This is a genomic window from Nocardia terrae (assembly GCF_009760405.1).
GTDB classification, from domain to species: Bacteria; Actinomycetota; Actinomycetes; order Mycobacteriales; family Mycobacteriaceae; genus Nocardia; species Nocardia terrae.
Window position 1 is genome coordinate 401,826 of the sequence record NZ_WRPP01000001.1, and the last position, 452,274, is coordinate 854,099.

General features: G+C 68.0%; 426 protein-coding genes, 4 tRNA genes, 2 pseudogenes and 1 riboswitch (2 of these 433 running past the window's edge). Of the genes and pseudogenes, 245 read left to right on the plus strand and 187 right to left on the minus strand.

Features of this window, described 5'->3' with window-relative positions; genetic code table 11:
• On the plus strand, window positions 1-229 hold the 3' portion of the coding sequence (locus GPX89_RS01695) for a helix-turn-helix domain-containing protein (protein ID WP_328601414.1). It extends 209 nt beyond the left edge of the window; 229 of the gene's 438 nt are visible here — the last part of the coding sequence; the start codon falls outside the window, past its left edge; the stop codon is at window positions 227-229.
• A gap of 11 nt (window positions 230-240) precedes the next feature.
• On the opposite strand, the gene GPX89_RS01700 is transcribed toward GPX89_RS01695, so the two are convergent.
• Entirely contained in the window at window positions 241-732 is a 492-nt protein-coding gene (locus GPX89_RS01700) for a MarR family winged helix-turn-helix transcriptional regulator (protein WP_157354722.1), read from the minus strand.
• Window positions 733-837: 105 nt separating this feature from the next.
• Between GPX89_RS01700 and GPX89_RS01705 the strand changes: the two genes are divergently transcribed.
• The 4 genes from GPX89_RS01705 to GPX89_RS01720 all read left to right on the plus strand — a co-directional run bounded on the left by GPX89_RS01705 (window position 838) and on the right by GPX89_RS01720 (window position 4,124).
• Window positions 838-1,458 carry a DUF4386 domain-containing protein gene (locus GPX89_RS01705; RefSeq protein WP_157354723.1) on the plus strand — a complete coding sequence of 207 codons (621 nt, stop codon included), beginning with the start codon at window positions 838-840 and terminating at the stop codon, window positions 1,456-1,458.
• A gap of 42 nt (window positions 1,459-1,500) precedes the next feature.
• On the plus strand, window positions 1,501-2,265 hold the full coding sequence (locus GPX89_RS01710; protein ID WP_157354724.1) for an SDR family NAD(P)-dependent oxidoreductase: 765 nt from the start codon (window positions 1,501-1,503) through the stop codon (window positions 2,263-2,265).
• A 95-nt stretch (window positions 2,266-2,360) separates the two neighbouring features.
• A complete protein-coding gene (gene sigI, locus GPX89_RS01715) occupies window positions 2,361-3,224 on the plus strand; it encodes an RNA polymerase sigma factor SigI (RefSeq protein ID WP_157354725.1) in 864 nt (287 codons plus the stop codon).
• Between the two features lie 30 nt (window positions 3,225-3,254).
• Entirely contained in the window at window positions 3,255-4,124 is an 870-nt protein-coding gene (locus tag GPX89_RS01720) for a hypothetical protein (RefSeq protein WP_157354726.1), read from the plus strand.
• 9 nt (window positions 4,125-4,133) lie between these two features.
• On the opposite strand, the gene GPX89_RS01725 is transcribed toward GPX89_RS01720, so the two are convergent.
• The 4 genes from GPX89_RS01725 to GPX89_RS01740 form a co-directional block, all read right to left on the minus strand.
• Window positions 4,134-5,756 (minus strand): thiamine pyrophosphate-binding protein, encoded by a 1,623-nt coding sequence (locus tag GPX89_RS01725; protein ID WP_407939304.1) that lies wholly within the window; start codon window positions 5,754-5,756, stop codon window positions 4,134-4,136.
• Window positions 5,757-5,770: 14 nt separating this feature from the next.
• Window positions 5,771-6,541: a cyclase family protein gene (locus GPX89_RS01730; protein ID WP_157354727.1), complete on the minus strand. Its 771-nt coding sequence runs from the start codon at window positions 6,539-6,541 to the stop codon at window positions 5,771-5,773.
• 39 nt (window positions 6,542-6,580) lie between these two features.
• Window positions 6,581-7,495 (minus strand): class A beta-lactamase, encoded by a 915-nt coding sequence (gene bla, locus GPX89_RS01735; RefSeq protein WP_157354728.1) that lies wholly within the window; start codon window positions 7,493-7,495, stop codon window positions 6,581-6,583.
• Window positions 7,496-7,567: 72 nt separating this feature from the next.
• Window positions 7,568-9,346 carry a penicillin-binding transpeptidase domain-containing protein gene (locus tag GPX89_RS01740; RefSeq protein WP_157354729.1) on the minus strand — a complete coding sequence of 593 codons (1,779 nt, stop codon included), beginning with the start codon at window positions 9,344-9,346 and terminating at the stop codon, window positions 7,568-7,570.
• Window positions 9,347-9,478: 132 nt separating this feature from the next.
• On the opposite strand from GPX89_RS01740, the gene GPX89_RS01745 reads away from it, so the two are divergent.
• Window positions 9,479-10,384: a serine hydrolase gene (locus GPX89_RS01745; protein WP_328601416.1), complete on the plus strand. Its 906-nt coding sequence runs from the start codon at window positions 9,479-9,481 to the stop codon at window positions 10,382-10,384.
• On the opposite strand, the gene GPX89_RS01750 is transcribed toward GPX89_RS01745, so the two are convergent.
• The 3 genes from GPX89_RS01750 to GPX89_RS01760 all read right to left on the minus strand — a co-directional run bounded on the left by GPX89_RS01750 (window position 10,333) and on the right by GPX89_RS01760 (window position 12,738).
• Complete coding sequence (locus tag GPX89_RS01750) at window positions 10,333-11,286, minus strand: LysR substrate-binding domain-containing protein (RefSeq protein ID WP_157354730.1); 954 nt, start codon at window positions 11,284-11,286, stop codon at window positions 10,333-10,335. The genes GPX89_RS01745 and GPX89_RS01750 overlap by 52 nt on opposite strands.
• 22 nt (window positions 11,287-11,308) lie before the next feature.
• On the minus strand, window positions 11,309-12,163 hold the full coding sequence (locus tag GPX89_RS01755) for a thioesterase family protein (RefSeq protein ID WP_157354731.1): 855 nt from the start codon (window positions 12,161-12,163) through the stop codon (window positions 11,309-11,311).
• 74 nt (window positions 12,164-12,237) lie between these two features.
• Window positions 12,238-12,738 (minus strand): P-loop NTPase family protein, encoded by a 501-nt coding sequence (locus GPX89_RS01760; protein WP_157354732.1) that lies wholly within the window; start codon window positions 12,736-12,738, stop codon window positions 12,238-12,240.
• Window positions 12,739-12,816: 78 nt separating this feature from the next.
• Here GPX89_RS01760 and GPX89_RS01765 point away from each other — a divergent pair, with 78 nt between their 5' ends.
• Complete coding sequence (locus tag GPX89_RS01765) at window positions 12,817-14,085, plus strand: serine hydrolase (protein WP_157354733.1); 1,269 nt, start codon at window positions 12,817-12,819, stop codon at window positions 14,083-14,085.
• Here the strand turns inward: GPX89_RS01765 and GPX89_RS01770 are convergent.
• On the minus strand, window positions 14,065-14,634 hold the full coding sequence (locus tag GPX89_RS01770; protein ID WP_157354734.1) for an NUDIX domain-containing protein: 570 nt from the start codon (window positions 14,632-14,634) through the stop codon (window positions 14,065-14,067). The genes GPX89_RS01765 and GPX89_RS01770 overlap by 21 nt on opposite strands.
• Window positions 14,635-14,715: 81 nt before the next feature.
• On the opposite strand from GPX89_RS01770, the gene GPX89_RS01775 reads away from it, so the two are divergent.
• Window positions 14,716-15,642, plus strand: coding sequence for a LysR family transcriptional regulator (locus tag GPX89_RS01775; protein WP_328601641.1), 927 nt, complete (start codon window positions 14,716-14,718; stop codon window positions 15,640-15,642).
• Here GPX89_RS01775 and GPX89_RS01780 read toward each other — a convergent pair.
• Both GPX89_RS01780 and GPX89_RS01785 read right to left on the minus strand, forming a co-directional pair.
• The gene (locus GPX89_RS01780) at window positions 15,564-16,421 is read right to left on the minus strand and encodes a formate/nitrite transporter family protein (protein ID WP_157354735.1); all 858 of its coding nucleotides are present in this window, start codon (window positions 16,419-16,421) and stop codon (window positions 15,564-15,566) included. The two genes, GPX89_RS01775 and GPX89_RS01780, sit on opposite strands and share 79 nt — an antisense overlap.
• A 55-nt stretch (window positions 16,422-16,476) precedes the next feature.
• Window positions 16,477-16,959 carry an adenosine-specific kinase gene (locus GPX89_RS01785; protein ID WP_157354736.1) on the minus strand — a complete coding sequence of 161 codons (483 nt, stop codon included), beginning with the start codon at window positions 16,957-16,959 and terminating at the stop codon, window positions 16,477-16,479.
• A gap of 89 nt (window positions 16,960-17,048) precedes the next feature.
• On the opposite strand from GPX89_RS01785, the gene GPX89_RS01790 reads away from it, so the two are divergent.
• Window positions 17,049-18,725 carry an L-lactate permease gene (locus GPX89_RS01790; RefSeq protein WP_157354737.1) on the plus strand — a complete coding sequence of 559 codons (1,677 nt, stop codon included), beginning with the start codon at window positions 17,049-17,051 and terminating at the stop codon, window positions 18,723-18,725.
• 6 nt (window positions 18,726-18,731) lie between these two features.
• Here GPX89_RS01790 and GPX89_RS01795 read toward each other — a convergent pair whose 3' ends face one another.
• The 5 genes from GPX89_RS01795 to GPX89_RS01815 form a co-directional block, all read right to left on the minus strand.
• Complete coding sequence (locus tag GPX89_RS01795; protein WP_157354738.1) at window positions 18,732-19,880, minus strand: alkaline phosphatase family protein; 1,149 nt, start codon at window positions 19,878-19,880, stop codon at window positions 18,732-18,734.
• 115 nt (window positions 19,881-19,995) lie between these two features.
• Window positions 19,996-21,498 carry an amino acid permease gene (locus tag GPX89_RS01800; RefSeq protein ID WP_157386914.1) on the minus strand — a complete coding sequence of 501 codons (1,503 nt, stop codon included), beginning with the start codon at window positions 21,496-21,498 and terminating at the stop codon, window positions 19,996-19,998.
• A 50-nt stretch (window positions 21,499-21,548) separates the two neighbouring features.
• Window positions 21,549-22,619 carry a Glu/Leu/Phe/Val family dehydrogenase gene (locus GPX89_RS01805; protein WP_157386915.1) on the minus strand — a complete coding sequence of 357 codons (1,071 nt, stop codon included), beginning with the start codon at window positions 22,617-22,619 and terminating at the stop codon, window positions 21,549-21,551.
• A gap of 384 nt (window positions 22,620-23,003) precedes the next feature.
• On the minus strand, window positions 23,004-26,480 hold the full coding sequence (locus GPX89_RS01810) for an indolepyruvate ferredoxin oxidoreductase family protein (RefSeq protein WP_157354739.1): 3,477 nt from the start codon (window positions 26,478-26,480) through the stop codon (window positions 23,004-23,006).
• 191 nt (window positions 26,481-26,671) lie between these two features.
• A complete protein-coding gene (locus tag GPX89_RS01815) occupies window positions 26,672-27,157 on the minus strand; it encodes an Lrp/AsnC family transcriptional regulator (protein WP_157354740.1) in 486 nt (161 codons plus the stop codon).
• Between the two features lie 129 nt (window positions 27,158-27,286).
• Here GPX89_RS01815 and GPX89_RS01820 point away from each other — a divergent pair, with 129 nt between their 5' ends.
• From GPX89_RS01820 to GPX89_RS01830, 3 genes are read left to right on the plus strand one after another with little or no spacing between them, the layout of a single operon-like run.
• Window positions 27,287-27,829 (plus strand): LppP/LprE family lipoprotein, encoded by a 543-nt coding sequence (locus tag GPX89_RS01820; RefSeq protein WP_157354741.1) that lies wholly within the window; start codon window positions 27,287-27,289, stop codon window positions 27,827-27,829.
• A gap of 45 nt (window positions 27,830-27,874) precedes the next feature.
• The gene (locus GPX89_RS01825; protein ID WP_157354742.1) at window positions 27,875-28,801 is read left to right on the plus strand and encodes a hypothetical protein; all 927 of its coding nucleotides are present in this window, start codon (window positions 27,875-27,877) and stop codon (window positions 28,799-28,801) included.
• Window positions 28,798-29,277, plus strand: coding sequence for an ABA4-like family protein (locus GPX89_RS01830; RefSeq protein ID WP_157354743.1), 480 nt, complete (start codon window positions 28,798-28,800; stop codon window positions 29,275-29,277). Before GPX89_RS01825 ends, GPX89_RS01830 begins: the two co-directional genes overlap by 4 nt.
• Here GPX89_RS01830 and GPX89_RS46165 read toward each other — a convergent pair.
• Together GPX89_RS46165 and GPX89_RS01840 are read right to left on the minus strand one after the other, a co-directional pair.
• A complete protein-coding gene (locus GPX89_RS46165) occupies window positions 29,233-29,445 on the minus strand; it encodes a DoxX family protein (RefSeq protein WP_157386916.1) in 213 nt (70 codons plus the stop codon). The two genes, GPX89_RS01830 and GPX89_RS46165, sit on opposite strands and share 45 nt — an antisense overlap.
• Window positions 29,446-29,496: 51 nt before the next feature.
• Window positions 29,497-32,517 carry an AfsR/SARP family transcriptional regulator gene (locus tag GPX89_RS01840; protein ID WP_235946631.1) on the minus strand — a complete coding sequence of 1,007 codons (3,021 nt, stop codon included), beginning with the start codon at window positions 32,515-32,517 and terminating at the stop codon, window positions 29,497-29,499.
• Window positions 32,518-32,620: 103 nt separating this feature from the next.
• Between GPX89_RS01840 and GPX89_RS01845 the strand changes: the two genes are divergently transcribed.
• Window positions 32,621-33,565 (plus strand): pyridoxal-phosphate dependent enzyme, encoded by a 945-nt coding sequence (locus GPX89_RS01845; RefSeq protein ID WP_328601417.1) that lies wholly within the window; start codon window positions 32,621-32,623, stop codon window positions 33,563-33,565.
• On the opposite strand, the gene GPX89_RS01850 is transcribed toward GPX89_RS01845, so the two are convergent.
• From GPX89_RS01850 to GPX89_RS01860, 3 genes are read right to left on the minus strand one after another with little or no spacing between them, the layout of a single operon-like run.
• The gene (locus GPX89_RS01850) at window positions 33,555-34,538 is read right to left on the minus strand and encodes an SGNH/GDSL hydrolase family protein (RefSeq protein WP_157354746.1); all 984 of its coding nucleotides are present in this window, start codon (window positions 34,536-34,538) and stop codon (window positions 33,555-33,557) included. The genes GPX89_RS01845 and GPX89_RS01850 overlap by 11 nt on opposite strands.
• A gap of 33 nt (window positions 34,539-34,571) precedes the next feature.
• Window positions 34,572-36,125 carry an ArnT family glycosyltransferase gene (locus GPX89_RS01855; RefSeq protein ID WP_157354747.1) on the minus strand — a complete coding sequence of 518 codons (1,554 nt, stop codon included), beginning with the start codon at window positions 36,123-36,125 and terminating at the stop codon, window positions 34,572-34,574.
• 15 nt (window positions 36,126-36,140) lie between these two features.
• On the minus strand, window positions 36,141-37,136 hold the full coding sequence (locus GPX89_RS01860) for an SGNH/GDSL hydrolase family protein (protein WP_157354748.1): 996 nt from the start codon (window positions 37,134-37,136) through the stop codon (window positions 36,141-36,143).
• Window positions 37,137-37,469: 333 nt separating this feature from the next.
• Here GPX89_RS01860 and GPX89_RS01865 point away from each other — a divergent pair, with 333 nt between their 5' ends.
• Both GPX89_RS01865 and GPX89_RS01870 read left to right on the plus strand, forming a co-directional pair.
• Entirely contained in the window at window positions 37,470-43,565 is a 6,096-nt protein-coding gene (locus GPX89_RS01865) for a non-ribosomal peptide synthetase (RefSeq protein WP_198347222.1), read from the plus strand.
• Window positions 43,566-43,750: 185 nt separating this feature from the next.
• On the plus strand, window positions 43,751-43,972 hold the full coding sequence (locus GPX89_RS01870; RefSeq protein ID WP_157354750.1) for a DUF397 domain-containing protein: 222 nt from the start codon (window positions 43,751-43,753) through the stop codon (window positions 43,970-43,972).
• 83 nt (window positions 43,973-44,055) lie between these two features.
• Here GPX89_RS01870 and GPX89_RS01875 read toward each other — a convergent pair whose 3' ends face one another.
• The 5 genes from GPX89_RS01875 to GPX89_RS01895 form a co-directional block, all read right to left on the minus strand.
• On the minus strand, window positions 44,056-44,967 hold the full coding sequence (locus tag GPX89_RS01875; protein WP_198347223.1) for a helix-turn-helix domain-containing protein: 912 nt from the start codon (window positions 44,965-44,967) through the stop codon (window positions 44,056-44,058).
• An 84-nt stretch (window positions 44,968-45,051) separates the two neighbouring features.
• A complete protein-coding gene (locus tag GPX89_RS01880; RefSeq protein WP_157354752.1) occupies window positions 45,052-45,915 on the minus strand; it encodes an alpha/beta fold hydrolase in 864 nt (287 codons plus the stop codon).
• 105 nt (window positions 45,916-46,020) lie between these two features.
• The gene (locus tag GPX89_RS01885) at window positions 46,021-46,305 is read right to left on the minus strand and encodes a hypothetical protein (RefSeq protein ID WP_157354753.1); all 285 of its coding nucleotides are present in this window, start codon (window positions 46,303-46,305) and stop codon (window positions 46,021-46,023) included.
• 172 nt (window positions 46,306-46,477) lie between these two features.
• Entirely contained in the window at window positions 46,478-47,638 is a 1,161-nt protein-coding gene (locus tag GPX89_RS01890; protein ID WP_198347224.1) for an AI-2E family transporter, read from the minus strand.
• 181 nt (window positions 47,639-47,819) lie between these two features.
• The gene (locus GPX89_RS01895; RefSeq protein WP_157354755.1) at window positions 47,820-48,191 is read right to left on the minus strand and encodes a MerR family transcriptional regulator; all 372 of its coding nucleotides are present in this window, start codon (window positions 48,189-48,191) and stop codon (window positions 47,820-47,822) included.
• Between the two features lie 159 nt (window positions 48,192-48,350).
• On the opposite strand from GPX89_RS01895, the gene GPX89_RS01900 reads away from it, so the two are divergent.
• Window positions 48,351-48,773 carry an Hsp20/alpha crystallin family protein gene (locus GPX89_RS01900; protein ID WP_157354756.1) on the plus strand — a complete coding sequence of 141 codons (423 nt, stop codon included), beginning with the start codon at window positions 48,351-48,353 and terminating at the stop codon, window positions 48,771-48,773.
• Window positions 48,774-49,004: 231 nt separating this feature from the next.
• Here the strand turns inward: GPX89_RS01900 and GPX89_RS01905 are convergent, their stop codons facing one another.
• Window positions 49,005-49,199 (minus strand): hypothetical protein, encoded by a 195-nt coding sequence (locus GPX89_RS01905; RefSeq protein WP_157354757.1) that lies wholly within the window; start codon window positions 49,197-49,199, stop codon window positions 49,005-49,007.
• 554 nt (window positions 49,200-49,753) lie between these two features.
• On the opposite strand from GPX89_RS01905, the gene GPX89_RS01910 reads away from it, so the two are divergent.
• The 4 genes from GPX89_RS01910 (at window position 49,754) to GPX89_RS01925 (ending at window position 51,635) form a co-directional block, all read left to right on the plus strand.
• Window positions 49,754-49,972 carry a hypothetical protein gene (locus GPX89_RS01910; protein WP_157354758.1) on the plus strand — a complete coding sequence of 73 codons (219 nt, stop codon included), beginning with the start codon at window positions 49,754-49,756 and terminating at the stop codon, window positions 49,970-49,972.
• Window positions 49,973-50,299: 327 nt separating this feature from the next.
• The gene (locus tag GPX89_RS01915) at window positions 50,300-50,713 is read left to right on the plus strand and encodes a hypothetical protein (protein WP_157354759.1); all 414 of its coding nucleotides are present in this window, start codon (window positions 50,300-50,302) and stop codon (window positions 50,711-50,713) included.
• A gap of 68 nt (window positions 50,714-50,781) precedes the next feature.
• Complete coding sequence (locus GPX89_RS01920) at window positions 50,782-51,192, plus strand: helix-turn-helix domain-containing protein (protein WP_157354760.1); 411 nt, start codon at window positions 50,782-50,784, stop codon at window positions 51,190-51,192.
• On the plus strand, window positions 51,192-51,635 hold the full coding sequence (locus tag GPX89_RS01925) for a hypothetical protein (RefSeq protein ID WP_157354761.1): 444 nt from the start codon (window positions 51,192-51,194) through the stop codon (window positions 51,633-51,635). The genes GPX89_RS01920 and GPX89_RS01925 overlap by 1 nt, the downstream gene beginning before the upstream one ends.
• 902 nt (window positions 51,636-52,537) lie before the next feature.
• On the opposite strand, the gene GPX89_RS01930 is transcribed toward GPX89_RS01925, so the two are convergent.
• The 3 genes from GPX89_RS01930 to GPX89_RS01940 all read right to left on the minus strand — a co-directional run bounded on the left by GPX89_RS01930 (window position 52,538) and on the right by GPX89_RS01940 (window position 57,168).
• Window positions 52,538-52,906 (minus strand): hypothetical protein, encoded by a 369-nt coding sequence (locus tag GPX89_RS01930; protein WP_157354762.1) that lies wholly within the window; start codon window positions 52,904-52,906, stop codon window positions 52,538-52,540.
• A gap of 433 nt (window positions 52,907-53,339) precedes the next feature.
• Window positions 53,340-55,112: a zinc-ribbon domain-containing protein gene (locus GPX89_RS46170; RefSeq protein ID WP_157354763.1), complete on the minus strand. Its 1,773-nt coding sequence runs from the start codon at window positions 55,110-55,112 to the stop codon at window positions 53,340-53,342.
• Window positions 55,113-55,308: 196 nt separating this feature from the next.
• Entirely contained in the window at window positions 55,309-57,168 is a 1,860-nt protein-coding gene (locus GPX89_RS01940; RefSeq protein ID WP_157354764.1) for a UvrD-helicase domain-containing protein, read from the minus strand.
• Window positions 57,169-57,595: 427 nt separating this feature from the next.
• On the opposite strand from GPX89_RS01940, the gene GPX89_RS01945 reads away from it, so the two are divergent.
• The 6 genes from GPX89_RS01945 to GPX89_RS43665 all read left to right on the plus strand — a co-directional run bounded on the left by GPX89_RS01945 (window position 57,596) and on the right by GPX89_RS43665 (window position 64,307).
• Window positions 57,596-58,339 carry a hypothetical protein gene (locus GPX89_RS01945; protein WP_157354765.1) on the plus strand — a complete coding sequence of 248 codons (744 nt, stop codon included), beginning with the start codon at window positions 57,596-57,598 and terminating at the stop codon, window positions 58,337-58,339.
• A 24-nt stretch (window positions 58,340-58,363) separates the two neighbouring features.
• The gene (locus GPX89_RS01950; protein WP_157354766.1) at window positions 58,364-59,206 is read left to right on the plus strand and encodes a DNA-processing protein DprA; all 843 of its coding nucleotides are present in this window, start codon (window positions 58,364-58,366) and stop codon (window positions 59,204-59,206) included.
• 173 nt (window positions 59,207-59,379) lie between these two features.
• On the plus strand, window positions 59,380-60,372 hold the full coding sequence (locus GPX89_RS01955; RefSeq protein ID WP_157354767.1) for a hypothetical protein: 993 nt from the start codon (window positions 59,380-59,382) through the stop codon (window positions 60,370-60,372).
• Window positions 60,365-61,822: a hypothetical protein gene (locus tag GPX89_RS01960; RefSeq protein ID WP_328601418.1), complete on the plus strand. Its 1,458-nt coding sequence runs from the start codon at window positions 60,365-60,367 to the stop codon at window positions 61,820-61,822. The genes GPX89_RS01955 and GPX89_RS01960 overlap by 8 nt, the downstream gene beginning before the upstream one ends.
• 188 nt (window positions 61,823-62,010) lie before the next feature.
• Window positions 62,011-63,114, plus strand: a complete 1,104-nt coding sequence (locus tag GPX89_RS01965; RefSeq protein ID WP_157354768.1) for a hypothetical protein — start codon at window positions 62,011-62,013, stop codon at window positions 63,112-63,114.
• A gap of 200 nt (window positions 63,115-63,314) precedes the next feature.
• Window positions 63,315-64,307, plus strand: coding sequence for an endonuclease domain-containing protein (locus GPX89_RS43665; protein WP_198347227.1), 993 nt, complete (start codon window positions 63,315-63,317; stop codon window positions 64,305-64,307).
• A gap of 75 nt (window positions 64,308-64,382) precedes the next feature.
• Here GPX89_RS43665 and GPX89_RS01975 read toward each other — a convergent pair whose 3' ends face one another.
• The gene (locus tag GPX89_RS01975; protein WP_157354769.1) at window positions 64,383-64,655 is read right to left on the minus strand and encodes a hypothetical protein; all 273 of its coding nucleotides are present in this window, start codon (window positions 64,653-64,655) and stop codon (window positions 64,383-64,385) included.
• Between the two features lie 203 nt (window positions 64,656-64,858).
• On the opposite strand from GPX89_RS01975, the gene GPX89_RS01980 reads away from it, so the two are divergent.
• On the plus strand, window positions 64,859-65,062 hold the full coding sequence (locus GPX89_RS01980; protein WP_157354770.1) for a hypothetical protein: 204 nt from the start codon (window positions 64,859-64,861) through the stop codon (window positions 65,060-65,062).
• Here GPX89_RS01980 and GPX89_RS01985 read toward each other — a convergent pair.
• Both GPX89_RS01985 and mobF read right to left on the minus strand, forming a co-directional pair.
• Window positions 65,044-65,829 carry a hypothetical protein gene (locus tag GPX89_RS01985; protein WP_157354771.1) on the minus strand — a complete coding sequence of 262 codons (786 nt, stop codon included), beginning with the start codon at window positions 65,827-65,829 and terminating at the stop codon, window positions 65,044-65,046. The genes GPX89_RS01980 and GPX89_RS01985 overlap by 19 nt on opposite strands.
• Before the next feature lie 412 nt (window positions 65,830-66,241).
• Window positions 66,242-71,152, minus strand: a complete 4,911-nt coding sequence (mobF, locus tag GPX89_RS01990; protein WP_157354772.1) for a MobF family relaxase — start codon at window positions 71,150-71,152, stop codon at window positions 66,242-66,244.
• Between the two features lie 346 nt (window positions 71,153-71,498).
• On the opposite strand from mobF, the gene GPX89_RS01995 reads away from it, so the two are divergent.
• On the plus strand, window positions 71,499-72,146 hold the full coding sequence (locus GPX89_RS01995; RefSeq protein WP_157354773.1) for an HAD family hydrolase: 648 nt from the start codon (window positions 71,499-71,501) through the stop codon (window positions 72,144-72,146).
• 10 nt (window positions 72,147-72,156) lie between these two features.
• On the opposite strand, the gene GPX89_RS02000 is transcribed toward GPX89_RS01995, so the two are convergent.
• Together GPX89_RS02000 and GPX89_RS43670 are read right to left on the minus strand one after the other, a co-directional pair.
• Complete coding sequence (locus GPX89_RS02000; protein ID WP_157354774.1) at window positions 72,157-72,639, minus strand: hypothetical protein; 483 nt, start codon at window positions 72,637-72,639, stop codon at window positions 72,157-72,159.
• A gap of 7 nt (window positions 72,640-72,646) precedes the next feature.
• The gene (locus GPX89_RS43670; RefSeq protein ID WP_207710588.1) at window positions 72,647-74,053 is read right to left on the minus strand and encodes a helix-turn-helix domain-containing protein; all 1,407 of its coding nucleotides are present in this window, start codon (window positions 74,051-74,053) and stop codon (window positions 72,647-72,649) included.
• A 177-nt stretch (window positions 74,054-74,230) separates the two neighbouring features.
• Between GPX89_RS43670 and GPX89_RS02010 the strand changes: the two genes are divergently transcribed.
• From GPX89_RS02010 to GPX89_RS02030, 6 genes are all read left to right on the plus strand, one after another.
• Window positions 74,231-74,407, plus strand: coding sequence for a hypothetical protein (locus tag GPX89_RS02010; RefSeq protein WP_157354775.1), 177 nt, complete (start codon window positions 74,231-74,233; stop codon window positions 74,405-74,407).
• A gap of 2 nt (window positions 74,408-74,409) precedes the next feature.
• Window positions 74,410-74,730: a hypothetical protein gene (locus GPX89_RS02015; protein WP_157354776.1), complete on the plus strand. Its 321-nt coding sequence runs from the start codon at window positions 74,410-74,412 to the stop codon at window positions 74,728-74,730.
• 27 nt (window positions 74,731-74,757) lie between these two features.
• Window positions 74,758-75,027, plus strand: a complete 270-nt coding sequence (locus tag GPX89_RS02020; protein WP_157354777.1) for a hypothetical protein — start codon at window positions 74,758-74,760, stop codon at window positions 75,025-75,027.
• A gap of 350 nt (window positions 75,028-75,377) precedes the next feature.
• Window positions 75,378-75,563 (plus strand): helix-turn-helix transcriptional regulator, encoded by a 186-nt coding sequence (locus GPX89_RS46175; RefSeq protein WP_407939305.1) that lies wholly within the window; start codon window positions 75,378-75,380, stop codon window positions 75,561-75,563.
• A gap of 64 nt (window positions 75,564-75,627) precedes the next feature.
• Entirely contained in the window at window positions 75,628-75,816 is a 189-nt protein-coding gene (locus GPX89_RS02025; protein WP_157354778.1) for a MerR family transcriptional regulator, read from the plus strand.
• A gap of 13 nt (window positions 75,817-75,829) precedes the next feature.
• Window positions 75,830-77,128, plus strand: coding sequence for a site-specific integrase (locus GPX89_RS02030; RefSeq protein ID WP_157354779.1), 1,299 nt, complete (start codon window positions 75,830-75,832; stop codon window positions 77,126-77,128).
• A gap of 102 nt (window positions 77,129-77,230) precedes the next feature.
• Here GPX89_RS02030 and GPX89_RS02035 read toward each other — a convergent pair.
• Both GPX89_RS02035 and orn read right to left on the minus strand, forming a co-directional pair.
• Window positions 77,231-77,303 (minus strand) — tRNA-His (locus tag GPX89_RS02035).
• A gap of 77 nt (window positions 77,304-77,380) precedes the next feature.
• Window positions 77,381-77,998, minus strand: coding sequence for an oligoribonuclease (gene orn, locus GPX89_RS02040; RefSeq protein ID WP_328601419.1), 618 nt, complete (start codon window positions 77,996-77,998; stop codon window positions 77,381-77,383).
• 195 nt (window positions 77,999-78,193) lie between these two features.
• Between orn and GPX89_RS02045 the strand changes: the two genes are divergently transcribed.
• Entirely contained in the window at window positions 78,194-79,939 is a 1,746-nt protein-coding gene (locus GPX89_RS02045) for a helicase HerA-like domain-containing protein (RefSeq protein WP_157354780.1), read from the plus strand.
• 42 nt (window positions 79,940-79,981) lie between these two features.
• On the opposite strand, the gene lysA is transcribed toward GPX89_RS02045, so the two are convergent.
• The 7 genes from lysA to GPX89_RS02080 all read right to left on the minus strand — a co-directional run bounded on the left by lysA (window position 79,982) and on the right by GPX89_RS02080 (window position 86,829).
• Window positions 79,982-81,328 carry a diaminopimelate decarboxylase gene (gene lysA, locus GPX89_RS02050; protein ID WP_157354781.1) on the minus strand — a complete coding sequence of 449 codons (1,347 nt, stop codon included), beginning with the start codon at window positions 81,326-81,328 and terminating at the stop codon, window positions 79,982-79,984.
• Window positions 81,329-81,471: 143 nt separating this feature from the next.
• Window positions 81,472-82,266 carry a mycolate reductase gene (cmrA, locus tag GPX89_RS02055; protein WP_328601420.1) on the minus strand — a complete coding sequence of 265 codons (795 nt, stop codon included), beginning with the start codon at window positions 82,264-82,266 and terminating at the stop codon, window positions 81,472-81,474.
• Between the two features lie 91 nt (window positions 82,267-82,357).
• A complete protein-coding gene (locus GPX89_RS02060; protein ID WP_157354782.1) occupies window positions 82,358-82,783 on the minus strand; it encodes a DUF4189 domain-containing protein in 426 nt (141 codons plus the stop codon).
• A gap of 180 nt (window positions 82,784-82,963) precedes the next feature.
• Window positions 82,964-83,416, minus strand: coding sequence for a hypothetical protein (locus GPX89_RS02065; protein ID WP_157354783.1), 453 nt, complete (start codon window positions 83,414-83,416; stop codon window positions 82,964-82,966).
• Window positions 83,417-83,609: 193 nt separating this feature from the next.
• The gene (locus GPX89_RS02070) at window positions 83,610-84,227 is read right to left on the minus strand and encodes a VOC family protein (protein ID WP_157354784.1); all 618 of its coding nucleotides are present in this window, start codon (window positions 84,225-84,227) and stop codon (window positions 83,610-83,612) included.
• Window positions 84,227-86,254: an NADPH-dependent 2,4-dienoyl-CoA reductase gene (locus GPX89_RS02075; RefSeq protein ID WP_157354785.1), complete on the minus strand. Its 2,028-nt coding sequence runs from the start codon at window positions 86,252-86,254 to the stop codon at window positions 84,227-84,229. The genes GPX89_RS02070 and GPX89_RS02075 overlap by 1 nt, the downstream gene beginning before the upstream one ends.
• Window positions 86,251-86,829, minus strand: coding sequence for a PadR family transcriptional regulator (locus GPX89_RS02080; RefSeq protein WP_157354786.1), 579 nt, complete (start codon window positions 86,827-86,829; stop codon window positions 86,251-86,253). The genes GPX89_RS02075 and GPX89_RS02080 overlap by 4 nt, the downstream gene beginning before the upstream one ends.
• Before the next feature lie 178 nt (window positions 86,830-87,007).
• Here GPX89_RS02080 and GPX89_RS02085 point away from each other — a divergent pair, with 178 nt between their 5' ends.
• On the plus strand, window positions 87,008-87,961 hold the full coding sequence (locus tag GPX89_RS02085) for a hypothetical protein (protein ID WP_157354787.1): 954 nt from the start codon (window positions 87,008-87,010) through the stop codon (window positions 87,959-87,961).
• Between the two features lie 23 nt (window positions 87,962-87,984).
• On the opposite strand, the gene GPX89_RS02090 is transcribed toward GPX89_RS02085, so the two are convergent.
• Window positions 87,985-88,443, minus strand: coding sequence for a flavodoxin family protein (locus tag GPX89_RS02090; protein ID WP_157354788.1), 459 nt, complete (start codon window positions 88,441-88,443; stop codon window positions 87,985-87,987).
• A 126-nt stretch (window positions 88,444-88,569) separates the two neighbouring features.
• Here GPX89_RS02090 and GPX89_RS02095 point away from each other — a divergent pair, with 126 nt between their 5' ends.
• Together GPX89_RS02095 and GPX89_RS02100 are read left to right on the plus strand one after the other, a co-directional pair.
• Window positions 88,570-88,962, plus strand: a complete 393-nt coding sequence (locus GPX89_RS02095) for a VOC family protein (RefSeq protein WP_157354789.1) — start codon at window positions 88,570-88,572, stop codon at window positions 88,960-88,962.
• Window positions 88,963-89,203: 241 nt separating this feature from the next.
• On the plus strand, window positions 89,204-90,121 hold the full coding sequence (locus GPX89_RS02100; protein WP_157354790.1) for a D-alanyl-D-alanine carboxypeptidase family protein: 918 nt from the start codon (window positions 89,204-89,206) through the stop codon (window positions 90,119-90,121).
• A 90-nt stretch (window positions 90,122-90,211) separates the two neighbouring features.
• Here the strand turns inward: GPX89_RS02100 and GPX89_RS02105 are convergent, their stop codons facing one another.
• A complete protein-coding gene (locus GPX89_RS02105; RefSeq protein ID WP_157354791.1) occupies window positions 90,212-91,636 on the minus strand; it encodes an MFS transporter in 1,425 nt (474 codons plus the stop codon).
• 104 nt (window positions 91,637-91,740) lie between these two features.
• Between GPX89_RS02105 and GPX89_RS02110 the strand changes: the two genes are divergently transcribed.
• Window positions 91,741-92,769 (plus strand): helix-turn-helix transcriptional regulator, encoded by a 1,029-nt coding sequence (locus GPX89_RS02110; RefSeq protein WP_328601421.1) that lies wholly within the window; start codon window positions 91,741-91,743, stop codon window positions 92,767-92,769.
• Between the two features lie 299 nt (window positions 92,770-93,068).
• A complete protein-coding gene (locus GPX89_RS02115) occupies window positions 93,069-94,418 on the plus strand; it encodes an MFS transporter (protein ID WP_157354793.1) in 1,350 nt (449 codons plus the stop codon).
• Between the two features lie 2 nt (window positions 94,419-94,420).
• Here GPX89_RS02115 and GPX89_RS02120 read toward each other — a convergent pair whose 3' ends face one another.
• On the minus strand, window positions 94,421-95,029 hold the full coding sequence (locus tag GPX89_RS02120) for a TetR family transcriptional regulator (protein WP_157354794.1): 609 nt from the start codon (window positions 95,027-95,029) through the stop codon (window positions 94,421-94,423).
• A 141-nt stretch (window positions 95,030-95,170) separates the two neighbouring features.
• Here GPX89_RS02120 and GPX89_RS02125 point away from each other — a divergent pair, with 141 nt between their 5' ends.
• From GPX89_RS02125 to GPX89_RS02135, 3 genes and pseudogenes are all read left to right on the plus strand, one after another.
• A complete protein-coding gene (locus GPX89_RS02125) occupies window positions 95,171-96,235 on the plus strand; it encodes a ferredoxin reductase (protein ID WP_157354795.1) in 1,065 nt (354 codons plus the stop codon).
• Between the two features lie 9 nt (window positions 96,236-96,244).
• On the plus strand, window positions 96,245-97,426 hold the full coding sequence (locus GPX89_RS02130; RefSeq protein WP_157354796.1) for a fatty acid desaturase family protein: 1,182 nt from the start codon (window positions 96,245-96,247) through the stop codon (window positions 97,424-97,426).
• Window positions 97,427-97,687 (plus strand): annotated as a pseudogene (locus GPX89_RS02135) (hypothetical protein); the annotation flags it as partial.
• Between the two features lie 161 nt (window positions 97,688-97,848).
• Here GPX89_RS02135 and GPX89_RS02140 read toward each other — a convergent pair.
• Entirely contained in the window at window positions 97,849-98,466 is a 618-nt protein-coding gene (locus GPX89_RS02140) for a DUF4254 domain-containing protein (RefSeq protein WP_157354798.1), read from the minus strand.
• Between the two features lie 479 nt (window positions 98,467-98,945).
• Between GPX89_RS02140 and GPX89_RS02145 the strand changes: the two genes are divergently transcribed.
• Window positions 98,946-99,266: a hypothetical protein gene (locus GPX89_RS02145; protein ID WP_328601422.1), complete on the plus strand. Its 321-nt coding sequence runs from the start codon at window positions 98,946-98,948 to the stop codon at window positions 99,264-99,266.
• A 404-nt stretch (window positions 99,267-99,670) separates the two neighbouring features.
• Here GPX89_RS02145 and GPX89_RS02150 read toward each other — a convergent pair whose 3' ends face one another.
• The 4 genes from GPX89_RS02150 to GPX89_RS02165 are packed head-to-tail and all read right to left on the minus strand — an operon-like array spanning window position 99,671 to window position 103,755.
• Window positions 99,671-100,237: a GTP-binding protein gene (locus GPX89_RS02150; RefSeq protein ID WP_157386923.1), complete on the minus strand. Its 567-nt coding sequence runs from the start codon at window positions 100,235-100,237 to the stop codon at window positions 99,671-99,673.
• Window positions 100,238-100,253: 16 nt separating this feature from the next.
• The gene (locus GPX89_RS02155) at window positions 100,254-100,688 is read right to left on the minus strand and encodes a DUF742 domain-containing protein (RefSeq protein ID WP_157354799.1); all 435 of its coding nucleotides are present in this window, start codon (window positions 100,686-100,688) and stop codon (window positions 100,254-100,256) included.
• Window positions 100,685-101,113, minus strand: coding sequence for a roadblock/LC7 domain-containing protein (locus GPX89_RS02160; protein ID WP_328601423.1), 429 nt, complete (start codon window positions 101,111-101,113; stop codon window positions 100,685-100,687). Before GPX89_RS02160 ends, GPX89_RS02155 begins: the two co-directional genes overlap by 4 nt.
• Before the next feature lie 23 nt (window positions 101,114-101,136).
• Window positions 101,137-103,755, minus strand: coding sequence for a sensor histidine kinase (locus tag GPX89_RS02165; RefSeq protein WP_235946633.1), 2,619 nt, complete (start codon window positions 103,753-103,755; stop codon window positions 101,137-101,139).
• Window positions 103,756-104,064: 309 nt separating this feature from the next.
• On the opposite strand from GPX89_RS02165, the gene GPX89_RS02170 reads away from it, so the two are divergent.
• The gene (locus GPX89_RS02170) at window positions 104,065-104,706 is read left to right on the plus strand and encodes a DUF4389 domain-containing protein (protein ID WP_157354800.1); all 642 of its coding nucleotides are present in this window, start codon (window positions 104,065-104,067) and stop codon (window positions 104,704-104,706) included.
• On the opposite strand, the gene GPX89_RS02175 is transcribed toward GPX89_RS02170, so the two are convergent.
• The 3 genes from GPX89_RS02175 to GPX89_RS02185 all read right to left on the minus strand — a co-directional run bounded on the left by GPX89_RS02175 (window position 104,670) and on the right by GPX89_RS02185 (window position 107,267).
• Entirely contained in the window at window positions 104,670-105,551 is an 882-nt protein-coding gene (locus tag GPX89_RS02175) for an ABC transporter ATP-binding protein (protein WP_235946784.1), read from the minus strand. The genes GPX89_RS02170 and GPX89_RS02175 overlap by 37 nt on opposite strands.
• A 104-nt stretch (window positions 105,552-105,655) precedes the next feature.
• Window positions 105,656-106,471 carry an ABC transporter permease gene (locus GPX89_RS02180; protein WP_328601425.1) on the minus strand — a complete coding sequence of 272 codons (816 nt, stop codon included), beginning with the start codon at window positions 106,469-106,471 and terminating at the stop codon, window positions 105,656-105,658.
• Window positions 106,464-107,267 carry an ABC transporter permease gene (locus GPX89_RS02185; protein WP_328601426.1) on the minus strand — a complete coding sequence of 268 codons (804 nt, stop codon included), beginning with the start codon at window positions 107,265-107,267 and terminating at the stop codon, window positions 106,464-106,466. Before GPX89_RS02185 ends, GPX89_RS02180 begins: the two co-directional genes overlap by 8 nt.
• Before the next feature lie 154 nt (window positions 107,268-107,421).
• Here GPX89_RS02185 and ectB point away from each other — a divergent pair, with 154 nt between their 5' ends.
• Window positions 107,422-108,684 carry a diaminobutyrate--2-oxoglutarate transaminase gene (ectB, locus tag GPX89_RS02190; protein WP_157354801.1) on the plus strand — a complete coding sequence of 421 codons (1,263 nt, stop codon included), beginning with the start codon at window positions 107,422-107,424 and terminating at the stop codon, window positions 108,682-108,684.
• An 83-nt stretch (window positions 108,685-108,767) separates the two neighbouring features.
• On the opposite strand, the gene GPX89_RS02195 is transcribed toward ectB, so the two are convergent.
• Entirely contained in the window at window positions 108,768-110,843 is a 2,076-nt protein-coding gene (locus tag GPX89_RS02195) for a serine/threonine-protein kinase (protein WP_157354802.1), read from the minus strand.
• A 200-nt stretch (window positions 110,844-111,043) separates the two neighbouring features.
• Here GPX89_RS02195 and GPX89_RS02200 point away from each other — a divergent pair, with 200 nt between their 5' ends.
• The 4 genes from GPX89_RS02200 to GPX89_RS02215 are packed head-to-tail and all read left to right on the plus strand — an operon-like array spanning window position 111,044 to window position 114,804.
• Window positions 111,044-111,856: an ABC transporter permease gene (locus tag GPX89_RS02200; protein WP_328601427.1), complete on the plus strand. Its 813-nt coding sequence runs from the start codon at window positions 111,044-111,046 to the stop codon at window positions 111,854-111,856.
• Window positions 111,829-112,656, plus strand: coding sequence for an ABC transporter ATP-binding protein (locus GPX89_RS02205; protein WP_157354803.1), 828 nt, complete (start codon window positions 111,829-111,831; stop codon window positions 112,654-112,656). Before GPX89_RS02200 ends, GPX89_RS02205 begins: the two co-directional genes overlap by 28 nt.
• Window positions 112,653-113,648, plus strand: a complete 996-nt coding sequence (locus tag GPX89_RS02210) for an ABC transporter substrate-binding protein (RefSeq protein WP_157354804.1) — start codon at window positions 112,653-112,655, stop codon at window positions 113,646-113,648. The genes GPX89_RS02205 and GPX89_RS02210 overlap by 4 nt, the downstream gene beginning before the upstream one ends.
• A 10-nt stretch (window positions 113,649-113,658) precedes the next feature.
• Window positions 113,659-114,804 carry an LLM class flavin-dependent oxidoreductase gene (locus GPX89_RS02215; protein ID WP_157354805.1) on the plus strand — a complete coding sequence of 382 codons (1,146 nt, stop codon included), beginning with the start codon at window positions 113,659-113,661 and terminating at the stop codon, window positions 114,802-114,804.
• 804 nt (window positions 114,805-115,608) lie between these two features.
• Here GPX89_RS02215 and GPX89_RS02220 read toward each other — a convergent pair.
• Window positions 115,609-116,070, minus strand: coding sequence for a VOC family protein (locus GPX89_RS02220; RefSeq protein WP_198347229.1), 462 nt, complete (start codon window positions 116,068-116,070; stop codon window positions 115,609-115,611).
• A gap of 228 nt (window positions 116,071-116,298) precedes the next feature.
• Here GPX89_RS02220 and GPX89_RS02225 point away from each other — a divergent pair, with 228 nt between their 5' ends.
• Together GPX89_RS02225 and GPX89_RS02230 are read left to right on the plus strand one after the other, a co-directional pair.
• Window positions 116,299-116,910: a dihydrofolate reductase gene (locus GPX89_RS02225; RefSeq protein ID WP_157354807.1), complete on the plus strand. Its 612-nt coding sequence runs from the start codon at window positions 116,299-116,301 to the stop codon at window positions 116,908-116,910.
• Between the two features lie 163 nt (window positions 116,911-117,073).
• Entirely contained in the window at window positions 117,074-117,616 is a 543-nt protein-coding gene (locus tag GPX89_RS02230) for a GNAT family N-acetyltransferase (protein ID WP_157354810.1), read from the plus strand.
• A 203-nt stretch (window positions 117,617-117,819) separates the two neighbouring features.
• On the opposite strand, the gene GPX89_RS02235 is transcribed toward GPX89_RS02230, so the two are convergent.
• On the minus strand, window positions 117,820-118,377 hold the full coding sequence (locus GPX89_RS02235) for a DUF4442 domain-containing protein (RefSeq protein ID WP_157354812.1): 558 nt from the start codon (window positions 118,375-118,377) through the stop codon (window positions 117,820-117,822).
• Window positions 118,378-118,664: 287 nt separating this feature from the next.
• On the opposite strand from GPX89_RS02235, the gene GPX89_RS02240 reads away from it, so the two are divergent.
• Window positions 118,665-119,153: a DUF6299 family protein gene (locus GPX89_RS02240; protein WP_157354814.1), complete on the plus strand. Its 489-nt coding sequence runs from the start codon at window positions 118,665-118,667 to the stop codon at window positions 119,151-119,153.
• A gap of 971 nt (window positions 119,154-120,124) precedes the next feature.
• Here GPX89_RS02240 and GPX89_RS02245 read toward each other — a convergent pair.
• From GPX89_RS02245 to GPX89_RS02265, 5 genes are read right to left on the minus strand one after another with little or no spacing between them, the layout of a single operon-like run.
• Complete coding sequence (locus GPX89_RS02245; RefSeq protein WP_157354816.1) at window positions 120,125-120,421, minus strand: YbaB/EbfC family nucleoid-associated protein; 297 nt, start codon at window positions 120,419-120,421, stop codon at window positions 120,125-120,127.
• Window positions 120,418-120,756 carry a hypothetical protein gene (locus tag GPX89_RS02250; protein ID WP_157354818.1) on the minus strand — a complete coding sequence of 113 codons (339 nt, stop codon included), beginning with the start codon at window positions 120,754-120,756 and terminating at the stop codon, window positions 120,418-120,420. Before GPX89_RS02250 ends, GPX89_RS02245 begins: the two co-directional genes overlap by 4 nt.
• Entirely contained in the window at window positions 120,753-121,127 is a 375-nt protein-coding gene (locus GPX89_RS02255) for a hypothetical protein (RefSeq protein WP_157354820.1), read from the minus strand. The genes GPX89_RS02250 and GPX89_RS02255 overlap by 4 nt, the downstream gene beginning before the upstream one ends.
• Before the next feature lie 4 nt (window positions 121,128-121,131).
• Complete coding sequence (locus GPX89_RS02260; RefSeq protein ID WP_157354822.1) at window positions 121,132-121,698, minus strand: hypothetical protein; 567 nt, start codon at window positions 121,696-121,698, stop codon at window positions 121,132-121,134.
• Window positions 121,699-121,722: 24 nt separating this feature from the next.
• Window positions 121,723-122,064 carry a hypothetical protein gene (locus tag GPX89_RS02265; RefSeq protein WP_157354823.1) on the minus strand — a complete coding sequence of 114 codons (342 nt, stop codon included), beginning with the start codon at window positions 122,062-122,064 and terminating at the stop codon, window positions 121,723-121,725.
• A gap of 134 nt (window positions 122,065-122,198) precedes the next feature.
• On the opposite strand from GPX89_RS02265, the gene GPX89_RS02270 reads away from it, so the two are divergent.
• The gene (locus GPX89_RS02270; protein ID WP_157354825.1) at window positions 122,199-123,254 is read left to right on the plus strand and encodes an FAD-dependent oxidoreductase; all 1,056 of its coding nucleotides are present in this window, start codon (window positions 122,199-122,201) and stop codon (window positions 123,252-123,254) included.
• Window positions 123,255-123,342: 88 nt separating this feature from the next.
• Here GPX89_RS02270 and GPX89_RS02275 read toward each other — a convergent pair whose 3' ends face one another.
• Complete coding sequence (locus GPX89_RS02275; RefSeq protein ID WP_157354827.1) at window positions 123,343-124,548, minus strand: MFS transporter; 1,206 nt, start codon at window positions 124,546-124,548, stop codon at window positions 123,343-123,345.
• Window positions 124,549-124,767: 219 nt separating this feature from the next.
• Between GPX89_RS02275 and GPX89_RS02280 the strand changes: the two genes are divergently transcribed.
• On the plus strand, window positions 124,768-126,450 hold the full coding sequence (locus GPX89_RS02280) for a bifunctional metallophosphatase/5'-nucleotidase (protein ID WP_157354829.1): 1,683 nt from the start codon (window positions 124,768-124,770) through the stop codon (window positions 126,448-126,450).
• A 3-nt stretch (window positions 126,451-126,453) separates the two neighbouring features.
• On the opposite strand, the gene GPX89_RS02285 is transcribed toward GPX89_RS02280, so the two are convergent.
• A complete protein-coding gene (locus GPX89_RS02285; RefSeq protein WP_157354832.1) occupies window positions 126,454-127,731 on the minus strand; it encodes an oxygenase MpaB family protein in 1,278 nt (425 codons plus the stop codon).
• Window positions 127,732-127,925: 194 nt separating this feature from the next.
• On the opposite strand from GPX89_RS02285, the gene GPX89_RS02290 reads away from it, so the two are divergent.
• The 4 genes from GPX89_RS02290 to GPX89_RS02305 all read left to right on the plus strand — a co-directional run bounded on the left by GPX89_RS02290 (window position 127,926) and on the right by GPX89_RS02305 (window position 132,085).
• Window positions 127,926-128,486, plus strand: a complete 561-nt coding sequence (locus tag GPX89_RS02290; protein ID WP_328601428.1) for an HD domain-containing protein — start codon at window positions 127,926-127,928, stop codon at window positions 128,484-128,486.
• Between the two features lie 426 nt (window positions 128,487-128,912).
• A complete protein-coding gene (locus GPX89_RS02295; RefSeq protein WP_157354833.1) occupies window positions 128,913-129,821 on the plus strand; it encodes a LysR family transcriptional regulator in 909 nt (302 codons plus the stop codon).
• Between the two features lie 205 nt (window positions 129,822-130,026).
• Window positions 130,027-130,302, plus strand: a complete 276-nt coding sequence (locus GPX89_RS02300; RefSeq protein ID WP_157354834.1) for a hypothetical protein — start codon at window positions 130,027-130,029, stop codon at window positions 130,300-130,302.
• Window positions 130,303-130,441: 139 nt separating this feature from the next.
• Window positions 130,442-132,085 carry a right-handed parallel beta-helix repeat-containing protein gene (locus GPX89_RS02305; protein WP_157354835.1) on the plus strand — a complete coding sequence of 548 codons (1,644 nt, stop codon included), beginning with the start codon at window positions 130,442-130,444 and terminating at the stop codon, window positions 132,083-132,085.
• Between the two features lie 2 nt (window positions 132,086-132,087).
• On the opposite strand, the gene GPX89_RS02310 is transcribed toward GPX89_RS02305, so the two are convergent.
• The gene (locus GPX89_RS02310) at window positions 132,088-133,854 is read right to left on the minus strand and encodes an NRAMP family divalent metal transporter (protein WP_198347230.1); all 1,767 of its coding nucleotides are present in this window, start codon (window positions 133,852-133,854) and stop codon (window positions 132,088-132,090) included.
• A 339-nt stretch (window positions 133,855-134,193) separates the two neighbouring features.
• Window positions 134,194-134,372: riboswitch (M-box (ykoK) riboswitch) on the minus strand.
• Between the two features lie 457 nt (window positions 134,373-134,829).
• Between GPX89_RS02310 and GPX89_RS02315 the strand changes: the two genes are divergently transcribed.
• Both GPX89_RS02315 and GPX89_RS02320 read left to right on the plus strand, forming a co-directional pair.
• The gene (locus tag GPX89_RS02315; RefSeq protein ID WP_328601429.1) at window positions 134,830-135,384 is read left to right on the plus strand and encodes a hypothetical protein; all 555 of its coding nucleotides are present in this window, start codon (window positions 134,830-134,832) and stop codon (window positions 135,382-135,384) included.
• Window positions 135,385-135,454: 70 nt separating this feature from the next.
• A complete protein-coding gene (locus GPX89_RS02320; RefSeq protein WP_157354836.1) occupies window positions 135,455-135,703 on the plus strand; it encodes a hypothetical protein in 249 nt (82 codons plus the stop codon).
• A 45-nt stretch (window positions 135,704-135,748) separates the two neighbouring features.
• Here GPX89_RS02320 and GPX89_RS02325 read toward each other — a convergent pair whose 3' ends face one another.
• Window positions 135,749-136,108 (minus strand): hypothetical protein, encoded by a 360-nt coding sequence (locus GPX89_RS02325; protein WP_157354837.1) that lies wholly within the window; start codon window positions 136,106-136,108, stop codon window positions 135,749-135,751.
• 235 nt (window positions 136,109-136,343) lie between these two features.
• Here GPX89_RS02325 and GPX89_RS02330 point away from each other — a divergent pair, with 235 nt between their 5' ends.
• On the plus strand, window positions 136,344-137,441 hold the full coding sequence (locus tag GPX89_RS02330; RefSeq protein ID WP_157354838.1) for a glycoside hydrolase family 43 protein: 1,098 nt from the start codon (window positions 136,344-136,346) through the stop codon (window positions 137,439-137,441).
• A 101-nt stretch (window positions 137,442-137,542) separates the two neighbouring features.
• Window positions 137,543-139,141 (plus strand): GMC family oxidoreductase, encoded by a 1,599-nt coding sequence (locus tag GPX89_RS02335; protein ID WP_157354839.1) that lies wholly within the window; start codon window positions 137,543-137,545, stop codon window positions 139,139-139,141.
• Here GPX89_RS02335 and GPX89_RS02340 read toward each other — a convergent pair.
• Window positions 139,134-139,952 carry an MBL fold metallo-hydrolase gene (locus tag GPX89_RS02340; protein ID WP_157354840.1) on the minus strand — a complete coding sequence of 273 codons (819 nt, stop codon included), beginning with the start codon at window positions 139,950-139,952 and terminating at the stop codon, window positions 139,134-139,136. The two genes, GPX89_RS02335 and GPX89_RS02340, sit on opposite strands and share 8 nt — an antisense overlap.
• 111 nt (window positions 139,953-140,063) lie before the next feature.
• Between GPX89_RS02340 and GPX89_RS02345 the strand changes: the two genes are divergently transcribed.
• The 6 genes from GPX89_RS02345 to GPX89_RS02370 all read left to right on the plus strand — a co-directional run bounded on the left by GPX89_RS02345 (window position 140,064) and on the right by GPX89_RS02370 (window position 142,749).
• Complete coding sequence (locus tag GPX89_RS02345) at window positions 140,064-140,672, plus strand: helix-turn-helix domain-containing protein (RefSeq protein WP_198347231.1); 609 nt, start codon at window positions 140,064-140,066, stop codon at window positions 140,670-140,672.
• A 207-nt stretch (window positions 140,673-140,879) separates the two neighbouring features.
• Entirely contained in the window at window positions 140,880-141,053 is a 174-nt protein-coding gene (locus tag GPX89_RS02350; RefSeq protein ID WP_157354842.1) for a hypothetical protein, read from the plus strand.
• Between the two features lie 320 nt (window positions 141,054-141,373).
• On the plus strand, window positions 141,374-141,574 hold the full coding sequence (locus GPX89_RS02355) for a hypothetical protein (RefSeq protein ID WP_157354843.1): 201 nt from the start codon (window positions 141,374-141,376) through the stop codon (window positions 141,572-141,574).
• A 303-nt stretch (window positions 141,575-141,877) separates the two neighbouring features.
• Window positions 141,878-142,048, plus strand: coding sequence for a hydrophobic protein (locus GPX89_RS02360; protein ID WP_157354844.1), 171 nt, complete (start codon window positions 141,878-141,880; stop codon window positions 142,046-142,048).
• 42 nt (window positions 142,049-142,090) lie between these two features.
• Window positions 142,091-142,294: a hypothetical protein gene (locus tag GPX89_RS02365; protein WP_157354845.1), complete on the plus strand. Its 204-nt coding sequence runs from the start codon at window positions 142,091-142,093 to the stop codon at window positions 142,292-142,294.
• Between the two features lie 83 nt (window positions 142,295-142,377).
• Window positions 142,378-142,749 (plus strand): helix-turn-helix transcriptional regulator, encoded by a 372-nt coding sequence (locus tag GPX89_RS02370; RefSeq protein WP_157354846.1) that lies wholly within the window; start codon window positions 142,378-142,380, stop codon window positions 142,747-142,749.
• 25 nt (window positions 142,750-142,774) lie between these two features.
• Here GPX89_RS02370 and GPX89_RS02375 read toward each other — a convergent pair whose 3' ends face one another.
• A complete protein-coding gene (locus GPX89_RS02375) occupies window positions 142,775-143,179 on the minus strand; it encodes a hypothetical protein (RefSeq protein WP_157354847.1) in 405 nt (134 codons plus the stop codon).
• 44 nt (window positions 143,180-143,223) lie between these two features.
• Complete coding sequence (locus GPX89_RS02380) at window positions 143,224-144,021, minus strand: alpha/beta fold hydrolase (RefSeq protein WP_157354848.1); 798 nt, start codon at window positions 144,019-144,021, stop codon at window positions 143,224-143,226.
• Window positions 144,022-144,746: 725 nt separating this feature from the next.
• Here GPX89_RS02380 and GPX89_RS02385 point away from each other — a divergent pair.
• Window positions 144,747-146,303 (plus strand): hypothetical protein, encoded by a 1,557-nt coding sequence (locus GPX89_RS02385; RefSeq protein WP_328601430.1) that lies wholly within the window; start codon window positions 144,747-144,749, stop codon window positions 146,301-146,303.
• A gap of 522 nt (window positions 146,304-146,825) precedes the next feature.
• Here GPX89_RS02385 and GPX89_RS02390 read toward each other — a convergent pair.
• Genes GPX89_RS02390 through GPX89_RS02400 form a run of 3 tightly spaced genes read right to left on the minus strand, consistent with a single transcriptional unit; the run spans window position 146,826 to window position 150,095 of the window.
• Window positions 146,826-147,425, minus strand: a complete 600-nt coding sequence (locus GPX89_RS02390) for a hypothetical protein (RefSeq protein ID WP_157354849.1) — start codon at window positions 147,423-147,425, stop codon at window positions 146,826-146,828.
• Window positions 147,394-149,769, minus strand: a complete 2,376-nt coding sequence (locus GPX89_RS02395; protein WP_157354850.1) for a TPR repeat region-containing protein — start codon at window positions 149,767-149,769, stop codon at window positions 147,394-147,396. Before GPX89_RS02395 ends, GPX89_RS02390 begins: the two co-directional genes overlap by 32 nt.
• A complete protein-coding gene (locus GPX89_RS02400; protein ID WP_157354851.1) occupies window positions 149,766-150,095 on the minus strand; it encodes a hypothetical protein in 330 nt (109 codons plus the stop codon). The genes GPX89_RS02395 and GPX89_RS02400 overlap by 4 nt, the downstream gene beginning before the upstream one ends.
• 146 nt (window positions 150,096-150,241) lie before the next feature.
• Here GPX89_RS02400 and GPX89_RS02405 point away from each other — a divergent pair, with 146 nt between their 5' ends.
• Window positions 150,242-150,673, plus strand: coding sequence for a hypothetical protein (locus GPX89_RS02405; RefSeq protein ID WP_157354852.1), 432 nt, complete (start codon window positions 150,242-150,244; stop codon window positions 150,671-150,673).
• A gap of 33 nt (window positions 150,674-150,706) precedes the next feature.
• Here the strand turns inward: GPX89_RS02405 and GPX89_RS44220 are convergent, their stop codons facing one another.
• Both GPX89_RS44220 and GPX89_RS02415 read right to left on the minus strand, forming a co-directional pair.
• Window positions 150,707-151,645 (minus strand): tyrosine-type recombinase/integrase, encoded by a 939-nt coding sequence (locus tag GPX89_RS44220; protein ID WP_157354853.1) that lies wholly within the window; start codon window positions 151,643-151,645, stop codon window positions 150,707-150,709.
• A 98-nt stretch (window positions 151,646-151,743) separates the two neighbouring features.
• Window positions 151,744-151,817: transfer RNA gene (locus GPX89_RS02415), tRNA-Arg, on the minus strand.
• 203 nt (window positions 151,818-152,020) lie between these two features.
• Here GPX89_RS02415 and GPX89_RS02420 point away from each other — a divergent pair.
• The 8 genes from GPX89_RS02420 to GPX89_RS02455 all read left to right on the plus strand — a co-directional run bounded on the left by GPX89_RS02420 (window position 152,021) and on the right by GPX89_RS02455 (window position 165,212).
• Window positions 152,021-154,060 (plus strand): cytochrome c oxidase assembly protein, encoded by a 2,040-nt coding sequence (locus tag GPX89_RS02420; protein ID WP_157354854.1) that lies wholly within the window; start codon window positions 152,021-152,023, stop codon window positions 154,058-154,060.
• Between the two features lie 11 nt (window positions 154,061-154,071).
• Window positions 154,072-155,016 carry a threonine/serine dehydratase gene (locus tag GPX89_RS02425; RefSeq protein WP_157386935.1) on the plus strand — a complete coding sequence of 315 codons (945 nt, stop codon included), beginning with the start codon at window positions 154,072-154,074 and terminating at the stop codon, window positions 155,014-155,016.
• A gap of 118 nt (window positions 155,017-155,134) precedes the next feature.
• Window positions 155,135-155,584 (plus strand): single-stranded DNA-binding protein, encoded by a 450-nt coding sequence (locus GPX89_RS02430; RefSeq protein WP_157354855.1) that lies wholly within the window; start codon window positions 155,135-155,137, stop codon window positions 155,582-155,584.
• Window positions 155,585-155,594: 10 nt separating this feature from the next.
• The gene (ettA, locus tag GPX89_RS02435) at window positions 155,595-157,271 is read left to right on the plus strand and encodes an energy-dependent translational throttle protein EttA (protein ID WP_157354856.1); all 1,677 of its coding nucleotides are present in this window, start codon (window positions 155,595-155,597) and stop codon (window positions 157,269-157,271) included.
• Window positions 157,272-158,168: 897 nt separating this feature from the next.
• Window positions 158,169-163,070 (plus strand): NAD-glutamate dehydrogenase, encoded by a 4,902-nt coding sequence (locus GPX89_RS02440; protein WP_157354857.1) that lies wholly within the window; start codon window positions 158,169-158,171, stop codon window positions 163,068-163,070.
• Window positions 163,071-163,108: 38 nt separating this feature from the next.
• Window positions 163,109-163,558, plus strand: a complete 450-nt coding sequence (locus tag GPX89_RS02445) for an acyl-CoA thioesterase (RefSeq protein WP_328601642.1) — start codon at window positions 163,109-163,111, stop codon at window positions 163,556-163,558.
• Window positions 163,559-163,571: 13 nt separating this feature from the next.
• Window positions 163,572-164,246: a hypothetical protein gene (locus tag GPX89_RS02450; RefSeq protein ID WP_157354858.1), complete on the plus strand. Its 675-nt coding sequence runs from the start codon at window positions 163,572-163,574 to the stop codon at window positions 164,244-164,246.
• Window positions 164,247-164,483: 237 nt separating this feature from the next.
• A complete protein-coding gene (locus tag GPX89_RS02455; protein ID WP_157354859.1) occupies window positions 164,484-165,212 on the plus strand; it encodes a dienelactone hydrolase family protein in 729 nt (242 codons plus the stop codon).
• 36 nt (window positions 165,213-165,248) lie between these two features.
• On the opposite strand, the gene GPX89_RS02460 is transcribed toward GPX89_RS02455, so the two are convergent.
• The gene (locus GPX89_RS02460) at window positions 165,249-165,566 is read right to left on the minus strand and encodes an AzlD domain-containing protein (protein ID WP_157354860.1); all 318 of its coding nucleotides are present in this window, start codon (window positions 165,564-165,566) and stop codon (window positions 165,249-165,251) included.
• Window positions 165,567-165,609: 43 nt separating this feature from the next.
• Window positions 165,610-166,461, minus strand: a complete 852-nt coding sequence (locus GPX89_RS02465) for an AzlC family ABC transporter permease (protein ID WP_328601431.1) — start codon at window positions 166,459-166,461, stop codon at window positions 165,610-165,612.
• A gap of 107 nt (window positions 166,462-166,568) precedes the next feature.
• On the opposite strand from GPX89_RS02465, the gene GPX89_RS02470 reads away from it, so the two are divergent.
• Window positions 166,569-167,189, plus strand: coding sequence for a helix-turn-helix domain-containing protein (locus GPX89_RS02470; RefSeq protein WP_157354862.1), 621 nt, complete (start codon window positions 166,569-166,571; stop codon window positions 167,187-167,189).
• Window positions 167,190-167,229: 40 nt separating this feature from the next.
• On the opposite strand, the gene GPX89_RS02475 is transcribed toward GPX89_RS02470, so the two are convergent.
• The gene (locus GPX89_RS02475; protein ID WP_157354863.1) at window positions 167,230-167,592 is read right to left on the minus strand and encodes a hypothetical protein; all 363 of its coding nucleotides are present in this window, start codon (window positions 167,590-167,592) and stop codon (window positions 167,230-167,232) included.
• Window positions 167,593-167,652: 60 nt separating this feature from the next.
• Here GPX89_RS02475 and GPX89_RS02480 point away from each other — a divergent pair, with 60 nt between their 5' ends.
• Window positions 167,653-168,108, plus strand: a complete 456-nt coding sequence (locus GPX89_RS02480) for a MarR family winged helix-turn-helix transcriptional regulator (protein ID WP_198347232.1) — start codon at window positions 167,653-167,655, stop codon at window positions 168,106-168,108.
• Between the two features lie 15 nt (window positions 168,109-168,123).
• On the opposite strand, the gene GPX89_RS02485 is transcribed toward GPX89_RS02480, so the two are convergent.
• Window positions 168,124-168,852, minus strand: a complete 729-nt coding sequence (locus GPX89_RS02485) for an HNH endonuclease (protein ID WP_198347233.1) — start codon at window positions 168,850-168,852, stop codon at window positions 168,124-168,126.
• Between the two features lie 267 nt (window positions 168,853-169,119).
• Between GPX89_RS02485 and GPX89_RS02490 the strand changes: the two genes are divergently transcribed.
• The 5 genes from GPX89_RS02490 to GPX89_RS02510 all read left to right on the plus strand — a co-directional run bounded on the left by GPX89_RS02490 (window position 169,120) and on the right by GPX89_RS02510 (window position 172,749).
• Window positions 169,120-169,524: a globin gene (locus GPX89_RS02490; RefSeq protein WP_328601432.1), complete on the plus strand. Its 405-nt coding sequence runs from the start codon at window positions 169,120-169,122 to the stop codon at window positions 169,522-169,524.
• Window positions 169,525-169,658: 134 nt separating this feature from the next.
• On the plus strand, window positions 169,659-171,254 hold the full coding sequence (locus GPX89_RS02495) for a glycoside hydrolase family 13 protein (protein ID WP_328601433.1): 1,596 nt from the start codon (window positions 169,659-169,661) through the stop codon (window positions 171,252-171,254).
• A gap of 78 nt (window positions 171,255-171,332) precedes the next feature.
• Window positions 171,333-171,611, plus strand: a complete 279-nt coding sequence (gene ctaJ, locus GPX89_RS02500; RefSeq protein WP_328601434.1) for an aa3-type cytochrome oxidase subunit CtaJ — start codon at window positions 171,333-171,335, stop codon at window positions 171,609-171,611.
• On the plus strand, window positions 171,598-172,065 hold the full coding sequence (locus GPX89_RS02505) for a DUF5130 domain-containing protein (RefSeq protein ID WP_328601435.1): 468 nt from the start codon (window positions 171,598-171,600) through the stop codon (window positions 172,063-172,065). The genes ctaJ and GPX89_RS02505 overlap by 14 nt, the downstream gene beginning before the upstream one ends.
• Window positions 172,066-172,311: 246 nt before the next feature.
• Window positions 172,312-172,749, plus strand: a complete 438-nt coding sequence (locus GPX89_RS02510; protein ID WP_157354864.1) for a helix-turn-helix domain-containing protein — start codon at window positions 172,312-172,314, stop codon at window positions 172,747-172,749.
• An 83-nt stretch (window positions 172,750-172,832) separates the two neighbouring features.
• On the opposite strand, the gene GPX89_RS02515 is transcribed toward GPX89_RS02510, so the two are convergent.
• Window positions 172,833-173,420, minus strand: coding sequence for a ClpP family protease (locus GPX89_RS02515; RefSeq protein ID WP_157354865.1), 588 nt, complete (start codon window positions 173,418-173,420; stop codon window positions 172,833-172,835).
• Window positions 173,421-173,456: 36 nt separating this feature from the next.
• A complete protein-coding gene (locus GPX89_RS02520; protein WP_157354866.1) occupies window positions 173,457-174,059 on the minus strand; it encodes a ClpP family protease in 603 nt (200 codons plus the stop codon).
• Window positions 174,060-174,240: 181 nt separating this feature from the next.
• Between GPX89_RS02520 and GPX89_RS45280 the strand changes: the two genes are divergently transcribed.
• A complete protein-coding gene (locus GPX89_RS45280; protein WP_268893242.1) occupies window positions 174,241-174,372 on the plus strand; it encodes a hypothetical protein in 132 nt (43 codons plus the stop codon).
• Window positions 174,373-174,446: 74 nt separating this feature from the next.
• On the opposite strand, the gene pepN is transcribed toward GPX89_RS45280, so the two are convergent.
• Window positions 174,447-177,038: an aminopeptidase N gene (gene pepN, locus GPX89_RS02525; protein WP_157354867.1), complete on the minus strand. Its 2,592-nt coding sequence runs from the start codon at window positions 177,036-177,038 to the stop codon at window positions 174,447-174,449.
• A 269-nt stretch (window positions 177,039-177,307) separates the two neighbouring features.
• Between pepN and GPX89_RS02530 the strand changes: the two genes are divergently transcribed.
• On the plus strand, window positions 177,308-178,144 hold the full coding sequence (locus GPX89_RS02530) for a phosphoribosylaminoimidazolesuccinocarboxamide synthase (RefSeq protein WP_157354868.1): 837 nt from the start codon (window positions 177,308-177,310) through the stop codon (window positions 178,142-178,144).
• Here GPX89_RS02530 and GPX89_RS02535 read toward each other — a convergent pair.
• Window positions 178,141-178,827 carry an NAD(P)H oxidoreductase gene (locus tag GPX89_RS02535; RefSeq protein WP_235946635.1) on the minus strand — a complete coding sequence of 229 codons (687 nt, stop codon included), beginning with the start codon at window positions 178,825-178,827 and terminating at the stop codon, window positions 178,141-178,143. The genes GPX89_RS02530 and GPX89_RS02535 overlap by 4 nt on opposite strands.
• A 120-nt stretch (window positions 178,828-178,947) precedes the next feature.
• On the opposite strand from GPX89_RS02535, the gene GPX89_RS02540 reads away from it, so the two are divergent.
• Entirely contained in the window at window positions 178,948-179,892 is a 945-nt protein-coding gene (locus GPX89_RS02540) for an AraC family transcriptional regulator (protein WP_328601436.1), read from the plus strand.
• Window positions 179,893-180,177: 285 nt separating this feature from the next.
• Here GPX89_RS02540 and GPX89_RS02545 read toward each other — a convergent pair whose 3' ends face one another.
• The 3 genes from GPX89_RS02545 to GPX89_RS02560 form a co-directional block, all read right to left on the minus strand.
• On the minus strand, window positions 180,178-181,617 hold the full coding sequence (locus tag GPX89_RS02545) for an RNA polymerase sigma factor (RefSeq protein WP_328601437.1): 1,440 nt from the start codon (window positions 181,615-181,617) through the stop codon (window positions 180,178-180,180).
• Window positions 181,614-182,015, minus strand: coding sequence for a YciI family protein (locus GPX89_RS02555; RefSeq protein ID WP_328601438.1), 402 nt, complete (start codon window positions 182,013-182,015; stop codon window positions 181,614-181,616). Before GPX89_RS02555 ends, GPX89_RS02545 begins: the two co-directional genes overlap by 4 nt.
• Before the next feature lie 106 nt (window positions 182,016-182,121).
• Window positions 182,122-183,318: an NAD(P)/FAD-dependent oxidoreductase gene (locus GPX89_RS02560; protein ID WP_157354870.1), complete on the minus strand. Its 1,197-nt coding sequence runs from the start codon at window positions 183,316-183,318 to the stop codon at window positions 182,122-182,124.
• Between the two features lie 189 nt (window positions 183,319-183,507).
• On the opposite strand from GPX89_RS02560, the gene GPX89_RS02565 reads away from it, so the two are divergent.
• On the plus strand, window positions 183,508-184,155 hold the full coding sequence (locus tag GPX89_RS02565) for a mycothiol-dependent nitroreductase Rv2466c family protein (protein WP_328601439.1): 648 nt from the start codon (window positions 183,508-183,510) through the stop codon (window positions 184,153-184,155).
• A 70-nt stretch (window positions 184,156-184,225) separates the two neighbouring features.
• On the opposite strand, the gene GPX89_RS02570 is transcribed toward GPX89_RS02565, so the two are convergent.
• Entirely contained in the window at window positions 184,226-185,143 is a 918-nt protein-coding gene (locus GPX89_RS02570) for a M48 family metallopeptidase (protein ID WP_407939352.1), read from the minus strand.
• A gap of 279 nt (window positions 185,144-185,422) precedes the next feature.
• On the opposite strand from GPX89_RS02570, the gene GPX89_RS02575 reads away from it, so the two are divergent.
• Together GPX89_RS02575 and GPX89_RS02580 are read left to right on the plus strand one after the other, a co-directional pair.
• A complete protein-coding gene (locus GPX89_RS02575) occupies window positions 185,423-185,893 on the plus strand; it encodes a ribose-5-phosphate isomerase (protein ID WP_157354871.1) in 471 nt (156 codons plus the stop codon).
• 3 nt (window positions 185,894-185,896) lie between these two features.
• The gene (locus tag GPX89_RS02580; protein ID WP_328601440.1) at window positions 185,897-186,709 is read left to right on the plus strand and encodes an Fpg/Nei family DNA glycosylase; all 813 of its coding nucleotides are present in this window, start codon (window positions 185,897-185,899) and stop codon (window positions 186,707-186,709) included.
• 22 nt (window positions 186,710-186,731) lie between these two features.
• Here the strand turns inward: GPX89_RS02580 and GPX89_RS02585 are convergent, their stop codons facing one another.
• From GPX89_RS02585 to GPX89_RS46180, 4 genes and pseudogenes are all read right to left on the minus strand, one after another.
• Window positions 186,732-187,220, minus strand: coding sequence for a DUF4383 domain-containing protein (locus GPX89_RS02585; protein WP_157354872.1), 489 nt, complete (start codon window positions 187,218-187,220; stop codon window positions 186,732-186,734).
• Between the two features lie 520 nt (window positions 187,221-187,740).
• On the minus strand, window positions 187,741-189,009 hold the full coding sequence (locus tag GPX89_RS02590) for a glycosyltransferase 87 family protein (RefSeq protein ID WP_235946636.1): 1,269 nt from the start codon (window positions 189,007-189,009) through the stop codon (window positions 187,741-187,743).
• 61 nt (window positions 189,010-189,070) lie between these two features.
• Window positions 189,071-190,372 carry a phosphatase PAP2 family protein gene (locus GPX89_RS02595; protein WP_157386946.1) on the minus strand — a complete coding sequence of 434 codons (1,302 nt, stop codon included), beginning with the start codon at window positions 190,370-190,372 and terminating at the stop codon, window positions 189,071-189,073.
• Window positions 190,373-190,530: 158 nt separating this feature from the next.
• Window positions 190,531-191,224 (minus strand): annotated as a pseudogene (locus GPX89_RS46180) (SDR family oxidoreductase).
• 237 nt (window positions 191,225-191,461) lie between these two features.
• On the opposite strand from GPX89_RS46180, the gene GPX89_RS02615 reads away from it, so the two are divergent.
• Window positions 191,462-193,261: a ribonucleoside triphosphate reductase gene (locus tag GPX89_RS02615; protein WP_157354875.1), complete on the plus strand. Its 1,800-nt coding sequence runs from the start codon at window positions 191,462-191,464 to the stop codon at window positions 193,259-193,261.
• Complete coding sequence (locus GPX89_RS02620) at window positions 193,258-193,863, plus strand: anaerobic ribonucleoside-triphosphate reductase activating protein (protein ID WP_198347234.1); 606 nt, start codon at window positions 193,258-193,260, stop codon at window positions 193,861-193,863. Before GPX89_RS02615 ends, GPX89_RS02620 begins: the two co-directional genes overlap by 4 nt.
• Before the next feature lie 157 nt (window positions 193,864-194,020).
• Here GPX89_RS02620 and GPX89_RS02625 read toward each other — a convergent pair.
• Window positions 194,021-194,097 (minus strand) — tRNA-Pro (locus GPX89_RS02625).
• Between the two features lie 21 nt (window positions 194,098-194,118).
• Window positions 194,119-194,189: transfer RNA gene (locus tag GPX89_RS02630), tRNA-Gly, on the minus strand.
• A 392-nt stretch (window positions 194,190-194,581) separates the two neighbouring features.
• On the opposite strand from GPX89_RS02630, the gene GPX89_RS02635 reads away from it, so the two are divergent.
• Together GPX89_RS02635 and GPX89_RS02640 are read left to right on the plus strand one after the other, a co-directional pair.
• Window positions 194,582-195,595, plus strand: coding sequence for a GGDEF domain-containing protein (locus tag GPX89_RS02635; RefSeq protein WP_157354876.1), 1,014 nt, complete (start codon window positions 194,582-194,584; stop codon window positions 195,593-195,595).
• A gap of 81 nt (window positions 195,596-195,676) precedes the next feature.
• A complete protein-coding gene (locus tag GPX89_RS02640; RefSeq protein ID WP_157354877.1) occupies window positions 195,677-196,534 on the plus strand; it encodes a coiled-coil domain-containing protein in 858 nt (285 codons plus the stop codon).
• Here GPX89_RS02640 and GPX89_RS02645 read toward each other — a convergent pair.
• On the minus strand, window positions 196,489-197,391 hold the full coding sequence (locus GPX89_RS02645) for an alpha/beta fold hydrolase (RefSeq protein ID WP_157354878.1): 903 nt from the start codon (window positions 197,389-197,391) through the stop codon (window positions 196,489-196,491). The two genes, GPX89_RS02640 and GPX89_RS02645, sit on opposite strands and share 46 nt — an antisense overlap.
• Window positions 197,391-198,293, minus strand: a complete 903-nt coding sequence (locus tag GPX89_RS02650) for an alpha/beta fold hydrolase (RefSeq protein ID WP_157354879.1) — start codon at window positions 198,291-198,293, stop codon at window positions 197,391-197,393. Before GPX89_RS02650 ends, GPX89_RS02645 begins: the two co-directional genes overlap by 1 nt.
• A gap of 117 nt (window positions 198,294-198,410) precedes the next feature.
• Here GPX89_RS02650 and GPX89_RS02655 point away from each other — a divergent pair, with 117 nt between their 5' ends.
• The 4 genes from GPX89_RS02655 to GPX89_RS02675 all read left to right on the plus strand — a co-directional run bounded on the left by GPX89_RS02655 (window position 198,411) and on the right by GPX89_RS02675 (window position 200,830).
• Window positions 198,411-199,004, plus strand: coding sequence for a TetR/AcrR family transcriptional regulator (locus GPX89_RS02655; RefSeq protein WP_157354880.1), 594 nt, complete (start codon window positions 198,411-198,413; stop codon window positions 199,002-199,004).
• A 59-nt stretch (window positions 199,005-199,063) separates the two neighbouring features.
• A complete protein-coding gene (locus GPX89_RS02660) occupies window positions 199,064-199,894 on the plus strand; it encodes a hypothetical protein (protein ID WP_198347235.1) in 831 nt (276 codons plus the stop codon).
• A 143-nt stretch (window positions 199,895-200,037) separates the two neighbouring features.
• Window positions 200,038-200,289 (plus strand): hypothetical protein, encoded by a 252-nt coding sequence (locus tag GPX89_RS02670; protein WP_235946637.1) that lies wholly within the window; start codon window positions 200,038-200,040, stop codon window positions 200,287-200,289.
• A gap of 22 nt (window positions 200,290-200,311) precedes the next feature.
• Entirely contained in the window at window positions 200,312-200,830 is a 519-nt protein-coding gene (locus tag GPX89_RS02675) for a GNAT family N-acetyltransferase (protein WP_157354881.1), read from the plus strand.
• Here GPX89_RS02675 and GPX89_RS02680 read toward each other — a convergent pair.
• The 3 genes from GPX89_RS02680 to pflB all read right to left on the minus strand — a co-directional run bounded on the left by GPX89_RS02680 (window position 200,827) and on the right by pflB (window position 204,688).
• Window positions 200,827-201,510 (minus strand): response regulator, encoded by a 684-nt coding sequence (locus tag GPX89_RS02680; protein WP_157354882.1) that lies wholly within the window; start codon window positions 201,508-201,510, stop codon window positions 200,827-200,829. The two genes, GPX89_RS02675 and GPX89_RS02680, sit on opposite strands and share 4 nt — an antisense overlap.
• Before the next feature lie 113 nt (window positions 201,511-201,623).
• A complete protein-coding gene (pflA, locus tag GPX89_RS02685) occupies window positions 201,624-202,397 on the minus strand; it encodes a pyruvate formate-lyase-activating protein (RefSeq protein WP_157354883.1) in 774 nt (257 codons plus the stop codon).
• Window positions 202,398-202,435: 38 nt separating this feature from the next.
• Window positions 202,436-204,688 carry a formate C-acetyltransferase gene (gene pflB / locus GPX89_RS02690; protein WP_157354884.1) on the minus strand — a complete coding sequence of 751 codons (2,253 nt, stop codon included), beginning with the start codon at window positions 204,686-204,688 and terminating at the stop codon, window positions 202,436-202,438.
• A gap of 107 nt (window positions 204,689-204,795) precedes the next feature.
• Between pflB and GPX89_RS02695 the strand changes: the two genes are divergently transcribed.
• Window positions 204,796-206,010, plus strand: coding sequence for a GAF domain-containing sensor histidine kinase (locus GPX89_RS02695; RefSeq protein ID WP_198347236.1), 1,215 nt, complete (start codon window positions 204,796-204,798; stop codon window positions 206,008-206,010).
• Between the two features lie 36 nt (window positions 206,011-206,046).
• Here the strand turns inward: GPX89_RS02695 and GPX89_RS02700 are convergent, their stop codons facing one another.
• A complete protein-coding gene (locus tag GPX89_RS02700; RefSeq protein WP_235946638.1) occupies window positions 206,047-206,763 on the minus strand; it encodes a hypothetical protein in 717 nt (238 codons plus the stop codon).
• Window positions 206,764-206,979: 216 nt separating this feature from the next.
• Here GPX89_RS02700 and GPX89_RS02705 point away from each other — a divergent pair, with 216 nt between their 5' ends.
• The 6 genes from GPX89_RS02705 to GPX89_RS02730 all read left to right on the plus strand — a co-directional run bounded on the left by GPX89_RS02705 (window position 206,980) and on the right by GPX89_RS02730 (window position 212,001).
• A complete protein-coding gene (locus GPX89_RS02705) occupies window positions 206,980-207,456 on the plus strand; it encodes an NUDIX domain-containing protein (RefSeq protein ID WP_157354886.1) in 477 nt (158 codons plus the stop codon).
• An 82-nt stretch (window positions 207,457-207,538) separates the two neighbouring features.
• On the plus strand, window positions 207,539-208,732 hold the full coding sequence (locus GPX89_RS02710) for a cytochrome P450 (RefSeq protein ID WP_157354887.1): 1,194 nt from the start codon (window positions 207,539-207,541) through the stop codon (window positions 208,730-208,732).
• Between the two features lie 15 nt (window positions 208,733-208,747).
• The gene (locus GPX89_RS02715) at window positions 208,748-208,942 is read left to right on the plus strand and encodes a ferredoxin (RefSeq protein WP_157354888.1); all 195 of its coding nucleotides are present in this window, start codon (window positions 208,748-208,750) and stop codon (window positions 208,940-208,942) included.
• Between the two features lie 23 nt (window positions 208,943-208,965).
• Complete coding sequence (locus GPX89_RS02720; RefSeq protein WP_328601441.1) at window positions 208,966-210,138, plus strand: NAD(P)/FAD-dependent oxidoreductase; 1,173 nt, start codon at window positions 208,966-208,968, stop codon at window positions 210,136-210,138.
• 19 nt (window positions 210,139-210,157) lie between these two features.
• Complete coding sequence (locus GPX89_RS02725; RefSeq protein ID WP_157386950.1) at window positions 210,158-211,330, plus strand: sensor histidine kinase; 1,173 nt, start codon at window positions 210,158-210,160, stop codon at window positions 211,328-211,330.
• The gene (locus GPX89_RS02730; protein WP_157354889.1) at window positions 211,327-212,001 is read left to right on the plus strand and encodes a response regulator; all 675 of its coding nucleotides are present in this window, start codon (window positions 211,327-211,329) and stop codon (window positions 211,999-212,001) included. Before GPX89_RS02725 ends, GPX89_RS02730 begins: the two co-directional genes overlap by 4 nt.
• Window positions 212,002-212,275: 274 nt before the next feature.
• Here the strand turns inward: GPX89_RS02730 and GPX89_RS02735 are convergent, their stop codons facing one another.
• Together GPX89_RS02735 and GPX89_RS02740 are read right to left on the minus strand one after the other, a co-directional pair.
• Window positions 212,276-214,855 (minus strand): polynucleotide kinase-phosphatase, encoded by a 2,580-nt coding sequence (locus tag GPX89_RS02735; RefSeq protein WP_157354890.1) that lies wholly within the window; start codon window positions 214,853-214,855, stop codon window positions 212,276-212,278.
• Window positions 214,855-216,453, minus strand: a complete 1,599-nt coding sequence (locus tag GPX89_RS02740; protein WP_157354891.1) for a 3' terminal RNA ribose 2'-O-methyltransferase Hen1 — start codon at window positions 216,451-216,453, stop codon at window positions 214,855-214,857. The genes GPX89_RS02735 and GPX89_RS02740 overlap by 1 nt, the downstream gene beginning before the upstream one ends.
• A gap of 201 nt (window positions 216,454-216,654) precedes the next feature.
• Between GPX89_RS02740 and GPX89_RS02745 the strand changes: the two genes are divergently transcribed.
• The 6 genes from GPX89_RS02745 (at window position 216,655) to clpX (ending at window position 223,533) form a co-directional block, all read left to right on the plus strand.
• Complete coding sequence (locus GPX89_RS02745) at window positions 216,655-217,881, plus strand: DUF7373 family lipoprotein (RefSeq protein ID WP_157354892.1); 1,227 nt, start codon at window positions 216,655-216,657, stop codon at window positions 217,879-217,881.
• Window positions 217,882-217,977: 96 nt separating this feature from the next.
• Window positions 217,978-218,547, plus strand: a complete 570-nt coding sequence (locus GPX89_RS02750) for an FKBP-type peptidyl-prolyl cis-trans isomerase (RefSeq protein WP_157354893.1) — start codon at window positions 217,978-217,980, stop codon at window positions 218,545-218,547.
• Window positions 218,548-218,791: 244 nt separating this feature from the next.
• Window positions 218,792-220,195: a trigger factor gene (tig, locus tag GPX89_RS02755; protein ID WP_328601442.1), complete on the plus strand. Its 1,404-nt coding sequence runs from the start codon at window positions 218,792-218,794 to the stop codon at window positions 220,193-220,195.
• Window positions 220,196-220,572: 377 nt separating this feature from the next.
• Window positions 220,573-221,154 (plus strand): ATP-dependent Clp protease proteolytic subunit, encoded by a 582-nt coding sequence (locus GPX89_RS02760; protein WP_157354895.1) that lies wholly within the window; start codon window positions 220,573-220,575, stop codon window positions 221,152-221,154.
• A gap of 101 nt (window positions 221,155-221,255) precedes the next feature.
• Entirely contained in the window at window positions 221,256-221,879 is a 624-nt protein-coding gene (locus tag GPX89_RS02765) for an ATP-dependent Clp protease proteolytic subunit (protein WP_033086575.1), read from the plus strand.
• 373 nt (window positions 221,880-222,252) lie between these two features.
• A complete protein-coding gene (gene clpX / locus GPX89_RS02770) occupies window positions 222,253-223,533 on the plus strand; it encodes an ATP-dependent Clp protease ATP-binding subunit ClpX (protein ID WP_157354896.1) in 1,281 nt (426 codons plus the stop codon).
• Between the two features lie 107 nt (window positions 223,534-223,640).
• On the opposite strand, the gene GPX89_RS02775 is transcribed toward clpX, so the two are convergent.
• The 6 genes from GPX89_RS02775 to GPX89_RS02800 form a co-directional block, all read right to left on the minus strand.
• Window positions 223,641-224,258, minus strand: a complete 618-nt coding sequence (locus GPX89_RS02775) for a dihydrofolate reductase family protein (RefSeq protein WP_157354897.1) — start codon at window positions 224,256-224,258, stop codon at window positions 223,641-223,643.
• Window positions 224,259-224,456: 198 nt separating this feature from the next.
• Window positions 224,457-224,996, minus strand: a complete 540-nt coding sequence (locus GPX89_RS02780; RefSeq protein WP_328601443.1) for a hypothetical protein — start codon at window positions 224,994-224,996, stop codon at window positions 224,457-224,459.
• Window positions 224,997-225,069: 73 nt separating this feature from the next.
• A complete protein-coding gene (locus tag GPX89_RS02785; RefSeq protein WP_157354898.1) occupies window positions 225,070-225,441 on the minus strand; it encodes a nuclear transport factor 2 family protein in 372 nt (123 codons plus the stop codon).
• Window positions 225,442-225,542: 101 nt separating this feature from the next.
• Window positions 225,543-226,355: a formate dehydrogenase accessory sulfurtransferase FdhD gene (gene fdhD / locus GPX89_RS02790; RefSeq protein WP_157354899.1), complete on the minus strand. Its 813-nt coding sequence runs from the start codon at window positions 226,353-226,355 to the stop codon at window positions 225,543-225,545.
• The gene (locus GPX89_RS02795) at window positions 226,352-228,652 is read right to left on the minus strand and encodes an FdhF/YdeP family oxidoreductase (protein ID WP_157354900.1); all 2,301 of its coding nucleotides are present in this window, start codon (window positions 228,650-228,652) and stop codon (window positions 226,352-226,354) included. The genes fdhD and GPX89_RS02795 overlap by 4 nt, the downstream gene beginning before the upstream one ends.
• Before the next feature lie 490 nt (window positions 228,653-229,142).
• The gene (locus GPX89_RS02800) at window positions 229,143-229,604 is read right to left on the minus strand and encodes a hypothetical protein (protein ID WP_157354901.1); all 462 of its coding nucleotides are present in this window, start codon (window positions 229,602-229,604) and stop codon (window positions 229,143-229,145) included.
• Window positions 229,605-229,689: 85 nt separating this feature from the next.
• Here GPX89_RS02800 and GPX89_RS02805 point away from each other — a divergent pair, with 85 nt between their 5' ends.
• From GPX89_RS02805 to GPX89_RS02820, 4 genes are all read left to right on the plus strand, one after another.
• On the plus strand, window positions 229,690-230,157 hold the full coding sequence (locus GPX89_RS02805) for a hypothetical protein (protein WP_157354902.1): 468 nt from the start codon (window positions 229,690-229,692) through the stop codon (window positions 230,155-230,157).
• Window positions 230,154-231,458, plus strand: coding sequence for a hypothetical protein (locus GPX89_RS02810; protein WP_157354903.1), 1,305 nt, complete (start codon window positions 230,154-230,156; stop codon window positions 231,456-231,458). The genes GPX89_RS02805 and GPX89_RS02810 overlap by 4 nt, the downstream gene beginning before the upstream one ends.
• Window positions 231,455-233,977: a serine/threonine-protein kinase gene (locus GPX89_RS45285; RefSeq protein WP_157354904.1), complete on the plus strand. Its 2,523-nt coding sequence runs from the start codon at window positions 231,455-231,457 to the stop codon at window positions 233,975-233,977. The genes GPX89_RS02810 and GPX89_RS45285 overlap by 4 nt, the downstream gene beginning before the upstream one ends.
• 100 nt (window positions 233,978-234,077) lie before the next feature.
• A complete protein-coding gene (locus GPX89_RS02820) occupies window positions 234,078-237,137 on the plus strand; it encodes an FAD-dependent oxidoreductase (RefSeq protein ID WP_157354905.1) in 3,060 nt (1,019 codons plus the stop codon).
• A gap of 19 nt (window positions 237,138-237,156) precedes the next feature.
• On the opposite strand, the gene GPX89_RS02825 is transcribed toward GPX89_RS02820, so the two are convergent.
• On the minus strand, window positions 237,157-238,404 hold the full coding sequence (locus GPX89_RS02825) for an FHA domain-containing protein (protein ID WP_157354906.1): 1,248 nt from the start codon (window positions 238,402-238,404) through the stop codon (window positions 237,157-237,159).
• A 194-nt stretch (window positions 238,405-238,598) separates the two neighbouring features.
• On the opposite strand from GPX89_RS02825, the gene GPX89_RS02830 reads away from it, so the two are divergent.
• Window positions 238,599-239,009, plus strand: coding sequence for a hypothetical protein (locus tag GPX89_RS02830; RefSeq protein ID WP_157354907.1), 411 nt, complete (start codon window positions 238,599-238,601; stop codon window positions 239,007-239,009).
• 274 nt (window positions 239,010-239,283) lie between these two features.
• Here GPX89_RS02830 and GPX89_RS02835 read toward each other — a convergent pair whose 3' ends face one another.
• Both GPX89_RS02835 and GPX89_RS02840 read right to left on the minus strand, forming a co-directional pair.
• Entirely contained in the window at window positions 239,284-240,813 is a 1,530-nt protein-coding gene (locus GPX89_RS02835; protein WP_157354908.1) for a glycerol-3-phosphate dehydrogenase/oxidase, read from the minus strand.
• 95 nt (window positions 240,814-240,908) lie between these two features.
• Window positions 240,909-241,496, minus strand: a complete 588-nt coding sequence (locus tag GPX89_RS02840; protein WP_235946639.1) for a TetR/AcrR family transcriptional regulator — start codon at window positions 241,494-241,496, stop codon at window positions 240,909-240,911.
• A 128-nt stretch (window positions 241,497-241,624) separates the two neighbouring features.
• Between GPX89_RS02840 and GPX89_RS44230 the strand changes: the two genes are divergently transcribed.
• Both GPX89_RS44230 and GPX89_RS44235 read left to right on the plus strand, forming a co-directional pair.
• The gene (locus GPX89_RS44230; RefSeq protein ID WP_235946796.1) at window positions 241,625-243,202 is read left to right on the plus strand and encodes an FAD-binding oxidoreductase; all 1,578 of its coding nucleotides are present in this window, start codon (window positions 241,625-241,627) and stop codon (window positions 243,200-243,202) included.
• A complete protein-coding gene (locus GPX89_RS44235) occupies window positions 243,199-244,125 on the plus strand; it encodes a diacylglycerol/lipid kinase family protein (protein ID WP_328601444.1) in 927 nt (308 codons plus the stop codon). The genes GPX89_RS44230 and GPX89_RS44235 overlap by 4 nt, the downstream gene beginning before the upstream one ends.
• Before the next feature lie 57 nt (window positions 244,126-244,182).
• On the opposite strand, the gene GPX89_RS02855 is transcribed toward GPX89_RS44235, so the two are convergent.
• Window positions 244,183-244,551 carry a hypothetical protein gene (locus tag GPX89_RS02855; protein WP_157354912.1) on the minus strand — a complete coding sequence of 123 codons (369 nt, stop codon included), beginning with the start codon at window positions 244,549-244,551 and terminating at the stop codon, window positions 244,183-244,185.
• 200 nt (window positions 244,552-244,751) lie between these two features.
• Complete coding sequence (locus GPX89_RS02860) at window positions 244,752-245,390, minus strand: class I SAM-dependent methyltransferase (RefSeq protein ID WP_157354913.1); 639 nt, start codon at window positions 245,388-245,390, stop codon at window positions 244,752-244,754.
• A gap of 338 nt (window positions 245,391-245,728) precedes the next feature.
• Here GPX89_RS02860 and GPX89_RS02865 point away from each other — a divergent pair, with 338 nt between their 5' ends.
• From GPX89_RS02865 to GPX89_RS02885, 5 genes are all read left to right on the plus strand, one after another.
• A complete protein-coding gene (locus tag GPX89_RS02865; protein WP_328601445.1) occupies window positions 245,729-248,428 on the plus strand; it encodes a valine--tRNA ligase in 2,700 nt (899 codons plus the stop codon).
• Complete coding sequence (gene folC, locus GPX89_RS02870; RefSeq protein ID WP_407939309.1) at window positions 248,425-249,873, plus strand: bifunctional tetrahydrofolate synthase/dihydrofolate synthase; 1,449 nt, start codon at window positions 248,425-248,427, stop codon at window positions 249,871-249,873. Before GPX89_RS02865 ends, folC begins: the two co-directional genes overlap by 4 nt.
• Window positions 249,870-250,307: a DUF4233 domain-containing protein gene (locus GPX89_RS02875; RefSeq protein WP_157354914.1), complete on the plus strand. Its 438-nt coding sequence runs from the start codon at window positions 249,870-249,872 to the stop codon at window positions 250,305-250,307. The genes folC and GPX89_RS02875 overlap by 4 nt, the downstream gene beginning before the upstream one ends.
• 84 nt (window positions 250,308-250,391) lie before the next feature.
• Complete coding sequence (gene ndk, locus GPX89_RS02880; protein WP_328601446.1) at window positions 250,392-250,808, plus strand: nucleoside-diphosphate kinase; 417 nt, start codon at window positions 250,392-250,394, stop codon at window positions 250,806-250,808.
• Between the two features lie 482 nt (window positions 250,809-251,290).
• Window positions 251,291-254,521, plus strand: a complete 3,231-nt coding sequence (locus GPX89_RS02885) for a translation initiation factor IF-2 N-terminal domain-containing protein (RefSeq protein ID WP_407939310.1) — start codon at window positions 251,291-251,293, stop codon at window positions 254,519-254,521.
• Between the two features lie 265 nt (window positions 254,522-254,786).
• Here GPX89_RS02885 and GPX89_RS02890 read toward each other — a convergent pair whose 3' ends face one another.
• The gene (locus tag GPX89_RS02890) at window positions 254,787-255,194 is read right to left on the minus strand and encodes a DUF3224 domain-containing protein (RefSeq protein WP_157354915.1); all 408 of its coding nucleotides are present in this window, start codon (window positions 255,192-255,194) and stop codon (window positions 254,787-254,789) included.
• 317 nt (window positions 255,195-255,511) lie between these two features.
• On the opposite strand from GPX89_RS02890, the gene rplU reads away from it, so the two are divergent.
• The 5 genes from rplU (at window position 255,512) to GPX89_RS02915 (ending at window position 259,860) form a co-directional block, all read left to right on the plus strand.
• Window positions 255,512-255,823: a 50S ribosomal protein L21 gene (gene rplU / locus GPX89_RS02895; RefSeq protein WP_157354916.1), complete on the plus strand. Its 312-nt coding sequence runs from the start codon at window positions 255,512-255,514 to the stop codon at window positions 255,821-255,823.
• Window positions 255,824-255,939: 116 nt separating this feature from the next.
• Window positions 255,940-256,206, plus strand: a complete 267-nt coding sequence (gene rpmA / locus GPX89_RS02900; protein WP_040806195.1) for a 50S ribosomal protein L27 — start codon at window positions 255,940-255,942, stop codon at window positions 256,204-256,206.
• A 212-nt stretch (window positions 256,207-256,418) separates the two neighbouring features.
• Window positions 256,419-257,873: a GTPase ObgE gene (obgE, locus tag GPX89_RS02905; protein WP_157354917.1), complete on the plus strand. Its 1,455-nt coding sequence runs from the start codon at window positions 256,419-256,421 to the stop codon at window positions 257,871-257,873.
• Window positions 257,874-257,961: 88 nt separating this feature from the next.
• Window positions 257,962-259,062: a glutamate 5-kinase gene (gene proB / locus GPX89_RS02910; protein ID WP_157386956.1), complete on the plus strand. Its 1,101-nt coding sequence runs from the start codon at window positions 257,962-257,964 to the stop codon at window positions 259,060-259,062.
• A gap of 291 nt (window positions 259,063-259,353) precedes the next feature.
• Window positions 259,354-259,860, plus strand: a complete 507-nt coding sequence (locus GPX89_RS02915) for a DUF4254 domain-containing protein (protein WP_235946640.1) — start codon at window positions 259,354-259,356, stop codon at window positions 259,858-259,860.
• A 187-nt stretch (window positions 259,861-260,047) separates the two neighbouring features.
• Here GPX89_RS02915 and GPX89_RS02920 read toward each other — a convergent pair whose 3' ends face one another.
• Entirely contained in the window at window positions 260,048-261,148 is a 1,101-nt protein-coding gene (locus tag GPX89_RS02920; RefSeq protein WP_157354918.1) for a methyltransferase, read from the minus strand.
• Between the two features lie 113 nt (window positions 261,149-261,261).
• Window positions 261,262-262,101: an NAD(P)H-binding protein gene (locus GPX89_RS02925; RefSeq protein ID WP_157354919.1), complete on the minus strand. Its 840-nt coding sequence runs from the start codon at window positions 262,099-262,101 to the stop codon at window positions 261,262-261,264.
• Window positions 262,102-262,212: 111 nt separating this feature from the next.
• On the opposite strand from GPX89_RS02925, the gene GPX89_RS02930 reads away from it, so the two are divergent.
• Window positions 262,213-262,707, plus strand: a complete 495-nt coding sequence (locus GPX89_RS02930; protein WP_157354920.1) for a MarR family winged helix-turn-helix transcriptional regulator — start codon at window positions 262,213-262,215, stop codon at window positions 262,705-262,707.
• Window positions 262,708-262,719: 12 nt separating this feature from the next.
• Here the strand turns inward: GPX89_RS02930 and GPX89_RS02935 are convergent, their stop codons facing one another.
• The 3 genes from GPX89_RS02935 to GPX89_RS02945 all read right to left on the minus strand — a co-directional run bounded on the left by GPX89_RS02935 (window position 262,720) and on the right by GPX89_RS02945 (window position 266,106).
• Window positions 262,720-262,884 carry a hypothetical protein gene (locus GPX89_RS02935; protein ID WP_157354921.1) on the minus strand — a complete coding sequence of 55 codons (165 nt, stop codon included), beginning with the start codon at window positions 262,882-262,884 and terminating at the stop codon, window positions 262,720-262,722.
• A gap of 152 nt (window positions 262,885-263,036) precedes the next feature.
• The gene (locus tag GPX89_RS02940) at window positions 263,037-265,172 is read right to left on the minus strand and encodes a RecQ family ATP-dependent DNA helicase (protein ID WP_157354922.1); all 2,136 of its coding nucleotides are present in this window, start codon (window positions 265,170-265,172) and stop codon (window positions 263,037-263,039) included.
• Between the two features lie 331 nt (window positions 265,173-265,503).
• Window positions 265,504-266,106: a TetR/AcrR family transcriptional regulator gene (locus tag GPX89_RS02945; protein WP_157354923.1), complete on the minus strand. Its 603-nt coding sequence runs from the start codon at window positions 266,104-266,106 to the stop codon at window positions 265,504-265,506.
• 74 nt (window positions 266,107-266,180) lie between these two features.
• Between GPX89_RS02945 and GPX89_RS02950 the strand changes: the two genes are divergently transcribed.
• On the plus strand, window positions 266,181-266,927 hold the full coding sequence (locus GPX89_RS02950; RefSeq protein WP_157354924.1) for an MBL fold metallo-hydrolase: 747 nt from the start codon (window positions 266,181-266,183) through the stop codon (window positions 266,925-266,927).
• Window positions 266,928-267,045: 118 nt separating this feature from the next.
• Window positions 267,046-267,525, plus strand: coding sequence for a hypothetical protein (locus GPX89_RS02955; protein WP_157354925.1), 480 nt, complete (start codon window positions 267,046-267,048; stop codon window positions 267,523-267,525).
• 6 nt (window positions 267,526-267,531) lie between these two features.
• Here GPX89_RS02955 and GPX89_RS02960 read toward each other — a convergent pair whose 3' ends face one another.
• The 3 genes from GPX89_RS02960 to GPX89_RS02970 form a co-directional block, all read right to left on the minus strand.
• On the minus strand, window positions 267,532-268,755 hold the full coding sequence (locus GPX89_RS02960; RefSeq protein ID WP_157354926.1) for an RtcB family protein: 1,224 nt from the start codon (window positions 268,753-268,755) through the stop codon (window positions 267,532-267,534).
• Between the two features lie 94 nt (window positions 268,756-268,849).
• Complete coding sequence (locus GPX89_RS02965) at window positions 268,850-270,073, minus strand: glutamate ABC transporter substrate-binding protein (RefSeq protein ID WP_157354927.1); 1,224 nt, start codon at window positions 270,071-270,073, stop codon at window positions 268,850-268,852.
• 208 nt (window positions 270,074-270,281) lie between these two features.
• The gene (locus GPX89_RS02970; protein ID WP_328601447.1) at window positions 270,282-270,836 is read right to left on the minus strand and encodes a TetR/AcrR family transcriptional regulator; all 555 of its coding nucleotides are present in this window, start codon (window positions 270,834-270,836) and stop codon (window positions 270,282-270,284) included.
• Between the two features lie 84 nt (window positions 270,837-270,920).
• Between GPX89_RS02970 and GPX89_RS02975 the strand changes: the two genes are divergently transcribed.
• From GPX89_RS02975 to GPX89_RS02985, 3 genes are all read left to right on the plus strand, one after another.
• Window positions 270,921-271,355, plus strand: a complete 435-nt coding sequence (locus GPX89_RS02975; RefSeq protein WP_157354929.1) for a nuclear transport factor 2 family protein — start codon at window positions 270,921-270,923, stop codon at window positions 271,353-271,355.
• A gap of 81 nt (window positions 271,356-271,436) precedes the next feature.
• A complete protein-coding gene (locus tag GPX89_RS02980; RefSeq protein WP_328601448.1) occupies window positions 271,437-271,937 on the plus strand; it encodes a MarR family winged helix-turn-helix transcriptional regulator in 501 nt (166 codons plus the stop codon).
• Window positions 271,934-272,302, plus strand: a complete 369-nt coding sequence (locus tag GPX89_RS02985) for a DUF5313 family protein (protein WP_157354930.1) — start codon at window positions 271,934-271,936, stop codon at window positions 272,300-272,302. The genes GPX89_RS02980 and GPX89_RS02985 overlap by 4 nt, the downstream gene beginning before the upstream one ends.
• A gap of 16 nt (window positions 272,303-272,318) precedes the next feature.
• On the opposite strand, the gene GPX89_RS02990 is transcribed toward GPX89_RS02985, so the two are convergent.
• From GPX89_RS02990 to GPX89_RS03005, 4 genes are all read right to left on the minus strand, one after another.
• A complete protein-coding gene (locus GPX89_RS02990) occupies window positions 272,319-272,741 on the minus strand; it encodes a DUF4189 domain-containing protein (RefSeq protein WP_235946641.1) in 423 nt (140 codons plus the stop codon).
• A 73-nt stretch (window positions 272,742-272,814) separates the two neighbouring features.
• On the minus strand, window positions 272,815-273,768 hold the full coding sequence (locus GPX89_RS02995) for an alpha/beta hydrolase (protein WP_157354931.1): 954 nt from the start codon (window positions 273,766-273,768) through the stop codon (window positions 272,815-272,817).
• Window positions 273,769-273,797: 29 nt separating this feature from the next.
• On the minus strand, window positions 273,798-274,550 hold the full coding sequence (locus GPX89_RS03000; protein ID WP_157354932.1) for a glucose 1-dehydrogenase: 753 nt from the start codon (window positions 274,548-274,550) through the stop codon (window positions 273,798-273,800).
• A 35-nt stretch (window positions 274,551-274,585) separates the two neighbouring features.
• Window positions 274,586-275,713: an LLM class flavin-dependent oxidoreductase gene (locus GPX89_RS03005; protein WP_157354933.1), complete on the minus strand. Its 1,128-nt coding sequence runs from the start codon at window positions 275,711-275,713 to the stop codon at window positions 274,586-274,588.
• Window positions 275,714-275,968: 255 nt separating this feature from the next.
• Between GPX89_RS03005 and GPX89_RS03010 the strand changes: the two genes are divergently transcribed.
• The 7 genes from GPX89_RS03010 (at window position 275,969) to GPX89_RS03040 (ending at window position 282,137) form a co-directional block, all read left to right on the plus strand.
• On the plus strand, window positions 275,969-276,724 hold the full coding sequence (locus GPX89_RS03010) for a glucose 1-dehydrogenase (protein ID WP_328601449.1): 756 nt from the start codon (window positions 275,969-275,971) through the stop codon (window positions 276,722-276,724).
• A gap of 11 nt (window positions 276,725-276,735) precedes the next feature.
• Complete coding sequence (kstD, locus tag GPX89_RS03015; protein WP_157354934.1) at window positions 276,736-278,415, plus strand: 3-oxosteroid 1-dehydrogenase; 1,680 nt, start codon at window positions 276,736-276,738, stop codon at window positions 278,413-278,415.
• A 1-nt stretch (window position 278,416) separates the two neighbouring features.
• Window positions 278,417-279,148, plus strand: a complete 732-nt coding sequence (locus GPX89_RS03020; RefSeq protein ID WP_157354935.1) for a glucose 1-dehydrogenase — start codon at window positions 278,417-278,419, stop codon at window positions 279,146-279,148.
• 90 nt (window positions 279,149-279,238) lie between these two features.
• On the plus strand, window positions 279,239-280,054 hold the full coding sequence (locus GPX89_RS03025) for an SDR family NAD(P)-dependent oxidoreductase (protein WP_157354936.1): 816 nt from the start codon (window positions 279,239-279,241) through the stop codon (window positions 280,052-280,054).
• Window positions 280,055-280,312: 258 nt separating this feature from the next.
• A complete protein-coding gene (locus GPX89_RS03030; protein ID WP_157354937.1) occupies window positions 280,313-281,215 on the plus strand; it encodes an LLM class F420-dependent oxidoreductase in 903 nt (300 codons plus the stop codon).
• The gene (locus GPX89_RS03035; RefSeq protein WP_157354938.1) at window positions 281,212-281,538 is read left to right on the plus strand and encodes a hypothetical protein; all 327 of its coding nucleotides are present in this window, start codon (window positions 281,212-281,214) and stop codon (window positions 281,536-281,538) included. The genes GPX89_RS03030 and GPX89_RS03035 overlap by 4 nt, the downstream gene beginning before the upstream one ends.
• Window positions 281,535-282,137: a Dabb family protein gene (locus tag GPX89_RS03040; protein WP_198347238.1), complete on the plus strand. Its 603-nt coding sequence runs from the start codon at window positions 281,535-281,537 to the stop codon at window positions 282,135-282,137. Before GPX89_RS03035 ends, GPX89_RS03040 begins: the two co-directional genes overlap by 4 nt.
• On the opposite strand, the gene GPX89_RS03045 is transcribed toward GPX89_RS03040, so the two are convergent.
• Complete coding sequence (locus GPX89_RS03045) at window positions 282,134-283,699, minus strand: FadD3 family acyl-CoA ligase (protein ID WP_157386962.1); 1,566 nt, start codon at window positions 283,697-283,699, stop codon at window positions 282,134-282,136. The genes GPX89_RS03040 and GPX89_RS03045 overlap by 4 nt on opposite strands.
• 307 nt (window positions 283,700-284,006) lie before the next feature.
• On the opposite strand from GPX89_RS03045, the gene GPX89_RS44240 reads away from it, so the two are divergent.
• Both GPX89_RS44240 and GPX89_RS03055 read left to right on the plus strand, forming a co-directional pair.
• Window positions 284,007-286,157, plus strand: coding sequence for a pyruvate, phosphate dikinase (locus GPX89_RS44240; protein WP_157354939.1), 2,151 nt, complete (start codon window positions 284,007-284,009; stop codon window positions 286,155-286,157).
• A 4-nt stretch (window positions 286,158-286,161) separates the two neighbouring features.
• A complete protein-coding gene (locus tag GPX89_RS03055; RefSeq protein ID WP_157354940.1) occupies window positions 286,162-286,908 on the plus strand; it encodes a tyrosine-protein phosphatase in 747 nt (248 codons plus the stop codon).
• A 23-nt stretch (window positions 286,909-286,931) separates the two neighbouring features.
• Here GPX89_RS03055 and GPX89_RS03060 read toward each other — a convergent pair whose 3' ends face one another.
• Complete coding sequence (locus tag GPX89_RS03060) at window positions 286,932-287,924, minus strand: LysR family transcriptional regulator (protein WP_328601450.1); 993 nt, start codon at window positions 287,922-287,924, stop codon at window positions 286,932-286,934.
• Window positions 287,925-288,134: 210 nt separating this feature from the next.
• On the opposite strand from GPX89_RS03060, the gene GPX89_RS03065 reads away from it, so the two are divergent.
• From GPX89_RS03065 to GPX89_RS03075, 3 genes are read left to right on the plus strand one after another with little or no spacing between them, the layout of a single operon-like run.
• On the plus strand, window positions 288,135-288,824 hold the full coding sequence (locus tag GPX89_RS03065; RefSeq protein WP_157354941.1) for a succinate dehydrogenase cytochrome b subunit: 690 nt from the start codon (window positions 288,135-288,137) through the stop codon (window positions 288,822-288,824).
• A 2-nt stretch (window positions 288,825-288,826) separates the two neighbouring features.
• On the plus strand, window positions 288,827-290,761 hold the full coding sequence (locus GPX89_RS03070) for a fumarate reductase/succinate dehydrogenase flavoprotein subunit (RefSeq protein ID WP_157354942.1): 1,935 nt from the start codon (window positions 288,827-288,829) through the stop codon (window positions 290,759-290,761).
• Window positions 290,762-290,775: 14 nt separating this feature from the next.
• The gene (locus GPX89_RS03075; protein ID WP_157354943.1) at window positions 290,776-291,519 is read left to right on the plus strand and encodes a succinate dehydrogenase/fumarate reductase iron-sulfur subunit; all 744 of its coding nucleotides are present in this window, start codon (window positions 290,776-290,778) and stop codon (window positions 291,517-291,519) included.
• 11 nt (window positions 291,520-291,530) lie between these two features.
• Here GPX89_RS03075 and GPX89_RS03080 read toward each other — a convergent pair whose 3' ends face one another.
• A complete protein-coding gene (locus GPX89_RS03080; protein ID WP_157354944.1) occupies window positions 291,531-292,376 on the minus strand; it encodes a hypothetical protein in 846 nt (281 codons plus the stop codon).
• 118 nt (window positions 292,377-292,494) lie between these two features.
• Complete coding sequence (locus GPX89_RS03085; protein WP_157354945.1) at window positions 292,495-293,586, minus strand: winged helix DNA-binding domain-containing protein; 1,092 nt, start codon at window positions 293,584-293,586, stop codon at window positions 292,495-292,497.
• Between the two features lie 56 nt (window positions 293,587-293,642).
• Between GPX89_RS03085 and GPX89_RS03090 the strand changes: the two genes are divergently transcribed.
• The 4 genes from GPX89_RS03090 to GPX89_RS46185 all read left to right on the plus strand — a co-directional run bounded on the left by GPX89_RS03090 (window position 293,643) and on the right by GPX89_RS46185 (window position 297,700).
• On the plus strand, window positions 293,643-294,482 hold the full coding sequence (locus GPX89_RS03090; RefSeq protein WP_235946643.1) for a glycoside hydrolase family protein: 840 nt from the start codon (window positions 293,643-293,645) through the stop codon (window positions 294,480-294,482).
• A gap of 89 nt (window positions 294,483-294,571) precedes the next feature.
• Complete coding sequence (locus GPX89_RS03095) at window positions 294,572-295,990, plus strand: L-fucose/L-arabinose isomerase family protein (RefSeq protein WP_157354947.1); 1,419 nt, start codon at window positions 294,572-294,574, stop codon at window positions 295,988-295,990.
• A gap of 1 nt (window position 295,991) precedes the next feature.
• Window positions 295,992-297,470, plus strand: a complete 1,479-nt coding sequence (locus GPX89_RS03100) for an FGGY-family carbohydrate kinase (RefSeq protein ID WP_157354948.1) — start codon at window positions 295,992-295,994, stop codon at window positions 297,468-297,470.
• 59 nt (window positions 297,471-297,529) lie between these two features.
• Complete coding sequence (locus GPX89_RS46185; RefSeq protein ID WP_407939353.1) at window positions 297,530-297,700, plus strand: ribbon-helix-helix protein, CopG family; 171 nt, start codon at window positions 297,530-297,532, stop codon at window positions 297,698-297,700.
• Here GPX89_RS46185 and xylB read toward each other — a convergent pair.
• The 6 genes from xylB to GPX89_RS45725 form a co-directional block, all read right to left on the minus strand.
• Window positions 297,691-299,079: a xylulokinase gene (gene xylB, locus GPX89_RS03110; RefSeq protein ID WP_157354950.1), complete on the minus strand. Its 1,389-nt coding sequence runs from the start codon at window positions 299,077-299,079 to the stop codon at window positions 297,691-297,693. The genes GPX89_RS46185 and xylB overlap by 10 nt on opposite strands.
• 15 nt (window positions 299,080-299,094) lie before the next feature.
• Window positions 299,095-300,105 (minus strand): zinc-dependent alcohol dehydrogenase family protein, encoded by a 1,011-nt coding sequence (locus GPX89_RS03115; protein ID WP_157354951.1) that lies wholly within the window; start codon window positions 300,103-300,105, stop codon window positions 299,095-299,097.
• Window positions 300,106-300,228: 123 nt separating this feature from the next.
• Window positions 300,229-301,233: a glycoside hydrolase family 172 protein gene (locus GPX89_RS03120; protein WP_328601451.1), complete on the minus strand. Its 1,005-nt coding sequence runs from the start codon at window positions 301,231-301,233 to the stop codon at window positions 300,229-300,231.
• A gap of 105 nt (window positions 301,234-301,338) precedes the next feature.
• Complete coding sequence (locus GPX89_RS03125) at window positions 301,339-302,277, minus strand: tyrosine-protein phosphatase (protein ID WP_157354953.1); 939 nt, start codon at window positions 302,275-302,277, stop codon at window positions 301,339-301,341.
• Between the two features lie 101 nt (window positions 302,278-302,378).
• Window positions 302,379-303,296 carry a tyrosine-protein phosphatase gene (locus GPX89_RS03130; RefSeq protein ID WP_328601452.1) on the minus strand — a complete coding sequence of 306 codons (918 nt, stop codon included), beginning with the start codon at window positions 303,294-303,296 and terminating at the stop codon, window positions 302,379-302,381.
• A gap of 115 nt (window positions 303,297-303,411) precedes the next feature.
• Window positions 303,412-305,799: a PEP-utilizing enzyme gene (locus tag GPX89_RS45725; RefSeq protein WP_157354954.1), complete on the minus strand. Its 2,388-nt coding sequence runs from the start codon at window positions 305,797-305,799 to the stop codon at window positions 303,412-303,414.
• 166 nt (window positions 305,800-305,965) lie between these two features.
• Here GPX89_RS45725 and GPX89_RS03140 point away from each other — a divergent pair, with 166 nt between their 5' ends.
• From GPX89_RS03140 to GPX89_RS03165, 6 genes are all read left to right on the plus strand, one after another.
• A complete protein-coding gene (locus GPX89_RS03140; RefSeq protein ID WP_157354955.1) occupies window positions 305,966-307,474 on the plus strand; it encodes an FAD-dependent oxidoreductase in 1,509 nt (502 codons plus the stop codon).
• Window positions 307,475-307,765: 291 nt separating this feature from the next.
• Window positions 307,766-309,640 carry an alpha/beta hydrolase gene (locus tag GPX89_RS03145; protein ID WP_198347240.1) on the plus strand — a complete coding sequence of 625 codons (1,875 nt, stop codon included), beginning with the start codon at window positions 307,766-307,768 and terminating at the stop codon, window positions 309,638-309,640.
• A gap of 107 nt (window positions 309,641-309,747) precedes the next feature.
• Window positions 309,748-310,908, plus strand: a complete 1,161-nt coding sequence (hsaA, locus tag GPX89_RS03150; protein WP_157354956.1) for a 3-hydroxy-9,10-secoandrosta-1,3,5(10)-triene-9,17-dione monooxygenase oxygenase subunit — start codon at window positions 309,748-309,750, stop codon at window positions 310,906-310,908.
• The gene (locus tag GPX89_RS03155) at window positions 310,908-311,762 is read left to right on the plus strand and encodes an alpha/beta fold hydrolase (protein WP_157354957.1); all 855 of its coding nucleotides are present in this window, start codon (window positions 310,908-310,910) and stop codon (window positions 311,760-311,762) included. Before hsaA ends, GPX89_RS03155 begins: the two co-directional genes overlap by 1 nt.
• Before the next feature lie 31 nt (window positions 311,763-311,793).
• Entirely contained in the window at window positions 311,794-312,318 is a 525-nt protein-coding gene (locus GPX89_RS03160) for a DinB family protein (protein ID WP_157354958.1), read from the plus strand.
• 58 nt (window positions 312,319-312,376) lie between these two features.
• A complete protein-coding gene (locus GPX89_RS03165) occupies window positions 312,377-312,937 on the plus strand; it encodes an EF-hand domain-containing protein (RefSeq protein ID WP_157354959.1) in 561 nt (186 codons plus the stop codon).
• 99 nt (window positions 312,938-313,036) lie between these two features.
• Here the strand turns inward: GPX89_RS03165 and GPX89_RS03170 are convergent, their stop codons facing one another.
• On the minus strand, window positions 313,037-313,675 hold the full coding sequence (locus tag GPX89_RS03170) for a hypothetical protein (RefSeq protein ID WP_157354960.1): 639 nt from the start codon (window positions 313,673-313,675) through the stop codon (window positions 313,037-313,039).
• A 212-nt stretch (window positions 313,676-313,887) separates the two neighbouring features.
• Between GPX89_RS03170 and GPX89_RS03175 the strand changes: the two genes are divergently transcribed.
• Window positions 313,888-314,541 carry an RNA polymerase sigma factor gene (locus GPX89_RS03175; protein ID WP_328601453.1) on the plus strand — a complete coding sequence of 218 codons (654 nt, stop codon included), beginning with the start codon at window positions 313,888-313,890 and terminating at the stop codon, window positions 314,539-314,541.
• The gene (locus GPX89_RS03180) at window positions 314,538-314,765 is read left to right on the plus strand and encodes an anti-sigma factor family protein (RefSeq protein WP_328601454.1); all 228 of its coding nucleotides are present in this window, start codon (window positions 314,538-314,540) and stop codon (window positions 314,763-314,765) included. The genes GPX89_RS03175 and GPX89_RS03180 overlap by 4 nt, the downstream gene beginning before the upstream one ends.
• A gap of 6 nt (window positions 314,766-314,771) precedes the next feature.
• Here the strand turns inward: GPX89_RS03180 and GPX89_RS03185 are convergent, their stop codons facing one another.
• On the minus strand, window positions 314,772-317,075 hold the full coding sequence (locus tag GPX89_RS03185; RefSeq protein WP_157354962.1) for a LuxR C-terminal-related transcriptional regulator: 2,304 nt from the start codon (window positions 317,073-317,075) through the stop codon (window positions 314,772-314,774).
• A gap of 156 nt (window positions 317,076-317,231) precedes the next feature.
• Here GPX89_RS03185 and GPX89_RS03190 point away from each other — a divergent pair, with 156 nt between their 5' ends.
• On the plus strand, window positions 317,232-317,612 hold the full coding sequence (locus tag GPX89_RS03190; RefSeq protein WP_235946811.1) for an MmcQ/YjbR family DNA-binding protein: 381 nt from the start codon (window positions 317,232-317,234) through the stop codon (window positions 317,610-317,612).
• On the opposite strand, the gene GPX89_RS03195 is transcribed toward GPX89_RS03190, so the two are convergent.
• Together GPX89_RS03195 and GPX89_RS03200 are read right to left on the minus strand one after the other, a co-directional pair.
• Window positions 317,613-318,533, minus strand: a complete 921-nt coding sequence (locus GPX89_RS03195) for an alpha/beta hydrolase fold domain-containing protein (RefSeq protein ID WP_157354963.1) — start codon at window positions 318,531-318,533, stop codon at window positions 317,613-317,615.
• Between the two features lie 60 nt (window positions 318,534-318,593).
• Window positions 318,594-319,442 (minus strand): alpha/beta fold hydrolase, encoded by an 849-nt coding sequence (locus GPX89_RS03200; RefSeq protein ID WP_157354964.1) that lies wholly within the window; start codon window positions 319,440-319,442, stop codon window positions 318,594-318,596.
• Window positions 319,443-319,497: 55 nt separating this feature from the next.
• Here GPX89_RS03200 and GPX89_RS03205 point away from each other — a divergent pair, with 55 nt between their 5' ends.
• Window positions 319,498-320,091, plus strand: coding sequence for a TetR/AcrR family transcriptional regulator (locus GPX89_RS03205; RefSeq protein WP_328601455.1), 594 nt, complete (start codon window positions 319,498-319,500; stop codon window positions 320,089-320,091).
• A gap of 89 nt (window positions 320,092-320,180) precedes the next feature.
• The gene (locus GPX89_RS03210) at window positions 320,181-321,269 is read left to right on the plus strand and encodes an erythromycin esterase family protein (RefSeq protein WP_157354965.1); all 1,089 of its coding nucleotides are present in this window, start codon (window positions 320,181-320,183) and stop codon (window positions 321,267-321,269) included.
• A gap of 8 nt (window positions 321,270-321,277) precedes the next feature.
• Here the strand turns inward: GPX89_RS03210 and GPX89_RS03215 are convergent, their stop codons facing one another.
• From GPX89_RS03215 to GPX89_RS03235, 5 genes are all read right to left on the minus strand, one after another.
• The gene (locus GPX89_RS03215; RefSeq protein ID WP_157354966.1) at window positions 321,278-321,994 is read right to left on the minus strand and encodes a carbon-nitrogen hydrolase family protein; all 717 of its coding nucleotides are present in this window, start codon (window positions 321,992-321,994) and stop codon (window positions 321,278-321,280) included.
• A 13-nt stretch (window positions 321,995-322,007) separates the two neighbouring features.
• A complete protein-coding gene (locus GPX89_RS03220; RefSeq protein WP_157354967.1) occupies window positions 322,008-323,234 on the minus strand; it encodes a bifunctional 3,4-dihydroxy-2-butanone-4-phosphate synthase/GTP cyclohydrolase II in 1,227 nt (408 codons plus the stop codon).
• A gap of 169 nt (window positions 323,235-323,403) precedes the next feature.
• A complete protein-coding gene (locus tag GPX89_RS44255) occupies window positions 323,404-325,209 on the minus strand; it encodes an MFS transporter (RefSeq protein ID WP_157354968.1) in 1,806 nt (601 codons plus the stop codon).
• Window positions 325,210-325,290: 81 nt separating this feature from the next.
• Window positions 325,291-325,929, minus strand: a complete 639-nt coding sequence (locus tag GPX89_RS03230) for a PadR family transcriptional regulator (protein WP_198347242.1) — start codon at window positions 325,927-325,929, stop codon at window positions 325,291-325,293.
• Window positions 325,930-325,966: 37 nt separating this feature from the next.
• The gene (locus GPX89_RS03235; RefSeq protein ID WP_328601456.1) at window positions 325,967-326,800 is read right to left on the minus strand and encodes an IclR family transcriptional regulator; all 834 of its coding nucleotides are present in this window, start codon (window positions 326,798-326,800) and stop codon (window positions 325,967-325,969) included.
• Between the two features lie 233 nt (window positions 326,801-327,033).
• On the opposite strand from GPX89_RS03235, the gene GPX89_RS03240 reads away from it, so the two are divergent.
• The 8 genes from GPX89_RS03240 (at window position 327,034) to GPX89_RS03275 (ending at window position 333,190) form a co-directional block, all read left to right on the plus strand.
• On the plus strand, window positions 327,034-327,537 hold the full coding sequence (locus GPX89_RS03240) for a flavin reductase family protein (RefSeq protein ID WP_198347243.1): 504 nt from the start codon (window positions 327,034-327,036) through the stop codon (window positions 327,535-327,537).
• A gap of 84 nt (window positions 327,538-327,621) precedes the next feature.
• Entirely contained in the window at window positions 327,622-328,788 is a 1,167-nt protein-coding gene (locus tag GPX89_RS03245; RefSeq protein WP_157354970.1) for a Rieske 2Fe-2S domain-containing protein, read from the plus strand.
• 11 nt (window positions 328,789-328,799) lie between these two features.
• Entirely contained in the window at window positions 328,800-329,045 is a 246-nt protein-coding gene (locus tag GPX89_RS03250) for a hypothetical protein (protein ID WP_157354971.1), read from the plus strand.
• 318 nt (window positions 329,046-329,363) lie between these two features.
• Window positions 329,364-330,362: a ferredoxin--NADP reductase gene (locus GPX89_RS03255; RefSeq protein WP_235946814.1), complete on the plus strand. Its 999-nt coding sequence runs from the start codon at window positions 329,364-329,366 to the stop codon at window positions 330,360-330,362.
• 27 nt (window positions 330,363-330,389) lie between these two features.
• A complete protein-coding gene (locus GPX89_RS03260; RefSeq protein ID WP_198347244.1) occupies window positions 330,390-331,268 on the plus strand; it encodes a VOC family protein in 879 nt (292 codons plus the stop codon).
• 84 nt (window positions 331,269-331,352) lie between these two features.
• Window positions 331,353-332,384: a zinc-binding dehydrogenase gene (locus GPX89_RS03265; protein WP_157354974.1), complete on the plus strand. Its 1,032-nt coding sequence runs from the start codon at window positions 331,353-331,355 to the stop codon at window positions 332,382-332,384.
• A 120-nt stretch (window positions 332,385-332,504) separates the two neighbouring features.
• A complete protein-coding gene (locus tag GPX89_RS03270) occupies window positions 332,505-332,780 on the plus strand; it encodes a type II toxin-antitoxin system VapB family antitoxin (RefSeq protein ID WP_407939312.1) in 276 nt (91 codons plus the stop codon).
• Complete coding sequence (locus GPX89_RS03275; RefSeq protein WP_328601457.1) at window positions 332,777-333,190, plus strand: PIN domain nuclease; 414 nt, start codon at window positions 332,777-332,779, stop codon at window positions 333,188-333,190. Before GPX89_RS03270 ends, GPX89_RS03275 begins: the two co-directional genes overlap by 4 nt.
• A 33-nt stretch (window positions 333,191-333,223) precedes the next feature.
• Here the strand turns inward: GPX89_RS03275 and GPX89_RS03280 are convergent, their stop codons facing one another.
• On the minus strand, window positions 333,224-334,924 hold the full coding sequence (locus GPX89_RS03280; RefSeq protein WP_157354975.1) for a nitroreductase family deazaflavin-dependent oxidoreductase: 1,701 nt from the start codon (window positions 334,922-334,924) through the stop codon (window positions 333,224-333,226).
• Window positions 334,925-335,053: 129 nt separating this feature from the next.
• On the opposite strand from GPX89_RS03280, the gene GPX89_RS03285 reads away from it, so the two are divergent.
• Window positions 335,054-335,632, plus strand: coding sequence for a TetR/AcrR family transcriptional regulator (locus GPX89_RS03285; RefSeq protein ID WP_157354976.1), 579 nt, complete (start codon window positions 335,054-335,056; stop codon window positions 335,630-335,632).
• A 4-nt stretch (window positions 335,633-335,636) separates the two neighbouring features.
• Here the strand turns inward: GPX89_RS03285 and GPX89_RS03290 are convergent, their stop codons facing one another.
• The 4 genes from GPX89_RS03290 to GPX89_RS03305 form a co-directional block, all read right to left on the minus strand.
• Complete coding sequence (locus tag GPX89_RS03290) at window positions 335,637-336,383, minus strand: SDR family oxidoreductase (RefSeq protein WP_157354977.1); 747 nt, start codon at window positions 336,381-336,383, stop codon at window positions 335,637-335,639.
• A 75-nt stretch (window positions 336,384-336,458) separates the two neighbouring features.
• Complete coding sequence (locus GPX89_RS43700) at window positions 336,459-336,698, minus strand: hypothetical protein (protein WP_198347245.1); 240 nt, start codon at window positions 336,696-336,698, stop codon at window positions 336,459-336,461.
• A gap of 43 nt (window positions 336,699-336,741) precedes the next feature.
• A complete protein-coding gene (locus GPX89_RS03300) occupies window positions 336,742-337,611 on the minus strand; it encodes a ribokinase (RefSeq protein WP_157354978.1) in 870 nt (289 codons plus the stop codon).
• Window positions 337,612-337,660: 49 nt separating this feature from the next.
• On the minus strand, window positions 337,661-339,169 hold the full coding sequence (locus tag GPX89_RS03305; protein ID WP_157354979.1) for an MFS transporter: 1,509 nt from the start codon (window positions 339,167-339,169) through the stop codon (window positions 337,661-337,663).
• A gap of 156 nt (window positions 339,170-339,325) precedes the next feature.
• Here GPX89_RS03305 and GPX89_RS03310 point away from each other — a divergent pair, with 156 nt between their 5' ends.
• From GPX89_RS03310 to GPX89_RS03330, 5 genes are all read left to right on the plus strand, one after another.
• Window positions 339,326-339,610, plus strand: a complete 285-nt coding sequence (locus GPX89_RS03310) for a hypothetical protein (protein ID WP_157354980.1) — start codon at window positions 339,326-339,328, stop codon at window positions 339,608-339,610.
• A gap of 16 nt (window positions 339,611-339,626) precedes the next feature.
• Window positions 339,627-340,895 (plus strand): glutamate-5-semialdehyde dehydrogenase, encoded by a 1,269-nt coding sequence (locus GPX89_RS03315; RefSeq protein ID WP_157354981.1) that lies wholly within the window; start codon window positions 339,627-339,629, stop codon window positions 340,893-340,895.
• A 76-nt stretch (window positions 340,896-340,971) separates the two neighbouring features.
• Window positions 340,972-341,853 (plus strand): AAA family ATPase, encoded by an 882-nt coding sequence (locus GPX89_RS03320; protein WP_328601458.1) that lies wholly within the window; start codon window positions 340,972-340,974, stop codon window positions 341,851-341,853.
• Window positions 341,854-341,893: 40 nt separating this feature from the next.
• Window positions 341,894-343,357, plus strand: a complete 1,464-nt coding sequence (locus tag GPX89_RS03325; protein WP_157386973.1) for a vWA domain-containing protein — start codon at window positions 341,894-341,896, stop codon at window positions 343,355-343,357.
• Window positions 343,358-343,406: 49 nt separating this feature from the next.
• Entirely contained in the window at window positions 343,407-344,297 is an 891-nt protein-coding gene (locus GPX89_RS03330) for a hypothetical protein (protein ID WP_157354982.1), read from the plus strand.
• A gap of 1 nt (window position 344,298) precedes the next feature.
• Here the strand turns inward: GPX89_RS03330 and GPX89_RS03335 are convergent, their stop codons facing one another.
• Window positions 344,299-344,712 carry a secondary thiamine-phosphate synthase enzyme YjbQ gene (locus GPX89_RS03335; protein WP_157354983.1) on the minus strand — a complete coding sequence of 138 codons (414 nt, stop codon included), beginning with the start codon at window positions 344,710-344,712 and terminating at the stop codon, window positions 344,299-344,301.
• Between the two features lie 139 nt (window positions 344,713-344,851).
• Between GPX89_RS03335 and GPX89_RS03340 the strand changes: the two genes are divergently transcribed.
• The 9 genes from GPX89_RS03340 (at window position 344,852) to GPX89_RS03380 (ending at window position 352,017) form a co-directional block, all read left to right on the plus strand.
• Window positions 344,852-345,406 carry an SbtR family transcriptional regulator gene (locus tag GPX89_RS03340; protein ID WP_157354984.1) on the plus strand — a complete coding sequence of 185 codons (555 nt, stop codon included), beginning with the start codon at window positions 344,852-344,854 and terminating at the stop codon, window positions 345,404-345,406.
• Between the two features lie 27 nt (window positions 345,407-345,433).
• The gene (gene nadD / locus GPX89_RS03345; protein WP_157386974.1) at window positions 345,434-346,060 is read left to right on the plus strand and encodes a nicotinate-nucleotide adenylyltransferase; all 627 of its coding nucleotides are present in this window, start codon (window positions 345,434-345,436) and stop codon (window positions 346,058-346,060) included.
• Window positions 346,061-346,086: 26 nt separating this feature from the next.
• Window positions 346,087-346,500: a ribosome silencing factor gene (gene rsfS, locus GPX89_RS03350; RefSeq protein ID WP_328601459.1), complete on the plus strand. Its 414-nt coding sequence runs from the start codon at window positions 346,087-346,089 to the stop codon at window positions 346,498-346,500.
• Between the two features lie 8 nt (window positions 346,501-346,508).
• Window positions 346,509-347,159, plus strand: coding sequence for a histidine phosphatase family protein (locus tag GPX89_RS03355; protein WP_157386976.1), 651 nt, complete (start codon window positions 346,509-346,511; stop codon window positions 347,157-347,159).
• Window positions 347,149-347,943 (plus strand): diglucosylglycerate octanoyltransferase, encoded by a 795-nt coding sequence (gene octT, locus GPX89_RS03360; protein ID WP_235946644.1) that lies wholly within the window; start codon window positions 347,149-347,151, stop codon window positions 347,941-347,943. Before GPX89_RS03355 ends, octT begins: the two co-directional genes overlap by 11 nt.
• Window positions 347,940-348,782 carry a DegV family protein gene (locus GPX89_RS03365; protein ID WP_157354985.1) on the plus strand — a complete coding sequence of 281 codons (843 nt, stop codon included), beginning with the start codon at window positions 347,940-347,942 and terminating at the stop codon, window positions 348,780-348,782. Before octT ends, GPX89_RS03365 begins: the two co-directional genes overlap by 4 nt.
• A 131-nt stretch (window positions 348,783-348,913) precedes the next feature.
• Window positions 348,914-349,897, plus strand: coding sequence for a ComEA family DNA-binding protein (locus tag GPX89_RS03370; RefSeq protein WP_157354986.1), 984 nt, complete (start codon window positions 348,914-348,916; stop codon window positions 349,895-349,897).
• Between the two features lie 370 nt (window positions 349,898-350,267).
• On the plus strand, window positions 350,268-351,653 hold the full coding sequence (locus tag GPX89_RS03375) for a ComEC/Rec2 family competence protein (protein ID WP_407939354.1): 1,386 nt from the start codon (window positions 350,268-350,270) through the stop codon (window positions 351,651-351,653).
• A gap of 64 nt (window positions 351,654-351,717) precedes the next feature.
• The gene (locus tag GPX89_RS03380) at window positions 351,718-352,017 is read left to right on the plus strand and encodes an antibiotic biosynthesis monooxygenase family protein (RefSeq protein ID WP_198347246.1); all 300 of its coding nucleotides are present in this window, start codon (window positions 351,718-351,720) and stop codon (window positions 352,015-352,017) included.
• Window positions 352,018-352,020: 3 nt separating this feature from the next.
• Here GPX89_RS03380 and GPX89_RS03385 read toward each other — a convergent pair whose 3' ends face one another.
• Window positions 352,021-352,800 carry an alpha/beta fold hydrolase gene (locus GPX89_RS03385; protein ID WP_157354988.1) on the minus strand — a complete coding sequence of 260 codons (780 nt, stop codon included), beginning with the start codon at window positions 352,798-352,800 and terminating at the stop codon, window positions 352,021-352,023.
• A 150-nt stretch (window positions 352,801-352,950) separates the two neighbouring features.
• Between GPX89_RS03385 and holA the strand changes: the two genes are divergently transcribed.
• Window positions 352,951-353,925 carry a DNA polymerase III subunit delta gene (gene holA / locus GPX89_RS03390; RefSeq protein WP_328601460.1) on the plus strand — a complete coding sequence of 325 codons (975 nt, stop codon included), beginning with the start codon at window positions 352,951-352,953 and terminating at the stop codon, window positions 353,923-353,925.
• Window positions 353,926-353,931: 6 nt separating this feature from the next.
• Here the strand turns inward: holA and GPX89_RS03395 are convergent, their stop codons facing one another.
• Complete coding sequence (locus tag GPX89_RS03395; RefSeq protein ID WP_235946645.1) at window positions 353,932-354,687, minus strand: LGFP repeat-containing protein; 756 nt, start codon at window positions 354,685-354,687, stop codon at window positions 353,932-353,934.
• A 173-nt stretch (window positions 354,688-354,860) separates the two neighbouring features.
• Window positions 354,861-355,124, minus strand: a complete 264-nt coding sequence (rpsT, locus tag GPX89_RS03400; protein ID WP_328601461.1) for a 30S ribosomal protein S20 — start codon at window positions 355,122-355,124, stop codon at window positions 354,861-354,863.
• Window positions 355,125-355,335: 211 nt separating this feature from the next.
• On the opposite strand from rpsT, the gene GPX89_RS03405 reads away from it, so the two are divergent.
• The 4 genes from GPX89_RS03405 (at window position 355,336) to GPX89_RS03420 (ending at window position 359,756) form a co-directional block, all read left to right on the plus strand.
• A complete protein-coding gene (locus GPX89_RS03405; RefSeq protein WP_157354990.1) occupies window positions 355,336-357,000 on the plus strand; it encodes a circularly permuted type 2 ATP-grasp protein in 1,665 nt (554 codons plus the stop codon).
• 60 nt (window positions 357,001-357,060) lie between these two features.
• Entirely contained in the window at window positions 357,061-358,032 is a 972-nt protein-coding gene (locus tag GPX89_RS03410) for an alpha-E domain-containing protein (protein WP_157354991.1), read from the plus strand.
• Between the two features lie 70 nt (window positions 358,033-358,102).
• A complete protein-coding gene (locus tag GPX89_RS03415) occupies window positions 358,103-358,945 on the plus strand; it encodes a transglutaminase family protein (protein WP_157354992.1) in 843 nt (280 codons plus the stop codon).
• A 31-nt stretch (window positions 358,946-358,976) separates the two neighbouring features.
• Window positions 358,977-359,756, plus strand: coding sequence for an aquaporin (locus GPX89_RS03420; RefSeq protein WP_157354993.1), 780 nt, complete (start codon window positions 358,977-358,979; stop codon window positions 359,754-359,756).
• A gap of 27 nt (window positions 359,757-359,783) precedes the next feature.
• Here the strand turns inward: GPX89_RS03420 and GPX89_RS03425 are convergent, their stop codons facing one another.
• The gene (locus GPX89_RS03425; RefSeq protein WP_157354994.1) at window positions 359,784-360,365 is read right to left on the minus strand and encodes a type II toxin-antitoxin system PemK/MazF family toxin; all 582 of its coding nucleotides are present in this window, start codon (window positions 360,363-360,365) and stop codon (window positions 359,784-359,786) included.
• Between the two features lie 156 nt (window positions 360,366-360,521).
• Here GPX89_RS03425 and lepA point away from each other — a divergent pair, with 156 nt between their 5' ends.
• From lepA to GPX89_RS03440, 3 genes are all read left to right on the plus strand, one after another.
• Window positions 360,522-362,372, plus strand: coding sequence for a translation elongation factor 4 (gene lepA / locus GPX89_RS03430; protein ID WP_328601462.1), 1,851 nt, complete (start codon window positions 360,522-360,524; stop codon window positions 362,370-362,372).
• A gap of 595 nt (window positions 362,373-362,967) precedes the next feature.
• Window positions 362,968-365,196 (plus strand): hypothetical protein, encoded by a 2,229-nt coding sequence (locus tag GPX89_RS44260; protein ID WP_235946646.1) that lies wholly within the window; start codon window positions 362,968-362,970, stop codon window positions 365,194-365,196.
• On the plus strand, window positions 365,193-367,007 hold the full coding sequence (locus tag GPX89_RS03440) for a P-loop NTPase family protein (protein WP_328601463.1): 1,815 nt from the start codon (window positions 365,193-365,195) through the stop codon (window positions 367,005-367,007). Before GPX89_RS44260 ends, GPX89_RS03440 begins: the two co-directional genes overlap by 4 nt.
• A gap of 48 nt (window positions 367,008-367,055) precedes the next feature.
• Here the strand turns inward: GPX89_RS03440 and GPX89_RS03445 are convergent, their stop codons facing one another.
• Window positions 367,056-368,954, minus strand: a complete 1,899-nt coding sequence (locus tag GPX89_RS03445; RefSeq protein WP_235946820.1) for a glycoside hydrolase family 15 protein — start codon at window positions 368,952-368,954, stop codon at window positions 367,056-367,058.
• 237 nt (window positions 368,955-369,191) lie between these two features.
• Between GPX89_RS03445 and GPX89_RS03450 the strand changes: the two genes are divergently transcribed.
• The gene (locus GPX89_RS03450; RefSeq protein WP_328601464.1) at window positions 369,192-369,428 is read left to right on the plus strand and encodes a hypothetical protein; all 237 of its coding nucleotides are present in this window, start codon (window positions 369,192-369,194) and stop codon (window positions 369,426-369,428) included.
• Window positions 369,429-369,556: 128 nt separating this feature from the next.
• On the plus strand, window positions 369,557-369,814 hold the full coding sequence (locus GPX89_RS03455; RefSeq protein ID WP_157354996.1) for a hypothetical protein: 258 nt from the start codon (window positions 369,557-369,559) through the stop codon (window positions 369,812-369,814).
• Between the two features lie 49 nt (window positions 369,815-369,863).
• Here GPX89_RS03455 and GPX89_RS03460 read toward each other — a convergent pair whose 3' ends face one another.
• Window positions 369,864-370,904: a M48 family metallopeptidase gene (locus GPX89_RS03460; protein ID WP_157354997.1), complete on the minus strand. Its 1,041-nt coding sequence runs from the start codon at window positions 370,902-370,904 to the stop codon at window positions 369,864-369,866.
• 144 nt (window positions 370,905-371,048) lie between these two features.
• Between GPX89_RS03460 and GPX89_RS45730 the strand changes: the two genes are divergently transcribed.
• From GPX89_RS45730 to GPX89_RS45735, 6 genes are all read left to right on the plus strand, one after another.
• Entirely contained in the window at window positions 371,049-371,138 is a 90-nt protein-coding gene (locus tag GPX89_RS45730; RefSeq protein ID WP_328601465.1) for an Ms4533A family Cys-rich leader peptide, read from the plus strand.
• 184 nt (window positions 371,139-371,322) lie between these two features.
• A complete protein-coding gene (locus GPX89_RS03465) occupies window positions 371,323-372,363 on the plus strand; it encodes a sulfate ABC transporter substrate-binding protein (RefSeq protein ID WP_157354998.1) in 1,041 nt (346 codons plus the stop codon).
• A gap of 114 nt (window positions 372,364-372,477) precedes the next feature.
• Window positions 372,478-373,305 carry a sulfate ABC transporter permease subunit CysT gene (gene cysT / locus GPX89_RS03470; protein WP_328601644.1) on the plus strand — a complete coding sequence of 276 codons (828 nt, stop codon included), beginning with the start codon at window positions 372,478-372,480 and terminating at the stop codon, window positions 373,303-373,305.
• The gene (cysW, locus tag GPX89_RS03475) at window positions 373,302-374,108 is read left to right on the plus strand and encodes a sulfate ABC transporter permease subunit CysW (RefSeq protein ID WP_328601466.1); all 807 of its coding nucleotides are present in this window, start codon (window positions 373,302-373,304) and stop codon (window positions 374,106-374,108) included. The genes cysT and cysW overlap by 4 nt, the downstream gene beginning before the upstream one ends.
• Window positions 374,105-375,100, plus strand: a complete 996-nt coding sequence (locus tag GPX89_RS03480; protein ID WP_157354999.1) for a sulfate/molybdate ABC transporter ATP-binding protein — start codon at window positions 374,105-374,107, stop codon at window positions 375,098-375,100. Before cysW ends, GPX89_RS03480 begins: the two co-directional genes overlap by 4 nt.
• A 149-nt stretch (window positions 375,101-375,249) precedes the next feature.
• A complete protein-coding gene (locus GPX89_RS45735; protein ID WP_157355000.1) occupies window positions 375,250-376,812 on the plus strand; it encodes a flavin-containing monooxygenase in 1,563 nt (520 codons plus the stop codon).
• 81 nt (window positions 376,813-376,893) lie between these two features.
• Here the strand turns inward: GPX89_RS45735 and GPX89_RS03490 are convergent, their stop codons facing one another.
• Complete coding sequence (locus GPX89_RS03490) at window positions 376,894-380,073, minus strand: acetyl-CoA carboxylase family protein (protein ID WP_328601467.1); 3,180 nt, start codon at window positions 380,071-380,073, stop codon at window positions 376,894-376,896.
• A gap of 758 nt (window positions 380,074-380,831) precedes the next feature.
• A complete protein-coding gene (locus tag GPX89_RS03495; RefSeq protein ID WP_328601468.1) occupies window positions 380,832-381,929 on the minus strand; it encodes a CobW family GTP-binding protein in 1,098 nt (365 codons plus the stop codon).
• Window positions 381,930-382,042: 113 nt separating this feature from the next.
• Here GPX89_RS03495 and GPX89_RS45740 point away from each other — a divergent pair, with 113 nt between their 5' ends.
• Window positions 382,043-383,878 (plus strand): helix-turn-helix domain-containing protein, encoded by a 1,836-nt coding sequence (locus tag GPX89_RS45740; protein ID WP_157355001.1) that lies wholly within the window; start codon window positions 382,043-382,045, stop codon window positions 383,876-383,878.
• Here the strand turns inward: GPX89_RS45740 and pucL are convergent.
• Window positions 383,860-384,780 (minus strand): factor-independent urate hydroxylase, encoded by a 921-nt coding sequence (gene pucL / locus GPX89_RS03505; protein WP_157355002.1) that lies wholly within the window; start codon window positions 384,778-384,780, stop codon window positions 383,860-383,862. The two genes, GPX89_RS45740 and pucL, sit on opposite strands and share 19 nt — an antisense overlap.
• Before the next feature lie 130 nt (window positions 384,781-384,910).
• On the opposite strand from pucL, the gene GPX89_RS03510 reads away from it, so the two are divergent.
• Entirely contained in the window at window positions 384,911-386,284 is a 1,374-nt protein-coding gene (locus GPX89_RS03510) for a uracil-xanthine permease family protein (RefSeq protein WP_157355003.1), read from the plus strand.
• Between the two features lie 72 nt (window positions 386,285-386,356).
• On the opposite strand, the gene GPX89_RS03515 is transcribed toward GPX89_RS03510, so the two are convergent.
• From GPX89_RS03515 to GPX89_RS03525, 3 genes are read right to left on the minus strand one after another with little or no spacing between them, the layout of a single operon-like run.
• On the minus strand, window positions 386,357-386,776 hold the full coding sequence (locus tag GPX89_RS03515; protein WP_157355005.1) for a molybdenum cofactor biosynthesis protein MoaE: 420 nt from the start codon (window positions 386,774-386,776) through the stop codon (window positions 386,357-386,359).
• Window positions 386,769-387,797 carry a bifunctional molybdenum cofactor biosynthesis protein MoaC/MoaB gene (moaCB, locus tag GPX89_RS03520; protein WP_157355008.1) on the minus strand — a complete coding sequence of 343 codons (1,029 nt, stop codon included), beginning with the start codon at window positions 387,795-387,797 and terminating at the stop codon, window positions 386,769-386,771. Before moaCB ends, GPX89_RS03515 begins: the two co-directional genes overlap by 8 nt.
• A 45-nt stretch (window positions 387,798-387,842) precedes the next feature.
• Window positions 387,843-389,048: a molybdopterin molybdotransferase MoeA gene (locus tag GPX89_RS03525; RefSeq protein ID WP_157355012.1), complete on the minus strand. Its 1,206-nt coding sequence runs from the start codon at window positions 389,046-389,048 to the stop codon at window positions 387,843-387,845.
• Between the two features lie 107 nt (window positions 389,049-389,155).
• On the opposite strand from GPX89_RS03525, the gene moaA reads away from it, so the two are divergent.
• Genes moaA through GPX89_RS03540 form a run of 3 tightly spaced genes read left to right on the plus strand, consistent with a single transcriptional unit; the run spans window position 389,156 to window position 390,889 of the window.
• Entirely contained in the window at window positions 389,156-390,214 is a 1,059-nt protein-coding gene (moaA, locus tag GPX89_RS03530) for a GTP 3',8-cyclase MoaA (protein ID WP_157355015.1), read from the plus strand.
• Window positions 390,207-390,449 carry a MoaD/ThiS family protein gene (locus GPX89_RS03535; protein WP_328601469.1) on the plus strand — a complete coding sequence of 81 codons (243 nt, stop codon included), beginning with the start codon at window positions 390,207-390,209 and terminating at the stop codon, window positions 390,447-390,449. The genes moaA and GPX89_RS03535 overlap by 8 nt, the downstream gene beginning before the upstream one ends.
• A 35-nt stretch (window positions 390,450-390,484) precedes the next feature.
• Entirely contained in the window at window positions 390,485-390,889 is a 405-nt protein-coding gene (locus GPX89_RS03540) for a DUF1003 domain-containing protein (RefSeq protein WP_328601470.1), read from the plus strand.
• 16 nt (window positions 390,890-390,905) lie between these two features.
• Here the strand turns inward: GPX89_RS03540 and GPX89_RS03545 are convergent, their stop codons facing one another.
• The 3 genes from GPX89_RS03545 to GPX89_RS03555 form a co-directional block, all read right to left on the minus strand.
• Window positions 390,906-391,763 carry a phosphotransferase gene (locus tag GPX89_RS03545; protein WP_328601471.1) on the minus strand — a complete coding sequence of 286 codons (858 nt, stop codon included), beginning with the start codon at window positions 391,761-391,763 and terminating at the stop codon, window positions 390,906-390,908.
• A gap of 417 nt (window positions 391,764-392,180) precedes the next feature.
• Complete coding sequence (gene nadE / locus GPX89_RS03550; protein WP_157355018.1) at window positions 392,181-393,017, minus strand: ammonia-dependent NAD(+) synthetase; 837 nt, start codon at window positions 393,015-393,017, stop codon at window positions 392,181-392,183.
• A 30-nt stretch (window positions 393,018-393,047) separates the two neighbouring features.
• On the minus strand, window positions 393,048-393,626 hold the full coding sequence (locus tag GPX89_RS03555; RefSeq protein ID WP_157386989.1) for a TetR/AcrR family transcriptional regulator: 579 nt from the start codon (window positions 393,624-393,626) through the stop codon (window positions 393,048-393,050).
• Window positions 393,627-393,833: 207 nt separating this feature from the next.
• Here GPX89_RS03555 and GPX89_RS03560 point away from each other — a divergent pair, with 207 nt between their 5' ends.
• The 7 genes from GPX89_RS03560 (at window position 393,834) to GPX89_RS03590 (ending at window position 400,938) form a co-directional block, all read left to right on the plus strand.
• Window positions 393,834-394,400 (plus strand): NAD(P)H-dependent oxidoreductase, encoded by a 567-nt coding sequence (locus GPX89_RS03560; RefSeq protein ID WP_157355021.1) that lies wholly within the window; start codon window positions 393,834-393,836, stop codon window positions 394,398-394,400.
• A 96-nt stretch (window positions 394,401-394,496) separates the two neighbouring features.
• Window positions 394,497-395,396, plus strand: coding sequence for a G1 family glutamic endopeptidase (locus GPX89_RS03565; RefSeq protein WP_157355024.1), 900 nt, complete (start codon window positions 394,497-394,499; stop codon window positions 395,394-395,396).
• A gap of 450 nt (window positions 395,397-395,846) precedes the next feature.
• Entirely contained in the window at window positions 395,847-396,086 is a 240-nt protein-coding gene (locus GPX89_RS03570; protein ID WP_157355027.1) for a redoxin NrdH, read from the plus strand.
• A 67-nt stretch (window positions 396,087-396,153) separates the two neighbouring features.
• Window positions 396,154-396,624 (plus strand): class Ib ribonucleoside-diphosphate reductase assembly flavoprotein NrdI, encoded by a 471-nt coding sequence (nrdI, locus tag GPX89_RS03575; protein WP_157355030.1) that lies wholly within the window; start codon window positions 396,154-396,156, stop codon window positions 396,622-396,624.
• Window positions 396,625-396,659: 35 nt separating this feature from the next.
• The gene (gene nrdE, locus GPX89_RS03580) at window positions 396,660-398,765 is read left to right on the plus strand and encodes a class 1b ribonucleoside-diphosphate reductase subunit alpha (RefSeq protein WP_157386990.1); all 2,106 of its coding nucleotides are present in this window, start codon (window positions 396,660-396,662) and stop codon (window positions 398,763-398,765) included.
• A gap of 74 nt (window positions 398,766-398,839) precedes the next feature.
• The gene (locus tag GPX89_RS03585; RefSeq protein WP_157355033.1) at window positions 398,840-399,922 is read left to right on the plus strand and encodes a serine hydrolase domain-containing protein; all 1,083 of its coding nucleotides are present in this window, start codon (window positions 398,840-398,842) and stop codon (window positions 399,920-399,922) included.
• A gap of 17 nt (window positions 399,923-399,939) precedes the next feature.
• Entirely contained in the window at window positions 399,940-400,938 is a 999-nt protein-coding gene (locus GPX89_RS03590; RefSeq protein ID WP_157355035.1) for a DUF2332 domain-containing protein, read from the plus strand.
• 394 nt (window positions 400,939-401,332) lie between these two features.
• On the opposite strand, the gene GPX89_RS03595 is transcribed toward GPX89_RS03590, so the two are convergent.
• Window positions 401,333-402,796, minus strand: a complete 1,464-nt coding sequence (locus GPX89_RS03595) for an HNH endonuclease signature motif containing protein (RefSeq protein ID WP_157355038.1) — start codon at window positions 402,794-402,796, stop codon at window positions 401,333-401,335.
• Window positions 402,797-403,409: 613 nt separating this feature from the next.
• Here GPX89_RS03595 and GPX89_RS03600 point away from each other — a divergent pair.
• Complete coding sequence (locus GPX89_RS03600; protein ID WP_235946648.1) at window positions 403,410-404,405, plus strand: alpha/beta hydrolase; 996 nt, start codon at window positions 403,410-403,412, stop codon at window positions 404,403-404,405.
• A 35-nt stretch (window positions 404,406-404,440) separates the two neighbouring features.
• Here GPX89_RS03600 and GPX89_RS03605 read toward each other — a convergent pair whose 3' ends face one another.
• Complete coding sequence (locus GPX89_RS03605) at window positions 404,441-404,683, minus strand: hypothetical protein (protein WP_157355040.1); 243 nt, start codon at window positions 404,681-404,683, stop codon at window positions 404,441-404,443.
• Between the two features lie 318 nt (window positions 404,684-405,001).
• On the opposite strand from GPX89_RS03605, the gene GPX89_RS03610 reads away from it, so the two are divergent.
• Complete coding sequence (locus GPX89_RS03610) at window positions 405,002-406,198, plus strand: lipase family protein (protein ID WP_157355044.1); 1,197 nt, start codon at window positions 405,002-405,004, stop codon at window positions 406,196-406,198.
• 145 nt (window positions 406,199-406,343) lie between these two features.
• On the opposite strand, the gene GPX89_RS03615 is transcribed toward GPX89_RS03610, so the two are convergent.
• A complete protein-coding gene (locus GPX89_RS03615) occupies window positions 406,344-407,618 on the minus strand; it encodes a PucR family transcriptional regulator (protein WP_157355047.1) in 1,275 nt (424 codons plus the stop codon).
• Between the two features lie 195 nt (window positions 407,619-407,813).
• Between GPX89_RS03615 and GPX89_RS03620 the strand changes: the two genes are divergently transcribed.
• On the plus strand, window positions 407,814-408,476 hold the full coding sequence (locus tag GPX89_RS03620) for a DJ-1/PfpI family protein (protein ID WP_157355050.1): 663 nt from the start codon (window positions 407,814-407,816) through the stop codon (window positions 408,474-408,476).
• Here GPX89_RS03620 and GPX89_RS03625 read toward each other — a convergent pair.
• Window positions 408,473-409,129: a histidine phosphatase family protein gene (locus GPX89_RS03625; protein WP_157355053.1), complete on the minus strand. Its 657-nt coding sequence runs from the start codon at window positions 409,127-409,129 to the stop codon at window positions 408,473-408,475. The two genes, GPX89_RS03620 and GPX89_RS03625, sit on opposite strands and share 4 nt — an antisense overlap.
• A gap of 58 nt (window positions 409,130-409,187) precedes the next feature.
• Here GPX89_RS03625 and GPX89_RS03630 point away from each other — a divergent pair, with 58 nt between their 5' ends.
• Window positions 409,188-410,450 carry an MFS transporter gene (locus tag GPX89_RS03630; RefSeq protein WP_157355056.1) on the plus strand — a complete coding sequence of 421 codons (1,263 nt, stop codon included), beginning with the start codon at window positions 409,188-409,190 and terminating at the stop codon, window positions 410,448-410,450.
• Here the strand turns inward: GPX89_RS03630 and GPX89_RS45745 are convergent.
• Both GPX89_RS45745 and GPX89_RS03640 read right to left on the minus strand, forming a co-directional pair.
• On the minus strand, window positions 410,422-411,720 hold the full coding sequence (locus tag GPX89_RS45745; RefSeq protein WP_157355059.1) for a sensor histidine kinase: 1,299 nt from the start codon (window positions 411,718-411,720) through the stop codon (window positions 410,422-410,424). The two genes, GPX89_RS03630 and GPX89_RS45745, sit on opposite strands and share 29 nt — an antisense overlap.
• A complete protein-coding gene (locus tag GPX89_RS03640) occupies window positions 411,717-412,385 on the minus strand; it encodes a response regulator transcription factor (RefSeq protein ID WP_328601472.1) in 669 nt (222 codons plus the stop codon). Before GPX89_RS03640 ends, GPX89_RS45745 begins: the two co-directional genes overlap by 4 nt.
• 430 nt (window positions 412,386-412,815) lie before the next feature.
• Between GPX89_RS03640 and mgtE the strand changes: the two genes are divergently transcribed.
• From mgtE to GPX89_RS03655, 3 genes are all read left to right on the plus strand, one after another.
• Window positions 412,816-414,213 carry a magnesium transporter gene (gene mgtE, locus GPX89_RS03645; protein ID WP_157355061.1) on the plus strand — a complete coding sequence of 466 codons (1,398 nt, stop codon included), beginning with the start codon at window positions 412,816-412,818 and terminating at the stop codon, window positions 414,211-414,213.
• Between the two features lie 244 nt (window positions 414,214-414,457).
• Entirely contained in the window at window positions 414,458-415,420 is a 963-nt protein-coding gene (nrdF, locus tag GPX89_RS03650) for a class 1b ribonucleoside-diphosphate reductase subunit beta (protein ID WP_328601473.1), read from the plus strand.
• A 234-nt stretch (window positions 415,421-415,654) separates the two neighbouring features.
• On the plus strand, window positions 415,655-416,482 hold the full coding sequence (locus tag GPX89_RS03655; protein WP_157355064.1) for a DUF6585 family protein: 828 nt from the start codon (window positions 415,655-415,657) through the stop codon (window positions 416,480-416,482).
• A gap of 6 nt (window positions 416,483-416,488) precedes the next feature.
• Here the strand turns inward: GPX89_RS03655 and GPX89_RS03660 are convergent, their stop codons facing one another.
• Window positions 416,489-417,589 carry an ABC transporter substrate-binding protein gene (locus tag GPX89_RS03660; RefSeq protein ID WP_157355067.1) on the minus strand — a complete coding sequence of 367 codons (1,101 nt, stop codon included), beginning with the start codon at window positions 417,587-417,589 and terminating at the stop codon, window positions 416,489-416,491.
• Window positions 417,590-417,790: 201 nt separating this feature from the next.
• On the opposite strand from GPX89_RS03660, the gene ctaD reads away from it, so the two are divergent.
• The 10 genes from ctaD to GPX89_RS03710 all read left to right on the plus strand — a co-directional run bounded on the left by ctaD (window position 417,791) and on the right by GPX89_RS03710 (window position 428,031).
• A complete protein-coding gene (gene ctaD / locus GPX89_RS03665; RefSeq protein ID WP_328601474.1) occupies window positions 417,791-419,527 on the plus strand; it encodes an aa3-type cytochrome oxidase subunit I in 1,737 nt (578 codons plus the stop codon).
• A gap of 135 nt (window positions 419,528-419,662) precedes the next feature.
• Window positions 419,663-421,516: a chloride channel protein gene (locus tag GPX89_RS03670; protein ID WP_198347248.1), complete on the plus strand. Its 1,854-nt coding sequence runs from the start codon at window positions 419,663-419,665 to the stop codon at window positions 421,514-421,516.
• Between the two features lie 36 nt (window positions 421,517-421,552).
• Window positions 421,553-422,494, plus strand: coding sequence for an NAD(P)H-dependent flavin oxidoreductase (locus GPX89_RS03675; RefSeq protein ID WP_235946649.1), 942 nt, complete (start codon window positions 421,553-421,555; stop codon window positions 422,492-422,494).
• 203 nt (window positions 422,495-422,697) lie between these two features.
• On the plus strand, window positions 422,698-423,921 hold the full coding sequence (gene serB / locus GPX89_RS03680) for a phosphoserine phosphatase SerB (RefSeq protein ID WP_157355070.1): 1,224 nt from the start codon (window positions 422,698-422,700) through the stop codon (window positions 423,919-423,921).
• 73 nt (window positions 423,922-423,994) lie between these two features.
• On the plus strand, window positions 423,995-424,468 hold the full coding sequence (locus GPX89_RS03685; RefSeq protein WP_157355073.1) for a protease inhibitor I42 family protein: 474 nt from the start codon (window positions 423,995-423,997) through the stop codon (window positions 424,466-424,468).
• Window positions 424,469-424,487: 19 nt separating this feature from the next.
• Entirely contained in the window at window positions 424,488-425,231 is a 744-nt protein-coding gene (locus tag GPX89_RS03690; protein WP_235946651.1) for a peptidyl-tRNA hydrolase, read from the plus strand.
• A 159-nt stretch (window positions 425,232-425,390) separates the two neighbouring features.
• Window positions 425,391-425,612: a hypothetical protein gene (locus GPX89_RS03695; protein WP_157355076.1), complete on the plus strand. Its 222-nt coding sequence runs from the start codon at window positions 425,391-425,393 to the stop codon at window positions 425,610-425,612.
• 25 nt (window positions 425,613-425,637) lie between these two features.
• Window positions 425,638-426,489 carry an ABC transporter ATP-binding protein gene (locus tag GPX89_RS03700; RefSeq protein WP_157355079.1) on the plus strand — a complete coding sequence of 284 codons (852 nt, stop codon included), beginning with the start codon at window positions 425,638-425,640 and terminating at the stop codon, window positions 426,487-426,489.
• Between the two features lie 194 nt (window positions 426,490-426,683).
• Complete coding sequence (locus GPX89_RS45310) at window positions 426,684-427,130, plus strand: MoaF-related domain-containing protein (RefSeq protein WP_157355082.1); 447 nt, start codon at window positions 426,684-426,686, stop codon at window positions 427,128-427,130.
• A gap of 127 nt (window positions 427,131-427,257) precedes the next feature.
• Window positions 427,258-428,031, plus strand: a complete 774-nt coding sequence (locus GPX89_RS03710) for an NUDIX hydrolase (RefSeq protein WP_235946833.1) — start codon at window positions 427,258-427,260, stop codon at window positions 428,029-428,031.
• 4 nt (window positions 428,032-428,035) lie between these two features.
• Here the strand turns inward: GPX89_RS03710 and GPX89_RS03715 are convergent, their stop codons facing one another.
• On the minus strand, window positions 428,036-428,188 hold the full coding sequence (locus GPX89_RS03715) for a hypothetical protein (protein ID WP_157355088.1): 153 nt from the start codon (window positions 428,186-428,188) through the stop codon (window positions 428,036-428,038).
• 76 nt (window positions 428,189-428,264) lie between these two features.
• Here GPX89_RS03715 and GPX89_RS03720 point away from each other — a divergent pair, with 76 nt between their 5' ends.
• From GPX89_RS03720 to GPX89_RS03740, 4 genes are all read left to right on the plus strand, one after another.
• The gene (locus tag GPX89_RS03720; protein ID WP_328601475.1) at window positions 428,265-429,032 is read left to right on the plus strand and encodes an enoyl-CoA hydratase-related protein; all 768 of its coding nucleotides are present in this window, start codon (window positions 428,265-428,267) and stop codon (window positions 429,030-429,032) included.
• Window positions 429,033-429,079: 47 nt separating this feature from the next.
• Complete coding sequence (locus GPX89_RS03725; protein ID WP_157355091.1) at window positions 429,080-430,057, plus strand: class I SAM-dependent methyltransferase; 978 nt, start codon at window positions 429,080-429,082, stop codon at window positions 430,055-430,057.
• 18 nt (window positions 430,058-430,075) lie between these two features.
• Complete coding sequence (locus GPX89_RS44280) at window positions 430,076-431,377, plus strand: class I SAM-dependent methyltransferase (protein WP_328601476.1); 1,302 nt, start codon at window positions 430,076-430,078, stop codon at window positions 431,375-431,377.
• A 123-nt stretch (window positions 431,378-431,500) separates the two neighbouring features.
• Window positions 431,501-431,779, plus strand: coding sequence for a hypothetical protein (locus tag GPX89_RS03740; RefSeq protein WP_157355094.1), 279 nt, complete (start codon window positions 431,501-431,503; stop codon window positions 431,777-431,779).
• 10 nt (window positions 431,780-431,789) lie between these two features.
• Here GPX89_RS03740 and GPX89_RS03745 read toward each other — a convergent pair whose 3' ends face one another.
• Window positions 431,790-432,188, minus strand: a complete 399-nt coding sequence (locus GPX89_RS03745) for a PPOX class F420-dependent oxidoreductase (RefSeq protein WP_157355099.1) — start codon at window positions 432,186-432,188, stop codon at window positions 431,790-431,792.
• A gap of 11 nt (window positions 432,189-432,199) precedes the next feature.
• Window positions 432,200-433,204, minus strand: a complete 1,005-nt coding sequence (locus GPX89_RS03750; protein ID WP_157355102.1) for an SMP-30/gluconolactonase/LRE family protein — start codon at window positions 433,202-433,204, stop codon at window positions 432,200-432,202.
• Between the two features lie 123 nt (window positions 433,205-433,327).
• Here GPX89_RS03750 and GPX89_RS03755 point away from each other — a divergent pair, with 123 nt between their 5' ends.
• Complete coding sequence (locus tag GPX89_RS03755) at window positions 433,328-433,762, plus strand: MarR family winged helix-turn-helix transcriptional regulator (protein ID WP_157386999.1); 435 nt, start codon at window positions 433,328-433,330, stop codon at window positions 433,760-433,762.
• Window positions 433,763-433,786: 24 nt separating this feature from the next.
• Here GPX89_RS03755 and GPX89_RS03760 read toward each other — a convergent pair whose 3' ends face one another.
• Window positions 433,787-434,260, minus strand: coding sequence for a MarR family winged helix-turn-helix transcriptional regulator (locus tag GPX89_RS03760; RefSeq protein ID WP_328601477.1), 474 nt, complete (start codon window positions 434,258-434,260; stop codon window positions 433,787-433,789).
• A 68-nt stretch (window positions 434,261-434,328) separates the two neighbouring features.
• Between GPX89_RS03760 and GPX89_RS03765 the strand changes: the two genes are divergently transcribed.
• On the plus strand, window positions 434,329-434,760 hold the full coding sequence (locus GPX89_RS03765; protein ID WP_157355106.1) for a MarR family winged helix-turn-helix transcriptional regulator: 432 nt from the start codon (window positions 434,329-434,331) through the stop codon (window positions 434,758-434,760).
• A 1-nt stretch (window position 434,761) separates the two neighbouring features.
• Here the strand turns inward: GPX89_RS03765 and GPX89_RS03770 are convergent, their stop codons facing one another.
• Window positions 434,762-436,042 carry an outer membrane protein assembly factor BamB family protein gene (locus GPX89_RS03770; RefSeq protein WP_157355109.1) on the minus strand — a complete coding sequence of 427 codons (1,281 nt, stop codon included), beginning with the start codon at window positions 436,040-436,042 and terminating at the stop codon, window positions 434,762-434,764.
• 197 nt (window positions 436,043-436,239) lie between these two features.
• On the opposite strand from GPX89_RS03770, the gene GPX89_RS03775 reads away from it, so the two are divergent.
• Window positions 436,240-436,986 carry an acyltransferase gene (locus GPX89_RS03775; RefSeq protein WP_328601478.1) on the plus strand — a complete coding sequence of 249 codons (747 nt, stop codon included), beginning with the start codon at window positions 436,240-436,242 and terminating at the stop codon, window positions 436,984-436,986.
• 32 nt (window positions 436,987-437,018) lie between these two features.
• Window positions 437,019-437,561, plus strand: coding sequence for a DUF1697 domain-containing protein (locus GPX89_RS03780; protein WP_157355112.1), 543 nt, complete (start codon window positions 437,019-437,021; stop codon window positions 437,559-437,561).
• Window position 437,562: 1 nt separating this feature from the next.
• On the opposite strand, the gene GPX89_RS03785 is transcribed toward GPX89_RS03780, so the two are convergent.
• The 4 genes from GPX89_RS03785 to GPX89_RS03800 are packed head-to-tail and all read right to left on the minus strand — an operon-like array spanning window position 437,563 to window position 440,108.
• A complete protein-coding gene (locus GPX89_RS03785; RefSeq protein WP_157355115.1) occupies window positions 437,563-438,165 on the minus strand; it encodes a hypothetical protein in 603 nt (200 codons plus the stop codon).
• A gap of 44 nt (window positions 438,166-438,209) precedes the next feature.
• A complete protein-coding gene (locus GPX89_RS03790) occupies window positions 438,210-439,649 on the minus strand; it encodes a TPR repeat region-containing protein (protein ID WP_456237919.1) in 1,440 nt (479 codons plus the stop codon).
• Window positions 439,616-439,789 (minus strand): hypothetical protein, encoded by a 174-nt coding sequence (locus GPX89_RS03795; protein ID WP_157355121.1) that lies wholly within the window; start codon window positions 439,787-439,789, stop codon window positions 439,616-439,618. Before GPX89_RS03795 ends, GPX89_RS03790 begins: the two co-directional genes overlap by 34 nt.
• 1 nt (window position 439,790) lies before the next feature.
• Window positions 439,791-440,108 (minus strand): type VII secretion target, encoded by a 318-nt coding sequence (locus GPX89_RS03800; protein ID WP_157355124.1) that lies wholly within the window; start codon window positions 440,106-440,108, stop codon window positions 439,791-439,793.
• Window positions 440,109-440,203: 95 nt separating this feature from the next.
• On the opposite strand from GPX89_RS03800, the gene GPX89_RS03805 reads away from it, so the two are divergent.
• Window positions 440,204-440,638, plus strand: coding sequence for a cupin domain-containing protein (locus GPX89_RS03805; RefSeq protein ID WP_328601479.1), 435 nt, complete (start codon window positions 440,204-440,206; stop codon window positions 440,636-440,638).
• Between the two features lie 23 nt (window positions 440,639-440,661).
• Here the strand turns inward: GPX89_RS03805 and GPX89_RS03810 are convergent, their stop codons facing one another.
• From GPX89_RS03810 to GPX89_RS03830, 5 genes are all read right to left on the minus strand, one after another.
• The gene (locus tag GPX89_RS03810; RefSeq protein WP_157355127.1) at window positions 440,662-441,582 is read right to left on the minus strand and encodes an RpnC/YadD family protein; all 921 of its coding nucleotides are present in this window, start codon (window positions 441,580-441,582) and stop codon (window positions 440,662-440,664) included.
• A gap of 150 nt (window positions 441,583-441,732) precedes the next feature.
• On the minus strand, window positions 441,733-442,887 hold the full coding sequence (locus GPX89_RS03815) for a serine hydrolase domain-containing protein (protein ID WP_157355130.1): 1,155 nt from the start codon (window positions 442,885-442,887) through the stop codon (window positions 441,733-441,735).
• A 77-nt stretch (window positions 442,888-442,964) separates the two neighbouring features.
• On the minus strand, window positions 442,965-444,227 hold the full coding sequence (locus GPX89_RS03820) for a glycosyltransferase family 4 protein (RefSeq protein ID WP_157355132.1): 1,263 nt from the start codon (window positions 444,225-444,227) through the stop codon (window positions 442,965-442,967).
• Entirely contained in the window at window positions 444,224-445,756 is a 1,533-nt protein-coding gene (locus GPX89_RS03825) for a 1,4-alpha-glucan branching protein domain-containing protein (protein WP_157355135.1), read from the minus strand. The genes GPX89_RS03820 and GPX89_RS03825 overlap by 4 nt, the downstream gene beginning before the upstream one ends.
• Window positions 445,753-446,565 carry a class I SAM-dependent methyltransferase gene (locus tag GPX89_RS03830; protein ID WP_407939315.1) on the minus strand — a complete coding sequence of 271 codons (813 nt, stop codon included), beginning with the start codon at window positions 446,563-446,565 and terminating at the stop codon, window positions 445,753-445,755. The genes GPX89_RS03825 and GPX89_RS03830 overlap by 4 nt, the downstream gene beginning before the upstream one ends.
• A 160-nt stretch (window positions 446,566-446,725) precedes the next feature.
• Here GPX89_RS03830 and GPX89_RS03835 point away from each other — a divergent pair, with 160 nt between their 5' ends.
• The 3 genes from GPX89_RS03835 to GPX89_RS03845 all read left to right on the plus strand — a co-directional run bounded on the left by GPX89_RS03835 (window position 446,726) and on the right by GPX89_RS03845 (window position 448,889).
• On the plus strand, window positions 446,726-447,511 hold the full coding sequence (locus tag GPX89_RS03835) for an electron transfer flavoprotein subunit beta/FixA family protein (RefSeq protein ID WP_157355138.1): 786 nt from the start codon (window positions 446,726-446,728) through the stop codon (window positions 447,509-447,511).
• 37 nt (window positions 447,512-447,548) lie between these two features.
• Window positions 447,549-448,508 (plus strand): electron transfer flavoprotein subunit alpha/FixB family protein, encoded by a 960-nt coding sequence (locus GPX89_RS03840; RefSeq protein ID WP_157355140.1) that lies wholly within the window; start codon window positions 447,549-447,551, stop codon window positions 448,506-448,508.
• Window positions 448,509-448,667: 159 nt separating this feature from the next.
• Complete coding sequence (locus tag GPX89_RS03845; RefSeq protein WP_157355142.1) at window positions 448,668-448,889, plus strand: hypothetical protein; 222 nt, start codon at window positions 448,668-448,670, stop codon at window positions 448,887-448,889.
• Between the two features lie 514 nt (window positions 448,890-449,403).
• On the opposite strand, the gene GPX89_RS03850 is transcribed toward GPX89_RS03845, so the two are convergent.
• Window positions 449,404-450,732, minus strand: a complete 1,329-nt coding sequence (locus GPX89_RS03850) for an FAD-dependent monooxygenase (RefSeq protein WP_198347249.1) — start codon at window positions 450,730-450,732, stop codon at window positions 449,404-449,406.
• Window positions 450,733-450,779: 47 nt separating this feature from the next.
• Here GPX89_RS03850 and GPX89_RS45750 point away from each other — a divergent pair, with 47 nt between their 5' ends.
• Window positions 450,780-451,295, plus strand: coding sequence for a CGNR zinc finger domain-containing protein (locus GPX89_RS45750; RefSeq protein WP_157355146.1), 516 nt, complete (start codon window positions 450,780-450,782; stop codon window positions 451,293-451,295).
• 60 nt (window positions 451,296-451,355) lie between these two features.
• Window positions 451,356-452,274, plus strand: the 5' portion of a protein-coding gene (locus GPX89_RS03860) for an aminoglycoside phosphotransferase family protein (protein ID WP_157355148.1). 23 nt of this gene lie beyond the right edge of the window; 919 of the gene's 942 nt are visible here — the first part of the coding sequence; the start codon lies at window positions 451,356-451,358; its stop codon lies off the right edge, out of view.

Consider the following 452,274-nt stretch of genomic DNA (forward strand, 5'->3'; position numbering starts at 1 on the left):
TCCCCAGGGCGAGCTGAAAGTGGACCGCGCCCTGCTGCTCGGCAAGGCCGACGAATTGGACCGCACCATCGCGCAATTGACCGCCGTGCGGGACGGTCTGCGGCATGCCGCCGCGTGCCCGGCCCCGAGCCACGCGGAGTGCCCGAGCTTCCGGCACCTGCTGCGCGAGGTGATCGAAGGCCGCCTGCACGGCGGCGAGGCCCTCACCGGCGAGGTGACGATGCCGTGAATCATCCGGTCTTATAGCGACTCGTTCCATTTGTAGCCCGGGTGGACGCCCGGGGTCAGCCCCGCGTCGGCGGCGATGCGGACCAGCATCTCGGAGAGCTGAGCGTGCTCTTCCGGCGTCAGCGACCGGCACAGATGCTGCTCGGATTCCCGTGCGACCGCGGCCAATTCACCGAGTTTGGCCCGTCCCCGCGCGGTCAGGTAGAGCGCGTGCTGTCGCCGGTCGTCGGGATTGCGTTTGCGCTCGATGAGCTCGCGTTCCTCGAGCTTGTCGGCGAACTGCACGAACCGGCTGGGCGGCATGCCCAGTTCGTCGGCGAGCTCACGCTGGCTGCGACCGGGCTGAGCGATGAGCAGGCGGAGCAGTCCGGCCTGGGCGGGCGTCAGGTCGATAGCGGCCGTGCGCTCCGCGAATCGGTTGGCGGCATAGGCCCCGACCTGGGCCAACAGGAATCCGACGGCGGTCAGGGCGCGCTGCGGCGCGAAGTCTTCTTTCGCATCCATGCGGCAATAGTAGCAGCGGGAAAATAATAGACGCTTGACAATCGTTACAGATTGTAATCATTATTCAGTAAGCACGGTTCAACCCCGAGATTGAGGATCACCGCGATGAGCACCACCACTGCTCGCACCAGCCCCGCCGTTCTCGCCCCCGTCATCGCCTTCGCGGCGCTGACCATCGCCTACGTCGCTACCAGTGCGCGCACTCCGCACCCAGATGCCAGCGGCGCGGAGGTGCTCGCCTACACCACTTCCCACGTCGGTCTCATCGATGCCGGGGCGCTGCTGATGCTGCTGGCGGCCGCGCCACTTGCCATTGCGGGCGGTCTGATTCAGCGGATCATGCGCGGGCCGACCATCGTCACCATCGGCGCGGCGCTCGCCGCGGGCGGGCTCACCCTCAGCGCCCTGTTCGACTGGACCGGCGCACGGCTCACCGATTCCGCCGGCCCGGCCTTGGCGCGGACGGTCGCCGATCTCGGCTACATGTCCGGCGGCCCCGCCTTCGCAGCGGGCTTCGGCCTGCTGGCCCTCGGCATCGCGCTTCCGGCTCTGCTGGAACGGAATCTGCCGACCTGGCTGATCTGGAGCGGTCTCGCGATCGCCGCCGTGGCCGCGCTGTCCACGCTGGCACTGGTGATCTCCGGATTCGGATTCCTGCTCCCGGTGGTTCGTTTCGGCGGGCTGCTGTGGCTGGTCGCCGTGGCCGTCGTCCTGAACCGTCGCTGACTTGTCGTCGAAAACCCAATACTGATCGAAAGGTTCACTCCCATGCTCAGCAACTACTCCGACCTCGCCGGGAAGACCGCCGTCCTCACCGGGGGCTCGCGCGGCATCGGCGCGGAGACCGCCCGCCTGCTCGCCGCCCAGCAGACCAAGGTCTGCGTGGTCGGGCGCGACCAGCAGGCGCTGGACCGGGTCGTCGGGGAGATCACCGCCGCCGGTGGCAGCGCCCTCGCCGCGGTCGCCGACGTCACCTCCGCCGCCGCGCTCGCCGAGGTGCGCCAACAGGTCGAGTGGGAACTCGGCCGGGTCGACATCCTCTGTGCCTTCGCGGGCGGAATGGGTTATCCGACACCGAGTCCGGAGCTGTCCGAGGAGATGTGGCGGCGGGTGCTGGACTCCGATCTGACCTCGGCGTTCCTGACCGTGCAGACCTTCCTGCCCATGATGCTGGCGCAGGGCGCGGGCAGCATCATCACCATGGCGTCCTCGGCGGGCCGCCAGCCCAGCCTGGCCAATCTCGCCTACGGGGTGGCCAATGCCGGGATCGTCATGATGACCCGCCACCTGGCGACCGAGCTCGGCCCGCAGGGTGTCCGCGTGAATGCCCTTGCGCCGTCGTCGATCCGGACCGAGAAGGTGGCCGCGAACATGCCCGAGGCGGTGCAGCAGCAGGTGGCGGCCTCGCATCCGCTGCGGCGGCTGGGGCTGCCCGCCGACGTCGCGGAGGCCGCGCTGTTCCTCGCCTCGGACGCGTCGTCGTACCTGACCGGCATCACCATCGACGTCGCGGGCGGGCGGATCACCAACTGAGCGGCGGCCTTCGGAGTGGCGGTGACCTACGGGTCACCGCCACAGGCGTTTCCGGGGCCGGTAACTTTCCGCGCGCCCGTCCCGTCATATCTGTCATGAGCACCGAAGATCGCCCGGACCCCGTCGCCGGAGCCTGGCGGCGGCATCGCGCCTACGTGGTGGATCTGGCCTTCCGGCTGCTGGGCGATATCGGGGAGGCCGAGGACGCCGCGCAGGAGACCTTCACGCGGCTGGCCCGGATGCGGCCCGGCGAGGTGAACGACGAACGGGCCTGGCTGACCGTGGTGACCAGCCGCCTGTGCCTGGACGAATTGCGCAGTGCGCGAGCGCGTCGCGAGCAAGCCGGTGATCCGGGACAGCTGGAGGGCGCGGTGCCGGTCGCGCAGGCCGTACCCGTCGACCCGGTGGACCGGATCACCCTCGACGAAGAGGTGCAGCTGGCGCTCTATCGGATGCTGCAGCGGCTCGGACCCGCCGAACGGGTGGTGCTGATCCTGCACGACGTGTTCGGGCTGCCGTTCGATGCGGTGGCCGAAACCGTGGGGCGGCCCGTGGGCACGTGTCGGCAGCTGGCGCGGCGGGCGCGTCTCAAGGTGGCCGAGGCGCGGCGGCCCGGCGGTCCGGTGGCGGCGGCCGAACATCGGGCCGTGACCGAGCGGTTCATCGCCGCCTGCGGCGGTGCGGATCTGGGCGAGCTGCTGGCGGTGCTGGACCCGCAGGTGTGGGGCATCGCGCACTTCCGGCCCGGCTCGCCCATCGTCGCGCCGACCAGCCGGGGGCCGGAGACGGTGGCGGCCAATATGATCGCGTTCTTCGGGCCCGGGGTCACCCTGGTCACGCATTCGGCGTTCGGGCGGCCCGCCATCCTCGCGTATCGGGCGCGGGAGCTGTTCGGGGTGCTGGTGCTGACGGTGGTCGAGGATCGGATTCTCAGTATCGAGGCGACCGTGGACGCGTAACTTTCCGGAGCGGCGTCTCGTCTTGAATGCATGACTCACAACAGAATTCGCGGACACAGTGGACGAATCGCCGCCGTCGCGTTGTTCGGGCTGGTGCTGGCCTGGGGTGCTCCGGTGAGCTCGGCGGATCCGGGCGACGGCGCGAATCCGTATCTGGGCGTGTGGAATTACGATCAACCCGACCGCGCCGACGGGACCGATATCGCCGCCATCGGGCAGTTCGGGATCAATCCGTTGACGTTCCCGCAGGTCGGGACGGTGGAGTTCGCCAGGGGAGCGGACGGGGAGATCACCGGGCACACCGATCAGGGCTGCACCTGGCATTTCCGGGTGAACGGTGACGCGCTGGACCTGACCAGCACCGACCAGTACTGCTTCAACAATGTCATCGCGTCCGGCTACAACATCACCTACTGGCATGTGACCCTGCACGACGGACACGAGCAAGAAGTGATCCGAGCCAACAGCTATCTGCCGTACGGCACTTTCGATTTCGAGCTCGCCAATGGCAAGCGCACGCGCGCGGATGCCGCAGATCCGGGCGAGGCGGTGCGCTCACTGACCGGGACGTGGGCCTACGATCCGACCGATCTCGCCTATCTGAACAACCTCACCTCACCCGGATACCAGGCGAAAACCGGTGTGGTGCGCATCGATTCCACCGGCGGCGGTCTCGTCGCCCGCACCGATGACGGCTGCGCGTGGACGCTGGACGCGCACGGCAATACCGCCGAGCTCGCTCCGGCCGGCCAGACCTGCCAGGGGCCGGACGGCACCGTCACCATGTCGTTCTGGGCGATGGCGGGCGACGGCACGCACGTGATCACCGTCCTGAACACCACCGACGCGCAGGGCAATACGTACTTCCTCGGCAGCGGCAGCCTCACCAGGCGGTCGTGACCCGGCCGATCAATGCCGGGCGAAGGCCTCCTGCAGCCACCAGGAACCGCCGTCGCTGGTGATCTTCGCGTCCAGCAGCAGCGGTGTGTTCCGGTGGCCCGCCAGCCATTTCGGGACGATATCGAGATCCGCGATCGTGCGGACGACGGCGGCCTCGCAACCCGCGCCCCGGGCGAGAGCGGCGATGTCGGTGTCGGGGAAGGTCACCGCGCCCGGGTCGGCCTCGCGGAAGTGGTGTACTTCCGCGCCGTAGGCATGGTCGTCGTAGATCACGATGAGCATCGGAAGGCCCAGGCGCACCACGGTTTCCAGCTCGGCGATACCCATGAGCGCGCCGCCGTCGCCCAGCGCCGCGACCGGGAGCCGGTCGGGGCGCGCCAGCGCGGACCCGATGGCGGTGGCCAGGCCCAGGCCGATGGATTGGAACGCCTGGGTGAAGCAGAAGCCGTACTGGTCGGGCACCTCCAGGTAGGCGCTGGGGTAGCCCATGAAGTTGCCGGAGTCGACGGCGAGGATGCGTTCGGGCGGCAGCAGCTCGTCGAGGGCGCGGGACAGGGCGCGCGGGTCGATGCGCTCGGCGGTGGAGCGATCCTCGAACGGGACATCGCGCCACCTGCCCGTCTCGGCCAGGCGGCGCGCCACGCGGGGCGTGCGATAGCCGGGGCGAGGCGTGAACGTGCGGAACAGTTCCCGGGCGGTCTCGCCGACATCGCCGTGCACACCGAGATCGACCGCGCGGTGCGCGCCGAGAGCGGCGAGATCCGAATCGACCTGCGCCACAGTGGTCGTCGGGCCGATCAGGTTGCCGTGCCGCATGGTCCACATATTCAGGGCGCACCCCCAGCCGACGATCAGATCGGCCCCGGTGATCAACTCGGCCGCGGTGGGTGAGGCGAACCCGCCCGAGATCCCCAGTGACCACGGATCGCCGTGGAACAGGCCGTGCGCCACCGCCGAGGTGGCCAGCAGCGCACCCGCGCACTCGGCCAGCACGCGCAGGTCCGCGCCGTAGAGTCGCGCACCGCGACCCGCGATGAACACGGGCTTGTGCGAATTGAGCAGCAGCGTGGCCAGTTTCGACACCGCCGCGGCATGGGGACGCACCGGTTCCGGCGGTGGCGGTGGTGTCTCGGCCGCGCCCGGCATGGTGATCTCGGCGGCCTGGATGTCCAGCGGCAGGTTGAGTACGACGCATCGGCGCTGATCGCGGGCGATGCGGAAGGCGCGCACGGTGTCGGCGATCGCACTGCGTGGGCTGTGGATCCGCTCCGGTGTCGCGCCGACGGCGGTGGCCAGCGCGTCCTGGTCCACCCGGAAGTTCGACAGCACCGCTTCCCCGGCGGTGTCGGCGGCCAGGATGAGCAGGGGTGTGCGGCTTTTCGCGGCCTCGGCGATGCCGGTCAGCGCATTGGTCAATCCGCAGCCCTGGTGCAGGGTGACCGCGGCGACGGTATCGGTCATCCGGGCGTAGGCGTCGGCCATGGTCGTCGCGCCGCATTCGTGGCGGGCGGCGACATAGCCGATGCCGTTGGCGCGCAATGCGTTCGTCAGGTCGAAGTTGCCGCTGCCCACCACGCCGAACGCCCGGGAGACACCCAGTTCGGCGAGGACCCGGCCGACGACCTCGCTCACCGTCGGCACGGCGGCTACCGGTCGACCAGTGCGAAAACCCGTGCGGGACTGCCGGTTCCGCCCTGGATGGGCAGCGGGCTCACGATCAGCCCGGCCCCGGTCACCGGCAGGCGGGACAGATTGCGCAGCTGGGTCAGCCCGCATTTGCCCGCGCCGAGCAGGAAGTGGTGACACGGGAACGCGGGCTCGAACCCGTGCGCCGCGCCCGCGTCGGTGCCGACGGTCTCCACGCCCAGGCCGAATATCGGCTGCTCCGACAGCCATTCGGCACAGTCCGCCGACAAGCCGGGGGAGTGCGGTCCGGTCTCGTCGGCATTGAGGAAGCGGGCCGCGTCGTCGGCGTAGGCGTCCCATCCGGTGCGCAGCAGCACCCAGCCGCCGTCGGGCAGCGGGCCGTGCTGTTTCTGCCAATCCAGCACGTCGTCGACCTCGAGCAGGAAATCCGGATGGCCCGCCACCCGCGCCGACACGTCGATGACGACGGCCGGCGCGATCAGGCCGCGCAACGGGGTGCCCCGCACATCGAATCCGTCCTGCCCGGTGATCCAGTGGATCGGCACATCCAGGTGGGTGCCGGTGTGCTCGCCGGTGTGGATGTTGTTCCAGCGCCAGGCCGGACCCCGCTCGTCATAGTGGCTGATCTGCTCCAGCCCGAACGGAATGGTGTTCGAGAACGGCGGCGGCAGTTGCAGAATCGGGGTCCCCGAGTGCAACGGCGCGGTGAGATCGATGACTTCGGTGGATCCGTCGGCGAGCGCGGCCAACAGTGCGGTGACAGCCGTCATGGGCCTTACCTCTTCCCATTCGAGGCTGTCAGCATAGCGCTAGCGGACCTTGCCGACGGCCTCCTTGGCGACGGCGGCCACCAGCGGATTGTCGCCCGCCGCAGCCTGATCCGGCTTGGTGGTCAGCACCACGATCACCAGGGGCGCGCCGCCCCCGGCGGGCCAGGTGACCGCGACGTCGTTGGCGGTGCCGTAATCGCCGGCGCCGGTCTTGTCGCCGGTCTTCCAGTCCGCGGGCAGACCGGCCCGGATGCGGGCGTCGCCGGTGGTGTTGGCGAGCAGCCAGGCGGTGAGCTGGGTGCGCTCGGGCTCGCCGAGGGTGTCGCCGACCACCAGTTTCCGGTAGTCGTCGGCGAGGGCGGCCGGGGTGGTGGTGTCCCGGTCGTCGCCGGGGATATTGGTGTTGAGGTCCGGTTCCCACCGATCCATCCGGGTGACCTGGTCGCCGATGGAACGCAGGAAGGTGGTGACGGCGCCCGGTCCGCCGAGCAGCTTCAGCACCTGATTGCCCGCGGTGTTGTCGCTGCGGGTGATGGCCGCCTCGCACAGTTCGGTCACCGTCATGCCGGTGTCGACCTTGGTGCTGGTGACCGGCGAATAGGTCACCAGGTCCGCGGCGGTGAAATGCACGACCTGGCCGAAGAATCCGGTGGCCAGCGGGTGGGCGTGCAGGAGCGCGCCGCAGGCGAGGCCCTTGAAGGTGGAGTCGAAGGCGAAGCGCTCGTCCTGGCGGTAGCCGAGGGTCTTGCCGGTGCCGGTGTCGATGGTGAACAGGCCCACCCGCGCGCCGTGCTCCTGTTCGAGGCCGCGGAAAGCGGCGTCATCGGTGAGCGACGTCGTGGTTGTCGTGGAAGCGGACTGTGCCGCATCGCTTTTCGCGCCGCTGTCACACCCCGCGACCAGCGGTGCGAGCAGGAGCAGGGATGCGAGTGCGCCGTATTTCAGGGTCGACAAAACAAGCCTCTCTCTGGAGTGCGTCGGTTGTATTCGGCTTGCGCCGTGTGGAATTGGCGAGGTGGGAGCTGCTCAGTGCGGAGCGCGCAGCATGCGGCCCGCGGCCTGCACGGCCGGTTCGGAACTGCCCGCGTCGCTGATGAACACGGCGAAGGCCAGATCGCCGTCGATGCCGACGAACCAGCCGTGGGCGTGCTTGTCGTCGATGTATTCGGCCGTGCCGGTCTTGCCGAGCAGGCCGGGGATGTCGCGCAGCGCGGTGGCGGTGCCGCCGGTGATCGTCTCGCGCATCATGGATTTCACCTGATCGGCGATGCCGGCCGGGAGCGCGGGCGGCTGCTTGTCGGGCTTGCCGGGCTGTCCCTGGACCAGGGTCGGCGGCTGCACCGAACCCTGTGCGAGCGCGGCGGCCACCAGGGCCATGCCGAACGGGGACGCGGTCACCTTGCCCTGTCCGATGCCCTCCTCCACACGCAGCGCCGGGGTGTCGGCGGTCGGGACCTTCCCGGTGACCGTGGTCAATCCCGGTGTCACATAGTCGATTCCGAGCCCGAGCTGCGCGGCCGCGTTGGTGAGCCCGTCCGGTGCCAGCTGTACGGCCAGGCGGCCCATGGTGGTGTTGCAGGATTTGGCGAAGGCGGTGTGCAGCGGCACCTGACCCAGGTCGAAGTTGTTGTCGTTGGGGATCTCCCGGCCCTCGATGTTCTCCTTGCCGGGGCAGGCCACCATCGAATCGGGGGTGACCTCGCCCTCCTGCATCGCGGCGGAGACGGTGACCGTCTTGAACGTCGATCCGGGCGGGTACAGGCCGGTGAGGCCGATCGGACCCTGCGCGTCACCGGCGGCGTTCTGGGCCATGGCCAGCACGTTCCCGGTCGAGGGCTGCAACGCGACAATGGCCGCCGGCGTGGTGATCGGGGTCAGCGCGGCCTCGGCGGCGCGCTGCAATCCGATATCGAGGGTGGTGTGAATGTCGGTGACCGGCTTGGGATCCGGGCCGCCGACACGCTGGGTGCCGTCACCGCCCTGGGCGCGGACCGCCCAGCCGGCGCCGGCATCGGCCTGCTGCTGCCACAGGTCCGATAGGCCCGAGAAGGTCGGTGAGGACAGAGATTTGTCCACGGTCAGCAGGCGGGTCTGCTGGCTCAGGGTGACATTCGCCAGATTGGTGAGCGCGGATTGCACCGTGGCGTAATCGGAGTCGCGCAGGGTGACCGCGGTGATCGGTTTGCCCTGGGCCGCGGCCAGATCCGATTGCAGGCTCTCGGCGGTGACATCCGGCGCGACGGGCCGCAGGGCCGCGGCGACGGCCGCGAGATCGGCCCCGGGCGCGACGTTCACCAGCGTCACCACCTGCTGGGTGAGCAGGTCACCGCCCGCGCTGTCGAGGATCTTGGCGGGTTGGGGGTAGGCGACGCCGTAGGACAGCGGGCCGATGTTCAGGCCGGGCGCGATCGTGGTGGGATCCCACTGGATCTTCCAGTCACCGCCGGATCGGCTGGCGCGGCCGGTGGTGGCGTAGGTCCACTCGTCCTTACCGTCCTTGCCCAGCTTCCAGGTGGCGTTCAGGGTGAAAGTGCCGCCGCTGTCGTTCTTCTCGACCTTGCTCGCGGTGAAGCGCACCTGCTTGCCGAGGTTGTCGTACAGCGTGCCCAGCGTGGTGGAGGCGGTGGCCGGGTCGCTGGTCGCGTTCGCGGCCGCGGGCACGTCGTCGCGGGTGAGCGCGTCGGCGAAGGAATCGACCGTCTTGGACAGGCCGGATGTGGAATCCGACCCCGAGCACGCGGTCGCTGTCACCAGCATGGCCGCGGCGCAGACACCGGTGAACGCCCTCCTGCTGAACTCTGCCATGCCTGCCACCCCAACACGGATGCCCCGGGGCTGTCCAAGACCAACACGGACGAGAACCGATAAGAGAATCGATATCGTCGCAGTATGGGGGGTCCGCAACGGGCGATGTCGGGTACCGGGAATGCTGGGGGAGTGGACGAGATCTTCCGGACGGCCGGTGTCGAGGGCCGGGTGCACGCCCGCTGTTTCGACTGCGACGGCGAATTCGGCTGGGGCGCGGACGAACCGGTGGTGCTGTCCTCGGTGATGAAGGTGCCGCTGGTGCTGGAGTTCGCGCGGCAGGTGGCGGCGGGGCAGCTCGACGCCACCGATCGGGTGCGGGCGACGGCGGCGGACCGGCTCGGCGGGGTGGGGACCGCAGGCTGCCTCGACGATGTCGAGTACAGCCTGCGCGACGCGGCCTACTTCGCGATCACCGTCAGCGACAATACGGCCGCGGATCTGCTCTTCGACCGGGTCGGGGTCGAGAACGTGCGGTCGCTGGTGCGCGAGCTCGGGCTGGTGAACACCCGGATCGTCGGGTCGCTGCGGGACATCCTCTACAGCATGGCCGAGGATATCGGGGCGCGTGACCTGCACGAATTCGCGCGGCGCTACCCGGAATCGAGTGCGGCGGAGGTGTTCGGCTCGCGTGCGGTGGATCCGCTGCGGACCACCGCCAGCACGCCGCGGGAGATGACGCGGCTGCTCCAGCTGATCGGTGAGGACCGGGCCGGGCTGCCGGAGGCGTGCGAGTGGGTGCGGGATCTGATGCGGCGCCAGGTCTTCGGACATCGGCTGCCGTCGGGGTTCCCGCCGGGCACCGACATCTGGTCCAAGACCGGGACGCTGCCGGGGATCCGCAATGAGATCGGCGTCGTGGGGTATCCGGACGGAAGTCGTTACGCCGTCGCGGTTTTCACCGTCTCACAGAGCTTGGCGGGGCGGCAGCCCGCGGTGGACCGGGCGATCGGCGAGGCGGCGCGGCAGGCCGTCGAGCGCATTGTTCACGCTCTGCCCGAGACCACGTCCCACGGTCGGCGCTGCGGCCGGTCCTGAGCCGGGGCCGGGCGGGACGCCCCGTCGCCCTGCACCACGCGCACGACAAGCTCGGCCAGCTCCCGCACCAGCGGATGCGGCGCGGCGGCGGGCCAGGTCAGCGCGAGCCGCCAGCTCAGCGTGCCCTCCGGCAGCGGCCGCCACACCACGCGCGGCTCCTTCTGCGCGACCAGGCCCTGATCGAAGGCGACGCCGCGGCCGGAAAGCACCATGCCGAGCACGAATTCGGGACTGCGGGCGTGCTGCACCGAGGTGGGGCGGAAGCCGTGCTCCCAGCAGGTGCGCAGGGTGGCGTCGTAGAGGCCGGGGGCGGCGGCGCGCGGGAAGATGACCAGGCCGTGCCCGGCCAGATCGGCCAGGGTGAGGGTGGCGCGCGCGGCCAGCGGCGAATCGCGGGGGAGCACCACCCCGAGCGGGGTCTCCACCGCCGGGCCCGATTCCAGCCCGACCACATCGACCGGATACTGCAGCAGGCCCGCGTCCAGTTGCCGGTCCGCGAGCAGCCGAAGCTGTTCCGCCGTGGTCAGTTCCTGCAGGTCGACCCGGACCTCGCGGCTCTCGAACGCGGTGAGCAGGGCCGCGAGCACCCGGCCCGCCAGCTCGGGCGGCACGCCCACCCGCAGCGCGTCGATCTCACCGCGATGGGCCTTGCCCACCAGCGATATCGCCCGCTCCCAGCGCGCGATCAGATCCCGCGCCTCCACCAGCAGGATCTGGCCCGCCTCGGTCAGCTCCACCCGCCGGCTGTCGCGTTCGAGCAGCCGCGCCCCGATATCGATCTCCAGCTTCTTGATCCGCTGGCTGAGCGCGGGCTGCGCGATCCGCAAGCGCTCCGCCGCCCGGCCGAAGTGCAGTTCCTCGGCCACGGCGATGAAGTAGCGCAACTGACGCAGCGGATCCATCCGTCCGACGATATCGCTTTGCTTATGGGCGCGCCCGCACCTCGAGGATCTGCAGGCACCGGCCGATCGGCCCGCGCTCGTCGTGCAGCACTGTCGAGCACATTCCGACACCGTCCGGCCCGATCGAGGTCTGCACCGCCAGCCCGATCCACTCACTCTCCGGGAGCCGGAACAGGTCGATGGTCAGGTCCGTGTTCATGAACGTCCACTCGACCGGATCCAGCCGTGCCCCAACGCCATTGGCGACGTCCGCGACCGAGAACACCCGAACCAGCGGTGAGATGTCCTCGCCCTCGACCACCTCGACGCGCGGTTTCACCCATACACGCCGGGTCATGTCGTCGCCGTCCACGGCCCGCATGTCCACCGACTTCACGTAGCCGAAATCCCACCCGTCGGGCAGGTTCCAGCCCGGCGCGGTCGGCTCCGGCACCGGCGGCAGCGGTGCGTCGGCGGCGTGCACCACCGAGGAAGTGTCCGAGGTGGCGATCCGCCAGGCCGACGCCTTCGCCACGGTCCGCACCGATCCATCCGCCTGCCGCGCGGCCAGTTCCGCGCCGATCAACTCGATCCGCTTCCCGGGCCGCTCGACCCACGCCCGAACCTCGATCTCGCCGACCGGCACCGGCCCCAGGATCTCCATCGTCAACCGCGTCACCCGCGCCCCCTCACGCGGCGCGCACCTCTCCACGGCCCGGGCCAGCAATGCCGAAGGCGGCGCACCGTGCTGCATCGTCGCCGCCCACACACTCATCGTCGACCCGGTAGCCCGATACCGCTCGTACCCGTCCGCCCCGTCCCCCAGCCCCACGAAGTACGCCCGCACCCCGGCCTCCTCGGCCAAGGTCTCCGCTTCCACCGCTGTCACGTCATGCATCCGGGTCACCTGGCCAACGTATCAGCCCACGTCCCGCCCACTAGACGCTGTACGACAAAACGCGCCGCGGCGGCTCAGCGACCACCCAGGATGTCGTCCCAGATCCGCTCGACCACGGCCTCGTGACTCCAACTCGAATCGAACCGCGTCTCCTCCGCGAACCCCAGCGGCTGCCACCCGTAATACCACTCGGCCATCTGCTCCGCCGTGAACTCGGCGGCCCGTGGACCGCTCGAATGCCGGGCCACCGTCTCCTCCAAGCTGAGGTCGAAGAAGTAGTGCAGCGACCGATCCGCCACCGCCCCGAGTCGCGCGAGCATCGGCCCGTACCGCCCGGCATCCAGAATCCCCTCCACGATCACCACGAGGCCGCGCGCCAGCCCGAAGCCCGCAATCTGTTCCAGTAGTTCGATATTCGCGGCACCCGCCACATCGAGTTTCCGGAGCATCTGCCGCCGCACCACATCCTGTGCCGCCACCAGGCACTCGCCCCGCCGGAACCGTTGTTGCACCGCCGACGCGGTGGTCGATTTCCCGGACGAGGAGTTTCCGCGAATGACGATCAGCAGGCTCATGCCGGTGCAGATTACGCCCGTGTGGCGCAGGCATATTGGTATCAATGGTGAGGGCGCGGAACCGAACGGAGGGCGGACATGTCCGAGGAAACGGTATCGGAATCGGTCGAGGTGACGGCTGCGGCGGCGTTGGAGTGGGTGGTGGGCGCGGCTGCGCGGGCGCCGTTGCCGGAGGATGAGATCGGTGGGCACGTGGCGCCGATGCTGATCGAAGTGGTCGGTGGTACCGAGGGATTCAATGCGGTGCTGGCGCAGCTCGGACGGCCGGAGGTGACCGAGATCCGCAGGGAGCGGCCGGACGCGATCTGGGCCATGATCAGCGGGCGTGCCGAGGGGTTGTTGATGGTGCACGTGAACGAGGCGGGGCTCATCGACACCGCGCGGCTGGTTCCGGCGGCGGCCGACATCCCGGTGCCGACGTCCTGGGGCGAAATCGATTCGCGCCTGGAGGAATTGGGCTGCCGGGTCGCGTTCGCCGCGATGCGGATCGAGGACGACGGGCAGCCGCGGCTGGTGCACGGGGTGGATGCCGACACGGCGCGGCCGACCGGGTCGGGGTTCAAGCTGTACGTGCTGGCCGCGCTCGCCCGGGCGGTCGCGGCGGGCCGGGCCGACTGGCAGGAGCTGCTGCCCATTCGGGAGGAGTGGAAGAGCTTCCCCTCCGGGACGCTCCAGAACCGTCCCGCCGGTGAAAAGCTCAGTCTGGCAACCTATGCCGAATACATGATGGCGATCAGCGACAACACCGCCACCGACCACCTGATCCACCACCTGGGCCGCCCCGAGGTGTTCAGCGAGCTGACCGAGCTCGGCCACCCCGATCCGGACCTGAACCTCCCGTTCCTCACGACCAGGGCGTTCTTCCAGTGCAAGGTCCCCGACGACGGTGCCCACGCGCAGCGCTTCCTCGAAGCCACCCGAGGCGAACGCATCGCACTGGTCGAAGAACTGGAACGCCTGGACCTGCCCGACCCCGCCTCGTCATGGGTGAAGGAGTCGAAACCTCGCCACATCGACGAAATCGAATGGTTCGCAACCCCTTCCGACCTCTGCCGCGCCTACGCCGGCCTACTCCGCTTCGCCCAACCCGAGATCGACCACATCCTCACCCGCGACGACCACGGCCTGGGCCTCGACAGCACCCGCTTCCCCACCGTCTGGTCCAAACCCGGCAGCGAAGTCGGCGTCATAACCCTGAACTACCTGGCCCGCACCGCCGACCACCGAACATTCGCAGCAAGCCTGATGCTGTCCGACCCCACCGCAGGATTCGACGAGATGCTCATCGTCCCCCGGGCGTCCCGAATCCTCCAGGGCGCCTTCGACCTACTGGCCGCCACGGGTTAGGGCGGCCGCGAGCTTGCGGGTGAAGCGGGGCAGATGGGGATCCGAAGGCGGGAAGTCGTCGGAGTCGAGGTCCCACCACTCGCCGCCTTCGAACTCGCCGGGATCCAGCGGATAGGACCGGGTGCGGGATCCGCGGATCACATGCCACAGCGAGACATCCACGTGGCGAGCGGGTTTGGTGACGGTGGTGACGGTGAGGAAGAACGGGTTGTCGCCGACGACGTCGAAGGCCGGGGTGATGCCGATTTCCTCGCGGGCCTCGCGGCGGGCGGCGGCCGCGGGGTGTTCGCCCGGGTCGACGTGACCGCCCATGGGTAGGTGCAGGCCGGATTTGCGGTGCAGGCCGAGGTAGATGGCGGGGGCGTCGGGGTCGGTGAGCACGGTGTAGGCGACCAGGTGCCGGGACGGGGTCGCGGGGGCGATGCGGCGGAAGATGTCGTCGGTGGTGGAGAGCCAGGCCAGGGTTCTGGTGCGGTGAAGGTGTTCGAGATCGTCCCAGGGTTCGACGGCCGCGACGAGGTCGGCGATGACAGCGGTGGCGGGCTGCATGGCGGGGGAGCTTACGCGCGGGGTGCGACAGGTCCGGCGCGATCGGCGGGTCAGTAGGGTTCGGGGGTGGATTTCAACGGGGTGCGGACCTTTGTTGCGGTTGTGGATGCGGGGCAGTTTCAGGATGCCGCGGTGGGGTTGGGGATTACGCAGCAAGGGGTTTCGAAACGTGTTGCGGGGTTGGAGAAGTATTTGGGGGTGCGGTTGTTCGCGCGGACGGCGCGCGGGGCCGAGTTGACGGTTGAGGGGCGGGCGTTTCTGCCGCATGCGCGGGAGCTGGTGCGGGTGGCCGAGCGGGCGGAGGCGTCGGTGCGGAGCGGGGGGAGGGCACTTCGGGTGGATGTGGTCGCGCGGCGAATCGTGATGTCGGGGTTGTTGCAGGAGTTCCATCGGCGGCATCCCGAGGTCGAGTTGGAGGTGCTGACCCTGGATGCCGATGTCGAGGAGGCGATCGCGGCGGTGGAGAACGGGACCGTCGACGTCACGTTCCACGCGGTGCCGCTGGGGCTGCGGGTGCCCGGGGCGATCAGCACGCGGCGGGTGATCGACGAGGCACACCAGCTGCTCGTGGGGCCTCGCCATCCGTTCGCCGACGCGCGGTTCATCACGCCCGCGCAGCTGGCGGGGCATCGAATCTGGATGCCGGGCCTGCCGACTCGGGGTGAGGTGGCCGATTACTTCGACGAACTCTCGACCACCTTCGGAGTCACGATCGATACGAGGGCATCGATGTTCGCGAAAGAGGCTGTGCTGGAGGACATCGCCAATTCGGCGGAGTTGACGATGTTGATCGGTGAGGGCACGCGCTATCTGTGGCCCGACAGCTACGACCTGCGACGCGTGCCGGTGCGGAATCCGTCGCTGGTCTACCCGATGTCGATGATCTGGCGCACCGACAACCGGCATCCCGCGCTCGAGGAACTCCGCGCCTACCTCGACACGAGGCGGGCGGCGGCCACCGGCGCCGAGGTCTGGACGCCGAGGTGGGCACGCGACCGCTCGGACTGATCGGCGGTGCGGGTGCGGCGGGCACCGGAGGTATACCAGTAGACGGCCCCGACCAGCAGGCCGCCGCCCACGATATTGCCCGGAACCGTGTAGAGCAGATTGCGGCCCAGCTCGGCGAATGTGGCCTGGCCTTCGAAGATTCCGATGGTGTAGAGCGACATGTTGGCCACGCAGTGCTCGAAGCCGACGGCCACGAAGACCAGCACCGGCATCCACAGCAGCGCGATCTTCGCGCCGGAGCCGCGGACCCGGGAGAACATCCAGACCGCCAGGCAAACCAGCATGTTGCACAGGACCGCGCGCCAGAAGAGCTGACCGCCGCCGAGGGCGTCCTTGCCCGAGAGGAGTTCGGTGAGCATCGTTCGAGCCGAAGCCGAGGACATGATGCCGGAGCCGTGGACCATGGCCGCGAAGGCCAGGGTGCCGAGGAAATTGCCGACCAGGGTGGCGACCCAGGCCACCAGCATGTCCTTGACGCCAGTGCGCCCGGACAGCGTGCCGATCAGCATGATCATCACCGTCGAGGTGAACAGTTGCGCGCCCGCGAACATGACCAGCGTCAGCGCGATGGGGAACACCGCGCCCTCGAGCAGCTTCGCGGCGGGCGAGTGCGAGGCCACGAACGGCGAGATCGCCCCCAGCAGCAGCACCTCGCCCACGGCGATGTACGCGCCCGCCAGCATGGCCGAGACCAGGAACCGTCCGCGACCGCGCAGCTCCTCGGCCTTGTGCTCGGCCTGATCGACGGTGCTGGCGACATTCTCGGCGACGGTATTCACCCTCAGGACGTTAGAAGGCGCGACCCCGGGGCGACACTGACCAATGTCCCGAGAATCAGAGCTTGTAGCCGATGGCGCGCAGGAGTCCGTGGCGGTCGGCACGATCGGCCTCGGTCTCGATGCCCAGCGGCGGGCCGCCGTCGACCACGCCGACAATGCCGCGGCCCAGCGCGGTCTCGGCGATGAGCACCTCGACCGGGTTGGCGGTGGCGCAGAAGATGCCGCAGACCTCGGGAACATTGCGGATCGCGTTGAGGACGTTGACCGGGTAGCCCTCGCGCAGGAAGACGATGAACGAATGGCCCGCGCCCACGGCGGTCGCGTTCTTGGTGGCGAGTTCGACCAGGTCGTCGTCATTGCCGGAGTACCGGATCAGTCGCGGACCGGACGCTTCGCAGAACGCCAGCCCGAAGCGCAGATGCGGCGAGGTCCCCGCGAGCGCCTCGTGGAGGTCCTCGACGGTCTTGATGAAGTGGGATTGCCCGATGATGACATTGAGCTCATCGGGCTTGTCGATGGGCACCGCTGTCAGTTCCATGGCCCTATCGTGCCCCGCCGGCGGGTCGGTGTATGCGGAATCGGGTGTGGGCGGGCGTGTTCGGACCGACCATTAGGTCGGAGGTTGCCATGTATCACCAGGTTCTCGACCCGATCGCCCATTCCCTCGCGTGGAGTTCGCTCGTCGCCGCGCTCCCGCTACTGACTCTCTTCGTTCTCCTCGGTGTGCTCCGCTGGGCCGCGTGGATCGCCTCGCTGATCGCGCTCGCGGTGTCGCTGGTGGTGGCGGTGTGGGCGTACGGGATGCCGGTCGGGCAGGCGGTGCTGGCCGGTTCCGAGGGCGCGGCCTTCGGCTTCTTCCCGATCCTCTGGATCGTCATCAATGCCATCTGGGTCTACAACATGACCGTCGCGACAGGGCATTTCGACGTGCTGCGCCGATCCTTCGCGAGTGTCAGCGACGATCAGCGCATCCAGGCCATGCTCATCGCCTTCTGTTTCGGCGCGCTGATGGAGGCGCTGGCCGGATTCGGGACGCCGGTGGCGGTCACCGCGGTCATGCTCATCGCGCTCGGCTTCGCGCCGTTGAAGGCCGCCGTGCTGGCATTGACCGCGAATACCGCGCCGGTCGCCTTCGGCGCGATGGCGACGCCCATCATCACCCTGGGCTCGGTCACCGGCCGCTCGTCCGACACTCTCGGCGCGATGGTCGGCCGTCAGACTCCGGTTCTGGCGCTTTTCGTTCCGCTCATCCTGGTCCTGATCGTGGACCGCAAGAACGGCATTCGCGAGACCTGGCCCGCGATCGTGGTCTGCGGAGCGTCTTTCGCGGCCGCGCAGTATGTGACGTCGAACTTCATTTCGGTGCCGCTGGCCGATGTGGTGGCGTCGCTGGCCTCCGCGGCCGCGGTGATGGCGCTGGTCCGGGTGTGGCGGCCGGTCCGCGTGTATACGGAAGCCGTTGCGGCACCGGCCATGTCGGGAGGCGTGGTACCCGCGCTCTCGGGAGATATGCCGGAGGCGGAGGCCGAGCAGCCCGCCGAGTCGTCATCCGAGCGCACCGATCCGCCCCGCGAGATCGCCCGCGCCTACGCCCCGTATCTGATCATCATCGCGGTCTTCGTGCTCGCCCAGATCGGCCCCGTCAAGTCCTGGCTCGGCCACGCCACCCGTCAATTCGCCTGGCCCGGACTGCATCTGCTGAACGCCAAGGGCGGCAAGGTCGGTTCGGTCACCTTCACCCTCAATATCGCGACCTCGCCCGGCACCCAGATGCTGGTGGCGGGCGTGCTCACGATGGCGGTCCTGGGCATCTCGATCCCGAAGGCGTTGCGCGCCTACGGTGCGACCCTGTTCCAGTTGCGCTGGGCCATCCTCACCGTGATGGCGGTGCTGGCCCTGGCATACGTCATGAACGCCTCGGGCCAGACCATCACCCTCGGCACCTGGATGGCCGCGGCCGGCGGCCTGTTCGCCGTGCTGTCCCCGCTGCTGGGCTGGCTGGGCACCGCCGTCACCGGTTCGGACACCTCGTCGAACTCGCTGTTCGGGGCGCTGCAGGTGACCGCCGCCGGAAAGGCCGGGCTGTCGCAGACCCTGATGGCCGCGGCCAACAGTTCCGGCGGCGTGCTGGGCAAGATGGTCTCACCGCAGAACCTGGCCATCGCGGCCGCCGCGGTCGGCCTGCAGGGCCGCGAGGGCGACATCTTCCGCCGGGTGCTGGGCTGGAGCCTGCTGTTCCTGCTCGGCATGTGCCTGCTGGTCTGGCTGCAGTCCACACCCGTCCTGTCCTGGATGGTGGCCTGATCCGCGCTATTTGATCACGACATCGTTCGGCGGCGGCAGGGTGCTGCCGTCGCGCAGGATGACGGGACCGACGCCGGCCGGAGTGGCCACCGGCGAGGGTGGCGGCGGCACGGGAGCCGGGACCGGTTGCGGCGGTGGTGGCTGAATGATGGTGGTGCCGAACGCAGGTGGGCCGGGCATCAGCGGAACCGGGGTATCCGGGCGTTGATCGACCAGGTCCGCCAGGCCCGCGTCGGTGTCCACGCGCGGGACTCCCAGCGGCGGCAGCCCGAGCAGCTGGAGAACGGTCTTGGTGATGCTGGTGTGGCCGCACCACCGGTGGTCGATGCCGGGGCGCACGCGGCCGCCGAACATGAGCAGCGGCAGCCGGGAACCGTAGGCGAGCTGGTGGCCGGACAGATCGGATTCGACGTGCGGCGGGACGACGTGATCGTCGTAGCCGCCCCAGTCGTCCCAGGTGAGCAGGAAGACCGTCGAATCCCACAGTCCCGCGGCGACAATCGCGGTCACGGCCTGCCACACGGCGTCGTGGCCGACCGTGACATCGGCGGGCGGATGCTCGTCCCGGGGCGAGTCGTGCCAGAGCATGGACAACGCCGGGAGATTGCCCGCCGCCGCATCGGCGGCGAGCTGACTACTACGGACGATGTTCGGTGAGCCCTGCAACTGGCTGTAGAACTGCACGGGGTAGCCGGAAGCACCCGTGTAGGCGCGCCAGGAGACGCCGTGGTCCCCGGCGTGGCCGGGCAGGCTCGGCATGTCCCAGACCGGTTGCGGCGCGGTGCGGGACGGGTTCCGCAAGGTCGGCGTCTGCCCGCCGACGATCAGCAGATGGTTCGGGGTGGAGTTGGTACCGAATCCGCTGCAATGGTTTTCGAGCAGCGCCCCGCTCGCCGCGAGCCACGCGTAGAACGGCAGTACCGCGGACGTGTCGAACTGCACGTGCGCACCGGTGATCTTCCGGTTCAGCCAGCGGACCCAGGTCGCGCGGTCGTGCGGCTGATCCGACACGGGCGGATTCGCCGAAATCGGCCACCCCGTCGCGACGTTCGCGCCGTAGGCCGCCGCGGAACGCAGATAGTTGTCGGTGGTGTGGTTCTCCTGAACCATCACCACCACATGCTCGATCGGACCCGATGCTCGGCTCTGTGCCATCCACGCACGCTATCGCCGGATATTTGCCGAGTCGTGGATGGCGCGCCGACCGGCACGACCACGCCCGCCACCCGGATACCGGTGGCGGGCGTGATCACCCGGGGAATGCGAAGGCCTACGGGGAGACTCGGCTCTCGGCCGGTACGGGCGGAGCTGTGATGGCATCCGCCGCCGGGCGGCTCTGTGCGCCGAGCACCGAATGCCTGCGGCTGTAGGCGAAGTAGATCACCATGCCCAGCGCCATCCAGATCACGAACCGCAGCCAGGTCTCGATGGACAGGTTCAGCATCAGCCACAGGCAGGCCAGCGCCGCCAGGATCGGGATCACCGGCACCAGCGGCACCCGGAAGCCGCGCTTCAGGTCCGGGCGGGTGCGGCGCAGGATCGGAACACCGAGGGAGACCAGGACGAACGCCACCAGGGTGCCGATATTGACCATTTCCTCCAGCGTGCCGAAGTCCACGAACCCGGCCAGCAGCGCGCAGACCACACCGACGATGACGGTCAACCGGACCGGAGTGCCGTGCTTGCCGGTGTGGGCGAGACTGCGCGGCAGCAGGCCGTCGCGCGCCATGGCGAACAGCACCCGGGTCTGCCCCAGGAACATCACCATGACGACGGTCGACAGGCCCGCCAGCGCGCCGATGGAGATGATGTTCTTCACCCACATGTCGCCGTGAATGGCGAAAGCCGTTGCCAGGGTCGCATTCCCGCTCGCCAGCTCGGTGTAGGGCACCATGCCGGTGAGCACCAGCGACACCGCGACGTAGAGCACGGTGACAATGGCCAGCGAGCCGAAGATGCCGCGCGGCACATCACGCTGCGGATTGCGGGTCTCCTCGGCGGTGGTGGCGACCACGTCGAACCCGACGAAGGCGAAGAACACCAGCGAGGCCGCGGCCAGCAGGCCGTACCAGCCGAAATTCGTTCCACCGGAACCGGTCAGGAAGGAGAACAGCGACTGGTGCACGCCGCCCGCCTGCGCGGAGGGCTGCGACGGCGGAATGAAGGGCTTCAGGTTGGACGCCTTGAAGTAGGTCGCGCCGACCACCAGCACCAGCGCGATCACGGCCAGCTTGATCGCGACCGCGACCGCCGACACCCGCGAGGACAGCTTGGTTCCCGTCGCCAGCAGCACGCCGACGATGGCGATGATCAGCACCGCGCCCCAGTCGAACGAGATCGACCCGGCGTGCGCGACCGGATTCACCACATTGCCCAGCACCTCGCCGAGATACTGCGACCACCCCTTGGCGACCACCGAAACCGCAAGGGCGAACTCGAGAATGAGATCCCACCCGATGATCCAGGCGATGACCTCGCCGAAAGTGGCGTACGCGAACGTGTACGCACTGCCCGCCACCGGCACCGTCGAGGCGAATTCGGCGTAGCACAGCGCCGTCAATCCGCAGGCGATGGCCGCGAACACGAAGGCCAGCGAGACCGAGGGGCCCGCGACCGTGCCCGCGGTCCGGGCGGTGAGCGTGAAGATGCCCGCCCCGATGACCACCGCGACACCGAAGATGGTGAGATCCCTCGCCGTCAGATCCTTGCGTAGCTTGGAATCCGGTTCATCGGTATCCCGGATCGATTGCTCGACCGATTTGGTGCGGAACATTCCGCTCGCGAACGCCACTTGTCGTCTCCTCCTTGAAACTAAGCCGCGGCTCAGAGGGCCCGCGGGATGGCGTCCAGACGCCGCTCCGCGAACCGATTCGCCGCTGCCCCGGTGCCGATTCCCTCGGCCTTGCTTTCCGCGATGATGTCGCGGCAACGGTCGAAGATGCCCCTCACCGCGTCTTCGACCTCGGCCGTGGCTGCCGAACGCAGCTCTCCGGCCACCTGAATCAGCCCGCCACCGTTGGCCACGAAATCCGGGACCCAGGTGATGCCGCGCTCGTTCAGGGCGTATTCGACCGCGGGCGTGGCCAACTGGTTGTTGGCGGCGCCGCAGATCAGCTTCGCCTCGATGGCCTCGGCGCTGGACGCGGTGAGCGTCCCGCCGAGCGCGCAGGGGGCGTAGACGTCGACCGGAGCGGTGGAGACGTTGCTCAACAGTCGAACCGAAGGATGATTCTTCGAAATGCGTTCCAGCGCGGCCTCGTTCACGTCGGTCGCGCAGACCTCCGCGCCGTCGGCGAGCAGCAGCTGGATGAGTTCGTTGCCGACCTTGCCGACGCCCTCCACGCCGACCGTGCGGCCCGCGAGAGTCGGCTCGCCCCACACGGATTCGGCACCGGCGCGCATGGCGTTGAAGACGCCCAGCGCGGTCAGCCGGGCACTGTCGCCGGAACCGCCGGCCGCGATGCTGCGCCCGGTCACGTGGCCGGTGTAGCGGCCGATGGTATCCAGATCATCGGTATTGGTGCCCACATCACCCGCCGTGATGTACCGCCCGCCGAGGGATTCCACGAACCGCGCGTACGCCGCGAACAGCTCCTCGCTCTTGTCCAGCGCCGGATCGCCGATGATGACGGCCTTGCCGCCGCCCAGATCCAGCCCGGCCGCCGCCGCCTTGTAGGTCATCCCCCACGACAGCCGCAGCACGTCGTCCAGCGCCGCCGATTCGGAGGCGTAGGGGTACATCCGGGTGCCACCCAGCGCCGGACCTAGCGTGGTCGAATGAATCGCGATGATCGCCTTGAGCCCGCTCTTGTCGTCCTCGCAGAACACCACCTGCTCGTGTCGCCGGGCGCTGAGCTCCTGGGAGCGCCCGAAAACCCCTGCCTCGGTGTGCATTGCGGTCACAATCGATTCCTTTCGTGGACGCCGCTTGTGGCGGCTGGGTGGTGGCCGTGTGGTGTGCGGCCGGGGTGGCGGCCACGAGATGCGGCAGCCGGTCGCCGCGGGACGCGGCGGTGGTGGGCGGCTCGCTCGCCGTGCGGAGCGGGCCACCTCGCGGTCGGTGGTCATGTGGTCGCGCGACGAGTCACCGCGCGTTGTGGTCGGTCCGAACCGCCTCTCGAGGGCACGGGCCGGATCGCCCCGATACGGCGACGGGTTGATTTGCCGCCGTATCGGACCGGGCTGGTATGGAATTGGTCGGTTGGCGGCCGGGAGCCGCACAGGTTCGCGGGCCCCGAGTGGGCCTCGGCTGGGTACCGCGTCCGGTTCGGCGACGGGTCAGCCGTCGAGGCCGAGTTCGCGCAGGCGGGCGCGGTACAGCTCGATGTTGCCGAGCTTGACGTCCTCGTAGCCGCGCACCAGGTCGGGCAGGCCCGCTGCTTCGGTGGCTGTGGCGTAGGTCTGGTCGGTGAGTCCGGCCGCGAGGCGGTGGACCATCTCGGTGTAGTGGGACAGCAACTCCCGCTCCACCTTCCGGACATGGGCGTAGCCGAAGGGGTCGAGCTTGGTGCCGCGCAGCGACTTGCCCTTGGCGAGAAGCTTCAGGGCCACATGGGATTTGGGGGTGAGGCCGATCTTCTTCTTGCGCCCCATCGCCCGCAGCATCGGGGGATGCAGCTTGTAGGTGAGGTTCTCGCCGCCGGGGACCTGGGCGCGCACATCGTCGAGGAACGCGGGGTCCACCAGCAGGCGGGCGACCTCGTACTCGTCCTTGTAGGCGGTGAACTTGTACAGGCCCCGTGCCACGGCCTCACTGAATTCGGTGCGCTCGGTGACCGCGCGCTCGGCGCTCCACGCGGCCTGCACCGTGTCGACGTAGCGGCGGGCGACCTTGGCGTTCTGATAGCCGACCAGCTCGGCGGCGCGCAGCTCGACCACCCGCCGGACCTCACCGTCGAAGGTGGTGCCGGCCAGTAGTTCGGCCGGAGCGACCCGCGGAGTGCGCTGTGCGGCAACCGATTCCGTGGCGACCGCGAAGGCCTCCGGGTCGGCGATGGCCACCCGGCCCCAGCGGAACGCCGCGACATTGGCCGCCACCGCGACCCCGTTGATGCCGATCGCCTCTTCGACCGCCGCCGCGGGCAGGCGCAGGCCGCCGGTCTGGAAGGCCGCGCCGACCATCAGGAAGTTGGCCGCGGCGGTATTGCCGAACAGCTGGTTCGCCGCCGCCAGGGCGTCGAAGTCGAACAGCGAATCCGAGACCGCCGCAAGGCGATCGATCAGCGACCGGGTATCCGGGTAGGCGACCGACTTGTCGTACACCATGTCGCCGGTCGGGGTCTGGCTGGTCGAGGCGACCACCACGGTCCCGTTCGGGTTGCCGTACTGCAGGTTCTTGGGGTCGGCCGCGCCCAGCAGGTCGATGGCCATGATGCAGTCCGCGCTGCCCGGGGTGAGCCGGTTGGACGGCTCCAATTCCGTTGCGGAGAAACGCAAGTGGGACAGCACCGGTCCGGCCTTTTGGCTCAGCCCGATCTGGTCCAGGCTCTCCACCGCGTACCCGGCCCGCAGCGCGGCGGTGGCCAGCACCTGGTTGACCGTCACGATGCCGGTGCCGCCGATGCCCGCGATCAGCACGTTCTGGGTGCCCAGCGGAGCGCCCAGACCCGGATCGGCTACCACGGGCGGCTCGGTGGTCTTGCGCTTGCTTCCCTTGCGCCCCTTGGCGTCCGGGTTCACCTCGACGGTCACGAACGACGGGCAGTCGCCGTCCAGGCAGCTGTAGTCGGTATTGCACGAGGTCTGGTCGATGCGCGTCTTGCGCCCGAACTCGGTCTCCACCGGCTGCACCGACAGACAGTTCGACTTGGTGCCGCAATCCCCGCAGCCCTCGCACACCGCCTCGTTGATCACCACGCGGGTATTGCGCACCGGCAGCGTGCCGCGCTTGCGCTGACGCCGGGCATCGGCCGCACAGTGCTGGTCGTAGATGAGCACGGTGACGCCCTTGACCTCGCGCAGCAGCTTCTGCGCTTCGTCGAGCCGATCCCGATGCCACAGCAGCGTGCCTTTGGCGAGTGCTTTCCTGTTGTGCCGCTTGGGTTCATCGGCGCAGATGATGATCTGCTTCACGCCCTCGGTGGTCAGCTTGTGGGTCAGCTTCGCGACCGTCAGCCCGCCCTCGACGTCCTGCGCGCCGGTCATGGCGACGACCTCGTTGTAGAGCAGCTTGTAGGTGATGTTCACCCCCGCCGCCACACACGCCTGCACGGCCAGCTGTCCGGAGTGGAAGAAGGTGCCGTCGCCGATGTTCTGGAACAGATGCGGCACATCGGTGAACGGGGCCTGCCCGATCCACTGGCTGCCCTCACCGCCCATCTGGGTCAGCCCGGTCACCGCGCTGTCGCTGCGCCCGGACAGGGTCACCAGCGTGTGGCAGCCGATGCCGCCACCGCCGATCGAACCCTCCGGCAGCGCCGTGGAGCGGTTGTGCGGGCAGCCGCTGCAGAAGTACGGGGTCCGCTTGGCGGACAGCACCTCCAGCGAAAGCATCGGCGGCGGAGCCTTCTTCAGCTCGACGTGGTCGCGGAGCACGCGGCGCAGCGGCGCCAGCAGCCGTCCCGCGGTGAGCTCGCCGTCGAACGGCATGAGCGGCAGCCCGTTTCCGTCCAGCTTGCCGAGAATGCGGGGCGCGGCGGCGGTGCCGTACAGGATCTCGCGGATCTGGGTCTCGATGAACGCGGTCTTGTCCTCGACCACGATCAGCTGCTCGAGCCCCGCGGCGAACTCGGTGACCTTGTGCGCCCCAACGGGATACGGCATGCCGATGCGCAGCAGCCGGATGCCCGCCCGATGCATGGCGGCCTCGTCGACGCCGAGGTCGACCAGTGCCTGCCGCACCGCGTCGAAAGTCGTTCCGGTGGCTGCGATCCCGATCCGCGCCTGGATCGGATCCACCTCGATGACATCGAGCTCATTGGCGGTCCCGAACGCCCGCACGGTGGCCCACCGCGGCCCGTAGAGATCCGCCTCGGCCAGCACGCTGTCCGCCGGCGCCGCCATGGGCCGCTGCCGGTAGGCGAAAGTCTTTCCCTCCCACTGCACCTCGGGCACCGAGATGGGTAGCTCCGCCACCGTGGAATCCACGGTCCACGCGCCGTCGGCGACATCGGCCACGATCTTCATCGCCACGATGCAACCCGAGGCCCGCGACAGCGCCACGCCCTGCATACCCATCGTGATGATCTCGCGGGCATTGCGCGGGAACAGCACCGGAATGCCCATGGCCGCCAGCGACCGCTCACTCACGGCGGGCACGGTCGAGGACTTCGAGGCCGGATCGTCGCCGACCAGCAGCAGCACGCCGCCGCGCGGATTCACGCCGTACATGTTCGCGTGCCGCAGCGCGTCGGTGGCCCGGTCCACGCCGGGGCCCTTCCCGTACCACACCCCCACCACGCCGTCGTGGGTCGCGGTCCCGGCGGGCAGATCCGCTTGGCTGCCCCACACCGAGGTGGCCGCGAGCTCCTCGTTGAATCCCGGCACGAACGCGATGTCGTGCTCGGACAGGACGTTCGGCATGCCCAGCAACATCTTGTCGACCCCGCCCAGCGGGCTGCCCTGATAGCCGGACACGAAGGTCGCGACCCGATGCCCGGCGCGCATATCGCGCACATGCTGCTCGACCAGCAGTCTGGCAATGGCCTGCACACCGGTCAGGAGGACCGGACCCGCGCCGGACCGGTAGCGGTCGGCGAGGTCGTAGGGCGTAGCCGGTTCGGCCTGACGGACAGGCGCCCAGGCAACGTCGGTCATGGACAGTCACCACACTCTCCACAGCCTCGTGAGCTGCAAACGAAGGGGATCAAGCGATCGGTGCAGCGAAATCTGCCGTGATGTGTGATCTGTGTCAACCGTGGCGCGAAAAGTTGATCAGATTGCTCAAAAGTGATCTGGAGCACTGTGACCTGCGCAGCATTCTGTTCAGTGCCACAGTGCTCCGTCCGTCAGTCGACGCCGGGCTGACTCGTCAGATGCTCGACGAGCGGCAGCGAGCGGTATTCCACCGGAGTCGCCAGTGCCAGCATGGTTTCGGTGTGCTTGACCCCGGGGATGGCGTGCACCCGCTGGATGATCGACAGCAGATCCGGCTGCGAACGCGCGGCAATCCGCACCAGCAGATCCCCGCGCCCGGTGGTCGCGTGCACTTCGAGCACGTTCGGGAACTCCCGCAGCGCCTCGACGATGTCGTTCATCTTGTTCTGATTCAGCTCGATCCCCAGGAAGGCGTGCACCGCGAACCCGATGGCCTCGAGATCCACATCGGGCGGATACCCCCGCACCACCCCGGACGCTTCGAGCCGCTTCATCCTGGCCTGCACCGTGTTCCGTGCGATCCCCAGTCGCTGCGCCAACTCCAGGATCGGCGCTCGCGGATCGGCCGCCAACTCCGCCAGCAGGGCGGAATCCAGCCCGTCGATCTTGATGCTCATAACGCATTCTCCCATTTCGGGTGGCGGCTATCGGCCGCGGTTTTCGAGGCCGGTGCGGTCGGGGCCGTCGATAACGCGATTTCCGGCGTACCCGATGATCGTGTCGTGACGCGAAATCGGGAGGGGTTCATGAAAGCCAGGTCAGCGGCGGTGGTTTCGATGGCGGCCGCGGCCGTGCTCGCCGTCGGCGGGTGCGGGAGCGCGTCGACGCCGGGGGGTTCGACGACGACGGTTCCGGCGGCGGCCCAGCAGCCGGCGGGCAGTGCCAATGGACTGTGCTTCGACGCCAATTCCGACCTGGCGCGATCGGCCATGGCGCGGCTGTCGCCGCCGCCGGTCGGGGAGTGGCAGGTCGGTCAGGTCAGCGACGAGAAGATCTCGTCCGGGTGCGACGGAGTGCTCTCCTATATGGAGGTGTACTCCAACGTCAATCACCCTTACACGCACCTGCTGTTCTTCACCGGTGGCAAGTACCTCGGCACCGCGACCTCCGACCCGTACATGTACACGAGGATCACCGGCACGAGCCGGACGAGTCTGTCGCTGACCTATGCCTGGCTCGAGGGCGACAACGATCCGATGTGCTGTCCGAAGGGCGGGCCGAGCACGGTCACGTTCACCTTGAACGGCACCAAGGTCACCGCGAACGGGACGTTCCCGCCGCACAGCTGAATCCAGATATAGACAGTGTCACTATCGATACTCATACTATCCAGTATGAGCGTTGACGCTGTCGTTCCTGTTTCCCTGCGATCGCGGTGGTATCCGCCGCTGGTGTGGCTCGCCGCCGCCATGCTCGCGCTGCTGGTGTTCTCCGCCGGCGGCATGGTGTTCGACCATCGGGTCATCACCGGACTGCCGGCCTGGGACAAGCCCGCGAAATTCGCACTGTCCGTGATGATCTACGCGGTGACCTGGGCCTGGCTCATACCGCAGCTGCCCCGGGGGAGCCGGGTGGCGCGGTGGGCCGGGACCACCGCAGCGGCCATGCTGGGCATCGAGATGGCCGCCATCGTCGTGCAGGTCGTCCGCGGAACCACCAGCCACTTCAATGTGAGTACGCCGTTCGACAGCGCGATCTGGTACCTGATGGGATCGTCCATCGCGGTGGTGTGGGTGGCCACCTTGGTGATGGGCGTGGTGCTCTTCGGCAATCGCGGGCCGGATCGGGCGCGCGACCTCGGGATCCGGTACGGGACGGTGCTCGCGCTGATCGGGATGGCACTGGGATTCCTGATGGTCGGGCCCAAGGCGGGCCAATTCGCCAGGCCGCGAACGATCGTCGGGGCGCACACCGTGGGCCTGCCCGATGGCGGCCCGGGGCTGCCGCTGCTCGGGTGGAGCACGGCTGGCGGGGATCTGCGGATTCCGCATTTCGTGGGAATGCATGCGCTGCAGCTGATTCCGTTGGCGGTGATCGCGCTGGAGCTGCTGTCCCACCGGGTGCCGAGGCTGCGCGACCCGGGTCGGCGGGCAACACTGGTGACCGTTCTGGCCGCGACCTACGCCGCGGTGCTGGCGGTGGTGACCTGGCAGGCGCTACGCGGCGAATCGGTGATTCATCCCCGGGCGCTGACGCTCACCTCGCTGGCCGTCATCGCCGCGGCGACCGCGGGCGCGACCACCTGGGCGGTCCGCCGATGATCTCCACGCTGTTCCACCTGGTCTTCTGGCTGACGGCGCCCTTCTGGGCCGCCATGATCCTCGCCCCGCGCCATCGCTGGACCCCGCGGCTGGTCTCCGTGCCCTGGATCGCGGTGCCGCCCTTGCTGATCTATCTCGCGATCATGCTGCCGCACTTCCCCCAGTTCTTCGCCGCCATGGCCCGCCCCGATCTGACGACCCTGCGCGATATCCTCGGCGGCGACTGGGGGGCCGCCGCGATCTGGGCCCACCTGATCGGCTTCGACCTGTTCATCGGCCGCTGGATCTACCTCGACAGCCGCCGCCGAGCGGTGCCCGCCCTGCTCGTCTCGCCCATTCTGTTCGTGACGATCCTGCTCTCCCCGATCGGACTGCTCTCCTATCTGCTCGTCCGCGAGCTGATTCCGATCGGGGAGCGGGTGCGTGGCAGCTCAGCGCTGGACGAGAACGCGGTCGGCGGGGCGCAACGCCCATGAGGCGAGGGCGAGGAGGACGAGGAACCCGGTGACGATGAGGTGCATGGCGTTCGCGCCGTAGTCGTGGCGGGCGGCGTGGGCGATGAAAGCGCCGATGTTGAAGAAGAAACCGGCGTAGGCCCATTCCTTCAGGCGGGGGACCGGGGATGTGACAGCTACGGAACACAGGGTCCGGCTCGGCCTTGATGGATCGCCTGTGCGCGCTCTACGCGGCGGCGATCATGGGATGACCGGGTCGGACAGTCCGGTCAGAAACGTCCGCACGTCCTCGGCTTCGGGGACATCCAGTTCCAGGTAGAGGGTCAGCGCGTGTTCCGCGTGCTCGCGCGCCTCCGCGCGGCGGTCCAGCCGGTGCAGGGCCCGCGCCAGCCGGTCGTGGGCGCGCGCCTGTTCGGGGCGGTGGCTGTGCTGATCGCCGAGTTCCAGCGCGGTCCGGTGTTCGGCGAGCGCGGCGGCGGGATCGCCCGAGTCGCACAGCGCCACACCCAATCCATTGCGGGCGGCGGCTTCGTCGGTGGGGCTGCCGAGCGCCCGATACAGTTCGGCGGCGCGCCGGTGGTGGCCGCGCGCGGCGATGTGGTCGCCGTGGCGGGAATCGATCGTGCCGAGATAGGTGTGGACCAGGGCCTCGCCGCGATGGTTGCCGAGCTCGCGGTGCAGGGCCAGCGCCCGGTTCAGGTGCGCGCGAGCCAGATCGGTGTCCCCGGTGTGGTCGAGTGCGGGCCCCAGATTGCCCAGGACGTGCGCCTCGCCGACCCGGTTCCCGTCGGCGCGCGCCAAATCCAGTGCCGCCTCGAAGTATTCGCGGGCGGCGCGCGGATCGCGCCGCCGCCAGGCGACATTGCCGAGGGTGTTGAGCGCGCGGGCGTGGTCGTAATCGTTGGCGGCGTCGCGGGTCGCCGTCAGCGCCTGGCGCGACCATTCGTCGGCGGTGTCGTAATCGCCACGCCGCCAGGCGGTCCAGCCGAGGTCGGTCAGCGCCCGGCTGCGGGCCGTGGCGTCACCGAGCCGGGCCGCGGCGGTCAGCGCGGCGGTGTGGAGTCGCTGCGCCTCGCCGTGGTGGCCGTTGCCGTCGACGTAGGGCCGCAGGGTGGCCGCCATCCCCACCGCGTGGGCGGGCGAATCGTGGCGTTCCGCCCAGCATCCCGCCGCCACCAGATTGTCGCGCTCGGCATCGAGCCAGGCCGCCGCCGCGGCCGGACCCGCGAGTGGTTCACGCTCGATGTCGCTGGTAGGCAACGGGTTCCGGTGCCCGCTGGTGTAAGGGAAGAGCAGATCGACGGCGTCGCGCGCGGTGTGCAGGTAGTGGTCGAGCAGGCGGTGCAGGGCGGCGTCGATGGCTTCGGGCGGCTCGGTGACCGCCGCGGTGGCGCGGGCCTGCTCGCGCAGCAGATCGTGCAGCGTGTAGCGGCCGGGCTGCCGCTGGGTGATGACGTGGGCGTCGAGCAGTTCCTCGAGCGCGGTCTCGGCGTCGTCGAGCGGACACCCGGCCAGTGCGCCCGCCGCCGCCGGGCCGATGTCGTGGCCGGGCTGCAGGCCCAGCAGCCGGAACATGCGCTGCGGTTCGGCGGGCAGCTGATCGTAGGAGAGCGCGAACGCGGCGGCGACTCCCCGGTCGGCCGTGGTCAATTCGGCCAGCCGCCGTCGGTGATCGCGCAGCCGGTCCGCCAGGTAGCCCACGGTCCAGCGCGGGCGGTGGCTCAGCCGTGCGGCCGCGATCCGCACCGCCAGCGGCAGGAACCCGCACAGCCGCAACACATCCAGCACCGCCGCCGGCTCGGCGGCGGCTCGCGGACCGACGATGCGGCCGAACAGCTCGACCGCGTCGCGGGCGGGCAGCATGTCCACCGACAGGGCTCGCGCGCCGTCCAGATCGACCAGACGCCGCCGGCTGGTGAGGATGACGGTGCTCGGTGAGGAGCCGGGCAGCAGCGGCCGCACCTGCTCGCTGTCGCGGACGTTGTCGAGCACGACCACGACCTTGCGGCGCGCCATCTCGGCCCGCCACCGGGCCCCGCGCGCGTCCGAGGTCTCCGGGATGCGGTCGTAGGGGAGTCCGAGCTGGTGCAACAGGGTCGCCAGCGCGGCCTCGGCGGTCACCGGTTCGGCGCCGGCGGTGTGGGCCTGCAGGTCGACGAACAGCTGGCCGTCCGGGTGACACTCGGCAAGCAGATGCGAAATGCGCACGGCCAGAGCAGTTTTCCCGGCTCCAGCCATGCCGTCGATCGCGGTGATCACGGTGCCGGGGCGCGAACGTTCCGGCGGAGCCGTCAGCAGGGCCACTTCCGCCTCGCGGCCGGAGAAGTCCGGGAGGTCGTAGGGCAGGAAGTTCGGAGGCGCGTCATTCGCCGATACCGTGCCATTCGTGGACGCGATACCGGTCGCGGGCGAAGTGCCGGCTGCGGGCGCAGTGGCGGACGAGGTCGTTTCGGCATTCGCGGGCACGGTGGTGGTCGCGGCGGATGGCGTGGCTGCGGGGCCAGGGGTGGGCGGGCGCAGGGCCGGATCGTCGCGCAGCACAGCCTGTTCCAGCTCGGTGAAGGCCCGGCCGGGATCCAGGCCCTGCTCCTCGGCCAGCCGGGTGCGGAACCGCCGGGCCTGCACCAGCGCGTCGGTCTGGCGGCCACTGCGATGCAGCGCCAGCACCAATTGCGCGGAGTTCTTCTCGCGGAACGGGAATGCGCCCACCTGGGCGATCAGCTCGTCGAGGATGTCCTCGTGCCGTCCGGCGGCCAGTTCGGCGTCCATCAGTTTGTCGAAGGCGACCGAGCGGCGTTCGATCAGGCGGGCGCGTTCGGCGGGGACGAAATCGGCGTGGATGTCGGCGAGCGGATCCCCGTGCCACAGGGTCAGCGCGGCGCGCAGCCGGTCGATCACCACCCGCGGATCTCCGTCCGCGGCGGCGACCTCATCGGTGAAGACCTGGAGATCCAGCTGACCGGTCTCGGGCAGTGCCACATAGCCCGCGGGTCTGGTGACCACCACCCCCGGCGCCCCGGCCGCGCGCAGGGCCCGCCGGATCGCGGCGATCCCCGCATGAATCTGCGACCGTGCCGTCTCGGGGGCGTCCATGCCCCACACCGCGTCGATGAGCCGCTCGGCACTGCAGACCCGGCCCGCGTTGAGCAGCAGGTACGCCAGGACCGCCCGGTGTCGCGGCGCGGTCGGAACGGATCCGTCCGGGCCGAGGATCTCCACCGGGCCCAGCACCGTGAAACGCACCGACGGCGCCAATCCCATCACAACCTCCATCGCCGCGGAGCGGACGCACGGCGAATCTATCAACGCGGCAACCGGTCCGCTCGCGACCGCGTGTCCGCCCGGGCGGCCCTATGATCAGCCGGTGTTGACCCCGACGTATCGCGATGTAGCGCTGGCGAATACGCGAATCCGTACCTTGACCAGGCCGTTGACCGTGCTGCCCGCGCACGATCTGCTGCCCGGCACCCGGTTGTGGCTGGCGTGCGAGTTCCTCCAGCACACCGGGTCGTTCAAGGCCCGGGGCGCGGCCAATTTCCTCGCCGAGCTGCACGCGGCGGCCGCGGTGCCGGCCGCGGGCATCTCGGCCTCGACCGGACGCAATGCCGATATCGGATTCGCGTGGGCCGCGCAGCAGTTCGGGGTCAAGGCCACGGTGTTCCTGGCCCTCGGCACCGCCGCCGCCAAGGTCGAGCGGCTGCGAGCGCTGGGCGCGGAGGTCCGCCTGACCGGCGCGACCCAGGCCGACGCCGAGGCGGCGGCGCGCGAATTCTGCGCCCGGACAGGCGCGATCGACGCCTACAGCCACGACGAGCAGCCCGCCTCGGCCGGCGCGGGCACCATCCTGCTCGAACTGCTCGATACCGTCGGCGCCCTCGACACGGTCGTGCTCGCGGTCGGCGCGGGCGGCATGTTCTCCGGCATCGCCGCGGTCGCCCACGAACACGGCATCCGCGTGGTCGGCGGCGAACCGCAAGGCAGCCAGGCCCTGCACACCGCCCTCGCCCACGGCGGCGTCACCGATGTCGACATCGACTCGATCGCCGCCGATTCCCTGGGCGCACCGCGGGTCTCGCCCGCCGCCTTGAACTGGGCCCGGGCCACCGACGCCCACTCCGTCCTGGTCGGCGACCACGACCTGGTCGCCGCGCGCAGGCTCCTCTGGGACCGCTACCGGCTGGTCGTCGAACACGGATCGGCCACCGGCATAGCCGTTCTCGCCACCGGCGCCTACCGCCCCGCCCCGGACGAGAACGTCGCCGTCATCCTCTGCGGCGCCAATACCGACCCCGCCGACCTCAGCGGGTGAGGTGGGCGTTGACCTCGGCGGCCACGGCGGTGTCGCCGCGAGGCGTGGGGTGGAAGGGCAGGCCCACCAGGCCCACCCGGGGATCGAGCACAGAGAGCAGCCAGGGATCCGGGGAGCAGAGGCCGTGGCCCGCGGTGGGGGTGCGGGAGTCGACGAAATCGATCGAAAGAAGCTGGGCGGCATCGCGTTCGGCGTCGTCGAGGCGATTCCAGAATTCGTTGATCGCGCCGCCGCGCGGCTGGACGTAACGGTAGACGCCCAGCACGTCGAGGCACCAGGTGGCCGAGTTCGCCGGGGCCAGTTCGGGATAGCCGACGAGTTCGATCCTGGCGTTGGGGGCGTAGTACTTCACGTAGTCGACGACCTTGCGGATGCGGTCGGCGTAGGCGGCCCCGGTGATGCTGTCGGGGTCGGGCCAGCGGCCCTGGGCGACGGCGTCGGGGTCGCAGCCCTGGCTGGTATTGAACGCGCAGGTCAGCTGGGCGGGGGCGTCGGCGGTGGTGGCCGAGTCGCGGGGCCACTCGTCATTGGCGCCCAGTTGGATCGCCACCACCTTGGTGCGCGGCCCGAACGCGCCGTTCTTGGTCGCCTTGATCGCCAGCTGCGCGAGGGTGTAGCCGTCGCGGCCCGGAACCTCCTGGCCGCTCGTGGTGACCGGGCCGCTGTCGATGGAAGCGTTGGTGCAGGTGGCGTTTTCGAAGTCGTCGGCGGCGACGCCCATCAGGGCGCTCAGCTGGACGGGCCAGGAGGTGTCGCGATGCAGGCACTCGTGCGAGGAGGTGTCGTTGTTGCCGTCGCATTTGACCAGCACGCCGTCGCACGGCGGGTTCGCGGAGAACGAATCACCCAGCACCACAAGCGTTTTGCCCGCCACGGCGGTCGGCTCGTCGGCGGCGGCGGTGCCCATCGAACCGGTGACCATCGAACCGGCAGCGGCGAGAGCGGCTGCGGCTGCGGCCAGCCTGAAACTCATCATGCAAATCCTCGATAACGTCGGCGCTCACACTCACGAGACCGGTGGGACAACCATATAGGTCAACTTCGGCCAGGCGGCTGACACGGGTGCCAGGGGCTCGCGGCAGATCCAGATGGTCACGTGGTCGTTCTCCATGGCTATGCCGAGGGGGTCGTCCAATCGCAGAGCCGGTGTGGTGTGGGCGAATTCGGCGCGGAAGGCCCGGCTCTGCGGTCCGTCGCTGTAGCTCACGTACAGGATGGTCGTGGCCGAGTCCGGCGGCGGACCCCATTCGGCGAAGCCGCGATTGGGGCTGTAGACCGGCGGAATCGTTCGAGTCCGCCGATATTCGTCGAGCGCCCCGGCCTCGTTGTAGGCCTCGGTGACCACGGCCGCCCGCGCCTGCTCGGCGGGCGGCAGGCCGATCGTCACCCGGTGCACCGCATCGGCCAGGTCGGCCCAGTCGTCGTTGCCGTAGTGCTGCAGGAATCCCCAGTAGCCGTTGTCGGTCGCTTCGATCCAGCTCTTCGGGTAGGGCAGCATGGCCAGCAACGCGGTCAGCACCGCGGATGCGACCGTGAGCCCGGTGAACATCCTGCGCAGCGCGGACCGCGCTCCGGCCGGGTCGAGCAGACCCGACAGCACCGCCGCGCCCGCGCCGAGGATCGCCGGAACGATCCCGGCCACGTAGTAGGACCGGCCGTGTCCGCCGACCACCAGGACCAGCATGAGCAGGCCCGTGATCAACAGGAATCGATAGGGGCGCAGCTTCGGGGCGCGGGCCAGACCGTACAGGCCCAGCACACCCAGCCCGCCGCCGAGGAATCCGGTGGTCACCATGACGGCCAGGACGGTCCCGACCTGGCCGCCGTCGCTGCCGGCCGTCTCCTGCGCGATGGCGCTGTTGGTCGCCAGCTGCGGCCAATGATGGGAGACCTGCCACAGCAGGGCCGGAGTCATGGCCGCCGCGAAGATCAGCAACCCCAGCCACAATGCCGGACGCCGCAACAACTCCCGGGGACCGGCGAGCAGAATCGCCAGGGCGACACAGGCTCCCAGCATCAGCACCAGCCACTTGTCCTGCACGTCGACCGCCGCGGCCACACCGGCCCAGACGAGCAGGCGGTCGCGCCGGGTGCGCACCCAGCGGGCCAGCAGCCACACGATCAGCGCCTGGCCCGCCACGTCGAAGGCGACGCTGTCGAGCACGGTGAAGGCCACCACGAACGGCGAGAGGGCATAACCCGCGGCGGCGAGCATCTGATAGCGCGCCCGCGCGCCGCACTCGAAGGCGATCGCGGCCGTCAGCACCGAGACCGCGACCAGCAGCAGCAAGCCCGGAATCCGCAGCGCGACAACCGATCCGGGCGCGAGCAGGTCGCTCAGCCGCGCGATCAGCGGGATCACGGGACCGTTGTCGACGTAGTCGACCGCCAACCGCCGCCCGCACGCCAGGTAGTACAGCTCGTCACCGGCGAACTGGAACCGCGCCGCGGAGACCGACCAGGCCAGGGTGATCAGCCCGGAGACCAGGACGACGCCGCGCCAGGCGAAACTCGGTGGTGCGGACGTCGATTCGGTCCCAGGGGCGAGGGTGAGCGTCATTGCTTCTCCGAGGGCTTACGCGACATGGCTGTAGACGGTGGCGGCCACGACGACGTCCCCGTGCGGTGAGGGATGGAAGGGCAGCCCGGCCAGGTTGATCCCCGGATCCAGGAAGCCGTTGAACCACGGCTCGGCCGAACACAATCCGTGCCCCGCGGTCGCCTGCTGGGTGTCGACGAAGTCGATGCCGAGCCGTCCGGCCGCCTCGCGTTCGGCGAGCTGCAGCCGGTTCCAGAACTCGACCATGGCGCGCGCCCGCGGCTGGACCCAGCGGACCAGTCCGAACAGGTCGAAGCACCAGTCGGCAGCGTCTGCCGGCGCGACCTCGGGATAGCCGACGAGTTCGATCCTGGCGTTCGGGGCGTAGTACCTCACGTAGTCGACGACCTTGCGGATGCGCTCGGCGTACGCCGCCCCGGTGATCGAGTCGAGGTCGGGCCAGCGGCCCTGGGCCACCGCGTCCTCGTCGCAGCCGTGCACGAGATCGACGACGCAGGTGAACACCCGCGCGGCGTCGGCGGTGATCGCGGCGTCGCGCGGCCACGCGTCGTTGAAGCCCAGCTGGATCGCCACGACCCGGGTGCGCGGGCCGAAGGCGCCGTCCTGCGCGGCGGCGAGCGCCTCCTGCGACAGGGTGTATCCGTTCCGGCCCGCCACCTGCTCCCCGGTCGAGGTGACCGGACCGGTGTCGATGGTCGCGCTCGAGCACGAGTTGTTCTCGACGTCCTCGGCCGTGAGACCCATCAGCGCGCTGAGTTGGACCGGCCACGAGGTGGGTCCGTGCAGGCAGGACCGCAAACCGGTGGCATGCTCGTCCGAGCATTTCACCAATACGGCGTCACAGGGCGGGTTGGCGGTGTACGAATCACCGAGAACAACAAGCGCTCGGCCCGGTGCCGGGGCGGGTTCGGCCCACGCCGAGCCTTCCGTCACCGCCGCGGCGAACACCCCGACGACGGCGGCGAGCCGCCACAGGCGAACGGCCCTGCCGGTTGTCCAGGAACTGGTCAATGCACATCCTCATCGAGTCAGACCCTTCGGGCTTCGACCATGACGCAGGTCACAGCGTCCGACAGGTAAAGGAAAATATCGTCTTTTCACTTTGTCGGCAAGCAAACGACCGGTTTCGTTTGTCCGGCAGGTGTGGGGCGCCCCCGGACCGGCAGCGGTGGCAGTCGCTCTCGGATTGCCGGTACATTCGGGCGCGATGAAAATGGTCTTCGTTTCACGGTTGGTGGTTGTGCACGGTCGAATGCCCGACAGTCGGTGTGCTGGATGAGCGCTCCCATCGGGGGAGTGCGACGACTACGTCGATCGCGAACACGGGGGCCACGCGTTCAGACCTTGCCGCAGTTGCTGTCGGCGGCCGTGGAGGCCAATGCGGAGCGGCCCGCCCTACGGTGTGCGGGAAAGTTGCTGACTTATGCCGAACTCGACAGCCGATCCTCGCGCCTGGCTCGGGCCCTGATCGCTCGCGGACTCGGTCCCGAGGACCGGGTCGTGGTCGCCCTGCCGCGCTCGATCGATTCGGTTGTCGCGATCTGGGCGGTCGCCAAGTGCGGCGCCGCCTACGTTCCGGTGGATCCGTCCTATCCGGCCGATCGGGTGCGGCACATGCTCACCGATTCGGGTGCGGCCGTGGGAATCACGCTGATGGAGTGGCGCGGCGCGCTCGGCGCGGGCCTCGAATGGTTCGAGCTCGACGCCCCCGCCCGCGTCGACGAGCTCGCCCGGGCGGCCGATCATCCGGTGAGTTACCTGGAGCGCGTGCGCGAATTGCACGGTGATCACGCCGCATACGTCATCTACACCTCGGGGTCGACGGGAATCCCCAAGGGCGTCATCGTGACTCACACCGGGCTCGCCGGCTTGTGCGCCGAGGCCGTGCGCCGCTTCGGCCTGACCCGGGACGCCCGGACCCTGCATTTCGCCTCCCCGAGTTTCGACGCGGCGATTCTGGAACTGCTGCTGGCCGCGGGCGCGGGCGCGACCATGGTCATCGCCCCGCCGGGCATCTACGGCGGTGACGAACTGCTCGGATTGCTGCGCGAAGAGCGTGTGACCCATGCCTTCACGACCCCGGCGGCCCTGTGCGGAACCGACCCGGTCGCGTTGCCGGAGCTGCGGGCCCTGCTCGTGGGCGGCGAGGCGTGTCCGGCGGAACTGGTCGCGCGCTGGTCCGCCGATCACGCTCTGTTCAACCTCTACGGCCCGACCGAGACCACCGTGGCCGTCGCCATGAGCGACCCATTGACCGCCGGTGCGGCGATTACCGTCGGCCCGCCGGTGCCGGGTGTGACGGCACTGGTCTTGGACGCACGACTGCGGCCGGTGCCCGACGGTGCGTCCGGCGAGCTCTACTTGGCGGGAGCCGCGCTCGCCCGCGGGTACCACGACCGCCCCGGGCTCACCGCCTGTAGTTTCGTCGCACTCCCGGGTGGCGACGGTCAGCGGATGTACCGCACGGGCGACGTGGTCCGGTGGATCGTCGGCGTGACCGGCCACCGGGAACTGGAATACCTGGGCCGCAACGATTCTCAGGTCAAGATCCGGGGATTCCGGGTCGAACTGGGCGAGATCGACGCCGTGTTGGCGGCCGACGAGTCGGTGTCGTTCGTGGCCACCACCATTCGGCGACTACCGAACGGCGAGGCCGCCCCGGCGTCCTACGTCCTGGCGGAAACCGGTGCGACCATCGATGTTTCGGCGCTGCGCGAGCGTGCCCGCCGCGCCCTGCCGCGCCATGCGGTGCCCGCGGCCATCGTCGTCATCGATCGGATTCCGTTGACTCCCGCCGGGAAACTGGATCGGGCCGCGCTGCCGGAGCCGCGGTTGGAGGTGCGGGAGTTCCGCGAACCGGTCGGCGCGACCGAACGTGTGATCGCGGCGGAGTTCGCGCAGCTGCTGGGCATCGACCGTTCCTCCTCTCAGCGCTTGGTCGGCGGCACCGACGACTTCTTCGAGCTGGGCGGCAATTCGCTGGTGGCGATGCGCCTGACCGCGCGATTGAGCGCGACGTTCGGGTTCCGGGTTCCGGTGGACCTGGTCTTCGACCATCCGACGGTCGCCGGACTCGCCGCCGCGGTCACGGCCGACCCGGGCGATACGGCCGTGCGGTACCACGATCGCCCCGCCCTGACTCCGCGGACGCGCGGCGATCGGGACCCGCTGTCACCGGCGCAGCAGCGAATGTGGTTCCTGGCCAGGCTGGATCCCGGCTCGGCGGCGCAGCACATCAGCATCGCCCTGCGGCTGTCCGGCGTCCTCGATGTCGCGGCGCTCGGTGCGGCGGTCGGTGATCTGTGCGAGCGGCACGAAGTGCTGCGGACCGTGTATCCGGAGATCGACGGCGTCGGGTACCAGCGGGTGCTGCCGCTCGAGCGGGTTCGGTTCAGCCCTGTGCCGCAGGCCATTACGGAATCCGACCTGCCCGGGGAACTGATCGCGTTGGTGTCCGCGGGCTTCGACGTCACCCGCGACGTGCCCCTGCGCATCGGCCTGTTCCGGTTGGCCGACGCCGAACATGTGCTGGCGGTGGTGGTGCATCACATTGCGGCGGACGGTTTCTCGCTGGCGCCGCTCACCCGCGACCTGGCCGTCGCCTACGGTGCGCGCAGCCACGCACAGGCTCCGGCGTGGACCCCGTTGCCTGTGCAATACGCCGATTACGCGATCTGGCAGCGCGAATCACTGGGCTCCCGCGAGGATCCCGATTCCCTGCTGTCGCGGCAGCTGCGCTATTGGCGCGAGACGCTGGCGGGACTGCCGCCGCTGCTCGAGCTGCCGACCGATCGTCCACGCCCGCAGGCTCTCGGAACCCGGGGCGCCACTTACGGTTTCGAGGTGGACGCCCGATTGCGCGACGCACTCGAACGGCTCGCTCGGGATCGGGGCGCGTCGCTGTTCATGGTCGTGCACGCGGCGCTGGCGGTCGTGCTGGCGCGGCTGTCACGCACCGGCGACGTCGCGGTGGGCACTCCGCTCGCCGGGCGCGGCGAACGCCAGCTCGACGATCTGATCGGCATGTTCGTCAATACGCTGGTGTTGCGCACCGGCGTCGACGGATCCGAGCCCTTCGCGCGACTGCTCGACCGGGTGCGGTCGACGGACCTGGACGCCTTCGCGCACGCCGACGTGCCGTTCGAATCTCTCGTGGAGGAGCTCGATCCGCCCCGCACCGAGGCCCACCATCCGCTCGTCCAGGTGCTGCTGACGTTCCAGAACCTCGGCGAGCAGGCGCTGCGACTGCCCGACCTGACCATCGCCGGAGTCGATCTGGCCGACGAGATCGCGGAATTCGACCTGGAATTGACCGTCGTCGAGGGCGGTGCGGGCGACGGACTGCACTGTGCGTGGCGGTACGCGACCGAGCTGTTCGACGAGTCCACCATCGCGGTGCTGGCCGAGCGCATGGTCCGGGTGCTCGCGGCGGCCGCGGCGGATCCGCAACGGCCGGTGGGTGATCTGCCCTTGTCGGCGTCGACCGAGCCCGCCGCGGTGACCACGGGGTCTAGCCTGTCGCTCGAGGCGCCGGAAACGCTGCTCGAGCCCTTCCACGCGCAGGCTGCCCGCACACCGTTCGCGGTCGCGGTGGTGGGCGAGGACCGGAGCTGGACCTATGCCGAGTTCGCGAGCTGGGTGAACAGCCTTGCCCGCGAGCTGATCTCGGCCGGTGTCGGGCCGGAGACCCGGGTCGCGGTGGCGATCCGGCGGTCGCCGGAGATGCTGGCGGCGATCTACGCGGTGCTCACCGCCGGCGGCGCCTACACACCGATCGATCCCGGCCACCCCGCCGATCGCATCGCCCACATGATCGACACCATCCGTCCGGCCTGCGTGCTGACCTCGGGCGCCGAGGCGGTCGAGTCGGACCCGACCGTGCCACGGCTACGCATCGACGGACTGGAAGCGCAGGGAAATGGAGCGCTGTCGGCCCACGCGGCCACCCCGATCACCGATGCGGAACGGATTGCGCCCCTGCGGTCCTCGAATGCCGCGTACGTGCTCTTCACCTCGGGTTCGACGGGCCGCCCCAAGGGCGTGACGATCACCCACGCGGCGGTGGCGAACCTGATCTGCTGGATGCGTGAGCATTACGGTCTCGGACCCGGCGACGCCGTCCTGCACAAGACACCGGTGACCTTCGACGCCTCGGTCTGGGAGCTGTTCCTGCCGTTGCAGATCGGCGCCCCGCTGGTCATCGCCCGGCCCGACGGGCATCTGGATCCGGACTACCTGATGGCGACGGTGCGCCGCCACGGGGTCACGATCCTGGACTTCGTGCCCTCGATGCTGGCCCTGCTGCTCGAGGACGAGCAGGTCGAACTGCCCACGGGAGTGCGGTATCTAGCGGTCGGCGGCGAGGAACTACCGCCGCACGTGGTCGAGCGGCTCCGGAAGCGGCACCCGGCGATCATGGACAACCAGTACGGCCCGACCGAAGCGACCGTCATCTCGACCTTCCACCGCTGCGCCGACGCCTACCACGAGCGGGTCCCGATCGGGCGAGCCGTCCCCAATACCGCCGCCTACGTACTGGATTCGCGACTGCACCCGGTCCCGGCCGGGGTGGCCGGGGAGCTGTATCTGGCGGGGCGGCAGCTGGCCCGCGGCTACGAGGCGGCGAGTGGCGAAACCGCGAGCCGATTGATCGCCGACCCGTTCGGCCCGGCGGGCTCGCGCATGTACCGCACCGGTGATCTCGCGCGCATGCGGACCGACGGCGTCCTGGAATTCCTGGGCCGCACGGACTTCCAGCTGTCGCTGCACGGCCTGCGGATCGAGCCCGGCGAGGTCGAGTCGGCGCTGTGCGAGCATCCGGCTGTCGCGCACGCGGCCGTCGTGGTGCGCCGTGCGCAGCTCATCGGCTACGTGACGCCGGTCGCCGGGGGAGTGGTGGACACCGGCGCGGTGCTCGCTCTGGCCCGGGATCGATTGCCCGGCTTCATGGTTCCCGCCCAGCTGGTGGTGCTCGACGCGTTCCCGCTGGGTACGTCCGGGAAGCTGGACCGTTCGGCGCTGCCGGAGCCCACGTCCTCGCCGCGGGAGTTCGAGGCTCCGATCACCGCGGACGAGCACGCCGTCGCGGCCGTCTTCGCCGCGGTACTCGGCCTCGAGCGGGTCGGCCGCACCGACGACTTCTTCGCCCTCGGCGGCACCTCCCTGACCGCGATCCGGGTGCGCGCCGCACTGTCCGAGCGGCTGGAATCGGATGTGCCGCTGCGGCACCTGTTCCGCCACCCGCGGGTCGATGAACTGGCCGCGGCCCTGCGCGACGAGCCCGCCCCGCCGGCCGACCACCCCGATCCCCGAGCCGATGCCCTGCTCGACCCGGCCGTCACCGCCGCGGGGTGCGCTCCCGTCCGCCCGGGCGAACCGGCGGCGGTGTTGCTGACCGGTGCCACCGGATTCCTCGGCGTCTTCTTGCTCCGCGAGTTGCTCGAACGCACCACGGCGACCGTGCACTGCCTGGTGCGGGCCGAGTCGCCGACCGCGGCGCGGGCCCGGATCCTGGCGGCCGCCACCGCCTATCGGATCGACCTCGCCCCGTACACCGAACGGATCGTCGCGGTGCCCGGCGATCTGGCTGCGCCGCGCCTGGGCCTCGACGCCGGACGCCACGCCGACCTCGCACAGCGCGTCGACGCCATCTACCACAACGGCGCGCTGGTCAACCATCTCGAACCGTACGAACGGATGCGGGCCGCGAATGTCGGCGGCACCGTGTCGATCCTGCGCCTGGCGACCACGACGCGCCTCAAGCCGGTCCATTACGTCTCGACCGCCTCCCTCCCGGACCTCGAGACCGACCCGCCCGCCGACCTGCCGGGCTACGTGCAGACGAAATGGGTGGCTGAGCGCCTCGTCACCGCCGCGGCCGAGCGCGGCATCCCCACGGCCGTCTACCGTCCCGGCCTGATCACCGGCGACACCCGGACGGGTGCGGGCAGCCCCGACGCCTGGTGGACCATGCTGCGCGCGATGCTGATTCTCGGCCTGGCCCCGGACCTCGGCGATATCGAGGTCGAGATGGTCCCCGTCGACCATGTGGCCGCCGCGATCACCGGTCTGTCCCGCCATTCCCGCCCGGGCGTCTTCGACCTGTCCCGGCCGGCGACGGTCTCGCTGCGAAAGCTTCTGGAGCAGATCCAATCCCGGGGATACCGGGTGGAGGTGGTCGATCCGGAGCGGTTCGGCAAGGAGCTGGCAACCGCCGCCGAGCAGCGCGCCGCCGCCGGTGACCACACCCTGTCCCGGGCCGCCGCCCTGGCGATCAACTATGCCGGCGGCCTCGCCTCGGCCCCGTGCACCCTCGACTCCCTCGCCACCGCCGCGCAACTGGATCGCATCGGCATCCGCTGCCCGGCCGTCGATGCCGCGGTGCTGGATCGCTACCTCGAATACTTCGTCGGCACCGGGTATTTCCCGCCCGCCCGATGAGGCGACGGCCGGGGTTTGTCGGTGGGTCGCCGTAGGGTTGCGTGCATGAGCATTTCGGGGTGTCGGTGCGCAAGCTCGGACGAAATCAGTTGCGCGGCCGGTGGTTCGGATAACAGAGTATTCGTCGTCAGCGATTCAGGAACAGGGTCATGGGGAGTGGCCCTCCGGGGGAAGGAATGAATTTCATGAACCGCAATACGATTCGCGGTGAGCAGCGCGGACCCAAGTTCGCGAAGAGCAGTTTCAGCTACGGCGGGGGCGATTGTGTGGAGGTCGCCTACCACGAGGGACAGATCCTGGTGCGCGACTCCAAGGATCGGCACAGCCCCACGCTGTGGTTCACGAAGTCCGAGTGGCGCGCGTTCACCTCGGGTGTGCGCGCCAGCGAGTTCGACTTCGGAGACTGACGTGAAGGTGGTGTCGCAGCGAGTTTGCTGCGACACCACCACCCCCACGTGCGGTCGACCCCTCGACGACCGCTGGAAAATGGTCAATGGGTTGCGATGCGCTGGATTTCGTCCCGAAGGTCGGTGAGGAATCGATGGGCATCGGTGTCGAACAAGGCCATTCGAGTCAAGGCGTCCCAGCGTCTGCGGTGGGCGTCGACGAGTTCGGGGCCGCGCGTGACCATGCTGCCCGAGATCGGTTCCGCGGAGGCGAGGGCGTGGTCCTCGCTCTCGTAGATGACGAAACCGTGCGGGATGGTCGTGCTGGCCTCGATATCCTGCGGAATCACCCCGATGGTGACCGTATCGAGGGTCTCGATCGAGATGATCCGGTCCAGCTGGGCCAGCAGTATGCGATGCGGTCCGGGCCGAAAGCGCAGGGCCGCTTCGGTCATCAGGAATTCGAAGCGCTTGGCGGGGTCGTACAGCACCCGCTGGCGATCCAGCCGGGCGGCGAGCGCGGCCGCGAGCGCGTCGGGCGAATAGGGCGGATCGAAGCTGGCGAACACCCGGCGTGCGTAGTCGGCGGTCTGTAGCAGACCCGGCACCAGGGCGGGCTGGAAGTTGCGCACCACCTGTGCGTCTTCCTCCAAAGCCCTTACGTCGTCCTGTAAGTGCGGGCGATCCGCGAGCGAGGACGCCCAGTCGCGCACCTCGGGCGAATGCGCCGCCTCGGTGAGGCCGCGTAGCGAACGCTGGCAATCCGCGTCCGCCCCAACGGCTTTCGCCCAGTCCAGGACCTGCGGTAGCGGGGGAACCACATGCCCGGCCTCGATCCGGGACAGTGTCGACTGACTGATACCGACCCGTTTGGCCAATTCCCGACCCGAGATTCCAGCGATGTCCCGCAGCCGGCGCAGCTCCACGCCCAACTGCTGGCGCGGCCGCGACACGCGCGCAACCGAATTCGCGGCGGGTGTCGCCGCCGCGGTCGCGCCCTCTGCGGGTTGATTCACTGGAACCATGATGATTCAGATCGAATCATCTCTATTCACCTGAGTCAAGGTTCGGCCGGTCACAGCCATGAATCAGCCGTATTTTCACAGGTCGAGCATGGCGGCGGCGATGCGGTCGGAGGCGGAATCGCGCAGCGCGGTACCCATGTCGTCGAGGACGAGCAGTCGCGCGCTGGGGATTTCGGCCGCGAGCGCCTCGCCATTGCCGACCGGGAAGAACGGATCGGCGCGGCCGTGCACCACGAGCGCGGGCACGCCGAGTTCGCCGAGCCGGTGCCGCCAGCGCGGCGCACAATCGATGCGGGAGAACACCATTCCGAGTTGGTTCGCCGCGTGCACGGCGGGATCGTTCGACGGTGTGCGGTCCCAGATGCGCACCGCCGTCGCCCGAGCCTGCTCTGGGTCGTTGCCCAGCAGCCCGGCCCCCGCGGCGGCGAACGCCGCGACAGCGTCGCGATCGGTCCAGTCCGGGAGCGGGCGGGAGAAGAGCGCGCTCATGACGGCGGGGTCGTGGTCGGGCAGGTCCGCGTCGGCCGGGCCCGGCGCCACCGGTCGCGTGCCGACGAGCGTCAGCGCGGAGAACGTTTCCGGGTGGTCCAGCGCGGCGACCTGAGCGACCATCCCGCCGACGCCGATTCCGCCCAGCTGCGCGGACCGAGCGCCGAGCGCCTCGACCAGCGCGGCCGCGTCGGCAGCCAGGTCCCGCAGCTCGTAGCCCGGATTCTCCGGATCGAGCGTCGTCGAAGCGCCGCAGTCGCGCAGGTCGTAGCGGACCACCCGCCGCCCCGCCGACGCGAGCCGCGCGCACAGTCCGTCGGGCCACGTCAGCATCGTCGTCCCGCCGACCAACAGGATCAGCGGATCGTCCGCCCGCCCGAAGTGCTCGGTCCCGAGCTCCACCCCGTTCGCCCGTACCGAGGTCACACCCGACCCCGACGCTCCCACCATGCCGAACTCCTGTCTGTCGGTACACCCGGAGGTATCGACGACGGGTTCACCCGAAAATCATCGGTCCGGCCGCAGGAAAGAGCGTGAGGACGGGGGATGAGTCGACTAGTCGACCCGGCACAGCCATTCGGTGCCGTAGTGCGCGGCGTTGCCGCCATCGAGGTGGACCCAGTGTCCGCCGTTGTCGCAAGGCTCGCCTTCGACGTGCGCGGGCGCGGGCGGCGGGGTCGCGATTACGCCGGGCAGACCGCGGAACACGCCGTCGGGCAGGGGAATCGAGATGCCGGGGACCGGCTGCCACACATCGGCATTCGCGGTGGCCGTCGTGGCGAGCGGAAAGACGATGGCTCCGGCCGCCGCCGCCGTCAAGACTGTCGCAAAGCGCTTCATTCCCGGTCCTCCTGCTGAATCGGCTCCAAAGATCGGTCGGGACTTCCCAACCGGGCCGATGTCCGACACCGGCCACAGGAAGATCATCGTCCGTGGCCACGCCGAGCATTAGCGAATTTATGGCAAACCGCTTGATGATCCGTGCTACATCTCCGCTATCGAGTGCGGTGGATCACTTGCTGTCCAAGCGCGGGAAGAGCAGTTCCCGCACCAGGAGCATCAGGCTCGCGGCGACGGGAATCGCGAGCAGCGCGCCGAGCACGCCCAGGATCGAACCGCCGATCAGCACGGCGACAATGGTGACCACCGCGGGCACCTGGACGGTGCGTCCGATGATGCGGGGCACCAGCAGGTAGTCCTCGATCCAGCGCAGCACGATGAAGAAGGCCACGGTCGCCAGGCACACCGGAAGCGAAACCGTCAGTGCGACAAGGGTGATGATGATCCCGGCGAGCGTGGATCCGATCAGCGGGATCAGGTCGAGAACCGCGACCAGTACGGCGAGGACGAGCGCGAACGGGACGCCGAAGGCGGCCAGCCAGATGAAGGTGAGCACGCCGGTGATGAGCGAGATCAACAGATTGCCGAGCACATAGCCGCCGACCTTGGCCAGGATCGCGTCGCCGATGAGGATGGCCCGGGGGCGGCGGGCATTCGGGAAGAACCGATAGAGGTTGGTGCGCAAGGAGGGGAAGTTGGCCGAGAAGTACGCGGTGAGCACTGCGACGATCACCGTGGCGGTCAGCGCGCCGAACACCACTTTGCCGGCGCCGACGAGTCCCTGCGACAGCTTGCCGAAGTCGGCGTCGACGCCGCGACTCAGCTTCTCGTCGAGGTGGAAGCGATCGGCGGCCCGGTGCACGACCGGGTAGCGGTCCTCGAGATGGTGGAGGCTGTCGGGCGCATGGTGAATCAGCGCCTGGCCCTGATCGAGCAGTGGCGTGATCGCGGCCCACAGGAAGACGGCCAGGCCGCCGAGCGTCACCGCGAACACCAGCGCCACGGCGAAGCCGCGCCGGACATGGTGGCGGCTGAGCCACGACACCGCCGGTTCGATGCCGATGGCGAGGAACAGCGCCGCCACCACGAGCAGCAATGCCTGGTGGGCGGCGAGGACCACCCGGACCGCGCCGACGGTGACCAGCACCCCCGCGGCGGCCATGAGGCCCATCATGAACGGCGAACGCCGGTCGAACCTGCGTCCGGGCTTGCCGAACGGGTTCGTATCGCTGGAGAGCCGCGCGGCACGCTCCTCCGCGGACGAGATGGTCGCCGGTTCGTCGTCGGGGCGCGGCTGACCGACCCAGCGACTGTGGTGCGCTTCCTCGCCCATATCCGTCATTCGAATCCGCTCGCACGTATGGCCCGTCGACGTCGAAGCCGATGCGGCACAGTACTTCCGGTCGCATCGTCGATCATGTCCTGCTCGTGCCGACTTACCCCGGATGCGGGAGGTGAAACCCGGTTACGGAGGGGAATCCGGGGCCCGTCGATCGACCCGCGGCGGGACGATCTCAGGGCTCCCGCGGCTCGTCGTCCGCGCGCTGGGGCGGCGTCGTATTCGACTGGCGCAGTGTGGCGTTGGCATTCTCGAGGACGGAGTTTGCGGCGCGGAGCGTGCTGTTGGTGTCCTCGAGGTCGAGGATGCGGCCGATACCGGCCAGGTTGATGCCCTGCTCCGCCAGGGCGGCGATGCGCACCAGCCGGGCGAGGTCGTCGCCGCTGTAGCGGCGGGTGCCGCCCGCGCTGCGGGTGGGTGTGATCAGTCCGTGCTGCTCGTACAGGCGCAGGGTCTGCACCCCGACGCCGGACAGTTCCGCGGCGACCGAGATCGCGTACACCGCTTGCGCCGACGTCGGAAGGTGGTCCTGTTCGCCTGCCTGCATCCCGAAACCTTCCTCTGCTCACGCGCTGTCGAAGTTCAGATTACCTCTCTCAGAACCTTGCACTCACCTATGCCGAGTGCTAAAAAATATCTATGTCAGATGGCATAGGTTATCTGACAACCCTTCGATCGAGATTGGAGTGAGTTGGAGGTGGCGACCATGCTGATGCGCACCGATCCCTTCCGTGACCTGGATCGTTTGACTCAGCAGGTGTTCGGCACACCGGCCCGTCCGGCCGTGATGCCGATGGACGCCTGGCGCGACGGAGACGAGTTCTTCGTGGAATTCGACCTGCCCGGTATCGACCCGGACACCCTCGACCTGGATGTCGAACGCAATGTGATCACCGTGCGCGCCTCGCGCCCGCAGCTGGACCAGAACCGGTCGATGATCGCGGCCGAACGCACCCGCGGCGAATTCAGCCGGCAACTGTTCCTCGGCGAGAACCTGGACACCGAGCAGATTCGCGCCGACTACCTCGACGGGGTGCTGCGTCTGACCATTCCGGTCGCCGAGCAGGCCAAACCTCGCAAGATCGAGGTCGCCCGCCACAACGGCAAACACCAGGCCCTTCCCGCCTGACTCGCCGGGCGTCGTCCCCTGCGCCGGTCGGTGACCACGTTGTGAAAGCGAGGTGATGCCAGGCAGGAATGGTAACGGACACTGCATTCTCGCGCGGGGCGGGAAGCGAAACCTAGGGCCCGCGTCGAACACCGCGGCGGTGGAACATCTTCGGTGCACACCTGGCCGCCGCGGCAGGCGCGGGCCCGTGCGGCCCGCCCCGCGCGGGATGAATCATCAAGAGCCGGTTGGCTACTCGGTTTCGGCGGAGGCGTCCAGTCCGAGCATCTTCAGCAGGAAGGCGCAGTCCTCGGCATCGAGGGCATGGCCGGCGACGGTCAGGGCTGCCTGGGCGTTCTGTTTCTCGCACGCGGCTTTCTCGGCGGCGCGTGCCGCACCGAACTCACTCTGCTCGTGCTGGAGGGTGGTCTGTCGTGCAGAGCTCATTGGAATACTTCCCGCCGATGGCGCCGGATCACCGAATCCGAATGACGCGGGCCGACTACCGCTCACCCTACGGACTACTCCTCACCTTCGGACCACCGACCCGGCTGGAACGCACACATTTTCACCCGACATGCGACGAGGGCCCCGATCCGAATGGATCGGGGCCCTCGTGTCGGGGTGGCTGACGGGACTCGAACCCGCGACACCCAGGCACAAGATCGCAGGATTTCTGGGGGTCCCCGGATGCCCTTCGGTGTCCCGCAGGGGAGCGAAATTCGCTGGTGCAGAGTGCATTTCAATGGTTGTGCATGTCCCTCGTCATCCCTGCCCGTCCCGCGGTGTCTGCGCTCAGAAGTTGGTAATGAGTTGGAAAGGTTCGAGTCCCTGTCCCGGGTTGTGCCGCTATCGCCGAATGTCGGGCTTCGGTGTGTCGTGGTTGCGACACGCCGACGAGTTTCGACGTTGAGCAAACGAGCGGCTACCGCATGGGTCTTGCCTGTTATCGGGGCAGGAAGCGGCGTCTACCAGCTGCTTGTACGGACGGTCGATGCGCCATGAATGACGCGGAGCGTGATGTATTGATCCGGAAGCACTTCCTCGAGTACGGCCGAGTTATCGAAGCTGGCGAGAAGGCGAAGGACGCCCGGCTGCAACTTCTCGTGCGGCTGCGGGCCGTCGACCCGGACTATTACACGCAGACTCGGCTGGCTGGGTTGTCCGGCATGTCGCAGCAGAACGTCTCGTACCTATTGGCGAAACCGTCAGCTGCCTAGGTGGTTGGGTATCTGAACGAGCGCTGGCCGACTGCTTGCCGAGAGTGCAACTGTCGGCGAGCGCTGTCCCCAGCCATCTGCTGCGGTGTGGCGCGCCGACAGTGGTGATTGATCCCCAGGGCTGGATCCGATCACCTGCTAGCGGCAAATGCGGCATGATCGGTATCTCAGGTTGATGCTTCGCGAAGAGGGTGGGGAATGATGGGGCAGTCGGCGCCAGCTGTCTACATGTCGCGCATCCATACTCCAGGTTGTGCGTGGACATACTCATCCGAGTGCACTGACCACTTCGCTGAGCTTCGCGCAAAGGACCCCGAGGCTGCGGAGTTGCTTGAGGCGAAGGCTCGCCGTGCGTTCACCCATGGCTTCCCCGCGACAACCAACAACGAAAACCCTGATCGGAAGGGCTACCCGACCCATCGTTGCCCTGTCGGTGAGCGCGTCGAGCAACTCCCGGATCTAAAGTTCGATGCCGAGCGGCCAATGCCCTGGGCCGGCGAACTGTACGCCATGTCTGAGGATGAGCGCACGATGTATCGGCTGTACTTCATCGAGCAGCGCCCGGGCTGGGACAAGCCGACAGATCTGATCATTGGCAGCGGGATAGGGGTGAAGCCTGTGAGCGAGTCGAGCGACTGGGCTAGCGCCGACCAGACCAAGGACATACACGACGCGATGGACTCAGGGGTCACGAGGTGCGAGAACGTTCGTGCGCGTTGGCGACGCTGGAACTCGGCTTGATACCGTTTGCGTTATAAAGCACGCGAAGGTGCTAGGAATGAGGCATCCTGTGTCCAGCGGGGAAGGAGATGACGCACATGGAGATGTTCCCAGGCATCGAGAACCCGACTGATCGTGATCGCGTCGGTCTCATCGTCGCTGAGGAGCAGTTGAATCTGATCCTTGGCTTGCGGGCAATCAGGATCCAGCGCGGGATGACTGTGACCGAGGTAGCGGATGCTATGGGTGTAGATCCATCGCAGGTATCCAGATTCGAAAGCGGTGGCACCAACCCCACTCTGTCCACCATCAGGCGCTACGCCAAGGCTGTGAGGGGCGTCTTTCGTGTCGAAACACGCACCTTGGAGCAGGACCAGGCCGGAGCCGGACAGAACGTGGTCGTGGGTCAGTTGCTCGCCTCGGTGCCTCGTGATGAGCCAACGAGGTCGGGTGGGTCCAGCTCGCTTTGGGGCCTGTCGATGCAAGTAAAGGTCGTGTAATGGTGCTGGCCAAGCGGGCGACCGGTGGTGATGTGATCTGGATGTGCCGCGCCGTGCAAAGGGTGGAGAGCCAAGACAGCGACGACGCGGTACAGGACATCTACGAGGCATCAGTCAAACCGAGTCTGGGACGAGATGCACAGGTGAACGACGCGCCTATCCTCGACATCCGCGGACGTCTCGCACTCCGGAATGACTCGATCGACGCGACCTTCGAAGTAGTTACCCGATTCATCTTCGCAAACGACCAGGAGATGCCCGAGATCGAGGAAGTACGAGAGTTTCTCCGCGACTATGGGATTGACTACACATTTGGCTACATCCGCGCTGCTCTGGCGGACGATCTTCGGGTCTTCGGTCTGCAGGCTGGGGTCCTGCCTGTCACCGCCCTCGACGAGGTCAGGTTTGCAGATCTGGTCGCGGTGCACGCACCCGGAGCCTGAAGTTAGGTGCGACATTAGCCTTGAGCAATTCCGATGCAACTCCGTAGCCACGGCAGTCGGCCTTGGCTACGCGATGGTCAGCTGAGGGCTAACCATCGGCTGTGCCGGCGACACGCGTGACTTCGGCGGTGCTTGTCCGATCGCGGCACCGTTGGCAGGATTGCGCTCGGCCGGATGGCGGCCACTCCCGACACCGCGCTGCCCCAGCCTTGGCGGTGTCACTGGTGGGATAGAGGAGCTCTAGGTCCGCCACACCCGACCGCTGACCACTTCGTGCCCACCGATTGGGCGCGCCGATCACGATTCGGGCGTTTCGGGCAGCGGCGTTCGGGATGGTCGATGCCATGGTCCATGGGGGACGTCTTGCGCGGCGAGTTCGCACGCGGGCTCTCTACACGGGTGAGCCCTACAGTGATTTGAAGGGCCGCACTGTTTTCGACAACGTGGTGCCGATTCCCATGGCGGCCACCAAAGATCAGGAGTTTCTGGAGTCCGAGGTCTTGCGGACCTTCGGCGGCTACGGAGAGTGGTTGGCGCATCCGGTCGGAATTGCAAGGCTGCGCTTGGCGTCCGATGGCTCGCTGGCAGTCTGGCTCGATAGCCACGCCGAAATGCACCCGATTCGGAGGCCGCCAGAATGGTTGCCCGGCACGATCTTTCCGTTCAGCCAAACCCTCGTTGGGATGTTGCTCCCACGGGTCCGGCCGGATGGGGAGCTCTCGGGGATCCCGCGCTTGCGGCTTGTGTCTGTTAGGGGCGGCGATCTGATCGTGTCGCTCGTCGGAACCACCAGCCGCATGACCCTTCACGGAGCCCCCGGAACCCAGTGGAAGGCAGACATAGCGGAGTTTCATAGGACGCTGGATCTCTCGGGCGAGACACCCCTGTGGGCGTCAGGCTCTCTAACTGCGGCTGAACGCGAATTCGAACGAGATGTCCCAGGTGTGACGAGGAGCGCACACGATCTCGCCTGGCTCGGAAGTGGGCTTCTTCGTCGGGTTGCCCTCTTCCATACGGTGAATTCCGCTTACCGCACCAGATTCTGGACGAACCCAGATCGCAAGACCGGCGGTGAATGGATCTTCGAATTTGCAACTCGACGTGACGTGCCCGTCGAGCATGATGCCTTCATCGCCCGCCTCACCGATCGGCAGTGGGGGCTGCCCCTCGCTGTACGGCATCACTTCTGCATGTGCGACCACGATGCCCTTTGGGATCGGGAATGCAGCTACACCCTTGCACATACCGGCGATGAGCGGGGGCGTCTCCATCTACGCTTTCAACACGTGCGTAGGGATGCCGATGAAAACGACCATGCACGTAGAGATTTCGCTGAGATCGGATCCAGCGAGGCTTGGCTCGACAGGGTCTTGCCGGACCCGCCTGGACGAGAAGCATCAGTAACCGACGATGTTCGGGAACGTCGAAAGCAATACTGGCAGAGAGCTATTGAAAGCCGGCACCGTTCACGGTAGTCCGCATGGTAGGAATCTGAATGTCGGTTTCGCTAGCCGCGGTTCAGCAATCTGACGGACTGGCGACCCGGACGGAACTTCAACCGTCGGGGACAGTGAGGTGCAGGTAGTGAACAAGACGCAGGAATGCTCCACCTCGGGATGCGCAAACGCGGCTGCGTTCACTACCCGTACGAAGCCCGCTTGGTGTGGGACGGTCCTGATGCATGCGAGCCAGTTCGGGCCCGATCTATAACTTGCAGTCGGGACACCTCAAGCTTCGTCGCCTAGCGACACGTGCTGACCACTCGTGTCCCTTGTGGCAGATCCACCAAACCAACTTGTTGCTGGCCGGCCGCACCTGATCAGGCGTCAGGGTACCGTTGCGGTTCGGATGCCACTGGAGCGCGATTGTGGGGTACTTGTCGGCGAAGGATTTGCCAGGTTCCGGGCGGGAGAGTTTCTCAGCGACCTTTCGGTACCTGCATCGGGGGCATCCGTGGCCCGATGCCCTTGTTGACACCGCCGCTGTCCAGTCGTGCCCGCAGTTCGAGCACGACCATACAAACCTTGTATGGGTACCCGGATGAACCTGGTCCGCACGCACCCCATCGTTCTTTGCAGGGTCGAATTCCGCTGCCAGAGTGGGATTCTTCGTTGCAAGGCTTACTGTTCGATGTTGGTGGATCGCCTTCCTGGCGTCTGATTCGCCCCATGTGTCAGCTGAGGTACGGTAGTCGTTCAATCGATCAGCGACATATCCCCGCTTCTCCAGTGAGCCAAGCACTTTGAGCGCTACGGATTTGATCGATTCAGTGGGAGACACGAACACCTCGTCTCCACCCAGGCCGTGGAGTGGAAGTTCCCTTACCCGAAGGACTGTCCACCCGGCCGATGTCAGTGCAGCTGATTGTGCTCGGTCTTGTCGATCCAGACCTCGGTGGAAGCGCACGCCGTCGTACTCGATGATCAGGTTGAGGGATGGGATGACGATGTCGCAGCGCACCGGTCGCCTCCGATTGACCGGAATTGGTGGATGGCCGTGAGACACAGGTAGTCCCGCTGCCGCGAGTTCATACTCGAGACGAAGTTGGCGCGCCGATACACCGATCAAGGAACATCGGGGACAATCGTCGCCCCGCATGGTCCGCTTGTACGGTGGAGTAAGCCAGGCATGTTCGTTGGCCCGGCATTGCCACCAACGCTTTTGTCTCCCACCAGGGTTAACATCAGCGGCAGTTAGCTTCCCGTTGAGGGTGGGATGCCACTCGGCAGCGATTTCAGGGTATAGATCGGCCAGGGATCGGCCTGGCTTGGGTGTCCTCTTCGAATCACTCCGTCGTGACTTCGCGCATTCGGGACACTGCTCATTGCGAGTGCGGTCGGCAGGAGCAACCTCCCATTCGTGACCAGCGGCGCATATCCACCATCGCGGTGTCTTGCTGTACGGCCTGACGTTCGACGGCTCGCAGTCGCCATTGTGGGTAGGGTGCCACTCTGCCGCGGCAAGAGGATGCTCATCAGCGAAGCTGTGGCCGGGTTTAGGTGTGGCTCTTAGAATACCGCGACGCACATGCCAACACTTGCGGCACCCCCGACCCTCCCGAGCCCGCGAAGTCACGACGGTCTCCCACTCGTTTCCGCACACAGGACAGAGCCACCATGCTTTGGCTCCGCTGCCGGGCATTACATCGCTCGGGGTGAGCTCGTTCCTGGTTGGGTGCCACTCCGCTGCAAGATGAGGAAGCAGGTCTGCCAGTGATTTACCGGGCTGCGGCGTCGCCTGGGTGCGCGCACGACGAGCAACTGCGCATTCGGGGCAACCTCGACCGAGCTGAACCCTCTTCTGAAGCTTGGACGCCCACTGATGTCCACAACTCTTGCACTGCCACCACGCTCGAAAGTCGCTGCCAGCGAACACGTCCCGGGGAGTGACATCTCCGTTGAGCGTCGGGTGCCACTCTTCTGCGACCGTGGGCGCTCGATCGGCTAACGAACGGCCCACCGGCGGCGTCGTGCTCATGGTGCGCCATCATGCCACCACCGACCGACATAACTCCTCGGCTCGATCATCGTGATCGGGTTGATGGCGTCAGCGGCCAAGCGGCACAGGTGAATCCGAAGCTAGACCTGCAGCTGCATCGCGAGCCTGAATACCCTTCCGCGAGTTTGAATATGCGAGACATTCCTGGAAAGAGTTGCCCGTTGGGGTTCGCCTGCTACAGCGCTCCGTCGACGATGCCGAGCCACAGGTAATCGCGCGCCCGCGTGACGGCGACCAGCTGGCGGCGGGCGGCCAGCTCGTCAGCATCCTGTTGGGAGGCGGTTCTGCGGCGGGGTCGTTCGCCGGGGAGTACTGGACGGAAAACCGCAGGAAATTCGAGTCCCTTGGCTCGTTGGACGGTTCCGACCTTCACTGCGTTGACGTAGCTACCGTCGTAATCTTCGAGGAGTTGAGTCGCAATGCCGTCGGTCTTGAGCACGCGTAGGAATCGGTTTGCCTCGGTATTCGTGCGTGTGATCACGGCGATGTGACCTCTGGGTACGGTGAGCGTTCGGAGGGCAGCAATCAGGGCGGCGTCCAGCTGATCGTCGGGTCCTTGCCATTCGTCGACGTGGCCGCCGTCGAGCACACCTCGTGCATCGCGCAGCGCTACTCCGGCGCCGCCGTCGAGATCGTCGACGGCGTTGCGGGCGTCGATTCCCTTGGCGTAGGCAAGGATCGCGGCTCGGTTGCGATAGTTGACGTCCAAGGTCTCACTGCGGCTGTGGATGTCGAACCCTGCGTCCGACAGCCTCCACCCGCCCGGGTACACCTGCTGCTGGCCGTCGCCGACGAATAACAAGGAGTTCGGGGTGCTGGCCGCGATCTGTCCGATAAGGCGCAGCCCCAGCAGGGTCACGTCCTGAACCTCATCGACGGCCACCATCGCGTACGGCGGGTCGAGCGGACGCTGCCGGAGCTCGGCCAGGGCCGCGTCGATCAGATCGTTCGCGTCGTGGATTTCCCGCTTGCGGCAGATCTTCTCGTACTCTTTGAAAAGTTGCCATACGAGAGGACGTTGGTCTTCCCGGCGCAGCGGCAGGCCCTCTCGACCGGTGCGCACCAGCGCCTTGTAGTCGTCGAACTCGGTGATGCCGCGGCCCTTGATCAAGCGGTCGATTTCATCGGCCCAGTATTCGAGGTTGGGCTCGATCCCGGCGAGTGCCCCGTTCTCACCTCCCACATGCGACCAGGCCAGCGATAAGGCCGTGCGTGCTCGGGTGGGCTCCATACGCATCGGTTTTCCACGCCCACGCAGGAATTGGCTCGCCCAGGCATGGAGTCCGATGAACTCGACCCGATCGGCGACTTCGGGGGCGAGTCGCATGAACGGTGTTCTATGGCATGCGGGGAGGGAACGTACGAAGCTGGTCATCAGCAGCTTGCCGGTGCTCTCTCGCGCGATACGCGCGAGGCGATGCAGCGCGACCACTGTCTTGCCAGTGCCGGCCGGTCCGCTGATCCGCGCCGGGCCGTTGTAGTTCGCTCGGACGAGCGCGAACTGATCGGGGTCCAGAAACGACAGCCAGGTGAGTAACGGTTCCGACAGGGCGCGCTCACGTTGGTCGGAGATCGTGTCGGCCTCCTCGAACAACCCCTCTTCCTCGACAGCCGGGCTGGTGGCGGCCACGGCAAGATGGACCGGTCGGTACTCGGATTTGTCGGCGATGCTCTTGGCAACTTGCTCGGCGTCACGTTGCTCAAGGACACGTCCAGTGAAGAACGCTCGTCGCACACCGCGTTCATCGGCGACGATCACCCGTGGGTCCACATGCCCCAGATCGGTGCCGACCGGCACGATCAGTGCGACGCGAATCGTGTTCGCTACGAACACGTTCGAGCCAACCGCCAGACGATCGAGGACGCGCTGGGCGCGACCACGGATGGTATCAATCGTCTGCCGGGTGGGTGCGCTGGTAGTGAACACCAGCGCGAATACTCCGCCGCGGCTGACGAGCAGCGCGTGTGCACGTCCCGCCGGGACATTGACGATGGGGTCACGCAGCAACAGATGCGCACCGCGCTCCATCAGCATGCCTGCGAACACACTTCGGTAACCCGCAGGAAGACCGGGCACTGCGTTCAGTACGTCGTAGACGCGCTGTCGCAAGATGTCCTGGGCACGGTCAGAGCTTCGACTCATCATTCCCTCCCTGCCTTGCCAACCCCTTGGCAAGATCCATCACCGATAAGGCTACAGGTGAGTTGGATTGTGATGTCACCAATTGCGGTCTATCACAGTGTATTTGGCAATCCGAGGCATCTCTGCATCTGATCACCTTGAGATCTTCTGCGGCTGAACAGGTTCGGCGGCAATACTTGTAACCCGTTGGTCCACGGCATGGTAAATACGATTGGAGTACTCACGATCGAGAGCGGTGGGGGTCTAGGTGGACGAGCTCGGGCGGGCGGGTAGTCGTGAGAAGCCTTGTCGAATAATGCGATACGAGTACACTCGGCCGGTGGACACGGCCTTGTCCTGGCGTCGCATCTATCTGGATTGCGACGAGCTGCCGATTCGCCACATCGACCTGTCGTTCGGCATCAACTACGTTCGTCGACCGGTCAAGGACGGACGGCGCGACATGTTCAGGCACTGTTTGGAATGGCCTGCGCTGCTGCCCACCCAATTGAAGGATCTCGTTGCGCTGCTGAACGAGGCGCTGGTGCTGCCGATGACCGAGGAATTCGATGCACTGCTCGCTCTGGATTGGTACAAGATCCCCGACGATGACCTGCCACCAGAAGCATGGGACAACACCGAGGTGGGTGAGATGGTCCGACAGGCGAAGTACTTCGTCACCAACGCCTCTCGACAGCGGGCCGCCCGGAAGGACCTGGTTCGTCGACTTGCCGACGCAATGGTCCGGCACCCGGCGTTGAACTCCGCCTTCTACGTGGTGTCGGTACCTGGACACCAGGGGGACGGGACAAGCACTGGGGAGCTGATCGCGGCAGACCTCGCGGCCCGCACTGGCAAGACCCTTGTCTCCACAACGGGTCAGCCACGGCCGGAGCGCAAGGACGACCGGAGCGTCGATCTGGTCGGCATGTTCACCTTGCCAATGAAGTTGGACGCGCCGTGTGTCATCGTCGACGACGTCTATCGAAGCGGTGACACCATACGGCAGGTCGCGCGAGTGGCCCGGCAAGCCGGCGCACCACGGGTGTACGGGCTGGCCGCAGCCAAGACAATAAGGAGTTAGCCTCGAGTGACATCCGATAGGACGTTGCGAATCCTGGTGGCGTTCGAGCACTTCAGGACACCAGCCAAAGTGACTAGGGCACTGCTCGACCCCGAGCCCGAGATGTTGCGGCAGGTGTGGCGGGAAATGGGGGGTTCGACCCGTGCCGCATTGAGCCGCAGGTCAGAGGAGCTGGCCTCTCGCGGCGTAACAGCGGTCGGTGCGGACGATCCGTGTTTTCCCCGGGCACTGGTGGTCAACGACCGTCCCGTCGCACCTGCCCTGTTCTGCATTGGCGCAAGCCAACTCTTGACGGCGCAGGGAGCCGGGATCTGCGGAGCCCGAAACGCGTCAGCCCTAGGTCTCAAAGCTGCCCGTGCCAGCGGGGAGGAGGTCAGTAGCCGCGGGCTGACAGTCGTTTCCGGATACGCCAAAGGTGTTGATTCCGAGTCTCACCGTGCCGCACTCGAAAACGGCGGTGCCACGATCTTGGTGCTCGCCGAAGGCATCGATCACTTCCGCGTCAAGCGCGACCTCAGCCCGCACTTCGACCCCGAACGTGTCCTTGTCATCTCACAGTTTCACCCTGGACAGCCGTGGGCTACCCACGCCGCTATGACTCGGAACCGCTTGATCTTTGGGCTCGGAATGGCACTGATAGTCATCGAGGCTGGCGAGCGTGGCGGGACCCTGGCTGCTGGGCAAGAAGCGCTCAAGCGCGGTCGACCGGTCGTCGTCGTCAACTTTGGCGATGATGCCCCGCCGGGAAACCGCATACTCATACAAGCGGGCGCACGTGCTGCAACGTCGCGGCGTGAGCTCGGGGACGCTCTCGGCATGGTCGTTGCCCAAGCGAGAACCCTGCCGGAGCAAGGCAAGTTGCTTTGAGTTGCGGGGCGTCCGCGTAGGTTATGGCAGCGCTGTCTGTCGCCCAGTATTCGGAATTGGCCGATACTGGGCCGCCCCTGGGCGGATCAGTTCGTGCATCCCTTCCAATCTGTCGCATATGGTCGATATTCTCCCGTTATGTTGTTGAGCCGCAACGGTCTTGGAGGGGTGTGATGGTAGAACAGCTCGACGCGGACAACGCCAAGGTAGGCATCGGCAAGACCGTCGACAGTATCGGCAAGGCGGCGCGAACCGCTTCATCTCAATTCGCTGGGCAGATCGGCAATGTCAAAGACGTCGCCAGAGGCAGAGTTGAGAAACTTACCGCGAAAGGGACTGACCCCTACGAAGTGGCCATAGCGGAGTACAACGGCGCCTTCACCGCGATGGCCGACCGGGGCCTGTCTCTGTTGCGTCAGCGCGAACGTTCGACGGACCTGATCGAGCTGGTCGAGCAGTTGGTGAACAGCATCGCCAACACCCCGAAATCATTCGACGCCGACTTCGACGAGATCGAGGTGCATCGGAAACGGTTCCTGCACACGGAGGATTTCGCGCAGCGAGAGCTGGAAGCGGCGCGGTTGTCGGCTGCCGGTGCTGGCGCTGGGTTCGCGGCGGGCACTGCGGTAGCGGGCCTGGCGCCGTCGGCGGCGATGTGGGTCGCCACGACTTTCGGGACGGCTTCGACCGGGACCGCGATCTCGACCCTGTCCGGGGCGGCATCCAGCCAGGCAGCACTGGCGTGGCTCGGTGGCGGCGCGCTGGCGGCCGGTGGCGGCGGCACTGCGGCAGGCACCGCACTGCTCGCGCTGGCCGGGCCGATCGGCTGGACCATCGCGGGCGCAACCCTGCTCGCGTCGATCGCGCTGTTCGCGAAGAAGAAGTTCGAGAATCGAGAGGCGAAGCACGAAGCGCTGACCGCGATCAAACGCAACACCACCCTCGTCAAGGGTGTGGATGCGCAGATCGATGATCTCCTTCAGCGGACGACCTTGCTCCGGGAAGGGCTGGTGAAGAGTTACGGTGAAGCGCTGGTGCACTTCCGCGCCGATTTCCACACGCTCGCCCCTGCCGGGCGGTCGACACTCGCTGCGTTGGTGAACAACACGAAGTCGTGCGCGACCATGCTGAGCACGCGCACAGAACAGGTTGCCGATAGTGAGTGACGCCGAGTTCGTTACCAACATCCAGGAGCAGGCCGTTGCTTCCTGGGTGAGCTACCTCAATCAGCTCCGCGTAGACACCCTTCTGAGCACGCTCAGCCAGCAGGACAAGCACCTTCGGGATGCGCTCGCCAGCGTTGATGAAGCCGTCAGGAAGATCGACCTTGAGGTGGTCGTGGCCAACCGCGGCGGGCAGCACGGCATGCACGGCTTCATCGCCGAGATCGCCGAGGTCGGGATCGGCAACGCACGAAAGCAGATCCACGGCCACGAGGCCGTCTACCAGTGGGTCAACGACAACGGACCCGTCGACCTGATGCGCGGAAATGTCGAGATCCAGCAGAAGTTCGTCGCAGCGGGTGGCCGCTTCTCGCTGGGCGCGATCGCCGAGCACCTTCAGAAGTATCCGGAGTACGTCCGCAATGGTGGGAGGTACCAGATCCCTCGTGATCACTTCGAGGTGATCCAGCAGCTACATGCCTTGTCACCCGAGGAAGCGAGGAAGCTGCTGTCCCGCAGCGGCGACGGACCTTCCCTCAAAGACTGGCAGCGGGTCCAGGTGTTCTTCCGAGGCGGATCGGTCGCGTTCGAATCGCTCGAACCCTCGGCGCTCGAGTACAACGAGGTACAGCGCGGTGTCTACGCCTCGACCATGGCGGTGGAAAAGGCTTCGCTCCGCGCCACGGACCGGTCCCTGCGCGACGACGCCCACCAGCACAGCGGACCGACGCTGCGAGAAGGAGGCACGGCCGCACTCACGGCCGCCGCGAGCGCGGGCGGGACAGCGTTCGTATTGGCCGTGGTCGCCAAGCGTCGGGAAGGCAAGCGGCTCAATGAGTTTAGCGGGCGTGACTGGATCGACATCGCGGGTGAGACCGGCTCAGGTTTCGGCAAGGGCGGCGTCCGAGGGCTGAGCATCTACGCGCTCACGAATTTCACCGCGACCTCCGCAGCCGTCGCCAGCTCTGTCATCACCACATCCTTCAGTATCGCCGAGCAAGCGAACAAGCTCCGCCGCAACGAAATCGACGAACTCGAGTTCATCGATACCTCCGAGCTCATCGCCTTGGAGGCAGCAGTACGCGCGCTGTCCGCTGTCGTCGGCCAAGCGACCATCCCCATTCCCATTCTCGGCGCCGTCCTCGGCACCACGGTCGGCACTGTGATGTACAAGGCAGTCGCATCGTCGTTGACGAAACGAGAGGCTGCGCTGATCGAGCATTACCTCGACGAGCAGCGCACACTCGACGAGCAACTCGCCATCGAATACACGGCGATACTGGACAAGCTGGACCAAAGCATGTCGAACTACCTCGGACTGCTGGAACGAGCCTTTTCACCCGACATGCAGGTTGCGCTCGTCGGATCGATCGAGCTAGCGGTGGAACTCGGCGTGGCTTCGAACGAGATCCTAGATTCCGATGAGAAGGTCGACGCCTACTTCATCGAATAGGGAGAGAGGCCACAACCGACGTGGCAACCTACGGCGGCGGAGTAAGTCATCGAACGCCCCACCTTCGCGATCCTCCGGTCAGACGTCGGATCGACACTGCCAGTTGACCTTCCGATGCCGGTTCGATCAGCGATCAGCAAGAGCGAGCGTTCGTCGTTGCCACCGAGCGATGTGCAACTCTTGTCTACATGCCTGCGACAGTTCGATATCGCTCAGATGACAACACATGGTATTTCGGCGGTGAACTGCGACTACTTGATGACGCTGGTGCTCTTGTGATCAAGCGCAGCGACCTCGCCGTGACGACCGCCACAGACCTCGCCCGTGCTCTCCGTCAGGCAGAATACAACGACCCGGAGTCTGACCATGTCCTCATCGATCTCGCTCCCGAAGAAGAGTACTCACCGGGGCAGGGGCTCGTCGATCCGATCTCATTTGTCCTACTCGATGACGGCAACCTTGCAATCCGTTTCTACTTCACCAGTAATGACTGCATCGACGACCAAAGCCAGCTTCACACGATGTTCAAGCGCCTCGCCGGACCCTTGCTCGGACGGGTCAGAGCTCGACTGGTCACCGTCGAAGTTGACGACTACAGCTCCACAGAGCCGTACTCCCACACAGCTGTAGTAAGCATCCCCGTACGCAGCAAAACCCTTGAGCAGCTTTATGAAACCGCGGCCAGCCTCGTCGCGCTGTTCGAGGCCGCCGCAACTGGAAACCTGACTCGCGAAACCGTCGTGGATCTGGTCCTCGGCGGACGTGCAGACCTCCTCATCGGCCTTCCGGAAGGGCCCTGGCTGGACGTGAAATCTCAACACTACGACCTCACGCTAGACCGAGGGAAGATCTCCTTAGCCGAGGCTGTGAGCCGGTTCTGCAATGCGGAAGAAGGAGGCATCGTAGTAGTCGGAATGGACACAAAACGCATCCCTGGTGGCGAACTCATTAAGTCTGTCAGACCTGTCCCTCTCGATACTGCAACGGCTCGGCGCTACCGCCAGGCTATCGAGAACCGCATCTTTCCGTTCCCCGCGGCCCTGAAAATTCAGACTGTCGAAACCAGTTCGGGCCACGGACTCGTCGTCGTCTCGGTTCCTCCCCAAGATGAGGAACTGAAACCCTTTCTTGTACATGGAGCCATCGTCGGCGGACGGGTTGAAGGTGCATACATCAGCATCCTGCGACGCAGCGGGGAAGATTCGATCCCCATCACGGCGCAACAAATCCACAGCACCCTCGCCGCAGGGCGTGCGCTCCTGCGCCGCGGCGAGATACCACCGGTCATTTAGTGAATAGTTCGCGGTTGAATGAGCACAATCGTCAGGTCCTTGCCTCGGCACGCACGCTGCAGTGGGGGCTCCTTATGACATCGACTCGCTCATCGGCTATTTAGCGGCGCACTCAACTCCGCCGGAGCGGGCCAGTACCTGTCATCCCCGACCGATAGCATCTCGCCGACCGTGGAGTAACTGCAACGACGAGGATCATGATGCGCAGTAGCGACTTTCGGCTCGAGGCGGATTTCAACGGACACCAACTGGACGACGGTGTGCTCACCTGCGTATCCCGAAACGGTACGGAGGACCGGTGGTTCATCGACCTTCCTACCGTGATGTGGATCCTGGACCGCGTTGCCGCAGGCGATGTTGACGCACGGATGGTGCAGAACCGTTTGCGGGACGCGACACGATGGTCGAGTGAATGCTGCGAGGCATGTGATCTCGCCGCACCACACTACAAGGAGATTCGCCGCCGACATGCAGATGCCATAGCGCGGTGGAATCGAGAGCAACCCAATGACGCCGACGGCGGATTCCTCGTTAACAACGGCAAGATCCACCGGCATGGGTGCCGCCGATCGCCTATACCGAGGCCGCCACGGCTGCCCGACAACCTGCACGACGTCGCCCTCCTCTACGACGCATTAGGCCGGGACCCCGGGCGTGTAGTCGCCGAGCTTGTCCACCGTGCCTCGCGAAAGGTTCGCAGTGCGAGCAAGATTGAATTGCTGACGATGATCTCGCGAGATGGTCGAGAACGCGTGGAGGCGAAGACATGCAGAGTGTGCAAGCCCGTTCTCCCTGATCTTGATCCGTCGTCGGAGTTACTCCGGCCGATCTGCTGGACATGGCCTGCAGATACAGCATCGCTCACACAGCTGCAGCGGACGGCGTCTCCACTGTCGATCATCGATCCAGCGATCCTGCCTGATCAACGTGTTAGCTTCGCGATGCTTGAGAAGTGGCAGAGCGGCCGATGCGCGATCTGCGGCGACAGTCCCACCCGCCGCGGACTCGTCCGTGACCACGACCACCGAACCGGACTGATCCGCGGACTGCTGTGCTACTCGTGTAACACTACCGAAGGACGCTCGACCTCAGCGCTTTTCGCCAACTACCGAGACCGCTCGCCCGCCCAGATTCTGGCGATAGAGGTGGTCTACCTCCCGCTGGATGCCATCAGCGCCATTCGGACGGCGTAGTACTCGCGCATCTGTGTGGATCACAGCCGGACGGGTCTGCGCCTCAAGCATTCTCCTGCTGTAGTAGCTTCGGCCTCATTGGCTGACCGGTGGGCTCACTCGCGCCTGAAGACCCTGCTCCAACCGACCTAAGGGCGGGCCGGACCGCCCGACGGCGAGCAGCTCGCCCACGACGACGGCGGCATTCAGGGCGCGCAGCTCTCCGCAGCCCACCGACTTGGTGATGCTGCGCATCATGTCGTCCCACACAATATGACTGCGGCGCAACGGGTTTCGCTCGGTGGCAACGATGTCAACGATTATCGCGTGCAATGCGTCATCGCCGATCACCCGACCCGTGCCGACCACCGTGCCGTCTATCAGCGCAACTACGCCGAATAGTGAACTTATTCAATGCTGCAAGGCATTTCGGCCTTGCAGGATGCGTTCATGCAACCGAATCGTGTAGGTTCAGGTATCCTGCAACGTCACGATCCGATCCTCCATGACCAGCCCAGGCGGCGACATTGTGGGATTACCCTATTGGTCGCCGCGTCCCAATTGGCGGGATTGTGGCCGCAGTTTGGTGTGGTGGCAGCGATTATCAACAGAGCGCGATCTACCATCGTGCACCATCCTTTCATCTCGATATCCTCGACAACGGCGCTGAATCGATCATCTACCGCTCGGCAGGTGCGCACGCTGAATCGGTAATCACGTTGTTCCAGTTCGGATCTCGTGGCACCGAGCTGGATGGTCAGATGCCGTTCTGCTGAAGGTTGTTCAGTACCTTGCCGACCGCGTCGCAGAGATCTTGCATCGTGGGTACGAGCAAACCGAGCTCGCCCGCGTCGTTGATCTCGATAGCTGTCTCGAGGCCGGCCTTCACGGAGAACTGAATCGTTTGGACAGGTGCTTGCGCCTCCGGTCGGACTCTGAGATGACCTGTGGCAACGATGGTTCCGACTGTCATCTCGGCTCCGATGTTGGGCCGAGCCTCGAGCACTTCGACGTTGTCGCTCACCCCTAACTCGAGCCTCATGGAAGCATAATCCACGACGATCAATGACCGATGTTTGTCGATGTTGACAAGCCGTCGCAAGATGTGGAGCGGATGCTTCTGGGGGTCGGCTGTACGGTACGGCTGGGCATCACCGACCACCTGTCGAATGGCTGGAATGAACCGCTTGCGCTTGTTCTCGAACTGACTGCATTGATCCTCGATGGGGAACTGAATGTCCTTGTCGGGCAAGCTAGGTCGCGTGGCCTTCACGTGATTGAAGACGGCATGATCGAGTGCTGCCCGCAGATTGGTCAGTATGTCGCCGACGATGAGAGGCCACGAGTCGGGGACGTCGTAGGCTGTCGCGACACGGACCTCGAACGGGATGCTGGAGGCGTCCGGATTGTTATCCGGCAGGTGACCTCTGAAGGTGTAAGGGCTGGTGCGGTGGAACTCTGCGACCGCCCGTTCCAGCTCGTCGAGATGCTGACGGGCACGAGCGAGTTTGTTTTGCGCCCCGACGATTCCATTGGACGTCATTGATGATCCTAATTTGGTGCGAAGATTCTACGGCGGGGAACAGTGGCCCCGAACCCGCTGAGCGCTGTGGCTGATGAAAACGGGTTCATCCATATGAGGTGGCCTTTCGGCCCGTGAACTTGCCGATGTGTTGCTGGATCTCCCAGTCTATTAGGCGTTAGCCGTTCCCGCTTTCCGACATGGTTTCGTCGTGGTCACATCTGGGCTGTGGCGGACGACTTGCCCAGCGGACGACCAACTGGTCAAGTGACCTTCCGGTGTGCCTTGGGAGAGATCGCGCGGCAATCCGGACAGCCTCGTCGGTGTCGCGAGATGCTGGTGATTCGCGGACTCTTGGGGACAGTCGTGCGGCCTCGCCGCTCGTGGGGTATATCCATGAGTAGGGAATGCAATTCGGTAGCTGCGATCAGATTTACACCTCGGCCCCGAGATCGTGCTCGGGGGCCGCGGCTGCTTCGAGGCCGTGCGAGCTACGACCGGCTTCATTTTCGGTGGGCTGGACGGCGCGTTGGTCGCGTAGGCGCTGTTCGGTGGCGGCACGCACGGGCGAGAGGTTTCGGCGGCGGTCGCGTTCGGCCAGTGCCTCATCCAGTTTCGTGGTGGTTGTGGTGCGAGCTTTGGCTTGCCGGGCCCGGAGGTCGGCGGCGCGGGTATCGGTGTGACGCGCGGCGGCGAGTTCAGCGCGTTTGCCGGTGGTGTTGCTGTCCCGGTCGAGAATCGCCTGCCAGCGATGGGGTGCCGCTCCGGCGGAAAGAGCTTCGGCGCAGGCGTGTTCGGCGCGGCGCCGGGCTTGCTTGGCCTGCGAATGTAGAGCGGCTCGGACGTGCTGGGTGCTGTCGCGTTCCGCTGCCGCCTCGCGTCGATTGCCGATGCGGTAAAAGGGCAGCGCGTCGAGGTTGCGCTGAGATTCGCTGAAAGCTGTTGTCACGGTGGCGAGTTCCACATCGGCGGTATCGGCCGCGGCTTGCGCGGTCAGGGCTGCGCGCACGAGATCGGCCTGCATATGTAGTTGGGCGTGCTCGGCTTCGACGGCTGCCAGTGCTTCGCCGTGTGTGGTGGCCCGTACGGGGTCGGGCCGGTTGAGGGTGGCGCGCAGGGCGCGGATGCGGGCGTTGAGGTCGCGGCCGTCCAGGGCGCGCAGTGGGTTGGCGTGTAGTTCGGTGGCGAGTTCGAGGTCTTCGAGTGCACGGAGTTGTTCGCGCAGTTGGATGGCGTGGGCGGCCAGGTCGTGGTCGATGCCGGGATGTATGGGCGGCAGCGGTGTCGGTTCGGTGCGCAAGACTCGTGTGCGGGCGTGCTGATGTTGGTCGAGAACGGTTTGCCCGCGGGCGGCCAGCACGCTCGCCGCTGCGGTCGTGCGAGTCAGGGGCGGTTGGCTGATTTCGGTGATTTCGGTGATGAACTCGCGTGCGTCGAGGTCGGCGGTGTGCGAGGCGGCGACCACGTCGAGTAGATGCTCGTAGTCGGGTCCGTCTTCGACGTGGCGGTGCAGCCCGGCCGGGAGGTGTTGGGCGAGTTCGTGGCGTGCCCAGTCGCGGCCCAGGGCGTGGGCTGTGTGTTCGTAGTCGGCGCGGATCCGTTCCAGACGCGCGGGCAGTTCCGCCTCGTCGGGGACGGCGAAGGTGTCGGCGAACTTGTTGACCGCAGCGATCCGGCCGACTGCCTGGTCGGGTTCGTCAAGTTCGGTCAGGCGGGTGTAGAGGTCGCTGGTGTAGTCGGCGAGCTCGGCATCGATGCCCGCGAACCGCGGCGGCACCGACGCCAACTTCGGGGCGGGCAGATCCCGCACCGCGAGGAACTTCCCCTCGGCACCGGTGGCGAGTAGCGCGAGCTGGCGGGCGATATGCCGGTCGGCGCGCGACCGTAGGACCGCGGCGGGATCGTCAGTGGCCTCGATCGGATCAGCGGTGACCCGCCATCGGTCGGTGGCCGCCAACCCGACCAGAGTCGTCAGATCCACGCCGGATTGCTCGGCGCGATCGAGGGTTTCGACCAGAGTCTCGTAGTGCGGCGACACCATGACCTGCTGATACAAGCTGGCGGGCAGAGCGTGCTCTAGCAGGGTGTCGATGCGGTTGTGCACGAGCAGGCTGCGGGCGTGGTCGTAGATCTCGCGCAACCGCTGCGGATCGTCGGCGGCCGCCAGTTCCTGGCGCAGGACCTCGGTGGCGGTGATGTTGTCGTCCTCGCGCGCGAGCTCGCGACACCACACCTCATACTCCGAGCATGGCTCGGCAGGGGTGCGGTCGAGTGCGGGGTTGGGCAGGGTGTCGGTGGCCAGAAAGATGCCGTTGTAGTCGCTGCCGCGAGTGAGCCCGACGTACGCCAAAGAACGACCCAACGTAGCTCCCATGAGCAGATACGCGCGTTGGACCGTCATGCCTTGGGCCCGGTGAACTGTACTGGCATAACCCAACTCGGTGTTGTCGGTGACGTAGCGGGCGGGCAATACAATGTGCCCGCGGTGGGTGATCCCAGCAAGGGTGAGGGAGCCGTCTGTGTGGACTTTCCGTATCCGCCATTGCTCGCCGTTGTCGATCGGATCTCCGGCCCGGTGCCCGCCGGTGATGCGGATCCGGTTGGTGTTGCGGCGCGTCACGACGATGTCTCCGACGTAGGCGGTGTGCGCGTCAGCCAGTGCTGCGCCCGGCCCATTCGTGGCGACGTGTCCGGCCAGGGCATGGGCGGCTTGGGCCGCCCCGTTGAGCGAATGGACGTCGTCGAGGGTGGCGGCCATCATCAGACTCGACACTCCGGCGTCGAGGTCGGCCAGGTACGCGGTGAGGATCTGTTCGCGCAGTTCGTCGACCATCCCGGACACGATCCGGCCCGCGGAGTCGTAGAACTGCCAGGCTGCGGGAGCGTCGCCGTCGCGTACTCGCAGCGACGCGTCGGCTTCGTCTGGATCCGCGAATCGAACAACGGTATCGAGCGCGGGAGCGTGGGTGTCGTTGGCGACCAGGCGCAAGCATCCTCCGGCCTCCGCGGCGGAGAGTTGTGCAGGGTCGCCGATCCATCGCACTACCGCTCCGTGTGCGTCGGCGAGGGTTTGGAGTTCGGCGAGGGCGGCGGTAGCGGCCATGCCTGCTTCGTCGACCAGCAGCATTGTGCCGTGCTCGATACCGGGGTCTCCTGTCTTGCGGGCGCGGGTGAGCAGGGAGTCGATCGTGCGCGCGGGGACACCGATGTCGTCACCGAGTACTCGTGCGGAGGATTTCTGTGGCGCCAGCGCCAGTACCGGCCTGCCGTCGTTGATCCAGGCGCGGGCGACCGCGCGCATGGCGGTGGTTTTGCCGGTGCCGGCGGGGCCGATCGCGACTGCCAACCGCGTCCCGGCCGTGCACAGATGCCGCACGATCCGCAGCTGTCCAGGGTTGAGTGATCGCCCTGTCTCGGACTCGACTGCCGTAACCGCGTCAGCGACCGTCGTCGTGGTGACGAACTCGGGCGTGGGGGTGTTGGCGGCGTCGACGAGCGAGGTTTCGGCGTCGAGGACGGCTTGGTTGCTGAATCGAACGGTGGTGGCAGCGCAGGTGGAAAACACGCTATGCCCGCTGTTGCGGGCCAACGCTTTTGGGACAGGCTCTGGATCGACGGTGAGCTGAATGTTGTCGGCCAGCACCGTGCTCACGATCTGCGCGACCGCGGCGGCCTGTTGGGTGTCGGAGGCGAAATCGCATGCGGAGATGCGGTCTTCGGCGGCCGCGCGTACGTGCACCTCCGTCCAGGTTGCGCGGCGGCGCGCCACCGTCTCGGCGACCTCGGCGGCGATGGTCTGTGGGTCGTAGACCTCACACCCAACGTGGCCGACCACCCGCTCGGCGAGGTCGAGCAGATTGTTTTCGTGTTCCGGATCCAGTAGCAGCGCGACCTCCTCGGCTGCGGCTACTCGGTCGCTTTCGGCGATGAACTCGTAGCGTTGCAGTACTTCCCGCACCGCGGTCGCCCGCTGCCCCGGCGTAGCATCCGCGAGCTCGGGAACGCAGGCGGCGAGCACGATCGCGGCGGCGAGAGCAGCGTGCTGGGCGTCATAGTCGCGCAACGCATTCGGGTCGCGGGAGAGCCTGAGGACGTGCTCGACCCACTGCTGGGCGGTGCGGCCGTCGCCGAGGAAGTGTTCGGTGTCGGTGGCCCATTCGGCGACCATGTCGCGCAATGTCCGGGGTAGCGGCTTGGCGCCACGGGTGGCGAGGGTGGCGGCTTGGGCGAGGCGGATCTGGACGGTTTTGCTGGGGTTGCGGCCGTGCTTGGCGCGGTAGTCGGCGACGAGTTTCTCGGTGGCGCGCACGATGTTCGGGCGGCGACTGAAGTGGGTGATCAGGGTCTCGGGGACGTCGGCGATCTCGTAGACCGGTGCCTTGCCCAGCCCGTTGCGGTAGCGGGGTTCGAACCGCAGCCCGAGTCGTCTTTTCAGCTTGCCGGTGATCGCGGCGTTGTACTGGCACGACAGGGAAACCGTGGCCGCGTACAGCGATCGCGCATCCAGAGCACACCATTTCCCGTCCGCACCGAGCACCCGCGCGGACACCACGGCATGGGTGTGGAGGTTGGGATCACCGGTGCGGTTGTCGAAGTGATCGTAGAGCGTGAATGTCATTCCATCCGCGTCGATCTGACGTACACCGCCCGCGCCGCGGCGAGCAAGCGAGAACTCCGACTGCATCCGGTCCAAGGTCTCCTCGACCGCTTCGCGGTGGCATTGTGCGATCTGCGCGCGCAAAGCGTCGTCGCCCAGACCCCACAGGATCGACACCGATTTCTGCGGGGTGAACACACAGTCGAAGCCGGCGACCGCGCGGGCGTGGCGTCGTTTCTCATCTGCCAAGGCGTCCTCGATTTCGATGCTAGAGGGCTCGCGTTCGAGTTCTTCGGTGAGGTGCTGGCGTGCGGCGTTGGCCCGTAGATCGGCCCATTCCTGCTGGGTCAGTGGGCGGCCCAACTCGGCTAGCAGGGTGGTCTTGTCGCGCTGATAGATGGCTTGGATCGGGGTGGTTCCTCGGCCACGTGCATGGGTGCCGCTGCCCAAGGATGCGGCGGTGAGTGCTTGGTGGGCGGTTGCTCCGGCGGCAATGGCGTCGATGATGATCCGGTCGGCGTCCGGGTGAACCCCTTCGCCGTACAAGGCGCGCATTTGGTCGTGGGAGACGTCGCCTGTCACGCCGAGAATGTCGGCTCCGCGGCCGAACCATCGGCCGGGGGGAGTGCCGGTTGCTGTGTAGTAATCGGTGAAGGATTTGTCGGCCGCGCAGGTGCGGTCGCCGGTGGCGACCTGCCGTGTGAGGTAGGTGTAGCCATCGCCCGCGTGAAGCGCGTGGATGGTCATCACAAGATCAAAGGTAGGCCCGAAACATGCCCGCGGGAAATGGTTGTGGCCGAAAATTCACAATAGTGCATGAGGTGTGTACTGGCTCAAGGCTTTTCGAGGGAACTGGAGGGAACTCGGGGGACAGCACCGAAATTGAGATGCTTGTTCGGAGTTGCTATAGGGTCGCGATCGGGCGGATCGTAGTAGTCGAAGATCGAATGTCGCTCAGATCGACAAAGACCGCATCTGCGTATGTCGACTCCTCCAGCGGGTGTCCCGCCCGTTGCGACCACGACCATCGGCTCCAGGCTCTCCGGTCGTCGGTCCGGGATCAACCTTCGAATCGCATGGGTAGCGTGTACCCATGATCGGGGCCGTGGTATTCGATGTCGGCGAAACACTCGTGGATGAGACGCGTGAATACGGGACGTGGGCGGATTGGCTTGGCGTGCCGCGCCATACGTTCGTCTCCGTCTTCGGCGCGACCATCGCACAAGGCAAGGACTATCGCGAAGCCTTCCAAGTATTCCGCCCCGGCTTCGACCTTGCCGAGGAACGCGAGGCGCGGGCGGCAGCCGGGCAACCGGAGACCTATGGCGAGGAAGATCTCTACCCTGATGTACGTCAGGCGTTGTCGAAGCTTCAGAGCATGGGTGTCTGGGTGGGGATCGTCGGCAACCAGACGGTGCGCTCCGGCAAGATCCTGCGCAGCCTTGAGCTACCGGCCGACTTCATTGCCACCTCTGACGATTGGGGCGTGGAGAAGCCATCGATTGCGTTCTTCGAGAAGGTGGTCGAGGTCGCACCCTGTCCGGTGAACGAGATCGTGTACGTGGGTGACCGTATCGAGAACGACATCGCACCGGCGAAGGCGGTCGGTATGCGGACCGCCTATCTTCAGCGTGGCCCGTGGGGGTGGATCCAGCGGGATAGGCCGGAGGTCGCGGAGCTCTCCGACTGGAAGATCCGCGACCTCAACGAGTTGCCGGAAATCGCGATGCGCTGCCAATGAAGACAGTCGATCAGGCGCGGCTGGAGCCGGTCGGCCAAACGATATCCACCGGAACGCCCTTGCCGCGAGCGAACTCGACCACCGTGCCGGTTCCGCCTTGCTCGCTGGGCTTGCCATCCCATACCGCGATGAGGCGGTCGCTTGATCCCACGAGAGTTTCGTTGGCGGCCTCGTACGCTTCGGGCCCGGCTACATCGAAATCCAGAACGTTCACCACGTCCGCGCGATCCAGCAGCGCGTCGAACTGCTCGGCATGGTCCTGCTTGACCTTGCGCTCGCGGTAGTTCCGGCAAGGCAGGACGACCTCGAGCCGTCCGCCGATGTCGAGGACAGCCTGAGCGAACACACTGTCGGCGCCGCGAGCGATACAGCTGATCCCGACGAGCTCGTTGGAGGGGCCTGCGGCAGACAGCATTCGGGTGATTTCGTCATAGACCATGGCGGCTGTGTCCGCGGTGATGTTCATGTGGCCGGTGACACCGATACGAGTCATGGTCACTTCATACCGTGGTCTCGACCAGTGGGCGCATTCTGTCCCTAAGGGATATGACGGCGCTGACGTTCGCCAGTTGCTCGGTGCGCTCGTAGATCTCCTGCACCTTGACGAGCACCCGGTCCGAGGTCGTCTCCTCGACCGTCGTGAGTGCTTCCTCTCCCAGTCGGCACGCCTCGTCGATCTCCCCCTCGATCATCCGTGCCTCGGTGAGCCCGAGCTGATCGAGGGCGCTGCTGCGCAGCCGTTTCGGTCGCCGCAGAGTGATCGCCCGCTCGATCTGCTCTGCGGCCTCGCTGGCGAATTCCGGTGCGTGCTTGGCCATCTCCAGCAGGCGGCCCCCGATGGTCCCGGCGAACTCGGCCTGGTCGAAGTATTCGATCCAGTGGGGATCGCTGTCGGGGGTCGAGGACGTCATGTCCTCGCCTGCTCTGTCCCAGGCTCGATGGAATGCCGAGGGGCGGCCGAGATTGGCATATGCCCATGCCTCGCGGGTGCGCAGCATCGCGTGAACGGTGGGCGTCGCGCCGTGCGCCGCGTGGTCCTGTGCCAGCCGGATCAGCTCGAGAGCGTCGCCGGCTCGACTCAAGCACAGCAGTTGCCGGGCCATGCCTGCCAGGGCATTGGCTGCGAACACCGGGTCGCCCGCCGCCTGTGCGGCCTTGACGGCGAGAACGTAGTACCGCTGCGCTATCGCCTGATGCCCGGAGTCCCACGACATCGTCGCGGCCGTTTCGGCCAGCTGCGCTTGTATTCCGCGAAGCCGTCGGCGAATCGCATCCGGGTGATGTTGGTCGAGCAGATCGTTGACCTCGTCGAGTTGGCCGACGACCGCCTTCCGGCGCAGACCGCCGCCGTACTGATCGTCCCATTCGCGGAAGATGCGGGCGGCATTCTCCAATTGGTCGATCTCTTGCAACCCGGCTCGAGGGATCGCGGTCGGGTGTCCCGGCGGTGTGTGCGCGGCCCGCAACAGCCAGTTCTCCAGGGGCTCTAGCAAGCTTGTGCCGACCGCGACCCCGAGAAGGGCGCGGCCGACTTGACGCCGATCCAGCATCAGGTCCTTCCGGGTGAGTTCGGAGGCGACGGCATTGCAATCCGCGGCCCAGATTCCGGGATCCCATTGCACCGCAGCGAGATCTGCGTGCGGCTCGGGATCGTCGAGGACGAGCGTCTCGATGCGAGACTGCCGGTAGGTGAAGTACGCCGCACGCTGCTCAGGCGTCGCCCGAACGTCGAGATGCGTGTTCATCATCTCGGCGAATTCCGTTGGCAGCGTCACTGTTTCGCCGCGGCTTGCCCATTTCTTGACCACACTGAGCGAGATGTCGGTCTTCTCCGCGAACTCGCGCTGCGACATCCGCAGTGCTTTTCGCAGCGCTGTTGCGTCGGCACCCGTCCATGCCTCTTGCATACCCATTTCCTCACCCCGGTGGGAGATGCGTGTACCGAGCGTATACCGGCGTGCACCGCCGTCCACTTCATTCGGAGCCAACGCGGCGGGAGGGTGAAATCGCACTCGATTCTAGGTCGGCCCCCTGACGTCGGGTGCACTCCGAAACCGTTCCAGGGACTAAGGAGCACACCCGACATGGACATCATCCTCGCGACAACCCTCGCTTCGCTACTGCTGTTCGTGGCGATCCTCGCCGGCCGAATCGTGGACGCGCGCTGGCACACAACTCCTCGGCTCACGGTCGCCGACATCCAAAAACGACTCGCCGCCGAACCGCCCCGGACCTACGTCCCGATCAGCCGGGGGTGGTGACGATGGGCCTGCTGCCCTCCGCTATCGGATTCCTGCGCAGCGACATTTCCGGACTGAACCAGCCGCACGACGAACTTCAGATTCGCCGCGCCGCCGAGCGGACTGGCTACGACCTGCGCAAGATGATCGTGTTCAGCGAACAGACCGAGGACCGGGCACGTCGTTTGCGTGTGGCGATCGATCGCTTGAACGTCGACGCGGTAATCGTGCCCAGCACTGCGCATTTCGACAGCCATGGCATACCGGCCGAGTTGCTCGCAGTGGCGACCGTGATCACGGTATCGCCCGGCAGCACGACATCCCGGACTTCATTCCCGAACTGAGGCCGTGCGATGTCGATACGAGGGCTATTGGCCGCTCTGAACGATGAGCGGCCGCGCGCCTGGCTGCAATACGAGGATGGCTCGTGGGCTCCGGTGGCCGAGGACGGATGGATCGGGCCGTCGATCACCGTCGAGGATCTCCTCACAGTTGCTCGGCAGGATCTCGACGCGCTCGAGGCCGCCGGATTCCTTACCGAAATCATCGACGTCGAGCCGCTGTCGGTCGTCGATGTCGAGGGCGGCACGCAGCAAGAAGGACGGACCGATCAGCCCGCGCTCGGCTGCGGCCTGTCCTGATCCGAGGCCCTCGGTACGAGCCGGGGGCCTCGAATGCCGACCGGATGGCGATTCTCCAGTCGCGAATTACGGGTGACTACAACATTCGTCGAAGATCAGCAGGCTGTATTGCCCGAATTTGATCGACGGAATACTCTGAGTGTTATTCGATGCGATCCGGTTGGCTGGAAGTCATCGAAACCGATAGCCAGGGTCTGTGTTGGCAGCCCTGATGACGCGAACTTCGCGTATTCCAGAAGATCTGTGCCTCCGCGAGCAGGCGAGACGAATCTGATCCCAGCTCTACTCGGCTGTCGCTGGGCACGCGCTGGTGATCTTGAACTCTCGGACGCCGACAAGGAGATTCGACTATGCCTACTACGGACGCATATCTGACTCGGGCGCAGGTGGCGCACCGGCTGCAATTGGCCCCGAAGACGCTCGCGAACTGGGCGTCGATTGGGAAGGGGCCGAGGTGTATTCGGCTTGCGGGTGGGCGAGTTCGGTATCCGAGTGAGGACTACTTCGCGTGGGAGCGGACTCAAACCGATCCCTGAACTGGTTACCAGTTGGCTAACTTTCAGGCTCTTGTTCCAGTCCGCCCTCACAAGGAGATTCGTGATGTCCACCGAAATCGCGTACCTAACCCGGCTGCAAGTTGCGCAGCGGCTTCAGCTGTCGGAGAAGACCCTTCGGAACTGGGCGGCGGAGAAGCCGCCGAAGGGGCCGCGGTGCATCCATATCGGTGGATGTGCTCGCTACCCGGTTGCCGATTACGACGAGTGGGAGCGGGCGCTACTGCAACAGTGAAGGGGATAGGGCGATGCCGAGTGTTGAGCTCAAGATCGGGCAGTGGGGCGCGATCAGCAGTAAGAAGTACCCGGACAGGGCCGGGCCGAAGAAGTGCCGGGCCTGGACCAAGTACCGGGACACCGATGGGGTCAGTCGTCCTGTGGACTGCTGGGACACAACCGAACCCAAGGCGCGGGCGAAACTCAAAGACATCCTGGAAGTGCGGCAGGCGCCTGCCAAGGCTGCGAAAGAGGGTCTGCTGACGCCGAATACGCGCTTCAGCACCGCACTGGATATGTGGCTGGATGAGCTGAAGCTCGATGAGACCATGGCGCAGCAGACCATCGACGGGTACGAGCGGCAGATCAACAAGTCCGACGACAAGCGGGCCGATCCCGATGCGATCAAGATCCGGCCCATGCTGGGGAACTACCGGATTCGCGAGATCGATACGGCCGTGGTGGACAACTACCTGAAGTCGATCAGCAAGCTCGGGCACAAGCGGAAGGCGCGGTGGCAGGCCACGATCCTGCGCGAGACGTTGGACCTGTGCATTCGCCACGGCGCGCTCACGGGCGCGAATCCCATGAGCGGAGTCTCCAAGCGCACTATGCGCAGCAAGAAGAAGTCCGTGAAGGCCGAGGCGTGGACCACCTTGCAGGCCATGCGCGAGACGGTGGAGAGGTGGGGGCGTGGCGAGGAGATCCCCGGCACTCCCGCATACAAATACGGTCCGCGCCGCGACTCCCAGGAGATCCTGGACGTCTGCGACTGCACGGCCGGGGCTGGCGGTGTCCGCCCGCACGAGGTGTTCGCGTTCCTGTGGGAAGAGGTCGAAGGCATCGACTTCGACGCGAAGAAGTGGCCGACCATCGGGCCGGACAGCTGCCCAGAGGTGTGGCTCACGATCTCGGGAACCGTGGTCACGGTGAAGGGTCAGGGCTGCTTTCGGCAGGAGTGGCTGAAGGTCGGCAAGAAGCCCTACCGGGTGCGCGTGCCGTGGTACATGGTGTTGATCCTGCGCCGCCGCTGGGAAGAGGCCGAACGTCCGAGCGAGGGCCTGATCTTCGTGAACCGGAACGGGAAGGTCAAGAACCCGAACAACTTCAACCGGACGTTCCGGGCGGCACGCGGAACCGAGTATGCGCATATCACTCTGAGGTCCTACCGAAAGCGAGTAGCCACGGCGACGGCGGAGGAGAAGGGTATCGACGCCGCGGGCCTCCAGTTGAACCACGTTCTGGGGTCGCGAGTGACCGCCGAGCATTACGTGGAGAAGCCGCGCGATGTCCCCGACAACCGTGACGTGCTCAACGCCTACGTCGCGTGAGGAGTTGGAAGAAATGCGCTCAGAAGTTGGTGAGAAGTTGGTAAGACGTCAAATAAGCAGTAGGCCCAGGCGGGAGAAAAGTCTCCGGCCTGGGCCTTTAGGGGTGGCTGACGGGACTCGAACCCGCGACACCCAGGATCACAACCTGGTGCTCTACCAGCTGAACTACAGCCACCATTGCCGTAACTTTCCGGCGCGGTAGATATTAGCGTGCTGCCGTGACGAGTACCTAATCGGCTGTTCAGGTGGGGTTTAGCCGGCTTCGGGGGTGGGGGCTTCGGAGAGCTCGGCAGCCACGGCGGCGATCTCGGCGGTGGAGGGGCCGGGCGGGGCGACGAAGGCGGTGCGGCGGTAGTACTGGAGTTCGCGGATGGATTCCTGGATGTCGGCCAGGGCGCGGTGGGCGAGGCCCTTCTCGGGCTGGCCGAAGTAGATGCGCGGGTACCAGCGGCGGGCCAGTTCCTTGATGGAGCTGACGTCGATCATGCGGTAGTGCAGGTGGGCGTCCAGGGTCGGCATGTCGCGGGCGATGAAGCCGCGGTCGGTGGCGATGGAGTTGCCGGCCAGGGGGACCGTGCGCGGGGTGGGCACGTACTGCTTGATGTAGTCGAGGATCTGCTTCTCGGCTTCCTCGACCGACACGGTGGAGCGGCGGACCTCTTCGGTGAGCCCGGAGCGGGCGTGCATCTCGGTCACCACCGGCGGCATGGCGGCCAGGGCGGCGTCGTCGGCGTGGATCACGATGTCCACGCCCTCGCCGAGGATATTGAGGTCACTGTCGGTCACGAGCGCGGCCACTTCGATCAGCTTGTCGCTGTCGAGCTGTAGGCCGGTCATCTCGCAGTCCATCCACACCACGTACTTGTCCACCCGCCAAACCCTAGCCCTTCGCCGCGCGGTGGCTCGGATGCCCGGCCGCGTCGAGGCCGCTCACCCACCCGACCGGGCAGTATCGTTCTCACCAGATCCGCGCATAACGAGCGGTCGGCATGTTGGTTGGGCAGTTCCAGAGAGCATCACGTTCGCAGGGCAGTCGCAGTTGGCAGAGCAGACGGAGGAAGCGCGATGACCACCCCGCAGGAGAAGGCAGCGGCGGCACGGAAAGCGGCGGAGGAGGCTGCGCGGATCGCGGCCGAAGCGGCGGCGGCCGCCGAGGCCGCGGAGAAGGAAGCGGCGGATCAGGATGCCGCCGACCAGGCGGCTGCCGCGGCGGCCGATTCGGCGACGAAGACCGAGAGCAAGGCGAAAGGCGCTGCGGCGAGCGCCGGTTCGGCCGACAAGGACGAGGCGGCCGCGCTGGAGATCGCGGCGGGTTACGCGATGGAGGGGCTGGCCCTCGAGCTCGGCACCGTCATCGTCGGCGGCAGTGTGCATCCCGATGCGCGCGTACGGATTCCGATGAAGACCATGAACCGCCACGGCTTGGTCGCGGGCGCGACCGGTACCGGCAAGACCAAGACCGTGCAGGGGATCGCCGAGCAGCTCTCGGCGGCGGGCGTGCCGGTGGTGCTGGCCGACATCAAGGGCGACCTGTCGGGTCTGGCGCAGCCGGGAACGTCCAATGACAAGCTGCTGGCCCGCGCGCAGGAGACCGGCGACCCGGACTGGAAACCGCAGGGCTTCCCGTGCGAATTCGTCTCCCTCGGCACCGAGGGCATCGGCATTCCGATCCGCGCCACCATCACCTCGTTCGGCCCGATCCTGCTCAGTAAGGCGCTGGGGCTCAACGAAACCCAGGAATCCACCCTGGGCCTGATCTTCCACTGGTCGGATCAGAACGGCCTGGCGCTGCTGGACCTGAAGGACCTGCGCGCGGTGATCCAGTACCTCATCAGCCCCGAGGGCAAGGAGGATCTCAAGGGGATCGGCGGCGTCTCCGCCCAGACCGCGGGCGTGATCCTGCGCGCACTGGTGAATCTGGAGGCCGACGGCGGCGATACCTTCTTCGGCGAACCGGAACTGGAGCCCGCCGACCTCATGCGCACCGCGGGCGGCCAGGGCATCATCACCCTGTTCGAACTGGGCGCGCAGGCATCGCGGCCGCAGATGTTCTCGACCTTCCTGATGTGGGTGCTGGCCGACCTGTTCCAGACCCTGCCCGAGGTTGGCGACATGGAAAAACCCAAGCTGGTGTTCATCTTCGACGAGGCGCACCTGCTGTTCAACGGCGCGTCCAAGGCGTTCCTGAACCAGGTCGAGCAGACGGTCAAACTGATCCGCTCCAAGGGCGTCGGCGTGTTCTTCTGCACCCAGCTGCCCACCGACATCCCGAACTCGGTGCTCTCCCAGCTGGGTGCGCGCATCCAGCACGCGCTGCGCGCCTTCACGCCGGAAGATCAAGCGGCACTGTCGAAAACGGTCCGAACCTACCCCAAGACCGCCACCTACGACCTCGAAAAGGCGCTCACCTCACTGGGTATCGGTGAAGCGGTGGTCACGGTGCTGTCGGAGAAGGGCGCGCCCACCCCGGTCGCCTGGGCCCGCATGCAGCCGCCGCGTTCGCTCATGGACACCATCGGCGACGACGGAATCCGCTCGCGCGCGCAGCAATCCACGCTGTACGGCAAGTACGGTGCCACCATCGACGCGGATTCGGCCTACGAGATCCTGACCGAGAAGCTGGCGGCTGCCGCGCAGGCGCAGGAGGAGGCCCCCGCCAAGGCTCCGCGTTCGTCCAAACCGGCCCCCGCCCCGGAGTCCATGGCCGAGCAGATCGTGAACAACCCCGCGTTCAAGAACTTCCTGCGATCCGCCGCCACCGTCGCGGGCCGCGAAATCAGCCGCAGCATCTTCGGTACCCGTAAGCGCTGATCGGCGAGCGGCACACCCATCGGGGTGTGCCGCTCGGCGATATCAGTGGCCGATGTCGCGGCACATGAGGTCGTCGATGGTCTCGCGGCGGATCAGTTCGCGGGAGCTGCCGTCGCGGACGGCGACGATCGGCGGGCGGCCCACGCCGTTGTAGGACGAGGCCAGGCTGTGGTGGTACGCGCCCGTGCAGGGCATGGCCAGCACCTCGCCGGGACGCAGGTCGGCGGGCAGGCGGACATCGCGGGCGAGGATGTCGCCCGCCTCGCAGTAGCGGCCCGCGACGGTGGCGGTCATGTGCGGGCCGGTGGGGTGGCGGTTGACCACGACGGCGTCGTAGCGGGCGCCGTAGAGCGCCACGCGCGGGTTGTCGCTCATGCCGCCGTCGACGGTGACGTAGGTGTGCCCGTCCTCGACGTGCTTGACCGACAGCACCCGGTACAGGGTGACGCCCGCGCGGGCCACGATGGCGCGGCCGGGCTCCAACGAGATTCGGGGGCGCGGGAATCCGTGCCGGGCGCACGCCGCGTCGAGCGAGTCCTCGATGATGTCGGCCAGCTCGGCCAGGTTCATCTCCGCGTCCCCGCTGCGGTAGGCGACCGCATGCCCGCCGCCCAGATCGAGATCGGTCAGGGTGACGCCGAATTCGTCACGGATGCGGGCCATTTCGGCGACCATGCGGCGCACCGCCTCGCCGTAGGGGAAGGTGTCGTGGATCTGCGAGCCGATGTGGCAGTGCAGGCCGGCGAATTCCAGATTCGGTTGCCGCACAATGCGATCCACCGCTTCCTTGACAGCCTGGCCGCCGATCGGGAAGCCGAACTTCTGGTCGCTCACCCCGGTCCGCACGGCCGGATGCCCGTGCACGTCGATATCGGGGGTGACCCGCAGCAGCACCCGCTGCGGCCGCTCGGCCAGCGTCGAGAGCAGGGTGATCTCGGTCAGCGAGTCGACGACGATGCGCCCGACCCCGCAGTTGACGGCCGTCTCCAGTTCGGTGAACGGCTTTCCGTTGCCGTGCAGCACGATTCGCCGCGGATCGGTCCAAGAGGACAGCGCGACGGCCAGTTCCCCGGCGGAGCACACATCCAGCGACAGTCCCTCGTCGGCGATCCATTCGGCGACCGCGCGGGTCAGCAGCGCCTTGCCCGCGTAGATGATCTCGGCGTCGGGAAAACGCTTGCGGTAGGCCTGGCAGCGCCCGCGCACCTCGCCCTCGTCGAGGACGTAGGTGGGTGTCCCGTACTGGTCGGCTATGTCGGCCAGCGCGACACCGCCGACCGTGATACGTCCGTCGCCGTCGTAATGGGTCTCGGCCGGCCAGATGGCCGGGTCGAGGCGGGGCACCATGCCCCCGTCACGCAGCGACGGAAAGATCTCGAGCAGCGTCAAGAGTGTCTCCTGTGGGGGTCCCCGCTTTCTCTTATGCGGGGCCACTTCAGGAGTACGCCCGTACCGGTAGCCGGTGAACCTCCGGCTACGCGGCTTTGACGACGCTCGGGCGGATCCTTACGGGTTGTTGACCACCGAGGCGGTCACTCGCCCAGTTTCTTGTAGGCGGCCCCGGCCACCACCGAGGTGATCGACCGCGGCCCGAACTGGCCGACCACGCTCATACCCTTGCTGATCAGGCCCGGAACCACGCGCATCTTGTTGCGGGCGAGCGCGTCGATGGTGATCTTGGCGGTGTGGGCGGCGGTGACCCAGATGAACTCCGGGATCTTGTTGCCCATCTCCTCCTGGTCCGGGTTGTCGGTGCGCACCGGCCCGGGGGCCAGCAGCGTGACGTGCACGCCGGTGCCCTTGAGCTCCCCGCGCAGCGACTCGGAGAAGGTGTTGACGAACGCCTTGGACGCCGAATAGGTGGTGTTGTGCGGAATCGGCATATTGCCCGCCGCGGACCCGGTGATCATGATGCCGCCCGCGCGGCGCTCCAGCATGCCCGGCAGCACGGCCAGCGTGAGGTCGTGCACCGCAACGGCATTGAGTTCCATGATGTCGCGCTCGTAGTCCAGATCCAGCTTGGCCAGCGGGCCGAAGGTGGCGACACCGGCGTTGTTGCACAGGATCGCGATCTCGCGCGCGGCCAGTTCCTTGGCCAGCGGGGCACGCTGGTCGCGGTCGGACAGGTCCACCGCGCGCACCTCGGCGGTGATCCCGTATCGGTCGGTCAGCCGCTGTGCCAGCTCGGCCATCAGGTCGCCGCGCCGGGCGACGAGGATCAGCGAGTAGCCCCGCGAGGCAAGCTCTTCGGCGAGGGCGACGCCGATCCCGGAGGAGGCTCCGGTGACGACGGCACGATTGTCGGCGGTGGGTGCAGGCAGGCTCACGACATCGCAGCCTACCGATGCCGACCGGGGCAGGGAGGGCGGAGTGCGGATGGGGTCGCCGAAACCGGCGACACCCACCGCGCAGATCTGATCAGCCCGCGTTGGCGGTGCAGTGCGTACGGACGATCTTCGCGTAGCTCGGCTCCGCGCTACCCAGGCTCACCAGCAGCGGGTTCGGGTCGGCGCCGAGCTGAGACATGGCATTGCGCTCGGCCTCGGCCTGGTTGCGACCGGTCGCGAAGACGAGGTTGTCGTCGCGACGCGCGACCGTGCCGCAACCGTTTACCCAGCGCAGTTTGACCACGCAGTTGGTGTAGCCGCACTGGTCCAGCGCGCTGGCGTCGGCGCGACCCTGGTCGGAAGTGTCCCAGGCGGCGCCGAACTGCCAGGAGTCGCCCAGATCGGCGACGGCGATCGCGCCGAACAGGTCACCGGCGGCGTTCGCGGTGCCGAAGGTGCCGGAGAACACTGCGGCGCAGGCCGCGACGCCCAGGGCTGCTTTACGTGTCAGAGTCATAGAGAATTCCTCCCCCAAGATCGGTGAATCATTTGCTCCGTGATCATGGCAGGGTGGTACGACAGCCCCCGACCGTCTGAATCGGTTGCCGTATAGGTCATTTCGGTTCCGGGCGGAAACATGACGAAGGCCCCGCCCGGATTCGGCGGGGCCTCCTTCGACGCAGCGGCGAGAAGCCGCTCAGCCCAGGGTGACCGACTGGATCGGCGCGCTGATGCTGCGCGCGCCGTCGGACATGCACGGGCCGACCATCCCGGCCGGGTTGTCGAGCGGGCCCGTGTTGACCACGAGGTTGGTGCCGGCGCCGGGGCCGGACGTCGCGGGCAGGGTGTTGCTGGCGGCGGGTGGCACGGTGCCGCCGGGGACGTGGAACGGACCACTCACATGGGTCTTGTCGCCGTTGTTCCAGAGCAGATCGGCGTCGACGGTGGCATTCACGTCGTTGCAGTTGCCGGTGCCGGTGAAGGTGCCCTCGACACTCTTCAGGTCGCAGCCGCTGAAGGTGCCGCTGACGGTTCCGTTGACCGGGCCGTCGGACATGCCGATCGGGCTGGTCTGGATATCGAGGTTGCCGCCGGTGCAGGAGGCGGTGCCGGTGGCGGCCGCGGCCTGCGGTGACAGGGCGAAGAGCACGCCGCCGACGAGGGTCGTGCACGCCAGCGCGAACGTCTTACGGGGTGATGCCAGTGAAGATCGTCTCCTTGGATCAGTGCAGAACAGTGCAGATCGAATGGGCGATGCAGTGGCGAAACGGGGGGAACTATACCCATGGCGCGCGCAGCGGCGTAATGCCCGCATCTGGGCAGGGCTTGCCCTTCGTCGGTGTCTAATCCCGCTGGCGAGAAGCCGTCTCAGTGTTACGAGACGGAGGAGTCACAAACGCTATGCCCCAGGTCAGGTGGCCGTGCCAGACACTGGCAATTCGACCGCCCTGGACTGCCGGTTTGGCGTCACCGATTGGGCCACCGGCCGCTCGAACGGCGGCAATTGTGGCGTCGAGGTCGGGGGTCGTGAATGCGGCCCCCACCAAGGCGGGTGGACGTCCCGAGCTCACCACCTCGAGGAACGGCTCGCCCACGCGGTAGAATGCCATCTCGGGGCCTTCCGGACCTCGGGGAAAGAAGCGGCGGCGCGGCGGAATGCCCAGCACGGCGGTCAGATTGGTGACCGCCTCGTTCAGCTCGGGCACCCAGTACACGACGTGGTCGATCTTCGTCACACCGTTCGGATGCGCGGGGATCCAATCGGACGCGGGCGCTGTAGATTCCAGATGCCGGATACCGAGAACCTCAGGGGCGGAGTGGGTTTCGTCGAAGCCCCAGGCGGCCTCGCCCAGGACGCAGTCGACCGCGCCGATGCGCACGCGGCCGTCGGTGACGGTGAAACCCAGTGCCGCCCAGGACTGCTCGTCTCCGGGCAGTCCCAGGCGGGTGAGGTTGGGCATTACAGTCCCGCCGCCAGCCGGGTGCCCTGGTTGATGGCGCGCTTGGCGTCGAGTTCCGATGCCAGGTCCGCGCCGCCGATGAGGTGCACCTTCACGCCCGCGTTCTGCAACGGCTCCTGCAGGTCGCGCACGGATTCCTGACCGGCGCACAGGATCACGTTGTCGCACTCGATGACCTGCGGGCGCTGGCGCTTCTCGCCGAAGCTGATGTGCAGGCCGCGGTCGTCGATGCGCTCGTAGTTGACGCCGCCGATCTGCTCCACGCCCTTGGCCTTGACCGCGGCGCGGTGCACCCAGCCCGAGGTCTTGCCCAGGTCCTTGCCGAACGAGGACGACTTGCGCTGCAGCAGTACGACTTCGCGGGCGGCGGGGGAGGGCCTGGGGGTGGTGAGGAAGCCGGGGACGGTGGGATCGTCGGAGACACCCCACTCTTCCTTCCACTCGTCCAGCTTGAGGCTGGGATGTCCTTCGACGGTGAGGAATTCGCTCACGTCGAAGCCGATGCCGCCCGCGCCGATGACCGCCACCTTCTTGCCGACCGGCTTGCCGTCGCGCACCAGTTCGGCGTAGGTGAGCACCTTCGGGTGGTCGATGCCGGGGATGTTGGGGATGCGCGGCTTCACGCCGGTGGCCAGGATGATCTCCTCGTAGCCGCCCGCGACGAGCTGCTCGGCCGTGGCCTTGGTGTTGAGATGCAAACGCACACCGGTGATCTCGATCTGCCGGGTGTAGTAGCGGATGGTCTCGCTGAACTCTTCCTTGCCCGGGATGCGGCGCGCGATGTCGAACTGCCCGCCGATCTTGTCGTCGGCCTCGAACAGGTCCACGTGGTGGCCGCGCTGGGCCAGGCTGACCGCGGCGGAGAGCCCGGCCGGGCCCGCGCCCACGACCGCGAACTTGCGGGTGCGCCGCGTCGGCAGCAGCTTCAGCTCGGTCTCGTGGCCGGCGCGCGGATTCAGCAGGCAGGACACGGTTTTCGCCTGGAAGGCGTGGTCGAGGCAGGCCTGGTTGCAGGCGATGCAGGTGTTGATCTCGTCGACCCGCGCGTCCTGCGCCTTGCGCGCCCACTCCGGGTCGGCGAGCAGCGGGCGGGCCAGCGACACCAGGTCGGAGTCGCCGCGGGTGAGGATCTCCTCGGCGGTCTCGGGCATGTTGATGCGGTTGGACGCGCACACCGGAATGTCCACGATGTCCTTGACCTTCGCGGTCCACTCCACGAACGCCGCGCGCGGCACCGAGGTGACGATGGTGGGCACCCGGGCCTCGTGCCAGCCGATGTCGGTATTGATGATGGTGGCCCCGGCGGCCTCCACATCCTTGGCGACGGCGGCGATCTCGTCCCAGGTCTGGCCCTTCTCCACGAAATCGGCCATGGAGAGCCGGAATACGATGATGAAGTCGGGTCCTACCGCCTTGCGCACCCGGCGCACGATCTCACCGGCGATGCGGCGGCGGTTCTCCGGCGAGCCGCCCCACTTGTCCTTGCGCTTGTTGGTGCGCTCGGCCAGGAACTGGTTGATGAAATAGCCTTCACCGCCCATGATCTCGACGCCGTCGTACCCGGCGAGCTTGGCCAGGGCGGCGCAGCGGGCATAGTCGTCGATGGTCTCCTCGACGCCCTTGCCCGACAGCGCGCGCGGCTTGAACGGGTTGATCGGGGCCTTGATGGCCGAGGCCGAGACGCTGGTCGGCATGTAGGAGTAGCGGCCCGCGTGCAGGATCTGCAGCGCGATCTTGCCGCCCTCGGCGTGTACCGCCTTGGTGATGGCGCGGTGCCGGTAGGCCTCGGTCTTGTTGGTCAGTTTCGCGCCGAAGGGCAGTAGCCAGCCGGTGCGGTTGGGGGCGTAGCCGCCCGTGATGATCAGTCCCACACCGCCTTTGGCGCGTTCGGCGAAGTAGGCGGCCAGCCGGTTGATGTGCCAGGCCCGATCCTCGAGGCCGGTGTGCATGGAACCCATGACCACGCGGTTGCGCAGCGTGGTGAATCCCAGGTCCAGGGGTTCGAACAGGTGCGGGTACGCGCTCATCGCTGAGAGCCTTTCGGTTCGGACGCCTGCGATCGGGCTGCATCGCGTTCGAGGGCGTCGAGTACTTCGTCGCACCAGTCGACGATTCCCTCCTCGACGCGGATGCCGCCGCGGAGCACGAGGTACTGGTGCAGTTTCTTGCCGGAGAGCTGATCCGGCGCGGGGTAGTCCTTCTTTTCGAAGGTGCGGTACAGGTCGAGGCGGTGCTCGTGCTGGTCGCGGTGGCGCTTCACCTCGACGGCGAGTGCGGACACGTCGCCGAGGGAGGCCGCGCGCAGCTTCACGCCGAGCTCGTTGCGCATGGGTTCGAGTTCGGTGGGTTCGCCGATCCAGCGGATCAGTTCCTCGCGTCCGGCGTCGGACACGGTGTAGACCTTCTTGTCGGGGCGGCCGGCCTGCGGGACGGTCTCCGCGGTCACCCAGCCCTGCTCGTCCATGCGCTTGAGCACGCGGTAGATCTGCTGGTGGGTAGCGTGCCAGAAGAACCCGATGGACTTGTCGAAGCGCTGGGCCAGGTCGTAGCCCGAGCTGGCGCGTTCGGTCAGCGATACCAGGAGCGCGTGTTCGAGGGCCATGCCGCCAGGGTAGCTGCTACAGGACGTACTATGCAATTCAGTGCATAGTACGGCGGGTCGCGGAGAGCGCGCCCGACACCCTGGTTAACGCGCCCGCTCGGAGGGCGGATTTCAGAGCGAATCAAACGCCCGCGAGTGCTGGGCGGAGGACACTGAACTGGCGACAGGGGAGGCAGCCGTGCGTTCGAAACTCACCACCATCGGAGCGGCGGTACTCATCGCGACATCGGCGATGCTCATGACCGCGTGCAATGACAAGGACACCGCCAAGGGCTCACCGGCGACCTCGGTGAGCGCGGTCGCGCCGGGCGGGGCGGATCGGTCCACCACGACCGCCAAGGCGGGCGGCTCGAATTCGCAAGCGACCGTGCGGACAATAAATAAGACCGGTTGGTACGAGGGCTTCGAGATCACCGTGGACAAGGCCACCGTCACGCCGGACGAATTCGGCGGCGCGAAGGTGCTGGTCGACATCACCTACAAGAACACCTCCACCAAGGACGGGACGCTCGACATCGTCCCCGGCGTGGAGGTCGGTGGCGCGCTCGATCCAGGGGCGGGCTGGGACACTCCGACCGTGCCCGGAAAGGGTTCGGCCGCAGGTGATGTCACCACCACCGTGAAGAAGCTGGACAGTGCCGACCATCTGCTCGACACCGTCACCGTCGTCTACGGCACCGCCGCCGACAATCAGACCAAGATCCCGTTGAAGGCCGACACCAAGGCCGACAGCGTCGCGCCGAAGACCCTGAATGTCTCGGGCAAGCTGGTCCAGGACCAGACCACCGTCGAGATCACCGGCGGCACGATCACACCCAGTTACAAGAAGGGTGAACGCAACAAGATGGATCTGGCCCTGCACATCAAGCTGGTCGGCGGCTCCGGGATCGCCGCGGGCGGTTCGAACATCTTCTACGAGTACTTCAGCATCAAGACCCCGGACGGCCAGTCCGTCGTGGCCGATATCCGCGGCCCCATCGACGAACTGCTCGATCGCAACCAAACCATCGACAAGGCCGACCTTTTCGCCATCTTCGTCGTCCCCTCACCGGGCACCGGACCCTACGTGGTGAGCTACGACGCGACCAAGGGCGCGAGCGCCGCGCCCAGCTACTCCTTCACGGTCAGCTGAGAACCGCTGCGCGCCCGGTCTTTTCAGGCTCCGGCGGTTACCCGGGCGCGCAGCCCGGCGGCGAATGCCCGCGCGGCGTCCACGTCCGTGGCATCGGGCCTGCCCTTGTTGATGCCGCCGACCAGCCGCAGGGGAGCCCAGGTATCGAAGGCCCGCACCGCGAAGGTGTCGGCCACCTCGAAACCGGCTCGCGTGACCAGTCGTGTCATCGGCCAGATCTGCGGCGGGAACCCACTGGTGACGTACACGAATGCCTTGCCGCGCCGCTCCTTCGGCAGGTTTCGCACGAACGCGCGCAGCCGCGGGTGGAACCTCTGGTGGAAGATCCCCGACCCGAACCCCACCACGTCGTACGACCCGAGCTGATTCACGTCGACCTGCTCGGGCTCCACGACGGTCGCCTCCAACACTTCCCCCATGGCCTCGGCGATCCGCCGAGTATTGCCGTGCGACACCGAAACACACACGATCAGGGCCTTCATCACTGCACTCCTTCGTTCCCCGGACGATTCGGACATGCTCTGTGACACCGCCCGCCCCCGCGACCGTGACACCGCCATCGTGTGTCGCCGGTCACCTTTGTCGGCGTCTGCGCGTATACAGACACCATGCGGATCTACATAACCAGCGTGTTCGTCGACGATCAGCAGAAAGCGCTCGACTTCTACACCGACGTCCTCGGTTTCACGAAGAAGCACGACGTGCCGCTGGGCGAGGCCCGCTGGCTCACCGTCGTCTCCCCCGAAGACCCCGAGGGCACCGAACTGCTCCTCGAACCCAGCGGCCACCCCGTCGTAGGCCCCTACAAGGCCGGCCTCGTCGCCTCCGGCATCCCGGCCGCCTCCTTCCAGGTGGGCGACGTCCGCTCCGAATACGACCGCCTCACCGCCCGAGGCGTCAAATTCACCCAGGACCCCACCCCCGCCGGCCCGGTCACCACCGCCGTCTTCGACGACACCTGCGGCAACCTCATCCAAATAGTCACCCCACCCGACCTCTGACCTCGGCCCGGGCGACACCGGGACCGTGCACGGCCGGTACGTCGACGGCCCGGTCCGCGGGGACGGGGACCGAGGAGCCCGTGCCGACCGCGTTCATTCGCGTCACCGTGCCCGATGATCCGGCCTCGTCGGCTGTTCCGTTCGCCGCGGTCGTCTACTGCCACGGGTCGTTCGGGGCGAAGAATCTCGTGGCTGACCGAAATCCCGCTGGTTGAGGGGATCGGGAGGCAGAATGCCGGGCATGCGGACATTTGCCCGAGTGTTGCACGCTGTCGTCGCCGGTGCGCTGGTGGTGGCGGTCGGCCACGGCGTCGCGGCCGCCGCCCCGGTCGCGACCGCGCCCCACGGCCAATTGCCTTGGCTGACTTCCGAACCGGAGGGAGTGCAGGCTCCGGGGGCGGCGCTGGCGGACGGCATCGCCGGCACCATGCTGTGGTCGCGCGAGGCGAACACCCCGGTCCCGATCGCCAGCATCGCCAAGGTGATGACGGCGCTGGTCGTGATCACCTCCGGGGACCTCGAGCGGCCCGTCACGGTCCCGGCGGAAGCCATCGCCTACTGCGTGCGGTTCGACGGCAGCACCGCGGGACTGTCCGCGGGCGAAGCGATGAGCACGCGCGAGATGCTCTACGCGATGATGTTGCCCTCGGGTTGCGACGCTGCCTACACCCTCGCCGACGCCTACGGGCCCGGCGTGGACGGCTTCATCGGCAGGATGAACGACACCGCCCATCTGATGGGCCTGGGCGCGACACAGTTCACCGATCCCAGCGGATTGCCCACGCCCGACGACTATTCCACCTACTCCACCCCGGCCGACTTGGTCGCCCTCGGTCTGCGCGCCATGAGCCTGCCCGCGTTCCGGGAGGTCGCGGGCGCGCAGAGCTATCACCTGCCCGCCGGTCCGGCCCATCGCGATCACGTCTGGCGCACCACGAATCAGTTGCTGCGCGACTACCCGGGCACCATCGGCATTAAGACCGGTTCCACCGACGCCGCCGGGTCGTGCCTGCTCTTCGAAACGGTCCGGGCGGGAATCCCGGTGATCGGCGTGGTGCTGCACAGCGGCCCGTGGAGCGGTGCCGCCGCGCGTGACGACGCCCGGCGCATGCTGGACTGGGCTTACAACCCCATTCTCGCCGCGCTTCCCATCCACTAGCGCCGACCCACCGCAGAAGACCTGATCGGCGGCGGTCACTGGGCCGTGACCGCCGCCGATCATGCTGTCGGAGAGCCTGTTTCGGTGATATCAGCGCGCCGCCTTGGCCGCCAGGCTCGCGGCCACCAGCACGGTGATGCCCTCGGCGAGCGCGGTGGCGCCGACCGCGTGGGCGGCGGACAGGGCGGTGCTGCCCGCGATGGTGAGAAAGACCGTGCCGAAGCTCGCCACTCCGATGACGACTCCCAACTGGACGCAGGTGACGAGAATGCCGCTGGCGTCCGCGGCCAGGGCGAGCGGAATCTTGCTGGTAGCGCGGGCCATCAGCGGGCTGAAGGCGAGCCCGTAGCCGACACCCATGACGGCGAAGACGGTCAGCGCGGCGAGGCCGATATCGGCACCGCCGCGCATCTGCAGGCCCATGACGATGGTCATGGCGGCGGCGAGGACCAGGCCGAGCGGGATCATGGCGGCGTGGAAACGCGCTGGGATGCGGGTCCAATTCAGGCTCACCAGGCCGAAAGTCACGCCATTGGGCAGGAACAGCAGACCGGCGTGCAGCGCGCTGTAGCCCAGGGTGGACTGCAGGTGGATGGTGAGGACGAAGATCCAGCCGCCGAAGGTGCACATCACCAGGAACAGGGTGGCGGCGGTGAGCACCAGGCCCGGCGCGCGCAGCACGCGGTCGGCGAAGAGGGGTTCGCCGCCGCGACGGTGCACCCACCGTTCCACCAGGGCGAAGCCCGCGAATCCAATGGCGGACGCGCCCAGCACGATCCGGGTCCACAGCGGCCAATCCTGTTCGTGGCCCAGCACCAGCGGCACCACCAGCGCCAGCACCGAGGCGGTGAGCACGGCCAGCCCGGGCAGGTCGAGCCTGCGGTCGGCCCGGGTGGTGACGGCGGGCAGGACGCGGGGCGCGACGGCCAACAGGATCAGCCCGATCGGAACGTTCACGAGAAAGACTCCGCGCCAACCAGTTCCGGCGATATCGCTGCTCACGATGACGCCGCCCGCGATCTGTCCGACCACCATGCCGCCGGAGATGACGGCCGCGTAGGCCGAAAGCGCCCGGGCCCGTGTGGTTCCCGTGAAGGTCCGCTGGATCAGCGTCATGACCTGCGGAACCATGGCGGCCGAGCCGATGCCCTGCAGGAATCGAAAGGCGATGAGGGAGCCCGTGTTCGTGGCCAGACCGCAGGCGAGGGAGGCGGCGGTGAACACCGCCAGCCCGGTGACGAACATGGTGCGCTGCCCGAATCGGTCGCCCAGCCGAGCGCCGGTGACCAGCAGCACCGCGTAGGCGATGACATAGCCGGAGACGATCAGCTGCAGCCCGGAACCGGTGGCGTGCAGGGAGGTTCGGATCGAGGGAATCGCGACATTGACGATGGAGGCGTCCAGCACCGCCATGAACTGGCCGAGCAGGATGACGGCCAGCACGGCGAGCGGCCGCCGGATGGTGACCGGGGCGGGAGCCGCCACGGGTGGGGACTGGGTGGTGCTCTGTGTCATGAGATGAGGGTGCGGCGGTGCCCGGGCAGGGAACAGGAGCCTGCTTATACGGGTACCGGTACCACCTGGATACCGGTGGCGGGAACCGGCACCATGGAGGGATGGTGTCCGGAGGGGATGGCTGCGGCCCGCTGATCGACGCGGTGACCAGTGCGGCCGCGCGCAACGGGAATTCGCGGGCGGTGCGCAAGGTGCGCCGGGAGGAATTGTCGACGTTTCTGAAGTCGCGGCGGGCGCGGATCGCGCCCGGCGACGTCGGCCTGCCCGTGGGCACCCGCCGCCGCACCCCCGGGCTGCGGCGCGAGGAGGTGGCGCAGCTGGCCGGGGTGGGCATCACCTGGTACACCTGGCTCGAGCAGGGCCGCGATATCAATTGCAGCGTCCAGGTTCTGGACGCCATCGCGCGGGCGCTGTGCCTGGACGGCGCCGAGCACGCGCACCTGTACCGGTTGGCGGATGTCCCGACCGCGCCGAACCCGATGTTCGAGGAGCCGGTGCACGAGGAGGTGCAGATCATCCTCGACCACATGCATCCGCTGCCCGCCGCCCTGTTCAACGCCAAATACGATGTGCTGGCCCACAATGCCGCCTACTCCGCCCTGTATCCGATGTTCATGAGCGGCTCGCGCAATGTGCTGCGCAAGGTCTTCCTGGCCGACGAATGCTGCACCCCCTACCCGTCGCATTCGGAGCCCGATCATCTGGCCCGCATGGTCGGCTACCTGCGATCGGCGTACGCGCGCAATCTCGGTGACCCCGAATGGGTCGCCTTCATCGACGACATGGTCGCCCGGAGCCCGCATTTCGCGGAACTGTGGGCCCGCAACGATGTCGCCCTCCCGCTCGGCCGCACCCGCATCGTCCGCAACCTCGCCATCGGCGAACTCGAGATGTACATGACCAGCATGTCCCTGCCGTCCATCGCCGGTGCCTGGATGCAGGTCTGGACCCCGTCGGATACCGAAGCCTGGGACAAACTCCACCTCCTGCTGTCCATGACCACCGACGAACGCCGCCGCCCCTGGGCCGAGCACGTCGAACAGGTTCATGGTCGGGAACTGCGGGAGTGGGCTGGCACGCCGATTCACGTCCGCGATACGGGCTCGTCTTCGGCACCCCTTGCGGCGGGATGACCCGAGAACCGCTCATGCGTCCCGGCGCGCCTAGATAAAGAGACAAAACACCCCGACGGATTCCGACCAGGGCGGGTTTTCAAGATCAACATGCAAATTGGCACAGTATTTGTCGTATTTGCCGTACCTAGTTGCATGTTGATCTTGAAAACCGACGGGTACCGGGGGAGTGGATTTCTGGGGAAGGGGTTTGTCTCTTTTTCTAGGCACGCCGGGGCAGACGAGCGGTACTGAATCATCGCTCCGGGAGGGTGCCGACCCACCCACCATGAGCCAGTCGATCCACTACTCTGCGCTGCATGACCGAGAGCTCGGGGCAAGTCGATGCGGGCCATGCGAGTGTCGGGCAGGCGACCGGCCGAGCCCCGGTTCTCGCCTGGGGGTTCTGGGATTGGGCGGGGGCCTCTTTCAATGCGGTGATTCTGACCTTCGTGTTCTCGGTGTATCTGACCGACAAGGTGGGGAAGGGGCTGCCGGGCGGGATTTCGCCGAGCGCTTGGCTGGGGTGGGCGTTGGGGGCGGCCGGGCTGGTGGTGGCTTTGACCGCGCCGGTGGCGGGGCAGTGGTTCGATGCCACCGCGCGACGGAAGCTTTCGCTCGGCATCCTGACGTCGGTGACGGTGCTGTTGATGGCAGCCATGTTCTTCGTCCGGGAGGACCATCGTTACCTGTGGCTGGGACTGGTGCTGCTGGCCGTGGGGTCGACGTCGTTCGAGCTGTCGCATGTGCCGTACTTCGCCATGCTGCGGCAGGTGTCCACGCCCGCCACGGTCGGCAGGATCTCCGGATTCGGCTGGTCCATGGGGTATTTCGGCGGGATCCTGCTGCTGTTGATCTGCTATGTCGGGTTCATCGCCGGCAAGGGGGATTACCGGGGTCTGCTCGGGGTGCCGATCGACGACGGCTTGAACATCCGGCTGGTCGCGGTGCTGGCGGCGGTGTGGTTCGCCGGGTTCGCGGTGCCGCTGTTCCTCTACGTTCCCGAAGTTCCGCGCACCGACGCCGATCCCGGTGCGGCGGTAGGGGCCAGGTCCTTCCTGGCCTCGTACCGGGTGCTCTGGCGCGATGTGCGGGAGCTGTGGCGGGTGGATCGGCGCACCGTGGGTTTCCTGCTGGCCAGCGCGATCTTCCGGGACGGGCTGGCCGGGGTGTTCACCTTCGGCGCGATCCTGGCCGTGCGGGTGTACGGCATCGCCGACTCCGACGTGCTGCTGTTCGGAATCGCCGCGAATGTGGTTGCGGCGCTGGGTGCTCTGGTGGGCGGCCGATTCGACGACCGTGTCGGACCGAAGGCGGTGATCGTGACCGCGCTGACCGGGATGATCCTCGCCGGGGCCTTCCTGCTGGTGCTCTCCGGCCCGCTCATGTTCTGGCTCTTCGGCCTGATCCTGACCGTATTCGTCGGTCCCGCACAGGCTTCGGCGCGCTCGTTCCTGGCCCGGCTGGCCCCGCCGGGCCGCGAGGGGCAGATGTTCGGGCTCTACGCCACCACGGGTCGGGCCGTATCATTCCTCGCCCCAACCCTTTTCGGCTTCTTCGTGTGGGCGTTCAACGCGGAGCGCGCGGGAATCGTGGGCCTGCTGCTGGTCCTGATCGTCGGCCTGATGCTGCTCCTGCCGGTCCGCGGAGATGACCTGCGCGGCAGATGAATTCAGGGTCGCCAGGCTCCCATGCCGAGCGCGATGAGTCGAACCTGGAGAACAGCCCGCTCGACCACGCGCCCGCTCTCCCGGGCTTCGGCCATCAGATAGTCGGCGATCCGGTCCGCGACCGTCGAGACGATGAGGTCGGCGGCCAGCTCCAGGTCATCGGGTGACCACGCGTCCAGCGCCCGCACCCGGGACAGGTCGACCACCAATTCCCGCTCGATGAGCTGCATTTCGACCGCGATGGCCCCGCGCAGCGCCGCCGACCCGCCGTGGCGTTCGCGAATCAGGAATCCCCACAGGTCGCGTTTGCCGTCGACCTGTTCGAAGACGAAGCGCACGGTTTCGGCCAGGGTGGAATTCGGCGTGCGCCGCATTTCCCGTAGCGCCAAGCGCAATTGACGCACACCCGCCTCGACCAGGGTGGTGCCGAGTTCGTCGAGCGAGGTGAAGTGCCGGTAGAAAGCGGTCGGCACGATCCCGGCCGACCGTGCGATCTCACGCAGCGACAGCGCCGCGAAGCCGCGGTCGGCGGCCAGTGCGAGGGTGCCGTCGAGCAGCGCGGAGCGGGTGCGCTCCTTGCGCTCGACTCGGGTAGCTGCCTGCTCGCTCATCTCGATCACCATACATGCGTTCACATTCGTTCCATTCACAAGATGTCGTGTGGGTCACACGAACTGCCGGTTGAACTGGGGCCGCTTCACCCGGCACACTATCTCAGTGTACAGATGTGCACCGAAAACCAGGAGGCTCGCATGGTCGGACTCATCGACCTGGTGCAGAAGACAATGACCACCCCGCATCCGCTGGACCGCTACCTGGAGCTCGTCCGGCCCACACTGGTCCAGCGCTCGATGCGCGCGGAGATCACCCACGTGCGGCGCAGCGCGGTCGGGTCGGTCACCTTGACGCTCAAGCCCGGTCGTCAGTGGTCCGGGCACGTGGCGGGGCAATACATCCAGATCGGTGTGGTGATCGACGGCGTTCGCCACACCCGCTGCTATTCCCCGGTCAACGCGGACGGCCGCCGCGACCGGCACATCGAACTCACCATCAAGGCGCACCCGCACGGCCTGGTCTCGAACTACCTGCACGAGAACGCGATTCCCGGCATGGTGGTGGACCTCGAGCCCGCGGCGGGCGTGTTCCACCTGCCGCCGCACCGGCCCGACGAGATCGTGCTGATCAGCGGCGGCAGCGGCATCACGCCGGTGCTGTCCATGCTGCGCACCCTGGCCAACGAGGGCTACCGGGGGCGCATCCTGTTCCTGCATTACAACCGTTCTCCGGAATGGGTGCCGCATCGCCAGGAGCTCGAGGCGATCGCCATGCAGCACGGCAATGTCCGGGTCGAGTTCCGCTACCCGGAGACCCAGCGCGACGCCAATTTCGGCTACGACGAGCTGGAGAACCTCGCGCCCTGGTTCGCGTCGGCGCAGACCTACCTGTGCGGCCCGCCCGGCCTGATGGCCGCGGTGCGCAAGGTCTACGAGGCCGAGCAGCTGGGCGATCGCCTGCACAGCGAGGAGTTCACCCTAGCCACCACCGTCATCGACCCGGCCGACGCCGAGGGCAAGGTCACCTTCTCCGGCAGCGGCGTGGTCGCCGAGAACACCGGTGAAACCCTGCTCGACCAGGCCGAATCCGCGGGCCTGAGCCCGCAGCACGGTTGCCGCATGGGTATCTGCTTCACCTGCACGGCCGTCAAGCGCAGCGGCTGCACCCGCAATCTGCGCACCGGGGAGCTCGACAGCGACCCCGACCAGCCCATCCAGATCTGCATCAACGCCCCCGTGGGCGATGTCGACATCGAAATCTGAGGAAGAATCATGGCTATTCTCACCGAAACCCCCGATGGCCCACTGGTACTCAGCGTCGAACAAGTCGAGGAGATCGGCCGCGAGCTCGACGCGCTGCGCGCCCGCATCACCGAGAACCTGGGCGACCGGGACCGCGAATACATCTACAACGTCATCAAGGCTCAGCGCGGCTTCGAGATCGCCGGGCGCGGCCTGCTCTACCTGGGCTTCCTGCCCCCGTTCTGGCTGGCCGGCGTGGCCGCGCTGAGCATCTCCAAGATTCTCGACAATATGGAGATCGGCCACAACGTCATGCACGGCCAGTGGGACTGGATGCGGGAGCCGACCCTGAATTCCCGTGTCTTCGAATGGGATACGGTCTGCCCGGGTGACCAGTGGCGGCACTCGCACAACTACATGCACCACACCTACACCAACATCCTCGACATGGACCGCGACATCGGTTACGGCATCCTGCGCATGGACGAGGCCCAGAGCTGGAACGTGGCGCGGCTGGGCAACCCGGTCTACGCGTTCATCCTCATGCTCGCCTTCGAGTGGGGCGTGATGGGCCACGACCTCGAGGTCGAGAACATCATCAGGGGCAAGAAGTCCTGGAGCGAGATCAAGACGCTGGTCAAGGGCCAATGGCGCAAGGCCAGCCGCCAGGTGCTCAAGGACTACCTGGTGTTCCCGGCGCTGACCGGCCCGCTGTTCTTCTCGACCCTGGCCGCCAACTTCACGGCCAATATCGTGCGCAATATCTGGGCCTACTCCATCATCTTCTGCGGTCACTTCCCGACCGGCGTACAGACGTTCACCCAGGACGAGACGGCCGAGGAGACCCAGGGTGAGTGGTACGTGCGCCAGATGCTGGGCTCTGCCAACATCGAGGGCAGCAAGTTGTTCCACATCATGTCCGGCAACCTGTCGCACCAGATCGAGCACCATCTGTTCCCCGACCTGCCGGCCAACCGCTACCCGGAGATCGCGCCCGAGGTGGAGGCGCTGTGCGAGAAGCACGGCCTGCCCTACAACACCGGCGGCTTCGCCCGGCAGATCGGTTCGGTCTGGGGCAAGCTGTTCAAGCTGGCGCTGCCGCCGTTCCTGGTCAAGAATTCCTCCCAGGCCGGTGTTATCGTGATGCGCCGGGGGCAGTCGACCAACGTGTCGCAAACGGACACGGTGTCGCCAACAGAAGTGGGCGTGTGAATGATTTCGAAATTCGAGAGCAACAAGGATCTGATCCAGGAATTGACGGCGTCGGGAGCCCGGCACGTCGGCAATATCGCATCGATCATCACCGGCACGGTCGCCGAGGTGACGCGCGAAATCGGTGATTGGATCACCGACGCCATCGAGATGCGTGAGGCCGCCGCCGCTGCCGAGCAGGACGCCAGGGCCCAGCGCGCCACCGCGGAGGACCTGGCCGACGGCCTCGACGACTTCGGCGATGACTCGGAACCCGCACCCGCACAGGACAATTCAGCAACGACGCCGGTTGCCGGCGAGCGCGCGGATGTCATCGACGCCGAGGTCGTCGACCCGCGTTAGTTTCTGGGGGTCCGGGGCGGAGCCCCGAAATCTCGAGGGGGTTCGGGGGCGAAGCCCCTGAGAGCCCCCGAGAGTTGGGGTTACCAGGTCGGGAGTCGCCTGCGGTGCTGGGCGACTTCCGTGATCAGATCCCGATAGCCGTCGGCGAGTTCGGCGAGCCGGTACCACTGCAGGTGGGCCTCGGTGTCCACCCCGCGTCGGGGGCGGTCCTCGCTGATGCGGTGCGCTACCGCCCGTCGCCGTCCGCGCCCGTCGGCAGCTTTCGAAGGACCGTCGGTCTTGGGGGACCGCACCGGCTCGGGTTCGGTGTTACCCAAAGCCAGTTGTGCGACAACCCATTTCGCCGCCATCCGGTCGATGACCGCGCCGAGGGTCTCGGTATGCAGCGAGGCCCCGGCGCGGTGCGGAATATTGGCCGCCACCCACTCGTCGATGCGGGCCACCAGATCCTCGCGCTTGATGTCGATCTTGTCGACCAGGTGGGTGCAGTCGGCGACCTCGTCGGGCGTGGCCTCGTCGGCGTGTGCCGTCTCCAGCAGGCGATGCCGTTTCTCATGGCATCGCACCAGTTCATGGGCGGATTCGAGGACCTCTCGATCGGGCCGGTCGGAGCCGATCGGTTCGCGGAAGGCACGTAACAGGGTGGACGGCGATGGGAGCTCGCCCCCGAATCCCGCTCCGGAGTAATCGATTGCCATGATTCCCACCCTCGGCCGTCGCACGTTTTGGATCACACACCGTTGGATGCGCCAGGGCCGAGGGGGTTTCGGGGAGGGGCTCCCCTCGGCTCCGGCGCAGCCCCGCACCCGGAACGCAACAGCCCACCACCAAAGACACGGTGAAGTAACCGGGAAAACCGCGACGATGCGATGAGAAGACTGTCCGATAATGCGGGACATATTCAGGAAAGCGCGATAGTCGGAGGGGCGCAACCATCCCGCGCGTGATCGGCGAAGCTGCCTGAAAATTGTTATACAGCATTACAAGACGGTCACGTGGCCGCTGCGGTTGAACGTTGATCGACACCTGCGCGGGCGGTATGTGAGACGGGTTCGAGGGTATCTCTCGACCGAGATGAGGCTTCCGGACCGCACATGCGGTTACCGAGGCTTATGAATAGCTATCCGTGCGGCGCGCCGGGGGCGCGACGCGCCATAGTCCGTTAGCCTCGGTATTCGTGCCCGCATACGCGTCGTCGCCGGAGCTGCGATTCGGTTTCATGTTCGCGCTGGAAGACCCCGAGCGAATTGCCGAAGTCGTCCGGAATCTGATTGTTCGCCGGACAGTGTCGGTGTTCCGTCTCGCGCATCTGTCCGACGACAACGGACCGCCTGATCGGTTTGTCGTGAACTGGGCGGCGGTGCCCCAGATCTCCATCACGACCGCCGCGCCGTCGCCGGACGAATTGCGTTCCAGCGGAACGATGCTGGTCAACGCCTTCTTGGGCGAGGACGGCGAGGTGAGTCTCTACTCGGCGGGCGCCGCGCCGCCGCAGTAGGAACTGGACAGTCCTCTCTTCTGTGACGGGTCACACATCGGGTCTTAGCTACCTCTCAGCTACAGGCAAGGTTCGCCTTAGCGAGGCTCGGCAGTGTGGGTCCGGTCGTCGAACGGAAATCCCGGGCGGCGGCGTCACACAGAGAGAGGTTGAAACATGATCCCGGTTATCATCGACACTGGTTCCGCTGCGCTGAACGGCGTGCTCAACACCGGTAGCGCGGCCCTGGGTGGTCTCCTCAACACCCTGTGGACCGGTTCTTTCGGCCGCTGATTCGCATTTGAGCGAAGGGTTTTCGGGCATCGCCCCGAGTGCGTACGCACTCGGGGCGATTTTTGGTATGAGGTGGGGCAAGGCCCCGGGTGCGGCGTCGGTCGCCACACCCCGAGGCCGCGAAGGTCGAATCAACCTGCCAGGGCCGGGGTCCGGCGGGCGTGCAGGATCTGCTCGAGCAGCGCCACCAGCACCAGTTTCACCGATTCCCGGTCGCGCGCATCGCAATCCATGAGGTGGACGGCCGGGGAGAGGTCCAGCGCCTCCCGGACCTCCTCGAGGGCGAAGCGGGGCCCGGCGTCGAATCGGTTGACGGCCACCACGAATGGCGTGCCGCGCTGTTCGAAATGGTCGAGCACCGGATAGCAGTCCTCGACCCGGCCGGTGTCGACGAGGATGACGCCGCCGAGCGCGCCGTCGAGCAGGTCGTCCCAGAGGAATTCGAAGCGTTCCTGCCCGGGGGTGCCGAACAGGTAGAGGACCAGATTGCGATCGAGGGTGATGCGGCCGAAGTCCAGGGCGACGGTGGTGGTGGTCTTGCCGGTGGCCAGGCCGGGATCGTCCACGCCCGTCGATACCTCGGTCATGGCGGCCTCGGTGGCCAGGGGTTCGATCTCGGAGATGGCTCCGATGAAGGTCGTCTTGCCGACGCCGAATCCGCCGCTGGTCACGATTTTCACCGAGGAGGCCAGCGGCATGGGATCACCGGATATTTCAGAGGTTCCGAACAAGGTCCCGGATCCTTTCCAGAGCAGCGGTGGAGAGTTCGTCGGTCCCGCCGACCGACACGTGCCCCGCGGACACCAGGTCACTGACCAGGACCCGAGCCACTCCGATCGGTACCCGCAGGGCCGCACCGATTTCGGCGATGGAATGCGGACGCTGGCACAGCCGCACCACGCGTTCCAGTTCGAACCGCAACGGCGCGGACAGGCTCGCCGGGGTGGCGCGCACCAGGGTCTCGATCCGCAGACCGTCGACCACGGGCGTGGTCCGGCCGGAGGTCATCATGAAGGGGCGCACGACCTGTTCGTCGTCGGTGAATCCGGCTGCGTGTGCGGCGTTTTCGGACGCGGCGGGTCCGGACCAGCCGCTGGGGCGGGTCAGCGCGATCATGCGCTCGTCCGGAAGCCGGTGCGAATCGTTCATCGGCTCAACGACTCCCGCAACTCTGTGATGAGGGCGGGGGTGAGCAGCGCGCCGGCGCGATCGGCCAGGACCGCCATCTGATAGCCGACCAGGCCGACATCGGCGTTGTTGTCGGCGATCACGCCGATGCAGCTGCCGCTGGCCATGGTGGACACCAGCAGGAAGCCGCGCCCCATCTCGATCATGATCAGCCGTAGGCCGTCGAAATCGTAACTGCGCGAGGCGCTTCGGCCCAGACTGGTGAGCCCGGAGACGATGGCCGCGAGCCGGTCGGCCGCCGAGCGGTCGAGCCCCTGGGACATGGCCATGAGCAGTCCGTCGGAGGACACCGCCACGGCGTCGCGCACGCCGTCGGTGGTGCGCACGAAGTCGGCCAGCAGCCAGTTGAAGGTGTGCGGATCGGTGTCGGTGTAGTGGGTCGTCACCCGTGGTCCTCCTGTGTCGCGCTCTATGCTCTCGGTCCGGGTTCGAGCGGCTGTCCGCCCTGCCCGCGCTGATGCCCGGATCGGAATCCGGCCAGCATGCTGCGTACCTCGTCCGGCGAACGGTCCGCGGCCGGCGGTGCGGCGGGCCGCGTTTCCGGCTGAGCGCCCCCCGGCGTGACGCCCGTTTGCCCGGCAGTCTTCCTGGTGCGCTTGACGAGACCGTTTCGCGTACGTTGCACCCCCGGGACAGCTCCCGAAACCTCGCCCTCCGCCACCGGTGAGCCCACGGAAACCTGCGCCGCCGAAACACCCTGCGCCGCCCCGGAACTCGGGCTCACGCCGTTCACCGGACGGATGCCGTGATCCGTCGCGGACACCGCGGGCAGCCCCGTCAGGGTGCGCGGTGGTTCGCGGCCGTCCGCCGGTTCGGGCAGCGGATGCATCTTGATCGTCGCGGGCGCGGGCAGGGAGCCGTTGCGTCCGTCCGGAGTCGGAGCCGGGGCCTCGGCGGCAGGTGTGCCGATCCTCTCGCCGTCCGCCGCGAAATCCGCCGCGCCGGTATCGGATACGGGGGAGACCGCGGCCCCCACGGCATGCCGCGGCAACTCCGCGTCGCTGCCGGTCGGCCGGTACGGGGAGCTGTGGCGGCCGGGCCTGGGCTCCGGCATGGCCTCGACGACGGTCGGAAGATGCGCTCCCGCCGCGTGTTTCGCGTCCTCGGGCGGCGCGGGCCGCTCGGCGTTGGCGTCGCCCAGCAGTTCGGCGGGCAGCAGCATGCGGGCCACCACACCGCTGGTGGGGGAGACGGTGAGTTCGATCTCGATGCCCAGGCGCCGCGCCAGTCGGCCCACCACGAAGTGGCCGAGGAAGCGGGTGGGCGCGACCAGGAAGTCGGCCTCACCGCGCAGCCGGGCATTGGCGATGGCGAGCTGGTCGGGCGGCATGCCGACGCCGTGGTCGACGACGGCCAGCGTGTAGCGAGGTCCCTGGCGGCGGCCGTAGATCTCCACCTCCAGATCGGGCGGGGAGAACGACAGCCCGTTCTCGATGAGTTCGGCCAGCATGTGCGCGATCTCGGTGACATGCGCGCCCGCGATCGCCACGTCGTCCACCCGGCGCAGCACCACCCGCCGGTAGTCGTCGACCTCGGACAGGCCGGCGCGGATGACATCGGTCAGCGGAATGGGTTTCGACCACCGGCGCGGGCTCGACTCGCCGACCAGCACCAGCAGGCTCTCGGCATTGCGGCGCATACGGGTGGCCAGGTGGTCGAGTTCGAACAGATTGGACAGCGCGTTGGGGTCGAGTTCCTCGCGCTCGAACTCGCTGATCAGGCCGAGCTGGCGGCGCACCAGGTTCTGATTGCGCCGGGCCAGGTTGGCCATGGATTCGGTGGTGTTGCGGCGCAGGCGGGCCTGGGCGGAGGCGAGTTCGTAGGCGGTGGTCTGCACCCGGTCGAGCGCGGCGGCCACGGAAACGATTTCGGCTCCGGCGCTTTCGTCGGCGCGCACCGGTTCGGGCGGTTCCGGGTCGGCGCCCTCGGAGCTCTGCCAGTCCGCGATGAGCTGCGGCAGCCGCCGTCCGGCCACCTCGTCGGCTTCCTCGGCCAGCTCGGCCAGCGGCCGCACGATGGCCCGCACGGTGGCCACCACCAGCCAGACCTCGACGGCGATGGCGAGTGCGGCCGCCACGGCGTAGAACGCCAGCACCAGGGCGGCGTCGCGACGCAATTCGTCGGCCCGGCCGGTGATCTCGGCGCCGATGCCGCGCTGCACGGTGCGTTCGCCGTCGATGACCGAGCTCATCTCGCGCCACCAGTCGCCGGCATTGACCGGCTCGGTGAGCGTCCCGCGTTCCGAGGCGATGGCGACGGCCTCGGCCTGTCCGGACCGCACCGACTCGTCGCTCTGCATGAGGGCGTACAGCTTCGAGCGCTGGGCGGCGGTGGCGTCGCGTTCGAAGGCGGTGGCGGCGGCCTGCTTGGCGGCTCGGATATCGAGGAACTTCACGTACTCGCCGGGCCCGAAGGCGCCCTCGGCGAAGACACCGTTGAGGAATCCGCGCTCCTGGCCGGTGTACTCCTTCAGATCGCCGAGCGCGTAGAAGGACTGCAGGCCCCGCCAGAGTTGGCTGTCCTGCGCGTGATCCATGCCGGGGCGAGCGCTGTTCAGCGCGGCGATGGCATTGGTGTAGAAGGTGAACGACATGGTCCGGTCGGCGCGCCCGGAATCCACGTCGGCACGGTTGGCGGTGACGCCGGAGAACTGGGTCAACGCCGTATGCACCAGATCGGCCCCGGGAGGTTGCCCACTCAGGGCCTGATTCAGTTCCTGCAGTGCGAAATCGGTGGCCAGGCGCTGATTGCCGACCGCGGGGCGGGCCGCGGTGTCGCCGCCGAGCAGACCGTTGGTGAGGCCGCGTTCGCGCTGGATCTCATGGACCAGGTCCTGGACCGCGAGCGCCACCTGCACCGATTGCGCGGTGTCGCCGGTGTCGCGGTAGCCGGTCACCTCGCGCGCGATGATCACGGTGAGCAGCGCGAGCACCAGCGCGACCGAGACGATCAGAATGCGGCGCAGGCGAGCGCGAATGGTGCGTGGCCGGATCAATTCCACTGGCGGCGTGAGCTTTACGTTACCCAATGGCAACACTTTCGCCGAACGCACAATCACTCCGTTTCCCGAAAATCAGCTGTCGTGCCGACCCGGGCCGTGCACATGGAGAGTGGTCAGCAACGTCGCACACTCGACCGCCACTCGCAATTCGAAAAGCATCGATGTGGCGTGCGGAACTCCCTGTCGCGCGCGCTATTACAAATCTGGTCACAATGTGTGAGAAGCAGATGTGATCTCCGCGTCGCCGGGGAAACAATGGGGTGAACAACGGCTCACCGCTGTTCGGGCGGCGGTCGCGAGGAAGGTGGCCGCCCGCGCTCGAGAGGAGTGAGGGTCATGCAGCCCAGTCCCGTTTATCCGGTGCGCGTCCGCGGCGACCTCGACCCGGGGTTGTCTCGCTGGATGTGGATAGTCAAGTGGATACTTGCCATTCCACACTATATTGTGCTGATCTTTCTCAGCATCGCCTATCTCGTGGTTTCGATCATCGCGTTCTTCGCGATCCTGTTTACCGAGTCCTATCCGCGTCAGCTCTTCGATTTCAATGTCGGTGTAATGCGCTGGAGTTGGCGGGTTCGCTTCTACGCGCTCACGCAGCTGGGAACCGACCGCTACCCGCCGTTCAGCCTGGCGCCGGACCCCGACTACCCCGCCGATCTGGAGGTCGACTATCCCGAGCGGCTCAACCGCTGGCTGGTCCTGATCAAGTGGTGGCTGCTGGCGATTCCGCAGTATCTGATCCTCAGCGCGTTCTTCGGCAACAATCGCAATATGGGTGCGCTGGTAGCGATCCTGGTGATCATCGCCATGGTCGGCCTGCTCTTCACCGCGGTTTACCCGGCCGGTCTCTACGACCTGCTGATGGGCATCAACCGCTGGTCCTTCCGGGTGCGGGCCTACGCCTCGCTGATGACCGACGCCTACCCGCCGTTCCGGCTCGATCAGGGCGCGAGGGAGCCCGACGCCGCGGCCTCGTAGAGCCGCCGCACCACGTCCTCGATATCGGGTTCCTCGATGGACAGGTCGCGGACCTCCGCGCGCGCGGAGACGGCCGTGAGCAACTGTGCGGCAGTGGTGATCTCGGTGTCGAAGGCCAGCCGCTGCCGCATGCCCGCGCCCTCGCTGTCGATGAGCTTCGCGCCGGGCAGATCGGCCAGGTCCGCGGTGGGCTCGGCGAGGTCGACGATCAGCACCCGCTGGGCGCCGACGGTCGCGCCGAGCCCGGTCAGCGACCCGTCGTAGACCAGCCGGCCGTGGTCCACCACCAGCACCCGGTCGCAGAGCCGCTCGATATCGCCCATGTCGTGGGTGGTGAGCAGCAGGGTGGTGCCGCGCTGGGTGCGCTCGTAGCGCAGGAATTCGCGTAATCGCTGCTTGGACAACACATCCAGGCCGATGGTCGGCTCGTCGAGAATGACCAGTTCGGGCGAATGCAGGAGGGCGGCAGCGACTTCGGCGCGCATGCGCTGCCCCAGGGAGAGCTGGCGGACCGGGGTGTCGAGGGTGCCGGCCATCTCCAGCTGCCCGACCAGTTCGTCGGTGCGCCGGCTCGCCGCGGCCGGGGTGAGCCGGTGGATGGCGGCCAGGATCGAGAACGATTCCCGCAGCGGCAGATCCCACCACAGCTGTGAGCGCTGCCCGAACACCACCCCGATCCGGCTCGCCAGTTCGCGGCGCTGCCGTACCGGGTCCAGCCCGCAGGTCCGCAAACGCCCGGCGGTCGGCACCAGAATGCCGGTGATCATCTTGATGGTGGTGGACTTGCCCGCCCCGTTCGCGCCGATGTATCCGACCGCCGCGCCGGGTTCCACGCGGAAGCTCATGTCGTCCACCGCGGTGAGCAGTTCGCGCCGCCGTCGCCAGCGGCCCTCCTTCTTGCTGAGCGCGAATGTCCGTGTCAGGCCCTCGATATCGATGATGGCACCGCTCACCCGCCGCCTCCTTGATAGTGCCTGGTTCCCAGTCGCCACAGGAACAGCGCGACCGCCCACACCCAGGCCGCCGCGACCGGCGCCGCCCAGGCCAGCCAGCCCGGCAACAGCGCCGATTCCGGCGCTCCGAGCAGGGCGACGGCGGGCAGATACGAGGTGAAGGCGACCGGAACCAGAAATCCGAAAACGAGTTTCATCGGTGTGGGGAACACCGAGGTCGGCTGCATGGACGCGTACGACCCACCGTAGGTGAACGCATTGGTCAGCTCCGCGCCGTCGATGAGGAAGAACTGTACTCCGGCCGCGCACACGAAAAGGCCGGAAAATATGGCTATTCCGGAAAGTAGCGTAGTGGTGAACAACAGCACGTGTTCCGGTGTCCATTGAATGGCGTTGCGGGCCATGCCGAATGAGAGCACGGTGGCGGCGACGCCGATGCGCGCCACCCGGCGTAGCTGGATATCGCTGGTCATGAGTTGCAGCAGCAGCGGTTGCGGGCGCAGATAAAAGGCGTCCAGCCGGCCCATCCGGATGTAAGTGGGCAGGGTGTCGGCGTGCCCGACGATCATGTCGGCGATGGCGAAACTGGTATTGCTGAGGCCGAACAGCAGCAGCATGCCGTCCAGGTCCAGGCCGCCCAGTCGCGGCACATTGTGGAATATGACCCACATTTCGGCGAATTCCACGATCCCGATGAGGAAGGCGCCGAGCAGATCGGTGGCGAAGGACAGCGGATAGGCCTGTTGCGCACGCAGCCGCGACCCGAGCACCGCGCGGTAGGGCGTCACCCGCGAGGGGCGTGCCTCACCCACCCTGCACCTCCAGTTTGCGACGTCCGGCGCGCAGCAGCAGCTGGCCGACGCCGACCAGAACAGATATCCAGAAGCATTGCACGACAACGATTTCCATGGCGGCGAACCCGGTGGTTCGGCCCGAGAGCACGTCGATGGGCCACTGCAGCATGGATGGGAACGGGGTGGCGTAGGCGATCGCGCGCAACCATCCCGGAAACAGCGGCAACGGCGCGAACAATCCGGCGAGGAAGGTGCCGCAGATCATGTGCAGGGCACGCAGTCCGCGGGTTTCGATGAGCCAGAATCCGGCCAGGCTGACCGCGAACATGGACAGGAACGACAGTGCCATGGCCAGCAGCAGGCTGATCGCGCCCAGCACGTAGGGGCCCGGCGTGGTCGGGAAGGCCAGCCCGAAGGTGATGACGCCGACCGCGATACTGGGTAGCCCGCGCGGTATCAGCGAATACACCGCACGCCCCAGATACTCGGCCAGATGGGCGAATTGGATGTCGATGGGCCGCAGGAAGTCGATGACCACGTCCCCGGTGCGGATGCGTTCCACGATGTCGGGCAGGGTCCAGAAGGCGATCGCCCCGAGCAGCCCCTGGGAGAGCCAGATATAGGCGCCGATGGTGCCGCGGTCGTAGCCGCCGAAGCCGCTGTTGGCCCGCACCGCCGACATCAGCACCGCCGCCCGGACGAACCCGAAGACCAGATTGGTGATGAGTCCGGCCAGCATGGCCAGCCGGTAGTGCGATTGTCTGCGGAATCCTGCCCTGACCAGCTGCCAGTAGACCCCCACGTCGCCGCGCACAAGAGATTCACGTTACGGGCAACGACGCTGCCGGGGGCCGTCTTTGGGTAAAACGGCCCGGTGCGCGACCAAGTTTGTCGAAAATGGTCATGTTTCACACTGGGGTTTGGTAGAAACATCAGCGTTTCACTTTGTTGCGACGCGAGGAACCCAGATGACCATGGCCGAGGCGACCGTTTTCGAGGCGCTCGAATCGAACGTGCGTGGCTACTGCCGTTCCTGGCCGACCGTCTTCGACACCGCCCGCGGCGCCTGGCTCACCGACCAGAACGGCAAGGACTACCTCGACTTCTTCGCCGGCGCGGGCACGCTCAACTACGGCCACAACAACCCGGTGCTCAAGCAGGCCCTCATCGACTACCTGGTCGGCGACGGCATCACGCACGGGCTGGACATGTCCACCGTCGCCAAGGCGCGGCTGCTCGAGACCATCCGCGATCTGCTACTGGTCCCGCGCGGGTTCGACTACAAGGTGCAGTTCCCCGGCCCGACCGGAGCCAATGCCGTCGAGGCCGCACTCAAGCTGGCGCGCAAGGTGACCGGGCGCACCACCGTCCTGAACTTCACCAACGCCTTCCACGGCATGTCCCTCGGTGCGCTGTCGGTCACCGGCAATGCCGCCAAGCGCGCGGGCGCGGGCGTGCCGCTGGTGCACGCCACCCCGATGCCCTACGACGGCTTCATGGATGAGGCCGAGGACTTCTCGTGGATGCGCCGCGCCCTCGACGACAGCTCCTCCGGTCTGGACAAGCCCGCCGCCGTGATCGTGGAGACCGTGCAGGGCGAGGGCGGGGTCAACGTGGCCCGCGCCGAATGGCTGCGCCACCTCGCGGAACTGTGCTCGGCCCGCGGCATCCTGCTCATCGTCGACGACGTCCAGATGGGTTGCGGCCGCACCGGACCGTTCTTCTCCTTCGAGATCGCCGGCATCACCCCCGACATCGTCACGCTCTCGAAATCCATTGGCGGCTACGGACTCCCGATGGCGCTGGTGCTCATGCGCCGCGAGCTGGACCAGTGGGCCCCCGGCGAGCACAACGGCACCTTCCGCGGCAACAACGCCGCCTTCATCACCGCCGAGGTGGCGCTGCGCCACTACTGGTCCGACCAGCGCCTGGAGGCGTCGACCCTGGCCAAGGGCGCGCATATCCACGACCACCTGACCGCCCTGACCGAATCCTTCGCCGGACTTTCCACCCGCGGCCGCGGGCTGGTCCAGGGCCTGGTCTTCGCCGACGCCTCGCAGGCCACGAAGGTGTGCCGCGTCGCCTTCGAGCACGGACTGCTCGTCGAAACCTCCGGCTCCTACGACGAAGTCGTGAAGCTGCTTCCCCCGCTGACCGTCACCGAGGACGAAATCACCCACGGCCTGGGCATTCTCACCCGCGCCGTGGAAATCGTCCGCGACGGTCACTGAAAAGACGTCGGCCACCGCCCACACCGGTGCCGACCCGGTGCCGGGTTCCCAGCTGCGGAGGGAACCCGGCACCACCCCTCTCCCTACTTCGTGAAGTACTTCTCGAACCAGTCCCGCAGGCTCGCATCGTCTTTGGGTGAGTTGCCCGGGTAGTCGGCCGTGGATCCGGCGACCAGTACCAGCAGGTGCAGATCCTCGTATACGGCCAGGAGCGCGGGGTGCGGTCGCGTCGGGTCGGTGGTCTTGTCGGTGTAGCAGGCGTACCGGCCGACGGGCTCGGTCTGCCTGCGCCACACCTCGTCCGAGCCGTTCCCGCCGGCGCAGACACGACTCGAGAACTGGCCCACGTCGGCCTGATAGACGGTCATCGCGACGTCGCGAGTGGGCAGTGCGATGAACGAGACGCCCGGATCGTCGAGCTTGGTGTCGCAGTCGATGACCGCGGAGACCGGACCGGGAGGCGGATTCTCGTGGCGGCAGTTGGCGCGGACGTACGGGTCACCGAGCTCGCTCAGCAGGTCATCGTCCGCGTCGGTGAAGAAGTCCGGATCGCGAGCGTCGTCCTCGGCCCGGAACCATCCGGCGTCGTACTTGGCGAGATAGTCGCGCAGCGCGGTCTTGTCGGGTGCGTCCCAGATGTAGGCGACCAGGGCCAATTCACTCTCATCGGTGAGTACGTAGGCCGGGTTGCCCGCGGTTCCGGTGCTCCGGTCGAGATAACACGCCTTGCGGCCGACCTCCCGGCCATCGGCCATGACCGGTCCGTCCTTGCCCGGGGGACCACCGGGACAGCTGGTGGCGCCCATGGTGCCCAGGAACAGCGAGTTGTAGTAGTCGTGCATCGCGTTCGCGCTGCTGAAGCGGAAGAAGCGGGCCGCCGGGGCGCCCGCGGCCGGATTCGCGTCGCACAGGATGAGGGAGACGACATTCTCATCGGTGCGGTTGTGTACGCAGTTGGCGCGGTGGTATCCGTTCCAGCCGACGAGCGAGAACAGGTCGATATCCGGGCCCCGCAGGGTGGCGGCGTCGGGAACTGCCTTCCCGGGTGTGGTGTGTCGCCAATAGGCCCAGCCCGCGAAGGTCAGCGCGGACGCGACGAGAACGAGCACACCCAAGATCGCCGCCACCCGCCGCCGATGCGTGCGCCGGGCAGGACGGGCGGCGGGACCGTGGTCGCCGCCACCGGTGGGACCCGTTCGTGGCGTGCCGGTTTCGCCGGTCGGGGTCGGTGCTCGGCCCGTCCGCGTCGTCACCGTATCCGGCTGCGGTGGAACCGAACCAGTCCGTCCGGGCGTGGACCCGGCCGGCTCGGGAATCGGATTCGTGCCCAGGGCGGCCCGGGCCGCGGCGGCGAGTTCGCCTGCGCTGCCGTAGCGTTCGGCCGGGTCCTTGGCCATGCCGTGGGCGACGACCGCGTCGAAGGCGGCCGGGACGGTCGGGCGGACCAGGCTCGGGCGGGGAATCGGGTCGAACAGGTGGGCGCTCATCATCTGCGCCTCGTTGCCGCCGGCGTAAGGCGTTGTGCCGGTGAGGCACTCGAAGAGGACGCAGGCCAGGCCGTAGACGTCGGCGGTCGGGCCGAGGTCGCGGGTGGAGAAGCGTTCGGGGGCCATGTAGCGGTAGGAGCCGACCGCCCCGCCGGCGTTGGTGAGGGATTCGTCGGTGGCGGACTGGGCGATACCGAAATCCACCAGGTACACGAAGCCCTCGTGGGTGATGAGGATGTTGTCCGGCTTGATGTCCCGGTGCAGCAGGCCGTCGCGGTGCGCGGCATCCAGTGCGGCGGCGACCTGCTCGACGACCGCCACCGCGTCCTCGGGAGCGCCCGGTCCGTGCCGGTGCAGCAGTGAGCGCAGGCTGTCGCCGTCCACCAGGCGCATGTCGATGTAGAGGCGGCCGTCGATCTCGCCGTAGTCGTGGATCGGGATGACGTGCGCCTCGCGAAGTCGTGCGGCCGCATGGGATTCGCGCTGGAAACGCCGGCGGTACACGGTGTCCTCGGCCAGGCGTTCGGGCAGCACCTTGATGGCCACCGTGCGGTCCTTGACCGTGTCGTAGGCCTGATACACCTCGCCCATGCCCCCGCGCCCGATCAGCCGGTCGAGCCGATAGGGTCCGAACCGGGATCCGACGGTGAGCGGGTGATTCGGACTGCTCATGATCGTCCCCGGCTCCTCGCTGCGGATCCATTGTGGCAGTCGGGACGACGACCGAAAGCTGGAATCACGCGGATTACAACCGGTGACCAGGGCGCTTGCGGGCGGCAGAGTGCTGAATCGGCGGGCGAAGGCCCTCGGCCGCCATCGCGTTCGTTTCGAAGCAACGCCGTCCTCGTCCCCGCGTCCCCCGAGGTGCTGCCGTGTCCTCAATTGCCCTGCAGGCCAGGCCCGTCGCGGCCCGGCTGCGCCTGCCGAGCGTATCCGTGCTCGCGCGGTTCGTCGCGCCGGTTCTGCTGGTGGTGGTCTGGCAGGTCGCCAGTGCCACCGGTGTGCTGCCGGAGCGGCTGCTCGCCTCGCCGGTCACCGTGGTGCGGACCGCTGCCGATCTGATCGAGGACGGGACGCTCACCAAGGCCGTGTCGGTGTCGTTGCGGCGTGCCGCATTCGGGTTCGTGATCGGGGCCGGGTTCGGCGTCGGCCTGGCACTGGTGGCCGGTCTGAGCCGGGTGGGGGAGTACCTGGTCGATCCGATCATGCAGATGCTGCGGACCCTGCCGTTCTACGGACTGATTCCGCTGTTCATCCTGTGGTTCGGGATCGGCGAGCTGCCCAAGATCGTGCTGGTCGCCTTCGGTGTGGCGGTTCCCTTGTATCTCAATACCTTCGCGGGCATCCGCAGCGTGGACGGCAAGCTGGCCGAGCTGGCACGGGTGCAGCGGCTGAGCCGATACCAGCTGATCCGGCACATCGTGCTGCCGGGCGCGTCGCCACAGGCGCTGGTCGGGCTGCGCCAGTCCCTGGGCGTCGCGTGGCTGGCACTGATCGTGGCCGAACAGGTCAATGCCGATGCGGGCCTGGGCTTCATGATCAACGACGCCCGCGAGTTCCTGCGCACCGACGTGATCGTGGTGGGGCTGCTCGTGTACAGCCTGCTCGGTCTGCTGACCGACGCACTGGTTCGTTCCATTGAAAGGAGAGCGCTGTCATGGCGACGCGGCTTCCTGGCACACTGACCGATTCGGTGATCGCGGCGACGCTGGCCGAGATCGAGGAGACCGCCGAGACAGAGGAGACCGCCGACGCGGCGGCGAGCGCCGCGCCGCGGACCCCGGTCGTGCGAATTCGCGGACTGGTCAAGGACTTCGGCGAGCGTCGCGTGCTGCACGGCCTGGACCTCGACATCCGGCCCGGCGAGTTCGTGGCCCTGCTCGGGCGCAGCGGCTCCGGCAAGTCCACGCTGCTGCGGGCGCTGGCCGGACTCGACGGCGAGACCGGCGGTGAGCTGGCCGTCTCCGGTGAGGTCGCCGTCGCCTTCCAGGAACCGCGACTGGTGCCCTGGAAACGAGTGCGCGACAACGTCACCCTGGGATTGAGGCACGAAAACCCCAAGGCCGCAGCGGAAGCCGCGCTCGCCGAGGTGGGGCTGGCCGAGCGCGGCGGTGCCTGGCCGCTCACGCTGTCCGGCGGTGAGGCGCAGCGGGCGTCGCTGGCCCGCGCCCTGGTCCGGGAACCGGATCTGCTGCTGCTCGACGAGCCGTTCAGTGCGCTGGATGCCTTGACCCGCATCACGATTCACCGGTTGGTGCTCGATCTGTGGACCAGGCATCGGCCGGGCGTCCTGCTGGTCACCCACGATGTGGACGAGGCGGTGCTGCTGGCCGATCGCGCGCTGGTGCTGGCCGACGGGCGCATCGCCCGCGAGATTCCCATCGACCTGCCGCGGCCCCGCCGTCGCGAGCATCCCGAATTCCTGGCCCTGCGTGCGGCATTGCTCGCCGAACTGGGCGTCACCCCGGAAGGAACCCACGAATGAAACGCAGACGCCTGTTCGCCGTCCTCGCGGTCGCCACCGCCCTGGTCACGGGGGCGTGCTCGTCCGGCGGCGACGACAACAAGGGCGTGAACGCGGACGGTTCGGTGGACCTGTCGAAGGTGACCCTGCGCGTCGGCGATCAGAAGGGCATGGCGCTGCAGGCCCTGCTCGACGTCTCCGGTCAGAGCAAGGACCTGCCCTACAAGGTGGAGTGGTCCTCCTTCACCGCGGGCCCGCCCATGCTCGAGGCCATCAATGCCGGATCCGTGGACTTCGGCGGCGTCGGCGATGCCCCGCCGGTCTTCGCGGCGGCGGCCAGATCCCAGATCAAGATCGCTGGCGTGTACGACTCGGGCGCGGCCGGAAGCGCCGTGGTGGTGCCCAAGGATTCGGCCATCAAGGATCCGAAGGATCTGCGCGGCAAGAAGATCGCGGTCACGAAGGGCAGTTCGGCGCACTATCACCTGTTGTCGGTGCTGACGAAGAACGGGCTCACCTTCGCCGATATCGAGCCGCAGTATCTGCAGCCCGCCGACGCGCTGGCGGCACTGTCCACCGGCCGGGTGGATGCCTGGACGGTGTGGGATCCCTATGTGGCCCAGGCCGAAGTGGCGGGCAATCGGGTCCTGGTCGACGGCAACGGCTACCTGAAGCCGGACAGCTTCTGGGTGGTCGGCTCGAAGACCCTGCAGAACAAGGCGAACGCCGCCGCGGTCCGGGATCTGTTGGGCCGCATCCAGAATGCCCACGTCTGGATCACCGGGCATCGGGAGGAGTGGGCCAAGCAGTCCGCTGCCATCACCGGCGTGCCCTACGACGTCACGCTGCTGGCGGTGAAGCGCGCCAATTTCCAGGACCATCCGCTCGATGACGCCACCATCACCGCCGAACAGCAGGTGGCCGACGCGTTCTCCGAGGCCAAGCTGATCCCCGGCAAGGTCAAGATCACCGACTTCACCGATACCCGCTTCAACGACCGCTTCACCGCCTAGGAGTCCCCGAATGAGCTTGTCGTTCCATTGGTTCCTGCCCACCTCCGGCGACTCCCGCGGACTGGTGGTCGGCGGCCACGGCACCCCCATGTCGGGCGACCGTCCGGCCTCGCTGCACTACCTCAACCAGATCGCGGCGGCCGCCGAGTCCAACGGGTTCGAGGCCGTGCTCACCCCCACCGGGTCCTGGTGCGAGGACGCCTGGCTGACCACCGCCATGCTGGTGGAGACCACGGAGACCCTGAAGTTCCTGGTGGCCCTGCGCCCCGGCCTGATGAGCCCGACGCTGGCCGCGCAGATGGCGGGCACCTTTCAACGGCATTCCGCCGGAAGGCTTCTCATCAATGTGGTCACCGGCGGCGAACCCCTGGAGCAGGCCGCCTACGGCGACTTCGCCGACAAGGAGTCCCGCTACACCCGCACCGGCGAGTTCCTGCACGTGGTCCGCTCCCTGTGGGAGTCCCACGAGCCGACCACCTTCCGCGGCGAGCACATCCACGTCGAGAACGCCCTGCTGCACAACCGCCCCGACCCTGTTCCCCCGATCTTCTTCGGCGGCTCCTCGGCCCCCGCCGGTCCCGTCGCCGCCCGCTACGCCGACACCTACCTCACCTGGGGCGAACCGGTCCTCGCGGTCAGCCGCAAACTCGACTGGATCCGGGGCCTGGCCGTCGACCACGGCCGCCGCCTCGACTACGGCCTGCGCATCCACGTCATCACCCGCGACACCTCCGAAGAGGCCTGGGCCGTCGCCGACAAACTGCTGTCCGGTATCAACCCCGCCGATATCGAGCGCGTCCAATCCGCCCTGGCCCACAGCGAATCCGAGGGCCAACGCCGCATGTCGGAGCTGCACAACGGCAATACCGACCGCCTCGAGATCGCCCCCAACCTCTGGGCCGGAGTCGGTCTGGTCCGAGGCGGCGCGGGCACCGCCCTGGTCGGCTCGCACGAGGAAGTAGCCGACCGCCTGATCGAGTACTCCAAGGCCGGCATCACCCACTTCGTCCTCTCCGGCTACCCCCATCTCGAAGAGGCTTACTGGTTCGGCGAGGGCGTCCTGCCCATCCTCGAACGAAAGGGCTTGTGGCAGCACCCGACCCGCCGCTCCACCCTCCCCGCGGCGACTCCGTTCGCGAGCGCTTCGAGCAGCTAGCTCCACCACATTTCCCGACGCCTGGTCACATCGCCTGAACGCATCTCCAACTCTCACCGATGAAATGGCATCGGCCCCAGTCTCACCCGCCGCGATCCATGGCACGGGCTGTTCGATCATCCCCCAACCGATATCGATGGCCCATCAACAAGATTGCTGACCGCTGCGCGGTGCAGTGCGCAGGCGTTGGGAAGACGATCGTCTTCCCAACAGCCTCGATCGTGTCGGTCCCCGGGGTCATACTGGCTCTCATGGGGTATGGGGTGCGGCGGCATTCTCCGCGGGGACCGAGACGCGGGGGGTACCACTACCGTCGCGCAACCAGGCCGGGGCGCTACACATCCTTGTATGTGCACGGCTACCGCAGTGCCTCACCGATCCCGATGCTGTGGGCCTTCGCGGTGATCGCCGGCGGTGTGGTCCTGCTTCTGGTCGTGCTGACTCTCACGCACCTGAGAACCACTACCACTCCGGCGGATACGACCGTGGTCACCTCGACCGCCCTACCTGCCCCACCGACCGTCACGTCACCGCCGTGCTTCCCATTCCAGGCGACCTGCTGAGGCGCGTACGGGTCGCCGTTGTAGTGCCATGGTCGTGCGAATAACCCACGATCTTGTGAACGACCACGAAGACCAGCACTACGTGTCCGACATGCATGGGTGTTCGCGGCAACGCACGATCATGCCGCGAGTCGCGCTGATGGAACCGGCCAGTGCCCCGGGCGCGGAAGATCAAGTGGCGGTGTCGGTCCGAGGTCGGCCGAACGCCCGGCACCAGCGATGTCCGGGCACCGACATGACATCACGGCTCGGCTGAGCCGTCGAGGTCGAGTACCGGCATCGCATCCCCCTGCGGGGCCCATGTCGCGAGAAATCCTTCCTGTGCCGCGATGTCGACCAATTCGACTCGTGCACCGATGCTGTCGAGACGGTGGTAGGTGAAGGGCCGACCGTAGGGGCACGCATCGAACTCGATCGGTGCTCCGCCGACCGCCAGACGCTGCTTGTCGGCCATGACGTCTTCGGACCAGTAGCCGATATGGTCGAAACGGGATCCGTCGGTCGCGTCCCACGGACTGCCGGGCGGACCCTGGATCACCTCGAAGAACGGTGGGCCCTCGAGGGAAAAGACGATGCTGTAATCCCAGGGCCCCAGTTTGCCGCCTCGGACCGGGCTCCAGCTCACGCCCAGCGTGCGAGTGAGGTCCTCGGTCGCCCGCTGAAGATCTTGGACCACGAAACACAGGTGGTAGAAACTGTTCACCCCACTTGTCTATCAACTGGGCAGCGGATTCAGCTCCCCTGCCAACACGATCTTCCGTGGCAGACCGAGCGAACCGAACCAGCTGGCGCGGCCAGATCAGCGGCGAGCCGACCACGGGCCAAAACATCCGCCACTGCCGAGTTTCGGAAACCGGCCTAATCTCGCACTTTCCGCCGCCATACGGCGTCAGAAGGTCAATTCCGCTGCGATAGTGCGGGATTAGGTCGGATGATCTTGCTGCCAAGCTGCTCGCGCGAGCATCCGCTCGCTCTTGCCGCTGATCGCTCGGTTCGGGACCGCTGCGGAACCTACTGCCGAAGGCGTCAATATGCCGAGTGCGCCGCATTCTCAGCATTGCTGGCAAGGCATGATGTCGCGGTGACCTTGACGCTCATTGCATCGGTGGCTCAGAACGGCGTGATCGGCCGCAGCGGAGACCTGGCGTGGCGTGACCGTGATGATCTACAACGGGTCAAACACATGACCCTCGGTCGGGTACTCGTCATGGGGCGGCGGACATTCGATTCCATCGGTCGGCCGCTACCCGGTCGGCGCACAATAGTCGTCACCCGCCAAAAGGACTGGGCGCCAGATGGAGTCACGGTCGTGCGGTCGATCGACGGGGCTCTGGCCGCAGCTGGTGACGGTGAGGTCATTTGCTTCGGTGGCGGTGAGCTCTACGCGCAGCTCATCGATCGCGCCGACCGGCTCGAGATCACCGAGATCGAGTCGGTCCTCGATGGTGACGTCTACGTCCCTCCGATCGACCCGAGCCGCTGGAGCGAAGCGGAACGAGCGCGGCGCGAGGGCTACAGCTGGGTCACCTACACAACGCACTGATCTGCCGCGTCCCGTGCTGACCGAACCGGCCGACGCGGGAGGGGCGAAGATCAGCGGGGCGTGCCGACCTGGGGGGCGGTCGAACGCGCCTCATGCCGGGATTCCGACGACCGGCGCGGTCGCCAGTCTGCGAGCACGGGCCGCGGCTGCGAGGATTTGCAGCATGATCTGGCCGATGCGTATTCCCGTCGATCGCCTCGATGACGGCGGGGTATCGCTGCGTTTGTATACCTCCGCCGACGCTGAGCCGTTGTTCGATGCGATACATGACGAGCGTGTGTGGGAGCACATCCCTCGCGCGATTCCCTCCAACTTCAGTGAGCTCGACTCAGGTATTCGAGCCAAACTGATTGATGGACAACGCATCACGTTCAGCGTGCGCCAGGGCGCAGTGATCGTCGGGACGACCTCGATCTTGTACGACCCGGCTATGCCTGATGCGGTGGAGATCGGTGCGACCCAGTTCGATCCGGCAGTCTGGGGTGCCGGAATCAACTCCCGCGCCAAGGCATTGCTGGTGCGGGAGGTCTTCGCTCAGGGTGCGGCGTGGATCCAGTTCCGGACCGACGAGCGAAATGGCCGGTCAGCCGCCGCGATCCGCAAGCTCGGTGCCACAGATCTCGGTGTGCACCAAGACAGCTATGTCCGTCGCGACGGTAGTACCCGCCGAAGCCGCTTCTTCCGTCTCGAGCGCCCGCAACGGTAGGCCGCGAGGACCGGGCGGAAACGTCCTGCATTGCCGCATAGTGCGCTGACCGAACCGGTCAGCGCGGCGCAGCGGAAGATCAAGCAGCCGTGTCCATCCGAGGCGGGCCGAATGCGGCGTATTGCCGATTGCACAATGTTGGGCCGTGCCGCGTGATGGTCGGCCAATGATCGCTCGACCGCTTCAAACCGGAAATCTCGGGATTACTTGGCGGTGGATGGTGTGCCGTTTTGGGCGAGTTCGTCCAGCGCCACACTGGTGGGTTGGTGCTGCTCCGTCGATGCGGTCTTCGCACGACGCACGTAGACCTGCTGTTCCGCGCGCGCAATGACCGATCCGTCGCTCGCGACGATCTCGGTTGAGTGACTGGTCACGGATTTGCCGCCATCGGCGGTCGCTGCGCGCATCGCGGAAGTTTCGTCCGGTGTGAGTTGCATTGTCGCGGTGACCGTTCCGCGTCCGGGTTTGAGAAACCGGGTGCTTACCGAGGTGTTCCATACGACGTAGCCGGGACCGAGCTGCTGCGCGGCCATGAGTCCGAAGAACGGGTCGGTCATAGCCGACAGCGTTCCGCCGAAGGCTGCGCCATTGTGATTGCGATTCCACCAGCTGACCCGGTGACGGACCCGAACGCTGGTCCAGTCGTCCGCAATGTGCTCGACACGGACACCGGCGAACAGCAGCGGCGGATACAGGCTCATTCCGATCCGGAACGTGCTTGGCGACATGATCCTTCGGACCAGTGCGCTGTCGTTCTTCATGTCCGCCCCTATCGTTCGGCTACCGCCGACGTGTTCGTCTGCAACGTTACCGATCTTGCCGAACGGCACTGGTTATCGGGTGGTGGCGTAGGCGGAGGGATGTGAAATCCGTTGGGGCCGTTCGGGTTGCGATCAGCGTTCGCATCGGGCCGATCCGCCACCAGAACCGGGGGAAGCCTGGGTGGGTCGACGGTGCGCCAGGCACTCACGTTCGAACAACTTCACGGTTTCCTCATGTCGAGGCTGCCATCCTGCGACCGGCAATATCTCGAGAAGAAAGTCGTGTGATGGTCGAATATCTCTGGACCTCCGAACGGCGGATGACCATATGTGAGACACGGATCCTGAAACTGGCCGTCGCCACGGCGGTGGGTTTCGTCAGCGCGTCCATGCTCGCGGCCCCTGCCACGGCAGACCCGTCCCCCAGCCTCACGGTTGACGGCATCCAATACTTCAACGCAGACGGCAGCGTGCACATCACCGGCACCTACACATGCACCGGCGATCAGATCAAGAGCCTCAGGAACAGTCAACTGCGACAAGGTGACGCCAAGAGCGCCACCACCACCAGGTCGGGACTGCTGACCTGCGACGGTACCGCGCAGGACTACACGATCGACATTCCGGCATCGGGGTCGGTACCGTTCCAACCCGGCCCGGCCGAATTCAGCAGCACCTGGCAGTTCTACAACGACGCCGGCAGCCACAGCGAGGCCCAACTCACCAACATTCCCGTCACCCTCAGCGACGCCGACCGTACCGCACGATCCCGATAGCCCTGCTGAAACACATGATCAGCGTCCCGCGCGTGCCCCTCGCCCGCGCCGACATCGCCCGTGGGGAGATCATCGATCTGCCAGGCGGCCTATGAAGCACGATTGGCGTGACTTGGCGACCGAAACGCGGATGGCTACTGGCCTTGAACACGGGGCCCGCGTTGCGTTTACGCACGAACAACGGTCGCCGGATCACAGGTCCTGATCATTCGTCACTTCGCGAGTATGCGGGAGACGCACTGTCATGCCGCATGCCGCGCTGACCGAAGCGGCCAGCGCGACGTGGCGGAAGATCAACTGACCGCGCCGACATGTGCGTCCTGGACGTCCGCTTCTAGCCGCGATGCGCGCTGATCGAGCCGGACAACCCGGCGGAGCGGAAGATCAAGTGGCGGTATAGGTCTGAGGTCGGCCGAACGTCCTGCACTGCCGAGTTCGGTGCAGTGGGCCTATTCGTGCACAATTCGCTGTCAGACGGCAGTTTTCCGCCAATTCCAGTGCCTCAGTGCATGTTTAGCCCATTATCAACTCGTGCGGCCCTCCGCGGCGACGCACCCTCATGCCGCTCCCCGGGCGGACCTGAGCGGCGGCGGTGCGGGCGAAGAAATACGGGCCGAGCTGATCTGGACGGCGTCATCGGCCGATTGGGCGGGGTTGTCGGGGGCTGTGCTTATTGTTGGGCGCATGACCGATATTGCGCCGTTGGCTGCTTCGACGCGGGCTGCCTTCGGGGCTCCGGGGGTGCATGCGGTGGTGTGGGGCGGGCGTATGGTGCATGCGGTGGGGCTCGGGCAATGGGTTGTGGGGGAAGAGGTTCCGGAGTTGTTGTGTCATACCGGGATTGCGGGGTGGGATCCGGGGGCGTTGGAGCCTACTCGGGCAGAGGTGACCTGTGCTCGGTGTTTGCGCAAGATTGGGGGAGTGGTTCCATCGCAACAGCTTTCGCTGTTCGGGGAGGACGGACCGCACGGCTAGGTGATGGACTTGCTGAGTTCGGCCAGTAGTAGTGCGCGTTGGCGGGCCGCGTCGGTGGTGGCGGCGTTGACGGTGGCCAGGATGGCGGCGGCGGCCTGTTCGGGTGGGTAGGCGGTCAGGGACTCGGACAGGGTCAGGTCGGACAGGGTGCCGTCGCCTGCCGCCTCGGCGGTGATCACACCGTCCAAACCGGTTGCGCGGCCGGTGATTCGGGAGAGGCCGTCGGCGGCGAGGGTCAGGGCTTCGAGTTGGTCGGCTACCTGGGCGATCAGGGCCTTCATGGTGGTGGTCATAGGGCACGCAGCCAGGTGTGGGGGGTGGATTCGGCGGTGGGGGCGTCGAGGCGGGAGAGTTCGGTGGCGAGGGTTTCGGGGTTGGGGAGGCCGAGGCGGTCGAGGAGGACGTTGGCGAGGCCGGCGGCGGCGAGGGCGTCGCGGCGGCGGGCGCGGGCCAGCAGGGTGCAGCGCTGGGCGAGGCGGAGGATCTCGGCGGCCAGGGCGGAAGCGCCGTAGCCGTATTCGCAGGCTTCGAAACGCAATTCGATGATCTGGCCGGCGTCGGTGGTGGTCACGGTGATGGTGCGGGTACTGCAGGTGGTGGTGAAAACCGGCACGTCGGGGTCGGTCATGGGTGGGCCTCGAGCTTGATACGGATGGTCGTGGAAACCTCGACGGTGGAGTGCATTTCGATCTCGTGGTAGGTGATGTGGCGGTCGACGCGAGCGATCCCGGACTGCGTCGTCGCCTCGACGCCGAGCACCGGATCGGTGGCCGAGAGCGGACCCTGCAGGGCCGCGGCCCGTTCGGGATCCTCCCACAGCGAGGTGCGGTGCCCTGGCCGCGCGGTCGGCAGCGAGTCCCAGCTGCGGTCGCGGATATCGCCGGAGATCGAGAGTTCCTCGTACTCGGGCTCTTCGGGAACGGGTGCCGGGTCCCCGGCAGCCGGCACGGGCACCATCGGTCCGCCCGCGAAACCGGGCAGGTCGCCGAACAAATTCATGGGGTCATACCTGCCTGTCCAGCCGCAGATCGGCGCGCACCGTCACGCCCGGCTGCTCGATGTTCCCGATCTCGGCGATGAGAGCGTCCATATGTCCGTCGGCGGCCTTGATCACACCGACCGCGTCCCGTACGAAATCGGCGGCCAGGTTCACCACCGAATCCAGATCCGCCTGTGAGCGTGCGGCATTCACCAGCGGTGTGGCCTGCGCCCGGAAGCCGGAGATCAGATTGTCCAGACTCGTGGCGGCATGATCGCGCATGTCATAAGCCGAGGTCAATAGCGGTGCGAGGCTTTCCGACACGTCGGCCAGCGCGGCGAGCTCACCGCCGGTCCGGCGGATCACCGGCACCGCCGCCCGCGCGGTATCGCTCGACGCCAGCTGTTCGAGACCACCGCGATGAGCATCATCGGAAGCACGCACCGTCCCCGGCAGCGCCGCCATCGCCGACATGGTGGCATCGGCGGGCCGGGCCCCATCCCCCACTGCCGCACGCAATTTCACCAACGGCGCGACCAAAGCCGTGACCAGGGCCGGTTCATTCGCGCCCTGATTGCTCTCGTTCTGCAAATCCGTGGTCCCCTGTTCCCGGGCCTACGCCTGAACGTCGTCGCTACCGGACCCAATGCCCGCGATCCGCGCCGCGGACTCGGCATCGGTGGCGTCGAGCACCGCCCCCCAGCCGGTGATCGCCCGGCCGTAGGCGTCGGTGAGCGCCGACGCGGTCGCCAGGTGCCCACTGTGCGTGGTCCACGCCGCGCCCCACGCGGCCGCGAAATCCTCACCCAGAGTGCCCAACCCGGCCAGATCGATCCCGGCCACGGCCTCCGCGTGCCCCCTTGCGGTGTCGAGCAGCGCCGCGGCATCACCCGCCGCACGCACATACGCGGCGGCGCCCGGGTGATCCCACACCACCCGCTCACTCTTCCCGTCCATCGAATAGTCCTGTCCATCAGGTATTTTCGCTCATGACCATAACCCGCACGGCGACAAATGGCAGGCTCCTGAAGAGGACTCGTTCCAAAAGATGACACGGATCGCGCACCAGACGACCAAGTAGGAGAACGCACATGGCGACCATCCTCGGCGGCGGCATCGCCGGTTCCGTCCTCGCCGGAGCACTGGCCCGGCAGGGCAGCCGGGTCACACTCTACGAACAGCAGGCCGCGGGACCGGGCGGCGGCGCCTTCCTGTTCATCGACGGCCGCGGCCACGACGCCCTGCACGCACTCGGCGTCGACGATGCCGCCATCGAAGCCGCTTCCTACGCCGTCAGCGCGCTGCACTATGAGGACAGCAAGGGGCGCGGCTCATCCATGAGCCGCGGCCACCGCTTCTGGATGCGCTCGAAATTGATGGCCATCCTGACCGACTTCGTCGCCGGTTCCGGCGCCGACCTGCGCTACGGCCTGCCCATCACCGATATCGCTCTCACCGGGCCCGGCCGGGCCACCCTGCACCGGGGCGGCGAAAACCTCAGCGTCACAGACGACATCCTCATCGCCGCCGACGGCATCGACTCGGTCGTGCGGGCCGCGCTCGAACCCGACCGCGTCCCGGTCTACGCCAATGACGTTGTGCTCTACGGCATGACGGCCGAACCCGTCGAACTCGCCAGCGACCCGGAGGTTCTGCACTTCTTCGCCGAGGTGGGTCCCGGCGGCGCGCCCGGCGCGACCTTCGGCCACATTCACCGCGACGGTGACAACCCGATGTGGTTCATCCGCATCGCCCGCGAAGCGCTCAGCGGCGCAGACGATCTCGGCATGCGGCCGATGGCGGAATGGGCCGACGCCGTGCGCGCGGCCGCGCCCTCGATCCCGGACCTGGTCACCAGCCTGATCGATCACACCGGTGAGGTTCACGTCTCCAACGCCCGCAACGTGCCGATCGACAAGGCCGCCGCGCCCGTGGCACACACGCTGCTGATCGGCGACGCCGACCACGCCATCAGCCCGGCAGCCGGAGTCGGAGCCCGTGACGCGCTCGAGGACGCCCATGCGGTCTTCCAGGCACTCACCGCCGGCGCTTCCCCCGCGGATGCCATGGCGCGGCGGCGAATTCAGATCCTCGACGACCGTGAACGCGCCATGCGGGGCCGCGCCGCCATCTCCCGCCGGCCCTGATCGTTCGAGCGAAGACGGCCGCAGCCGCCGCACCTGGGTGAAGTGCGGCGGCTGCGGTTTCCCCGGGAGGGGCCCGGCGTCGGAGGGGTCAGTGATGGGCCGCCGGGGCCGGGGTTCGGGTCTCGGCGTTCCGGTTGGGGGTGGGCGTCACCGCTCGGCGGAGGGCTACGGCGTAGAGGAGGGCGGCGGCCGCGGTTCCGGCCAGCAGCAGGTAGCCGATGGTGTAGGTGTCGGTGCGGCCGTAGGCGAAGCCCATGACCAGGGGCGGGAAGTAGCCGCCGAGACCGCCTGCGGCGCCGACCAATCCGGTCACGGTGCCGACGCTGGCCGGATCGACCAGCTTGGCGACCAGGGCGAAGACGCCGCCGGTGCCCAGTCCGAGGCAGAAGGCCATGGCCACCAGGGCCGCACCCGCCGGGAGTTCGGCGGGAGGTTCGAGGGCGAGCACCAGGGCGAGCAGCGCGGCGCCGGCGAAGGCGGCGGTCAGGACGCGTATCGGGCCGACCTTGTCGGAGAGGATGCCGCCGATCGGGCGGGCCAGCACACCGGCCATGGCGAAGCCGGCGGTGCGAATGCCGGCGTCGGACTGGGCGAACTCGTAGACGTTGTGCAGGACGGTCGGCAGGTAGGTGGAGAAGGCGACGAAGCCGCCGAAGGCCACCGCGTACAGGAACGAACCCTGCCAGGTCGCCTTGAGTCGCAACGCTTCCCGGATGCGGGGGAGAGCGGGCTGGGTGGCGGGGGACCAGCTCGGCGAGTCCTTCGCGAACAGCAGCATGATCACACCCAGAACGGCCAGCGCCACCGCCATCAGAATGTGCGTCGCCGCGCGACCGAGGTGCTCGACCAAGCGCGGGGTGAACAGCGCCGACAGCGCGGTGCCGCCCATACCGAGCCCGAACATGCCGGTCGCGAAGCCGCGCCGGGCCGGCTCGTACCAGTTGTTCACGAACGGCACGCCGACGGCGAACGAGGTGCCGCCGATACCGAGCAGAAAGCCCCAGAACATCAGTCCGGCAAAGGAATTGGCCCAGCCCAGGAACAGCACCGGAACGATCGTGAGGAAGCAGACGATCGCGAACATGCGCCGCCCGCCGAACCGGTCGGTCAGCACGCCCACCGGAATCCGGCCCAGCGAGCCCACCAGCACCGGCGTCGCCACCAACAGCGAAGTCTGCCCGGGCGAGAGATCCAGCAGCTTGGTGTAACTCGATGACAGCGGCCCGATGAGATTCCACGCCCAGAAGGTCAGGGCGAAGGCCGCCGTGGCGAGCGTCAGATTCCGGGTGGTCATAAATTCTGTCTACCGGGCGCGGAATTTCGGCGATAGAAGATCTGAAACACGCCACGGCCGTGGGTATTTTCTCCGCGCCCCCCGACCTGCGGAAATGCCCCACGTCAGGCGAATTCGGTCATCGGGGGTATCCGGGCTCACAATGCGCCGCGGCTGGACGAGTATGAATTCATCTGCCCGTCGGGCGAGTGTCGACCGGATCTGCCACAGTCGGAGACTATGAACGGTCGGCGGCGGGTTCTGGGACTGTGTGCGGTCGTGCTGAGCGTCGGGCTGGTGGCGGGGTGCGGCAGCGGCGGGCAGAGCACCGCGCCCGCCACCTCGACCGCGGTGCCGCTGGTTTCGACCGGTGACCTGCCTGCGGCGCGGTCCGGCGAAGTGCACCTGTTCGGCATCAACGATCTGCATGGCAACCTGCAGCCGCCGGAGGGATCCAATGGCAAGGTCGGTGCCTACACCGCCGGGGGCGCGGCGTACCTGGCCGCGCATCTGGCGCGACTGAAGGCGGCCTATCCCGACAGCGCCATCGTGTCGGCCGGGGACAATATCGGGGCCAGCCCGCTGGTCTCGTCGCTGTTCCACGACGAGCCGACCATCGACTTCCTCAATACCGTCGGCGTGGCGGTCTCCGCCGTCGGCAATCACGAATTCGACCACGGCGTCACGGAATTACGGCGGCTGCAGCAGGGCGGCTGCGCGACCGACGGCTGCACCCCGGGCGAGCCCTTCACCGGCGCGAAGTTCCCGTACCTGGCCGCCAATGTCACCGACGCCAACGGCCAACTCCCCCCGGGACTGCGGCCGTGGACCATGCTCGACCTCGGCGGCCACAAGATCGGCGTGATCGGCACCGTCACCACCGACACCGAGCACATCGTCATGCCCGAGGGCATCGCGGGCTACCGCTTCGGCGACGAGGCCGACGCCATCAACAAGTACGTACCCGAAATGCGGGCGGCGGGCGCGGAAACCGTGGTGGCGCTGCTGCACGACGGCGGCGCGCAGCAGGCGCGCGGACCGGTCGACTACAACGGGTGCGCGAACATCTCGCCCGAGGTGAAAGCCTTGGCGCACAACACCGATGGCGCGGTGTCGGTCATGCTGACCGCGCACAGCCACCAGGCCTACAACTGCACCCTCGACGGCAAGGTCGTCACCCAGGCCGCCTCGTTCGGCCGTCTCATCACCGATGTGACCCTGCGCTTCCACGACGGCAAGGTCGACGCCAAGGCCGTCAACCGGGTCGTCACCCGCGACATCCAGCCCACGCCCGCCTCCACCCAACTGGTGGATTTCTTTGCCGGGCAATCCAAACCGCGTGCCGAACGGGTGATCGGCAACTCCACCGCCCCGTTGCCCGCCGAACCCGACCCGGCCGGCGACTCCCCGCTCGGGGATGTCATCGCCGACTCCATGCTCGACGCCATGGCCGGTGTGCAGGCGGTCGCGGCGTTCATGAATCCCGGCGGCGTGCGCGCGGGCCTGAGCGGCGGCAACATCACCTACGAACAGGCGTACACGGTGCAGCCGTTCGGCAATCAAGTGGTGGCCGTGGCGCTGACCGGCCAGCAGATCCTGAATCTGCTGGAACAGCAATGGGACAACGTGAGCAAGCCCGGCGTGCTCTCGGTCGCGGGCATCACCTACGCCTACTCCGACGGAGCGCCCAAGGGGCACAAGGTGATCGACGACAGCGTCCGCGTCGGCGGGCAGCCGCTGAATCCCAGCGCGTCCTATCGGGTGTCGACCAACAACTTCCTGGCCGCCGGCGGTGACGGCTTCACGGTGTTCCAGCAGAGCCACGAAACCCTGGTCGGCCCCATCGATCTCGACGCGCTCGAGTCCTACCTGCGCACCCACGCCGCGGTGACGCCACCGCAGAGCCGCGTCGAGAAGCGCTGAGGCTCAGCGTCGGAACTCCTCGACCGGGGTGAACTCGGCATCCCGGTCGCCGACCTCGTTGCGGTACCACCGCTCGCGCCGGTACCGCTGCACCCGATCGGCCACCGCGTCCAGCCCGGGCACGGTGCGGCGCAGGGTTTCCGCGCCGAACACCATCGGAGCCTGCAGCAGCGGATGGAGCACCCACGGGAACCGGTCCGGCATCCGATGGCGGGCGTAAGTGGCGGGCGGCAGCCAGAACGCGGTGTAGCCGATCTGCACCCGATAGTTGAACTCGTCGCGAATCCGCTTGGCCCACGGCGTATCCGGCTTCGGGGCGAACGCGGGCAGATACGACTCCACCAGCTCCTCGCCGTCCGCGCCCGCGGTACGGGCGCGCTTGACGAAAGCGGCGAACATCAGCTGCACCGACTCCCGGAAGTCGCGCGGATACCAGGCGGGCTGGACGCCCAGCAGATGGCCGACGTATCGCCAGAAGTGCAGCGTCGCTTCGATTTCCGACACCGTCGTCTGATGTCCGAGGCTCCACAGCGCCAGTCCGGGCACGACGCTGCCGCCCATCAGAGTCAATGTGGCGTCCCCGACACTGATCGGCACGCCCCAGGCGTCGTAATCCCACTCCGGCCGCTGCATGAGCTTGCGCCGGATGAACACGTGCATGATCCGCACCCGCATGGCGGTCTGCCGGCCCCGCGCCCCCGGATCCAGCCCGCCCGGCTCGGACACGTCGATCCAGAACCGCACCGTCTCCAACTGCCGCTTGTGCGCCTTGTCCCCGGCATATCCGCCCGCGTACGACAGCGGCTTGGCGATCGAACTCTCCGAATACATCTCCAGCGTGCTGGTGGTGGCGAAACTGAACACCGAGGTGCCCCAGCGCCGGAAGACCTTCGCCCCCTGCGCCACCAGTTCCGTATCCAGCCACTCCGGCGGCGTCTCGAACTCCTCGAACAACCGCTTCAGCGACGGCGGCGCGTCGACCACACTGTGCACTCCGTGCGCCAGCGCCTGATCCAGCATGGCCCGCCCCGCCTTGGGCCCGATCTCGCCGAGATACACCTCGTCGACGAAGGCCTCGGCCACCGGATCGGCCTGGTAGTAGGCCCCGGCGAAGGCTCGCACCAACTCCTCGTCGGGTTGCGGATCGAACCGGAACAGCCCGCGCCACAACCGCCGTACCCGCTGCACCCCCGGATCCCCGACCCGCTCCCAATACCGGAACTCGCTCGGAACCTTCCCCGCCGCAGCCACTTCCAACGTCGCGGGAGCCTTGCCTGCCATGCCAGCAGCCTAGGTTTCGCGCCCGGACCCGAGCAGAGAATTCCGGCCAACTCCGACGACGGTTCCCATCGGCATCTCGCATGTTCCACCGGCGGTCCGCGACCGCCTCACCGAGCGATGACGGCAAGGTGTTCTGCTCGAAGTCTCCCGACGGCAGGTAGTCGCCGAGGGCCGCCACGCCATAGGGTTCGGTCGTGATCCCCTTGTTCGAGCCTGTGGCCACCGTCGACGAACTGATGTCCCTGCTGGGCGACTGCGAGGACGCCTGGGACATGCCCGACCGCAGCGGCGACCCGGTCGACATCCTCGACCACGACCGGCAGTGTGCCGAGATTCTGCGCCGCGACTTCCCAGCGGACGAGGAACTGCAGGTCGCGGGGTTGGTGCACGACATCGGGCATGTGCTGGTGCCCGGCGACGACGCGGGGCACGGTGTGCACGGCGGTGATGCGGTGCGAGCACTGCTCGGCGACCGCGTCGCGCGGCTGGTCGAACTCCATGTCGTGGCCAAGCGATACCTGGTGGCCGCGGATTCGGCGCACGCCGCGGCACTTTCGCCCTCGAGTCAGCGCACCCTGGTCGCGCAGGGCGGTCCGATGACGCCCGCCGAGGTCGCCGCCTTCGAGGCCGACCCCGACTTCTCCGCCGCCATCGCCCTGCGCCGCGCCGACGACGCGGGCAAGATCGTCGGCCTCACCGTCGGCCCCCTCGACACCTGGCGGCCGATCATCGAACGGGTAGCTGCCGCACGCTGACTCAGCCCGCCAACCCGCTCGAACACACCCGGCCCGTGACTCCAGCGGGCCACCGCTCTCGGCCAGTACCTGCCCGCGCGGCCCGAGCGACACCCGCGAGCGCCGGGCTGCGCCGGTTCCTGCTCGCACACCCTGCACACGCCGGTTTCTGCTCGCGCCGGTTGTTCGCGCCCTCCTGGTCCATTCCGGCTGGTTCCCGTCATAGGGGCGTGCTCCCAGCTGGATCCGTCGGTGCCCGTGGATCGGCTGGTCCCGTGGATTCCGGCCGAATGCCTGCCGACATGACGGTGCCGGATCCGCCAACGACACGCTGGTATGGCCGTGCTGGATGGCCCGAGGCGCGCTGGATCGGCTGCGCGGGGTCGGTTCCGGCGCGCCGGAATGGCCATGTCGGACGGTCAAGTTGATGCGGCATAGACTCGCTCTATGCCGCTGTCGCCACGGGTTCCCGATCTGTCCGCGCTGGACCTGCTGTTGTCGGTGGTCGAGCTGGGGAGTTTGGGGCGGGCGGCGAAGGCGCACGGGATCAGTCAGCCGTCGGCGAGCTCGCGGATTCGGTATCTCGAGCAGTTGGTGGGGGTGGCGGTGCTGGAGCGGACCACTCTCGGGTCGCGGCCGACCGCGGCGGGCGCGTTGATCGTGGAGTGGGCGCGGGATGTGGTGGACGCGGCGGCGCGATTGGATGCCGGGGTCGACAGTCTGCGCGCGCAGCGGGATTCGCGGCTGCGGGTGGCGGCCAGTCAGACGATCGCCGAATATCTGTTCCCCAAGTGGCTGATCGGGTTGCGGGCGCGGATGCCGGACACCTCGATCGCGCTGGAATCGGGCAATTCGGCCGACGTGGCCAGGGCGGTGCTGGAGGGCCGGGCCGGTATCGGATTCGTGGAGGGCCCGCGGCTGCCGAGCGGGCTGGAAAGCCATGCGGTGGGACGGGATCGGCTGATCGTGGTGGTGGCGCCGGGTCATCCCTGGGCCAAGCGGGGCGAGGTCGGCGCGGACGAGCTGGCGCGCACGGCGCTCATCTATCGCGAGGCCGGATCGGGTACCCGCAACTCGTTCGAGCGGGCCATGGGCGCCGTCGGGCCGGACTGGACACCGGATGTCGCGCTGGAACTGTCCTCCACCACGGCCATCAAGTCCGCGGTGGCCGCGGGCGTCGCCCCGGCGGTGCTGAGCTCGCTGGCGGTGGCCTCCGAACTGGCCGAGGGAATCCTGGTCTCGCCGACCGTGACCGGACTGGATCTCGAGCGGCAGCTGCGCGCGGTGTGGCCGACCGGACAGAAGCCGACCGGTCCCGCGCGTGATTTGTATGCCATTGCGCGCCGCCCGATTTGAGTCCTTTCTGGGAGTTTTGCCGGAAGTGTTGACAGAGTGACGCCCATCACCCTAATGTTCCGGCGCAGGTGCTGCGGATTTCGCGAGGACCGTGCCTGCCTGCATATTTCTTTCCGCAATACAATGCCTTCGCTGAATTCGCAGCTCGAAGACACAAGTGCGCCAACGCCTCCCGCGAGCGTTATCAAAGGGTTATGGTCACGGCATGGTGCGAACCGCCGCCGCTGCCGCAGACCCGGATGAACCTCACATTCCGGCTACTGCTTCGCGGCCAAAGCTAGAGGTTGTTCCCGAAACGCCCGACCCCGAAGCGCCACAGCCCCACTCCTTCGGCGCACACGTCCTGAGCGCGGCCGATATCGAGCGACTCCCGTCCTCGGCCCGGCACCGCATCGCGGCCTTCATCCACCTGCAGGTGGCCACCCTCGAAGAGTGGCCCGAACCGGTCCTTCCACCCATTCCCGACCTCGACGATCTCTGACATACCCGGCAATCCGCCCGGCTAAACGATCTTCGCGCGCCGATCTCGAAACACTTTGTGCGCGCTGCCAGTCGGCCCGGCCGGATCCTGGGATTTTGCCGGATGGCTCCGGCGGTACGGCCTGGCATGGTCAGCGACCATGAACACCTTGCGGCCGACCACCCCGACCAGCTCTCGAACCCGTGCCACGACGCTGCTGGCCGCGCTGCTGACCCTCGGTGCGCACGCCACCGGACTCGCTGCCGCGGAACCGGATTCGAGCACCTGGTACGTCCGCGCTGGGGCACTCGCGGACGGAACCGGTAGCGCGGACGCGCCTTTCGACTCCCTCGCCCGAGCCGAGGCCCGCTCCCGCGACGGCGACACCATCATCGTGCAACCCTCCACCGCGACCCTCGACGGCGGAATCGCGCTCAAGCCCGGCCAGAAACTGCTGGGAGACGGCCCGGCGGTGATCGGAGCGGCCAATGACGCCGCGCTGCCCCGGATCTCGAACACCACCGATGACCACGACGGCGACGCCGTGCGGCTGGCCCCGCGGACCGAGGTGCGCAATCTGGTCATCACCGGCGCTCGCCGCGGCGGCATCTACGGCAGCGACGCCGCCGACACCGTGATCGCGGGCAACGACGTCACCGCCACCAACCAGGAGTGCGCCGACGGCTTCATGATCGGCCCGTTCGGCCTGCCGCCGACTCTGCCGCTGGGCGTGTCGATTCCGGCGCTGCCGGACTTCATCACGCTCAACAACGGCTGGGCGGCCATCATGACCGACTTCCACGATGCGACGGGCACGGTTCGCATCGAGGACAACACCGTTCACGACACGGCCTGCGGCGACGGCATCGACCTTCGCGCCCTCGGTGCCAGCCGCATCGATGCCGACGTGAGCGGAAACACCCTGCGCGCCATCAATCTCGGCCTGGCCAAACTCTCGGTGCTCACCATCGGCGTGCAGGCCGGGGACAATGCCGGGCTGACCGGCCGGCTCGACCGCAACTCCGAGACCGACATCGCCACGACCGCAACGGGATTGCTCAATGCGATGGCCGACAGCGAGGGCGTCTTCATCAACCCCTTCGGGCAGGCGCATCTGGATATCAGCGTGGACGCCAACCAATTCCACAACGGCTACGGCAATTTCTCCGCCAATGGTCTGGAGTACGCCACCACCAGCGGCGCACCCGACAGCCGGGTCCGGGTGACCGACAGCGTCTTCGACAATGTCACCGGCGACGTCATCGAGAACTACAACCTCAGCACCGGCGGGGCGCACCAGTCGCTGACCCTGGAGAACGTGTACGCCCACCACTCCACCTTCCCCGGCGCGGCACTCGAGTCGCTGGTCCCCGCCAATCTCGGAAGCTGTGTGGTGACAACCAATTTCGGCCGCGCCGCGCACACCGACCTGACCATCGCCGGCTCGGACCTGGGCGACTGCAGCGCCGACGGCGTCGGGCTGATCGCCTACACCCCGGCCGGATCCGAGCCCAGCACGGCCGCACTGACTTTCGACATCCACGACACCGTCGTCGGCGCCTCCGCGGCCAACGGCATCAACATCATGAATATCGGTGACACCGCGACGCTGCGCGGTTCGATCGCGCGGACCGCGATCGCGGCCGCGCGGGAATCGCTGATCCGCACCAGCTCCAGCGACGGCCCGATCGCCGATGCCCGGCTGACCCTCGACAGCCTCACGCTGGACGGCGTCGCGCAGAGCTGCGACACCATCCAGCGTGACGGCACGGTAGCGCTGTCCGGTATCCCGGAAGGCTGCTGAGCTCAGCCGATGGACTGGAAGATCTTCACGCCCACCAGGATCACGGCCAGCACCAGGTAGCCGCGCAGCGCGAACATGCCGACCGTGCGCGCGGTCGAGAACTGCGGCCGCTCCAGGGTGTCGAGCGCGGGCGTGCGCCAGGTGTCGCGATCGGCCTCCATGATCGCCTTGCGCTCGGCCCGGGTGAGGGGCGTGGAGTCCAGCTCCTCCACCTGGTCCGGGTCCAGGTTGCCGAGCTCCTTCGCCGTGCGCTCGGCATTGCGGCGGCGGCCGCGCTGCCAGGCGATCAGCATCCCCGCCCCGCCGAGCACGCCGACGAGAGCGCCTGCGCCGAAACCGATTTCGATGGTCGCGGTGGACAGACCCGGGAAGAACACGGCCGCGGTCAGCGCCAGCGACAGCAGCACCAGCGACCAGACGATGATGCCGGCCATGATGTTCTGCTTGACCGTGTTCACCCACGGCCCGAGCACGGCCTTGTCGTTGCACAGCAGCACCAGGAACACCGTCGCCGAGGGCAGCAGCACGCCGGCCAGCGCCTGCACGCCCTGGGTCAGCAGGCCCAGCACATGGTCGGGGCTGAAGGACACCGCGGCGGCCAGGGCCAGCAGTGCGGCGTAACCGATGTAGAAGATCGGCGCCTCACTGACCTTCCAGTGCAGCGAGTGCCGCTTGCCCAGGGTGTCGCCGAGCGCGTACGTGGTGGCCAGGCCGACGGCGTTCGCGCCGATCAGCGAGGCGTCCAGCAGGAGCAGGGCGAACAGCGCGCCGACCGTGGTGCCCATGTGATCGTGCAGCGCCTGCGCCACGGCCCCGGCGTCGGTGAAGTTGCCGACCGCGTCGGTGCCCGCGAGCCCGAAGGTCGCCGCGGCCATGATGGCGACCGCGCCCATCATGACCACCACGATGCCGACCCAGAGATCGATGCGCTCGTAGCGGATCCAGCGCGGGGTGATGCGCTTGTCGACGATGTTGGACTGCTGGAAGAACAGCTGCCACGGCGCGACCGTGGTGCCGACGATGGAGACGATGAGCAGCAGCAGCGTGGAGTTCAGTCCGCCCGGGAAGGACGGCAGGAAGCCGTGCCCGATCTGCCCGATTTGCGGGTGCGCCAGGAACGCCAGCGGGAACATGACGATGTTCAGCGCGATCAGCCCGAACAGGAACCGCTCCCAGCGGCGGAAGGACCCGCCCGCGACCATGGCGAACAACAGCACCGCCGCCAGCGGCACCGAGATCGCCTTGGGCAGCCCGAAGTAGTTGAGCGCCATGGAGACACCGATGAACTCGGTGACGATGGTCAGCGCGTTCACGATGAACAGGTCGCCGACGCTGAACGCGCCCCAGAACTTGCCGAAGCGGTCGAAGATCAAGCGCGCGTGGCCGACTCCGGCGACCGCGCCCAAGCGCACGACCATTTCCTGGTTCACGTACAGCACCGGGATGAGCAGTACCAGCGTCCAGACCAGGGCCATGCCGTAGTTCTGTCCGGCCTGGGCGTAGGTGGCGACGCCGCCGGCGTCGTTGTCGCCGACCATGACGATGAGGCCGGGGCCGATGACGGCCAGCAGCATGCGGAAACGCTGCCAGCGGGAACGGCCTTCGAGGGTGTCGTGCAGGCCGATGGAGCCGAGCGCGCCGACGATATCGCCGACATGGGCGCTGTCCATGACGGCGCCGGTGGGACGGGTGTCGGCTACGGGCGTGCCCGGGGCGGGCGCGGCGACGGTGGAGGAGCGGCGGCTGGAGCCGTTCGCGAAGAAGGCCATGGCCCTTCCCTCGCTTTCATCAGGTACTTCGGCAGGCGGAAAGCACCCAGCAGCCAAGCGATTTCGGGCACGGCGCGGCGTACCCGACGCGCGCGCCGACCACTCGACCGGCGTCGGAAACGCCGCGAGGTTCGGTGTGAGGACGGGTCAGCCGGTGACCGGAATGCGGCAAGCCGGGGACGTCAAGGTTGTGAAATCCGTACTCGGATACGGACTATCGCCGGAACTCATTGTTCGTCCCTCACCTCCCTGCCGCCATGACGTACGCGGACGTCGTGCCTGTGTAGGCCAGACCGCGCGCGGCGAGAGGGAAACGCAGCCACGTCCGAACGGCGTGGACCCGCACCCCTCTCGTCAGAGCTTCGGCACTGCACGACGTATCCGGGGCTCGCGGCCCGGGGAAGCCACTTCGGATCACCCCTTAATCCGGGGTGATCTGTCCTAACCCTGGGCGTCTCTCGACGTCGTCGGATCAGTGGCCTGTGTTCGTACAGGAGCCTCGCCTAGCGAGGTGCTGACTGAGCAATGGTGGTCTCGGTCAGCGGAGTTGTCAAATCCGGTCCGGTCGGTTCCTCGTAATCGCTTGCGCCCCAAGCTGGTCCGCTGACTCGCCTGGCGTGAGGCGCTCGAAATCGTCATGTCTGAATTGTGAACTGTTGGGAAATAACGGGAATCGGATATGTGTGTCGAGTCACTAAGTGACAAAAGTCCATTGTCGCCTGGCTGAGAACGGACTTAAAGTTTGCTTGTCAATAACTGATCCTGCGATGAGTTCAGATTCCGCGGGCCTATTCAATCGAGGTAAATCAAGTGCGCAAGAGGGGTATTGCTGCAGTTACCGCTTTGGTGGCCGCGGTCACAGCTGTTACTGCCGGAACTGCCAACGCAGAGCCTGTAACTGGGGATATGGGTGTAATTCATTACACCGCCTCGGCTACGGACCGGTCGGCGACCATTACAACCGATCTCGGATCCATGGATGCCGACAATGGCGTGTTCAAAATCAAGGGCGCCGATGGAACTGTGGTTGCCGGACAGGAACTGACATTCCGTGTCGATGATTTCGTCTTCCCGATCGCAGCGGAAATCCGCGATCACACCGCCACTCTGACACCGCTTTTCGATATGGCGCACGCGGTGTATCAGCCGGTCGCGCTGCCCTACGAGGACACCGCCCCCTGGAAGACTCCTTACGATCGTGAGCAGGCGGCCTGGAACCGCATGAAGGACACCATCGCCATCGGCGCGACCATCGGCACCATCGTGGGCGGCATCGGCGGCGCGGCGGTCGGCTGCGCCCTGGGCGGCATCGCGGTCGGCTCCGGAGTGTCGCTGGCCACGGGCATCATCGGCGGCCTGTTCTTCTTCCTGCCCGGCGCGGTCGTCGGCTGTCTCGCCGGTGCCGCCGCCATGGGTGCGCTCGGCGCGGTCGCCGGCATGATCCTGGTCTCCGCTCCGGTGGCCATCGGCGCGGCGATCCAGTACTTCACCACCATCAACGAACCGTTCACCCCGGCTCCGGCGAAGTAGTCGGCGTGGGCTCGGCCCCGGTCGCTCCGATGAGGGAGTGACCGGGGCTGCTGCCTGGCACCATCGAGACATGCCCGACGTGAACAAGCAGAACCTCGTCTACTTCGAAAGCCCTTCCATGCGAGAGCTGTACGCCGCGCTCGACGAATGGCAGCGCACCAACGGTCAGCGCTTCCTGTCGCTGGCGATCCACCCCGACGCCGGCAACTTCTGCTGCATCGCCCTGACCAACCCCGCCGAAGTGGTCATCACCAGCGTGGACGGCCACCATCACGCCGCGGTCAACCGTTTCGGCCTACTCGCGGTCACCACCGACTAGGTCGATCAACCCCTGCACCCTCGATTGTCGGAGCACGCCCGATCGTCAGAGCGGTGGCACAACCCCGCGCTTCTCCTGCCACGTACTGATCTGCCGCGGCCGCCACGCCCCACGAACCAAGGGGTTGTGGCCGTGCCGCCCGGCGCGCTGCTCCTTGCGGAACTCGCGGAAGTACTCGAATCGGATCATCAACAGCCCCGACCCGATGAGTACCACCGTCACGATCCCGCCGACGATCGCCCACCCGTGGAACCCGGACGCCGCGGCCGTCAGGGTCATCCCGAGCGTCGCGATCCCCAGCAGGCACGCCACCAGCGCTGGACCTTCGCCCGGATCCTCGATCGCATCCCCCGGATGCGGGTGCCAATGCTCCCCATTCGGCTGAGTAGCCGTCACCTTAACCATGTCTACCTCCCTTGAACTGCGGAGATTTGTAGCCCTCCGTCCAGAATGCGCCGTTCGGCGAAGCTACGCGCGAGTAATTTGCAAGGTTTGCGAGGCGATCGCCCGAAGGTCTCCGAGAGCCCTGGTCCGGCAGTCCCGCGAAACGCCGGGCGGTCCTGCGCTTATCCGCACGTGATTGAACTGACCCACAGCGCCGCCGACACTGAACTCTCGATGTTCGCTGGAGGTGAGGCTGGTGGATTTGCGAAGAGCCCTGGGTGCGGTCGTCGCCCTGAGTCTGGGCATCGCGGCGACGATCGGGGGAGTCGCGACACCGGCCGGTCTCGCGGCGCCGGCGGCTTCCGGCCCGCACAGCGAGGAATTCGCCAATCCGGTGGTGGCCGCGGGGGCCGATCCGAGCATGACCTACTACCAGGGCCGCTTCCACCTGGTCCAGGGCGACTTCTACAACAACGACAACATCGTGATCCGCAGTTCGGACACCCTCGGGGGACTGGGCAAGGCCGATCCCGTCGTCGTGTGGGAGCACCCCTCCTGCCCGGCGGCCGCCTGCACCAAGATCTGGGCCCCTGAACTCGAGCACATCGGGGACCGGTGGTGGATCTACTTCGCGGGTCAGGAGGACGACCGCAACGAATCCCATCGGATGTACGCGCTGCGCTCGACCGGTGACGATCCGACCGGTCCCTACGAATATCAGGGCAAGCTGGACCTCCCCGGCGGCTGGGCCATCGACGGCACCTACTTCCAGTACGCGAACGCCGCCTACTACTTCTGGTCCTGTCTGCGCGACCCCGAAGACACACGGGTGCAGGACATTTGCGCCGTCCGGATGTCGGATCCCATGACCCCGGCCGGCGACCGCGTCAGCATCGCCACCCCGACCGCCACCTGGGAAACCGTCCCGAACAACGCGGACCTGCTGATCAACGAGGCGCCGCAACCCTTGCTGGCCCCCAACGGCCGCCTGTTCATGACCTTCTCCGCCAATGCCAGCTTCGACGACACCTACCGCCTCGGCCTGCTCGAACTCGCCCGCAACGGCGATCCCATGAACCCCGGGTCCTGGACCAAATCCGGCGGTCCCGTGCTGCCCGGCGCCCCCGGCGCGACAGCCCCCGGCCACAACGGCTTCTTCACCCTCGACGGCCACCCCTGGATCGCCTACCACGCGCGCCTCGAACCGAATACGGGCTGGGCCGGCCGCAGCATCCGCGTGCAGCCCTTCAACTTCACCCCGGACGGGCGCCCCCGGTTCGGCATGGCCTACGGACCCGATGACCCCGTCGTCATCGACGGTGGAAAACCGGACACCAATCAGACCCCCGGATAGCCGAATCGGGTTCCCGAGCGGCCGCTTTCGACTATTTTTGCAACACATTCCAGTTTCGCCGGTGACGTGCGGCGAGGCTCGTGTGGTCGGAAGGGCTGGTCATGGCGGCAACGGACTACATCATCATCGGTTCCGGGAGCGCCGGGGCGATCATCGCCCGCCGGCTGGCCGACAGCGGTGCGACCGTCACCCTGTTCGAGGCGGGCCGGCGCGACAACACCCGGCTGGTGCGCAAGCCCGGCATGATCGGCCCGATGCACAGCGTGCCCCAGCTGAAGAAGAAGATCGACTGGGGGCATTACACCGTCGAGCAGAAACACGCGCTGGGGCGGACCATTCCGCAGACCCACGGCAAGGTGGTCGGCGGTTCCAGCTCGGTCAACGGCATGGTGTTCGTGCGCGGCAATCGGCGCAACTTCGACGACTGGGCCGCGGCCGGGAATACCGGCTGGTCGTATCAGGACGTGCTGCCCAGCTTCAAGAAGTTCGAGTCGTTCGAGGACGGGGCGAGCGAATTCCGCGGTGGCACCGGGCCGATCAAGGTGATCCGGGCGCGCGATCTGACCGCCGCGTCCGAATCGTTCATGCGGGCGCTGACCGAAACCACCGATCTGCCGATCAATCCCGACTACAACGGCGCGGAGCAGGAAGGCGTGTCCATCCTGCAGCAGAACAACACCGACGGCCTGCGCTCCAGCACCTCGGTCGGGTACCTCGACGATCGCCCGAAAAACCTTACGGTGCTGGCGAATACGCAAGTGCTGCGCGTGCTGGTCGAAGGCGGCCGAGCGATCGGTGTCGAGTACCGAACCGACGGCGGCGCCGAGGTATTGCACGCCGAACGCGAGATAATCGTCAGCGCGGGCACTTTCGGCTCCCCGCAGCTGCTCATGCTCTCGGGCATCGGCCCCGCCGACCACCTGCGTGCCTTCGGCATCGATGTCGTCGCCGACCTCCCCGTCGGCGACAACCTGCACGACCACCTGTTCGTCCCGATGACCTTCGCCATGCCCACCGCCGTGCGGCGCTCCTCACCCGGTTACTTCGCCCGCGCCTTCGTCCGAGAGTCCCTGCGCAACAACAGCACCTGGCTCGCTCGCAGCGTCTTCGAAGCCGTCGCCTTCCTCCGCACCCCCTACGCGACCGGCATCCCCGACCTTCAACTCCACGTGCTTCCCTGGGGTTACCCCGGCCCCAACCAGGACGCCCCCATCCGCCACGTCCCCGACCCTCGCCGGTCCCTCACCATCCTGGTGACGATGATCTACCCCCAAAGCCGGGGCACCCTCCGACTCGCCTCCGCCGACCCCACCGCCGCCCCCGCCATCGATCCCAACTACCTGGCCGAACAGCAAGACCTCAACACCCTCGCCTACGGCATGGAACTCACCCGAGAAGTCATGTCCGCCAAGTCGATCAGCAGCGCGGTGGACACCGAGATCTCGCCCGGCCCCCGCTATCCCGACCGGGCGGCGCTGGCCGGGGAGATCCCGAACCGCGCCACCACCGTCTACCACCCGGTCGGCACCTGCCGCATGGGCATCGACGACCGGGCGGTCGTGGACCCGGTCCTGCGCGTTCGCGGAGTGGAGAACCTCCGGGTCGCCGACGCCTCGATCATGCCGAACATCGTGGGCGGCAACACCAATGCCACCTCCATGATGATCGGTGAACACGCTGCCGCCCTGATCCTCAGTTGATCGGTGGTGCGAGGTATTCCAGCGCATACCCGTTGCCGGAGGGGCTGACCCGGGCTACGCCGGGGGAGTCGAGGTGTGCACCGGCCACGAAATGGCCTGGCCGGGTGAGTTGTTCGAGCAGTCCCAATCGCGCGGTGCGGGCCTGGGCCTGGTCGCCATCGAACTCCCAGGTCACATTCGGCCGCTCGAATTGAAGCGTGGGAACGTGCACGGTATCGCCCCAGATCAGTAGATGCTCAGCGCCGCTTCTGATTTCGAAGACGGTGTGACCGGGCGTATGACCAGGTGTCGGAATCGCGGTGGCCCAGTCGTTGATCGCAACCTTCTCCGACACGGCGACAACCCGACCCCGAATCGGCTCGAGCCGCCCTGTGAACACCGAGACGTCCCCCGCCCCGACCCACACCCGCTCGAGCCCGGGAAACGCCTCCGAACCATCCTGCGCCACAAGCCCACTCACGTGATCTTCATGCCGGTGAGTGATCCCCACATCGGTGATCCGCGCCCGATCGATCCCCGCCTCATCGAGCGCGTCGTAGATCAATCCCATGGTCGGGTCATGCCAGACGTCGGACCCGCCGGTGTCGATGAGCACCGACCGCGTCCCATCGGTCACGTAGAAGGCATTGACCGCCAACCGCAAGTTGTCCTCGACCAGCGGCACCCCGATCGGCAACTCCGCGAACGTCCGCCCATCCTCACCCCGCAACCGCGTCGGCGGCATATCGATATACCCGTCCCGCAACGAGACCAGCTGCAGCTCACCGAATTCGAACGTGGCATGCTGCCGCCCACTCGAGACCAAACGCATGGATCCTCCATCGTGTCGCACGCGAATCGCGTGTCTCCGATAGTAGATGTTGTCTCCTTTAGAAGAAAGCTAAACTGTGTCCGTCAGGCCACCCATCGATCGAGGAGCCCAGTGGTCGAGCAAGACGGAAACCCGGCCGAACCACGCGATCGTGACGACCTGGCCGGCGCATTCGGCGCCAACGTCCGCCGCCGCCGCGAAGAGGCCGGGCTGACCCTGGACCAACTCGCCGCCCAGTCCGCGGTCAGCCGGGCAATGCTCTCCAAAGTCGAACGCGGCGAGAAGAGCCCGACAATCGGCGTCGCCTCCAAAATCGCCCACGCCCTCAACGCATCCCTCTCGGACCTCATCGGCGGGCCCCCGCCCCCCAATTCCGCTGTGGCCGTTGTGATGCGAAGGAGCGAACGCCCAATCTTCCGCGACCCCGAAACCGGCTTCGAACGACACATGGTCTCAGCGGCCCCCGGCGTCGCAGGCGGCGAGATGCTCGTCCACTACCTCCCCGCCCACATCTCCACCGGTCTCCTCCCCGCATACCCGCCAGGCACCGAGAAACAACTCGTAGTCCTCGAGGGCACCCTCACCGTCCTCCTCGGCGGGATCACCGAGACCCTGAACGAAGGCGACTCCATCTTCTTCCAAGCCGACACCGACCACGGCTTCGCCAACCGAACAACCACCCCCTGCGAATACATCATGATCATCTCGCGCAGAACCTAGCCCCGGACCGCGCGCCCGGCCTAGGCCGCATCCAGGGCATCTTGCGGGTCAGCTGGATCATCGCATCTCACTCCTCGTCCTCGGGATACGTCCCTCGTTCACCGGGGGATACCGACGAGCTACCCCCGTAGAGCCCGATCGATGTGTGCTCGTTTGTCCTCGCGGTGCTCGGGTAGAGCGAGCACATCGAACGAGCGAGGAGACACGATGGGCACGGACACCGGCGATCCGCGGCAGCGGGCGGACCTCGACGAGGCCGATCGCGAGGCCGAATTCGCGGACGAGCATCAGGCCGTGACAGCCGAGCATGATCCGGACGACGAGACCGAATCCCCGGAGGGCTTGGGCGGCATGGACTTCGACGACGGCGGTGCCGTCTGACGAGTCAGCGTGCGACGCCGCGCACCGTGCGGAGTTCTGGATCGGCGGGGTCGGGGGCCTTCATCCCGGGCTCGGTCCCGCTGCGCAGGTGGTCGATGACGGCGGTGTCGATGAGCTCCGGCCGTGGGTCGCCGTCGACGGCCGCTGCACCGTGTAGCCGGTTATCGTCGCGCGTGCGCCGGTATGCCGGCGAATACGCAAGTGAGCCAATTAATTTCCGCTCGCCGCTGAATAGCGAGCAACGGTTCGGGTATCGCGGAACCGTGGGCGAGCAAGACCGCCCACGTTCGGAAAAACACATCCTCGAAAGGAGTTTCGCCATGCCCGATTCGCAGAATCCGGGTCAGTTCGGCAACCGGCCGGACACCGAGGAACAGGCACGCAAGGGCGGTCAGGCCAGCAGCGGTAGCTTCGGCGAGCCGAACGCCGCCGACCCGCACGAGGCCGGCCGTAAGGGCGCTCAGGCGCAGCCGACCGAGGCCAAGGCCAAGGGTGGCGAGCACAGCCACGGCGGGCACTGACCGCCGCCGGTAGTGCCGCCGATAGACGACCGGGCCCCGTCCGACCATCGGACGGGGCCCGGTTGGTGTTCCTCCTGTTCGCGGCCGAGTCGCGGATATGAGGGCCGGGTCCGCTCACCGTGCCCCGATTGGGACGGCTCACGCTCGGTCGAACAGGTTGCGGGCGCGATCGATTCGGCGGATGGCTGCGGGGTAGTGCTGAAGCTGATTCGAGAGGAGAGGTGATGTCGCGCATCGCACTATGCCGCAGGCCCGTTAGTGATTCGCCCTGCCGGGTACGCACAGGCCAGGAGGTTGGTGGATATGGCCGTATTGCTTCTGGTCCTGCTGCTCGCCCTGCTCTTCGTGGGCCTCGGTTTCCTGCTGAAGGTGCTCTGGTGGGTCGCGATCGTGGTCCTGCTGATCTGGGTGCTCGGTTTCGTGTTCCGCAGCGCCGATGCCGCCGGCAGCCGCCGACGCTGGTACCGCTGGTAGCCGACCCGGTTTCGATCAAGCCGCCGCGGGCATCCGTGCGGCATGTGCCCAGAATCCGGCCCGGGCGACACTCTCGGCCCCACCGAGAGTCTCGACTCCGACGACGTCCGCAACACCGACGGCGACGTGCCCGTCACCCCGCCCGACCACTGGCAGGCAGCCGACCGCGAAGAAATGACCGCGCGCGGGCAGCGTTCGGGAGAATCCCACGTCGACCGCCTCGCGCAGGAAGAGCCGACCTACTAGAAGCGGCCACCGAACCACCCACGGAGTCACCACATATCGACGCGACCAACGCGGTATGCGATCGAATCAGCGAGCTGCTGTGCTTGCTGCTGACCGGCGATCTGCGACCCCAGCACGGTCACCTCACCGAAACGGGGGAGGCGGTGCGGCGATTCGTGCGCGAAAACGTCGGGACGGGCGATGTGCGCCTACCTGCCGTGGCGAATGCGCTGGGGTGGTCGCCGCGTCAACTGCGGCTGGCCTTGCAGCAGAGCGGGACGACCTACCGCGATCTGCGCCGGGAGGAGTCCCTGCGAGCGGCACGCTCCATGCTGGAGCGTCCGAACCCGCCGATCGCGGAGGTGGCGGCCCGTTGCGGCTTCACCGTGACCTGGTTCTCGGCGGCGTTCAAGGATCGTTTCGGGGAGACTCCGCGAGACTTCCGTAAACGCCGTCAAGCCGAATGTGACCGGTGAACGGGCCGCCCTCCCCGCGCTCGACCTAGGCCGCGTCCAGGGCGGCGGTGATCTGACGAGTCAGGTCGGCCAGAACGGGATTCGGCCGGGTCTGATGGGCCTGCGCGGCTTCGATGGCGAGCAGGACGGTACTGCGGAAGTTGGCGGCCTCGGCCGGATCCTGTTTCGTCAGCAGGGTCGTGGACGCCGTCAGCGCGGGCAGGACCTGATCGGCGATCTCGGCCACGGACTTGCCCTCCAGCGGTACGCCGCTGGACTTCTCGGCGAGCACGTGCCCGATCGGGCCGGTCGCCGAGGTCAGGGCGATACTGCCGTTGGCGGCGATCTTCCGGGGCTTGCCGGTGGCGTCGGCGGCGGCCAGCAGGGAGATCGCGCCGTAGGCGGCGGTGCGCAGGGTGATCTTGTCCTGATCGGTCAGGGTGATGGACATAACGGTGTTCTCCTCGAAATGTGGTGCGGGGGAAGTGATCGCGTCTAGTTCGCGATAGCGGCGACGTCGCGGATGGTCCGGGCGATGGCGGCGTAGTCCTTGCTCAGGATCTTGGAGTGGTTGCTGGCGACCTTCGCGCCGATCTGAACGTTCGGGTTGCCGGCGAACACCGGATCCAGTGAGGTCCTGGCCTTTTCCATCTCGCCGTCCTCGGTGCCGAGGCTGTTGCCGGTGGCCAGCACGAACCGGGTCGGGCAGGTCAGGCGCAGCAGCACGGGAACGCTGGCAGCGACGATCTCGTTGAGCTCGATGCCGATCTCGGCGTGCTCGGCGGCCGACATCCGCGCCGCCATGCCGAGCGGGCGCACCAGCGGCAGCACGAACCGCATGCGGCGGAACAGCTTCCGAATCCGCTCCCGGCTCTCCTCACCGGTAATGCCGTACGGAGCGGCGTCCACGGTGACCATTCCCACGACCCGGTCCGGATTGCGATCGGCCCAATGCCACCCGACAATTCCGCCGAACGACCAACCCACCAGCAGCGCCCGCTCCACGCCACGCGCGGCCAGAACCGCGTCGACATCCCGCAATGCCCCCTCGAAGGAATAGTCCGACGAGGTCTTCGACTTACCACGGGCCCGTTCGTCGAAAGTGATGTGCCGAAAGCCCGAACCCAATTCGGCAATCGTCTTGTGCCAATGCCGCTGACTGGCGTATGCCCCGTTCAGATACACCACGGGAACACCGGATCCTCCGGTATCGGTGACAGCCAGCGCGGTGTCGTCGACCGGCACCATACCGGTCCAGGCCGAGGCAGTCGGGAAGGTGTTCTTGTTCGTCATCTAAATCAGATCCTCGATCTTCGAGTGTTGTTCTGGAATAAGCGATTTCGCTCGCCGAGCAGGTTCTGCTCACCAACGCGAACCGCACCCCGGTGCCTCTCGCAGATCAGTAATAGTTCGCCCCCCGAACCCGCCGCCACCGCAGCCCGCAACTCTGCCCCGAAACACAATTCCGACGCCGCAATCCGTAAGTCGGACACCGACTTGCACACCCGCCCGCCCGACCAGATCATGGCCCGAGATTTCGTCCTGAATAACGCCCACCCAGCGCAAGGGCCCAACACGATGGTCCGCACACTGAGCGGGAGCCGAGCACACCATGCGCACCAGCGTTCCGGTCGGTGGCTGTTTGAGCGCCGTCGGCTATGAGTACGAGTGAACCTGGCGACGTTCGCGCACGTCACTCATCGAAAGCGCCCCGGCAGGAATCGAACCTGCGACCTAGGGATTAGAACGAGCCTCCGCTACTCGATGCCATTGGCCGCTGTCAATGGCTACCGAAAAGGGTTGTCTACCTGGCGATCTGATTCCCAGATGCCAACTCTTGACAACTGTTCGCAACCTTCAAATACTGCGACGGGCAGCGGATTTCGTGGGAGTTAGTTGGGTCTCGCGAGGTGTAGAAACCGGCAGGGCCGAGTCTATCAACGCCATGGCTGTCCAAGAGGTCAGGATAGGCCCAGGTAGCTATGTGTCATGTCGGTCTCAGGTGAGACGATCGCGGCGTGACGATTAGTATCCCGAACGGCCAGCCGAACTATCGATTCACGCGGTACGTGCGTCCGCCGATCCAGGAAAACGAGAAGCTTCCGCCGCTCTTCCCTCTTCGTCCCGCGACCCGGCAGTTGCGCTTAGGTGTTGACGTCACGACGGTGCCGGATCCTCCAGAAGGGCTTTTTTCGCGGTTCCTGGACCGCGACGAGATCGATGTGCAGCTGATGGTTCCAGCCGGCGAAGACGTGCCCGCCGCGTGGACGACAGCTCTCCGTGATCCGCTGGTCCGCCAGATCGGGTTCTCCACCGTCGAAGCAGCGGGTCGGCTGGCCGACGCGGTGCAATTTCGAGTCGTCACCGAAAACGGGCCGGAGTGGTCCCGGCGAACTGCCCGATTCTTCGATATTTACCAGCGGCTTGACGAACAGACGGCACCCGAGGCCGCGGAACCACTGAGCCTAGAACAGCGCCACCACGCCGCGGCATACGCCGCTGCCGCGGCTGAAGTGGGACTCGATGCAATCATCTCCAACGCGCCGACGGTCGGCCGATGCGACGTCGCGGACAACGACATCGTCACAAGCGTCACGCCAGATGACGCGGTTTCCCTCATTGGGCACTACCTGCGGGTGACGGCTAATCCGGTCGTAGGGGTGCGGCGCGGCGCACTACATGGCGGCGGTGCCTGGAAGTCGATCGAGTCGACGGCCACTATCGAGAACCTCTACGACTGGGGCGTGGTGTCGAATATGCCCTACTTCGATTGCTTTCCGCTTATCGCGACGCAAATGGGCGATACAGAGACGGTGACCGCTCTCAAGTCGATCCGCGTTCGGCTGGCTCGTGCCGCACGCGCTCTTGACCACATGCTGGCCGCACTGTCCAATCCTGTGAACGGCAAACGTGGTAGCGATGTCGTTGAGGCCGCCGCTGAAGCGTTCGACAGACAGTTGCTCTACCTCGCTGCTGCTTTCGACATTTACGGTCGACGGTTTCTTTTGCTCGTCGACTCGAACCGCAACCCGAGGAACTTTCGTCAGTCTCTCGACGGGAAAGGCTACGTCAAGGACCATTTGGAGAAGGAGTACGAGGCTGACGTGCTCACCGATGTGCAGCGACTTCATGTGTACGCCGGCGTGTGCAAGGTTCTTCGCAACCACATCCACGACGGCATCCTGCCCATCGATCAGCACCCTGGTCGTAGCTATGGCAACTCAGTCAATATCGCCCTGAACCTAGACACCATGCCCGAACTCCTGCCCGGTGCTGACGACAGGATGACGCAAAAACACTTCGACGCGCTCGGGATCTGGGAAGCTGACCCGGTCGGAGTGTTCGGGACTCCGGCTACGGTTGCGGACCTTGCGACGGCTGGATTTACGCTCATGGGTGCCGGACTCGCGCTAGTAGAGGCGTTCACCAAGCTCATCATGCGGAACAAACCTAAGGCGGCATCCGCGCCGAGTTCACTTCTCGGTTGTGTACAAGCGCAGCCAGGCGAGACTGAGCTTCCGCCGCTTGAGCGCGCGATGCTCTACCAAGCGCTGTTCGGATGGCACTCCGCCTGAGTCGTCTGCGCGCTCGAGAAGGTATGGGCCCATAGCCCGTGTGACGAGGCCGCCGAAAGGGAGCTGCAGTTCCCGCGAGCTTCCTCGAACCAGAACGCACAGGCCACTCGTTCGTCGACGCCAGATCGTCGCGTTCCAGTTAGCCACTGCGACTGGAACCCAAATGATGGGGCAGGTCAAACCTGTCACCTGATTTTGCAGCAGTCCTCTTGGTCTCCGCGGGTTGCTGGGTGGTCGTATGCCTTTCAGGCCATGGGAAGCAAGGGGATCCGGCGCTGATGCTCAGGGACTGGTCTTGCGCAGGTGTGTACTGCAGGACTATCCCATAGCCGGCGGGGGTGTTGATTGGGGCCCAGAGTGAGTCGGCGTCCTACTGGAGGGCCCAGCCCCGGGCCGTCCACGTGTTGCGGATCAACTTTTCGCACATGCGCTGAGCCGTACCCGCTGTAGTGAGCGATGTGCTGCCGAGCGTGAGAATGATCTGGTGTCGCAAGGAGGCCGACAAGCTCTTGCAGGCCGCGTTCAGTTCTGGGGACAGGAGATCGGGTGGCCGAGACGGGCGACGACCTCGTTGTACAAAGTAGTAACCTCATGGTCTAGAGAGACGCCTGGGGAGGCGATTGGCGTCGACGCTATTGTCTTCCAACTCTTGAGCTGACCATTGCTTTCGAAGAGATCTGCATACCTCTGTTTGAGATCGGATGGAATATCTGCACAGCTCAACGCTTTATGGTTCAGGATATCGATATTCAGCTGACCAGCGGGGCCTTTCGGATACGGCTCCCCACAGGCCGGGGGATGGCCATAGCGCGACTCCAGCGTCTTGTACAGAACAGTGATGTCTCCCGCCGGAGACGGTGTCTGATCCGAAGTCATGGACTTGATCGCGCTCAATGGCTTTAGCTGACCGTTCGAATCATACAGATACGAGTACTCCCAGCGCAGATCCTCCGGCACCGCTATGCAAGTCAGCCTCTCGTATTCTTGGTCCACTCCTGAAGGTGCCGATGCCGAATGAGAGGAGTCACCTGTGCGACTGCAGCCGGAAACTGTGGCCAGCGCAACGAGCGTGATCGCCACGACTGCCCATTTACCTGCCATTGTGCGGTTGCTGACCGTCATTCTTCCTGTAACCACCGGTGACATCGCTGTACCCGTCTCTCATGGCCGACTCATGGCCGTCTTTCAGACCAAGTTGGTTGAAGACTGTCGTTAGATCCTTCACGGGGTCGTCCCCGTTCCCGCTGTCGGGCATCGACTGAAGATCATGCCATGGCTTGAGCTGGCCGTTGGCATCGAAGAGGTTGGCGTACTGCTGGCGCAGGTTATCTGGCACCTCGGTGTTGGCCAACACGTTGTACGACTGCTGGTCAAAGTTCGGCGGGTTCAGGCCGATGTTGGTGTTGCCTGCAGATGGTGCGGGTCCGATGATCGCGTTTTTGAGTGGGTCACCGCCGATACCGACAAGTTTCGATACCTGTTCTCCCGTAACAGTTTTCACGGTCATGTCGCCGATCGGAGCGCTATATCCGAGACCTTTCGTGATGATGTCGTAGGCTGCCTTCTTCTGGTTGTAGGCATCCGTGGCGACCTTATTGGAGTCGGTGGTGTGGGCGCTGATTTCGTCGCGCAAGCCGGCGTCTACCAAACCTTGCAACTCCCCGGCATCGACCAGATGGTTGCGGGCATGGGCGTCGTTCGGGTTGTGTCCGTATTCAATTTCTTGTCGCAGCGAGGCATCCAGCGCTGCGGCATTAAACTTCTGCCCGGCTGCGTCATTGGTATCCATGAACGAGAAAATGTTCTTCGAACCCGCGAATGTGTTGTTGCCCGATGGATCGGTCCAGCTGTGCATCTGACCGTCGTCACCCTTATAGGTCACATTGAACCCATCGTTGGTGGGGTGAGTCGAGTTGATCAGATCGTTCATATACGGAGTCATGCCGGTCGAAAGGGTCTGTACCAGCTTCGGATTCAAGTCGCCGACGGTCTTATGCCCGGATTCGGGGATGTCGTAGAGATGCCATTTGTCGTTGCCGCCTGCGATGTTGCTCGGTGCGTCGTCGCTGGAGACGAACTGGCCGAATGCACTCATGATTGAGGCTTGACGGTGGGCATCTACCGAACCAGGTTGGCTGTCACCGAATGAGAACAGTTTCGAGGCAGCGTCGCCGCTATCGGTCCACTGGTGGGTCAGCACGTCGTGGAAGAACTGTTCGTTGGGTTTTCCAGTGCCAGCGTCGATAACGAGATTCTGCACGGCCGCCTTGTCGTCGCCTACGGCCCCGAAGATTCCCTCGGTCAATGCCGCCCGGGGATCCTGACCGTGCCCGTCGACGGTGAAGCTCATCAGCTTGTTTTCCGGGTTCTGCTCGACGCTGACCTGCGCGCCGAGATACTTCGCACCGACGTCGAGGACTTGCTTGTCGAGGTCGCTCCCGGCGCGGTAGCGGGGGTCCGAGCCACCGGCGATCTTCGCGATGATCTGATTGTCTTTGACACCATTGAGTTTGACCTCCGCGCTGGACCTCGCGTAGGGACCGCCAGTCGTGTTCCATGCGAAGTCGACAGCATCCGGGCGGGTCAACGACTCCTCGAGCTTCTTGGGCAACAGGTTCGCGCCGCCCTTGTCGGGTATGCCGGAGTCACCCTTCAGTGCGGTCGTGACATTGGTGTTCGAAACCAATTGCAGTGAATTTTTAAGTGCCACTTGGGCATTCGGAGGTAGCTTGTCCAAGATTGCTTGGACCTCTTCGGGGCTCTTGTTGTCCAAGGACCGTGAGAGTTGATTGAGGTAGTCCATCTGTGACTCGGGGATGGACACGGGCTTCCCGTTGTGGAGGTCGTCGAGTTGCTGGTCAGTGAGTTGCCCGGCGTCGATGAGACGTTGGATCGCCGCGTCGCTCATATGCGCAGGGTCGTCAACGAGACGCTTGCCGTCTGCCTTACCCTCATCGCCGCCCAGGGACGCACTGGAGGTGAATGCGATCAGAAGCTGGGAGCGCGTGGCGTTCAACGCATCTCGCGCGGCATTATCGGCGGTCACCGCCGCGTTGTAGGCGGCGGTGAGGTCCTTGTTCATCTGCGCGAGATCACGGGAGCTACCTTCGCCGATAACACCCAAATACGCCGTGACCGACCAACGGTTGGCGTCGCACTGCGACAAGTATCCGCGGGCTTTGCTCAAGGCTTCCGCGATCGCGGTCTCTCCGTCACGAGCCTGACCAGCGAGCCCGGTCAGCTTGTCGGCGAGGGCTTGCACGGTCTTCTGGTCGCCGCTGGCGCGATCTTGAGCAGCCGTGGCGGCTTTGCCGTCCCAGTATTGACCGTTGACCTTGGTGACCGAGTCGACGTACGCACCGAACACTGTTTCGAGCTGAAGACCGATCGAATCCCACTCGCTCGCGTATTTTCCCAGGATCGACGGGTCGGCAGTGCGTAGCCATCCCAGGGGCGTCGTGGTCATTGCCCTTGCCCTACGGCCCAGTCGCCGGTGCCTGTGTTGTAGACATTCACGAAGGAGTCGTAGTTGGTGTCGTCCATGTTCTTGAAATCTTTGACGCATCCGGTCATGACGGTCGCGGTCTCGTCCAGGCGTTGCTTGGCTGTCTCGATCAGCGCGCCGTACACCACGTCCGTGGTAATCGAGCCGGCGGCCTTGGCTGATTCGAGCAGGTTGTCTGCCTTCGGGTCGGGCGCGTCCTTGACCTTGATCCCCGCAGCGTCTTGGGCGTACCCGTGCAGCGTCGTCGCGAGCTTGCCGAGGATATCCAGATCGGCCTTGAGACTCATACATCCCCCAAACGCGAAATCTCCGAACAGAACCCAGGTTTCGGATGTCCGTTCTGGTCTGTGCTTGCGCAAACTATATAGCAGCGGTCAGACTTCAACCCTCCACCGCGCGATCTTGAAGCGCCCGGACCGGCAGGGGGCCGCACATGCAGGAGATCAGTGATCTGCACTTCGCCAGGGCAGCTCAACTCTCGGTCGACGAGGCCGAACTCTTCCAGATCGCGTTGCGGACCCGGATCGCCAACGCGACCTCAACTGACCACTCGGTGTCGATCGACGTCAGCGCCGACGGCACTATTTACCGATGGCACCTCGGTGAAGCCGGTCACCGCATTCCACCGGACCAACTTGTCGCCACGGTCATCGAATTGATTGGGAAGGCTCGGAACGAAGCGCGCGACGCTGTTCACGCGGACTTCGGTCTTGACCCGATCCCGTCCGCCTCAATGCCCGTCGAGGGCGTGCTCGCACGTCCTCCAGCCGCGGCGAACGAACCGGTGACCGCCGCGAACGATGAAGCTTGGGACGATGACGAGGACTACTACCACCGCGGCAAGTCCCGCATTGCCGCCGACTAGCTGTAATCGAACTACTGATAGAGGTGATCTCGACTACAGCTTGTCGCCGAGGCGGGCTTTGCGGTGGGCGTCGCGGGCGCGGGTTTCGGCGGTGGCGCGGGCGTAGCGGCCGATCATCTGGCGGGAGCGCCAACCGGCGAGCATCATCAAGTCCTGTTCCTGGCCGCCGTTCGCGAGCCAGTTGTGGGCGAAGAAGTGGCGGAGCTGGTGAGGGTGGAGATGTTTGATGCCCGCGGCTTCGGCGCGGCGTGTGAGCATGCGGTAGATGCCCCAGCTGGTCATCTGGCCTCGCTTGCCGAGCCAGAGGGCGGGATTGTCGTTGGCGGCCTTAGGGTGTCGGGCTCGGGTTCGGAGGTATCGGCGGAGCGCGATGCGAGTTTTGTCGCCGAACGGCAGGACTCGCGGGCGACCGCCCTTGCCGATCACGAGGGCGGTGTTCTCTTGGAAGTCCAGAGCGTCGATGTCCAGGGCGGCAATCTCGCCGACGCGGGGTCCGATATCGGCGAGGAGTCGGACAATCGCTGTGTCCCTGCGGGATTCGAAATCGGTGCCCTCGCACTCGGCGAGTAGCTTGCGGAGGTCTTCGATCGGCGGGACAGGAATGGGCTTCTCCGGGACGTGGGGTGGGCTCATCTTGTCGAACGGGTTGACCTCGAGGATGGCCTCGGATTCCAGATAACCGCAGAACTGTTGGAGGCTGCGGTACGGGCGGTGGGCGTACTCCGGGGTGATCGGCTTGCCGGTGCGGCGGTTGGTCCGGCTCAGTGTGTCGATGATGTAGGCGCCGATGTTCTCGCGGGTCAGGGCCTCGGCGTCGGGTTCGATCGGAGGGGACTGAGCGCGGAGGAAGTCGACGAAGTAGCCCACATCGCGGGAGTACGTGTCGATGGTGCCCTTTGACCGGTTGGCGCGCCGTAGTTCGGTGATGAAGTCCTCGAGAAGCTCGGGGATGGCGTCGAGATCCTGCCCCATCCCACGAGTCTAATCTTGTAAATCCCTTGGCGTTTGAGCGTTGTGAGGTATGGGTATTGGTGTAACTGCCAGCGTTTTCGCTGGTCAGTCACCCGATGCGCCCCCGGCAGGAATCGAACCTGCGACCTAGGGATTAGAAGGCCCTTGCTCTATCCAACTGAGCTACGGAGGCAGTGCGGGCATCGGCGGTGATGCGGGCACCAAACACCTTGACCCAAATCGATCTCGGTGTCCAGCGCGTTAAGTATAGCGAGCGTCCAGATCAGGGAAGGACCGTCGGTTAGCAACTGTTCGGCGCGTCGGGCGGGGTGTGCGGACCGGAGGACCGGAAACCCTGGGGGAGTCCGGATGGGTGCTTCGAACTACGCTGGGCGCATGTCGTCAGCGCAGGACCCGGCCGCCGGATCGGATGTTTCAGCCAGAGGGTCGGGTTCGGGGGTGCGGTTCGCGGCGATCACGGCACTCGGTGGTGCGGCGACGGCGCTGGTGGCGGCGCTGGTCGTGGCGCTGTCGGCGGCGCAGGCGCTGACACTGCTGGGGATTCCGGATCCGGGGCCACTGACCACCTACGGGTTGCCGGCGGTGCGGGCGATCGCGGATTTCTCGGCGGCGCTGACCGTCGGGTCGCTGTTGTTCGCGGCGTTCTTCGTGCCGCCGCAGGGCAACGGGGTGCTGGATGTCGGCGGGTATCGGGCGCTGCGACGCGCCGGCAACGCGGCGCTGGTGTGGGCGGGTGCCGCGGCTTTGCTGGTGCCGCTGACGCTGTCGGACACCACCGGGCAACCGCTTCAAGATTCTTTGCGGCCCGAGCAGGTGTGGCGCGCCGCGGACAAGGTCGACGTCGCCGGGTCGTGGCGGTTCACCGTGTTCATGGTGCTGGTGGTGGCGATCGGCTGCCGGGTCGCGTTGCGGTGGGGCTGGACTCCGGTGTTGCTGTGGTTGTCGGTGCTGTCGCTGCTGCCGGTCGCGCTGACCGGTCACTCCTCGTCGGGCGGTGCGCACGACCTGGCCACCAACAGCCTGATCTTGCACCTGATCTCGGCGTGCATCTGGGTGGGCGGTCTGTGTGCGGTGCTCGCCTACGCGTTGCGGGACGGCAAGTACACCGCGCTGGCCGTGCGCCGGTTCTCGAAGGTGGCGACCGTCTCGTTCGCGGTGATCGCTGTCAGCGGTGTGATCAACGCCTATGTGCGGGTGCCGTTGTCGGATCTGTTCGACACCACCTACGGCAAACTCGTGCTGGCCAAGGCCGTGGCGTTGATCATTCTCGGCGTCATCGGATTCATGCAGCGCCGGCGCGCGATCCCGGATCTGGAGAAGGATCCGCAGGACCGTGGCGCGCTCATCCGCTTCGCCGGTGTCGAGGCGCTGGTGTTCGCGGCCACCGTGGGCCTCGCGGTCGGTCTGGGCCGGACCCCGCCGCCGGAGCTGACCACCGTCCCCACCCCGACCGAGGTCGAGATCGGCTACAACCTGGCCGGTCCGCCCACCGCCGCCCGGCTGCTGTTCGGCTGGCGCTTCGACCTGATCTACGGAACTCTCGCCATCGTGCTGGCCGTGGTCTACCTGCTGGGTGTGCTGCGGCTGCGCAAGCGCGGCGACGCCTGGCCGGTCGGACGGTCCATCGCTTGGATGTCCGCCTGCGCGACGCTGTTCATCGCCACCAGCACCGGTGTCGGGCGGTATGCCCCGGCCATGTTCAGTGTGCACATGGCCCAGCACATGATGCTGTCGATGCTCGCGCCGATTCTGTTCGCGCTGGGTGGTCCGGTGTTGTTGGCGCTGCGGGCGATTCAACCGGCCGGCCGGGGCGCGCCGCCCGGGCCGCGTGAATGGATCCTGGCTGCCGTGCACAATCCGGTGTCGCGCTTCATGACCCAGCCCGTGATCGCGGCGGTGTTCTTCGTGGGCGGGTTCTACGCGCTGTACCTGGGCGGGATCTTCGACAAGATCGTGGGAACACACGGTGCGCACCTGTTCATGAATGTGCACTTCCTGGTCAGCGGCTACCTGTTCTATTGGGTGGTGATCGGTATCGATCCCAAGCCGCGGCCGGTGGAGCCGCTCACCAAGCTGGGCATGGTGTTCGGGTCGCTGCCCTTCCACGCCTTCTTCGGCATCGCGTTGATGAGCATGGACACCGTGATGGGCGGTTGGTTCTATCGCGGCCTCGGCCTCGGCTGGAACAGCGATCTGCTCGCCGATCAGCACACCGGCGGTAGCCTCGCGTGGGCCAGCGGTGAGGTACCGCTGGTGGTGGTGATGCTCGCGCTGCTCATCCAGTGGTCGCGCAGCGACACCCGGCTGGCGAACCGGATCGACCGTCAGGCCGAACGTGACGACGACGCGGACCTGTCCGCGTACAACGCCATGTTCGCCGAGCTCGCCCGGCGTGACGGAGAGGTACGCAAGTGAACGACGTCGCCATGGCGACCCGGAAAGTCAAGCGGCTCTACCGATCCGACGTGCGCCAGGCCCGCCGCCTGCTGCGCGGGCACACCCGCAAGACACCCGTCTTCCACACCGACATCCTGGGCCCGCGCGGCCCGGTCCCGGTGACCCTCAAGCTCGAACACCTGCAGCACGGCGGCACCTTCAAGGTGCGCGGCTGCCTCAACGCGCTGCTGCAGGCGCGGGGTGAACGCAGCAGCGTGGTGCTGGCCTCGGCCGGCAACGCCGGTATCGCGGCGGCGCTGGCCAGCGCGCTGCGCGGAATGTCGTGCACCGTGGTGGTTCCCGAGTCGGCCTCGCACACCAAGGTGGCGGCCATGTGGTCGCACGGCGCCGAGGTGCTGTGGCACGGAACGACTTACGCCGAGGCGCACAAGTACGCCTCCCAGCTCGCGGCCGAGCGCGGCGCGATGCCGCTGCACGCCTACGACCTGCCCGAGATCGTGGCCGGGGCCGGGGTGGTCGGGCTCGAGATCGAGGAGCAGGTGCGGGGGCGGCCGCCGGTGCTGGTCGCGGTCGGCGGCGGCGGGCTGGTCGCCGGGGTCGCGGTGGCGCTGGGGCTGCGGGGACGCGTGATCGGGGTCGAGCCGCACGGCGCGCCGACGCTGCACGAGGCGCTGGCGGCCGGTCGTCCGGTGGACGTCGAGGTGTCCAGCGTGGCCTCGGATTCCTTGGGCGCGAACCGGATCGGCGATATCGCCATGGAGGTGGCGCAGCGCTATGGGGTGCGGTCGGTGCTGGTCAGCGATGACGCCATCGTGATGGCGCGGGAGTACCTGTGGCGCGAGTTCCGCATCGTGGTGGAGCCGGCCGGTGCGACGGCGGTGGCGGCGATCCAGAGCGGCGCGTACGTGCCCGCGGTGGGGGAGCGGCCGGTAATCGTGTTGTGCGGGGCGAATACCGACCTGGCGACGCTGTAGTTGTCCACAGGCCGCGAGTTGTCCACACTCGCCGGTTCGGGTCTGTCGATGGCCTTGCCCCCGGGCGAAGCTTGAAGGCGACGGAAATCGGTTGCTCGAATCGGCAAGGGGGAGTGGAATGTACGAGGCGAATACCGCGGTGATCGGCCGGGTCGTGACGCATCCGGTACGGCGGGTCCTGCAGAACGGGGAGCAGCTTCTGAGCTTCCGGCTGGCCAGCACCGCTCGCCGTTACGATCAGGGCGCTGGAGATTGGGTGGACGGTGGCACGCTGTATCTCACCGTAAGCTGTTGGCGACGGGGGATCATCGACGGCGTCGAAGCATCGCTTCAGCGAGGTGATCCGATCATCGCGTACGGGCAGTTGCGCTCGAACGAGTACACCACCCGAGACGGCGCGGAGCGCACCGACCTCGAGATGCGGGCCCTGGCACTGGGTCCCGACCTGGGTCGTTGCACCGCCCCGGTGGTGCGCAAAACCTTCGGTCGACCTGACCGGACCGACCCCGTGGAACGGCCGTCCGTGGATGCGGACACTGCCGGAGAACCCGCTACTACACACAGTTAGGCTTGCCCATATGGCTGAGTTCATTTACCAGATGGTGAAGGTGCGAAAGGCGCATGGCGACAAGGTCGTGCTCGACAATGTGACCTTGAACTTCCTTCCCGGCGCCAAGATCGGTGTCGTCGGCCCGAACGGCGCGGGTAAGTCCAGTGTGCTGAAGATCATGGCGGGACTGGACCAGCCGAACAACGGTGATGCCTGGCTCGCGCCGGGCGCGACGGTCGGCATCCTGCAGCAGGAGCCGCCGCTGAACGAAGAGAAGACCGTGCGCGGCAATGTCGAGGAGGGCCTCGGCGAGGTCAAGGTGAAGCTGGACCGCTTCAACGAGATCGCCGAACTCATGGCGACCGACTACTCCGACGAGCTCATGGAGGAGATGGGCAAGCTCCAGGAGTTCCTGGACCACGCCGACGCCTGGGATATCGACTCCCAGCTCGAGCAGGCCATGGACGCGCTGCGCTGCCCGCCGCCGGACGAGCCGGTCACCAACCTCTCCGGTGGTGAGCGCCGCCGCGTCGCGCTGTGCAAGCTGCTGCTGAGCAAGCCCGACCTGCTGCTGCTCGACGAGCCCACCAACCACCTCGACGCCGAGTCGGTGCTGTGGCTCGAGCAGTTCCTGGCCTCCTACCCGGGCGCCGTGCTGGCCGTCACCCACGACCGGTACTTCCTCGACAATGTCGCGCAGTGGATCCTCGAGCTCGACCGCGGCCGCACCTACCCCTACGAGGGCAACTACTCCACCTACCTGGAGAAGAAGGCCGAGCGCCTCGAGGTGCAGGGCAAGAAGGACCAGAAGCTGCAGAAGCGCCTCAAGGAGGAGCTGGCCTGGGTCCGCTCCGGCGCGAAGGCGCGGCAGGCCAAGAACAAGGCACGTCTGGGCCGCTACGAGGAAATGGCCGCCGAGGCCGAGAAGATGCGCAAGTTGGACTTCGAGGAGATCCAGATCCCGGCCGGTCCGCGCCTGGGCAATGTGGTCGTCGAGGTCGAGCACCTGGACAAGGGCTTCGGCGACCGGCAGCTCATCAAGGATCTGTCGTTCACCCTGCCGCGCAACGGCATCGTCGGCGTCATCGGCCCGAACGGTGTCGGTAAGTCGACGCTGTTCAAGACCATCGTCGGACTCGAGCAGGCCGACAGCGGCTCGGTGCGCGTCGGTGACACGGTCAAGCTGAGCTACGTCGACCAGAACCGCGGCGGCATCGACCCGAACAAGACGGTGTGGCAGGTGGTTTCCGACGGGCTGGACCACATCCAGGTCGGCCAGGTGGAAATGCCTTCCCGCGCTTACGTTTCGGCGTTCGGTTTCAAGGGCCCGGATCAGCAGAAGCCGGCGGGCGTGCTCTCCGGTGGTGAGCGCAACCGCCTGAACCTGGCGCTGACCCTCAAGCAGGGCGGCAACCTGATCCTGCTCGACGAGCCCACCAACGACCTCGACGTCGAAACCCTGAGCTCGCTCGAGAACGCCCTGGAGAACTTCGCCGGCTGCTCGGTGGTCATCTCCCACGACCGCTGGTTCCTCGACCGCACCTGCACCCACATCCTGGCGTGGGAGGGCACCGAGGACAACCCGGCCTCCTGGTTCTGGTTCGAGGGCAACTTCGAGGCCTACGAGGCCAACAAGATCGAGCGTCTCGGCCCGGAAGCCGCCCGCCCCCACCGCGTCACCCACCGCAAGCTCACCCGCGGATAACCTCGTCCCGCCGGTCGGTCCCACCCGCATGGGTGGGACCGACCGGGCGAAAAGCCAAGAGCTCAAAGGCAAAAGACGCCCACCCCTTCATCGAGTGGCACGTTTTTCCGGACGAACCAGACAAGAACCCTCCAGGATGTACCACTCGATGAAAAGGACACGGCGTGTCGGGGATTTGGGGCCTGTCGTGGCGACGCGGCGGGTGTGGTGATCCGTGCAGTTCGTGTGCCGGGATGTGAGGGGACGGCTCTCAACCTGGCGTCAGCCCAAGTCCGGTAGGGCAGGTGAAACGACCACACTTCCGGTACGAACCCCGGCAGGCAATCCTGTTCGCCGCGCATCTACCGGGGAAGTCTTCCCCTCGGGCTACCTGACCCCGAGCATTTTGAATCACATGTTGGGATGGCCCTGACAGCGTACGAAAGATGCTGTGCGGCAAGGGGAGTAGTTTGATCCGGGCGGTTGCTGCGAGACCCGCCCGGGGTCGTATGTCGGCGTCGATATGGATTGGAGTGGTGCCGGAAATCGGACCGTTGGGTGTTTTTCGGGGCGGTCGAGGTGATCTGTTCGTCACCGTTGTGTTGGTCTAGCGATCGTTTGCTGGATGTTTGGGGGTTTGCCGAGTGGCCGAGGATGATCTTGCTGGTTAACGGCTATCGGATAGCGAACTAGGTGGTTTCGCATTCGCACGTTTGCGTGAATTGTGTTTCAGTGCAAGGTTTGTCGTGGGCGACCTGGAGATTTCGGGTAGGGGTCGAGGGCCGCGAACCATCTGGTTCGTCCGTATTGTGAGACGCGGCGCGGCATTGAGAGGAATTCAGCCCGGCAGATCTTGCGCCCAGCTACTCTCGCAACGGCGTCACTTTGTTACGGAACCGAATCCGAGGAGTTGGCGAAATGACGGTCTCGTCCGAACTGTCCAGCGCAGCCTGGGCTGCGAGTTTGCCCGCGTCCCTGCGCGGCAACCTGGTGTCCCTGGAGGAGGCATATTTCCGACACGTGGACGCCGGGGACGCGGACTGCGCCATCCCGACGACCTCCACCCACATCTTCCGCTGCCACGTCGATCTGGCCGTCCAGCGCACCCCCGGCACCGCGAATGTCCGTGTGTATCAGGCGGATGACGAGGCGGCGCTCGGCGTCGCCATCCAGATGGTCACCGACGACATGCCCCTGCTCGTGGAGTCGGTCACCTCGTCGCTGAGCCGCATGGGAGTCAGCGTCAGCGAGATCGTGCACCCCATCTTCGAGGTGACCCGCGACGCCACCGGTCGCCTCGAGACCGCGGTGCCGCACGAGGTCGACGGCAACGGCTCCACCGGCCTGCGCGAGTCCTGGATGCACGTGCAGCTGCACCCCGCCACCAGCCGCGCCCAGCTCGAGCGGATCGAGTCCGCGCTGCCCGATGTGCTCACCGACGTCCGCCGCGTCATCGAGGACACCGAGGCCATGCGCGAGGCCCAGGAACGCGTCGCCGGTGAGCTCGACGCGGCCGCGGCGGCCGGTAGATCCGCCTTCCCCGCAACGGATCTCACCGATTGCGCCGACCTGCTGCGCTGGCTGGCCGACGGCCACTTCACCGTGCTCGGCTACGCCCGCTACGAGCGCAGCACCGTGGACGGCCAGGCGAAGTCCATCATCGTGCCCGAGACCAGCCTCGGCGTGCTGCGCCCCAATGTCGGCACCGACTTCCGCGTCCCCGACAACAGCGGCGACCAGCCGCTGCTCATGCTCACCCAGGGCCTGGTCCCCGCCACCGTGCACCGCGCGGTCTACCCCTACTTCGTCGGCGTCGCCGAGATGGACGAATCCGGTGCGGTCACCGGCGAGCACCTGTTCATCGGCGTCTTCACCGTCACCGCCCTGCACGAGAACGTCCTCGACATCCCCGTCATCCAACGCCGGGTGCGCACCCTCATCGAGGCCAGCGGCTTCGACCTGGACTCCTTCTCCGGCCAGGAGATGCTCGAGGTCATCCAGTCCTTCCCCCGCACCGAGCTGTTCTCCTCCGATGCCGACGCCCTGCGCCGCACCGCCAGCGCCGTCCTGAACGTCGGCATGCGCCGTCAGGTCCGGCTGTTCATGCGCATGGACGGTTACGGCCGCTTCGTGGCCTGCATGGTGTACCTGCCGCGCGATCGCTACACCACCCGCGTGCGCCTGGAGATGCAGGACACCTTGATGCGCGAACTGGGCGGCGCGTCCATCGACTACTCGGCGCGCGTGTCCGAAAGCGACCTCGCCAGCGTGTATTTCACGGTGCGCCTGCCCGACCAGGGCATCGCCGCCGACACCTCCGAGGCCAACCGCCTGCGCATCCAGCATCTGCTCGCTGAGACCAGCCGCACCTGGGAAGACCACCTGCGCGACGAGGTCGCCACCTCCGCGGTCCTGGATCCGGTGGTGGTGCAGCGCTATACCGAAGCCCTCCCGGAGAGCTACAAGGAGGACTTCGAGCCCACCCGCGCCGTCGCCGACATTCTGCGGCTGCAGGGTCTGGCCGATGGCGGCATCGACCAGTACCTGTACCGCGAGGCCGACTCCGCGCCGGGCGCTTGGCGTTTCACCCTCTACATCGGCGGCAGCGGCATCTCGCTCAGCCAGGTGCTGCCGCTGCTGCAGAGCCTCGGCGTCGAGGTGATCGACGAGCGCCCGCACCAGGTCGAGCTGGATCCCGGCCCCGAGCAGTGGGTCTACGACTTCGGTCTGCTGGCTCGCCCCGAATTGCTGCGCAGCGCGGTGGACCGCGATATGGACGCCGAGCTGGTGGAGTCCGCGGGTCGCCTGAACGTCCTCGACGAGCAGGTGCGCAGACTGCGGGAACGCTTCACCGACGCCTTCGAGGCGCTCTGGTACGGCCGCGCCGAGGCCGACGGCCTCAACGAACTGGTGCTGGGCGCGGGGCTGGGCTGGCGCACCGTCTCCATCCTGCGCGCCTACTCGAAGTACCTGCAGCAGGCCGGTTTCCCCTACAGCCAGGCCGCCATCACCCGCGTGCTGCTGACCTATCCCGAAGCGGCCGGCATGTTCGTCGACCTGTTCGCCGCCCGCTTCGATCCGGACTCGGCCAATCCCGACCACGCCGCCGAGCTGGAAGCCGCGGTCCGCCATCGCATCGACGAGGTGGTGAGCCTGGACGCCGACCGCATCCTGCGCGCCATCCTCGGGCTGATCAAGGCCACCCTGCGCACCAACTACTACGTCACCGACGCCGAGGGCAAGACCCGGGACTACCTGTCGTTCAAGGTGGAACCGCAGGAGATCGCCGAATTGCCCAAGCCCAGGCCGCAATTCGAGATCTGGGTGTACGCCCCGCGGGTGGAGGGCGTGCACCTGCGCTTCGGCCCGGTCGCGCGTGGCGGCCTGCGCTGGTCGGACCGTCTCGAGGACTTCCGCACCGAGATCCTGGGCCTGGTCAAGGCGCAGGCGGTGAAGAACGCGGTCATCGTGCCGGTCGGCGCCAAGGGCGGTTTCGTGGTGAAGAACCCCCCGACCGCGACCGCCGACCCGGTCGCCGACCGTCAGGCGCTGCTGAACGAGGGCATCGCCTGCTACCGCACCTTCATCTCCGGATTGCTCGACATCACCGACAATGTGGATCGCGCCACCGGCGATGTGCTGCCGCCGGCGCGGGTGCTGCGCCGCGACGGTGACGACACCTATCTGGTGGTGGCCGCCGACAAGGGCACCGCGACCTTCTCCGATATCGCCAATGATGTTGCCCAGCAGTACGGTTTCTGGCTCGGGGACGCGTTCGCCTCGGGCGGTTCGGTGGGCTACGACCACAAGGCGATGGGCATCACCGCCAAGGGTGCGTGGGAGTCGGTGAAGCGGCATTTCGCCGAGATGGATATCGACACCCAGTCACAGGACTTCACGGTGGTCGGTGTCGGTGACATGTCCGGTGACGTGTTCGGCAACGGCATGCTGCTCTCGCGCCACATCCGCCTGGTGGCGGCGTTCGACCACCGTCACATCTTCCTGGATCCGAATCCGGATGCGGCGACCTCGTTCACCGAGCGTGAGCGCATGTTCGCCTTGCCGCGTTCGTCGTGGGCCGACTACGACCGTTCGCTGATCAGCGAGGGCGGCGGCGTGTTCGACCGCACGGTGAAGTCGATCCCGATCAGCGACCAGGTGCGCGAGGTACTGGGCTTGGACGCCGGTATCACCGCGCTGTCGCCGCCGGAGATGATCCGGGCGATCCTGAAGTCGCCGGTGCAGTTGCTGTGGAACGGCGGCATCGGCACCTATATCAAGGCGTCGAGCGAGACCAATGCTGACGTGGGTGACAAGTCCAACGACGTGGTCCGCGTGAACGCGAACGAGTTGCGGCTGAAGGTGATCGGCGAGGGCGGCAACCTGGGCGTCACCGCGCTGGGCCGCATCGAGTTCTGCCGGTACGGCGGCAAGATGAACACCGACGCCCTCGACAACTCCGCGGGTGTGGACTGCTCCGACCACGAGGTCAACATCAAGGTCCTGCTCGACGGCGTGGTCTCGGCGGGCGAGCTGCCCGAGGCCGACCGCAATCCGCTGCTGGCCTCGATGACCGACGAGGTCTCCGCACTCGTGTTGCAGGACAACGTCTCCCAGAACATCCTCATGGGCATGTCGCGGGCCGAGGCGCCGCGCATGCTGAACGTGCACCAGCGCGTCATCGAGGATCTGGAGGAACGCCGCGGCCTGGACCGCGAACTCGAGGCGCTGCCCAGCGACATCGAGATGAAGCATCGCCTGGAGCAGGGCACCGGCCTGACCTCGCCCGAGTTGTCGAATCTCATGGCGCACGTGAAGCTTTCGCTCAAGGCCGATCTGCTCGCCAGCGATCTGCCCGACAGCGTGTACTTCTCGGCCCGGCTGCCGCAGTACTTCCCGACCGCGCTGCGCACCCGCTTCGCCTCGGCCATCAAGCGGCATCGCCTGCGCCGTGAGATCACCTCCACCATGCTGGTGAACGAGGTGGTGGACCTGGGCGGCATCACCTACGCCTTCCGGCTCGGCGAGGAGATCGGGGCGTCGGCGTCGGACTCGGTGCGCGCCTTCACCGCGGCGACGCAGATCTTCGACCTGCACGCGGTGTGGAACCGCATCCGCACCGCCGATGTCCCCACCGGCATGAAGGACGCGCTGGAACTCGAGACCAAGCGCACCCTGGACCGCGCCTCGCGCTGGCTGCTCAACAACCGCCCGCAGCCGGTCGCCGTGGGTGCGGAGATCCACCGCTACGCGCAGGGCGTGCGCACCCTCGCGCCCAAGGTCCCCGGCTGGCTGCGCGGCCATCACATCGACAGCCTCAACGAACAGTCCCAGGCGATCGCCGACAAGGGCGTGCCCTCGGAGCTGGCCACCGAGGTGTTCGGTCTGCTCAACCTGTTCCCGCTGCTGGATGTGCTGGACATCGCGGACATCACCGATCGCGGCGGTGAGGAGGTAGGCGCGCTGTACTACGCGCTCAACGACCACCTCAAGATCGATTGGCTGTTGCAGGCGGTCAGCCACCTGGAACGCGGCGACCGCTGGCACGCGCTGGCCCGCCTCGCGCTGCGCGACGACATGTACGGTTCGCTGCGCTCGCTGACCCTCGATGTGCTCTCCGCGGGTGACCCGGAGGAGACAGCCGAGGAGAAAATTGCATACTGGGAGTCGAAAAACCAGTCCCGGCTGGGCCGCGCACGCAGTGCCCTGTCGGAACTGTTCGAATCCGGATCCCACGACCTGGCCACGCTGTCGGTTGCGGCGCGGCAGGTGCGCAGCATGGTGAGCGGGGTGGGTGCGCAATCGGAGGTACCGCGTTGACGAGTGTCGGTTCGCTGAACGGCCACGCCAAGACCGCTGTGAACCTGGGGGAGTCGCTCCCCCAGGAGGGACCCAAGCGGTTCCACACCAAGGTCGAGGTGCGCTGGTCGGATATGGACGCCTTCCAGCACATCAACCATGCCCGCATGGTCACCCTGCTGGAGGAGGCGCGCATTCCGTGGCTGTTCCTCGATGAGCGACCGACCGTCAAGCTGCGCTCCGGCTGCGTGCTGGCCGATCTGCGGGTGCAGTACAAGGGTCAGCTCCGGCACGAGGATTCGCCGCTGGATGTCTCCATGTGGATCGCCCGGCTGCGCGCCGTGGACTTCACCGTCGGCTACGAGGTGCGCGCGGCCGGCGCGGCCCCGGATTCCCCGCCGGCGGTGATCGCCTCCACCCAGCTCGCCGCCTTCGACATCGACACCCAGCGCCTACGCCGCCTCACCACCGAGGAACGCGACTACCTGGCGCTGTGGCTGGCGGACTGACCGAGAACGACAGTTGTCGGGACAGCTGAGCCTGCACGTTCCGGATCCCGCGGAACGCGAGAACCTGGCCACCTTCATATCGCACGCGCTGCGCCTGGACCCGGCGGCGGTCATCCGGCTGCGCCGGCGCGGGGACCGCTACGTCTCCGCCTGGGCCGCCACCGGATTCGAGGCGCTGGCGGTGCGGACCGTGGTGGCCGAACTCGGGATGGACGACGTGACGGTCGGCGGGGACACGATCCTCGGTGGCCTGCACGGACCGGACGCGAGCCGGGCCTTCGGGCTCGGCTACGCCATGGATTCCGCCTGGCGCACGGCCCTGCCGCCGGAGGCCGGGTTCGTCCACATCGACGATGTGCCCGCGCGCCTGCTCGTCGAATTGGCCGAGCGCGGAGCCGAATTGGCGCAGGAACACGGCAGTCAGCACGGCCCGCCCGCCGCGCTGCTGGATCAGACGGTGCTCACCGTCTCCGGCGGCGGCGAGCAGGTCGAGGTGCCCATGCGCGTCGTCTTCGCCCTCGCCGCCATGGATTTCATTCCGCACGGCGGCGAGAAGACCGATTCCCGCCGGATCTCGGTCGACGAGATCGTGCGGGTGCGCGCGGCCCGCACCTGGCTGCGCCTGGACGCCCGCTACGGTTCGGTCGCCCGCCGCCGCGGTCCCGCCCTGCCGTTGCTCCCGCACTGAGCCCGCCCCCAGCGTGCGGGGCACCGAATGTCCTGGCTCGTCATGCCTTTCGATCGGGTTTACGTTCGGTTCAAGTCGAACGCAGCCGTCGGGGAGGGCGATCACCATGACGATCCTGAGGAGCATTCTCGCGGGCGTGGCGCTGGGCATCGCGCTGCTGGCCCCGGCCTTCACGCCCGTGACGGGTGGTTGAGGGCGACGATTGTCGCCTCGCCCGGTCCCGATTACCTTTGCGGCATGACCGATGTCGCGATCGTGACCGAGTGGGTCGACCTGAAGGTCGGCGATTCCGTAATGAGCGCCTATGTGGCGCGCCCCGCGGAGCCGGGTGATTACCCCGGAGTCGTTGTGGGACACGAGATCTACGGGTTGCACGCGACCGCTCGGGCTGCTGCCGACCGCCTGGCCTCCCTCGGCGTCGTCGCCGTCATGCCCGATCTGTTCCACCGTGTCGCCCCGCGCGCCGAACTCGAACTGCACGTCGACCGCGACCGGGGCCTCGAACTCCTGCGCACTCTCACGCGCCCCGAGGTGGTCGACGACATCTCCGCCGCCCTCGACGAATTGCGCCGCCGCGGCGCGGTTTCGCTGAACATGGTCGGTTTCAGTGCGGGCGGCCACGTCGCCTACTACGCCGCGACCCAGCTCCCGCTGGCCGTCACCGTCGCCTTCTACCCGGGCTGGCTCACCAACACCGACATCCCGCTGTCTACCCCCGAGCCCACCGTCGAGGCGACCCCGGGCATCACCGGCCGCGTCACCCTGTTCTTCGGCGGCGAGGATCCGCTCATCGACGCCGAGGCCCGCGAGGAGCTCGAATCGGCCCTGAGCGCCAACAACATCCAGCACGAGATCGTGGTCTACGACGCCGCCCCGCACGGCTTCCTCTTCCCTGGCCGCGACTGGTACCGCCCCGAGGTCGCCGAGGATTCCTGGACCCGGCTCGCGGATCTGCTGCGCGGCTGAGACTCTCGCGAAGTGGAGGCGTGGAATCGCCCGGCGTCAGTGCACGCCGAGCATGCGCAGTCCGGCCGTGACGACCGCCGCGGAGAGGATCACCACCAGTAGCGGTGCGCGCTTCCAGGCCAGTCCGGCCGCCACGAGCACGCCCGCGGGCAGCGCCCACCCGAATTGCCCGCTGTGCGTGGGCATCAGTGTGGTCACGGCGAGGGCGGTGAGCAGCACGACCGAGGCGATCTCCAGCAGCCGGATGGTGCGCGGTGAGATCTTGATCCGGCTGCGCAACAACGGTCCGGCGAAGCGGAATGCGAAGGTGCCCACGGCCAATGCCATCGCACCCATGAGCAGCGCCTTGGTCATCGGCGCGCCTTCCGGACGGTCGGACGCCGAAATGCGGCCCGCATCAGTCGGTTCCGGCTGTCGTCACGACGGTGCCGACGCCGACGGCTTCCATCGGAAGATCGCGGCCCGTGCCTGCCTCATCCGAGCCCGGGCCGTCGGTGTTGTCGCAGCGGCGTCCGGTCTCCGGGGCGCGGCTGTCGGTCGAGGCGGTCCGACTGTCGATTGCGTTGACTGGGTTGTCGATCCCGGCGGAGTCGTCGATCGCGACGGCGTCCACATTCCCTGCGCGCCGCACGACGAGCAGCACCGCCGTGAGTGCCAGCAGTACTGGCAGTCCCGCGCCCAGGAACGGGGTGGTGATCGCCGCCACCGCGGCTCCCGCCAGCGCGGCGGTGCGGGTGAGGGGTTCGCGCAGGGCCGGGATGACGAGCGAGAACAGCACGGCCGGGAACACCGCGTCCAAGCCGAACACGTTGGGATCCGGCACCACCGCGCCCAGGATCGCGCCGACGGCCGCGCCGATCGGCCAGGCGGCGAACACCGCGAGTCCGCACAGCCAGTAGGCGGCCCGCCGCCGATCGCGGTCCGGCTGGGCCAGGGCCATGGCCACCGATTCGTCGTTCATGACGTGGGTGCCGAGCAGCCGACGCCAGCCGGTGCCGATCACGTCGGGGACGGACAGGCCGTAAGGTACGTGCCGGGCATTGACGAGCAGACCGGCCAGTACGGCGGCGACCAGGCCGCCGCCGGCGGTGAGAATGCCGATGAAGACGAATTCCGAGCCGCCCGCCACCACGGCGACGCTCATGAGCATGGGCAGCCAGACGGGGAATCCGGAGGTCACGGCGGTCGCGCCGTAAGATACGCCGATCATGGCGACTGCCAGGCAGATCGCCGCGATACCTGTGAGCACACCCCGATCGAGTGTTCGCCATGCCGAACGCATGTTTCCTATAATGAACACATCCGGCCGGGTTCGTCAAAGGGGCGTGCCGTCATGCCGGTACTGTGAACGCCATCATGACCCAGCAGCCCGACCGCTCAGAGCCTGTTTCCGCCGCGCAGCCGTCGACGGCGTCCGCGCCGCAGGAGCCCTCGTCTCCGCAGGAAGCGATCGCGGGCGCGCTGCGCCGAGAGCGAGCCCGGTCCGGGCTCTCGCTGACCGAGGTCGCCCGGCGCGCGGGGATCGCGAAGTCGACGCTGTCTCAACTGGAATCCGGCTCGGGGAATCCGAGCATCGAGACCCTGTGGGCGCTCTGTATCGCCTTGGACATCCAGTTCTCCCGGCTGCTGGATCCGCCGAGCCCGCAGGTCCAGGTGATTCGGGCCGGTGAGGCGCCCGCCCTCGCCTCGGGGCAATCCGAGTACCGGATCGCCTTGCTCGCGGCCTCCCCGCCCGCGGTGCGCCGGGATATCTACCGCCTCACCGCGGAACCCGGTCACCCCCGGGAGTCCGATCCGCACAGCCGCGGCGTCGTCGAACACGTCGTGCTGGCCGTCGGTCGCGCGAAGGTCGGCCCCGCCGGGGCTCCGGTCGAACTCGCACCCGGCGACTACATCTGCTACCCCGGCGATATGCCCCACGTCTTCGAGGCGCTCGAGCCCGGTACCTGGGGCATGCTCATCAGCGAATACAGCTGATCCGCGGCTGACTCCGCAATCCTCTGCGGCGCAGGGCATCTCAGTGCAGCGTCAGCCAGTGGGCGGACAGCAGGTGCACCGCCGCGAGCGCCGCGCAGGTGGCCGCCATCGGCCAATTGCGCCGTGTCGCACCGATGATGCCGTCGCCGATCTGCGCCAGCCCGGCCACGATCAGGATCGGCACCAGTCCGCCGTGTGTGCCCATGGCCAGCAAGGCCAGCATCACGACGCTCAGCGGCACCGCGCGAGCGCCGTACGCGTAGGCGAAAAATGTTGTGCCGGAGTTGATCTGGCCACCACCGGGTATCGCCAGTGCGGGCCGGGCCATGCCGACGGTGCTCGAAATTCCCGAGATCAGCGCGACGGCCGCGTTGGCGATGGCGATGCCGGTGTAGAGGTCCATATCCTTCTCTCCCTAAATCATTCAGACTCTGAATGGTTCGAGGGAAGTATCATCTGACTCGTGAATGAAGTCAAGAAGCCGACCGAACTCCCGGCGACGGTCGCGTTCCGGCTCGGGACGGTGGGTTCGGTGGTGGCGGATCGCTTCGCCGCGCGCATCGCCGACCTGGATCTGAAGCCCAAGCACGCGGGCCTGATGACCGCGCTGAGCCACGGTGAGGCCGCGTCGCAGCAGGAATTGGCGAAACGGCTCGGGGTCGCGCCCAGCCTGGTGGTGGCGCTGGCCGATCACCTGGAACGACTGGGCGCGATCGCGCGGGTTCGCGATCCCGAGGATCGGCGCAGGCAGGTGCTCACGCTCACCGATCACGGAGACGAACTGCTGGCGGCCTGCGAGCGGGCCGCCAGGGAACTGGACGGGGAACTCACCGCCGGTCTGAGGGCCGAGGAGCGCACGGCATTTCTCCGCGTGCTCGGCGTCCTGGCCGCCGAAGCCGGTCTGCCTACGGGTGAGTGACGCCGCGTCTGCCGGTCAGGCCGCGCCCTCGCCGAGGTACTGCAGCCAGGTCGGGTCCAGCTCGGAGCTGGCCGACAGCAAACGCCAGTGCGGACCCTTCGGGGCGACCATCGGGTGGTGCAGGATCCAGCCCAGTTCGCTCAGCAGTTTGTCGGCCTTGCGGTGATTGCACGGCGCGCACGAGGCGACGCAGTTCTCCCACGAATGCGCGCCGCCGCGGCTGCGCGGGATCACGTGGTCGATGGTCTCGGCCTTGCCGCCGCAGTAGGCGCAGCGATAGCGATCGCGGTGCATGAGGGCGGCGCGGGTCATCGGTACCCGTGCCCGGTAGGGGACGCGCACGTAGTTGCGTAGTCGGATGACCGAGGGGAGTGCCACCGAGGTTCCGGCGGAATGCACGACCGGACCCTCCGGGTTGTCGTGCACGGTGTCGGCCTTGTCGCAGATCAGCAACACGATGGCGCGGCGCGCGGACAGCGCGGTGAGCGGCTCGTATGTGGCGTTGAGAAGCAGCACGCGGCGTTTGGCCCAGGCGGGAACGGGTGCTGCGGTGGGCGGATGATGCGAATACTCGCGATGGTCGCCCGGATGGGCAGGCTCGGGATGAGCGCCCGGGTGATGCTCGGAATGAGAATGTTCGGACAGCAAGTGCAGCGGAGTAGCCCCCGACCCACGATTGTGGACGTCGGCGGGCTGGAGTTGTCGATGCGTCCGCGCTTGATGAGCGCCGTGCCGCTGCTTCATGGGCCATACCCCGGTTTCGTATAAGTCCGATTGTGTGGTATCTCGGCAGACTGCCACCCAGTTGACCATGAGTTGGCGCACATTGCACGGTGATTTCACACATTGTCGGGCACATTCGGATGAACGGGACGTGACAATCCTGCACCCGGGCGTGGCGGCTGTCGAGCAACTCGCGTTGCTGCGGCGAACGGTGTACAAACGGGCGCCGTCCGACCCGGTCGCGGGTGCGGCCCGGCCGGAAATCGCGGGAGTGGGCAGAATGGGTGCGTGACTTCCGGCGAGCAGACTGCAACTTCCTTCTACGAGGCCGTGGGTGGTGAACAGACCTTCCATCGGATCATCGCGGCCTTCTACCGCGAGGTGGCCAACGACGAGGTGTTGCGGCCGCTGTATCCGGAGGAGGATCTCGGCCCGGCCGAGCGGCGCTTGCGGATGTTTCTCGAGCAGTACTGGGGCGGGCCGCGGACCTACTCCGACGAGCGCGGCCACCCGCGACTGCGGATGCGGCACATGCCCTTCAAGGTGGGCCCGATCGAGCGCGACGCGTGGCTGCGGGCCATGTACATCGCGGTGTCGGAGATCGAGCCGGAGGTGCTCGACAATGAGCACCGGAAGCAGCTGCTCGACTACTTCGAGATGGCCGCTAATTCGCTCATGAACTCGCCTTTCTGAATTCGTTCCACAGAAGGCGCAGCGCCCCACAGCGTTTCCGGCGGGCTGCACCCCTCCGCTGATCATTTGCTGAAACTGGACAAGTCCGCACGACGGGCACCCGAAAGTCGGTGTGCTTTGGCACCATTACGGCTGTGACAGAGATTTCCGCCGCGGCCGGGGACGGGGCCGCGCAGGCGCCGTGGTGGCGATCGGCCGTGTTCTACCAGGTGTATCCCCGTTCCTTCGCGGACTCCGACGGTGACGGGGTCGGTGATCTGGGTGGATTACGGGACAAGCTCGGCTATCTCGAATTACTCGGGGTGGATGCGCTGTGGATCTGCCCGGTGATGCGCTCGCCCATGGCCGACGGCGGCTACGACGTATCCGATCCGCGCGATATCGACCCGCTCTTCGGCGGGATCGCGGCGCTGGACGAGATCATCGTCGAGGCGCACGACCGGGGGATGCGGGTGACCATGGACCTGGTGCCCAATCACACCAGCGATCAGCATCCCTGGTTCCGGGCGGCGCTGGCGGCGGGGCCGGGCAGTCCGGAGCGGGCCCGGTATCACTTCCGCGACGGGCGCGGGCCGGACGGCGCTGTGCCGCCGAACAATTGGCCCAGTATCTTCGGCGGTCCGGCCTGGACCCGGGTGATCGAACCGGACGGTAGACCCGGGCAGTGGTACCTGCACCTCTTCGCGGCCGAGCAACCCGATCTGAACTGGGAAAACACCGAAGTCACAGCCGATTTCGAACAAACTCTGCGATTTTGGCTGGATCGTGGCGTGGATGGTTTCCGACTCGATGTCGCGCACGGCATGGCCAAGCCGCCGGGCCTGCCCGATATGGAACGCCTGCCCACCCGGATGCTGCATCTCGACGATGACGATCCGCGCTTCAACAACCCCGGCGCGCACGAGATCCATCGGCGCATCCGCAAGGTGATGGACGAGTATCCGCACGCGGTGTCCATCGGCGAGGTGTGGGTCAACGACAATGTCCGCTTCGGGGAGTACGTCCGGCCGGACGAGCTGCACATGGCCTTCAATTTCCGGCTGGCGCAGACTCCGTTCGACCCGGACCGGATTCGGGCCGCCGTCGAGAATTCGCTGCACGCGGTGGCCGGGGTCGGCGCCTCGCCCACCTGGACGCTGTCCAATCACGACATCGAGCGCGAGGTCACCCGCTACGGCGACGGTCCCGCCGGGCAGGCGCGGGCGCGGGCCATGATCATGCTGGAACTGGCGCTGCCGGGAGCCGTATTCGTCTACAACGGGGCCGAATTGGGGCTGTCCAATGTGGACGACCTGCCGGAGGAGGCGTTGCAGGATCCGACCTGGGAACGCTCCGGCCACACCGAACGCGGCCGGGACGGCTGCCGGGTGCCGTTGCCGTGGGAAGGGGAGCGCCCGCCGTTCGGGTTCACCACGGGCGCGCCGTGGCTGCCCATGCCGCCGCAGTGGGCGGCGGTGAGCGTGGAGACCCAATTGGAGCGGTTGGACTCCATGCTGTCGCTGTATCGGATGGCGATCGAGACCCGGGCCGTCCGGCCGGAATTCGCGGGCGGGCTGGAGTGGTACGGGAGTCCGCCGGGCTGCCTGGCCTTCCGGCGCGAGGGCGGATTGCTGTGTGTGCTGAACGCCACCGACGCGCCGATTCTGTTGCCCGCCGGGGACATCGTCCTGACCAGCGCGCCGATTACCGCGAGGAAACTTCCGGCAAACTCGACGGCCTGGCTGGTCTGAAAGGCGATTGTTACGACACGGTCGCACTACCCCTTACCGGTCGTAGTAGTCACATGACCATCGACTACCGTTGGGCCCGTGAGCATTCTCCAGACAGTGCTGATCTACGTCGGCATCCCGGTCGCGATCTATCTGGTGATCGCCGGATTGTCGTTCCTCGGCAAGCCGCTGCCGGGCAAGAAGCCGGCACACTACGAACTCGGTGACAAGTGGACCCAGCCGCCCGTGCTGTGGAGCGCGACCGACGAGGTGACCGGTGCCGGCCACCACGACACTGCTGATTCGCATGGTGACCATGCGGCTATCGAATCCGCCCACGCGGAGCTGATCGGAGGCCGGGCAAGTGGCAAGTTCTAATTGGCCCGCGGTGAACGAGGCCGACCTACCCCACGGCTGGGCCGTCACCGTCAGCGGCCGGGTCTCCGGTGTGCACGAGGCCGGCGACATCTTCAATGACGCGCCGTTCACCGACCGCGAGCGGCTGCTCATGGACAACGCTCTCACCGACGCGACCCGCGCCACCAAGGTGCGCTTCAACGTCTACATCGGTGACCTGGGCGAGGACTCGTCCGCCGGCGTCGACGCCCTGTTCCCCTCCACCCCCGAGGCCGCCCGCTCGGTGCTCATCGCGGTGGACCCGAACACCAGCTCCGTCGAGGTCCGCTCCGGCCGCGACGTCGCCGAACGCGCCAATGACCGCGTCTGCCAGCTCGGCGCCACCGCCGCCACCAGCTCCTTCCGCCAGGGCGAGCTGATCGACGGGCTGGTCTCCGCCGTGCGCGTGATGGCCGCCGCCATCGGCCGCGTCTAGCCGACACTCGGTAGCACCACAGGGGCTTCGCCCCTGAAACCCAAGGGGCAGTTTGGGGGCCCAGCCCCCAAACCCCCGTTGGAAACAACACGGCTCCGGCCCGCGACGAAGGTCGTCGGTCTGGAGCCGCTGTGTTATCGGTGGCCCAGCTCGAACTCCGTCGCGGCCTGGCTTCGACAACCTCCGCGAGTTCGCTCTCAGCAGATCGGCGCGCGGAGTCGAGCCGGAGGAACTTACGCTCAGGGTATGGCCGAGCATCCGCGTTTGACAGCTATCCCCGGTGGCCTCGACGAGACGGGGCGGGGGGAGCGACGCGGCGTCATGCCCGCGGGACGGGTCCCCGAACGTGCGCGGGCCGGATCTCCGGCCGCCGCGCGCGAGCCGCTGTGGCGCGAGGCGCTGGGTGAGCAGCTGCGGTCCCGGCGTTTGGACCTGGGCGAGAAGCTCACCGAAACCGCTGGGCGGGCGGGCATTTCGCCGCAGTACCTCTCCGAGGTGGAGCGTGGCCGCAAGGAACCTTCGAGCGAGATGATCGCCGCGCTGGCCGGGGCGCTGGGCACCGACCTCGGCGCGCTCACCCTGCGGGTGGCCGAGGAACTGCACCGCCGCCACCTCGCCTCCTTCACCCCCGCGACCGCGCCCCAGCGCTACTCCGGCCGGGCCATGCTCGCGCTGGCCGCCTGACCTTCCTCCCACACGTCGCGAGTCTCGGCAGCCGGTCCACGGATCGGCTGCCGAGACTCGTTGTCGGCCATTCCCGGCGGGTGCTACCGCGGACCGAGGATCTGGTCGGCGAGGCCGTAGGACAGGGCTGCCTCGGCGGTGAAGACGCGGTCGCGGTCGGTGTCCCGGCGGAGGACTTCGGGGGATTGGCCGGTGTGGATGGCCAGGATCGCTTCCAGCTGGGCTCGCATGCGGACGATTTCGTCGGCCTGCAGGATCAGGTCGGGGATGGTGCCCTGGCCGCGGATCGCGGGCTGGTGCAGGACTATTCGGGAGTGGGGGAGGACGTTGCGGCGGCCCTTGGCGCCGCCCGCGAGCAGGACCGCGCCCACGGCGATGGCCTGGCCGACGCAGGTGGTGACGACCGGTGACTGGATGTGCTGCATGGTGTCGTAGATGGCGAGCATGGCCGAGAGGTCACCGCCCTCGCAGTTGATGTAGAGGTTGATGTCCTGGCCGGGGCTCTCGGCGTCCAGGTGCAGGAGCTGGGCGATGAGGGCGTTCGCGACACCGGAGTCGATCGGCGTGCCCAAGTAGACGATTCGCTCCGTCAGCAGGTGCGAATAGACGTCCATGATGCGTTCGCCGCGCGGATCGCGGGCGATGACGTTCGGGATCGTGTAGCTGGTCATGCTGTGCCTCCTGGAAATGGACCGGGCCCCATGCGATTACGCCGAGATGCCCAGGCGCGGACGGTCGGGGATCACCTGGTTGAAGGACTCCACGATGCCGTCGATGAAGCCGTATTCGCGGGCCTGGGTCGCGGTGAACCAGCGGTCGTGGAGGGAGTCCTCGAAGACCCGGTCGTAGGGCTGCCCGGTGTCCTCGGAGATGCGGCTGAGGATGGTTTGGACGGTGTAGCGCAGGTCGTCGGCCTGGACCTCCACCTCCACCGCGCTGCCGCCGATGCCCGCGGAGCCCTGGTGCATGAGGATGCGGGCGTGCGGGAGGGCCAGGCGGCGGCCCGGAGTTCCGGCCGAGAGCAGGAATTGTCCTGCGCTGCAAGCCAATCCGAGCGCCAGGGTGGAGACCTCACAGGGGATCAGGCGCATCACGTCGCGGATGGCCAGCATGGCCGGCACCGAGCCGCCGGGTGAGTGGATCCACAGCGAGATCCCCGCCTCCGGATCCTCGGCGGCCAGCGCCATCAGCTGGGTCATCAGGAGGGTGCCGTTGTCGTCGTCGAGCGCCCCGTCCAGCACCAGGATCCGCCTGGCGTAGAGCTGTTCCCGGGTCCGCCAGTTGAACATCGGAGTCTTGTTCTCTGCCATGCCTTCACGGTGCCGCAGCAGGCACCCGGAAGTCGCGTCACGCTGCTGTGGGCAGATCCGCTCAGGGCAGCGGAAAACGGTGGCGCTGGAATTGGGGGCACCGATTCATCGGTCTTCGAACTGTGGTTGCAACGCCCTAATGTCCTGTGCGGTCGGGAAATTCGAGAGAGGGAATGAAAGCGTGAATTTCGTCGCCACTTCCACCGGCAGCGATGTCGGCAGCCTGATCGGCGCCCTGCTGAAGCTGGTGGGCATCACATCCATGTGCACGATCTCGGCGAACTGGGTCGGGTGCAACGGCCAGCCCTGGTAATCGGCCCCGACCCTTTCCGGGGCAGAGCGACGGCCCTCCCGAATCTTTCGGGAGGGCCGTCGCTCGTGGTCCGGTCAGCCGCGGTCGAAGGCGCGGGCGCGCAGCGAGCGTTCGATGCCCGCCTTGCCCTCGATCACCAGGCGGCGCAGGGCGGGCGGGTGGTCGTCGGCGAGGAACTTGTCGGCGATCGCGACCGCCTCGTCGGTGATGGCCCAGTGCGGGTAGAGGCCGACCACGACGGTCTGCGCGACCTCACTGGAGCGACGCTCCCACACCGAGGCGATCTCGGCGAAATAGCGCCCCACATAAGGCGTCAGCAGCTGCGCCTGGCCTGCCGGTGCGAAGCCGGCGACGATGGCGCGGGTGGTGATGTTGGCGACCGAGTCGTCGTTCATGACGGTGTCCCACGCCTGCTCCTTGACCACGGCCTGCGGGCGGGCGGTCCGGGCCGCGGCGGCCTGGCGGCGACCGGCGGCGGTGTCGTCGCGCGCGAGTTCCGCGTCGATGAGCGGGGTCTCGACGCCGTCGGAGTCGATGGCCCCGGCGGCCGCGAGCGCCTGGGTGATCCGCCAGCGCAGATCGGTGTCGACGGTCAGGCCCGGCAAGCCGACGCCCTCCGGGTCACCGGCGAGCAGCTGCCGCAGCACCTGCACGTGCTGGGCCGACAGCAGGGAACCGGTGAGCGCGTTGACGAACGCCAGCTGATGGTCCGAGCCCGCACCGGCGGCGCGCGCCAGTTCCAGCAGGCGGTCGGCGTAGGCGGGCCAGCCCTGCGCGGACGCCCACTCCGGGTCGGCGTAGGCGCCCAGCGCGGTGCTCGCCTGCATGAGAAGCCTTTGCACGACACCGATCTCGGTTTCCGCGCCGACGCCGGACTGCACCAGCGCCACGAAGTCGCGGGCCTTCATCTCGGCCTGGCGGGTCATCTCCCAGGCGGCCGACCAGGCCAGGGTGCGCGGCAGCGGCTCGGCGATGTCGGCGATGCGCGCCACCACGGTGTCGAGCGAGTCGGCGTCGAGGCGCACCGAGCAGTAGGTGAGGTCGTCGTCGTTGACCAGCACCAGCTTGCCGCGGCCGACGCCGACCAGTTCGGGCACCTCGGTGCGCTCGGCCGGATCGATGTCGAGCTCGACGCGCTTGGTGCGCACCAGCTTTCCGTCCTGGTCGTCGTAGACGCCGATGGCGAGACGGTGCACGCGGCGTTCACCGGCACCGGGCTCCGCGCCCTCCTGGATGACGGCGAAGGAGGCGAAGTTGCCGTCCGCGTCCACGGTGAAATCGGGGCGCAGGATGTTCAGGCCGGTGGTCTTGAGCCATTGCGCGCCCCAGTCGGACAGGTCGCGGCCCGACGCCTTCTCCAGCGCGCCCACCAGATCGTCGAAAGTGGCGTTGCCGAAGGCGTGTTCGGTGAAGTAGTCGCGCAGACCGGCCAGGAACGGTTCCTGACCGACGTAGGCCACCAGCTGCTTGAGCACCGAAGCGCCCTTGGCGTAGGTGATCCCGTCGAAGTTCACCTCGACCGCGGCCAGGTCCGGGATGTCGGCGGCGATCGGGTGGGTCGAGGGCAGTTGGTCCTGCCGGTACGCCCAGGACTTCTCGACGTTCGCGAAAGTGGTCCAGGCATTGGTGTATTCGGTCGCGCCGACCTGGCACAGCACCGAGGCGAAGGTCGCGAAGGACTCGTTCAGCCACAGGTCGTCCCACCACTTCATGGTGACCAGGTCGCCGAACCACATGTGCGCCATCTCGTGCAGCACGGTCTCGCAGCGGCGCTCGTAGGAGGCGCGGGTGACCTTGGAGCGGAAGACGTAGTCCTCGAGGAAGGTGACCGCGCCCGCGTTCTCCATGGCGCCCGCGTTGAATTCGGGCACGAACAGCTGGTCGTACTTGCCGAAGGCGTAGGGCACACCGAAATTGGTGTGGTAGAAGCCGAAGCCCTGCTTGGTCTCGGTGAAAAGCCGTTCGGCGTCCATGAATTCGGCCAGCGAGGCGCGGCAGTAGATGCCGAGCGGGATCTCGCCGTGCGCATCGCTGTAGGAGTCGGTCCACTTGGCGTAGGGGCCCGCGATCAGGGCCACCAGGTAGGTGCTCATGCGCGGCGTGCGGGCGAAGGTGTGGCGCAGGACCGCGCCGATCTTGTGGGTCTCGACCACCGCGCCGTTGGAGATGACCTCCCAGTCCTCGGGCGCGGTGACGATCACGTCATAGGTGGCCTTGAGGTCGGGCTGGTCGAAGCAGGCGAACATGCGCTTGCAGTCGGCGGTTTCGAACTGCGAGTACAGGTAGACCTTGTTGTCGGTCGGGTCGACGAAGCGGTGCAGGCCCTCGCCGGTGTTCGAGTACTCGCCGTCGGCCTCGACGACGAGCTCGTTGGAGGCGGCCAGGTTCGGCAGTGTCAGGCCCTGCTCCTCGTCGTAGCCGCTGACGTCCAGCGCCACGCCGTTGAGGACGGCCGAGCGCACGCCCGCGCCCACGAAGTCGATGAAGGTCTGCGCACCCGGCGTCGCGGTGAAGGTCACCGTCGACTTGGTGTGGAAGCTCTCCCGGCGCGGCTCTTCGGCATTGGTGGGTTGCCCGGTCAGATCCAGCTCGACCTTGTAGTTCTCCACCTGGACCGTCGCGGCGCGTTCGATCGCCTGCTCGCGGGTGAGATTCGGTGCGGACAAGGGGGCTCCTTCGCTCTCGGAGAACTGTGCCGTGCAGGTGCATCCGACGCGGTGGGCGGCGCTGCCCGCGGTCGCGATGCGTGATGCGATGCGCCCGCACGAGGGCATCGAGCGGACCGAACAATTCTCCACTCGCGGCCCCGGACGGACGCGACGTTCCCCACAATGCCACGTCATGAACTTCGAGGCGCTCGACCGCGGGTCGAGGGGCAGGTCGGGGCGTCGGTAAGCTCTGCGGCGGCAGCAATCGCCCAGCACGAGGAGGACCGTTGAAGCACATCCACGCCGGTAAGGTGCGCGACCTGTACGAGGACGGCGACTCGCTGATCCTGGTCGCATCCGACCGGGTGTCGGTGTACGACGTGGTGCTGCCGACCCCGATCCCGGACAAGGGCGCGCTGCTCACCCAGCTGTCGAACTGGTGGTTCGGGTACTTCTCCGATGTGCCCAACCACATTCTGTCCACCACCGACGTGCCCGCCGAGTTCGCGGGCCGCGGGGTGCGGGTCAAGCCGCTGAAGATGGTGAAGGTGGAGTGCATCGCGCGCGGCTACCTGACCGGCGGCGGGCTGGCCGAATACCAGCGCTCCGGCACGGTCTCCGGTATCGCGCTGCCGCCGGGCCTGCGTGACGGCGACAAGCTGCCCGAACCCATCTTCACCCCCACCACCAAGGCCGACGAGGGCCACGACGAGCCGATCAGCTTCGCGGACGTGGTGAACCAGGAGGGCAAGGAGGTCGCCGAGAAGCTGCGCGACCTGACACTCGAGATCTACTCGCGCGGCGCGGACCACGCCGCCGCCCACGGTGTCATCATCGCCGACACGAAGATCGAACTCGGTTGGGACGGTGACGTTCTCACCGTCGGCGACGAGGTGCTGACCTCGGACTCCTCGCGTTTCTGGCCCGCCGACGACTACGAGCCGGGCCGCCCGCAGAAGTCCTTCGACAAGCAGTTCGTGCGCGACTGGTCGACCTCGACCGGGTGGAACAAGGAGTACCCGGGTCCGGAGATCCCGGCCGAGGTGATCGAGGTGACCCGGCAGAAGTACGTCGCGGCCTACGAGCTGATCACCGGCAAGACCTGGAACGGCGTCCAGGGCTAGGCCGAAACAGCTTCCGCGGCAAGGAAGTTCGCGACGAATTCGTCGGCGCGGCGCTCCAGCTCGGCGTATTGGGCCTCGCGTTCCGCGCCGACCGTGGCGGCGTCGATGAGGAGTCGCCCGTCGGCGTCCAGACGCTGACGGCGTTCCTCCGCGTCGGGGAGCAGGGCGACCGTCGAGTGCGAGAAGCCGCAGTAATAGGCGATACCCATATTGAGCTGGCCGTCGAGGGCCTGCTGCATGAAGTCGACGACCGGATCGCCCGCCGCCACACCGCCCAGCCCGAGCCACAGCATGCGTTTGCCCGCGAGCCGGGGCTTGCTGCGACCGTAGGCGAAACCGTAGTTCCAGACGCGGTCGATCCAGCCCTTGAGCAGCGCCGGAACGCTCGCCCAATAGACCGGGAAGACCGCGATCACGATGTCGGCGGCCAGTATCCGGTCCATGTGGTGGTGCACCTCGGGGGAGTAGGACTTCTCCCGATTGCCCCAGTCGGGTTGATCGGCGACGGTCATGCGCGGATCGAAGCCCTCGGCGTGCAGATCCAGCAGGTCGATGCGGTATCCGGCGGCCTCCAGTTGCCGGGCGGCACGGCGGGCGAGGTGCGCGGTCAGGGAATCGGAGCGGTGATGCGCGACCACGATCAGTGCGGTGCGGGACTGCTGAGCGATATCATTGTGCGACAAGGGATTTCCTCCTGACTCGGGTGGTGCTCGGGGTTCGTTGCCTCCAGTACACCCGCCCGCGTGTGGACGATCCATTGGCGAAGAGCTTCATTTGATAGGAATTCGTCTACTCTGGATCGAGTGGATCCCCTGAGCAGACTGTTGGGCGGTATTCGTGCCGAGGGTTCGGTGTTGACGCACGCCGTCATGCCCGCGCCCTGGACCATCCGGTTCGCCGATCGCGCCCCGCTCACCATGATCACCGTCATGCGTGGCGGCGGCATCCTGCTGCTGCCGGAGGGGCAACCGCGAACGCTCGGGGCCGGTGATACCGCGCTGGTGCGCGAACCGGACGAATTCCGTTTCGTCTCCGGCGATTTCGCTGCCGATCCGGACGATCACCGCGCCGCACTACCCACCGAGTACGAGATCTCCTGCTTCACAGGCGATTCCGAGTGCACGGCCGAGGAGTTGACCGGTATCCATTGGGGCAGTGAGGCCGACGCCACGGCGCTACTGGTCGGCGCCTACCGCACCTCTTCGCGTCGCCACGACCGCCTGCTGCGCGCGCTGCCGCCGGTCCTGGTCATCCACGAGAACATGGACACCTGCGCCTGGTTCGAGTCGGCCGCCGCCTCGGCCGTGGATCAGAGCGCGGGCTCCCAGGCCATGATGGACCGCCTCCTGGACTGGAGCCTGGTCTGCACCCTGCGCACCTGGTTCGAGCAGGCAGGCCCCGACGCCCCGACGTGGTTCCGCGGCCTTTCCGACCCGATCGTGGCCCCCGCCCTGCACGCCATCGACACCACCCTCGGAGCCCCGTGGACGGTGGCCTCCCTCGCCGCCGAATCCCAGGTCTCCCGAGCCCTTTTCGCCAAGCGCTTCGCCGCAGTCATGGGTCAACCACCCCTGACCTACCTCACCGCCGCCCGCATGGACGAGGCCGAGGAACTCCTCACCGACACCGACCTCACCGTCGCCCAGATCGCCAAATCCGTAGGCTACGCAGACCCTTTCGGCTTCTCCGCCGCCTTCAAACGCCACCGCGGCCTTAGCCCCACCGCCTACCGCACCGCCGCCGCCTAACCACCCCCGCCTTCCGCCGAGTGGCACATCTTGGAGCGGTTTTGTCTGATTAGTCCTGAAAAATGTTCCACTCGACGACCAAGGTGGGCGTGTCCGGGATGGAATTGGGCGTGTCGGACATCTTCGGCGGGAGGTCAACGCGGCCGAGCCTCGAGGAGACTGGAAGCTGAGCCCGGGCTGTCGGGCCTGCCAGCCCCTCTCCGGTATCCAGGCGTTCGCGACCGGTGGCGGCTGGAAAATGCCGAGAATTCACGAACCCAGCCCGCCCACTCCTCGTCCAGGCGGTCAGGGGCGGCGGAGGCGGGCGGCGCGGATGGTGAGGTAGTCGCGTTCGGGGAGGCTGGTGGTCAGGCGGGCGGCGGCGGTGTAGGCGGTGATGGCTTCCTCGGTGTCGCCGGCCATTTCGTAGAGGTGGCCGCGGACGGCGTCCAGGCGGTGGTTGCCGGCCAGCGCTTCGGTGAGAGTGTCGGTGAGGTCCAGGCCCGCCTGGGGGCCGTGGACCATGGCCAGGGCGACCGCGCGGTTGAGGGTGACCATGGGGTTGGGGGACTGGCGTTCCAAGGCGTTGTAGAGCAACAGGATTCGGGGCCAGTCGGTGTGTTCGGGGCTGAGGGCCTGGGCGTGCAGGGCGGCGATGGCGGCCTGGATCTGGTACTGGCCGATGAGGCCGCTGCGAACCGACGCGGTCGCCAGGCGCACGCCCTCGATGATCATCTCGCGGTCCCAGAGGCTGCGATCCTGCTCCTCGAGGGGGATCAGCTCACCGCCGGCACCGGTCCGTGCCGCACGGCGGGAATCGGTGAGCAGGAGCAGGGCCAGCAGGCCGGTGACCTCGGGATTGTCGGGGAGTGCGCGAAACAGGCTGCGGGCCAGGCGGATCGCCTCGCTCGACAGGTCGACCCGGTGTAATCGCTCGCCGCCGCTGGTGTGGCCCTCGGTGTAGATCAGGTAGAGCACCCGCAACACGTTGTCGAGCCGCTCGTTCCACTCTCCATGCTGCCCGTTGGACTCCGCGGGCATGGCGAAGGGACGCTGCTCGGCGGCCAGGCGCTTCTTCGCCCGCGTGATCCGTTGCGCCATGGTGCGTTCCGGTAGCAGGAACGCCCGCGCGATCTCCTCTGTGGTGAGCCCGCCGACCGCGCGCAGCGTCAAGGCGATCGCGCTCGCGGGCGACAATGCGGGATGGCAGCACAGAAAGAACAACGTCAACGTGTCATCCCGCTCCTCGGCATGCGCGTCGCCCGGCCGCATCCCCACACCGAACGCGTTGGGCGGCACCAAATCCGGCCGCCCGGAGCCGCCCCGGCCGGTGGCCTGTGCCGAGCCGGTGGTGGATGCTGGGCCGGTGGCGGAGTTCGAATCGTCGGCCAGGTCCGTCAGGCCGGGGAGGTCTCCATCCGTCAGGGCGGCGATCACCGCGTCGGCCGGGTCGGGGGTGGCGGCGGACAGTCGTTCCGGGTCGCGGATCGCGTTGGTGGCCTCGCGGTTTCGGCGGGCGGATTCGGCGCGGATGGCGTCGATCAGGCGGCGCTGGCCGACCGAGATGAGCCAGGCGCGGGGATTGCCGGGCAGGCCGTCGGCGGGCCATTGGGTGGCGGCGGCGAGCAGAGCCTCCTGGAGGGCGTCCTCGGCGGCGTCGAAATCGCCGTAGCGGCGGACCAGTGCGCCGAGGACCTGCGGCGCGAGGTCGCGGAGCAGGTCCTCGAGGGCGGGGTCGGTTCTCACAGGTCGGTGGAGGGGGCGCTCATGATGGGACGCACTTCGATGTACTCGCCGATCGGCTTGCCGCCGGGACCCGGGGCGGCCGACGCCTTGGCGGCGATCTCGACGGCACGTTCGGGGGAGTCGACGTCGACGATCCAGTACCCGGCCAGGAATTCCTTGGTTTCGGGGAAGGGCCCGTCGGTGACCACCGGCGCCGAGCGGCCGTCGGACATGACGATGCGGGCCTGGCCCGGGTCCGCGAGGCCCTGGGCGTCGACCAGCTCGCCGGACTTGGCCAGTTCCTCGCCGAGGGTGCGCTGGAAGTCGATGTGCGCCTGGATCTCCTCGGGCTCCCACTCGCCGAGGAAGGTGTCGCAGTAGGCGGCGGGGCTGTAGGTCTTGATGAGGATGTACTTCACGGTCGGCTCCTTCGTCGGTGGGCGCCCCGGGTGGCGCTCTCGTTCGGGAGTCGGAGCCGCGCACGCCGCTGCGACGTACTTGTCACTCCGTCTCGCGTGACGGTGATCACAGGTTGTCGGGGTCGACGGCCTCGCCGCCGAGGATCAGCTGTTTGATCTTGTCTCCTACATCCCACACGTTCACGTTCATTCCGGCCAGTACTCGATTGCCCGAGTCCAGCCAGTAGGCCACGAACTCGCGCTTGCCGAGATCGCCGGACACCACCACGCGGGCCTGCTGCTTGGGCCCGACGTAGCCCGTGTACTCCATCCCGAGGTCGTATTGATCGGTGAAGAAGTACGGCAGCCGGTCGTACACGGCCGGTTTCCCGAGCATGGTCAACGCCGCCACCGCGGGCTGGTTGAGCGCGTTCGCCCAGTGCTCCACCCGGATTCGCTGCCCGAGCACCGGATGCTGCTGGTCGGCGATGTCCCCGACCGCGACGATGTCCGGATCGCTGGTGGCCAGGCTCTCGTCGACCAGGACGCCGCCGTCCACGGCCAGCCCGGCATCGGCGGCCAGCTCGATATTGGGGCGCGCGCCCACCGCCACCAGCACCGCGTCCGCCTCGATCCGGGTGCCGTCGTCCAGGCGCACGCCGGTGGCGTGGCCGTCGGCGGTGGTGATCTCGCCGACCTTCACGCCGAGGCGCAGATCCACGCCGTGGTCGCGGTGCAGCTGCGCGAACACCTCGCCCATCTCCGGGCCCAGCGCCGCCGACAACGGCACCGATTCGGCTTCCAGCACAGTCACTTCCACGCCCGCGGCGCGCGCGGCCGCCGTCACCTCGAGTCCGATCCAGCCCGCGCCGATGACGGCCAGCCGTCGCGCGGTGCCGAACAGGGCCAGCAGGGCGTCGGAGTCCTCGATGGTGCGCAGCACGTGCACGCCCGCCGCGTCCGCGCCGGGCAGGCGCAGCAGCCGCGGCCGCGAGCCGGTGGCCAGCGCGAGCTTGTCGTAGGGCAGGGTCGTACCGTCCGGCAGCGCAACGGTTTTGGTGGCGCGATCCACGGCGGTGACGGTGGTTCCGGGCATCACCTCGACATGGTGGTCGCGGTACCACTGGGCCGGATCCACCGTGAAGTCGACCAGCGCCTTCTTCCCGAGCAGATGCTCCTTGGACAGCGGCGGCCGCTCGTAGGGCAGGTGGTCCTCCGCGCTGACGAGCGTCACCGTCCCGTCGAAGTCGTTGGCCCGCAAGGCTTCCGCGAGCTTGGCCGCGGCCAGCCCCCCTCCTGCGATGACGAACCTGGATGTGGTCATGCCGAAACCTCCCTGCTTGCGCGGTCGGGTAGCCGTCGACTGGTCCGATATTTCGACACTAGCCCCGGGTGGAGTGGGCGGCGCGGAAATATCGGCAACAATCCGGGTTGTTGCGCATGGAGTACGGCCCTCGTGTGCTCGTGAGAGAGTGCTGCCCCCGGCCGGCCGAAGACTGCGAAAGGACTTCTAGTGAGCGACACCAAAAAGGACCGGGTCGATTTCTGGTTCGACCCGCTGTGCCCGTGGTGCTGGATCACCTCCCGCTGGATCCTCGAGGTCGAGCAGGTACGCGATATCGAGACGCACTTCCATGTGATGAGCCTGTCGGTCCTCAACGAGGGCCGCGAGGGACTGCCCCCGCAGTACGAGGAACTGCTCGCGACCGGTTGGGGCCCGGTGCGGGTCGCCATCGCCGCGGCCGCCGAGCACGGTGACAAGGTGCTGCTGCCGCTCTACACCGCCATGGGCACCCGCCTGCACAACCGTCGCGCCGAGTACGAGCGCGAGGACGGTTCGCGCGCCGAGCTGCTCACGCAGATCATCGCCGAGTCGCTGGCCGAGGTGGGTCTGCCCGCCGACCTGGCCGCGGCCGCCAACGGCACCGATTTCGACGAGGCGCTGCGGGCCTCGCACCACGCCGGTATGGACAAGGTCGGCCCGGATGTCGGCACGCCGACCATCCACATCAACGATGTCGCCTTCTTCGGCCCGGTGCTGTCGCGGATCCCGCGCGGTGAGGAGGCGGGCAAGGTGTGGGACGGCGCGGTCGCGCTGGCCTCCTACCCGCACTTCTTCGAGCTCAAGCGGACTCGCACCGAGGACCCCGCCTTCGACTGAGCCATGGTCGAAACGAGTCGGGCGGGGCCGCGATGCACGGACCCCGCCCGACTCGTCGGTGCGTGAGAACTCAGTTCGGGCCGCGGTATTCGTGATAGCCCGGGGTGGACCCGTAGCCGGGCGGCGGGGTGCCGTAGCCGGCGGGCGGGAGGTAACCGCCGTAGGGCGGCATGGTGACCGGAGGCTGCGGGGGCGCGGACGGCCGCAGGAACATCTTGCCGTGGCGGCTGCGGTCGCGCAGCGCCCACATGCGCCAGGTCAGCACCGGGTGGCTGGCCATGGCGTTCACGATCCAGATGAAGAAGCCCTTCTCCTGGGCCGCGCGGTCGGCCATTTCGTCGAAGCCGACCAGGTTGTTCAGGTACTTGCCGCCGGCCAGCGTCTGCATGGCCTGGGGTGCGCCGTGCGGGCGGTTGCAGAAGCCGTGATTGTCGGCGGTGTACTCCTGGGCGCGGATCAGCGACGTGCCCAGGATCGGGACATACGACCCCGCGAACATGCCGAGCTGCCGCCAATACGACACGTGCCCGGCCGCGATGTGGCCGACCTCGTGGCCGATGATGAACGCCAGCGCGTCGGGATTGCGTGCCGCGCCGCCGATTTCGAACAGGTCGCTGTAGACCACCACGAAACGGCGGAAGCCGTGACCGGAGGCGAAGGCGTTGATCTGGCCGTTGCCCAGCACCACGTAGGCGTCGGGCACCTTCTTCATGCCGAAGCGGGCGGCGGCCTCCACCACCATCCGGTATCCCTCGGGGAACTGGGTGGGCGACATCTTCACGCCGTTGACCCGCTGGGTGGCGTAGGTCATGCCTCGGATCAGGTAGACCACGAGCGGCGCGAACACCAGGATCAGGGTCAGCTGGCCGGCATTGCCGGTGAGCAGGAGCAGCAGCGCGAACAGGTAGGCGATCACCGTGATGATCACGACGATCACCAGCAGCGGGATCTCCCAGCTGTGGCGCGCGGGCATCCCGTACGGGGACAGGCCGCGGGTCTGCTGCACCACCGGCGGCGCGGGCGGCGAAAACGGTTGCTGCGGACCCCAACCCGGCGGGCCCAGCCGCGGGTCCCAACCGTTCGTGCCGTTGATGAGTGTGGAGGTCGAATAGCTTCCGGTGGGTGGCTGCCCTAGGCCGCCAGCGGTTTGCCCCCCGTAGGCGTTCGGCGTTTGCGATCCTTCGTCGGACGTCATGCCTGGATAGTACTTTTCGCCGGTGAGAACCCCCTGTGACCCGGGCGCGGGCGCCCTGACACAATCGCTGCCATGCGCGTATACCTGGGTGCCGACCATGCCGGCTTCGAACTGAAGAACCACGTCAAGGCTCACCTGGAGGGCCAGGGCCACGAGGTCGTCGACTGCGGCGCGCTGGAATACGACGCCCTCGACGACTACCCGGCCTTCTGCATCGAGGCCGCCCGCCGCGTGGTCGCCGACCCGGGTTCGCTGGGCTTCGTGTTCGGCGGTTCCGGCAACGGCGAGCAGATCGCCGCCAACAAGGTCCCCGGCGCGCGCTGCGCCCTCGGCTGGAGCGTGGAGACCGCGCAGCTCGCCCGCCAGCACAACAACGCGCAGCTGCTCGGCATCGGCGGCCGCATGCACACCACCGAGCTGGCCCTCGAGATCGTCGACGCCTTCGTGACCACCCCCTGGTCCGACGAGGAGCGCCACCAGCGCCGCATCGACATCCTCGCCGAGTACGAGAAGACCGGCGTCCCCCCGGCCCTCCCGAACTGACCTGTGCCCGAAGGCCATACGCTGCACCGCCTGGCGAAGCTGCACCACAAGCGCTTCGCCGGCGGTCAGGTTTTCGTCTCCAGCCCGCAGGGCCGCTTCGCCGACGGTGCGGCCCTGATCCACGGCCGCACCCTCACCCGCGCCGAAGCCTGGGGCAAACACCTGCTCCACCACTATGATTCGGGCGTCACCCTGCACGTCCACCTGGGCCTGTACGGCACGTTCCGCGAATCGCCCGTGCCCATGGACGATCCCGTCGGCGAGGTCCGCATGCGCCTGATCGGCGGCGGCCGCACCGGCGAACTGCACGGCACCGACCTGCGCGGCCCCGCCGCCTGCGAAATCCTCCTCGACCCCGAAGTCGCGGCCCTCACCGCCCGCCTCGGCCCCGACCCCCTGCGCCGCGACGCCGAACCGGACCGCGCCTGGGACCGAATCCGCCGCTCCCAGCGCTCGATCGGCGCACTCCTCATGGACCAGAAGATCCTCGCCGGGGTCGGGAACGTCTACCGCGCGGAAGTCCTCTTCCGCCACGGCATCTCACCCGACCGTCCCGGCACCCAGCTCGCTTACGAAGAGTGGCAAGCGATCTGGGCCGACCTGGTCGACCTCATGAAGGTCGGCGTCCGCCGCGGCAAGATCGTGGTCGTGCGCCCCGAAGACGACCACGGCGCACCGGCCTACGCCAAGGACAAGCCTCGCACCTACGTCTACCGCCGAGCCGGCGACCCCTGCCGCCTGTGCGGCACCACAGTCCTGCACTCGGTCCTCGACGCCCGAAACCTGTTCTGGTGCCCCAGCTGTCAGCCTCGCTGACTCCTCGCGGGGTCGGTTCCGCTCAGTCCGATGTGCTCGGTACGGCGGTTGTGCCGGTGCGGGTCGGTGCCGTCGCCAGGATGCAGAGGGCGAGGGCGGCCAGTCCTTCGACGACGTGGACGATATTGCCGAAGGTATCGACGGCCATCATGTGCAGTACCGGTCCGTGGCCTGCGAAACCAAGGGTGGCTACGAGCAGGTAGAACGGCCCGCACAGCAGGGTGTAGGTGTAGGCGCGGGAGCGTGCCGGGGCGAGGGCCAGGCCGGCGAGGCCGGTGAGCAGGTGGAACAGGGCGTGCCAGCCGTTGACGGTGACGGGGATGAAGCCGAGGAACTGGATGGTGCACGACCGCATGGATGAGCCGAAGGCCATGTCGGGGTAGATGCCGAAGGCGACGATGCCGTTGGCGGTGAACCACGCGCCGAGCACGAAAACCCAGAACTGCAAGGGGGTTTCGAGGACGGCGTTGACGTAGCGCAGCGCCTGGGTGCGGAACTTGTCGAAGTACATGTCGTGCCTTCTGCGTATGCCGTCCACGGGTGCGCAGTGCTGCGCCCGCCCTTCTAGGCCGGGTGTCCTAGGGTTGGTGGGAGTATGTTTTAGGACGACTGTCTTAGTCAAGTGGTTGTGGCGAATTCCGTGTACGGCCTGCGGAATCGTGGGGGTGAAGCTAAATTGGTCGCACGTCCGGGCGATCTCTGGTGGGCATGGGCTCCCATTGATCCGAGAGGGGGGACTCGTGCCGGACCGGATGATGTTCGTGTTGTGGTTCGGAGGTCCGTCGGTACTCGCCGGGGCGGAATTTCCTTGTGCTCGAACATGAATCACACGAGAGCAGCATTTCCATGCGATACACCATCCTTGCCACCGCTTGCCTCAGCCTCGCGCTCGCGCTCGCCGGGCCCGCCGCCGGGCTCGAGCGGCGGCCTGCCGAGCGCCCTCGGCGGCAGCGTCCTCTCCGGCTTCTTCGGCGCCTTGACCAGCGGCTCGAGCCAAGGATCGAGCCACTAGGGCAACGGCTTTCGCGGAGCTAGGAGCGCGACAATCGCAGCTGGAGCAGCCGTCCCAGGGCAACCAGGAGCAGTGCGACGGTGGCGATGATGTAGACGTCGCCCGCGAGGTGTTGCCACCAGGCCCAATTGAGCTCACGGTGTTTGCCGTTGGGGACGAGGCCGGGGCCGATCAGGAAGAACAGGGCGAAGGCGGCGATCGTCGCGTAGGGGGCGAAGCGCGGATTCGCGGTGGTCCAGGCGATGGCGGTGACCAGGGCCGGGGCGACCCAGACCCAGTGGTGGGTCCAGGACACCGGCGAAATCAGCAGCAGGACCGCGGCGTTCACGAGCAACGCGGTGACGGACAGGACGGTCACGGGGGTCGGGGCGCCGCTGTCGGTGCGCGCGGCCTCGGTGCGGACCAGGTGGTTCATCAGCACCGCGCCCGCGCACACGACGACCAGGGCGAGTCCGAGCCAGACCGCGGTGGTCGCCGACTGCGGGACGCCGACCCGGAAGACCATCCCCTTGAGCGACTGATTGCCGACATAGTCGGGGGAGCCGATGCGGTTGGTGTCGACGATGGCGTGCAGCCAGTAGTCGCGCGATTCCCGTGGGAAGAGCAGGAATCCGGCGCCGATCACGCCGGCGGCGGTGGCGGCCGACGTCCCCGCGGCCTTCCAGTCGCGGCGGATCAGGAAGTACAGCACGAATGCCGCCGGGGTCAGCTTGGTCACCGCGGCGACGCCGATGAGCAATCCGCGCGGCCAGCGGGGCTTCTCGGTCAGGCAGTCGAGCGCGACCGCGGCCATCAGCACCAGGTTGATCTGCCCGAACCACAGGGTGGTGCGCACGGGCTCGATGGCCAGGGCCACCACGACCGCGGCCATGCTCAGCGTCGACTTGGTGCCGGCGTCCAGATCGGGTCGCACCCGCGACAGCACCAGCCACAGCGTCACCCCGAGGCAGGCCAGTGAGCTTGCGGTGACCAGGAATTCCGCCAGCCACAACGGCATGATCGCCAGCGGGATCATCAGGACCGCGGCCGACGGGGGATAGGTGAACGGCAGGTCGGTGTGACCCGCCACCGGCAGGGTGGGGCCGTAGAGCGTGCCGTGCTCGAGCCACCCGCGGGTGTCGACGCGATAAACCTGCAGATCGAGGAAGCCGTGCAGCGCCGAGAAGAGCACCGTGATCGCCAGCGCGAGCAGCAGTCCGATCAAGATCGGAATGCGGGGCAGGCCGCCGCGGCCCTCTGTCTTCAGGTTCCGCAGCAAGTTTCGTTGCCCCGACCGCGTCGTGATCATCAGGGAGACACTAACCCTTTCGGCTTTCGCGCAAGTTGTCCGGATTGTATTGGGAGAGTGGTTAATCGACGGCAAATCCGTCCGGCGCCACCCGGCCGCCCCACTGGGCCACCCGGCCTCCCGGACGAGCGAACCAGGTCGCGTAGAAGGCGAAGGCCACGGCCACCAGCGAGCCCAGGACCAGGAACCCGGCCGGGATCGGATACTCCGCCATGGTCTCGGCCAGGAACCGATAGGACAGCAACAACCCGGCGAGCACCGCCGCGCCGAGCGACACGATACGGACCCGATACAGGTCCCAGCCTCGGTCGGGATCGCGCAGCGCCGATTCCACCGTCAGGCACAGCACCGCGCCGGCCACCAGATCGCTGCCGTAGTGATACCCGAAACCCAGCGTCGCGAGCAGCGTGCACACCAGCCAGAACGCTCCGGCCCAGCGCAGCCAGCGCGGACCGGTACGGGAATGGATGAAGAGCGCTGTCGCCCAGGCGGTGTGCATCGAGGGCATGCAGTTGCGGGCGGTCACCGAGTCGAACAGCATGGGCTGCGGGTCCGAGGTGAAGGCGGGCCAGAGCTGCGGCCAGTCCCCGATCTCCAGCCCGTGGCCCAGCGGCCCGTAGGCGAATACGGGACCGACCACGGGGAACAGCACGTACCCGAGCGGTCCGATCACCCCGAGCACCAGGAACGTGCGCACCAGATGGTGGCGCGGCCACCCGTCGGTGGTCACCCGCCGCAGCTGCCAGACCGCGACCACCACCGCCGCGACCGGCAACTGGATGTAGACCACGTGCAGCACATGCGACGGCACCGGACCCAGCGCGTCGAGCAATCGCCCGACCAGCCACGCCGGTTCACCCAGCGCCCGGTCGGCCAGCTGCACATATTGATCGAGCACCCGCGGTCCCGCGATGATGCTGACCATGAGCCAGGTGTCGGCCAGCTTCGAGGCCATGACCAACAGCGCGCCGAAGCCGATGGCGTGCAAGGCCGTCCGCCGCCGCTCGCCCTGCCACCGCAGGACCGCGATGGTGAGGCCCGTCAGCGCGAGGGTCGGCCCGGTTCCGATCGACACATGCCATCCGCACGCCGCCTGCAAGGCCAGCGTGAGCAGATCCAGCACTCCCGCCGCAACCAGGCTGATGACCCGGAACCGTGTCGGCACACCGATGCACGCGAGTCCCAATCCGGCCCAGGACACCGCCGCCGACTGTGGATTCGCGAAGTAGTCGTCGACGAGACTGCGTAGCGGACCGAGCACCCCGTGGAGCGAGGCCCACGCCTGCGCGGCGGCCAGCAATGCGACCGCCACCGCTACCCCGGCGATCGGTAGCGCCCGTGCGCGCACCCGCTCGTCGGACAGTGACGAGCTGGATACGTTCACCTCGTGGTTGACCAGCACTGTAAATCGATAACACAGTGCAAACGGAGGCACAACATCCGGTTACCGATCGGGTGTGATCATCTGCATGGAAGGTTAAATTCAGAGCCGATCGCTATGGTTGGCGATTCGGTAGCCGATCAGGCCACTCCACCGTTCACGCGCAGGATCTGACCGTTCACCCACGACGAGTCCGGCCGCAGGAGGTGGGCCACCGTGGCGGCTATCTCATCGTTCGCCCCGAGCCGGCCCGGGGGGTGACTGGGCGGTGAACCGCCGCAGATCTTCCTCGGTCTTGCCGTCGCGGAACATCGGGGAGTCGATCAGCCCGGGCGCGACCGCGTTCACGCGGATCCTCCGCGGACCGAATTCCTTCGCCGCGACCCGGGTCAGGGTTTCGACCCCGCTCTTCGCAGCCAGGTAAACGCCGAGGCATGGGGTCGCGGTCCGCGTCGCGGTGGACGACGGGTTGACGATGGCCCTACCCTCGGCCAGCCGTCGCGCCGCCGCCGACATCACGGCGGCCACCGGCATGTCCGGAACGGACTGCGGGGTGCTGTCCCGCCTGGCCGATCTCGACGACGGCGGCCTGCGGCAACAGGCCCTCACCGACTCCATGGGCCTCGACAAGGGGGGCAATGTCGCATCAGCTGACCCGGATGCAGACTCGCGGGCTGATCCACCGCGAGCGGGTCCCCGGGGGTATCGACATCGTGCTGACCGACTCGGGCGCAGCGGCTTTGCGCGCGCTGCGGCCCGTGCACGCCGCGGCGGTGCGACGAAACCTCCTCGACCGGCTCGCCCCCCCGGGGATCGAATCGCCTTGCGACGCATAGCCGCCGCGCTGACCGATGCCGCCGCGCCGACCGAATGACGGGCGAGGCGACATCGGATTCGGGATCCGGGCGAATTTCGAGCACTGAATCACACCGTGTTCGCACCGGATATCCCCGTGTCGGCGTCCCTTGATCCCGTCGGTGCTGGTCCGGCGCGAAACCATCGGTGGCCGAAGGCTGTCCAGGGACAAATGTCCCACAAGATGTTGTGTGCCAGAACGGTTTTCGACACAATATGGTGTTTTCTGTGAGCGCCATTGATGCAGTCGATTCCGTGACCGAGTACCTCGAACGCCGCGACTGGCGGGTCAATGCCAATGCGAATCAGGGCTATTCGCTGGGCGGACTGATCCTCAACGCCGCGGGCAAGATCACCGCCAACTACTGGCTGGACCGCGTGTATCCCGAGGCGATCGGCCGCGCCCACCGCGACGGCGACATCCACATCCACGACCTGGACATGCTCTCGGGCTACTGCGCGGGCTGGTCGCTGCGCAGCCTGCTCACCGAGGGCTTCAACGGCGTGCCCGGCCAGATCTCCTCGGCCCCACCGCAGCACTTCTCGGCCGCGTGCGGGCAGGTCGTCAACTTCCTGGGCACCCTCCAGAACGAGTGGGCCGGAGCGCAGGCGTTCAGCTCCTTCGACACCTACATGGCCCCCTTCGTGCGCAAGGACTGCCTGACCTATCGCGAAGTGCGCCAGGGCATGCAGGAGTTGATCCACAACCTGAACGTGCCGTCGCGCTGGGGCACCCAGACCCCGTTCACCAACCTCACCTTCGACTGGACCTGCCCCGCGGACCTGCGCGACGAGACCCCGGTGATCGGCGGCGTCGCCATGGACTTCCGCTACGGCGATCTGCAGGCCGAGATGGATCTCATCAACCGCGCCTACATCGAGGTGATGGCCGAGGGCGACGCCGACGGTCGCGTCTTCACCTTCCCCATCCCGACCTACAACATCACCCGCGACTTCCCGTGGGACAGCGACAACGCGCTGCGCCTGTTCGCCATGACCGCCAAGTACGGCCTGCCCTACTTCCAGAACTTCCTGAACTCCGATCGCGAGCCGCACCACATCCGCTCCATGTGCTGCCGTTTGCAACTGGACTTGACCGAATTGCTCGCGCGCGGCAACGGCCTGTTCGGCAGCGCGGAGCAGACCGGATCCATCGGGGTGGTCACCGTGAACTGCGCGAGACTCGGATTCCGTTGCGCCGGAGACGAGAACGCGCTGTTCGCCGCGCTGGACGCGCTGCTGGAGCTGGCCTGCGAGAGCCTCGAGATCAAGCGCGAGACCGTGCAACGACTCATGGACGAGGGTCTGTTCCCTTACACCCGGCGCTATCTGGGCTCGCTGGACAATCACTTCTCGACCATCGGCGTGAACGGCGTCAACGAGATGATCCGCAATTTCACCGGCGGCGCGTCCGACATCACGGGGCCGGACGGGCACGCCATGGCGGTGCGGCTGCTCGATCACGTGCGGGCGCGGATGGTCGAATTCCAGCAGCGCACGGGGCATTTGTTCAATCTGGAGGCCACGCCCGCCGAGGGCGCCACCTACCGGTTCGCCAAGGAGGACCGCGCCCGGTTCCCCGGCATCCGGCAGGCGGGGACGGAATCCAATCCGTACTACACGAATTCGACGCAGCTGCCCGTCGGCTGGACCGACGACCCCTTCGAGGCGCTGGAGCGTCAGGACGAGCTGCAGGTCAAATACACCGGCGGCACCGTGCTGCACCTGTACATGTCCGAGCGGATCACGACCGCCGAGGCGTGCCGCGCGCTGGTCCGCCGGTCGCTGGAACGCTTCTCGCTGCCGTATCTGACGGTGACTCCGACCTTCTCGATCTGCCCCGGCCACGGCTACCTCGCGGGCGCGCAAACAGCCTGCCCCACCTGCGGTTCGGAGTGCGAGGTGTGGACCCGCGTGATGGGCTATCACCGCCCGGTGTCCTCGTTCAACATCGGCAAGCGCGGCGAGCACGCCGAGCGGGTGCCCTTCCTCGAACCGGCCGGGGTGCCGGCGTGATCCGCCTGGGCGGCTGGTCGCGGCTGTCCACCTGCGACTGGCCCGGCAAGCTGGTCACCACCCTGTTCACCCAGGGATGCCCGTGGCGCTGTGGCTATTGCCACAATCCGGAGCTGCTCCCGCCGCGCACGCCGCCCGCGCTGGACTGGAATGTGGTGCGCGTGCACCTGTTCCGCCGCCGCGAGCTGCTCGACGGCGTCGTCTTCTCCGGCGGCGAGCCGCTGCTGCAGTCCGGCCTGGTCGAGGCGCTGCGCGAGGTGCGCGCCATGGGGTACGCGACCGGCCTGCACACCGCGGGCGCCTACCCCCGCCGCCTGGAACAGCTGCTGTCCGCGGATCTGCTGGACTGGGTCGGCTTCGACGTGAAGGCCCCGCCCGCCCGCTACGACGACGTCACCGCCACCCCCGGCAGCCTGCGTCCCGCCGCCCGCAGCCTGCGCGCCCTGCTCGACTCCGGTGTCGCGCACCAACTCCGCACCACCATCGACCCGGACCAACTCGGCCCCCGCGACCTGGCGGACCTGGACCGATGGCTGCACGACCTGGGCGCCGGACCGACCCTCCGCCAACCGGTCCGCCACTTGTCCACCGGCGCCCGTTAACGCCCCCGGCGACTTCCCACGATCTTGAACCGGTGGGGGACGCGAGCTTCCCCGCGTTCCCCACCACCCCGGACACACGAAACCCCCGGCCCGCAATGCATTCGGGCCGGGGGTTCGGTTTCTGCTGGTCGACCGGTGCGGTCGTGATCTCGAAAGCTGGTCGGGGTGACAGGATTTGAACCTGCGACCCTCCGCTCCCAAAGCGGATGCGCTACCAAGCTGCGCTACACCCCGTTACGACCCGAACGGGCCTAGAGCGGGTGACGGGAATCGAACCCGCACCATCAGCTTGGAAGGCTGAGGTTCTACCATTGAACTACACCCGCAGTCACCGCATCCGTGGATGCCGCGTGCGTTGAGCACTGTACCGAACCTCACTCCCGGAATGCCAATCAGGGCCCGTACCCGCACGTCGCGGCCGGTAGGGCCGGGCGCACGGCGAGTCGCGGGAAACATGCCGAAATCGGGTGTAACACCGGCGCGACCGTAGCGATGACACTTCCGTCGCCATTCGCGTGACGCCGGGAACCTGTTCTGAATCAGGGGTTTTCGATGTCGGGTGGCTTGCTAGGATCCTTTTTGTCCGGACGGGGGTATCGGAAAGGGGGCGGTGAGCATGCACCACAGGTGTGGCCGACCGCGTAGTAGTGAGTTCGATCCGAAGGGCGTGACCGGCGCGGCCGCAGGTCCCGACATCAATCACGTCGGGTGAGCGCAGATGCCCATCCGACTCGACACGCGAACCTCCGCCGTTGTGGCGGTCACCATCCGGGAATGGGTGCGATCGGTGCACCCGGGCGCGGGCAGCTCCGCGCTGGGGCACTCGCCCGCCGTTCCCTCCGATGAACTCGAGCGCATCTTCGGCCGGGTCATCGACGAACTGCTCGAATTGGCCGGGTCCGAACCGTTTCCGGTGCAGGCCGCCCGCCGCATCGGCCGCAGCCTGGCCGAGACCCCGTTCGACCGCACCCGCATGCTCGCGCCGGCCAGCCGCGCGCTGCTCGGGCTGTCGCCGGGGCTGCGCGGCTCGCTGATCGCGACCCGCTGGTCGTTCATCGCCAGCCAGGCCATCGACGCCTATGCCGAGGCGCTGCAGCAGCGGGCCCTCGCCCAGCAGGAACGCAGCCTCTCCGAGGCGGTGTCGGTGCGGGTGCAGGAGATCGCGGCCCTGCAGACGCGGCTGCGGCACGAGGCCACCCACGATGTGCTGACCGATCTGGCCAATCGCTCGCTGCTGCAGGAACGCGTGCGGGTGATGTCCACCGATCCGGCGCGCGGCGTGGGGCTGCTGCTCATCGACCTCGACGACTTCAAGCAGATCAACGACGGCTACGGCCACACGGTCGGCGACGAGGTGCTGGTCACCATCGCCCAGCGGCTGCGCGCCACCTGCCCGGCCGAATCGGTGATCGCGCGCTACGGCGGCGACGAGTTCGTGGTCGCGCTGCCCGCGCGCCGCAACAGCCTCGGTGAGCTGGCCATGCGGGTGCTGGCCGCGCTGTGCGAGCCCGTGCACACGGCCGCGGGACCGGTCCCGGCCTCGGCGAGTGTCGGCACCGCCTTCTGCCCGCCCGGGCGCGACTGCGACTTCTCGGATCTGCTGCGCAGCGCCGACCGGGCCATGTACTCGGCGAAAACCGCCGGCAAACGACAGTTCGCGGTGTCGGAGCTGGACGAAGAGGAGGTTGAACCAGGTCGCCGTGTGGATCGATTTGCCGCGGTGGCCGGATAGTGCCGTTCTGCGCTCGGCTGATCATTCAGCTCACAGCGAGTAGCAACTGTTTGGCGAATATTGCTGCGTAGGCTGGGACGCATGGCTACGGTCGTCGTTCTGCTCATTGTCATGGTGGTCGTCCTGCTGGGCGTGGTGGCGGTCAATCGTGCTCAGCGCACCCGGTCGAACACTCAGCTCGAGGACGCCAAGGCCGATGCGCGCCGGGTGATCGAACGCCTCGGCGGGCAGGTGTACAACCTCGGCGGCACCGATGCCGCGTCCAAGCAGGCGCTGGCCGACGCGGGGGAGCGGTTCAACGCCGCGGGCTCGCAGATCGAGCAGGCCACCACCCCGGCGCAGGCCCGGCTGGCGAAGGAGACCGCGCTCGAGGGGCTCTACTACGTGAGCGCCGCGCGGGCCGCCATGGGGATGGATCCGGGGCCGGCGGTTCCCGAACTCGACGGGCAGCGCAGCGCCGGGCGGGTGACCGAGGATCGGGCCATCGACTTCGACGGACGCCGGGTCGAAGCCTCGCCGACACCCTCGGCGGCCACCCCGAACTACTACCCCGGTGGGCGGGTCGCGGGTCGTCCCGTTCCGGCCGGTTGGTACTCCGAACCCTGGTGGAAGACCGCCCTGGTCGCCGGTGCCTGGGGCGTCGGCTCGGCTGTGCTGTTCAATGCCCTCTTCAGCGGCATGTCCGGTGTCGGCTACGACTCCGCCGCCTTCGAAAACGGTTACGGCGACGGCTATCAGGCCGGATTGGACGCGGCCGACGGCGGCTACGACGGCGCGGGCTACGACCAATCCGGTTACGACCAAGGCGGTTACGACCAAGGTGGTTACGACCCCGGCTACGATCAGGGCGGCTACGATCCGGGCGCGGACCTGGGCGGTCAGGACTTCGGCGACTACGGAAACTTCGGCGGCTTCGACGGATTCGACAGCGACTTCTGATAGCCGAAGAACTCCATCGCCAGGTCCACGACCCGCTCCGGCTGCTCGGTGGCGGGAAAGTGACCGACATCCTCGAAGACCTCGACGCGGACATCGGCTGCCGATGAGCCGAATTCGCGAGTGGCCGAGACCGGCAACAGCGGATCCCGGTCGCCCACCAGGATCAGCGTCGGAACCCTGAGCCGAGACCAGCGGTACTGGCCTGCCAGCAGGAGCGGTATCTCGTGGGTGAGGAGATTGCGGTAGTAGCCGACGGTCGCGTCGACGCGTGCGGGTTCCTCGAACTGGGCCAGGAAGATGGCCCGGTCCTCCGGTGTCATGGCCGCCGACCGGTAGGTCCAATTGCGTAGCGCCCATTCCGGAATGGCGCGCGCCGCGAGCAGCGGGCCCGCGGCATTGGCCGCGATGTGCCAGAGGCGGACGCCGTCGGCCAGGACCCGCGGTGTCGGCCGCAGGAACGGGCTGGCCGTATTGATGGCGATGTAGTGCCGCATACGCTCCGGAAAGCGCAGGGCCAGAAGATATCCCGTCAGGCCGCCCCAATCGTGGCCGATGGCGCGGAACTCGTCGACGCCCAATCGGTCGAGCAGGCCCGCGATGTCGTCGGCCATGACGCCGGGCCGGTAGCCGGTCTTCGGGGCGTCGGTCCAGCCGAGGCCGCGCAGATCCGGGCAGATGACCCGGAAGCGTTGCGCCAGTGGGCCGATCATGTGCCGCCACTGCCACCAGTGCTGCGGCCAGCCGTGCAACAGCACCAGCGGCTCGCCGTCACCGGCCAGCGCGACGTGGGTGCGCAACCCGCCGACGTCGAGGAAGCGGTGCTCGACGTCGGCGAGGTAGGGCAGCTCTCGCGCCATCAGTGGGGGCTTTCGGTGGCGGTCGCGGCGAGGAAGCTCGAGATCGCGGCGGTCAGCTGGGCGGGCTGGTCCTCGGGGGAGAAGGTGCGCGAGTCGTGGATCCATTCGATGCGGGCGTTGGGGAAGTCGGCCGCGAGTCGTTCGGCGTAGCGGTCCGGGAAGAAGCGGTCGCCCGCCGACCAGGCCAGCAGCACGGGCTGCTTGAAATCGGCGTAGGTCTTCGCGGCCTCGAGCAGGTACTTGGGGTCGAGACCACCGATGACGCGACGGGTGTCCTCGCGAATTGCCTTGGTGCTCACCGGCAGCGCGTAGGAATCGCTGGCCGCCGGTTCGATCGGGCGGCGGGTCAGCCAGCCGTAGGCGATGGGCAGGCGACGGGTCGCTCGCGGGCGCAGGCTCAGCGCCATGGCGGTCAGCGCCCCCGGGGTGCGGGCGGCGAGGCCGACGTAGTTGAAGAACGGCGGCGGGAAGTTCTCGTAGGCGTCGCAGGAGGTCAGGATGAGGCGGGCGACCAGATCCGGGCGGGCGGCGACGACCAGCTGGCTCACCGCGCCGCCGGAATCGTTGCCCACCAACGTGACCGGGCCCAGGCCGAGTTTCTCGATGGCTCCGATGACCAGCTGGGCCAGCCCGGGTGCGGACAGGTCGGCGTCGGGCATAGCGGTGGTGTGTGAGCCGAACGGCAGATCGATTGCCACGCAGCGGTATTCGCGGGACAGCGACGGGATGATCTTGCGCCAGAGGTTGGCGTTGACCAGCAATCCGTGCACGAAGACGATGGGATCGCCGCTGCCGCTGTCGAAGACGGTCAGAGTGCCTTGCGGCAGTGTGATGTCGCGCCGGGTGCCGACAGCGGGATCGCGCCAGGCGGCGGGGGATTCGGGGCTGATGGTGTTCGTCATCTTGGTGACTCCCTTGTGGAGTTAGAGACGGTGAAGAGGATTCCAAATTAACAAACAGGCTGCCTGTTTTCAATGGTTGCGCGATACGATCCACCCACCGAGCCAGGAAAGGTGCCGATGATCAGGCAAGCCGAACGATCCGAGTCGACCCGCGCGACCTTGATCGCCGCCGCGCGCGAGCTCTTCGCCGAACGCGGTTACGCGGCCGTCGGCACCCCCGAGATCGTGGAGCGCGCGGGCAGCTCCCGCGGCGCGCTGTATCACCAGTTCAAGGACAAGAAGGACCTGTTCCGCGCGGTCTACGAACAGGTGCAGCAGGAGATCCTGCAACAGGTCGGCGAAACCATGGCCGCGGCGCCGCCCACCGACCCGCTGGGCATGCTCGAGGCGGGCCTGCACAACTTCCTGCTCTCCTGCGTGGACACCGAACGCGTCCGCATCGCGCTCATCGACGCCCCCTCGGTCCTCGGCTGGCAGGAATGGCGCGAGGTCGACGAGAAGTACGGCCTCGGCCTGGTCGTCGCGGGCCTCGAAGGCGGCATCCAGGCCGGTGTCCTGCGCGCCGACCTCGACATCCGCCCCCTGTCCCTGATCATCCTCTCCGCCCTCGGCGAGGCCGCCATGTTCATCGCCAACTCCGACGACCCCGAAACCGCGCGAGCCCAAACCGAACCCGCGGTCCTGGCCTTGATCAACGGTCTACGGGCCTGAACACCCGAAACCCGCCGACACGCCCCGGATTTCGACGCGGCACCCCCAAAATCGATCAGGTGACGGACCTCGTGCTCACCCCCGAACGCCGCGTCGAACTCTCCGCGCTCCTCGGCGACGAGGCTCGCCTGCGCGCCGAATTCCCCAGAGTCGCCGACTATCTCGACACCGCATCCCAGCTACCCGGTACCGGCGACGAACGCGCCGACGCGGCCTTCGACCTGAGACTCGTGCACTACCTGACCGGCGGCGCGTCGAACAACCCGTACTGGGACATCGTCGGACCCTCCGTGACCGAATTCGCGCGTCGGCGGGTCGTCAACGGCGGACGGGTGTCCGGCAGCGCGAGACTCGGCTTCGCCCAGACGATCCTGCAATCCGCCTATGCCTACGCGATACCCTCACCGAAAACGGTCGAATGGGTGGCCGCGGTCTGCGCCGGCCACCCCATCACGGAGATCGGAGCCGGCCGCGGCTATTGGGCCGCCCAGCTCACCCGTGCGGGCCGCACCGTCCATGCCTTCGATTCCGAGCCCCCCGGCATCTGTCCGAACCCCTCCTTCCCCACCTTCCCCGGCCAGCGAACCCTCTGGCACCCGGTGAGCCCCAACACAACTCACGCCGCCTACAACGCGGGCCGCCACGCCCACACCCTCCTGCTGTGCTGGCCCCCGGGCTGGGGCGACCACATGGCCTGCACCACCCTCACCGCCTTCACCCGCGCAGGCGGCACCCACCTGCTCTACATCGGCGAACCCCGAGGCGGCAAGACCGCCGACACCGCCTTCTTCGACACCCTCGACAGCACCTGGCATCTCGAATCCGAAGACCCCCACTACGTCTCCTGGTGGAACCTCACCGACACGGCCCAATCCTGGACCCGCCTCTGAAGCGACTCGAACCCGGCCGAAGAATCCTGTACATCTCCCATCGAGCGCGCCCGAACCAGCTTCATCAAGATCAGGCAGCGAGTTCGGCGGATGCTTGCGCGGCGTCGACGCTCTGCAACAGTATCTACCGCGCCGATGCGGACATGATGGTCAATGCCCATGTGTGGGGCGTGAACGCCGAACAGCATGGTCGTCGCGACGTCGGCGGTGAGTTGGCCATATCCGATGAATCCATCGAACTGTGTTTCGTCGCTCCTGCCGACCTCGGCACGCTGGATATGCATCACACGCAGCGACTCGGGCTGTCCACTACCTGGAACGGCGGTCCACGCCTTACCCCGGCTGCCTTACCCCGGCTGAGAATCAGCGGCCGTTGTCAGTTCGGTGGTAACTGACCAGCGGTACGACAATGTCGAGATGGGATGGACTGTTGGGGCGGAGGCAGTCGACTCCGATGTCGCCGTCGCATTGTGGAGGGCGTATTACACCGAGGTCAGCGACCGTTGGTATCTGCTGCACGAAGGGCGCGCGACGGATCCTGACGAACTCGAGCGTGGGATCGCGGGATCGGATGGTGCTGAGCTCGTTCCGCCCGGTGGGCAGTTGCTGGTTGCGCGATACGACGGTGAGCCCGTCGGATGTGCGGGAGTGCGGTTACTGGATGTGGGAACGGCCGAACTGACTCGGGTGTTTCTGTATCAGCGGATGCGTGGGAAGGGCGGTGCCGCTGTGCTTGTCGCGGGCGCCGAGGACGCCGCACGTGCCCTCGGCGCCGCGCGGTTGGTCCTCGACACTCGTAGCGACCTCGTGGAAGCCCGCAGGCTTTACATGCGGTTGGGCTACACAGAGACCGAGCCGCACAACAGCTCTCGTTACGCCGACCACTGGTTCTGCAAGCGCCTCGACGTGGCACCAGGTTCGGTGCGCGAAATCTAGCGGACGCCGTCGGCCCAGTTGTCGCCGTGTTCGTGGCGGAGGTGTTCGGCGAGGATGGCTGCCTGGGAGCGGCGGGCCAGGCCCAGTTTGGCGAGGAGGGCGGAGACGTAGTTGCGGACTGTTTTTTCGGAGAGGTAGATCTTTCCCGCGATTTCCTTGTTGGAGAGACCTTGGCCGATATGCAGGAGGATCTGCTTTTCTCGTTCGGTGAGGTCGACATCCGCAAGAGGGTTGGTGGGGGTGCGTTGTTGGAGGCGTTCGGTTACCTCGGCGGCGGTACGGGGGTCGATCAGGGACTCGCCTGCCGCTACGCGGCGGATGGCGTCGATCAGTTGGGGGCCGCGGAGTTGTTTGAGGACATAGCCTTTGGCGCCGGCCAACACCGCGCCGAGGAGGGCCTCGTCGTCGGAGAACGAGGTGAGCATGAGGACGTTCAGGTCGGGGATCTCGGAGATGAGGTCGCGGCAGACGGTGACGCCGTCGCCGTCCTCGAGGCGGACGTCGAGGACGGCCACGTCGGGGCGGACGGCGGGGACTCGGCGCAGGGCCTCGGCGGCGGAGCCGGCCTCGCCGGCGACCTCGATGTCGCCCTCGGCTTCCAGGAGGTCCTGGAGGCCGCGCCGGACGATCTCGTGGTCGTCTAGTAGGAAGACTCGGATCTTGTTGTCCACGGTGATCATCCTCGCAGGTGGTCGGGCCGGATCCGGGTAGCGAACACGGCGGGTGGCGGTCCACTGTGTCCGACTGCCACCCGCCGCGCTCTTTCCCCTGTTCCTTGTCCCCGACAAGGTCTCTAGTAGGCCGCCAGTCCGGCGTCCTGGAAAATGTCGCGCGCTCGTTCGACCTGTTCAGCGGTCGGTGTCGGGGTGTCGGCGAGCACGAAACGACGGTTGAGGGCCTCCCACTTGGACTGGCCCAGGGTGTGGAACGGGAGCACATCCACCCGTTCGATATTGCCCAGGCCGCCCGCGAAGCCGGCGACCGCGCCGATCTCCTCGATCGGATCGGTGATGCCCGGCACCAGCACGTAGCGCAGCCAGACCCGCTTGCCGCGCTTGGCCAGCCGGGTGGCGAAGTCCAGGGTCGGCTGCAGGTCGCGGCCGGTCAATCGACGGTAGGTCTCGGGCTGTCCGGCTTTGATATCCAGCAGCACCAGGTCCGTGGCCGCGAGCAGCTCATCGGAGGCAAGGCGCCCCAGGTAGCCGGAAGTATCCAGCGCGGTGGACAGCCCGAGACCTTGGAACCCCTGCAGCAGGGCGGTCGCGAAGTGCGGTTGCTGCAGCGGTTCCCCGCCGCTGATGGTCGCGCCGCCGCCGGAGGCGCGGATGAACGGCACGAACTTGCCCGCCTCGGCGAGCACATCGTCGACATTCATCCGAGTTCCGTTGTCGCGCAACCAGGTATCGGGGTTCTGGCAGTAGAGGCAGCGCAGGGGGCAGCCGCTCAGGAAGGTGACGAAGCGGGTGCCCGGCCCGTCCACTCCCGTGGAGATGTCCCAGGAGTGGACGGACCCGGTGGTTTCGGGGCCGACACCGACGCTCGGCTGGGACAGAAGTGCTGTGGACATTCTCTTCAACCTTTCTCGGTGTCGGCCGGGTGCGAGGCTTACAGGCTCGCGTGGAAGGTGCGGTTGATGACGTCGAGCTGCTGCTCGCGGGTCAGGCGAACGAAGTTCACCGCATAACCCGAGACGCGAATCGTCAACTGCGGGTAGTTCTCCGGGTGCTCCATGGCGTCGAGCAGCGTGTCCTGGTTGAGAACGTTGACGTTCATGTGGAACCCGTTGGTCGCGACGTAGCCGTCCAGCACGCCCACCAGGTTGGTGATGCGCTCGTCGGCGCTGCGGCCCAGACCCTGCGGCGTCACCGTGGTGGTGAGCGAAATGCCGTCCGTCGCATGCTCGTAGGGCAGCTTGGCGACCGACATGGCCGAGGCCACGATGCCGTGGGTGTCGCGGCCGTTCATCGGATTGGCGCCCGGCGAGAACGGCTCACCCGTACGACGGCCGTCGGGGGTGTTGCCGGTCTTCTTGCCGTACACCACATTCGAGGTGATGGTCAGCACCGACTGGGTGTGCTCGGCATTGCGGTAGGTCGGGTACATGCGGACCTTCTGCATGAACCGCTCCACCAGTTCGGCGGCAATCGAGTCGACGCGGTCGTCGTTGTTGCCGTACTTGGGGAAGTCGCCCTCGATGGTGTAGTCGACGGCCAGGCCGGTCTCATCGCGCACCGGGGTCACCTTGGCGTACTTGATCGCCGACAGCGAGTCGGCGGCCACGGCCAGACCGGCGATACCGCAGGCCATGGTGCGGCGAACATCCAAGTCGTGCAACGCCATTTCGATGCGCTCGTAGGCGTACTTGTCGTGCATGTAGTGAATCACGTTGAGCGCGTGCACATACGTCTTGGCCAGCCAGTCCATCAGCTTGTCCATGGCGGCGTCGACCTCGGCGTAGTCGAGCACGTCGGAGGTGATGGGCTCGAAGCCGCGAGCGACGACCTTGCCCTTCTTCTCGTCGCGTCCGCCATTGATGGCGTACAGCAGCGTCTTGGCGAGATTGACTCGCGCGCCGAAGAACTGCATCTGCTTGCCGACCTCCATGGCCGAGACGCAGCAGGCGATGGCGGTGTCGTCGCCGAAGCGCGGCCGCATCAGCTCATCCGACTCGTACTGGATGGAGCTGGTGTCGATGGACACCTTGGCGCAGAAGCGCTTGAAGCCCTCGGGCAGCTGCGGCGACCAGAACACGGTCAGGTTCGGCTCGGGGGCCGGGCCCAGGTTGTAGAGGGTCTGCAGGTAGCGGAAGCTGGTGCGGGTCACCAGCGCACGCCCGTCGACGCCGACGCCGCCGATGGACTCGGTCACCCAGGTCGGGTCGCCGGAGAACAGCTCGTCGTACTCGGGGGTGCGCAGGAAGCGCACGATGCGCAGCTTGATGACGAAGTCATCGACCAGTTCCTGGGCGCGCTCCTCGGTGATCAGGCCCTCGGCCAGATCGCGTTCGAGGTAGATGTCGACGAAGTTCGCGGTGCGGCCCAGCGACATCGCCGCGCCGTTCTGCTCCTTCACCGCGGCCAGGTACGCGAAGTACAGCCACTGGATGGCCTCCTGCGCAGTGCTCGCGGGCTTGGAGATGTCGCAGCCGTAGGCGGCGGCCATTTCCTTCAGCTCGCCCAGCGCGCGGATCTGCTCGCTGACTTCCTCACGGCGGCGGATGGTTTCGTCGTCGGCCCACAGATCCTCGAGCGCGAGGTGGTCGGCCTTCTTGCCCTCGATGAGCTTGTCCACGCCGTAGAGCGCGACGCGACGGTAGTCGCCGATGATGCGGCCGCGGCCGTAGGCATCCGGCAGGCCGGTCACGATGCCGGCGCTGCGGGCGGCGCGAATGTCGGCGGTGTAGGCGTCGAAAACGCCGTCGTTGTGGGTCTTGCGGTACTTGGTGAAGATCTCGGCGACCTTCGGGTCCTCCTCGACGCCGTAGGCGGCGAGGCTGGACTGCACCATGCGGTAGCCGCCGTAGGGCATGATCGCCCGCTTCAGCGGCGCATCGGTCTGCAGGCCGACGATGAGCTCGTTGCCCTCGTCGATGTAGCCGGGCCGGTGGGCGGTGATGGTGGAGGGGGTGTGCTGGTCCACGTCGTAGATGCCGCGCTCGCGCTCGGCCGGGAACATGGCGCTCAGCTTGTCCCAGATGCCCAGGGTGCGGGCGGTGGGTCCGGCCAGGAAGCTGCCGTCGCCCTCGTAGGGCGTGTAGTTCTGCTGAATGAAATCGCGCACGTCGATGGCGTCCCGCCACAGGCCGCCTTTGAATCCGGTCCAGGCTTCGGTGCGCGGTTCGGTTCCGATCATCGTCATTGTGTGACTCCTAAATCAGCCGAATGGTCTGAAATCAGACTGCTCCGTGACGACACCCCGCCCCAGAGACAAATGTCCCCATGTTGCCGGTAGGTAGCCTTTGGTTCATGTCCGATGAGCCGTGGGGTGCCGTACCGGATGTGCTGCGGGAACTGACCGCGCCCGAGGAACGGCTGCACGACCTGGTCGAAGCCGTCTACTCGGTGGTTTCCGACCTGGATGTGGACATGGTGCTGCGGCAGCTGGTGACCGCGGCGGTCCGGTTGGTCGACGCCGAATACGGTGCCCTGGGGTTGCTGGACCTCGATGACCCGTCGGGTGAGCTACGCCTGGCCCAGTTCGTCCCGGTCGGTATGGATGACTCGATCATTCAGCGGATCGGGCACTGGCCGCGCGGAGGCGGCGTCCTCGGGGTGGTCCTGTCGGGGGACGAGCCGGTGCGCCTCGACGACCTCATGCAGCACCCCGCCTTCGAGGGCTGGCCCGCCGGGCACCCGCCCATGCACAGCTTCCTCGGCGTGCCGGTGCGCTATCGCGGGCGAGTGCTGGGCGACCTCTATCTGTCCAACAAGCGCGGCGGCGGCACCTTCACCGATGAGGACGAGCGGATCATCGAGGCGCTGGCGGTGATCGCCGCCACCAAGATCACCAATGTGCGCATGTACGACCAGGTGCAGCGCGACACCGTGCGGCGGCAGCAGGACTCCGCCAAGATCGCCGTCATGGAGGATCGCGACCGCATCGCGCGCGATCTCCACGACTCGGTCATCCAGCGCATCTACGCCTCGGGCCTGGCCCTGCAGGGTGCGCTGCGCATGCAGCCCGCGGCCGACATCGCGGATCGCCTGGAACGCGTGGTCGCCGACCTGGACGACACCATCCAGGACATTCGCGGCACCATCTTCTCGCTGCAGTCCGCCACCGGCGGCGAGGGCGGATTGCGCAGCCAGATCACCGAATTGGTCGCCTCGGCCGCCAGGCACCTGGGCTTCACCCCGGGCCTGCGCCAGAACGGCCCGATCGACACCCTGGTCCCGCCCGAGACCGCCCGCCAGGCCCTCGCGGTGCTGCGGGAATCACTGTCGAATGTGGTCCGCCACGCCGATGCCACCCGCATCGACGTGAGCGTCACCGCGGCCCGGGGTGAACTCCGGATCTCGGTGGCGGACAACGGTATCGGCGTCGGCTCCGCGCCCCGGCGGGGCGGACTGCGCAATATCGCCGAACGCGCCACCGAGCTCGACGGGGTCGTGGAGATCGGGCTGGGGCTGGACGGGCGCGGCACCACGGTCGTGTGGCGGGTGCCGATCCCGGAGGCGTGATCCCGGCCGCGAGCGGGCCGGAATCACGGGCTCGGCTCAGCTGCCCGGCTGGGCGGCGGCCTGCGGTGTGGGGGCCGGGGTCGTCTTGTCGGCCCACCGGGTGGTGCCGTCCTTGGCCTCCATGGTGTTGAGCAGGTCGAACCCGGAGATGAGGAGGGTGGGTCCGCCCAGGGCGATGGTGCCGAGGATGCCGCCGACGGTCGCGCCGGTGAGGAAGCCTGCGACACAGCCCGCCACCAGGGTGGCCACACAGCCGACGGTCGCGCCCAGCGCGGTCCCCACGAAGGTGCCGATCGTGGTGGCCAGCCCGAACTGCTGGGAGAAATTGGCCAGTGCGCGATCGTTTTCCGCCTGTGAGGCGACGGGTTTCACCGTGATGGGCTGTGCGAGCGACAGATCGGCGGGCCGGTCCGGGGTCAGCGCCAATACCGTGCCGTCATTCTGAATTTCGGGTTCGACCGGAATGTCGGTGGCGCCCAGATGGAATTCCAGCGGCAGGGTGAGCAGTATTCTTCCCTCGCCGTCCTTGACGTTCACCACGTCCGAGGTCGTCGCCTTCGAGAGTTCGAAGGTTCCGCCGCGCAGGCTGGTCACAACCTTCTTGTCCTGCAGTTTGACCGAGTACGTCAGGCTCGGCGGGGCGGTCGTGGGCTCGGCGTTCGCCGGTGTGATGGCCGCGGGTAGCACGGTGGCCGGGGTGACCAGTGCGCCGATCACCAGGGTGGCAGTAGCGCAGGCAGTGCGGAACTCCATGCGGTATTCCAATCCGTCATCAGGTGTGGAGCCGATCCGAAATCTGGAGCTTAATGGAAGGTGCAAATACCCAAAAGGTTTCGGACGCAATATATTCAGGCGGAAACGATTCGTCTGATATCGGAGAATAATCCACTACATCCGATATGCCGCAATGTCGCTCACCCTAGCGCCCGCCGTCCACCCCCGCGCGCCGATTCGGCAAACTCTTCTGCCATGAGCCTCAGATACAGCGCCGGAGTCCTGCTGTTCCGCCGCACCGCCGGTCTCGAAGTGCTGCTCGGGCACATGGGTGGCCCGCTGTGGGCCAAGAAGGACGCCGCCGCCTGGTCCATCCCCAAGGGCGAATACGAGCCCGAGGAGGAGAAGCCCGAGGCGGCCGCCCGTCGCGAATTCGCCGAAGAGCTGGGCGTGCCCGCCCCGGACGGCGAGTGGATCCCGCTCGGAGAGGTCGAATACGGCAGCGGCCGCGGCAAGAAGCAGCTCACCGTCTGGGCGGTCGAAGCCGACCTCGACCCCGCCGCGATCGTGCCCGGCACCTTCGAAATGGAATGGCCCCCGCGCTCGGGCCGCCTCGCCGAATTCCCCGAAATCGACCGCGCCGCATGGTTCGACCTCGCCACCGCCGAGGAGAAGCTGGGCAAGGGCCAGCGCCCCTACCTCGGCCGCCTGCGCGACCAGCTGGGCGGATAGCCCGCATACCGCGATCGCAGTAGATCAAGAGTCCACGTCCGGACGACGACGACCACCCGGTCCCGGCGGCAGGGTGGTCGGTATGACCGAAACTCAGCTCGTCACCGGGACCCAGCCCGTGGTGCGGACCTGCCCGTTCAGCCCGCCCGAGGAGTACCGGACACTGCGCGAACAGGATCCGATCACTCGGGTCACCTTGCCCGACGGCATCGAGGGCTGGCTGGTCACCCGCTACGCGGACGTGCGCGCCGTGCTGTCCGATCCGCGATTCAGCTCGCGGCGTCGCGGTGTCACCGGCAACCACCTCGGGTCCGAGGAACTGCCGCCGGCCCCGCCGGGCTGGTTCATCATGATGGATCCGCCCGAGCACACCCGCCTGCGCCGCATGCTCACCGGCCGGTTCACCGTCCGGCGCATGCGCGAGCTGACCCCGGCGGTCGAGAAGATCGTCGCCGACCACCTCGACGCGATGGCCGCGGCCACCGGCCCGGTCGATCTGGTCCAGGAGTTCGCATTGCCGATTCCCTCGCTGGTCATCTGCGAGCTGCTCGGCGTGCCCTACGCCGATCGTGAGGAGTTCCAGCACAATTCGGCCGTCATCCTGCGTCTCGGCGCACCCGCCGAGGAAGTGGCGCAGGCCCAGCTGGAATTGAACCGGCTGATCCACCGGATCGCCGTTCGCAAGCGCGCCGAGCCCGGTGACGACATCCTCAGCGCGCTCGTGCGCGACGGCGATCTCACCGATGAGGAGCTGGCCGGCGTCGGCGTCCTGCTGCTGGTCGCCGGGCACGAGACCACGGCCAACATGATCGCCCTGAGCACCCTGTGCCTGCTGCGCGATCCGGCTCAGCTGGCACTGCTGCGCTCCGAGCCCGAACACGTGGACGCGGTGGTCGAGGAACTGCTGCGCTACCTGAGCGTCATCCAGTTCGGCATCCGCCGAAGGGCTTTGGAGGATGTGGAGCTGGACGGCCACCTGATTCCGGCGGGCAGCACGGTGGTCGCCCACCTGCCCGCCGCCAACCGGGACCCGGAACAGTTCCCGCAGGATCCCGAGAGCCTGGATCTGATGCGCCCGCACTCGGCGCACGTCGCCTTCGGTTTCGGTATCCACCAGTGCATCGGCCAGCAGCTGGCCCGGCTGGAGCTGCGAATCGCGTTGAGCGCGTTGTTCGAACGCTTCCCGGAGCTGCGGCTCGCGATGCCGCTCGAGCAGATCCCGATGCGCGACGAGATGGTCGTCTACGGCGTGCACGAGCTTCCGGTGACCTGGTAGGGGAGGGGCGATTCCATGAAGATCGAGATCGACCAGAGCAAGTGCTGCGGCGGCGGCCAGTGCGTGATGGCCGCCCCGGCGGTGTTCGACCAGCGCGACGAGGACGGCGTGGTCGTCCTGCTCGACGCGAGCCCGGCCGAGGAGCTGCTGCCCGAGGTCCTGCGGGCCGCGGCGAGCTGCCCGACCCTCGCCATCCGGGTCGACCGGTAGTGTCCGCCCCGAATCACGTTGTCGTGGTAGGTGCTTCGGCCGCGGGTCTGACCGCGGCCGAGGCCCTGCGGCGGGAGGGCTTCACCGGTGGGCTCACCCTGATCGGCGACGAGACCCACCCGCCCTATGACCGCCCGCCGCTGTCGAAGCAGGTGCTCACCGGGGCGAGGCAGCCCTCGGAGGTCGCGCTGCGCGATGAGGACGCGATCGCCCGGCTCCAGGCGGATCTGCGATTGGGTTGCCGAGCAACCGGTTTGGATACCGCCGCACGCGTGATCGCACTCGCCGACGGTGACCGGGTGCGCTACGACGGCATGATCATCGCCACCGGTCTGCGCCCGCGCCGGCTGCCTTTCGGACACGAGCTGGCCGGGGTGCATGTGCTGCGCACCCTCGATGACGCCCTCGCGGTGCGCGCGGAGCTGGCGACCGGGCCGCGTGTGGTGGTGCTGGGTGCGGGCTTCCTCGGCAGCGAGACAGCCGCCTCCGCACGGGAACTCGGATTGGACGTCACCCTGGTCGACGCCGAGCCCGCCCCCATGATCCGCCAGTTCGGTCCCGAGGTCGCGGGCCTGCTGGCCGCCGCCCATCGCGACCACGGGGTGCGAATGCGGATGGGCCGCAAGGTATCCGGCATCGAGGGCGGGAACGGCCGGGTCGCCGCGGTCGTGCTCGACGACGGGACACGGCTGGCCGCGGACCTCGTGGTGGTCGCCATCGGCTCGGTGCCCGCCGTGGACTGGCTGGCCGGTTCCGGTGTGCCGATCGGCGATGGAGTGCTGTGCGACGAGTACTGCCGTGCCGGGCCGGGCGTCTACGCGGCCGGGGATGTCGCCAACTGGCCGCATCCGGGTCTCGGCGCGCGGGTCCGGCTCGAGCAGCGCACCAATGCGGGGGAGCAGGCGATGGCCGCCGCCCGCAATCTGCTCGCCGAGCCGGGACAGGAAACGCCGTATGCGCCAACCCCGTTCGGATGGACCGATCACTACGGCGACAAGATCCAGCTGCACGGCTGGTGTCCGCCCGGAGCCCGGACCGAGATCGTCGCGGGCCACCCGCGCGAGCGCAAGTTCGTCGCGCTCTACCGCCGCGGCGACCGGGTCGTGGGCGCGCTGGGCTGGAACAGCGTCCGCGCGCTGCGCGCATACCGCGGCCACGTCACCGCGCCGGGTCACGCCGATGCGTCCGGTCGGTAGGTACCTTGACGACGTGCGGATGATCACCGAGCTGCGGTGCTCGCTGCGGGCCCGGCCGTGGCTGGCCGATCTCGCGGTCGCCCTCGGCTGCTTCCTGGTGGCCGCACCGGTCGCGGCGGCCATGGCGGGGTTGCGGCACAGCCCGGTCGACCGCGCGATCAGCGGGGCCGCGCTGACCTGTGTGCCGCTGCTGGTCCGCACCCGCTGGCCGGTTCCGGTGGTGGCGGCGACGGTCATGGTGGAAGTCGCTCGCTACCTGGTGATTCCGTACTCGACGCCGCCGCCCGCCGCCACGGCGGTCGCCTTGTTCACCGTGGCGAACAGGGTGGATCGCCGCACTGCCTGGCTGGTCGGCGGATGCGCCGCGGTGCCGCTGGTCGCCGCGATCCTGATCTCGCAACCCGCTCCGGGGAATCTGACGCAGGCGCTGTCCCAGATCGCCTGGACCCTGCTCGGCGTCGCCGCGGGCGACGCGGTGCGCGGGCATCGGGAGTTGCTGGCCGCGGCCCTGGAACGCGCCGAAATCGCCGAACGCGACCGCGAAGTGGAGGCCGCCCGCCGGGTCGCCGAGGAGCGGCTGCGGATCGCGCGCGAGCTGCACGACGTGGTCGCCCACCACATCACCCTGGTGAACGCGCAGGCCACCGTCGCCCATCACCTGATGCGCACCGATCCCGAACATGCCTACGGGGCGTTGGAACGCATCCGCGACACCAGCCGGACCGCGCTCGACGATCTGCGCGCGACGGTCGGAGTGCTGCGCGCGGAAGGGGATTCGGGGCCCGCGCGGACGCCGTCGCCCGGTCTGGCCGACCTCGCCGCGCTGGTCGATTCGTTCCGGTCGGCCGGACTGGAGGTGGGCGTGGAACGGTCCGGAGATCCGGTCGAGCTGTCCTCGCTGACCGATCTGACCGCGTATCGGATCATCCAGGAGGCGTTGACCAATACCCGCAAGCACGCGGGTGTGGCGGCCGCGCGGGTGCGCCTGGACTATCGGTCCGATCTGGTCCGCATCACCGTCGATGACGAGGGCCACGCCCGCGCGAACACCGGCACCGGCTACGGCATGATCGGCATGCGGGAACGCGTGAAGGCGGTCGGCGGCACGCTCGACGCGGGCCCGCGTCCGGACGGTGGTTTCCGGGTGGACGCCGAACTGCCGTATCGGGCCGGGCGAAAGGGCGGGTCATGACCATCCGGGTGCTGCTCGCCGACGACCAGGCGCTGCTGCGCGACACCTTCCGCATGCTCATCGACTCCACCGCCGACATGTGCGTGGTCGCCGAGGCCGCCACCGGACGCGAAGCCGTCGAACTGGCCCGCACCCAGCGGGTCGACGTGGTGCTCATGGACATCCGCATGCCCGAGCTCGACGGCCTCGAGGCGACCCGCCTGATCAGTGCGGACGAGGACCTGGCCGGGGTGAAGGTGCTGGTGCTCACCACCTTCGAGCACGAGGACCACGTCGTCGAGGCCCTGCACGCCGGGGCGAGCGGCTTCCTCGGCAAAGGCATGAACGCCGACGAACTCCTCGACGCCATCCGCATGGTCGTCGCCGGTGACGCGCTGCTGTCCCCGACCGCCACCAAGGCCCTGATCGCCCGGGTCCTGTCCCAGCCCGACCCCGCCCGCTGGCAACCGCCGCCCGCCCTGGCCGAGCTCACCCCGCGCGAACGCGAGGTGGTCACCCTGGTCGCGATGGGCCTGTCCAACGATGAGATCGCCGAACAGCTCTTCGTCACCGCCCTGACCGCGAAGACCCACGTCAACCGCGCCATGACCAAACTCGGTGCGCGAGACCGAGCCCAACTCGTGGTCATCGCCTACCGAACCGGCCTGGTCCGCCCCGACACGCCCGGCTGATCCGGCCCCTCGACTTCGAGTCGACGCACTGGCGGACCGCAGGCGATCGAACCCGGACGGCCGGCAAAGGGCCCCTGCCCAGTGCGGAGCTCCCCGCCACCGTGATTCCGGCGGGCTTTTGGCCGGAATCCGCTCTGCGGCAGTGGATCCCGGCCAGAAGCATGCCGGGATGACGAGCGGGTGCGCCGCTCGGCCGGGATGGCGGGTGTCCGGTCGTCCCGCTGAGATCGCGGATTACAGTCGCCCGCCGCGACGAGCGGGACCCTGGTGTCCGCTACAGCCGGGGGTCGACCGGCTCGGTCTCCAAAGCGAGGATCGCGAAGACCGCCTCGTGGACTCGCCACAGGGGCTCGCGAGCCACGAACCGGTCCAGGGCCTCGAGGCCCAGGGCGTATTCGCGCAAGGCCATGGAGCGCTTGCCGCCGAGCCCCCGCGACCGCAGGCGCTGGAGCTGGTCCGGGCGCAGGTACTCCGGGCCGTAGATGATCCGGAGGTATTCCGGGCCACGGCATTTCACGCCCGGCTGGACCGGCCGGCCGCTGCGGGTTCCGGTGCCGGTCACCAGCGAACCCAGCGGCTTGACCACCATGCCCTCGCCGCCGACGGCGGTGAGCTCGGTCCACCAGGTCGTCGCCTCGGCCTCGGCCTGCGGGGAGGCGAGGTCGACGATGCGGCGACCCGTCGCGGTGAAGAACTCCGGGTCGGCGGCGACCAGGCGGTCGAGTCGCTCGAGGTGCCAGTTGTGGTCGCGTCCGGCGTAATTCGCGCCGGAGGCGGCCAGTAGCTGGAACGGGGCCAGGCGGACGCCCTCGAGTCCGTCGGTGGGCCAGCAGTAGCGGCCGTAGGCGGTGGTGAAGGCATCGGCGTCCTCCCGGCGCGCGATGGTGCGCGCGGCGAGATCGCCTACGTCCAAACCTCTTTCGACCGCGGCCGCCAGTACTCCCGACGCCTCGGCGAGGGAGGCGCGCGCCGCCGCGCCGACCGCCGCGTACTGGCTGCGCAGCAGGCCCGTCGCCTTGGCCGACCACGGCAGCAATTCGGTGTCCAGCAGCAGCCAGTCCGTGCCCAATTCCTCGAAGAGCCCGGCGGTTTCGGCCGCCGCGCGCACCCGGGCCAGCAGGGCCTCGGTGCGCGCCGGATCGTCGAAGAAGGGGCGGCCGGTGCGGGTGTACACCGCGCCGGTGCTGCCGTCCTCCACGCCGAACCGGTCCCGCGCGGCCCGCGCCGACCGTGAAACCACCACGACCGCACGCGAACCCATGTGCTTCTCCTCGCACACCACGGTGTCGACGCCCTCGGAGCGGTAGTACTCGAAGACCTGGGCCGGGTGCTCGAGGTAGCCGTCCAGGGTGGAGGTGGCGCACGGCGACATGGTCGGCGGCAGGTACACCAGCCAGCGCGGGTCCACGGCGAAGCGGCTCATCACCTCGAGCGCGGCGCTCGCGGCGTCCTGCTGCACGCCGACCCGGCCGAGTTGGCGGGTCTCCACCACACGGCGGCCCAGCACGTCGTCCAGATCGAGCACGCCCGGATCCCGCTGCACCACGGCCTCGCCGGTGGCGAAGGTCGCGGCCTCCAGCGGGCGCACCGGCTCGAACCAGACCTGTTCGGCCGCCACCGAAACCGGCTCGCGCTCGGGATAGCGCAGGGCGGTCAGGCGGCCGCCGAACACCACGCCGGTGTCCAGGCAGAGCGTGTTGTTCACCCACACCAGCTCGGTCATCGGCGTGTGGCCGTAGAGGACCAGCGCCTTGCCCCGGTAGTCGTTGGCCCACGGGTAACGCACCGGCAGCCCGTATTCGTCGGTCTCACCGGTGGATTCGCCGTACATGGCGAATTCGCGCACGCGACCCGAGGTGCGGCCCTGGTACTCCTCCTTCAGCCCGGCGTGCGCGACGACCAGCTTGCCGCCGTCGAGCACGTAGTGGCTGACCAGGCTGCGCATGAATTCCTGTGCGGTCTTGCGGAATTCGGCGTCCTCCGCCTCCAGCTGGGACAGCGACTCGGCCAGGCCGTGCGCCACCTTGACCTTGCGGCCGTCCAGCGCGCGCACCAACTTGAACTCGTGGTTGCCGGTGACGCACAGCGCGTTTCCGGCGGCCACCATGCCCATGACCAGTCGCAGCACACCCGGGGTGTCAGGCCCGCGATCGACCAGGTCGCCGACGAACACCGCCGTGCGCCCCTCGGGGTGCCGCGCGTCCACCGCACGCCCGCCGGCGTCGCGGGCGATGACGTAGCCGAGCTCGCCCAGCAGCGTCTCCAGTTCGCTCCGGCACCCGTGCACGTCACCGATGACGTCGAACGGGCCGGTGAGATCGCTCTTGTCGTTCCACAGCCGCTCGTCGCGGATGGTCGCCGCCTCGATCTCCTCGACGCCGCGCAGCACGTGCACCTTGCGGAAGCCCTCGCGCTCCAGGAACTTCAGTGAGCGCTTCAGGTCGCGCTGGTGCCGGTTCACCACGTGCGGGCCCAGATCGGCGCGATCCACGCGCAGCGCGTTGCGCCGCACGCATTCGGCTTCGGGCACGTCGAGCACGATGGCCACCGGCAGCACGTCGTGCGCCCGCGCCAACGCCACCAGCGCCTGCCGCGCCTTGGGCTGCACATTGGTGGCGTCGATGACGGTCCGCAGCCCGCGCCGCAGCCGCACGCCCGCCACATGGTGCAGCAGCTCGAACGCCTCGTTGGTGGCCGACTGATCGGCCTCGTCGTCGCTCACCAGCCCCCGATAGGCGTCGGAGGACAGCACCGCCGTGGACCGGAAGTTCTTGTGCGCGAACGTGGATTTCCCGGAACCGGAACTACCGATCAACACGACCAGCGACAGCACCGGGATGGACAGCTCTGCCATTACGCGGCCCCTTTCTCGTCGCCGTCGTTCTTCGATTCCTGCTTGGTGAACACAGCCATCTGTGTCGACGCCCCCACTTCCGCATCCTCGGGCCCGACCGGCTCGAATCGCACGGCATACCCGTACGTTCCGCCGACGCGGTGGGCCCAGTCCGCGAATTCTGCCCGGCTCCACTCGAATCGGTGATCGGAATGCCGGAACGTGCCCGCGTGCAGGGTCTCATAGCGCACGTTGTACTCGCTGTTGGGCGTGGTCACCAGGACCGCGCCCGGTGCCGCCGAGCCGAACACCGCATGCTCGAGCGCCGCCAGCCGGGGCGCGTCCACGTGCTCGATCACCTCCATGAGCACGGCCGCGTCATAACCCCGCAGCGAGGCATCGGTATACGTGAGCGCCCCCTGCCGCACGGTGATCCGCCGCGACTGCCATTCCGGCAGCCGCCGCATCCGCCGCGCCGCGATCTTCAACTCCCGCATCGATACGTCGATCCCGACGATCTCACCGAAGGCGCGATCCGCCGCCAACTCCAGCAGCAGCGCCCCCTGCCCGCACCCGAGATCGAGCACCCGGCCCGCCCCGACCGACAGCAGCGCCCGATGCACGGCCGCGCGTCGCAGCACCGCCAGCGAGGGCCCGCGCTCGCCCTCCACGCCTTCGCCCGTGGGCGACCCGGCGGATGCGGTGCCAGCGATGCGCGGGTCCGCCGGGCGCGCCGAATCGGCCTGTGCCACAGGCGCTGCGGCGACAGGTCCGGACCCCGGATCAGCGCAGTCGGTCTCGGAGTCCGTGCCGGTCGCTTCCTCGTCGGCGGCGTCCTCCACCGCGTCGAACTCTTCGGGCTCGGCGTCGTCCAGTTCGGCGAGCCGGGCCAGCGCGGTGCGGACCAGGGTGTGGCGGCGGGTCAGGTAGCGGCGGGTGATCCACTCCCGTTCCGGGTGGCCGGTGAGCCAGCCCTCGCCGAACCGCAGCAGTTTGTCGATCTCACCTTCGTCGAGCCAGTAGTGCTTGCTGCCGTCCAGGACGGGCAGCAGCACGTACAGATGCGTGAGGGCATCGGAGAGGCGCAGCGTGCCGGTGAGTTCCACCCGGACGTAATGGGAGTCGCCCCACTCCGGGAATGCCGGATCCAACGGCAGGGGAGTGGCCACCACCGTCCAGCCCAGCGGCGTGAACACCCGCTCGACGTACTCCGGCCCGCCCTTGCAGGGCACGGCCGGGAGTTCGACGCGCAGCGGCAGCGCGGTCCGTGCCAGCTCCGGCCGCTGTGCGCAGCGCCCGTGCAGGGCGGTGCCGAACACGGTCGAGATCGCCACCGACAGCAGCGAGGACGCCGCGTACGGGCGATCGTTCACATACTGGCCGAGGCTGAAATCGGGCGTGCCCTTGGGCTTTCCGCGCACCAGTCGCACCGGATCGATCTCCATCAGCAGCGCCGCGGTGCAGTGCTCCTCGGTGGCCTCGGGATAGAGCACGTGCGCGACACCGTAGGACTGCTCGAAAGTCTGTATGCGCGAAGGATTCTTGTGCAGCAGGTACCCCAGATCGGTGGCGGGCCACTCGGCTTCCACGGGGCGCGTACAAGAAATCGTCAACAGCATCCTGAGATGCTCCCGTATGCCCAGGGCGGTCGCAAACATATTTCCGTCTGAATTGGATGTCGTGTCCTCGACGGACTATTACAGACCGGTCGCGATCGCGCGGTAAACGCTTACCGCACAACGCAGTTGCGCCCACACTCGAAAAGGTTCGTCCGGCGACGGGTCTCGCCGGACCGGAACTGCTATGACGGGGGTGGCGGTATGCGCCGATCCGATCCGACGGTCCGGCGCGCGCACGCTGCCCGGGTGCCGGTGTTCTCGATCGCGCTGCTGGTCAGCGCCTGCACGATCGCGGGTGTGCCGCGGCCCGCGCCGCCGCAACTGGGCGGCCTCGACCTCGGCGGCTACAGCGGCCGACCCCTGGCCGCGGCGAGCGACACCGGGGAAACCTACAGCGCGCTGCTGGAATCGGCGCGGATGTCGGACGCCGTGGTGTCGCCGCGCGCGATCGACCCGGCGCTGCGAACCATCTCGGCCGTGCCGGTGCCGACCCCCGCGGCGGCGGTCGGCATCCTGGCCGACGTCAACGCCGACACCCTCGCTCGATACGGCATGCTGGCCGGGTTCAGCATCGGCGGCACCGATGCCGAGAGCGAGCCGCCGGTGATCGGCGCCTCACGGTCGGTGCGTCTCACGGTGCTGCGCGTGCGCGACAACACCGCGGCCATCGACGCGGCCCGGCAGATCGACGCGGCCGACTTCGCGGTCAACCGCGACAATGTCGAGGTCCCTTTCCCCGAATACTTTGCGACATACGGTCATTGGCGACCCTACGTGCCGACCATGGCCGCCACCCTTGCACACGGCCCGTTCGTCGTCACCCTCTTCGTCACCGCCGCGACCACCGATCACGACGCGCTGAGATCCCTGGTCACCGCCGCCTTCGACGCGGAGCTGCCCCGCCTGGACGCCTTCACCCCGACCCCAGCCGACCAGGTGCCCGCACTGCCGCTCGACCCGACCGGACTACTGAGCCGGGTGCTGCCCTCCGACCCCGGAAAATGGCCCTACCCAGAGCTTTTCGTGAACGACGGCGGCCGCATCGCGGGGTGGGGCGGCAAGCGCAGCGCGACCGGAGTGGTGTACGGCCCCGTCGAGGCCGCCGTTGCGCTCGACCTCGCCGAGTCCACCCCCGAGGCCATGGCCGTCGGGGATTCCGGTCGGCTGCTTCGTTTCTCCGACGCGGTGGCCGCGCATCGGGCCCTGAGCCGATTCACGGCCGTGAACCGGTCCGAGGCGTCACCGCCGTCCGGCGTGCCGGACGCGGACTGCCAGCAGGATCGGGTCGAGGAATCGCAGGGTGGGCAGCGGGCGGTCGTCTGCGAGGTGCAGTACGGCCGCTACCTGGCCTTCGTCTACGGTCCGGATCAATCGGCGGCGCACCGGAGGGCGGCCGCGCAGTACGCGGTCCTGGTCGACGCCGGCTGATTCGGCCGCGCCCTCCCCGGCGCGAACCGATCCGTCCGTGTAGGTTCGGCGCGGCGTCGCAATCGCTGCGGCAATCCGGACTGGACAGGAGCGGGAATGCGCTTGGTGGGCAAGGTCGGTGCGATCGGTGCGGTCGCGGCCGCGCTGGTGCTGGTGGCGGGTTGCGGCAGCAGCGGCAAGGACGACAAGTCGGCCTCGGCCACGTCGACCACGGCGGCCAAGACGTCGCAGACGTTCACCGTCGCGCTGCCGTCGACCGACGGCAAGGACTGCTCCATCAAGGTGGAGGGCGGCTTCGGCGAAGCGCCCAAGATCACCCTGCCGGACGGCTGCCAGCCGCCGAAGGAACTGTTCACCAAGGACCTGGTGACCGGCACCGGGCCGGGAGCGGCCGCCGGGCAGGCGCTGAGCGCCAACTACACGCTGGTCACCTGGTCGGACAAGAAGAAGCTGGACAGCTCCTTCAGCCGCGGCCAGACCTTCGACCTGACGCTGGGCGCGGGCAAGGTCATCAAGGGCTGGGATCAGGGCCTGGTCGGCATCCAGCAGGGCACCCGCCGCCTGCTGGTCATCCCGCCGGATCTGGGCTACGGCCAGGGCGGCCAGGGCATCAAGCCCAACGAGACCCTGGTCTTCGTCACTGACGCCGTCAAGGTCGGTAAATAGCTCCCCCGCCTCCCCGAGACTTTTGCCGGTCGTTGGGAGCCTCACCTGTCTCGTACCGGGCTGCCGGTAAGTGCCGGGTCGGTTTTTGGGCGTGCCCGACGAGTTACCCGGTCGGAACTAAATCAGTCGTCGCGTCCCCTACGCATCCGATTGCGGGTCCGATATGGCGTTCGACTAACCTGGTCGGGATGCGTTCGGGGGGAACCTAGACGTCAACCATGAACAACGAACAAGGAGCATGTCCGTGAAGAGCACCGTCGAGCAGCTGAGCCCGACTCGGGTCCGCATCAATGTCGAGGTGCCCTTCGAGGAGCTCAAGCCGGACTTCGACCGCGCCTACAAGGCCCTCGCGCAGCAGATCCGTATCCCCGGCTTCCGTCCGGGCAAGGCGCCGGCCAAGCTTCTCGAGGCCCGTGTCGGCCGTGGCGCGGTGCTGGAGCAGGTCGTCAACGACGTGCTGCCCAAGCGCTACAGCGAGGCCGTCATCGAGACCGAGGTGAAGGTCATCGGCCAGCCCGAGATCGAGATCACCAAGATCGAGGACGGCGAGGAGCTGGCCTTCACCGCCGAGGTCGACATCCGCCCGGAGATCACCCTCCCGGACTTCTCGACCATCAAGGTCGAGGTCGAGCCGATCGAGATCACCGACGCCGACATCGACGAGCAGCTGCAGTCGCTGCGCGCGCGCTTCGGCACCCTGAAGTCGGTCGAGCGGGCCATCGAGAACGGCGACTTCGTCTCCATCGACCTGTCCGCCACCGTCGACGGCGAGGCCGTCGAGGAGGCCAGCACCACCGGCCTGTCCCACGAGGTCGGCTCCGGCCAGCTCATCGAGGGCCTGGACGAGACCCTGGTCGGCCTGAAGGAGAGCGAGTCCAAGGACTTCACCTCCAAGCTGGTCGCCGGCGAGCACGCGGGCAAGGAAGCCGTCATCACCGTGACCGTGCAGTCGGTCAAGGAGCGCGAGCTGCCCGAGGTCGATGACGAGTTCGCCCAGCTGGCAAGCGAATTCGACACCGTCGACGAGCTGAAGGAAGACCTGAAGACCCGCGTCGAGCGCGTCAAGAAGGTCACCCAGGCCGGCGAGATCCGCGACAAGGTGCTCGAGGCCCTGCTCGAGACCGTCGAGATCCCGCTGCCCGAGGGCGTCGTCAAGGCCGAGGTCGACGCCGTCGAGCACGACGCCGTCCACGGCTTCGACCACGACGAGGCCAAGCTGGCCGCGGCCCTCGAAGAGCAGGGTTCCTCGCTCGAGGAGTTCAAGAAGGACACCAAGGAAGCCGCCGAGAAGTCGGTCAAGACCCAGCTGCTGCTGGACGCGGTCGCCGAGGCCGAGAACACCCAGGTCGGCCAGGACGAGCTGTACGAGCGGATCATCTTCCAGGCCCAGCGCTACGGCATGAGCCCGGACCAGTTCATCCAGCAGATCCAGCAGGCCGGCCAGCTCGGCGCGGTCTTCGCCGATGTCCGCCGCGGCAAGGCGCTGGCCGGTGTCGTGGTCCAGGCCGCCGTCACCGACACCGCGGGCAACACCGTGGACACCGCCGAGATGTTCGGCAACCCGGCCGAAGAGGCCGAAGAGGTTTCCGCCGAAGAGCTCGCGACCGTCGCCGACGCGACCGAAGCCGCCGAGGCCGAGGCCAAGTAGGAAACGAATCCGACCCGGCCGCGAGATCGGCGACGCGAGCCCGGAAATCCGTGCGTGACAGGGGTGGATGGGCGAGGATCGCTGAGACCGCGCGGCAGGCGAGAGCCGGGTCGCACAGCGCAAGTCCATTGTCCGAATCCGGCCCGCGTCACCGCGACGCGGGCCGGATTCGCGGCCGGGGTCTCAGGGGCGGGAGCCCCTGAGAGCCTTACCGAGAGTTGGGGTATAGGTTTGCGCTGTGAGCGAAGCAGGGCGGTACCGGGAGTTCGGTGCCGCCCTGCTTCGTTAGGGTTTGTGTCAGCGAATCAGTAGGGGCTTGTAACCGAGCCGTTGAGAGAGGGCAGGTATCCGTGACAATTTCTCAGGCAGGGGTGCAGATGAAGGCATCCACGGCTGTTCTGACGCTCAATGATTCGGTGTACGAGCGCCTGCTGCAGAATCGAATCATCTTCCTGGGCCAGCAGGTGGACGACGATATCGCCAACTGGCTGTGCGCCCAGATTCTGCTGCTGTCAGCCGAGGATCCCACCAAGGACATCTCGCTGTACATCAACTCGCCCGGCGGTTCGGTGACCGCGGGTATGGCCATCTACGACACCATGCAGTTCGCCGAGTGCGACATCCGCACCGTCGGCATGGGCCTGGCCGCCTCGATGGGACAGTTCCTGCTCGCCGCGGGCACCAAGGGCAAGCGTTTCGCGCTGCCGCACGCGCGGATCATGATGCACCAGCCGTCGGCGGGCATCGGTGGTTCCGCCGCGGATATCGCCATTCAGGCCGAGCAGTTCGCGTACACCAAGCGTGAGATGAACGAGCTGCAGTCGCAGTTCACGGGCAAGTCCGTCGAGCAGGTGACCGCCGACGCCGACCGTGACCGCTGGTTCACCGCGGCCGAGGCCCTCGACTACGGCTTCATCGACCACGTGATCACCCACGCGAGCCAGGCGAACGGCAACTAGGTCCGCACCCCACACAGACTTTGGAGACGCGTATGTCCAACATGATCGATCCGCGGGCCGCGGGCATCACCTTCAGCGCCGCCGGTTCCTCGCTCAACCAGATGCAGATGCCGCAGGGCCGCTACATCCTGCCGTCCTTCGTCGAGCACTCGAGCTTCGGCGTCAAGGAGTCCAACCCGTACAACAAGCTGTTCGAGGAGCGCATCATCTTCCTCGGCGCGCAGGTGGACGACACCTCCGCGAACGACATCATGGCGCAGCTGCTGGTGCTGGAATCCCTTGACCCGGACCGCGATATCACGATGTACATCAACTCGCCCGGTGGTTCCTTCACCGCGCTGATGGCCATCTACGACACCATGCAGTACGTGCGCGCCGACGTCGCGACCGTCTGCCTGGGCCAGGCCGCCTCGGCCGCGGCCGTGCTGCTCGCCGCCGGCGCCCCCGGCAAGCGCGCCGCGCTGCCCAACGCCCGCATCCTGATCCACCAGCCCTCCACCTCGGGCGGCATCCAGGGCCAGGTCTCCGACCTGGAGATCCAGGCCGCCGAGATCGAGCGCATGCGTCGCCTGATGGAGACCACGCTGGCCCGCCACACCGGCAAGGACGCGGATGTCATCCGCAAGGACACCGACCGCGACAAGATCCTGACCGCCGACGAGGCCAAGGATTACGGGATCGTGGACACCGTCTTCGAGTACCGCAAGCTCAGCGCCCAGAAGTGACGGGCTGAGCGCCCAGTAGTGATTCGCGCGGGTGGCGGAGACGGCGTGTCGCCGCCACCGGGGCGATAGGATTGGACTCGTTACTCATGTAACCGGGGCCAATCCTGGTGAAGTAATTCACCAGGTCGCGGAAGTCATTTCGAGCCGCGAACGGTGAGTCCACGCACATGTCCGACGGGAAACGTGCTCAAGTTGTCGACCTCGGCCGACTCGAGCGGGTACGGTCACTCTAGGGCCTTTGCTCGTGGTTGTCGGCCAGTCCGACCGCCGTCACCCCATCGCAGGGTGGCGGCACAAGCTCTACAAAAGGTGGGTAGTCACCGGCAACCAAGACAGACGGTTGCACGCGGACAAGGAAGTAGGGACCCAGGAGATGGCGCGCATCGGTGATGGCGGCGATCTGTTGAAGTGCTCGTTCTGCGGAAAGAGCCAGAAGCAGGTCAAGAAGCTCATTGCGGGACCGGGGGTGTACATCTGCGACGAGTGCATCGACCTGTGCAACGAGATCATCGAGGAAGAGCTCGCCGAATCCAGCGAGGTCAAGCTCGACGAGTTGCCCAAGCCCGCGGAAATCCGTGATTTTCTCGAGCAGTATGTGATCGGGCAGGATTCCGCCAAGAGAACGCTAGCCGTGGCTGTTTACAACCACTACAAGCGAATTCAGGCGGGCGACAAGGGCCGTGACTCCCGGGGCGAACCGGTCGAGCTGGCCAAGTCCAACATTCTGATGCTCGGCCCCACGGGCTGTGGCAAGACCTATCTGGCGCAGACCCTCGCGAAGATGCTGAACGTTCCGTTCGCCATCGCGGACGCGACCGCGCTCACCGAGGCCGGATACGTGGGCGAGGATGTCGAGAACATCCTGCTCAAGCTCATCCAGGCCGCCGACTACGACGTGAAGCGCGCCGAGACCGGCATCATCTACATCGACGAGGTCGACAAGATCGCCCGCAAGTCGGAGAACCCGTCCATCACCCGTGACGTCTCCGGTGAGGGCGTGCAGCAGGCGCTGCTGAAGATCCTGGAGGGCACGCAGGCGTCGGTTCCGCCGCAGGGCGGCCGCAAGCACCCGCACCAGGAGTTCATCCAGATCGACACCACCAACGTGCTGTTCATCGTGGCGGGCGCGTTCGCGGGTCTGGAGAAGATCGTTCAGGATCGAGTCGGCAAGCGCGGCATCGGTTTCGGCGCGGAGGTCCGCTCCAAGGCCGAGATCGACACCGCCGATCACTTCGCCGACGTCATGCCCGAGGATCTGATCAAGTTCGGTCTGATCCCCGAGTTCATCGGCCGTCTGCCCGTCGTCGCCTCGGTCACCAACCTGGACAAGGACTCCCTGGTCCGTATCCTGGCCGAGCCGAAGAACGCCCTGGTGAAGCAGTACGTGCGCCTGTTCGAAATGGACGGCGTGGACCTGGAATTCACCCAGGACGCTCTGGAAGCCGTTGCGGATCAGGCGATCCTGCGCGGCACCGGTGCTCGTGGCCTGCGCGCCATCATGGAGGAAGTGCTCCTCCCGGTCATGTACGACATCCCCAGCCGGGATGACGTGGCCAAGGTGGTCGTGAACGCCGACACGGTGAACGACAACGTGCTTCCCACGATCGTGCCCCGGAAGCGTCAGACCCCGGAACGCCGGGAGAAGTCGGCTTAACCCGGAACAACGCTCGGGCTCTCAGGGGCTTCCCCTGAAACCCCTTCCACAAGCCGAACCGGCTCCGCGAGAATTCCTCTCGCGGAGCCGGTTTCGTTTTCGACGGTTCAGTCCTCGGCGCCCACGGTGCCGTAGGTCGGGGCACCCTGCTTGCGGTAGGTCACCAGGATCGCGCCCTTGGGGGTGATGCGGGATTCGGTCACCGTGAAAGCGGTGGGCCGGGCGTTCTCGGCGAAGAAGCGTTTGCCGGTGCCGAGGACGACCGGGCAGATCCAGAGATTGAGGGTGTCGACGAGATCGGCGGCCAGCAGGGACTGGGCGAGCGCGCCGCTGCCGTGGACCTGGAGTTCGCGGCCGGGCCGGGCCTTGAGTTCGGTGACTTCCTTGACCAGGTCGCCGTGCAGCAGTTCGGTGCCGGACCAGTCGGCCTTTTCCAGGGTGCCGGTCGGCACATACTTGGGGAGGTCGTTGAGCTTGTTCGCGATCGGGTGGCCGGGCGGATTGTGGTGCGGCCAGTAGCCCGCGAAGATCTCGTAGGTGCGGCGGCCGAGCAGGAAGGCGTCGGCGCGTTCGAAGACCGAGATGATGAATTCTCCGAAGGCTTCCTCGCCGTAGGGCGCGGACCAGCCTCCGTGCGTGAACCCCCCGCTCGGATCTTCCTCCGGTCCACCCGGTGCCTGATACACACCGTCGATGGTGACGAACTGGGTGACCGACAGTTCCATGATGTTCTCCTGTGGGCGTTCCGTCGCAGTGGCAACACCGCCGGATCGCCGTGGAGTCGGTGACGGTCGGTGGAACCGATCGCGCCCGTCGCGGGAATCGCCGTTGATCCCCCGTGGTTCGCCGTTGAACCTTTACTCCGTTACTCCGGAAATCGGTGTGTTGGTCTCACCTGTTACGACGGTGCGGCACCGGAGAATTCATCGGCGCGGGGGCTGCTGACGGCGCGGAAATCTCAGGGTGAAGGGGGCGGGCTCGGGGACCGGGAAACGCTCGCGGGGAGCGACGAGCAGGATCGCCCCGGCCAGCACCGGGAGCAGTAGGACGGCGAGCACGTCGAAGGTGTAGCTGAGGGTGGTGAGCGCCTCGGGGCGGTGGAAGGCGTGATAGATGAAGTGCGGGACCCCGAAGACCAGCCAGCCGAAGCCCGCCACCCGGGCGATGACGCTGTCGCGGTACCACAGGGCCGCCCCGGAGATGGCTCCCAGGGCCAGGAAGAAGGCCCCGACATCGGTGATCAGGTGGTGGTTGTAGGGTCCGTCGCCGCGCACCCAGTGCAGGCCGAACGGGTAAGAGTCGTAGAACGATTCGGGTGCGACGACCGCCCACAGTCCGGTCAGCGCGCCGACCGCGGCCAGGAAGCCCAGGATCGCGAACAGCGCGATCCACCGCCGCCGGTTCACTTCCAGCCGGAAGTTCACTCGCACGCCGTCTCCGGTGCCGCGCAACGAGATCCGCACAGGCCCTCCCGCCCTCGCCGAATCACTGTGCTGCCACCGTAATTCGGGGAGGGGGAGGGGACAACCCCGTGGGCTAGATCTGCTCCATCTTCAGATCGTCGGGGCCCCAGTAGGCCCGCATGGTGACGATCTTGCCCTCGTCGTTCAGTTCCATCACGTCGATGGGCGCGAGGGTCATGCGGTGCCCATTGGACACGGTGACGAGGGTGAAGTGCGCGGCCACCTTGTTGCCGGCCACCTTCGCGGTGTGCAGCTCGGTCTCGCGGTCGAGGCTCTCGAGCGCCTTGTACAGTTCGCCGATGGCCTCGTGGCCGCGGCGTTCCGGGGTGCCGATCGGGTCCTCGACCACGGCGTCCTCGGCGTAGAGGTCGACGATCGCCGACGTGGGCCCGGTGGCTACCAATTTCACGTATTGCTCGACCACATCCCGGGGCTGCGCTGCCATGGAAGACTCCCATCAAAAGTGAAACGTGTTCTACTGCGGAGAATAACAGCCGGGCGGCGCGTAGGGACCCCGCTGCCTCACCCTGTGGAACGCCGGGGCGCTCACAGCGCCAGGCGGTGATCCCCGGTGTAGACGTTCATGGTTTCGCCGCGCAGGAAACCGACCAGGGTGAGCCCGGCGTCGGCGGCCAGGTCCACGGCCAGGGAACTGGGGGCCGAGACCGCGCCGAGCAGGGGTATGCCCGCCATGACGGCCTTCTGGACCAGCTCGAAGGAGGCGCGGCCGCTCACCATGAGCAGCAGATCGTGTGCGGGGAGCCGGTTCTCGCGCAGCGCCCAGCCGACCAGCTTGTCGACGGCATTGTGGCGGCCGATGTCCTCGCGGACCGCGATCGCGGTGCCGTCGGCGGTGAACAGACCCGCCGCGTGCAGGCCGCCGGTAGCGTCGAAAACCTGCTGACGGGAACGGAGTTCGTCGGGAAGCTTGGCGAGGGTGTCGATCTCGACGCGCGGGGTATCGGCGGGCAGCGGATGCCGGATACGGGTGGCGACCTCGTCGAGCGCGGTCTTTCCGCACAGGCCGCAGGCGCTGTTGGTCAGGAACGGGCGCGGCGTGACGGGAACCGGAGTGCGGAGCTGGACGTCGAGCACGTTGTAGGTGTTCTGCCCGTTCTCGTCGGTGCCCGCGCAGTAGCGGGCGCTGACGATGTCCTCGGCCGAGTCGATGATGCCCTCGGCGTAGAGGAACCCGTGGATCAGATCGATGTCCGCGCCGGGCGTGCGCATGGTGACGGTCAGAGACTGTCCGCCCGTGCGGATTTCGAGCGGTTCCTCCACGGCCAGGGTGTCGGGCCGGGTGATGGTGCCGGTGGGGGAGATTCGGAGGGTACGGCGACGCGCGGTGACTCTGCTCATGCGGTGTGGACGTGGTGTTCGAGGCGGATGGTGACGGCCTTGGAGACGGGCGTGTTCGAGCGCAGGGCGACGTGATCGAGGGGGATCAGGGGATTGGTCTCGGGGTAGTAGGCGGCGGCATTGCCGCGCGGGGTGGAGTAGCCGACCAGGCGGAAGCCGGTCACCTTGCGCTCCACGCCGTCGCCGAACTCCGAGATCACGTCCACCAGATCGTCTTCGGCGAAGCCGAGGGCGGTGATGTCCTCGGGGTTGACCAGCACCACACGCCGTCCGTTGTGGATGCCGCGGTAGCGGTCGTCGAGGCCGTAGATGGTGGTGTTGTACTGGTCGTGGCTGCGCAGGGTCTGCAGGATGAGCCGGCCCTCGGGGACCGGCAGCCAGTGCAGATCGTTGGCGGCGAAATTGGCCTTGCCGGTGTCGGTGCGGAATTCGCGGGCGTCGCGGGGCGGGTGCGGGAGCTGGAAGCCGTTGCGGCCCCGGACCTTCGCGTTGTAGTCGGCGCAGCCGGGGACGACGTTCGCGATGGCGTCGCGGATCTTGTCGTAGTCGCGCTGGAACTCCGCCCACGGCACCGGATGCTCCGGCCCGAACAGTTCCTGCGCCAGCTCGCACACGATGGCGACCTCGCTGCGCAGCTGGTCGCTGACCGGGGTCAGACGGCCGGTGGACAGGTGCACCATGGACATCGAGTCCTCGACCGAGACCTGTTGGCGCACACCGCCCTGGGTGTCCTCGTCGGTGCGGCCCAGGGTGGGCAGGATCAGCGCGGTGCGCCCGTGCACGACGTGGCTGCGGTTGAGTTTGGTCGAAACCTGCACGGTGAGTTCGCAATTGCGCAGCGCCGCCTCGGTGACCTCGGTATCGGGGGTCGCGGAGACGAAGTTGCCGCCCATGCCGACGAACACCTTGCCGCGGCCGTCGCGCATGGCGCGGATGGCGTCCACGGTGTCGAAGCCGTGTTCACGCGGGCTGGTGATGCCGAATTCCCGGTCCAGGGCGGCCAGGAAGGTTTCGGGCATCTTCTCCCAGATGCCCATGGTGCGGTCGCCTTGCACATTGGAGTGCCCGCGCACCGGGCACACGCCCGCGCCGGGCTTGCCGATCATGCCGCGCAGCAACAGCAGGTTGGTCGCCTCCTCGATGGTGGCGACGCCGTGCACCTGCTGGGTCAGGCCCATGGCCCAGCAGATGATGGTGGACTTCGATTCGGCCAGCAGCTTCGCGGTGCGGTCGAGGTCTTCGCGGGTCAGGCCGGTGGCCTGTTCGACGACGGCGAGATCGACCGCGCGCATCTGCTTCTCGTATTCGGCGAAGCCCGCGGTGTGCGCGTCCACGAAGGCCCGGTCCACGACGGTGCCCGGCGCACGGTCCTCGGCTTCGAACAGCAGCTTGCCCAGACCCTGGAACAGCGCCATATCGCCGCCGAGCCGGATCTGCAGGAAGTCGTCGGCGATGGTGATGCCGCCGGTGAAGCCCTTCACGGTCTGCGGGTCCTTGAACCCGATGAGCCCGGTCTCGGGCAGCGGGTTGACGGCGATGACCTTGGCCCCGTGCGCCTTCGCCTCGCCCAGCGCGGAGAGCATGCGCGGGTGGTTGGTGCCCGGGTTCTGCCCGGCCACGATGATCAGGTCGGCCCTGGCGAAGTCGTCGATGGTGACCGAGCCCTTGCCGATGCCGATCGAGCTGACCAGCGCCGTGCCCGAGGATTCGTGGCACATGTTCGAGCAGTCGGGCAGGTTGTTGGTGCCGAAGCTGCGGACCAGCAGTTGGTAGAGGAACGCCGTTTCGTTGGCGGTGCGGCCGGAGGTGTAGAACGCGGCCTCGTCGGGGGAGTCCAGGCCGCGCAGGGTGTCGGCGATGAGGCGGTAGGCGTCGTCCCAGGTGATGGGGGAGTAGTGGGTGTCGCCCTCGCGCAGGACCATCGGGTGGGTGAGGCGGCCCTGCTGGCCGAGCCAGTAGCCGGACTTGCCCGACAGCTCGTCGATCGAGTGCTCGGCGAAGAATTCCGGGGTGACGGTGCGCAGGGTCGCCTCTTCGGCGACGGCCTTGGCGCCGTTCTCGCAGAACTCCGCCGGACGGCGTCGACCGGTCGGTTCCGGCCAGGCGCAGCCGGGGCAGTCGAAGCCGTGCCGCTGATTCACCCGGGCCAGCGTGCGGGCCGTGCGGGCGACGCCCATCTCCTCGACCGCGCGTTCCAGGGCGACGGTGACCGCCTTGACGCCCGCGGCCGCGGTCTTCGGCGCGGTGACTTCGAGCTTGGACTCGTCGATATCACTCTTCGGCGCGGAACGGTGCATGGTGACGATTGTCCTCTCCGGAGCGATGGGGTGTCCCAGTCGGTACCGCAATCGTAGGGTGCACGGCTGGCAGAGTGAGCGGACTGGTCGGTCGGAGGTGTGAACGCGCGTGATCAGCACCGCGATAGACCGGGCGGTGGGGGCGTGTGTGGCCTTACCATCGAACAAGCGAGGTCACGCCGATGACGAAAATAGCGCGTTCCGGTCGGCGTGCCGGTGGGGACCGGCATGCGAAACTGTCCCGCGCGGTGAGACTTTCACCCCGGACCTTACACCTCATCCTGCTGCTCGCCGGTGCGATCGTCCTGGTTGTTCCCGCGGGTATCGGATGGGCCGATCCGAGTGCGACCCAACCGGTCCCGATCACCACGGTGTCCGCACCGGCGCCGCAGGAGCGCGCGCCGGCGAAAGTCCCCTCTACTACGGTTAATCCGCCGAAGAACGACTGCACCACGCCCAACTGCACCGGAACCAGTGACGGCGTACCGGGTCAGGGCGGCGGCAACTCTTGCGACGATCCCACCAAATGCACTGGCGGCGGCACCAGCGACGGCAAGTGCACGGGCGAGGGCTGCCTGAAACCGGAGTACTGCTGGGACGGTTCGGTCAAACCCTCGGGCGGAACATGCCCGACCTCACCGGCTCCCAAGCCCAAACCGGAGTACTGCTGGGACGGTTCGGAGAAGCCCGCGGGTGGCACGTGTCCGGCCTCGCCCAAACCGCAGCCGCAGCCGGAGAAGTGCTGGGACGGTTCGGTGAAGCCGTCGGGCGGGACGTGTCCGACCTCGCCCCAGCCCCAGCCCCAGCCGCAGCCGGAGAAGTGCTGGGACGGTTCGGTGAAGCCGTCGGGCGGGACCTGTCCGACCTCGCCCCAGCCCCAGCCGCAACCCGAGAAGTGCTCCGACGGTTCGGTGAAACCGTCCGGAGGCAGCTGCCCGACCACCGATGTCAAGCCGGGCGGGACGACTCCGGCGCGGCCGCCGACGGGGAATCAGCCACAGCCGCAACCCAATCCGGTGGTACCCACCACTCCGGTCGTGACCACCGCCCCGGCGGTGCCGCCACCATCTACGCCGGAGGTGGCTCCGCCCAGCGCGGAGCCCACGACTCCGGTGCCGACAACGCCTGTCCCGGCGCAATCCTCGGGGCTTTCCCTGAATCCGCCCGCGGTGCCGCCGGGCGCGCAGGTGACGGCCAGCGGCAGCGGCTGTGATCCGGGTTCGGATGTACGCCTGACGATCGGCGGCGCGAACGTCGGCGACACCAAGGCCCGCGCGGACGGCGGATTCGAGACCACCCTCACCACCGGCGGCGCCGAGATCGGCCAGCACGAGGTGACCGCCGAGTGCGGCGCGAAACTGGCCGCGGACCTGGACATCGTGCTGGTCAGCCAGGTCGGCGGTGGCGCCGCCACCATGACCGTGCTGCTGTTCTTCCTGCTCGTCGGCGGCTGGTTCTACGGCCACCGCCTGATCTCCCATCTGCCGGCACGGAGGCCCCGATGACCAGCCGCACGCGCCCCTGGACCGGCCTCGCCGGGCTGGTGCTGACCGTATTCGTCGCGCTGGCAGCGTTTTTCACGCCCGGTGCCGCGCACGCGGCGGGCGGGGTGAGCGCGCAGGCGACCATCGACGGGCGCGCCATCGCGGGCGCGAACGCGGGCGATCCGGTGCGCCTGGATCCGAAGAAGGTGGTGCTCGTCGTCGTCGAGATCACCAACGGGACCTCGAATCCGGTGTCGGTCCGGCGGGTGGACCTGGCCGGGCACGTGCTCGGGCTGAACTTCTACTCCTATTCCACGACAGTCGAATTGACCGTCGCGGCGGGAAAGACCGACAAGCTGACCTACCGGTTGGATCCGGCGGGCCTGGACGGTCAGGCCACCGGGCTCATCGGCTCGGATCTCACCTTGATCGGCTCGGACGGCAAAGCCCTCACCGCCGCGCACACGGTGATCGATGTGCGCGGCTCGCTGCTGTCGGTGTACGGCCTGTTCGGCATCATCATCGCCGTCCTCACCGGCCTCGCCATCGCCGACGCGGCGCTGACCGTTGCGCGCCACCGGCTTTCGGTCAATCGCTGGCAGCGCGGGCTGCGCTTGCTGGCCCCCGGCGTCGGGATCGGCCTGATGATCGGCTTCACCGCCTCGGTGGCCCGCTGGTGGGTGCCCGGCACCGCGCTGTGGCTGTCGCTCGCCGCGGCCACCGCTGCGATCTTCTTCCTGGCCGGGTACCTCTCGCCGACGCCCCGGCAAGCCGATGACCTGGGCCTGGACCCCGAAGACCTCGCCGCGGCAAGGGAACTCGACGCCCAGGGCTTCGCGGCCGCCCCGCCGAATCCGGGCGTGCCGTTTGCGCCGCCCGGCCCCAATCCGCCCTACGGCGGCACCCATCCGGACCTGCGGCCGATCGGCCAGCCGGGCGGCACCTTCCGCGACTTGGAACCGATCGGTCCGCCGGGCGTCGACGCCAACGCCGCCACCCAGGTCGTGCGGAACAGTCCCTATCCGGGCAGCGGGCCGCTCGCCACGGCGATGAATCCGCATTCGGGTGGCCTGCCGGCCGTGAGCCGTCCCGGCGCGTCCGCCGAACCGTTCCGGTATTCGGCTGCGGGCGTGGACGATTCGAGCACGGCCTACCCCTCGGGTCCGGTGCGGCCGCGCGGGCCGCGCGGGCTCGGCGAGACCACGATCGGGCCGGGGGTGAACCTCGGCAAGGCGGACCCGGCCGGGGCCGGACCCGAGGATGACGAGCCGACGATCCAGAGTTCCTCCAAAGGATTTCCGGCCGGGGGAGCGGGTCGATGACCGTCGGGAACCTGACCGACGCCGATCTCGCGCGGGTGCGGGCGGCCCTGCCGGGCTACGAGATCGGCGGGCAGATCGGGCGGGGCGGCTGCGGTGTCGTGCTGGCCGGGATCCATCGCGGGCTCAACCGCAGGGTCGCCATCAAACAGATCCCGCCGCAGTTCGCCGACGACATGCAGGTGCGGCGGCGGTTCGTGGCCGAGGCGCAGATCATGGCCGCACTCGACCACCCGCACGTGGTGCCGGTGTACGACTACGTCGAGCACGACGACATGTGCCTGCTGGTGCTCGAGTACCTGCCCGGCGGCACCGTCGAGAACCGCTTCATCACCGCGGGATTCGAGGCGACCGCCGCGCTGGCCGTGGCCCTGTCCTGCGCGGCCGGACTCGACGCGGCCCACCGCGGCGGCATCCTGCACCGCGACGTGAAACCCTCCAACCTGATGTTCGCCGCCAACGGCGCGCTCAAGCTCACCGACTTCGGCATCGCCAAGATCGTCGGCGGTGACGAGACGCTGGTGACGCGGGCGGGCGAGATCATCGGCACCCCGTCCTACATCGCCCCCGAACAGGTTCGCGGCCAGCAGCTTTCCCCCGCCACCGACGTGTACGCGCTGGCGACCATGCTCTACCAGCTGCTCTCGGGCGTACTCCCGTTCCCGCCAGGCTCCGACGCCCTGGCCATGCTGTTCGCCCACGCTTACGGTGACCCGGTTCCCCTCACCGAGGTCGCCCCCTTCGTCCCCCACCCCATCGCCGAGGCCGTCATGCGCGGCCTGGCCCCCGACCCCGCCGACCGCTACGACACCGCCGAAATCTTCGGCATCGCCCTCGCCGAGCCCGCCGCGCACCTGTGGGGCGCCAATTGGCTGACCCCCGTGGGCATCCCGGTCATCGGCGCGGACACCATCGTCGCCGCCGCGACGGGCGGCTCCCGCGGCGCGCGCGGCTTCGCCCAGTACACACCGCAACCCGGTTCGATGGCACCGGGCCCGCTGACGCCGCCACCCGGTGCGGCGGCCCGGGGCCCCGGGACCGGTCGGCCGACTCCGGGCCTGCGTTCCGGTCCGCTCACCCCCACGCCACAACAGCGGCCGCCCCGATTCGCGCCGCACGCCGCCACCGCGGACTCGGTGTCGAGGGAGGAGTTGCGGCAGACCCCCACCCCTCCTGACCTTGCCGCGCCGCGTTCGGAACCTCGGGCCGATGCGCCGCAATCCCGTTCCGGCCGTGAATTCTTCGCCCCGCAGGACGGGCCGGGCGACCGAGGCGATAGTCCGTCGTCGCGGTCCGACGCTCCCCGCGCGCCGATCGGTCCGTCCGATGCGCCGCATCGGGTCCCGAACCCACAAGGGGGCGCCGTCGCGCCGGGGCCGCCTCGTTCCGGCTCGCGCAGCGCTCCGACACAGCGCGCGGATGCGGGGCTGGGAATGCGGCCCGCGCTGGGAAGTCCGGCACCCCGGCAGGGGGGTACGGTTCCGCCGGGGCCCGTTGGGCCGGGCACATCGTCAGGTCAAGGGGCGGGATTCGGCCGCGGTTCCTCGCCGAGGAGTGGCGACGCCGTGCCCGGCGGTACCGGGAGGCAGGCGGGCGCTCAGGGAAACGTTGGGGCGGAGCCGGGAAATGCCGGGGCACCGGGCTTCGCTGGGGCCGGGGCGAGAAACGTCAGGGCACCCGGTTTCTCGGGGGCCGGGCCTATGGTGGCTATGCGGCCCAAGGAGCCGATTCGGCATGGCGGGGCGCGGCTGGCCGAGGTGGCGCGGGCGGATCTGGTGCCGGTGCGGAAGGTGGTCACGCTGCCGTCGCCGCGGGTGCCGTTCCTGGCGGCGTCGATCCTGGCGGTGGTGACGGGTGCGGCCGCCGTGCTCGGGTTCGGTGCGGCGGATCGGAATGTGCCGCCCGCCGGAATGATTCGCATCGGTGGGGTCGATCCGGCGGCGGGGACCGTCGACCTGGACCTGTCCAAGCCGGTGCCGATCACCGTCACCGGGGCAGACGCGGACGCGGCGAAGTTGTCGGTGGAGGTGCTCGGTGTGCGCGCCGGGGGACAGAGCGCGACCCTGCGGAACGGCATGGGAGAGATTTCCGCCCCGGTGAATCGATATGTGCTCGCCGGGCAGCTGACCGGCGAACTGGTCTTGTCGCGCAATGGGTCTCAGACGGCGGCCTATCGGTTCGCGATGCGGACGAATCAGCGGTCGACGACCACGGCGACCGCGGTCGGCATCCTGCTGTTGCTGTTGTTCGCGGGCGCGTACGCCGAATCCAATGCGCGCACGCTGCGCCGCGGCAGCGCGCGATTCGCCTCGACGGTGGGTCTCGCGATCAGCACCGGCCTGCTCGGTGCGGCGGCGGTCGGCGCGGCCTGGGTGCTGCTCGGACACGAGCCGACGGTGCTCGGCCTGATCGCCTGCGCCGCGGGCGGTGTCGCGACCGGGCTGGCGCTGGCCACCGGATGCCGCCGGGTCGGCAAGCGCTACCGCTATGTGCGGATCCAACGACTGCGGGAGCGGGCCTGAAAGACCCGTCGCGACCGGCGTTAATGCGGCCCGGCACCAGGCGATATACGCACGAGCACAGCGCGGTCGGTGATCGCGCGCGGAGAAGTGGGGTAGCAGCATGGCGGGGCGACCGGTCATCGAGATCCGCGAGTGGGGGCGGCCCGCGCGGCGGCGGATGCTCGACGGGCCGATCATCTTCGGACGCGAGGGCAGCCACGAAGTCCTGACCGACGGCGGCGTTTCGCGCAAGCACCTGCGCCTGGTGCCGACGCCGACCGCGCTGTCGGTGGTCGATCTCGACAGCCGCAACGGCACCACCGTGAACGGGGTGCCGCTGACCGGGCGGCGGGAACTGGTGACCGGCGACGTGGTCCGGCTGGGGCGCAGCGAGATCCTGGTGCTGCACGTGCCCCTCGCCGATGCCGAGGTATTCGAGCACGCGGCGACCGAGCTGGGGCCGTCCGGGCCGCTGCCGCGCCCGCCGGGCGGCGTGGCGGTCGTCCCGCGCTGGGTGGCCGTCGCCAACCGCGTGCTCGACATCGACCCCACCGGTGAGCGAAACATGTTCCCCGCCTTCACCGAACTGCCGAGCCGCATTCCGCTGCCGGTCTGGCGGACGGCGCGATTCCTGAGCATCACCGTATACCTGGCGCTCATCGTCACCCTGTTCGCGCGGCCCGCCGCCGGGCTGTTCTGGTTCTTCAAGGTCGTGGTCCCGATTCTGCCCGGGCTGTTCCTGATCGCGCCGGGCCTGTGGCGCAACACCTGTCCGCTCGCGGCCACCAATCAGCTGCCGCGCCTGTTCCGGTTCACGCGGGCGGCCACCCCGCCGGTGTGGATGCAGCGGCGTGGTTATCTCGTCGCCGTCGCCCTGTTCTTCGGCATCGCCGGATCCCGGGTGGCGGGCCTGGACCGCAGTGGAATCGCTACGGGCCTCGTCCTTTCCGCCGTTCTGCTGGCCGCCTTCACCGGCGGTGTCGCATTCAAGGGCAAGAGCGGCTGGTGCAGTAGCATCTGCCCGCTGTTCCCGCTGCAGCGCGCCTACGGGCAGACCCCGTTCGTCACCATCGCCAACAACCATTGCCAACCCTGCGTCGGTTGCGCCAAGAACTGCTTCGATTTCAAGCCGCGCGCCGCCTACCAAGCCGATATGGCCGATCCCGAACGCGGCTGGAGCGCGCCCCGCAAACTGTTCGCCGCGGCGCTGCCCGGATTCGTCCTCGGGTTCATGGTGCTGGCCGGACATTCGAATCTGCCTGTGCTGAACCGGTATCTGGTGCTGGCGGTGTTCATGCTCGCCGCGATCGGCGTCTTCTTCGCGGTCGAGGCGCTGACCGGTGTCAGCGCGGCCATGCTGTCCGCGATGTACGCGGTGCTGGCGTTGAACGTCTTCTACTGGTTCGCCGGGCCGGTCTTGCTCGGCTCGTTCACCAGCCTCACCGGAGTGGGCGGGGTGGCCTGGCTGCGCTGGCCGATCAGCGCTCTCGTGCTGATCGCGACCGTGCTGTTCCTGGCCCGCACCCGGGTCAGCGAGCTGCAGTACGCGTTGACGACCGGCACCCGCACCGAACCGGTCCTGCTGCCCTTCCCACGCCCCCGCGCCGACGAGAAGCCCACCGCCACCGGCCCTTCGGTGATCCTCGACGGGACGACGGTGGCCGCCGAGACCGGCGCGAGCCTGCTCGAACTCGCCGAACGGGCGAACCTGCCGCTGGAAGCGGGCTGCCGCATGGGCGTCTGCGGTGCGGACCCCGTGGCCATCCTCGACGGCGCGGACCAGCTCTGCGCACCCACCTCGGACGAGCGGAACACGCTGCGCCGCCTGGGTTTCGCGGCCAATACCCGCATGGCCTGCTGCGCCCGCGTCGAGGGCGGCGGGGTCCGGGCCTCGCTCACCCCCGAACCCGGGCACGGAAACGGCGACCGCCCGGCGCATTTCGACCGCTCGCTGATGAGCCTGGTCGTCATCGGCAACGGCATCGCCGGCGTGACCGCCGCCGACTTCCTGCGCCGCGGCCATCCGGACTGCGAAATCCACCTGGTCGGGCGGGAATCCCATGACTTCTACAACCGCATGGGCATCTCCCGCCTGATCCCCGGCCGCTCCGCCATGCAGGGCCTGCACCTGCTGCCCGAACAGTGGTACGAGGAGCATCGCATCCACCCGTGGCTCAATACCCTGGCCACGCACCTGGATCCGCGCGCCCGGCGCGTCCGGCTCGGCACCGGCGACGTACTGCCCTACGACCGGCTGATCCTCGCCACCGGAGCCGCGGCGGCGCTGCCGGAGATCGAGGGACTGCACCGCCCCGGCAGTTTCGTGCTCCGCGAAGCCGGGGACGCCCTGCGGATCCGCGCCTACGCCCAGCAGCGCGCGTGCACCCGCGCCGTCGTCGCGGGCGGCGGGCTGCTCGGCCTGGAGGCGGCATACGCCCTGCACCAGTTGGGATTACGGGTCACCGTGCTGGAACGTGGTCAGCGCCTGCTGAGCAAGCAGCTCGACCCGCGCGCCTCCCAGATCGTCCTGGACCATTTCACCCGGACCGGGATCGCGGTGCGGCACCGGGCCGAAACCGCCAGGCTGACAGCCGATCCCAGGGATCACGGGGCGGGCCCGGTGCGGTACGCCGGACTGAAGGACGGCACCGTGCTGCCCTGCGAGGTGTTCCTCGCCTCCATCGGCATCAAGCCCGATATCGACCTGGCCGCCCGCGCCGGAATCCCGGTCCGCCGCGGCATTCTCGTGGACGACCGCATGCGCACCGGCGCACCGCGCGTCTACGCGGCCGGGGATGTGGCCGAGCATCGGGACCGGGTGCTCGGATTGTGGCCGATCGCGGCCGAGCAGGCGCAGGCCGCCGCGGTCAACGCGCTCGGCGGTGATCAGGTGATCGTCGCGGAGACGCCCGCGACCATCCTCAAGGGTGTCGGCCTGGAGCTGTTCAGCATCGGGCAGGTCGAGCCGCGCGGGCACGACGAGGTGATCGTGGTCGACCGGTCGCCGCAGCGGTCCTATCGCCGACTGGTCATCTCGGAGAATCGGCTGGTGGGCGCGATCGTGCTCGGCCATCATCCGGCCGACGTGGCCGCCGCGCAGCAGGCGGTCCGCGCCCGGCGAGAGGTTTCCGCGTTCGCCCGGCACGACCTCCAGCGCGGCGACTGGTCCTCGCTGCAGTGAGGAACGGCCGCGCCGAGCGCTAGGTGGTGCGGTAGGTGAGGATCCGCTCGCCGATGCGCAGACTCCACCCCGCCTTCAGCTCCATCGGCCGCTGCCCCACCCGAACCCAGTCCGCCGCACCGGGAGCCGCCACGAAGGTGCCGCCCGGCGTCCCGGCGTCGCGCACATAGACCATGCCGTTCTCGATGAAGACCCGGGCGTGCACGCGCGAGACGTGCCGATCGCGCGCGATCACGATCGGTGAGGCCACCGCGCGGCGCACCGCCTCGTCGATCAGGGGGTCGCGGCCGATCACATACGGACGATCCAGGGGATACACCGCGCCCTCGGCGCTGGCGAGCGCGCCCGGCACGGCGGCCATGGTCGAGGTGGGCGGCTGCTGACCGACCGCGGGCAGGGGCACCGAATCGTCGAACCCCTCGACGCCCGGAATGTAGGCGGCGGTCGGCGGCTGATCGTCGGGGTCCGGCCGATCCGGGCGCTGGACCGGCGGCGTCGAATCGGCCGCGGGCTGCGGCTTTTTCGCCAGATCCGGCCCGGCGGGCTGGGATGCGGGCGGCCGCTCCGGCGCTTGACGGGTCTCCGCCGGCGCCTTGCGGGCCTCGCGGGGCGCGGCGGGTGTGGCGCGTGTTTCGGGACCGGAGTCGGCCTGCGCCTCGATCCGCACCCGCTTGTCCAGTCGCGACCCCGGAGCCGGTGTGGTGGTGGCATTGCGCGGATTCGGCGGCTCGGGTTCGGCCACCGGTTCCGGCGGCGCCGCGGAAGCCGTCTGCGCGAGAACCGGTTTCGCGATCCCCGATACCGGGGCGTGCAGGACGAAACCGCCGCCCGCCACCACCCCGGACCGCAGATCGGTGTGCGCGATCTCCTCGCCCACGCCGTCCGCGATCACCGTGAGCCGTCGCACCGGATCCCGCACGATCTCGTCGGCCCAGGTCATGGCGCGCTCGCCGGACAGGGTGCGGGCGCCCTCGGGACCGTCCACCGCGGCCGTCACCGCACCGCGCAGCAGAATCAGGATCCCGCCCGCCGTCGGCGCGACCACCCCGAAGGCCGGCGGCTGCGCGGAACCGCCCGCGAACACGGTCGCCGCCAGCCGCTGCGCGATCGCGACACCCGGATCCGCGGCGGTCGCCGCGGCCTCCGCCGCACCGAGAATCCGTTCCATGGAAGGACTCTCGCCGTGCAGGAAGATGACCACGTTCCCGAACCGCGCGATCAGCCCGGCTCCCGCCATCAGCCCGACCGTCGTCGGAATTCGACCCATCCGCGCCTCCCTCTCCCGGCGCTCACAACATCGCAGCCAAGCATAGGACCGTTCCATCCGGTCCCGCAGTGACCCATCCGGTCCCGTGGCGACCCGGACCGGTGGCGACCCCATCCGGACTCGCGGCGACACGGATCCCGCCAGATTGGCGCAATGCCACCCGCGGCGGGGGCCCGCGGGCGAGGATCGAGGGCATGTTGGGCACGATCATCAGGAACACGACCGCGACCGCGGTCGGCTGCGCCGCGCTCGCGACCGTCGTCGGACTCGCCGGGCCCGCCGGCGCGACGGCCACCCGGATCGGCATCGACCCGGGCATCAGCTTCGGCATGGCCAGCAATTACGGCACCGGCTGCAGCTACGACCTCGACGGCTATGTGGACGATCCGTCCACGCCGGTCGTCTTCTACGACAACAGCGTTCCCATCGGGGTGGCCAGGCCCTCCGGCGCGCTGGCCCAGATCCGCTGGACCCCTGCCACAACCGGTCAGCACCGGCTGCAGATCTGGCAGTACCATCCCGACAGCGAGGACGTCTTCCCCTACGTCGACATCCACGTCGGCACCGGCATCGCCACCGGCTCCGGCTGCAACGTCTTCAACTGATCTGGGACCCAGGCGCGGGGTCCGGCTGCAACGTCTTCAACTGATCCGGGACCCAGCCACCAGGTCCGGCTGTATGCCTTCATCTGATCCGCGGCCCAGCCAGCCACGGGGTCCGGCTGTATGGCCTTCATCTGACCTGGAACGCTGCTACCCGCGGCACCTCTGATACCCGCCGCGGCGGCACACTGTTCATCCCGGCATGCGCTCGGCCGGGATGAACGCGGGCGTGTCGGATACCGGCCGAATGCGCGTCGCCGCCATGCCGGGGTGGCGGCTATTCGAACGCGGCGCGGGCGGCGGGTTCGGCGGCCTTGCGGTCCTCGGGGACCAGGCCGATGCGAGTGCGGCGGTCGAGCAGGTCGGATTCGTCCAGCGCTCCTTCGTATTCGACCGCGAAGGCGAATTCGGCCGCGGTGACATCCATGCCCGGGGCGACCTCGACGGCCAGGCCCGGGTGCTGGTCGAGGACCGTGGTGGCCTCGCTGCCGTAGCGCTCGACCAGGCGCGGCGGGGCCGCGATGGCGTCGCGGGCCGCGCCGGACACCGCGCCCACCAGGGGCAGGGTGCGGGTGCGGCAGGGCGCGGCGGGTAGATGCGCGTGCGCGACGGCCGCGTCCACGGCGTCCTCGGCCATCTTGCGATAGGTGGTGAGCTTGCCGCCCACCACCGTGATCACGCCGGTGGGGGAGGTGAGCACGGCGTGCTCGCGGGAGATGTCGGCGGTGCTGTCGCCGCCGGTGCGCAGCAGCGGGCGCAGGCCCGCGAAGGTGCCGCGAATATCGCTGCGGCTCAGCGGCTCCCGCAGCACGGTGTTGACCGTGTCGAGCAGGAAGTCGATCTCGCCGTCGGTGGCGTGCGGGACGTCCGGCACCGGGCCGGGTGCTTCCTCGTCGGTGAGACCCAGGTAGACCCGGTTGTGCGCGGCCGGGAACGCGAAGATGAAACGGCTGGTGCTGCCCGGGATCGGCACGGTCAGCGAGGCGGTGAGACCGCCGAAGGCCGCCGCGTCGAACACCAGATGGGTGCCGCGCGAGGGTCGCAGCTCGATGCTCGAATCCACCTGGTCCGCCCACACTCCGGCGGCATTGATCACCGAACGTGCTGTCACGTCCAGGGTTTCGCCGGTCAGGGTATCCGTCAGCGTGGCCGAGGCGCCGGTGACCTTCGTGGCCTCGACCCGGGTCAGTACCGTCGCGCCTTCCCGCGCGGCCGTGCGCGCGATGCCGACCACCAGTCGCGCGTCGTCCACCAATTGCCCGTCCCAGGCCAGCAATCCGCCGCGCAGCCCGGCCCGCCGCACGGTCGGGGCCAGCCGCAGCGCCTCCGCCGCCGCGATGCGCCGCGAGCGCGGCAGCACCGACGCCGGCGTCCCGGCCGCGCGCCGCAGCACGTCCCCGGCCACGAACCCGGTCCGCACCAGAACCTTCTGCGCCGCACCGATACTCGGCAGCAGCGGCACCACCTGCGGCAGCGCCCGGGTCAGATGCGGCGCGGTCCGGGTCAGCAGAATGTCGCGCTCGACGGCGCTCTCGTGCGCGATCCCGACCCCGCCGCTGGCCAGGTACCGCAGCCCGCCGTGCACGAGTTTGGAACTCCACCGGCTGGTCCCGAACGCGAAGTCGTGCTTCTCCACCAGCACCGTGCGCAACCCGCGCGCGGCGGCGTCCAGAGCCACACCGGCGCCGGTGATTCCGCCGCCGATCACCAGCACGTCGACGGTCGTCCCGTCGCCCAGGGCGCGCAGCTCGCGCTGTCGTCGCGCGGCATTGAGCGCCGAATCGCCCCGAGTCGAATTGCCAGCCATGGAAAGACCTCTCAATCAGTGCAGCCAGGTCGCCGAGTGGCGCAGCGTCGAGGTGATCTGTCCGAAATCGCCGCGCCGGTGTGCCACTCGGCGGATCAGGGGGTGGTGGGGGTGAGGTAGCCGTGTAGGGCTCGGATGAGTTCGGTATCGAGGGTGTCGGTGTCGAGCACCGGGGCGTAGGCGGTGGCCGACTGGATGGCGGACTGGGCGATGAGCAGCAGCATGGCGGCCAGCTGCTCGGGGTCGCCCGCGCGAATCGAGCCGTCGCCCTGGCCTTCTCGGATGCCCGCCGCGAACAGCTCGATGAGAGCGCGCTGGTTGCGGCCCAGGCGTTCGAAGACGTAGGTGAGCATGATGTCGGTGTCGGCACGGAAGATCTTGGCGAACAGCGGATTCCGCCGCATGACCGAGCCGCCGCCGACGATCGCGCCGACCAGGCGCTCGCGGCCGGTGCCGGTGGCCGGGGCGGTGTCGGCGATGATCTCGCGCAGTTCGCGTACCAGCAGATCCGCGACCAGCGAGCCGGTGTCGGCCCAGCGCCGGTAGACGGTCGGGCGGCTGACGCCCGCGCGGCGGGCCACCTCGGTCAGGGTGGTCCGGCGGACCCCGAATTCGGCCACGCAGGCGCGCGCCGCGTCGAGGATGGCCCGATCGACGGCGGAGGATGATTCGGTCGAACTCATGGCTTGCACCACCGGAGAGTAGTATCCGTTACTGCTTGACATTCTATGTCACACTGTAACGCATGGTCGACACACAAGCAGCCGCCGCATCCACGGCAAACCCGGGCGAGCCGCAGGCCCGCGCGAGTATGGTTTGGGACGCCTGGGGCTCCCCGTCCGGACACAAACCGCTGTCCGACCAGATTCGGGGACTGCTCGCGCAGGTTTTCGGGGTGTCCGGCGAGCCGGTGACCCGTCGCGATGAGGGCGACGTGCCGCTGCGCGCCTCGGCGCTCACGCCGGAACAGCACGCCGGGCTCGTCGCGGTGGTCGGTGCCGAGAATCTATCGATCGACCACCGCGACCGCATGCTGCACGCCGGCGGCAAATCCACGCCGGACCTGCTGCGCCGCCGCGCCGACGGCGAACAGGACGCCCCCGACGCCGTCGCCTTCCCGGCCGACCACGCCGAGGTCCTCGCGCTGCTGAAGTACTGCTCCGCCAAGGCGATCGCGGTCGTCCCGTTCGGCGGCGGCACCAGCGTCGTCGGCGGCCTCGACCCCGCGCGCGGGCGCTTCCCGGCCGTCATCGCCCTGGACCTGGGCCGGCTCAACACCCTCACCGACGTCGACCCGATCAGCGGCACCGCCACCCTGGGTGCGGGCCTGTCCGGCCCGCAGGCCGAGGAACTGCTTGCCCGCCATGGCCTTTCGCTCGGCCACTTCCCGCAGAGCTTCGAATACGCCACCATCGGCGGCTTCGCGGCCACCCGCTCCTCGGGCCAGGCGTCGGCCGGCTACGGGCGCTTCGACGACATGATCATGCGCCTGCGCGTCGCCACCCCCGCCGGTGAGCTCGACCTCGGCCGCGCCCCCGCCTCGGCGGCCGGACCCGATCTGCGCGAACTGTTCTCGGGTTCGGAGGGCGCCCTCGGCATCATCACCGCCGTCACCCTGCGCGTGCACCCGGTCCCGGAGACCACCGCCTACCAGGCCTGGTCCTTCCCCGACTTCGCCACCGGCGCGAACGCCCTGCGCACCGTCATCCAGGCCGGGGCCGCGCCCACCGTCATGCGGCTGTCCGACGAGGCCGAGACCGGGCTGAACCTGGCCCGCGCCGGGGACATCGGCGGCGCGGCCGTCGGCGGCTGCCTGGCCGTCACCACCTTCGAGGGCACCGCGGCGCACGTCGCCGCCCGCAGCGCCGAAGCCATCGAACTGCTGGCCGCCGCCGGTGGAACAGCACTCGGCGAGGCCCCCGCCCAGGAATGGGAGCACGGCCGCTTCGCCGCCCCCTACCTGCGCGACGCGCTGCTGGACGTCGGCGTGCTGTGCGAGACCCTCGAAACCGCCACCAGTTGGGCGAATCTCGCCAATCTCAAGGCGAAGGTGACCGCCGCGCTGACCGACACGCTCACCGCGCAGGGCACCCCGGCGCTGGTCATGTGCCACATCTCGCACACCTACCCGACCGGTGCGTCGCTGTACTTCACCGTCGTCGGCAAGCAGGCCGAGGACCCGATCGCCCAGTGGGCCAAGGCCAAACAGGCCGCGGGCGACGCCATCGTGGCCGCGGGCGGCACCATCACCCACCACCACGCCGTCGGCGCCGACCACAAGCCGTGGATGGCCGACGAGATCGGCGACCTCGGCGTCCAGGTGCTGCGCACGGTGAAATCCGCGGTCGACCCCGCCGGAATCCTCAACCCTGGGAAGCTGATTCCGTGAGCATCGTTCGTTCCGTCGCCCTGGTGACCAATCCGCTCTCCGGTCACGGCAAGGGCGCGCTGGTCGCCGTCGAGGCGGTCAACCGGTTCGCCGAACGCGGCGTCCAGGTCACCGAGATCCGCGGCGACTCGGCCGCCGAGACCGAGCGGCTGGTCCGCAAGGCCCTGGCCGATCCGGACGCCCGCCCCGACGCCGTGGTGGCCGCGGGCGGCGACGGCCTGACCTGCGTGGTGCTGCAGGCGCTGGTCGGCACCGGCATCCCGCTGGGCCTGATCCCCGGCGGCACCGGCAATGACCTGGCCCGCGAACTCGGCGTCCCCGACGACACCGCCGCCGCGGTCGCCGCCGTGCTGGGCGGCAACACCCGCACCATCGACCTCGGCACCGTGGAGACCGACGAATCCGGCCGGGCCGTGTGGTTCGCCACCGTCACCGGCACCGGACTCGACGCCCGGGTCACGCTGCGCGCCAACGACTTGCGCTGGCCCAACGGCCCGATGCGCTACACCGTCGCCGCGCTGCTCGAACTCGTGGGCAAGCTGGCCGTGCCCTACCGCATCGAACTCACCGGCTCGCCCGACCACCCGGACGGCACCGTGCTCGAACGCGACGCGGTCATGGTGGCGGTCGGCAATACCCGCACCTACGGCGGCGGCATGCTCATCGCCCCCGACGCGGTCATCGACGACGGGCTGCTGGACGTGACCGTGGTCGGGGCCATGTCCCGGCTCGAGATGGTGCGCCTGCTCCCGGCGCTGTCCTCCGGCAAGCGCATCGACCACCCCGCCATGCTCCAACTCAAGGCTCGCGAGATCCGCCTGACGGCCCCCGGCGCACCCGCCACCGCCGACGGCGATCCGGTCGGCCTGCTCCCGGCGCTGTTCCGCGCCGGGCCGGGCGCGCTGGACGTGCTGGTGCCCTGACCTCCGGACAGCACCGCGCCCCATGCCGAAAAGGCATGGGGCGCAGGTGTATCGGTCTCACCAGACCTGGAGGACGACCAGTCCCTCGGGAACCAGGGCCAGCGCCACCTCGCCGTCCGGATGCGAGGCGGCCTCGCCGACGATCGAGGGCATATCCGCGTAGACGGCATCGCCGGTCTGCGGCAGCGTCGAATCGGACTCCAGGTCCACGCTCACCATGTCGCGCGGTCCGTATCGATCGATCAGGGCTGGAATCGGGCTGTTGGCCAGGGCTTGGGTCTCGCCGGGGGAGAGTTCCACACCGGCCGCGCCCGCCTGGGGAATCAGGAACGGGGTTGCGGCGGAAGCGGTTCCGGCCACGGCTGATCCCGCGAGGGCAATCCCGGTGCACGCGGCTGCGGTGGCGGCGATGGTTCGAACGCGCATGGTGACTCGCTTTCCAACAGGGGGATCGGGTCCCTCGGGAGCTGTCTCGTTACTGCGGTGAACTGTGGAGACGACTGGCGCCAGCCGGATAGCTAGAACACATCACCGCAGGTAGAAGCCGCAAGAGGTTAGCGAGCCAGCTCACCCGAGCCGGTTGGAGTGGTCTTCGACACGTGCCCTGACCGGGCGGATGCGTCCGGTCAGGCCGGGCGGCCGATGAGCAGGCGCCCGGGGATCGGCTTGTGCGGCAGGTCCCGGCGCTCGACCGTGAATCCCGCCCGCTCCATCGCCGCGATGACCTCGCCGACCGGGCGCAGCGTGAAACCGTATGGCGCGAAAGGCATTCTCGCCATCGCGTCCGGGTCCCCGATGCCGATGACCAGCCGCCCCTTCGGCTTCAGCACCCGCGCCAGCTCCGTGCACACGGCGTCCAGATCCGGCACGAAATACACGGTATTGCAGGTGATTACGGCATCGAGCGAGGCGTCGGGCAGGGGCAGTCCGGTCAGCGAGCCCTCCGCCAGCTTCAGCCGTCCCGAGGACAGGTCGGCCGCGAACTCCGTGCGGGCCCGCGTCAGCATGTCCGGCGACAGCTCCACGCCGGTCACCGAGCCGGTCGCCCCGACCCGTTCGAGCAGCAGCGTCAGCCCGAGGCCGCCGCCGAAGCCGATGTCGGCGGCGGTGTCCAGGGCACCTACCTCGGCCGCCGTCACCGCGGCCTCGATCATCGGCCGATTGCCGCGATTGAGGAATCGCGCCACACCCTTGCCCAGCAGTCCGTGCGGGTTCCCCAGCTGACCGGCGATCGTCGACATCACCCGCGAGACAATCGGATTCATGACCACGAGGCTACCCGCGGGTCGCTTCGCAATGTCTCTATTGCGACGCGGAAACGATGCGGGCAACGCAACGCAGTTGCAACGAATCTTGGTTTACCCTGGCCGATTTGGGTCAGATCCTGAGAATTACCTTTGGATCCGGGAGCGGGGCTCGAAACGGCGGTAGTCTGGCCATTGAGGGCGAGGCTTCCAGCGTCCCTCATCCGCCGGAAGCCTCGCCCTTCGGCTTGCCCGGGGAAGGTTCGCAGGGCTCGCCCACGACGCTCCTGGGAAGCCCGGTCGGGCCCCTACCAAAAACCCGGTCGTTCGGCGATAATCCCTGCCCTTAGAATCGACCGGTGACCAGCGCAGCCTCTGAGAACCCGCGTAATCGTGCCGATGCCCTCCCCAAGAGCTGGAACCCCAGCGATGTCGAGGCCGACCTGTACGAGCGCTGGGTAGCCGCCGGTTACTTCCACGCCGACACCGGCAGCGACAAGCCGTCCTACTCGATCGTGCTGCCCCCGCCCAACGTGACCGGCACCCTGCACATGGGTCACGCCCTCGACCACACCCTCATGGACCTGCTGACCCGCCGCAAGCGCATGCAGGGCTTCGAGGTGCTGTGGCTGCCCGGCATGGACCACGCCGGCATCGCCACCCAGACCGTGGTGGAGAAGCAGCTCGCCGTCGACGGCAAGACCAAGGAAGACTTCGGCCGCGAGCTGTTCGTGGACAAGGTGTGGGACTGGAAGCGCGAGTCCGGCGGCCAGATCCAGGGCCAGATGCGCCGCCTCGGCGACGGCGTGGACTGGAACCGTGACCGCTTCACCATGGACGACGGCCTGTCCCGTGCCGTGCAGACCATCTTCAAGCGCCTCTACGACGCGGGCCTCATCTACCGCGCCGAGCGCCTGGTGAACTGGTCGCCCGTGCTGAAGACCGGCATCTCCGACCTCGAGGTGGACCACAAGGAGGTCGAGGGCGAGCTGGTCTCGCTGCGCTACGGCTCCCTGAACGACGATGAGCCGCACGTGATCGTGGCCACCACCCGCGTCGAGACCATGCTCGGTGACACGGCCGTGGCCGTGCATCCCGATGACGAGCGCTACCAGGCCCTCATCGGCACCACCGTCTACCACCCGATCACCGGCCGGCAGATCCCGATCGTCGCCGACGACTACGTGGACCCCGAATTCGGTTCCGGCGCGGTCAAGATCACCCCGGCGCACGACCCCAACGACTTCGAGCTCGGCCTGCGCCACAACCTGCCCATGCCGACGATCATGGACATCACCGGCAAGATCGCCGACAGCGGAACCGAATTCGACGGCATGGACCGTTTCGAGGCCCGCCTCAAGATCCGTGAGCGGCTCGAGGCCGAGGGCCGCGTGGTCGGGCGCAAGTACCCCTACATCCACCAGGTCGGCCACTCCGAGCGTTCGGGTGAGCCCATCGAGCCCCGCCTGTCGATGCAGTGGTGGGTGAAGGTCGAGGGCATCGCCAAGGCCGCGGGCGACGCGGTCCGCAACGGCGACGTCAAGATCCACCCCGCCAGCCAGGAGCCGCGCTGGTTCGAGTGGGTCGACAACATGCACGACTGGAACATCTCGCGCCAGCTGTGGTGGGGTCACCGCATCCCGATCTGGTACGGCCCCGAGGGCGAGATCGTGTGCGTCGGACCGGACGAGCAGGCCCCCGAGGGCTACGTCCAGGACCCCGATGTGCTCGACACCTGGTTCTCCTCGGGCCTGTGGCCGTTCTCGACCATGGGCTGGCCCGACGCCACCCCCGAGCTGGCCAAGTTCTATCCGACCAGCGTGCTGGTGACCGGCTACGACATCCTGTTCTTCTGGGTCGCCCGGATGATGATGTTCGGCATGTTCGTCTCCGACGACCCGGTGCTCACCGCGGGCAAGGACGCGAACCAGAAGCAGGTCCCGTTCGAGGATGTGTTCCTGCACGGCCTGATTCGCGACGAGCACGGCAAGAAGATGTCCAAGTCGCGCGGCAACGGCATCGACCCGCTGGACTGGATCAACGAATACGGCGCGGACGCCACCCGATTCACCCTGGCCCGCGGCGCCCAGCCCGGCGGCGACCTCTCGGTCGGCACCTCGCACGTGACCGCCTCGCGCAGCTTCGTCACCAAGCTGTTCAACGCCACCAAGTTCGCGCTCATGAACGGCGCGCAGCCGGGTGAGCTGCCCGCCCGCGACACCCTCACCGACACCGACCTGTGGATCCTCGACCGCCTCGACGAGGTCATCGCCGAAGTCGATGCGGCCCTGGACAACTACGAGTTCAGCAAGGCCCTCGAGGGCCTGTACCACTTCGCGTGGGACGAATTCTGCAGCTGGTACCTGGAATTGGCCAAGGTGCAGTTCGCCGAGTCCGAGGAACGCGCCGCGAGCACCCGCATCGTGCTCGGCAACGTGCTGGATTCGGTGCTGCGCCTGCTGCATCCGGCCATCCCGTTCGTCACCGAGACGCTGTGGCAGGCGCTCACCGCGGGCGCGGAGGGCGAGTCCATCGTCATCTCCTCCTGGCCCACGGTCTCCGGCGCCACCGCCGACGCGGCCGCGGCCCGGCGCATCGCCGACACCCAGAAGCTGATCACCGAGATCCGCCGCTTCCGCTCCGACCAGGGCCTGGCCGACAGCCAGAAGGTGGCCGCCAAGCTGATCGGCACCGACACCGCCGACCTGCTCGCCCAGCAGGCCGGAATCGCCAACCTGGCCAAGCTCACCGAGCCCGGCGACGACTTCGCCGCCACCGCCTCGCTCGAGGTGCGCCTGACCACCGCCACCGTGGTCGTCCAGATCGACACCTCCGGCACCGTCGACCTGGACGCCGAGCGCCGCCGCCTGGAGAAGGACCTCGCCGCCGCGGAGAAGGAACTGGCGGGCACCACCGGCAAGCTCGGCAACGAGAAGTTCCTGGCCAAGGCCCCCGACGAGGTGGTCGCGAAGATCAAGGCGCGCAAGGAGATCGCCGAGGGCGACGTCGAGCGCATCACCGTCCGCCTGGCCGAGATCGCCACACTGGCGGCCAAGTGAACGACGAACCGGAACGCCAGTACGCGGAGGGCTCGCTGAGCGAAACCGGCACCTCCCCGGTGGATCTCGCCGAAATGGCGCTGGTCGAGGCCGAACTCGACCAGCGCTGGCCGGAAACCAAGATCGAGCCGTCGCTGGTCCGCATCGCGACCCTGATGGATCTGCTGGGCTCGCCCCAGCAGTCCTACCCGGCCATCCACATCGCGGGCACCAACGGCAAGACCTCGGTCACCCGCATGATCGACTCGCTGCTCACCGCACTGCACCGGCGCACCGGCCGTATCACCAGCCCGCACCTGCAGCTGGCCACCGAGCGCATCGCCGTCGACAACGCGCCCATCACGCCCGGGCGCTACGTCGAGGTGTACCGGGAGCTGCTGCCCTACATCGAGCTGGTCGACAAACAGTCCAAAGCCAATGGCGGCCCGGCCATGTCGAAGTTCGAGGTGCTCACCGGCATGGCGTACGCGGCCTTCGCCGAAGCGCCCGTCGACGTGGCCGTGGTCGAGACCGGCCTGGGCGGTCGCTGGGACGCCACCAATGTGATCGACGGCCAGGTCGCGGTCATCACCCCGATCGGCTTGGACCACACCGAATACCTGGGCCCCGACCTCACCTCCATCGCGGGGGAGAAGGCCGGAATCATCAAGAAGGCCCCCGAGGACGAGCTGTCCCCGCGCGACACCGTCGCCGTCATCGCCCAGCAGGAACCCGAGGTCATGGACGTCCTGCTGCGCCGCGCCGTCGAGGTCGACGCCGCGGTCGCGCGCGAAGGCGCGGAGTTCCAGGTGCTTTCGCGCCGCGTCGCCATCGGCGGGCAGATGCTGGAACTGCAGGGCCTCGGCGGCGTCTACGACGAGATCTTCCTGCCCATGCACGGCGAACACCAGGCCCGCAACGCGGTGCTGGCGCTGGCTGCGGTCGAGGCGTTCTTCGGCGCGGGCGCGTCCCGCCAGCTCGACATCGACGCCGTGCGAGCCGGTTTCGCGGGTGCCGTCAGCCCCGGCCGGATGGAACGCATGCGCAGCGCGCCGACCATCTTCATCGACGCCGCCCACAACCCGCACGGCGCGAAGGCCCTGGCCGCCACGCTGACAAGCGAATTCGACTTCCGCAAACTGGTGGGCGTGATCGCGGTACTGGGCGACAAGGACGCCGGCGGCATCCTGGACGCCCTGGAACCGGTCTTCGACGAGATCGTCGTCACCGAGAACGGCTCCCCGCGCGCCCTGCCCGTCGACGACCTGGCCAACCTGGCCGTGCAGCGCTTCGGCGACGAACGCGTGGCCGTCGCCCACGACCTCGCCGACGCCATCGAGACCGCCATCGCCCTCGCCGAGGGCGGGGAGGACGGCGAATTGGTTTCCGGGGCAGGCATAGTCATCACCGGCTCGGTGGTCACCGCCGGGGCCGCCCGCAGCCTGTTCGGAAAGGACCCCGCATGAGCGAGCGCAGCGAGCGACCGCAAGACGCAGCCGAGGAAGCCAAGCCCGAGGTTCCGCCGCCCGCCACCGACCCGTGGAAGGGTCTGCGCGGCGTCATGGCCGGAACCCTGGTCCTGGAAGCCATTACGGTCCTGCTCGCGCTGCCCGTGATCAGCGCCGTCGGCGGCGGCCTGCGCTGGTGGTCGATCCTCTACGTCGTCGGCCTGGCCGTGATCATGTTCCTGGGCGCGGGCCTGCAGCGCCGCCCCTGGGCCATCCCCTTCAACCTGGCCCTGCAGGTGGCCCTGCTGCTCGGCGGCTTCATCCACATCTCGATCCTGGTGATCGGCGTGGTCTTCGTCGCAGTCTGGCTGTTCGTGCTGTTCCTGCGCGCCGACGTCAAGAAGCGCATGGAGGCGGGCACGCTGCCGAGCCAGCGCATGTCCGGAGCCTGAACAACTCCGTATATTCGGGCAGACCGGGCCATCGCGCCCGGTCTGCGTTTTTCCTGCTGAGTACCCGCCGGTTAAGGTTGCGCTGTGACTGAGCAGACGTTGGTACTCATCAAGCCCGACGGCGTGGCCCGCGGCCTCGTCGGGGAGATCATCACCCGCATTGAGCGCAAGGGTCTGAAGATCGCGGCAATGAAGCTCGTGAACGTCTCCGAGGAAGTGGCCGTGAGCCACTACGCCGAGCACGCCGAGCGGCCGTTCTTCGGCTCCCTGATCGAATTCATCACCTCCGGTCCGGTTGTAGCGGCCGTGCTCGAGGGTGAACGCGCCATCGCCGCCTTCCGCCAGATCGCGGGCGGCACCGACCCGGTCGAGAAGGCCGTCCCCGGCAGCATCCGCGGCGACTACGCCCTCGAGACCCAGTACAACCTGGTGCACGGCTCCGACTCGCCCGAGTCCGCCAAGCGCGAGATCGACATCTGGTTCCCGGGGTTCGCGCACTGATCTTCCTGGGGCGTTCGCCCCGAATCCACCACGGATGGGTCCGGGAAACACCACCCGGATCCATTTCCCGGCGCCCGTCCGCGAGACTCGCGAACCCCGCTCCGGGCCGCGTGGGCACGAGGCCCCGGCACGGTGTGGGATACTTGCTCTGGAAGTGAGCGACGCGGGCCGTTTGCGGCAGGCACCGTTCACCTTCGAAATTGACACCGCGGAGCGACGGACGATCATCGCTGCCGCCGACGGCTCCAAGACTCGGCCGCCGGGCAGGCACGCTGGATGAACGCTCGTGACACGGAGTTGAGCCAACCAACCAGGCGCCACGTGACCTGTTAGCCCGAACGACGAGACACCGGTGATAACGGGCCACACGGCGCGAAGACTTACGATCTCACGCCCGCGGGCGTGAGGCCGACAAGACAGCGCCCCCGCGACGGCCGCGTCACTCCTCAGAGGAGCGCGCCCGGGGGCCCCGAGGAGATTTCGTGGCCGATCAAGAGCCGCTGGAAGCATCGCAGAGCAAGGGCGAAGGGGAGGGCGCTCAGATCACCCCGGCTGCCGAACAGTTGCCGGAACGGATCCGAGTGCACGCACTGGCGAAGCTGCTGGGCACCACCAGCAAACGTATCCTGGCCCACCTGACCGAGATGGGCGCGCAGGCGCGAAGCCCGCAATCGAGTCTGGACCGCACCGTCGCCGAAACCGTCCGCGACGCCTTCGGCCCGCGTGACGTGGAAGCCGCCGAGCCGGCCAACCCGATCGCGCCGATCACCGAGAAGACCGTCACCGAGGCGATCATCGCCGGCGACGACCGAGCCGCCGACGAATTGGCCGCCGAGGAGGTCGAAGAAGCCGAGGCCGCCGTCGCTTCCGCGCCCAAGCAGACCTCCCTGTTCACCAACCCGTTCGCGAGCGAGCCGCAGGCCGTCGAGCCGGTCCAGTACCAGCCCTCGGCCATCGTCGCCGCGCCGCTGTTCCAGGCGCCGGACGCCGCGGCCGCCGAGGAGGCCCGCCGCCAGCGTCGCGCCGAGCGCAAGTCGCGCGCCGAGGAGAGGGCCGCCGCGCAGGACAAGGCCGCGCAGGACAAGGCCGCGCAGGACAAGGCCGCACAGGACAAGGACGCGCAGGACAAGGACATCGAGGCCAAGGCCGTCGCCGCCAAGGCGGTCGCCGAGGACACCGCCGCCGAGGACGCCGAGGACGAGGGCGACTGGGACGGCGAGCAGCGCGACCGCGACGAGGCGGACCGCGAGGGCACCTCGCGGCGTCGTCGCCGGGGTCGGCGCGGGCGTGGCCGCGGTCGCGGCGAACAGCACGGCGAGAACGACGCCGAGGACGACGACCAGCCCGAGGGCGAGGCCGACGAGTCGGCCGAATCCGCCGACGCCGACACCGAGGACGACGACGAGGGTTCGGCCGTGCCCGAGGGCTCGAGCAGCCGTCGCCGCCGTCGCCGTCGTCGCCGTAAGGGCGGCGAGGACAACGAGCCCGAGGCCGCCGACGACGATCCGCCGAACACCGTCGTGCACGAGCGGGAGCCGCGCAGCAAGCGCCGCGCCGCCGCCAAGGATGTCGACGAGGTGCAGGGCATCAGCGGGTCGACCCGTCTGGAGGCCAAGCGCCAGCGTCGCCGCGACGGTCGCGAGGCCGGCCGCCGCCGCCCGCCGATCCTGACCGAGTCGGAGTTCCTGGCCCGCCGCGAAGCGGTGGACCGGGTGATGGTGGTGCGCGAGAAGCACTTCCCCGACCACCCCACCTCCACCACCCAGGTCGCGGTGCTCGAGGACAACATCCTGGTCGAGCACTTCGTGACCTCGACCGGTTCCGCGTCGATGGTCGGCAATGTGTACCTGGGCAAGGTGCAGAACGTGCTGCCCTCGATGGAAGCCGCGTTCGTCGACATCGGCCGCGGCCGCAACGGCGTGCTGTACGCGGGCGAGGTGAACTGGGAGGCCGCCGGTCTGGGCGGCAAGGAGCGCAAGATCGAGCAGGCGCTCAAGCCCGGTGACACCGTGCTGGTGCAGGTCTCCAAGGATCCGGTGGGCCACAAGGGCGCCCGCCTGACCACACAGATCAGCCTGGCCGGTCGCTTCCTGGTGTACGTGCCGGGCGGTTCGTCGACCGGTATCTCGCGCAAGCTGCCCGACACCGAGCGCAAGCGGCTCAAGGAGATCCTGCGCGACATCGTGCCGCAGGACGCGGGCGTCATCATCCGCACCGCCTCCGAGGGCGTCTCCGAGCCCGAGCTGGCGCGCGATGTGGAACGGCTGCAGGCGACCTGGCGCACCATCGAGGAGCAGTCCAAGCAGGGATCGGGCGCGCCCAAGACCCTCTACGAAGAGCCGGACCTGCTGGTCAAGGTGGTTCGCGACCTGTTCAACGAGGACTTCTCCAAGCTGGTCATCGAGGGCGAGCGGGCCTGGACGACCGTGGAGAACTACGTCCGCACGGTCGCCCCGGACATGCTGAATCGCGTTGAGCGCCACGAGAACAACGGCGTCGACGTGTTCGGCTCGCTGCGCATCGACGAGCAGCTGGCCAAGGCCCTCGACCGCAAGGTGTGGCTGCCCTCGGGCGGCACCCTGGTGATCGACCGCACCGAGGCCATGACCGTCATCGACGTCAACACCGGCAAGTTCACCGGGTCGGGCGGGTCCAACCTCGAAGAGACCGTGACCCGCAACAACCTGGAGGCGGCCGAGGAGATCGTGCGCCAGATGCGGCTGCGCGACATCGGCGGCATGATCGTCGTCGACTTCATCGACATGGTCCTCGAGTCCAACCGGGATCTGGTGCTGCGCCGCCTGACCGAGGCGCTGGGCCGCGACCGCACCCGCCACCAGGTCTCCGAGGTCACCTCGCTGGGCCTGGTCCAGATGACCCGCAAGAAGCTGGGCACCGGCCTGGTCGAGGCGTTCTCCACCACCTGTGAGACCTGCCACGGCCGCGGCATTCTCGTGCACAACTACCCCGTCGAGTCGTCGGCTCCGGCCGGCGACGGCGGCGAGGGCGCGGGCCGTCGCGAGGGGTCGCGTCGCCGCCGCAAGGACCGCAACGCGGCCGCCGCCGAGACCCCGGTCGTCGAGCCGGTGGTCGAGGAGAAGGCCGACAAGCACGAGAACCACGAGCAGCAGGCCGAGAAGGCCGCGGCCAAGCGCGCCCACCCGGTCGCCATGGCCATGGCGGCGCACGCGGCCGAGGAGGCCACGCACGTCGCGGACGAGGATGCCGTCGCGGCCGCCGACGCCGCGAACACGGTGCTGGCCGAGGGTGATTCGGCGACCGCGGCCGATGTCGCGGCCGCGGAGTCGATCATCGTGCGCGAGGCCGAGAACGCGGCCGCCGAAGCCGCGATCGCCGCGGACCAGGTGGCCGAGGTCGAGTCCGCCACCGAGGCCGCCGCGGAAACCGCTGTGGCTCCGGCGGCGACCGCGCACACCAACGGCACCGCCGAAGCCGCCGTCGCGGTGGACGAGGCGCAGACGGCCGAGCCCGCCCCCGCGGGCCGTCGTCCCGCCCGTCGCCGGGTGGCCCGCACGGCCTCGGCTCCGGCCGCGGACAGCGCGGGCGCGGTGTTCGTGCTCTCCAGTTCGGACCAGACCGACAAGCCGGGCTTCAACCTCGACGACCTGGCCCCGGCCGTGGTCCCGCCGCGGGCCCGCCCGCGCCGCCGGGCCGCCGGTCGTCCCGCCGGTGCGCCGGAGGGTGAGAACTAGCCCGCTCGCCGAAGCCGACTGTGGCCCCGCCGGAATCCGGCGGGGCCACAGCCCTTTCCGGGGCCTACTTCTTCTGGAATCGGGCGGAGAGATAGGTGCTGATGCTCACCATGAGGGCGAAGATCACGGCGATGATGACGGCGGCGGTGGACCAGGCCATGGCGATGTCCTTTGTTCGATGGGCAGCGTTGTCACCGTATGCCGCGCTCCGGGCCGAGTTCTCGTGCCGGAAGTCGTCGCGCTCCGGCCGGAAGTCCTCGATTCGTCAGGCGAGTTCGTAGTCGAACCAGATGCGGTGGGTGCCGTCCGGGTCGATGACGAGGTCGCCCTTGCCGGTGATGCCCGCCAGGCCGTCGGTGCCGCTGCCGGACACGATGGACAGGAATCCGTCGGTGCGCACGGCGCCGTCGGTGGAGGCCGAGTGGGCGAAGGTGAACGTGCCCGGGTGCCCGTTCAGCGTGCCTTCGAAGGAGTCCATCGCCACGTAGGTGCCGATGCCCTTCTCGGCGTCGAAGGCCGAGACGAACAGGGTCGCCGATCGCCCGACGATCTCACCTTCGTACTGCTTCTCCATCTTCGCCAGGCCGACCGGCAGTCCGGTGGCGATGGCGGGGTCGAGGGTCGCCTCGGTGGGGGTGAGGGATTTGACGCTGAAGGTTCCGGTCGCTCGCATGGGGGAATCGTCGCAGGGGCCGCGGTCGGAGTTCTTGTAAGAACACGACGCCTCGAGGTGAGAGCTGGGCAACCCCGGTTTGGAGGGGTAGGGCGAGTCAGGTAGTCTTGGTCAGTCGCTGCCCCCTGCGACGGCACTCTGTTGTGACTAGTGCTGTGAGTGGGCCCGGTTCGGTTATCCAGAGCCAAAGGCCCGAGGCGGCGGTGAAAACCACCAGACCAGTCTGCGGCGGTTTCCGGTGCGAGCCGGGCGACCAGCCGTGTGAGCAGAGTGCCGAGCATGTCGAGCACTCGAACAGAAAGAAGGGCAGCCGACCGATGGCAACGTACGCAATCGTCAAGACCGGCGGAAAGCAGTACAAGGTCGCGGTCGGTGACCTGGTGAAGGTCGAGAAGATCGAGGGTGAGCCGGGCACCGCGGTGTCGCTGGCGCCGGTGCTGGTCGTTGACGGCGCCGAGCTGACCACCGATGCTGACAAGCTGGCGAAGGTTTCCGTGTCCGCCGAGGTCGTCGAACAGACCAAGGGCCCGAAGATCCGCATCCACAAGTTCAAGAACAAGACCGGCTACCACAAGCGTCAGGGCCACCGTCAGAAGCTGACGGTCCTGAAGGTCACCGGCATCAAGTAATCCGACTTGGGGTTCGTCACCCCCGGTATGGGTGGTCAGGCCCGGAGGCGGCAGCCTGCGTAACCACGTAGGGCCCCGCCCATACCGAATAAACACTGCACGAGGAGTTCTGAGAAATGGCACATAAGAAGGGTGCATCCAGCTCGCGCAATGGTCGCGATTCGAATGCCCAGCGGCTCGGCGTGAAGCGCTTCGGCGGCCAGACCGTCAAGGCCGGCGAGATCCTGGTTCGCCAGCGCGGCACGCACTTCCACCCCGGCGTCAACGTCGGCCGTGGCGGCGACGACACGCTGTTCGCCCTCGAGGCGGGCGCGGTGCAGTTCGGCACCAAGCGTGGTCGCAAGACCGTCAACATCGTGGTGCCGGAGCCGGTGAACGCCTGACCGGCGCACCGGAGTTCCTACTCCACTGGCTTTCGAGCGGGTCAGGGTTGTGAATACCCTGGCCCGCTTTGCTGTTTTCAGGTTCTCGAACCAACAGCGATGGGTCCGCCCGGCCCAGTAGGGCCGGGCGGACCAAATCAAAGAGGCATTGAAATGCCGCCGGTCCGGGCGGCGTCGCAAACGACTAGTCCTGAAGGAGGATGATCACCGATATGTCCAAATTCATCGACCGTGTTGTTTTGCACGTTCGCGCGGGCAAGGGTGGGCACGGGTGTGCCTCGGTGCGGCGTGAGAAGTTCATGCCCCTGGGTGGCCCGGACGGCGGCAACGGCGGTAACGGCGGGGATGTGACCCTCGTCGTCGACCCGAACGTCCACACGCTGCTGGACTTCCACTTCCATCCGCATGCCAAGGGCGGCAACGGCAAGCCCGGCGAGGGCGGCAACCGCAATGGCAAGCAGGGCGAGGGGCTGGTGCTGAAGGTGCCGGACGGCACCGTGGTGATGAGCACCGACGGCGAGATCCTGGCCGACATGGTCGGCGTGGGGTCGACCTTTGTGGCGGCCCAGGGCGGGCGCGGCGGTCTGGGCAATGCCGCGCTGGTCACCAAGTCGCGCAAGGCTCCCGGCTTCGCGCTGATCGGTGTGGACGGCGAAGAGCGCGATCTGGTGCTCGAGCTGAAGTCGGTGGCGGATGTGGGCCTGGTGGGCTTCCCGTCGGCCGGCAAGTCCTCGCTGGTCTCCGTGCTGTCGGCGGCCAAGCCGAAGATCGCGGACTACCCGTTCACCACGCTGGTGCCGAATCTCGGTGTGGTGCAGTCGGGTGACACCACCTTCACCGTGGCCGACGTGCCCGGTCTGATTCCGGGCGCGAGCGAGGGCCGCGGTCTGGGCCTGGACTTCCTGCGCCATCTCGAGCGCTGCGCGGTGCTCGCGCACGTGGTGGACTGCGCGACCCTGGAACCCGGCCGCGACCCGATCTCCGATGTGGACGCGCTCGAGGCCGAGCTGGCCGCCTACCAGCCCGCGCTGGTGGGTGACGCCGGTCTGGGCGATCTGGCCGATCGTCCGCGCGTGGTCATTCTCAACAAGGCCGACATCCCCGACGCCGACGAGCTGGCCGAGTTCGTGCTGCCCGAGTTCGAGAAGCGCGGCTGGCCGGTCTTCAAGATCTCGGCGGTGAGCCGGGAAGGCTTGCGGCCGTTGACCTTCGCGCTGGCGAAGATGGTCGCCGAGTATCGCGAGGCGCATCCCAAGGCGGAGCCGAAGCGGCAGATCATCCGCCCGGTCGCCAAGGGCGACAGCGGTTTCCGGGTGCTGCCCGATCCCGAGGTGGAGGGCGGCTTCATCGTCGTCGGCGAGCGGCCCGAGCGCTGGGTCAAGCAGACCCAGTTCGAGAACGACGAGGCCGTGGGCTACCTGGCCGACCGCCTGGCCCGCCTCGGCGTCGAGGAGGAGCTGGTCAAGCTGGGCGCCGAGCCGGGTGCGTCGGTGACCATCGCGGACTACTGCTTCGATTGGGAGCCTTCGATTTCCGCGGGCGTGGAGACGCTGATGACCCGTCGCGGCGTGGACCCGCGCCTGGATCAGACCGAGCGCATCGGCGCGGCCGAGCGCAAGCACGCCTCGCGCGTGCGCCGCGGTCTGGTGACCGAGGACGACGAGTAATACAGGATTCGGGTGCGACGGCGCTGCGGCGCCGCGGGCGAATTGAGGTGTGGTGCAAGTGAGTTCGGGTGGAACCCGGGTGACCGAGCTGAGCGCGGCGCGGCAGGCGATCGCGTCGGCGCGCAGCGTGGTCGTGAAGATCGGGTCGTCGGCGCTGACCAGCCTCGAGGGCGGTCTCGACACCGGGCGGCTGGACAAGCTGGCCGATGCGGTCGAGGGCCGCATGCGCGCGGGTTCGGATCTGGTGGTGGTGTCCTCGGGCGCCATCGGCGCGGGCATGGCTCCGCTCGGATTGTCCAAGCGCCCAAAGGATCTCGCCACCAAGCAGGCCGCCGCGAGTGTCGGCCAGCTGGCGCTGGCCCACGCCTGGGGCACCTCGTTCTCCCGCTACAACCGGGTGGTGGGCCAGGTGCTGCTGAGCGCGGGCGACTTCGGTCGTCGCGAACCGCACCGCAATGCCCAGCGCACCCTCGACCGGCTGCGCTCGCTGCACGCGATCGCGGTGGTGAACGAAAATGACACCGTCGCAACGGAAGAGATCCGTTTCGGTGACAACGACCGGCTCGCCGCGCTGGTCGCCCACCTGGTGGGCGCGGACGCGCTGATCCTGCTCTCCGACGTCGACGGTCTCTACGACGGCGACCCCCGCAAGGGCGCCGCCAACTTCATTCCCGAGGTGCGCAGCAGCGCCGACCTGGACGGCGTCATCGCCGGTTCCGGCGGCGCGCTCGGCACCGGCGGCATGGCCTCCAAGCTCTCGGCGGCCCGCCTGGCCGCCGACGCCGGCGTGCCGGTGCTGCTGGCCGCGGCCTCCGATGCGGCGGCGGCGCTTTCGGGCGCGACCGTCGGCACCGCCTTCGCGGCCCGCCCGGTGCGCCTGTCGGCCCGCAAGTTCTGGGTTCGCCACGCCGCCGACGCGCGCGGCGCGGTGCATCTGGACGCGGGTGCGGTGGCCGCGGTGTCCGAGCGTCGCCACTCGTTGCTGGCGGCCGGAATCACCGAGGTGGCCGGTCATTTCTTCGGCGGTGACGTCATCGATCTGATCGCGCCGGACGGTGTGCTCGTGGCCCGCGGGGTGGCCGCCTACGACAGCGACGAGCTCGAAACCATGAAGGGCCGCTCCACCTCCGATCTCCCGGACAGCATGCAGCGCCCGGTCGTGCACGCCGACGATCTGGTGAAGGTGTAACGGGTGTCGAACGGCCGGTTACGGCTGAATTGCGTTGGGGGAGAGGGCGAGTAACGAAGCCAGACCGGCCGGTTGGTCTCTTTGGGGAGGGGCAGTAGGCGGGCGGGGAAAGGGCAGTGGGCGGGACGGCCCGAACGGTCATGCTGGAAGAGCACCCGGTGCCGCATCGAGATGTGCCCTTCGCCGATAGCGGTCTCCTGGATCCGGCGCGGTCCGCCCTTGCCGCGCCGGGCTCGCGGTCCGGTGACCGCCCGCGGCTCCGGGTGCGCCCGCACCGCCCTGGAGGAAGGTATGTACGTACCGCAACCTGACAGCACACAGTTGTGGCGGGCGGGCGGCCGTGCCGGAGGCTCACCCGAGGTGGGTTTCGAGGATCGCCCCCTGCTGCCGGACTGGCATGAACTGCTGGCCGCCTTCTGCGGCCACATCGGGGATCAGCCCGAGGATCACGCGGTCACCCGCTGGGCGCGGGCACTGGCCGAACTGCACCTACAGCGTCGCGAGCAGGCGGGCGACACGGGTGGGATCGATGAACTACGGGCCCAGCTGGTCGCCTTCATCGACGAGTGGGTGACGAGCCGGGCGCTGCCGAGGGGTGTAGCGCGGGCCGAATCCCTGGGGGCCGTGGTGGATGCCATGGCCGCGGCGCATGTGCGCGCCGTCCATTTGCTGAAAACGGCCGAGAAGGTCTCGGACGAACAAGTACACGCCGCCTGGTTCCTGTTGGCGCAGATGGCGGACGGCTGGACCGATCGGGCCGCAGGGGTTGTCGGCCCACGGATCCGCCGCTCCGCCTGACCACTGAAAGTCATTTGCGCGACAGTCGAATCAGGAGGCAGCCGACCCGCGGCAGCGTGTGGAAATGCGCCGCACACGCCCGCGGGCGGCGTCGACGGGACCGGGTGCGGATCGGTGCAGGGGGCCGACCGGCACCCGGGCCGTCGTCGGTTTCACGCGGTCGGATTCACCTCCTGCGATGCCGGTCTCACCAGGCCGGATGGGCCTCGATCACGCAGTCGGGCGCGGCGGTGGGCACCACGCGGGTCAACACGAAACCGCTGCGGGAGAGCAGGTTTCCGAACTCGGTCTGGGTGCGTTCGCGGCCGCCGGGGGTGTTCACCAGCATTTCCAGATCGATGACCTTGCCCGGGTGCGGGCGGTGGTTCTCCGGCATGACGATGTCGATGATCAGCAGCCGCGCTTCGGATTCCATGGCGGTGCGGACCGTGCGCAGAATGCGTTCGGCGTCCTCGTCGTTCCAGTCGTGGATGATGTGCTTGAGCACGTAGGCGTCGCCGCCCTTGGGCGCGGTCTCGAAGAAGCTGCCTTCCTCGAAGGTGAGGCGGCCGGTCAGGCCCGGGCCCAGCAGTTGCTCCGGCAGGCCCGCCACCACGCGCGGCAGGTCGAAGATGGTGCCGCGCATGGACGGATGGCGCTGCAGGATGTCGATGAGCAGGCTGCCCCGGCCGCCGCCGATATCCACGATGGAGCCGAAGCGCCCGAAATCGTAGGCGGCCTGCAGGGGTTCGGTGGCCAGGCTGCCGACGCTGGTCATGGCGCGGTCGAAGATCTCCCCGGCCTCCGGATGCTGCTCCGCGTAATCCCAGAACCACATGCCCTCGACCTCGGCCCACCGGGACTCGCCGTGGCGCACCGCGTCGGCCAGGTGGGACCAGTGTTTGCGGTGCAGCTCGGATCCCAAGAGCAGGAACAGATCTCGCAGGGACACGTCGGCGTCACCGCGCAGCCCCTGCGAGATCCCGGTCAGCTGATACGCCCCGTCCCGCCGCTGGGCGAAGACGCCGCCGCTCACGAGCAGGCGCATCAGCCGGCGCAGCGCGTCCTCGTTCACCCCGACCGCCGCCGCGAGATCCGCCGGTTGGCGGGGCCCCGCCGCGAGCGCGTCGGCTAGGCCGAGTTCGGCCGCCACACAGGTGGCATGGGTGAGGTAGCCGGTGGTCGACAGCTCCAGCAGTGCGATATGCCCGGGTACCAGCCGCCGGTGCAGGGCGGCCAGGCCGTCGCGGAACCAGGTGAGAGCGCGCAGGACGGGCAGGGGCGGAGCTTTGGGTGGTGCGGACGCCATGAGGAACTCCCCGGGATCGTACGGCGACTGCGGGATTCGTCTGAGCCTACGCGCCGCACCCCTGGTGGACAGCGGTTTCCGCGACGGTCGGGCAACCCGCCGTGTGCCTTCGATCAGGACGCGGTGAATGCGGCGGCGTTTTCGGTTGCCCACTGCGCGAAGGTGCGGGCGGGGACGCTGAGCAGCGTCTCGGTGGTGTCGGCCGGAGTCTCGGGCGAATCGACGTACCGGTCCCAGACCGCGAGCAGCGACTCCACGATGTGAGGCGGCATGGTGCGGGACAGCTGCGTCGCGGCCTCGTCGCGAGAGATCTGCACGATCGGTATCTCCCGCCCGATCGCCTCGGCCAGCTGACCGATCTGCGCGCGAAAGCTGATGGGCTCGGGGCCGGTGAGAGTGACCGTGTGGCCCCGCAATTCGGTGCCGGTGAGCGCGGCCACCGCGATATCGGCGATATCCAGCGGATGGATCATGGCCAGGGCGGCATCCGGGTGCGCGTGCTCGATCGGCTGCCCCGCCCTGACGGCCGGGATCCAGCCGAAGGCATTGCTGTCGAATCCGCCTGGGCGCAGCGTGGTGGTGACGAGAGTCGTAGCGGCGAGCGCCTTTTCGACGGCCAGATGGGATGCGCCGATCGGGTTGTCGGCGGCCTGCGGGTGGCTGGCCGCCGAAGAGGACAGCAGCACAACATGTTCCACACCGGCCTGCTCCGCGGCGGCGGCGAAGGCGTTGGCGCGTGTGGGATTGGCGTAGAGGAAAACCTGGTCCACGCCGTCCACCGCGGCGGAAAGGGTTTCGGGTTCGTCGCCGAGCGCGACGGCCTCGACCCCGGCGGGGAGGTCGAGTGCGGAGGGGTCGTTGCTGGCGGCGCGGACCTTTAGGCCCTTGGCGTGCAGGCTGTCGAGAACCGCGCGGCCGATCTGGCCGCGGGCACCGGTGACGAGGATGGTCATGGCGAACTCCGATCGAGTGAGAATCCATGCACATGGACAAATGCATGCTGTCATGCACACATTTGACAGTCAACACATATGTTCGGAAGCGCATGCAGATACGATGTGCACATGACAGAGGACGACCGCACCCCCGACGAGCTGCTCGATGCCATCGGCCCGGCATTCGGCAAGCTCAAGCGCGGCGTCCTGCAGGAAGTCGAAAACCCCATCTCCACCAGGGATTCGACCCGGGCCCTGGTGCTGGGCATGGTGCTCGGCTGTCCGGCCGGGCCGACCGGCTCGACCGGGGAGATGACCGTCGGCGGCATCGCGGCCGCCATGTGCGTGGACCCGTCGGTGGCCAGCCGCATGGTCACCGACAGCATCAAGGCGGGCTACCTGCGCCGCGTGCCTTCCCAGCTCGACGGTCGCCGCGCGGTCCTCGAACTCAGCCCCGAGGGCGTGGAGTTCATGACCCGCTTCCGCAAGCAGCAGCGCGCCGCCTACGAATACATCACCGCCGACTGGCCCGAACAGGACCGCCTCGACTTCGCCCGCCTGATGCTCCGCTACGTCGACGCCATCGACGACCTCAAGAACCGCGCGCCCGGCACGGAAGCCTGAGCGCTCTCCGGGCTACCCGGTGCCGTTCCCGACAGCAGCCCGGTCCGGGTCGTAGTCGGACCCGTAGTCCACTGCCGCGGCCTCGCGGTCGGACTCCTCGACCCACTCCGCCGGCTCCGGCGGTAGTCTGCGCCAGCGCGCCTGCGGATCCGGATCTTCTTTCCCCTTGTCGCTCATGACGACTCCCTCCTGCCTCGACGGTACCCCCGAATATCGGGACGCGGCCGGGCTGTGGCGCTGAGACCCGATGTCTCCCAGGCGTTGCGATGGGGGTGCAACGCGGTGGGCCCGGTTGAACGATTCGCACCGATCGTGGCGGTGCCCGATCGTCAGGACGGGGTGGCGAGGGCGAAGGGGAGGACGGCGTCGGCTCCGGCGGCGCGGAGGGTGCGGGCGGCCATGGTGAAGGTCCAGCCGGTGTCGGTGAGGGCGTCGACCAGGAGGATGGGGCCGGTGACGGTGGTGAGATCCGGTGTCTCCCAGGCGTTGTGGAGGGCCGCGACGCGGTGCGCGGAGTTGGCGGCGGAGACGGGCGGGAGATCGGGGCGCAGGTGGAGGACGCCGAGATCTTGGAGGCGGCCGACCTGGGCGAGGCGGGCGGCGAGGGAGCGGGTCAGGGCCGGGCGGGAGCCGGAGTCCAGGGCCATGACGGCGGTGGGGCGCCGGGCCCAGTCCCATTCTCGGAGAACCGTTGTGCAGAAACGGAATACCTCGTCGGGGATGGGGGCGTCGGGGCCGTCGAGCAGGGGGCGCAGGCGCTGGCCCCAGCCGAGGTCGCTGAGGCGGCCCAGGACGCGGCCGGTCTCCGGGCCGTCGGTGATCTTGCCGGACAGGGGGATTCCGAGTTTGGCCAGGCCGGTGGGCCATTGCTTGCGCGGCGCCAGGTCGATGCCGGGGCGATCCAGGCGGGTGCGGATCTCGGCCAGTTCGGCGGCGTCGACGGTGGTGTCCTGGCGGGTGCCGGTGCAGTTGTCGCAGCGGCCGCAGTGGGTGCCGAGCACCAGGCCGGGATCGTCGAGTTGGCTGCGCAGGAACGTCATTCGGCAGGCGGTCGTCGCCTCGTAGTCGATCATCGCCTGCTGTTCGTGCTCCCGGGCGACGCTCAGGCGCTCGTAGCGTTCGGTGTCGTAGACCCACGGTTGGCCGGTGCCGAGCCAGCCGCCGCGTACCCGGCGCACCGCGCCGTCCACGTCGAGGACCTTGAGGACCATCTCGAGCCGGGAGCGGTTGAGCTCCACCAGGGGTTCGAGGGCCGCGGTGGAGAGCGGGCGGTCCATGTCGAGGGCGGACAGCACCGAGCGCACGATGTGTTCGCGCGGAAAGGCCACGGACGCGAAGTAGCTCCAGATCTGGCGGTCCTCCCGGCCGGGCAGCAGGATCACCTCGGCGCGCTCGGTGCCGCGGCCCGCGCGGCCCACCTGCTGGTAGTAGGAGATGGGGGAGGAGGGCGCGCCCAGGTGCACGACGAAGCCGAGATCGGGCTTGTCGAAGCCCATTCCGAGCGCCGAGGTGGCGATGAGCGCCTTCACCTCGTTGTTCAGCAGCGCGGCTTCGAGGTGTTCGCGTTCGGTGGGGTCGGTCTGCCCGGTGTAGGCGGCGACATTGTGCCCGTGGGAGTTCAGCACGTCGGCGAGGTCGTGCGCGGCGGCCACCGTCAGGGTGTAGACGATGCCCGAGCCGGGCAGTTCGTGCAGCCGCTTGCTCAGCCAGGCCGTCCGCTCGACCGCGTCCGCGATGCGCACCACCGACAGGTGCAGTGACTCCCGATCCAGCGAGCCGCGCAGAACCAGTGTGTCCGTGCCGATCTGGGTCGCCACGTCGGTCACCACCCGGTCGTTGGCGGTCGCCGTGGTGGCCAGCACCGGCACCTCCGAGCCCAGATCGGCGATGAGCGTGCGGATCCGCCGATAGTCCGGCCGGAAATCGTGTCCCCAGTCCGACACGCAGTGCGCCTCGTCGATCACCACCAGCCCCGCGTCCGCGGCCAGCTTCGGCAGCACCGAATCCCGGAAGTCCGGATTGTTCAACCGCTCCGGACTCACCAGCAGCACATCGACATCCCCGCTCGCCACCCGCGCGTGAATCTCGTCCCACTCGGTGACATTGCCCGAATTGATGGTCGCCGCAACGACTCCCGCCCGCTCCGCCGCGGCCACCTGGTTGCGCATCAGCGCCAGCAGCGGCGACACGATCACCGTCGGCCCCCGCCCCTGCGCCCGCAACAACTTCGCCGAAATGAAGTACACCGCCGACTTGCCCCACCCGGTCCGCTGCACCACCAGCGCCCGCCGCCGCTGCACCACCAGCGCCTCGATGGCGACCCACTGGTCCTCCCGCAGCTTCGCCGCGGGCCCGGCCAGCTCCCGCAGCAGCCGCTCGGCATCCTCCCGCAATCCGCCGGATTGCGTGCCATCGGCGCGTGCGAGGTCGGAGACATTCGGGTCGGCTGAGGTCACGCCGACCATGGTGCCTCATACCACCGACACCCGGCCCGCGCCGCCCGGATTCCGCCCGACTTCGCACCCCTGGCCGAAGTCCGGTCACCGGTGCTGTATCCGTGAGACACCGCACGCTGCTCTCCAGCAACCAAGGTCGGCGCCACGACGCTGTGAAACGGGCCGCCACACAGGGGCCGAAGTCGGCCGGCAGCACCGGATCGGCCGATCCGCGGGGGTGCGGAGCGGGGCCCTCATGCCCGGCGACCCGGCGGTGTTCGGAGCGGTGGGGCACGCATTGATCAGCACCGCATCCCGCCGCTCGGCCGGTGCGGGATTCGGTGCTGGTCGGATTCGCGGATCAGTGGCCGGTGGCCAGATGGGCTCGGACAAGGGTGTCGACCAGGTGGTCGAGGGGGAGCCAGGGGAAGCTCGGGCGGTCCTGGCGGAGGGTGATGAGGCCGTGCATGCCCGCCCAGAGGCATTGGGCGGTGGCGGTGGGGTCGGAGGTGCCGGCGGCAGCCGCGGTGTCGATGAGGAGTTGGGCGGTGGGGAGGCCGGGGAGTTGGCCTTCGGTGGGTTCCCAGCCGGGGGTGCCGGCGGTGCCGAAGAGGACGCGGTAGTGGCCGGGGTGGGTGATGCCGTAGTCGACGAAAGCGTGGCAGAGGGTCGAAAGGCGTTCGGCGGCAGCGGTTTCGGGAACCTGGGCCAGCGCGGTCAGGAGTGCCTCGCGGAGTTCGGCGAAGCGGAGCTGGTAGACGGCCGTCAGGAGTTCGCGTTTGTCGGCGAATTGCAGGTAGACGCTCTGGGGGGCGACCCCGGCGGCGCGGGCGACGGCGCGCAGGGACAGGGCGTCCTGGCCGTCGAGGTCTTCGAGCAGGCGGCTGGCGGCGTCGACGAGTTCGGCGCGCAGCAGGGCCCCTTGGCCGCGGCGATTGCGGCTGCGGGTGGGTTGGTCCGGCACATTGACAGGGTAACAAGACAGGCGTCTACTTACTTTGAAGTTTAAGTAGACGACTGTCTTGTTAGGAAATCTCCATGCTCACCGTGACCCGCGTCGTCCATGCCAGTGCCCTCGTCGATTTCGGGGGAGCTCAAATCCTCACCGACCCGTGGCTGTCGGAGACCCGTTTCTATCGGCAGGGCGAGCCGCGCGCCTTCGCCACCGCGGCCGAGCTGCCGGAGCTGTCCGGCATCGTGATCAGCCACGGCCACTACGACCACTGCGATCTGGACGCCCTGGTCGGGTATCGGGACAAGTCGGTGCCGTTCGCGGTCGTCCCCGGCCTGGCCGGGAAGGTTCGCGCGGCGGGCTTCACGCATGTGACCGAGCTGGCCCCTTGGCAGAGCACGCATCTCGGCCCGGTCGAGGTGACCGCGACCCCGGCCAGTCATGGCGTCCCCGAGGTGACCTTCGTGCTGCGCGCCGACGGGCACACCGTCTTCTTCGGCGCGGACACCCTGCGTATCGCCGAACTCGACGAAATCGCCGGGCGCTACCCGGATCTGGATCTGGCCCTGCTCCCCGTCAACGGCCTGCGCATCCGTCCGGCCCTGAACAAGCAGGTGGTCATGGACGCGGTCGAGGCCGCCGACCTCACTCGGGCGCTGCGGCCGCGGGTGGCCGTTCCGATCCACTACGCCTTCTCCAGCGGTCCGATCGGCGACCGCGTCATGACCAAGGGCGACCGCGCCGGAGCCGAGCATTTTCGGGCCGCCGCAGGTGATCTCGCACCCGACACAATCGTGCAAATACTCCCAACCGGACACGCCCTGGTCCTCTGAAGCACCGCTGAACAGCGCCTTGGTTGCGGACCGGTCAAGATCGCGCGGAATCCCGTGGGCGGACGGACAATAAGGTTCCGGGCACGAAGGGCGTCCGGGGGTGCGCAGGGAGACGCAGATGCCGGAGAAGTTTCCGTCGCCCGCGGGGTGGAGTCCACCCGGGGCGCAGTTTCGCAGCAGTGGCGGTGTTTCGCGGTCGGTGACCGGCGCGCTGGTGGGGTTGATCATCACCCCCGTCGGCATCGTCCTGGCCGCCCGCGGCGCCGCGGGAACCAGGCAGTGGACGATCCTGGGGGACTTCGCCGACCGCGTCGGCTCCACCTTCGAGATCCTGATCGCCGCCGTGCTGTTCCTGATCGTGGCGGCGCTGGCCGCCTATTCCCCGGCGGGCACCATCATCGCCGGTCTGGTGTGGGGGGTGCTGCCCGGGATCATCCACTTCATCTTCCCGGACGACACCTTCCGCCTGATCGGCGATCTGCCCGTCTCCGATGACATGCACGTCGCGCTGTTCCAGTGGCTGCAAACGGGATTCCCGCTCATCGTGGGCATCCTGCTGGTGGGTGCGGGTGCAGCGGCGACCTTCCGCCGCCGCTGACCCCTCTCAACCCTTCACGCACAGCACCTGTCGCAGCGTGGCGACAATGTCGACCAGGTCTTCCTGAGCCGCGATGACCTGATCGATGTCCTTGTACGCCGCGGGGATCTCGTCGATCACCCCGGCGTCCTTGCGCGACTCCACGCCCTCGGTCTGCGCGACCAGGTCGGCCACGGTGAACTGCCGCTTGGCCGCATTGCGGCTCATGCGGCGGCCCGCCCCGTGCGACGCCGACTGGAACGAGGCCGGATTTCCCTTGCCCCGAACCACATACGAACGCGTACCCATGGAACCCGGGATCAACGCGAGGTCGCCCGCGCCCGCCCGGACGGCACCCTTGCGGGTCACCAGCATGGGCATCCCGTCGATGACCTCCTCCGCCACATAGTTGTGGTGGCAGGAGATGGGCGTCTCGAAACGCACTGCCAGCCCGTCGAATTCGGCGCTGACGGCCTGGCAGACCAGGGCCAGCATGACGGCGCGGTTGCGTGCCGCGTACTCCTGAGCCCAGGTCAGGTCACGCCGGTAGGAATCCATTTCCGGTGTCCCGGAAAGGAATACCGCCAGATCGCGATCCGGCAGGTCGACGTTGTGCGGCAGAGTGCGCGCGACGGCCATGTGCCGCTCGGCGAGTTCCTTGCCGATATTGCGGCTTCCGGAGTGCAGCAGGATCCAGACGCGCTGCTCGGTGTCCAGGCACACTTCCACGAAGTGGTTGCCGCCGCCCAGGGTGCCCATCTGCTTGTGCGCCTTGGACTCTCGCGGCGCGACGGCCGGATCCAGCGCATCGAAGCCTTTCCAGAAGCGCTCCCAGCCCGCCCGCAGCGTGGTGCCCGCGGCGCGCTGACCGAAGACCTCGGCGTTCAACCGGTTCACGTTGACCGGGTCGTCGTGGGCCGAGAAGCCGACCGGCACCGCCGCCTCGATCCGCGACCGCAGCGAGTGCAGGCTGTCGGGCAGATCGGCCGCGGTCAGCGAGGTCAGCACGGCCTCCATCCCGCATCCGATATCCACCCCGACCGCGGCGGGTGCGACCGCGTCCTTCATGGCGATGACCGAGCCGACCGTCGCCCCCTTGCCCAGGTGCACATCCGGCATGACTCGCACGCCGTACACCCACTCCAATTGCGCGATGGTGCGCAGCTGCTGCAACGCGGCCGGTTCGACCTCGTGCTCGTGGGCCCACATGAGCGTCTGCGCCCGAGTACCGCGCAGCTCGACGGGAAACATTGTTTCGTCCTTCCTTCTGACTGCCGTCGAGGGTAGGTGCGCCGCCCGTCTCGGCGCACCGCATTATTCGGCGCTCAGGGTTCTGCCGGTTCGCTCAGGGTTCGACGAAGTCGGCGGCAAGGCCGCAGAGTTTCCAGGAGCCGTTGCGGCGGACCATGGTTCCGGTGTAGTCGATGTCCTTGAAGTAGCCGCGGTATTTATCGGGGACATTCGTGAAGGTTTCGTGGTATGCGAAGGTCGCGGAGTTCGGGTCGGTTTGGGTGACTCCGGTGACGGTATTGGTGTAGCCCGCGTTCTTCACTTCCGAGCCGAGGGCCTTGTCGAATTGCGGGGTGTATTGCAGCAGGATTTCATCGATGGTGTCGGCGGTTTCGGGGCAGACCAGCGAGCGGAAGCCTTCCCAGTCGCGTGCGTTGGAGGTGGCGGCGACGGCCTTGGTGGCATTCACCAATTCCGGATCGAGGGTGGTCGGATCGCCCGGCTCGAGTTGTTTGTCGGGGGCGTTGAACACCACCGGCGCGGGCAGCGGGTAATAGCCGCTGGCCGTGAGATCGCGTTCCATGGACCGCCGCCAGCTGCCGTCGTCGATCATCGACCGGATCGCCGCGGTGATGCGGCCCTGTAAGGCGAGGTCGCCCTTGCGAACTCCGACCCCGTAGCGCTCGCGGGTGAACCGGTGCCCGACCACGCGCAGCGTGCCGGTGTGCTCGTGGGCGTAGCCGGCCAGAATGACATCGTCGGTGGTGACGGCGTCGATGGTGCCGGCGATGAGGTCGGCGACGCACTGCGCGTAGGTGTCCCGGGTCGTGAGCTTCACATTGTGGGCGAAGCTGCGCCGGATCTTGTCCGCGGAGGTGGAGCCCTCGGCGCTGCACACGGTGCGCCCGTCCAGGTCCTCGGGCTGGTCGATGGCGCGTTCGCTCTGCCGCACCAGCAGGTCCTGACCCGCCATGAGGTACGGCCCGGCGAAGGACACCAGTTGCTGGCGAGCGGCGGTGATGGAGTACGAGGCGACGACGAAATCGACTGTGCCGGAGTTCAGCAGGTCCTCGCGCTGTTCGGAGCGGGCCTCGCGCCAGGTGATGTGGTCGGGCGTGACGCCGAGCTTCCCGGCGATGTAGACGGCGGTGTCGACATCGAATCCGTGGGGTTTGCCGTCGGGTCCCTTCACCGACAGTCCGGGCTGATCGAATTTGATGCCGATGGTCAGCGTGCGCGCCGGTGGTTCCAGTAGCGCATTGTCGGACTTCGGCGTGTTCCCGCAGGCTGCCACGGTCAGACCAGCCGCGACGGCGACGGCACGGATCGCACGCTTCATCGAATCTGATCTCCTGTCGTCAACTCATACGGAAGAAACACGAAGAACAGCCCCGGGCCGAGGTGCCGGAAGGGCAACCGATCAGCACATGGTGCATCAAATCATCCGAGTTGCAAAAACGTGCGGACATTGTGGAACTATGCCCGCGATTCGCCCGCGTTTCAGTTCCCTCCGCAATATTTCAGCGATTATTGCCCGGGATTTGCGATCAGCGCGTACGGAGTCCGTCGGCGATCACGGCGAAGGTGCGCTCGCGCAATCCGTCGTCGGCTCCGGCGTCGTGCACCGCGAGGGTGATGCCCTTGATGAGGGTCAGTAGGTCGTCGATGCCGATCTCGGGCCGGACGGCCCCGGCCCGCTGCGCCCGTGAAAGCAGCGCCGCCAGCGCCTCTTTGAATTCGCTCGGGGCCGTGCGCGGGTAATCCCCGCCCTGTGTCCGGAGCGCATCGGCCAGGTCGCGCTTGACGCCGCCCTGCAGGACCAGCTTCGCCAGGAAGTCGAAGAACGCGGTCCCCGCGTCCCCGGCCTCGGTCAGTTCCCTGGCGTGTGCGGTGATGCGCTCGACCTGATCCACGATGGCGGCCTCGAAAAGCGCCTCCTTGGTGGGGAAGTGGCGATAGACCGTGCCCGCCCCGACGCCGGCCCGTCGCGCGATCTCGTCGAGCGGTACGGAAATGCCCTCGGCGGCAAAGGCTTCCTGGGCGGCGGCCAGCACCCGCTCGCGATTGCGGCGGGCGTCGGCGCGCAGGGGTCGATCGCTCACCCCGACAGCGTACCGACCCGTTGACAAACGGGGCGCACGCCCCGAATATTAACCGGGTCCAACGTTCCGTTTTTGGAGGTAGTGGTGTCCACTTCCGTAGAAACCCCTCGCGACGTCGTCGAACAGCTTTTCCTCGAGCTGCCCTCGCGTGATGCCGGGCGCTTCGCCGCCCGCATGGCCCCCGCGGCCGTCTTCGAGATTCCCTTCCCGATCCCCGGCCAGCCGACCCGCATCGAGGGTCGGGAAGAGATCCGTGACTACCTGGCCTCGCGGTGGTCGGGCACGCCCGGCATCGAGCTGCACGGCATCCGCCCGACGATTCACGAGACCACCGAACCAGGTCTCTTCGTCACCGAATGCGATATCGACATCACTCGTCCCGGCGCCGGGCGGGAGTGGGTTCGCAGCTCCGTCAACGTGATTCGCGTCGAGGACGGCCTGGTCACGCTGTTCCGCGACTACATGGACACCGGCCGGATCCAGTCGATGCGGATGGCGGCCGAGCGCGCAGAGGTGTGACCGCTATTACCTGACCGCTCGTCGACTAACAGTTAGTGCGTTAACTATTATTGCCCTAACCAAGACGAGTGAGGAGGAGCGGTGGCCGAGGCAGTGTCGGAGGCGATCGACCCGTTGCAGCTGGACCGGCAGGTGTGTTTCGCACTGGCCGTGGCGAATCGGGCGGTGCTCGCGGTGTATCGGCCGCTGCTCGAACCCATGGGGCTGACCCATCCGCAGTATCTGGTGATGCTGGCGCTGTGGGGTGAGGCGCCGATGTCGGTCAAGGACATCGGCGAGGCCATTCAGCTCGATTCGCCCACGCTCTCGCCGCTGCTCAAGCGGTTGGAGGCGGCGGGGCTCATCACCCGGCGGCGGGACAGCAACAACGAGCGCAATCTCGTCGTGGATCTGACCGACGCCGGGCGGGCGCTGCGCGCGGAGGCGGAGAAGATTCCGCCCGCCGTGGTGGCGCGACTGGGGGTGAGCCTGGCCGATCTCGAGGAGTTGCGCGAGGTGCTGAACCGGGTGAACGCCGCGGCCCGGCGATCGGTCTTGGGGGATTCCGAGCAGGCCGGATCGACGAAGGGAAACCGGAAATGAAGCGCCCCAACCCTGTTCAGTGGCTCGGATACTCGGCCGGTCGGGTGCTGCCCGATGATCTGCGGGAGTGGGTGCGCAACGATCTCACCGGTCCGTGGGCGGTACCGCGGCACATCGTGCGCCAATTGGTGCCGCTGGTACCGATTTTCGCGCTGGCGTTCCTGCTGCCGGGCGAGCTGTGGCTGAAGCTGGCCGTGATCCTGCTGGGCCTGTTGCTGGCGCTGTTCTACATCGTGGCCTATATGCCGATGAACCGGGAGCACCGGCTGGTGAAGCACGGTCTGCCCGCGGACCTGGAGAATCCCGCCCGCGCTGCCCGGCGGGCCGCCGAGCGGGCGGCCTACGAGGCCCAGTACCCGCACTGAGCCGCGAAAGCCGGTGCTACTGCACGTTTTTGGTGCAGGCGCTGGTGACGACGTGGGCGGCGACGGGTTGCGCACTGCCCAGGTCCGGGAACGGCGGCGCACTCTGGCCCAAGCCGGCGACGGCGTTCTGCTGCGCCTCGTCGAGGCTCGCGCCGACGGCCCAGCCCCAGGTGCCGTCCGCGCCCTGGGCGACCGCGCCGCAGCCGTCGGTGAAGCGCAGCACGATCTCGCAGTCGTAGCTGGCGCAGTCGCGGATCGCGGCGGCGTCGGCGGTGACCTTGTTGCTGTCGATGCCGGCGACCGCGGTGTTCCGCAGCCGGGAGAGGGCCAGGGTGCCGAATCCGCCCGGGTCCGCGTGCGCGGTGGCGACCAGTCCGGCCGAAAGGGTCATAGCCGCTGTGAGGGCGGCGGTGCCTGTCACGATGCGTGCAACCGACAAGAGAGTTCCTGACGTTTCAGAATTGTGAACGCAGGTGATGCTAATCGGTGGGGCCGTGAACCCGCCGCGAATTTCAGACGACGGGTGTACGAGCCAGCGCGCGACGCAGCGCGGTGCAGGCGGCGGTGTTGGCGCGCTGGGTTTCTCGCAGATGGAATGCCATGGACATGAAGCCGTGCACGGTGCCGTTCCAGCGGTGGATCTCGGTCTCGACCCCGGCGTCGCGCAGCAGCCGACCGTACCGCTCGCCCTCGTCGCGCAGCGGGTCGAATTCGGCGGTGGCGATGTGGGCGGGCGGGAGCCCGGTGAGGTCGGCGATGGTGGGGTTGGCGCAGGGGTCGGACCTGTCGGCGTCCGAGTTCAGGTATTGCTGCCAGTACCAACGCAAATGGGCCGCGGTGGTGAAGAAGCCCTCGGCATTGTCGGTGTAGGACCGGCTGTCGCAGTTCGGATCCAGCATCGGATACATGAGCAGCTGGAAGGCGATGTCCGGTCCGCCGTTGTCGCGCGCGGTGAGCGCCGCGACCGTCGCGAGATTGCCGCCCGCGCTGTCTCCGGCCACGGCAAGACGATCCGGGTCCCCGCCCAGGGATTCGGCATTGTCGGCGACCCAGCGCAGGACGGCGTAGGCGTCCTGCGCGGCGGCCGGGAATCGGGCGTCGGGCGCGCGGCGGTAGTCGGCCGAGACCACGATGACCCCGGCCTCGTTGGCCATGGTGCGGCAGAAGCGATCGTGGGAATCCAAGCCGCACAGGACGAATCCGCCGCCGTGATAGAAGACCACGACGCCGGGCCTGGCCTCGGCCTCGTGCGGACGATAGAGCCGGACCGGCACCTCGGGGGCGTCGTCAGGACCGGGAACCAGCCATTCCTCCACCGCCGCGACGGGAATCGGTTCGGCGGCGGGGGCGGGCCGGGCGGCCAGGAAGGCCCGCGCTTCGGCGGCGTCGAGCACCTCGGTGCCCAGCGCCGGGAACGCCGCGGTGGCGGCGTCGACGAAGGTCTGCCATTCGGGGGACAGGGTCATTGCGGGCCTTCCTGGATCACGCTGTCGTGCTACATGTTTCGCGGGATGAACTTGCCCGCGGCCAGACCGCCGTCGACGGTCACCTCGGCGCCGGTGATGTACGCGGACGCGTCGGAGGCGAGGAAGGCGACCAGTTCGGCGACCTCCTCCGGCAGGCCGGTGCGCTCCAGCGGCAGGGTCGGGAAGCTGCCCGGGCCGGTGGTCAGGTAGGGCACCATCGGGGTGGCGATGGGGCCGGGATGCACCGAGTTGACCCGGATCCGGGACGGGCCCAGCTCCAGCGCGGCGATCTTGGACAGGCCGCGCAGACCCCACTTGGAGGAGCCGTAGGCGGCGTGGTTCATCAGGCCCTCGAGACCCGCCTGCGAGGAGATGTTCACGATGGAGCCGCCGCCGGCCGCGGTCATGGCGGGGACGACCGCTTTGATGCCGCGGAACGCGCCGACCAGGTTGACCTTCAGGATCCGTTCCAGCTCTTCGACATCGGTGTCGACGAGCGGCTTCATGACATAGATGGCGGCATTGTTGACCAATACGTCGAGCTTGCCGAAGGTGTCGACGGCGACCTTCACCGCGGCGTCCCAGCTGTCGGCGTCGGTGACGTCGTGGTGGACGAAACGCGCTGCCTCGCCGAGGGAGTCGGCGAGTTGCTTGCCCTCGTCCTCGAGCACGTCGGTGAGGACCACCTTCGCGCCCAGCTCGACGAACAGGCGGGCCTCGGCCGCGCCCTGGCCGCGGGCGGCGCCGGTGATCAGGGCGACTTTGCCGGTCAGATCAGCCATTTCGACTTCTTTCTCTGCTACTTGTGACGGTGGTGCTAGTGGGAACGGAAGTGGGGGATGACCTTCTCGCCCCACTGACGGATGGTTTCCAGGCACGCGGCCTGGGGCACGGTGCCCATCTGGATGAGGCACAGGATCTCGTCGGCCCCGGCGTCCCGCAGGCGCTCGACGTAGGCGATGGCGTCGTCGGCGGTGCCGTAGGCGTGCTCGGTGTTGAAGATGGCGGTGGACCCGGACTTCACCGGGATCCTGGCCTCGTGCAGGTAGGCGACGTGTTCGTCGGCGACCTCGCGCATCTTGGCCATTTCGTCGACAGCCGGGTCGACGGCCTCGTCGGGGACCGGGCCCGCGCCGTAGTAGTACTTGATGGACTGGGCGAAGAAGCGCTGGCCGCGCGCGCCGATCTGCTGGGCCTGCTCGCGATCGTCGAGGACGATGGTCGGGCACAGGGCCGCGAAATGATCGTTGACGACGGTGGAGACGAAGCGCTCGCCGGTGCGGGCCGCGATGGCCGCGTCGTAGATGCCGCGCAGTTCGGCGATCTCCTCGATGCCCGCGAAACCCAGGACCAGTGCGCCGATTCCGTAGTCGGCGGCCAGTTTCAGCGTGTCCTTCTTGGTGCAGGCCATGAACAGCGGGGGATGCGGGCGTTGCACCGGGCGCGGCAGCAGGTGATGGGGGTCGATGTTCAGAAGCTCACCGTGGTATTCGAATTCGCCCTCGGGATCCTTCCAGGCGGTGGCGATCATCCGCAGCGATTCCTCGACCTCCTGGTAGGTGCGGTCGGGATCGACTCCGCACATGGAGGTTTCGACGGCGGTCGCGCCGCGACCCGCGCCCAGATTCAGGCGGCCATCGGAGAGCACGTCGAGCATGGCGGCGCGTTCGGCGGTGCGTACGGGGTGATTGAAGCCGAACGGCATGCACACCACGCCGTGCCCGATGCGCACCCGGGAGGTCTTGGCGGCCACGTAGGTCAGGAAGATCTCCGGTGCGCTCATGTGGGCGTACCACTTGAGCCCGTGATGCTCGACGGCCCACACGGCGTCGAACCCCATCTCGTCGGCCAGCACCGCCTGCTCGACGCAATCGCGCAGCACCTGGGCCTCGTGCGCGGCGGTCGGGTCGGTCATCTGCGCTTCGAAGATCATCGAGAACTTCATCCGGACTCCTACCCGCGACGCCTTCCGCGCCCACCCGGGCGCTTATGCCTAACCGGAATACTTCTGCACCCATAGCCTCAGGTCATTCGCTTGTCTCAGTGGCCGGGACCACACCGTGCCGCCACCCTGCCCCCGACTTAGCGTCGGTGATGAACCCAACTACTCCAGCCCTGCGCCGCGCTGAACGCGCGACGCAGGGTCCGAGTTTCAGAGGTGGGAGACCCGAACAATCGTTGGTCGGAAGGACAGGATTCGGTGGGACAGCTGGACGGCAAGGTGGCGCTGGTGACCGGCGGCGCACGGGGTACGGGGGCGGAGCATGTGCGCCGCTTCGCGGCCGAGGGCGCGCGGGTCGTGTTCGGTGATGTGCTCGACGACGAGGGCAAGGCGCTGGCGGCCGAGCTGGGCGACGCCGTCCACTACGTGCACCACGATGTCACCAGTGAATCCGACTGGCAGGCAGCGGTTTCCGAGGCGACCACCAAGTTCGGCAAGTTGGACGTGCTCGTCAACAATGCGGGCATCCTGCGGTTCGAGCGCATCGTGGAGATGAGCCTGGACGAGTTCCAGACCATCATGAACATCAATGTCACCGGCGCCTTCCTCGGCATCAAGACGGCCGCGCCCGCACTCACCACCGCCGGCGGCGGATCCATCGTGAACGTCTCCTCGGTCGAGGGCTTCGTCGGTGCCGCCGGTCTCTCCGCTTACAGCGCAAGCAAATTCGCGTTGCGCGGGCTCACCAAGTCCGCCGCCCGGGAGCTGGGGCACTCGGGTATCCGGGTGAACTCCATTCATCCCGGCGGCATCGCCACCCCCATGACCGCGTCCGTCGCGGGCGCGTCCGGGGTGGACGGCAACAGTTTCTTCTCCGAACTGCCCATTCCGCGCTGGGGTCGGCCGGTCGAGGTCTCCGAGGTGGCGTTGTTCCTGGCCTCGGACGCCTCGAGTTATTGCACCGGCGGCGAATTCGTCGTCGACGGCGGCATGTTGACCAGTTGCGGCTACTGAGGACTCATTTCATGGAATTCGAATTCGACGTCGTTGTCGTGGGTTCCGGTGCGGCGGGCATGACCGCCGCACTGACCGCCGCCTACCGTGGGCTGTCGGTGACCCTGATCGAGAAGAGCCGCCTGTTCGGCGGCTCCACCGCGCGCTCGGGCGGCGGCATCTGGGTGCCCAACAACCCGGTGCTGCAGGCCGCGGGGGTGCCGGACAGCCCGGAGATGGCTCGCACCTATCTGAAAGCCGTTGTCGGCGACCGGGTTCCGGAGGCCAAGCAGCGGGCGTTCCTGGACCACGGGCCGGAGATGTTCCGCTACCTCGGGGCTCGCTCCAGGTACTGGGACTTCGCCTACGACCGCGGGTACTCCGACTACCACCCCGAGTTCCCGGGCGGACTGGCGCAGGGCCGCAGCATCGAGCCCAAGCCGATCGACGGGCGGCTGCTCGGCGGTGATCTGCACAAGATCAACCAGCCGACCATGTCCGCGCCCAAGGGCATCGCCATCACGGTCAAGGACTTCCACGACCTGAACATGATCGCGCGCACCTGGACCGGCAAGAAGACCGCCATGAAGGTCGGCGCGCAGACCGCGCTCAACCTGCTCAAGGGCGCGAAGCCGCTGAGCCTGGGCAAGGCCCTCGCGGCGCGGCTGTGGCTGTCGCTGCGGGACGCGGGTGTGCCGGTGTGGCTGAACACGCCGCTCACCGACCTGGTCATGGAGGGCGACGCCGTGGTCGGCGTGCACGTCGAGCACGAGGGTCGCCCGGTCACCATCAAGGCCCGGCGCGGTGTGGTGCTGGCCGCGGGCGGCTTCGAGCACAACCTCGAGATGCGCAAGCAGTACATCGACGGGCCGCAGAACACGGGCTGGACTGTGGGCGCGACCGAGAATGTCGGCGAGGGCATCGTCGCGGGCCAGAAGGCCGGTGCGGCAGTCGATCTCATGGACGACGCCTGGTGGGGTCCGTCGGTGCGCAACCCCGACGGCCCGCCGTTCTTCATGCTGGCCGAGCGTTCGCAGCCGGGCGCGATCGTGGTCAATGCCAAAGGCGAGCGCTTCGTGAACGAGTCCGCGCCGTACGTGAACGTCGTGCACACCATGTACGAGGAGGAGAAGAAGGTGCCGGGCAGTATTCCGGCGCACTTCATCTTCGACCAGAACTTCCGCGACCGGTACCTGTTCCTGGGCAACTTCCCCAAACGGCCGCTGCCCCAGAAGTACTTCGACGCAGGCATCATCAAGCAGGCCGACACCCTGGCCGAGCTGGCGGGCAAGCTGGGCGTCCCGGCGGACACGCTCGCCGCTACCGTCGAGCGCTTCAACGCCTTCGCGCGCAAGGGCCGCGACGAGGACTTCCTGCGCGGCGACTCGGCCTATGACCGCTACTACGGTGACCCGACCGTCAAGCCCAACCCGACCCTGGCTCCGCTCGAGCGCGGCCCGTTCTACGCGGTCGAGATGGTGCCCGGCGATCTGGGCACCAAGGGCGGCCTGGTCACCGACGAGCACGCCCGCGTGCTCGACGACCGGGGCGAGGTCATCTCGGGGCTGTACGCGGCGGGCAACAACTCCGCCGCGGTCATGGGCAACGACTACGCCGGTGCGGGTGCGACCATCGGTCCGGCCATGGTGTTCGGCTATATCGCCGCCAATCACCTCGCCGATATGGAAATCGAAGCGGCACAGGAGAACTGACATGGGACGGATTGATTCGAAGGTCGTCATCGTCACCGGGGGTGCGCGCGGCATGGGGGCGGCCTTCGCCCGCAAGCTCGCCGCCGAGGGCGCGAAGGTGGTGATCACCGACGTGCTCACCGAGGCCGGACAGGCCGTCGCCGCCGAAATCGGGGACGCGGCAAGGTTTTTCCCGCTCGATGTGACCGACGAGGCGGCGTGGAACGATGTCGTCGCACAGGCCGTCGCGGCCTTCGGCCCGATCTCGGGTCTGGTCAACAATGCGGGCATCGTGCACGTCGACCCGATCGAGAAGCTCTCGGAAGCCGACTACCGCAAGGTGATCGACGTCAATCAGGTCGGCGTCTTCCTGGGCATGAAGGCGGTCATCGGTTCCATGCGCGAGGCCGGGGTCGGTTCCATCGTCAACATCTCTTCGACCGGCGGCCTGATCGGCTACTCGAACATCCTCGGCTACGTGGCTTCGAAGTGGGCCGTGCGTGGCATGACCAAAACGGCCGCACAGGAATTCGCGGCCGACAACGTCCGGGTCAATTCCGTGCACCCGGGCATCGTGGCCACCGAAATGGTCGCGACCTCGGATCGATCAGCGAGTATCGCGGCCAATCAGCCGATCGCGCGCCCGGCCACGCCCGAGGAACTCGCCAACCTGGTCCTGTTCCTCATCTCAGATGACTCCTCTTACAGCACCGGCTCCGAATTCGTGGCCGACGGCGGCTTCACCTCTCAGTAGGGCCTGACGGCCCTACCTATTGGGGTTCTCAGGGGGCTGCCCCCTGAGAACCCCGATCAAGTAATCGCGAAGCGAGACAAGGAAACACCTATGAAGGACTTCCACGGCAAGGTCGCCGTCATCACCGGTGCGGGAGCGGGCATCGGCCGGGCGCTGGCCCTGGAACTGGCTCGGAACGGTGCGCGGCTGGCGCTTTCGGGGCGCAATCTCGAGAACGTGGCCGAGACGGCCGCGCTGTGCGAGAAGGAGGGCGCGAAGGCCCGCGCCTACCAGCTCGACGTGACCGACCGCGCCGCCGTGTACGCCCATGCCGACGAGGTCGCGGCCGACTTCGGCAAGGTCAATATCGTCGTCAACAACGCCGGTGTCTCGCTGACCGCCAATATCGAGGAAGTCTCCTGGGAAGACCTGGAGTGGATCTTCGGCATCAACTACTGGGGCACCCTGCACGGGGTGAAGGCGTTCCTGCCGCACGTGATCGCCTCGGGCGACGGGCATATCGCCAATGTCTCCAGCATGTTCGGCCTGGTGGCCTGCCCGAGCCAGGGCGGCTACAGCTCCTCCAAGTACGCCATGCACGCGATCAGCGACGCGCTGCGCCAGGAGATGATCATCGCCGGGTACAACGTGGGCGTCTCCAGCGTGCACCCGGGCATGATCAAGACCGAAATCGCTTGGAAGGCAAGGGCGGCCGCCAACCGCTCGCGTGACGACCTGGCCGCCAACTTCGACCGCCTGGCCCAGACCAGCCCGGAGGACTGCGCCAAGGTGATCGTCAACGGCATCCGGAAGAACAAGCCGCTCATCCTGATCGGCAAGGACGCCAAGGCCATGAACATCATGCGCCGCCTGCTCGGCTCGGGTTACATGAAGCCCCTCACCGCCCAGATGCGCAAAGAGATCTAGCCCCACTCTCGGGAGCTCCCGTGCCCCGGTGCGTTCCGCACCGGGGCACGGACCGAGGATGGATGGGTGGTGCTCCGGTCGTTCGAGCCCCGTGCCAAGAGGTACGGGGCTATCGGCTTTCCCCTGAAAAGTGGCCTGTGAGCGGCCATTATGCGCCGTCTCGCTGACCGGGATCCCCGGGATTTGTGACCCCGGCAACACGCCACGATCGAGGGGTGGCCCAATGACGGGCCGTTCCCGGAAGGACGGAGGCGGCCGATGCGTATCGGCATGCTCATGCCATATCTCGACGGCCTGGTGACGGACGGTGGATTCCTGCGGGAATTCGCCGCGGCGGCCGAGGAATGCGGTCTGGATTCGATCTGGACCGTGGAACACGTTGTGGTAGCCCAGGATTACGAGCCGCTGTACCCGTACTCGCCCGACGGCCGGATGCCCGGCGGCGATCTCGGGGTACCCATGACCGACCCGCTCGAGACGATCGCGTTCCTCGCGGGCGCGTCGAGCACGCTGCTGTTCGGCACCGCCATGGTGGTGGCGCCGCTGCACAGCCCGGTGGTGCTGGCCAAGCGGGCCGCCACCATCGCCCGCCAGTCGGGCGGGCGGCTGCTGCTCGGTCTCGGAATCGGCTGGCAGAAGGAGGAATACGCGGCGATCGGGGTGCCGTTCGAGGATCGCGGCGGACGGCTCGACGACTGCATCGGCGCCATGCGGGCGCTGTGGACCCAGTCCCCGGCCACCTACCTGGGTGAGCACGTCTCGTTCGAGCGGCAGTTCTGCCTCCCGCAGCCGGAGCGATCGGTGCCGATCATCCTGGGCGGCAACAGCGCTCCCGCGGTGCGCCGTGCCGCCCGGGTCGGGGACGGCTGGTTCCCCTACACGATCTCGTCGGAGGATTTCGCGCGCGGCGCGGACAAGATCCGCGAGATCTGCGGGGCCGCGGGACGTTCCGAGGACGCCGTGGAGATGACCATCTGGCCGGGCTCGTTCGACTTCACCCGCGAGTTCGACCCGGAATACGTCCGGCCCTATGTCACCGCCGGTGCGAGCCGAATCGTGCTCACCCCGCCCATGTTCGGTCCCGGATCGCTGCTCGAGGGCGTGGAGAACCTCGCGGCGTACGTGGACCGGTACCGCAACGAGGTGGAGGCGAAGCTGTGAACCCCGCGACGCCCGTGCGTGTGCTCGACCGCATCGTCCTGCCCGCCGACCGGGCCGAGGACTGGCTGTGCCGCTGGCGCGATGAATACCTGCCCGGAGCCAACGCGCGGGGCCTGCGCGCGCCGCAGGTGCTGCACGAGCATACGGGGGCCGATTCGGTTGCCGTGCAGATCATCTGGGAGCTCGCGGGCATCTACGAGTTCTACGGGATGCGGGGTGCGGCGGCGGCCGATCCGGGTGTCGCGGCCTTCTGGTCCGATACCGATGCCGTCGCACTGACCCGGGAGCGTCACGTGCTCGCCGTCCAGGAGGAACAGTCATGAGCCGCTGGGTGATTCTCACCGCGCCGCCCGCCGGGGACGACGCGGACGCGCAAATCGCCGCCCTGGCCGAGTCGGCGAACACGACGCCCGGCGTCACACACTGCTCGGCGGGCGTCGACCTGCCCGGCAGTACCGGCGGACTGGGCGCGGTCTGGGACCTCGCCGCCGACGCCGCACCCGCGACGGTGCTGCCGGTCCTGCCCGACACCGCCGACGTGGTGCCACTGGCTCCGGTGCACGCCCGCGTGGTCCGATTGGACTCCGCTCGCCGCATCAAGCGCACCCTGCTGCTGACCGTGCGCCACGGCACGGCCCCGGAGACGGTGGCGCGCTTCGAATCCGATCTGATGGCCATGCCCGCCCACATCTCTGCCATCAAGTCCTGGTCGCTGAGCCGGGTGCCGGGTCATGCGCGCTGGACCCACGTCTGGGAGCAGGAGTTCCTCGATCCCGACGGACTCAATGGCGATTACCTGCTGCATCCGTATCACTGGACGCATGTGGATCGCTGGTTCGACGCGGAGGCGCCGGGTTCCATCGTGGAACCCGCGATCGCGCATCTGTATCGCTGGGCCGACGGGCCGGTGCTGGGGAACTAGGCCCGATCGCGCAGGCGCTGTTTGAGCACCTTGCCGCCGGCATTGCGCGGGAGGTCGTCGACGAGGACGACCTCTCGTGGCACCTTGTACCCGGCCAATCGGGAGCGGGACCATTCGATGATGGCGGCGGGATCGGCGGTCGCTCCGTCGGCGGGCACCACCACCGCGCGGCCGACCTCGCCGAGGCGGTCGTTCGGGATGCCGATCACCGCGACATCGCGAATATCGGGATGCTCCAGCAGGACTCGTTCGATCTCGGCCGGATAGGCGTTGAAGCCGCCGACGATGAACATGTCCTTGAGGCGGTCGGTGATGCGCAGGTAGCCCTCCTCGTCGAGGGTGCCGACGTCGCCGGTGTGCAGGAAGCCGTCGGCGTCGATGGCGGCGGCGGTGGCCTCGGGATCGTCGAGGTAGCCGAGCATGACGTTCGGCCCGCGGACGGTGATCTCGCCGGGCTCGCCGGGCTCCACCGGTTTGCCGTCGCGGTCGAGGATGCGGATCTCACTGCCCTGCAAGCCTTTTCCGACCGTGCCCGCGACCAGTTCGGCGGGTGCGTCGGGTGGGCAGATGGAGACCACGCCGATGGATTCGGTGAGGCCGTAGGCGGTGAAGACGTAGGGTACGCGCAGGTCGTCGCGGATGCGGCGGACCAGCTCGGCCGGGACGGTCGCGCCGCCGGTACCGGCCAGGCGTAGCGAGCCGAGCATGTAGTTGTCGTGGTCGGCCGCGAGCAGGTCGGTGAAAAGCGTTGGGGGACCGGCCAGCACGGTGATGCGCTCGCTCTCGATGAGCCGCAGCGCGGCCGTGGTGTCGAAGCGCTCCATCGGCACCATGGTGGCGGTGCGCAGCAGACAGGCCAGGATCCCGGCCTTGTAGCCGAAGGTGTGCGAGAACGGATTCACCAGCAGGTATCGATCGCGGGGGCGCAGGGTGACCGCGTCGGCCCACTGCGAGAACACTTCCAGGGTCTGCCGGTGGGTGGCCAGCACGCCCTTGGGCGCGCCGGTGGTGCCGGAGGTGAACAGGATGTCGGAGACGGAATCCGGCTCGACCTCGGCGGTGCGGTCTCGCGTCGACTGCGGGTCGATCACGGTGCCGGGGGCCAGGAAGCCCTCCCACGAGCTGATGTCCCAGTCCGCGTCGCCCTCGCCGCGGGCATCGTCGAGCAGGATCAGATGTTCGAGATCCGGTAGCGGACGCCCGGATTCGGCCAGCATGGCCGGATAGTCCCGGCCGAGGAACTGCTGCACCGTGCACACGGCTTTCGCGTTGCTGCGGGCCAGGACCTCCGCGGTCTCCGCGCCGCGTAGCCGGGTGCTGATCGGTACCAAAGTGACGCCCGCGCCGAGCATTCCGAGCGCCGTCACGATCCAGCGCACACTGTTGGGCGCCCAGATCCCGACCCGGTCCCCGACCTCGAGCCCGGAGGCCATGGCGGCCCGTGTCACCCCGGCGACCTCCTCGGCCAACTCGGCGAACGTGAAGCGCCCGGCCGGTCCGGCGATCGCGACCGCGTCCGGATATCGCCGCGCCCTGTCCGCCACCAGACCCGGAATGGTCATCACGGGTCCGACCGCGGAGCTCCCGCCCGAGTGCCGCCGATCCATCCGCCCATCCTGCCCCAGCGCCGCCTGATGAATTCCCATTTTCGGAGTGCCATCCCGCTGACCGGGCGTGCCAGCGGGCCTCCCCAATTTCTTGGCGCGGCGTGTCCATTCCGGTCATCGGGATGGGAGTTGGGTGTGTGGGCGGTCACGCGGCACTCTCGTTGTAGTGGTCCCGAGGGGGGACGGGATATTGCCCGGCAGGCCGCTCGAGCAGCGGCGGAGCGCTGGAGTGCGGATGAATTCAGGATCTCGGAGGAGTGACATGACGGCCGGAACGGAGTTGGTGCGGCGCCCCGATGCGGGTGCGGCGACCGTTGTCGAACTCGACGGCGCGTGCGGGCTGTCGCGGGACACGATCGGCGGCAAGGCATGGAGCATCGATCACATGCGGGCGCTCGGTCTGCCGGTGCCGCCGGCGTTCGTCATCACCACCGACGGCTGGGCCGATTACACGCGGCGCGGCTCGATCGCCGAGGAGATCTGGGCGCAGGTGCGCGACGGCATCGCCATGATCGAGCGCGGCACCGGGCGGCGTTTCGGGTCGGTCGAGCGCCCGCTGCTGGTGTCGGTGCGTTCGGGCGCGGCCATCTCCATGCCCGGGATGATGGACACCGTCCTGAACCTCGGCATGACCGCCGCGGTGGAGGAGGCGCTGGCCGCCGAGACCCGCAATGCCGGCTATGCCGAGGACACCCGGCGGCGTTTCGTCCAGCAATACCGCGAGACCGTGCTCGGGGACGAGAACGGTGTCGTCCCGGTCGATCCGTGGGAGCAGTTGCGCGGCGCGGTCGAAGCGGTGTTCCGGTCCTGGGATTCCCCGCGCGCCAAGACCTATCGCGCCCATCGCGGCGTGGCCGACACCCTGGGCACCGCGGTCACCGTGCAGGCCATGGTGTTCGGCAATCTCGACGAATTCTCCGGCACCGGAGTGCTTTTCAGTCGCAACCCGAACACCGGCGACGGTCCCGTCTACGGCGAGTGGCTGGTCGGCGGGCAGGGCGAGGACGTGGTGTCGGGCCGCCTGACCCCGCGCCCGCTCGACGATCTGGCCGCCGCCCAGCCCGCGGTGCACGCGCGGCTCATCGCCGCCGCCGAGCTGCTCGAGCGGGACGGCCGCGACCTCCAGGACGTGGAGTTCACCGTCGAGTCCGGGACCTTGTGGCTGCTGCAGTCGCGCCCGGCCAAGCGTTCGGCGCGGGCCGCCGTGCGCGCCGCGGTCGCCATGGTCGAGGAGGGGCTGATCGGCGCCGACGAGGCGCTGGATCGGGTGAGCGCCGATCAGGTGCGCGAGGTGCTGCGCCCGGCCTCCGGCGACACCGGTGACCAGCAGCCGCTGGCACGGGGCGAATCCGCCTGCCCCGGACTGGCTTCCGGCGTGGTCGTCACCGATCCCGACGAGGCCGAGGTGCGCGCGGAGGCGGGCGAGGACGTCATCCTGGTCCGCCCCACCACCAGCCCCGACGACCTGCACGGCATGATCGCCGCGCGCGCCATCGTCACCGAATTGGGCGGCACCACGTCGCATGCCGCGCTCGTCAGCCGTGAACTCGGCCGCCCGTGCGTGGTCGGCTGCGGACCGGGTGTGGTCGCCGCGCTCGCCGGTAGGACCGTGACCGTCGACGGCGGAGCCGGTTTGGTGCTGCCCGGTGCGGTCGTGGCCAAGCCGGTCGAGCAGTCCGTGCTCGACGATGTCGCCCAGCTCGCCCAGTGGGTGGGGGTGGACGGCGACCGCCTGGCCGAGCGCCTCGAGCAGCGCGTCACCGAAGATGTTGAGCAGGAGGAAGTTTCCGTGACCGCACCTGTCACCGAGCTGGCCGTGCTGCGCCTGATCGGCATCAAGGGCCGGGTGAACGCCGACAATCTGGCGTTGAGCCTGTTCGCCGACGCTGTCGAAATCGCCGCCTGCTGTGAGGGTTTGGTGACCGCCGGCTTCTGCGCCACCACACCCGCCGGTTTCCGCATCACCCCCGAGGGTCGTCCGCGCCTGGCGCAGTTGCTCGACGCGGAGCGCGAGACCGTCGACGCGGCCGCCATGACCGTCGCCTACGACGAATTCTGCGTCTTCAACGCCGATCTCAAGGTCATCATCACCGACTGGCAGATGAAGGACCCGGCCACCGTCAATGACCACGCGGACGCCGAGTACGACGGTTCGGTCCTGGCCCGGCTCAACGACACTCACCAACGCCTGCGGCCGCTGATCGCCCGTCTCGGCGGACTGGCCCCGCGCCTGTCGCGCTACCTGGATCGGCTCGACCGTGCGGTGGAGCGCATCGCCGAAGGGGACCACACCTATGTGGCGCGGCCCATCATGGACAGCTATCACACCGTCTGGTTCGAGCTGCACGAAGATCTGATCGGGCTGTGCGGGCTGACCCGTGCGGAAGAGGCGGCGGCCGGCCGTGCCCACTGATTCGATGCCGAACCGCTGGATCGACTTCGCCCAGATCGACAATGTCCGGGACCTGGGCGGGCTGCCCGTAACCGGCGGCGGCAGCACGCGTTTCGGCGTGGTTCTGCGGTCCTCGACGCTGCAGCAGGCCACCTGCGAGGACCTCTCGCAACTGGTCGAGCGGCTGGGCCTGCGCACCGTCATCGACCTGCGCCTGCCCGACGAGGTGGAACGCGAAGGCTATGGGCTGATCGCCGACGCCGAGCTGACCATCGCGAACCTTCCGATCCGCAAGTCGCCCCAATCCTCGCTGGCGGCACGGGATCTGGTGCCGGACAAGACCCGTGTCGATCTCACCGAGCTCTACGGGCAGCTGCTGGCGGGCAGCGGCGAGCACATCGTCGCGGCGGTACGGCTCATCATCGACCCGGGCAAGCATGCGATCCTGTTCCATTGCGCGGCAGGCAAAGACCGCACCGGCGTGCTGGCCGCCGTGCTGCTGGACGCGGTGGGCGTCCCCGCCGAATCGATCGCCTACGACTACGCGCTCACCAATGAGCGTATTCAGAAGGTCCGCGACCGGCTCGACGCCCTGCCCTCCTACGAGGGTCTGCCGCAGACCAACACCGGAATTCTCGCCGTCGCACCGGAAGTCATGACGCGTTTCCTCGCCAACCTCTACGCCGAACATGGCGGGGCGGCCAAATGGCTGCTTGCCCAGGGTCTTTCGGAATCCGAGCTGAGCAGGTTGCGAGAGGCTCTGGTCGCCTGAACGGCGCGGCGATCCAGTACCGCTCATGCGTCCCGGCGAGATCGATGAAGTGGGGGGAGGAGGGAGTTGACGCCGGGTGGGAGGGTGTCGGTGTCGGCCGCCTCGTGCAGGAAGGTTTCCAGGGTTGCCTGGAATGCCGCGGAGGCGTGGGTCCGGGCTACGTCCTTGCGGTGGGCCAGTGCGACGATGCGGTGCAGGCCGTGTTCGGTGCTGCCGGGGCGGTGGGGTGTGCGCTCGCCCGACAGTGGAATTCCGCGCAGTCCGGGCCGTCCGGCCAGCACCGTGCTGGGGACCACCGCCACTCCGAGGCCGACCTCGACGAAGCGCAGGACCGCGTCCATTTCGCCGCCCTCCACCGCGAAGCGGGGTTCGAAGCCGGACTGGCGGCAGGCGCTGATCGTGGCTTCGCGGATGTCGTAGCCCTGCCGGAACATGACGAGCGGGCGGTCCCGCAGGTCGGTGATGCGCAGATGCGGGCGGTCGGGCAGGGAGGTGTCGTCGATGCGGGCGGCGACCATCAGGTCCTCGCGCAGGATCGGGGTGGTGGCCAGCGGAGTGTCGTCGGCCAGCGGCAGGATCACCAGTGCCAGATCGAGTTCGCCCCTGGTCAATTGGCGCACCAGATCGCGTGAGCCGCCCTCCTCGACCAGGAGCCGGATGCCCGGGTACGCGTCGTGGTAGCGGCGCAGGGCGTCGGCCAGCAGGCTCGAGCACAGGGACGGCGTCGCACCGAGGCGGACCCGGCCGCGGCGCAGTCCGGCGAGCTCCTGGACCTCGAGCCGGGCGCTGTCGACATCGGCGAGGATGCGGGTCGCCAGCGGGAGCAGCGCCTCGCCGGCCGGGGTCAGGGTGATATTGCCGCGGGCGCGGCTGAACAGTTCCGCGCCGAGTTCGGTTTCCAGGACCCGGATCTGCTTGGACAGGGAAGGCTGGGCGACGCCGAGGGTGTCGGCGGCGCGGGTGAAGTGCTGAGCCCGGGCTACCGCCAGGAAGTACGACAACTGCTGCAACTGCACATCGATAGCCTAGGACTATTGAGTGCGTGATTTCGATTCCGAGGCGATGATCACACCTGGTCGGGGCGGCGGCGTGTGACATCCTTCACGTCGCGAATTCACTACTCGCAGTCGTAATCCCGGCCGCAGCTCGGTTCATAGACCACGGCCATGGTCACCAGATCCAAGCGGACTTGGACCGGTCGTGCGGGGCGGACGTAGCTTCCGGTCATGGCTGTCGCATTACCCCAGCTCTACCGCACGACGGTGGGCAAGAAAGCCGTGATGGCGGTGACCGGGGGCATCCTCGTGTTGTTCCTGCTCGGCCACATGGCCGGGAACTTGAAGATCTTTCTGGGCGCGTCCGATTTCAACCACTACGCCGACTGGCTGCGGACGGTCGGTGAGCCCGCGATCCCGCGTCGGGGGCTGCTGACGGTCGCGGAGGTCGTGCTCGGTGTGAGCGTGATCCTGCACATGTGGTCGGCCGTCTCCCTCGCCCGCACGGCGCGCCGGGCCCGGCCGATCAGGTACGCGGCCAAGCGGAAGTCGCATGCCCACGGCTATGCCGTGCACACCATGCGGTGGGGCGGGGTCATCATCGCGCTGTACGTGGTCTGGCATCTGCTGGATCTGACCTTCGGCGCGGTGAATCCCAAGGGCGGCAACGCGACTCCCTATGCGAAGGTCGTCGCCGACTTCGCGCCGTCGCACTGGTATGTGACGGTGTTCTATGTTCTCGCCGTGGTCCTGGTGGGGCTGCATCTGCGGCACGGCATCCGCAGCGCCGCACAGACTTTGGGCCTCACTGCGGGGCGCGGGGCGCGTGGTTTCGAGCTGCTCGCGGCCGCCGTGTCCATTCTGCTCGTGGCGGGCTTTCTGGCCGTCCCGATCGCCGTCTCCTTCGGATGGGTGAAATAGCCATGAACGACAACCTTTTCCAGGTCGGAGCGCCGATCGCCGATACCATGGCTCCGGCCGGGCCGATCGCCGATCGCTGGACCACCCGCAAGTTCGAGGCCAAGCTCGTCAATCCGTCGAACAAGCGCAAGAAGACGGTCATCGTCATCGGGACCGGTCTGGCCGGGGGCTCGGCCGGGGCGACGCTGGGGGAGCAGGGGTATCGCGTCATCCAGTTCTGTTTCCAGGACTCCCCGCGGCGGGCGCATTCGATCGCGGCGCAGGGCGGGATCAATGCCGCCAAGAACTACCGCAATGACGGCGACAGCGTGCACCGGCTGTTCTACGATACGGTCAAGGGCGGCGACTACCGCTCCCGCGAATCGAATGTGCACCGGCTCGCCGAGATCTCCAACCAGATCATCGATCAGTGTGTGGCGCAGGGTGTTCCGTTCGCGCGGGAGTACGGCGGGTTGCTCGACAATCGGTCCTTCGGCGGGGCGCAGGTTTCACGCACCTTCTACGCGCGCGGGCAGACGGGGCAGCAGCTGCTGCTGGGCGCGTATCAGGCGCTCATGCGTCAGGTGGACGCGGGCACCGTGGAATTGCACGCGCGGCACGAGATGCTCGATCTGATCATGGTCGAGGGCGTCGCGCGGGGTGTGGTGGTGCGCGATCTGATCACCGGCGAGATCCGCTCCTACACAGGCGATGCCGTGGTACTGGCCTCCGGTGGTTACGGCAACGTCTACTTCCTGTCGACCAATGCCATGGGCTCGAATGTGACGGCCTCCTGGCGGGCGCACAAGCACGGGGCGTACTTCGCCAATCCCTGCTTCACCCAGATCCATCCGACCTGCATTCCGGTGTCGGGTGAGCACCAGTCGAAGCTGACGCTCATGTCGGAGTCGCTGCGCAACGACGGGCGGGTGTGGGTGCCGAAAAACGTTGGCGACCACCGTGAACCCGGCGATGTCCCCGAGGAGGAGCGCGACTACTACCTCGAGCGCATCTACCCCGCGTTCGGCAATCTGGTGCCGCGCGATATCGCCTCGCGCGCGGCCAAGAACGTCTGCGACGAGGGCCGCGGCGTCGGGCCCGGCGGGCTCGGGGTCTACCTCGACTTCACCGACGCGATCCGGCGGCTCGGCGTGGACGCGGTGGAAGCCAAGTACGGCAACCTCTTCACGATGTATGAGCGGATCACGGGGGAGAACCCGTACGAGCGGCCGATGCGCATCTATCCGGCCGTGCACTACACCATGGGCGGGCTGTGGGTGGATTACGACCTGCAGTCGACGATTCCGGGACTGTTCGTGATCGGTGAGGCCAACTTCTCCGATCACGGCGCGAACCGGCTCGGGGCGTCGGCGCTCATGCAGGGGCTGGCCGACGGGTATTTCGTGCTGCCCACCACGCTCGGGGACTATCTGGCGCGGGGGCCGGTCGGGGAGGTTCCGGCCGAGGCGATCGCGGCCGCCGAAGGGCGGGTCACCACCATGATCGACCGGCTCCTCTCGATCAGGGGGGATCGCACTGCCGACTCCTTCCATCGCGAGCTCGGCCACATCATGTGGGAGTACTGCGGGATGGAACGGACCGAGGAGGGTCTTCGCAAGGCGCTGGCCCTGATTCCCGCACTGCGCGCGGAGTTCTGGGAGCGGGTGAACGTCCCGGGTTCCGGCGACGACCTCAACCAGTCGCTGGAACGCGCGGGCCGGGTGGCCGACTTCCTCGAGCTGGCCGAGCTCATGGTGCTGGACGCCTTGCACCGCACCGAATCCGCGGGCGGTCACTTCCGCGCCGAGTCGCAGACCGAGGACGGCGAGGCGCGACGTGACGACGAGAACTTCTCCTACGTCGCGGCCTGGGAATGGCATGCGGGCGAGCCGCCGACGCTGCATCGGGAGGCCCTGAGCTACGAGTACGTGCAGCCCAGCACCCGGTCCTACAAGTAAGAGGGGAATCGAGAATGAAACTCACACTGCGCATCTGGCGTCAACGCGACTCCGCGGACCGGGGCGGGCTGGTCGACTACCAGGTGGAGATCTCCCCGGACGCGTCGTTCCTGGAAATGCTCGACGTCCTCAACGAACGTCTCACCGTCGAAGGCGAGGACCCCGTCGCCTTCGACCACGACTGCCGCGAGGGCATCTGCGGCATGTGCTCCCTCGTCATCGACGGCACCCCGCACGGCCCCGAAAAAGCCACCACCACATGCCAACTCCACATGCGCAAGTTCGCCGACGGCGACACCATCACCGTGGAACCCTGGCGCGCCAAGCCCTTCCCCGTCCTCAAGGACCTGATAGTCGACCGCTCCGCCTTCGACAAGATCATCCAAGCCGGCGGCTACATCACCGCGCCCACCGGCACCGCCCCCGAAGCCCACGCCACCCCCGTCCCGAAACCCGACGCCGACTCCGCCTTCCAGGCCGCCGAATGCATCGGCTGCGGCGCCTGCGTAGCCGCCTGCCCCAACGGCTCCGCCATGCTCTTCACCGCCGCCAAGATCACCCACCTCGGCCTCCTCCCCCAAGGCCAACCCGAACGCGCCACCCGCGTGACCCAAATGCTCCGAACCCAAGACGACCTCGACTTCGGCGGCTGCACCAACACCGGCGAATGCACCCTCGCCTGCCCCAAGGAAATCCCCCAGGACGTCATAGCCCACCTCAACCGCGACCTCCTGCGCACCACCCGAAAAGCCCGCTGACCAATCCACTTCTAGCCCAGCACGTCTCCGCGCCGCATCCGCTCGATGGCGGCGCCGGAGGCGAGTTCGGGTCGGAGTTCGGGATGCTGCCAGTAGAACTGGAGCGTGTAGTACAGCAAGCCGCCGTCGACCGGATAGGCGATCGGCTGAACCGAGATCACATCGAGGAATGTGCGTTGTCGGAACCAGCGGAATCGCCAAGGCACAGCGATATCCGACGGCGCGTGCGGCCGTATCAGGACCATCGGGATGCGGCGACGGGACTGGCCGCCCGTGGGATCGGCGCGGGTCGGAGTCATGGCGGTGATGGCTGACCACGGAAGGTGCTGGTCCAGCGCGCCGTTGTTCTGGCGAACACCGTGTTCGGACAGCACCAGGCGGCGTGGGGTGCGCAAGGCGGCGGACAACAATGCCGCGACCGCGAACGCCGCGAGGGCTGCGGCCAGCAGCGGTATTGCCAGCAGCGTGTGCGCGGGGCCGTTCGAGTGGGAAGCGATGCGGGTGACGGCCAGCATTACCAGGAACAAACCACCCGACAAGCACAGCAGTACCCCGAGAAACCAGCTCGTGTGCGCCATGGGGAGGGCGATCGCGGTTTCACCGCTCTCGTTGCGCTCGAGCATGATTCGGCCCGCCGACGTAGGCCGATGGGGCCGGAGCCGGAGTGCGCTCAATGCGACGAACAGTGCCGACAGCAGCAGTCCCGACGCGCCGAAGATCGCACGGATACCGTCTCCCGCGGACATCCCGCCCACGGCGATCGCCGCGTAGTACAACGAGCCCACCCCGAAGAAGAGGATCGCGGCGATCGGCCATCGTGGCGACCTGCCGAACTCGGTGGGCCAGGGAAGTCGCATAGCGATCTGCCTCGAATCTGTCATTTGCTATCGAATGGTTTCTCTGCGTACCTCCCGGGTAATCCGGGCCACCGTAGCATTGCCGGAACTTTGCTAATGAGCGGAAGAAGGGGTCTGATCAGCGCGTTTTGAAGGTGATCTTGCCAGCTTCGTTGGGGAAGAGTACCGGCAGGAGTTGTTCGGCCTCGGCTCGGACCGCTGCTTCGGTGGCTTTCGAGAAGGAGTGCCACGGGATTACTCGAATCGTGGAACCGTCCAGATCCCAGCGGCCGTGGACGAATCCGTCGACCAGGTAGAAGGGGACGCCGCCGGAGGCGGTCTTGGCGATGCGGGCGCGGTCGGCGTTGCTGATGATGCGGGTGCGGTCACGGTGGGCGAGGCAGGAGTTGTCGAAGGCGGGGAGGAAGCGTACCGGGGCCGGGAGGTCGGGGGCGGCTATCGGGGCGTCGGGGAGGTCGTAGAGTTCGCGGCCGGACTCGTCGTGGAAGACGCGGAGTTCCGGGCGTAGTCGGGCCATGATCGGCGCGAGGCGGGTTACGCCGGCGAATTCCTGGATGTCGGCGGTGGTGGCGGGGCCGTACGCGGCTAGGTAGCGGCGGATCAGGGTTTCTGGTTGGGGGGTTTCGGATAGGGGTGCGGCGAGGTAGTCGGCGGCGGGGGAGACCGAGACGGAGCGGCCCCGCCAGGCGCCCCAGGCGCCTGCTTCGGCGGTGTGGATCAGGGGGTGGATGATGCCGGTGGCGTGGACGAGGGCGCGGGGTTCGCGGCCGGGGAAGCGTTCGGCCAGCAGTTTGCCGAGGTCGCGGCGGGGCAGGGTGTGGCCGGACAGTAGTTCGGCTCCGGCCGTGGACAATTCGTCGATGTCGAGACCTGCGACGGCGTCGCGCAGGTACACCGAGCGGAGGGTCGGCTCGACGGCCGGTCGCACGGTCGGGTACAGCCAGCGGTAGTCGGCGGCATCGGTGAGGTGGACGGTGCGACGAATCGAGGTGGCGCGCACTACGGTTCGGTCTCGCAGCAGCGATGCCAGGTCGTCGTGGCGGAAGTCGGTGAGCCGGGTCCACAGGCCGATGTAAGGCCAGTTCGGCTCCTGCGCCTGGACCGCGACGAGATGGCGGACGAGGTCGGCGGCGGGCATGGCCACCCGCTCGTTCAATTTCTGACGCAGCAGCAGGGTGCGGTTTAGGGTTCGCAGCGAGAGGTCCGGCATGGATTCATTCTCGAATGGATCTAGGACAGGTCGGGTCCTAGATGGAAGGCGCGGGCATGGACGGCGTGCGGGCGGGGGAGTTTCGGCGCATCTATGACCCGAGCGAATCGGATCGGCGCTGGTACATCAACGATCACACCGTGATCCGAGGTGCGGACGGCCGCTGGCATCTGTTCGGGATCACCCACCCCGAGCCCGCCGACCCGTTCGACGAGACCGAGTTCGCGCACGCTACCGCCGAGGATCTGCACGGGCCGTGGGTCCGGCATCCACCGGTGCTGCGCGCGGATCTCGATCGGGGGGAGACCCACCTGTGGGCGCCCTTCGTGGTCCACGACGACGGCCGGTACTTCATGTTCTACGACGGCGGCGGAACCGACCGCACCGCAACGGGTATGGGACTGGCCGTCTCCAGCGACCTGTTCCACTGGACCCGGCATCCGGACGGTCCGGTGTTCCGCGACGGCTACGACGCCCGCGATCCGATGGTCCTACGGGTGCGGGGTCTATGGGTCATGTACTACTGCGCCACGAGCACTCCCGCCGGCGGCAATCACGTGGTCGCCTACCGGACGAGCCCGGACCTGCTGAACTGGAGCGAGCGCCGCATCGCCTATGCCGATCCGGCCACCGGCACCGGCGCGGGCAATACCGAATCGCCGTTCGTCTTCCGCCACGGCGGCAGCTGGTATCTCCTGATCGGGCCCCGCCCCGACTATGTAGGCACCGAGATCTTCCGCAGTATCAGCCCTTTTCACTTCGACACGTCCGACCGCGTGGGGCACATCCCCGCGCACGCCGCCGAGGTGATCACCCACGACGACGCGCTGTGGATCACGCACGCGGGCTGGGGCCAGGGCGGAGTCGCGCTGGCGCGCTTGACCTTCCCGGACTGAGGCGATAATCCGATTTCGGGCGTGGCGTGTGGTCTGGACTGGGATTCTGGACGGGAGTCGAGAGTCCACCCACCGCGGGGAGGCAGGCAATGGCCCGAATCGGCGTGATCAGTCTTTCCGACGGCCGCGACTATGTGCACGGCGGAATTGTCGGATTCATTCGGACGGCGGAGGATCGGCTGGTCGCCGAGCTGACCGCGGCGGGGCACACGGTGATTCGCGGGCGGGAACCGATCGGCGGCAACGACTGCGCGGTGGAGGTGGCCCGGCGGGTCGAGGCGTCCGGGGTGGATCTGACCGTGCTGCACTACGCGGTATGGGCGTTCCCGCACTTCACCATGCTGGCGGCGGGCGCGCTGAGCGGCCCGCTGCTGTTGCTGTCGAATATCGATCCGGTGCAGCCGGGCATGGTCGGCATGCTGGCCGCGGGCGGTGCGCTCGACCAGATCGGGCGCGAGCACGCCCGGCTCTGGGGTGATCCCGCCGATCCCGCGCTCATCGCGGCCATCGGGGAACGGGCGCGGGCCGCGGCGGCGGTGGCGAGCCTGCGCGGCAGCACCTTCGGGCGGATCGGCGGGCGGCCCATGGGCATGAACACCGCGGTCGCCAATACCGATCAGTGGCAGCGGGTGTTCGGCATCGACGTGGAGGAGATCGATCAGTGGGAGATCGTGCGCCGCGCCGAACTCGCCGACGCCGGTGAGGCCAAGGCCGCGCGAGAGTGGCTGGAGCGCAATGCCGCCGGCGTCCACTACGACGGCCGCAAGCTGACCCCGGAGCTGCTGGAGCGCCAGATCCGCTCGTATCTGGCCATGCGGGACCTGATCGCGGAATGGCGTCTGGACTTCTCCGGCATCAAGGGCCAGCCGGAGCTCACCCAGTACTTCGCCACCATGGACATCACCGAGGCGTTCCTCAACGACCCCTACGACTGGAACGGCCCCAAACACCCGCACGTCTGCGCCACCGAGGCGGACATGGACGGCGCGCTCACCATGCAGCTGCTGCACCGGATCGCCGATACCCCGGTGCTTTTCGCCGACGTCCGCCACTATCACGCCGACCGCGACATCTGGGACCTGTGCAACTCCGGCCAGCACGCCACCTGGTACGCGGCCCGCAGCGACGACCCGGCCGAGAACCTGGCCCGCGTGCACCTCTACCCCGAGGTGTTCTTCTTCCCGGCCGGCGGCGCGTCCGTGCACCATCTGGCCGCGCCCGGGCAGATGACCCTGGCCCGCCTCACCCGCCGAAACGGTTCCTACCGAATGCAATTGATGCTCGGCGAGTTCGAGACCTACGACGAGGCCACCAACGAATCGCTCATGAAGCAGTCCACGCCCGAATGGCCGCACGCCTTCGCCCGCCTGGACGCCGACGCCGGGGACTTCCTGTCCCGCTTCGGGGCCAACCACATTCACGCCGTGCCGGGCGATCACCGTGCCACCGTGCGCGCGGCCTGCGACCTGCTGGGTGTCACGCTCGACGAATTCACCAGGGCGAGTTGACATGCTACTGGGCATCGATATCGGCACCTCCGGATCCAAGGGCGTCCTGGTCGACCACACCGGCCTGGTCGCGATGAGAGCCGAACGGCCGCACCGGGTTTCGACCCCGCGGCCGGGCTGGGTGGAGCACGACGCCGAGACGGTGTGGTGGGCCGACTTCGCGGCCATCGCCCGCGAGCTGGTGGCCGCCGCCGACGGCGAGCCCATCGACGCGCTCGCGGTGAGCGGCATCGGCCCGTGCCTGCTACCCGCCGACGCCGACGGCAACCCGCTGCGGCCCGCCATCCTGTACGGCGTCGACACCCGTGCGAGCGTCGAAATCGAGGAACTGGACGCGGAATTGGGCGCGCACACGGTGCTCGAGCGCTGCGGCTCACCGCTGACCAGCCAGGCCGTCGGCCCGAAACTGCGCTGGCTCATCCGTCACGAGCCGCGGGTGTGGCAGTCCACCCGCATGCTGCTGATGGCGCACACCTTCCTGGTCCACCGCCTCACCGGCCGCTACGTCCTCGACCACCAGTCGGCCAGCCAGTGCGTCCCCATGTACGACCTGATGGCCCGTGACTGGGCCACCGACTGGGCCGAATCCGTCGCCCCCGGCCTGCGCCTGCCCGAATTGGCCTGGCCCACCGAGATAGTCGGCCACGTCACCCCCGAAGCGGCCGCCGCCACCGGCCTGCCCGCCGGACTGCCCGTCACCACCGGCACCATCGACGCCTGGGCCGAGGCCGTCGGCGTGGGCGTGCGCGCCCCCGGCGACTGCATGATCATGTACGGCACCACCATGTTCCTCACCCAGGTCCTCACCACCCCCCGCCCTCAGCCCGGCCTGTGGACCACCTGCGGAACCTGGCCCGCCACCTACACTTCCGCCGCCGGCATGGCCACCTCGGGCGCGATCACCGACTGGCTGCGCACCCTCACCGGCAGCGACTTCACCGACTTGCTCGACGAGGCCGCCCACGTCCCACCCGGCAGCCGCGGCCTGCTGGTCCTGCCCTACTTCGCGGGCGAACGCACCCCGCTGTTCGACCCGAACGCCCGCGGCGTCATCGCCGGCCTCACCCTCACCCACCAGCGCGCCGACCTCTACCGCGCCGTCCTCGAAGGCATCGGCTACGGCGTCCGCCACAACCTCGAGGTCATGTCCGCCGCCGGCGCCCCCGCCACCCGCCTGGTCGCGGTAGGCGGCGGCACCAAGGGCGGCCTGTGGACGCGCATAGTCTCCGACATCACCGGTCTGCCTCAACAGCTCCCCGCCGACACGGTGGGCGCGGCCCTCGGCGACGCCCTTCTCGCCGCCGAATCCCAGGGCATCGACACCTCCGCCTGGAACCCCATCATCACCACCATCGACCCCGACCCCCTCCACACCGCCCGCTACGACTCCTACTACCGCCACTACCGATCCCTCTACGACGCCACCAAATCCACCGCCCACTTCCTGGCCCGCGAACAACACCGCGCCGCCATGATGTGAAGCGGTCATTTTTCATAGTTGTGTCGCTGGTGGTCACCTCGAGGTGGTATGACTTGCCGGTGGCATGGACTTTGCGGCTCAGCGAGGACGAAGAAGCTGCGCTGAGTGCGCAGGCGGCGATGGAAGGGCGGTCGAAGCATGAGATCGCCCGGGATGCCATCCGGAACTACATCACTCGGCACAAGACGTGGGATGACTATCTGGCCGATGGACCCGTTGTTTATGGGTAATAGGTGTCTCTGACCTCGGCGTAGCGCTGGCGGATGGCGGTGCCGATTCCGGCTGTCAGCGAATGGAATTCGGTGCCGGTCGGGGTGGGCCAGCGGGGTGGGCGGGGGCCGCCGCGCAGGGCCCAGGCGGCTTGGCGGGCCGCGCCGAGGGCCACGTATTCGCTGGGGTTGGGGACGGTGACGGTGCGGCCGAAGATGGTGGCGGCGGCGTGGGCGATGAGGCGGGAGCGGGAAGCGCCGCCGATCAACAGGATTCGGTGCGGGACCGTGGGGAGGCGGTCGAGGGCCTCAGCGATATTGCAGAGCATGCCCTCGATGGCGGCGCGGGCCAGGTGGTGCGGGCGCATGGTGTGCGGGCGCAGGCCGTGCAGGCTGCCGGTGGCGTAGGGCAGGTTCGGGGTGCGTTCGCCCGCGATGTAGGGGAGCAGGGTGAGACCGTCTGCGCCGGCGGGTGATTGGGCGGCCAGGACTTCCAGGCCCGACACGTCGGTGCCCAGCAATGTGGCGGTGGCGTCCAGGACGCGGGCGGCATTGAGGGTGCAGACCAGGGGCAGGAACGCGCCGGTGGCGTCGGCGAAGCCGTTCACCGCGCCGGAGGGGTCGGCGCTGGGGCTGGCGGCGCGGGTGAAGACGGTGCCGCTGGTGCCGAGCGAGACCACCACGTCGCCGTCGTCGATGCCCAGACCCAGTGCGGCGGCGGCATTGTCGCCGGTGCCCGCGGCCACCAGGCGGCCGCCGGGGGTGTGGCCCGCGATCTCGGCGGGGGCCAGCACCCGGGGCAGGGCGGGACTGCGGCCGCGGAAAGCCAGTGACAGCAGGTCGGGCCGGTAGGAGCCGTTGGCGGGGGACCAGTAGCCGGTGCCGGAGGCGTCGCCGCGATCGGTGGTGGGCTCGGTGGCCGGATCGCCGCCGCGCAGTTGCCAGGTCAGGTAGTCATGCGGGAGCAGGACGCGGACTGTTCGGTCGGCCAATTCTGGTTCGTGGTCGGCGAACCAGCGCAGCTTGGCCACGGTGTGCGCGGCCAGCGGCACACTGCCCACCGCGTCCGCCCAGGCCTGCGGCCCGCCCAGCTCGCTCACCAGCTGCGTGGCCGCCTCCGCCGAGCGAGTGTCGTTCCACAGCAGCGCGTCCCGCACCGGATGCCCGGACGCGTCCAGCACCACCAGCCCGTGCTGCTGCCCGGCCACCGCGATGGCCTCCACATCGCGCATCATGCGATCACACGCCGCGCGCAGCGCCTCCCACCACATGAGCGGCGGCACTTCCGTCCCGTCGTGGTGCGGAATCTGGCGCTGGCGCAATACCGTTCCGGTATCCGCGTCGCACACCACGATCTTGCAGGACTGGGTGGAGGAGTCCACACCGGCAACGACCGTCATTGGCCCCTACCTGTCTTATCGTGCCGCCCGTCTTCCGGGATGCAGCTGGATCTTGCGTCCGGTGCCCGCGCGGAAGGTCCGCAGGGCATCGCCGAATTCATCGAGCGCGAAATCGTGGGTGATCACGATGTCCGCGTCGATGACGCCCTCTCCCATCAGATCCACGGCCCGCCCGAAACTGTGCAGGACGGCCATCGACCCCACGATCTTGATCTCGTCGTTGTAGATGCGGAACGGCGAGATGCTCGCCCGCGCCGCCTCGGGTGCGACCCCGAACTGCTGATAGGTGCCGCCGCGGCGGACCCGCGCGAGCCCGTCCTCGATGGCGGCCACCGTTCCGCTGCAATCGATCACGATCTCCCAGCCCTCGGGCCGATCCATATCGTCGGCGGACACGGTGGCCGCGGCCGCGCCCAGGGTGCGCGCGATGGCCAGCCGATCGGCATTGGTGTCCACCATCGACACCGACGCCGCGCCCGCCGCGATCCCCAGCTGCAGCATGAGCAGGCCCATGGTGCCCGCGCCGTAGATCAGATAGTGTGCGCCGAGTTGCCGTGGCAGCACGTCGAATCCGTGCACCGCGCACGAGAGCGGTTCCACCAGTGCGCCGTGGGCGGGCGAGAGATGCCCCGGCAGCCGATAACAGTTGGCGGCGGGCACTTTCACGTACTCGGCCATGGCCCCGTCCACGGTGTCGCCGATCGCGCCCCAGTTCTCGCAGAGATTGCCGCGCCCGATCGCGCAGTAGTGGCAGCGCCCGCAGAACAGCGACGGATCCACCGCCACCCGATCCCCGACCCGCACCCCGGCCGCGCCCGCCCCCAACGCCACAACTTCTCCGGCGAATTCGTGTCCCGGCACGATCGGATACGGTGTGGGCGGGAATTCGCCCTCGACGATATGGATATCGGTGCCGCATATGCCGACCGCGTCGACCCGGATCACCACTTCGCCCGCGCCCGGCGTCGGGTCCGGAACAGATTCGACCGAGAACTGTCCGGGCTTCTCGACAACCAAGGCGCGCATAGCAATAACCATGCACCCGTGCGCCGTCCATTCGACGCGTTTTACTCAATAGCAATCGCACGTTTCCGTTTTTCCCGGAATCGTTACGGGGAACCGGGAAATGAGACCGAGCGGAATGTGAGATCACGGGAGCGCCTGGTACCAGAACGCGGTCGAGGCCACATGCGCCTGGTCCAGTGGAAGGTAGTGCCCGTCCTCGCGCCAGCCCAGCGCCTGCACGGTGGCGCGCAGTCCGTGGTCGAAACAGATGGGGTCGGGAATGTGCCAGCGATACATGCCGAATCGCTGCTGCGGTTCGTAGATTCGATGCGGCGGCAACACCTGCGGCATGCCCAGATAGGGGGATGAGTAGGGGCGATAAGCGCCCTCGAGATCGAAATTCCAGGCGCCGCCGAAATAGTCCTCGGTACCGGTGCCGCAGACGGTGGGGAATTCGGCGTCGTCGTCGAGATAGAACTTCAGCTCCCCCTCGCCCCACCAGCCCGCGGCACGGGGCTGCACCGCCAGATATGTCCCCGCGTACCGGCCGGGGCCGCCCTCGATTTCGACGATCGGATGCTCGGCCGGGGTGCCCAGCGGATCGCTGCAGCGCCACCGGGCGTGCAGATACCCGGCGGCGCCGGATAGTTCCTCCTCCAGATAGGTGATCTGGTAGTAGACCGGCGCGGCCCGCTCGGAGCCGTTGTGCAGGGTGATCAGGGCGCGGTGGTGGAAGGGCATGGGCCAGTAGCTGTTCAGCCCGCCGGCCGGTGCGACCACCACCATCGCGGAGTTGATCAGCGCCAGTTCGTCCCAGCCGTTGCAGAAGAAGTCGCCCAGCGGTACCGCGACGGCCGGTTCCGGCGCGTCGTCCCAATACATCTGGAGGGTGAAGTCGCCCAGCAGCGCACGGTCGGTGGTGAGCCACAGGTGCCGGATCACGCCGGGCCCGGAAACATCGGCGAGCGTGGCGGTTTCGCCCGGTGGCAGATCGATCGACGGCGAGACCTTCCAGCCGCGGCCCAGTCCCGCCGCCGCGAACGCGCCCGTCCCGGCCAGGGCGCGGCCACCGCCGCCGGGCGCGCCGGTGGGATTCTCGGCGCTCACCGAGCGGGTGCGCCGACCGTCCAGTTCCCAGATCTCGTGCACCATGCGAATTTTCGCACGCGCGCAACCCGCCTGACCCGGACATGAGGCGGACAAACGAATGCCGACGTCGTCCGATTCGCGACGCCGGCATTCGTGGTAAAACGCCTAGTTGCCGATGCCGCCCTGCTGGATCAGCTTGGCCTGCAGGATGCCGACGGTCGCGCCGTCGATGCCCAGCCCCTGGAAGACGAAGTTGTTCATCGTGCCGTAGGACTGCACGGCCTGGGCGAACGCCGCGTCCAGGTAGTCGCTCTGCACCCCGAGCACCGGCGCGAACAGCGACGGATCGGTGACCAGGCCCTTGGCCACCAGCGCGTCCATGGTGGCCTTGTTGGAGGCCGCCAGGCGATCGTTGGAGAGCAGGTAGTTGTCGTAGATCGCGGCGTTGGGGGTGCCCAGGATGCTCATCAGGATCGCGGTCATCCAGCCGGTGCGATCCTTGCCCGCGGTGCAGTGGTACAGCACCGGACCCGAAGCATTGGCGATGTCCTTGAGCGCCGTGCCGAACTGGGCGCGGGCGGTCGGATCGGTCACCATCCACTTGTAGTAATCGACCATGAACTGCGCGGCCTTGCCGTCACCGAGCAGCTGCTGCTGCACGGTCGGCCCGCCCTGCACGGCCTTGGCGAAGAACAGGTAGAAGTCGTTGTTCGGGTCGTAGACCGGCAGCGACTCCTCCGGAATCGACGCGGGCAGCGAATCCGGGTTCTGGGCGCGCTCGGTCGGGCTGCGGAAGTCGATCACCTTGGTGACCCCCGCCGCGATCAGGGTCTGCTGATCGGTGCCGGTCAGATGGTTGAGGGCGTCGGTGCGGAAGACCTGGCCGGACTTGATCTGCGCGACACCGTTGTTGGCCGCGACACCGCCGATATCGCGGGCATTGGGCGCGCCTTGCAGCGCGAAGTCCGCGCCGACCGGGGCCTGGCGCAGTATCGAACTCGTCGGCGCCGCCTGGACGGCCGGGGTGAGGGTGATCGGGACGGCGGCGATGAGCGCGGCGGCCACACCGGTAAGGGTGCCGCGCAGGGCACGAGAGATAGTCACTCGCGAATTTCCTTTCGGGACAACGCGGACCGGGACAGGTCGGCCCCGGTCCGTTTTGCCGCGATCGATTCCACACGCGATCGCGGCGCGCTGCGGAGGTCTTACGTGCCGACGAGCTTGGACTTCAGCGTCGCGACGGTCGCGCCGTCGATGCCCAGACCCTGCGACAGGAAGTTGTCGAAGGAGCCGAAGCTCTGCTGCACGGCGTCGAAGGAAGCGTCGAGGTAGTCGCGGTCGACGCCGAGGATGGGGGTGAACAGCGCGGGATCGGTGACCAGTCCCTTGGCGACCAGACCGTCCAGGGTGGCCTGGTTCGAGGCGGCCAGGTTGTCGTTGGACGCCAGGTAGTCGTTGTAGATCTGGCCCTTCGGCGCGCCCAGCGCGCTCAGCAGGATGGCCGACATCCAGCCGGTGCGGTCCTTACCGGCGGTGCAGTGGAACAGCACCGGGCCGCTCGCACCGGCGATCTCCTTGACCGCGGCGCCGAACTGCGACCGCGCGGTCGCGTCGGTGACCAACCATTTGTAGTAGTCGACCATGAACTGCTTGGCCTTGCCGTCGCCCAGCAGCTGCTGCTGCACGCTCGGCCCGCCCTGGATGGCCTTGCCGACGAACAGGTAGAAGTCGTTGTTCGGGTCGTAGACCGGCAGCGACTTCACCGGGATCGACGCCGGGACCTTGTCCGGATTCTGGCCGCGCTCGGTCGGACTGCGGAAGTCGATGATCTCCGCGATGCCCGCCGACACCAGCTGCTGCTGCTCGGCGTCGCCGAGCTTGTTCAGCGCGTCGGACCGGAACACCGACCCGTCCCTCAGCTTGCCCCCGCCGCCCTGGGTCGGAATGCCGCTCAGGTCACGGGCGTTCGGCGCGTCCGGCAGGTTCAGCGACGCGCTCTTGGGCGACTGCAGGACCGGGATGTTCGGCGACGCCAGCGCCGGGGTCACGGCGATCGGGGTGAGGGCGATGAGCGCGGCGGCTACACCGGTGAGTGTGCCGCGCACGGCGCGCGAAATCGTCACGGGGGCGTTCCTTTCGAAAACGGGACCCCACCGTGCCGTCACGGCGACGTTCGGTGCGGGTCCCGCTGAGTGAGATGTCCTCGGGCGCTTGACCGTTCGAGGACCGGTCTTCGGGCTAGTCGGTATCGGCGAGCAGGGTGACGGTGCCGGCCGCGCCGTCGACGCGGACGCGCTGGCCGTCCTTCAGGGCATCGGAGGCGGTCTTGGTGTCGACGACGCAGGGGACGCCGAACTCGCGGGCCACGATGGCGGCGTGCGAGGCCGCGCCGCCGATATCGGTGACCACCGCGCCCGCGTAGGCGAACATGGCGGTGTGGCCGGTATCGGTGACCGCGGCGACCAGGATGTCGCCGGGCTCGATGTCGTCGTCGAGGGTCATCACGCGCTTGACGGTGCCCTCCACCACGCCCGGGCTCACGCCCAGGCCGGACAGGGTGTCGCCCACCGCGATCGCGCCGGAGATCTCCTCCGGCTCCCAGGGGCCGTTGATCACATCGGGCATGCGCACGGCCTGGTACCTGGTGCGCTCGGCCCGGCGGCGGGCCACCCGCTCCTTCATATCGGCCGGGGCCCAGAGGATTTCGTCCAGGTTGAGGAAGGCCGAGTCCTCGATCTCGGTGAGCTTGCCCGCCTTCACCAGTCGCGCCGCGCGCTCCTGGGTGGCCAGGCGCAGGCAGTTGGTGACGCGCACGACCGCGTCGCGGGCGCGTTCGCGGTAGACGGTCGCGCCGACGGCCATCTTGGCGGTGCGGCCGCTCGGCTCCGGCACCGGTTCCCGGTGCGGTGCGGGCATTTCCGCGGCCCGGCCCGCGGCGGTGACCAGCAATTCGGGGCGGTCGCCGAAGGTGGCGTTGATGAGCTCGCACTCGCCGGGGCCGCGGTGGCCGATCCGGGCCAGCTCCTGGTCCAGGGCGTGGGCGAATTCGGGGGACTTCTCGCGGGCGGCGGCCACATCGCCGCTCTTGGCGACCTCCTGCAGCCCGGCGTCCTTGCGGCACAACGCCGCCAGCCGCTCCACGGCCAGCATGGTCTTGGCCGACTCCAGCCGGTTCAGGTCGATCTTGACCTCGCCCTTGTGGGCCGCGGTCGCCGCGCCGGTCATCATGACGCCGATGGAGGCCGCCTGCCAGGCCTGGTTGAGGCGGTCGCGCCAGAGCAGCGCGCGAGCGTGCAGCTGCTCGTCGGTGAGCTCCGAGATCTGGTCGCGGGTCAGGGCTTCCGCGTGTGCGGCGGCATTGATGTGCTCCGCGGTCTTGCTGAACTTCATCGCGGTGGCGGCGACCCGGCCCATGGCCTTGAAAGTGCCCGCGCGGGCGGCCATTCCGGTCGGCATGGCGGGGCGGCCCTCGGGGTGCAGCTCGACATCGCCGATGGTGCCGTAGACGTCGCGGCGCACGCTCTCCTCGTCCCAGCCCGGCATGTTCTGCGCGGAGAAGACGCCGATGGAGGCGTTGATGTACATGTGGTGGCCGAGCACGCTGGTGACGCGGGAAACCCAGTGCTCCAACGCGATTCCCTCGATGGCGATCATATGGCCCATGGCCTCGTTGCCCAGGCGGATCGCGCCCGCCTGCAGGTCGATGGTCAGCGGGGTGAGCGGGCCGGGCAGCGCCTCGGAGGTGTTGGTGGCGGTGTAGACGGGGATGCGGTCGTCGATCAGATCGTCGAACTCGCCCTGAAGGCCCTCGGGCGCGGCCGATTTCAGCGCGTAGCCGTCGGAGGTCGGGGCGTTCTGCGGCACCACGTGGCTGGGCAGCGGGATCGCGCCGCGGCGGGCGCGCACACCGGAACCGGTGCTCTTGCGGCCGTGCAGGCCGCGCGCCACATCGGCGATCACCTCGGCGGCGGTCCAGCCGGAGCGGAAGCCCCACTCCTCGCGGGCGGCGGTGGTGTCCACCCGGACCCGGGAGGTCGCGGACTTCGGCAGCCACGCACTGTATTTCACGCCCGCGTCGGCGAGGATGCGCTTGACCTCCGGGCCGGACACCTCACCCGGCGCGGCCAGCTCGACCACGCCGCCGCGCTGCGACAGCGCCGCCCGCACCAGGAACCGCTCGAGGTCGTCGTAGTGCAGGACCTGGATGCTGTCCTTGCCCGCGGTGAGGCTTTCCAGGGTGCGCCAGGCGCTCTTGTCCATGCGGCGGCCCGCGACCAGGGCGGTGCGCACGAGCAGCGTGTCCGCACCCGAGCCGGTCACGACCTGCTCGACATTCGAATCTGCCCCCGCCGCAACGGGAACCACGAGGCGCGCGCCGGATTCCTCGGCGGCCCGCGCGATCGCCGCGATACCGGTCCCGGCCAGGTGCACGATCGCGTCGACGCCGCCCGCCGCCCGCGCGCAGACCCCGGCATCGGACAGGTCGCCGACGATCACCTCGACCCGCGGGTCGACATAACGGTGGCGCTGCCGGTCCAGACCGACCACCTCGTGCCCCGCGGCCAGCAGCATGCGCGACACGGCCCGGCCGCTCGGCTCGGTGACTCCGGTGACCAGAATCCGCATTGACTCTCCTCCTCGTGCAGGCGTCCCCAACCACAGTGACGCCGTTCACACACCATCCCCATTGCGCAGTCGGGTGACGGGTCGCAGTCCCGGTCAACGGGATCGGGGAATCGGTCAGCAAGATGTACCGCTAAGTAGGAGCGCGGTCGGCGGGGATCGTGCAGGCATGACAGTCCGGAATTCGGTCACGCCACGGGCGGCCGGCGAGGTGAGCAACTACGACATCGAGACCGATGTGCTGGTCGTCGGCTACGGCGCGGCGGGCGCGTCGGCGGCCTTCGAGGCCGCGTATGCCGGGGCACAGGTGCTGGTGGTGGACCGGGCCGGCGGCGCGGGCGGCGCGTCGGCCATGTCCGGCGGCGAGATCTACCTGGGCGGCGGCACACCGATCCAGACGGCGTGCGGATACGACGACAGCCCCGAGGCCATGGCGGCCTTCCTGAAAGCGGCCCTGGGAGCCGGTGCGGACGCCGCCAAGATCGACGAATACAGCGCGGGCAGCGTCGAGCACTTCCATTGGCTCGTCGACCGCGGCGTGCCCTTCAAGCCGACCATGTGGGATGCCCCGACCTGGGTACCGCCCACCGACGACGGCCTGATGTGGCTGGGCGAGAACAGCTGGCCCTTCACCGAACTGGCCGCCCCCGCCCCACGCGGGCACCGGCCCACCGCCAACGACTTCGGCGGCAGACTGCTGATGGAATGCCTGTCCACGGCCGCCGAATCCGCCGGTGCCGCCACGCTTTTCGACACCTATGTGAGCGCCCTGATCGTCGCCGACGACGGCACCGTCACCGGGGCCGTGGCCCGCCGCTACGGCATGGAGCTCACCATTCGCGCCCGCCGCGGAATCGTGCTCACCACGGGCGGTTTCGTCGACAACGACGACATGCTCGCCGCCCACGCACCGCAGCTGCTCGGCCACACCAAGGTCAGCGCGGGCACCGACGACGGCTCCGGCATCCGCATGGCCCAGGCGCTCGGCGCGGCCGTGCGTCACATGAACGCGGGCCAGGTCGGCATGTCCCTGATCCCGGGCCTGGCCGCGCGCGGCATGGTCGTCAACGCCCTGGGCCGCCGCTTCGTCAACGAGGACACCTACCCCGGCCGCATCGGCCAGCACGCGCTCTACCGCCAGAACATGGGCGGCAGCTGGGCCGGCGACGACACCGCGGTCTGGGTCATCGTGGACGAGCACGGCTTCGAGGACGTCCCCGAACCCCAGCGCTGGGGCGTCCAGCCCACCCACGTCGCCGAAACCCCCGCCGAGCTGGAGTCTCTCACCGGCCTGCCCGCCGGCGCACTGACGGCCGCGATCGCGCGCTACAACGAATTCGCCGCGCGCGGACAGGATCTCGACCATCACAAGTCCACCCGCTGGCTCCGCCCCCTGACCCCGCCGCTGGCCGCCATCGACGTGAAGGCCGGGGTCCGCCCGCCCTCGGAGTCCGGCGACCGCCGCGGCACCGGCGCTTCGGTCTTCACCCTCGGCGGCCTCCACACCGACCTCGACGGTCACGTCCTCACCCTCGACGGCAAGCCCATCCCCGGCCTGTTCGCCGCGGGGCGAGCCGCCAACGGCCTGCACGGATTCGGCTATATCAGCGGCACCTCCCTCGGCGACGGCACCTTCTTCGGCCGCCGAGCGGGCACCGCCGCCGCCCGCCGCGCCTGACCCGGCTACCTCGCCCCCGACACCCCGCGTATGCAGATTCACAAAGTCTGGTTGTCAATTGCTGTGATTTCGCTGTTTCCCACTGATTCGGGTGCGGCATAGGGTTTTCGACGTGGGCGGACAACGCGGGGATTGCCGCGTCCACGGTCGCGTCCCCGGTTGCTACGGGGGCGATCTCGGATAGCCGGCGCCGCCGGACACCGGCCTGAGCCCCCGGTGTCCGGCGGCGCCGGTGCGGATTCACGCGTGTCGCTGATGCTCGGGCGTGTCTTGGCGACCAGACTCGGGGACATGACGGCGGACGATGAGCGCGGCAGCGGATCCCTCGGCGACGGCGGCTCGACTCCCGCGGAATCGAGCGGGGCGCAAGGGGAGTCCTCCGGCGGCGAGGCGAGGGGCTCCGAGGCCGGGACGTCGGCCGTCGCGAGTGCGGAGCGGTCGATCCTGGCTCGGCTGTGGGACTTCGCGGATCGCCTCGAGGACGCGGTGCGGCCCAGTTATCCCGGGCTGGTGGTGGCGGCGATCTTCTTCGCGTGGTCGGTGTCGCCGTCGTTGATGCCGCGCGCCTGGTTGTTCCAGGGGTTGGTCAGCGGAATCAGTGCGGCCATCGGGTACGGCGTGGGGTGCGTCCTGCAGTGGGCGTTCCTGAAGTGGGCGTGGCCACGGATTCCCGAGGCGGGGACGTGGGCGAAGCTGTGGCATCCGTCGGAGCTGGCGCGCGGGATCACCAAGATCGTTGTGGTGCTGGTGTGTGTGGTGGGGGCGGGACTGGTGCTGGCGCGGTCGGCACGCTGGCAACGGGACCTGGAAGTGCTGATGGGGATGGAGCCGACGACCACCTCCGGGTATCTGCGAGCCGAGGCGGTCGCCGGTCTCACCGTGGCCCTGGTCATCGGGGTGTTCCGCCTGGTGCGGTGGATGATTCGGGCGCTGGTGCGGCTGGCGAACCTGGATCTGCGGATGCCGAGGAACGTCGCCTATCCGGCGGTGGTCGTCATCGTGGCCGTGCTGGCGGTGCTGCTGTTCCAGGGCGTGCTGGCGAAAGCCTTCTTCAATGTGGCGAATTCGGCGTTCAGCACTCGGAACGGGAAGACCTCGCCGAGCGCCATCCAGCCGCGGCTGCCCGAACGCTCCGGCAGCCCAGCGTCTTCGGCGAAATGGGAGACCCTCGGTTCGGAGGGGCGCTGGTTCGTGGCGACCGCCCCGACGGCCGAGCGCATCACCCAGGTGACGGGTAAGCCCGCGCGCGAGCCGATTCGGGTCTACGCGGGCCTGGAGTCGGCCGAGACGCCGGAGGACATCGCGAATCTGGTTGTGCAGGAGCTGGATCGGACCAATGCGTGGGACCGCAAGGTGCTCGTGGTGGTGACCACCACCGGTACCGGCTGGGTGGACACGCAGACCGCCGAGTCCATCGAATACATGTACGGCGGCGACGAGGCGATCGCCGCGACCCAGTACTCGTATCTGCCCAGCGTGCTGTCGTTCCTGTCGGACCGCAACAAGGCGACCGAGGCGGGCAAGCTGCTGATCCACGCGGTGCACGAGAAGTGGGCGACCTTGCCGCCGGATCACCGCCCCAAACTGCTGGTGTACGGCGAGAGCCTCGGCTCGCAAGGTTCCGAGGGCGCGTTCACCGGTCTCGACGACATCCGCACCCTGGTCGACGGCGTGCTGTGGGTGGGCCCACCGAACTCCAACCGCATCTGGACCCAACTCGAACAGCGCCGCGACCCGGGCACCCCGGAGATCCTGCCCATCTACGCGGACGGGCTGATCGTCCGATTCGGCGCTACCGCCGAGGATCTCGCCGAACCCGCCCGCCCGTGGACCAACCCGCGCGTGGTGTATCTCCAGCACGCCTCCGACCCGATCGTGTGGTGGTCGCCGGATCTGCTGTTCACGCAACCGGATTGGCTGAAGGAGCCGCGCGGCTCGGACGTGTCCAAATCCATTCGCTGGTGGCCCATCGTCACCTTCTGGCAGGTGAGCGCCGACCTGGCCCACGCCCAGTCGGTGCCCGCCGGACACGGCCACAAATACGGCACCACCGTCCTCGACGGCTGGGTCGACGTGGCCCAGCCCCAGGACTGGAACCACGACCTCGAGAACAACATCCGCAAGGCCCTCGACGAGGACATTCTCTGGGAGTACGCCCACAAGTAGCGGCATGTGGGACCCGCGTTCCGATCATCGGGACTATTTCGGTTCGAAACACCGGGCGGGTCCTAGCTTCGAGTGCAGAAACTCTTGCACGAGGAGGGAACACCCGCATGACGAACAAGGTGCTCGATCGGGTTCGCGATCTGCTGCCCGCCATCAAGGAGCGGGCCGTCGAGGCCGAGGAGAACCGGCGGGTGCCTGACGCCAGCATCGCGGAGCTGACCCAGGCCGGTGTGTTCCGCATGCTGCAGCCCGCGCGCTTCGGCGGCGACGAGTCCTCGCCGGTGGAGTTCTACGAGGTGATCCGCACCATCGCCACCGTGTGCCCGTCCACCGCGTGGGTGTCCTCGGTGCTGGGCGCGCACCCGTGGCAGCTGGCCCTGTTCGAGGATCGGGCGCAGCGGGATGTGTGGGCCGAGAACCCCGACACCCTGGTGTCGTCCTCCTACGCGCCGACCGGCAAGCTGACCGTGGTCGACGGCGGCTACGAGCTGTCGGGCCGCTGGCAGTTCTCCTCCGGTTGCGACCACGCGCAGTGGGTCTTCCTGGGAGCGCTGGTGCCGACCGAGTCCGGCATGGACTACTACACGGTGCTGGTGCCGCGCACCGACTATCGCATCGAGGACACCTGGAACGTGTCGGGCCTGTCGGGCACCGGTTCCAACGACATCGTCATCGAGAAGGCGTTCGTGCCGGTCCACCGCGCCTACTCGGCCACCGACCAGGCCAACCTGGTCGGGCCCGGCCAGGCGGTGAACACCGGTCCGCTGTACAAGATCTCGTTCGGCGCGCTGTTCTCCAACACCATCACCGCCCCGATCATCGGCGCGGCCCAGGGCGCGTACGAGGCGCACATCGAGCGCCAGCGCGAGCGGGTGCGGCTGTCCTACGGCGGGCAGAAGGTGTCGGAGGATCCCTTCGCGCACGTCCGGATCGCCCGTGCCGCTTCGGAAATCGACGCCGCCGTGCTCCAGATGGAGCGCAATATGGGTGAGCAGCTGCGCTACGCGCAGGCCGGTGAGGAGATCCCGTTCGAGCTGCGCCTGGCCACCCGCCGCGATCAGGTGCGCGGCACCGAGCGCGCGCTCGAGGCGATCGACCTGCTGTTCAAGAACTCCGGCGGCCACGCCATCCGCCGCCCGAACATCATCGAGCGCAACTGGCGTGACGCGCACGCGGGCAGCGTGCACGTCATCAACGACGTGGAGCGGGCGCTGGCCATGTACGGCAAGGGCGCGATGGGGCTCGAGGTCGCGGATCGGATGCTCTGATGACTCTGACCGTCGAGAACACCACCCGCTGGGTCACCGTCGATGGCCACGAACTGCGCTATCACGAGGCGGGCGAAGGCCCGGCGCTGGTGCTGCTGCACGGTTCCGGCGCCGGTGTGTCCGGCTGGGCCAACTTCGGTGACAATCTGCCGGTGCTCGCCCAGCACTTCCGGTGCCTGATCCTGGATCAGCCGGGCTTCGGCGAGAGCGGACGGCCGGAGGTGTACGAACGCAACTACCTGCGCATCGCCGCCGACGCCGTGATCGGGCTGCTCGACGAGCTCGGCATCGAGAAGGCGCACCTGCTCGGCAATTCCATGGGCGGTACGGTCGCGACCCTGCTGGCGCTGGAACACCCGGGCCGGGTGGATCGGCTGGTGCTCATGGCACCGGGCGGGGTCGGTGTGAACATCCTGGGACCCGAACCGTCCGAGGGCATTACGCGGCTCATGGAGTTCAATGCCAACCCCTCCGACGAGAAGGCGATGGGTTTCCTGCGGGCCATGGTGTCCAACCCCGCCACCCTCACCGAGGAACTCGTCGCCAAACGCCTGAAGGCCGCCGCCGACCCCAAAGGTCAGGCCGCGCTGCGCGACGCCTACGCCACCTTCTACAACCCGAAGCTGGCCGAACCGGTCCCGCTGTGGGCGCGGCTGAAGGGCCTCGAGCAGGAAGTGCTGATCCTGTGGGGGCGCGACGACCGAGTCACTCCGGTCGAGGGTTCGCTCTTCGCCGCCCGTCAGCTGCCCAACGCGGACCTGCGCACCTTCGCCCGCTGCGGGCACTGGGTCATGATCGAACGCAAGGACGCCTTCGAGCGGTCGGTGATCGATTTCTTGAACAACGGCCTGTAACAAGGGGTTTCCGGGGCGATACAGTCCAGAGATGACATGGATCGCCCCGGAGATCACCAAGTCCCCTCAGCTGCTCGTCGGCGATGAGCGCGCCCAGCTGCACTCATTGCTCACCCGCGGCCGCGAGATCCTGCTCTGGAAATGCCAGGGACTCGACGGCGAGCAGCTCGCCACCCGCAGCGTGGAACCGTCCAGCATGTCCCTGCTCGGCCTGATCCGCCACATGACCGAGACCGAACGCGGCTGGTTCCGCATGCGGGTCGCCGGGGAGCAGCTCGACTACGTCTACAGCGACGCGACCAACCGCGACGGCGACTTCGACGACACCGATCCCGGGAACGCCGAAGCCGACTACGCCCGCCTGCTCGACGAAATCGCCTTGTGCGACAAGGCGATAGCCGACCTCACCCTCGACCACACGATCGTGCACCCGGGTTCGGGCAAGGCCGTCTCCCTGCGCTGGGTCTACCTGCACATGATCGAGGAGTACGGTCGTCACGCCGGTCACGCCGACCTGCTGCGTGAACGCCTCGACGGCGTCACCGGTTACCAGTAGCTCGGTATTGTTCGCGAAACCGGCTGTGCCGAGCCGCATCCGGCTCACAATCGGAAAGATGGAAATCAACGACTTTCTCCGCCGCAAGCTGACCCGTCGTTTCCAGACCTTCGACTTCGACGGCAACGGCCGCATCGAACGCGCGGACTTCGAATCCTCGGCCGCCCGCCTGGCCGAGGAATTCGGCCACGGCCCCGACTCGCCCGCGCGCAAACAACTCCTGGAGCTGAGCCTGGGCCTGTGGGAGCACCTGGTCTCGGTCGCCGACACCGACGGCGACGGCAGTATCGACCTCGGCGAGTACCAGCGTGCCTTCGCCGACGGCCTGCTCGTCACCGAACAGTCCTTCGAGCAGGGCTATCGGCCGTTCCTCGAGGCGATCATGGACATCGCCGACACCGACGGCGACGGCAAACTCGATGTGAACGAGCACATTCGCTGGACCGCCGCGCTCATGCACCTCCCCGAAGCCGACGCCCGCGACATCCACCGCCGCCTCGATACCGACGGTGACGGCCGCATCACCACCGATGACCTGCTCCATGCCATCCACGACTTCTACTTCGACGACGACCCGAACGGCGTCGGCTCCTGGCTGCTGGGAGCCCTGCCCGCCTGACCGTCCCCTGCCGTCGTGATACCGACACAGCTGCGGGCCGGGGTCCACGCCTCATCGAGCGGCTCCGGCCGCGAGGGCCGGAACAGCGAGGAAGGGCGGCTATTTCGGCTCTCGGGCGGCGAGCAGACGGCCCGCGGTGAAGAACTCCAGCAGAGCTTCGGACCCGCCCAGTTCGGCGATCGTCCGTGCCGCGCCGAAGGATTGGTTCCAGAAGTCACCGGAGCGCGGCGTCCACGGACCGATGTAGGCGTACGGCTCGCCGATCAGTGCGTCGCCGGGTGAGACGCCGTAGTTGACCTCGTCCAGGTCGATGCCGATGTCGAAGTGTTCGGGCCACAGCACCGGGGTTGCGCCGGGCCCGAGGGCCCGCAGCGCTGCATCGCCGAGTTCGTATGCGCGGGTGAGTATTCGGGCCTGGTCCGCGTCGATCCACAGCTGGGCGTGTGGGTCGAAGCCCGTCACATCCGCATAGACGCCCTCCGGCATGCCGGGTTCGAGCCCCGCCGCGGCGGCCAGCTCGGCGATGGTCGAACCGTGCAATTTCCCGACCGGTTCGTCGTCCGCCAGCAGGAGATCCTCGCGCACAGCGAGTTTCGGCTCCTTCACCGTCGCGAATCCTCCCGGCGCGGCGACGAGGCGAATGGTGCGGCTGCGGCGATACTCCGGCCCCGCGAGCAGTTGCTCCGCCACCGCGTGCAGACTCTCCCGGGTCCGGCGGTAGTCCTCGGCGTTCGTCATGTCCTAATCCTCTGCTCGGCTGTAACGCGGCGGGCCGCGCGGGGCACTGTGCACCGTCGACACAGATTCTTCTGGGTAGGCAGGCGTTACAGATGGAAAGCGATCGATCGGCGCGTTGGGCGGTTGCGGTATCGCCCTCGAACCGGCGTGAGCTCCGCTCGTACCCGCTAGAGTCGCGGGCGAGAAGGTGCCCGGCCCGGGGAGGGGATCGCGTGAGCCACGACGGCGTGCTGCCGCCGGACGACATCCTGGTCGGCAACCTGCGCAAACGCGATGAGGCCACCTTCGGGCTGGTGCTCGACGCCTGGTCGCCCGGCATGCTGCGGCTGGCGCGCTCGTTCGTCTCCACCAACGCCTCCGCCGAGGAGGTCGTGCAGGAGGCGTGGCTGGCGGTGATCCGCGGCATCGACGGGTTCGAGGGGCGGGCGGCGTTCAAGACCTGGGTGTATCGAATCCTGGTGAACACGGCGAAGAAGCGCGGCATCGTCGAGAGCCGGACCGTCCCGTTCGGGAGTCTGCTGGGTGAGGACGAGGGGCCCAGCGTGGACCCCGATCGCTTCCGCCCGGCGGGTGACCCGTATCCGGGCCACTGGAAGGCCGGGCAGAAGCCGCAGCACTGGTCGGAGCCGGAGAACGCCGCCGAACGCGCGGAGTTCGCGCGGGTGGTGGCGGCAGCGCTGACCGAGCTGCCCGACCGGCATCGCATCGTGCTGGTCCTGCGCGATATGGAAGGCTACAGCTCCGAGGAGGTGTGCGGTCTGCTCGACATCTCGGCCGGCAATCAGCGGGTCATCCTGCACCGGGCCCGGGCGGCCATCCGCACGAAACTGGAAGGGTATTTCGATGCGGAGGCGGTGCTGTCGTGAACTGCGATGAATTCGTCGAACTCGTCACCGCCTTCCTCGACGGCGCCCTCGAGCCCGACACCGAACAACGCTTCCTGGAACACCTTTCGCGGTGCGACGGCTGCGAGGTCTACCTCGAACAGTTCCGCCGGACCATCCAGGCGGTGGGCGAGCTGCCACCCGAAACCCTGTCCGGCCCGGCCCGCGACCACCTGCTGAACGCCTTCCGCGGCTTCCGGCACTGAGCCGGATCAGAGCTCGTGTTCGTGGGCCCAGGCGGCGAGCTGGGTGCGGGAGGTCAGGCCCAGTTTGGTGAGGATGTGTTCGACATGGGTTTCGGCGGTGCGGACGGAGATCACCAGGTCGGCGGCTATGCGCTTGTTGCTGTGGCCGGCGGCGACCAGGCGGGCCACGTCCTTTTGGCGGCGGGTGAGGACGTTGGTTTCCGAGAGGGTGGCGGTGGCGGCTCGGGGGGCGCGCTCGAGGGCGGGCGGTGCCGCGATGGGTTCCGGCGCGGCGGGGGTGCGGCCGAGGGCGTAGTCGATGGCCCGGTCGAGGGGCAGGCTCGCGCCCGCGCCGAAGGCGGCGCGGAAAGCGTCCTCGCCCAATGCCTCTCGGACCTTGAGCCGTTCCTTCTCGCCGACCGCCACGGTGATGGTGTGGGCCAGGCGGATGGTGCTGCGCTGCAGGCTTTCCGCCGCTCCCATCAGGCGGGCGGCCCGCTCGTGGTCGCCGCGCGCGGAGACCGTCCAGGCCAGGCCCTCGAAGGCGGACGAGAGCCAGATGCATCGCTCGAACAGGGCCAGCTGTTCGATGGCGCGGCCGTGGTATTCGGCGGCGGCGTCGAGGTCGCCGCGCCGCCAGTGGTCGATGCCGACCGTCCAGAGAGCCAGGCCGCCGAGCAGGTGTGAGCCGCTGTCGGTGGTGAGTTCGAGGAAACGCTCGGCCAATTCGGTCCGGCCGGGGGCCTCGAGCACCATGGCCGCCATGAAAGAGAAGGCGTGCGAATCCATTTCGATGGCGTGCTGACCGTGTGAGGCCGCCAGCTCGATGGCGCTGCGCCCGAGTTCGAGCGAGCGCTCCCGGTCGCTGTTGGCGAAGGCCAGCAGCGACCGATCCAGCGCCACCTCGGCCATGATGTCGGTATCGCCCAGTGCCGCGGCCAATTCCATGCATTCGGCCACCAGCCGTGACGCCGATTCCTCGTCGCCCAGCAGGGCCGCCAGCGAGGCCGCCGAGGAGAGCGCCTTGGCTCGTTCGGCGGTCCGCTCCGGGTTGCGGGAGAGGGAATCGGTGAGCCAGCGGTAGCCCTCGGACAGGAACCGGTTGTGCTCCCAGAAGGGCCGCAGCACGGTCACGGTGGCCATGGTGCGCAGCGGCTCGTCCTCGAGTCCCGACTTCAGCGCCGCTCGCAGATTCGCGTGCTCCCGCGACAATTCGCCGAACCAGGCCACGTCCTCGGAGGTCCAGTAGGCGGTCTGCCCGCGCATGGCGAGCTGCCGGTAGTGCTCCCGGTGCCGGGCCCGAACCTCATGTGCCGCACCGCGTTCGGTGAGCCGCTCGGCGGCGAACTGCCGGATGGGCTCCAGCATCGAATAGCGCGCCACGTCGCCGTCGAAGCGCAGCATCACCACGGACTTGTCGACCAGCCCGGTCAGCGCCTCCATCAGCGAGGCCGGACCCAGCTCGCACACCGCTTCGGCGGCGTCGATGTCGAAACCGCCCGCGAACACCGAAAGCTGTTCCCACAGTGTCTGTTCCGCCGCCGTGCACAGGTCGTAGCTCCACCGGATCGCGCCCTCGATGGTCTGCTGCCGCTGCGGTGCGGTGCGCGGCCCCGCGCTGAGCAGCCCGATGGTGTCGTCGAGGCGGTCGAGAATCTGTTCGGGCGTGAACATGCGCAACCGCAGGGCGGCCAGTTCCAGTGCCAGCGGCATGCCCTCGAGGCGGCGGCAGATCTCGGCGAGCACCGCGCGATTGGCGGATGTGGCCTGGAAGCTCGGGTTGGCCGCGGTGGCGCGCTCGACGAACAGCTGCAGCGCGTCGCCGTCCTCGGTGGCGGTGGCGGGCACGGTCAACGGCGGCACCGGCATGACCTGCTCGCCCGGGATGCCCAGCACTTCGCGACTGGTCGCCAGCACCCGCACGTCGGGCGTGGTGGCGATGATGCGGCCGACCAGCGTGGCGCACGCCTCGATCAGATGCTCGCAGTTGTCCAGAATCAGCAGCAGTCGCTTGTCGGCCAGGAATTCGGTGAGCCGGGGCAGGGGTGCGCTGGATTCGTCGCTGAGCTTCAACGCCTCGGCCACGCTCAGCGTGACGAGCGCGGGATCCTGCACCTCGGCCAGCTCGACCAGCCACACGCCGTCCGGGAACGCCCGCGACACCAACTGCCCGATCTGCCGGGACAGTCGCGTCTTCCCCATGCCGCCCGGACCCAGCAGGGTGAGCACCCGGGTGGTGGGCAGCAATCGCTTGGCGGTAGCCAGCTCCTCGCGGCGGCCGACGAAGCTGGTCACCTCTTCGGGGAGGTTTCCATCGACACGCCGCGCCATGGCGTCCAACCTATGTGATTTGCGGCATTCTATGCCAGCAGCGCCGCATAAACCCAGTTCGTGGCGATGCCCGGTGTGGGCGGCGATACACTCGACCGCGTGCCGCCGAGGTCTCGCCGAGCCCGCCTCTCGGACGTCCACGACCTGGCGTCCGGCATGCCGCACGCGACCATCGTGCCGGGCCCCGCCGGTAATCCCGTCTATCAGGTGGGCGGCAAATCGTTCGTCTTCTTCCGCACCCCGCGCCCCGACGCCGTCGACCCGGAGACCGGCGAACGCTACGACGACGTCATCGTCATCTGGGTCCCCGCCGAGGATGACAAGCTGGCCCTGACCCAGGATCCCGACACCCCGTTCTTCACCACCGACCATTTCCGCGGGCATCTCTCGGTCCTGGTGCGCGGCAGCCGAATTCCGGAACTGACCCTGCGGGAACTCACCGAGGTGATCCAGGACGCGTGGCTCTCCCGCGCCTCCGCCGCCCGCGCCCGCCGCTGGCTCGCCGAAAACGGTTCCGGTGCAGCGGGATCGACCTGATCAGCGCGGAGCGCGCGCGGGTGTGAGCGCCCGGCGCAAGGTGTCGACAATGAGGGTGCGGGCCGCCTTGCCCTCCGGGGTGGGGGTCAACGGATACACGTGCACCAGCCCCGCCGCCTCGTAGTAGTCGACCTCGACCCCCGCGGCCCTGGCCTTTTCGACCATGAGGCGGGCGTCGGGCATCAGGATGTCGCGGGTCCCGCAGAAGACGGTGAGCGGCCCGAGCCCGGTGAAGTCGGCGAACAGCGGGCTGACGAGGGGATCGGTGATGGGCAGCGGCCCGCGCCAGTGGTCGCCCAGCACCAGCCCGCCGTCCCGGCCCAGCCAGGGATCCTCGGGCTGCACGATCGGAATCTCGGGATTGCTCATCGACAGGTCGGTGGCGGGCGAGATCAGCACTGTCCGAGGCACACTCGGCTGTTCGCCGTCCCGCAGCGCCACGGCGGTGGACAGTGCGATCTGCCCGCCCGCCGAGTCTCCCGCCAGACACACCTCGCCGTACTCGGCGCGGTTGGCCCGAACCAGTTCGGCGAAGGCCGGAATCACCTGATCGGCGGTGCCGAACGGGACCAGGGGATAGATGGGGACCGTGACCGTCGCGCCCGCCCCCGCCGCGATATCGGCGGCCAGTTCCCAATGCTGCCGCACGACTTCGTTGACCCAGCCGCCGCCGTGGCAGTAGATGACATTCCCGTGCGCGCGGCCGGACCGGGGCGTGAGGGTGTAGACCGGCCAGCCGTCTTCGCGCCGGACCGACACCGCGACATCGGAGCGCAGCAGGCGCGGCGGACCGAAGGGCTGCGGCCGAATCGTGCGCTGCCGGATGTGTTCCCGTGCGCCCTCGGCCGTGCGGAACGGCTGGTTGGCGCGGGTGATCCGCAGGTAGGCGGGCACCGCCACCCGACTCATGAAGCTCGGCATCGCGCCTCCAGTGCATTCGTCCGGCCGATGCCGCCGACCCTACCAACCGGTAACCGCTCCTCAATCGGATTCGACGACAGCCTCGGTGAGGAATTCCGACATGGCGGCGGCGACGGCCTCGGGCTGATCGATCATCGACAGCACATAGGCGTCGTCGATCTCGACCAGGCGTGCCTTCGGAATCAGCTCGGCCAGCCGCCGCCCGTGCTCGCGCGGCATGACCTTGCCCGCCGAGGACCAGAGGATCAGGGCGTCGCCCGAGAAGTTCCGCAGCGCTTCGGTATTCGCGACGAGCTCGGACTTGACGCGCTTGGACCGGGCGTAGGAGAGCATGTCGCGCTGAATCCGCTTGTCCCGCAAGCCCGGTTCGGTCCAGCCGTGCACGAGTTCGTCGCTGAGCGGATAGCGCGCCATCCAGCCGAAGAGCAGGGGAGAGGAACGCAGCCACGAGATGCGCAACTGCCTGAGCCCCAAGGTGACCGCGCCGGGAATGGCGGCGACGAGGGTGATGGTCTTCCCGGGCAGGCCGGGTGGGAAGTTGGTGAACGCCTCGCAGGGCAGCACGATCAAACGCCCGACGCGTTGGTCGAGACCGTAGGCGGTGAGGAACAGCCCGCCGCCCCAGTCGGTGTGCACGAGCGTGACGTCTTCCAGATCCAGGGCCGCCAGGAAATCGGCGACCAGCTGATTCAGCCCCCGCATGGTCAGGTCGGCATCCTCGCGCATGGGTTCGGGATGTGACCCGAGCGGAAGCTCGGGCCGGATGTACCGGAACCCCTCGGGCAGCTTGTCGATGACCGCGTCCCATTGCGTCTGATTCATCAGCAAGCCGTGCAACAGCACGACCGCGGGCCCCTCGCCCCGCTCGGTGTAGTGGATCCGTCCAGCACTTACTTCAACAGTCGGCATGATCGTTTCCTCCTCTAGAGCAGACGCTCTAGTGCGTTTGCTCTAGTCTGTATCTGTGAGCGAGAAGCTGTCAACCACCACCAAGGACCGCCTGGTCACCGCGGTCGCCGAGCTCATGCGCGTCCAGGGCTACAGCGCGATCACCGTCAAACAGATCACCGCCGCCTCGGGCGCCCCCATGGGTTCGCTGTACCACCACTTCCCCGCCGGAAAATCGGCGATCGCCGCCGAGGCCCTCCGCACCTCGGGCGCGGCCTACATCCAATTGCTTCCACTGCTCATGGACGCCCACGACGACCTCCGCGAAGCGGTCCCGGCCGCCTTCGCCGCAGCCGCCGAAACCATCGAGCAGAACGGCTGGATGAACATGTGCCCGGTCGGCACGGTGGCCGGCGAAGTGGCCGACAGCGCACCGGAAATCCGCGAGGTCGCAGCCGACGTCATGAACTCCTGGATCGACGAGGGAACTCGGTATTTCATGCAACGCGGTCTGATCGACGGTGACGCACGAGAATTGATGATCGCCATTCTGTGTGCGCTGGAGGGGGCCTTCATTCTCAGCCGGACGCTCCGGTCGACCGAGCCATTGATGGCAGCTGGACGTGCCATGGGCGCAAGGGTTTCCGAGATTATCGGCACGAGAATATGAGCGATACCGAACCCGCGAAAGACTTCCCGGGCGAATGAATCGCCCGCCCGCTTGACCTGAACCATTGTTCAGGTTGAAGAGTGGTCCACATGAACACCAGCACCCTCTCGGCAGCCACCATCGTCGGCATCGGCGAATCCACCCGTTTCGCCCACGAAACCTTCACCCTCCGCGACACCCTCTTCCGCGACCTGGTCGAACACCACAACTTCCGCACCCTCGCAGTCCAGGACAGCGCCGACGTCGGCAAAGCCCTCGACGCCTACGTGCGAGAAGGCAAGGGATCCCCCACCGAAGCGTTGGACAACGCCTGGCGGCCCTGGCGCACAAAGGAAATGGCCGCAACCCTTGCCTGGCTCCGCGAGTTCAACGAATCCCACCCCGACGACCAGGTCACCGTCATCGGCATCAAGCCGACCCAGGCAAAGCGGGAAGACTACGACGCGATCCTGAATGCCGTTCGCGCCCAGGCCCCGGACCACCTGGCCGAACTCGCCGCCCACCTGGACCCCATCCGCACCGCCCACACCGTCGACGAACACGTCCAGCGCGCCCGAGGCACGCACCTCGGCCGCCCGTTCAAGGACCACGCCCACGACGCCTCGGCGCTGCTCGCGACGATCCCCGGTCTCGACGAAAACATCCGCGCTCGAATGGCTTTGATCGAGGAGTTCCACAACCACAGCGTCGCGGGTCGCGGGAGCTTCGCGGGTGAGGCCGAGGTCTGGGCGGCGTCGATCATCGATCATTACGAGCGCACCGGGCGGCGAACGGTGTACTGGGACGGCATCGCTCACGTTTCCGCCGAGGCGACCACCTTCGGGAAGACCGCGGCCGAGGGCGCTCACGCCAGCGTCGGCAGCGTTCTGCGCGAACACTTCGGCCGTGACTACGCCTCGGTGGCGATCGGATTCCACCACGGGAATCTCGGTGTGGTCGACGTCCCGCCACCGGCCTCGGATTTCCTCGATGCCGACTTGGGGGATCGCGGCCGGCCGGTGCTGTGGCTCGATATGCGCACCGATCCGATCACGTCCCCGGCCAAGATGCGTTCGATCAGCGGAGTCTACGACCCGGATCGAGATGCCAAGGAGTACTTGGCGATCGACAATGTCGCCCGGGCATTCGATCTCCTCGTCCACATCCGCGAGGTGACGCCGGTCGGCTGGCTGCCGTGAGCGCCCGCCTATCCGATCTGTGCGGTGACCACGCCGGTCGAGCTGGAATCGCCCTCGACCAGCAGGTCGCCGCCGGGCCGCCAGACGGCAGATCCGCCGCAACCCACCCAGGGGCCCGCCGGACCGACGTGATTCGACAGCACCACGGACATATTCGATTCGCGTGAGATCCCCGGGTAGATGGTCGCGCGTTCGTGAACACCGCCACCGGTCCCGTACAGCGAACTGGCCACGTGCACGTCGCAGCCGTCGGCGGCGCTTCGCCCGAGAAGCGCCGCAAAATGATTGTCGTAGCAGGTGGCGAGGGAGAATCGAAGCCCGCCCAGCTCGAATCGCCCATCCCGATCGCCCGCCACGAACAGCTCCCGCTCGTGCTCGAACAGATGCTGCTTGAAGTAGCTGTGCAGCAATTCGCCGGCGGCCGAGTACACAAAGGTCGCGATGGCGGGACCGCGTTCGGTGGGCGCGGCGCAGTTGATCACGGTGGCGACGCCGGTGCTCCGCATCGAATCCAGCCGGGCATCATCCGCGTCGACGAGGAGCCCGGGATTCGCGGCGATCAGATCCAACTCGTATCCGGTGAGCGTGAGCTCGGGAAACACCACGAGCTCAGCGCCGTCCGCCCGGGCCCGGTCGGCGAGTTCGGTCGCCTGCTTCACGTTGGCGGTGACGTCACCGGGGACGCAGGTCAGCTGTGCCGCCGCGATCTTCACGGCTCCCAGCATCGCAGCCGGAGGTTCAGCGGTAGCCGACGGCCTCGAAATGCGGTAGCTGATGGCTCATCCGGTCCCGCTTGGTGCTGAGGTAGTGGACATTGTGCTCGGTGGGCTCGGTCTGCAGCGGGATCCGGCTGTGGACCGTGATGCCGTTGGCCTCCAGGCCGGACTGTTTGGCGGGATTGTTGCTCAGCAGGTGAACCGAATTCACGCCGAGATCGCCGAGGATGCGGGCCGCCGCACCGTAGTCGCGGGCGTCGATGGGCAGGCCCAGTCGGACATTGGCGTCGACGGTGTCCGCCCCGGCGTCCTGTAGTTCGTAGGCGCGCAGCTTGTTGAGCAGCCCGATGCCCCGGCCCTCCTGGCCGCGCAGATACACCACGACACCGCGTCCCGCCGAAGCGACGGCTTCGAGAGCGGCGTCGAGCTGGTCGCCGCAATCGCAGCGCAGAGAACCGAAAGCATCGCCGGTGAGGCATTCGGAATGCACTCGAGCCAAGGCGTTTTCACCGGAAGGATCGCCGTGGACCAGAGCCAGATGCTCCGCGCCCGAGTGTTCGTCGGCGTAGCCGTAGACGCGGAAATCGCCGAAGCGGGTGGGCAATCGGGTCTCGACCACGCGAGAGATGCCGTGCTCCAACCGTTTCCGGTGCTCGATCAGGTCGGCGATGGAGACGATGGGAATGCCCCATTCGTGGGCCATGACCAGCAGCTGCGGCAATCGCGCCATGGTCCCGTCATCGTTGACCACCTCGGCGATGACCCCGACCGGCCGCAATCCGGCGAGCCGCATGAGATCGACGGCCGCCTCGGTATGCCCCGGACGCCCGAGCACACCGCGGGGATTCGCGCGCAGCGGAAACACGTGACCGGGCCGCGAGAGCTGATCCGGCATGGTCCGGGGATCGGCCAGCACTCGCATGGTCCGCGCCCGGTCGGCGGCCGAAATCCCGGTGCTGACACCGGAAACCGCGTCCACGGAGACGGTGTAGGCGGTGCCCTTCGGGTCCTGATTGACCGCGGCCATCGGCGGCAACCGCAGCCGGTCGCAGTCCTCGCCCGTCATGGGGACGCAGATGACCCCGCTGGTGTGCCGCACCAGAAACGCGATGTTCTCCGCGGTCGCCTGCTCGGCGGCCAGGATCAGATCGCCTTCGTTCTCGCGGTCCTCATCGTCCACCACCAGCGCCATGCCGCCACGGGCGATGGCGGCCACCGCCGTGGCGATGGAGTCGAGTTCACCGGTCATCGTCGACCACCTCCTCCGGCCACACGGGCGGGCGGCCTATTTCCAATAGAAATATGCCGACCGGAGAACAACGAGGTCAGATCCCAGTGAGCGGTCAGGAATGCGCGAACAATGGCCCGGAAGCAGTGTGCCTCCGGGCCATTGGGTCACTCGACGGTCAGCGCGGTTGTCAGTGCGCGGCGCCGCCGGTCGCCGGGGTGCGCCCGTGCTTCATGATCAGCGCGCCGATCAGCGCCACCGCCGCGGAGATCGCCACGAAGTAGAAGCTGATCTCATATCCCTTGTCGGCGTACACCAGCGGAATGTCCTTGGTGACCGGCGGCGCGCCCGCCACCGACACCACCGCCTTCACCGGATTGGCCGTCAGGAACGCCGTCGCCACCGCGAGCCCGATGCCCGCGCCCATGGCCTGCATGACGCCCAGCATGCCCGCGCTGATGCCCTGCTGTTGCGCCGGAACGCCTTCCACGATGAGGTTCGGCGTCGAGGCGTAATACAGCGCGAACGCGATGCCGTACACCGCGCTGATCAGCGCCTGCGTCTGCCAGCCGTGCGAGAGCGCCGCATAGGCCAGACCGCTGCCGACGAAGATGACCAGCGCCGTGATCAGCGGCCACCGCGCGCCCGAGCGCCGGATCCACAGGCCGCCGAGGAAGCCGAACAGCATGGCGATCAACGACTGTGCCAGCGTCACGTGTGTCGCGAACTTCAGCAGCGAGAAGTTGTCACCGTAGGTGTAGCCCGGCTTCAGATCCACCTTGACCATGTCCGGCGGCAGGTGTGAGTACACGGCTTCGGGCGGCACCTGCGCGTTCACCATCTCCGGGGTCACCTGCGCGTTCACCGTGTCGGTCAGCTGCTGGACCACCTGCGGCGGCAGGTCCACGCCGGGCGGCATCGCGGCCTTGGCCTGCGCCTCGGCCTGTGCGAGCCCCTGAGCCCGCGCCTGGGTCAGCGCCTGCGCCTGAGCCTGTTGCAGCGCACCCGCTTTCACCTGCTCCCATGTCCCGGCCTTCACCTGCGAGATGACCTCCGCGGACGGCGGCGACTGCGTCATGTACCCGGTCGCGTAGGACTGGTAGCCGATCATGAACGAGGCCAGCAGACCGATGAACAGCACCACGCTCACGCGCGGATTGAACAGCAGCTTCATATCCATGATCGGTTGCTTCGCACGCGTTTCCACGATCGGGAACAGCGCGAGCAGCACCAGACCGCCGATCAGCCACGCCAGTGTGGACGGCTTGGTCCAGCCCCAGTCCTGGCCCTTGTCCAGGTAGAGCAGCGTCAGCGTCGCACCCGCGCCGAGCAGCAGCGCGCCGATGAGATCGAGCCGCTGCGGCGTGCGCAGCTTGGATTCCGGCACCACGATGATCAGCAGCGGAATCATGATCACGGTGAAGATGAACAGGAACCAGAACAGGCCGCGCCAGCTGTAGTGATCGGTGATGTACCCGCCGATCAGCGGACCGGCGAGGGCGGAGACGCCCAGACCCGTGGAGGCGATGCCCAGGCCGATGGGAACCATCCTGCGCGGCATCAGGTCTCGGATCAGACCGTAGGAGACCACGGTGGTCGCGATGGCCGTCGCCTCGAGCGCGCGGCCCACCAGGAACACCGCCCAATTGCTGGTGACGGCGCACAGGGCCGTGCCGATGAGGAAGAGCACGCCGCAGACCAGGAACATCTTCTTCTTGCCCCAGATGTCGCTGAGCTTGCCGATCAGCGGGGACACGGCGGCACCGAAAATGCCGAAGACGATGATGGCCCAGTTGATGTTCGCGCCCTGATCGGGGAACGTGGGCGCGATCTGTCGCAGTGCCGACGCGACCATCACGTACTGCATCGGGGAGACCTCGGTGAACAGCACGATGACCGCGAGGACCGACCAGATCCTCAGATTCGACGCGCCGTCGAGGCGGCCGCTTTCGTCAGGCGCGGCGGGGGGTACCGCGGTGTCGACGGAGGTGGACATACTGCGTCCTCCAGGGTGGGTAGTAACACGATGGTGTGAACCGTGTCACGACCGATCACCGTCGACTATGAGCAAGTCCGTTCAGTGGGAATCGCTGGAATTCTGCTTCTTCACAGGCTTGCGGCGGCTACGCTGTCTCGCCAATTTGTCCATATCCGCGAGCAGGTCTTCCGCGAATTCCTTTTCCGCCTCGTAATGCTTGACGCACCAGCGCAATACCGCGCTCGGATAGGCCCAGTCCGGATTCACCTCCGCGCCCGCGGCGTCGGCTTCGGCGCGGCGGCGCATGGTTTCGGTGTATTCGATGTGCTGGGTGAGGATTTCGCGCATGCGCTCGGGTTCGGCGAGATGCCCCAGCCAGGCCCGCAGCATCACACTGTGTTTGAGCACCGGGGCTTCGACGGGGGAGTGGTTGACCCAGTGCGCGGCCGCTTCCCGTCCGCTCTCGGTAATGGCGTACATGCGTTTGCCGCGCATGCCGTCCTCGGAGACGACGGTCCGCGACGTCGCGTATCCGTGCTTTTCCAAACGTTTGAGTTCGGCGTAGATCTGGCTGAACGAAGGACTCCAATAGAAGAACTGCAGACTCCAGTCCGCCCATTTCTTCAGGTCGTATCCGGAGAGTTCCTCGGCGTGCGAGAGCATTCCGAGGACCGCCCACGCCGTCGTGGGCAGTTCCGGAACCGCCTGCGCCGCATCGGCGGGCACGCCATCGGTCATCATCGAACTGTATCGCCCCCGCATCGCCGGACTCCGTTCAGCGCCAGTGGGCGCGACGCGGGAACAGGGTGCGGCCGGCCTCGTGCGCGACCTCGAGCACGACGCGGGCCAGCCGGTCGTAGCTCATGCCGTCGGCGCGGCCGGACAGCGACAGCGCGGCCGGCGCGGTGCCACGCCCTCGCAGCGGCGCTGCGACGCAGGCGATTCCGGCCACGGCCTCCTCGCGGTCGATGGCCACGCCCTGGCGCAGGCGGATCTGGGCCAGCTCCCGGGTCAGCGCCTCGGGCTCGCAGATGGTGCGCGGGGTCAGGCGCGGCAGGCGGGTGCGCAGCGCGGCCTCGGCGATGTTCGGCTCCAGGCAGGCGAGCATGGCCTTGCCGAGAGCGGTTGCGTGCGCGGGCATCCGGCCGCCCAGGCGGGTGGGCAGGCTGGCGGCGAAGCGGCCACCGGCCTTGTCCAGGTAGACCACGTCGCGGCCGTCGAGGACCGCCAGATGTCCGACCATGCCGGTGCGCTGGCTCAGCTCGTGCAGCAGCGGGGAGACGGCGTCGCGAATCTCGTTGTGGTCGGCGGTGAGTCCGCCGAGCTCGAGGGCGCGCATGCCCAGGCGGTAGCCGCCGGAGGTGTGGGCCAGCCAGCGCAGCTTGATCATCTGGTCCAGGATCCGGTGCACGGTGGACCGCGGCAGCCCGGTGCGCTCGACCAGTCCGAGCAGCGTGAGGGTGGGGGTGGACGCGTCGAACGCGTCCAGGATCAAGGTCATTCGCTCGATCATCGAGACGGGGACCTCGGCGCTGGTGTGAGTTTCCTTGGCGCGCATGGGCTTGTGGGTGTGTCGAGTCTCCGCCGGGGGCAGCATGGTGACGGACATATGTACCTCCGTTGGTTCATATCCAGTCTAGGACTATTCCGATTAGGCATGTACCTAGTTCGGAGCTTGTGCTACCCATCACAGTGCCCTGCGCCACAACCTGCGGAATCGGGAGAACTACGTAAAACCTACGCATACGTGTCCCGATCACCGAACCACGTAGTTGACGCCTCCTTGTCGCGACCTGCTGTCATGACTTCTAGCTATATTTCGGATCGAAATAAGGAGGGCCCGTGGACCCGGTCCTGGACCAGGCTCCGGCCATCGACGCATCGGCTTTCAAGACCGTTCTGGGGCGCTTCGCCTCCGGCGTCACCGTGATCACCGCCCTTGACGAGGGCGAGCCCATCGGCTTCGCGTGCCAGTCGTTCGCCTCGCTGTCCATCGACCCGCCGCTGGTGAGTTTCTTCCCGGCGCGGACCTCGAGCACCTGGCCGAGAATCCGTGCGGCGGGCCGGTTCTGCGTGAACATCCTGGCCGACGATCAGGCCGAGATCTGCCGTCGGCTCGGACGCCCGGGCGCGGACAAGTTCACCGGCGTCGAGTGGGCCGCCTCGGAGAACGGCTCACCGTTGCTCGCCGGGGCCATGGCTTCGATCGACTGCGCCCTGCACGACGAGGTGGACGGCGGGGACCACACCATCGTCATCGGCCGCGTCACCAGCCTGAACGAGCACTCCGAGGCGCGGCCGCTGGTCTTCTACCGCGCGGCGTTCAACCGTCTCGCAGACCAGTAGACGCCGCCCGGCCAGTGAGACTGCGCTGTCGTCGCCGTCACATCGGCCGCAACCATCGAAGCAAGGCAAGGGAGAGGAATTCACATGACCACCGCAGAGAGTGAAGTTCGCGTCATCGACTCGGGCAAGCCCCCGGCTCGATTCGCGCGCGGCTGGCACTGCCTGGGACTGGCCGACTCCTTCCGCGACGGAAAGCCGCACACCGTCAAGGCTTTCGGCACCGAGATCGTGGTGTTCGCGGCCGAGGACGGCACCCTCAACGTGCTCAACGCCTACTGCCCCCACATGGGCGGCAATCTCGCCGACGGCACCGTCAAGGGCGACTCCATCGCCTGCCCGTTCCACGACTGGCGCTGGAACGGCAAGGGCAGGTGCACCGGCATCCCCTACGCGCGCCGCGTGCCCCCGCTGGCCCGCACCAAGGCGTGGCCGACCATGGTCGAGAACAAGATGCTCTTCGTCTGGAACGACCCCGAGGGCAAGCAGCCCCCGGCCGAACTGGCCATCCCGCGCATCGACGCCGCCTTCGACGACGAGTGGACCGACTGGACCTGGAACTCCATGATCGTCGACGCCAACTGCCGCGAGGTGGTCGACAACGTGGTGGACATGGCGCACTTCTTCTATGTGCACTACGGCTTCCCGACCTTCTTCAAGAACGTCTTCGAGGGCCACACCGCCAGCCAGTTCATGACCTCGGTGTCGCGCGAAGACATGATGGGCGAGACCGCCAAGGCGCTGGGCGGCAAGAACGTGCTGCAGTCGGAGGCGTCCTACTACGGGCCCTCCTACATGATCGACTACCTGAAGAGCGAGAGCCCGAACGGCCTGGTCGTCGAGGGCTATCTGATCAACTGCCACTACCCGATCGACGAGAACCGGTTCGTGCTCATGTACGGCGCGATCGCCAAGAAGCCCGCGGGCGTGACCCCCGAGCAGGCGCGGGAGATCGCCGAGAAGTTCGTGGGCGGCCTGGGCAAGGGCTTCGAGCAGGACGCGGCCATCTGGAAGCGCAAGTCGCGCATCAACAATCCGCTGCTGTGCGAGGAGGACGGGCCGGTCTACCAGCTGCGTCGCTGGTACGAGCAGTTCTACGTGGATGTCGCCGACATCGCCGAGGAGATGACCGACCGCTTCGAGTACGAGGTGGACACCACCCGCGCGGTCACCGCCTGGGAGGCCGAGGTCGCGGAGAACATCGCCAAGCGTGCCTCCGCCGATAGCGTGTCCCACGCGGACGCGAACGCCTGAGAGGCATCGGGATGGACAAGGTTTCGTGCCGGTCCTGCGGGACATGCGTGCTGGTGGAGAAGTACAGCGACCAGCACACCAGCGTGCAGTGGAACAAGACCGCCATGGCGGACTGCACCGAGCTCGCGGGAAACGGTCTGCGGTCGCACACCTGTAAGGCATTGCGCGCCAGCATCGACGAGGCCGTGGCCGCGGGCGCGGTGAACGTCAGCACGCGTGACGTGGACGTGCGCACCCGCGGCCGAACCCTGGCCTAGGGCGGGGCTGCCGCCGGGCATCGGGGCGTTCGATCGATGCGGCGGAGCGGTCCCCGGGGAGGCCGCCCGGCGTCGTCGGCGGTCGGCCCTGAGGGTCGGATACCCGGCTCGCCCGCGAGCGAAACGGGCGGCCCGCCCCGGACGGGTGTGTCGCGCGTCACAGATCTGAGGTGCGGGCCGCAGGCAAACAGCAAGGACGGGAATGGAACTGGTGGAGCAATGACGGTGACGGACATGGAGCCCGGCACGGCCGTCCCGGAGGCGGAAGCCGCGTCGGCGCAGGCCGGGGATGTCGCGAGCGCGCGGATCGTGCGCGTGATGCGGGAGACCGCGGACGCGGTGTCGCTCGAACTCGTTCCCGAGCCCGCGCACGCCGAGCGGTTCACCTATCGTCCGGGACAGTTCCTGACCCTGCGGATTCCGAGCGACCTGACCGGATCGGTCAGCCGCTGCTATTCCCTGTCGAGCGCCCCGCACGAGGGCGGTCCGCTCAAGGTCACCGTCAAGCGGACCGTCGACGGCTACGGCTCGAACTGGCTGTGCGACAACGCCGCCGAGGGCCTCACTCTCGACGTGCTGCCGCCCGCCGGGATCTTCACCCCGGAGTCGCTGGACACCGATCTGCTGCTGTTCGCCGCCGGCAGCGGTGTCACGCCCGTACTGTCCATCCTGAAATCCGTGCTCGCGCGGGGCTCCGGCCACTGCACGCTGATTTACGCCAATCAGCACGAGAATTCGGTTATCTTCGCCCAGGAGCTCGCGGAACTGGCCGCCGCGCACCCGGATCGACTGCTGGTGCTGCATTGGCTGCAGTCGGTTCAGGGGCTGCCCAGCGTGGCCGGTCTGGCCGCGCTGGCCCGTCCGTGGGCGGGCCGGGAGGTCTTCGTCTGCGGTCCCGGCCCGTTCATGGACGCGGTCGCGGCGGCCATGGCCGAGCTCGGCGCGGACCGCAAGCGCGTGCACATCGAGAAGTTCGTCTCGCTGTCGGGCAATCCGTTCGAGAGCGATTCCACCGCAACCGATGTCGTGATCGACGACGGTGACGCCGCCACCGCGCGGGTCGAGCTGGACGGCGCGAACCACGAGCTGGCCTGGCCGCGGCAGCAGACCCTGCTCGACACCATGCTCGCCAAGGGACTCGACGCCCCGTACTCGTGCAAGGAGGGCGCGTGCAGCGCCTGCGTGTGCCGGGTCGTCTCCGGCGAGGTGAGCATGCGCCGCAACGAAATCCTGGAGGCCGAGGACATCGCCGACGGCTACGTGCTGGCCTGCCAGGCGATTCCGGTCACCGACGACGTCTCCGTCACCTACGACTGACCACCCGACAATCCGAGGAGTATGACAATGGCCGCGTTCGCCTCGCTGGGCTACGTACGCGCTCACATCGCCGATGTGGACGCCTGGCGCAAGTTCGCCTTCGACACCATCGGTTTCGCCGAGGGCACCGGGCCCAACCCCGACTCCGTCTACCTGCGCGTCGACGAGCACACCTACCGCCTCGAACTGGTGCCCGGCGAGCGCGACGCGGTGATCGCCGTCGGCTGGCAGGTCGCCGACCGCCGCTCGCTGGAGCTGGTGCGCGAGACCTTGGAGAAGGCCGGCGTCGCGGTCACCACGCTGTCGGTGGCCGAGGCCGTCAACCGGCACGTCGAGGAGGCCATCGCCTTCGTCGACCCGTCCGGATTCACCATCGAGGTCTTCCACGGCCCGCTGCTGGACCACTCGCCGGTGGTCGGCAAATTCGGAAACCGTTTCGTCACCGGCGATCTCGGGCTCGGGCACGTGGTGCTGCCGGTGCGCGACATCGAGGAGGCCCGGCGGTTCTACACCGAGGTGCTGGGCTTCGCCGCGCGCGGCTCGTTCCGGGTGGGCCCGCCCGAGCATCCGATCTGGATCCGCTTCATGGGCGTGAACCCGCGCCACCACAGCCTGGCGCTGATTCCGGGTTCGCGGCCGGACGGGCCGGGCATCGTGCACGTCATGGTCGAGGTCGACTCGCTCGACGACGTCGGCCGCGCGCTGGACCGCGTGAACAAGGCGGGCTATCACCTGTCCTCCACGCTGGGCCGCCACACCAACGACAAGATGATCTCCTTCTACGTCCGCACGCCGGGCAACTGGGATCTCGAATTCGGTTGCGAGGGCATGCTGGTCGGCGACGACTACGTGGCCGAGGAGATGACCGCCGACAGCTACTGGGGCCACGAGTGGGCCCGCGGCTGAGGTAGCACCCGTCTGACCGCGCGGCCCCACAGAGCCCACCGGGACGCGCGGTGTTCGGAGCGCCAACTACGGAAGGACAGTGACATGCGCGCTGTGGTCATGCGCAATCGGAAGCTCGTGGTGGACGAAGTCCCCGAGCCGGTACCGGGTCCCGGGCAGGTGCTGGTCGAGACCATCGCCTGCGGGATCTGCGGATCCGACAAGCAGGCCCTCGAGCACACCGACGAGTTCCTGCAGGCTTCGCGCGACAGCGGGGTGCCGACCTTCCTGTTCGACCCGCACCGGGATCTCGTGATGGGGCACGAACTGGCGGCACGCGTCATCGGCGCGGGACCGGACACGCCATTTACCGAGGGACAGAACGTCGTCGCGCTGCCGTGGGCGCTGGATCCCGCGGGCGGGATTCACGGCGTCGGGTACTCCAACGAGTTCCCCGGCGGCTACGGCGAGCGCATGGTGTTGCAGGCCATGGCCCTGGAGCCCATCCCGGAGCAGGTGCCCCCGCATGTGGCGGCCATGACCGAGCCCCTGGCTGTCGGCTTCGGCAACGTGGCCCGCACCGGTATCGGCCCCGAGGGCACCGGCATCGTGATCGGTTGCGGCCCTGTCGGTCTGGGTGCGGTGGCGGCGCTGGCCGAGCGAGGAGTCGCGCCCATCGTGGCGTCGGATCCGTCCGAGCTGCGGCGCGAGGCCGCCCTGCGCATGGGTGCGCACCGGGTGGTGGACCCCGCGGCCGAGGACCCGGTCGAGGTGTGGCGGGAACTCGCCGCGCCCGGCCAGAAGCTGCACGTCTGGGTGTGCGCCTCGGTCCCCGGCCTGCTCAACGACCTCATGTACAAGGTGCCCCGCGAGACCGCCATCCTGCAGATCGGCGCGGTCATGACCGATGACGTCATCCGCCCGATCGTCGGCATCTACAAGGACATCTCCCTCCAGATGTGCATGGTCTACCCGCACGAGGAATACGCGAAGACGTTGCACCGCATCGCCGAGGGCACCCTGGACGCCGCCTCGCTGATCACCGACCAGGTCGGCTTCGACGGCGTCGCGGACGCCATCGAATCACTGCGCAACCCCGACGATCACATTCAGATCCTGGTCCGTCCGGAGTTGTGAGCGCGCACCAATCGGCAGAAGTCGATCGGGTGCAGGGCGTCGTCGCGCTGCCAGAGGGCGGCGTCGACGGCGTCATCTCACCGTGTCCGTCGACCTTCCGAGCAGGAATCATCAGAATGTATGCTGATCTCATACATCACCAACATTGAGGAGATTCCGATGACGGTCACTCAGATCGATTTGGATGATGATGCGCTGGTCGAGGCGATGCGCCTGATGGGTACCAAGACCAAGAAGGACACGGTCAACCAGGCGCTACGCGACTACATCAGCAGGGTACGGCGAGTCGAAGCCGCTCAGCGGTTGTTCGAACGAGGGCAGCGTGGCGAATTCGATCGAGCTGCTGCGGCCTACGAAGCGGAGAAGGCCGCCCGCAGGGAGGTATTCGGCGAGTGATCGGATACCTCATCGATACGTCCGCCCTCTGGCGTCTGTTTCGGGATAAGGACATCTTCTCGACCTGGCAGCCGGAAATCGACGCGGCGGCCCTATCGATGTGCGAGGCGACTCGGGCCGAATTTCTGTTCTCGGCTACGGGTCCGGCCGACCGTGACGAGATTGCGGCTGACTTGGACGCGGTGTGTGGTCTGGCGGCTGTGCCGAAGTCCGTCTGGCGTTGGGTCGACACCGCGCAGTACAAGTTGACGCAGCGTGGTCAGCATCGTTCGGCCGGGGTCGTGGACCTCGTCGTCTGTGCGACAGCGGTGCACCACGGATTGACCGTTTTGCACGCTGACGCGGATTTCGCGACCGTGGCCCGGGTATTGCCCGAGTTGCGTGACCGGGATATCCGCGTCTCGAGCTGACGCGGATATCTCGATCGAGGTCGTGGTTTGCGTCTATCGATCCGTGAAGGTGATGCGCACGGTGACCGGATCGCTCTGCAGGGCCGCGAAGACGCCGCGACTGAACGGGGCCAGGGCCGGATGGGGCGCGAAGGACCTGGCGCGCGCCACCACATCGTCGTCGGGGAGCAGGACGGCGGTGCCGGTGCGCCACGTATCACCCTGGCGGACGCGGATATCCGGGTTGGCGGACAGGTTCAGACCCCAGCCCGAGCGCAGCCCGTGCTGGCAGATGGCCCAGGCGCCCTCGTCGTCGAACAGCACCGACACCGGGACCCGGCGCGGCTGACCGGACTTGCGGCCGATGGTCTCGATCTCGGTGGCGAAGGCGGTGCGGATGCCGATCCTGTCGAGGGCGCGGACGGTCGGGTTCATGACATAGCGGCCCACCGCGCGCTCGGCGCGGAACTTGCGGGCGGCGCGGTCGGCGGCCGTCCGCGGTGCGGCGGAGCGCTTGCTGCGGAAGGCGTCGAATCCGTTGCGGCGCAGCATGGTCGCCGCGGTGAGCCAGGGGGAGCGATCGGGGTCGGGGTCCTTGCCCGCACCGAGCAGGTGCAGCTGGTCGGTGTGCCACTGCAGGTCCAGAGCGCCGTCGAACGACTTGAGGCTGCCATTGGCGGCCAGGCGCGGCGGCAGGTCGAGCGAAATGTGCGGAGTCCGCAGGACGGCGGTGCGACCGGAGAGCAGATCGGCTGCGGCGCTGGGGATCACGGCGGTGGGGCGGCCCAGGCCGATCACATCGCAGATGCCGTCGGCGAGCGCCTCGGACATGGCGGCGAAGGAACGGAAACCGCCGGTCACCGCGATCGGTACCGAACCGGCTGCCTTGCGGGCGGTGGCGGCGTAGTCCAGGAAGTACGCCTCGCGGGCGCGAGTGCTGGCCGAAGCCGTGCGAGGACGGCCCATCATGGCGGGGGATTCGTAACTGCCGCCGCTGATCTCGAACAGGTCGAGATGCTCGCCGGACAGCTCCTCGATGACCGCGCGCGACTCGTCCTCGGTGAAGCCGCCGCGCTGGAAATCGGCGGAGTTGAGCTTGATGCCCACGCCGAAGCCCGGGCTGACCGCGGCGCGAATGCTGCGCGCCACCTCGATCACGAAACGCCGCCGTCGCTCGGCGTCGCCGCCCCAGGCGTCGGTGCGGTGATTCGACAGCGGGGACAGGAACTGCGAGACCAGATAGCCGTGCGCGCCGTGGATCTGCACGCCGTCGAATCCGGCGGCCTCGGCGACCCGGGCGGCCCGTCCGAAGCGGGCGATGATGTCGCCGATCTCGTCCTCGGTGAGCGCGCGCGGCGCGGGGACGCCGGGAATGCCCATGGCGATGGCGGACGGGGCGACCGCGCGGGTGCGGGTGACGATCGGATTGGCCTGCCGCCCCGGATGATTCAGCTGCACCCAGACCTTGCTGCCGCCGTCCTTGGCGACCTTGGCCCAGCGCGTCAGCGCTGCCAGATGCCGCTCGTCCTCGATGGCGACATTGCCCGGCTCGCCGCAATGGCGACGGTCGACCATGACATTGCCGGTGACGATGAGCCCGTAGCCGCCCCGGCTCCACCGGTCGTAGAGTCGTTCCAGTCGCGCGTCGGGGGCGTTCTCGGCATTCGCCAGCCCTTCGCTGAGGGCCGATTTCATGATGCGGTTGGGCAGCGCCTGGCCGCTGGCCAGCGGGAGGGGATCGTGCAGTGTCGGCATGCTGGGTCCCGTCTCATTTCTTTTCGCACAGTGTCGTCGAAGGGTCGAGCGGCGGACTACACTGGGTAGACCAATCGGTATATCCAAACGGTATTACACCGATCGGTATACAGCAAGGAGGAAACCGCCATGGGTGCCCGCGACCGCCTCATCGACAGCGCCATCGCCCTGATGCGCTGCAATGGCATCGCCGGGACCGGCATCGCCCAGCTGCTCGACCACAGCGGCATCTCGCGCCGGTCCGTCTACCTGAACTTCCCCGGCGGCAAATCCGAGCTGGTCGCCGAGGCCACCCGGACCGCCGGGCAGGCGTCGAGCGCACTCATGCGGACCGTCCTCGCGAGCACCGACCTCGCCAGCGCCATCGCGGCCTTCCCCGACATGTGGCGCACCACCCTGGTATCCACCGACTTCACCGCGGGCTGCCCGATCGTGGCCGCCGCCCTCGGCCGCTCGGAGTCGCCGGAGGCCGCCGACGTGGCGGGGGAGACCTTCACCGAGTGGGAGGGCGTCCTGGCCGAACGGCTCGAGGCCGAGCAGGTGGCGCCCGAGACCGCGCGCACCCTGGCCACCACCATCGTGGCGGCCGTCGAAGGCGCGGTCGTCATGTCGCTGGCGACCCGGTCGACCGCGCCCCTGGAACGCGCCGGGAAACAGATGGCCGATCTGGTCGCCCTGTACACGGGCAAGCGGGCCCCGGCCGTCTGAGGCGTCAGATCAGGCTGAGCCCGCCGTCGATGGTCACCACCGTGCCGGTGGTGTACCCGGACCGGTCCGAGGCGAGAAATGCTGCCATATCGGCGATTTCGCGGGGCTGGGCCGGGCGGCCGAACGGGAAGTCCGCGGCCATCTCGGCGAAGCGGGAATTGGTCTCGATCAGCTCGGTGATCCGCGCGGTGGCCACCGGGCCCGGATTGATGCCCACCACCCGGATGCCGTCGCGCCAGCTGCGGCTGCCCAGCGCCCGGGTGAACGCCATGAGCGCGGCATTGCCGGTGCTGCCCGCGATGTACTCGAAGTCCGGGCGTTCGCCCGCCATGCCGATCACGTTCACGATCACCCCGCGCGACTGTTCCTTCATGCGCGCGTAGACCGAGCGGCTCAGGTCGATGTAGCCGAACACCTTGAGGTCCCAGGCGTGCCGCCAGGTCCGCGCGTCGACGGACTCCAGCGTTCCGCCCGGAATGTCACCGGCATTGTTGACCAGGATGTCCGGCGTCCCAACGGATTCCAGCAGCCGCTCGATATCGCCGGACGAGCGCAGGTCCACCGCGTGGGTGTGCACGTCCACGCCGTACTCGCCGCGCAACCGCTCGGCGAGCTCCTCCAACCGGTCCTTGCTGCGCGCGGCCAGATGCACGTGGCAGCCCTCCCCGGCGAGCACCCGCGCGATCTCCGCGCCGATGCCCGCCGATGCTCCCGTCACGAGTGCGGTCCGCCCACTGAGTCCCAGATCCATGTGGCCCTCTCCTGATTCGTACTGGACGGTGCGTCCAGCTCACTGAGCGGCATCGCTTAACGGAATTATTCCCGGCTACACCGGAACGACCGATTCGATGGCCGATAGGCCGAGAGCTCGTCGGAACAGGCGGTCGCGCAGCCGGTCCGGGATGCGCGAGAGCCAGACCGCCAGCCGGGCATCGGTTCCCGCCACGTAGTGGGTCTTGGGTCGGCGCGCCTCGACCGCGCGCGCCTCCTGGAACCGCTGCGCCAGGTCGTATCCGCTGGCGGGTCCCTCCGCCGGCAACCCCAGCAGCCCGTGTCGCAGCGACATCGCGCACCTTTCCTGGAACCTGCCACCCACCATCACGCCTCGGCTAGCGCACTCCGGTGCCGGCGAGGGCGGCGCGGATCTCGTCGAAATCCGGAATCGAGGCGCTGGCACCCAGTTTCGTGGTGGCCAGCGCGCCCGCGGTGCACGCCCAGGCGAGTGCGGTCTCGGGGCCTTCGTGCCAGTGCGCGGCGAGCGTGCCGGTGAAGGTGTCGCCCGCGCCGGTGGTGTCGACGACCCGGACCGGGACGCCCGGGTGCGAGACCACGTGACCGTCCGGGCCGCGATAGGACGCCCCGGCCGCGCCGAGGGTGGTGATCACATGGGGGACGGCGGCCAGCGCCGCGGCCAGGTGCGCGGCTTCGCCCTCGTTGACCACGGCCACCCCGACCTCCGCCCAGAGCTCGGCCGGAAGCTCCTGCACCGGAGAAGGATTCAGCAGCACCGTCGCCCCGTTCGCCCGGGCGTGGCGGGCCGCCGCCAGCACCGTCGGCACCGGAATCTCCAACTGGCACATGAGTACATCGGCCGCGGCGATCGTATCCAGATCGGCGGCGGTCAATTCCGTCATCCGGCCGTTGGACCCGGCCACCACGATGATCGTGTTCTCGCCGCCGCCGTCGACCACGATCGTCGCGATCCCGCTCGGCCCCGGCACGGTCCGCAACCGCGAAACCCCAACTCCCGCCCGGCCCAGCACATCCCGCAATGCCGTGGCGAAGACGTCGTCCCCGACCGCGCCGACGAACTCGACCTCGCCCCCCGCCCGCCGTGCGGCGATCGCCTGATTCGAGCCTTTCCCGCCGGGCACCAGCGCGAACCCGTCCCCGGACACCGTCTCCCCGGGTTCGGGCCGCCGCCCGACCGTCGTCACCAGATCCATATTGATGCTGCCCACCACCACGATCCGCGCCATGCCCGCGACCCTAGTCCGGTTCGGGCAGCAACACTCCCGGCGCCGTCGCCTAGGACCGCGGCTGCGCGCTGTGGTCGGGTTCCAGCGGTGGGCTGGCGACGGCCGAGAAGGTGGTGCATTCGGGGGCGCACTCGGGCGGGGCGGTGCGCAGGGCGTCGTCGCGGACGGTGAAGAAGGCCAGGGCGGCGGCCGCGATCATGAGGGCCACCGAGGTGAAGATCGCGAGCCGGAAGCCGTTGTCGAAGGCCGACGGGTCGGTGTAGGCCGAGCCGGTGAGACCGGCCAGGGGCGGGATGGCGGCCACCGCGAGCAGGCCCGCGGCGCGGGCGACGGCATTGTTGACCCCGCTGGCCACGCCCGCGTGGCGCTCGTCGGCGGTCGCCAGCACCGTGGCCGTGAGCGGGGCCACCGCGAGGACCAGGCCGAGGCCGAAAACCAGTGCGGCGGGCAGGACATCGCGCAGGTAGGAGGTGTGGATGCCGATGCGGGTCATGAGCAGCATGCCCACCGCGGCCAGCAGCACACCGATGGTGATGGGCCAGCGCGGGCCGATGCGCTGGGCCAGGGCTCCGGAGCGGGCCGAGAACAGCAGCATCAACACCGTCACCGGCAGCATCGCGGTGCCCGCGGCGATCGGATTGAACCCCGCCACCACCTGCAGGGTCAGCACCAGCAGGAAGAAGACCACGCTCATCGCGCCGTACATGACGAAGGTGACCACATTGATGGCGCTGAACTGCTTGGAGGCGAACACGTCCACGGGCAGCATGGCCGCGGGATCCTCGCCGTCGCGCGAGCGTCGCCGCTCCACCAGCACGAAGCCCGCCGCCGCGGCGACACCCAGGATCGCGCTGCCCCACACCAGGATCCGATTCGCGTCGCGCTCGGGAGCCATGGTCAGCGCGTAGGTGATCCCGGCCAGGCACAGCGCCGCCAGCGCCGCGCCCAGCACGTCGAACTTCCCGTGCGAGGACTCGTCGCGGGTCTCGGGCACATGCCGGGCCGTCACCGCGACCACCACCGCGGCCAGCGGAATATTGAGCAGGAACACCCACCGCCACCCCGCCGCCTCGACCAGCCAGCCGCCCAGGAACGGGCCGATGGCACCGGCCACACCGCCCAGACCGGACCACGCGCCGACCGCCCGCGCCCGCTCGTCGGGCCGGAACGAGGCCTGGATGATGGCCAGCGAGCCGGGCGTCAGCAGCGCACCGCCCACACCCTGCAGCGCCCGCGCCGCGATCAGCATCGAAACGTCCTGCGCCGCACCGCACAGGGCCGAGGCGACGGCGAACCACACCACCCCGATGAGGAACACCTTGCGCCGCCCGTACCGGTCGCCCAGTGAGCCTCCCAGCAGGATCAATCCCGCCAGGGTCAGCGTGTACGCGTTCACCGTCCACTGCAGATCGGCCATGGACGCGCCGAATTCGTCACCGATCCGTGGCAGCGCCACATTCACGACGGTGGCGTCCAGCATGGCCATCCCCGAACCGAGGACGGTCGCGAGGAGAACCCATCGGCCGGTGCCCGAGGACAACCGGATGCTCGCGGTCATTGGCTCACGGTAGCAAGATCCGGGCGGCGGGGACGGGATCTGAAGGTGTCCTGAAGAAGGACCCGCAACGCTGGGTATCGGGGGTCCGCCGGACTTGAATCATGTTCGCGCTCCACCGCTTTCGGAGCGATTCCCCTAGATGAAGGTGATATAGGCATGAGTACGACCGCAATTCGACGCACCGCCACCCGCGGGCTGCTGGCCTTCGCGGTGCTGACCGCGCCCCTGGCCACGGCGGGCCTGGCGTCGGCCGACCCCGTGACCTCCGACCCGGCCGTGAGCGTCCCGCAGGCCCGGTTCGTCGACGCCGACGACTGGCACTGGTGGCACTGCCACGTCCAGCACGAGTGGTGGCGCGAGGGCTGCCGCGACTGGTGGGAGGACCACCACGAGGACCACGACGACAACAACAACCTGCCCCCGACCGGCAGCGGATTGTAATCAGTAATCTGTTCCCATGACTGCTCCCACGACCACCGAGCCCGACGCCACCCGCGAGGCGGTGCACGACGCGGCGCGCCGGGCTCGGGTGGCGTCGCGGACGCTGGCCCGGCTCACCACCGCACAGAAGGACACCGCGCTGCACGCCGCGGCCGACGCGCTGCTCGCCGCCAAGGACGCGGTGCTCGCCGCCAATGCCGAGGACATCGAGATCGCCAAAGCCGGCGGCACCGCCGACGCGCAGCTGGACCGGCTGCGGCTGACCGAGGCCCGCATCGACGGCATCGCCTCGGGGCTGCGGCAGGTGGCCGGGCTGCCGGATCCGGTCGGCGACGTGGTGCGCGGTTCGACGCTGCCGAACGGGCTCGAGATCCGGCAGGTGCGGGTGCCGCTCGGGGTCGTGGGCATGGTGTACGAGGCGCGGCCGAACGTCACCGTGGACGCGTTCGGCCTCGCGCTCAAGTCGGGTAATGCCGCGCTGCTGCGGGGTTCGTCCTCGGCGGCGCGGTCCAACGCGGCGCTGGTGCAGGTGCTGCGGGAAGCGCTCGAGACGCAGGGGATTCCGGCGGACGCGGTCCAGCTGCTGCCCGCCGAGGACCGTTCCAGCGTGACCCATCTGATCCAGGCGCGCGGCCTGGTGGACGTGGTGATTCCGCGCGGCGGCGCAGGTCTGATCAACGCGGTCGTGCGGGACGCGCTGGTGCCGACCATCGAGACCGGCACCGGCAACTGCCACGTGTTCGTCCACAAGGACGCGGATCTGGATATGGCCGAGTCCATCCTGATCAATGCCAAGACGCGGCGGCCCTCGGTGTGCAACACCGCCGAGACCGTGCTGATCGACCGGGCCATCGCGGATTACGCGGTGCCGCGCATGATCAAGGCGCTCGAGGACAACGGCGTCACCATCCACGGTGATCTGCCGGGTCTGGTACCGGCCACCGACACCGACTGGGCCGACGAATATCTTTCCCTCGACATCGCTTTGAAGGTCGTGGACGACCTGGACGCGGCCGTCGAGCACATCAACCAGTGGGGCACCGGGCACACCGAGGCCATCGTGACCGCCGACCTGAAGGCCGCCCGCGAGTTCACTTCTCGTGTCGACGCCGCCGCGGTCATGGTCAACGCCTCCACCGCCTTCACCGATGGCGAGCAGTTCGGATTCGGTGCGGAGATCGGCATTTCGACGCAGAAGCTGCACGCCCGCGGACCCATGGGCCTGCCCGAGCTGACCTCCACCAAGTGGATCGTGTTGGGCGACGGGCAGATTCGCCCCGTCTAGCAAGACCCCGGCTTCGCCGGTAGAGATGGGGTCCGGGGTGTAACCCCGGACCCCCACAAAGAAGGGACAGGGGCCAGTGGTCACCACCGCACCCAACCAGGAGCCGATCTTCTCGTCGGTCGACGATGTGATCGAGCGGCTGGCCCGCACCGGCTACCTGGCCGACAAGGCCACCGCCACTTCGGTCTTCCTGGCCGACCGGCTCGGCAAGCCGCTGCTCATCGAGGGTCCGGCCGGTGTCGGCAAGACCGAGCTGTCCAAGGCGGTCGCGCAGGTCGCGGGCGCGGAACTGGTGCGGCTGCAGTGTTATGAGGGCGTCGACGAGGCGCGGGCGCTCTACGAGTGGAACCACGCCAAGCAGATCCTGCGCATCCAGGCGTCCTCGGAGAACGACTGGGCCGAGACCAAGGCCGACGTGTTCACCGAGGAATTCCTGCTGGAACGCCCGCTGCTGACCGCCATCCGGCGCGACGAGCCGACCGTGCTGCTCATCGACGAGACCGACAAGGCCGACGTCGAGATCGAGGGCCTGCTGCTGGAAGTGCTCAGCGACTTCTCGGTCACCGTGCCGGAATTGGGGACCATCAGCGCGACGCGCAAGCCGTTCGTGGTGCTGACCTCCAACGCCACCCGTGAGCTGTCCGAGGCGCTCAAGCGCCGGTGCCTGTACCTGCACATCGATTTCCCCGACGAAGAGCTGGAGCGCCGCATCCTGGCCAGCCGGGTGCCCGAGCTCAAGCCTGCGGTGGCGGCCCAGCTGGTGCGGATCGTGCACGTGCTGCGCGGCATGCAGCTCAAGAAGCTGCCGTCGGTGGCCGAGTCCATCGACTGGGCGCGCACGCTGCTGGCCTTGGGCGCAAAGGATCTCGACGACAAGACGGTGCGCGCCACGCTCGGGGTGGTGCTCAAGCACCAGGCCGATCACGTGCGCGCGCAGTCCGAGCTGAAGCTGGCCTGACATGGCGGAGAACCGGCAGCGCGGACTGGTTTCGGCTGCCATGCGGGCGATCTCGGGCGGAACGCCCGCCAAACCGGTGACAGTGCCGGGACCGACGGCCGAACACGGGCTGCAGGGGCATCTGGTCGGGTTCGTGGAAGCGTTGCGCGGCCGGGGAATTCCGGTCGGCCCGTCCGAAACCGTGGACGCCGGACAGGTTCTCACCGTGCTGGACCTGATGGACCGCGAGGCGCTGCGCGAGGGCCTGGCCTGCGCGCTGCTGCGCCGCACCACCCAGCGCGGCACTTTCGACGGCATGTTCGACCTGTGGTTCCCGGCCGCGCTGGGTGAGCGCGTCGGGGCCGACGAGATCGAGCTGCCGATCAAGCCGGACGGCTCGGTCGACATCCTCGAACTGCGGAAGATGCTGGCGGAGTTGCTGATCCAGGATCCGTCGGGGGAGCAGGCGCAGCAACTACAGGCGCTGGCGGCGCAGATGGTCGAGCAGATGGGCCAGTACCAGGCCGCGGGCGGCCCGTCCTTCTCGGCCTACCAGACGTTGAAGGACCTCCAGCCCGAACTGCTGGTCAGCAAGATCCTCGCGGGCTTGGCCCAGGGCATGGACAACTCCGACTTCGATCCGGCCGGATTCGACGCCGAGGTCGCCCGCCGCACCGCGCGCCAGCGCATCAAGGACTTCCGCGGCACCGTCGAGGCCGAGACCCGCCGCCGCGTCGCCGAACGCATCGGCCGCGACCGCGTCGCCACCTACGGTGTCGCCCGTCAGGCCGAGGACGCCGACTTCCTGCGCATCTCCCAGGCCGAACTCGACGAACTGCGCCGCAGCAGCCAGCGCCTGGCCCGCGTGCTGGCCTCCCGCCTGGCCGCGCGCCGCCGCCGCGCCCGCCGCGGCGAGATCGACCTGCGCAAGACCATGCGCAAATCCATGTCCACCGGCGGTGTCCCCGTCAACCTGGTCACCCGCAAGCCCCGCCCCGGCCGCCCCGATCTCGTTCTCCTGTGCGACATCTCGGGCTCGGTGGCGGGTTTCTCCAGCTTCACCATGCTGCTGGTCAACGCCCTGCGCGAACAGTTCTCCCGCGTCCGCATCTTCGCCTTCGTCGACCAGACCGACGAGGTCACCCAGCTCTTCGACTCCGCGACCCCCCTGGACCAACTGACCCGCCGCATCTTCACCGAATCCAAGGTCGTCGGCATCGAAGGCCACTCCGACTACGGCTCGGCCCTGGACGGCTTGGCCGACAACTTCCCCGACGCCATCACCAGCCGCACCTCCCTGCTCATCCTCGGCGACGCCCGCACCAACTACCGCGACCCCGCCCTGGAAACCCTGCGCCGGTTGGTCGCCACCGCCAAGCACGCCTACTGGCTCAACCCCGAAGCCGAAAAAATGTGGGGCACCGGCGATTCCGCCGCCAACAAGTACGCCGACATCATCGAGATGCACGAATGCCGCTCGGCCCGTCAGCTCACCGCCGTGGTGGCCCGCCTGCTTCCCGTCTAGGAGACCCCATGGAGGCGCCCGCCCGCCGCGCGTCGAAATCCGAGCGCCCGTGAGCAACATCTGGACCGCTTTCCTGCGCATCTACGCGGCACCCGGTCGACGAATCGACCACGGTGAGGCGGAATCGCTCGCAGCCACCTTCAGCGCGAACGATGGGGACGAGTGGCGAAACCACGACGGATCGTATTGGGTGCCGGTCCATTTCCGGGTGGCGGAGGACGGGAGATACGCCGACATCCAATACGGCGATGGCAAAGGTCTCGGCTTGGAACACTTCCTCCAGGACTGCTACGACGGCTCGCGCTACAGCGCGCTGTGGGGACGCCACTACGACGATGGCAGCGATGAGGACCTCATCTACCGGCGGGACATCGACGACGAACGCCGCTTCTGCCGCTACGGATTCGACGAGGTCCGCGTTACGACAACGAACGGCGACCGTCCGCCCGCCGGTCCTCCCGGCCATTGGCGGCAGATCGGAGACTCCACCTGGGCAGTCGCGATCACCGGCAGCTATCGCGCGGGAAATGACCGCTCGGACATGGAAATCGGCCCGTGCGTGACCATGTCCGCCGCGCCGTCGCCGCCCGGCCCGTCGGATCTGATCACACCGACCACGCCGTGCTTTCACGGCAATCGGCCGACCGCAGTCGAGCCCGGATGGCTACGACCACTGATCGACGGCCATTCGAAGGTGACGGGTCTCGAATGCCATTGGCGCGGACGTATCGTCCACCGGGCGACCCACGAGGACACCGAAGGGGCCGGAATCGAGTGGTGCCACCGCAACGCCGACGATTGGGACAACCTACTGGACCCCGCCTTCCTCGAATTCACCGAGAACACCGCGCTCGAACTCGGCGACGACGTCTACCTCCGCGACCGGCAGGACTGGGCGAATTCGAACCGGTCCCGGCGATATGGTTGGCCGACCACGTGACTCACCCGGCGAGGAACGACAGGCGCACCTGGCGGACCGGGTTGTCGACATTGAGATCGACCATCGCGACCGATTGCCAAGTGCCCAATGCCATTTCGCCTCGCAGCACCGGGATGCTCGCGTAGGGCGCGATCAGTGCGGGCATCACGTGGGAGCGCCCGTGCCCGCGTGAACCGTGCGCGTGCCGCCAGCGATCGTCGGCGGGGAGCAGGTCGCGCAGCGCGGCGAGCAGGTCGTCGTCGCTGCCCGCGCCGAGTTCGATCAGTGCGATGCCTGCCGTGGCGTGCGGTACGAACACGTGCAGCAGGCCGTCGCCGCCCCTGGCCGTCTCGCGCAGGAAGTCGGCACACTGCGGTGTGAGGTCGTGAACGACTTCGCTGCGACCCGTCTTGACATCGATCAGCCTGCTCTCCATGCCCACCATCGTCCTCCGGCCCGCCGCTATGGGATGTGCTGGGTGGTATCGCCGGGGCTCGATGCGCCAGCGGTGGCCGGGCAGCGTGGCGGAACCGCAGAACGTCTGTGGCACAGGATCATTTTGTCCGCTCCGGGCCGTGCCTGTTCACCGCGTGCCCGAGCCCTCGGGCAAGGCCGCCGTCCCGGTGAGTTGCTCGAAGACCGTCCACAGACCGCGACGGACCGCCGGGTCGGTGGGCAGCGGGTCGATGCGGGTGGGTGCTCCGGAGGCGCGCAGCGGTGGGTCGTCCGTCGAGCGCGAAATGGTCGCCGCCGGACGCGAACTCACCGGCTGTGCCGACACCCTCGCGGCGGAACAGGATTCGGGCACGGCCTTCCTCACGTTGTTCGCCGAGCTCGTGGGCGCGGGCGCGACCCATCGCGGGCCGGCCGAGGCGCTGGCCGGGGCCGGATTCGATATCGACGCCGCCGCGGTGGCCGCCCGGTGCGATGTTTCGGGACGACTGCGCGAGCTGCTCGCCGCGGCGCAGCGGGCCGGAGCGATCCGCTCCGAGATCACATACGCCGATGTGAAAGCGCTCATGTCGGGCTGCCTGGCCTACCCGGGCGAGGATTCACGGCGCGTCATCGACGGCGTGTGCCGCGGCCTGCCACCGACCGACCGCCCCGCCGGTGCGCGGACGATCCAATAGCCGCCGGTAAGCTTGCGTTTCGTGCATATGAACGGTCGCCGCAAGCTGGGCGTGATGGGCGGCACCTTCGACCCCATCCACCATGGGCACCTGGTCGCGGCCAGTGAGGTCGCGAACCGGTTCGATCTGGACGAAGTGATCTTCGTACCGACCGGTCAGCCCTGGCAGAAGGGTGATCGCGCGGTCAGCGCGGCCGAGGACCGGTATCTGATGACGGTCATCGCCACCGCCTCCAATCCGCGGTTCACGGTGAGCCGGGTGGACGTGGATCGCGGCAAGGAGACCTACACCGTCGACACCCTGCGCGACCTGGCCGAGCAGCACCCCGACGCGGATCTGTACTTCATCACCGGAGCGGACGCGCTGGCCAGCATCCTCACGTGGCAGGATTGGTCGGAACTGTTCGAGCTGGCGAAATTCGTCGGCGTGACCCGTCCGGGGTACGAATTGAATATCGACCATCTGGCCGATTTCCTCCGCGACTATCCGGAGGGCACGGTCACGATGGTGGAAATCCCGGCCTTGGCCATCTCGTCGAGCGAATGCCGGCGACGGGCGGGGGAGGGCCGGCCGGTCTGGTACCTCGTCCCGGACGGGGTCGTCCAATACATATCGAAACGGCACCTGTACGTGCCGCAAGACAGTGCATCGTAAGAGAGTGCGCAGGAAGAGGTAGCAGGGTGGCAGCATCGGCAGAAGCGGTCAAGATGGCGACGGTGGCCGCATTGGCCGCCGACGAGAAACTGGCCGCCGACGTGGTCGTGCTCGATGTCTCCGAGCAGCTGGTGATCACCGACTGCTTCGTCATCGCGTCCGCGCCCAACGAGCGCCAGGTCAACGCGATCGTCGACAATATCGAGGACAAGCTGCGCGACGCCGGATACAAGCCGGTGCGCCGCGAGGGCACCCGCGAGGGCCGCTGGGCACTGCTCGACTACGTCGAGATCGTGGTCCACGTCCAGCACGAGGACGAGCGCGACTTCTACGGCCTCGAGCGCCTGTGGAAGGACTGCCCGCAGGTGCCGATCGAGGGCCTGGGCGATCCGCGGACAGCGCAGGACAACGCAGGGGAAGACAAGGGCGGGGACGAGTAGTGAGCAAGATGGCCGGCGTCCGCCGGTTGATTCTGCTGCGGCACGGGCAAACCGAATGGAATGCCACCGACCGCATGCAGGGCCAGATCGACACCGAACTCAGCGAGGTCGGCCGCCGCCAGGCCAAGGACTGCGCGCCAGAGATGGCGTGCAACGATCTGATCCACATCGTTTCCTCCGATCTCAGGCGCGCCCATGACACCGCGCTCGCCGTGGCCGAGTGCGCGGGGATGCCGGTGGTCACCGACACCCGGCTGCGCGAGACCAATCTCGGCGACTGGGAGGGCATGGACCACCGTGAGGTGGACGCGCTCTACCCGGGTGCCCGCAAGGCGTGGCGGCTGGACCCGACCTTCACTCCGCCCAGCGGCGAATCCAAGCTCGAGGTCGGCGCGCGGGCGCTGCCCGTCGTGACGGAACTGCTCGCCGAGCGGGCGGACTGGCCCGGCCGTACCATCATCCTGGTTGCGCACGGCGGGCTGATCGCGGCGCTGACTGCGGCCCTGCTCGAGCTGCCCGAATCGAACTGGCCGGCCCTGGGCGGGCTGGCCAACACCAGCTGGGTGCAGCTGACCAGCCACGGTCCGAGCATCGAGCAGCCCGGCTGGCGGCTGGATGTGTGGAACGCGCTCGCGAAGGTAGCCCCTGATGTCCTCTGAGGATTCGAACGACCGAGGCGCGCCGGACGCCGCCGCGGCCGACGACACCGCGTCGTCGCCGCGCAAGGTGCTGGTGGTGGTCGCGGACTCGCTGTCCTACTTCGGGCCCAAGGGCGGGCTGCCCGCCGACCATCCGCTGATCTGGCCCAATCTCGTTGCCGCCGAACTCGACTGGGACGTGGAGCTGGTGGCGCGCATCGGCTGGACCTGCCGCGACGCCTACTGGGCGCTGATCGGTGATCCGCGCATCTGGGCGGCCGTGCCGCGCGCGGGCGCGGTGGTGTTCGCGACCGCCGGCATGGACTCGCTGCCCTCGCCGCTGCCGACCGCGCTGCGCGAGCTGATCCGCTACGTGCGACCGGCCGCAGTGCGCCGGCGGGTGCGCGATGCCTACACCTGGCTGCAGCCCAAGCTGTCCCCGCTGGGGTGGCCGGTGGCGCTGCCGCCCGCGGTGAGCGTGGACTACCTGGAGCAGTCGCGGAACTCGCTGGCGCAGTTGCGTCCCGAGCTGCCGTTCGTGGCGGTGCTGCCGTCGGTGCACCAGTGCGAGGCGTACGCCAAGGTGCACAGCGGGCGCGAGCCGATGGTCGAGGCCGTGACGGCCTGGGCCGCGGAGCATTCGGTGCCGCTGGTGGATCTCGGGGAAGCCGTGCGCGACAACGTGTTCAACGGGCCCGCGAATCCGGACGGGATCCACTGGGGCTGGGAAGGCCACAGCGCGGTCGCGCGGGCCATGGTGAAGGTGTTGACCGAGGCGACGTCGGACAGGGCTCACACTGCATGACCGTGGTGGTGGTGACCGATTCGTCGGCCAGTCTCCCGGCCGACCTCACGGCTGATCTCGAGGTATTGGCCGTGCCGCTGCACGTGCTGGTCGACGATCGCGAGATCCGGGAGGGGATCGACGAATGCGACATCGACTACGGCTCCTCCCAGGTCACCACCTCGGCCGCCTCACCGGGTGACCTGCGGGCGGTCTACGAACGAGCCTACGAGCTCTCCGGCGGCGACGGTGTTGTCGCCGTGCACATTTCGCGCCAGCTGTCGGGCACCTGGGAGGCCGGGCGACAAGCCGTGCGCGACATGGACGCCTCCGACCGCATCAGGCTGGTCGATTCGCTCAGCGCCGGGCTGGGGACCGGGCTGCCGGTGCTCGCCGCGGCCCGCCGGGCCAAGGCGGGCGAGCCGCTCGACGTCGTGTACGACTCCGCGGTGGCCGCGGCCAGCCGGGGACGCGCCTTCATCGTGGTCAACCGCACCGAACAGCTCCGCCGCGGCGGCCGATTGAGCAGCGCCGCGGCCTTTTTCGGCTCCGAACTGGTCACCAAGCCCATCCTGCAGATCGTGGACGGACGCCTGGAACTGCGGGAGAAGGCCCGCACCCGCTCCAAAGCCTTCACCAAACTCGTCGCGGCAGCGGTGGACGCGGCCGGTGAGGACGGCGCGACCATCGCCGTCCAGCATCTCGCCGCCGAAGAGGCCGCCACCACCATCGCCGGGCAACTCCGCGACCTGATCCCCGGCATCCGCGAGGTGATCATCGCCGAGTTCGGTCCCACGCTGGGCGTACACCTGGGCATGGGAGCGGTTGGCGCACTGGTGGTTCCGGGCGGCTGCGGCTAGCGGGGCCATCTCCACACGCCGGCAGCCAGCGGAAACGCGCTTGTCCACAACATGAATCGCTATCCACAGCCGCGCTGAAAGCCCAGCTCGGCCCGTCGGCCACGACGCTCACCGCTTCTACCGTGAGCCACATGCCACGACTCGACGAACGCAGCCCACTGCAACGTCTCACCGGCACCCACCCCGGCCGCTGGGACGAGGAATCCCTTGACCACCCCACCGGATCGGAGCGGCCACTCGTCGAGCCGGATGAGCGCATAGCCGCCACGCCCGCATGGCTTTCCGAGCCCTGCGGCAGCGTCTCGCTGTGGCACGAACGCCTCGTCCCGGAACGCTTCCGCGGCACCCGCTGGGATCCCGGCCCGCGCGGCGTCCTTGTGATCGCCGCCGTCGGCCTGCTCGCCATCCTGCTCGCCGGCTACATCTCCCTGCGCGAAAGGCCGGTGACCCAACCGGTCCCGCCCATCGCCTCACTCAGCGAGATCGCCCCGGCCGAACCGGACGGTTCGCCGGGCGACGGCGGCAGCGCGGCTCCCGTCGCCACCGCGCCGCCCGCACCGAGCGCCGCCGCGCAACCCGGCCGAAACCCGCTCGCTCCCACGGCAACCCCCGCGCCGGTCAGCGCGTCCGCCCCTGGCGAACTCGTGGTCAGCGTCATCGGCGTCGTAGAACACGGCGGTCTGCGCCGCTTCCCCCTCGGCGCCCGGGTCGCCGACGCCCTGCGCGCCGCCACCCCACGCCCCGAAGCCGACCTGTCCACCCTCAACCTCGCCCAGCCCCTCGCCGACGGCGACCAGATCATCGTCGCCCGCGCCACGCCTCGCCCCACCACCCAACAGGTCGGCACCACAATCATGAATTCCGCCCACCCCCAACCCGATTCACCCCTCACCTCCGGCTCGCCCCGCCCCACCGGCCCGCCCCCGAAGATCAACCTCAACACCGCCACCGAGGCCGACCTCGACACCCTCCCCGGCATCGGCCCCACCACCGCCAAAGCCATCCTCACCTGGCGCTCCCGCCACGGCCGCTTCACCTCCATCGACCAACTCACCGAAATCCAGGGCATAGGCCACTCCCGCCTCAACCGCCTCCGCGACCGGGTGACGGTATGACCACCGGGAAAGCCACATCGGCACAGCCGAATTCGTGTGGACGGGAGGTTCCTGAAGCGCTGGATCCCAGGCGGCGCGGGTGCGGTGCGGCGCGCGGCGAGAGGATTCGCCGAAGGCTGGTGGCGCGGTCGGTGACCGTGACCGCGTGTTGCTGGGGCGCAGGGTGCGATGGCGGACGTGGGTGGTCGCGATGACCGGCGAGTCGGATGGCGAGGTCCGGAGTGGGGATCGCGGGGCGGTTGCGATTCCGGAGGTGCTGGATGCGCGGTTGGTGCCCGCGGCCGTGTGTTGTTGGGGTGCAATGGTTGTGGCGCTGGTGGGCGGATGGCGGGTCGGGGTTGGGATCGGGGCCGGGTGTCTGGTGGCGGGGATGTGTGTGGTGGCGTGGGGTGTTCGGCGGGCGAGGGCCGGGCGGCGGTGGGGGGTGGCCTGGGTGGTGGTGGGGGCCTTGGTGATCGGGGGTGGGTTCGGGGTGGCGGGGGCGTGGCATGCGTATCGGGTGCAGGGGCATCCGTTGCAGGTTGTGCGGGCGGGGCAGCGGGTGGTCGCGGTGGTGGAACTGACCGATGATCCGAAGCGGGTGTCGGTCCGGGCGTTCGGCGGGCCGAAGGTGATGGTGCGGGCCACGCTGGTCGAATATCGGTTGGGTGGGCGGATCGTTCGGGCCGGTGGTGCGGTGGCCGTGGTCGCCCCGGCGGCGGGCTGGGGAACCTTGATGCCCGGACAGCGGGTGGAATTCCGTGCGCGCGTGGGCCGTCCGTGGCGGTCGGATCTCACGGTGGCGGTGTTGCGCGCCGACGCGGTCCCGGTGGCGGTGGGTGATCCGCCCTGGTGGCAGCGGATCGCCGGGCGGGTGCGCGGTGACTTCGCAGCCTCCGCCCACCGCGCGCTGTCCGAGGATGCCGCAGGTTTGTTGCCCGGCTTGGTGATCGGCGACACCTCCGCGCTGACCGACCATGTCCAGGAGAACTTCCGCGAAACCGACCTCACCCACCTCACCGCGGTGAGCGGCGCGAATGTGACGATTCTGCTCGGCGCGGTACTGGTTTCGATGCGGGCTCTCACGGTCGACCCCCGGGTCGGCGCGCTCGCGGCGGGCGTCGCACTGGTGATATTCGTGATCCTGGCCCGGCCGTCCCCGAGCGTCCTACGGGCCGCGGTCATGGGCGCGATCGCACTGCTGGCGCTGTGCACGGGCCGCAGGAAACAGGCGCTACCGGCCCTGTGCGCCGCGGTCATCGGATTGCTGGCCTGGTCGCCGGGCCTCGCCGTGGATATCGGTTTCGCGCTGTCGGTGCTGGCCACCGCGGGACTGATCGTCTTGTCTCCGGCCTGGTCGGATTGGCTTCGCGCCCATGGCTGGTGGCGCATTCCGGCCGACTCGTTCGCCGTGGCCGCCGCGGCCTTCGTGGTCACCACCCCGTTGGTCATCGCGATCTCCGGCCATCTGAGTCTGGTGGCCATCGCGGTGAACATGGTGGTGGAGCCGGTCATCGCTCCCATCACCATCCTCGGCGCGATCGGGGCACTCCTCGCCTGTGTCTGGTCCCCGCTCGCGACCCTGGTCCTGCACTGCACCGCACCGCCGCTGTGGTGGCTGCTGACCGTCTCGGACCGGGCAGCCGCCCTGGGCGCCTCGATGTCGCTGCCCAGCGGGGTCCGCTCCGGCTTGATCACCGCGGTGATCTGCGGCCTGGTGCTGGTGGCCCTGCGGCCCCGGCCGACGCCGACACCGGCGATCGGGACGGAACCATGACATCTCGGTTCAGATCGGTCCGCTGCCGGTTTGCCGGGCGTAGCCTGCGATAACGGAGGCGATGATGATGGACGGAACGGTATTGACCGAGGTCAGCGCGATTGTCGCGGCCGAGCGCGAGGATGAGCTGGTGGCCGGGTTCACGGAGTTGCTGCGGGGCGGCTTTCCCGACGGGCTGGTGCGCACCGAGTTGCTGAACGGTGGCGGGCGATGGCGGATCCAGACCCTGTGGCGGGATCGGGCGGCGCTGGACGCCATGCGGAACTCGGGTGAGCCGCCCGCCGCGCCCGCGTTGTTCCGAAAGGTCGGGGCCGAACCCGTTCTGGAGATCCTGGCGGTGGCCGCCGCCGGCGGCCGGAGCTGACGGTCAGAGGGAATTCAGGAACTCGTTGACGGCCTTGGCGAAACCGGCGGGGTCGTTGGCGTAGACGAAGTGGTCGGTGTCGAGTTCGACCAGGGTGGTGCCGGGGCGGCGCGCGACCATGGATTCGGCCTGCTCGCGCGGGATCGCGCCGTGGGCGCCGCGGATCAGCAGGGCCGGGCAGGTGCTCGCGAGCCAGTCGGCCCAGTGGTCGCCGTGCACCTTGTCCTCGGACTCGACGATGTCGAGGGGGTGGAAGGGCAGGCTCCAGGAGCCGTCGGCGCGTTCGCGGATCAGGGGAGCGAAGTGGGCGGCCATCGGGCCCATGGCGGCAACCAGCTCGTCGCGGGCAGGGGCCTCGTAGGGGAGGGTGGCGACGAAGCCCAGGGGGTTGTGGCCGTCGAGGCCGAGGGACACCGCGCCATCGACGTCGATGATGGCGTCGACGCGCTCGGGGTGGCGGGCGGCGAACTGGTAGGCGTTGATGCCGCCGAGCGAATGACCCAGCAGCACAGCGCGATCCAGGCCGAGGTGGTCGAGCAGGGCGAGAAGGTCGGCGAGGTAGCCCTCGCGGCTGTACTCGTCGGCGCGGTCCGAGTGGCCGTGGCCGCGCTGGTCGAGGGCGATCAAGCGCCGGCCGGGGGTCAGGTTCGACGCCAGGTCGGCGAAGCTCGCGCCGTCGGACATGTGCCCGTGCAGCGCGACCAGGGTGCGGCCGGTGCCGCCGAAGTCCAGGTAGGACAGGGTGCGTCCGGCGATGGCGAAGGAGTGGCGAGTGGCGTTCATGGTGGGCTCCGATCCGTGATCCGTGGTGCTGAACCGACTTTAGATCAATCTTGTACAAATGTGCAAGACGTATGTGTAAGACATTCGTTCATGAGCGTTGATCGGGTGCGGAAGCAGAGGTTGTCGGGCCGGACTCGTAGGATCGACGGCGTGAACCAGCGACCCGCGCCCCTGCATCTCGTGCTCGGTGAAGAGGAACTGCTGATCGAGCGGGCCGTCTCGGCGATCACCGCGCAAGCCCGCGCCACCACGCCGGATCCGGACGCGCTGCCGGTGGACCGGCTGCGCGCCGGTGACGCGAGCACCGCGGAACTGGCGGAGCTGCTGAGCCCTTCGCTGTTCGCCGAGGATCGGGTGATCGTGCTGGAATCCGCCGCCGAGGCGGGCAAGGACGCCGTCTCGGTGATCCAGGACGCCGCGTCGTCCCCGCCCGAGGGCGTGGTGCTCGTGGTCCTGCACACCGGCGGCGGGCGCGCGAAGGCGCTGGCTCCGGCGCTGCAGAAGCTGGGCGCGGTGGTGCACGACTGCGCGAAACTGACCAAGGCGGGAGAGCGGGTCGAGTTCGTGCGCAACGAATTCCGGGCCGCGGGCGTCAAGGTCTCCGCGGACGTCGTGCAGGCCATGATCGAGGCCATCGGTTCGGACCTGCGGGAATTGGCCGCCGCCACGTCACAGCTGGCGGCCGACACCGGCGGCAAGGTCGATCTCGCGGCGGTCCGGCAGTACTACTCGGGCAAGGCCGAGGTGACCGGCTTCGATGTGGCCGACCTGGCCGTGTCGGGGGATCGGCCCGCGGCCATGGAGGCCATGCGCTGGGCCATCGATCGCGGCGTCCCGGCGGTGCTGCTGGCCGACGCGCTGGCCGATTCGGTGCACACCATCGCCCGCGTCGGCTCGGCCGGGCGCGGCGACCCGTTCAAGATGGCCGGTGATCTGGGCATGCCGCCGTGGAAGGTGAAGAAGGCGCAGGGGCAGGCGCGCGGCTGGAACGGCGCGTCCATCGGGGCGGCCCTGCAGGTGGTGGCGTCGCTCAACGCCGACGTCAAGGGTCAGGCGGCGGACGCCAATTACGCTCTCGAGCACGCACTCTCGCGCATTCTGGAGCTGCGCGAGAGTGCTTCTTAGCGGGGGCTACTGGTCCGAAGGCTTCCAGACGATCTTGCCGCCCTGGAAGTCCTGGGCCTTGCCGCCCTGGTAGTCGTACTCGTCGCCGGTCGGGTAGCCGTAGCGGCCGTTCTCCGCGCCATTGCGCACCCAGTCGTCGCGGATCGCGCCCCACACGATGTGGGTGCCCGTCTTCTGGGTGGAGTAGATGGCCCCACCCTCGAACAGCTGCTCGTGGGTGGTGGTGCTGCCGGTCTTGTTCTCGTCGGCGATGGGGAAGCCCAGCGGGCTCGACTCCCAGCCGACCGAGGAGTACTTGTCGCGGATCACGCCGCTGATCACGTGCGTGCCCGAGCCGACCGACCAGTAGATCGATCCGCCCTGGAAGTGCTGGAACTGGCCGGGCTTGGAGGTCTGTCCCGCATCGGTGACCGGGTACTTCAACGTGCCCGACTCCGACCCGGTCCCGCGCCACTTGTCGCGGATCGCACCGCCGATGGCGTGCGCGTCGGTGGCCGGGGTCCAGTAGATGGAGAGGTTGTTGGTGAAGTCCTGCTTCTTGCCGCCGCCCGCGGCGTCGCTCTCGGGCGTGGTGGGATCGCCGAAGAAGCCCGGCCCACCCGCCGCGTCGTACTCCACCTCGATGGCCCCACCTACATCGAAGGGTCCGATGGGCCGCGCGGTCGCGACACCCATTCCAGCGGTCAGCCCGAGCGCGGCCACGCTGAGAGCCAGCGTGCCCCGGGTCCAGGACGAACGGTTGTCACGACGCAGCGATGCCAAGAGAACTCTCCCAGTACGGTTTCCAATAGCCCCCGACGTTTTCGCGGCCATCCTGCTGCCAACCGTGCGCTCGCGCAAGTCCGCAGTTCTCTGGGCACGACAAAAGCCGCCGTGGTCATCGTGGCCACGGCGGCTGTGTAAAAGCATTGCTTCCGGTATGTCTACCGGGATGATCAGCCGAGCTTGTTGAAAGCCAGCGACAGGGCCGACTTCTTGTTGGCGGCCTGGTTGGCGTGGATGACGCCCTTCGAGGCGGCCTTGTCCAGGCTCTTGCTCGCGGACTGCATCAGCTCGAGCGCCTTGTCCTTCTCGCCCGCCGCGGCGGCCTCGCGGAACTTGCGGATCGAGGTGCGCAGCGAGGACTTCACCGACTGGTTACGCTGGCGCGCAAGCTCGTTGGTGCGGATCCGCTTCATCTGGGACTTGATGTTGGCCACGCCGGTTTCCTCGTGTTCCTTCGTTTGGTGTGTATGCGGGATGCAAAGTTCTCGGGGCGCGCACTACGAGAGGGGCAGTTGCAGCACCGACCGTCGAGGCTACCAGGCAACGCGCGCAGGTATGAAATCGGCCCTGTCCGCTACATGGCTGAAACCAGAAATTTATCGCGGTCCAACTGCGTGTTGCCCCTGCGTGATGGACCATTTTCCCATGACCCCCGCCGCGCCCGCACCGGGTCTTTCGAAGACAGACAGATCCTCCGCCGCAGCCCGCCACGCACCCGACCCTGCCGGAAACGCGCACCCGAAACCGGATAAAACAGGTGTCTTCGCCGGGTATCAGCCTGGGCGCTACGACCTGGCCTACGACGAGATGTTCGATGCCGCGGGCCGCCCGCGAGCGCCCTACCGGGGCATATTCAACGCACTCGCCACTATCGACGCCGAAGATCTGGCCGCCCGCGCCGAGGCGCTGGACCGGGCCTTCGTGGATCAAGGCATCACCTTTTCACTCTCCGGGCAGGAGCGGCCCTTTCCCCTGGACCTCGTGCCCCGGGTGATCGCGGCCAGCGAGTGGAGCAAGCTCGAGCGCGGCATCAAGCAACGCGTCCGCGCGCTCGAGGCTTTCCTCGCCGACGTCTACGGCGAGCAGACCATCCTGCGCGATCGGGTGATCCCGAAGCGATTGGTCACCTCCTGCGACCACTTCCACCGCGAGGCCACCGGCCTGGTGCCGCCCAACGGCGTCCGCATCCACGTGGCCGGCATCGATCTGGTGCGCGACGAGCACGGGGATTTCCGTGTGCTGGAAGACAATCTGCGCTCGCCCTCGGGTGTGTCCTACGTCATGGAGAACCGCCGCACCATGGCCCGCGTGTTCCCCGACCTGTTCGCCTCGCACCGGGTGCGGGCCGTCGGCGACTATCCGACCCATCTCCTGCGCGCCCTGCGCGCCGCCGCCGCGCCCAACGAGGCCGACCCGACCGTGGTGGTGCTCACCCCCGGCGTGTACAACTCCGCCTACTTCGAGCATTCGCTGCTGGCCCGGCAGATGGGTGTGGAGCTGGTCGAGGGCCGGGACCTGTTCTGCCGCGACAATGTCGTCTACATGCGCACCACCGCGGGGGAGCGGCAGGTCGACGTCATCTACCGGCGCATCGACGACACCTTCCTCGATCCCATGCAGTTCCGGCCGGATTCGATGCTCGGGGTGGCCGGGATCCTGAACGCCGCCCGCGCGGGCACGGTGGTGCTGGCCAACGCGGTCGGCAACGGCGTCGGCGACGACAAGCTCATCTACACCTATGTGCCCGCCTTCATCGAGTACTACCTGGGCGAGAAACCCGTACTGCCCAACGTGGATTCGTATCGCTGCTGGGAACCGGCCGAACGCGACGAGGTGCTCGACCGGGTGGCCGAACTGGTGGTCAAGCCCGTGGAGGGTTCGGGCGGGTACGGCATCGTGATCGGCCCGGCGGCCAGTGCCCGGGAGTTGGAGTCCACCCGCCGCAAGGTGCGGGCCAACCCGCGCGGCTGGATCGCGCAACCGGTAGTGCAATTGTCCACGGTCCCGAGCAAAATAGACGGCAGGCTGGCTCCGCGACATGTGGACCTGAGGCCGTTCGCGGTCAATGACGGCGACGACATCTGGGTGCTGCCCGGCGGTTTGACCCGGGTGGCACTGCCCGCGAACTCGCTGGTGGTGAATTCCAGCCAGGGCGGCGGCAGCAAGGACACCTGGGTGCTGTCCCCGAGAACCTCTGTCGCGCAACGGGAGTTGGCCGGACCGGAATTGGTCGGCGAACTGGAGATCGCGCCGGAGCGGGACCAGTCGCGTGAGCCCTCGTCCACGCGGACTCAGCAACAACAGCAGTAATTCGAAGACATCGGCGGCAATGGCGCTCGGCAGGTGGTTACAGCGTTAGGTGGTCGGATCATGTTGGCGCGCAATGCCGAATCCCTGTTCTGGATCGGTCGTTATGTCGAGCGTGCCGAATATACGGCACGCATTCTCGATGTCGCGGTCCATCAGCTGCTCGAGGACGCCACCGTCGATCCGGACCGAACCTCACGAGTCCTGTTGCGGGTGCTGGGGATCGAGTCGCCCGAGCAGGATCTGGAATTGGACGTGTGGTCGGTGACCGAGCTGGTGGCCTTCGGCCGCCACGGCGGATCCATTGTGGATTCCGTCAGTCGCGCCCGTGAGAATGCCCGGGGCGCACGCGAAGTCACCTCCACCGAAATGTGGGAATGCCTCAACGCCACCTACAACGGATTGGCGGCCGCCGAGCGCGCGGCGCGGGCGCTGGGGCCGCACGAATTCTGCCACTACATCACCGACCGGGCCGCCATGTTCTCCGGGCTCTCCGATTCCACCCTGAGCCGCGACGACGGATATCGATTTCTGCTGCTCGGCAGATCCATCGAACGCGTGGATATGACCGTGCGCCTGTTGCATTCGCGGGCCGGTGATCGCACGTCGTCTCCGGCATGGGTCACGGTATTGCGGTCGGCCGGCGCGCACGACCCTTATCTGCGTACTCATCGCGGGGTGCTCGACGCCAATCAGATCGCCGAATTCATCCTGCTGGACCGCCTTTTCCCGCGGTCGGTCTTCCATTCGCTGCGGGTCGCGGAAACCTGTCTGCAGGAATTGGATCAGCGGCCCAACAGCAGGTTCGCGGCACGCCACGAGGCACATCGGCTGCTGGGCCGGGCGCGCAGCGAGCTGGAGTTCATTCCGCCGTCGGTCCTGCTCGAGGACCTGCCCAGCCGGCTGCTGTGGTTGCAGCAGACCTGCCGGGAGGTCGGGGAGGCGGTGGCGCTGCAGTACTTCCACGCCGAGTCGTGGGTGGCGTGGACCGGGCTGCACGGGCGCAACTCCGTGCGAGTGGAGGAACTGGCGTGAACGGTCAGGCCCGCAGGCGGGAGCGCAGCGTAACCACGGAGGGCCCCGTGCGCGCCGAGGAGGATAGAGCATGAGCTGGCGGATGCGGGTGGTGCACACCACCGGATATGTCTACGACGCGCCGGTGACGCGGTCGTTCAACGAGGCCCGGCTGACGCCGCGCGCCGACAGCCGACAGAACGTCATCCTCAATCGGGTCGACACCGTGCCCTCCACCCGGTCGTTCCGCTACATCGACTACTGGGGGACCGCGGTGACGGCCTTCGACCTGCACGCTCCCCATACCGAATTGGAGGTCACCAGCGCCTCGGTCGTGGAGACCGAGCCCTTCGCCGGACCCGCCGAGGAACTGTCCTGGGAGGAACTGCGCGACGACGCCGTCGCCGACCGCTTCGACGAACTGCTGAACCCGACCTCGTATGTCCCGCGCGAACGGCGGCTGGCCCCGATATCGCGTCAGCTGGCCCGGGGCGTGCCGCCCGCCAAAGCGGTTGTCCGCGCGGCGGAATGGGTGAACCGGGAGATGAACTACCTGGCCGGGACGACATCGGTGCACACCTCGGCGGTGCAGGCCTTCGCCGAACGGCAAGGCGTCTGCCAGGATTTCGCCCACCTGACCCTGCTGCTGTTGCGCGGCATGGGGATTCCCAGCCGGTATGTGTCCGGCTATCTGCATCCGGACCCGGCCGCCGAGGTCGGCGCCACCGTCGCGGGGCAGATGCACGCCTGGGTGGAGGCCTGGACCGGGCAGTGGTGGGGCTACGACCCGACCAACAACATTCCCGTGACAGAGCAACACGTTTCAGTCGGTGTGGGGCGTGATTACGCGGATGTGCCCCCTCTCAAAGGTATCTTCAGCGGGAGTGGCTCGACAGATCTCGAGGTCGTGGTGGAGATAACCCGCCTGGCCTGAAGCGCTTTTCACACCAAGCGGAAGGTAGCCGATGTCTCCCACAGCTCAGGAAGTCGCCGAGGATCTCACCGACCTACATCCGCCCACCCTGGGCCGCAAGGTATTCGCCGAGGCGCTGGGCACTTTCGTGCTGGTCCTCGGCGGTGTCGGCACCGCGGTGCTGGCGGGCGACCGGGTGGGCGCGCTGGGCGTGGCCCTGGCCTTCGGCCTTACTCTGCTGTTCCTGGTCTACTCGATCGGCCCGATCTCCGGCTGCCACGTCAATCCCGCGGTCACCGTCGGCCAGCTGCTGCTGGGGCGGGTGAACCTCGTGGTGGCGGCGGCCTATTGGATCGCGCAGGTCATCGGCGGCCTGGCCGCGGGCGCGGTCGTCTACGCCGTCGCCAAGAATCTGCCCTCCTACGATCGCGCGAAAGACGGCCTGGGAGCGAACGGTTGGGGCGCGCACAGCCCCTCCAAGGTGGTGCTCGGCGAGGTCACCACCAACGGCTACGGCCTGGCCGCCGCCATCACCGTCGAGGTCATCCTGACCGCCCTGCTGGTCTTCGTGGTCCTGGCCTCCACCGACCAGCTCTCCGACATCCCGCTGGCGGGCCTGTCGATCGGCTTCACCCTCGCCGTCATCCACCTCATCTCGATCCCGGTCGACAACACCTCGGTGAACCCCGCCCGCAGCCTCGCCGTCGCCTTCTACCAGGACGGCGCCCCCGCCCAGCTGTGGGTCTTCATCGTCTTCCCGCTGATCGGCGGGGTCCTGGGATCGCTGGTCTACGGGATGATCTACGGCCGCTCCCGCAACCTGGTGAGCTGACAACTCTCGGTTCAGTGTGGAAAGGGCCTAATGCCAGTGGTATTCGGCGCAGAGCCGATGTGCCACCTTGTCGAAGGTCTTGCGCGGCAGGATCGCGCCCTCGCGGCGGATGCCCATCTCGGGGACGTCGAGGACGCGATCCAGCCGGACCCAGCTGTCGCGGCCCGCGCTGTCCCACGCCCCGGAACCGATGCCCACCCAGTTGTCGTGGTGGGCGTGGTCGGCGTTCGAGGAGAGCATGAGGCCCAGCAGTGTCTTGCCGTCGCGGCCGACCACCAGGACCGGGCGGTCCTTGCCGTTGGCGGGGTCCTCCTCGTAAGGGACCCAGGTCCACACGATCTCACCCGGATCGGCGCGGCCGTCCAATTGCGGGCTGTAGACGATCTGCCGCGCGCGTTCGTGGGAGGGGACTCCCGCCGAGGAGGTCGGGCGGACGTTCACTCCCGGCCCCTGCCGCGGCGTACCCATCGCCTTCAGCGCGCGGTCCCACATCGTGGACTGACGCACCCGCCCGATCAACTTCGGGGCTTGATTCGTCACGAGCTGGGTCCCCTGCTCTTTAGCCACGATCCCCAACTGCTTCCCCAGAGCGTTCCACCTGCCGGCCATGGTCCGCAGCCTAACGGCGTACCACGCGATTCTCATCCGCACCGGATTCGCCTGCGGCGATGGGTCGTTCGCGGGTGTGGAATGCCCGGGCGAGGACATCCGGTCCAGCACCGTAGACTTGCACGTTGACATGCCGCTGTTTCGCCATGCCGAGGAGTGACTCCGATTAGCAGCTTCGCCGACAAGACGTTCACCGATCCTTCCAAGATCAGGAACTTCTGCATCATTGCGCACATCGACCACGGGAAATCGACCCTGGCCGATCGAATGCTGCAACTCACCGGAGTGGTCGAGGAGCGGGCCATGCGCGCCCAGTACCTGGACCGCATGGATATCGAGCGTGAGCGCGGCATCACCATCAAGGCGCAGAACGTGCGCCTGCCCTGGCAGGTCGACGGGGAGGACTACGTCCTGCACCTGATCGACACCCCCGGCCACGTCGACTTCACCTACGAGGTGTCGCGTGCGCTCGAGGCCTGTGAGGGCGCGGTGCTGCTGGTCGACGCGGCGCAGGGCATCGAGGCGCAGACCCTCGCGAACCTGTACCTGGCCATGGAGCGCGATCTCACGATCATCCCGGTGCTCAACAAGATCGACCTCCCGGCCGCGGACCCCGACCGCTACGCCGCCGAGATCGCGCACATCGTGGGCTGCGAGCCCGAGGACGTGCTGCGGGTCTCCGGTAAGACCGGTGTGGGTGTGCCCGAGCTGCTGAACAAGGTCATCGCGGAGATCCCGTCGCCGGTCGGCGACGCCGACGCGCCCGCCCGCGCGCTCATCTTCGACTCGGTCTACGACACCTACCGCGGTGTCGTCACCTACGTGCGTGTGGTCGACGGCAAGCTGACCCCGCGCCAGAAGATCAAGATGATGTCCACCGGCGCGCAGCACGAACTGCTCGAGATCGGCATCGTGTCACCCGAACCCAAGCCCACCCAGGGCCTGGGCGTCGGCGAGGTGGGTTACCTCATCACCGGTGTGAAGGACGTGCGGCAATCCAAGGTCGGTGACACCGTCACCACCGCCCGCGACAGCGCGACCCAGGCGCTGGCCGGTTACAAGGAACCGCGGCCGATGGTCTACTCCGGCCTGTACCCGGTCGACGGCTCCGACTACCCGGACCTGCGTGACGCGCTGGACAAGCTGCAGCTCAACGACGCCGCGCTGACCTACGTGCCGGAAACCTCGGTGGCCCTGGGCTTCGGCTTCCGCTGCGGCTTCCTCGGCCTGCTGCACATGGAGATCACCCGCGAGCGCCTCGAGCGCGAGTTCGGGCTCGACCTGATCTCCACCGCGCCCAACGTGATCTACCGCGTGGTCATGGAGGACGGCACCGAGCACGTCGTCACCAACCCGTCGTTCTGGCCCGAGGGCAAGGTCCGCGAGATCTACGAGCCCATCACCCGCTGCACCGTGATCGCGCCGAGCGAATTCGTCGGCACCATCATGGAACTGTGCCAGTCGCGCCGCGGTGAACTGCTGGGCATGGACTACCTGTCCGAGACCCGCGTCGAGATGCGGTACACGCTGCCCATGGCGGAGATCATCTTCGACTTCTTCGACTCGCTGAAGTCGCGCACCCGCGGTTACGCCTCGCTCGACTACGAGGAGTCCGGCGAGCAGCAGTCCGCCCTGGTGAAGGTGGACATCCTGCTGCAGGGCGAGGCGGTGGACGCGTTCTCGGCCATCGTGCACAAGGACGCCGCCCAGGCCTACGGCCACAAGATGACCACCAAGCTGCGCGAGCTCATCCCGCGCCAGCAGTTCGAGGTGCCGATCCAGGCCGCCATCGGCTCGAAGGTCATTGCGCGCGAGAACATCCGGGCGATCCGCAAGGACGTGCTCGCCAAGTGCTACGGCGGTGACATCAGCCGTAAGCGCAAGCTGCTCGAGAAGCAGAAGGAAGGCAAGAAGCGCATGAAGACGATCGGCCGCGTCGAAGTGCCGCAGGAAGCCTTCGTGGCCGCGCTGTCCACCGACTCAGCGTCGGACAACAAGAAGAAGTAGCGCACGCGCACTCTCGCTGGCTCCCGTGCCCCGCTGCCTGTCGGCAGCGGGGCACAGTGCTGGGTGGGTTGGGGTAGCTCTCGTGCTGGGTGGGTTGGGGTAGCTCTCGTGCTGGGTGGGTTGGGGTAGCTCTCGTGCTGGGTGGGTTGGGGTAGCTCTCGTGCTGGGTGGGTTGGGGTAGCTCTCGTGCCGGGTGGGTTGGGGAAGCTCTCGTGCTGGGTGGGGGAGGGGGAAGGTCCCGTGCTGGGCGGGGTGAGTTGGTCTCTCGGCTGGGTGTGGGTGGTTCCTGCGCCGGGCGAGGTGAAGTGCTTTCCCGGCTGGATGGGGTGCCCGCTAACCCCTCGGCAGAGAGGCAAGCTACTGCTAGGGTTCGGGGACTTATTGGTCGCCGGTCGGGCGCAAGGTTCGGTATGCACCCCGAAAATGGGTCTTCCGTCCTGATATGCAGGGTGACAAGCTATGTGACGCACCGCTGTGCACACCGTCCCCTACCAGGCGGATGTGACAGACCGGATAACCGGAAATAGGGTGTGAAACGAGTTTGGTTCGGTGGTCCGCGCGGACGGATCGCCGGAGCCCTGAGAGCGGAGCCTGTATGACACGTGATCTGCCCCTCGACGACGCTTCCGGTGCCGACGACAAAGGCGGGGACGCCGCCTACCGCATTGCCGACGGTGTCGCGCGCGTGGCCAGGGCAGGCGCGTATGTCACCGGCGGCGCGCTGATCGCCGCGGGCGGCAGCCGCGGCGGCACCCCGGCCATCACCCACGACTCCAAGAGCGTCGGCTGGTCGCAGGTCAACGACCCGCAGCCGCAGGCTCCCAGCCCGACCATCACCTTCCCGGACCTGACCCCCGAATCGGCGCCCCCGATGCACCACGGACCCGTCGGCGGCGTCGAACCGGTGAACGCGCCCTTCGCGCACCTCGACAGCTTCGAGCACGGCACCGACGCGGGCCTGTTCCCGACCTCGTTCGATCCGATGTCGCAGAGCGTTCCCCCGGTGTCCGGCTTCCACGGACTCGGCCTGACCGACGGTGACACCAGCGTCGCGGGACTGCACCCGGGCTGGACTCTGCCCACCGAGGAGAGCGGCCAGCCCGGCGCCCCGGCCGAATCGCATCTGGCGACTCCCGAACTGCCGCAGTCGAATTTCCTGCAGAGCCTGACGGGCCTGCCGGGGATGTCCGGCCTGCCCGGTTTCGGCCTGCCCGGTACCAACGGCATGCACGTGCCCGGCATGACCGGTGAGTCCTTCGCGCCCGCCACCCCCGGCCATCACCCGGGCGCCTTCGACGGCGTCGGTGGCGCGGACGGCCAGGGCGTCGGCATCTTCGTCGGCACCAACTGGACCGTGGACGCGCACGTCGGCCTCGACGGTGTGTGGTTCCGCTCCGACCTGAAGGTCGATGTGGGTGTCGGCAACGTGGGCAACCAGTACCACGCCTTCCAGCAGCAGGCGGGCCAGGCCCTCAACCATGTTCCGGGGACCCCCGCGAACGGCGCTCCGAGCACCTCCACTCCCGGTGCCACCGGGCAGCCGTTGAATTCGGGATCCGCGAGCCCCGCCGGTTCGAATCCCCTGTCGGCCCAGGGTGTCTCGCCGTCGGCGTCGGCCGCCGCCCCCACTTCCGTTGTGCCCGGCGCGAGTTCGCCCGCCGCCTCCGCCGTTTCACCGTTGAGCGCGTCCACCTCGCCGCTCGGTGCGCCGAGCCCGGTCGCGGCGACCTCGAACCCGCTGGCCCTCGGCACCCCGGCGGCGTCGGCCCCGGCCGCGCCCGTGGCGCTCAACCCCGCGCCGACCCCGGTCGCCGCGCCCGTGGCGCCCGCACCGGTCGCTCCGGCCGTGGTCGCTCCGGCGGCGGTCGCCCAGCCGGTCACGGTGACGCCGCTGCAGACCACCATCCAGCCGGACGCCGCGAACCAGCCGATCGCGAATCTGCTGTCCACGCACGGCGGCCCGTCGCCGCTGACCGCGCCCGCGGCCGTCGCGCCCGCGCTGTTCGACCACGGCAAGCAGCCGGTGCTGGCGAGCGGCGATCCGTCCGCGCCCGGCCACCAGACGACCCTGACGGACAAGCCGGCGCCGCTGACGGCCGCGCCGACCCCGTCTCCGGCGCCGCACGTGAACACGCCGGGCGCGACCGCGCCGGCGATCACCACCCCGCCCACGATTCCGACGATCAAGGTCCCCGGTGGTCTCGACGATCTAACCAAGGGCGGCGGTGCGGTGACCACCCCCGCGGTCCCGCCGACCAACACCGGCGGCAGCGACATCACCAAGCCGCACACCCCGACCGACGAGCCCGGAACCCACGGCGGCACACCGACGGTCACCGTGCCGACCGAGGACAACACGGTGCCGACGCATCAGCCGACCGTCACCCCGGTGCGCCCGACCCCGGACGTCTCCGTCCCGACGGTCGCGCCGACCCCGGAGGCGCCGACCCATCAGCCCACCGCCACGGTCGCGCCCGCCCCGACGGTCGCTCCGGCCCCGACGGTGCAGCAGCCCATCACCACGCAGCCGCACATCGACCCGGTGCCGGTGAAACCCATGTCGGACCAGTCCGATTCGAGCCATCACGTGACGCCCGTGGCGACACCGATAGCGGACACCCACGTGCTGCCGATCGCCGACTACTCGGACACCCAGGCACTGTCGGTGCACGATTCCGGTCTGCTGCACGATTCCGGTCTGCTGCACGATTCCGGTCTGCTGCACGATTCCGGTCTGTTCTCCGGTCTCACGCCCGATGCCACGTTCGTCGATGCCCATCACTCCCCGGTGCAGGGTCCGGGCGATCACATGCTGCTGCTGTGAGCGCCCCCGGTCATCAGGTCGCGGTGAAGAATTCCGATGCGCTGGGTCCGCTGGTCGAGCTGGTCGATCGGCTGCTCGAGCTGACCCATGCCTCGGGCCGGGTGGATCTGTCCGGCCGGCTGGCCATTTCCCGTGCGCGCCTGGTGGATCCGCGGGTGCGGCTGGTCGTGGTCGGCGAGTCCAAGAACGGTATGAGCACGCTGGTCAACAGCCTGGTCGGGGCGCAGGTGAGCGCCACCGAGGGCCGGCCCAGCGTGCCGGTGATCGCCGAGTACGGTCCCGAGTCCGCCGCCACCCTGGTGACGGCGGGGCCGGGCGGCAATGCCGAGCGCACCCCGGTGGATCCGCAGGCGGTCGCCGCCGAGCTGGATTCCGGCGAGGTGATCCGGGCCGAATTCACCCAGCCCAGCCCGCTGTTGGCGGAGGGCTTCGTGGTGCTGGACGCGCCCGGTTCGCCCGGCGACACCCCGGCCACCTGGTCGCTCATCGCGGCCGCGGACGCGGTGCTCTACGTCGCGGACGCGCGGGCGCCGTTCACCCCCGCGCAGATCGAGCAGTTGCAGCGCATCCAGCAGGTGTGCCCGACCGTCGTCTGTGTGCTCAACAAGATCGACCAGTATCCGCAGTGGCCGCAGGTGCAGCAGCACGACCGGCAACTGCTCGACGACGCCGGGCTGGCCTTCGCGGTCGCCCCCGCCTCGGCGCGGCTGCACGAGCACGCCGCCGCCAATGGCGATCAGCAGCTGGACCTGGAATCCGGTGTGCCGCAACTACTGGACCACCTGCGCTCCTACGTGCTGGACCGCGCCGACGCGGTGGCGGTGCGCGCCGCGGTGCGCGACATCGCGCTCATCACCGACCATCTGGCCCTGGCGTTGCGCAGTGAGGCGGAGACGCTGCGGGATCCGCGCCGGCTCACCGTCATCACCGAACAGCTGCGCCGCACCCGCGAGGAGGCCGAACAGCTGCGCCAGCGCACCGCCAACTGGCAGGTGACCCTGGCCGACGGCGCGGGCGAGCTGATGGCCGACACCGAACACGATCTGCGGCACCGGCTGCGCAGCCTGATCCGCGAGGCCGAGGCCGAGATCATGAAGGGCGATCCGGCCAAGGGCTGGGCCGACTTCGGCGCGGATCTCGACGCCAAGATCTGCGAGGCGGTGGAGGAGAACTTCGTCATCGCCCACTACCGTTCGGTGGAGCTGGCCGAGCAGGTGGCGGCGAAGTTCCCCGAGAGCGGCATCCCCACCCCCGATCTCAAGCTGGACAGTCCGGGCGATGTCGGCGAGGTGCTGGAGCCGGTGGCCGCGCTCGACAAGCTGGACAGCGCCAAACACGGTGTCGTCCAACAGATCCTGACCGCCCTGCGCGGCTCCTACGGCGGCCTGCTCATGGTCGGCCTGATCACCAGCCTGCTGCACATGTCGCTGGTGAACTGGTACTCCGGCGGCGCGGCCGTGCTGCTGGGCGTGAACGCGCTGTGGGACGACCGCAAGGCTCGCCGCCAGCGCCGCCAGGCCGAGGCCAAGATGGCGGTGGCCCGGCTCATGGACGATGTGATCTTCCAGGTGAGCAAGGAGTCCCGCTACCGGCTGCGCGCGGTGCAGCGCAGCCTGCGCGATCATTTCACCGAGATCGCCACGGCTACCCTGCGTTCGGTGGACGCCTCGCTGCGGGCCGCGGAGGAGGCGGCGACCGTGGGCTCGGGCGCGGGCCGCGAGGCCCGGCTCACCGAGATCGAACGCTCGCTGGTGCGGTTGCGCGAGATCCGGGAGAACGCCGACGCGATCGGCGAGAGTCCCTCGTACTGAAGGGAATCGGCCGCGAAAGCGGCCGATTCTCTTTTTCTGGAAGCTTTTTCAGCGTCCCGGGTGCGCCGGGTTGAAGGTGCTCGCGGTGCGCGAGTCCTCGGCCCGGATCACGTGCATCACCGCGTTGATCAACGCCAGGTGGGTGAACGCCTGCGGGAAGTTGCCCAGGTGCCGTCCGGTGCGCGAGTCGATCTCCTCCGCGTACAGCTTGAGCGGGCTCGCGTACCCGAGCAGCCGCTCGCACAGCTGCCGGGCGCGGGGCAGCTCACCGATCTCCACCAGCGCCGACACCAGCCAGAACGAGCAGATGGTGAACGAGCCTTCGTGGCCGGAGAGCCCGTCGTCGGTGGATTCGGTGCGGTAGCGCAGCACCAGGCCGTTCTCGGTGAGCTCGTCGGCGATGGCCAGCACGGTGGCCCGCACCCGGTGATCGGTGGGCGGCAGGAAGCGGGTCAGCACCACCAGCAACAGTGAGGCATCCAGGCTCTCGCTGCCGTAGCTCTGGGTGAACACGCCCGCGGAGTTGACGCCGTTGTCGAGGATGTCGGCCCGGATCTCGTCCGCGATGTCGTGCCACTTCTTGGCGTAGTCCATCTCCCCGTGCAGCTCGGCCAGTTTCGCGCCGCGATCCAGCGCCACCCAGCACATGACCTTGGAGGAGGTGAAGTGCTGCGGCTCGCCGCGCACCTCCCAGATGCCGCGATCGGGGTTGCGCCAGTTCTCGATTGCCGCCTGCACCTGCCGTTCGAGCAAGGGCCACAACGTCTCCGGCACCTGCTGGCGCGATTTCACGTGCAGGTAAACGGAATCCAGGATGGTGCCCCAGATGTCGTGCTGGTCCTGGTTGTAGGCCCCGTTGCCGATGCGCACCGGTCGCGCGCCGTCATAGCCGGACAGGTGCGGCAGCTCGGACTCGGTGATCTCGCGCTCCCCGCCGATGCCGTAGAGCACTTGCAGCGGAACGGCTTTCCCGTCGCCGTCGGTCGCCACATCGTGCAGGAAGGCGAAGAAGTCGTCGGCCTCACGGTCCAGGCCCAGGGTGTAGAGGCCCCACAGCGCGAAGGTGGAGTCGCGCACCCAGGTGTAGCGGTAGTCCCAATTGCGTTCGCCGCCGGGTGTTTCCGGCAGCGAGGTGGTGGCGGCCGCGAGCAGTGCGCCGGTCGGCGCGTAGGTGAGGCCCTTCAGGGTCAAGGCGCTGCGCTGCAGGAACCCGCGCCACGGATGATCGGGGAAGCGGCCCTGCGTGATCCACTGCCGCCAGTATTCGGTGGTCTGCCACATCTTGTCGGCCGCTTCGGCGAAGGTGGTCGGCGGCGGCAGGTCCGACCAGGACAGGGCGACGAAGACCTCGTCGCCCTCCTTCATGCGGGTGCGAGCGCGCGCCTCCCGGCCCTCCAGGCCCAGCCGCAGGTCGGTGGTCAGGATCAGGGTCGGGCAGCCCTCGATTTCGCACGTGGCGCTGGCCTGCTCGTAGACGTCGCCGCTGTAGGTCCAGTTGGCCGGACCCTGGTGGAAGTCGAAGGCCGGTTCGCAGCTCATCTCCAGCTCGACCACGCCGTTCACGCATTTCACGGTGCGCAGCAGCATGTGCTCGGCATCCCAGTCCATGGGGGTGCGCTTGTGGGTGCGGCTGCGGGAGCGGTTGTTGTGCCAGGGACCCAGCACCAGCGCGTCGCGCACGATGAGCCAGCCGGTCTCGGTCTGCCAAGTGGTCTCGACGATCAGCCCGCCGGGCAGATACCGGCGCGCGGCGGGCACATTGCGACCGTAGGGGCCGATCCGGAAGTGGCCCGCGCTGCGGTCCAGCATGGCCCCGAAGATGCTGGGGGAGTCGGGGCGTGGCACGCACATCCATTCAACCGAGCCATTGCGCGCGATGAGGCAGTTGGTCTCGCAGTCGGACAGGAAGGCGTAATCGTCGATGGGGGGAAACACGGATTTGTGCATACCACCCGCGGGCGAAGGGAGATAGGAATCGGCGAGCGAGGGGTCATTGCGGTCGATGCCCTCTCTCGGGGCATCCACCGAGGACGGATCGTCGTAGTCGGCCTCCGGATCGATACCGATCTCACTGCCGAGCGGGCGGTCGGAGGACTCCGGTTCGTCGTAGGACTCCATAACAGACATCTTCGGCCCGAAGGGCCCGAATCGTCCACCATTGCGACTTCGGCCTAGGCTGGGGTCGTGCATGCGATCGCAAGTTGGTGGGACAGCGTCGAACTGTGGGTGGCCGGTCTGCCCTTCGTGCCCCAGTTCGCGGTGGTGCTGGCCGCCATGGTGCCGGTCTGCCTGGCCATCGCCTACCTGCTCGACCGGACGCTGCGGGTGGCGCTGCGCGTGGCCGGACGCGACCGGATCGCCGCCCGCGAGGCCGCGGTCCCCGCCGCGCAGCCGCAGCGCATCCGGAAGGAAGCCGCCTGAGATGCCTCGCTCTCGTGTCCAGCTTGCCCTGATCGCACTTCTCGTTCTCGTAGTCGTCGCCTGGTTGTTCACTCGCTGAGCGAGTTTCGGTACCGCTGCGGCGAACTCTCCGCGTACTGTGCTGACCCATGTCGACAACCGATGAAGGTCTGGAAGTGGAGACGCTGTTGTCCGAAGAGGACTTCGACGACGAGCCCCGTCTGATCGCCACGCACTACTGCGGCCCCGATGAGGCCATCGAAATGGTGAAGGCCGCCCAGCTGCTCGGTCTGGGCGTCAAGCTGAGCAACCGCATCCGCCCCGACGACGAAGACTCCGAGAGCGCCACCGAAGAGTGGCTCCTCGACATCTTCGAGACCCCGCCGGTCGTGGACGCCGAGGACTAGTAACCCCCCCGGGGTTACAAATGGGTGGGGGCTAAGCCCCCACACCCCCTTAGTCCGATCCCCGGATCCGCTTGCCCAACTTCGAAAGAGTTTCGCTGACTTCCTGACCCACCGTGCCGACCGTCTCGCCGAAATCTCGGCCCAGGTTGCGCACGGTGCGGATCAGGGGGTCTTCGGACTGCTCGAAGTTCTGCCTGTAGGACCGTGCGGCGTGCTTGATCTCCTCGCTGATGCGGGCGTTCTTGTCCTGATCCCGGCGCGGGTACTGGCCGTCGAGGATCCGGTCGTAGTCGCCGCTGGCGATCCAGCGCCGCAACTCGGCGGCCCGCAGCACCGAGAACGGGTGGGTCTGCAGTTCCAGGTTGAGCAGTTTGAGGACGCCGTCGCGCAGGTCGCCCGCCCGGTCGTAGTCGTCGGCCTGGGCCAGGAAGGCGGCGTGGCTCATCTGGTCCACGCGGGAGCCGCCCGCCAGTTTCATGTGCACGCGCACCGACGCCTCCACGTCCTGCCCGACCAGCAGGCCGGCCCGGTCGCCGGAGAGTTCGGACTTGCGGCTCCACTCCATCAGCGCCGCCACGATGGCGCGAACCGCCCAGCCGCCCACGGGCATCCAGCCGATGCTGTCGGCGATCCGCATGAGGTGCATGAGCATGGTCCGGTAGACCGCGTGCCCGGACAGGGCGTGGCCGAGCTCGTGGCCGACCACGAAGCGCAGCTCCTCGGGGTCCAGCAGATCCAGCAGCCCGGTGGTGAGCACGATGAACGGCCGGTCCATGCCGATGGTGAAGGCATTGGCCTCCGGCTGCTGCAGCACGAACATCTCCGGCGTGCGCTGCGCGTCCAGGATCTTCACCGCGTCCTCGCGCAGCTGATGGACGTTCTTGAACTGCCGCTCGTCGACCCGCACTGCGGTCGCCAGATACATGAGCCGGTGCTGGCGCTCCTGCAGGAGTCCGGACAGCGTGCGCAGCAGGGTGTCGAAGCCGCTCAGCTGCCGCAGCCCGACCAGGGCGGTGCGGTCGGCGGGATGCTCCCAGGCGCGAGTGGAGATGCCGGGAAACTCCCGGCGGAGTCGGTCGGGTGTGGTCATGGATTCCCCCGTTGGAGTCGGTCGGCGGCGCGATGTCGAGCCACCGGATACAGTCTGCCGCGTCCAAGCAAGGTTGTGCTCGAGCTGATTTCAACCCCAGCTCGAGATTCGCAGCGCGACGTGCGGCTCTGCTAAAGTCGCGACGTGTCGTCGAGCGTTGTTCCCCAGGTCCGCCATGAATTGGCGTTGATCGCTGTGGGCTGCCTCGCGGTCGCGGACATCCACTGTCGCTGAGATCCGACCGAGCCCGGCTGCCAGTCCTCTCAGTAGACTTGCGCGCATTCTTTTCGCAGCTGTGCTCGTTCCGGCGGCCCTCGGGCCGGCAGCGCCACCGCCCCAAGGTCCTTCGGCGGGTCTACGCAGTGCCACGATGTCCCCGCCGGCAGGTTTCCGGCGGTCGGTAGGAAAGGTTCCCTCGATGTCCCGCAGTTCCCGGTCTCATCGCCGAAAGCTCGCGGTCGCCCTGGCGGCGGTCGCGGCGACCGTCCTCACCGCCTGCAGCGGCGGTCCGAGCGACACCGTCGGCGGCGGGGGCGCGGACGGCAGCGGCGGCACTCTCAACCTCTACGCGTACGCGACCCCGAAGCCCGGCTTCGACGCCGTGATCCCCGCGTTCGACAAGACCGAGCAGGGCAAAGGGGTGGAGATCCTCGCCTCCTACGGGGCGTCCGGGGATCAGTCCCGCAAGGTCAAGGACGGTGCGCAGGCCGACCTGGTGAACTTCTCGGTCGAGCCGGACGTGACCCGCCTGGTGGACGCGGGCCTGGTGGATCCCGGCTGGAACCAGGACGCTACCAAGGGGATTCCGTTCGGTTCGGTCGTATCCCTGGTGGTGCGCAAGGGCAATCCCAAGGGAATCAAGGACTGGGACGATCTGCTGCGGCCGGGCATCGAGGTGGTGACCCCGAATCCGTTCAGTTCCGGTTCGGCCAAGTGGAACCTGCTCGCGCCTTACGCCGCAGAGAGCGACGGCGGCAAGAACCCGCAGGCGGGCCTGGACTATCTGAGCAAGCTGATCTCGCCCGAGCATGTGAAGGTGCAGCCCAAGTCGGGCCGCGAGGCCACCGATACCTTCCTGCAGGGCGTCGGCGACGTCCTGATCAGCTACGAGAACGAGGCGATCTTCTCCGAGCGCAAGGGCGACCCGATCGAGCATCTGATCCCGCCCACCACCTTCAAGATCGAGAATCCGGTGGCGGTGCTGAAGAACAGCAAGAACCTGGAGAAGGCGGTGGCCTTCAAGGACTTCCTGTACACCACCGCGGGCCAGACCGCCTGGGCCCAGGCCGGATTCCGGCCGGTGGACCCGAAGGTGGCCGCCGACTTCGCCGACGCCTTCCCGAAACCGCGGCAGCTGTGGACGATCGCCGACCTGGGCGGCTGGAAGAGCGTGGACAAGGAGCTGTTCACGCCGGGTTCCGGCAGCATCGCGAGCATCTACGACAAGGCCACCAAGTAGTCGGGTGACCGGAACCACACAGGATACTGAGCAACTGTGAAAGACAGCAGCGGAACCGTCGAGGTCGAGCAGGACCCCGCCGATTCCAGAGTCTCCGAGGCGGCCCCCGCATCCGTGGGCCGTCCGCGCCGCCGCAACTGGCTCCGGGTGAGCGGGTCGGTGGGCCCGCTCGGCATCGCCACCTCCGTGCTGTGGCTGAGCGTCATCGTGCTGCTGCCGCTGGCGGCATTGACCTTCCACTCCTTCAACGACGGGTGGTCGGGGTTCTGGGACGCGGTGACCGCGCCCGCCGCCCTCGACTCGCTGCGGGTGACCGTGTTCGTGTCGATCCTGGTCGCCCTGGTGAACGTGGTGATGGGCACCCTCATCGCCTGGGTGCTGGTGCGCGACGAGTTCCCCGGTAAGGGGATCGTGAACGCGCTCATCGACCTCCCGTTCGCGCTGCCGACCATTGTGGCCAGCATCGTGCTGCTCGCGCTGTACGGGCCGCAGAGCCCGCTCGACATCCACCTCAATGCCACTCAGCCGGGCCTGGTGGTGGCGCTGGCCTTCGTGACGCTGCCGTTCGTGGTCCGCTCGGTGCAGCCGGTGCTCATCGAGGCCGACCGGGATGTGGAGCAGGCCGCGGCCTCGCTGGGCGCGGACAACCTGACCACCTTCCGGCGCATCATCCTGCCGACGCTGGCCCCCGCCATCATCAGCGGCGGCGGCATGGCCTTCGCCCGTGCCATCGGCGAATACGGGTCGGTCGTGCTGATCGGCGGCAATATCCCCAAGAAGACGCAGATGGCCTCGCAGTACATTCAGCAGCAGATCGAGGTGGACCGGCCGGTGAACGCCGCTGCGGTCTCGGTCGCGTTGCTCGCGATCTCGTTCGCCACCCTGCTGGTGCTGCGGCTGCTGTCGCAGCGCGCGTCCCGGCGAGAGCAGGAGTCGCAGTGAAACTGTCCACGCCGATCCGGCTTTCGCTGCGCACGCTGGCGCTCGGTTATCTGTTGCTGTTGCTGGTGCTGCCGCTGGGCATCATCTTCTGGCGGTCCTTCGAGAACGGGGTGGGGGCGTTCCTGGACTGGATCTCCACGCCCGCGGCCATTTCCGCGTTCAACCTGTCGATGGTCATCTTGTTGATCGTGGTCCCGGTGAACGCGATCTTCGGCGTCTTCACCGCCCTCGCGCTGGTGCGCGGCCGCTTCCCGGGCCGGAACCTGGTACAGGGCCTGGTGGACCTGCCGATCGCGACATCGCCCGTCGTGGTGGGTGTTTCGCTGATCCTGTTGTGGGGTGCGGGCGGCTGGCTGGGCGGGCTGGACAGCCACGGGTTGAAGATCATCTTCAATCTGCCCGGCATGGTGCTCGCCACCATTTTCGTGACGCTGCCGTTCGTGGTGCGCGAGGTGGAGCCGGTACTGCACGAGATCGGTGACGATCAGGAGCTGGCGGCGGCCACGCTGGGCGCCTCGCGCTGGCAGACGTTCTGGCGGATCACCCTGCCGTCCATCCGCTGGGGTCTCACCTACGGGATCGTCCTGACCGTCGCGCGCTCGCTCGGCGAATTCGGCGCGGTGATCATGGTTTCCACGGCGTTGCCGGGTAAGTCCCAGACGCTGACATTGCTGGTGAACAGCCGGTACGAGGACCACAACACCTTCGGCGCGTACTGCGCGGCGACCCTGCTCATGGGCATCGCCCTCGTTGTTCTTCTGCTCATGACCCTTCTAGAACGCAAGCGGGGCACTGCCAAATGATCACCGTGACCAATGCGAACAAGCGGTACGGCACCTTCGCCGCGCTCGACAATGTCAGCATCGACATCCCGTCGGGTGAGCTGACCGCGCTGCTGGGGCCGTCGGGTTCGGGCAAGTCGACGCTGCTGCGCTCGATCGCGGGGCTGGAGACGCTGGACGACGGTGTCGTCACCATCGCGGGCAAGGACGTCACCGATGTGTCGCCGCAGAAGCGCGACATCGGTTTCGTGTTCCAGCATTACGCGGCGTTCAAGCACATGACCGTGCGCGACAATGTGGCCTTCGGGCTCAAGATCCGCAAGCGGCCCAAGCCCGAGATCAAGAAGAAGGTCGACGACCTGCTCGAGATCGTCGGCCTGGACGGCTTCCAGCACCGGTATCCGGCGCAGCTGTCGGGTGGTCAGCGCCAGCGCATGGCCCTGGCCCGCGCGCTCGCGGTGGACCCGCAGGTGCTGCTGCTGGACGAGCCCTTCGGCGCGCTGGACGCGAAAGTCCGTGCGGATCTTCGGACCTGGCTGCGCCGGTTGCACGAGGAGGTGCACGTCACCACCGTCCTGGTCACCCACGACCAGGAGGAGGCCCTCGATGTGGCCGACCGCATCGCGGTCATGAACAAGGGCCGCATCGAGCAGGTCGGCACCCCGGCCGACGTGTACGACCGGCCCGCCAACGAGTTCGTCATGTCGTTCCTGGGCGCGGTGGCCAAGCTGAACGGGCATCTGGTGCGGCCGCACGACATTCGCGTGGGCCGGGATCCGAGCATGGCGCTGGCCGCGCACGAGGGCACCGCGGAGTCGGCCGGGGTCACCCGGGCGACGGTGGAGCGGGTCGTGCAGCTGGGCTTCGAGGTGCGGGTCGAGCTGCGCAATGCCGCGACCGGCGATCTGTTCACCGCGCAGGTCACCCGCGGTGACGCGGCCGCGCTGCACCTGGCCGAGGGCGAGACCGTCTATGCCCGCGCCACCCAGATCCCGGAGCTCCCGGTCTCGTAAGTTCGTCCTGTTCAGGAGATTTCGACGGAAAGTCGCGAATCTCCCTGAGCCGAGAGTTTTTGGCGAGTTGCCCCGACGCAGGTACGACGGGCCCCGCGCTGCCGTAGCGTGAGGCCCGAAACGTGCAGGTCCAGAGGGGATAATCGGACGTGACGAGTGCGGGTGGCAAACGCGTCGGGATCATCGGCGCGGGTATCGCGGGGCTGGTGACCGCGAAGGTCATGCGGGATGACGGATTCGACGTCGTCGTCTTCGACAAGGAGGACGCGGCGGGCGGTGTCTGGATCGAGGCGCGCACCTATCCGGGGCTGCGCACCAACAACTCCCGGGATACCTACGCCTACTCCGAACACCCGTACCCGGAGTCGTCGGACGTGTTTCCGACCGCCGGGCAGGTGCGCGAGTACCTGGCCTCGTACGTGGAACGGTTCGGGCTCTCGGCGCTGCTGCGGCTGTCCACCGAGGTGATCCGGGTGACCGAGGTGGACGACGGGTTCGAGCTGAAGGTGGTCGGTCCCGAGGGGGTCGAGGATCTGCGCTTCGATTTCGTGGTGGTGTGCGCGGGGGTGTTCTCCACCCCGCGGATTCCGGATATCGAGGGCCGCGCCGAGTTCGGGGGAGTGGTGCTGCACTCCAGCCAGGCGACCGACCCATCGGTATTCGCCGGTCGGCGGGTGATCGTCGTCGGGGCCGGGAAATCGGCGCTGGACTGCGCCGCATACGCGGGCGAGCACGCGCGCGAGTGCACGCTGGTGTTCCGCAAGGCCCATCCCATGCTGCCGCGGTTCATGCCGGGCGGGGTGCCCTCGGATCGGATCGTGTTGAACCGCTTCACCGAATCCTTCTTCCGGTATCACCGGCAGACCCGGATCGAGCGGTTCCTGCACGGGCCCGGTAAAGGGATCACCGAGAAATACTGGCGGCTGCTCTCGGCCTACCTGCGCTTGCTGCTGCGGTCGCCGAAGATCATGACCCCCGACGCGCCGCTGCCCGCGGGGATCGAGAATCTCGGTGTCAGCGACGAGTTCTTCCGGATGGCCAGGCGGCGGCGGATCGCCCTGCGGCGGGACCGGATCGCGGCGTTTCCCGGCGGCACGGCCGTCGAACTGGCCGGGGGCACGCGGCTCGACGCCGATGTCGTGGTGTTCGCCACCGGCTGGCGGCAGGAACTGGAATTCCTTGCGCCCGAGCTGGAGAAGACGGTGCGGACCGAGGGGCGGTTCCAGCTCTACCGCCATATTCTGCCGCCGACGCTGCCGCGGCTCGGCTTCATCGGCTACGCCTCCTCCGACGCCTGCCAGCTCACCGCGGAAATCTCCGCGCACTGGCTGTCCCAGCACTTCCTGGGTGAGCTGGCGCTGCCGAAGGCCGACGACATGCACTCCGAGATCACCCGGGTCGGCAAGTGGCTGGGCGAGGTCATGCCCGCGCGGCCGGAGGGCTACTACCTCGGCCCGTACCTGACCCACCACATCGACGAACTGATGCGCGACATGGGATTGCCGGTGCGGCGGACCGACAACTTCGTGTCCGAGTACTTCGACACGCTGCTGCCCGGTCGCTACGCCGATCTCGCCGAGGAGCGCCTGCAGCTGCGCGTGCGCGGTTCGCGCCGTCGCCGGTACATGAGCGCGGGACGCTCGCTGGGCGGGCTCGCGGCGCTCACCCTGGCCTACGCGGCCTATCGCCGCCTTCGTGGATCGTCGAACTGAGCGCTACCGAACGCTGACGCCCGGCCGACCGCCGCGCATGCCGGAATGACAAGGGTGTCGCGGGGATGGTCCGGCTGACGCTCAGCACAGGGTACGAATCCACCGCCTCGTGTCGGCCGGGTCGATGACGTTGTCGAGTTCGAGAACCGTTGCGGCCGTGAGGGCCTTGCCGGCGTCGTAGGCGGCCTTGACCAGGGCGTCGAAGGCGGCCTGCCGCTGCACCGGGTCCTCGAGGGCGGCCAGTTCCTTGGCGAAGCCCAGGCGGACAGCGCCTTCCAGGCCCATGCCGCCGATTTCGCCGGTGGGCCAGGCGATCACGAAGCGGGGTGCGCGGAAGGATCCCGCCGCCATTGCCTGTGCGCCCAGGCCGTAGCCCTTGCGCAGGATGACGGTGCCGAAGGGGACCTCCAGGGCGGCGGAGTCGATGAACAGGCGGCTGAACTTGGTGACGGTGGCCTCCTTCTCCGCGTCGGGGCCGACCATGAAACCCGGTGTGTCGCACAGGGAGACGATGGGCAGGCGGTGGGCGCCGCACAGTTGCAGGAACGCCGAGAGCTTGTCGGCCGCCGGTGCGTCGATCGCGCCGCCGAGGTGATGGCAGTCGTTGGCGATGAGGCCGAACGGGCGGCCCTCGACGCGGACCAGGGCGGTGACGACGCCGATACCCCAATCGCGGCGCAGCTCCAGGAACGAGCCGCGATCCACGATGGATTCGATGGCGGCGCGAATGTCGTAGGCGTGCAGGCGATTCTCGGGGACGACGTGCCGGGCCAGCCGGGCGTCCGGAGCCTCCCAATCGTCCACGGCCCCTTGGAAGTACGACAGGTACCGGCGGGCGACGGCCACCGCCTCGGCCTCGTCGGCGGCGACCACGTGGATGACGCCGTTGCGGCGCTGCACCTCGACGGGCCCGATGTCCTCCGGCGCGTACACGCCCAGTCCGCCGCCCTCGATCATGGCCGGGCCGCCCATGCCGATATTCGCGTCCGGGGTCGCGATCACGACATCGCAGATGCCCAGCAGCGCGGCGTTTCCGGCGAAGCAGCGCCCCGACACGATGCCGATCAGCGGCACCCTGCCCGACAGCGCGCCCATGGCGCGGAAGGTGGTGACATCGAGTCCGGAGATGCCGCCGTGGTCGGTGTCGCCGGGCCGTCCGCCGCCGCCCTCGGTGAAGAACACCACCGGAAGCCGTTGCTCGCGAGCCAGTTCCAGCATGCGGTCGGTCTTGGCGTGATTGCGCATGCCCTGGGTGCCCGCCAGCACCGTGTAGTCGTAGGACATGACCAGCGCCCGTGCGCCGTCCGGGCCGAAGCGGTCGGCATTGATGGTCGCGACGCCGGCGATCAGGCCGTCGGCGGGAGTATTGGCGATCAGGTCCTCGAGGCTGCGGCGGCTGCGCTGCGCGGCTACCGCCAGCGCGCCGTATTCCACGAAGCTGTCCGGATCGACGAGATCGGTGATGTTCTCGCGGGCGGTGCGCCGCCCGAGCCGATGCCGCTTGGCGACCGCCGTCCCGCGTTGGGCGTCCAGGGTCTGCTCGTGCCGGGTCAGCACTTCGGCGAGGTCGGCGCGCACCGAATCCAGGTCCACCACGGTGGATTCCGCGGCCGGGCCGTCGTGGTCGGCCGCCGCCCAGGTGACCAGCACGGCGTGCGGATCGACCACATCGCCCGCCGCGACCGCGTGCCGCAGCACCCGCAGCGGTTCGGTGGCGCGCAGCACGTGCTGCATCTTCATCGCCTCCAGCACCGCGACCTCGGCTCCGGCGGCGAGGACGCTGCCGGGCTCGGCCAGCGAGACGACGGTCGCGCCCATCGGGGAGCGCAGCGCCTGCTCGTCCTCGGCCAGTTCGAGGGTGGCGGTGGCGGCTCGTTCGAGCGGTTGCGGCGGGGTCGGGTCCTCGAAACCCTCGGCCCGGGTACGCAATTCGTCGAGTCGATCCTCGAACCAGTCGGTGGTGACCGGTCCGCTGTCGCGCAGTTCGGCGAGCACCGCGCGCAGCAGGTGCAGGTTGGTGTCGACGCCGTCGATCACGGTCTCCGCGAGGGCGTCCGAACACCGTTGCAGCGCCGCCGGATACGACGGCGCGTGCGCGATGATCTTGGCCAGCAGGGAATCGAACCGCACACCCTGGCGCAGGCCCACCTGCGCGGCGGTGTCGACCCGGACGCCCGGGCCGGTCGGCGCGTCGAATCGGCCGATCACGCCGGTGCTGGGCAGCACCGACCCGTCCGCGGCGAGCAGTTCGGCGTTCACCCGCGCCTGCACGGCGTAGCCGCGCGCCTCGTTCTTCGGCAGATCCAGTTCGGCCAGGGTGCGCCCGCGCGCCAATTCCAGTTGCAGCACGACCAGATCCACGCCGGTGACCGCCTCGGTCACGGTGTGCTCCACCTGCAGGCGCGGATTGACCTCCAGGAACCACACCTCCGGGCCGGACACCAGGAACTCCACGGTGACCACGCCCCGGCAGCCGACGGCCTCGGCGATCAGCACGGCCTCACGCTGCACCCGGTCCCGCACTCCCGCGGGCAGATCCGGCGCGGGCGCGACCTCGATCAGCTTCTGCCGCCGTCGCTGCACACCGCAATCCCGATCGCCCAGCGCCACCGCGCCCGCCCCGTCGGCGACCACCTGCACTTCGATGTGCCGGGCCCTGCTCACCAATGCCTCGGCATAGATGCTGTCGTCCCCGAATCCGGCCAGCGCCTCGGCCCGGCAGCGTTCGACGACGTCGGCGACATGCGCGGCCTCGAACACCGTCCGCATGCCGCGCCCGCCCCCGCCCGCCGCGGCCTTCACCATGACCCCGGTCGGATGATCGGCCAGAAACGCCGCGACCTCGTCGGCCGAGACGCCCGCCTTCGTCGCGGGCAGCACGGCCGCGCCCGCGCGCTCGGCGGCCTCGCGCGCGGAGACCTTGTCCCCGAAGACCCGCAGCACCTCCGGCGACGGTCCGACGAAGGTCAGTCCGGCCGCCGCGCAGGCCGCCGCGAATTCCGCGCTCTCGCTGAGAAATCCGTAGCCGGGATGGACGAGGACGTCGGGCCCGCAGGCCGCTGCCGCGGTGACGACCGCCGCCACGTCCAGATATCCGGCGGCACCGCTCCCCGGCAGCTCGTACGCCGCGTCGGCGAGCCGCACGGCGAGGCTCCCGGCGTCGTCGACGGTGTGCAGCACCGCCGTCTCGTATCCGAACTCCCGCGCCGTCCGCACCACCCGGACCGCGACCTCACCACGATTCGCAACCACTACTCGCACGCCGCCAGGCTATGGCACAACTCACGCGGGGCATAAGACGCGAATCAAGCGCAGCGGCTGCCGATCCTCATGGCGTGCTGTCGTCTCGCCTCCGCACGGCTTCGTGACAGCGGACGGCCGGCTCGATGTTCGGATGATCCGGTAGCCCGGTCACTCGGCCAGTCAATCACGGGGGTGGACGGCGGTGAGGCTATGTTCGGGGCATGCATTGGGATCAGATGACGGCCACGCCCGGGGCGCTGCGGACGGCCGCGGCGCGGCTGCGGCGCGGTGTGGGGCAGTTGGAGATTCTGGCGTCGATCATCGAGGCGGCGGAGGGGCCGTGGCTGGGGGCGATGGATTCCGACGGGCGCGGGACCGCCGAGCTGCGCATGCATCTGGCCGGGAAATATCGGTTCACCGCCGTGGTGACCAGCGCCGGGAAGTTGTCGCAGGCGGAGATGATCTCGCCCGGCCGGGGCAAGCGGTCGGAGCTGGTGCTGTCCACCAAGGCCGCGCAGCGCAAGGGATTCGACAATCCCAAGGATGTGCCCAAGCCGCAGGAGTGGGTCGACTACGTGGTCGGCTGGGTGAAGTACGCCAGCGCCGAGGTGGGGCGGCGCGATGTCGTGGAGTGGCTGCTGAAGGGGGCCGATCAGCGGCTGGCCGCCATGAACGACAGCGTCGAGACCATGCGGGCCGCGCTCGTCGAGCGCGAGCAGATGCGGGATGAGCTGGCCGCCGAGGTGGCCGAGTTGCGCGCCGAGTTCGAGGCCGAATCAGCCCTCGCGGACAAGCGTGTCGTCGTCGGCGACGTAGCGCCAGATCGGGAGGAGGGCGTGCTCGTCGAGGGGCTCGCCGGCGCGGTGGACGGTGGCGTCGAGCCGGTCGAGGACGGCGCGCTCGTCGAGGCCGGAGCCGATGAGGACCAGGCTGCTGACGCGGGGTTCGTGCCGGGACCAGACGGTGGGCTCGAGGGTGATGTGGCGGCCGACCATGTGCAGGACGAACTTTCGCGGGTCGTCGGGGACGGCGAAGGCGAGCACGCCCTTGGCGCGGAACAGGCCGGCGGGCGGATCCTCCAGTAGCGCAATGAGTTCGCGCGGATTGAGGTCCGTGTCGGAGGTGAAGCTGACGCTGTCGTAGGCGTCGTGCAGGTGCCGGTGGTCGTGGCAGCCGCTCCCGTGGTCGTGGCAGTGGTCGCCGTGCTCGTGCCGCGTGTCCTCACCGAGCAGCAGTTCGTCGAAGCTGAGCTGTTCACCGACGCGAGGTCGATGCGATTCACGAGTGGGCACATCGAACAGCAGACCGGGATCGATGCGGCCGTGGCTGGTCGGATACACCGGGACCTGGCCGACCGACTCGGTGATCTCGGCCCGCAGCCGGTCCAGGGCGTCGGGCTCGACGCGGTCGGCCTTGTTCAGCACCACCAGGTCCGCCATGCGCAGATGCGTCGTCAGCTCCGGATGCAGTTCCCGGCTGTCGGGGAAGTGCTCGGCATCGACCACCTCCACCAACCCGCCGTAGCGAATGCGCGGATTGTCGCTGTTGACCACCATGCGAATGAGATTGCGCGGCTCGGCCAGCCCGCTGGCCTCCACCACGATCACGTCGATCTTCTGCTTGGGATGCGCGAGCCGGTCGAACAGGCCGTCGAGTTCGCTCACGTCCACCGCGCAGCACACGCATCCATTGCCCAGCGACACCATGGCGTCGACCTGCCCGGCCACCAGCATGGCGTCGATGTTCACCGCGCCGAAGTCGTTGACCACCACCCCGATCCGCATGTTCCGGGTCCGCAGCAGGCGGTTGAGCAGCGTGGTCTTGCCGGCACCGAGGAACCCGGCCACGATCAGGACTGGAATACGCCGACTCACGCCAGCCCACCTTACAGATGACCTGTGAGGCCGCCGCAGCACGCAGGAAACCGAGCGGAAATAACCGGGATCTACCGTGACTCGCTATTCGGAGCGACCACGGGAGGTACGCCGTGCGGGTGCGCGACATTCTCGATGCGCCGCAATTGCGGATGCATCTACTGCACGGGGACGCGGAGTTGGACCGGCCGGTCGCGCGTGTCTGCGCCACGGACATGCCCGACCCGCGCCCGTTCGTGACGCCGGGCGCACTGGTGTGCACCGGGCTGGTGTGGCGGCAGCAGGCCGCCGACTCGGATCGCTATATCGGTCTGCTGGCCGGGGTCGGGGTGGCCGGGGTGGTGGCCGGGCAGGCCATGCACGGGCACGTGCCCGAGGACGTGATCGCCGCCTGCCGCAAACACGGTCTGCCGCTGCTGTCCGCGCCGCAGAGCGTGCCCTTCAGCCGGATCATCGAGCACCTGGCCGAACAGGCCGCCGAGGTGCGCTGGCGGCGGGTGCAGTCGCGCGCCGACCGGCAGCGCAAACTGCTGGCCGCGGTCGCCGCCGGAGCCGATATCGAGACCCTCGTCGCCGATTTCGCGGCGGAACAGCATGTTTCGGCGTGGCTGCTGACCGCGACCGGGACGGTCATCGCCGGCACCGCGGACCTGGCCGAGGACGACATCGACCGCGTCCTCACCACCGCCCTGACCGCGCCGCGCCTGCCCGCGGTGACCGTGGGCGCGATGCGCGTCCTCCAGGTCGGCGTCGGCGATCGAATCACCGCCTGGTACCTGGTGATCCGCCCGTCCGTCCCCGAGCTCGACCCGCTCGGCGCGGACCTGGCCGCCGTCGCCGAACTCTACCGCCAGCGCCGCACCGACCGCCTGCACCTGGATTGGGAACTGGCCGACCGCTTCCCGACGCCGTTCCCGGAGCAGCCCGGTGTGTCGCAGGTCGCCGTGGTCTGCGAAATCCATGCCGCCGAGAGCATTCCCCGTTCTCCGGGCGAGACCTTTCCCCGTCATTCCGGCGCGCTTTTGGTCGGAATCCACCGCCCAGGGATGGATCCCGGCCAAAAACATGCCGGGATGACGGGTGGAGACCATGCCGGGATGACGGGTGGGGAGCATGCCGGGATGACGGGTGGGGAGCATGCTGCCGAGGTCGCGCGCGCGGTGCGGAAGCCTGATGTGCCACAGCGGCGATCGTTGCCGGGCGGGATCGTGGGTGCCATCGACCGGGCGGGTGCGCCGGTCGCGGCCGACGACACGGGGACATTGGCCCACACGGGGACATTGTCGGATGGTTCTGATCAGGGTGCCCTGCGACGGGTTTCCAGCTGGGCGGATACGGCTGTCGGGTTGATGGCGGTGCGTTGTGCCCTGCACGACGCGCTGCCCGGCCTCGCCACCTCCGTCGACCGGGAGGGCAGGCTGGTCGGCGTGACGGCGGGAACCCAGGACGCGATCGCGGCGGTGGTGAACCAGCGGCTGGGACGGATCACCCCGGTGCTCAATGGGATTCGGCTCGCCATCGGGGTCGGCGCGCGCCGGCCGGAGGAGACGCTCGCGGCCGCCATCGGTGCGGCGGCGGCCGCGTCCACCGCGGCCCGCGACGACACCGCATTGGTGAGTCTGCGGGTGGCCGACATCGATTCGGCGGTCGGTCTGCTCACCGCGGTGCCCGGTGGCCTGCAGCGGCGCTTCGCCGAGCGGGTGCTGGGGCCGGTGCTCGAGTACGACCGGCGGCACGGTGGCGGGCTGCTCGAGACGCTCGGGGTGTTCCTCGGCTGCGAGGGGTCGTGGCGACAGGCGGCGGAGCGAATGCATCTGCATCTCAATACCGTTCGCTACCGGATCGGGCGGATCGAGGAGCTCACCGGGCGGGATCTGGGGCGGCTCGACGATCGGCTGGACCTGTATCTCGCGGTGCGGACGCTCACCGGTCAGACCGCGCCGGTGTAGGGGTCCCAGGCGGTTCCGGCGTCGGGCGCGCCCTCACGCAGGACGCTCGCCTGGATCAGGCCGTAGGGACGGTCGTCGGCGTGGAACACCTCGCCCTTGTTCGGGACGCCGAAACGTTCGGTGTCGTAGGCGAAGTGGTGCTTGTTGGGCGCGGACAGCCGGATCTCGGCCAGGCACGGGTACGCCTCGAGCGCGGCCTTGCCCATGTCGAACAGGGTCTGCTGCAGGGCTTTCGAGTGCCGGGTCGCGAAGGTCTCGACCAGGGCGGCGCGAATCCCGTGGTAGGCGGCATCCCAGTCGTCCGGCGGGGTGGCGAAGCGCCAGCGGGCGATCAGGCTGGTGGCCAGGATCCGGTCGTAGGCGGGTTCGAGGACGGTGAACGGGTCGGTCAGGAAGCCCGCGAACTCCGAACCGGTGGATTTGAGGATCACCAGGTCCTTCACGCCGCCGATCACCCACTCGCGCCGGTCCTCGCCGTCTCCCGACACCGTGACGGCCGCGATCCGGACCTCGGGCCCGATGCGCGTCCAGGTGTGGTCGTGCCCGCCGCCACCGACCGGAACCCGCTGCCACGCATACTCTTCGATCTCGATGCGGGCGGACTCCACCGGCTCGATGTCGTCGACGAAATGCCGGGCCAGCGCCAGCCCGTAGTCCTCGACGCTCCCCTCGCCGTGGCTCTTGGCGTAGGTGTAGATGGTCTGCTTCTGTGAATCCGTCGGCAGCACCGCGCCCTGATCACCGGTGGTGTGCGCGTCGTCGAAAGCGCCACGCAGGCACGAGGAGACGTTCAGGTCCCGGATCTCGTGCCGGGCGGTGTCGCGATAGATGCGCACGACCCGGTTCTCGGCCTTTCCGTACTGGTGCGGGCCGAGCACGATCCGGCCGGTGGATTCGGTCATGGCATCACTGTGGCGCATCGGCAGCGCCGCACACGCTGGTTCCGGTGACAAAACGCCGGACGCGATCGGTGCGACGTTTGGGCACAGCGGACAAAGCCCCGCGTCGAAGCGACCGCTTAGCCTGACAACTATGACTACGCCTCATCCCGTCGATACACGCCTGCCGTGGCATCGGCTGCTGGTGTTCGGCATCCAGCACGTGCTGATCATGTACACCGGATGCGTCACCGTGCCACTGGTCTTCGGCGCGGCCGCGGGGCTCGACAAGACCACCGTCGCCCTGCTGATCAGCGCCGACCTGCTGGTAGCGGGCATAGTCACCGTGGTGCAGAGCCTCGGGCTCGGCAAGTTCGCGGGCGCCCGGCTGCCCATCATCACCGGCGCGACCTTCGTGGCCATGAGCCCGATGATCCTGATAACCGAGCAGTACGGGTTGCAGGCCATGTACGGGTCCATGCTGCTGGGCGGAGTGATCGGCATCGCTCTGGCGTGGCCGTTCGCGTCGATCGTGCGGTTCTTCCCACCGCTGGTCAGCGGGACGGTCCTGACCGTCGTGGGCATCTCGCTGATCGGCGTGGCGGGCGGCCTGATCGTCGGAAGCGACGCCAAGGCCGCCGGTTTCGCCGCGCCCTCGCACATCGCGCTCGCCGCGGCGGTGCTCGTGGTCGCGCTGGTGTGCACGGTGCTGGGCCGGGGCGTGTGGTCCCAGCTCGGGGTGCTCGTCGCGCTGGTCGTCGGCATCCTGATCTCGATCCCCATGGGACTGGTTCACCTCGACGGCGTTTCGAAGGCGTCCTGGCTGGGCGTGCCGCACCCCTTCCACTTCGGCGCACCGCACTTCCCCGTGACCGCGGTGGTGGCCATGAGCATCGTGATGGCGGTCGTCTTCGCCGAATCCACGGCGAGCATGCTGGCCATCGGCGAGATCACCGGAAAGCCCTTGACCCGCGGCGATCTGGCGCGCGGCCTGGTCGGCGACGGGCTCTCCGCGGTACTGGGCGGTGTGCTGAACGCGTTCGTGGACACCATCTTCAACCAGAATGTCGGCGCGGTCGCCAACACCCGCGTGTTCAGCCGCTACGTGACCGCGGTGAGTGGCGCCATCCTGGTGGTGCTGGGCCTGATGCCGCGCTTCGGGGCGCTGGTGGCCGCGGTGCCGCAACCGGTGATCGGCGGCGTCGGCCTGGTGCTGTTCGCCACCATCTCGGTGATCGGCGTGGACACGCTGCGCAAGGTGGACCTGTCGGATCGCCTGAACCTCAGCATCATCGCCGTCTCGATCGGCGTGGGCCTGCTGCCGGTGCTCACCAAGGGCATGTTCGACAAGTTCCCGTCACAGGCGCAGATCCTGCTGAACAGCGGCATCAGCCTGGCGGCGGTCACGGCATTCACCCTGAACCTGGTCTTCAACCACACCAGACTCGGCGAGTTCGCCCGTCCCGCCTCGGTTTCCGCCGCCGCGCAGCCGGACCCGGATACGCCCGAGGCGGTCGCCGCCACCTGATCCCCCCTCCTCATCGGGGAGGCCGAAGCCGTGGATTCCCTTGCGGGATCCACGGCTTCGGCTTGCGCGGGGTCACCCGCAGGCGTTGACCCACTCCGAGAGGCCGTCGGCGAACATCTGACGCTTCCAGATCGGGACCTCGTGCTTGATGCGGTCCACGAGTTCGGCGCAGGTGGTGAACGCTTCCCCGCGATGCGGGGCGGCCACGGCCACCACGATGGCCAGATCGCCGATGGTCAGCGGGCCGATGCGGTGGACCGCCGCCACCGGCAGTCCCGAGGATTCGGCCACTTCCGCGCACACCTTGCGCAGGAACTGTTCGGCCTGCGGGTGCGCCGAGTACTCGAGCGACGACACCGATTGCCCGCCATCGTGATCGCGCACCTTGCCGGTGAACACGACGATGCCGCCGTGTTCCGGGCCGCTCACGGCCTTCTCCACTTCGGCCGGATCGAGGGGCTGATCGCTGATCCGGGCCAGCAGCTCACTCATGGTTGCCTCCTCCGGCCACCTGGGCCAGCAGATGTTCGAGAATCGGGGTCAGCACGGCCAGACCGTCCTTCACCCCGCCCGGCGAACCGGGAAGATTGACGACGACGGTGCGCCCGGCCAGACCCGCGACGCCCCGGCTCAGGGCCGCGAGCGGGAATTTCGCGGTGCCCGCCTGCCGGATGGCGTCGGCGACGCCGGGCAGTTCCCGATCGATCACGGCCAGAGTCGCTTCCGGGGTGGCGTCGGTGGGGGAGGCCCCGGTGCCGCCGGTGGTGATCACCAGATCGGGCTCGGAGGAGAGCGCCTCCGAGAGGCCGAAGGCGATATCGGAATCGGCGAAGACCAGCGGTCCGCGCACCGAGAAGCCCTGCTCGGCAAGCCATTTCGCGAGGGTGGGCCCGGTGGTGTCGGTGCGGGTGCCCGCGGCTACACCGGTCGAGGCGACCACGACGGCGGCCGTGCGGCCCGCACCCGCGAGGGGAGCCTTTGCGGCAGCGGCGGTCTCGTGCTTCTCGTGGTGATGCCCGGTGCGCTTCTGGTCGGCCCCGGCCTCGGGCCGCACCCAATGTCCGTGCTTGCCACCCTCTTTGGTGATCAGCCGCACCCCGTTCAGCGTGGCCGCCGGGTCCACCGCCTTCACCATGTCGTGCAGCGTGAGCCCCGCGACCGCGACCGCGGTCAGCGCCTCCATCTCGACCCCGGTGGGCCCCTTGGTCTTGGCGCTCGCCTCGATGGTGATCGTGGTGTCGGTGAATCCGAAGCTCACGTTCACCGACGACAGCGCCAGCTGATGGCACAGCGGGATCAGCTCCGAGGTCTTCTTCGCGCCGTTGATCCCGGCGATGCGGGCGGTGCTGAGCACGTCGGCCTTGGGCATATCGTCGGCGCGGACCAGCCGGACCACCTCGGCGGTGGTGTGCAGTTCGCCCGCGGCGACCGCGATGCGCGCCGTATCGGCCTTGGCGCTCACATCGACCATGCGGGCGCGGCCCTCACCGTCGACATGCGACAACTCACTCATGGAAACCACCTTCGTACCGGGCACTGGAGATCGGGGTCGACGGGTTCACAGCGGCCTGACCTCGACGATCGTGCCCGCGGGCAGCTCGGTCGCGGCGGCCGGAATGTCCACCAGCACATCGGCCTGCGCCATGGCCGCGATCAGATGCGAGCCCTGACCCGACACCGGCGCCACCCCGTCCTCGACCAGCTTGCCGCGCAGGAACTGCCGCTTCCCGGCGGGGGAGCGGACCGAATCCAGCAGCGGCAGTTCGGAAATCGGCAGCGCGGGCAGCCCGGCCAGCTCACGCAGCAGCGGCCGCGCGAAGACCTCGAAGGAGACCATGGTGCTGACCGGATTGCCGGGGAAGCTCAGCACCGGCACGCCCTCCACCACGCTGAGCCCCTGCGGGCCGCCGGGTTGCATTGCCACCGAACCGAATTCGCCGCCCAGCGGCTCGAGCACCTCCTTGACGACCTCGAAGTCGCCCATGGAGACGCCGCCGGAGGTGAACACCACATCGGCCTGCGCGACCGCCTCGGCCAAGCGCAGGCGGAACTCGTCGTGTTCGTCGGTGGAGTGCGCGATCGACACCACCTCGACGCCGTTGTCGGCCAGGGCCGCGGCCAGCGCGATGCCGTTGGAGTTGAAGATCTGCCCGGGCAGCAGGATCGATCCGGCCGGGCGCAGCTCGTCACCGGTGGTGATCACCGCCGCGCGCACCTTCCGCAGCACGGACAGCTCGCCCAGCCCGACCGCGGCCAGCGCCGCGATGTGCCGGGGCCGCAGCCGTGTGCCCGCGGCGGTCAGCAGCGCTCCGGCGCGCACATCGGTGCCCGCCTCGCGCACGAAATCGCCGGTGGCCCTGCTGGTTCGGATCGTCACGGTGACGCCGTCGGATTCGGTGTGCTCCACCGGCACCACGCAGTCCGCGCCGGGCGGCACCGGCGCGCCGGTCATCACCTTCACCGCCGCGCCCGGGGGCAGTGTCAGCTGTTCGGTGTTCCCGGCGGCCACCACGCCCACCAGCGGCAGGGTGGCGGGGACGATGGCCACCGATTCGGCTCGCACCGCATAGCCGTCCATCGCCGAATTCCGGAAAACCGGCAGGTCGAGCGGCGAATACACATCCTCGGCGAGGCGGCGGCCGAGCGCCTGCTCGATCGGGACGGTTTCGGCGACGCGCCCGGCCAGTGGCCGCAGCGCATCCTCGATGCGTCGACGGTGGTCGTCGACGGGTCGGGCCGGGGCGAGCGCGTGCCGGGAACTCATGCTGGTGAGCCTATACGCGGGTGAAACCTCCGATTCGGGACCGGCCGGTTGACCGGGTCGGCTCGTGCGAATCTACGAACACTTGCGGACCGGGCAATAATGGTCGAATGACCGTGGTCGCGATGGGCATGCCCGCTGTGCGAACCGGGCGGCCCTCGTTGGACGGACGCCCGGACACGCCGTATCTGCTGGACCGCTTCGGCCGGGTCGCGCGGGACCTGCGGGTATCCATCACCGAGAAGTGTTCGCTGCGCTGCACGTACTGCATGCCGGAGGAGGGGCTGCCGGCGATTCCCGCCGATGAGCTGCTCTCCACCGACGAGATCGTTCGCCTGGTCACGCTGGCGGTGCACGAGCTCGGCGTCCACGAGGTGCGATTCACCGGCGGCGAGCCGCTCATGCGCCGCGATCTGGAGCAGATCATCGCCGGGTGCCGTGCCGCCCTGCCGGACACGCCGCTGGCCATGACCACCAATGGCGTCGGGCTCGAGCATCGGGCGCGCAAGCTGGCCGAGGCCGGGCTGGGCCGCATCAATGTCTCGCTCGACACCGTGGACCGCGACGGATTCCATCGCCTGACCCGCCGGGACCGTCTGGATTCGGTGCTCGCCGGAATCCAGGCCGCCATCGCGGCCGGGCTCACCCCGCTCAAGGTGAACGCCGTGCTCATGCGCGAAACCCTCGACGGCGCGGCCGATCTGCTGCAGTGGTGCCTGGACGCGGGCGCGGAACTGCGCTTCATCGAGGAGATGCCGCTCGACGCCGACCACGAGTGGGCGCGCGCGAACATGATCACCGCCGAGGAGCTGCTGGAGGTGCTCGGCAAGCGGTTCACCCTCACCGAGGCCGGGCGCGAGGACCCGTCGGCCCCCGCCGAACGCTGGCAGGTCGACGGCGGCCCGGCCACCGTCGGCATCATCGCCTCGGTGACCCGCAAGTTCTGCGGCGATTGCGACCGCACCCGCCTGACCGCCGACGGCCGGATCCGCTCCTGCCTGTTCAGCGATCAGGAGTACGACATTCGCGGCGCGCTGCGCTCCGGCGCGACCGACGCCGATATCGCCCAGCTGTGGCGCGGCGCCATGTGGAACAAATCGGCCGGCCACGGTATCGACATGGTCGGCTTCGTCCCGCCCGAACGAACGATGGGAGCCATCGGTGGTTGAGGTCCGCTATTTCGCCGCGATCGCGGACGCGGTCGGCAAGGACAAGGAGACCCTGGACCTGCCGTCCGGGGCCACAGTCGGCGACCTGCGCACCACGCTCTCGGCCACCTACGGACCGAAACTGGACCCGATGCTGAAGGTCTGCGCCTACCTCATCGGCGACGAACTCACCCGCGACGCGGCCGCGCCGCTGTCCGCCCGGGTAGACGTACTGCCGCCCTTCGCGGGCGGCTAACCCTGAGTGCCGATGGCGGGCGCTAGCATTCGCCGGTGACACGCACCCCGAACACCCGCCACCCCGCCCTGCTGAAAGTGCAGGAGCAGCGCGCGGAGAGTTATCAGCTGCGCGTCGCCGACTGGATCACGAAGTTCGCGGGCTCGATGAACTTCGTCTACATCCACGCCGTCGGCTTCGCCCTCTGGATGATCTTCGCGGAGAAGAGCCCCTGGCCCACCCTGACCCTGGTGGTCTCGCTGGAAGCCATCTTCCTGTCCACCTTCGTCATGATCGGCCAGAACCGCCAGGCCGATTTCCAGCAGGCCAAGGCCGATCACGACTTCCGCGAACAGGAACTCGAACTCAAGACCAACACCGAACTGACCCGCGCCATTCACGCCATGACGGCCGAACTCCACCGCCGCGTCATCGACGACCCAGACCAGCGGAAGAACTGACGCGACGGTCGACCGGCTATCGCCAGGCTTCGCCTTTTCGGCCCGGCGCGATCACGTCGTCGTACGCACCGCTCTGTGCTCGTGCGGTCATACGCTCGGCCGCAGCCGAACTCCGCAATCGCTCGACTACTCCGGCAGTGCCGCTCCGGATCATTGCTGGATCTTCGGTGTCCAGCCCGCGCAAGACCTCGTACCAGGGCCCGAGCTGATGCCAGCGCTCGGCACGGGCCCGCAATTCCGGTGTGACGCCGTAGGTTTCGGCCACCGCGTCCGCGAACTCCGGCGAGGTGTCGAACAACGCCCAGGCCAAGTCGATCGCGGGGTCGCCGAGGTGGGCATCGCCGAAGTCGATGACGCCGCTGATCCAGCCTTCCTCGGCGAGCACATGGTCGGGGCCGAGATCGGCGTGCACCACGGTGTCGGCGGGAAACGCGGGAATCCGGTCGAGTAGCGCGGCCGCGGCTGCCGTCAGCGAATCCGGCAGCAGCGGAAGCACTTCGCGGCGGCACCGGTCCATGGCCCAGTTCCGCTCCCGGTGCGTGTGGTCTGCTCCGGGCAGACCCAGCGCCATGATCTCAGCGGGTGGGGTGTCGTGCAGCGTGCGGAGGAAATGCCCGATCGCGTTCCCATTCTCCGCCGTGTAGTCCTCGATCGGCTCACCACGAATCAGCCTGTGCCGCACAACCAGCGGCGCTTCGCCGACCACCGCCGGAACCGGCACCGCCAGCGGCAACCGTGGCGCCAGCCACGGCATCATCCGCGTCTCCCGCACCAATTGCGCCTCGACCTCCGCCCGCCGCGGCCGCCGCTCCACCCACCGCTCATCGACCAAGGTGGCCCTACTGTCCCATCCGTTCTCGCCGTCGAAGTTCACGCCTCGACGGTATGAACGACGCCGCGCCGCCGCAAACGCTTATCGCGTATGGCGAGGGCAGCGCCGTCGAGGGAGTCATCGCGGCAGCCGAACTGCGGGTGGTGCGGCCTGGCCGGGCCTTCCAACACATCTCCTCCGGCGTGCGGTGGGTGCAGTGCAGCGAGCAGTTCTCGGTGGTGGATACGCACAGGTCCCGCACGACTCGGCCGAAGCGGTCCAGTAGATGCGGCGTGCCCGAGCGTCCGGCACGGGCCGCCCGGTTCGCATGGCCGGCACGCCCGACCGTGGCTGCAATGGTCCGCGGCCAGGGCCGCTGCCACAGAGGTGTTTCGCGCGGCAGCCGGGCGTTCGGTCCGGCGGCGGTCGGTTCGAAGACCGTCGGCCGGTCGCCCAACTGCCGTATTCGTTATCGGAGGTCTACTTCCACCAGGTGTCGAGCGGGGTCACCGGGACGGTTCGCTTGTGGCGGGTGTTGCGGAAGATGGTTTCGAGGCGGTCGGAGACTTCGGGGGTGACGGGCTTGCCCTCGAGGTAGTCGTCGATCTGGGAGTACCTCAGGCCCAGGGCTTCCTCGTCGGGGAGGGAGGGGCGGTCGTCCTCGAGGTCGGCGGTGGGGACCTTCTGCCAGACGCTGGGGGGTGCGCCGAGTTCTTGCAGGAGGGCGGCGCCCTGGCGCTTGGTGAGGCCGGTCAACGGGGTGATGTCGACGCCGCCGTCGCCGAACTTGGTGAAGAAGCCGGTGACCGCTTCGGCGGCGTGGTCGGTGCCGACCACCAGCATGTTGAGCTGACCGGCGATGGCGTACTGCAACACCATGCGTTCGCGGGCTTTGATGTTGCCGCGCACGAAGTCTCGCAGCCGGGGTTCCTCGTGCAGCTCCAGGATTCCGGTGGCGGCCTCGCCGGCGGCGGCGTCGGCGCTGGGCTTGACGTTCACGGTGACCGAGCGATCCGGCTGGATGAACCGCAGCGCGATCTGGGCGTCCTCCTCGTCGAACTGGACGCCGTAGGGCAGGCGCACGGCTACGAAGGTGGCGTCGTGGCCCTCGGCCCGCAACTCCTCGGCGGCCAGCTGGCACAGGCGGCCGGTGAGGCTGGAGTCCTGGCCGCCGCTGATGCCCAGCACGAAGCCCTTGGCGGGCGTGGAGCGCAGATATTCCTTGAGGAAGTCGATGCGCCGCCGCACTTCGGTTTTCGGTTCGATGGTCGGCAGCACGCCCAGTTCGGCGATGATCTCTTCGCGCAGGTTCCCCATGGCGACACTGTACTTGGCGGCCGGTGACAGCTATCGCTCAGCGGGAGCGGTGACCTGCCGGACGAGGGTCTCCCAGTGATCGCCGACCTGATCGAGGGTGTAGCCCAGCGCGCGGATCTGATGCAGGACGAGCGCGGCGTCCAGCGTGGCCAGCAGCGTATCGGCGGTCAGCGAGATGTCGCCCGGACATCGGGCCTCCCGGAGCAGCAGCGACACATGGGTTTTCGCGATGTTGTAGGGCGGCCCGCCGTACTGTCCGCCGATATTGGCGTTCTTGCGGACATCGCCCTCGACCTCGACCAGGGCCAGCCGGGCGCGCCCGAAGGCGATCAGCCGCTCCACCGCGGGCGCGCCGGGCCCGAGCGGCGGCGGCCCGAACATGTAGGCCCACTGCAGTTTCTGATCGGACTGGTCGAGCAGGGCCAGCATGAGTCCGGCGCGGCTGCCGAAGCGGCGGAACACCGTGCCCTTGCCGACGCCGGCCAGCTTGGCGACCGCGTCCATGGTGACCGCGTCCGCGCCCTGTTCCCGCACCAGTGTCTCGGCGGCGTCGAGCAGCAGTTGCCGGTTGCGGGCGGCGTCGCTGCGCTCGTGGCTACTGCCGGGCATGAGCAGCGGCACCGAGTGCGGCGGGGCCGCCTGGGTGCCGACGGGTTCGATCGACAGGGCGATATTGGGCAGCGCGACAGCGTCGTCGGCTGGGGTGTCGCGTGTCACAACGGTTGTGCTCCTACCCGGGGAATGGAAGCGGACTGTGGTCCGGTTACAGTGTATCGAAACTTCCGCCGCTGAATCAGTAACCCTGAGGTGATCATCATGTCGCAGACCCGCATTCTCGTCCTGGTCGGCAGCCTTCGCGCCGCGTCGATCAACCGTCGCCTCGCCGAGGCCGCCGCCAAGACCGCTCCCGAGGGCGTCGAGCTCGCCATCTACGAGGGCCTGGGCGAGATTCCTTTCTACAACGAGGACATCGACGTCGAGGGCAAGGTCCCGGCTGCCGCGCAGGATCTGCGTGACGCCGTCGCCAAGGCCGACGCCGTGCTGCTGGTGACCCCCGAATACAACGGCACCCTCCCGGCCGTGCTGAAGAACGGCATCGACTGGGCGTCGCGCCCGTACGGCGCGGGTGCGCTCAAGGGACTTCCGGCCGCGGTCATCTCGGCCTCCATCAGCCCGAACGCCGCCAAGTGGTCGCACGACGACGCCGTCAAGGCGCTCGGCGTGGCCGGTGCCGAGGTCGTCAAGGAGGCGTCGCTGAACTTCGCCACCATCGGCCAGCGCTTCGTCGAGACCCACCCGGCCGACGATGCCGAGGCCATCACCCAGCTGGCCGCCACCGTGAACCTGCTGACGCAGGCCGCAAACGCTCGGGTGAACGCCTGACGGGCGTACCGATCGCCAACTGAATTCAGCGCGAGGCCACGGCTTTTCAGCCGTGGCCTGCCGCTTTTCCGGGGCGATCCGGGCTACCGTCAGATCATGAAGCTATCAACGGGCAACTCTGCGTGGGGCCGTTGTTTCATGGCGGTCACCCTGGCCGTCTCCGCCGCCGCGGTGGTGGTGAACGCGGCCGACGCGGCGGCCGAGGCGAGTGTTTCCAATGTCCGCCTCTACCTGGGCAACTGGGCCGGGTACGTGGTTCGGGGGGATTTCCACGAGGTCAGCGCCACCTGGGTGCAGCCGGAGGTGGACTGCCGGGATCCCGGCGTGCTGCAGCGCGTGGTGCCCTGGGTGGGGTTGAACGGGGCGCAGGGCCTCGACGGCACGGTGGCCCTGCCGCTCATGCAGACCGGCGTCGAGTCGCTGTGCGCCAGCGACGCGGCGATGTACGCGGCCCTGCCGGGTCTGCAGGTCGAGACGCTCGCCGCGGGCGTGGCCTATGCCGATCCGCGTTTCGCGGGGACGGTCATGAATGCCGGTTCGAAGCTGTCCAACGCCCTCGGCGCGGCCGCGAACGGGCTCTGCTCGATCGGCGTCTTCGGCGGCTTCTGCCGGCCGGACCAGGAGGTCGACGGCTGGTGGGAGGGCTATCCGGACCCGCCGGTGAGCTACGACGACGTGGAGGTGCGTCCCGGCGACACCATGCATTCGGCGGTCAGCTGGGACGGCGGGCGCTACCTCATGACGCTGGAGAACCGCACCGCGAACTGGACCCGCACCACGGTCGCCGCCTCGAACGTGCCCGCCAGGACCGCGGAGATCGTGGTCGAGGGACACCTGGACGCGGCCCTGCCGGGTTTCGCGCCGATCACCTTCACCGACATCAGCATCGACGGCCGGCCGCTGTCGGACTACGACGCCCAGGTGTACGGCATTCCGGCCACCAATCGATTGCTGGCGCCCGGACCGGTCGACGGGGCCTCGTTCACGATCCAGTAGTTTCGCTGTTCGCGCCGCGACACGCCGGGCGGAGCGGGGCCCCTGGAATTGGGGGCCCGGCGCGGCGGGTCGGCAAACCGGGTGGTCGCTCGAGTCTGTTGTGACTCGTGAGAAGCGTGTTGATCAGCGGTGATGGTGTGTTTGCTGGAAATGAACTGTAGGTCCAAATTGTGATGTGCGTCGCAGTCGTGTCGAGTTGCGAATCGAGTGTCCAGGTACTTACGGCACCGGAATTTCACCTTTGTGAGTCGCAACATGTCGTGTTGTATGAATCTGTCGGCCACTAGGTGTAGTGTCTTGGGAGCTGGAAGGCCACTAGGCGAACACCTCGAAGTTCACCGAGTGAGCTGGGGCTTCGGTTCCGCTTCCAGGGGTTTGCGCATCAAGTACGTGGATCGTCTTTTAGCCGTGCACTGCATACGGACCGAAGGCCAGGAGAAGGGGATACCAATGACCATCACCGTTTACACCAAGCCCGCTTGTGTCCAGTGCAACGCCACCTACCGCGCCCTCGACAAGGCCGGTGTCGAGTACAACGTCATCGACATCTCCGAGAGCCCCGAAGCCCGCGATTACGTCATGGCCCTGGGCTACCTGCAGGCCCCCGTCGTTGTCGCCGGTGACGACCACTGGTCCGGCTTCCGCCCGGACCGCATCAAGGCTCTGGCCGACGTCGTCGCCGTCGCCTAGCGGGCCAGACGCCGCCGGTTCATCCCGGTGGCCTCCTGCAGGTTCGTCCGAATCGAAAGGAGGGAAGATGTCCGAAGATCTGCGTGCGACACCGGATCTGGTCTACTTCTCGAGCGCTTCGGAGAACACGCACCGCTTCGTCGAGCGGCTGGGCATCCCCGCCGTTCGCATACCGCTTCATACCGCCGACTCGCTTCGCGTCGACAATCCCTACGTGCTGATCGTCCCCACCTACGGGGGAGGTCGGCACGTTTTGGGTGGACAGCGATCCGACAAGGAATTCGTCCCCCGACAGGTGGCCAAGTTCCTCAACGATCCACACAACCGCGCACTGCTGCGCGGCGTGATCGCGAGTGGCAACACGAACTTCGGCGATACGTTCTGCTATGCGGGAGAAGTCATCTCACGTAAGGCAGGGGTCCCGTACCTGTATCGCTTCGAACTCATGGGAACTGCCGAGGACGTCGCGCGCGTCCGAGAGGGATTGGACTTGTTTTGGCAACGACAACAGCACCGGTCGGAAAGACTGCCCGCGTAGAGCGCCCGGTCAGCGGCGACTCCGCGACCGAGGGCATGGACTACCACGCCCTCAACGCCATGCTGAACCTGTACGGCCCCAATGGTGAGATCCAGTTCGACAAGGATCGTGAGGCCGCGCACCAGTACTTCCTGCAGCACGTCAACCAGAACACGGTGTTCTTCCACAATCTGCGGGAGAAGCTGGACTACCTGGTCAAGGAGAACTACTACGAGGTCGAGGTGCTCGACCAGTACAGCTTCGACTTCACCAAGAAGCTGTTCAAGCAGGCGTACGCCAAGAAGTTCCGCTTCCCGACCTTCCTCGGCGCGTTCAAGTACTACACGAGCTACACGCTCAAGACCTTCGACGGCAAGCGCTACCTGGAGCGTTTCGAGGATCGGGTGTGTCTGGTCGCCATGACCCTGGCCGCCGGTGACGAGAAGCTGGCGAGCGAGCTGGTCGACGAGATCATGGACGGCCGTTTCCAGCCCGCCACCCCGACCTTCCTCAACTCGGGCAAGAAGCAGCGCGGTGAGCCGGTGTCCTGCTTCCTGCTGCGCATCGAGGACAATATGGAGTCCATCGGTCGCTCGATCAACTCCGCCCTGCAGCTGTCCAAGCGCGGCGGCGGTGTGGCCTTGCTGCTCAGCAATATTCGTGAGCACGGCGCGCCGATCAAGAAGATCGAGAACCAGTCCTCGGGCGTCATCCCGATCATGAAGCTGCTGGAGGACTCGTTCTCCTACGCCAACCAGCTGGGCGCGCGTCAGGGCGCGGGCGCGGTGTACCTGCACGCGCACCACCCCGACATCTACCGGTTCCTGGACACCAAGCGCGAGAACGCGGACGAGAAGATCCGCATCAAGACGCTGTCGCTGGGTGTGGTGATCCCCGACATCACCTTCGAGCTGGCGAAGAAGAACGAGGACATGTACCTCTTCTCGCCGTACGACGTCGAGCGCATCTACGGCCAGCCGTTCGCCGATATCAATGTGACCGAGAAGTACTACGAGATGGTCGACGACAAGCGGATTCGCAAGTCCAAGATCAAGGCTCGCGAGTTCTTCCAGACCCTCGCCGAGCTGCAGTTCGAGTCGGGCTACCCGTACATCATGTACGAGGACACCGTGAACCGGGCCAACCCGATCGCGGGCAAGATCACCCACTCCAACCTGTGCTCGGAGATCCTGCAGGTCTCCACCGCCTCGGAGTTCAACGACGACCTGTCCTACGCCAAGGTGGGCAAGGACATCTCGTGCAACCTGGGTTCGCTCAATATCGCCAAGACGATGGATTCGCCGGATCTGGGCAAGACGGTCGAGACCTCGATCCGCGCCCTGACCGCGGTGTCGGATCAGACCCACATCTACTCGGTGCCCTCGATCGAGCAGGGCAACAACGAGTCCCACGCCATCGGCCTGGGCCAGATGAACCTGCACGGCTACCTGGCGCGTGAGCACGTCCACTACGGCTCCGAAGAGGGCATCGACTTCACCAACATCTACTTCTACACGATCGCCTACCACGCGATTCGCGCCTCGAATCTGATCGCGCAGGAGCGGGGTTCGTACTTCGGCGGCTTCCCCGAGTCGAAGTACGCCTCGGGCGAGTTCTTCGACAAGTACACCGAGCAGGTGTGGGAGCCCAAGACCGAGCGGGTGCGCGAGATCTTCGCCGACGCGAACGTCCACATCCCCACCCAGGACGACTGGCGCGAGCTCAAGGCCCTGGTCATGCAGCACGGCATCTACAACCAGAACCTGCAGGCCGTGCCGCCGACCGGCTCGATCTCCTACATCAACCACTCCACCAGCTCGATTCACCCGATCGCCTCCAAGATCGAGATCCGCAAGGAAGGCAAGATCGGCCGCGTCTACTACCCGGCCCCCTACCTGACCAACGAGAATCTCGAATACTTCGAGGACGCCTACGACATCGGCTACGAGAAGGTCATCGACACCTACGCCGCGGCCACCCAGCATGTCGACCAGGGCCTGTCGCTGACCCTGTTCTTCAAGGACAGCGCCACCACCCGCGATGTCAACCGCGCCCAGATCTACGCCTGGCGCAAGGGCATCAAGACGCTGTACTACATCCGCATCCGCCAGATGGCTTTGGAGGGAACCGAAGTCGAGGGTTGCGTGAGCTGCATGCTGTAAGCGGCAACGCTTTTCACAGGGGTGCCTCCGGATTTTCCGGAGGCACCCCTGTTAGCGGTGTCTACGATTTCGCGGTGGACCGCGAGTTCGTGCCGCAAACCGATGCGGCCGCAACGGATCGCGTCTGGACTCCCTCGGACGCACTGCGGGTCATCGGAGCTCATCCGGACAAGGCGACGCCACCGGACACCGCCACCGACTACACGAACTCCGGCTACTTCCTGCTGGGACTGGTGCTCGAAAAGGTCACCGGCCGACCGGTGCGCGACGTCATCAATGACCTCGTCCGCGACTATGGGCTGCGGGACACCAGCTTCCCGGCCGACGCGACCATGCCCGACCCGCACGCCCGCGGCTACGGCTACGACCACGATGTCCGCACCGACGTCACCACGCGTACACCACCGACGGTCTGGGGTGCGGCGGGTTCGCTGGTCTCCACGGTGACCGACCTGGCCGCCTACGCCCCGATGCTCGCCGAGGGCCGGTTCCTGAAGTCGGAAACCCTGCGAGCGCGAACGACTTTCACCGCGGGATCCGCATTCGGCAGCCCGATGGACTATGGGCTCGGGATCATGCGAGAGGGCTCCTGGATCGGCCACGACGGGGGAGTGCTCGGCTATACGGCGATGACGATGTACCTGCCCGAGCGCAAGGTCAGCCTCGCGGTCGTGTCGAACCAGTACAGCCCGCACTACGTGTCGCTGCTTCCGCTCAACAGCCAATCACTCTGGATGGGTCTGGCGGCGAAACTCTATCCCGGAACCATCCCCGGTCTGGATGCCTCGGCGACAGCTCCCACTCCCACGCTCCCCGCACCGGGCGACCTGAACGACCGGCTCCGCGAGGCGTTGAATCCGGCCATCCCACCGGCCGCGAAGCGACTGCGCGTCGAGGGCGACGACAAGGACCCGGACCTCATGACCAAGGTGGCCCACGCCTATTCGACCCTCGCCATCTCGGTTACCGTCGACAACGACAACATCATCGGCACCGGAATGTTCGCCACCACCTCCACCACCACGCCGCACGGCAACCTGCCGATGCTGGTGCCCTTCACCGCGGTCGACGGCGCGTGGCGACTGAGCCGAGGCTGGGCCTGTCAGCAGATCGCCGTCGTCGACGAGCAATCCGCCGCTTGCTCCTCGGCGCAGTGAAAACCGAGAGGGGAGTCATGGACACCGCTGAACGCTACCGGTCCTTCGCCGAGGCGGAGGTGCGCGGCTACTCGCCGTGTTATGGGCGCTGGGGACTCGGAATCGCCGGAGACGCGGAGCTTCTCGGGCTGATCGACACCTTGCCCGTGAACAAGCGGCAACCGAATCTGATCTTCGGGGCGGCGAGGTACCTCGGGGTGCGGGTGCTCTGCCCGTTCGAGGAGTTCAAGGATTTCTTGATCAGCAATTGGGCGCAGGTACGGGATGTCGCCATGACGCGACGGACCCAGACCAATGAGGTGGGACGGACCGCGGCGCTGCTGCCTGTTTTGTCCGGTTACGGCTCGCATCCGGTGGCACTCATCGAATTCGGTGCTTCCGCCGGGCTGTGCCTGTACCCGGACCGATACAGCTACCGCTACAACGACGAGATCGATGTCGACCCCCGGGACGGGAGGTCCAGCGTCGTACTGCCCTGTGCCACGAGCGGCAATCCGCCGCTTCCCGCCGAACTGCCGAATGTCGTCTACCGGGCGGGGATCGACCTCAATCCGCTCGATGTGAGCGACTCGGATGACATGCGCTGGCTGGAGTCGCTGGTTTGGCCGGAGCAGCGAAATCGGTTGGAGCGGTTGCGCAATGCCGCAGCCATCGCCCGCAAGGACCCACCGCATCTGGTCCAGGGGGATCTCATGACAGGGCTGGCTGAGCTGGTTCGTGCGGCACCGGCCGACATTCCCGTCATAGTGTTCGGTAGTGCCGTGCTGGTCTATCTTCCCCGGGCCGATCGTCTGGCGTTTCCTGCGATGATGCGTGAAATCGGGTGCGAATGGGTCACCAATGAAGCGCCGGGGGTGATCGAGTTCGCCCGTCGCACACTGCCTCCCGGGCCGTCCGATGTCCATATGGTTGTCTCGTCAGATGGGGTGCCGGTGGCATACGCACGGCCGCATGGGCAGACGCTGGACTGGTTCGGGGCGGACGGGGAGAGCGAAAAGCAAAGAGACAAAAGATAAAAGACGCCTAGAGGAGGGGGAGGGGCTGGCTGGGTTGGGGGCCGGGGCTCGGTTCCAGCCTCCTCGAGGCTCGCACCGCGTTGGCCTCCCGGCGCGGATGCCCGAGTGGCCGGGTTACAGCCCCACTCAAAAATTTTGGGGTTGTTTGTCTTTGGTTTTGTCTCGAGAAGGTGATGCGTGCGGTCCGTGGGCCGGGAGGTGAGGTGGCGGCTCCCAACCTGGCGTCAGCCCAAGTTCGGTAGGGCAGGCGACGCAACCACGCTTCCGGTACATCCGATTGATACGCAATCCTGTTGCCGCACATTTACTCCAGGAAGTCTTCCCCCGGGGTTACCTGGCCTCATGCCGATGAATCACATGCGGAAGCGCGGCACGGCATCGGCCGTGCCGGGCTTCACGCGGCTCGCCATCGAGGGCGGCTGCGTTCGCGGATCTTGGTGAGCGAGGCGGCCATCAGCTCCCCGGCATGGTGAATCTCGTTCACCTGCGGAGTGCGGGTGGGGTCGATGCTGGTTGGTGCGATCCAGCCGATGCGTCCGGCGTGTTCGGAATCTGTTGGCATGACCACCGTTTGCCACTTGGTGGGGCCTTCTCCGATCAGGGAGTGGCAGGAATCGCAAGCGAGGGTGAGGTTTTCGATGTCGGTGGGGCCGCCCTTGGCGAAGTCTGTGACGTGGTGGACCGCGCACAAGGTGGCGGGTGCGTTGCAGCCCGGGCGGGTGCAGCCGCGCTCGGCGGCGATCAGTGCCATCCGCTGGGCGGAGTTGGCCAGCCGGTGCTTCTTGGTGTGTCCCAGGTGCAGGGGGCGGCCGTGGTGGTCGAAGATCGCCAGGTAGGGCTTGGCCTGCTGCGCCAATACCAGGGCTTCCTCGAGCGGGACGGTCCCGCCGGTGGCGGTGGTCGCGACTCCGGCGGCGGCTTCGACCTCGGCCAGGCTCATGGTGATGATGGTGGAAACGGGCAGGCCACGGTGCTGACCGAGGTTGGCCGGGCCCATCTCCGGGCGCAGGAACGCCACCAGGGCATCGTGTTGGCGCTGCGCGGCCGAGCGGTTGTCGCGACGGGCGGCGGCCTTCAACGTCTCCAGGTCGATTCCCTCTGCGCGCCAGGGGCTTTCGGGGTCCTCGGGGTTGCACATGCCCGGCTGGGCCAGGTCGGCGAAGATCGGATCGAGCAGCGCCCGTGCCATCGGGGTGAGCAGTGCCGTCATCGGTGACATGCCGTCCACTCCGGGCTTGCCGAAGCTCACGCCACGCCGCGCCATCCGGTCGGCCTCGGAGAGCAGTGTGCCGTCGGGGTCGAGGTAGCCCAGGATCCGGTCGCCGATCGTCGGCAGCTGGTCGGGCGTGAGAGTGGTCGCGGCCACCGCGAGATGGGCTTCGGCGCGAAAACGCTGGACCGGATCGACTTTCGCGGGGATGCGGGCCATGATCTTGCCGATCGTCCGAGTGTGATCGGACGAGATCAGACCCTGCTCCTGCACCGCGGCCGTCCATGCCAGTTCCGGTTCCAGGATCTGACCGGCCTCCTGACGCGGCCCGAACCATTCGGCGGCCCCGACCCGTGCGCGGGCCTCGCCATTGCTCAAGCGCAGCGTCTGCTGCAGGTACTTCGCGGTGTGCTGGGCTCGCCAGCCCGCCTTCTCCGGCAGATTACGGGCCTTGACCTGTCCGACCACGAGGTGGTCGACCGCGGCCATGCGGCGCTTGGCGGTCTCCCACTCCTGCATGGCCGCAACGAAATCCTGGTCGGAGAGTGAGTCCAGGCAATCGCCGAGCAGGGTATCGGTGGCCTTCGACATCGCCGCGATCGCCTCGGCAATCGTGACGCTCTCGAAAGTCTCGCCGCCCCTGGTCATAGCACTATTCTACCGCCGAATACACTCGAAAGGAATCCGAATTGTCCTGTACAGCAACACATCTCGGTCATATAACGGTGAAATATGCTGGTGTGCGGGTGAATTATGGCAGCACCCTTGGCTCGAGTTGAGCAGAGCTCGCGATGCAGTACTTCACTCTGTCGATCCTTTGTGTGTGAAGCTGTGCACACACTGATTGTGAGCCCTCACAAAGTGAGTTCCCGATGTTTCAAGACATCGGCTGCGGTGAATGGGCGAGGTAGTTCGGTGCTGTGGCGGGTCCCACGTGCGGGTCGGCCGTCATTGTGAAGTCTCCAGAAGGTGCTTCGCGCCCTGCCGGTCGGGGTGGGTGCCTGGATAGGCTCGCAGTGGTCGGATATCGGATCGAAAAATGCGCGGCCGATGTCATGACCGGAAAACCGCACTGGGACACGCTTTTTGGAGGTGAATTCGGGTCCTCTCCTGCCCCCGCACATCGAGGACTCTTGTTTTATTCATGTACTGCCGGTGCAGACAGCACTGCACTCCCATCGGATGAAGACACCCGCCGGGCGGAAACCTCGCAGCCGCCCGGTGGGTTCTTCGGATATCACGCCCGGCGTCAGGAGTTACTTTGTCGGACAACAGAACATGGCGGACGGCGGCCTTGGTCGCGGCCGTGTTGGCGATTGTCGCGAGCCTGCCCGTCAGCGCGTCGGCGGATCGGTTCCCGAGGCGCACCGGCGTCGTGCATTCCGATCGAATCGGTCCGCATTGGGAGCGGGTGGAGGTGGATTCGGTGTCCATGGGACGTCCGGTCACCCTGGACGTGCTGCACGGTTCCGGTGACGGACCCCGGCCGACCCTCTACCTCCTCGACGGCGTCGACGCCGAGGGTGTGTCGGATTGGCTGACCAAGGGCCACGCCGCGGACTTCTTCGCCGACAAACCGGTCGACGTGGTCTTCCCCGCAGGCGCCACCGGCAGTATGTACACCGATTGGGAGCACCCCGACACCACCCTCGGCTGGAACCGCTGGGACACCTTCCTCACCGGCGAACTGCCCGGCGTCATCGAGCCCTACCTGCACTCCGACGGGCAGCGCGCGATCGCGGGCGTCTCCATGGGCGCGCAGGGCGCGATGATGCTGGCCCACCGCCATCCGGGCCTGTATCGCGCCGTCGCCGGGCTGAGCGGCTGCTATTCCACGGTGGACGGCACGGGCAGCGCGGTCACCGCGCTCACGGTCGCCTCGCGCGGCGGGAATGTGATGAAGATGTGGGGACCGCCCGGCACCCTCGACTGGATCTCGCACGACAGCACGGTCGGTGCGGAAGCATTGCGCGGCACGGTCATCTATCTCTCGGCCGCGTCCGGCGTTCCGGGTGCGCCCGATTTGACGGAGCTGCTGAGGTCTCCGGATATCGTCGGCTCGTTGCAGGCCGCCGGTGGCGGTGTCGCGTTGGAGGCCGGTGCCCGGATCTGCACCGAGAATTTCGCGAGACGATTGACCGACTTGGGGATTCCCGCCACCGTGCATTACGAGCCGACCGGAATTCATGCCTGGGAGGATTTCTCGGCGCAGCTGGGTCCGGCCTGGGACACGCTCGCGACCGCGTTCGGGCGGTGAATTCACTGCCCGAATCGGCTGCGGCACCGCCTATCTCAATGCCGGAAACCGTATCGGGGTAGTCGGCGCAGTCCGGGCCGGATCCGCCCGTCCACCGTCACGGCCAATCCGGCGTGTACCGCCGCCACGGTGAAATCGGACGCCTCCTTCCAGGTGGCCGCGTATTCCATGGTGAGTTCGGCTCCGTCGTCGGGGCCGCCCAGATAGACGGTGACCCGGTGCGTGAGCGCTTCCCCCGAGCTGTCGAACAAGACCTTGCTTTCGGTGATGCCGGTCATGTGTGCTGCTCCTCGATGTGTCCGGGAGCCGCGCGACCGACCCCTGCGGCGGCCACGCGTCTCTGTGGCCGAAAGTAACTGGAATACCGTGGATGAGAACGTGTTCAGGGCGCCGCTTGGAAATGTCACAAGCCCCGCGCGAGTTTTGTTGTTACCCGATGGAACAGAAACATTCTCGTCTCAAACATGCAGGGTGCGAACGGGAACGAGTCGCCGGCTGCTCCCGGTCACAATCCGACCGGCGTCCGGATTGTGAGTGTTCGGAACGTTCGTCGTGTCCCCTCGTCGCGTCGCCCGCGAGTTTCTACGCTGCCGGGCATGAGGATTCGTGTGCCGATCGCGATCATCGGCGCTCTGATGGTGGTGGCGGCCTCGGGATCGGCTGCCGCACAACCACTGCTACCCGCACCGGACCCGGACCCGTTCTACGCCGCCCCCGCCGACATCGCCGACCACCAGCCCGGCGACGTGCTGGCCGTGCGCAGCATGCCCGCGCTGGCGAGCTTCCCCGACACCGACGTCACGCTGATCAAGTTCCGCTCCACCAGTTCCGAGGACCGGCCGATCGCGGCCACCACCACCGTGCTCTCCCCGCACAACCGCCGCCCGGACGCCCCGCTGCTGTCTCTGCAGGAGATCATCAACGGCCTGGGCGCGCAGTGCGCCATCTCCCGGGAGCTCTACACCACCGACCCCAACCTCATGATCCGGGAGGCCCCGGCCTGGAACTTCATGCTGCAGCGCGGCTGGAGCGTGGCCCTGCCCGACCATCTCGGGCCCCGGGTCGCCTACGGCGCGGCCAGACTCGGCGGGCAGATCACCCTCGACGGCATCCGCGCGGTCCAGCGGGTGCCCGAATTGAACCTCGAGCACAGCCCGGTCGGCCTGGCCGGATACTCCGGCGGCGGCATGGCCACCGCGTGGGCGGCCGCCATGGCCGCGACCTACGCCCCCGAACTGCACATCGCGGGCGCGGCCATGGGCGGCGTCCCGATGAACCTGGTCTCCATGCTGGAAACCCTGGGCATGAACCGGCATCCGGCGTTCGGGCTGGCGCTCGCGGCCGGCCTGGGCCTGGAACGCGAATACCCCGACCGCTTTCCGCTCACCGACCAGCTCAACGACCGCGGCCTGGCCATTCGCGACCGGCTGGTCAACAGCTGCACCAACGACATCCTCGCCGCGGGCGCGGGCCAGGGCGCGCTCGACATCGCCAAGACGACCGTCATGACCGAGGACCCGCAGGCTCGCTCGGTCGTGGAGGAGAACAGCCTCGAGCTCTACAGCGGCATCCCGAACATGCCCGTATTCGAATGGCATTCACCCATCGACGGCCTGATCCCGGTGGACGCCATCACCGACACCATCCACCGCTACTGCGCCGCCGGGGCGAAGGTCATGTCCCAACTGGAGCCGGTCCCCGACCACCTCACCGCCGCAGTGCTGGGAGTCCCGTCCGCGCTCATGTGGCTGGATGCCCGCATGCGCGGCGAGCCCGCACCGAGCAACTGCTGACGGAAGCCGGCCCAGTCGGCCATCTACACCGGGAGGTCAACGCGGCCGAGCCTCGAGGCGGCTGGAAACTGCGCTGGGCTTCCCAACCCGGCCGTCCCCTCTCCCTTGTCCAGGCGTCTTTGTCTTTGGTTCTTGGTCTTTCGGTCTATCCGGCCTGATAAGTCCGGGCGACCAGCGCAGACCGCAGATACCACAGACCGGACGCCTGGGTGGGATCGAACCCCGTCAGCTGCCCGATCCGCTTGAGCCGATAGTCGACGGTATTGGTATGCACGTGCAGCATTCGCGCAGTCCGCTGCCGATTCAGGTTATTGCTGATATGCGATTGCAGAGTTTCCAACAGCTCGGAATGCTCATCGAGCGGATCCAGCAACGACCCGAGATGGTCGCGCCCGGGCCCCGGTCTCGTCAGCTGGTATTCCAGCGCGAGCTCATCGAACCGGAACAACCCTCGCACCAGCCGTAGTCGATGCACGATATCCAACAACTCGTGCGCCTGATCAGCCGCATCCGGAATCTGTTGCGGCGCAGCGGAAACCAGCGTCGCCGTCATCGGCACCCGCGCGGCCCGCGACAGCTGCTCCAGCAACTCATCGAGCTGCTCGTCAGCAAGTGCGGTCACCGGCACCAGCAGCGTCCCGCCGTCCACACTCAACAACGACAGCACCTTGTCCGGATACCGCGTGGCCAGCTCCGCCTGCACCCGCCGCAACTTGCGGCGCGCCACGACGGCCCCGTCCACGGTGGGGGAGTGCTCCTCCGGATGATCCGGAATGGCAAGCGCCAGCACGTGATACCGCTCCGCGATCTCGATCCCGCACTCCCGCGCCATGGTGGAGGTGCTGTGCCCGCCCAGCAGCGCGGAGGTCAAAGTGTGGACGGCCGTGTGATGTTCGCTCACCACGGCCCGCAGCTCGCGGACATAGGACATGGCCACCGCGGAGGTCATCCGGTCCAGCAGCTCCACCACCAGCTTCGCGCCGTCCATGATGTTGTCCATATCGGCGGCCGCGATCACCAGCGTCGCGTCGCCGTCGTCGCCCTCCTGGCGGACGTGCCGCGACATGGCATTGGCCATCACCAGTTCGGACCCGATCTTGAAGCCCTCGTGGATGGCGTGGTGGATGGTGTCGATGGGAATGCCCTCCCGCGCCCACTGCGCGGCGGCCTCCTCGAGCCGCTTGGTCTTCTCCGGGATGTCGCGACCGTCCAGCATGCCCACGGCCAGTTCGAGGCAGATCCGGGTGATGGCGGTGACGTCCCCGTGAATGGCGTCGCCGGGCAGTGTCCCGCACGGTGCGACCGTCTCCACGAAGTGGCCGACCATGGTCTGCGCGAGCCCGCGCACGTCCTTGAGCGGCGACGATATCGGACTGCCGGACACGGTGAGCCCAGCCCGGGCCGGAATCTCCACGGACATCCGTGCTCCCTTCCACCCCCGGGTTGTGCCCCTTCCGGGACCTGAAACGCTAACGCATGCCGCATTTTCGAACGGCGAGATCGAACTGTGCTGTGAGGCCACAGTAATGTGCTCCCGGCGAACTTGTGACTTCTCACATGTGACAGGCGGGCCCCGCATGACACCGTAGCGCTACCGGGTGGAAGCATCGAACCCATGACCGAGGCGAAGCGCAGGATCGGAATTCTGGTGTTCGACGGGGTCGAGGAGCTCGATTTCGTCGGGCCCTGGGAGGTCCTGGCCTTCTGGACCCGCATGATTCCCGAGGACGGCTGGGAGGTGTTCACCTTCTCCCGCACCGGTGCGATCGTGCAGTGTGCCAAGGGCCTGAAAGTGACACCGGACCACTCGTTCGACAGCGCGCCCGCCATGGATGTTCTTGTATTCCCGGGTGGACAGGGCACCCGGCCCATGGTGCACGACGCGGAGATGCTGGATTGGGTTCGGGCGCAACGCGATCAGGTCCCGCTGATCACCAGTGTGTGCACCGGCGCGCTGGTACTGGCCGCCGCCGGGCTGCTGAAGGACCGCCGGGCCACCACCCACTGGCGGTCGCTGGACGTGCTCGCCGGACTCGATCCCAGCATCGACGTCGACCGCGAGGCCCGCTACGTCGACTCGGGCGACATCGTCACCTCGGCGGGCGTCTCCGCGGGTACCGACATGGCCCTGTACCTGGTGCAGCGGCTCGCCGGTGACGAGCGCGCCCGCTGGGTCCGCCGCGGCATCCACTACGATCCCGCCCCGCCGCGCGGCACCGACTGGCCGTCGGGCGCGGAATGGGCGATCGGCTCGGTGGATCCGACCCAGTCCCGCTAATCCAGGTGCGCGGTGTCGTTGTACATGGTGCGCCGCAATCCGGAATCCGTCCGCTCCCATCGGGTTATCGAGGCATTGCGCACCTCGGCTCCGGTCTGCGCGCTGATATCGGCCTCGTCCAGCTCCCCGAACAGGTAGCGCGTCAACACGACCGCGATATCGTGCGTGAAAACCAGGACGTGCCCGTGCATTTCCCCCAGCACACTGCGCAGCCGCAGGGCCACGTCCGGCCAGGACTCGCCGCCGGGCGGCCGGTGGTAGAAACTGCCGAGCCGGCGTAGCTCGCGATGCTCGCGCGGATAGCGGACCATGATCCCGGTCCTGGTGAGCCCGAACAGGATTCCGGTCTCGCGATCGCGCAGCCGCTCGTCGAAGACGATCGGCGGCGGGGTCAGGCTCGCGAGGGCGAGTCGCGCGGTCTCGCGGGTGCGCACATACGGCGAGCACATCACCAGATCGAACGCCGGGCTGATCTCCGCCAGCCGCTTACCCGCGGCCGTGGCCTGCGTGACCCCGAGCTCCGTCAGCTGCACATCGGCATCCCTTGTGCCGGTGATGAATTGCATCCCCCCGTCATACGGGGCGGCGTTGACGACGCTCTGGCCGTGACGCACCATGGTCAGCGATTCGAGTCCGGGTCCCACCACATGCACGTATCCATGGTGAGCTCAACCCTGGCCCGCTGTACGCCGAAAATGCTATGTCTGTCCGATGACCACATTCGGCGACGCGCGCGACACGCGATCCACCCCGCCCGTCCGGCTGGACGAACAGCCGCTGGGCCCGGTGCATTACAAGCTGGTCGCCCTGGTTGGCATGGGCCTGTTCTTCGACCTGTACGAACTGTTCCTGGCGGGCACCATCACCGGCGTCCTCAAGCAGCAGCTGCATCTGTCGACCTATGAGCTCAGCGGCATCCTGGCTTCGGCCTTCGGCGGCCAGTTCCTGGGCGCGCTGGTGCTGGGCCGGCTCTCGGACGTCTATGGCCGCCGCCGCATGTTCATGGTGAACATCGGCGTCTACGCCGGCTTCACGTTGCTGGGCGCGTTCAGCCCGAACGTCTGGTTCCTCATGGCGACCCGTGCGCTGGCCGGTCTGGGCATCGGTGCGGAGATGACACTGTCGGACACCTACCTCTCCGAGACCATGCCCGCCCGGGTGCGCGGCCGCATGATCGCCGTCGCCTACACGCTGGGATTCTGTGCCGTCCCGGCCGTCGGGTTCCTGGCCCGCTGGCTGGTTCCGTTGCATCCCTTCGGGATCGACGGCTGGCGCTGGCTGTTCGTATTCGGCGGTCTGGGCGCGGCACTGGTGTTCGTGGCGCGTCGTCACATGCCGGAATCGCCGCACTGGGAGGCCCGGCAGGAGCGAAACCGGGTGCCGTTCAGCGAGATCCTGCGCAAGCCCTTCCGCGGCCGGACCGCCCTGTTCTCGGCGGTCATGATCCTGCAGGTGTTCGGCTATTACGGTTTCGGCACGCTGGCGGTTCTGGTGCTGCAGCACAAGGGATTCACGGTGGTGAACTCCCTGGGATATCTGGCGATCACCTATCTCGGATATCCGCTCGGCTCGCTGCTGGCGATCCCGCTGATGGAACGCGTCGAACGGAAGTACCTGGTGATGGGCAGCGCCGCCGCGATGGCGGTGTTCGGCCTGATCTTCGGTTTCGCGAACGCGGTGCCGCTGATCCTGCTCTCCGGCGGCCTGTTCACACTCGCCAGCAATGTGTTCTCCGACGCCATCCACACCTATCTGCCGGAGTCCTTCCCGACCAGCGTGCGCGGTACGGCGTCGGGAACCACCTACTCGCTGTCGAAGCTGAGTACGGCCGTGCAGCCGTTCCTGCTGCTTCCCTTGCTCGACCATCGCGGTCCGGGGACCGTGTTCACCGTCATCACGGTGGCGCTGCTGGTGATGGTCGCGCTGCTGGCTGTCTGGGGTCCGCTCAGCGGGAAGCAGGCACCCCTGTCGTGATGTCGGCGGGCGGCAGCCACAGCGTGGCGATGGTGCCGCCGCCCGCCGCGGGTTCGATGGAGGCGTTGCCGCCGTGGGCCTGCGCCACCCAGGCGACCAGCGCCAGGCCGATGCCGTTGCGTCCGGTCCGCCCGGCCGCGCCGCGGTTGAACGGGCTGGCCGACATGACCGGATCCACGCCCGGGCCGTGGTCGCGAATGCTGACCCGGCCCTCGGCCACGTGCACCTCGACCGGTGCGGCCCGGTTGACCGCACCGTGGGTCAGCCCGTTCTCCAACATGTTCCGGATGGCCAGGCTCAGCAGCTGCGGGTCGCCGACCACGACGCTGGGGTGCGCGGTCACCACGATGCGCGGGTCCCCGGCCTCCTCGGCCACCGCTTCGGCGAGCTGATCCAGCCGCAGCATGGTCCGCTCCGGTTCGGCGATGCCGGACTGCATGCGGGCACGGGCCAGGAGTCCGGTCACCAAGCGCGCCATGCGATCCGCCAGCCGGCGCGCCTCCGCCAGCGTCTGCTGCACCTCTTCGGGTTTGGGCTTGGATTCGGTGAGCAGCTTCAAAGTGGTGAGGGGCGTACGCAATTCGTGTGCCGCGTCGCCCAGGAACTGCTCGTGCTCGTCGAGCATGCGCAGCGCCTGCCGCTGGCTGCGGCCCGAGATCAGATAGGTCGCGGCCGCGGCCAGCAGGACGAACAGGATGCCGCCGATCACCAACTCCCACACCAGGGTTCGATGCGCGCCGGCGTCGGCCACGGCCTCGGTCCCGGCCAGGATGACGACGGTGTTGTCCCAGTCGTTCCAGAACACCGGGCTGCCCGCCACCGTCACCTCGCGGCCGGTGATGTCGGTGGAGCCGTACCGGTTGCCCTGGTAGATCACGCCGTCCGCGTGGTCCTCGACCTGCGTTGCGAGCGTGGCGATCTGGCTGTCGTCGGGCATGAGCGAGCGCTGGTAGGTGTGCACCTGCTTCCACTGCTCGCCCGGCTTGCGCACCACGATGACGACGCCCGTGGAACCCTTGGCCAGCTCGTCGTCGACGACCGTCGACAGGTCCAGCACCTGCTTGTCGTCGTGCTGGATCGCGCGCGCGAGCCCGCCCGCCACCCGCTCGGCCTGATCCTGGGCCCGGGTCTCGCGCGCGTGCGCGTCGATGGTGGCGGCCACGAAACCGAAGACCAGCACGGCCGCCGCGGTGATCACGGTGACCAGCGCCGTCATGAACCAGCGGGCCCGCTTGAGCCGGGCCACGGCGGGGGAGCGGTGGGTGCTCACGAAACTCCGCCGGCGATAAGGAATCCGGTGCCGCGCACGGTCTCGATGACGCTCGGCTCCCCGAGCTTGCGCCGCAGTTTGGCGACCACCGCGTCCACCACGTTCGAGGCGGGCTCGGCCATTTCGTCCCAGCAGCACTCGATGAGGTCGGTGCGCGTGACCACGCTGCCGCGGCGGGTGGCCATGAGCTCGAGGACCGCGAACTCCTTCGGGGTGAGCATGAGCATGATGCCGCCGCGGGTGACGCGGCGGCGCATGAGGTCGATATCGATGTCGGCCACCGCGATTCGCGAGGCGGTGGGCTGTTCGCGGCGGCGGCACAGCGCCCGCACCCGCATCACCAGCTCCGGCAGCGCGAAGGGTTTGGTCAGGTAATCGTCGGCGCCGGACTCGAATCCGGCCAGTCGGTCGTCGAGGCCGTCGCGACCGGTGAGCATGAGCGCGGGCACGGTGTGGCCGGCGCTGCGCGCCCCGGCGACCAGGTCCAGGCCGTCGCCGTCGGGCAGGCCGCGATCCACCACCAGGCAGTCGTAGCGATTGATGGCGATCTTGAAATCCGCGTCGGCGATGCTCTGGGCGAGGTCCACCGCGAACCCGGCCGAGCGCAACCCATCGGTTACCTCACGGCAGAGCTGGTGGTCGTCCTCTAGCACCAATACACGCACAGAGGCAGAGAGTAGGGCATATCGGACGCTTGCCCAACGGCTGGGAGAAGGGTCTTTACCGAAAATGATCGAAAAATGATCGAACAGCTAACCGGCCCCGCAGCCTGCTCTGTCGACCCTCTCACGGAACTGGCCGCCCGGTCGAGCACTTTCCGGGGGTTGTCACCCACACGCCACCGGTTAGTACCGGTTAGTACCGGCCAGGTCACGCGGGATTAGGTAAGCCTCTGTATCCTGAACACGGTTGTTTCTATCGATCGCGGTCGTCGGAGGGGGTGAGGTCCATGCGTGGTGAACCTCCCAGTCGATGGCCGCGCGGCATCCTCCCCGGAACCCGTCGATAGATTTCCGGCGGCGGTGGGAGCGATGCCCGCGGTGTGATCCGACGCATCCATCCACCCTCGACTCGCCGTTCGGCCGAGGAACCGCCATGACGCAGACCGATCTGCCCGCCGTCAGCCCCGACGTGCGCGCCGCCGCCTCCGATGTCCGCCGCCCCGAAAGGGATTCGCTGCGCGACATCCTCGATTGCCATCACCTGGCCCCCGCCGTGGAGTGGCTCGACAACCACCCGCCGCACGTCATCGCCGACGAACTCGCCCGGATGGACGCCGTCGACGCGGTCATGGCCTTCCGTCTGCTCGACAAGGACCGGGCGCTGGCCGTGTTCGAGGAACTCGAGCCCGTCGACCAGCAGCAGATCCTCAGCGGCCTGCGTGATCACAGCTTCCGGGAACTCGTCGAGGGAATGGATCCCGACGACCGCGCCCGCATGCTGCGCGAGGCTCCCGCCAAGGTCGCCAAGAAGGTCCTGGCGGGGCTCAGCCCCCGCGAACGCCGCATGACCGCGGCCCTGCTCGGCTATCCGGAAGGATCCGTCGGCTTCTACATGACACCGGAAGTCGTTGCGCTGCCCCGGAATCTGCCGGTCACCGAGGCGCTGCGGACCGTGCGCGCGAAGGGCTCGAACGCCGAGACGGTCTACACGCTGCCGGTCGTCGACGCGGGCCGCCGCCTGATCGGTGTGGTGGAACTGCGTGATCTGGTGCTCGCCTCTCCCGACGCCATGATCGCGGAATTGGTTGCCGCCGAACCGGTCTCGGTGCGCGCCACCGACTCGGCGGAGAAGGCGGCCCGGCTCATGCAGGGCGCCAACCTGATCAACCTGCCGGTCGTGGACAGCGAGGACCGCCTCGTCGGACTGCTCACCATCGACGACGCCGTGGAGGTCATCGAGGCCGCGGACTCCGAGGACATGGCGCGTCAGGCCGGCGCCTCCCCGTGGCAGGGGCACTACATGGCCGCGGGCGTGTTCCAGCTCGCCCGCTATCGCGCGCTGTGGCTGCTGCTCCTGCTGGTCGCGGCGACGCTCACGGTGACGGTGACGAACTTCTTCGAGCCCACCCTCGAACAGGCCGCCCATCTGGCGCTGTTCATTCCGCTGCTCATCGGATCCGGCGGCAATGTCGGGGCTCAGGCCGCGACCACCTGCGTGCGCGCGCTCGCGGTCGGCGAGGTGCGGGTCTCGGATCTGTTCAAGGTGATCTGGCGCGAATGCCGGGTCGGGCTGCTGCTCGGCTGCATGCTGGCGGTGGTCGGGATGGTGATCGGCAGCGTGTTCGTGGGGGCGAAAATCGCTGTGGTGGTGGGGATCGCACTGGTCGTCATCTGCGGCTGGGCGGCCACCATCGGCGGCACCATGCCGCTGCTGGCCAAGAAGCTGCGCATCGACCCGGCGGTTATCTCCGCGCCCATGGTGACCACGCTGGTGGACGCGACCGGTCTGGTCATCTACTTCACGACGGCGAAGGTAGTGCTCGGCATCTGATCGGCAAACCGGGGGCCGATTGCGACACGGCTACCCCGGGTCGCTGTGACGGATTGCACCGCTGTAATTTTCTCCAGTCGGCGGCGTACTTGCCCACACCCTTTCCGCGTTCTCGCAGGACAGCACGAAGACACGTGAAGACACAACTTCTTGTGCTGCGTAGGGATGTCGCCTACCAGTAGTAGTGTTCAGGGCAAGGGCAATCTGCAGGGTCTCGGGAGCTGAGAAGGGTGTGTGAACGGGCGTGAAGCTGATCGATCGAGTAACCGCGATCAACTGGAACCGTGTGCAGGACGACAAGGATGCCGAGGTCTGGGATCGGCTCACCGGCAACTTCTGGTTGCCGGAAAAGGTCCCGGTCTCCAACGACATCCCGTCGTGGAACACGTTGACCGCCAATGAGAAGCAACTCACCATGCGGGTCTTCACCGGCCTCACCCTGCTCGACACCATCCAGGGCACGGTCGGCGCGGTCAGCCTCATTCCGGACGCGCTGACCCCGCACGAGGAAGCGGTGCTCACCAACATCGCCTTCATGGAGTCGGTGCACGCCAAGAGCTACAGCTCGATCTTCTCCACGCTGTGCTCCACCCGCGAGATCGACGAGGCTTTCCGCTGGTCCGAGGAGAACCGGAACCTGCAGCGCAAGGCCGAGATCGTGCTCGAGTACTACAACGGCGAGGACCCGCTCAAGCGCAAGGTCGCCTCCACCCTGCTCGAGTCGTTCCTCTTCTACTCCGGCTTCTACCTGCCCATGCACTGGTCCTCGCGGGCCAAGCTCACCAACACCGCCGACATGATCCGCCTGATCATCCGCGACGAGGCCGTGCACGGCTACTACATCGGCTACAAGTACCAGAAGGGCCTCGAGCGCCTCTCCGAGGCCGAGCGCGAAGAGCTCAAGTCCTACACCTTCGAGCTCCTCTTCGAGCTCTACGAGAACGAGGTCGAATACACCCAGGACCTCTACGACGAGGTCGGCCTCACCGAGGACGTCAAGAAGTTCCTCCGCTACAACGCCAACAAGGCCCTGATGAACCTCGGCTACGAGGGCCTCTTCCCCAAGGACGAGTGCGACGTCAACCCCGCCATCCTCTCGGCCCTTTCGCCCAACGCCGACGAGAACCACGACTTCTTCTCCGGCTCGGGTTCGAGCTACGTGATCGGCAAGGCCGTCAACACCGAAGACGAGGACTGGGAGTTCTGAGCTCCCCCGCCTCTCCGGGCTTTCGGCGGACGGCTCGGGTGCCGTGAGCACTCATGCATCCGGGTCGGCGGTCGAATGCCGAAACCACTCCGGGCGTACCCGGTGAGTTACCCCGACCGCTCCGAAATCGGTTGTCGCGGTTGACGAACGGTCCCGAGCAAATCTCGCTCGGGACCGTTCGGTCGTTTCCGGTAACATTCGCCGCGCGAACGGTCGTGGAGACAGGGGGAACCGATGGCGGAAACTGTTGTGCCCGGGGAAGATCAGGCGATTTCGCGGCGGATCGAGGAAACCGCGCAGCGTGAGGGCCTGGGAGCCGTGCGATCGGTGTATCCGGTCGGGCGGAAACCGGAATCGAGCACGTGGGCATGGGTCGTCACCGGTGGACTGGTGCTCGCGGCCGTCATCACCGGGGTGACGGGTGCGCACTCGGGGAGGACGCATTGGGCCGGGTTCTTCGGGATGGTCGCGTTCCTGTGGTTCCTGATCACGCTCGGGATCTATTTGCGCGGACGGAATTACAGCCGGAAGCTGGCCGGTGGGCGACTCGAGGTGCGCGAACACGGCCTGGTGATCGGATACCGTGACCGGGCGGTCGGAGTCCGCTACGACACGGTACGCGTGTATCAGAATCTGGTGCGGCACATGAGGAATGGCGTAGACAACGGGACGACCTACACCTACACCTTCTTCCTATCCGGCAAGCGGATACCCGTGATCATCGACCACTCGTTCACCGGTGTGCAGCAGTGGGGCCCGGAAATCCAGCAGGCCGTGGTGAACGCGCAGGCACCGCTCGCGCTGGCACGGCTGCGGGCGGGTGAGAAGGTGGAGTTCGGGACCCTCTGGATCACGGCCACCGAAGTCGGCACCCTCGTGGACTCCGCGCCGTGGGGTCAGGTGACGGGCCTGACGATCGCCGACGGCGCCGTCAAGCTCCACTCGGTCGACGGCCCACTCAACCTGCGCGGCAAGCCGATCAAGGACATCCCGAACTTCTTCGTGTTCCGGGCCCTGTTCGAGCACCTGCGGCAGGCTCACAACCCCGCTGCCGCAGGCTGATTCGGCTCAGTCGCCGACGAAGCCGTTGAGGTTGGCTCGCATGTCGTCGAGGAGGGCGCGGGCGGCGGTGATGCCGCTGCCGTGCCAGATGGCGTCCTCTACGGCGAACTCGCGGCGGTCCATGACCGCGCCGAGCTTCTTCCAGTCGTCGCCCTGCATGATCGACTTGCCGTACTTCAGGCCGTCGGGGCCGTCGAACATGAGGAAGATGAGGTCGCCCTCGATCTTGTCGCGGTCGGTCTCGGTACTCAGGCTGGTCACTTCGAAGGAGTCGGCGCGCTGGGGCTGGGGGCGTTGGACGCCCGCGTCGCCGAGGACCTGGGCGGCGAAGCTGTTGCCGCCCTGCACCTGGATGCTCTTGGGGTCGAAGCGGATTACCGACGCCTGGGTGAAGGAGGAGTTGGCGGCGACGCCCGCGTCGTGGGCGGCGGTCCGGTAGTCGTCGAGGGCCCTGGCACCGGCGGTCTTGCGGTCCATGGCTTCGGCGAAGCCGGAGAACGTGGCCTGCCAGCCGTTTTCGTCACCGACCAGGACGGTGGGGGCGATGGCCTGCAACGCGTCGTAGCGGTTGCCGTCGGCGGCCGCGCCGAGGATCAGATCCGGCTTCAGTGCCGCGATCTTCGCCGGGTCCGGATCGCCGACCGGACCGATGCCGGGGATGGCGGCGATGCCCGTGCCCAGATAGGCGGGCTGCGCCGTGGCTCCGGTGACGGTGGCCGCGCCGACCACCCGCTCCCACAGGCCCAGCGCGCAGACGGCGTCCAGCGCCGGTGTGGACAGCACCACGATGCGCTTGGCGTCCGCCGGAACCTCCGAGGTGCCCGCGGCGTGGTTGACAGTCTTTGTCCCGGAAGCGGAATCCGGGCTGCTCGGTAGCGGGCACGCCTTGGCGGTGTCGCGCTCGAGTCCGACGACGCCCGCGCCCGCGATATTCGTGGTGGTGCGCACGATGTTCGCGGAGTTGTCATCGGTCTTGCTGCATCCCGCGACCAGACCCACCGTGAGCATGGTCGCCGCCGAGACCAACACCACACTGCGCAAATGACGCAAAGGGGAGAAGGTGGAGGCGAACGTGTTTCGGGTGGAAGCGGACTCGCGCACCGGCATGCGGGGCAGCCTACAGCGGGGCCCGGCGACTCCCAATTACGACACCTGCGCCCCAGAAATACGACACAGAGTAGGACCCGTGGCGAGCGCCGTCGGAACACGGTTTACGATCTCTCACAGCGCAAGCCAACCGTCGTTCGTCATGTGCCGAACCGGACGCCGGAAGCAGCGTACGAACGATGGCATACCTGTGGAGGTTTCGTGACTGCCGTAGAACCGCGGCCGGCCAGCCTTGTGGAGGCGGCTCGGCCCTATCCGCAAAGGACAGGTCCGAAGGGCTCGTTCATCTTCAAGATGGTCACCACGACCGACCCGAAGGTTCTCGGCGTCATGTACCTGGTGACGGCCATGTCCTTCTTCCTCGTCGGTGGCATCATGGCGCTGCTGATGCGCGCCGAGCTGGCCCGCCCGGGCATGCAATTCCTCTCGCCGGAGCAGTTCAACCAGCTGTTCACCATGCACGGCACGATCATGCTGCTGTTCTACGCGACCGCGATCGTGTTCGGCTTCGCCAACATCATCCTGCCGCTGCAGATCGGCGCCCCTGACGTCGCGTTCCCGCGTCTGAACGCCTTCAGCTACTGGCTGTACCTGTTCGGCGGCACCATGGCGACCGCCGGCTTCATCACCCCCGGTGGTGCGGCCGACTTCGGCTGGACCGCCTACGCCCCCCTGTCGGACATCGTGCACTCGCCCGGCGTCGGCGCGGACCTGTGGATCCTGGGTCTGGCCGTCTCCGGTCTGGGCACCATCCTCGGTGGCGTCAACATGCTCACCACCGTGGTCTGCCTGCGCTGCCCGGGTATGACCATGTTCCGGATGCCGATCTTCACCTGGAACATCGCCGTCACCTCGGTGCTGGTGCTGCTGGCCTTCCCGCTGCTGACCGCGGCCCTGTTCGGCCTGGCCTACGACCGCCACCTGGGCGGCCACATCTACGACCCGGCCAACGGCGGTGTGCTGCTCTACCAGCACCTGTTCTGGTACTTCGGCCACCCCGAGGTGTACATCATCGCGCTGCCGTTCTTCGGCATCGTGTCGGAGATCTTCCCGGTCTTCAGCCGTAAGCCGATCTTCGGTTACACCACCCTGGTCTACGCGACGCTCGGTATCGCGGCCCTCTCGATCGCCGTGTGGGCGCACCACATGTACGCGACCGGTGCGGTTCTGCTGCCGTACTTCTCGTTCATGACCTTCCTCATCGCGGTCCCGACCGGTGTGAAGTTCTTCAACTGGATCGGCACCATGTGGCGCGGTCAGCTCACCTTCGAGACCCCGATGCTCTGGTCGGTCGGCTTCCTGGTGACCTTCCTCTTCGGTGGTCTGTCGGGCGTCATCCTGGCCTCGCCGCCGCTGGACTTCCACGTGTCCGACACCTACTTCGTGGTCGCGCACTTCCACTACGTGCTCTTCGGCACCATCGTGTTCGCCACCTTCGCGGGCATCTACTTCTGGTTCCCGAAGATGACCGGCCGCATGATGGACGAGCGTCTGGGCAAGTGGCACTTCTGGGCCACCTTCGTCGGCTTCCACACCACGTTCCTGGTGCAGCACTGGCTGGGCAACATGGGTATGCCGCGCCGCTACGCCGACTACCTGCCCAGCGACGGCTTCACCACCCTGAACACCATCTCCACGATCGGTGCCTTCATCCTGGGTTCGTCGATGCTGCCGTTCATCTGGAACGTCTTCAAGTCCTACCGCTACGGCGAGGTCGTCACGGTCGACGACCCGTGGGGCTACGGCAACTCCCTGGAGTGGGCGACCTCCTGCCCGCCGCCGCGGCACAACTTCTACGAGCTGCCCCGCATCCGCTCCGAGCGTCCCGCGTTCGAGCTGCACTACCCGCACATGGTCGAGCGCATGCGCGCCGAGGCCCACGTCGGCTGGGGCTCCAAGTCCCACACCGTCAAGGAGCTGGAGAAGGTTTCCGGCTAGCCCGAAACCTGAGTCTCGACGCGGCACCCGTCTTCGGATGGGTGCCGCGTCGGCGTTGGGGGATATCTCATATATCCGGTGCTCGGGCGCTCTCCGGACTTTCGCTGAACTCATGCACTGTGCAACAGTCGTCCTGTGCGTGATTCAGTAGACAGGCAGCGGCCTGGAACCAGTATCTCCGCGCGGCGTGACGTCGGGCATCTGGCCGACTTCACCGCGACCTCGCGGATGCTGTTCATCGCGGCCCTCGCCGTCCCCATCGGGGCGCTCGGAGCCGGTGCGGCCTGGGCGCTGTCGCATCTCATCGCGATCATCACGAATCTGGTCTGGTACCAGCGCTTCAGCACCACCACGACGGGAATCGGCGCGGGACACCACAATCCGCTGCTGATTCTCGGCGCGCCGGTGCTCGGCGGACTGATCGTCGGGTTGATGGCCCGCTACGGCTCGGAGAAGATTCGCGGGCACGGCATGCCCGAGACCATCGAGGCGATTCTGTTGGGCGGCAGCAAGGTCGCGCCCCGGGTGGCGGTGCTCAAGCCGGTGTCGGCGGCGGTGTCCATCGGCAGCGGCGGACCGTTCGGCGCGGAGGGCCCGATCATCATGACCGGTGGCGCGCTCGGCTCGCTGCTGGCCCAGTTCCTGCACCTGACCGCCGACGAACGCAAGGCCCTGCTGGTGTCCGGCGCGTCCGCGGGCATGGCCGCGACCTTCAACACGCCGTTCGCGGCGCTGCTGCTGGCGGTGGAGCTGCTGCTGTTCGAATGGCGGCCACGCAGTTTCGTGCCGGTGGCGACCGCGGTGTCGGTGGCGGCGGTGCTGCGCCCGGCCCTGCTCGGCTCGGGCGCGCTGTTCCCGGCGGTCGGCGCCCTGCACATCACCGCGCTCACCTGCGCGCTGTGCGTGGTCTCGGGCATCGCGTCGGGGTTGCTCGCGGTCGTGGCCACGCGTCTGGTCTATGCCTCCGAGGACGGTTTCGCGCGGCTGCCCGTGCACTGGATGTGGTGGCCCGCGCTGGGCGGCCTGATCATCGGCGTCGGGGGCATTTTCGTGCCGCAGGCGCTGGGCGTCGGCTACGACGTGATCGGCGCCGAGCTGGACGGGTCGATCGGGCTGGGACTGGTGGTCGGCATCCTGATCGTGAAAACGCTGATCTGGTCGCTGTCACTGGGTTCGGGCACGTCGGGCGGCGTGCTCGCGCCCATGTTCATGATCGGCGGGGCGCTGGGCGCACTCGAGGCGCACGTGTTTCCCGCTGTGGGACCGGGCTTCTGGGCATTGATCGCGCTGGCCGGGGTGCTCGGCGGTGTGATGCGCTCACCCATCACCGGGGTGGTCTTCGCCGTCGAGTTGACCCATCGCTTCGACGCGCTGCTGCCGTTGATCATCGGAGCCTGCACGGCCTACGCGGTTTCGGTGCTGGTCCTCAAGCGGTCGGTCCTGACCGAGAAGATCGCCCGCCGCGGCTACCACCTGTCCCGCGAATACGATGTCGATCCGCTCGAGATCCTGTTCGTCGGCGAGGTCATGCAGGACGATGTGCTCGCCTTCTCGGCGCAGGACACCGCCGGTGGCGCGTTGGCTGCGATCTCCGGTCACCATCCCGATGAGGTGGTGGACCGGCGGCAGATGCTCTACCCGATCCTCGACGACGACCGCAGGCTGCTCGGTGTGGTCACCCGCACCGCCCTCGAAACGGTTGTGCACGAAGACGAATCGGATACGCCGCTCGGCAGGCTGTGCGTGCCCGCCGTGGTCACCCATCCGGAGGAGACCCTGCGCGCCGCCGCGATGACCATGGCGGCCAACGACATCAACCGCCTGCCGGTCGTGGACCGCGACAACCCGGACGTCGTGCTGGGGATGGTCAGCCTGACCATGCTGCTCGCCGGTCGGGTCCGCGATCACCATGAGGAACACGCCGCCCAGCAGTTCCTGCGCCTGCCGAGGATGCGGTCGTCCCGAGTCGAGGTCGGTGCGACGGCCTAGTCCGGATTGTGCTGATATTGGCCGATGGAGGATCCGATGGCGCGGACGCGACCGTCCAGCCGCTGGTCGCGTTCGATGGGCCTGCGCTTGCCGGTCGTGAACGCGCCGATGGGCGGGGTGGCGGGCGGTAGGCTCGCGACCGCGGTCGCCGCGGCCGGGGGACTGGGCATGATCGGGATGGGCAGCGCCGGGTCGGTCGAGGCGCTCGCGCGGGAGCTGGCCCATGCCGCGGGCGCGCCCGGACCTATCGGCATCGGCCTGGTCGACTGGGTGGCCACCGCACGCCCGGGGCTGCTCGAACTCGCCCTCGCCTCCGCTCCCGCCCTGCTCTCGGTCAGTTTCGGGACGGACCTATCGTGGGCCGAACGCGCACGGGCGGCGAGAATTCGCACCGCGACACAGATTTTCACCGTGGACGACGCCCGGCGCGCCCACGACGCCGGGATCGATGTGCTCGTCGCCCGCGGACTCGAGGGCGGCGGGCACGGCGCACCCGAGCTCGCGACCCTGCCCCTCGTGGAAGCCGTCCTCGACGCGGTCCCGGGACCGGTACTGGCAGCGGGCGGGATCGGCTCGGCGCGCGGCGTGACCGCGATGCTGGCCGCCGGAGCCTCCGGGGTGTGGCTCGGCACGGCGCTGGCGGCCTGCGCGGAATCATTGCTGTCGCCCGGTGGCCGCCGGGCCATGCTCGCGGCCGAAGGCACCGACACCATCGTCACCCGGGCCTTCGATGTCGGTATGGAACTGCCCTGGCCGCACCGGTTTCCGGCCCGGGTGCTGCGCAACGACTTCACGGCACGCTGGACCGGTCACGAGCGCGAGCTCGCCGATGACGCGCGTGCGCGGGCCGAGCTGTCGGCCGCGGCAGCCGCTGACGATCCTCGCCTCGCCCCGGTCGATGCGGGTCAGGGCGTCGGCCTGGTCACCGCCGTGCGACCGGTGTCCGAGATCCTGGGCGAATTGTGTTCGGCGAGCTGAACTGTCACCGGGAACCGCCACGGCCATCGCTGGGAACCCCGCCCGGGCCGTCACTGGGACCCGCCTCGGGAACACCGCTCACGTCGGCGTGATACCCGCCACGGCGGACGGCGGGCGGCGCGGTCCCCGCCGTGCCGACCTGACAGAATGAGCTGCGCGTCGGCAGGCATGGGCGGCGCGAATCGCGAGTAAGGAGTCATCGATTGAGCGCGTCTGACACGACGGTTCTGGTCACTGTCACCGGTCCCGACAAGCCGGGCGTCACGTCGGTACTCCTCGCCGCGCTGGCCAATAACGGGGTCAGCCTGCTGGACGTGGAGCAGGTCGTCATCCGGGGTCGGCTCACCCTGGGCGTGCTGGTCTCGTGTCCCACCGACCCCGAGGCGCTGCAGGATCAGCTCGAGGACGCCATGGCGTCGATCGGCATGGACGTGGACGTGGAGATCGGGGCCAGCGCGGTCTCGGGCGCGAAGCTGTCCACCCACGCGGTCGTGGTGCTGGGTTCGCCGGTCACCGCGCGCGCCTTCAGCGCCATCGCGCGCAAGCTGGCCGCGCAGCGGGTCAACATCGACTCCATCCGCGGCATCGCCGACTACCCGGTGACCGGTCTCGAGCTCATGATCACCGTGCCCGCGGGCGGTGACGAGACCGAGCTGCGCACCGCGCTGGCCGCCGTCGCCGCCAAGGAGAGCGTGGACGTGGCCGTCGAGCGCGCGGGCCTGGCGCGACGGGCCAAGCGCCTCATCGTCTTCGACGTGGACTCCACCCTGATCCAGGGCGAGGTCATCGAAATGCTGGCCGCCCACGCCGGAGTCGAAGACGAGGTCCGCAAGGTCACCGAGGCCGCCATGCGCGGCGAACTCGACTTCTCCGAATCCCTGCGCCAGCGCGTCGCCACCCTGGCGGGTCTGGACGCCTCGGTCATCGACGAGGTCGCCGAGCGCATCGAGCTGACGCCGGGCGCGCGGACCACCATTCGCACCCTGCGCCGCCTGGGTTTCCGCTGCGGCGTCGTCTCCGGCGGCTTCCGTCAGGTCATCGAACCCCTGGCCCACGAGCTGGAACTCGACTTCGTGCAGGCCAACACGCTCGAGATCCGCGACGGCAAGCTGACCGGCGCGGTCACGGGCGAGATCGTGGATCGGGCCGCCAAAGCCGTTGCGCTGCGCCGGTTCGCGGCCGAGACCGGTGTCGCCATGGAGCAGACCGTCGCGGTCGGCGACGGCGCGAACGACATCGACATGCTCAACGCGGCGGGCCTGGGCATCGCCTTCAACGCCAAGCCCGCGCTGCGCGAGGTCGCCGATGCCGCGCTCTCGCACCCGTTCCTGGACGCGGTGCTGTTCATCCTCGGCGTCACCCGCGACGAGGTCGAGGCCGCCGATGCTCGCGACGGCGGCATCCGGCGCGTGCCGCTGGGGCAGTAGCGGGTTCACGCTCGGTACCGTGATCGAACTCGTCCTTGATGGATACAGTCGGCCACGATCCGAAGGAGAATCCGTGCGCGTGCGAATGCCACTGGTGTTGGTGATGGCGGGCCTGGCGGTGGCGGGCTGCGGCAACTCGAATCCGAACGAGTCGAAGCCGGTCTCGGCCACCAGCGTCGCGATCACCACCGCGGTGCAGGCCACTCCGACCGAGCACGAGGCTGTCAAAATCGGGGCGGATTCTGACGGCAAGGACGTTTCCCTCGCCGTCGGCCAGGGCCTGATCGTCACCCTCGAGGCCAACCCGACCACCGGATACGCCTGGGTGGTCGGCGAGCTGGACCAGAACGTGGTGAAACAGAACGGTTCCCCCGAATACCAGCAGGATCCGAACCCGAACGGCATGGTCGGCGTGGGTGGTAAGTCGGTCCTGAATTTCGTGGCCGCCGCGCCCGGCTCGACCAAGTTGAGCCTCGAATACAAACGGGCATGGGAACAGGGCATCGAGCCCGCCAAGCGATTCACCGTGAACCTGACGGTTCGCTAGTCAGCGTGTAGGAGTGGTTTTGTCGAGCGTCGGATCCACCATCGATGCCGGTTTCGTGGCCAGGCACGCCGAGCTGGCCCGCGGTTACGGCGGCGGAGGTGATCCCGCCGATCCGGCTCTCGTGCAAGCGATGCAGATGGTGCTGCACATTCCGAAGAACGATCCGCCCGCCCGCAGCGCGCTGCTCGCGGCCGCCGCGTCGTCGGTGGTGGCACTGTGTCTTGACGAGCGGGTCGGCCCCGAGGGGGAATGGGAGCAGCGCTATCTCGCCTGGAAACGCTCCCGCATCCGCAAGGTGGCGCGGCGGGCGCGCGGCGCGCAGTGGCTGGCCGCGCAGGAAGTCGACGGTGTCACAGTCGAATTCGCGGGCGCGCAGGCGCGGGCCTTCGTGCCGGGCCCGGTCGGCGAGGTGGACGCGCGCATCAAACGCCTGCAGATCAGCGGCACCGAACTTCCCCTGGACGAACCGATCGCAATCGATCCGGAATCTCCCGTGCTGTGGGTGAATGCGGAATTGGGTATGACTGTAGGTAAGGCCGCGGCACAGGTAGGGCACGCGAGCATGTTGCTGGCGGGTGCGCTGCCGGTGCGGCGGGCGTATGCCTGGGCCGCGCAAGGGTTCCGGTGCACCGTTGCGGAGGCCGATCCGGGCCGCTGGGCGGAATTGCAGCGGCACGTGGCGGAGGGCAGCGCGGTGGCGGTGCGCGATGCCGGGTTCACCGAGGTGGCTCCGGGATCGACGACGGTGATCGCGGTGCCCTGATCAGTTGAGGAGACACAGTCGGTTGAACAGACCCGGCCGGGTGTCGCAATAGCGAAACCGAATAGTGGGTGCGCTGACCTATATGGGTAGCGCGTATCGACTTAACAGACCGGGTGGGTAAGGATCGATTCACGAGTTTCCGCGGAAGGAAACCACGACATGACAACACTGTTGGTTGTTCTCATCGTGTGGACGGTGCTCTCGGTCCCAGTGGCACTGATCCTGGCACGCATGTTCCGGGCCGGCGGCGCGGCCGCGCGGGACCGGGAAATGCTGGGACTCGAACGCGAGCTGTCGGAATTCGACACTCGCGCAAACGAAATCGCCTACCGGCCGCGCTCATCGGAGGATGACACGCACAGAGTTTTCCCACCGCGTTGACGGTCGTCCGGGGCAGTGGTCCAAGATGGACCCCGTGCCGCAACCGGATCCCGATCTGCTCATCGATTTCAGCGACGTCACCGTCCGACGTTCCGGACATACCTTGGTCGGTCCGGTCACCTGGCAGGTGGAATTGGACGAACGCTGGGTGGTGCTCGGCCCCAACGGAGCCGGGAAGACCTCCCTGCTGCGGATGGCCGCCGCCGAGATGCACCCGACCTCCGGTGTCGCCAACCTGCTCGGCGAGACCCTCGGTCGCACCGACATCAACGAGCTACGCCCGCGCATCGGAATCTCCTCGGCGGCCATCGCCAGCCGGGTGCCGCTCGACGAGAAGGTCGCCGACCTGGTGGTGTCCGCCGGATACGCGGTGATGGGCCGCTGGCGCGAGCGCTACGACGACATGGATACAGACCGTGCGGTCGACATTCTGGAAAGCCTGGGCGCGGAACACCTTTCCGATCGCACCTACGGGACCCTCTCGGAGGGCGAACGCAAGCGAGTGCTCATCGCCCGCGCGCTCATGACCGACCCCGAACTGCTGCTGCTCGACGAACCCGCCGCGGGCCTGGATCTGGGCGGCCGCGAGGAACTGGTGGAACGCCTCGGCGATCTGGCCGCCGATCCCGACGCCCCCGCCACCGTCCTGGTCACCCACCACGTCGAGGAGATCCCGCCGGGCTTCACCCACGCCATGCTCCTCAACGAAGGGAGCGTGGTCGCGCAGGGCCTGCTCTCGGATGTGCTGACCTCGGAGAACCTGAGTGAGGCCTTCCGTCAATCGATTCAGCTGGACCGTATCGACGGCCGCTACTTCGCCCGCCGCAGCCAGCGCTTCGGCCGCCACCGCAGCGGACCCGCCTCTCCGCGTCTCTAGCGGGCGGCAGATTGCCGTAGCCGGTCCCGCACCCGTACCGCGGTTGGGTACCCAACGATTTCGGGGCTACCCGATGAGATACCCCCCTCGCAGCGAGATCAGTTGTCACGTCGCGAATCGCGGCGCGCTGCGATTGCGTCTGTTGCCACCGGCGGGCAAACTGTCCGCAAATGCCGGGTACGGAGGGAGCAGGCGTGGGCCGGAGCATCGGTGCGATCGGGATACTCGCGGTCGCCCTCGCCGCGTCCGGATGTGTGGCCGATCCTCCGGCCGCACAGAAGGTTTCGAACTCCCACGCCGCGGAGACCCTCGGCAAGGCGGCGGTCCCCGCGGACCTGAACGGCAAGACGGTGCAGCTCAGCTATGAGAGCGGCTCGGGTGGGACGATCATGTTCTCCGCCGACGGGCGCACCGTCACCTACACCGCCGCGGACACCGGCCGCCGGACCACCACCCCGGTCGCGGTCGAGTCCGTGGAGGCGGGCATCTTCCTGGTTACCTGGACCGACGACAGCGGCGCGGTGATCAGCCAGGTGCAGGACTACCGCACCGGCAAGGTCGAGGGCACCTGGACCCGCCGCGACGCCTCCGGTCAGGCGGTCATCGAAACCCGCCTCGGATCAGTCCATTTGACGGACTGACCGGCGAAACCCCGGTGAGTTATATCGCTTAGCCGGGGCAACGGTTATGGTGCGAAATGTGAGCGAAGCAATTGCCCAGCCCGACTCCCAGCCCGCCGCGCGGCCCATCAAGGACGCTTCCACGGTGATGCTGGTGCGCGACGGTGCGCGCGGGCCCGAGGTGTTCCTGCAGCGTCGAGTCGGCGGCATGGCCTTCGCGGCCGGCATGACCGTCTTCCCGGGCGGCGGCGTCGACCCGTCGGACGCGTCCATCGCCCTGGACTGGGCCGGACCCGAACCGGCCTGGTGGGGCGAGCGATTCGGCACGGACGCGGGCCGGGCGCAGGCGCTGGTGTGCGCGGCGGTGCGCGAGCTGTTCGAGGAGTGCGGGGTGCTGCTGGCGGGTCCGACCGCGGACAGCGTCGTCGGCGACACCTCGATCTACGCCGAGGCCCGCGGGCAGCTGGAACGGCGGGAACTGTCCTTCGCCGAATTCCTCACCCGCGAGAACCTGGTGCTGCGGGCGGATCTGCTGCGGCCCTGGGACAACTGGATCACGCCGGTGATCGAGCCGCGCCGCTACGACACCCGGTTCTTCGTCGCGGTGCTGCCGGAGGGCCAGCTCGCGGACGGCGCGACCTCCGAGGCCGAGGTCGTCATCTGGTGCACCCCCGTCGAGGCCATCGACCGTTGGCGCGAGGGCCTGGACGTGCTGCTGCCGCCGACCTGGACCCAGCTCACCGCGCTGAACGAATTCGCCTCCACCGCCGAGATTCTCGCGGCCGAGCGGACCATCGAACCGATCATGCCGGTGTACGACCCGTCGGGCGGCGGTCCGGCCCTGGCCTTCCCGCACGCCGACCGCTACTTCGCCGAGCTGCCGGACAACTCGCGCATCCGGGGTTCACAGCGGCCCGAGTAGTTCATCAGTACTGCGGTGTGCCCGCCGCCCACAGCGCCACCAGGAACACCCGGATCCAATAGGACGCCGGTTTCTCCTGCACCGTCGCACAGGACGGACACCTGCTTCCGGGGGCCGGAAGGGTCAGGTCGCAGGTGGGACACCACATTTCACGCATTGAGAACTCCACGATCGAGCACGCCCGCACGGGCGGAGGGACACCGTATCCGGCGCCCGGGCTAGGGTGATCGGCTGTGGCCGAATTCGTGACCGTGGACCGGGGTGTGGCGGAGGGTGTCGCCGTCGTGCGCATCGCCCGCCCGCCGATGAATCTGATCGATCTCCAGGTGGCGCTCGAGGTCGCCGCCGCCGCCGACGAGATCGCGGCGGACGCGGGGATCGCGGCGGTCGTGGTCTACGGCGACGAGCGGGTCTTTTCGGCGGGTGACGAAATGGCCGAGCTGGCGCAGCTCACGCCCGCGCAGGCGGAAGCGATGGTCGCGGACTTCCAGTCGGCGCTGAACAGCCTGGCCCGGCTGCCGCAGCCGACCGTGGCCGCCATCAGCGGATACGCCCTCGGCGCGGGCCTCGAACTGGCCCTGGCCGCCGACCGCCGCATCATCGGCGACAACGTGAAACTGGGCCTGCCGCAGATCAAGGCCGGTCTGATCCCGTTGGCGGGCATCCGCCGCCTGGGCCTGCTCATCGGCCCGTCGCATGCCAAGGATCTGGTCTACAGCGGCCGTTTCGTGGACCCGAAGGAGGCCGCGGCCCTCGGTCTGGTCGACGAGGTCGTCGCCCCCGACGATGTGTTCGCCGCCGCCCTGCGGTGGGCGAAGCAGTTCACCGGCGGACCGCGCCTCGCGCTGGCGGCGGCCAAGCGGGTGTTCGAGGCGGGCACGCACGGCCACGATCGCGCGCGCCGCGAGTGGGCCGAGCTGTTCGGCACCGAGGATCAGCAGGTTGGAACACGTTCCTATTTGGTCGACGGTCCGGATATGGCCCGGTTCACCGGCCGTTAAGCGGCCCGATAACACCGTTCACCGGGGTATTCATTAGGCTGCCCTGCATGACAGTTGGTCCTGAAGACCCCGCGCCGAACCCGCACGCCACCGAGGCGGAGGTCCAGGCCGCGTATAGCGACAACAAGCTGGCCCAGGTCCTGTACCACGACTGGGAAGCCGAGACCTACGACGACAAGTGGTCGATCTCCTACGACGAGCGCTGCATCGAGTACGCGCGCGGTCGTTTCGACGCCGTCGCCCCCGCTGACGAGGTGCCCTACGAGCGGGCCCTCGAACTGGGCTGTGGCACCGGCTTCTTCCTGCTGAACCTGATGCAGGCCGGAGTCGCGAAGCGCGGCTCGGTCACCGACCTGTCCCCGGGCATGGTCAAGGTCGCCACCCGCAACGGCCAGAACCTGGGCCTGGACGTCGACGGCCGCGTCGCCGACGCCGAGACCATCCCGTACGAGGACGACACCTTCGACCTGGTCGTCGGCCACGCCGTGCTGCACCACATCCCGGATGTGGAGCTGGCGCTCAAGGAGTGCCTGCGCGTGCTGAAGCCGGGCGGCCGCTTCGTGTTCGCCGGTGAGCCGACCACCATCGGCAACCTCTACGCGCGCAAGCTCGGCCAGATCACCTGGAAGATCACCACCAACGTCACCAAGCTGCCGTTCCTGAGCGACTGGCGTCGCCCGCAGTCCGAGCTCGACGAGTCCTCCCGGGCCGCCGCCCTCGAGGCCGTGGTGGACCTGCACACCTTCGACCCGGCCGACCTCGAGCGCATGGCCACCAGCGCCGGCGCGGTCGACGTGCTGGCCAAGACCGAGGAATTCGCCGCCGCCCTGTGGGGCTGGCCGGTCCGCACCTTCGAGGCCGCGGTCCCCGAGGAGAAGCTGACCTGGCGCTACCGCATGGCCCAGTACAAGGCGTGGCTGGCGTTCTCGGCCCTCGACGAGAAGGTGCTGCGCCACGTGGTGCCGCGGCAGTTCTTCTACAACGCCATGATCACCGGTGTGAAGCCCGGCGCTTCCGCCAAGTAGGCCGGTCCGCGAAAACCCGTGGGCTACGCCTTCACTCGCGACGACATCGCCTACCTCACCAGTCCGGCCGGCGCGGCCGCCCTGGCCGAGGTGGGCGATGTCGCGCTCACCCCCGCCTCGCTCCTGAAAGACCTGGAGCGAGTGCGCAAGTCGCACGGTGACCGTGCGCCGGGACTGGTGGAAACGGTCCGCCTGCGCCGCCGCGCGACGGTCAAGCTCGACGGCGCGGGGGACTGGCTGTTCACCGACGACGCCCTGCAGCAGGCGACCCCCTCGGCTGTCGCTCGGCACCGAGCACGGCGCCTGGCGGGCCGTACGGTTCACGACGTGACGTGCTCGATCGGCGCGGAGCTTGCCGAACTGGCACGCGTTTGTCCCGCGGTCATCGGCAGCGACCTCGACGACGTCCGCCTCGCGATGGCTGCCAACAATCTCGGGCTCACCGCCCATCCCGAGGACTCTCTCCGTCCTTCCGGCGCGCCTTCGGCCGGAATCCACACGGCGGGAATGGATCCCGGCCAAAAGCAGGCCGGGATAACGGGTGCTGTGGCGGATACGCCCCGAAAGGTGCTGCTGGCCAAAGCGGATGCCCTTGTGCCGTGCAGCACCGCGGAGGTGGTGATTGCCGACCCGGCCCGCCGCGCGGATGGCCGCCGCACCCATGACCCGGCCAAACTCCAGCCCCCGCTGCCGGACCTGCTCGCGGCCTACTCCGGTCGCGATCTGGCCGTAAAGTGCGCTCCCGGACTGGATTTCGACAAGCTCGCCTGGGCGGGCGAGGTCGAAGTCGTCTCCCTCGACGGCGCGGTGCGTGAAGCCTGCCTGTGGTCACCGGGCCTCACCGAGCCGGACGTCACGCGCCGGGCCACGGTGCTGTCCTCGAGCGCCGACCCGTGGACCCTGACCGACGCCGAACCCGACGACATCCCCGAGCGCGAGCCGGGGGAGTGGATCATCGACCCCGACGGCGCAGTGGTCCGCGCCGGTCTGGTCCGCCACTACGCGGCGAAACACGGCCTGTGGCAACTGGATCCCCGCATCGCCTACCTCACCGGCGACCAGGTGCCGGAGGGCGTGCGCGGCTTCCGCATCCTCGACCGCATGGAGTTCCGCGAGAAGCCGCTGCGCGCCGAACTCCACCGCCGCGACTGCGGTCCCCTCGAGATCCTGGCCCGCGGCGTCGACATCGACCCGGACGCCCTGCGCAATCGCCTCAAACCGCGTGGCTCCCAACCGCATACGCTGGTCGTCACCCGCATCGGCCGAACCGCGACCGTCTTCGTCTGCGCGACGCCGGTGGCATCCGCCGCTCCCCGTTGACACAATCGGTCCTGGCCGGGCCATCGAGAAGCCGATCGCCGACACCACCGACCACGACTTCGATCGCTCATCGGGCGCGATACCCGCACGCGTTCAAACACCCTGCGCGCCACCGCCCGCCACTTGGCCGACAGCCTCCAAGGCGGTCCGCATGGTGATCGCCGCGGCCAAGGAACTGGGCGCGCGCGGCATTACCGTCAACGCGGTCACCCCCGGCCCGACCGACGACGACTTCTTCCGTGGCGCGGAACCCCCGAATCCATTGCGGCCGCGGCCCCGCGCAACCCGCACGGCCGCCTCGGGCTGCCCTCCGACATCGCGCCCGTGGTCGCCTGGTTGGTCGGCGACGAGGCCGGCTGGGTGTCGGGCCAGACCATCCGAGCCAACGGCGCGATGTTCTGATCGTGCCGACTCAGCCCTGATAGGTGGCGTGGGTCGGGCGCATGACGAGGACGACGCGGTCCGGGTGGTCGCCGACCGGCTTCTGATAGGAGAGTCCGTAGCGCTGGGCGAGGACGTCGAAGAACTCGCCCTCGGGGTCGGCGTCGATGCGTTCTATGACCCCGCGCACCTCGAGGTAGCGGTACGGGGCTTCCGGGTCGTTGATGCTCACCGCCACGTGCGGGTCGCGAGCAGTGTTGCGGTGCTTGGCCCGTGTCGTGGTCGTGGTGAACCGCAGGAATTCCCCGTCCCAGATCTGCCAGATCGGGGTCACCTGCGGGGTGCCGTCGGGGTTCAGCGTCGCCATGTGGGCGAACAGCGGGCGGGTGAGCAGGTCGGCGTACTTGTCGGGGATGATCGGGTGGGTCATGGTGTGCTCCTTCAGAGTTGGGTGATCTCGACGATGCGGAAGGGGGCGGGCGTACCCGCGCCGTAGGGGCCGTTCTTGTCGAACTGGGAGACCGTGACCAAGGCGTGGCCGCCGGTGTGCACGATCGAGGTGGGGATGTCGAGGGCGGGGTCGGTGACGCGGTGCCGCAGTTCGGCTTTCGTCCCGTCCTCGCCGAGCTGCCAGCGGCTGACGGCGTTGTCCTTGTTGTGCACCACCCACAGGGTGTCACCGTGCAACTCCAGCCCGTCGCCGTTCAGCGCATTGCCGTCGCCGGTCACGGTGACGCGGCGGATGGCGGCCTGCGCGACGGTCGAGACCCGGTACAGCTCGCCATTGGTCATGTCGACGACGATCAGGAACCGCCCCGCGTCATCGGCGGCCAGGCCGTTGAGCACCATGGGCTGTTGTGCGGCAGGGTCTTTCGCCGCACCGAGGTCGGCGAAAACGCGGAGTTCGCCGCCGTGCCCGCCGTGTGCGAGCGCGTCCGCGATCTGCTCCGGTGCGATGCGGTAGACCACCGGCCGCCCGCTGTCGGTGAGATACACGCTGCCGTCCGGGGTGATGACCAGATCGTTGAGGAACGGCTTGTCCGCGGCGGGCTGCTCGAATCGGGCCAGCAGCGCGCGAGTTCCGGTGTCGTACAACGCGACTCCCGTCGTGTGGTCGATCACCCAGAGCCGCCCGGCGGCGTCCACCTTCACGCCGTTGGCCGTGGTGCGCCCGTCCGTGCCCGCGGGCAGGAAGGTCTCGGCCTTCGGGTTGCCCGGGGTGGCCCGGTAGACGGCTCCGGTCAGGAACGAGCTCGCGTACACGTCGCCGGTGCGCGGATCGGCCGTGAGGCTCTCCGGGTATGCCCCATCGGGGAGTTCGTAGGCCGTGGTGATGTGGTCGGCGGCCGGGCTCGGGGTCGTCGCGTCGCCATTGCCGCACGCCGCGAGGGCGAGCAGGAGGACCGACGCCGCGGGTGCGGCCCAGCGGCGAATCGGGTGGGGCATGTCGTGCCTTTCGAACCGGGTCGGTAGAGATGACAGCAGAGTGTGAGAGCGAAGATAGATTAGAGTTCTAATGCTCGTCAAGATTCGAATGTTCCGATGGGCTATCATGCTCGGGTGACGTCGATGCCGGTCGAAGAGCGCCTCGGGACCTTCATCAAACGCGCCGAACAGGCGCTCATGGGTGCGAAGAACGCCGCCCTCAAGCCCGCGGGTGTGACCATCCCGCAGTACGCGGCGCTCTACGTGCTCAGCGAGACCCCGGGCATCTCGGCCGCGGAACTGGCCCGCCGCTGCGGCGTCACCCCGCCCACCATGAACACCGTGCTCACCAATCTGCGCGAGCGCGGCCTCATCGAGCGCACCCCGCATGCCCTGCACCGCAACGTGCTCGAGACCCGGCTCACCGCCGAGGGGCGCAAGGTCATGCACGCTGCCGACAGGCGGGCGGTACCGGTGGAGCGGGCGCTGGCGGCGGAATTCACCGAGGCCGAGCGGAAAGCGCTCATGGACATGCTGGAACGGGCCGCTGCCGTACTGGAGTCGGTGCGCCCGGAGTGAGCTGCCGGGCTCGGTCGATACCGGCTATTCGGAATCCCTTCCGGTGCTGACGGTTTCGAAGTCGGTGACGAATCTGGTGAGCAGCCGGGCGAATTCGGCGCGTTCGCGATCGGGCCAGCCGGCGGTCGCGCGGGCGAAGACGGCCTGACGATTGGCGTGCGCGCGATCGAGTGCGGTGCGGGCGGTCGGAGTCAAGGCCAAGTGGATGCGCCTCGCGTCGGTCTGGTCGGCGCGGCGTTCCAGTAGTCCTTCGGCGACGGCGCGGGCCACCAGGCGGCTGGCGCGCGGCTGATCCGTGCCGAGGGCGGTGGCGATATCGGAGACGGTCGCCTCGTCATCGCGGGACTCCACCGCGTCGAGGACGCCGAAGATCGTCGGATCGACGGCCGGGCCCCCCGCTCGCGCCGCGAACTTGTTGAGCGCACGGCGGGTTTGGCTGCGGCGAATGGCCACCATCGCCCGCTCGATGGCGACGATCGCGGGGTCGTTGTCCTTCACGCTTGTCATCGTACAATTACTTGCTAAAATACATATAGATGTAATTTTACAACTGATTGAAGATGATCATGACGACCCCCAAGCCGATCGGCTACTGGTTCAAGCACATCGACAAGACCCTGGAAGACAACTTCACCACACTGCTCGCCGCCGACGGGCTGCGGCGGCGCCACTGGCAGATCATGCACACGCTCTCCGGCAGCCCGCTGGACGCGAGCGGGCTCGACCTGGCGCTCTCGCCCTTCCTCGACGACCGAGACCCCACGGCCGCACCGTATGTCGGCGTGCTGCTCGAACGCGGCTGGGTGATCGTCGACGACGCGACCCGCTACGCACTGACCCCCGCGGGCGTCGAAGCGCACGCGAAACTGCTGCGGCGCATCCAGATTCAACGCGCCGCCGTCACCGACGGCCTCACCGAGGACGACTACCGCACCCTGCTGGATCTCCTGCAGCGCGTCTCCGCGAATGTCGACGCGTTCGCGGAGACGCTGCGCTAGTTCACTTTTCGGGCTTGAAGACGAACAGTTCGCCGATGCGGGTCGTCACCACGACCTCGCCCTTGGCTCCGACCGCGGTACCGGCGGTCGAGCCTTCCGCGCCCGGCAGTTCGTTGGACTGCACGGTCGCGCCCGTCTTGGTGTCGAAGGTGACCAACGTCAGCTTGTCGCCGATCGGCGCGACCGTGTAGCCGGTGTCGCCCGCCGTCTGCACCGGCCGCCCGCGCAGCTCCAGATCCTTGCGCTCCCAGGCGACCTCCGCGCTGTCGCCCTTGTCGCGCAGCGCCATCAGGTGGCCCTCGTCCCCGGCGGGCACCAGCAGCCCGTCGGACACCGAGATGCCGCCGCGCGCCGGGAAACCGAGATCCTGAACCCATTTGGTGCGTCCGGTCGCGGCGTCCACGGCCATCAACCGGTTGGTGTTGTCGCCCACGTAGACGGTCGAGCCGTCGGCCGACAGCGCCGGGCTGGTGGCGCTGCCCTCGTTGAGCAACTGCGCGTTCCAGTCGACGTGCACCTTCTTGCCGTCATAGGTCAGCGCGACCAGACCGGCCGTGCCGTCGCCCGGCTTCCACAGGGTGGCGTAGAACCGTCCCGACTTCTGGTCCACCGCGGACACATTCGCGACCGGGCACTGCGGGCCGCCGCTCGCGCAGTCCTCCAGGCCCTGCCCGTCCGGCGGGCGGCTCAGCGACGCGTTCTCCAGGAAATCGGGCTCGCCGAGCAGCTGGAAGGTGGGGATCTGGCGGTCGCCGGTCTGGCGGCTGAACACGTCGATCTGCCCGGACTGCGTCACGGACAAGACATTTCCGTCACCGGTGAACTGCACCGACACCGGCGTCCCGGCCGCGGGCGTGCGCCAGCGCGGCTGACCGAGGTTGTTGAAGGAGTACACCGCGCCGTCGTCGCCGATGTACACATTGGCGCTGCCGTCCACCGCCGAGCCGCCGTAGATGGCACTGGGGCCCATGACATTGCAGTACCGCTTGCGCCCGGTCGGCATCTGGAACGAGAGCGCGTTGCAGGACCCGGTGCGGGTGGTGACGTACAGCTGCCCGTCCGCGCCGACCATCGTCGGCTGCGCGACCGGACCGCCCACGGGCCGTGACCAATTCAGCGCCAGCTTGCGCGACCCGGTCACCGGGCTGGACCCGCTGTTGCGGGCGTCGCGGAAGGCCAGCGGCCAGCCCTTGCCGGACCCGACGCCGATATCGTCGATCGTGGTACTGCCGTACGCGCACGCGGTCAGCGTGAACAGCCCGGCCGCCGCGGTCGCCAGCATCTTGACCCCGGTTCGGGTGCGTCGTCCACGTCCGGTCTGCCGCCTGCCGTTTCGCACCTGCTGGTGTCCCTTCTGCCAGTACGGAAGTCTGTAGATTTTTCCCCGGGCCGCTACAGCCGGACCACAGCCTACTTTCACGCCCTATCGAGGGGGCGGATACCCTCGTTGAAACGACCGGTGAACACAGGGAGTAGTTCGTGACGAGCATGTGGGGCGCACCGCTGAGCGCGCGTTGGCGGGGTTCGCGCCGCCGGGATCCGGAGCAGGCCCGCTTCCTCACCCCCGCCTCGCTGAAGTGGGTGCTCAACAACCGCGCCTACACGCCCTGGTACCTGGTGCGCTACTACCGGCTGTTCAAGTTCAAGATGGCCAACCCGCACGTGGTGTTGCGCGGCATGGTCTTCCTGGGCCGCAATGTCGAAATCCACGCCACCCCCGAGCTGGGCCGGCTCGAGATCGGCCGCTGGGTGCACATCGGCGACGGCAATGCCATTCGCTGCCACGAGGGTTCGCTGCGCATCGGCGACAAGGTGGTGTTCGGCAAGGACAACGTCGTCAACACCTACCTTGACATCGAGATCGGCGAATCCACCCTGGTCGCCGACTGGTGCTACATCTGCGACTTCGACCACGTCACCGACGACATCAACCTGCCCATCAAGGATCAGGGCATCGTGAAGTCCCCGGTCCGTATCGGCCCCGACACCTGGATCGCCGCCAAGGTGACCGTCCTGCGCTCCACCCGCGTCGGCCGCGGCTGCGTCCTCGGCGCCCACGCCGTGGTCAAGGGCGACGTCCCCGACTACTCCATCGCCGTCGGCGCTCCCGCCAAGGTCGTCAAGAACCGCAAGGACGCCTGGGACTCCGCCGCCGAGAAGCGCGCCGCCCACCTGGCCGCCCTCGCCGACATCGAACGCAAGAAGAACGGCGTCGCCGCTTCCTGATTTTGTCCCCCCCGCGCAGGTAGGTTCGGCCCATGCACAGCTACGCCGCCTTCCTGCGCGGGATCATGCCCAGCAACCCCAACATGCGCAGCGAGAAACTCCGCGGCGTCTTCGAGGGCCTGGGCTTCGAGAAGGTGGCCACCCTCCTCAGCAGCGGCAACGTCGTCTTCCAAGCCCGCGAATCGAATGTCCCCGCCCTGGAATCCAAGATCCAGCAGGCCCTCAACTCCGAACTGGGCATCCCCGGCGGCACCCTGATCCGCACCCGCGACCAACTCCAGACCCTGGTCGACTCCGACCCTTTCGCCGGCCTCACCCACGGCCGCGGGACCTACCTGACCGTCACCTTCGTCCGCGAGACCCCCAAGTCACTCCCTGAGTTCCCGGCCGACGACACCAACACGGTCCGCATAGTCCGCTTCGACCCCGAAGCCGCCGCCCTCCTGTCCGTCATCGACAACACCAACCCCAGCACCACCGGCTTCATGGCCGTCGTCGAAAAAACCTTCGGCAAGGACATCACCACCCGCACCTTCCTGACTGTCCAAAAGGCCCTGAAGAAGATGGACGCCTAACTCATTTCGCCACAGGCCACCCGGGTACAGGGGGAAGGTCCGCGTACATCGATGGCAGATCGGCAGGCCGTCGTTGGTCACAAGCCACCCACTCCGGATCAGGACCACTCCGTTGTTCCATCCGGGTGGCAATCCAATCACCGAAAACATTGACGTTGGGTCGCTTTGCGGTGCCGACCTGATCGGCGGGCGGGGCCACGACGCCCTTGTGGAAGTAGGTCAGCACGGTGGGAAAACCGTGCTCCTCCTCGGCACCTGGCCAAAGGCAGACGACCGCCTTCGTCGTCTCGGTCCCCTGATTGTCGATTCCCTCGAGATTGAAGGACACGCTCTTGTACGTTGATGGAGTGTCCTTTTGGCCGATGCCCACAGCGCCCTGATTTGCGGCGGTGAATCCCGGATACTCGTCCTTCCAGCTCCCCGAGTAGAGCACTGCCTGCCAGGACTCGATGAACGCCCGCACGAATGTGGCATCGGGACTCGCCAACTTCTCGACGGGATTCGTCCAGCGGAACGACACCGCGAGCGGTGGACGCGGAGTAGTGGTGGCCGTGCCACTCGATGTCCCTGTGTCGGACCCACATGCCGCGATCGAGACCGGCACTGTGAGGATGGTGCACCACCGCCTGAATCGTGCCTGGTACACGATCACTTCACCGGCCCCCTTTCTCCTTCCGGCCTGGCGCCGGTCGGGATGATGTTGTTGTCTCTGGTCCCGTCGGTATAACCGTCCTCGAAGACGCCGATCGGATTACCCGGAATATCCGGTTGGCGGAAGGTGTTCATGAACCTGTCCGGATAATGGGTAGCCGCGTTCCAGTCCTGCAACAGATTCGGACCAGGCGGTCCGGGTTGGCCCGGCGAGGGAGACATCTCGAATTTCGAGACGAGATCGGGATAGACGTTCGCATATCCCGACGCGAGGCTGAACTGCCTGCGTAGTGTGTCACCGTCGGTCAAGTGAGCGACATCGTCCTCGAGCTGCTTCGACACATAGTCGTCGGGCAGGGGATGGGTGGGATCGCCTGGAGCGGAAAAGGCTTCGAGTTTGATCCATGAACCTGCACCGGCCGCCAGTGCCCCGGTCACCGGGCCGACCTCGGGAAGTGCACCGAACCAGGGGGTCGCAGCATCGACCATCGCGGTCTTCTCGCTATAGCGCTGCGCGTACTCCCATTGATTGTGTGCGCTGAGCGATTGGAGTTGGTGATCGAAACCGCCCTTCATCGCGGCCGTCAACTGTCCCGACCGGAAGCCCAGTGACGTGGCCTGATCTGGATGAAGGCCCGCTTGGTAGGCGAGATAATCGTTCCACTGCGAGCCGGCTCCATTGATGATCGTTGCCGCTGTCGGATCGGAGTCGAGGATATTGAACAGCTTCGTCAGATCACCGACCGTGTTGAACGCCTGGGCCGAATGATTGATCAGCATTCCGTCGGGGACATGGGCGAAATTGCCGAGGTAGGGTCGCATAGCCTCGGAAAGTGCCTGGGTGACACCGGGATTCACCTTTCCCAGGGAATCGCCGTTGGTGTTCATGTTCAAAGCGAGGTGATCCTCGTTTCGAACCAGCATTCGTGCCAGTGCGTCTGCGGTATGGCCTGCCCGGTCGGCCACCCACGGATGCTGCGGATCGGGAACCGCCTCGGGACCACCGATCCACTTGAAGAGGTTCTCGGCACCGTGTTCGTCCTTGCTCCATTGGTGGCTCAGGACCGACATCACGTGCTCGTCGGCGTTGTAGGTTCCGCCGGGGGTGACGGTCGCGTTCATGCCGTGGCCGGTGATGAAGTCGGAGACGGCGATGTGATCGGTGCCGGCCGCGCCCAGCATCTTGTCGGCGACGCCGCCGACGCCGTCCATCCAATGGTTTTCGTCGGTGTACTGGTCGGCGATCTTCACGATCTCGGAGGCTTGCTTCATCATTCCGCGATCGAGGTCCGAGCCGATTCTGAGGGATGGGTCGCCACGATCGACGATCTTGGTTACGGCTGTGAAGCCCGCTTTGTCGACCCAGGGACCGCCCAGGGAATTGTGCATGGGGTTCTCGGTCATCAGGTCCCTGAGATGAGTGGGAAGCTGCTGCATCCCGCCCTGATTCCCGCCTTGGGCGTGGACTTCGGGGCGCGGTCGTCGATGGCCGAGGTGATCTTGTCGGCGTCGGCGGCGACATCGGCGAAGGGTTGCAGATTCCATTTCAGGACCTGGCTCTTGCTCGGGGTGCCCATCTCACACCGCCGCGTTGTTGAGGTCGCCGATTCCGTCGAGTTTCCGTGCCAGGTCCACGTCTGTTCCCTTGAATTGCTCGGCGGTCGCGTAGAGCAATCCGCCTATGCCGTCGAATCGGGATTTCAGGACGGTCTTGGCTTGGCTGCTTGCCGGGTCCGCGCCTTCCATCGCCTTGGCGACGGCGGAACCGGACATGGCTGAGACGCCGCGGTCGGCCCCGAGGTGGGGGATGACGTCAGCATTGCTCAGGTCGCCGGCCAGCCCTTTCAACGCGCTCGCGGCGTCTTTGAGGGAGCTCGGCTGAACTTCGAACGTCACGCCCTGAGATTAGCTGCTGAATAGCTGTCTGGATCTGATGGGTGGTTGATTCATTTCGCCCTGCGGAGGCGGAATTACCGCGCTACCGTGGGCCGGTGACTCTCGGGTTTCGAGCTGTGCTGACCGGTTTGGCATCCGTCGCGCTGGTGGGGGCGTGCACCGCGACCGCGCACGCGACACCGTCGAGTGGGATCACCGCGGTGATCCTGTCGCAGACCACCATTGGTGGCACCGATTACATCCTGCGTGAGATCACCGTTGCGCCAGGCGGTTCCACGGGATGGCACTTCCATGATGGGACGTTGTACGCGTACGTGCGGCAGGGGCAGATCAGTCATTTCGGGTCGGACTGCCAGGTGGATATGACCGGTGGGGCGGGCACCACGTTCGTTGAGCGGGCCGGGATCGGGAATGTGCACATCGAGCGGAACCTGACCGATCAGCCGCAGGTACTGGATGTGTTGTACCTGCTGCCCGCGGGGAGTCCGCTCTCCGAAGACGCCCCGAATCCGGGCTGCGACTTCAACTGACGCCTACACGGCCACATAGACGACTACGGCTCACCTCGAAAGAGGTCGTCAACTTCGGTGGCGGTCGTGGCCACGTCCAGCCAATTCAGTAGACGTTCGGCTTCTGCACAGGACATGATCCGCGTTCGCGCATCGCTGGATACGGCGATTCCGCGGCGATCGAGAGTGTGAAGAACAGCCTGGGCGAGTCCTTCGGCACGTCCTTCTGCGAGCCCTTCACTGCGTCCTTCTGCAAGCCCTTCGCTGCGGCCTTGGGCGCGGAGGCGTTGGGAGGTCTCGGAGCGGAAGAATGAGAGGTCCACGGTCATCAACTGTCTCCAGAGGTTGCCAGCCGGGCTCTTGCCCAGTCCGAGTTCGGTGAGTTCGGCGAAGATCAGGGCGTCGTCCTGGTCGATCTTCTGCAATGCGGTGGCAAGCGTCTTCAGTATGGCACCGATATTCGCATCGTTGGCGTGAGTGATGGCGGAGAGAGTGGTCAACGGGATGTCGTTGACAGCGTCACACACATCGGTCACCGGAGCGACGTTGTGTGGTCCCAAGACAAGGGGGTGTACGACAAGGCTGGTCCACTGGCGTGGGCCGATGCGAAGCGGCCCTGCGGCCCAGGCTGCGGTCGCGACGTCCTGACAGACGACCAGCAGGACCGGATGCAGATCGTATTTCGCATACACGTGCGCAAGGTAGTAGGCCCACGAGCTCGGCTTCCGTTTATCGTCGCGGCCTTGAGCCTCCACCAACAAGAGGAACGGTCCTTCGTTGGTGTCGACGCGCAGTAGCGTGTCCACGCGTCGTTCCAGGGGCTCGATCTCGGTCAGGTCGTTCGGTAGCAAGGCGACCGAAAGGGGTTTGGGGAAAGGGAGATTCAGCGCGGCGAAAGCCCGCTCGAACACCTCGGGATGGCTCTGGAAGAGCCGATGCATCGCCTCGTGCTTCGAACTGACCATGTGCTGACGGTATGACGATGAATCGAAAATATGTGCGGACCTGGTGAGCTGGTCCGGACTCGCCCGATTCACGGCCCGGGTCGGCGGGTCCCGGACGCGCTTCGGAAAGCTGGTTCGGATCCTGTTCCAGCAGTGGGTGTTCCGAGATGGTTACAGTGCGGCGTAGACGGCTTCGAGGAGGTTGTAGGCGCGGCGGTCGCCGGAGAGCCAGTCGCGGCGGAGGTTGGGGATGAAGGCGAAGGACAGGCGGTGGTCGGGGTCGGCGAGGCCGATGGAGCCGCCCGCGCCGGGGTGGCCGAAGGCGGAGGATCGGGCGGCGGCGGGGACGAGCATGTTCTCGGAGGGCAGGGCGTAGCCGAGTCCGTAGGCGGAGGTCGAGCCCAGGACTTCGTCGGTGCCGCGCACCCGTTCGCGGATCGCGTCGGTCAGGACGGCCCGGGGGAGCAGGTCACCGGCGAGCAGGTCGCGGTAGTGGGCCGCGAGCGCACGGGCGGTGGTGACCAGGCCGGTGGCGGGCCAGCCGCCGGTGAGGACCTCCGGATCGTTGTACGCGGCACGGGGATTGAGGGTCGCGCGCATGATCGGGGATTCGGGATCGCGGAAGGCGGCGGCCATGCGCCGCACCGACTCGGGGGAGATGGGCGCGGGATCGCCGGTCCACTGCTGCTCGTCGGCGGGCGGAAAGGTCAGGCGCGCAACTCTTTCCAGCAGGGTCGTGGGAACGCCGATGTGAAGGTCGGGGCCCAGGTTGCTCCGGACGTAATCGCCGACCGTGGAATCGGTGTGGCGGCTGATGAATTCGCCGAGCAGCCAGCCGTAGGTCAGGGCATGGTAGCCGTGGCGAGTGCCCGGCTCCCACAGCGGTGACTGGGCGGCGAGCGCCTGCGCGACGAATCCCGGTTCGGCGGCCTCGGCGGCGGAAACGGGGTGTTCCAGGATCGGGAGTCCGGCGCTGTGGGTGAGGAAATGCGCCAGCGTCGTCGAATCCTTGCCGCCGCGGGCATATTCGGGCCACCAGTCGACCACGGGTTTCTCCACCGCGACCCCGTGCTCGGCCGCCACCCGCAGCGCGGCGGTGGCGGTGGCGGCCTTGGTGCAGGAGAAGGTCACGCACAGGGTGTCCCGCTCCCAGGGCCTGCCGGTCTTGGCGTCGGCGACACCGCCCCACAGATCCACCACGGCCCGCCCGTCCACGGAGACTGCCACGCCCGCACCGAGATTCTGCCCGTCCGCGAAGCTCGCTTCGAACACCTCGCGGACCGCGCGGAAGGCCGGGTCGACGTCACCGTGGACCGAGATCACCATGCCCTGAATTAGAACATGTTCTAATTCAGGGCAAAAGGGTGTCCCGTGCGAATCCTGGCGGACCCGGCGTGTCGCGGTCAGTACGGCTGGTTCGGATCGCGTTCCGGCAGTGGGCGTTCCGCGATGACCGGGCGGCCCAGGGGAGTGCGGACGCGGCGCTTGGCGGACTGGTAGACCAGGGCGGTCTCCTGCGCCACCACGTCCCAGGCGAAGTCGGCGGTCAGGCGTTCGCGGGCGGACCAGGCGCGGTCCTGGGCGGCGGCCGGGTCGTCGAGAACCGAAATCACCGCTTCGGCAACGCCGTTCACGTCGGCCGGCTCGAAGGACGCGCCGGTGACACCGTCGGTGACCAGGTCGCCGAGACCGCCCGCGGTGGAGGTGACCAGCGGGGTGCCCGCGGCCGCCGCCTCCAGGGCGACGATGCCGAAGGGCTCGTAGCGGCTGGGCAGCACGATGGCGTCGGCGCTGTGCAGCCAGCCGAGCAGATCGGTGTGGTCGAGTTTGCCGACGAAGTTGACGGCGCGCGCGACCCGGTGGGTGCGGGCTCGCTCACGCAGCCAATCGAATTGGGTGCCGATGCCCGCCACGGTCAGGGTGGTGCCGGGGTGCGCCTTGCGGATGCGCGGCAAGGCGGCGATGGCGTCCTGGATGCCCTTCTCGTATTCGAGGCGGCCGACGTACAGCAGCCGCGGCGGCCCGGAACGCGGGGCGCGTTCGCGGAAGGTCCACGCGCCCACGTCGATGCCATTGCGGATCACCGTCATCGGCACCCGCTCGGCCCCGTAGAGCCGGTGCACCTCGTCCTTCATGGACTCCGAACACGTGATGAGCGCGTCGGATTCGTGCGCCAGCCACCACTCGACCGAGTGCACCTGCTTGTTCACCCGCCCCGACACCCAGCCGGAATGCCGTCCCGCCTCGGTGGCGTGAATGGTGGAAACCAGTGGCACGTCGTAATACTCGGCCAGCGTGATCGCCGGATGTGCGACCAGCCAGTCGTGGGCGTGCACGACGTCGGGCGTCCAGCCCTCGCCGATGCCCGGCTTGTTCAGCGCGATGCCGGCCCGCACCATGGCGTGACCCATGGCCAGCGTCCACGCCAGCATGTCCTCGCCGAAGTCGAAGGCGGGCGGATCCTCGGCGACGGCCACCACCAGCACGCCCTGCTCGATGAACGAGTGGGTGGGATGGGTGGTGGCGTCGGTGCCCATCGGGCGGCGCGCCAGCACGACGACCTCGTGCCCGGCGGCGGCCAGCTCGACGGCCAGGTGATGGACGTGGCGGCCCAGCCCACCGACTACGACGGGTGGGTACTCCCACGACACCATCAAGATCTTCATGCGGGTCCTTCTGAAGCGGGGCCGAGCCTGCGCGCGTCGAGCGCGGGGAAGAGTCCGTCGGCCGTGCACCATCCTGCCGCCAACTGCCCCGCTTTGGCGAGTTGCCCGGCGGCCACCGCCGCCGCGATCTCGCGCACCGCGTGGGCGTGCTCATGGGCTCGGTCACGCGCGTACCCGGCCGCCGAATCCTTCGACACCATGAACGCCCAGTCGCTGGAGACGGCCAGGATGGCCTCGCGCAGCAGCTGGTCGGCAATCGGATCGCGCAGCCCGGTCGCGTCCACCCGCATCTTGTCGAGGGTGTCCAGGGCCAGCCGCACCACCTCGGCATTCAGCTCGACCAGATCCGAGACCTGGTCTCCGGCCCACACCCGCCAGTCCTTGCCCGAACCCCAGGAGGAGTCGGCCAATTCGACGCGTTCGCCCACGTAACCCCGGGCCCGCGCGTCCGCGAGCGTGCCCACGGTGACCCCGGCCTCGGGCAGTGCGCGCAGCACCTGCTCGAGCCACTGCGGGCCCTCGTGCCACCAATGCCCGAACAATTCGGTGTCGAACGCGGCGACCACGAGGGCCGGGCGGCCGATGCGCTCCGACTCTGAGATCAGTCGCTCCCGCACGGTCGCCACGAAGTCCGCGACATCCTTCTCGATGGCCGCGGCGGCGAGTTCGGGATCGTAAGGGGCCTTGTCGGGACCGGCGACGGTCTTGCCCGTGACGCGCGCGGGCTTGAGTCCGGTGGCGTGATCGTAGTGATGGAAATCACGGTAGTAGGGCTGCCCCGGGTACCCGGATTTCGGCGACCACACCCGATAGCTGACCGTCAGATCACGGCCGAAGGCCACCACATCCGAATCCCAGACGGGCCGCCCGAGCGTCGTGTCGCCGCGCAGCGCGGGACCGTCCACCATGAAATGCGAGATGCCGACCCGGTCGTAGGTCTGTTCCATCCCCGGCGTGAAACCGCACTCGGGAGCCCAGATTCCGGCGGGCGTGTGCCCCCACCGCGCTCGCGCGTCGGCCAATCCCTCGACCAGCTCGTATTCGCGCAGCCGGGAATCCAGTAGCGGCTGGAACGGATGCGACAGCGGCCCGCCCAGCAGTTCGATGGCCTCGGCGTCGATGAGCTCGCGCCACACCGGCGAGGCTCCGTGCATCCACCGCGTCTCGAAATCGTCCAGAGCCGCTGAGGCGAGCCGATGTTCGTGCGCGCCGAGCGCGGTATTGCCCGCCAGCGACGCCTCGTCCGCGCGCAGCCGCCAGTTGCCCAGCCAGTGATGCATGCCCCTGAGGCAGTGCGCATCATCGAGCTGGGCGGCCAGCACCGGCGTGATCCCCAGGCTGATCAGATGCGAACGCCCCTCGGCCGCAAGGTTTCTCAGCACCTTCGCCACGGGCAGGTACGACGCCGCCCACGACTGGTACAGCCACTCCTCACCGACCGGCCAGCGCCCGTGATGAGCCAGCCACGGCAGGTGCGAATGCAGGACCAGCGTGAACTGGCCCGGCACCGGGGAAACGTTGTCGCTCAAGGCTTCACCGCGATGGCAAGCAGATCCAGGCTGGCGTCGATATCGCGCTCGGAGTCGGCGAGCAGTTCGAAATCGTCGATGCGCACCGCGGCCACGTCCGCGGCGAGGTCGGCGGGCCACGGCTCACCGGCGAGCGCCCGTTCGATCTGCGCGTCGATGATCGACCCGCCCCACTTCCGATCCAGCGCCACGAGTTCGGGCCCGTGGAAGATGCCCGCCATCAATTCGACGGTGAAACCGGCCTCGACGAGAAGTTCGGTCATTTCCGCGGCATTCAGCTCACGCGTATGGAAAGGATTGAGCGGCGTATCGCGGCCGGGGGAGAAAGTGATCCGGTTCGGCGTCGAGATCAGCAGTTTGCCGCCGGGCCGCAGCACCCGCAGGCACTCGCGCAGGAACTGCGCCTGATCCCAAAGGTGCTCGATCACCTGGAAGTTCACCACGATGTCGACCGAGGCGTCGTCGAGCGGCAGGTCGGCCAGATTGCCCTGCACCATCTCCACCCGCGGGTACTTGGCCCGCACGTGCGCGACCGCGCTGTCGTCGTAGTCCAGGCCGGTGACCTGCGCCGCGACGTCCGCGATCATGTTGGCCCCGTAGCCTTCTCCGCTACCGGCCTCGAGCACGACCTTGCCCGCGCACTGCTCGAGCATGCGCACATAGGCGATCTCGTGCCGCCGGAACCAGTAGTTCTCCTCGGCGATGCCGGGCACGGTCCGCTCACCGGTCAAAGGCAGGGGATCGGTGGGGTTTTCAACAGGTGTCACGGCGTCACTCACCGCTCCGACGTTAGCGGTTGTCCATATCACACCGGCGACCGGATCAACCGATGCGGAAACTCACACCGTAAGTTACCCACGAGTAACTTAACGTAGGGTAATCTCCCGAACGAGCTACTTGTGGACGTACGTGACGAACTCGTGCGACCGCCACCCCAGTGCCACCAGAACAGGAGGTCGACGAAGACCCATGCCGAACATCGTCGTACTGATCAAGCAGGTTCCCGACACCTGGTCCGAGCGCAAGCTCTCCAGCGGGGACTACACCCTCGACCGCGAGGCCGCCGACGCCATCCTCGATGAGATCAACGAGCGCGCCGTCGAGGAGGCGCTGTTGATCAAGGAGGCGCAGGGCGGCGAGGTCACCGTGCTGGCCGCCGGTCCGGACCGGGCCACCGAGGCCATTCGCAAGGCCCTGTCCATGGGCGCGGACAAGGCCATCCACATCAACGACCCGGCCATCCACGGCTCCGACGCCGTGCAGACCGCCTACATCCTGGCCGCGGCTCTCGGCCAGATCGAGGGCATCGAGCTGGTCATCGCGGGCAACGAGGCCACCGACGGTCGCGCCGGTGCCGTTCCGGCCATCATCGCCGAGTACCTGGGCCTGCCGCAGCTGACCCACCTGCGCAAGCTGGTCGTCGACGGCGAGCGCATCGCCGGCGAGCGCGAGACCGACGAGGGCGTGTTCAAGCTCGAGGCCACCCTCCCGGCCATCGTCTCGGTCACCGAGAAGATCAACGAGCCGCGCTTCCCCTCCTTCAAGGGCATCATGGCCGCCAAGAAGAAGGAAGTTTCGACCTTCACCCTGGCGGATCTGGGCGTCGACCCGGAGACCGTGGGCGTTGCGAACGCCGGCACCCAGGTGACCGGTGTGACCCCGAAGCCGGCGCGCACGGCGGGCGAGAAGATCGTCGACGAGGGCGAGGGCGGCAACCAGATTGCCACCTACCTGGTCGGCCAGAAGATCATCTAAGTCCCCCGAGCACAACGACTTTCAGGAGAGAAAGAAAATGGCAGAAGTTTTGGTGCTCGTGGAGCACGCTGACGGTGCGCCCAAGAAGGTGACCACCGAACTCCTCACCGCCGCCCGCGCGCTGGGCACCCCGGCCGCCGTCGTGGTCGGCACCCCCGGCACCGCGGACAAGCTGGGCGACGCCCTGGCCGCCGCCGGCGCCGAGAAGATCTACGTCGCCGAGGGCGACGACGCCGAGGGCTTCCTCGTCACCCCTAAGGTCGACGTGCTGGCCGGCCTGTCCGAGTCCGCCGCCCCGGCCGCGATCCTGGTCGCCGCCACCGCGGACGGCAAGGAGGTGTCGGGTCGTCTCGCCGCCCGCATCGGCTCCGGTCTGCTCATCGACGTCATCGCCGTGAACGGTGACGGCTCGGTGCAGCACTCCATCTTCGGTGGCGCGTTCACCGTGGACGCCAAGGCCACCGGCGACGTGCCGGTGATCTCGGTGCGCCCGGGCGCCATCGAGGCCGCCCCGCAGGCCGGCGCCGGCGAGAAGGTCGCCGTCGACCTGCCCGCGCAGGAAGAGGGCGTCACCAAGATCGTCTCGCGGGAGCCGAACGTCGGCGGCGACCGTCCGGAGCTGACCGAGGCCGCGATCGTGGTCTCCGGTGGCCGCGGTGTCGGCTCGGCCGACAACTTCGGCAAGGTCGTCGAGCCGCTGGCCGATGCGCTGGGTGCCGCGGTCGGCGCCTCGCGTGCCGCCGTCGACTCGGGCTACTACCCGGGCCAGTTCCAGGTCGGCCAGACCGGTAAGACGGTCTCCCCGCAGCTGTACATCGCCCTGGGCATCTCCGGCGCGATCCAGCACCGCGCCGGCATGCAGACCTCGAAGACCATCGTGGCCGTCAACAAGGACGAAGAGGCCCCGATCTTCGAGATCAGCGACTACGGCATCGTCGGCGACCTGTTCAACGTCGCCCCGCAGCTGACCGAGGCGGTCAAGGCCCACAAGGGCTGAAACCCCTCGCGCTGAGCGCAATCGACTGTCCCCCGGCCGGAATCGGCCGGGGGACAGTTGTTTTCGGCGGTTCCGATGAATTGTGAAACATTGCCGTTTAGATTGATCTCTGCGGGCGGAACCCCTCCCGGCCGCAGGTTCACGAAAGGGTGTTTCACCATGCGTACTCTGCTCGCCTCCGCCGCCGTCGCCGGTGCGTTGATCGCCGGGATCGGGCCCGCCGCGGCCGATGTTCCGACGGCCACCCAGATCGTCGGCTCCTCCGACCTGGCCTCGGGGTCCGCGTCCGCGCCCGGATCGGCTTCGTCCGCGGGCGGCGGCATCTGGAACTTCCTGTGCTCGCTCGGCCCGTGCAGCTACACCCCGCTGACCGTGCACTGACGTAGCGGTTGCCGAGGCGGCGGGGGTCGGGCAGTCTTGCCCGGTGCGTGGGCGATTCGATCCTCGGCGTGGACGGGTCGAGCCGATCCCGACCGAGAAGACGGACGAGACCGGTGAGGTCTATCTGGCCGACATCGTGGCGGCGCTGCATTTCGACCTGGCCGAATGGCTGGGCTCGGACGCGCCGCCGAAGGTGTTCGACCGGATCTCCGGCACGCTGGACGAGCGGTTCACCTCGGTCGTGACGACCGGGCAGGCGGTGGATCGCGAGACGTTCCTGGCCGGTATCTGGTCGGCCCGGAATGTGTTGGCGGGCGTGGAGATCGAGGTCTCCGAGGTGGCCGAGATCGCGCGCGGCGGACAGCTGATCGTCGTGCGCTTCGTCGCGGAGAACCGCCTCGGCTCGGTGCGGACCGGCAGGCGCACGGTGACCGCGGTGCTGGTGACGGACGGGCGAACCCACCTGTGGCGCACCGTGCACGAAACCCCGGTCCCCGAACCGGTTCAGCCGGTGTCAGGCGTAGAGGCGGGCGGCGATGTGGCCGTCGGGGCGGACCAGCAGAGCGGTGGTGGGGGAGAGGCCGCAGAGCCTTCGAAGGTCTTCGGGGAGTTGGGGTCCGGTGAGCAAGACGTGGCCGGGACCGACCAGGTCGAGGGTGGAGCGACCGTCGGGGAGCCAGGCGTGGGGGAGGCGGTCGCCGACGGCGGCGGCGGGGACGTAGCCGTCGGTGCGGATCAGGGTGTCGCTGTCGCGGTAGGCGGTGCCGAGTAGGAGTTCGTCGTCGATGCGGTAGCTGTCGCGGGCGCGTGCGTTCGCGGTGGAGATGTCGATGACCCGGCGCGCCAGCGGGCGGCGCTCGGATTCGTAGGTGTCGAGCAGGGATTCGGGAGCCGCGCCGGTGATCACGGCAGCCAACTTCCAGGCGAGGTTGTCGGCGTCGCCGATGCCTACGTTCATGCCGTGGCCGCCGGTGGGCGGGACGGTGTGCGCGGCATCTCCGGCCAGGAGCACCCGGCCCGAGCGGTAGTTGTCGGCGGAGCGGGCATCCATGCGCCAGGTGGCGGTGCCGCTGATGCGCACGGGGAGATCGGATATGCCGACGCCGGAACGGATTCGAGCGATCAGGTCGATGTCGCCCGGGTCTCTGCCCTGCAGCGGGTGCTGGTAGATCCACTGCCGGTCATTGTCGATCGCGAGGAATCCGCCTCCGCCGGTGAGGAAGTAGGAGGCACTCGCGCGATCGGCGACCACCGCGCCCAGCGGCGCTTCGAACCGGACGCTGAGGAATTCGTTCAAGCCGGTCGGGCCCGTCATGGTGATGCCGACGCCGGTGCGGACGGTGCTGTGCGCGCCGTCGCAGCCGATGAGCCAATCTGCCCGCAGCGCCGACTCTTCGCCGGTCCGCTCGTCTCGAACCGTCGCCGACACTTCGGAATCGTTCTGCTCGAACGAGATCAGGCGCACGCCCCGGCGAACCCGATCGCCCGCGTGTACGGACAGGACTCCTTCGAGCGCGTCCTGCGAGCACAGCAGTCCGGGCGCGGGCGTGTGCCCGGACCGGCTCGAATCCACCACGGTCCGTGTGTAATTCGGATCGTCGAGGGTCTTGCCGCGGAAGAACGCGACATGGTCGGCGGGCAGCCCCGCCGCGCGGATCTCCGACTCGAGGCCGAGGCGCCGGAAGATCTCCATCGAGCGGGCCGAGATGCCCCGCGCCTTCGGGTGCGGGGACGGCGCCAGCCGGGACTCGACAACCTGATGGTCGATCTTCATCCGTGCCAACAGGATCGACAGGGTCAGCCCGACCGGGCCGCCGCCGATCACCAGAACCGAGGTGCGCATCATCCTCCTGTAACGCTAATAATTTGAATTGACGTTACACTGTCCGGGTGCCGAACGACCAGAACCCGAGAGGGCTGTACTTCCTGGCCGACCTGGCCAATGCCGCGCGCGCCGGAGCCGGTGACGAGGAGATGCGGCGGATCCTGCGCGAACACCGCGCCCCCGAGCGGTATCTCGCCGCCGAACCCGCCGAGATCCGCCCCGCGGCGGCCCGCATCGCCGACATCCTCGAAATCGACGAGCCCGACGCGGCGGCGCACGCCATCAATAGCCTGCTGGCCGACTACCCCGCGCGTCCCACGCTGGTCCAATTCCCCGGCCGCCCCTGGTCCATGCATTCGCGGCCGCCCGAGGACGCCGACCCCGAGTACTGGCTGCTGGCGAAGGCCGCACTCGCGCTCGGCCTGTGGCTGAGCGATCGTGGTCGCTGCGCCTGGGGCCGCTGCGCCGCCGCGGACTGCGGCCGCTTCTTCATCGACACCGGCCGGCGACAGCCCCAGAAGTACTGCGGCACCACCTGTGCGACCCGAACCAGGGTGGCCGCGCATCGGCAGCGTCGATAGCCGCTCGACTCGCCCGCATATGGATTGCGGGTCCTTTCGCCGATGCGGCAGGCTGGCCGGATGCCGATCTCATTGCCTCCGGACGTCGCCGAGACCATCGCGGGGAGTTTCGGGGAGCGGGGGCCGCGGTGGCTCGCCGCCCTGCCCGGTGTGGTGGAGAAGCTGTGCGGAGCTTGGGAGTTGGAGATCATCGGCGACAGTTTCGGCGGTGGCACGCATTCGTGGGTCGCGCCGGTGCGGCGGTCGGACGGCTCGGTGGCCGTACTGAAGGTGCCCGTGGTCGACAAGGAGAACTGTGGGGAGCCGACCGGGCTGCACCACTACGGTGGTGACGGTGCGGTCCGGCTCTACGAATTCGATCCGGCGATCGGGGCGATGCTGCTCGAGTGGGCGCGGCCGGGCACGGAACTGCTGTACCAGCCGGGGTTTCCGAGTCTCGAGGGACGGCCGGAGAATATCGGGAAGGTCGAGCAGGCGTGCCGGTTGTACCGGCGGCTGCGGCGGGCGCCCGGCCCGGTGCCCGCCGGGTTTCCGGAGCTGCCGACGGCCGCGTCGATGGTGGCCGCGTGGGAGCGGATGTTCGCGGAGCCGGAAGCCGCTGTGGCCGAGGTGATTCCGGCCCGGCTACTGGATCGGGCCGCGCGGCGGGGTGCTGAGCTGACGGTGCCGGACGGGCCGTTGCTGGTGGTCAATCGTGATACCCACCTGGGCAATATCGTTGCGGCGGAACGGGAGCCGTGGCTGCTCATCGATCCGAAACCCTATCTGGGCGAGGCCGCCTTCGACGCCGGGTTCCTGGTGATGATCCAGGTGCAGAGCGACCCCACGCCCGAGCACGCGCGGGCGGTGGTCGCCAGGACGGCCGCGGCGCTGGAGGTGTCCGCCGATCGGGCGCACGCCTGGGCGTTCATGCGGTCGATGGAAGAGATCGGGTGGGCGATCGAGGACGAGGAGCCCGAGGATCTGCACCTGCACCTCG

Excerpts from the sequence above, each read along its gene's own strand:
- GPX89_RS03020 (WP_157354935.1), top strand. The coding sequence starts at position 278,417 with ATGGGACGGATTGATTCGAAGGTCGTCATCGTCACCGGGGGTGCGCGC.
- GPX89_RS03815 (WP_157355130.1), bottom strand. The coding sequence starts at position 442,887 with ATGGTGATCTCGGTCCACGGTGACGTCGACCCGGCCTTCCGCGCGGTC.
- octT (WP_235946644.1), top strand. The coding sequence starts at position 347,149 with ATGTCCTCTGAGGATTCGAACGACCGAGGCGCGCCGGACGCCGCCGCG.
- xylB (WP_157354950.1), bottom strand. The coding sequence starts at position 299,079 with ATGACGGTCGTTGCCGGTGTGGACTCCTCCACCCAGTCCTGCAAGATC.
- GPX89_RS03655 (WP_157355064.1), top strand. The coding sequence starts at position 415,655 with ATGGCGGAAACTGTTGTGCCCGGGGAAGATCAGGCGATTTCGCGGCGG.
- GPX89_RS03305 (WP_157354979.1), bottom strand. The coding sequence starts at position 339,169 with ATGACCGCGAGCATCCGGTTGTCCTCGGGCACCGGCCGATGGGTTCTC.
- GPX89_RS02075 (WP_157354785.1), bottom strand. The coding sequence starts at position 86,254 with ATGAGCGCGTACCCGCACCTGTTCGAACCCCTGGACCTGGGATTCACC.
- nadE (WP_157355018.1), bottom strand. The coding sequence starts at position 393,017 with ATGGGGAACCTGCGCGAAGAGATCATCGCCGAACTGGGCGTGCTGCCG.
- GPX89_RS44260 (WP_235946646.1), top strand. The coding sequence starts at position 362,968 with ATGACACGTGATCTGCCCCTCGACGACGCTTCCGGTGCCGACGACAAA.
- GPX89_RS03195 (WP_157354963.1), bottom strand. The coding sequence starts at position 318,533 with ATGCCGAGCTTCATGAGTCGGGTGGCGGTGCCCGCCTACCTGCGGATC.
- GPX89_RS02300 (WP_157354834.1), top strand. The coding sequence starts at position 130,027 with ATGGTGCGAACCGCCGCCGCTGCCGCAGACCCGGATGAACCTCACATT.
- GPX89_RS02120 (WP_157354794.1), bottom strand. The coding sequence starts at position 95,029 with ATGAGCGAGCAGGCAGCTACCCGAGTCGAGCGCAAGGAGCGCACCCGC.
- GPX89_RS02730 (WP_157354889.1), top strand. The coding sequence starts at position 211,327 with ATGACCATCCGGGTGCTGCTCGCCGACGACCAGGCGCTGCTGCGCGAC.
- GPX89_RS01700 (WP_157354722.1), bottom strand. The coding sequence starts at position 732 with ATGGATGCGAAAGAAGACTTCGCGCCGCAGCGCGCCCTGACCGCCGTC.
- GPX89_RS02375 (WP_157354847.1), bottom strand. The coding sequence starts at position 143,179 with ATGTCCATCACCCTGACCGATCAGGACAAGATCACCCTGCGCACCGCC.
- GPX89_RS02635 (WP_157354876.1), top strand. The coding sequence starts at position 194,582 with ATGCCCATCCGACTCGACACGCGAACCTCCGCCGTTGTGGCGGTCACC.
- GPX89_RS02930 (WP_157354920.1), top strand. The coding sequence starts at position 262,213 with ATGACAGAGGACGACCGCACCCCCGACGAGCTGCTCGATGCCATCGGC.
- GPX89_RS02960 (WP_157354926.1), bottom strand. The coding sequence starts at position 268,755 with ATGTTTCCCGTCGAGCTGCGCGGTACTCGGGCGCAGACGCTCATGTGG.
- GPX89_RS03755 (WP_157386999.1), top strand. The coding sequence starts at position 433,328 with ATGCCGGTCGAAGAGCGCCTCGGGACCTTCATCAAACGCGCCGAACAG.
- GPX89_RS02750 (WP_157354893.1), top strand. The coding sequence starts at position 217,978 with ATGCGCTTGGTGGGCAAGGTCGGTGCGATCGGTGCGGTCGCGGCCGCG.
- GPX89_RS01870 (WP_157354750.1), top strand. The coding sequence starts at position 43,751 with ATGAACCGCAATACGATTCGCGGTGAGCAGCGCGGACCCAAGTTCGCG.
- GPX89_RS03840 (WP_157355140.1), top strand. The coding sequence starts at position 447,549 with ATGGCAGAAGTTTTGGTGCTCGTGGAGCACGCTGACGGTGCGCCCAAG.
- GPX89_RS03165 (WP_157354959.1), top strand. The coding sequence starts at position 312,377 with ATGGAAATCAACGACTTTCTCCGCCGCAAGCTGACCCGTCGTTTCCAG.
- GPX89_RS03700 (WP_157355079.1), top strand. The coding sequence starts at position 425,638 with ATGGACCCCGTGCCGCAACCGGATCCCGATCTGCTCATCGATTTCAGC.
- GPX89_RS01830 (WP_157354743.1), top strand. The coding sequence starts at position 28,798 with ATGATCTCCACGCTGTTCCACCTGGTCTTCTGGCTGACGGCGCCCTTC.
- GPX89_RS03200 (WP_157354964.1), bottom strand. The coding sequence starts at position 319,442 with ATGCCGACTGTTGAAGTAAGTGCTGGACGGATCCACTACACCGAGCGG.
- GPX89_RS02820 (WP_157354905.1), top strand. The coding sequence starts at position 234,078 with ATGGCGGGGCGACCGGTCATCGAGATCCGCGAGTGGGGGCGGCCCGCG.
- GPX89_RS01910 (WP_157354758.1), top strand. The coding sequence starts at position 49,754 with ATGAATGACGCGGAGCGTGATGTATTGATCCGGAAGCACTTCCTCGAG.
- GPX89_RS03250 (WP_157354971.1), top strand. The coding sequence starts at position 328,800 with ATGGACAAGGTTTCGTGCCGGTCCTGCGGGACATGCGTGCTGGTGGAG.
- GPX89_RS03455 (WP_157354996.1), top strand. The coding sequence starts at position 369,557 with ATGTCGACAACCGATGAAGGTCTGGAAGTGGAGACGCTGTTGTCCGAA.
- GPX89_RS02390 (WP_157354849.1), bottom strand. The coding sequence starts at position 147,425 with ATGACGGTCAGCAACCGCACAATGGCAGGTAAATGGGCAGTCGTGGCG.
- GPX89_RS03565 (WP_157355024.1), top strand. The coding sequence starts at position 394,497 with ATGAAGCTATCAACGGGCAACTCTGCGTGGGGCCGTTGTTTCATGGCG.
- GPX89_RS03605 (WP_157355040.1), bottom strand. The coding sequence starts at position 404,683 with ATGACCGGCATCACCGAAAGCAAGGTCTTGTTCGACAGCTCGGGGGAA.
- GPX89_RS02325 (WP_157354837.1), bottom strand. The coding sequence starts at position 136,108 with ATGGTTAAGGTGACGGCTACTCAGCCGAATGGGGAGCATTGGCACCCG.
- GPX89_RS01765 (WP_157354733.1), top strand. The coding sequence starts at position 12,817 with ATGTCCGAGGAAACGGTATCGGAATCGGTCGAGGTGACGGCTGCGGCG.
- GPX89_RS02995 (WP_157354931.1), bottom strand. The coding sequence starts at position 273,768 with ATGACCCTGTCCCCCGAATGGCAGACCTTCGTCGACGCCGCCACCGCG.
- GPX89_RS01880 (WP_157354752.1), bottom strand. The coding sequence starts at position 45,915 with ATGGTGGGAGCGTCGGGGTCGGGTGTGACCTCGGTACGGGCGAACGGG.
- GPX89_RS01955 (WP_157354767.1), top strand. The coding sequence starts at position 59,380 with ATGGTAGAACAGCTCGACGCGGACAACGCCAAGGTAGGCATCGGCAAG.
- GPX89_RS02155 (WP_157354799.1), bottom strand. The coding sequence starts at position 100,688 with ATGAACGATTCGCACCGGCTTCCGGACGAGCGCATGATCGCGCTGACC.
- GPX89_RS02485 (WP_198347233.1), bottom strand. The coding sequence starts at position 168,852 with ATGAAGCAGCGGCACGGCGCTCATCAAGCGCGGACGCATCGACAACTC.
- GPX89_RS03525 (WP_157355012.1), bottom strand. The coding sequence starts at position 389,048 with ATGAGTTCCCGGCACGCGCTCGCCCCGGCCCGACCCGTCGACGACCAC.
- GPX89_RS01800 (WP_157386914.1), bottom strand. The coding sequence starts at position 21,498 with ATGTTCCGCACCAAATCGGTCGAGCAATCGATCCGGGATACCGATGAA.
- GPX89_RS01885 (WP_157354753.1), bottom strand. The coding sequence starts at position 46,305 with ATGAAGCGCTTTGCGACAGTCTTGACGGCGGCGGCGGCCGGAGCCATC.
- GPX89_RS02265 (WP_157354823.1), bottom strand. The coding sequence starts at position 122,064 with ATGGACGGGAAGAGTGAGCGGGTGGTGTGGGATCACCCGGGCGCCGCC.
- ectB (WP_157354801.1), top strand. The coding sequence starts at position 107,422 with ATGACCATGGCCGAGGCGACCGTTTTCGAGGCGCTCGAATCGAACGTG.
- GPX89_RS45725 (WP_157354954.1), bottom strand. The coding sequence starts at position 305,799 with ATGCGGATTCTGGTCACCGGAGTCACCGAGCCGAGCGGCCGGGCCGTG.
- GPX89_RS03750 (WP_157355102.1), bottom strand. The coding sequence starts at position 433,204 with ATGCCCCACCCGATTCGCCGCTGGGCCGCACCCGCGGCGTCGGTCCTC.
- GPX89_RS02700 (WP_235946638.1), bottom strand. The coding sequence starts at position 206,763 with ATGGAGTTCCGCACTGCCTGCGCTACTGCCACCCTGGTGATCGGCGCA.
- nrdE (WP_157386990.1), top strand. The coding sequence starts at position 396,660 with ATGGACTACCACGCCCTCAACGCCATGCTGAACCTGTACGGCCCCAAT.
- GPX89_RS01805 (WP_157386915.1), bottom strand. The coding sequence starts at position 22,619 with ATGCACACCGAGGCAGGGGTTTTCGGGCGCTCCCAGGAGCTCAGCGCC.
- GPX89_RS03515 (WP_157355005.1), bottom strand. The coding sequence starts at position 386,776 with ATGAGTGAGCTGCTGGCCCGGATCAGCGATCAGCCCCTCGATCCGGCC.
- sigI (WP_157354725.1), top strand. The coding sequence starts at position 2,361 with ATGAGCACCGAAGATCGCCCGGACCCCGTCGCCGGAGCCTGGCGGCGG.
- GPX89_RS01890 (WP_198347224.1), bottom strand. The coding sequence starts at position 47,638 with ATGGGCGAGGAAGCGCACCACAGTCGCTGGGTCGGTCAGCCGCGCCCC.
- GPX89_RS02015 (WP_157354776.1), top strand. The coding sequence starts at position 74,410 with ATGGGCCTGCTGCCCTCCGCTATCGGATTCCTGCGCAGCGACATTTCC.
- GPX89_RS02470 (WP_157354862.1), top strand. The coding sequence starts at position 166,569 with ATGACCCAGCAGCCCGACCGCTCAGAGCCTGTTTCCGCCGCGCAGCCG.
- GPX89_RS02795 (WP_157354900.1), bottom strand. The coding sequence starts at position 228,652 with ATGCACCGTTCCGCGCCGAAGAGTGATATCGACGAGTCCAAGCTCGAA.
- GPX89_RS01785 (WP_157354736.1), bottom strand. The coding sequence starts at position 16,959 with ATGGAACTGACAGCGGTGCCCATCGACAAGCCCGATGAGCTCAATGTC.
- GPX89_RS02615 (WP_157354875.1), top strand. The coding sequence starts at position 191,462 with ATGGTGTTTTCTGTGAGCGCCATTGATGCAGTCGATTCCGTGACCGAG.
- GPX89_RS03315 (WP_157354981.1), top strand. The coding sequence starts at position 339,627 with ATGACTGCTCCCACGACCACCGAGCCCGACGCCACCCGCGAGGCGGTG.
- GPX89_RS02400 (WP_157354851.1), bottom strand. The coding sequence starts at position 150,095 with ATGAGTCTCAAGGCCGATCTGGATATCCTCGGCAAGCTCGCGACGACG.
- GPX89_RS02395 (WP_157354850.1), bottom strand. The coding sequence starts at position 149,769 with ATGACCACGACGCCCCTGGGATGGCTACGCACTGCCGACCCGTCGATC.
- GPX89_RS02985 (WP_157354930.1), top strand. The coding sequence starts at position 271,934 with ATGAAGCGCCCCAACCCTGTTCAGTGGCTCGGATACTCGGCCGGTCGG.
- GPX89_RS01965 (WP_157354768.1), top strand. The coding sequence starts at position 62,011 with ATGCCTGCGACAGTTCGATATCGCTCAGATGACAACACATGGTATTTC.
- GPX89_RS03675 (WP_235946649.1), top strand. The coding sequence starts at position 421,553 with ATGGCGCGGACGCGACCGTCCAGCCGCTGGTCGCGTTCGATGGGCCTG.
- GPX89_RS02825 (WP_157354906.1), bottom strand. The coding sequence starts at position 238,404 with ATGGGTCGAATTCCGACGACGGTCGGGCTGATGGCGGGAGCCGGGCTG.
- GPX89_RS01925 (WP_157354761.1), top strand. The coding sequence starts at position 51,192 with ATGGTGCTGGCCAAGCGGGCGACCGGTGGTGATGTGATCTGGATGTGC.
- GPX89_RS02590 (WP_235946636.1), bottom strand. The coding sequence starts at position 189,009 with ATGATCACGACGCGGTCGGGGCAACGAAACTTGCTGCGGAACCTGAAG.
- hsaA (WP_157354956.1), top strand. The coding sequence starts at position 309,748 with ATGACGAACAAGGTGCTCGATCGGGTTCGCGATCTGCTGCCCGCCATC.
- GPX89_RS02175 (WP_235946784.1), bottom strand. The coding sequence starts at position 105,551 with ATGAGCTTCCGCGTGGAACCCGGCGCGGCGGTCGGATACATCGGCGCG.
- GPX89_RS02240 (WP_157354814.1), top strand. The coding sequence starts at position 118,665 with ATGGTCGAATATCTCTGGACCTCCGAACGGCGGATGACCATATGTGAG.
- GPX89_RS02680 (WP_157354882.1), bottom strand. The coding sequence starts at position 201,510 with ATGATCACCGTGGACAACAAGATCCGAGTCTTCCTACTAGACGACCAC.
- GPX89_RS03810 (WP_157355127.1), bottom strand. The coding sequence starts at position 441,582 with ATGGTCAGTTCGAAGCACGAGGCGATGCATCGGCTCTTCCAGAGCCAT.
- GPX89_RS02100 (WP_157354790.1), top strand. The coding sequence starts at position 89,204 with ATGCGGACATTTGCCCGAGTGTTGCACGCTGTCGTCGCCGGTGCGCTG.
- GPX89_RS43665 (WP_198347227.1), top strand. The coding sequence starts at position 63,315 with ATGCGCAGTAGCGACTTTCGGCTCGAGGCGGATTTCAACGGACACCAA.
- GPX89_RS03290 (WP_157354977.1), bottom strand. The coding sequence starts at position 336,383 with ATGGATCTGGGACTCAGTGGGCGGACCGCACTCGTGACGGGAGCATCG.
- GPX89_RS03025 (WP_157354936.1), top strand. The coding sequence starts at position 279,239 with ATGAAGGACTTCCACGGCAAGGTCGCCGTCATCACCGGTGCGGGAGCG.
- GPX89_RS03465 (WP_157354998.1), top strand. The coding sequence starts at position 371,323 with ATGTCCCGCAGTTCCCGGTCTCATCGCCGAAAGCTCGCGGTCGCCCTG.
- GPX89_RS02735 (WP_157354890.1), bottom strand. The coding sequence starts at position 214,855 with ATGGCAGAGCTGTCCATCCCGGTGCTGTCGCTGGTCGTGTTGATCGGT.
- GPX89_RS03170 (WP_157354960.1), bottom strand. The coding sequence starts at position 313,675 with ATGACGAACGCCGAGGACTACCGCCGGACCCGGGAGAGTCTGCACGCG.
- GPX89_RS03190 (WP_235946811.1), top strand. The coding sequence starts at position 317,232 with ATGCCGCACGCGACCATCGTGCCGGGCCCCGCCGGTAATCCCGTCTAT.
- GPX89_RS02320 (WP_157354836.1), top strand. The coding sequence starts at position 135,455 with ATGCCCGACGTGAACAAGCAGAACCTCGTCTACTTCGAAAGCCCTTCC.
- GPX89_RS03100 (WP_157354948.1), top strand. The coding sequence starts at position 295,992 with ATGCTACTGGGCATCGATATCGGCACCTCCGGATCCAAGGGCGTCCTG.
- GPX89_RS02640 (WP_157354877.1), top strand. The coding sequence starts at position 195,677 with ATGGCTACGGTCGTCGTTCTGCTCATTGTCATGGTGGTCGTCCTGCTG.
- GPX89_RS02835 (WP_157354908.1), bottom strand. The coding sequence starts at position 240,813 with ATGGCTGGCAATTCGACTCGGGGCGATTCGGCGCTCAATGCCGCGCGA.
- GPX89_RS03850 (WP_198347249.1), bottom strand. The coding sequence starts at position 450,732 with ATGCGCACCTCGGTTCTGGTGATCGGCGGCGGCCCGGTCGGGCTGACC.
- GPX89_RS01995 (WP_157354773.1), top strand. The coding sequence starts at position 71,499 with ATGATCGGGGCCGTGGTATTCGATGTCGGCGAAACACTCGTGGATGAG.
- GPX89_RS02650 (WP_157354879.1), bottom strand. The coding sequence starts at position 198,293 with ATGACGAACACCATCAGCCCCGAATCCCCCGCCGCCTGGCGCGATCCC.
- GPX89_RS03075 (WP_157354943.1), top strand. The coding sequence starts at position 290,776 with ATGAAACTCACACTGCGCATCTGGCGTCAACGCGACTCCGCGGACCGG.
- GPX89_RS02335 (WP_157354839.1), top strand. The coding sequence starts at position 137,543 with ATGGCGGCAACGGACTACATCATCATCGGTTCCGGGAGCGCCGGGGCG.
- moaCB (WP_157355008.1), bottom strand. The coding sequence starts at position 387,797 with ATGAGTGAGTTGTCGCATGTCGACGGTGAGGGCCGCGCCCGCATGGTC.
- GPX89_RS03835 (WP_157355138.1), top strand. The coding sequence starts at position 446,726 with ATGCCGAACATCGTCGTACTGATCAAGCAGGTTCCCGACACCTGGTCC.
- GPX89_RS02095 (WP_157354789.1), top strand. The coding sequence starts at position 88,570 with ATGCGGATCTACATAACCAGCGTGTTCGTCGACGATCAGCAGAAAGCG.
- GPX89_RS02695 (WP_198347236.1), top strand. The coding sequence starts at position 204,796 with ATGTCCGATGAGCCGTGGGGTGCCGTACCGGATGTGCTGCGGGAACTG.
- GPX89_RS02965 (WP_157354927.1), bottom strand. The coding sequence starts at position 270,073 with ATGAAGCGTGCGATCCGTGCCGTCGCCGTCGCGGCTGGTCTGACCGTG.
- GPX89_RS03310 (WP_157354980.1), top strand. The coding sequence starts at position 339,326 with ATGAGTACGACCGCAATTCGACGCACCGCCACCCGCGGGCTGCTGGCC.
- GPX89_RS02280 (WP_157354829.1), top strand. The coding sequence starts at position 124,768 with ATGAACGGTCGGCGGCGGGTTCTGGGACTGTGTGCGGTCGTGCTGAGC.
- GPX89_RS03065 (WP_157354941.1), top strand. The coding sequence starts at position 288,135 with ATGGCTGTCGCATTACCCCAGCTCTACCGCACGACGGTGGGCAAGAAA.
- GPX89_RS02715 (WP_157354888.1), top strand. The coding sequence starts at position 208,748 with ATGAAGATCGAGATCGACCAGAGCAAGTGCTGCGGCGGCGGCCAGTGC.
- GPX89_RS02745 (WP_157354892.1), top strand. The coding sequence starts at position 216,655 with ATGCGCCGATCCGATCCGACGGTCCGGCGCGCGCACGCTGCCCGGGTG.
- GPX89_RS02925 (WP_157354919.1), bottom strand. The coding sequence starts at position 262,101 with ATGACCATCCTCGTCACCGGTGCCCGCGGCCAGATCGGCCGCGCGGTT.
- GPX89_RS02070 (WP_157354784.1), bottom strand. The coding sequence starts at position 84,227 with ATGCCCAACCTCACCCGCCTGGGACTGCCCGGAGACGAGCAGTCCTGG.
- GPX89_RS02475 (WP_157354863.1), bottom strand. The coding sequence starts at position 167,592 with ATGGACCTCTACACCGGCATCGCCATCGCCAACGCGGCCGTCGCGCTG.
- pucL (WP_157355002.1), bottom strand. The coding sequence starts at position 384,780 with ATGACCGAATCCACCGGCCGGATCGTGCTCGGCCCGCACCAGTACGGA.
- GPX89_RS03005 (WP_157354933.1), bottom strand. The coding sequence starts at position 275,713 with ATGAAGTTCTCGATGATCTTCGAAGCGCAGATGACCGACCCGACCGCC.
- GPX89_RS03355 (WP_157386976.1), top strand. The coding sequence starts at position 346,509 with ATGGCCGGCGTCCGCCGGTTGATTCTGCTGCGGCACGGGCAAACCGAA.
- rplU (WP_157354916.1), top strand. The coding sequence starts at position 255,512 with ATGGCAACGTACGCAATCGTCAAGACCGGCGGAAAGCAGTACAAGGTC.
- GPX89_RS02315 (WP_328601429.1), top strand. The coding sequence starts at position 134,830 with ATGGATGCCGACAATGGCGTGTTCAAAATCAAGGGCGCCGATGGAACT.
- GPX89_RS02140 (WP_157354798.1), bottom strand. The coding sequence starts at position 98,466 with ATGGCAATCGATTACTCCGGAGCGGGATTCGGGGGCGAGCTCCCATCG.
- GPX89_RS01940 (WP_157354764.1), bottom strand. The coding sequence starts at position 57,168 with ATGCTGATGGAGCGCGGTGCGCATCTGTTGCTGCGTGACCCCATCGTC.
- GPX89_RS03245 (WP_157354970.1), top strand. The coding sequence starts at position 327,622 with ATGACCACCGCAGAGAGTGAAGTTCGCGTCATCGACTCGGGCAAGCCC.
- GPX89_RS01760 (WP_157354732.1), bottom strand. The coding sequence starts at position 12,738 with ATGAGCCTGCTGATCGTCATTCGCGGAAACTCCTCGTCCGGGAAATCG.
- GPX89_RS03230 (WP_198347242.1), bottom strand. The coding sequence starts at position 325,929 with ATGACCGATGGCGTGCCCGCCGATGCGGCGCAGGCGGTTCCGGAACTG.
- GPX89_RS02030 (WP_157354779.1), top strand. The coding sequence starts at position 75,830 with ATGCCGAGTGTTGAGCTCAAGATCGGGCAGTGGGGCGCGATCAGCAGT.
- GPX89_RS03155 (WP_157354957.1), top strand. The coding sequence starts at position 310,908 with ATGACTCTGACCGTCGAGAACACCACCCGCTGGGTCACCGTCGATGGC.
- GPX89_RS02655 (WP_157354880.1), top strand. The coding sequence starts at position 198,411 with ATGATCAGGCAAGCCGAACGATCCGAGTCGACCCGCGCGACCTTGATC.
- GPX89_RS02025 (WP_157354778.1), top strand. The coding sequence starts at position 75,628 with ATGTCCACCGAAATCGCGTACCTAACCCGGCTGCAAGTTGCGCAGCGG.
- GPX89_RS03510 (WP_157355003.1), top strand. The coding sequence starts at position 384,911 with ATGACTACGCCTCATCCCGTCGATACACGCCTGCCGTGGCATCGGCTG.
- GPX89_RS02045 (WP_157354780.1), top strand. The coding sequence starts at position 78,194 with ATGACCACCCCGCAGGAGAAGGCAGCGGCGGCACGGAAAGCGGCGGAG.
- GPX89_RS03415 (WP_157354992.1), top strand. The coding sequence starts at position 358,103 with ATGAGCTGGCGGATGCGGGTGGTGCACACCACCGGATATGTCTACGAC.
- GPX89_RS44255 (WP_157354968.1), bottom strand. The coding sequence starts at position 325,209 with ATGTCCACCTCCGTCGACACCGCGGTACCCCCCGCCGCGCCTGACGAA.
- GPX89_RS02840 (WP_235946639.1), bottom strand. The coding sequence starts at position 241,496 with ATGAGTTCGACCGAATCATCCTCCGCCGTCGATCGGGCCATCCTCGAC.
- GPX89_RS03795 (WP_157355121.1), bottom strand. The coding sequence starts at position 439,789 with ATGGGCACCCCGAGCAAGAGCCAGGTCCTGAAATGGAATCTGCAACCC.
- GPX89_RS02295 (WP_157354833.1), top strand. The coding sequence starts at position 128,913 with ATGCCGCTGTCGCCACGGGTTCCCGATCTGTCCGCGCTGGACCTGCTG.
- GPX89_RS02210 (WP_157354804.1), top strand. The coding sequence starts at position 112,653 with ATGAAACGCAGACGCCTGTTCGCCGTCCTCGCGGTCGCCACCGCCCTG.
- mobF (WP_157354772.1), bottom strand. The coding sequence starts at position 71,152 with ATGACCATCCACGCGCTTCACGCGGGCGATGGCTACACCTACCTCACA.
- GPX89_RS03365 (WP_157354985.1), top strand. The coding sequence starts at position 347,940 with ATGACCGTGGTGGTGGTGACCGATTCGTCGGCCAGTCTCCCGGCCGAC.
- nrdI (WP_157355030.1), top strand. The coding sequence starts at position 396,154 with ATGTCCGAAGATCTGCGTGCGACACCGGATCTGGTCTACTTCTCGAGC.
- GPX89_RS02515 (WP_157354865.1), bottom strand. The coding sequence starts at position 173,420 with ATGACCAGCTACACGATCCCGAACGTCATCGCCCGCGATCCGCGCGGC.
- GPX89_RS02130 (WP_157354796.1), top strand. The coding sequence starts at position 96,245 with ATGGCTATTCTCACCGAAACCCCCGATGGCCCACTGGTACTCAGCGTC.
- GPX89_RS03055 (WP_157354940.1), top strand. The coding sequence starts at position 286,162 with ATGCCGAACCGCTGGATCGACTTCGCCCAGATCGACAATGTCCGGGAC.
- GPX89_RS03385 (WP_157354988.1), bottom strand. The coding sequence starts at position 352,800 with ATGAACGCCACTCGCCACTCCTTCGCCATCGCCGGACGCACCCTGTCC.
- GPX89_RS01730 (WP_157354727.1), bottom strand. The coding sequence starts at position 6,541 with ATGACGGCTGTCACCGCACTGTTGGCCGCGCTCGCCGACGGATCCACC.
- GPX89_RS01770 (WP_157354734.1), bottom strand. The coding sequence starts at position 14,634 with ATGCAGCCCGCCACCGCTGTCATCGCCGACCTCGTCGCGGCCGTCGAA.
- GPX89_RS03140 (WP_157354955.1), top strand. The coding sequence starts at position 305,966 with ATGACAGTCCGGAATTCGGTCACGCCACGGGCGGCCGGCGAGGTGAGC.
- GPX89_RS03265 (WP_157354974.1), top strand. The coding sequence starts at position 331,353 with ATGCGCGCTGTGGTCATGCGCAATCGGAAGCTCGTGGTGGACGAAGTC.
- GPX89_RS02765 (WP_033086575.1), top strand. The coding sequence starts at position 221,256 with ATGCAGATGCCGCAGGGCCGCTACATCCTGCCGTCCTTCGTCGAGCAC.
- GPX89_RS02830 (WP_157354907.1), top strand. The coding sequence starts at position 238,599 with ATGTTGGGCACGATCATCAGGAACACGACCGCGACCGCGGTCGGCTGC.
- GPX89_RS02920 (WP_157354918.1), bottom strand. The coding sequence starts at position 261,148 with ATGGCGTCCGCACCACCCAAAGCTCCGCCCCTGCCCGTCCTGCGCGCT.
- GPX89_RS03710 (WP_235946833.1), top strand. The coding sequence starts at position 427,258 with ATGCTGGTGCGCGACGGTGCGCGCGGGCCCGAGGTGTTCCTGCAGCGT.
- GPX89_RS02115 (WP_157354793.1), top strand. The coding sequence starts at position 93,069 with ATGACCGAGAGCTCGGGGCAAGTCGATGCGGGCCATGCGAGTGTCGGG.
- GPX89_RS02000 (WP_157354774.1), bottom strand. The coding sequence starts at position 72,639 with ATGACTCGTATCGGTGTCACCGGCCACATGAACATCACCGCGGACACA.
- GPX89_RS02940 (WP_157354922.1), bottom strand. The coding sequence starts at position 265,172 with ATGGTCGGCGTGACCTCAGCCGACCCGAATGTCTCCGACCTCGCACGC.
- GPX89_RS03185 (WP_157354962.1), bottom strand. The coding sequence starts at position 317,075 with ATGGCGCGGCGTGTCGATGGAAACCTCCCCGAAGAGGTGACCAGCTTC.
- GPX89_RS02775 (WP_157354897.1), bottom strand. The coding sequence starts at position 224,258 with ATGGAACTGTCGGTCACCCAGTTCGTCACCATCGACGGTGTGTATCAG.
- GPX89_RS01795 (WP_157354738.1), bottom strand. The coding sequence starts at position 19,880 with ATGGCACAGAGCCGAGCATCGGGTCCGATCGAGCATGTGGTGGTGATG.
- GPX89_RS02215 (WP_157354805.1), top strand. The coding sequence starts at position 113,659 with ATGAGCTTGTCGTTCCATTGGTTCCTGCCCACCTCCGGCGACTCCCGC.
- GPX89_RS01985 (WP_157354771.1), bottom strand. The coding sequence starts at position 65,829 with ATGACGTCCAATGGAATCGTCGGGGCGCAAAACAAACTCGCTCGTGCC.
- GPX89_RS03780 (WP_157355112.1), top strand. The coding sequence starts at position 437,019 with ATGCACAGCTACGCCGCCTTCCTGCGCGGGATCATGCCCAGCAACCCC.
- GPX89_RS03255 (WP_235946814.1), top strand. The coding sequence starts at position 329,364 with ATGCGGGAGACCGCGGACGCGGTGTCGCTCGAACTCGTTCCCGAGCCC.
- GPX89_RS02380 (WP_157354848.1), bottom strand. The coding sequence starts at position 144,021 with ATGACGAACAAGAACACCTTCCCGACTGCCTCGGCCTGGACCGGTATG.
- pflA (WP_157354883.1), bottom strand. The coding sequence starts at position 202,397 with ATGTCCACAGCACTTCTGTCCCAGCCGAGCGTCGGTGTCGGCCCCGAA.
- GPX89_RS02430 (WP_157354855.1), top strand. The coding sequence starts at position 155,135 with ATGTACGAGGCGAATACCGCGGTGATCGGCCGGGTCGTGACGCATCCG.
- GPX89_RS02520 (WP_157354866.1), bottom strand. The coding sequence starts at position 174,059 with ATGGCAGAGAACAAGACTCCGATGTTCAACTGGCGGACCCGGGAACAG.
- GPX89_RS03770 (WP_157355109.1), bottom strand. The coding sequence starts at position 436,042 with ATGCTGGCGACCGCGGCGGCCGGGCTGTTCACGCTGACCGCGTGCGCG.
- GPX89_RS01825 (WP_157354742.1), top strand. The coding sequence starts at position 27,875 with ATGAGCGTTGACGCTGTCGTTCCTGTTTCCCTGCGATCGCGGTGGTAT.
- GPX89_RS03745 (WP_157355099.1), bottom strand. The coding sequence starts at position 432,188 with ATGACCCACCCGATCATCCCCGACAAGTACGCCGACCTGCTCACCCGC.
- GPX89_RS03790 (WP_456237919.1), bottom strand. The coding sequence starts at position 439,649 with ATGCAGCAGCTTCCCACTCATCTCAGGGACCTGATGACCGAGAACCCC.
- GPX89_RS43670 (WP_207710588.1), bottom strand. The coding sequence starts at position 74,053 with ATGCAAGAGGCATGGACGGGTGCCGACGCAACAGCGCTGCGAAAAGCA.
- GPX89_RS03160 (WP_157354958.1), top strand. The coding sequence starts at position 311,794 with ATGACATGGATCGCCCCGGAGATCACCAAGTCCCCTCAGCTGCTCGTC.
- GPX89_RS02170 (WP_157354800.1), top strand. The coding sequence starts at position 104,065 with ATGCAGCCCAGTCCCGTTTATCCGGTGCGCGTCCGCGGCGACCTCGAC.
- ettA (WP_157354856.1), top strand. The coding sequence starts at position 155,595 with ATGGCTGAGTTCATTTACCAGATGGTGAAGGTGCGAAAGGCGCATGGC.
- GPX89_RS01930 (WP_157354762.1), bottom strand. The coding sequence starts at position 52,906 with ATGGAGACGCCCCCGCTCATCGCCGGTATGTGCAAGGGTGTAGCTGCA.
- GPX89_RS03560 (WP_157355021.1), top strand. The coding sequence starts at position 393,834 with ATGTCGCAGACCCGCATTCTCGTCCTGGTCGGCAGCCTTCGCGCCGCG.
- GPX89_RS03235 (WP_328601456.1), bottom strand. The coding sequence starts at position 326,800 with ATGTCCGTCACCATGCTGCCCCCGGCGGAGACTCGACACACCCACAAG.
- GPX89_RS03615 (WP_157355047.1), bottom strand. The coding sequence starts at position 407,618 with ATGTCCGTGGAGATTCCGGCCCGGGCTGGGCTCACCGTGTCCGGCAGT.
- GPX89_RS02510 (WP_157354864.1), top strand. The coding sequence starts at position 172,312 with ATGGCCGAGCATCCGCGTTTGACAGCTATCCCCGGTGGCCTCGACGAG.
- GPX89_RS03335 (WP_157354983.1), bottom strand. The coding sequence starts at position 344,712 with ATGGAGAGCAGGCTGATCGATGTCAAGACGGGTCGCAGCGAAGTCGTT.
- GPX89_RS03630 (WP_157355056.1), top strand. The coding sequence starts at position 409,188 with ATGACCACATTCGGCGACGCGCGCGACACGCGATCCACCCCGCCCGTC.
- GPX89_RS02560 (WP_157354870.1), bottom strand. The coding sequence starts at position 183,318 with ATGACCACATCCAGGTTCGTCATCGCAGGAGGGGGGCTGGCCGCGGCC.
- GPX89_RS02150 (WP_157386923.1), bottom strand. The coding sequence starts at position 100,237 with ATGCCGCTGGCCTCCTCGGTGAAAATCGTGACCAGCGGCGGATTCGGC.
- GPX89_RS02090 (WP_157354788.1), bottom strand. The coding sequence starts at position 88,443 with ATGAAGGCCCTGATCGTGTGTGTTTCGGTGTCGCACGGCAATACTCGG.
- GPX89_RS02585 (WP_157354872.1), bottom strand. The coding sequence starts at position 187,220 with ATGTACTTCGACAAGTTCCGCACCCAGGCGCTGCGCTACGTCAACGCC.
- GPX89_RS03405 (WP_157354990.1), top strand. The coding sequence starts at position 355,336 with ATGACCCCCGCCGCGCCCGCACCGGGTCTTTCGAAGACAGACAGATCC.
- GPX89_RS03725 (WP_157355091.1), top strand. The coding sequence starts at position 429,080 with ATGACAGTTGGTCCTGAAGACCCCGCGCCGAACCCGCACGCCACCGAG.
- GPX89_RS03715 (WP_157355088.1), bottom strand. The coding sequence starts at position 428,188 with ATGCGTGAAATGTGGTGTCCCACCTGCGACCTGACCCTTCCGGCCCCC.
- GPX89_RS02575 (WP_157354871.1), top strand. The coding sequence starts at position 185,423 with ATGCGCGTATACCTGGGTGCCGACCATGCCGGCTTCGAACTGAAGAAC.
- GPX89_RS03460 (WP_157354997.1), bottom strand. The coding sequence starts at position 370,904 with ATGACCACACCCGACCGACTCCGCCGGGAGTTTCCCGGCATCTCCACT.
- GPX89_RS03300 (WP_157354978.1), bottom strand. The coding sequence starts at position 337,611 with ATGGCGCGGATCGTGGTGGTGGGCAGCATCAATATGGATCTGGTGACG.
- GPX89_RS03620 (WP_157355050.1), top strand. The coding sequence starts at position 407,814 with ATGACCGAGGCGAAGCGCAGGATCGGAATTCTGGTGTTCGACGGGGTC.
- GPX89_RS03610 (WP_157355044.1), top strand. The coding sequence starts at position 405,002 with ATGAGGATTCGTGTGCCGATCGCGATCATCGGCGCTCTGATGGTGGTG.
- nadD (WP_157386974.1), top strand. The coding sequence starts at position 345,434 with ATGAACGGTCGCCGCAAGCTGGGCGTGATGGGCGGCACCTTCGACCCC.
- GPX89_RS03090 (WP_235946643.1), top strand. The coding sequence starts at position 293,643 with ATGGACGGCGTGCGGGCGGGGGAGTTTCGGCGCATCTATGACCCGAGC.
- GPX89_RS03325 (WP_157386973.1), top strand. The coding sequence starts at position 341,894 with ATGCGGGCGATCTCGGGCGGAACGCCCGCCAAACCGGTGACAGTGCCG.
- GPX89_RS03080 (WP_157354944.1), bottom strand. The coding sequence starts at position 292,376 with ATGCGACTTCCCTGGCCCACCGAGTTCGGCAGGTCGCCACGATGGCCG.
- GPX89_RS44240 (WP_157354939.1), top strand. The coding sequence starts at position 284,007 with ATGACGGCCGGAACGGAGTTGGTGCGGCGCCCCGATGCGGGTGCGGCG.
- GPX89_RS46170 (WP_157354763.1), bottom strand. The coding sequence starts at position 55,112 with ATGAGCACGACGCCGCCGGTGGGCCGTTCGTTAGCCGATCGAGCGCCC.
- GPX89_RS03260 (WP_198347244.1), top strand. The coding sequence starts at position 330,390 with ATGGCCGCGTTCGCCTCGCTGGGCTACGTACGCGCTCACATCGCCGAT.
- GPX89_RS02305 (WP_157354835.1), top strand. The coding sequence starts at position 130,442 with ATGAACACCTTGCGGCCGACCACCCCGACCAGCTCTCGAACCCGTGCC.
- GPX89_RS02890 (WP_157354915.1), bottom strand. The coding sequence starts at position 255,194 with ATGCGAGCGACCGGAACCTTCAGCGTCAAATCCCTCACCCCCACCGAG.
- GPX89_RS02205 (WP_157354803.1), top strand. The coding sequence starts at position 111,829 with ATGGCGACGCGGCTTCCTGGCACACTGACCGATTCGGTGATCGCGGCG.
- GPX89_RS02645 (WP_157354878.1), bottom strand. The coding sequence starts at position 197,391 with ATGGCGCGAGAGCTGCCCTACCTCGCCGACGTCGAGCACCGCTTCCTC.
- GPX89_RS02340 (WP_157354840.1), bottom strand. The coding sequence starts at position 139,952 with ATGCGTTTGGTCTCGAGTGGGCGGCAGCATGCCACGTTCGAATTCGGT.
- kstD (WP_157354934.1), top strand. The coding sequence starts at position 276,736 with ATGGAATTCGAATTCGACGTCGTTGTCGTGGGTTCCGGTGCGGCGGGC.
- GPX89_RS03095 (WP_157354947.1), top strand. The coding sequence starts at position 294,572 with ATGGCCCGAATCGGCGTGATCAGTCTTTCCGACGGCCGCGACTATGTG.
- GPX89_RS01810 (WP_157354739.1), bottom strand. The coding sequence starts at position 26,480 with ATGACCGACGTTGCCTGGGCGCCTGTCCGTCAGGCCGAACCGGCTACG.
- GPX89_RS02950 (WP_157354924.1), top strand. The coding sequence starts at position 266,181 with ATGCTCACCGTGACCCGCGTCGTCCATGCCAGTGCCCTCGTCGATTTC.
- GPX89_RS03210 (WP_157354965.1), top strand. The coding sequence starts at position 320,181 with ATGAACACCAGCACCCTCTCGGCAGCCACCATCGTCGGCATCGGCGAA.
- GPX89_RS03370 (WP_157354986.1), top strand. The coding sequence starts at position 348,914 with ATGCCACGACTCGACGAACGCAGCCCACTGCAACGTCTCACCGGCACC.
- GPX89_RS02915 (WP_235946640.1), top strand. The coding sequence starts at position 259,354 with ATGTACGTACCGCAACCTGACAGCACACAGTTGTGGCGGGCGGGCGGC.
- pflB (WP_157354884.1), bottom strand. The coding sequence starts at position 204,688 with ATGACGATGATCGGAACCGAACCGCGCACCGAAGCCTGGACCGGATTC.
- GPX89_RS02255 (WP_157354820.1), bottom strand. The coding sequence starts at position 121,127 with ATGAATTTGTTCGGCGACCTGCCCGGTTTCGCGGGCGGACCGATGGTG.
- GPX89_RS03410 (WP_157354991.1), top strand. The coding sequence starts at position 357,061 with ATGTTGGCGCGCAATGCCGAATCCCTGTTCTGGATCGGTCGTTATGTC.
- GPX89_RS02860 (WP_157354913.1), bottom strand. The coding sequence starts at position 245,390 with ATGAATCCGATTGTCTCGCGGGTGATGTCGACGATCGCCGGTCAGCTG.
- GPX89_RS02810 (WP_157354903.1), top strand. The coding sequence starts at position 230,154 with ATGACCAGCCGCACGCGCCCCTGGACCGGCCTCGCCGGGCTGGTGCTG.
- GPX89_RS02425 (WP_157386935.1), top strand. The coding sequence starts at position 154,072 with ATGGCGACCCGGAAAGTCAAGCGGCTCTACCGATCCGACGTGCGCCAG.
- GPX89_RS01815 (WP_157354740.1), bottom strand. The coding sequence starts at position 27,157 with ATGAGCATCAAGATCGACGGGCTGGATTCCGCCCTGCTGGCGGAGTTG.
- GPX89_RS02455 (WP_157354859.1), top strand. The coding sequence starts at position 164,484 with ATGACCGATGTCGCGATCGTGACCGAGTGGGTCGACCTGAAGGTCGGC.
- GPX89_RS02725 (WP_157386950.1), top strand. The coding sequence starts at position 210,158 with ATGATCACCGAGCTGCGGTGCTCGCTGCGGGCCCGGCCGTGGCTGGCC.
- GPX89_RS01900 (WP_157354756.1), top strand. The coding sequence starts at position 48,351 with ATGCTGATGCGCACCGATCCCTTCCGTGACCTGGATCGTTTGACTCAG.
- GPX89_RS03845 (WP_157355142.1), top strand. The coding sequence starts at position 448,668 with ATGCGTACTCTGCTCGCCTCCGCCGCCGTCGCCGGTGCGTTGATCGCC.
- GPX89_RS02350 (WP_157354842.1), top strand. The coding sequence starts at position 140,880 with ATGGGCACGGACACCGGCGATCCGCGGCAGCGGGCGGACCTCGACGAG.
- GPX89_RS01750 (WP_157354730.1), bottom strand. The coding sequence starts at position 11,286 with ATGGATCCGCTGCGTCAGTTGCGCTACTTCATCGCCGTGGCCGAGGAA.
- GPX89_RS03040 (WP_198347238.1), top strand. The coding sequence starts at position 281,535 with ATGAGCCGCTGGGTGATTCTCACCGCGCCGCCCGCCGGGGACGACGCG.
- GPX89_RS44220 (WP_157354853.1), bottom strand. The coding sequence starts at position 151,645 with ATGGGGCAGGATCTCGACGCCATCCCCGAGCTTCTCGAGGACTTCATC.
- GPX89_RS02195 (WP_157354802.1), bottom strand. The coding sequence starts at position 110,843 with ATGAGCAGTCCGAATCACCCGCTCACCGTCGGATCCCGGTTCGGACCC.
- GPX89_RS01720 (WP_157354726.1), top strand. The coding sequence starts at position 3,255 with ATGACTCACAACAGAATTCGCGGACACAGTGGACGAATCGCCGCCGTC.
- fdhD (WP_157354899.1), bottom strand. The coding sequence starts at position 226,355 with ATGAGCAGAGTCACCGCGCGTCGCCGTACCCTCCGAATCTCCCCCACC.
- GPX89_RS02365 (WP_157354845.1), top strand. The coding sequence starts at position 142,091 with ATGTGCCCAGAATCCGGCCCGGGCGACACTCTCGGCCCCACCGAGAGT.
- GPX89_RS03220 (WP_157354967.1), bottom strand. The coding sequence starts at position 323,234 with ATGACCGGTGAACTCGACTCCATCGCCACGGCGGTGGCCGCCATCGCC.
- GPX89_RS03425 (WP_157354994.1), bottom strand. The coding sequence starts at position 360,365 with ATGGCCGGCAGGTGGAACGCTCTGGGGAAGCAGTTGGGGATCGTGGCT.
- GPX89_RS03695 (WP_157355076.1), top strand. The coding sequence starts at position 425,391 with ATGACAACACTGTTGGTTGTTCTCATCGTGTGGACGGTGCTCTCGGTC.
- GPX89_RS02440 (WP_157354857.1), top strand. The coding sequence starts at position 158,169 with ATGACGGTCTCGTCCGAACTGTCCAGCGCAGCCTGGGCTGCGAGTTTG.
- GPX89_RS02955 (WP_157354925.1), top strand. The coding sequence starts at position 267,046 with ATGCCGGAGAAGTTTCCGTCGCCCGCGGGGTGGAGTCCACCCGGGGCG.
- GPX89_RS03595 (WP_157355038.1), bottom strand. The coding sequence starts at position 402,796 with ATGACCAGGGGCGGCGAGACTTTCGAGAGCGTCACGATTGCCGAGGCG.
- GPX89_RS03270 (WP_407939312.1), top strand. The coding sequence starts at position 332,505 with ATGCTGATCTCATACATCACCAACATTGAGGAGATTCCGATGACGGTC.
- GPX89_RS01855 (WP_157354747.1), bottom strand. The coding sequence starts at position 36,125 with ATGACGCTCACCCTCGCCCCTGGGACCGAATCGACGTCCGCACCACCG.
- GPX89_RS02105 (WP_157354791.1), bottom strand. The coding sequence starts at position 91,636 with ATGACACAGAGCACCACCCAGTCCCCACCCGTGGCGGCTCCCGCCCCG.
- GPX89_RS03030 (WP_157354937.1), top strand. The coding sequence starts at position 280,313 with ATGCGTATCGGCATGCTCATGCCATATCTCGACGGCCTGGTGACGGAC.
- GPX89_RS02760 (WP_157354895.1), top strand. The coding sequence starts at position 220,573 with ATGAAGGCATCCACGGCTGTTCTGACGCTCAATGATTCGGTGTACGAG.
- GPX89_RS02060 (WP_157354782.1), bottom strand. The coding sequence starts at position 82,783 with ATGACTCTGACACGTAAAGCAGCCCTGGGCGTCGCGGCCTGCGCCGCA.
- GPX89_RS03420 (WP_157354993.1), top strand. The coding sequence starts at position 358,977 with ATGTCTCCCACAGCTCAGGAAGTCGCCGAGGATCTCACCGACCTACAT.
- obgE (WP_157354917.1), top strand. The coding sequence starts at position 256,419 with ATGTCCAAATTCATCGACCGTGTTGTTTTGCACGTTCGCGCGGGCAAG.
- GPX89_RS03380 (WP_198347246.1), top strand. The coding sequence starts at position 351,718 with ATGATGGACGGAACGGTATTGACCGAGGTCAGCGCGATTGTCGCGGCC.
- GPX89_RS03280 (WP_157354975.1), bottom strand. The coding sequence starts at position 334,924 with ATGCCGACACTGCACGATCCCCTCCCGCTGGCCAGCGGCCAGGCGCTG.
- GPX89_RS02225 (WP_157354807.1), top strand. The coding sequence starts at position 116,299 with ATGATCTTGCTGCCAAGCTGCTCGCGCGAGCATCCGCTCGCTCTTGCC.
- GPX89_RS02270 (WP_157354825.1), top strand. The coding sequence starts at position 122,199 with ATGGCGACCATCCTCGGCGGCGGCATCGCCGGTTCCGTCCTCGCCGGA.
- GPX89_RS02670 (WP_235946637.1), top strand. The coding sequence starts at position 200,038 with ATGATGGTCAATGCCCATGTGTGGGGCGTGAACGCCGAACAGCATGGT.
- GPX89_RS45285 (WP_157354904.1), top strand. The coding sequence starts at position 231,455 with ATGACCGTCGGGAACCTGACCGACGCCGATCTCGCGCGGGTGCGGGCG.
- GPX89_RS03445 (WP_235946820.1), bottom strand. The coding sequence starts at position 368,954 with ATGCACAAATCCGTGTTTCCCCCCATCGACGATTACGCCTTCCTGTCC.
- GPX89_RS03555 (WP_157386989.1), bottom strand. The coding sequence starts at position 393,626 with ATGCCCGGCAGTAGCCACGAGCGCAGCGACGCCGCCCGCAACCGGCAA.
- GPX89_RS02705 (WP_157354886.1), top strand. The coding sequence starts at position 206,980 with ATGAGCCTCAGATACAGCGCCGGAGTCCTGCTGTTCCGCCGCACCGCC.
- GPX89_RS02405 (WP_157354852.1), top strand. The coding sequence starts at position 150,242 with ATGCAGGAGATCAGTGATCTGCACTTCGCCAGGGCAGCTCAACTCTCG.
- GPX89_RS01905 (WP_157354757.1), bottom strand. The coding sequence starts at position 49,199 with ATGAGCTCTGCACGACAGACCACCCTCCAGCACGAGCAGAGTGAGTTC.
- GPX89_RS03375 (WP_407939354.1), top strand. The coding sequence starts at position 350,268 with ATGTGTGTGGTGGCGTGGGGTGTTCGGCGGGCGAGGGCCGGGCGGCGG.
- GPX89_RS02935 (WP_157354921.1), bottom strand. The coding sequence starts at position 262,884 with ATGAGCGACAAGGGGAAAGAAGATCCGGATCCGCAGGCGCGCTGGCGC.
- GPX89_RS03115 (WP_157354951.1), bottom strand. The coding sequence starts at position 300,105 with ATGCGCGCCTTGGTTGTCGAGAAGCCCGGACAGTTCTCGGTCGAATCT.
- GPX89_RS02740 (WP_157354891.1), bottom strand. The coding sequence starts at position 216,453 with ATGCTGTTGACGATTTCTTGTACGCGCCCCGTGGAAGCCGAGTGGCCC.
- GPX89_RS02360 (WP_157354844.1), top strand. The coding sequence starts at position 141,878 with ATGGCCGTATTGCTTCTGGTCCTGCTGCTCGCCCTGCTCTTCGTGGGC.
- GPX89_RS02080 (WP_157354786.1), bottom strand. The coding sequence starts at position 86,829 with ATGGCCCTCGAACACGCGCTCCTGGTATCGCTGACCGAACGCGCCAGC.
- rpmA (WP_040806195.1), top strand. The coding sequence starts at position 255,940 with ATGGCACATAAGAAGGGTGCATCCAGCTCGCGCAATGGTCGCGATTCG.
- GPX89_RS02275 (WP_157354827.1), bottom strand. The coding sequence starts at position 124,548 with ATGACCACCCGGAATCTGACGCTCGCCACGGCGGCCTTCGCCCTGACC.
- GPX89_RS02355 (WP_157354843.1), top strand. The coding sequence starts at position 141,374 with ATGCCCGATTCGCAGAATCCGGGTCAGTTCGGCAACCGGCCGGACACC.
- GPX89_RS02420 (WP_157354854.1), top strand. The coding sequence starts at position 152,021 with ATGTCGTCAGCGCAGGACCCGGCCGCCGGATCGGATGTTTCAGCCAGA.
- GPX89_RS01755 (WP_157354731.1), bottom strand. The coding sequence starts at position 12,163 with ATGCATGACGTGACAGCGGTGGAAGCGGAGACCTTGGCCGAGGAGGCC.
- GPX89_RS02230 (WP_157354810.1), top strand. The coding sequence starts at position 117,074 with ATGATCTGGCCGATGCGTATTCCCGTCGATCGCCTCGATGACGGCGGG.
- GPX89_RS02125 (WP_157354795.1), top strand. The coding sequence starts at position 95,171 with ATGGTCGGACTCATCGACCTGGTGCAGAAGACAATGACCACCCCGCAT.
- GPX89_RS46175 (WP_407939305.1), top strand. The coding sequence starts at position 75,378 with ATGCCTACTACGGACGCATATCTGACTCGGGCGCAGGTGGCGCACCGG.
- GPX89_RS02250 (WP_157354818.1), bottom strand. The coding sequence starts at position 120,756 with ATGACCGACCCCGACGTGCCGGTTTTCACCACCACCTGCAGTACCCGC.
- GPX89_RS03145 (WP_198347240.1), top strand. The coding sequence starts at position 307,766 with ATGACGGCGGACGATGAGCGCGGCAGCGGATCCCTCGGCGACGGCGGC.
- GPX89_RS03085 (WP_157354945.1), bottom strand. The coding sequence starts at position 293,586 with ATGCCGGACCTCTCGCTGCGAACCCTAAACCGCACCCTGCTGCTGCGT.
- GPX89_RS02675 (WP_157354881.1), top strand. The coding sequence starts at position 200,312 with ATGGGATGGACTGTTGGGGCGGAGGCAGTCGACTCCGATGTCGCCGTC.
- GPX89_RS43700 (WP_198347245.1), bottom strand. The coding sequence starts at position 336,698 with ATGTCGCTGCGACACGGGCTGCTGGGGTTGCCGGCGGAGGGACCCGCC.
- GPX89_RS03285 (WP_157354976.1), top strand. The coding sequence starts at position 335,054 with ATGGGTGCCCGCGACCGCCTCATCGACAGCGCCATCGCCCTGATGCGC.
- GPX89_RS03045 (WP_157386962.1), bottom strand. The coding sequence starts at position 283,699 with ATGACCATTCCGGGTCTGGTGGCGGACAGGGCGCGGCGATATCCGGAC.
- GPX89_RS03000 (WP_157354932.1), bottom strand. The coding sequence starts at position 274,550 with ATGGCTGATCTGACCGGCAAAGTCGCCCTGATCACCGGCGCCGCCCGC.
- GPX89_RS02855 (WP_157354912.1), bottom strand. The coding sequence starts at position 244,551 with ATGCGCGTTCGAACCATCGCCGCCACCGCAGCCGCGTGCACCGGGATT.
- GPX89_RS03480 (WP_157354999.1), top strand. The coding sequence starts at position 374,105 with ATGATCACCGTGACCAATGCGAACAAGCGGTACGGCACCTTCGCCGCG.
- GPX89_RS01740 (WP_157354729.1), bottom strand. The coding sequence starts at position 9,346 with ATGGCAGAGTTCAGCAGGAGGGCGTTCACCGGTGTCTGCGCCGCGGCC.
- moaA (WP_157355015.1), top strand. The coding sequence starts at position 389,156 with ATGACCGTGGTCGCGATGGGCATGCCCGCTGTGCGAACCGGGCGGCCC.
- GPX89_RS44230 (WP_235946796.1), top strand. The coding sequence starts at position 241,625 with ATGGTTTGGGACGCCTGGGGCTCCCCGTCCGGACACAAACCGCTGTCC.
- GPX89_RS02785 (WP_157354898.1), bottom strand. The coding sequence starts at position 225,441 with ATGGCAGCGCAGCCCCGGGATGTGGTCGAGCAATACGTGAAATTGGTA.
- GPX89_RS02460 (WP_157354860.1), bottom strand. The coding sequence starts at position 165,566 with ATGACCAAGGCGCTGCTCATGGGTGCGATGGCATTGGCCGTGGGCACC.
- GPX89_RS03765 (WP_157355106.1), top strand. The coding sequence starts at position 434,329 with ATGACGACCCCCAAGCCGATCGGCTACTGGTTCAAGCACATCGACAAG.
- GPX89_RS03590 (WP_157355035.1), top strand. The coding sequence starts at position 399,940 with ATGGACACCGCTGAACGCTACCGGTCCTTCGCCGAGGCGGAGGTGCGC.
- GPX89_RS02875 (WP_157354914.1), top strand. The coding sequence starts at position 249,870 with ATGAGCGAGCGCAGCGAGCGACCGCAAGACGCAGCCGAGGAAGCCAAG.
- GPX89_RS02285 (WP_157354832.1), bottom strand. The coding sequence starts at position 127,731 with ATGGCAGGCAAGGCTCCCGCGACGTTGGAAGTGGCTGCGGCGGGGAAG.
- GPX89_RS02310 (WP_198347230.1), bottom strand. The coding sequence starts at position 133,854 with ATGGCCTTCTTCGCGAACGGCTCCAGCCGCCGCTCCTCCACCGTCGCC.
- GPX89_RS03215 (WP_157354966.1), bottom strand. The coding sequence starts at position 321,994 with ATGCTGGGAGCCGTGAAGATCGCGGCGGCACAGCTGACCTGCGTCCCC.
- GPX89_RS02245 (WP_157354816.1), bottom strand. The coding sequence starts at position 120,421 with ATGACCACCACCATGAAGGCCCTGATCGCCCAGGTAGCCGACCAACTC.
- GPX89_RS03070 (WP_157354942.1), top strand. The coding sequence starts at position 288,827 with ATGAACGACAACCTTTTCCAGGTCGGAGCGCCGATCGCCGATACCATG.
- GPX89_RS03820 (WP_157355132.1), bottom strand. The coding sequence starts at position 444,227 with ATGAAGATCTTGATGGTGTCGTGGGAGTACCCACCCGTCGTAGTCGGT.
- GPX89_RS01710 (WP_157354724.1), top strand. The coding sequence starts at position 1,501 with ATGCTCAGCAACTACTCCGACCTCGCCGGGAAGACCGCCGTCCTCACC.
- GPX89_RS02010 (WP_157354775.1), top strand. The coding sequence starts at position 74,231 with ATGGACATCATCCTCGCGACAACCCTCGCTTCGCTACTGCTGTTCGTG.
- GPX89_RS01920 (WP_157354760.1), top strand. The coding sequence starts at position 50,782 with ATGACGCACATGGAGATGTTCCCAGGCATCGAGAACCCGACTGATCGT.
- GPX89_RS02710 (WP_157354887.1), top strand. The coding sequence starts at position 207,539 with ATGACCGAAACTCAGCTCGTCACCGGGACCCAGCCCGTGGTGCGGACC.
- GPX89_RS01790 (WP_157354737.1), top strand. The coding sequence starts at position 17,049 with ATGTATCACCAGGTTCTCGACCCGATCGCCCATTCCCTCGCGTGGAGT.
- GPX89_RS03570 (WP_157355027.1), top strand. The coding sequence starts at position 395,847 with ATGACCATCACCGTTTACACCAAGCCCGCTTGTGTCCAGTGCAACGCC.
- GPX89_RS01705 (WP_157354723.1), top strand. The coding sequence starts at position 838 with ATGAGCACCACCACTGCTCGCACCAGCCCCGCCGTTCTCGCCCCCGTC.
- GPX89_RS01820 (WP_157354741.1), top strand. The coding sequence starts at position 27,287 with ATGAAAGCCAGGTCAGCGGCGGTGGTTTCGATGGCGGCCGCGGCCGTG.
- GPX89_RS01895 (WP_157354755.1), bottom strand. The coding sequence starts at position 48,191 with ATGCAGGCAGGCGAACAGGACCACCTTCCGACGTCGGCGCAAGCGGTG.
- GPX89_RS03660 (WP_157355067.1), bottom strand. The coding sequence starts at position 417,589 with ATGCCGGTGCGCGAGTCCGCTTCCACCCGAAACACGTTCGCCTCCACC.
- GPX89_RS02235 (WP_157354812.1), bottom strand. The coding sequence starts at position 118,377 with ATGAAGAACGACAGCGCACTGGTCCGAAGGATCATGTCGCCAAGCACG.
- clpX (WP_157354896.1), top strand. The coding sequence starts at position 222,253 with ATGGCGCGCATCGGTGATGGCGGCGATCTGTTGAAGTGCTCGTTCTGC.
- GPX89_RS01840 (WP_235946631.1), bottom strand. The coding sequence starts at position 32,517 with ATGGGATTGGCGCCGTCGGTGCGTTTCACGGTGCTGGGCCCGGTGGAG.
- GPX89_RS01850 (WP_157354746.1), bottom strand. The coding sequence starts at position 34,538 with ATGAGTTTCAGGCTGGCCGCAGCCGCAGCCGCTCTCGCCGCTGCCGGT.
- mgtE (WP_157355061.1), top strand. The coding sequence starts at position 412,816 with ATGACGCAGACCGATCTGCCCGCCGTCAGCCCCGACGTGCGCGCCGCC.